A 461,373-nucleotide genomic window follows, 5' to 3' on the forward strand; every position below is an offset into this window, starting at 1 on the left:
GCAAACGGGCACCGGCGTACTGGGTCCGCGAAGGGGGCACGTGGCTGCGCCGGCGGTTCGGCCGGCTGGAGCCACTGGTGGACGACGAACCGGTGCAGCACGTGTGCTGGTACGAAGCTGATGCGTACGCCCGCTGGGCCGGGCGCCGCCTGCCCACCGAGGCGGAGTGGGAGAAGGCCGCCTCGTGGGACCCGGCGCACGGTGTCAAGCGGCGCTTTCCCTGGGGCGACGAGCCGGGTGGGCCCGGGCACGCCAACCTCGGCCAGACCCGCTTCCACCCCACTCCTGTGGGATCGTTCCCAGCCGGCGCGTCGCCGGTAGGCGCCCGGCAGATGCTCGGTGACGTCTGGGAGTGGACGTCGACCTCCTTCACCGGCCACCCGGGCTTCTGCGTCTTCCCGTACCGCGAGTACTCCGAGGTGTTCTTCGGCAACGACTACAAGGTGCTGCGCGGCGGGTCCTGGGCCACCGACCCGGTGGTGGTGCGGACGACGTTCCGCAACTGGGACTACCCCATCCGGCGGCAGATCTTCGCCGGGTTCCGCTGCGCCCGCGACGCCTAGGAGGTAGGTCCCCATGTGCCGTCATCTCGGTTACCTCGGCCGGCCGCGCACGCTGCAGGAGCTGGTCCTCGACCCGCCGTACTCGCTCGGTGTGCAGGCGTACGCACCACGCCGGCAGGAACACGGCACCATCAATGTGGACGGTTTCGGCGTCGGCTGGTACACCTCCAGGCGCCCGGAGCCGGTCCGCTACCGGCGGGCCCAGCCCATGTGGGCCGACCAGTCCTTCGCCAGCCTCGCGCCCACCGTGGACGCCGGCTGTGTGGTGGCCGCTGTGAGGTCGGCCACGCCCGGCTACCCGTCGGAGGAGTCCGGAGCGGCGCCGTTCACCCACGGGCACTGGTTGTTCAGCCACAACGGCGCGCTGGGCGACCTGGCGCTGGCCCGCAAGGCGTTGCGGGACGAGGTGGCGTGGGTCCCGGACGCGCTCGCCCCGGTCGACTCGGCGCTGCTGTTCGGCCTGGCGCTGGCCCGCTGGGAGGGCGGCAGCAGCCTCGGCGAGGGACTGGCCCGGGTCACCCGCGAGGTCGCCGAACTGGGCGGTGGCCGGCTCAACCTGCTGGCAGGCGACGGCGACCGCATCGCCGGCACGACGTACGGCGACACGTTGTTCGTGCACGAGTCCGCCGACGGCGTGCGGCTCGCCTCCGAGCCCTGCGACGACGACCCGGCCTGGGCACCCGTCCCACCCCGCTCCCTGGTGGAGGTCGACCGGCATGGTGTCGTGGTCACGTCGCTGTAGTGCGGTCGGAGCAATCCTCTACCAGGCAAAGAACACGCAACCCGGCGAAAGCCCGTCTTGACGAAGGACCGACGATGGAGGCCAGCGTGACCGTTTCCCGTGAAGCACCGGAGATCACCCGCCACCTCACCGCCGCCGACCTCGAGGCGAGCCTTGCCCGCGACGTCGCCGAGGGTCTGGGCCGGATGCCGAAAACCCTGCCGCCGAAGTACTTTTACGACGCGCGCGGAAGCGAGCTGTTCGAGCAGATCACCACGCTCGAGGAGTATTACCCGACTCGTACCGAAGAGTCGATCCTCGCCACCCACGCCGCCGAGATCACCAAGCTGGCCGACGCAGACACCCTGGTGGAGCTGGGATCCGGGTCCTCGACCAAGACCAGGCTGCTGCTGGACGGGATGCGCTCGACCGGGAGGCTGGCCCGCTACGTACCCGTGGACGTCAGCGAGAGCGCCCTGCTCGGCGCGATCGAGTCCCTGCGGGCCGACTACCCCGGGATGGCCATGCACGGCGTCATCGCCGACTTCGAACGCCACCTGGGGCTGCTCCCGCGCGAAGGCACCCGTCTGGTGGCCTTCCTGGGCGGCACCATCGGCAACCTCGCTCCGGCGCAGCGGGCACGCTTCCTCGCCGCTGTCCGGTCCGGGCTCGGCCCGGCCGACCGCCTCCTGCTCGGCACGGGGCTGGTGACGGACCTGACCCGGCTGGTGCGGGCCTACGACGACAACTCCGGGGTGACCGCGGAGTTCAACCGCAACGTGCTCCGCGTCGTCAACGGCTCCTTGCACGCGGACTTCGAGCCGGAGGCGTTCGATCACGTCGCGGTGTGGAACGCCGAGGCGGAGTGGATCGAGATGCGCCTTCGGTCACAGAAGGCGCAGACGGTCCGGATCGCCGACCTCGACCTGACGGTGGAGTTCGCCGAGGGCGAGGAACTGCGCACGGAGATCTCCGCGAAGTTCCGCCGCGAGGTCGTGGAGCGCGAACTCGCCGAGGCCGGCTTCACGCTCGAGGCGTGGTGGACGGACCCACAGGAGGACTTCGCCCTCTCGCTGGCCGCGCCCAGCTGACCGCGGTCTCTGTCGGGCCCAGGCGCGCTCAGGCGAGCTCTCAGGCGGCGCGGTCGTCGTCACCGAGCCACGGGGAGAAGCCGTCGTCGTGCCGCTCCCAGTGGTCGAGCCCCCGGGCGAGCTCGGAGTCGGTCATCAGCACGGCGTCGAAGGCGGCGCGCACCCGCTCGCGGACGTCCTCGATCCCGGTGACCAGGATCCGGGTCTGCCGGTCGCCGGCCTCCCAGCGGCCTACCGTGCCGATGCTGAGCTGCCCGCCGGCGTTGTCCCAGCCGCACACGGCGTGCGGGCGGGTCGGCAGCCAGAACCACCCGCGGCTGCGCTGCCGCCCGCCTGCGAGCTCGCTGATCCGGTCGTGCAGCCGTGCGGGGTGTACCGGCCGCCACGAGGTGAGCTCCAGCGTCCACACGCCGTGGGTGTCGGCGGCGCCGGAGTGAGCGGCCCGGCGGTAGTCGCCCCGCTGGGGACCGCAGCCGCGCGCCGGGCGGTCGAGGGTGCGGGCCAGGTCGAGGTTGTGCAGGTCGGCGCACACCGCGCTGGGCGCGGTGAGATGGCGGAGCACCGCGAACTCGCGGGCGTCGGGCAGCCGGTCGGCGCGGGTGGCCACGACGTCGGCGCACTCGATCTGGTGCGCGAGAGCCTCGCCCACCGCACGCCGGTCGTCCTCGGTCAGGGCGATACCACGCTCGGCCAGCAGGTCGTCGCCGAACAGGTCGTCGACCAGCCGGGTGAGGTCGACGACGGTCAGGACCCCGGCGAACGTCACGAGATCGGCAACCTGGCTTCCGCCGACAACGCCCCCGCGCAGGGCATCGCGCACCAAACCGGGCTCGGCGGTAACCGGCAGGGACACCACGAGGCGGTCCCAGCGTCCGCTGCGCGCGAGCCGCACCACGGTGGGTACGACGTCCTCGCGCAGGGCGCAGCTGAGGCAGGCGTGGTCGAGCGGGACACCGGTGTCCTCCACCACGCCTCCGACGTCGTACACGAGGCGGTGGAGCAGGTCGTCGTGTCCGGTGCGGGCCAGGTCGTGCTGCACGACGACGCCGCGGGGAAAGTCCCAGAGCACCGCCGAGGCTGCGGTCTGCCGGAGCACACCGTCCATCGAGGCGACGACGTTGACCGGCAGTCGTTCGGTCATGAGCACCTCCTGCCCCGGCTCGCGTACTCGCTGCGGGAAAAGTGTCGGACGGCAATGGGTTCAGTTTCCAGCGACCTTCACTGCCATGCAAGGCACGACGGCACACCGACCGCGGCAACAGCCTGGACGCGAGGCGGACAGCCATGATCGCGGCAGGGGTGGCGTTGTGGGCGGGTGCCGGCGCAGGCGGGCGGGCCGGTCCGCCCGGGCGTCCCGGTCCGGCCGGCCGCGGCAGCCGGCGCGAGCATGCCCACGCCCACGGCCGCGGACGTGAACCTCAGGCTGACGTTCGGCGGGCGCGGGACGGTGCTGTGGATGCTGGTCTCGTTCCTCGTCACGTTCCTGGTGACCCGCATGATGACCCGGCTGATCCGGTCCGGGCACGGGCCGTTCCGGGACACCCAGCTCGGCGGAGTCCACGTGCACCACGCGGTGTACGGGATCTTCCTGATGATCGGAGCCGCCACCGCGGAGTTCGCGTACCGGCCGAACCCGCCCGCCCAGCAGGTGGTGGCGGTGATCTTCGCCGCCGGCGCCGCGCTCACGTTGGACGAGTTCGCGCTGTGGCTCTACCTGGAGGACGTGTACTGGAGCCGAGAGGGCCGCCGGTCGGTGGACGCCGTGCTGGTGGCCGCCACGATCGGGATCCTGCTCTTGCTCGGCGCCGGCCCGCTGGACACCACCGGCGCCACCGGGTCCGCCGCCGCGGCCGCGACGATCGCGGTGAACCTCGCCTTCTCCCTCGTCGCCATCGCGAAGGGGAAGCTGAGCACCGGCCTGATCGGGGTGTTCGTACCGTTGGTCGCGATGATCGGGGCGTTGCGGCTGGCCAAGCCCAACTCCCCTGGGCGCACCGGCTGTACGCGCAGACCTCGCGGCGGCGCGCCCGGTCCTGGGCGCGGTATCCCGCCGACCGGCGGACGTGGTGGGACAACGTCAAGGACCTGATCGGCGGTCCGCCCTCCCCCCTCGGCAAGCGAGGGTTGACAGGCTCACTCCCGGCGCGAAGTATCCCGTGCACCCGGACATGAACAGGTCCTGCACCTTCTGGAACCGCATGTTCGGTGCGTCCTCACCACGGAAGGAAGGTGACGCACCTGAGCGCCGGCCACGAGGCGATCTGGCACGGGCGTCGCGCCGACCGGGCGTGGCGAGGTGAGCACACTCCGGTCGCGACGACCGTGGTTTGATCAGGCCATGACCGTGACTCCTCCGCCGCCGGACAGCGGCCCGACGCCGGCGGCGCGTGCGGACCGCGCGGCTGCGCAGGCACGTGCGTTCGACCTGATCGGCGCGCACTACGACGAGGTGTTCCCGCACAAGGAGGGACAACGCGCCGCCGGTGAATGGCTGGCAGCCCGGCTCCCACCCGGCGCGCGGGTGCTCGACGTGGGCTGCGGCACCGGGCGCCCCACGGCCCGGCAGCTGACCGATGCGGGGCTTCTGGTGACCGGAATCGACATCTCCGAACGCATGCTGGAGCTCGCACGGAAGGCGGTGCCGGAAGCGACCTTCCGGCAGGCCGACGTCACCGACCTGGACTCCTCCTGGGGGCCGTACTCCGGCGTGGTGGCCTTCTTCTCGCTGCTGATGCTTCCACGTGCCCAGGTGGAGACGACGCTGCGGCTGCTGCACACGATCCTCGAACCCGGTGGCCATCTCGCGCTGGCCATGGTCGAGGCGGACCTCGACGACGTGGAACTGTCGTTCCTCGGCACTCCTGTACGCCTCACCGGCTACCCACGAGCGCACCTGCGCGCGGTGGTGGAGGACGCCGGGTTCGAGGTGCTGGAGGTGCGTGACCACACGTACGCGCCGGCGAGCACGGAAGCCGAACCGGAGACGCAGCTGTTCGTGTACGCCCGCCGTTGACGGTCAGGCGCTGGTCAGCCGGTCCACCAGCACGCGCGGATCGGTCTCGACGACCAGGGCGTCACGGTAGGCGGGCCGGAGGAATCGCTCGGCCGTCATGTGGTCGAGGAAGGTGAGCATCGGCTGGTAGTAGCCCGCGACGTCCAGCAGGCCGATCGGCTTGTGGTGCAGCCCGAGCTGGGACCACGTCCACATCTCGAACAGCTCGTCCAGCGTCCCGGCGCCGCCGGGCAGCGCCACGAACGCGTCGGACAGGTCGGCCATCCGGGCCTTGCGCTCGTGCATCGTGTCGACGACTTCCAGTCTGGACAGACCGTCGTGCGACACCTCGCGGTCGACCAGATGACCGGGGATCACGCCGATCACCTCACCGCCCGCGGCCAGCGCGGCATCGGCCGCGATCCCCATCAGGCCGATGTTTCCCCCACCGTAGACCAGGCCGATTCCCTTGTGGGCAAGGAGAACAGCCAGGTCGGCGGCCGCCCGGCCATAGATCTCGTCGCGGCCCGGTGAGGAGCCGCAGAACACACACATGCGCATGTGCCCTCACGTTAGCGCCTCGCCGCGGTCCCCTGGGGTGTGTCGCGAAGTGGCACACCCTAGCGGTGGACGCGGACGGCCTGCAGCAACTCCTGCGCGAGTTCGGCGGAGGACGCGGGGTTCTGGCCGGTGTAGAGGTTGCGGTCCACGACCGTGTGGGGGATGAACGGCGGCGCGCCCACGAATCGCGCGCCCTCCTTGACCAGGCGGTCCTGCAGCAGCCACGGCGCCTTCTCCGCCAACCCGACCTTGGCCTCCTCGGCATCGGTGAAGCTGGTGAGGCGGTAGCCCGCGAACGGCCAACTGCCGTCCGGCCTGCGTGCCGCCAGCAGGGCCGCCGGCGCGTGGCACAGGACACCGAGCGGGGCGCCGCTGTCCAGCACCCTGGTCACCAACCGGCCGGACGCTTCGTGGACGGCGAGATCCTCCATCGGGCCGTGCCCGCCGGGGTAGAAGACCAGGTCGTACGCGTCCGGGTCGACATCCTCCAGCCTTTCCGGATGGCTGAGTTCGCCCTGGATCGTCGCGAGGTAGGCGACCATCGCGTCCGCGCCGTCCTCGCCGCCGTTGGCGTCGGGGGTGAGGCTCGCCCGGTCCACGGTCGGGGCCACCCCGCCTGGGGTGGCGAGGGTGATGTCGATCCCGGCCGCCCGAAACGTCCGGTGCGGTACGACCAGTTCCTCCGCCCAGTAGCCGGTGGGGTGCCGGGTGCCGTCTTTCAACGTCCAGTGGTCAGCGCCGCTGATCACGATGAGTGCTGCCGTCATGGTGTCTCCTCAGCCGTCGCGGTCTACCCCCATCCTGACCCCGGGGGCCGTCCGGAGCACAGCACGGGGGTCGGACCAGCCGCCGGGACACCCCCGACGGCTCAGTCGGCCCCGAGCTTGATCGGCCGGAACAGCGCGGAGTTCTTCTCCCCGCCGATGCCGGACCCCCACTCGATCCAGCCCTCGCGGCCCGCACCGTCGTTGTCGTTGACGAGGAACGACAGACTCAGAAGCCGGTCGTCCGGCCGGATCGGAGCGAGCGCGGACCAGGGCAGCGCCACCTCGTAGGTGGTCTCCTTCCTCGCCTCGTCCCGGGTCACCGCGACGTCCACCCCGGTGACCTCGCCCGGCTGCCCCTCGGCTGCCAGCCAACGCCACATCCGCGGACCGGCGGAGGTCAGCGCCACGCCGTACTCGTCCCAGCGGCTGCTCTCCCCCGGCATCCCGGCAGCGACGCTGAACTGGAACCCGTCACCGGACCAGATGCGTTCTCCCGTCTCCGGCTGGGCCTGGACGTCGTCGTGCACCTTCGCGGAGAGGTAGAGATCGTCGGCGTCCCAGGTCCACCACACCGAGCCGCTCAGGTCGTCCGCACCTCCGTAGCCCGGGATCTGCACGACGCCGTCGCCGGGCAGGTCGATCGGGGCCACGTCACCGAGGTCGTCGAGCGTCCCGTCCACTGTGACCGACTTCTCCACCAGGGTTCGCAGCTGGTCGGCCGGTGGCAAGGTCAGCTTGCCGCTGGTCACGGCGTCGGTGAGGCCGGGTGAGCTGAGCCGAAGCTGCAGCGGGTACGTCTGGCCTCGGGCGAGGTCCCCGAGGGAGAGTTCCGCGGTCCGGGCGGCGTGCGCGGGCACCGGCGAGTCGACGTCCAGCGTTCCGGTCCGTTCGCCGATCGTCCAGGTCAGCCGGCTGACGCCGAGGTCGCGGTCGGCACGGTTGGTGACCCGCACCGAGAGCACGTCCTCGTCGCCTCGCAGGACGTGTGCGGCGTTCACCTGGAACGGATGCACCACCTGGACCCGGGTCTGCAGCCGGGCGACGGGCTGGTCACGCACCACGACCTCACCGGTCAGCACCCGAGGGCCGGACAGGTTCGCCGCCGGCACGCGTACCGGGATCGTGGCCTTCGTACCCGCCGGCACCGACACCGGGACAGACGTGCCCGCGATCTCGAACGTGCCGCGCACCGCCGCCCGCGGGGACTGGGTGGTGTCCACGGTCAGTGTGAGCGGAATCGGGTCGCCGAGCACCGCCTGCCCGTCGTGGTCGGACGTCAGGCCGAACCTGCCCGTCAACGCGACCTTGACATCACCTGCGACGTAGATCGGGTCGCCGGACAGCGACAGCTGCACCCGCCCGGCCTGCGGGTAGTACGTGCGGGTGGCACCCGTCAGGTCGGTCACGGCGACCGGGCGGTCGGTGGTCACCTCGACCACCGACGGTGTGCCCGACCACAGGACGCGGAGCGGCCCGTCCTTGCCTGCGAACAGGTAGCTGGACACGCCGCCGCCGACGTCCTCCGAACGCTCGAACCGCGCGCCGGTGAGTTGCCGGGCCATCGCCGCGTACGACACGTAGCCGGGCTTGGGTGTCCAGCGTCCCGTCGGGTCCGCGGTGTTGTGCAGCAGGCCGAAGTTGTGCTCGTTGTAGGCGGGGTCGAGCCCGTCGTTCATCACGTCGTACCAGAAGTAGCGCTGGACGCCGTGGGCGAACGCGACGACGTGGGCGCGGACCACGTTGGCGGCCTGGGTCTGTTCGCTCACGCCGTTGCCGGCGTCGTGGGTCGGCCAGCCCTGCTCGGTGATCCAGATGGGCTTGGGCTTTCCGCCGTTGTAGCGCCGGATCAGCGCGTCGAGGTCCTCCAGGCTCCTGGCGGCCTGTTCGGGTTCGGACGGATAGACGTAGGGGTGCACCGACACGACGTCCATGTAGCGCAGGCCACCCAGCTTGAACAGCGCCTCCAGCCAGTCCAGCGGAACACCCGCGGTGACCGCGCCGGCCACCGTCACGTCGGGCGTGCGGGCCTTCACCTGTTCGTAGGTCGCCTTGAGCAGCGGGAAGTACGACTGCGGAAGGCTGTCCGCAGGACCGTCACCGGCGTCACCGAAGCCGATGTTGAACTCGTTGTAGACCTCCAGCCATTTCACCTTGCCGTCGTAGTGGGCGGTGGTCGCCGCGGCGTAACGCGCGAACCCTGCGCGGCCCTCGTCGGTGTAGGGGGTGGCGTTGTTGTCGTAGAAGGGATTGATGTACGCCGCGATCGGCAGCCAGCGCATCCCGGCGTTCTCCACCGCCGACACGAGCGGGTCGTAGCGGCCGAAGTCGTAGCTGCCCTTGGTGGTCTCGATCGAACTCCAGAACGCGTCCTCGCGGAGGTTCTTGGCGCCGGCCTTGGCCATCAGGTCGGCCACCCCGAGGTTCTCCGTACCCGAGAGGTGGGCGGCCATGCCGAACGGTGAGTCCGCCACCGAGCCGACGTCGAACGCCGTCAGCCTGGCCAGCGTCGTGTCGCGAGTGGCCAGGACGGCACCGTCGAGTTCCGCGGTCGCCGTCAACCGGTAGTAGCCCGGCGTGGTGAGCGGGAGGGTCAGGTCGGCGGCGCCGCCGGTCACGTCGGTGCGTCCCTCCCCCACCCGCGTACCGGCAAGGTCGTACGCCGACCAGCGCACCGCGTCGCCCTTGGTGCGCACGGAGATCCGGGCCGGTTGCGTTCCCACGAAGATGTTTCCGGGCTGAGTCTGCTCGAATGCCAGATCAGGCGGAGTGACCGTCATCGTCACGCCGTCGAGGTGGACGGTGCCGGTCACCCTTCCGCCGGTGAGCAGACCCTTGTCGAGGATCAGCGACACCTTGGTGGCCGGGCCGTGCCAGCGGCCGTCGTTCGCCCCGCCGAAGTGGGAGTAGTTCTGCCCACCGTCGAAGCGCGTCGCGGCGAGCTGCTGCCAGGAGCCGTCCGCGGTCAGCTGCAGGCGCTGCTGGTGTGCCTGGCCGGTGCTGTCGAAGACGCGCACGACGATGCCGGACAGGTCGGTGGACCGTGCCCACAAGTGCAGCGCGGTGGCGTCCAGGCCGACCGTACGGGAGATGTCGACGTAGTTGCCGCCGCCCGCGAAGTCACCGGTGAGTACGCCGGACCGGACGCCCTCCTGGTGATCGGTCCCGTCGTAGTCGAAACTCCCCTTCGCGCCGGGGAACTCCGCGCCGAGGCCGAGGTGCCAGCCCTCGTCGGGGGACTCGAAGCCACCGATCACCTGCTCGACGCCGGAAACCGCCGCCGGATCGGCGACGGGTGCGCCCGCCGAGGTCGACGTCCCCGCCGAGGTCGACGTCCCCGCCACCGCCGCCGGGGCCGCGGCGGCGGCCACCACCGCGGCCGCCAGGACCGAGCCGAGGAACCGTCCGGACCAGCGGGTCCGCCACGCCCTCCTGCTTCCGCCCGGCTTCGCGGTTACCCGTGTTCCCCGGGTCCCACCCCGTCCACCCCGTCCACACCATGTCCGACCTTTCCCGAGCACCGAGAACCGAACACCTGCCGTGCGGTGGGCAGCCCGCGCTGCGTGGAACGCCCTACGTCGTACGTGGACCGGTCAGCGCACGTCCTGCGGGCTGTGCTCCTTCAGCCAGCCGCGCAGCGGAACGTCCTCGTCGGTCGGCGAGTAGTGACCGTTGGCGTTCAAGGCGTACCCGAGCAACTGCCGGCGGATCGGGTCGCTGGTCGGCCACAGGTCGTGCACCGTCATGTCGTCCTTGGTGCGGATCCAGCGGTAGCCGTAGCCGTAGAACAGCACCTTGCGGGTGACGTCGGACCAGTTGGGGCTGGCCGCGTGCCACAGCCGCCGGTCGAAGAACACCGCGGTGCCCGGCTTGGCGAGCACAGGTACCGCACCCTCCGGCTGCCCCTTGCCGTCAGGCACCTCGATCCGGTCCTTGCGGTGACTGCCCGGTACCACCCAGAAGTTGCCCCGTCCTTCCTCGCTGGTGTCGGAGAGGAAGTAGGCGACCTTGATGGAAAGGCGCGGCCGCGGGCTCTCCTCCATGTCGAAGTTGACCCGGCCGGAGTCCTGGTGCCAGCCGAAGGTCTTGTCGGTCCGCTGCTGACCCGACGGCGGGGTGACGATCAGGTGTGCGTGGTAGAGGTAGATGTTCCAGCCGAGGATCCCCCACACCTTCGGCAGGATGCGGTCGTAGTCGACGAGGTCGGTGTAGAGCGGCGACACCGGAACGAAATTGGGGTAGAACATCGCCGCGTCCGGCTTGGCCCGGCCGGCCGCGGACTCCTGCGCGTGCAGCCTGTCGGTGGTCTGCGTCAGCTCGGCCAGGTGGTCCGGGGAAAGCGCGTTCTCTATCTGCAGGATGCCGGTTTCCTCGAACGTACGGCGTTCGTCGTCAGTGAGCCGGTGTTGCAGACACGACGGGTCCATGGAAGATCTCCTCCACGCAGGGAGCGGGCGATGGGCCTCGGCGTCATCGCCGAAGTGAGGAAGGAGCTTCTGGGAAGCTAACCGGGCGGCTTCGACAGGGTCAAACTTCCGGCGCTGTTGTGTCACGTTCCGGCAACCAGCACCGGACGCCGCTCGCTACTCCACCTCGAGGCTGCCGGTGACCCGGAGCTTGCGCCGGGCCCGTTCGTAGAACGTCGATCGACCGAACCGCACCACCAGCGCGGCGGCCCGCACCGGCGTGACGTCCAGCCGTACGCCGGGACCGACGTAGGCCTCGACCCGGCCGTCGACCTCCACGGCCAGCTGGCCGGACACCGGCAGGACCTGCAGCGACGGCCGCTCGTCAGCGGCCAGCACCAGCGCCCGGTCGAACGTCGAGTGCGCCGACGCGGCCACCACCAGCACGGCATCGACCGTCGGTGACACGATCGGACCGCCCGCGGAGAAGCTGTACGCCGTCGAACCGGTCGGGGTGGCCACCAGCACCGCGTCGGCGGCGTAACGCACGAACTCCCGTCCCAGTACCGAGGTGGCGATGGCCGCCGAGGCCTGGCCGGGGATGCGCACCAGCGCGATGTCGTTGAACGCGAGCACAGGCTTGCCGTCCGGTAGTCCCGGGCCGTCCGGAACGACGGACCGCAGCGCCATCCGCGGCTCGACCGAGTAGTTCCCGGCGTCGATGTCGGACAGCGCCGCCGGCAGTTCGGCGACGTCGACCTCGGCGAGGAAGCCCAGCCGCCCCAGGTTGGCGCCGAGCACCGGGGTGGCATGGCCGGCGACCAGGCGCATGCTGCGCAGCATCGTGCCGTCGCCGCCGAGGCTGATCAGCAGGTCGGCGCGTTCGACGAGTTCGTGGGCCGGGACGGCCACGGCGTCGCAGACCAGTCGGTCCACCTCCTCGGGCAACCCGAGCACGGCGACGTCTCGCCTGCGCGCCCACTCGACCACGGCGTCGATCGCCGGCTTGGCGTCGCGTTCGGGGTGAAGCACCAGACCGATCGCGTGAAGCGTCCCCATCGCCCCACCCTAGGGCGGCGTCCACGTGTCACTGACGTTCGAGGGCAATTGCTTGACGAAGTCAAAGACATCATGGCCGTCGTCAACTAATGTGTCGGGGAGCCGCTGATCGGAAGCGGTGTACCTCGCGGAGGGAGAAGCGACCATGGCCGTCGACCCGGCTCAGGTGGCGCAGGTGCGGACGTTCAACCGCTTCTACACCAAGGTCATCGGCGTCCTGCAGTCCGGACTGGCCGGAACGCCGCACTCCCTCACCGAGGCGCGGGTGCTGTACGAGCTTGCCAACACCCCCACCGGCGACCGCGGTGGCGAGGTCGACGTCGCCGGGCTGCGGCGGCTCCTCGACCTCGACGCGGGCTATCTGTCCCGTATCCTCGCCCGACTGGAGGCTGCCGGCCTGGTGACCCGGGAGCCCTCCTCCGACGACGCCCGGCGCCGGCTCGTCCGGCTGACCGAGGACGGCAGATCCGCCTTCGCCGCCCTCGACGCCGCACAGGTGGCCGCGGTGGAACGGTTGCTGGCTCCGGTCGCCGACACCGACGGCCGGCGCATGCTGGCCGCGATGGGCACCATCCGGCGGGCCCTGGGCGACTCCCCCGGACGGCCGGGTCTCGTCCTGCGGCCGCCCGAGCCCGGCGAGCTCGGCTGGGTGGTCGCCCGCCACGGCGCGCTCTACGCGGAGGAGTACGGCTGGGACGCCCGGTTCGAGGGGATGGTCGCGCAGATCGTGGCGGACTTCGCGGCCGCCGACGACCAACGGCGACAGGCCGCGTGGATCGCGGAGGTGGACGGCGAGCCGGCCGGCTGCGTCTTCTGCGTGGCCGAGAACGAGACGACCGCGAAACTCCGGCTGCTGCTGGTGGAGCCGTCCGCACGAGGTGCGGGCGTCGGCGCGCGCCTGGTCGAGGAGTGCCTGCGGTTCGCCACCCGCGCGGGATACCGGCGGATCACGTTGTGGACCAACGACGTCCTCACCTCCGCCCGCAGGATCTACGAGCGCGCCGGGTTCCGGCTCGACAGCGAGGAACCCCACCACAGCTTCGGCCGCGACCTCGTCGGGCAGAACTGGTCCCGCGAGCTCTAGCGTCTTCCTGCGGATCCCGGAAATCGGTTGTCGCACACCCCGCCGGTCTGTTTCACTCACCGCGACCGGCAGTCCAGTCAGCGGAAAGGCGAGCCCCCGATGCGTCCAGCGTTCATGTCCTCCCAGCGGAAGATCGCTATCTACTCCAAGGACATGACGCCTCGTGAAACTGCTCAACCTGGGGATCCTCGCACACGTCGACGCCGGTAAGACGAGCCTGACCGAGCGGCTGCTGCACACCGCCGGGGTGATCGACGAGATCGGCAGCGTCGACGCCGGCAACACCCGGACCGACTCCCTCGACCTCGAACGCCGCCGTGGCATCACGATCAAGTCCGCGGTGGTGTCGTTCGAACTCGACGGTGTGACGGTCAACCTGATCGACACCCCCGGCCACCCGGACTTCATCGCCGAGGTGGAGCGGGTGCTGAACGTGCTCGACGGCGCGGTGCTGGTGGTGTCGGCCGTCGAGGGCGTGCAGGCCCAGACGCGCGTGCTGATGCGCACCCTGCGCCGGTTGCGCATTCCCACCCTGCTCTTCGTGAACAAGCTCGACCGTGGTGGCGCGGACGCCGATCGGGTGTACGCCGAGATCGCGGAGAAACTCACCCCTGCCGTGGTGGCGATGGGGCGGGCGTACGACCAGGGCACCCCGCGCGCCGGGTTCGTGGCGTACGAACCAGACGACGAGGCGTTCGCCACCGCCGTGGCCGAGGTGCTCGCCGATTCCGACGACGCGTTCCTCGCCGCCTACGTCGACGGCGACGGCGACGTCCTCACCGCCGGACACCTCCGGCACGAGCTCGCGGCCCGGACCGCGCGGGCGGGTGTGCATCCGGTGTTCGCGGGCTCGGCGATCACCGGCGTGGGGATCGACGCACTGGTGGCAGGCATCAGGGATCTCCTTCCCACCGCCGACGGAGATCCGGACGCGCCCGCGTCCGGCGAAGTGTTCAAGGTCGACCGCGGTCCGGGCGGGGAGAAGATCGCCTACGTCCGGATGTTCGACGGGTCGGTGCACCTGCGTGACCGGCTGCCGGTGGTACGCCCGGCCGGGACGGGCGGCGCAGCGGACGGCGTGGGCGCTCCCGGAAGCAAGGTCACCGGGATCCAGGTCTTCGAACAGGGTGCGGCGCCCACGCGGCCGGTGGTCCGCGCCGGGCAGATCGGCAGGCTGACCGGCCTCGCCGGCGTCCGGATCGGCGACACCATCGGCGTGCCCCGTCCTGGTAGGGCCACGCATCACTTCGCCCCGCCGACTCTGGAGACCGTGGTCGTCCCCGTGCGGCGGTCAGACAAGGGCGCCCTGCACCTCGCACTCACCCAGCTCGCCGAGCAGGACCCGCTGATCAACCTCCGCCAGGACGACGTACGACAGGAGCTCTACGTCTCCCTCTACGGCGAGGTGCAGAAGGAGGTCGTCGCGACCACGCTGGCCGAGGAGTACGGAATCGAGGTGGAGTTCGCGAGGACGTCGGTGATCTGTGTCGAGCGCCCGACCGGCAAGGGTGCGGCGTTCGACCTGATCGGCACCGACCCCAACCCCTACTTCGCCACCGTCGGCCTGCGGGTCGAACCGGCGCGGCCGGGCTCCGGAGTCTCCTTCGGCCTGGACGTCGAGCTGGGATCGATGCCACCCGCGTTCTTCACCGCGGTCGAGGAGACTGTCAAGGAGACCTTGCGTCAGGGGCTGTGCGGGTGGGAGGTCATCGACATCGCGGTGTTCATGACGCACTCGGGCTACTACGCCCGGCAGAGCCACTCCCACGGCACGTTCGACAAGAGCATGTCGAGCACCGCGGGCGACTTCCGTTACCTCACTCCCCTGGTGCTGATGGCCGCGCTGAGGCAGGCCGGAACCGTGGTGTACGAGCCGGCGCACCGCTTCCACCTGGAGTGCCCGGCGGACACGTTGACGACGGTGGTGCCCGCGCTGGTGCGACTCGGCGGTGTGCCGGACTCCCAGCAGGTAAGAGGTTCGGGCGCGGTCGTCGAGGGCGAGATCCCCGCCGCGCGGGTGCACGAGCTGCAGCTGCAGCTGCCGGGTCTGACCCGGGGCGAGGGGATGCTGGACTCGGCGTTCGAGCGGTACCAGCCGGTGCGCGGGCCGGCTCCCACCCGTGCCCGCACCGACCAGAATCCGCTCGATCGCAGGGAGTACCTCCGCGTCGTCAAGCGCTAGTTGCGCGCTTTGGCGGGTGGGCTCGACGGCGAGCCCACCGGCGTCCGTGCCCGCACGCCCAGTCCTCGTGGCTCGTCGAGAACGGTCACCTCGGTGAACCCGTGCTCGCCCAGCGCGGCGACGATCGGGTCGGTCAGCCGCGCGCCGGTACGGGGTCCACCGGCGCCGTAGAGCACCCACAGCGCACCGCCGGGCCGCAGCGCTGCCGTCAACAGGTGGAGTTCGGCGGTGGGACAGCGTGTCCAGAAGAGGTTGACATCCACCGAGAACGCCACGTCCAGACTGTGGTCCGGGAGGTCCAGCGTGTCCAACTCCCCGTGCCGAACCTCCAGCCGGCCGGCGGACACGTGCCCGGCGTTGCGGTCGAGCGTACGCCGCACCGCCACCGCCGAACGGTCGAGCGCGACCAGCCGGCCGCTGCGCAGCCGGGCGCACACGAGTTCGGCGGCGGCACCCGCTCCACAGCCGATCTCCAGCACGTGGTCGGCCGGGCCGGGGTCGAGTACGTCGACAGCCCAGCGCACGCGCTCGGGAATGCTCGCCACCGCGGCTCCTCGCGAACTCTCGTTCCGCCCCCTTGACCGACCTCACATCGGCACCGGATCCGGCGCCGCATCGGGACCCCGGCAACCAATGGCGGCAGATGCTACCGGTGGACAGGTGTGGTGACCAGGTTCTCGACCAGCTGGCAGGAGTGGTGGCCGACAGGTATCGCCGCCGGGCGATCCTCGTCGGTGCGGACCTGGTCCGCACACTGGTCCTCGGCGCGATCCCGCTCTGCGCGATGTGGACGTTCACGTGCGATCATCGTCTGCCGCTGGCTGACCCCGGCCGGCTACCTCCTGCTCCCGCTCGCTGGTCCCGGCGGCACGGGCCTGGCGTTGCTGTGCGTCGCGCAGTTCGTGTTCGGGCTCTCGATCGGCGTCGACAGCCCGATCGAGAACCAGATCTTGACGTACGCAAAGCGCAGTTGACAGGCGCACGGTCTCCGGTCGCGGTCGATCGACTCCAACGAGAACCTGCCCCTGCGCGAGCCCTTGCCAGAAACTCAAGCACCTGCTTTACTAAAGTACATGCTTGACCAAGTGGACGAGCTCGACCTCGTGTTCCATGCCCTCGCCGACCCGACTCGCCGGGCCATGGTCGAGCGCATGACCTCCGGCCCGGTGTCGGTGTCGGAGCTGGCGCGTCCACTCCCGATGAGCCTGGCGGCCGCCCTGCAGCACGTGCAGGTGCTGGAGGCCAGCGGCCTCGTGCACACCCAGAAGGAGGGCAGGGTCCGCATGTGCCGCATCGAGCCGAAGATCCTGCGCAACGCCGAGAAGTGGATCACCGAGCGCCGGGCGACCTGGGAGGCCCGCCTCGACCGCCTGGACAAGCTGCTCGGCGAGGACTGACGGCCCACCAAAGGCGCCCTCCCCGAGTCCCAGCACACACCACCCACCACGCCCACCACGCCACCCACGGAAGAGATACTCCAGTGAACGACCGAAGCCTCAGCCACTCGACCTTCACCATCGAACGCGACTACAAGGCGTCGGCGGCGAAGATCTTCCACGCGTTCGCCGACCCGCAGACCAAGGCACGCTGGTTCGACGCGCCCACCGACGAGTGGTGCCCGATCAGTTCCGCCCACGACTTCCGTGAGGGCGGCCGCGAGCACAGCGAGAGCCAGTTCGGCCAGGACGGTCCGGTGTCCCGGTTCGACGCGTACTACCACGAGATCGTCCCGGACACCCGCTTCGTCTACAGCTACGAGATGCGCGTGGACTCCACCCGCCTGTCGGTCTCCCTGACTTCCATCGAGCTGACTCCGGTCGAGGGCGGCACCCGGCTGACCCTGACCGAACAGGGCGTCTACTTCGACGGCCTGGACAACACCCCCGAACGCGAACGCGGCACCCGCGAGATGCTGGACGTGCTCGCCGCCGTGGTGGAGGACTGAGAACCATGCCCACCCTGATGTTCCTCAACCTGCCCGTCGAGGACCTGGCCCGATCGGTCGCCTTCTACGAGGCTCTCGGCTACTCCACCGATCCGAACTTCACCGGCGACGAGTCTGCCTGTGTGGTGATCAGCGAGACCATCTACGTGATGCTCGTCGTCCGACCGTACTTCCAGACGTACGTGTCCACCGAGGTGGCCGACGCGACGAAGGTGACCGAGGCGATGTTCGGTCTCGGTGTGGACAGCCGCGAGGACGTGGATACCCTTGTCGACAAGGCACTTGCTGCCGGCGGGTCGGCAGCGCGTGAGCCTCGGGACCTCGGCTTCATGTACAACCGCACGTTCCTGGATCCGGACGGCCACTACTGGGACGTCTTCTGGATGGACCCGACCGCCGCACAGCAGGGCCCGCCCACCGAGTAGCTGCGTTGCGGACGCCGCCCTCAGAACGGCGGCAGGTCGTCGACGGCCGACGCCATCTCCATGGGGGCGGTGGGGGCGGTAGATGCCAGGTCCGCTGGTACGGGATCGGTGAGGGATGGTGTTCTGCTTCGGTACTGCCGGCCGTGGGGGTCGGTGAGCCTGTGTTCGCCGGGTCCGGTCTGCTGGAGTTTCCAGTCCCGCTCGGTTTTGGCCTTGTGGTGACGCGGGCACAGGGGCGCGATGTTGTCCACAGATGTTTCCCCGCCCTCCTTGTGTTCGGTGTTGTGGTCCAGGTGGCAGGTCGCGGCGGGCCTGCGGCAGGTGGTCCACACGCAGCGCGGGTCGCGGGCATGCACCAGCTCTGCCTGCAGCCCGCGCAGGAACCTCACCGGGATCGGATGCAGATGCAGTAGCCGCCCTGTGACCGGGTGAGTGACCCCGACACTGAACCTGGCTTCGGGGTTGTCGAGGTGGTTGGCGACGATCAGGCGGGCCACCTCGGTGATGACCGGCCCGAACCCGCCGAGCTCACCCGGCTGAGCACTCAGTCCCATCAGGGTGGTCAACGGCACGTTCAGCTGCACTTTCGCCCGCGTTCGTATGGCACCCCAGCTCGGCTGCGAGGAACACCAGGGCAGCGGAGGCGGTGTAGGTGCTGCGGCTTGCGGAGGTGTCGTCCTTCCACCAGGTGGTGGATCGGTCGGCCCGTCGGGTCGGCGGCTCTGGTGCGGGATGTGGCCCGCAGCGGGAGCACCAACTGTGGGAGCGGCCTTGTTGGCGGCGGCCGCGTTCTCCCCTCCGGCGTGGTGTTCCGCGGCGTTGTGTTCCGCGGCGTCGTGGGCGGTGGTGTCGTGGATCGGGGTGCCGCTCGCGGCGGAGCCGCACACCGTGCACCTGGTGACGGGGGCGGGTGAGCAGTCGCCACACTCGCACCAGCCGTGGTGCAGGTCGTGGTCGGGGAACCTGTGAATGGCACAGGGGCCCCGGCCCTGCCCGGCCGCATCGCCTGCCCCTGCGTCCTGCCGAGCACTGCCCTGCTCGGTGTCGCTCTGCTCGGTGTCGCTCTGCTCGGTGTCGCTCTGCTCGGTGTCGCTCTGCTCGGTGTCGCTCTGCTCGGTGTCGCTCTGCTCGGCATGGCCGCACTGAGCATCGCCGTTGGTCGCGTCCCGGTCCGCCTGGTTCTGTTCGGTGTGGTCGGGGGCGGGGCAGTCGGTGATGTCGGCGGTGCCGGTCAGCAGGGAGGCGGCGACGTCGGCACGGAGTTGGCCGAGGGTGCGCGAGTCGCCGGTGGACTTGACCGCTCGGGCGACGGCGTCGACATAGCCGAACGCCTCGGCAGCCTGGTCGGCCGACAGTCCGCGGATGGAAAGGTCGGCGACGCCGTCGACGGCGGGCCAGATCGCCACGTCACGCGCGGAGCGCTTGGCCTTGTGGCGTTTGGCGGCTGCTTCGGGGTCGGCCTTGACCACCTCGGCTTCGACCTTCGCGCGCAGCAGTCCGCCCCGCAGGTCCAGCACCTTCGGGAACAGCGCGTTCTCGATGATGTCCCACAGGTCGGGCTTGGCATCGGTGATGCGGTCGACGATGACCCGCGCCTCGGTGATCTCCAGGCCACCGGAGGCGAGCGCCTCCCGCACCCGCGGCAGCCGGGGCAGCGCCGTGGCCATCGCCATCACCCAGTGGGCGTGGTGACCGGTCCAGCCAAGCAGCGGTTCAAGAACTTCCGGTGTGAACGGGTCCGGTGTGGCGCTGCGCTCGGCAGGCAGATCAGGCATGCCGGGGACAGCATGGGCGAGCTCGTTCACGGTGGTCAGGCACTCGGCCTCGCTCCAGCAAACCAGCCGCCGCTGCGCCTTCAGCAACTCCTCCAACTCCCACCCGTTACACGCAGCCCGGTCAACCGAAGCGACCGCGACAGCAAGCGCCGGTCCAGGCGACATCTCCGCCAACCCGGCAGGCAGCACCCGACGGCCACCGGGCTCCACACCCAGATGCCCGTCGAAGCACTCGCCGCCGTCGCTCATGGGTTCGATTCTATCGAACATGATCGGCTATCGCGCCCGGGAAAGCCCTTATCCACAAGCGAATCCAGGCATTTTCAAGCTGTGTGACACCACACCGTCGTGAAGGGCGTTAGCCTGCCGCTGCCCGATCACCTCCGACTTGGCGTCGGCGTTCATGTCAACCCAGTCTTGCCGGGCCAGTTCCCACTCTGTCGCGGCGTAGAGAGCACGATCGGACTCGTCGGTGCGTCCGTGTGCCCCGATCCGGCTCGATTCGCCGAGTGACCACGGATCCCGTGTTACGGTCGACTTCCACGCGGGTGCCCGCCGGCAGCGGGCTGAGAGGGAGCTGACGCCGCTCCGACCGCCGAACCTGATCCGGGTCATGCCGGCGAAGGAAGTGAGGATCCGACGTGAGGATCGCCGTACTCGGCGCGGGCGTCATCGGGCTGGCCTGCGGCGTCGAACTCCTTCGCGCCGGGCACGACGTTCGTGTCTTCGATCCCGCTCCGGTCTCCGGCGCGACCCACGCGGCCGCAGGGATGCTCTCCCCTGCCGGTGAGGCCTGGCACGGCGAGGAGAACCTCCTCCGCCTCGGGGTGGAGAGCGCCGGCCTGTGGCCGGAGTACGCCGCCTGGCTTGAGTCCGCGACCGGTGTGGACGTCGACCACCGCCGCGCCGGTACGTTGCTGGTCGGCCGCGACCACGACGACGTTCAGGTGGTACGCCGGATTCTCGACGTGCTTGCTGCGCATGGCATCGAGTACGAGGAACTCCGACGGCGTGGCCTGTGCGAGCGCGAACCCGAACTCTCCACCCGGGTCGCCGGCGGGGCATACCTGCCCGGTGACCACAGCGTCAACCCGCGCAGGGTCTCCGCCGCGCTGCTCACCCTGCTCGGCGACCGGGTCGAACGCTGCCGGGCGGTCCCATCGCCCGTCCCCGCTTGGGGACACGGTGACGATGACGGTTCGACTGCGTCGGTGGACGGCGTGCGCACCGAGGACGGGCGGCTGGTGCCCGCCGATGCCGTCCTGGTGGCGACCGGCCACCGCCTGCCCCCACAGGTGCCACAGCACCGCCTCGTCCGGCCCGTACGTGGTGAGATTCTGCGCGTACGGCTGCCGGCCGACCAGGCGCCGACCCGGACGGTGCGCGCCGTCGTACACGGCGAACCCGTGTACGTCGTGCCGCGCGCCGACGGTGAGGTGGTGATCGGCGCGACCCAGGAGGAGCACGCCGGGCAGCCGACGCCGACCGTCGGCGGAGTCGCGCGCCTGCTCGACGCGGCGCGCACGCTGCTTCCGGGTCTCGAACGCGCCGAGATTCTCGAGGTCCTCGCGCGGCACCGTCCCGGCACACCCGACAACGGCCCGCTGCTCGGCCCGACCGGCGTCACCGGTCTCTTCCTCGCTGCCGGCCACCACCGGGGTGGGGTGCTGCTGGCGCCGGTCACGGCACGGATTCTGCGTACCCAGATCGAGGCCGGTGGGCGACCGCGACAGTCACCGGTCGGCGAAGCGCCGCCGGGGCCGCCTCGGAGGTTGCGGACGCGTTCTCCCCCAACCGGTTCGACTCACTGGACAGGAGGAACCAATGGACGTCACTGTCAACGGCCAGCTGACACAGGTCCCGTTCGGCCTCAGCGTCGCCGACCTTGTGCGCGGGCGGCTGCCCGATCCGAGGAGCGTCGCGGTCGCCGTCAACGGTGCTGTCGTACGCGCCGGTGACTGGGAACGAACCCAGGTCGGTCCAGGGGACGCCGTCGAGATCGTCACCGCCCGGCAGGGAGGCTGAAGTGGTCGAGGTGACGGGAAGGACCGACCGGGACGGACTCACGGTCGACGGCGCCGAGATCGCCTCCCGGCTGTGGATCGGCACCGGCGGGCTGAACAACCTGCGCACGATCGTGGACGTCGTGCGGACCGCGCGGCCTGGGTTCGTCACGGTGTCGATGCGGCGTACGTCCGACCAGGGTGAGGGTTCGCTGCTGGACGCGCTCGCCGATGTGCTCGCCGAGACCGGGGCGCGCCTGCTGCCCAACACTGCCGGCTGCCTGAGCGCGCGGGAGGCGGTACTCACCGCGAACCTGGCCCGGGAGGCGCTGGGCACCGACTGGGTGAAGCTGGAGGTCATCGGCGACGAACGCACACTGATGCCGGACGTGGTCGAGCTCCTCGACGCGGCGGAAACCCTTGTGGGACAGGGATTCACCGTACTCCCCTACACCACCGACGATCCGGTCGTGGCGCAACGGCTGGCCGACGTCGGGTGCGCCGCGGTGATGCCGTTGGGCTCCCCGATCGGTTCGGGTCTGGGCATCCGCAACCCGCACGCGATCGAGGCGGTGCGCGCTGCGGTGACCGTCCCGGTCGTCCTCGACGCCGGAGTGGGTACCGCCAGCGACGCCGCCCAGGCGATGGAGCTCGGGTGCGACGCCGTGCTGGCCGCGACCGCGATCACCCGGGCCGACGATCCGGTCGCCATGGCGGAGGCGATCCGGCTCGGCGTACGGGCAGGCCGCCTGGCCCGGGCGGCCGGACGAATACCGCGGCTGGCTGGCGCCCGCCCCTCCTCACCGATGGCGGGCAGGGTGACCGTGTGACCTCACCGGCGCCCGCGCTGCCGCGGATCCTGCTGCTCACCGACCGCACCCAGCTTCCACCGGGAGCCGACCTGGTTCAGACTGTCCTTCGGTGCGTGCGGGCCGGTCTTCGCGCCGTGGTCCTGCGCGAGCTTGACCTGCCCGACGAGGCACGTGCCCAACTGGCGAAGGAGATCCGCCGCCGCACGACCGCGCACGACTTCCTCGTGATCTCGGCGCATCGCCGGCTCGCGTACGCCGACGGCGTGCACCTGTCGTCCACCCAGCCCGGCCTCGGGAGCGGGCCGGAGAAGTTGTTCGGGCGCTCGTGTCACGACCACGAGGAGGTACGCCGGGCGGTCGCCGAGGGTGCGGCGTACGTCACCGCGTCCCCCGTGGCGCCGACAGAGTCCAAGCCCGGTTACGGTCCCGCCCTCGGCGTGGACGGACTGCACCGACTGGTGAGGGAGGCCGGCGCCACTCCGGTGTTCGCCCTTGGTGGAGTGACGGCGGCCAGGGCCACCGAGATGCGGGGTGCCGGCGCGTACGGCATCGCGGTGATGGGAGCGGTCATGCGCAGCGCCGATCCGGCCGCGACGTTCGGCCGGTTGCACGCGGCCGTCGAAGGCTTCGCGACCGCGAAGAGGTGCAGGCCGTTCGGCGAGACCGACCCGCCGATCAGGGCTCCGGGCGGCTCGTCTGCCGACGGGTCACCTGCACGCTGAGGTTGCCGAGCCCGGTCCAGTACGGCTTGGCGGCGAACGTGCCGTCCTCGCCGTCGAAGGTAAGGGTGCTGTCCACGGGAGGCTTGCCGGCCGGGTACTCCGCGGAGCCGCCCAGCCGGCGTTGTGGACCCCAGCCACAGCTTTCGGCCCGGACCAGACAGTCCCACGTTCCGGCGTCCAGCGGCCGGCCGAGCTTGCCGGTCGCCGGGTCCAGGCGGGCGGTGCCGACAAGCCTGACCTGCTGGACGTTCTGAACGGCGCCCACATCGGTGTCGAAAGCCAGTTCGCTGCGGGTCGGTACGGAGTAGACACCCTTGTCGTGGCGGTTCTGCACCATCAGCTCCAGCCTGCTGTCGCCGATCTGCCCGGACGCGTCGAACGCCTCGTCGGGCAGTGCCGTCCGGAGTTCGCAGGGCGGGTTCCACAACAGCCGGTCGCCGACCCGCCGGAACGTCACCGGACGCCCGTCGGCATATGCCAGCCGACCGCGCACACGCACCACCAGGGCGGCACCGTCGCAGCTGACCTGTTCGAGGTCGGCAGCCACGCTGAGCCCCCGCTCGGCCGCGGCCAGCCGTGCGATGTCGCCGTAGGCGTTCCGGCGTAACAGCCACGACCGGACACGGATCGAGAGCGGCAGCCAGTCGTCGACCGAGGTGGGAAACCTCTCCAGCGCCAACCGGCGGATCTCGCGGTACCAGCGATATCGGCTGTAGGGCACGGGCCGGCCGAGTAGCACCGGCCAGGTCAGCAGCCGCAGCATCTTCGAGTGGTACCAGTAGGCATACATCTGGTCCCGCTCGGCGCCCTGCTCGGCGTGAGCGTCGACAATGTCGAGGATCTGCCGCAGGGCCCGGTAGTAAGCCTCGGGGTCGAACCGCCGGGCCGAATAGTGGGCGCGCCCGTCGCGCTTCATCCAGTGGCAGCACACCTCGTCGGCGAGCACGCTGATCGTACCGGCGAGGAAGTACGCCTCGACGACGAAGCGATGATCCTCAAGCCAGGCCGGGCCCTCTTCGAACCGCAGACCGTGCCGCCGCAGGAAGCTTCTGCGGAACAGCTTGTGTGGGGTGAGGAACCCGAGCAGATGGTCGGCGAGGATGTCCGCTCGGTCGCGCGAGGCGGCGAACATGCTCTTCGGGACTCCCCTGCCACCGTGGCCTACGACCTTGCCGACCACGATGTCGGAGTCGCACCGCGTCGCCATGGCGTACATGCGTTCGAGAGCGCGTGGTGCCAGCCGGTCGTCGTGGTCGAGGAAATAGACGTACTCCCCTTCCGCCTGCTCGACGCCGGCGTTTCGCGGCCCGCCAGGCCCACCACTTCGGGGGAGGTGGACGGCCCGCACCACCTGCTCTCGCTCAGCGAGGGCGTCCAGCACCCGCGGCGTCGCGTCCGTGGACCCGTCGTCGACGAACACGACCTCGTAGTCGCCTGGCGGCATCGTCTGCGCAAGGACGGATTCCGCGCACTCCTCGAGCCATTCCCCGCCGTTGAAGACAGGGACGACAACGCTGACCTTGACTCCCATGATGAAGGGGTATCGCCCGGAATGCCGCGACCCAATCCTCCCCACGGCAGTGGCTTGCCACACCGGCCTCTCGAAAGCTTTTAGGGACTGCTGTAGTCTCTTTCGGGAAGCGAGGTGATCATGGCGCGTGCAGGCCTCACTGCCGAGCGGCTGGTTCGGGCGGGAGCGGAACTGGCGGACGAGCAGGGCTTCGACCAGGTCACCGTCTCGGCGCTGGCCAGACGGTTCGACGTCAGGGTCGCCAGTCTGTACTGGCACCTGGACAGCTCCGAGGGCCTGAAGATCCGGATCGCCCTGCTGGCGCTGGAAGAGATGGCGGACCTGGCCGCCTCCGCCCTGGCCGGACGGGCGGGCAAGGACGCGTTGACAGCGCTCGCGAACGTCTACCGTGACTACGCCCGCGAGCATCCCGGCCGCTACGCCGCCGCCCAGCACCGGCTCGACCCGCACACGGCGGCGGGGAGTGCCGGTGTGCGGCACGCGGAGTTCACCCGCGCCATCCTGCGCGGCTACGACCTGACCGAACCGGACCAGACCCACGCTGTTCGCCTGCTGGGCAGCTTCTTCCGCGGCTACGTGAGCCTGGAGGCGGGCGGCGGGTTCGACCACAGCTCCCCCGACCCCCAGCAGACGTGGGAGCGGCTACTGGACGCGCTCGACGCCCTGCTGCGCAACTGGCCGAGGAACCCGAGGTAACCATGCCCGACCGAAACGAGTGGATCACCACGCCCATCGGCACCGACCTCCTGCGCGGTGCCGCGGAGTACGAGCGGACCGAGCGCGGCCTGCTGCCGCACCGGCTCCCCGCGTGGGCCCGGGCCCAGTGCGCGGATCCGCAGCTGGCGATGGCGGAGTCCCAGCCGTCCGGGGTGCGACTGGTCTTTCGAACCGACGCGACCGCCGTCGAGTTGGACGTCCTGGCGACCAGGCGGGTCCACGCGGGCATGCCACCTCGCCCGGACGGCGTTCACGACCTCCTGGTCGACGGGAACCTTGCCGGCCAGGCCGTGGCGACCGGTGGTGACACCGTCACCGTCGACCTGGCCAGCGGAACCGCCGAGCACCGGCGCGGGCCCGTCGGTACCGTCACGTTCAGCGGCCTGTCCGCGCGGACCAAGGAGGTCGAGATCTGGCTGCCCCACAACGAGACCACCGAACTCGTCGCCCTGCGTACGAACGCGCCCGTCCTGCCGGCACAGGACCGCGGGCAACCGGTGTGGCTGCACCACGGCAGCTCGATCAGCCACGGATCCAACGCCGCGAGTCCCAGCACCACCTGGCCCGCACTCGCCGCCATGCTCGGCGGTGTGGAACTCCTCAACCTCGGGCTGGGCGGCAGCGCGCTCCTGGACCCGTTCACCGCACGGGCGATGCGGGACAGCCATGCCGATCTGATCAGCGTGAAGATCGGCATCAACCTGGTCAACGCCGATCTGATGCGGCTGCGCGCGTTCTCCCCTGCCGTGCACGGCTTCCTCGACACGATCCGGGAAGGTCACCCGACCACTCCCCTGCTGGTCGTCTCCGCCATCCACTGCCCGGTCCAGGAGGACACTCCCGGCCCGCTGGCGTTCGACGTCGGGTCCCTCAGCGCGGGCAAGCTGCGGTTTCGGGCCACCGGAGATCCCAGCGAACGCGCCGCCGGCAAGCTGACGTTGACAGTGATCCGGGACGAGCTGGCCGGCATCGTCGCGCAGCGTGCGGCCGACGATCCGAATCTGCACTACCTGGACGGCCTGAAGCTCTACGGCGAGAAGGACTTCGCCGAGCTGCCGCTGCCCGACGAGCTGCACCCGGACGCCGCCACGCACCGCCTCATCGGGGAACGCTTCGCCGAGATCGCATTCGGTGAAGGCGGGCCGTTGTCGGTGGACAGCCTGCGCTCGGAGTCCTGACGACCACGTTCTCCGGCCCCGGCCTACAGTCTCAGCCGGTCGGCTCGTGCCCGTAGATAGCGTTGTTCGGCGAGGCTGGCCGTGGCTTTCGCGGCGCGCCCGTAGTGTTCGTACGCCCCGGCCAGGTCGCCGGTCTTCTCCAGCAGATGTGCTCGTACGGACAACAGCCGGTGGTGGCCCGCCATCCGCTCGTCGCCGTCGAGGGTGGCCAGCAGCGCCAGGCCGGCCGGCGCGCCCTCGGTCTCGGCGAGCGCGATCGCACGGTTGAGGGTGACCATGGGGTTGGGCGCGATGCGTTCCAGGATGAGATACAACGCGTGCACCTGGGCCCAGTTGGTCTCCTCGGCCGTGTCCGCGTCGGCGTGGGTGGCGGCGATGGCCGCCTGGAGCTGGTAGGGCCCCAGTGCCGAGCCGGCCAGTGCGGCCTTGACGAGTTCGGTTCCCTCGTCGATCAGGTCCCGGTCCCACTTCGTCCGGTCCTGCTCGGCCAGCGGCACCAGGTCGCCGTCCGCTGTCGTACGTGCCTCCCGGCGGGCGTGGGTGAGCAGCATCAGCGCGAGCAGCCCGGTCACCTCGTTGTTGTCCGGCAGCTGCGCGCGCACCATCCTCGCCAGCCGGATCGCCTCGTGTGCGAGTTCGGCCCGGTGCAGTGCGCTGCCGGAGGAGGCGGTGTAGCCCTCGTTGAAGATCAGGTAGAGCACGTGCAGGACCACCTGTAGCCGCTCCTCGCGCTCCACACCCGAGGGCAGCGTGAACGAGCTGCCGGCGTGCCTGATGCGCTGCTTGGCGCGGCTGATCCTGGCCGCCATCGTGGCCTCGGGCACCAGGAACGCGCGGGCTATCTCGGCCGTGGTGAGGCCACCGACCGCGCGCAGCGTCAGGGCGGTCTGGGAGGACGGCGTCAGTGCCGGGTGGCAGCACAGGAACAGCAACACGAGCGTGTCGTCGGTGTCCGGTACCTCCTCGGGCACCTCCTCGGTGGCGGCCGCCGACTCCCTTTCCCGGCGCGCGTGGTCGCTGCGCACGTGGTCGATGAGCCGGCGGGACGCGACGGTGACCAGCCAGCCGTGCGGGTTGGTCGGCACTCCGTCGGCAGGCCACTGCACGGCGGCGGCGAGGACGGCCTCCTGTACGGCGTCCTCACAGTCCTCGAACTGGCCGTGCCGGCGTACCAGCACACCGAGGACCTGCGGCGTCAGCTCACGCAGCAGGTCCTCGACAGCGGGTGCGGTCATGCGTCCAGGTTTCCGTCGGCGAACATCACCTGCCGCACCTCGACCCCCAGACCCTCGATCGCGGTGTCCGGAATCCGTGCGGCGAGCTCGAGCGCTCGCTCCTTGTTCTCGCAGTCGATCAGGTAGAAGCCGCCGAGGAACTCCTTCGACTCCAGGAAGGGTCCGTCGGTCACCGCCGGCTGTCCGTTTCGTACCGACACCACGGCCGCCTGGGAGGGGTCGACCAGCGCCAGCGTGTTGATCAACTCACCGGACTTCTTCAGGTCCTGGAGAAACCTGCCGTGGCCCTCACCGATCGCCGCCTTCTCCTCGTCGGTCAGCGCGTCCAGGACCGCCGGGTTGATGTGCATGCTGATCAGGAACTTCATGTCGATCTCCCTCGTGCTTGGCGGGCCCCGGCCGGGGCCCTTCGACCGGTTGGTCGGAGCCGCACGCACCGTCTTGACATCACCAGGCAGAACTTTCGCACGGATTTCTGTCCGGGGATGTCAAGAGGGCCCCGGCCGCTCCGACCCACGGGCAACCCTCCAAGGGGAGCACGAAGAGATACGACGAAGCCGTACGCCGGGCAGGGCGGCGCGGGCCTGGCGAGCGACGTCGGAGAAGGACATGTCCTGGGGGCGGGTTCGTGCGACATGCCACTGACGCATCGCCTACTCCGCGCGATCGACCGTTTCAATGGTCAGCGCACGGTTTTCTGCTCCAGTGCCTTCCGGCCGGCATCGAAACTTCGCAGTGCCGCACCGAGAGCCGCCGCGACGGTGACCTCGAAGATCTCGTCCTGCGAGCAAGCAGTGGCGATCAGCCGGTCGATGTCGGCGTCGGTGATCCGGTACGACGCCTCGCGAACGGTCCTGGCGTAGGACTGCCATGGTTCTGGCAGGTGTTCACCGGCCGCGGCGGCAGCCCGCAACGCTGGTTCGGTGGTAGCGGGCGCGTCCAGCACCGCGTAACGCAGGTTGGCCACGTCGTCGCCGCGGTCGGTAACCGGCCCGTCGGCGAGGAGGAACGACGGGAAGCGGTAGCCGAAGCGGTGCAGCGCACGGGTCCCGCTGTGCAACTGGCCATCGCGGAGCACGAACCCGAACGCGTTTGCCAGGCGGTTGACGATGTTCCACACCAGGTTGACGCGCAGCGCCTGCAGCACCGCGTCGTCGGGGAGGTCGGTGACCGATGCGGCGTTCGCGCTGTCCGGCGTACAGCTGACCAGATCGAGGAACTCCCGGACGGCCTGCAGTTGCGGCCGGCCCGGGGCCGGATCGTCCGGGTCGACCTCGCCGGCGCCCGCGATCCGGGTGAGCTCGGCGTGGGACTCGACGCAGAACGGGCACCGGTGAAGCTGTGCGGTGCACATCGCGAGGTACTCGCGCTCCCCAGGTGTCCAGTACGACGGTCCGCGCATCGCGTCGGCGGTGAGCTCGAGCAGCGGGCGAGTGAGAAAGCCCGGCCGGTACAGCAGCATCTTCACGATGTCCGGACTGGCCACCCGCGACGTCGCGGAGGTGAGCGTCAAGAAGACCTTGACGCGGCGGCGATGGCCGTTGTCCAGAATCGACAGTCTCATGGTGACTCCGTGGTGTCGAGGTCGTGGAACCGACCGGCGAGGAAGCGACGATCGGCCGGGTTGGTCGCGAGTTCGCGGGCGCGCCGGTACGCCGATGCCGCCTCCGTCATGCGGCCGAGGCGACGGAGCAGATCCGCTCGGGCCGCGTGCAGAAGGTGGTAGCGGTCGAGCCCCTCGATCCGGTCGATCAGCGCCAGGCCCTCGGCCGGGTTGGTGGCCTCGGCCACGGCGACGGCGTGGTTGAGCGCCACCACCGGCGACGGGGTCAGCGTGAGCAGCCGGCCGTAGAGAGCGGCGATACCCGGCCAGTTCGTCTGGTCGTCGGAGCCGGCCTGGGCGTGCAGCGCTGCGATCCCGGCCTGCAGCTGGTACGGCCCCGGCCTGCCCATGCGCAGCGCCCGGCCCAGTACTCCGATAGCTTCGGTGATCTTCTTCTGATCCCAGCGGGTCCTGTCCTGGTCGGCCAGCAACACGACGTCGCCACGCGCGGTGTAGCGAGCGGTGCTGCGCGAGTCGTGCAGCAACAGCATGGCGACCAGGCCAAGCGCCTCGGGCTCGTCGGGCATGAGGGTGGCGACGAGCTTGCCGAGCCTGATCGCCTCCTCCGGCAACGTGCGGCGTTCGGGCTGGTCGTACGCGGCGGTGTACCCCTGGGTGAAGATCAGGCAGATCACCGTGAGGACGCTGGAGAGCCGCTCGGGCAGCAGCGCGTCGGACGGCACCTCCAGGCTGATGCCGGCGTCGCGGATCTTCCGTTTCGCGCGCACCAGGCGCTGGGCCAGCGTCGGCTCACCGACCAGGAACGCCCGGGCGATCTGCCCAGCGGTCAGCCCCGCGACGGCCTGCAGGGTCAGGGCGACCCGCGCGTCCTCGGCCAGAGCGGGGTGACAGCAGGTGAAGATCAGCGCGAGCCGCTCGTCTCCCAGGGTGCGGAGGCTCTCCTCGCCGTCGTCCGTCATGGTCGTCACCGCCTCCGGTGCCGCGCCGATCCGGGCGAGCTTCTCCCGGCCGAGCCGGGCCCGCCGCAGCCGGTCGATCGCGCTGTTGCGGGCCGCGGTCAGCAGCCAGGCCACCGGGTCGTCCGGCGGTGCTTCACCCCAGGCGCGCAGGGCAAGAGTGCACGCGTCCTGCAGCGCCTCCTCAGCGAGTTCGAAGTCACCGAGGACGCGGATCAAGGCGGCGAGCATCCGGGCCCGGTGATCGCGGTAGACCCGATCCAGTACCGGCGCGGCGGCCCGTGCGGCGTTCATTCCCCGGCGGCCGCCAGGTCCGAACGGCGGTGGTCCAGGCCCGGCACACCGGCGATCGGTCGTACCTCGATCCCACCCTGCTCGGCCATCGGGCACATCGCGGCGAGTTCCAGCGCCTCGTCCAGGTTGCGGCAGTCCAGAACGTAGACGCCACCGAGGTGTTCGTGGGTCTCGGCGTACGGGCCGTCGGTGATCAGCGTCCTGCCGTCGCGCACGCTGACGGTGGTGGCGGTGTGCTCTGCCTGCAGCGGATGCCCGTACACGAAAACGCCACGGCGGCGGCACTCCTCGGCGAAAGCGTTCACCCTGGCGAGCGCTTCCGCGAAGCCAGGATCGCCCGGCTCGGGCCGCTCGCAGTCGTAGATCAGCAGCATGTACTGCATGTGTCCTCCACTCACCCGGAGAGGGTCTGCCGGGAAGGTCAGCCGGAAAGGATCTGCCGGAAACGTCTGCCGGAGATGATGACGAGCAGGGCGACCGTATCTCGACATCCCGACCCGGGTTCTTTCTCCGGACGGATGCTCATACGTTCGTCGATCGTGCCGCGGAGGACTGGGCGGAGGGCAGCGCCGGGATGTTCGTGATCGCCGGCGCGGCCCGCGGGGAGGGCCTCCTCGGTGCCGTTGCGCTCCACCTGTCCCCGCGCGACTCGGAGGTGGCCGAGGACGACAGGGGCGGCGGCCTGCCGTAGGTTCGTCGGCCCGGTTCAGGTGGTGCGGCGAGCGGCCCAGACGACACGTTCGGTACGTACGGCAAGGTCCTCGCGGCGCAGGATGCTGTCCGGACTGGCGGTGTCGAGGAGCCGGTCGAGCACGGCGAGATCCTCAGCCGGCACGCCTTCGGCACTGCTGTCACGAAGGCGTCGCAGGCTGCCCATCGCGTAGGTGCGGACCGCCTTGTTGGCCGAGTTCTCGACCCGCACGGTGAAGGTGCGTTCGGCCTCGAGGGAGAATCCGGCAGCGGTCAGCTTCGGCGCCCAGTCGATGCCGCGGTTGGGTACGTGCTCGGCGAAGTGCCGGTCGCTCGCGGCGTGGCAGCGTTCCTCCAGGCCCGGTCGGTTCTCTGGGGCGTCGTCGGGCAGGAACCGCGGGAACCCGGCCAGCCCCACCACGGCGAACAGCCCGCCGGGCGCGAGGGTGTCGTGCACCGTGCGCAGCACCCGATCGGGATCGGCCAGGTGATGCATCGAGGCCGAGGCCCACACCAGGTCAGGCGTACCGAGGTCGGGCCAGTCCCGGCTGTCAAGGTCGGCTTGCGCCGTGCTCACCTGCCCCTCCACGCCGCGGGCGCGCGCCTTCTCCCGCAGCCGCTGCAGATGTACTGCCGAGGAGTCGACCGCGGTCACGTACGTGTGAGGAAAGAGATCGAGAAGGGCGAAGGTGCCGGCCCCGGTTCCACTGCCCAGATCCACGACCCCGCGAGGAGACGACGCGACGGGCAGCCACTCCGTGATGGCGGCCAGGTGCCCGGCGAGGACCTCCGCCTCCAGGTCGAGCATCCGCGCGTGGTCGTCGGAGCCTTGCTGGTGGTGCTGGCGCTGGTGCTGGTGCTGGTGCAGCTCGCCGCGATGAGGGTCGGCGTGAGGTGCGTACGACATGCCCGCACCGTAGGCTGCGCCATGCCATGGGAGCACGATGCCTTGCCGGATCCGCAAGGGATCGATCTCGCCGGCTGCCGTACGCGCAAACGCTTCGAGGTCGCACACGTCGGTGAGGAAAGGACGACCCGGGCGGCCCGAGCGACACCTCAGGCGCTCTCGCCGCGCTGATGGCTGCGGCGCGCTTCACGGTCGAAGATGCCGAGGACCTCGCAGGTGCCGTGCTCCGCGCCGACTGCGTGCGGAAGCATCGTCGGGAACTCCGCGGCCTGGTTGGTCTCGAGTCGGTAGCGGCCGTGACCGAGCATGAGAATCGCAGTCCCGGACAGGACCACGAGCCATTCGCGGCCCGGATGCGCACGCATGCGGGCGGGGTTGTCCGGAGGCGGTTCGGTCAGTCGCTGACGGACCACCGTCGTGCCGGGCTCGGCCTTCATGGACCAGCGCAGCTGCCCATGCGCGGCGTCGATCACCGGGCTGGTGACGATGTCGTCGGAAGCCGTCTCCACCAGCTGGTCCAGGGTGGTGTCGAGTGCGCGGGCGAGGGTGACGAGCTGGTCAAGCGCCAGGCGGCGCTGGCCGTTCTCGATGCGGGACAGCGTGGACTGGCTGACGTTCGCTCGCCTGGCCAGTTCCTCCAGGGACCAGCCCTGCGCCACCCGCAGGGCACGGATGCGCTTGCGTACCAGGCTCTCCAGTTCGTCATCTCCTTGCTTCATACGCAAGACCCTATGCCCTGACGGCAAACCGGGGTTAGCGTCGGACGCAGAGGAATCCGTTCAGCGGAGAGCACGACGAAAGGTACGAACCATGCCAGCGAAGTCCGACCCTCCCGCGAGCGACGCACTGCCGGATGACACCGTCGACGCCGTGGTGATCGGCGGTGGCACCGCCGGCCTGAACGGCGCGCTGATGCTCGCCCGCTCCCGCCGTTCGGTCGTCGTCATCGACAGCGGCACCCCCCGCAACGCGCCCGCCGAGGGCGTGCACGGTCTGCTCGGGCTGGAGGGAGTTGCGCCCGCCAGGCTGTACGAGCGCGGACGCGAGGAGGTTCGCCGCTACGGGGGCCTGGTCGCGTTCGACGAGGTGACCTCCGCACTGCCCGCCGAACCGTCCGCCGACGGCGACCTGCGCTTCACCATCGGCCTGGCCAGTAGCCGCACGCTGACCGCGCGCAGGGTGCTCGTGGCCACGGGCCTGCGCGACGTCCTGCCGGACATACCCGGCCTCGCGGAGCACTGGGGGCACGGCGTCGTGCACTGCCCGTACTGCCACGGCTGGGAAGTGCGGGACGAGCCCATCGGCATCCTCGCCGTCGGCCCCGCCTCCCTCCATCACGCGCTGCTGTTCCGCCAGCTGACCGACGATCTCGTCTACTTCACCCGGGGCACCGACCTCGACGCCGAAACCCGCGCGCGTCTCGCTGCCCGGAACGTCCGCGTCGTCGACACCCCGGTCGCGGCGGTCGTCACTGCCGCTGACGGGAAGATCTCCGGCGTACGGCTGACCGATGGCAAGGTGGTGGCCCGCCGTGTACTCGCGGTCGCGACCACGATGCTCGCCCGCACCGAGGGCCTGGACGGGCTGGGGCTCCCGATGACGGACCTGCCCAACGGCATGGGACGAAGTTTCGCCTCCGGCCTGGCCGGTGCCACCGACGTGCCCGGGGTGTGGGTTGCCGGAAACGCGACCGACTTGACCGCCCAGGTAGGTGCCTCCGCCGCGGCGGGCGCTCTCGCCGGCGCCCGCATCAACGCCGACCTCGCCGTCGCCGACACCGACGCCGCACTCGCTGCGGCCGAGAAGGAGAGCGCCGTCCACGCCTGAGCTCGCTGGTCGCGGCGCGTCCGACCACCGCTGGAGCGTCCGCCGCGACCCGGCGCGAGCGTGGCGACCGGTCGGGCTCGCCATGCTCGTGATCGGATGGGGTGGCAACCAGTTCACGCCGCTACTGATCGCGTATCGGGAACACACCGGATTCTCACAGCTCGACGTGGACGTCTTCCTCGGTGCGTACGTCGTCGGTCTGGTCCCTGGGCTGCTGGGGGCCTCCGCCCTCTCGGACCTGTGGGGCCGTCGGCCCGTGACCCTCGCCGGGTTGTGGGCCTCGCTCACCGGCAGCGTGTTGCCGGCGTTCGGCTGGAGGTTCAGCGCATCGCGCGACCTGACGAGCTCGGAGGGCTCACCGGCGTCTGTTACGCGCTCGCCTACGTCGGCTTCCTGCTGCCGGCTCTCCTTGCCTTGCTCGGGCGCTGGTTCTCGTTCGCCTCGATGCTGACCGTCGTAGCCGCTGTGACGTTTTGTTGCACATTGACCTGCATGTCCGGATGGTCGCGGCACCTGTCCCCGTCGACCGCCGAGCCACACTGATCCGCTGGTTGGCCTACCAGGCAACGGCAATCGAATCATCCGCAAGCGTGCATTGACACCAAGCCGTCCTACTTCCGGGCGCCGGGTGGGCCGTGACCGTTCTCGGACAGTCCCCCATGGGCACCTGGGAAGCGTTGACCAGATGCCGTGAGTACCCCCACTGTTGGCCAGTCCAGACGAAGGGAACGCGAAGATGCCGGCTCCAAAACCTCCCCGTACTGATGGAATGGCAGGAGAGTTCGTCACCGAGACGTTCGAGTACGACAGCGGGCGGCAGGTCACGGTCTATGTGCCGCCGGATCCACCGGAGGCGATCGTCTTCGCCGGTGACGGGCAGCTGATCTCCCAGTGGGGCGTGGACCTCGAGGCGGCCGACGTACCCCCCACGATGGTCGTCGGGGCCCACCGGACCGACGACAAGGACGAGATGGTGCGCATCCGGGAGTACTCCCCCTCGTTCGACGAGGATCGGTTCGCAGCGCACGGGAGGTTCTTCGTGGAGGAGGTCGGTAGCTGGGTGCGGAGCCGGTTCGGCGTCAAGCTGCCGGCCGAACGCACCGCGGTGTGCGGCGTGTCCGCGAGTGGGGAGCTCTCGCTCGCCATGGGGGTACGCCACCCGGACATCTACGGAGCGATCTTCTCCGCCTCCCCTGGCGGTGGCTACCGCCCGCCTGAGGTGATGCCGAACTCCCTCCCGCGCGCCTACCTCGTCGCCGGCACGGAGGAGCCCTTCTTCCTCGAGAACGCGGCCCGGTGGGCGGATGCGCTGCGCGATGCCGGTGCGGACATCGTGATGACCGAACGGCCCGGCAACCACGGCGACCCCTTCTGGCGGGCCGAGTTTCCGTTGATGGTGGCCTGGGCGTTCGGACGGTAGGTGCATGGTGACTCCCGACCTGCCCTTGGACGATCACGCATGCATGTGAGCGCGTCAAACATTCTCATCGTGCCGGTGGCCACGACATGGTGAAGGCATGACGGTTCTCACCACCGGTGTCAACGGATTCGGCCGCGAACCACGACCGATGGGCAGCTTCTTCGCCGGCTCGCTCTGCGTGGAGGCACCCCGTGCCTGAGATCATCCTGGTCGTGAGTCGGGTCCTCGCCGGCCTTCTCGCAGGTGTCTACCTGGCGTTTCTCCTCGCCGTGATGCCCGCTCTTCACAGTCAGCCGGACGACGTCTTCATCAAGGTCATGAACCGGATCAACGTCGTGATCGTCAATCCGATCTTCGTCGTGCTCTTCCTCGGCGCGCCGATCGTCACGGCAGTCCTGGTCCGCTGGCACCGAGACGCCGTCACGGTCTTGGCGATCGTCACGGCTGTGCCGGCCGTGGTGATCACCGTGGTCGCGAACATCCCGCTCAACCACGCACTCGCCAACGGCGGATCCAGGACGGCCTTCGAGAAACCGTGGATCGCCTGGCACGTCGTACGCACCCTCCTGACCTGCGCGTCGTTCGGCCTTCTCGCTCTTCCCCGAGCGACGGCCGGTTGACTGGTGGACCCACTACAGATGATCACGTAGGCTCCCCAGCTCATGGAGCCGGTGACCAGCTCGTCCGTCTGACCCTTGCGTGGCTTGCGTTTGGTGTCTTCGAACCTGGTACTGCGGTACCCGACGGCAGACGACCTCGACGCACTTGCCGACCTCGTGGGCCGAGCCGAGTACGAGCCGTCCCTGCCCTGGATGTTCGGCCTGGATGGCCGGCCGCGATGGTTCTGGGCGCGATGACTCTCCTGAGCAGCGTCCCCGGCGGGCTCCTCCAGTGTCTGTGGCGAGAACTCGGGCAGTGGAGCCCGGGAAGCTGGACGCTCACCCTTGTCACCGTGGTCGCGGGTCAAGCCGTCGGCCTGCAGCGTCTGTTCGCCGTCCAGTTCCTGGTGCGGCGCGAGGTCGCCAATGGTTCCTGGCTGACGGCCGACTCACGCGGTAAGGGCATTGGGACCGAGATGCGTGCAGCCGTACTGCAGCTCAGCTTCGCAGGCCTCGGTGCGACCTACGCAAGGTCGGATGCCCAGGAGGGCAACGCAGCCTCGATCGCGGTCTCACGCAAGCTCGGCTACGCCGGCCAACTGAACCCTGAGGTCAGCCCACCCAGGCTGCCCACTGCTCACCGGCGTCGCGCTCCAGCGCCTTGAGGTAGACGCTCAGCTTGCCGTAGGAGATGTACACCGCCTCGCGGTAGACCTGATGCTGGACGAACGGCGACGCGACGAAACCGCCGCCGCGGTCGATCCGATCGGTGTGCAGCTCCTCATCAGTGAAGCTGTCAAGTGCGGCTTTCATGGCGTCGTCCTGAGCCTGGAACCACTCCCGCAGGCCGGTGACCGTGACCGGCGCCGGGGGCGGAAGCCGGCGGTGCGCCCAGTCCAAGGTGAACCTCTCGAACGAGTGCGTGTAGACGCCCTGAAGGTCACCCAGCTCGACCAGCAACTCGCCCAACGTCGGGTTGTGGCCCGGCAACTTGTAGGCGAGGTCCGCATCGGACACCAGGGTGAGCAGGTGGTCCCGCATGCTGTGGTGCCCGCGGATCTCCTCATCGAACAGGTCGTTCATCAAGTGCCCTCTCCCAAGCCTGTGTGATTCATGGCGGTGAGAATGGCAGACCCCGCCGACAAGCGCCCACGGCCGTCGCCCGGCTCGGTGAAGCCCGCGTGAAAACGGCCGCGGCCTTTGCTGTCAGCGCACCCGATCCGCTGTCAGCGAAGGCGATGGACATCGGCAGGTGCCCACTCCAAGACGGCTCCACCAAACCATCAGGCAGATGCGCCCGCCCGCGCAGAACGACGGGCAGCCGCATGGCTGACCCTCGACGACTGGCACGACCGACTTTGAAACACAGCCCGGCCGGGTAGATCGCAACTGGCATGGACTGGAGGAGTCGGATGAGCACGCCCACGAAGCAGCCTCAGGTGGGGATCACCCCGAACATGTTCGGGATCCCCTACGGAATGGCAGGCCTCGCCGTCTGCTGGCGATACGCCGCCTCATCGGGGATGGCACCCGCGTCGGTGGCCGACATCCTGTTTCTCCTCGCCGCCGCCATCTGGCTGGTGCTTGTCGTCTCCTTCCTGATCCAGCTGCCACGCCGGTCCGGCGGCTGGCGCGCCGTCACCCTGGAAGATCCGGTGATGGCGCCGTTCGTGTCGCTCATACCGATCGTCGGCATGCTCCTCGCGATCGGCCTGCTGCCGCACGCTCCGGTGGCCGGGAAGTGGCTACTGGGGGTCTTCGCGGTCGCGACCACCGTCCTGGCCGGGTGGATGGTCGGCCACTGGATCGCCGAAGACCTCGACCTGGACCGGCTGCACCCCGGATATGTGCTGCCCGCCGTCGCCGGCGGTCTCATCGCGTCCATCGGTGCCGCCCTCGCCGGCTGGACCGCCCTCGCCCACGCGTTCATGGGCCTCGGAGTCCTGTCGTGGCTGCTGATCGGGTCGGTCATCATGGCCCGGCTGATGTTCCGGCCCCGGTTGCCCGCGCCCCTGACACCTACCCTCGCCATCGACGTCGCACCGCCGGCTCTGGCCGGACTCGCCTTCCTCGCCATCACCCACGGCAGAGTCGACGTACTCGTCCTGGCCTTCGGCGGCTTCACCGCGCTCGCCGCCATCGTCCAGCTTCGGCTGATCCCGGTGTACCGCCGGCTCGCCTTCGGACCCGCGTTCTGGTCGTTCGCGTTTCCCTACGCCGCAGCCGCCACATTCGCGCTGCACTTGATCAACTACGGAAGGCCCGCCGGGCGGGTTGTGTGGAGCTGGGTCGTACTCCTCGCGATCACGGTCCTCATCGCCGCCCTCGTCACGAAGACCGTGGTCGCCCTCGCACGTCGAACCTTCCTGCCCCGGCTCGCCTAGCGACAGGGGTCAAGGCGGCGTACGAGGATGCGCGCCGGCAGCGGTTCACCGTCGAGGAGAGGGAAGTGGCGAGGGCAGGCGAGCCCGTGGCCGGCCGTGCACAATGCGAGGGCCGAGTTCCTGTGGTGTCAACCGGCAGTTGCGCTGCCGCGATCCTTGCGCAGGGAGAGGAACGTCTCCGGCGCCCGTGCCGTCGGTCAGGGCGCTGAAGTCCGCGGGGGATGCGCTCGGCGTACGTTCGACGGCACCGCCAAGGAACGGCGACTCCGCCAGCGCGACATCGCCATCGGTCACGATGTCGCGGAAGGCGACGACCCGCACGCGCAGCTCGTCGATGTTCTTGCCCTTCGCGGTGAGGTTCTCCTGAACATCGCGGTAGAACCGCTGCGCGTCGGCCTTCACCTGGTCCAGGATCGGCGTCATGCTGCCGGTCACGTCGATGCAGAAGACGATGTCGACGGCGTACTCCAGTCCCCGCGGCGCGGGAGGTTGTGTCGCGAGACTCGTCTGCTCGGACGCACCGGCGTCGGCGGCGGGTGTTGAAGCGGCCGTGGTCACGCCGGAATCGCCGCCAGGGGTCCCGGCCGGATTGGACGCAGTATCAGTCATCTGGCCATCTCCGCTGAGTTTCGGGGCGTACTCCGGTCTGCCCTTCAGCGCCCGAACCGGTCGGGTCCGGCATCGAGTAGGAGACAGGAATGGCAGTAGGAGTGTTCGCAGGCATCCCGGTGCGCGACTATGGCAGCGCGCTGGAGTGGTACAAGCGGCTGTTCGGCGCCGAACCGGCCTTCTATCCGAACGACATCGAGGCGGTCTGGCAGTTGGCCGAGAACCGGTACGTGTACATCATTCGGGATCCCGGCAGAGCCGGCGGGGCCGTCAGCATGATCTGGGTCGACGACCCGACAGCGGAGGTTGCGAGGATCTCCGGACAGGGCCTGGAGCCGGTCGACATCGAGAAGCACGGCTCGGTCTGGAAGTACATCTTCCACGACGGCGACGGCAACGAGACCGGAATCGGCGGTGAGGTCTCGACGCCCGGCTGACAACCGACCCGCTTACTCACCGGCAGGGACGCCGGTGACCTGTGTCGGGCTGGCGGGATTTGAACCCACGACCCCTTGACCCCCAGTCAAGTGCGCTACCAAACTGCGCTACAGCCCGTGGCCGGCGAGTCCGCCGAACCGTCGGAAACCTTACCGCATCGACCGCCGGCCTCGTGCCACCGGCTCCACTCCCCGAGCCGCGCGCCGGGAGCGGGCCGAAGCCCGGCTCCCCGGCGCTCGCCTCGCCGGAAAGTCAGCTCTTCTTCCGCTTCTCCCGTACCTTCACCGAGATCATGATCGGCGAGCCGGCGAAGCCGAACTCCTCCCGCAGCCGCCGCTCGACGAACCTGCGGTACGACGCCTCGATGAAGCCCGTGGTGAACAGCAGGAACTTCGGCGGCGACGTCTGCGGCTGGGTGCCGAACAGGATGCGGGGCTGCTTGCCGCCCCGGACCGGGTGCGGATGCGAGGCGACCAGCCGGCCGAGGAACGCGTTCAGCTGCCCGGTCGGGATCCGGGTCTGCCAGCCGGCCAGCGACGTCTCCATCGCCCGGACCAGCCGGTCGACGTGCCAGCCGGTGCGGGCGCTCACGTTCACCCGCGGCGCCCACTGGACGCGGACCTGCCGGTCGAGTTCCTTCTCCAGCCGCAGCCGGCGATCCTCGTCCACGAGGTCCCACTTGTTGAACGCCAGCACCAGGCCGCGCCCCGCCTCCACGACGGTGGTGATGATCCGCAGATCCTGCTCCGACAGCGGCTGGGAGGCGTCCAGGAGTACGACAGCCACCTCGGCGCGGTCGATCGCGGCGGAGGTACGCAGACTCGCGTAGTACTCGTGCCCCGACGCTTCGCGGACCCGGCGCCGGATCCCGGCGGTGTCGATGAACCGCCAGGTCTTGCCGCCGAGTTCGACCAGCTCGTCCACCGGGTCGACGGTGGTGCCGGCCACGGAGTCGACGACCACGCGCTCCTGACCGGCGAGCCGGTTCAGCAGGCTGGACTTTCCGACGTTCGGCTTGCCCACAAGGGCGATCCGGCGCGGGCCGCCGGTGCCGGGCTCGCGTTCGGCCGGCGCCTCCGGAAGCACCTCGAACACCGCGTCGAGCAGGTCGCCGGTCCCCCGCCCGTGCATCGCCGACACCGCCAGCGGCTCGCCCAGCCCGAGCGACCACAAGGCGGTGGCGTCGGCCTCGCCGCGATGGTCGTCGGCCTTGTTGGCGGCGACCACGACCGGTTTGCCCGACCGCCGCAGGATCTTCACCACGGCCTCGTCCACGTCGGTCGCCCCGACGGTGGCGTCGAGCACGAACAGCACCACGTCGGCGGCGTCCACGGCCAGTTCGGCCTGTGCGGACACCCGCGCCATGAAGCCCTTCGCCTCGGGGTCCCAGCCGCCGGTGTCGACCAGCGTGAACCGGCGCCCGCGCCAGTCCGCGTCGTAGGCGACGCGGTCGCGGGTCACGCCGGGCAGGTCCTCCACGACCGCCTCGCGCCGGCCGAGGATGCGGTTGACCAGGGTGGACTTGCCGACGTTCGGCCGCCCGACGACAGCCACCACGGGTACGTTCTCGGCTGCTTCGTCCTCAGCCTCGAAGGCCGTTCCGTCGAACTCCTCGAACCCGTCGAGATCATCGACGTAGTCCTCGACGCGGCCATACTCCTCGTTGCTCACAAAAAGTCCTCTATGTCGGGCCGGTGTCCCAGGCCTCGGTCGCGGGCGCGTGGGGTGGTACGCCCGCGGTGCTCACCGTTCGAACTGCCGCACGGTCGGTCCGCATCCGGCCCACCCGCACGTGGGCGGCCAGCGCGCACCGGTCTCCAAGGCTACGGCGTGACCACCGGGCCGGGTTCGGGCTCCGGGTGGGCGGCCGGCCCCGGGAGTTCCCGGCCGGTCAGCTCGCAGGCATAACGCAGATGACCCACCAGCCATTTCTGCAACCACTGGGCCTGTTCGCGGACCACGTCCTGACGCCGGGGCCAGTCCGTACGCGGCAAAGTCACCGGCGGGCCGAACACCAGGTCGACCGGCGACCGCGCGGGCGGCACCGAACCGATCGGCGCGCCCGGCAACCGGGTGCCCAGGCACACGACCGGCACCACCGGCGCACCCGTGCACAACGCGAGGTAGGCCACTCCGGACTTGATCACCGTGAAGTCGCCGGCGCCGCGGGCGCCCTCGGGGTAGATCGCCAGTGCGTCCCCGCGGTGCAGCACCGCCAAGGCCGCTTTGACAGCAGCCGGGTCGGTGGCCCGCCGGTCGACGGGGATCTGTCCCATCCCGCGAAGTGTCCGGCCGACCGCGCCACGGAACATCTCCTTCTTGACGATGGCGTGCACGGGGCGGCGGGCGACCGCGCACAGCAGCGGGCCGTCGAGGATGCCGACATGGTTGGACGCGAGGATCACCGGGCCGGTGGAGGGCACGTGGTGGTCGTCGTGCACCCGTACCTTCCAGGTCGCCCGCACCAGCCTCGCCACGAGAGGACGCGACGCCACCAGACCGCGCCGGGGCGGCCCGGGCACGTCGTGCCAGTACGGAGTCACAGCCGGCTCGCTCATCGTCGGCAGCCCATCAGTCGCTCGGTCGCCCGGTCAGCGTCGCCCGGGCATTCCGGCGCGCTCGTCGGCGAGGGCGCAGATGCGCTCGATGACCTGGTTGAGGTTCAGCGCGGTGGTGTCGAGCACGACCGCGTCGGGGGCCTGGTTGAGCGGTGACGCCGTCCGCGTGGAGTCCTTCTTGTCCCGAAGGGCAAGCTCCTGCTGGGTGAGCGTCACCTCGACCTTCGCACCGCCCAGCCCCTCGGCGGCCCGCCGTCGCGCCCGCTCCTGCTCGTGCGCTGTCAGGTAGACCTTGACAGTCGCGTCCGGTGCCACGGTCGTCCCGATGTCGCGTCCCTCGACGACGATGCCACCGTCGCCGATGAGCTCACGCTGCAAGGCCACCAGCCGGTGCCGTACGGCGGGAACCGCGGACACCGCGCTGACCGCGTTGGTCACCTCACGGGACCGGATCGGCCCGGAGACGTCGATGCCGTCGACGGTGATCGTGGGAAGGTCGGGGTCGGTGCCGACCTGCAGGTCGGGCTCCCCGGAACGCGCGGCCACCTCGTCGGCGTCGTCGACCGGGGTGCCGGCGCGCATCATCCACCACGTCATCGCGCGGTACATCGCACCGGTGTCGAGGTAGCGCAGACCCAGCCGGCGTGCGGTCCCGCGGGCGGCGCTGGACTTGCCGGAACCGGACGGCCCGTCGATGGCCACCACGATCCCCGCCGTACGGGCGTCATCGGCGTGGTCGGCCTGGTCGGCGTGGTCGGCTCGCTCCACCTGTCGTCTCCCTCCGAGTGCTCGTTGGGGAGGCTACCCGTGCACGTCCCACCCGTGGTGAGCCAGGGCCTCCAGCAGGGCAGGAACGGTGTCCTGGTGGACCCACAGCTCCACCAGGCCGGCCGGGGTGTTGGGGCTGTGATCGATCCGGACGTCCTCGATGTTGACCCCGGCCGCGCCCACGTCGGCGAACAGGCGGGCCAGCTCCCCCGGCCGGTCGGGCAGCAGAACCGGTACCGGGCTGAACGCCTCCGGCCGCGCACCGTGCTTGCCGGGCAGCCGGCGTACGCCGGTCGCACCGCGTTCCAGGGAGTTGCGCAGGTCGGCCAGCCCCGCCTCGCCCGCGTCCCGCTTCTCCAGGTTGTGCGCGACCCGGTGGAGGTTGTCGGCGGCCTCGTGCAGCAGCCGGGCGACCGGCTCGGCGTTGGCGGAAAGGATCTGGGTCCACAGCTCCGGGTCGCCGCCGGCGATCCGGGTCACGTCGCGCAGGCCCTGTCCGGCGAGGACGAGGTGCCCCTCCGCCGCTGTGGTCAGCAGGCCGGCGACCACGGTCGAGGCGACCTGAGGCAGGTGGGAGACCAGCGCGACCGCCTCGTCGTGCTCACCGGGTGAGAGCTGGACGGGAAAGGCTCCGCACGTACGGGCCAATTGATCCACCGCGGCCACCGCGTCGGGGCGGCTGTCGACGTGCGGTGTCACCGCCCAGGCCCGGCCGTCGAACAGGTCGGCGCGGGCCGCCAGCGGACCGGACTGCTCGCTTCCGGCCATCGGATGCCCACCGACGTAGCGATCCAGTCCCGGCCCCGCGGACGCGTGTGCCCTGGTGTCGGCGAGGGCGGCGGCCTTGACGCTGCCGACGTCGGTGACGGCGGCGGCGGGGAACCGGGCCAGCGCCTCGGCGATGACCGTGCCGAGCGCCGCCGGGGGCACGCCGACCACCACCAGGTCGGTCGGATCACTCAGGTCTGCTGGGCCGCCGCCGGTCGCGTCGCCTGAACTGACGGGTGGAGTGACGGGTACGCCCGCGCCGAGGGACACCGCGACCCGCAGGTTTCCCGGGTCGGCGTCCTCCAGCAGCACCTCCACCCCGGACCTGCGCAGCGCCAGCGCGACCGAGGTGCCCATCAGGCCGGCCCCGATCACCACCACCCGGCGGAACGGCGGCTCGGTCATGCCTGCGTCTCGTCGGGTACGGCGTGCACGTGGGCCAGGTCGCGTCGCAGCGCGGCCGCACCGTGCAGGTAGACATGGGTGACCTCGTCGCGGGTGAGATCGGTCTCCACGTGGGCGAGCAACCTCACCACCAGTGGCATTCCGCCGCCGATCTCCAGCTCCCGGGCGCACAGCAGCGGGACGTCGGTCATCCCCATCAGCCGGGCGGCGTAGGCGGGGAACTCCGACTGCACGTCGGAGGTGGCGGTGAAGATGACGCTGATCAGGTCGTCGTTGGTGAGGTCGTTGCTGTGCAGGACGGTGCGGACGAGTTCCGCGACCCGCTCCAGCAGGTGTTCGCGTTCGTCGACCTCGAGCTGGGTCGCGCCACGTACTGCCCGGACAGCCACCGTGGTTTCCTTCCGTACGGGGTTCCGGGTCAGCCTATCCACGCGGCCCACGGTGCCCTCCCCGGGCGCCACCCGCGGCGACGCCGCGGTCCGGGACGGAGCGCGCGAATCGGGCGTACGCATGATGTCCTCCGGACCGGCGGAAACCGGCGTGACTGCCGCGACCGGGCGCCGGTATGGTCCCCGGCGGGGACGCGCGCTCGGCACGTCCGGACCCACTGCCGACCTCGTTCGGCCGGAGGGTGAGGACCGGGACCAGCGTAGGGAGCAGCATGCGGATCGTCGTACCCCCGAGCTTCGTGGAGGAGCGCGTCCGGCTCGCCGGACCGGACGCCCACGCGTGGCTCGACCGGCTGCCCGACTTCGTGGCGGAGCTTGCCCGGCAGTGGGCGGTGGAGGTGCTGCCCGATCCGCCGCGCCACGGCGCGCACAGCCTGGTCCTCACCGCTCGGCGCGGCTCACAGCCCTGCGTACTCAAGGTCTGCTGGGATCCGGCGAGCACGGTCATGGAGGCGGAGGCGCTGCGGGCCTGGGACGGGCGTGGCATCGTCCGGCTGCTCGCCGCCCGGCCCGAGGACGGCGCGCTGCTGCTGGAACGCCTGGACGCCGGGCGGTCGCTCGCCGACGTTGAGCTGTACGAGGCGGCCGGGGTCGCCGGCGGGCTGCTGCGCCGGCTCACGGTGCCGCGCACGCCCGACCAGCCGCTGCCCGCCGGGACACCGAAGCTCGCCGACCTCGGCGCCGAGATCGCGGCCACGGTGCACGACCGCCAACGCGGTCTGGGTGATCCGGTGCCCGCGCGGTGGATCGACCTGGTCGCCACGACCGCCCGCGACCTGGCCGCGGACGCGGGCAGCGACCTGGTGCACGCCGACCTGCACTACGGCAACGTGCTGGCGGCCGACCGCGAACCCTGGCTGGCGATCGACCCCAAGCCGGTCGCGGGCGAGCCGGAGTTCGCGGTGCCGGAACTGATGTGGACCCGGGTGGACGAGGCGCCCGACGCGGAAACGATCCGCGACCTGCTCGGCGTCCTGACCACGGCCGGTGGGCTGGACCCCGACCGGGCCCGCGCCTGGGCGATCGTCCGCGCGGTCGACTACTGGTTGTGGGGCCTCGGCATCGGCCTCACCATCGACCCGCCGCGCTGCGAACGCGTGGTGGCCGCCCTCGTCTGAGGACGCCACCCACCAGCGCGTGGTTCGTTCGTACTCCCTACAGCGCGACCCAGCCCGAGCGCACCTGCCAGTGCTTGCCGGCCTCGAGGTGCGCGGCGACCGCGCGCTCCAACGTCGTACGCCGGGGAAGCTGGTCGAGCGTCGGGTCGATCATCCGGAACACGAACTGGAACACGTCCTTGTCGCCCTCGTGGCCGCCCGGCAGGATCTCGAACCGCCGCTGGAACCGGATGATGTTGGAGTCCTCGGGCAGGTAGTCGGCCAGCTGCGGGTCGAGCAGCCAGGACGAGCAGACGCCGTAGCGGTACTTGTCCTCGGGGAAGTACCGGTCGTAGAACTCCCGGGCTCGGCGGAACGACTCGTCGCACGCCTCGGGCGTCATCGGCCCGGACTCGGGGATGTGTACGCCGAGTACGGGATCCCCCTTGCGGAACGGCGCTCCCCCGGCCGAGATCGTCTCGTCGTCGAAGTGGACCAGCGCCCGGTTGAACTGCAGCCGGCCGAAGTCGTAGATCAGCCCGCGGAAGTGCAGCGAGAACCAGCCCTGCACGTCCAGGCCGCCGACGCCGTGGATACGGCGGTAGATCGCGATCTGGCGGCCGAGGTCGGCCAGGATCGCCCAGCTGTCCGACGCCGGGATGCCGCGGCTCTCGTGGTAGCGCAGCAGCGACGGGATGGAGGCGAGGAAGACGTGGACGTAGAAGAACCGCCCCTTCGCGTCCAGCTCCGCGGGCAGGTTCGGCCAGCGCAGCCACGGTGTGTCCAGGGTGCCCATGCCGGAGATCAGGTGCTCGTGGCACCGCTGCAGCAGCCACCACAGCTGCGGGTCGTCGGCCGCGGTGAACCTCGTGGCCACGATGTCGGCCGCGTCGTCGGCGTGCAGCCCGAGCGGCTCGGCCAGCGCCTGCACCTGCGCGGGTTCGGCCAGGGTGACCTCGGTCTGGGGTGGGCCGACCCGGTCCAGCTCGCTCACCCAGGTGGCGTACTCCTCGCCGCCGCCCAGCCAGGCCGTCACCGCGGCCGCGTCCAGCTCACTCACGCACGTCCTCCTCCGACTCCGCACTGCTCCAGAACTTCCGGCTCAGCCCTCGACCTGGAGCTGCCGCATCAGGTGGTCGGCGTCCGAGGACACCCAGTACTCCGCGGCCCGGCCGTCTGCCAGCCGCACCAGGTCAAGTCCAGAGAATGCCACCCGCGTCCCCTCCGGTGCCCGGGCCCCCGGCAGTCCGCCTCTGTAGCTGCCGGTGAATGTCCAGCGCGCTGCGACCATGTCACCGTCCGCGATCGGGCCCTGGTCGATCCGTACGTCGATGTCGTCGAACAGCGCGGCGCTCTGCTCGACCAGCGCGAGCAGCGCCTTCGGGCCGCGGGCGGGGTCGTCGTGCCCGCCGCGGCGGATGGCGAAGTCGTCGGTCACGAGTTCCGCGGCGAGCTGGGCGCGCCGTGCGGGTTCGGCGCCCCACAACTCGACGAGGAAACGGTAGTAGAACTGCCGTGCGCTCGCGCGGTCCGGTGTGCCGGTCATCCGGTGATCCTTTCGTGGGTGAAAACCAATTGCGGACGCCCATGACGTTGCCGCCAGGATGGATCTCGTGTCTCCCGCTTTCGTTCCCTCCCTGCAACTGAACGCAGCCTTCCACGCGGAGGTCGTCGCTCCCCTCGTACGACCGGCAGAGCACGCCGCCGCCCTGTTGGGCTGGGGGTCGGACGTGCTCGGCTACGACACCGACCGCTCCACCGACCACGGCTGGGGCCCCCGGCTGCAGGTGTTCGTCGCGGAGGCGGACGTGGACGCGGTACGCGCCCGGGTCGAGGAGGGGCTGCCGGCGGAGTTCCGCGGCTGGCCGGTCCGGTTCGGCTGGGACGGCGTACCCGAGCAGCACATGGTCGACGTCCTCACCTGGCGAGGCTGGTTGCAGGGTCAGCTCGGTGTCCAGCCACTGGACGGGATGAGCACCCTCGACTGGCTGACGGTGCCGCAACAGCAGCTCCTCGGGGTGGTCCGCGGCGCGGTGTACGCGGACCCGACGGGCGAGCTGGCGGCGACCCGGGAGGCGCTGGCGTGGTACCCGCCGGACGTGTGGCGGTGGCTGGTGGCCGCGCAGTGGGGCCGGATCGCGCAGGAAGTGGCGTTCGTGGGCCGGACCGCGGAGGTGGGCGACGACCTCGGTTCGGCGGTGCTCGCCGCCCGGCTGGTGCGTGACCTGATGGGACTGGCGTTCCTGCTGGCCAGGGAGTACCGCCCGTACACCAAGTGGGTGGGCACCGCGTTCGCCCGGCTGCCGAAGGCGGACGAACTCGTACCGCCGCTGCGGCAGGCCGTCGCGGCCACCGACTTCGCGAGCCGGGAGCAGGCACTGGTCGAGGCGTACGAACTGCTCGGCCGGCGACACAACGACTCCGGGGTCAGCGAGCCGGTCGACCCGCACGTGCGGCCCTTCTTCAGCCGGCCGTTCCGGGTGCCGGACGCGAGCGGGTTCGCGCAGGCGTGCCGGAACGAGATCGAGGACCCTTGGCTGCGGGCGCTGCCGCTGGTCGGGTCGGTGGACCAGTTCGTCGACTCCACCGACGTGCTCAGTGCCGCTGACCGGACCCAGCACCTGCGCGGGCTGTACACCGGGCTGGCCAGGGGGCTGAACGCCGAGAAGGACACCGAGAAGGACACCGAGAAGGACACCGGCCAGGACGCCGGGCTGAACGCCGGGCTGAACGCTGGGCAGGACTGAAAGCGGTCACTGGCAGAGCCGGCGTACCTCCGCGGCGATCTGCAGGTCCTCGCGGGCCTCGATCACCAGCGTCCGCGCCCGCGCGGTCGGCGCGGTGACGTCGGTGTCGCCGTCGGCCTGGGAGTTCGCCTCGTCGTCCAGCGCCAGGCCGAGGAAGGTCAGGCCCTCCACGGCGCGGGCGCGAACCAGCGGGGCGTGCTCGCCGACGCCGCCGGTGAACACGAGGACGTCCAGGCAGCCCAGGCTCGCCGTCATCGCGGCGACCAGGCCGCGCAGCCGGTGGACGTACACCCCGATGGCCATACTGGCCTGGGCGTCCCCCGCCTGGGCCCGCTCCACGACCTGTCGCATGTCCGGCGTGCCGGCCAGGCCGACCAGCCCGCTGTCGCGTTCCAGCGCGTGGTCCAGGCCCTCGGTGTCGACAACACCGTTGCGCAGCAGCCACACCAGCAGGCCGGGGTCGACGTCACCGGGCCGGCTGGCCATCACCAGCCCGGCCAGCGGTGTGAACCCCATCGTGGTGTCGACGCTGCGGCCGGCCCGGACCGCGGTCGCCGACGCGCCGGCGCCGAGGTGGCAGACCACCGTCCGCAGTTCCTGCACCGGACGGTCCACCATCTCCGCGGCACGGCGGGCGGAGTAGGCGGCGGACAGCCCGTGGAAGCCGTACTTGCGCAGGCCGCACTCCTCCCGCCACCGCGCCGGCACCGCGTAGGTCGAGGCGGCGGGCGGCAGGGTGGAGTGGAACGCTGTGTCGAAGCACGCCACCGCCGGCACGTCCGGAAGCTGCTCGGACACCAGGTCGATCCCGGCGAGCGCGGCGGGCTGGTGCAGCGGCGCGAGCGAGGTGTACTCCCCCAGCCGCTCGCGCACGCGGGGGTCGATCCGGACCGCGCGGGTGTAGGCCGGACCGCCGTGCACCACACGGTGGCCGACCGCGTCCGGGCGCTCCATCGCCTCCAGTGCCTCGGCCAGCGCCTTGTGGCCAGACGCGGCATCGGAGGTCTCCACGTGCCTGCTGTCCAGCAGTTCGTCGTCGTCGAGCAGGGACAGCTTGAGGGTCGCCGACCCGGCGTTCACCACGAGCACCCGCATCAGGCACGCTCCGGTGCCCGGCTCGGAGCCGGCGCGTGACCCGGCTCGGCGGGGCGACCGCCCGGCCAGGTCCACTCACTGACCTCCGGCGTGTCCTCGCCGTTGTCCCGGGTGTAACGCCGGGCCCACAGCCGGGCGTCCACCATCTGCTGGCGCAGCCCCGCAGCCCGGATCGCGAGCCCCGGTACCCGGTCGATCACGTCGATGACCAGGTGATAGCGGTCCAGGTCGTTCAGCATCACCATGTCGAACGGCGTGGTGGTGGTCCCCTCCTCCTTGTAGCCGCGGACGTGGAAGCTGTCGTGGTTGGTGCGCCGGTACGTCAGCCGGTGGATCAGCAGCGGGTACCCGTGGAACGCGAAGATCACCGGCCGATCGGTGGTGAACAGCGCGTCGAACTCCCGGTCGGGCAGGCCGTGCGGGTGGTCCGACGCGGGCTGCAGCCGCATCAGGTCGACCACGTTGACGACCCGGACCCTCAACTCGGGCAGGTGCCGGCGCAGCAGGTCGACCGCAGCCAGAGTCTCCAGGGTGGGTACGTCTCCGGCGCAGCCGAGCACCACGTCGGGCACCTCGCCGTTGTCGTTGCTCGCCCACTCCCAGATCCCGATGCCGCGGGTGCTGTGGGCGACCGCGTCCGGCATCGACAGCCAGTTGGGTGCGGGGTTCTTGCCGGCCACCACGACGTTGATGTAGTCGCGGCTGCGCAGACAGTGGTCGTACACCGACAGCAGGGTGTTGGTGTCCGGCGGCAGGTAGATCCGGACGATCTCGGCCTTCTTGTTCACCACGTGGTCGAGGAACCCCGGGTCCTGGTGGGAGAAGCCGTTGTGGTCCTGGCGCCAGACGTGGGAGGAGAGCAGGTAGTTGAGCGAGGCGATCGGCGCCCGCCACGGGATCTGCCGGGTCACCTTCAGCCACTTGGCGTGCTGGTTGACCATCGAGTCGACGATGTGGATGAACGCCTCGTAGCAGTTGAACAGCCCGTGCCGCCCGGTGAGCAGGTAGCCCTCCAGCCAGCCCTGGCACAGGTGCTCCGACAGCACCTCCATCACCCGACCGTCGGGGGCGAGATGGTCGTCGCCGGGCTCGACCGGGGCGTCCCACGCCCGGTCGGTGGCCTCGAACACCGCCGACAGCCGGTTGGACGCGGTCTCGTCCGGCCCGAACATCCGGAACGTCGTGGGGTTGTCGCGGATCACGTCACGCAGCCAGGTGCCGAGCACCCTCGTCGGTTCGCTGGTCGAGGCGCCGGGCGCCGGCACGTCCACGCCGTAATCCGCGAAGTCCGGAAGGTCCAGGCCCTTGAGCAGGAGGCCGCCGTTGGCGTGCGGGTTGGCACCCATCCGCCGGTTGCCCTCGGGCGCGAGGGCGGCGAGCTCGGGCCGCAGCCGGCCGTCGGCGTCGAAGAGTTCCTCCGGGCGGTAGCTGCGCATCCATTCGGCGAGCAGCTCGAGGTGGGCAGGGTTGGTGCGTACCTCGCTCAACGGGACCTGGTGCGCCCGGAACGTGCCCTCGATCTGGATCCCGTCGACCTCGCGCGGGCCCGTCCATCCCTTGGGAGTACGCAGGACGATCATCGGCCACCGCGGCGGCTCACCGTCTGCCGCCGCCGTTCCCCGGCCCGAACGCGCCGCCTCCTGGATCGCCCGGATCTCGTCGTACGCGGTCTCCATCGCCGCGGCCAGTTTCCGGTGCACCGAGGCCGGGTCGTCACCGGCGACGACCAGCGGGCGGTAGCCGTACCCCTCCAGCAGCCTGCACAGGTCGCGCTCGGGGATCCGGGCCAGCACTGTCGGGTTGGCGATCTTGTAGCCGTTCAGGTGCAGGACCGGCAGCACGGCACCGTCGCGGGCGGGGTCGAGGAACTTGTTCGAGTGCCAACTCGTGGCCAGCGCACCGGTCTCCGCCTCGCCGTCGCCGACGACGCAGCAGACCAGCAGGTCGGGATTGTCGAACGCCGCGCCGTACGCGTGCACCAGGGAGTAGCCGAGCTCGCCGCCCTCGTTGATCGACCCCGGCGTCTCGGGCGCGACGTGGCTCGGCACCCCACCGGGGAAGGAGAACTGCCGGAACAGCCGGCGCATGCCCGTGGCGTTCTGGCTGATGTGCGGGTAGATCTCGCTGTAGGTGCCCTCGAGGTAGGTGTTGGCGATCAGGCCGGGGCCGCCGTGGCCGGGGCCGGTGACGTACATCGCGGACACGTCGTGGGCGCGGATCAGCCGGTTCAGGTGCGCGTAGACCAGGTTGAGCCCGGGCGTGGTGCCCCAGTGCCCGAGCAACCGGGGCTTGATGTCGGCGGGCTCCAGCGGGCGGCGGAGCAGCGGGTTGTCGAGCAAATAGATCTGGCCGACGGAGAGATAGTTGGCTGCCCGCCAGTAGGCGTCGATCAGCGCCAGGTCTGCGTCGTCGAGCACTGCCGTATCCGTGCCCGCGGGGTGTGCGGTGTCCGTCGCGGCCGTTCCGGCGGTCATGGCGGCCTCCCAGATTGTGGACGTCCGGTGCCAGCCTGCCCGGGCCAGACGTGCACAAACCATGATCAGACCGGCTCCTGCCGCTGTCGGTCAACGCCGTTGACCGCGCAGGCGGGCCCGACTTCACTCGGCGGCACCGAGATCACGAGGGGCTTTCATACGACGGACACCGGAGGTGTCGATGCGCAACCGACCGGCCCGGCCGGCCGCCCTGCTCGCGGTGGCCGGGTGTCTTGTCCTCGCGTCGATCCTGGCGGGCACCGCCACCGCCGCCGGAGCGACCACAGCGACCACGGCGACCACGGCGACCACAGCGAACACAGCGACCACGACGGTAACCACGTCCGAGGCCGCGGCACCGACGACGGAAGCGGCTCGTACGTGCACCCGCGAGCAGCCCGCGGCGCCCCGGTGGCCGCTGGCGTGGCACGACGAGTTCGGCGCGCCCACCCTCGACCGGACGAAGTGGAACACGGTGATGGACTTCCCCGGCCGGGCCGGCGGGCACTACCACAACAGCTCCTACGGCAGCTATGCGCTGGACAGCAACATCGTGCTCGGCCAGGGTCTGCTCCACCTGATCGCCGACGACGAGCCCGTGGTCGGTGACGACCCGCCCGGCACGTACGCCTACTCCGAGGGGTTCGTCTCCTCCCACGACAAGTTCGCCCAGGCATACGGCTACTGGGAGATCTGCGCGCGCTACCCCGCCGGTCGCGGGCTGTGGCCGGCGTTCTGGCTGGTACCCCAGGACCGCACCTGGCCGCCGGAGTTCGACGTGGCGGAGTGGTTCGGCGGCATCGACGGGATGTTCCAGGGCATCGCCTCCGGTGCCTGGCCGAATGTCCGGTGGGACGGCCACTGGACCTACGACCCCGCACCGACGACCGGCTGGCACACGTACGCCCTGCGCTGGGAACCGCGGCGCGCGACGTTCTCCGTGGACGGGCGGGTCACCGGGTCGTTCGAGGGCGACTTCGTGCCGGACAAGCCGATGTACGTCGTCCTGAACAGCGGCGTGTGGATGAACGCCGACCGGGGCGGCCCGCCCGACGCGAGCACGGTGTTCCCGAACAGCTTCGACATCGACTACGTGCGCGTCTACCGGCGGCCCTGACGTCCCTGGGTCGGTTCGGCCGCCGGGCGCAGGGCGGCGTGGGCGGCCACCGGGTCGTCGGCGAAGAAGCGGACCGTGCGTACCCGCGCCTGCCGGCCGAGCGGACGGACGACCGTGACGGGTTCGGTCAGGTCGAGGACCAGGTTGGTCTGGGACGAGACCGCCACCGCGAGCTTGTCGTCGGCGACCGTCACCATGCCGCGTTCGTTGTGGTTGCCGGCCCGGCGTACCGCCGCGATCCGGTCCCGGGGCACCCGCAGGTCGAAGAACGCGCCGTACCGGATGCGTACCTCCTGGGCGGTGACCACGTGCGGCCGGGTGATCGCCGCGGCGATCATCGCCAGCACGGCCACGACGGTGTAGGCGTCGATCAGCAGGATCACCGAACGCAGGACGACCGGCGCGTGCAGCGCCCGCAACACGACCTCCAGCGCGAACAGCTCGATCACCATGAAGAACAGGAAAAGCGCCGTCACCGGCGTCTGCGCGCGGGCATAGGAGACGGCGAACGCGCCGGCCGGTACGCCGTCGCGGCGGCGCGCGATCCACAGGGCGATGCTGACCATGCCCCGCAGGTCGAAGCTCATCAGCCGGCGGACCGGCACCGGGATCACCGACCGGACGGCGCTCAGCATGATCCGCGCTCCCGAAGCCTGGCCACCAGCGTTCGGAAGACCCCGACCTGTGCGGCGGACAGCTCACGGGTCATCGTCGCGAGCCACTGACCGGTCTGCGGATCGTCGACGCTTCCGACCATCGCCGAGGCGATCTCCGCCGGTAGGTACGCGGCCAGCTCGTCGGCAAGCGCACCGACGCGCGGATCCGTCGGCTCCGCGCCGGCCAGCTCGTCCAGCTTCCGGTAGATGTCGGCCGCTCCCCTGCCGCCGGTCTCCTCCGGAAGGCCGCGGAGCAGCTCGGCGAACGCGGCCCGGTCGGCCGGGTCGGCGCCCGCGTCGAAGACGGTGAGGAGGTCTCGGTCGAACTGCCCGAACGCCGACCCCTCGGTGGGCAGGTCCCGCAGGACGGTCGCCAGCTCCGGGGAGACCGTGGAGTCCGGATCCAGCGCGCCCCGGTTCAGCAGCGCGGCGAGCCGGGCCCTGCGGGCGCCGATCGCCTCCTGTTGCCTCGCCAGGTCGGCGTCGAGCTCGGCCAGCACCTCGCGCAGGTCCCGGCCTTGCTCGTCGGCGAGTACGTCGCGGATCTCGTCCAGCGACAGCCCGAGCTCGGTCAGCCGGCGTACCCGGGCGAGGACGACCGCATCGCGCAGCCGGTACTCGCGGTAGCCGTTGGCCAGGCGGTCGGGCTCGGGCAGCAGGCCCTGGTGGTGGTAGTGCCGGACGGTACGTGTGGACACCCCGACGAGGGTGGCGAGTTCCCCGATTCGCATGCACCCATTGCACAGGTTGACGCCGCGACAAGGTCAACCGTCGAGGTGGAGGTGCGGGTGGGCCGGACCCTAGATCGAGGCAGCCAGGTCGACCAGCCGGCCGGCGAGCCTGCGGACCAGGTGGTCCAGCCACTCCCGGCCCTGCGCGGCGTCGGCCTTGGCCGGGTCGTCGGTGTAGCCGTCCTGTTCGTGCCAGGACGCCTGCCGCTGGATCTCGACACCGGGTACGGCCGGGATGGTGGGGACGTGCGTACGCGGCGCGCGTTCGTCGACCAGTTCGGGGTCGACGGCGAGCACCAGGGACGTCTCGAACCCACCCGCGTGCCCGGGCAGCGGGGTACCGCCGAGATCGGCGTCCGCGGCGCCGTCCCAGTAGTCGACGTAGCCCACAGTGATCGGCGACCGGACGGACGCGGCGGCGGCCGCGGCCGAGCAGATGCCGCGATTTCCGCCGTGGCCGTTGACGATGACCAGCCGGCGGCCGCCACAGTCGGCGACGGAACGGGCCACGTCGAGGAGCAGGGCGAGCAGCGTCTCCGGCCGCAGGGAGAGTGTGCCCCCGAACGGCAGATGGTGGTCGGAGGCACCGATCGGCAGGGTCGGGGCGAGGACGAGGGTGCGCGACGCGGACTCCGCGGCCAGCTCGGCCGCCCGGGTGGCCGCGGTCTCGGCCAGCAGCGCGTCCGTGCCCGTCGCCAGGTGCGGTCCGTGCTGCTCGGTCGCGCCGATGGGGAGTACGACCATCGCCTCCGGCAGCAACGCGGTCAGTTGGTCCCGGGTCTGTGCCTGCCACCGGACGACGCTCATGTCGGTCCCTCCCCGCCGCGGGCGGTCCGCGGCCCTCAGTTGTCGTTGCCGTGACCGTAGTTGCCGCGGTCGTGGCCATGGCCGTCGTGGCCGGTGCCGGTCTGGTTCGCCTCCCCGTCGGCCGGCCCCTGCTCACCCTGCCAGCCGGCGCCGAGGATGCTGTCCAGCGTCCCGCCGGTCGGGAGGTCGTCCTTGCTGTACGCCTTCGCGAAGTCCCGGCGCAGCTTCTGCATCCGCTCGCGGGCCTTCTCCGGATCACCGTCGGCGTACGCCTGACGAGCCTTGTCCACCGAGTTGCGCAGCCGGTCGGCGACCTCGGGGTCGACGCGTCCGGTGGACGACAGGAACGCCAGCGCGGCGTCGAGGCGGTTCAGCCAGGCCGGCGAGCCGACGGCGGGAGTGCCGGCGTCCCCGGAGTTGCTGGAGTCGGCCACTCGCGTGGAGGGGCGCGGCGCGGACGTGGCCTTGGGGGTCTGCGTCGTGGTCTGCCTCGGGCTCGGGCTGCGGTGTGTGGTCGCCGACGGCGCGGGAGGCCGGTCGCCCGCGACCTGGGCGCCACCGGACTGCGCGGTGTTCTTCCAGACCCACAACGACGCGCTCAGCAACGCGACGGCGAGCGCGGCGGCGGCCACCAGGACCGCGAGGTCGCCCGACCGAGGACGAGGCCTTGGGGCGGGACGTGCCGACCTGTCGTTCCCAGCTCCGGTGTCCCGTCCGCCGAGGTCCTGTCCGGCGACGGCGCCTTCGCGCTCCAGCTCGGGCAGGGCGAAGGTCCGGGTGGCCTGGTCGGAGGATCGGGCTGTCCCGACGGGTTCCTCGATGCCGGGGTGCCCGGCCGAGGCCCACAGGGGTCCGGAGGCCGCGGCCATGGCGGGCGACAACGCGGTCGCCGCCTCGGCCGGGTCGGGGGTGGCCCACCCGGTCGACCTGGTAGAGGTCGAGCGCGTGGCCAGCAGCGCGGCCCGGACCGCGGCCGCGTCGGCCGGACGGTCGGCGGGCTCCTTGGCCAGCAGGCTGAGCACCAGCTCGTCCAGGTCCTCCGGAACGCCCGGGCGCAGCCGGGACGGCGGCGTGGGCGCGGTGTGCAGGTGGCCATACACCACCTCCGTCGAACCGCCGACGAACGGCGTCCGGCCGGTCAGCAGCTGGTAGAGCACGCAGCCCAGGGCGTACAGGTCGCTGCGGGCGTCGGCGGACCGGCCCCGGACCTGCTCGGGAGCGAGGTAGGAGGCGGTGCCGACGATGGTGCCGGTGCGGGTGAGCCGGGTGGAGGCCTCGTCGAGCACCCGGGCGATGCCGAAGTCGACGACCTTCAGCGAGCCGTCCTGGGTGCGGACGAGATTGCTCGGCTTCACGTCGCGGTGGACCACCCCGGCCTGGTGTGCCGCGTGCAGCCCGGCGGCCGCCTGGGCGCCGAGGTCGCGTACGTCGTCGGGGGGCAGCGGGCCGCGTGCGGCGAGGATGGCGGCGAGAGTACGCCCGTCCAGCAGCTCCATCACCAGGAACGGGCGGCCCGACCACTCACCGACGTCGAAGACCGCGACGACGTTGCGGTGACTGAGCTGCGCGGCCGCCCGCGCCTCGCGAACGAAGCGCTCCCGGTCACCGGCCTCGGTCACGCCCGCATGCAGCAGCTTGACCGCGACCGGACGGCCCAGCGTGGAGTCGTGTGCCCGCCACACTTCGCCCATGCCGCCGCGACTCAGCAGCTCCTCGAGGCGGTAACGCCCGAGGGTCGTACCAGCCCTCACCGCACTCACGTTCACCAGTCCTCAGCCGACGGATTCGTTGCGGATCTTCATTTCCACCGCCGCAGCAGCGTACGCATGCACCGCGGGCAACCGCACGCACACCGCCTCCCGGCGCGTCGCGGCCCGCGCGTTTCTCACTCAGCGTCCGGGTGGCCGCACGTTCGGTCGTTCGTTCGTTCGGTCGCAGGTCGGTCGTACCCGGACATCGGCTTGTCCACCGTCGGCCTCCCTCACATGACCTGGCCCGGCCGGCCGGTCCCCAAACGGCTCAGCGGCGAACCCTCTCCGCCGGGGCGCTTCTCCGGCCCGGCCGCCCCGGCCCGTGATCGACAACGGGGATGCGGGTCGCTGCCCGGCCGGTAGGGAGCGTGGCGTTCGTCACCGGGGCTGCCGCTTCGTTGACCCTCGGACAGGCCGGAGAGTACGGTCCTCTTTGACCGTATTGGTTCATTTGGTCAATCACTCCGTGCGTCGCGCACGCTGGAAGCTCCACGAAGGGAGCACTGTTCCGGTGAACGCCGATCCGACCGACCAGGCCGGCCCCACCGACCGGGCCGACCTCTCCGCACCAGCCGGGACCGATCTCTCGTACGTCGTCCCTCTCGACCACCCCGCCGCCGGCATCGCCGAGGTCGGCGGCAAGGGCGCGTCCCTGGCCCGCCTCGCCCGCGCGGGCCTGCCGGTGCCGCCCGGCTTCCAGGTGACGACGGCCGCGTATCGCGCCTTCGTCGGCCGGGACGGCCGACAGGACCAGATTCTCGCCGCCGTGTCCGGGCTGCGTGCCGACCAGCCGGAGCGATGTGAGGAGGCGGCGCAGAAGATCGGCCGGCTGTTCGCCGAGGGCGTCGTACCGGCCGAGGTCGCCGAGCCGATCGAGCAGGCGTACGCGAGTCTCGACGACGGCGAACTCCCGGTCGCGGTCCGTTCGTCGGCCACCGCGGAGGACCTGCCGGGGATGTCGTTCGCCGGGCAACAGGACACCTACCTGAACATCCGTGGCCGCGATACCGTACTCGACGCGATACGCCGCTGCTGGGCCTCGCTGTGGACCGCCCGCGCGATCGCGTACCGGATCCGGCACGGCATCCCCGCCGAGCCCGTCGCCCTCGCCGTCGTGGTGCAGGAACTCGTCCCCGCCGAGTCCGCCGGCGTGATCTTCACCGTCGACCCGATGACCGGCGACCGGGCGTACATCCACGTCAATGCCACCTGGGGGCTGGGCGAGCCGCTCGTCGGCGGCCAGGTCACCCCCGACTCGCTGCTGGTCGAGCGGGAGACCTTCGCCGTGGCGCGCCGCGACACCGGCGACAAGTCCGTACGCACCGTACGCACCGAGCAGGGCACGCGCGAGGAACCCGTACCGCCGAGCCTCCGGAACGCGCCGGTACTGGACGACCGGCAGGCCGGCGAGCTTGCCCGGCTCGGCGTCGGCGTCGAGGAACTCTTCGGCTGCCCGATGGACGTCGAGTGGGCCCGGTACGACGGACGGTTCTTCCTCGTCCAGGCCCGTCCGGTCACCGGGCTGCCCACGGGGCTGTCAGCCGAACGATCCACAGATCGGCCCACCGACCGGCCGACCACCGCAGGCGAGCAGTGGAACGACAGCCTGCGCGGCGACTACCTGTGGACGTCGGGCAATCTCGGCGAGGCGATCCCGGACGTGATGACGCCCTGCACCTGGTCGCTCATCCGCATCTTCATGGCCGACACGATGGCGCTGTCGGCCGTCGGGGAGCACCCGCTGTCCGGAAACATCGGCGGCAGGTTCTACCTCAACCTCAGCGTCGCCGCGGCCTCCGCCCAGGCGTTCGGCATGTCGAGGCTGTTCTACGCCAGTGTCCCGGAGGTCTTCGGCCGGATCCCGGACGGCGTCACGATCCCGATGCTGCCGCTCTCGCGCTGGCGGCTGGTCCGGAGCGTGCTCGGCGAGGTCGTGCCGTTCTACCGCCGGCTGCGTGCCTACCAGAAGAACTTCCAGGCCATGGTCGCCGACGCACCCGCCCGCTTCGAACGGGTCACCGCCGCGATCAGAGCCGCGGACACCGCGGCGGCGCTGGCGAAGGTGTGGGACGCCGAGGGCGAGCCGTATCTTCGTGACACCAGCCGGATGCTGGCCGCGGGGTCCCGGATGGACGGCAACGCGCTGGCGACGATCGCCGCCCGCGTCCGCGAGGTGGCCGGCGAGGGCGACGCGAACGCCCTGCTCACCGGGCTGCACACCGCGGGCGGCGAGCTTGCCAGCCTCGGCCCGCTGGTCGGGTTGGCACAGGTACGCCGCGGGCAGCTCGACCGGGACACCTACCTCCGGCAGTGGGGCCACCGCGGGCCGCACGAGTTCGAGGTGTCGGCGCCACGCCCGGCCGAGGACCCCGGCTGGCTCGACCGGGAGCTCGCGGCGATGGCCGGCGCCCCGGAGGACGCGACCGACCTGCTCGCCCGGCAGCAACGGGCCCGCGAGGCGGCCTGGGAACGACTGCGCTCCCGGCTCCGGCCGCGCGAACTCGCCGCTCTGCGGCGCCGCGTCGACCGCGCGGCGCACGCCGCCCGGGCACGCGAGGCCGCCCGGTCGGAGGTGATCCGGGCGTTCTGGGCGATGCGGATCTTCGTCCAGCGCGCCGGCGAGCTGACCGGCCGCGGCGACGACCTGTTCTTCTGCGACATCCGGGAGATCTGCCGGCTCCTCGACGGCGACGACCCTCCACTGGCGGCGGTGCCGGCGCGCCGGGCGGCGTACGACCGCTATCGCGCGCTGCCGGCGTATCCCACGCTGATCCGCGGCGCCTTCGACCCGGAGCGCTGGGCAGCCGACCCGGACCGCCGGGTCGACCTGTACGACGCGACGGCCGAGCACGCTCCGGTGGCCGAGACGGTGACCGGGTTCGCCGGGGCGGCCGGAGTCGTGGAAGGCGTCGCCCGCGTCATCGCCGGCCCCGAGAACGGCGCGGAGCTACGGCCCGGCGAGATTCTCGTCACGTCCGTCACCAACGTCGGCTGGACCCCGCTGTTCCCGCGTGCCGCCGCGGTGGTCACCGACATCGGGGCGCCGCTGTCGCACGCCGCGATCGTCGCCCGCGAACTCGGCATCCCGGCCGTGGTCGGCACCGGCAACGCCACCGTCCGGCTGCGCAGCGGCGACCGGATCCGGGTGGACGGCGAGCACGGGACCGTCGAGGTACTGCAGGCCGCGCCGAGGTAGCGGCGGCCCGCGGGCGGGTCAGAGCTCGACGGTGTCCAGGAGAATGCCGAGCTCCTGCTGGCTGAGCGGCCGGACCTGTCCGGGGGCGAGGTCGCCGAGCTTCACCGGGCCGAGGGACGTCCGCGCGAGCCGGCGGACCGGGTGCCCGACCTCGGCGAGCATCCGCCGGACGATGTGCTTGCGGCCCTCGTGGATGACGATCTCCACCATGGCCTTGCCGCCCGACTGATGCACGACACGGAACGCGTCCGCCCGCGCCGGGCCGTCCTCGAGTTCGACGCCCTCCCGCAGCGCCCGGCCGACCCGGGCGGGCACCGGCCCGGGAACCTCGGCTACGTAGGTCTTCTGCACGCCGTACGACGGGTGGGCCAGCCGGTGGGCGAACTCCCCGTCGTTGACCAGCAGGATCAGCCCCTCGGTGTCGGTGTCCAGCCGGCCGACGTGGAACAGCCGTTCCGGCCGGTCGCGAACGAGGTCCCCGAGGCACCGGCGGCCCTGCGGGTCGCTCATCGTGCTGACCACGCCGCGCGGCTTGTTCAGGACGAGGTAGACCTTGGTCTCGTCCACCGCGATCCGCCTGCCGTCCACGCGTACGGAGTCGCGGGTCGGGTCGACCCGGGTGCCGAGGGTCGTCACCACCTGGCCGTTCACCTCGACCCGGCCGTCGACGATGAGTTCCTCGGCGGCCCGCCGGCTGCCGACCCCGGCCTGGGCGAGCACCTTCTGCAGCCGAACGCCTTCGGACTCACCCATCGGCGTCCGTCCTCCGCTCCGTACTCACGTCATCCTGGTGGGCCGCGGTGGCCCCGGGCCCCCCGTCGGTCTCGGGCTCCGCGTCGGCGTCGCCTTCCTCCGCCGGCTCGTCCCCCACCGGCGGATCCGTCTCGGGCCGTACGGCCGGCTCGACCTCATCCTCCGTGCCGCCCAACGGCATCTGCGCGGGAACCGACGGCGCGACCTCGGCGGGCGTGCTCACCTGCTCGGCTTCCATCTCGTCGATGTCCGGGAGGTACGGCGCGAGGTCCGGCAACTCCTCCAGCGACCGGATGCCGAGGCGTTCGAGGAAGTACGAGGTCGTGCGGTAGAGCGTCGCGTTGCTCTCCCCCTCCGCGCCGGCCTCCTCGACCAGCCCCCGCGTCACCAGCGTGCGCATCACGCCGTCGCAGTTGACGCCGCGGATCGCCGACACGCGCGCTCGGCTCACCGGCTGCTTGTACGCGACGACCGCCAGGGTCTCCAGCGCGGCCTGGGTGAGCTTGGCCTGCTGCCCGTCCAGCACGAACCGCTGCACGACGTCGGCGTACTCCTCCCGGGTGTAGAGCCGCCAGCCACCCGCGACCTCGCGCAGGTCGAACCCGCGTTCCTGCTGGGTGTACTCGGCCGACAGGGCGCGCAGGGCCTCGTCGATGTCGGGGCGCGGCCGCCCGAGAACCTGCGCCAGGGTGACCGGTGACAGCGGCTCGTCGACGATCAACAGGATCGCCTCGATCGGTCCGTGCAGGTCACCGGGTACGACCACGTCGAGGGTCTCCTCGGCCTGCTCGCCGGCTTCCTCGGCGGACGGGACCGGCTCGTCCGTTCCCGTCGGCTGGGTCGGCTCGGCCTGCTCGGTCGGCTCCTCGCCCTCGACCTCGGCCTGCTCGGTCGGCTCCTCGCTCTCGACCTCGGCCTGGTCGGTCGGCTCGGTCGGTTCGTACTCCTCGACGGACGGCGCCGGGCGCTCGACCTCGGGCGCGTCGTCGGCACCGCTCATGTGCTGTCTCCTGTCGAATCCGGCTCAGCCTGTTCGTCGCCTGGCTCCTGCCCGCCGCCGTCCTGCTCGCCGCCGCCGTCCTGCTCGTCGAACTCGTCGCTGACCGTGACCGCACCCTCGTCGCTTCCGGCCCAGCGCACGGTCAGCTCGGCCAGGGCCTCGGCCTGCTCGAAGGTCACCGCGCCCTCACGGAAGAGTTCCAGCAGGGCGAGGAACCGCGCGATCGTCGTCACGACGTTGGGCGAGTCGGCCACCAGCGCCCGGAACGTCGTCGAGCGTATCCGCCGCAGGCGTTCGACCAGGATGGCGCCCTGCTCCCGCACGCTGACCCGGGGCGCGTGGATGTGCGTCAGCGACACCACCGGCTCCGGACGCGGGCGCATCGCCCGGGCGGCGAGCCGGGCGAAGTCGTCGACTCCCAGGCCGATCAGCACCTCGGGCAGCAGCTTGGCGAAGCGGTCCTCCAGCCCGACGGCACGCGGGAACCGGCGCGCCTCCCGCGTCATGCGCTCCGCCAGCAGCCCGCCCACCTGCTTGTACGCGCGGTACTGCAGCAGCCGGGCGAACAGCAGGTCCCGGGCTTCCAGCAGCGCGAGGTCCTCCTCGTCCTCGACCTCTCCCTGCGGCAGCAGCCGGGCCGCCTTGAGGTCGAGCAGCGTGGACGCGACGAGCAGGAACTCCGTGGTCTGGTCGAGGTCCCACTCCGGGCCCTTCGCCCGGATGTAGGCGATGAACTCGTCGGTCACCACCGACAGCGCGACCTCGGTGACGTCCAGCTTGTGCTTGGAGATCAGCCCGAGCAGCAGGTCGAACGGGCCCTCGAAGTTTTCCAGCCGGACGGTGAACGTGTTCCTCCGGCCGATCGCCGGCGCCGGCTCCTCCTCGGCCCGCGCGGGTTCGTCTCCGGGCACGCTCACGTGGTCGGTCACGTAGGTCTGTGCGGTGGTGGTCAGCCGGGACAGCCGGATCAGCCGAGCCGGCCGACCAGCTCGCGGGCGAGCTGACGGTAGGCCTCGGCGGCGACGCTGTTCGGCGCATACGTGGTGATCGGCTCGCCCAGCTTGTTGGTCTCGGGGAAGCGGACCGTGCGGGAGATCACGGTGTGGAACACCGTCTCACCGAACCGTCCGACGACCTCCTCCAGGATCTCCCGGGCGTGCAGCGTCCGCATGTCGAACATCGTGGCGAGGATGCCCTCGATCCTCAGCCGCGGGTTGATGCGTTCCTGGACGGTCTTGATCGTCTTGTCGACGAGGAAGCCGAGCCCGCGCAGGGCGAAGTACTCACACTCCAGCGGGATGATCACGCCGTCGGCGGCGGTCAGTGCGTTGACGGTGAGCAGGCCGAGTGACGGCTGGCAGTCGATCAGGATCAGGTCGTACTCCGGACGCAGTGCCTCCAACTGGCGGGCCAGCGTGGTCTCGCGGGCGACCTCGCTGACGAGCTGGATCTCCGCACCGGACAGCGAGATGTCCGACGGCAGCAGGTCCATGCCGTCGACCGCGGTCTTGACCCGGATGTCCTCGGCGGTCACGTCGCGGTCGATGACCATGTCGTACGTCGTGGCTTCCAGCGCCAGCGGGTCGATGCCGAGCCCGATCGTCAGCGAGGCCTGCGGGTCGAAGTCGACCAGCAGCACCCGGCGGCCGAGCTCGGCCAGCGACGCACCGAGGTTGATCGCGGTGGTCGTCTTGCCGACGCCACCCTTCTGGTTGACGATCGCGATGATGCGGGCCGGTCCGTGGCTCTCCAGCGGCGGCGGATCGGGGAACTGCGGGCGCGGCCTGGGCGAGGACGACCTGGCCTCGTCGCCGGCCGGTGCGGGTGCGACCGGCGTGAGGTCGGGTTCGTCGGTCTCGGCCGGCTCCGCGGGGTCGACGACGGGCTCGGTGGGTACGGCGGGTACGACGGGCTCAGCAGGCCCGGGGGGTTCGACCGGCACGGACGGCGCCGTCGGCTCGACCGGCGGCGGCACCACCGAGGGGTCCGAGGGAGTGGAGGGGTCGATCACCGGAGCGACGCCAGGCGCGGGCTCGGGGTCGATCGTGGGGCTGGTCGCCGCCGGCGGTGTGGTCTCCCACTCCTGCCGGAACGGCTGGTCCTGCGCAGGCCGCTCCGACTGCCGCGCAGGCTCGTACGACTGCTGGGCAGATTCGGTTCCGGCACCGTTCGTCGAGTCGTTCACGGCTCGCGTAACCTCCTGCCACGTCGGGCCCACATTCTCGGGCAGCGACTCTGCGGTTGGGAACTCTAGTCTCACCTGCCGGTGAACCCGGCGGGGAGGCCAGGGGCACCGACCCGCCGCCGGTCCTCGAGCGATCCCGGCGGCACATGCGCCGTACTGCACAAGACCGTAGTGCCAACCCTGCCTTTTCACGCCCGCGCACGGGGGTGTGTCGCGGCATACACCTCACGCAGCTTGTCGACGGTGACGAGTGTGTAGACCTGCGTGGTCGTCACCGACGCGTGCCCGAGGAGTTCCTGCACCACCCGGACGTCCGCGCCGCCGTCGAGCAGATGGGTCGCGAAGGAGTGCCGGAGCGTGTGCGGCGACACCTCCGCGGGCACGTTCGCGCGTTCGGCGGCGTGCCGCAGGACCGTCCACGCACTCTGCCGGGACAGCCTGCCGCCGCGGGCGTTGAGGAACAGCGCGGGAGTGCCCTTGCCGCCGGCGGCGAGCGCCGGCCGGGCCCGCACCTGGTAGGCGGTGACGGCCCGGGCGGCGTACGAACCGACCGGCACGATCCGCTCCTTCCCGCCCTTGCCTCGCAGCAGCACCGCACCGGCGTCCAGGTCGAGGTCGTCGACGTCCAGCCCGACCGCCTCGGAGATGCGCGCGCCGGTGCCGTAGAGCAGTTCGAGCAGCGCGCGGTCGCGCAGCGCCAGCGGGGTGTCGCCGGCGCCGGACGCCTCCAGGATGCGTTCGACGTCCGCGACCGGCAGCGCCTTCGGCAGCCGGCGCGGCGGCACCGGCGGCCGCACCTCCCGGGCCGGGTCGTCCCCCGTCAGCCCCTCCCGGTGCGCGAACTTGTGGAACCCCCGTACGGCGACGACGGTCCGCGCCGCCGAACTCGCGCCGAGCGGCGGGTGGTCTGGGTCGCCCTCCCGCAACCGGACGAGGAAGGCGCTGACGTCGGCGGGCCCGATCCGGTCGGCCCGGTCCAGCCCCCTCGCGGCCAGGAACTCCGCGTACCGGCGCAGGTCCCGGCGGTAGGACGCCAGCGTGTTGGCCGCCAGCCCGCGTTCGACGCTGAGGTGGTTGAGGTAGCCGGTGACCGCCCGCTCCACCCCCGTGGCGCTCACCTCAGGCCACCACCGCGGCGAAGTCGGTGTGCGGAAGGCCGTGCGCCTCCGCGACGGCGGCGTTGACCAGCTGCCCCTCGTGGGCGTTCAGCCCCAGGCCGAGGGCGAGATCGGCCCGGCTGGCCTCCTGCCATCCCCGGTCGGCGAGTTCGAGGACGTAGGGCAGCGTGACGTTGGTCAGGGCGTACGTCGAGGTGTGCGGCACCGCCCCGGGCATGTTCGCCACGCAGTAGAACACCGACTCGTGCACGCGGTAGGTGGGCTCGTCGTGCGTGGTGGGCCGGGAGTCCTCGAAGCAGCCGCCCTGGTCGATGGAGATGTCCACCAGCACGCTGCCCGACTTCATCCGCGACACCTGTTCGGTGCTGACCAGCGTCGGCGCCTTGGCACCCGGGACCAGGACGGCGCCGATGACCAGGTCGGCGTCCAGGATCGCCCGCTCCACCTCGTAGGCGTTGGACGCCACGGTCTGCAGGTGGCCGCGGTAGACCCGGTCGGCCTGGCGGAGGCGTTCGATGTTCTTGTCCAGCAGCAGGACCTCGGCCTGCATGCCGAGCGCGATGGCGGCGGCGTTCAGCCCGGCCACCCCGGCGCCGATCACCACGACCTTGGCGGCGTACACGCCCGAGACACCGCCCATCAGAATGCCGCGCCCGCCGCCCTGGCTCATCAGGTGGTACGCCCCGACCTGCGGTGCCAGGCGACCGGCCACCTCGCTCATCGGCGCCAGCAGCGGGAGCGAGCCGTCGGGCAACTGCACCGTCTCGTACGCGATCGCGGTGACCCCGGACTCCAGCAGCGCGGTGGTGAGCTGCCGGGAAGCCGCGAGGTGGAGGTAGGTGAACAGCACCTGGCCCTTGCGGAGCCGGGCGTACTCCGAGGCGATCGGCTCCTTCACCTTGAGTACGAGATCGCTCTCGGCCCACACGTCGTCGGCACTGTCGATGATCTCGGCGCCCGCCCGCTCGAACTCCTGGTCCGGGATCGACGACCCCTCCCCCGCACCGCGTTCGACCACCACCCGGTGACCGTGGCGGACCAGCTCGTGCGCACCCGCCGGGGTCAGCGCGACACGGTACTCGTGGGTCTTGACTTCCTTGGGGACACCGATCTTCACGGTCGCTCGTTGCCTTCCGCTGGCTCACGCGGCCCGGCTCCGTTGCCGTACCGCCCGTACACCGCCGACCGGACTGGGAGCACTGTCGCGGCGGGGCGAGTGTAAACCTGGCGGGGTGGGCACAGCGTCGCGTCCACAGGCGTGGCGCCTGGTGTTCCCCGATCCCGCGGGGACCGGCCCCGATCTCGCAGGGACCGGCCGGCCGTGGCGACGGCAGGGCGACGGACCGCCGTGGGCAGGATGGGGCAATGGACATCGCCACCGCCCAGGATCTGTTCGACGCCGAGCCCGGCTGGCTGAACACCGCCAGTTTCGGCCTCCCTCCCCGCCCGGCCTGGGACGCCCTTCAGTCGGCGCTGGAGGGGTGGCGGCGCGGCACGACAGGCTCCGAGCCGTGGCACGACGCCACCCAGCGTGCCCGGGAGGGGTTCGCCCGGCTGGTGGGCGCCCCGGCCGCGGACGTCGCGATCGGCAGTACGACGTCCGGCCTGCTGGCGCCGGTCGCCGCCGCCCTCCCCGCGGGGTCGCGGGTGGTCGTTCCGGACGTGGAGTTCACGTCGAACCTGTTTCCCTGGATGGTGCACGCCGACCGCGGCGTGGAGGTGGTGACGGTGCCGGTCGAGGAGCTCGTCCAGTCCGTCGACCGGCGGACCACGGTGGTCGCGTTCAGCGCGGTCCAGTCGGCTACCGGGCAGGTGGCCGAGTTCGACCGGCTGGTCGAGGTGGCCCACGACGCCGGTGCGCTGGTGGTCGTCGACGCCAGTCAGGCGGCCGGCTGGCTGCCCCGCGCGTGGACCCGCGCCGACGTGGTGGTGGCCTCGGCGTACAAGTGGCTGATGGCGCCGCGCGGTGCGGCGTTCGGCTACCTCGCGCCGTCGGTCCGCGAGCGGCTGCGCCCGATCCAGGCCGGCTGGTTCGCCGGACAGGACGTGGCGTCGTCGTTCTACGGCCCGCCGCTGCGGCTGGCGCGGGACGCGCGCAGGTTCGACGTCTCACCCGCGTGGTTCAGTTACGTGGGCGCCGCGCCCGCCCTGGATCTCCTGCTCGACCTGGGCGTCGGCCGCGTGCACGACCACGACGTCAGGCTGGCGAACAGGTTCCGCGAGGGACTCGGCCTGCCCGCGGGCGACTCGGCGATCGTGTCGGCCGAACTCCCCGGCGGGGACGAGCGGCTCACGGCTGCCGGGATTCGAGCCGGCTTGCGGAACGGCCGGGTGCGCGTATCGTTCCACCTCTACTCCACCGAGGACGACGTTGATCGGGCGGTCGAGGCGCTTCGGCCCGTCAGCGCTGGCAGATCGTCGCGGTGAAGCTACCGACGCCGGGCGACATCACGAGCCGCAATGTCCAGCCGAGCGTGAGGCAGTTCATACCGCGACACGCCGAAGCCAGCCATGCAGCAACATCACATGTGAGATACGGTCTCGCCCCATGACCGAGGACTACCTACGCCGCATCGGCACGCTGATCCGGGACGCGCGCCAGCACCGCGGCTGGACGCAGGCCCAGCTCGCCGAGACGTTGGGCACCAGCCAGAGCGCCATCAACCGGATCGAGCGCGGCCACCAGAACCTCAGCCTGGAGATGCTGGCCCGCATCGGCGACGCGCTCGACAGCGAGATCGTGTCGCTCGGCAGGTCCGGACCCATGCACCTGCGGGTGGTCGGTGGCCGTCAGCTCTCCGGCAGCATCGACGTGAAGACCAGCAAGAACGCCTGCGTGGCGCTGCTGTGCGCGTCCCTGCTCAACCACGGCCGGACGACGCTGCGCCAGGTGGCCCGGATCGAGGAGGTCAACCGCATCCTCGAGGTCCTGCACAGCATCGGCGTCCGCACCCGCTGGCTGAACGAGAACAACGACCTGGAGATCGTCCCGCCCGCCACCCTCGACCTGGACGGCATGGACGTCGCGGCCGCCCGGCGTACCCGAAGCGTGCTGATGTTCCTCGGGCCGCTCATGCACCGCGAGGACCGCTTCCAACTGCCGTACGCCGGTGGTTGCGACCTCGGCACCCGCACCGTCGAGCCGCACATGGTGGCGTTGCGCAAGTTCGGCCTGGAGGTGAAGGCGACCTCCGGGTTCTACCACGCCGAGGTCGACCGCACCGTCTCCCCCGGCGCCATCGTGCTGACCGAGCGCGGCGACACCGTGACCGAGAACGCCCTGCTCGCCGCGGCCCGCCACGACGGCGTCACCGTCATCCGCAACGCCAGCCCCAACTACATGGTCCAGGACCTCTGCTTCTTCCTGGCCGAGCTCGGTGTCCGCATCGAGGGCGTCGGCACCACCACCCTCACCGTGCACGGGGTGCCGACAATCGACCGTGACGTCGACTACGCGCCCTCGGAGGACCCGATCGAGGCGATGAGCCTGATCACCGCGGCGATCGTCACCGCCTCCGAGCTCACCGTCCGGCGGGTACCCATCGAGTTCATGGAGATCGAGCTGGCCCACCTGGAGGAGATGGGCCTGCACTTCACCCGCAGCGAGGAGTACGCCTCCCACAACGGCCGGACGCGGCTGGTCGACGTGACCGTCTTCCCGTCCACGCTGCGGGCGCCGATCGACAAGATCCACCCGATGCCGTTCCCCGGCCTGAACATCGACAACGTGCCGTTCTTCGCGGTGATCGCCGCAACGGCCAACGGCACCACGCTGATCCACGACTGGGTGTACGAGAACCGCGCGATCCACCTCACCGAGCTGAACAAGCTCGGCGGCCGGGTCCGGCTGGCCGACCCGCACCGGATCTACGTCGACGGGCCGACCCACTGGTCGGGCACGGAGGTCATCTGCCCGCCGGCGCTGCGCCCCGCGGTGTGCATTCTGCTGGCGATGCTCGCCGCCAAGGGCACGTCGGTGCTGCGCAACATCTACGTCATCAACCGCGGGTACGAGGACCTCGCCGAACGCCTCAACCAACTCGGCGCGCAGATCGAGTCGTTCCGCGACATCTAGGTCGGTCGTCAGGCGGGGCCGGCCGCGTCGTCCGTGGCCGGCCCGCCGCGCCACTCGTGCTCGAGGATGCTGAACGTCTCGGAGTCCCGCCACCCGTCGCGCAGCACCATGGTGTGCCGGAGCCTGCCCTCGTACGTCATGCCGAGCCGGCGCAGGACCGCGGCGGAACCCGCGTTGCGCGGGTCGCAGGTGGCGGCGATCCGGTGCAGACCGCGTTCGGCGAACCCGATCCGCAGCAGGCCCGCGCCGATACCCGTACCCACACCGCGTCGCCACGCCCTGGGGTGGACGACGTAGGAGATCGTGCCCTGCCGGTGCAGGGCCGGCTCGCCGAGGCGGAGCTCGCCCATACCGAACACCTCGCCGTCGACCACCGCGGCGTACGGCTCGCGCAGCCGGGGACGCGCGGACCACGCGTCCACCGCCGCCCTGACGAACTCCTCCGCGTCGGACTCGGAGTTGGGTCCCCACGGCTGGTACCGGCAGACCTCGGGCAGGCTGGACCAGGAGTGGACGGCGGGCCAGTCGGTCAGCTCCAGGGGGCGCAGAGCCACATCGGGACGCGAGGACACCCGGGGAACCCTACGTGTGCGCGTCCGAGGCAGAGGGTCAGGAGGCGGTCCAGCCGCCGTCGAGGGTGAGCGCGGCGCCGGTCAGGGACGTGGTGGCGGGTCCGCACACGAATGCCACCAGTTCGGCCACCTCGTCGGGTTCGACCAGGCGCTTGAGCGGCGTGCGGGCGAGGAGCACCTCCTCCAGCACCTGCTCCTCCTCCACGCCGTGCGCCTGCGCCTGGGCGGCGAGCTGCTTCTCCACCAGCGGCGTCCGGACGTACCCCGGGCAGATCGTGTTGGACGTGACTCCGCGCCCGGCGGCCTCCAGTGCGAGTACCTTCGACAGGCCTTCCAGGCCGTGCTTGGCCGCGACGTAGGCCGACTTGTACGCCGACGCCCGCTGGCCGTGCGCGGAGGAGACGTGCACCAGCCGTCCCCACCCCCGCGCGTACATGCCCGGGAGGACGAGCCGCGCCAGCCGGAACGGCGCCTCGAGCATCACCCGCTGGATCAGCGCGAACTTCTCCACCGGGAACTCCTCCACCGGCGCGACGTGCTGCAGGCCAGCGTTGTTGACCAGGATGTCGGCATCACCGAGCGCGTCCAGCCGCTCGAGGACCTCCAGTCCGGCCGGATCGCCGAGGTCGACCGTGTGCGCCTGCCCGCCCACCTCGGCAGCCACCGCGGCGGCACCGTCGGCGTCGAGGTCCAGCACGACCACGTGGGCGCCGGCGCGGGCGAGCCGGTGGACGCAGGCCCGGCCGATGCCGCTGGCGCCGCCGGTGACCACGGCCGTCCGGCCGGACAGGTCGATGCCGCCGTCTGCAGCAGGCGCCGTCCTTGCTGTGCCGGCTGGTGTCGAGGCGGGAGTGGTGTCGGTCATGCCGACCTACCGTACGTCCGTACGCCGGCGGGGTCCCGGCCGGTGGGCGGGGCCCGGCATGCGCGTTTGGGGTGTCGCGCCGGCCGACGGCTGGACGTCGTACCGTCAGTGGCCGGAAGGAGGTACCTCGTGGGATCCGAACCGACGACCGACGACGGATTGGCCCTCCCCGCCGACGCCGATCCCCACACCGAGAAGCTGTTCCGTGCCTTCGTCCGCGAAGGACGGATCACCGCGATGCCCGCAAAGGCGGGCCGGCGCCGGCTGCTGCTGGACCACGTGGCTCAGCTGTTCGAGCCCGGCGTCCGTTACCCCGAACACGTCGTCAACGAGACCTTGCTTCGGGTGTACGACGACCAGGCGGCGCTGCGGAGGTACCTCGTCGACGAGGGTCTGCTCGCCCGTGACAACCACGCCGTCTACTGGCGGTGCGGCGGCACCGTCCGCCCCTGAGCACGCCCTCCATGCCTCGTGGCCGCCCTGACTGCCCGGACGGAACCCGCAGCGACGGCCTGGTCCGGCGTGTCGGCGGCGATGAGTCTCGGCGGCCGGGGCAGTCTTCCTCCCGGCGTGACCGGTCCTAGGACGGCGGCTCACCCGAAGCACCCACCGAAACCAGGGGAAGGCGAACGGACCGATGAGTGACCTGAACGAGCTGCTGAGCATGCATGTCGGCAACGGCACGGTCCCGGGTGCCGTTGCCGTCGTGGCCCGAGGCGACGACCTGGAGCTGGCAGTTGCCGGCTCGGTGGACATCGAGGGCACCGCACCGATGGCGAGGGACACGATCTTCCGCATCGCCTCGCTCACCAAACAGCTCACGGCAGCCGGCGTGATGCTGCTGCTCGAGGACGGCCGGATCGGCCTGGACGACCCGATCGGCAAGTGGCTGCCCGAGCTCGCCGAGCCGAAGGTGGTGCGTACTCCGAGCAGTCCGGCCGACGACGTGGTGCCGGCCGTGCGGCCGATCACCGTCGAGCACCTGCTCAGCTCCCGGGCCGGCTGGGGATTCCCGTCCGACTTCACACTCCCGGCGGTCGGCCTGATCTTCGACGTCCAGAAGAGCGGGCTCGATCCGCAGGCCGTCGATCCTCCGGACGCCTGGCTGGCCGCGCTGTCCCGCGTCCCGCTGGTCTACCAGCCGGGCGAGGGATGGCTGTACAACATCTGCTCCGACCTCCAGGGCGTGTTGATCAGCCGGGTCACCGGTCAGCCGCTGCCGGACTTCCTCGCCGAGCGACTGTTCGAGCCGCTCGGCATGGCCGACACCGGGTTCGAGGTGCCGGCCGGCAAGCTGGGATGCTTCACCAGCCTGTACCGCACCGCTCCCGACGGCGGCGGGCTGGTGGTGGCGGACGCCCCCGACGGGCAGTGGAGCAGCCGGCCGGCCTTCCCGTCCGGAGCCGGCGGTCTGGTCAGCACCGCCGACGACTGGCTCCGCTTCGCACGGATGCTGCTCGCCGGAGGCATTCACGAGGGCCGCCGGGTCCTGTCCACCGAATCCGTACGGCAGATGACGACCGACCACCTTACCCAGGCGCAGCGCGACATCGGCGAGCTGTTCCTGGACGGGCAGGGCTGGGGGTACGGCGCCTCGGTCGACCTCGCGCCCACCAGGCCGTGGAACGAACCCGGGCGCTACGGCTGGACGGGCGGCAGCGGAACGGCCGGGTACGTCTCCCCCGCGAGCGGCACCATCTCGCTGCTGCTCACCCAGGTGGCGATGGACAGCCCCGTGCCGCCGCCGGTGATGCGGGACTTCTGGACCTACGTCGGCCGGGGCGGTTCGTAGGGCACCGCCTCGCGCGCCGGCCACGGCGCGTCGGCGGGGCGGAGTGCGTCGAATCCGGCGCCGTTGTGGGCTGCCCACGCCGCGAGCGCACCCATCACCAGTGACGGGTTGTGCAGGTCGCCGGCCAGCACCCCGGCCACGACGTCGGCCAGGGGCGTCCAGGAGACAGTCATGTCCGCCTCCTCGTCCACGCCGTTGTGCCGCTCGTCGTGCGGCACCTCGGACAGGCCGCGGGCGAGGTAGATCCGCAACGACTCGGTGGTCATTCCCGGTGAGGTGAACGCGTCCACCAGCACCCGCCAGTCGCGGGCGCGAACGTGCCCCTCTTCGTACAGCTCCCGCTGGGCCGCGGTGAGGTAGTTCTCCCCCTCGACGTCCAGCAAGCCCGCGGGAGGTTCGACGAGGCGGTGACCCACCGGATGGCGGTACTGGTGCACCAGCAGCATCCGGTCGTGGTCGTCCAGTGCGATGATGCCGACCGCACCGGAGTGCACCACGACGTCGCGGGTGAACTCCCGGCCCCCGCCTTCGACGACGTCCTCGCGGATGTCGATCACCCGGCCGGTGCGCAGTGCGTACGACGAGGAGACGACCGGCCACCGCTCGGGTACGTCACGCGGCGCAGCCCCGTCGCCCTCCTGGTGACCGAAGCGGCCGTCCACCGTGGCGCCGCTCACCGGCGTACTCCGGCACGCAGCCAGCCGTCCCGCTGCCGCAACGGCACCGCCTCAGCGGCACCGTCCACGTCGTCCACGTCGTCCACGTCGGGAGCGTCGTCACGGTCGGAGTCACCGGACTCGCGCCGGGTCCGCGGGGCGCCGTCGCCGTCCTCGGCGTGGACCAGCCCGAGGTCACCGACCGGAAGCTGCATCTCCCGCTGGCGGGCCAGCGCCGCCTCCACCAGTCCGGCGAACAACGGGTGCGGACGGGTCGGGCGGGACCGCAGCTCGGGGTGGGCCTGGGTGGCGACGAAGTACGGGTGCAGGTCGCGGCGCAGTTCGACGAACTCCACCAGCCGGCCGTCCGGCGACGTACCGGAAATGACCAGCCCGGCCTCCTCGAGCTGCGTGCGGTAGGCGTTGTTGACCTCGTAGCGGTGCCGGTGACGCTCCTCGACGTACGGCTCGGCGTAGGCGCGCCGCACCAGCGAGTCCTCGGCGAGCTTCGCGGGATACAGTCCGAGCCGCATCGTTCCGCCGAGGTCACCGGACCCGGCCACGATCTCGCGCTGCTCCTCCATCGTGGCCACCACCGGGTGGGCGCAGGTGGCCTCGAACTCACTGGAGTTGGCGTCGTCCAGCCCGGCGAGGTTGCGGGCCACGTCGACGACCATGCACTGCAGACCGAGGCACAGGCCGAGGACGGGCAGCTGGTGTTCGCGGGCGTACGCCGCCGCACCGACCTTGCCCTCGACGCCCCGCACCCCGAACCCGCCGGGAATGCACACCGCGTCCACGTCGGCGAGATGGCGGGCAGCGCCCTCTCGTGTCGTGCACTCGTCGGAGGCCACCCAGCGGATGTTGACCCGGGTGTCGTGCTGGAAACCGCCGGCGCGCAACGCCTCGGTCACCGAGAGGTAGGCGTCGGGCAGGTCGATGTACTTGCCGACCAGGGCTACCGTCACCTCGTCGGCCGGATGGTGGACCCGCCGCAGCAACTCGTCCCACTCGGTCCAGTCGACGTCGCGGAACGGGAGGTTCAGCCGGCGTACGACGTAGGCGTCCAGAGCCTCGCCGTGCAGGACCTTGGGGATGTCGTAGATGCTCGGTGCGTCCGGGCAGGCCACCACGGCCTCCTCGTCCACGTCGCACATCAACGAGATCTTGCGCTTGACGCCGGTCGGGATCGGGCGGTCGGAGCGGCACACGATCGCGTCCGGCTGGATGCCGATGCTGCGCAGCTGGGCGACGGAGTGCTGGGTGGGCTTGGTCTTCTGCTCCCCGGACGGCGCGAGGTAGGGCACCAGGGACACGTGCAGGAAGAACACGTTGTCGCGACCCACGTCGTGGCGTACCTGCCGGGCGGCCTCGAGGAAAGGCAGCGACTCGATGTCGCCGACCGTGCCGCCGATCTCGGTGATCACGACGTCGATGCCGGGTGCGGCCATCGCCCGGATACGGGCCTTGATCTCGTTGGTGATGTGCGGGATGACCTGCACGGTGTCGCCGAGGTAGTCGCCGCGCCGCTCCTTGGCGATCACGCTGGAGTAGATCTGGCCGGTGGTGACGTTGGCACTGCGGCCGAGGTCGACGTCCAGGAATCTCTCGTAGTGGCCGATGTCGAGGTCGGTCTCGGCCCCGTCGCCGGTCACGAACACCTCACCGTGCTGGAAAGGGTTCATGGTGCCGGGATCGACGTTGAGATAGGGGTCGAGCTTCTGCATGGTGACCCGCAACCCGCGCGCCTTCAGCAGATTGCCGAGGCTCGAGGCGGTGAGGCCCTTACCAAGAGAGGAGGCGACGCCCCCTGTGACGAACACGTGCCTAGTCGGCGAAGAGGCGGCCAAAGCTACTCCCCGTGGTCGGTCGGGGCCGGAAACCCGGGCGGAATCCAGCATGTCCACGGGCTTTCAGCCTATCAACAGCCGATCGGCCCGCCACACACCACGCCGGTCCGCGGGACCGGGCGGATGGTCGGACGTTACACCCCCGCGGCGCCACCTGGACATGGCCGGGGACCGGGCCTGGCACCCGCCGCGAGAGAGCCTGCGGCGAAGCCGGCGAGAGGCTCGGCGGACGTCGCGAAGGCGGCGGCGTAATGACCGATCCGCCTTCGATGCGTGGATCATCCAGATGTGATCACCTCCTGGTAGATCTTGGCGATCTCCCGGGCGGTCTCGTCCTCGTCCGGCCAGGTAGCAGCCTGTCTCGGGCCGGCTGCACGCAGTCGCGCCGCAACCTCCGCACGGTCGAGCACCTCGGTGAGCGCGGTGGCCACCGCACCGGGATCATCCGGGGGGACCAGCACGGCCGCCGAGCCCACCAGGTCGGGGATGCCACCCACCGCGGTGGCGACGAGGGGTACGCCAGACCGCAGGGCCTCCTGCGCCACCAGGGCCCGGGCCTCCCACTGGCTGGTGAGTACGGCGACGTCGGCCGCGGCGAGGAGTTCGGCGACGTCGGTCCGGTGCCCGGCCAGCCGCACCGGCAGCCGCTCCCGCTCGATGCGTTCGGCCAGCTCCGCGTGGAGAGGACCCTCACCGGCGACCAGCACCAGCGGCGGGAGCGCGTCGCGGTCGCGCAGGCGGACCACGGCGTCGAGCAGGACGTCGTACCGCTTCTGCGGGGCGAGCCTGCCCACAGCGAGCACCAGCGGCCGGGACGCGAGGCCGAGCGACCGGCGTACCTCCTCCCGGCTGCGGGTGGCCGGTGCGAGCGCCGGCGCGGACACCGCGAGGAGCCGGGCGTCACGGGCGCCGAGGCGGGCGGCCTCCTCGGCCAGATCGGCCGAGGCGGCGAGCACGACGGTTGCCCGGCTGACGGCCCATCTGCGGGCCAGCTGCATGGGCAGCCGCCGCCAGCTGGTGTCCGAGACGGTGTTGTGCCAGCTCACCACCAGCGGCGTCGAGCGTTCACGGGCCAGCGACGCGACCACCGACGCGGCGTGTCCGTGCGCGTGGACCACGTCGGCACCGGCGAGGACGGCTCGGCCATGCCGGACCGCACCGGGCGCCGGGACCTCCAGGGGCACGAACTGCGCCACCCGGCCGAACCCGAACCTGCGGTCGGTCGCGGCCGGGCCCGCGATCCGAACGGTGTGACCGGACTCGACCAGCCGCACGGCGAGGGAACGCACATGCCGGCCGATGCCGCCCGTGCTCGGCCCGAGCAGGAGAGCGATGCGCGGCGCCCTCGGGGGATTCGGGGCGCTCACCGTCGGCCGGCCGTGGTGCCGTCGGTGGTCTCCTCGCCGCCCGGGCCGGGATTCGTGTCAGCGGTCGTGTCGGCGGTGGTGTCCCCAAGCCGGCCGCCGGGTGCATCGGCGTCCCTGGCGCCGGTACGCCTGCGCGCGAACCGGCTGAGCCGCCGGGACACCGACAGCAGGTCGTCGCGGTCGGTCAACGCCATGAGCAGAGCCACGAGCACGGCGAAAGCCACCGTCACCGCCAGCCCGGCCAGTGCCGCCCCTGTCACCGCACGCACGATGTCACCGTCCGCGGACCCCCGTCCCGTCCACCGCCCGACCGCCGCCGAAGCCGTCGCGGCGACGCTACCCGCGAGCACCGACAACCCGAGTCCGCGCAGCGCTCCCGGTCCGGTCGCGCGGCGTACTCCGACGAGCAGGACGACGGCGCCCAGGAGCAGGCCGAGGGACATCGCCGTGCCGAGTCCGCTCGCGGTGGCCGCCGCCGGGAGTTCGGCGGTGGCGAAGACCGCCGCGGCGGCGACCGCCAGCCACCCGGCCGCCGTCCCCCACGCCGCCCAGGCCGGATTTCCGCGGGCATAAAGGAGCCGGCCGCCCAGCGTCACCAGCCCGAGCGCGGGCACCGCCGGAGCGAACGCGGTGAGGGCACCGGCCAGTGCCGACGTCGCGCCGCCGCCGGGTCCGAGGACGAACAACCTGGCCAGTGGTGTCGACGTACCGGCGAGCAGGGCACCGCCGAGCGCACCGAGCAGCACGACCGTCCGGACGGCACCCGCGGTGAGCCGCCTCAGCTCAGCCGCGTCGGCCTCGTCCACTGAGCCCGCCGGCACCGGCGAGTCGGGAGGACGTGGCGCAGCGGGTCGATCTGCCGAGGCGAGCGCCGCCGCGTGCGGGAAGACCGTGGTGGCGACCGGCACCACGAGCACCGCGTACGGCAGGGTGAACAGCGCGTACGCCCAGGTGTAGAGGGTCAGCGTCCCCGGCTCGCCACGGTGGTTGGCCAGCCAGGTGAGCACCAGCGCCACGAGTTGCTGGGCGATCAGGGCGAGCATCCCGGCCGCGGCCAGCCGGCGCGCCCGGGACGCGACGCCCGGCGGGAACCGCAGCGCCGGCCGCATCGGTGACGCGGACCCCTTCGCCCGTGCGAACGCCACGAGCACGGTGAGCGCCATCGCCACCACCCCGAGGGAGGTGCCGCCGGCGAGCACGGCCACCGCGCGGTCGGGGACCGACCGCGCGTCGAGGATGCCGCCCGCGACGGCCGCGAACCCTGCGTACGCGGCGATCACCACCAGGCTGCTGGCCAACGGGGCGAGCGCGGCGGCCAGGAACCTGCGCTGCGCCTGCAGGGCACCGGAGACCACCACCGCCACGCCGTAGAACCACATCTGCGGGGCGAAGATCACCAGCATCCGCGCGGCGAGCTCTGCGGTGGGTGCGCCGCAGCCGGAGTCGCCGGCCAGCATGAGGTGGGCGTACGGGCCGGCCAAGGCCGCCGCCAGGACCGTCACCGGAGTGAGGACGAGCAGCGTCCACGTCAGCAGTGCCGACAGTGTCCTGGCGGCCTCTCCGGCGGCCGAACGGGAGGTGACGCCCGCCAGCAGCGGAACGACCACCGAGGCCAGTGCCCCGCCGGCGACGATCTCGAAGGCGACGTTCGGCAGCTGGTTCGCCGTGTTGTACGCGTCGCCCAGGCAGGTGTCGCCGACGGTCTTGGAGAAGACGAGCCACCTGCCGAACCCCACCGCCCGGGCCGCGACGGTGACCGCTGCCACCAGCACGGCCGCGCGGGCCAGGCCGCTCCCCCATCCGCGCGGGTGAGCCGTCGTCGGCTCCCGCGCCGCGGTCATCGGCGTGGCGGGCGCCGGCCGAGCTCGTCCAGTCGGCGCAGCGGCGCGTGTCGCTCGATCACGGCGGTGAACGATACCCGTTCGGAGGCGAGGATCAGTCCCACCAGCCCGGCGAGAACCACCAACCGGGCGGGCCGGGGCAGCCGCGCGACCATGGCGACTCCGAGGCCCGCGCCCAGCGCGTTCGCACCGCAGTCGCCGAGCATGCCGTTCTCGCCGAGGTCCTCGACGAGCAGACCGGCCGCCACCCCGACCGGTGCGGCGAGCGCGGGACCGGCCGAGGTCAGGAGCAACGGGGCCTGGGCGAGCACCACCTTCAGCGCGCGTCCAGGGCGAAGGTCCAGGAGGTTCACGAGGTTGGCGGCCGCGGCGACGAGGGCGCCGTCGGCAAGGATCGTCGCGACACCCGGCCGGGATCGCCCGGGTCCTCCGGGTCCGCGTCCTCCGGGTTGCCCGGGGCGCTCGCTGCGCGCGAGCAGCGCCGCGGCGAGGAGTCCGGTTGCTCCGATGCCGGCGACCTTCACCGCGCCGCTGGTCACCTCACCGCGCCGCATGGCGCCCACGTGACCGCGCAGTCCCTTCGCGTCCGCCGTACCGGCCAGGTCGTCGTACGCCCCGACAACGCCGCTGCCGACGACCGCGGTCACGGCGGCCAGCCGCTCCGCCGGCGTGAGACCGGGCATCGCCATGGTTGCCGCGAAGGTGCCCGCGACCGCGGCTGGACCGAGCAGCAGGCTGACCTGTTCACCGCGGTGGTTGGTACGACTCCAGCGGCCGGCGCCGGTGTGCGCCCGGACGCGCCGGAACACCTGGCGGGCGGCGAGCGCGGCACCGGCGGCGACGACGAGCCGCCCGGTCGGCTCGGGAGTGGGAGCCGGTGTCCTGAGGATGCGCCACGGAGCGCGCAGTGTCCACCGGCCGGCGCGAGGTGGTTCGGCGGGTGAGCAGGTCATGAGCCGGCGGTGGGCTGCTTGGGCAGCGCTCCGTCGGTCGCGCCCACCGCGCCGTACTGGCCGACGCCGCCGGTGGCCTGCTCGGCCAGCGCCCACACCGTCGCCACCTGGCCGCTGGCGAGATCTGCGACGTCGACCGACGAGACCGCGTCGCGTGCCTGCTTGTCCGCGCGCAGGCTGGCAAGCACGCCCCCGTCGCCGGCGGCGGACGGATCGCCGACCATCACTGCGCCGCGGCTGGCCGAGTCCAGTGAACGGGCGAGCGACACCCAGGCCTGGTTGGCGTCGGAGTCCGGGGTGGGCTTCGGCTTGGCAGGCACCGGCGGGGCGACCACCACGGCGAGGTCCGCCTGCGGGAGGTCACTGTCGCCGTTGACGAGGTCGCCCTCCCCGAACGCGCCCATGATCGTCGGGGTGGCGTTGTCCTTCCGGCCCGCAGCCTTGGCGTCGCGGGTGACCAGAGCCCGGGCCAGCACCACACCGGCCCGGTCGTACGCCGAACCGTTGTCCGGCATCCGTACGTCACCGGTGACCAGCCTCGTGGCGAGTTCCTCCAGGAACTGCCGCTGGCTCGGGTCGGACCACTTGTCGGTCATCGACACGGTGCCGGTGACCGTGGCGCCTGCGCTGGTCAGGCTCTGCTCGACGTCCTTGACCACGCCGCTGTCGGCGTTCGGCAGGGCGACCACCACGACCTTCTGGCCGCTGAGCCGCCCCTTGACCAGGCTGGGTGCGATGTCGGCGGCGAACGAGTCGCGGTACTTGTCGCCCTGCTGGAGATCGGCGATCTGCTTGCGGAGACCGTCCTTCTCCTTGCTCACCGCGGAGATGGTGCCCCGCAGCTGCTGGTCGAGCTCGCCCTTCAGCGGTCCGGCACCCAACGCAACCCCGACCGCGAGTGCGAGGAAGATCGCGGCGATGGAGACGAGGAAGTAGCGGAAGTCGATCACGTGACCAATCCTCGGATCCAGAAGACCAGGTCGTTCCACCGGATGCCGACGACCTCCAGCCAGGCCTGCCCGGCGGGCGTGGCCGCGAGCGCGACCAGGAACGCGAGCAGGCCTGCGACCAACAGCATCACGATCTGCCAGGTCTGGATCCGGGAACGGTAGAGCCGGCTGACTCCCTTGGCGTCGACCAGCTTGCCTCCCACCCGCAGCCGGGTCAGGAACATGCTGGCCGCACCGGATCGGCCCTTGTCCAGGAACTCCACCAGCGAAAGATGCGTGCCCACGGCGACGATGAGCGCGGCACCCTTGGAGTCGGCGAGGAGCATCGCGATGTCCTCACTGGTGCCGGTGGCGGCGAAGACCCGCGACTCCAGGCCGAGGCGGTCGAGCCGGTCCGCACCCGGCGCGCGACCGTCGCGGTAGGCGTGCACGATGAGTTCGGCGCCACAGCGCAGCGCGGTGTCGGACACCGAGTCCATGTCACCGACGATGATGTCCGGCTTGAGCCGCGCCTCCAGCAGCGCGTCGGCGCCGCCGTCGACGCCGATGAGGACCGGGCGGTACTCCCGGATGTAGGACTTGAGCGCCACGAGGTCCTCGCGGTAGTCGTACCCGCGGACCACGATGAGGACATGCCGGCCCTCCATCTGGGTGCTGACGTCGGGTACGCCCACACCGTCCAGGAGCAGGTCCCGGTCGCGCCGGAGGTACTCCATCGTGTTGGCGGCGAAGGCCTCCAACTGGATGGCGAGTCCCGACCGGGCGTCGTCGGTGGCCTTGGCGATGGTCTCCTCGGTTTGTTCCACGCCGAAGGCGACCTCGGCGTGACCGCGGTACAGGCTCGCACCGTGCACGCGTACCGCGTCTCCCTCGCCGACCTTGGCGAAGACCTCGGCGCCCACGTCGTCGAGCAGCGGGATTCCCGCCGCCATCAGGATGCCCGGGCCGAGGTTTGGGTAGCGCCCGCTGATGGACGGGGCGGCGTTGACGACGGCAGCGACCTGCGCGGCGACCAGTGCCTCCGCGCTGACCCGGTCGAGGTCGACGTGGTTGATGATGGCGATGTCACCGGGACGAAGCCGCTTGGTGAGGTTCTTCGTCCGCGGGTCGAGTCGCGCCACGCCGACGACTCCTGGCAGAGCCACCGGTCGCGAACGGCGCAAGGTTGGAAGTCTCATCGCAGTCCAGATACTGCCACGCGAGCACCGTCAGTGGGCGCACGTTGTCATGTGGGCGTGGCGCAGTGCGGTCACCCGTGGCCAGGTACTCTTCTCGCCCGTCAACGCGGGATTGGCGGCCTGCGTGCCGATGGCCCTTGCTCATCCATCTCAGGCCACTGAAGACGGTGCCGGCTCATGAAGTGCGTGTCAGGCCGAACCGTCCCGAGGCCTGCCCGCCTTCGTGGCCTTCCTCGTTCTGCTGCGCTCGGTGTCCTCGCCAACCTTCGCGCCCTGCGTGTTCTCGCGTACAGCCTTGGCGGCGCTGCTGGACTCCTTGGTGCTGCTGGACTCCTTGGTGCTCCTGGACTCCTTGGTGTCACCGCCGACAACCGCGGCGTCCTTGGTGTCGTCCCGCACAGCCTTCGCGCTCTCTGCCGGCGCAGCGCTGCGTGACACGATCGACGAGGCCCGGTCTCCCGTGGCCGCCGAGGTGGTCTTCCTGCCCGTCGTAGCCGCGACCGCCTTCGTCTTCCCACCGCCCCGGGACCTTGCCGCGTCCCTGCGTGCCTCGGCCGCGGTGGCGAGGAGTTCCTCCGCATGTGCCCGTGCGCTGGCGGAACCGTCCAGACCGGCGAGCATCCGGGCGAGCTCGGCCACCCGGCCCTCGTCGTTCAGCCAGGTGAGTCCGCTGCGGGTCACCGAGCCGTCGTCGCTCTTCCGCACGACGTAGTGCCGATCGGCGAAGGCGGCCACCTGCGGAAGGTGGGTGACCACCACGACCTGCGCGTTGGCGGCCAGCTTGGCCAGTCGGCGGCCGATCTCCACCGCGGCCCGGCCGCCCACACCCGCGTCCACCTCGTCGAACACGAACGTGGGTACGCCGTCCACACCGGCGAAGACCACCTCGACCGCAAGCATCACCCGGGACAGCTCCCCACCGGACGCACCGCGCTGAACCGCCCGGGCGGGGGCACCCGGGTGTGGCCGCAACCGCAACTCGACCTCGTCGACGCCGTGGGCGCCGTACGCCAACCACCGGCCGCCGACCAGCAAGGCACGTTGGTCGTCGGGGTCTCCCCCGGTGCCGTGACCCGCTGCTGCGACGGCGACCGGATCTGCCCGGGGGGCCGGGTGGGCCGGCTCGGCGCGCCTGCCGCGGTTGGACCTCCGCTCCCCCGCCGAGGTCCGCTCCGACGGCTCGGAGGTGCGCACCTCGGTCTGTGCCACGTCGGCGGTGAGTACGGCGTGCGGCATCGCGAGCGCCCCGAGCTCGGTGGTGACGGCCTTGCCGAGGCGTTCGGCGGCCGCCGTGCGAGCCGAGCTCACCTCGTGGGCAAGCGTGCCGAGCTCGGACATCAGCTCCTGGCGTTCGGCCCTGAGGGCGCCGATCCTGTCGTCGGATCCGTCCAGCTCCGCCAACCGGATCGCTGAACGGCGTGCCCAGGCCAGAACGTCGTCGATCGTGTCGCCGTACTTGCGGGTGAGTGCACCGAGAACTGCGCGCCGGTCGCCGATGGCCTGCAGCCGTGCGGGATCGGTGTCGACTCCGGCCGCATAGGAGGCCAGGTCGGAACCGGCGTCGGCGAGCAGCGCGGCCGCCTCCGCCAGCCGGTCGGCCACCCCCGCGAGCTCCGGGTCGTGCATCCCTGCCGCGTCGAGCGCCTTGCGTGCGCTGGCCACCTGGGACAGCGCGTCGACCGGCGCACCGGCGAGGTCCTCGTCGCCGGTGAGCGCTGTCTGCGCCAGGCTGGCGGCGGCTCGCAGCGAGTCCGCGTGCGCGAGCCTGTCCTCCTCCACCGACAGTGCCTTGTCCTCACCCGGCTGCGGGTCTGCCGCCTCGATCTCGGAAAGCCCGAACCGCAGCAGGTCGGCTTCCTGGGCGCGGTCACGGGCTCGTGCCACCAGACTGGACAGCTCGGCATCGACCTCGGCGAGCCGCGAGTAGCGGATCCGGTAGGCGGCGAGCGGCTCCTGGACCGCTGGTCCGGCGTAGCGGTCGAGGATCTCGCGCTGCCGTGAGGGGCGAAGCAGCCGCATCTGGTCGGACTGGCCGTGCAGGGCGACCAGTTCGTCGGCCAGCTCCGCGAGGACCCCCGCGGGGACCCCCGCACCGCCGGCGTATGCGCGGGACCGACCGTCACGCCCGATGGTCCGCATCACGATCAGGGTGTCGTCCTCGAGCTGTGCACCGGCCTCGACCGCACGCCGCGCCGCGGCCGAAGCAGGATCGAGCCGAACCCTGCCCTCCACGACCGCGCGTTCGGTCTGGCGTCGGACCAGCCCCGCGTCGGCGCGTCCTCCGAGCAGCAGAGACAGACCCGTCACCACCATGGTCTTGCCGGCGCCGGTTTCGCCGGTGACGACGGTCAGGCCCGCGTCGAGATCGAGCACGGCGTCGTCGATGACGCCGAGCCCCTGGATCCGGATCTCCTCCAGCATCGCCGGAACTCTACGGGGTCTCGCCGACACCGCTGGACTGTTCGCCCGCGGCACGCTCGCGACGGTCAGGTGGCTGCTCGGAGGAAGAGCCGACGGCCGCCGCCGGGTCTGGTCCGCGGGTGGTTTCCGGGCAGGCACTGGCCGTCCTCGCCGCGGCCCGACGAGCACGGTCCTCCCTGCCACGCCACCCGTGCACCGGCAGGTCGAACTTCGCCACCAGGCGGTCGGTGAACGGGCCGTGGTGCAACCGGGCGAGCCGCACCGGCCGCGCTCCGTGGCGTACCTCCACCCGAGCTCCCGGCGGAAGCTCCTCGGTGCGTCGCCCGTCGCACCACAGGACTCCCGGACCGGGATTGCGCTGCATGAGTTCGACCGCCACCACCGAGCGCGGCGACACGACCAGCGGCCTGGAGAACAACGCGTGTGCGCTCAGCGGGACCACCAGCATCGCCTCCAGCTCCGGCCACACCACTGGTCCTCCGGCCGAGAACGCATAGGCGGTTGATCCGGTCGGCGTGGCGGCAACGACACCGTCGCCGCCCCATCGCGACAGTGGCCGGCCGTCGACCTCCACGACGACCTCGAGCATGCGCTCGCGGGCGGACTTCTCCACGCTCGCCTCGTTGAGTGCCCACTGTGTCGCGGCGACCGCGCCGTCGACCAGGACGGTCACGTCGAGAGTCATGCGTTCCTCGACGGCGTACTTGCGATGGACCACGTGGTCGATCGTGACGTCCAGGTCGTCGCGCTCGGACTCCGCCAGGAAGCCGATGTGGCCGAGGTTGACGCCGAGGACCGGAGTGCCCGAGGCGTGTGCCACCTCGGCGCCACGCAGAATGGTGCCGTCGCCGCCCAGCACCATGACGATTTCGCAGCCTTCCGCGGCGGCCGGCGAGACTTGTACCACCTCGGCCTTGTCCAGCCCGATGTCGTCGGCGTCGGGAGCGAGCAGACGCACGCCCACACCCGCATCGGCGAGCCGGGCGGCGGCCTCCCTCGCCAGCTGGGTCGCCTCGGCTCGTCCGGTGTGGACCACCAGGAGCACCGTGCGGTCGTCGGTCACAGCGAGGTCTCCTTCGGCGATCCGGGTGGATCCAGGGTGGCAAGGGTGGCGTCGTCCCACGGCGGTGCGTCGGCACGGAGCCAGAGGAAGTACTCGGTGTTGCCGGCCGGCCCGGGAAGTGGGCTCACCGTAGCGCCCGCCACCCCCAGACCCATCTCACCCGCGGTCGTGGCGACCGTGCGTACCGCGTCGTGGCGCAGCGCGCGCTCGCGGACCACGCCCCCCTTGCCCAGCCGTGAACGGCCCACCTCGAACTGTGGCTTGACCAACAGGACGAGATCGCCGCCGGGCCGGACCAGGCCGGACAGCGCAGGCAGGACGGTGGTGAGGGAGATGAAGGAGAGGTCAGCGACGAGGAGGTCGACCGCGCCGCCAACGTGTGCGGCTTCGAGGTCGCGCACGTGGGTGCGTTCGTGGACGTCGACGGCCGGGTGGTCTCGGAGCTCGGACACGAGCTGGTCGTGGCCCACGTCGACCGCGACCACCTGCCGTGCTCCCGCGCGCAGGAGCACGTCGGTGAACCCGCCGGTGGACGCTCCGGCGTCCAGGCAACGCCGTCCGTCGACCGTCAGCCCCTGCGGCCGGAATGCCGCCAGCGCCCCAGCCAGCTTGTGCCCGCCGCGGGAGACGAAGTCCGGGCCACGGGAGTCCACTTCGCACACCTCGTCGGCGGCGATTCGGCGGCTCGGCTTGGCGACCGTCCGCCCGTCGACGCGAACGTTTCCCGCCGTGATGAGGTCCACCGCGTGCTCGCGCGACCTCGCGAGGCCACGCCGGACGAGTTCGGCGTCGAGACGGGCTCGGTGGGCCGGGCGCTCGGGCGGGCGCTGGTCACGGCTGTCCAGCGTCGTCCCCATGGTCCTCACCGGCAGCCAGCAGGGTTTCGTGCAGGCGACGGTGGGCGTCTTCGTAGATGTCGATGTGGTCACTCGGCGCCAGACCGGCGAGCTCGCCGAGCCGGTCGAGGACGGCGTCGACGTCAGGTCGGCCGGTCGGGTCGTACTCGGGCGTGTGCTCCTCTGCGGCCACCGTCTCGGCGGTGGTGGCTTCACCCACCGGCGTGTCGTCTTCCACAGTGCCCACGTCTCCTTGGTCTGAGCCCGCTCGCCGCGACACCGGCTGCACGGACGGACTGCTCCGTCTGCTGCGTAGGTGATCAGCGAGCCGGCCGCTGACCAGTCCCGGGCCGCCACTTGACACTAACCCATCGCCGCGTCCTGGCCGCGCAGCAGTGCGAGGGCCTCCGACGCGTCGACTCGGGCGGGGTCGGGAGCAGACCACGCAGCGGCGAGCAGCGCGCGAGCGCCGTCCAGTGGATCACCGCTACCGGACAGCTGGACCACGACCTGCCGTCGCCGGTCGTCGGTCCCGGACCCGTTCGGACTTTCGAGCACGGCCGTCCATTCCCCGCAGGTGGCTCTGCCCCCGCCGACACGGGGAGCCGGGTGTGGAGCGAAGAGGCCGGCGAGATCCCGGGCGAGATAGGTCGGACGCTGGTTTTGCGGAGCGGTCAGAAGGTCACCGAGTCTCGTCACACCGGTCAGGACGAGCATGCTCGGCATGCCGGCGGCGTTCGCCCCCTCGATGTCGGTGTCCAGCCGGTCGCCGATCACCAGGGGTCGCTCGGCGCCTACTCGTTCGACCGTCTCGTGGAACAGCGGCGGTGCCGGCTTACCCGCGACGACCGGTGTCCGGCCGGTCGCCATCCGGATCACCTCCACGAGGGTGCCGTTCCCTGGTGCCAGACCCCCGTCGGTCGGCAGGGTCCGGTCGACGTTGGACGCGATCCACGGGATGTTTCGCCGCACGGCGTAGGCACCCTCGGCGAGCTGGCGCCAGCCGACCTCCGGGTGGAACCCCTGAACGACCGCGGCCGGGTCGTCGGCTGCGGCCTGGACCGGAACCAGCCCCCGCTCCCTGACAGCGACCACCAGGCCCTCACCGCCCACCACGAGCACCCGCGACCCCGCTGGCACGCGCTCGGCGACCAGCCGGGCCGCGGCCTGCGCCGAGGTCACCACGTCGGCGACCTCGGCGCGGACCCCGACCTTGCGGAGGTGCTCGACCACGGAGTCGGGGGTGCGGGAGGCGTTGTTCGTCACGAAGGTGACCCGCATGGCCGCCGCCCGCGCCCGCTCGAGGTCCTCAGGTGCCCGGGGTACCGCGCCGGCCCCCACGTAGACCACGCCATCGAGGTCGAACAGGCCGGTGTCGTACTGCTCGACCAGGGGCCGGTCGGCCTCGGACAACGGCTCGGGCGCCGCGTCCTGCTCGGTCGTGGTCTCGTCGGTCACTTCATGTCCTCCCGCGCCCTGAGGGTCGCCCTGACCTGCCGGAGTGCGTTGTTGTAGTGGTCGACGGTGGGGCGCATCGCCGCCGCCATCGCGAGGTGGGGCGCCGCAGCGTCGTGTCGGCCCATTCGGCTCAGAGCGAGACCGAGGCCGAAATGTGCGTAATCGTCGGAGGGATTATCGTCGACGAGTCCCTCGAACGCCGCGGCGGAGTCCGCGTAGTGCCGGCTGTTGAAGTATGCCCGCGCGAGCGCCTCCCGGATCGACTTCGAACCGGGCTCGGCCTCCCGGGCGCGCGCAAGAAGCTGCGCCGCGGCCGCGGAGTCCCCGCCCTCGAGAAGGGCGAGGCCCCGGCGGTACCAGTCGTAGACGTCACCGCCGGGCGTGCCGACATTCGCGTCGTCGTTGATCATGGTGTCCTCCCTCCTCGGCGCCCTCAACCGGAGGCGGGGGCGGGCTATTCCACCCAGTCTGCCGACCCCGGTTTCCCAAGAACACCTGCCCGGGGACGCCCCGGGCGCCTCGCCCGGACGGGGTGGACACCTACCATGCCCAGCGTGACCGACCCCTCCGCGACTCCCGACTCTGGCACCCGGCCGCTGGTGCTGTCGCCATTTCCGGGCGTCCGCTACGACCCCGATCGGGTGAGCGACCTGGCCGCCGTGACCTCTCCGCCGTACGACGTCCTCGATCCCGGCAGCGTGGCCGCGCTCACGGCAGAGGAGCCGCACAACATCGTCCGGGTCGTTCTCCCGCTGCCGGCGGGACCCGCTGACTGGACCTCCGACGAGCGCTCGGGCCCCGGCGACGGAGGGCCCTGCACCGGAAGGGACGACTCGCCCCGAGCCGGCGAGCGGGGGCAGCCCGGCGAACCTGGCGAACCTGGCGAACCTGGCGAACCTGGCGAACCCGCCGAAAACGACAGGGCCGACCACGGTGGCGGGGCCGGTCCGCAGGTCCGGCCCGAAACCGACCACTACCGGCGAGCTGCCGAGCTGCTCAACCGATGGCGGGCCGAGGGCATCCTGCGAGCCGACACCGAGGCCGCGCTCTACGTCTACGAGCAGCGGGTGCCCGAGTCCGGCGAGCCTGGCAGCGCGCCCTTCGTCCTCCGGGGGATGTTCGGCGCCGTGGAACTGCGCGAGCCCGAGGAGCGGGTGATCCTTCCGCACGAGGACGTGATGCCCGGTCCGGTGGCAGACCGGCTGGCCCTCATGAGCGCGTGCGAGGCGAACCTGGAACCGATCCTGCTGGTGTACGACGGCGGAGGGCCGGCCAGCGACCTGGTGGAGACGACGGTCCGAGGCGAACCACTGGTGAACGCCCGCACTGCGGACGGAGTCGATCACCTGATGTGGCGAATCACCGACCCGGACGCACTGAGCACCATCGCCGCAGACCTGGCCCCGCGCCAGGCGCTGATCGCCGACGGTCACCACCGGTACGCGACCTACCTGAAGCTCCAACGTCAGATCCGGGCCACGGGTGCCGGCCCAGGCCCATGGGACAGCGGACTCGCGTTGCTCGTCGACCAGCGTGCGCATCCCCTGCGGCTCACCGCGATTCACCGGACGGTCGCCGGGATCACGCTGGCAGACCTGCTGTCCCGTGCGGCCGCGCAGTTCACGGTCGAGTCCTTCGGCGACGCCGACCGGGCACATGCCGCGCTCGCTGCCGCCCACGGCCGCCGGAACGCGTTCGTCGTCACCGACGGGATCCGCTGGGAACTGCTGAGCACCCCCGCCGAGACCACCTCCGGGCGGATCCGTCTGGACACCGAGATGCTGCACGAACAGTTGTTCGGGCAGGTTCTGGGCCTGGCCGAGGAGCAGATCGGCTATGCGCACAGTGAACCCGCCGCCGTCGAGCATGCCCGGCAGGGCAACGGCGTCGCCGTGCTGCTCAACCCGGTCGACGTGACCACCGTGCAGGCCGTCGCCCGCGAGGGTGGCCGGATGCCGCGCAAGTCGACCTCGTTCGGTCCGAAGCCGCGCACCGGGTTCGTCATGCGGATGTTCGACCAGCACTGACCGCCTCCTTGGCGACGAGCAGGCGCGCCCTGGCCGCTTCCACCTCGTACCGGCTGATCGGTCCGGACTCACCGCGACGGAATCGACGTCGGAGCGCGCCCACTACCTCAACGATGTCGCCGGAGCTCCACCGCTCCATCTCTGCATGGCATTCGGCAGACCACGAGGCGCACTCGATCGTGTCCACCACGGCAGAACGCGGAGGCAGGGTCTTCGGATCTCGTTGCACGACCAGCCGAAGGCTGACGACAGCTGAGCCGCTGGGCAGCTCCCGGCGCGTAGCCGGCGCCGACACCCGGCCGACCAGCGTCACTTCGTTGCGGTGAGCGGGACACGAGACCGGCGGCTTCTGCGCGTCGGAGTCTGTCATCGGGGCTGCCTCCCTCTCTGGAAGGTCCGTCGTCGCTGGTTGGCAGCCCCAATCTCCTCCGTTTCGGCACGAGCGACCACACAAGACCCCCGCCTGTGTAGAACCTCGCCGATCGGGCGGCTGTGGACAACAAACGGCGCCTGGCGGGGAACCACCCCGTCAGGCTCTCCGCCTCGCTCCCCTCACCCCTCGGCGAGCCGGGCCAGCCGCTCTTCGGCGTCGGTCTGGGCGTCGGTGTCCACCTCGAGCACGCGCGCGAACCATCGCGCTGCCTCCTCGCGCCGGCCGAGCTCCTCCAGGGTGTCGGCGTAGGCGTACCGCACGCGGGTGACCGCTGTGGCCGAGGCCCTTCCGTGCAGAGCGGGTACGTCGAGGAGGGCCAGCGCCGCGGCAGGCTGACCCAGGTCACGTCGTGCCCCCGCCTCGACGATCAGCAACTCGACGCGTGCCACGGGGTCCAGCTCCGACCGGTCGACCGTCGCGATGAGATCGAGCGCGCGCTCAGGTCGCCCCAGTCCGCGCTCGCTGTCTGCCATCGCCGGGAAGTACTCCGCCGACCCGGTCATGCGGCGAGCGGCACGGAACTCGGCGAGCGCCTGTTCGTACTTCCCGGCCGCGTAGGCGGTGTAGCCGACAGCCTCACGCACGACGCCCAGCCGGGAGCCTTCGCGCCGCGCCGCCAGGGCGTGTTCGAGGGCCTCGTCCGGGTCCTCGTCGACAAGCTGTCCGGCCATCACCAGATGACGGGCAACCCGGTCGGCGGTGGCCTTGCTCAGGGTGCCGAGCTGCCGCCGAATGTCGGGGTCGAGCTCGAGCCCGGTGACGTCCGTGGGCAGCTCCGGACCGACGGGTTCGTTCACCGGCCGGCTCCGGTCGCGTGTTCCTCCCCGTCGGCGATCGTCGGCACCGGGACGAGTGTCCCGCGCCGGGCGGTCGACGTCGCGCCGACGGCGGTCGGTGTCCGCGGGTCGGCCCGGTCGTTCGTGCCGGCTGCCGCTGTGCCCCGAGGAACGCGGCTGGGAACGGCCGCTGCCCCCGGCGCCTTCGCTTCGAGACCGGTCCCGATCGCCGAAACCGCGCTCCCGTCCCTTTCCTCCGGACGCGTCGCTGCGGGCCCGGTCGCGATCACCGAAACCGCGCTCCCGTCCCCTGCGATCGTCGCCCTGGGAGTACCTTCCGGCTCGCGGCACGTCCGCACGACGGTCTCCGCGGTACGGGCGTTCAGCGCGCGAAGAGCGGTCGTACCCTCCGGACGTCTCGTCACGCCGCGGACCATCCGCCCCCCGCGCCGTCGAGTCCCGCCTGGGGGAGTCCGGACGCCAACCGCGGCCCTGTCCCCCTCGGTCGGTCCCAGATCGGGCGCCGCCGTCCCGCCGGCTGCCGGCCCCGCGGTCCGAACCGAACCTTCCACCGCCTCCGCGATCCGTACGAGCGTTGCCACCCTCGAAACTGTCGCGGTCACGTCGGGGTCCGGAGGACCAGCTGCTCTCAGACGCCCGACCACGCCCGGACTCACCGTCGCGCCGATCACCAGTGCGCCGGCTCGGCTTGAACCCGCTCCCCGAGCTCTGTCCACGCGATGTCCGATCCGTACCGCCGCCACGCTGTCCGCGGCTTGTGGACCGGTCGTCACCGGTGGGTTCACGCCGGTTGCCGACCCCCCGAGCGCCTGGCTCCGACCGGCGGCCTCCAGACCATCGCGATCCGGACGCGTCTCCACGGCCGCCGGCTCGGTCCGGTCGCCTCTCAGCCGAACGCCGGCTGTCGCGGTCACGTCGATCGCGGTCTCGATCCTGGCCGCGCCTCGAACTGTCGCTCATCGTGCTCCTCTGGGACGGCTCACGTCCCCATCTTGCCGCTTGGGTCGAACTGGGTAGTCGCCCGGTGTGCCGGCAGGCGCTCGAGCGGCGCCGGGGACACCGTGAAGAGGGCGCCGGACATGACTGAGGGCCACCCCGTGTGGGGTGGCCCTCAACCAATGTATGTCCGGCGGCGTCCTACTCTCCCACAGGATCCCTCCTGCAGTACCATCGGCGCTGAAGAGCTTAACTTCCGGGTTCGGAATGGGACCGGGTGTTTCCCCTTCGCCATGACCGCCGTAACGCTGTGAAGATATGAACCAGCAACCAGCAGACCGCGCACCAGCAAAAACCAGCAATCCTCTTGTCGGATGCCGGTTGCCGGCCGGGGTGGGTGGTTCGTGTCTTCAGAACCGCATAGTGGACGCACACAGTCGTTTGTTTCGCTTCGAGGTCACACGTGTCGTGTTCACACCCGCGGGTGTGGTGTGTGACAAGCCCTCGGCCTATTAGTACCAGTCAGCTTCACGAGTCGTTAGTCCTCGCTTCCACATCTGGCCTATCAACCCAGTCGTCTTCTGGGGGCCTTACCCGGTTGACCCGGTGGGAGACCTCATCTTGAAGCGTGCTTCCCGCTTAGATGCCTTCAGCGGTTATCACTTCCGAACGTAGCCAACCAGCGGTGCTCTTGGCAGAACAACTGGCACACCAGAGGTTCGTCCGTCCCGGTCCTCTCGTACTAGGGACAGCCCTTCTCAAGTCTCCTGCGCGCACAGCGGATAGGGACCGAACTGTCTCACGACGTTCTAAACCCAGCTCGCGTACCGCTTTAATGGGCGAACAGCCCAACCCTTGGGACCTGCTCCGGCCCCAGGATGCGACGAGCCGACATCGAGGTGCCAAACCATGCCGTCGATATGGACTCTTGGGCAAGATCAGCCTGTTATCCCCGGGGTACCTTTTATCCGTTGAGTCACGGCGCTTCCACGTGCCACCGTAAGATCACTAGTCCCGACTTTCGTCCCTGCTCGACCTGTCGGTCTCACAGTCAAGCTCCCTTGTGCACTTGCACTCGCCACCTGATTGCCAACCAGGCTGAGGGAACCTTTGGGCGCCTCCGTTACATTTTGGGAGGCAACCGCCCCAGTTAAACTACCCACCAGGCACTGTCCCTGATCCGGATAACGGACCGAGGTTAGACAGCCAATACGATCAGAGTGGTATTTCAACGTTGACTCCACCCGAACTGGCGTCCGGGCTTCACAGTCTCCCACCTATCCTACACAAACCGAACCGACCACCAATACCAAGCTGTAGTAAAGGTCCCGGGGTCTTTCCGTCCTGCTGCGCGTAACGAGCATCTTTACTCGTAGTGCAATTTCGCCGGGTCCGTGGTTGAGACAGCGCCCAAGTCGTTACGCCATTCGTGCAGGTCGGAACTTACCCGACAAGGAATTTCGCTACCTTAGGATGGTTATAGTTACCACCGCCGTTTACTGGCGCTTAAGTTCTCAGCTTCGACCCCGAAGGATCTAACCGGTCCCCTTAACGTTCCAGCACCGGGCAGGCGTCAGTCCGTATACATCGTCTTGCGACTTCGCACGGACCTGTGTTTTTAGTAAACAGTCGCTTGGGCCTGGTCTCTGCGACCTTCACCGCTGCAGGGAGCAAGTCCCCTCACGGATCCGGTCCCCCTTCTCCCGAAGTTACGGGGGCATTTTGCCGAGTTCCTTAACCACGGTTCGCCCGATCGCCTTGGTATTCTCTACCTGACCACCTGTGTCGGTTTGGGGTACGGGCGGCCTTGTCACTCACTAGAGGTTTTTCTCGGCAGCATGGGATCACTCACTTCGCCTCAATCGGCTCGGCATCAGGTCTCAGACACATGAGACGCGGATTTGCCAACGTCTCGTCCTACACCTTTGCCCGCGGATCAGCTTTCGCCTACCATCGCCGCGTAGAGCTACCCTCCTGCGTCACCCCATCGCTTGCCTACCACCGGATCGGGTCACGCGCTCACCCAGAACAACCCCGAAAGGTCGAACCAGGCTCGGGCGCTTAGCATCACCGGGCTCGGCATGGGCGCGACAAAGCCGGTACGGGAATATCAACCCGTTGTCCATCGACTACGCCTGTCGGCCTCGCCTTAGGTCCCGACTTACCCAGGGCGGATTAGCCTGGCCCTGGAACCCTTGGTCATTCGGCGGAGGAGTTTCTCACTCCTCTTTCGCTACTCATGCCTGCATTCTCACTCGTGTAGCATCCACGGCTGGGTCACCCCGCCGCTTCACACGCCACACGACGCTCCCCTACCCATCCACACGTCTGGACCCCACCCCGAAGGGCAGAGCCGAACAATACGTGAATGCCACAGCTTCGGCGGTTCGCTTGAGCCCCGCTACATTGTCGGCGCAGAATCACTTGACCAGTGAGCTATTACGCACTCTTTCAAGGGTGGCTGCTTCTAAGCCAACCTCCTGGTTGTCTCTGCGACTCCACATCCTTTTCCACTTAGCGAACGCTTAGGGGCCTTAGCTGGTGATCTGGGCTGTTTCCCTCTCGACTACGAAGCTTATCCCCCGCAGTCTCACTGCCGCGCTCTCACCTACCGGCATTCGGAGTTTGGCTGATTTCGGTAAGCTTGTCGGCCCCCTAGACCATCCAGTGCTCTACCTCCAGTAGGAAACACGCGACGCTGCACCTAAATGCATTTCGGGGAGAACCAGCTATCACGGAGTTTGATTGGCCTTTCACCCCTACCCACAGGTCATCCCCCGGCTTTTCAACGCCGGTGGGTTCGGGCCTCCACGCGGTCTTACCCGCGCTTCACCCTGCCCATGGGTAGATCACTCCGCTTCGGGTCTAGAGCACGCGACTCAACGCCCTGTTCGGACTCGCTTTCGCTACGGCTTCCCCACACGGGTTAACCTCGCCACGCACCACTAACTCGCAGGCTCATTCTTCAAAAGGCACGCCGTCACACCCCCGAAGGGACGCTCCGACGGATTGTAGGCACACGGTTTCAGGGACTATTTCACTCCCCTCCCGGGGTACTTTTCACCTTTCCCTCACGGTACTGGTTCACTATCGGTCACCAGAAAGTATTTAGGCTTGGCGGGTGGTCCCGCCAGATTCACACAGGATTTCACGGGTCCCGTGCTACTTGGGAACACGCCCAGGAGCCACCACGTTACGTCTACAGGGGTATCACCTGCTATGCCGGGACTTTCCAGACCCTTCGACTTCCGCAGCGGTTTATAACTCCTCGCCGGATCAGCAGCTCCGACCGGACGATCCCACAACCCCGCATAGGCAACACCTGCCAGCTATCACACCTACACGGTTTAGCCTCTTCCGCTTTCGCTCGCCGCTACTCACGGAATCACAATTGTTTTCTCTTCCTGCGGGTACTGAGATGTTTCACTTCCCCGCGTTCCCTCCGAACGCCCTATGTGTTCAGGCGCCGGTGACTGGACATGACTCCAGCCGGGTTTCCCCATTCGGACACCCCCGGATCACAGCTCGGTTGCCAACTCCCCGGGGCTTATCGCAGGCTCCTACGTCCTTCATCGGCTTCTGGTGCCAAGGCATCCACCGAGTGCCCTTACTAACTTGTCACAACAAACAGACACAGTTCTCGGCAAAACAAAGATGCTCGCGTCCACTATGCAGTTCTCAAGAAACGAACGGACACCACCCCACAACCACCGCAAACCACCACAAGCAAACCCCGGCAAAAACAACCGCCGGCGCGAACCCGGGTGGCCGTCCGGTGAAGGAACGGCCCGACAACCCAAGGAAACCAAACCACAACCACACATGGCCCTGGCCTGATCCCTCAGGACCCAACAACGTGCCTCAGCGCCACCCACAACCCACGCCCCGTTCCACACCCCCCAACCCACCACCAAAGGCAGCAAGCAAACAGAGGAGTAGTACTAGGCCACGCGGAAACCGTGGACGAACACCCACTAGCCGATGCTCCACTAATGAGCTCACCGCTCCGACACACACGGCCGGACAACGGCGCCCTGGACAACCACCAACGGCGGCCACCAGAAAAGCTCCTTAGAAAGGAGGTGATCCAGCCGCACCTTCCGGTACGGCTACCTTGTTACGACTTAGTCCTAATCGCCAGCCCCACCTTCGACGGCTCCATCCCACAAGGGGTTAGGTCACCGGCTTCGGGTATTGCCGACTTTCATGACTTGACGGGCGGTGTGTACAAGGCCCGGGAACGTATTCACCGCGGCGTTGCTGATCCGCGATTACTAGCGACTCCAACTTCACGGGGTCGAGTTGCAGACCCCGATCCGAACTGAGGCCGGCTTTTAGGGATTCGCTCCACCTTACGATTTCGCAGCCCATTGTACCGACCATTGTAGCATGTTTGCAGCCCTGGACATAAGGGGCATGATGACTTGACCTCATCCCCACCTTCCTCCGAGTTGACCCCGGCAGTCTCCTATGAGTTCCCGGCATTACCCGCTGGCAACATAGGACGAGGGTTGCGCTCGTTGCGGGACTTAACCCAACATCTCACGACACGAGCTGACGACAGCCATGCACCACCTGTGCAGAGCCCTTACGGACCCCGTATCTCTACGAGATTTCTCTGCATGTCAAACCCAGGTAAGGTTCTTCGCGTTGCATCGAATTAAGCAACATGCTCCGCCGCTTGTGCGGGCCCCCGTCAATTCCTTTGAGTTTTAGCCTTGCGGCCGTACTCCCCAGGCGGGGCGCTTAATGCGTTAGCTGCGGCACGGAGAACGTGGAAGTCCCCCACACCTAGCGCCCAACGTTTACGGCGTGGACTACCAGGGTATCTAATCCTGTTCGCTCCCCACGCTTTCGCTCCTCAGCGTCAGGTAAGGCCCAGAGAGCCGCCTTCGCCACCGGTGTTCCTCCTGATATCTGCGCATTCCACCGCTACACCAGGAATTCCACTCTCCCCTGCCTACCTCTAGTCTGCCCGTATCGAAAGCAAGTCCGGAGTTAAGCCCCGGATTTTCACTTTCGACGCAACAAACCGCCTACGAGCCCTTTACGCCCAATAATTCCGGACAACGCTCGCGCCCTACGTGTTACCGCGGCTGCTGGCACGTAGTTGGCCGGCGCTTCTTCTGCGGGTACCGTCACTCACGCTTCGTCCCCGCTGAAAGAGGTTTACAACCCGAAGGCCGTCATCCCTCACGCGGCGTTGCTGCATCAGGCTTCCGCCCATTGTGCAATATTCCCCACTGCTGCCTCCCGTAGGAGTCTGGGCCGTGTCTCAGTCCCAGTGTGGCCGGTCGCCCTCTCAGGCCGGCTACCCGTAAAAGCCTTGGTAGGCCATCACCCCACCAACAAGCTGATAGGCCGCGAGCCCATCTTCAGCCGATAAATCTTTCCACCACCACCCATGCAGGCAGAGGTCATATCCGGTATTAGACCCAGTTTCCCAGGCTTATCCCAGAGCTGAAGGCAGGTTGCTCACGTGTTACTCACCCGTTCGCCGCTCGAGTACCCCGAAGGGCCTTTCCGCTCGACTTGCATGTGTTAAGCACGCCGCCAGCGTTCGTCCTGAGCCAGGATCAAACTCTCCGTTGAAAACCAACAAAAAGCCACCCCAGCAAACAAACAGCCCCAAAAAAACAGGGCCGCCTGTCACCAAAGGAATCCGCGACAAGACACCACACAACACCCAAAAACCAAAAGGCCATCAGGCACGCGCAGCACTTGCCAACGGGGCAAAAAACACTGCATCGACTTTCGGCACGCTGTTGAGTTCTCAAGGATCAGACACACACCAGAACCAGACCTCCCAGCCCGGCTCCAGGGCACTCTTCCAGCTTATCGACCCGCTCTCACCCAGGCAAATCGGGTGATTCCGAACCGATTCACCCCATGAAACATGGCCCTCTTCCGTTTCGTACAGACTCCGGCTTCGGGCTTTGTTTCGTTCGGGGGTGTGTCTCCGGGCCGGCCACCTCTTCGGTGTCCCGCGCTCTCGGCGACTCGCTTAGCTTACCGACCTCTCCGCAACCCGGCAAATCGGGCCCCTTCGCAGGCCGTCCCCTCGTCTCGATCCGTGCGCAGAGCACCAAGCAGTGCACCGAGCGAACGGTGTCGATCCGAGGAGGTTCCCCGCCGGACCGGCCGCCAGCTGGCGTCCCGCGACCCGTGCGGAGCGAGTAGAACCATACGGATCTGCGTGCGGGCCGTCAAGTGGGGCCACGTTCCGCCGCTGTTGTGCGTCCCAGCGGCTCCGGGCGAGGGGATCTCCCCCGCCCGGAGCACGCCGTGCCCCGACGGCCCACAGCGTGCAGGTCCTAGGAGGCCACCTCGACGCCGGCGACGTTTCGCCGACCACGGCGCAACACCAGCCACCGGCCGTGGAGCAGGTCACCGGCGGATGGTGCCGATTCGACCGACGTGACCCGCTCGTTGTTGAGGTAGGCGCCACCCTCGTCGATGGTTCGCCGAGCTGCGGACCTGCTGGCCACCAGACCGGTGTCGGCAAGAAGGTCGACCAGCGGTGGCAGCGCACCCCCGGGGTCGCGTTCGACGCGAACGTGCGGCGCCTCACGCAGCGCGGCGTCGAGGGTCCGGGCGTCGACGTCGGTGAGGGCACCCCGGCCGAACAAGGCTCCGGAGGCTGCGATCACGCGGGCGCACTCGTCCGCGCCGTGGACGAGAGTGGTGAGCTCCTCGGCCAGGACTCGTTGGGCTTCCCGAGCGGCCGGGCGTTCGGCGGTGGTCTTCTCCAGCGCTTCCAGCTCCTCCCTGGAGCGGAAGCTGAAGACGCGGAGGTACTGGCCGACGTCGGCGTCGGCGGTGTTGAACCAGAACTGGTAGAAGGCGTACGGCGACATCATCTCCGGGTCCAGCCAGACGGTCAGGCCGCCTGCGCTCTTGCCGAACTTCGTGCCGTCGGACCGGGTGAGCAGGGGAGTCGCCATCGCGTGCACGGCGGCTCCCTCCACCCTGCGGATGAGGTCGACGCCGGCGGTGATGTTGCCCCACTGGTCGCTCCCGCCTGTCTGCAGGGTGCAGCCGTACCTGCGGTACAGCTCGAGGTAGTCGAACGCCTGCAGGATCTGGTAGCTGAACTCGGCGTATCCGATCCCCTGCTCGGTGTCCAGACGCGCCTTCACAACCTCTTTCTGGATCATCTTGTTGACCCGGAAGTGTCGGCCGATGTCACGCAGGAACTCCAGAACGCTGACCGGTGCCGTCCAGTCGAGGTTGTTCACGATCCGCGCGGCGTTCGGACCGTCGAAGTCGACGAACGGCGTGACCTGCCGCTTCAGGCGTTCGACCCAGCCGGCCACCGTCTCCGGATCGTTCAGCGTGCGTTCGGCGTCCGGTTTGGGATCACCGATCAGGCCGGTGGACCCGCCGATCAGGAGCAGCGGCCTGTGGCCGGCCTGCTGAAGCCGCCGAGCGGTCACGAGCTGGACGAGGTTGCCGTGGTGCAGGCTCGGCGCGGTCGGGTCGAAACCGACGTAATAGGTGACAGGTCCTTCCGCGAGCGCGGCGCGGAGCGCGTGCTCGTCGGTCGACTCCGCGAGAAGACCGCGCCAGCGCAGGTCGTCCAGCACCGACTGCGCCGGCTGCTCTGTGTTGTCCCCGGGACCGGTCACCGTGGTTCCTTCCTCGATCGGATCGATGGTTCGGTTGCCTCGCCTCCAAGAGTGCCCGAGCCGGGTACGGCGCCGGTGGGGGCGGGTGGTGTCGCGGCGGTCCGGCGGCGCTTGGGTGCGTGCGCGCGGTAGACGGAGACGGTGGGCTCGGCGTCCACCCAGAACCGCCACGGCCGGTCCGCGGCCGCCGCCAACCCGACCCGCGGCCCGCGGCGGATTCGCTCGTCCGGCACCTGTTCGCCTGGTTTGAGGCGTACGGGCGAAGACGGGGCGAAGGTGTCCAGGCCGTTCCCGGCGCGGTCCACGTCGAGCGCCTGGGCGAGGCGAGCCGGGCCGCGGGCGAGGTCGCGGACCGAACGGGCCGCGGGCCGTCGCGACCTGGCGAGGTCCTCCCCCGCGATCACCTCACCTGCCCGGAGCAGGACAGCACTCGCGTGCCCGTCCGGCCCGCACACGAGGTTGATGCACCAGTGCATTCCGTACGTGAAGTAGACGTACAGGTGGCCTGGCGGGCCGAACATGACCGCGTTGCGTGCTGTCCGGCCGCGGTAGGCGTGCGAGCCCGGGTCGTTGGGACCGTCGTACGCCTCCACCTCCGTCAACCGGACGGCGACCAGCCCCTCCGCCGTTCGGCGCTCGACCACGCAGCCGAGCAGGGCCGGCGCCACCTCGAGCACGGGCCGGTCGAGCAGTGCGCGCAGCTCGTCGTCGGTCATCCCCCGCGTGCCCACTCCCGAGCCTCTTCCGTGCGCGGCCGGAGCCGGGACAACTGCTCCCGCACCCGGGCCGGCGCGGTGCCGCCGAGGGCCGACCGAGCGTCCAGCGCGCCCTGGACGCTCAGTACCGTGCGGACCTGCGGCGTGAGGTGGGTCGAGATCGCCGCCAGGTCGTCGTCGCTGAGGTCGGGCAGGTCGACGCCACGCCGCTCGCACGCTTGTACACAGGCGCCGGCGATCTCGTGTGCGTCACGGAAGGCCACGCCCTGGCGTACGAGCCACTCCGCCACGTCGGTGGCGAGTGCGAACCCCAGCGGGGCGGCCGCCGCCATCCGTTCGGTGTCGAACGTACTGGTCGCGACCATTCCGGTGATCGCGGGCAGCACGAGGACGAGTTGGTCCACCGTGTCGAAGACCGGCTCCTTGTCCTCCTGCAGGTCGCGGTTGTAGGCGAACGGCATGCCCTTCAACGTGGCGAGCATTCCGGTCAGGTGCCCGATCAGCCGGCCGGACTTGCCGCGGACGAGTTCGGCCGCGTCGGGGTTCTTCTTCTGCGGCATGATCGACGAGCCGGTGGCGAAGGCGTCGTCGAGTCGGACCCAGCCGAACTCGGTGGACGCCCACAGGCAGTACTCCTCGCCCAGCCGGGAGAGGTGGACGCCGAGCATCGCGGTGCAGAAGAGGAACTCGGCCACGAAGTCCCGGTCGGAAACCGCGTCCAGGGAGTTTTCCGCCGCCCGCACGAAGCCGAGGTCGGCGGCAGCGGCCTCCGGGTCGAGTGGCAGCGAGGAGCCGGCGAGCGCGCCGGCCCCCAGTGGCGAGGTGGCCGCCCGGTCGTCCCAGTCACGCAGCCGGTCGACGTCACGGGCGAGCGCGTGCACGTGCTTGGCGAGCTCGTGTCCGAAGGCGACCGGTTGCGCGTGCTGGAGGTGGGTGAAGCCGGGAGCCGGCGAGGCCGCGTGTTGTTCGGCCTGCTCCAGCAGCGCCTCCTGCAGGTCGGCCACCAGGGCTACGAGAATCCGTGCCTGCGCGCGGAGATACAGCCGGAAGTCCGTCGCCACCTGGTCGTTGCGGCTCCGGCCGGCCCGCAGCTTGCCCCCGAGCGGGCCGAGCCGGTTCAGCAGTTCGCGTTCGATCGCGGTGTGGACGTCCTCGTCGTCGGGCTGGGGCGCCAACGTGCCGGCCGCCACCTCGGAGGCGAGCACGTCGATCGCCTCCTCCACCCGGGCCAGCTCCGGCTCGGTGAGCAGGTCCGCTCGGCGCAGCACCCGTGCGTGGGCACGGGTCTGTGCGAGGTCGAACGGCGCCAGCCGCCAGTCGAAGTGCACCGACCTGGACAGAGCGGCCAGCGCCTGGGCAGGACCGGCGGCGAAGCGGCCGCCCCAGAGCCGGGTCGGCTGCTCGCCCGGCGGGTGCTGCTCGGTCACGGAGTTCCTTCCTCGTCGTGGTGCGGTGACTCAGGACTTCCCGAGGTCACGCTTGGCGGCGATCTTGCTGGGCAGTCCCCACAGCTCCACGAACCCGCGGGCCAGCGACTGGTCGAACACGTCGCCCTCGTCGTAGGTCGCGAGGTTGAAGTCGTACAGCGAGGCGGCGCTCCGGCGACCGCTCACGACTGCCCGCCCACCGTGCAGGGTCATCCGGATGTCACCGGAGACCTGCTCCTGCGAGGCGTCCACAAAGCTGTCCAGCGCCCGCTTCAGCGGCGAGAACCACAGTCCGTCGTACACCAGCTCGGTCCAGCGCTGTTCGACCTGGCGCTTGAACCGCGCGAGGTCGCGTTCCACGGTGACGTTCTCCAGCTCCTGGTGCGCGGTGATCAGCGCGATCGCACCCGGCGCCTCGTAGACCTCCCGGCTCTTGATGCCGACCAGGCGGTCCTCCACCAGGTCGAGCCGGCCGACCCCTTGTGCCCCGGCGCGGGCGTTGAGCTGCTGGATCGCCTCGAGCATCGTCACCGGCTTGCCGTCGAGGGCGACCGGGCGACCGGCCTCGAAGGTCACCACCACCTCGTCGGCCTCACGGGCAACTGCGGGGTCCTGGGTGTAGTCGTAGACGTCTTCGGTGGGAGCGTTCCACAGGTCCTCGAGGAACCCGGTCTCGACCGCCCGGCCCCAGACGTTCTGGTCGATGGAGAACGGCGACTTCTTGCTGACGTCGATCGGCAGACCGTGCTGCTCGGCGTAGGCGATCGCCTTCTCCCGGGTCCAGGCGAAGTCACGAACCGGAGCCAGCACCTTGAGGTCGGGGGCCAGCGCGCCGACACCCACCTCGAACCGGACCTGGTCGTTGCCCTTGCCGGTGCAGCCGTGCGCCACCACGCTCGCGCCGTGCTGTCGGGCCGCCCCGACGAGGTGCTTGACGATCAGCGGCCGGGACAGGGCGGAGACCAGGGGGTACCGCTCCATGTACAGGGCATTCGTGGCGAGAGCGGGCAGGCAGTAGCCGTCGGCGAACTCGTCCTTGGCGTCCACGACGACGGCTTCGACCGCACCGCACTCCAGAGCCCGTTTGCGGATCGTGTCCAGATCCTCGCCGCCCTGGCCGACGTCGATCGCACAGGCCACGACCTCCGCACCGGTCTGCTCGGCGATCCAGCCGATCGCCACGGAAGTGTCGAGCCCGCCCGAGTAGGCGAGCACCACGCGCTCGGTCATGTCATTGCTCCTTCGTGGGTTGGTTCTTGCGAGCGAGCGCAAGCAGTTGGTCGGCGACGGTGGCTCCGCCGTCGGGTTCGCGGGCGACCACGAGCACAGTGTCGTCTCCGGCAATGGTGCCGATGACACCGGGGAGTTCGGCGTGGTCGAGTGCGGAGGCGAAGAACTGGGCCGCACCGGGTGGCGTGCGCAGCACCACGAGGTTGGCCGACGGGACCGCCGAGACGAGGAGTTCACCGCAGACCCGGGCCAGCCGGGCCTCGGCCACCGAGGGAGCGTCCGGGGTGGCCCGCGGTGTGCGGTCGCCGCCTTCGCCGGGCAGGGCGTAGACAAGGGCTCCGCCGGCGGTGCGCACCCGGACCGCACCGAGTTCGTCCAGGTCGCGGGACAGGGTGGTCTGCGTCACGGCGATCCCTTCCTGGGCGAGCCGGTCGGCCAGCTCCGCCTGCGATCGCACCTCCGTACGCGACAGCACCTCCACGACGTACTGGTGGCGGGCGGTCTTCGTCATCGCAACGCGGGGCACGTCCGTGCCGTGGCGGGGCGTGGTCAGGTCGACGTCGGGGACCTTGGGTCCGGCGGACCGCGCCACCTTCCGGCCGGCTCTCGAAGGCGCCTGGTCTCCGGTCACGACGGCCTCCTCCCGAGGGGACCGGGCGCGGGAGGGGGACCCCTTGGCCGGCGCCCGGTCGGTCGTCGTCTCGTGGTTCATCGCACCTCCTGACCCGGATGCTCTTGCCCCGACCGCTCCAGCAGCCAGGTGAGCAGCGCCTTCTGCGCGTGCAGGCGGTTTTCGGCCTCGTCCCAGACGACGCTGCGTGGGCCGTCGATGACGCCGGCCTCGATCTCCTTGCCGCGGTAGGCCGGCAGGCAGTGAAGCACGATCGCGTCGGGCGCGGCGTGGCTCATCGCCTGCTCGGTCAGGGCGAACGGGACGAACGGCGCGGACCGGCTCGCCGCCTCCTCCTCCTGCCCCATCGACACCCAGGTGTCCGTCGCCACCACGTCGGCATCCTTGATCGCCTCACGGGGATCGTCGACCACCGCGACCGATCCACCGCCGGCGGCGGCGAGCTCGGTGGCCCTGGCCAGCACCGACGGGTCCGGTTGGTAGTCGCGCGGGGTGCCGACGCGCACGTGCATCCCCGCGATCGCGCCTCCGAGGAGGTAGGAGTGCGACATGTTGTTGGCACCGTCGCCGAGGTAGCTGAGCCGGAGCCCGGCCAGCCGCCCCTTGTGCTCGCGGACCGTCTGCAGGTCGGCGAGAATCTGGCACGGGTGGAACTCGTCGGTCAGCGCGTTGATGACAGGCACCGTGCTGACGGCGGCCATCTCCTCGATGCGTTCCTGGCCGGCCGTACGCCAGACGATCGCCGCGACCTGACGGTCGAGCACCCGGGCTGTGTCCGCGATCGACTCGCCGCGTCCGAGCTGGGCGTTCTGGGCATCGACCACCATCGGGTAGCCGCCCAACTCGGTGATTCCGACGCTGAAGGAGACCCTGGTGCGGGTGGAGGACTTGTCGAACAGCACGGCCACGACCCGCGGCCCTTCCAGCGGGCGGAACGCGAAACGGTCCTTCTTCATCGTGTCGGCGAGGTCGAGCACCTGCGCCTGCTCGGCGCCACTCAGGTCGTCGTCCCGCAGGAAGTGCCGCACCATCAGGACTCCTCGGTGGAAGCGGTGTCGAGAATGCCGGGCAGCGCGTCGACCAAGGATCGCGCCTGCTCCGAGGTGACCGTCAGCGGTGGTGCCAACCGGATCGCGTCCGGCTGCACGGCGTTGACGAGGAATCCCGCCCGCTGGGCGGCGGCCTGTACCTGTGGTGCCCTGGGCTCGGCGAGCAGGACCGCGAGCCACAGCCCCTGACCGCGGATCCCGGACAACAGCGGGTGCGACAGCGCGGAGATGGCGTCCGAGAGCTCGGCGCCGACCTTCGCCACGTGGTCCAGCAGGCCGTCCACCTCGATGGTGTGGAGGACGGCGAGCGCGGCCGCGACAGCGACGGGGTTGCCGCCGAAGGTCGAGCCGTGGTCACCCTTGGCGAACGTCTGCCCGAACCGGCCGACACCGATGCAGGCGCCGATCGGCAGCCCGCCGCCGAGCCCCTTCGCGAGAGTGAGGACGTCGGGGCGTACGCCTTCGTGCTGGTGGGCGAACCACGTGCCGGTGCGGCCGACACCGCTCTGGATCTCGTCGAGCACCAGCACGGCTCCCGTCGCGTCGCAGATCTGCCGGGCCGCGGTGAGGTAACCGTGCGGCGGCGGGACCACACCCGCCTCACCCTGGGCGGGTTCGAGGAAGACTCCCGCGCACTCGTCGGTGACGGCGTTCTTCAGCGCGTCGGCGTCGCCGTAGGGGACGAACCGCACGTCGAGACCGAACGGCCCGAACGGCTCGCGGATCGCTGCCTTTCCGGTCAGGGCGAGCGCGCCCATGGTGCGCCCGTGGAAGCCGTTGTCGGCGGCCACGACGTAGCGACGCCCGGTGCCGGCCGCGTTGCGGAGCACCAGCTTGAGCGCCGCCTCGTTGGCTTCGGTTCCGCTGTTGGCGAAGAACACCCGGCCGTCGTGGCCGAGCAGGGCGAGCAGACGTTCGGCGAGCAGCACCTCGGGTTGGTGGATGAACAGGTTGGAGGTGTGCGCGAGGGTGGCGACCTGCTTCGACACTGCGTCCACCAGGGCCGGGTGCGCGTGCCCGAGGGAGGACACCGCGATGCCTGCGATGAAGTCGAGGTAGCTGTTGCCGTCGACGTCCCAGACCGTGCATCCCTCGCCGCGGGCGAGCGCCACCGGCGGGACGCCGTAGTTGGGCATCAGGGCGGCGGAGAACCGACCCGCCCAGGTGTCGTACTGCGGCCAGACACTCATGCGTACGTTCCCTCCTGCTGCGCCGGCACCACCATGGTGCCGATGCCCTCGTCGGTGAAGATCTCCAGCAGCAGCGAGTGCGCGACCCGCCCGTCGATCACGTGCGCCTGCGGCACCCCGCCACGAACGGCCCGCAGGCACGCCTCCATCTTCGGCACCATGCCCGACGCCAGCGACGGCAGGAGCCCGGCCAGCTCGTGGGCGTCCAGCTCACTGATCACCTCGTCGCTGTTCGGCCAGTCGCGGTAGAGGCCCTCCACGTCGGTGAGCACGACCAGCTTGCGGGCTCCCAGCGCGGTGGCGAGGGCGGCCGCCGCCGTGTCGGCGTTGACGTTGTGCACCTGGCCGTCGACGTCGGGCGCGACGCTCGACACGACCGGGATACGACCGGCCTCGATCAGGTCGCGCACCGCCTCGGCGCGTACGGACACGACGTCGCCGACCAGGCCGATGTCGACCGCATCGCCGTCGACGGTGGCCGTGCGGCGTTCGGCCGTGAACAGACCGGCGTCCTCTCCGGACAGGCCGACCGCGAACGGACCGTGGGAGTTGACCAGCCCGACGAGCTCGCGCCCGACCTGGCCCACGAGTACCATCCGGACGACCTCCATCGCCTCAGGTGTGGTCACCCGCAGGCCGCCCCGGAACTCGCTGGGGATGTCGAGCCGGTTGAGCATCTCGCTGATCTGCGGGCCTCCGCCGTGCACGATCACAGGTCGCAGGCCGGCGTAGCGCAGGAACACGATGTCCTGGGCGAAGGCTCGCTTCAGCACGTCGTCGGTCATCGCGTTGCCGCCGTACTTGATCACGACGATCGAACCGTGGAACTGTTCGAACCACGGCAGCGCCTCGATCAGGGTCTCGGCCTTGCGCTGCGCCTGCAGACGGTCCCGGCTCTGGACCTGGGCGTGGCCCTTGGCCGGCGCGGCTCCGCCCGGTGTGCTCTGAGTGTTCGATGTGCTCGATGTGATCGGAGCGTTCGGAGCGTTCGGAGCGTTCGGAGCGTTCGGAGCGTTCGGTGTGGTGCTCATGCGGCGGCACGTCCCATGCATGGCTCGTGGTGCGCTGGTCGGTGGACTGGCTCAGGTGGAGTACGCGGAGTTTTCGTGGACGTAGGCATGGGTCAGGTCGTTGGTCCAGATGGTCGCCGACTCCTGCCCGGCCTTCAGATCGACGGTCACCTCGACCTGGCGTGGGGAGAGGTCGACCAGGTCGCGGGACTCGCCGATTCCGCCGTCGCGGCACACCCACACGCCGTTGAAGGCGACGTCCAGGGTCGCGGGGTCGAACGCCGCCCGAGTGGTGCCCACCGCGGCAAGGATCCTGCCCCAGTTGGCGTCCTTGCCGTAGACGGCGCACTTGAAGAGGTTGTTCCGGGCGATGGCCCGGGCGGCGTCCAGCGCGTCCTGCTGGGTCGCGGCGTGCACCACCTCGATCGCGATGTCGTGCTCGGCACCCTCGGCGTCACCGATCAACTGCTGGCCGAGATCGTGGCAGACGGCGGTCAACCCGGCAGTGAACTCCTCGTGGGTGGGCGTGACGCCGGACGCGCCGCTGGCCATCAACAGGACCGTGTCGTTGGTGGACATGCATCCGTCGGAGTCGAGCCGGTCGAACGTCGCCGACGTGGCCGCACGCAGGGCGAGGTCGGCGGCAACCGGGTCGAGCGCGGCGTCGGTGGTGATCACCACGAGCATGGTCGCCAGCGAGGGCGCGAGCATGCCGGCCCCCTTGGCCATCCCGCCGATGGACCAGCCCGCCCCGGCGTGCGTCGCCTGCTTGGCCCGGGTGTCGGTGGTCATGATCGCGGTCGCGGCCGCCTGGCCGCCGTCGTCGGACAGCTTCGCGACGGCTTCGGTGAGGCCACCGAGCAGCTTGTCGCGGTCGAGGAGCTCGCCGATCAGGCCGGTCGAACAGATCGCGACGTCGATGGCTGCGGTCGCTTCGGCACCGGGAGCGGCCGCGGCGGTCAGCTGCTGCGCGGTGTGCTCCGCGCTCGCGTGGGTCGTCTGGAAACCCTCCGGGCCGGTGTAGCAGTTGGCGCCGCCGGAGTTGAGGGCAACTGCCCGGACCTGACCGTCCTTGCAGACCTGCTCACTCCACAGCACCGGGTTGGCCTTGCAGCGGTTGTCGGTGAACACGGCTGCGGCGGTGAACGAGGGGCCGTCGTTGACGACCAGGGCGACGTCGGGGTTGCCGCTCGGCTTGAGCCCGGCGGTCACGCCGGCGGCCCGGAAGCCGATGGGGGTGGTGACGGACAAGGGAGTGCCTTTCGGGGGCGAGGATCGGGTGCTGACGACGCGGTCCGGCCAGGTCGCCAGGCAACGGTGACGTGCCGGGCTATCGCCGGGGCCCGCCTCGTCGTCGCCGGTAGCGATGCCCGCTCCACTGTCCGCCGCTCGCGGCGGTCCTGCACCGGATGCTCACGGCGCCAGTCCGACCGTGGTCAGACCCGTCGTCTCGGCGATGCCGAGAGCGAGGTTCATGCACTGGACGGCTCCGCCCGCGGTGCCCTTGGTGAGGTTGTCCAGCGCCGCGACGGCGACCAGTCGCCCGGCCCGGTCGTCCACCACCACCTGGGCGTGCACGGCGTTGGAGCCGAGGGTCGCCGCCGTGCTGGGCCAGCTGCCCTCCGCAAGCAGGTGCAGGAACGGCTCGTCGGCCCACGCCCGCACGTAGGCGTCCCGGACGGTGGCGGTGTCGACGCCTTCGCGGACGCGCACCGTGCACGTCGCCAGGATGCCGCGCGGCATCGGCGCCAGGGTTGGCGTGAACGACACGGTGACCGGCGAGCCCGAGACCTGCCGGAGGTTCTGCTCGATCTCGGGGGTGTGCCGGTGGGCGCCGCCGACGGAGTAGGCGGACATGGCGCCCATCACCTCGCTGCCGAGCAGGTGCGGTTTGAGCGACCGGCCGGCGCCGGAGGTGCCGGAGGCGGCGACCACGACGACGTCGCGGGCGTCCACCAGGCCGGCGGCGACGGCCGGGAGCAACGCGAGAGTGGAAACGGTCGGATAGCAGCCGGGGACCGCGATCCGACGAGCCGGCCGCAGCAGGTCGCGCTGGCCGGGCAGCTCGGGCAGGCCGTAGGGCCAGGTGCCGGCGTGGTCACCGGAGTACCACCGCTGCCAGTCGGCGGCCTCGGCGAGCCGGAAGTCGGCGCCGCAGTCGATGACGAGCACGTCGTCGGGGAGGCTTGCTGCGACAGCCGCGGACTGCCCGTGTGGAAGGGCGAGGAAGACCACGTCGTGGCCGGCCAGCGTGTCAGTGGTGGTCTCCCCCAGCACCCGGTCGGCGAGCGGCGTCAGGTGCGGCTGATGCCGCCCCAGCGGCGTGCCGGCGTTGGAGCCGGCGGTCACCGCGCCGATCTCGATCTCGGGGTGGGCCAGGAGCAGGCGCAACAGCTCGCCACCGGCATAGCCGCTCGCACCTGCCACCGCCGCATTGAAACCCATGGTCACGTCACCCCTCGGTTGGTTCTGCATGAGTATGCCCCATCCTGCATGCCCATGCAACCGACTGACCGGTGACCTTCACATGTTCACACGGGCGTCCGGCGCCTCCCGCACCGCCGCCCGGGCTCAGGAATCACTTCCCAGTGGCGCCGCTCAACGTGAGCTCCTCCGAGAAGTGACAGGCGGCGAGGTGGTGTGCCCCCGTCTCCCGCAGGGCCGGAACCTCCGAGACGCAGCGGTCCGGCCGTACGTGCGGGCACCGGGTGTGGAACAGGCACCCCGAGGGCGGGTTCGCCGCGTCCGGTAGGTCGTCCGGAAGCCCGTGCTCGTGCCGCGCCCGCCGGTTGTGCGGATCCGGCAGCGGCACGGCGTTCAGCAACGCCTCGGTGTAGGGGTGGTGCGGCTGGGTGTACAGCGAGGAGGTGTCGGCGGTCTCCACGATCGAGCCGAGGTACATCACCGTCACCCGGTCGCACAGGTGCTCCACCACGGACAGGTCGTGGGAGATGAACAGGTACGTCAGGTCGAACTGCGCTTGCAGGTCGGCCAGCAGGTTCAGGATCTGCGCCCGGACGGACACGTCCAGCGCCGACACCGCCTCGTCCGCGATCACCAGTCGCGGCTCGGTGATCAGGGCGCGGGCGATGTTGATCCGCTGGCGTTCACCGCCGGAGAACGCGTGGGGGTAGCGCCGCATGTACTCCGGCCGCAGGCCGCACCGGCGCAGCATGTCCGCCACCCGGTCCTGCAGCTCCGAGCCGCTGGCGAGGTTGTTCGTCCGCAGCGGCTCCCCCACGAGTTGCAGCAGCGTCATCCGGGGGTTCAGGGAGGAGAACGGGTCCTGGAAGATGACCCGGATCTCCCGGCGGTACGGCGCGAGCTCGCGGTTGCGCAACCGGGCCAGGTCGACCGTCTCGCCGTTGGGCCGGCGGTACTGGATCTGGCCGGAGCTGGGCTGGAGCACTCTGGCGAGGCAGCGGCCGAGCGTCGTCTTCCCACACCCGGACTCACCCACCAGGCCGAGCGTCTCCCCCGGCGCGATGTCGAAGTCGACCGAGTCCACCGCGCGAACGGCGCCGGTGGTGCGGCCGAACATCCCCCGCTTGATCGGGAAGTGCATCGACAGGTCGCGCACCTCGACCAGCGGAGCGCCCGAAGTGTCGCGCGACCGGGATCCGTTGGGGGCGGGACGCTCCCGCACCTGGACCGCGGCGCCACCTGTCCCGGCCGTCCCGGCCCCACCTCCAGCACCGCCACCCGTCGAGGTCGACCGCGCCACCGAACCCTCCGGTGCCGCCTCGCCGTTGGCCGCACGCCCTCCGCCGGTCCTGGCCGCGCCCACGCCGGTCAGCTCGCCCTGCTCGTCGTACAGGTGACACTGGGCCAGGTGGTCGCTCCCGAAACGCACCAGCGGCGGGTCCTGCTGGTCGCACACGCCGGCGATCACGTGGTCGCACCGGGTGTGGAACGGGCAGCCTGCCGGGCGGTTCTGCGGGTGCGGCACCATGCCGCGGATCGCGGCCAGGCGCTGGCGCCCCCGCTCGCCCGATCCGCGCATGGTGGGGATCGAACGCAGCAGGGCCTGGGTGTACGGGTGCTTCGGCTCGTCGAAGATCTCGCGCACGGTGCCGTGCTCGGCGACCTTGCCGAGGTACATGACCGTCACCTCGTCGGCGATCTCCGCCACCACGCCCAGGTCATGGGTGATGAAGACCATCGCCATCCCGGTCTGGTCCTGCAGGTCCTTCAGCAGGTCGAGGATGCGGGCCTGCGTGGTGACGTCCAGCGCGGTGGTGGGCTCGTCCGCGATCAGCAACGCCGGGTCGCAGGACAACGCGATGGCGATCATCACCCGCTGGCACATGCCGCCGGACAGCTGGAACGGATAGGCGTCCATCCGGCGTTCCGGCTGCGGGATGCCGACGCGGCGCAGCTGCGCGACGGCCCGCTCGTGCGCCTCCTCCTTCGAAAGCGGGAGGTGCAGCTGGATCGCCTCGACGAGCTGGTCGCCAACGGTGTACATCGGCGACAGCGAGGCCATCGGCTCCTGGAACACCATGCCGATCTCGGCGCCGCGTACCCGGCGGATCTCCTCACCGCGCGGGTCGAGCTTGGCGAGGTCGGTCCAGTCGGCGTCCGGGCTCGGCCGCCAGTCGATCCGGCCGCCGGCGATCGCGCCGGGTCGCTCGACGAGCTGCAGGATCGACCGGGCCGTCACCGACTTTCCGCAGCCGGACTCGCCTACGACGCAGACCGTACGCCCTTTCGGCACCGTCAGATCGACGCCGTCGACCGCGCGGACGACGCCCTCCCGGCTGGTGAAGTGCGTGTGCAGGTCGGTGATGCGCAACAGTGTCGACTGGTCGGCATCCGCACTCGGTGCCGGGCCGGGCGCGGCGCCCGGGCCACGGCCTCGGCCACGCCCACGGGCGCGGTCACGCCGGCCGCCGCCCTCGGCGACCTCGGAGCGACTGAACTGGTTCATTCGGCTCTCCTCACCGCCGGCTCGTCGCCGGCGTCGCGGCCGTGGGTTCCGGTTGCCGGCCGGCGTCGCCCGCCGGCCCGACCAAGGTCTCCACCACGGATGTCAGTGCTTGTACGGGTCCGCCGCGTCACGCAGGCCGTCACCGAGGAAGTTCAGCGCGAGGACGGCGACCACCACCGTCGCACCGGGCAGCAGGAGCCACGGTGCGGTGGCCACCGCCCGGATGTTCTGCGCCTCCTGCAGGAGGACGCCCCAGCTCACCACCGGTGCCTGCAGTCCCAGCCCCAGGAAGGACAGGGACGTCTCGGCGAGGATCATGCCCGGGATCGACAGCGTGAGCGAGGCGATCAGGTAGCTGGAGAACGACGGGAGCATGTGCCGGAAGATGATCCGCGGCTGGCTGGCACCGTCGATCGTCGCGGCCGTCACGAAGTCCTCCTCCCGCAGCGACAGGAACCGGCTGCGCACCACCCGGGCCAGGTGCGTCCAGGCGATCATCGACAGGATGACTGTGACCGCGAAGTACCGCTTCAACGGACCCCAGCCAGGTGGCACCGCGGCCGCCAGACCGAGCCACAGCGGCAGTGTGGGTACGGACATGAAGAACTCCACCCCGCGCTGGATGACCGTGTCCACGACGCCGCCGAAGAAGCCGGACACCCCGCCGAGCACCACGCCGAGGACGAACGCGAGCGCCACCCCGACCAGGCCGATGGACATCGACACCCGGGAACCGTGGATGATCCGGGACAGCAGGTCGTGGCCGTTGCGGTCGGCGCCGATGAGGTACATCGGCGGTCCCTTCGGCCCGTTGCTCGGCCCGATCAGGTGCCGGTCACCAGGGATGAGCCCGAACAGCTTGTACGACTCGCCCTTGGCGAACAGGCTCACCGGCACCTTCTTGTGCTCGTCGGTGGTCCAGGTGAGCTCCAGCGTCGTGGGGTCCTGTTTGGACTTGTAGCCGTAGACGTACATGCCCCACTTGCCGTCGTCGACGAAGTGCAGTCGTTGCGGCGGCGCGTAGGCATAGTCGGGGTTGTAGTGCCCGCTGGAGTACGGCGCGAGGAACTCCGCGAAGATCGCCAGCACGTAGATAAACAGCGTCACCACCAGTCCGGCCATGGCGAGCTTGTGCCGCTTGAAGCCCCACCACACCAGCTTCCACTGTGGTGCGACGGCGATCGCCGTGTCGCCGCTCACGCCCGCCTCGGCGACCGGCGCGTCCGGCTCGACGACCGGGCCGGTTCCCTCGTCCGCGGGAAGTGTCTGCTGTGTCATCGTCGCTCCCGCCTACCGGTGGCTGAGCCGGACCCGGGGGTCCAACCAGGCCAGGGCGATGTCGGAGATCAGGGTGCCGATCACGGTGAGCACGCTCACGATCAGGATGATCGATCCCGCGAGGTACATGTCCTGGCTCTTAAGCGCGTCCAGGAGCAACGGCCCGGTCGTCTGCAGCGACAGCACCTGCGCCACGATGACCTCACCGGAGACCAGCCCGGGGAGCACCCACCCGATCGTGGAGACGAACGGGTTCAGCGCGACGCGCAGCGGATACTTCACCGTGAGCCGGCGTTCGGGCATACCCCTGGCCCGGGCGGCGACGACGTAGGGCTTGTGCAACTCGTCCAGAAGGTTCGCGCGCAACACCCGGACCAGGCCTGCGGTGCCGGCGGCACCCAGGACGACCACCGGCACCCACAGGTGACTGAGCAGGTCGATCAGCTTGCCGAGGTTCCACTGCGAGTCCACGTAGTCCTGGGAGAACAACCCCCCGACGCTGAGCCCGAAGTAGTTGAGTCCGACCCACATCAGGACCAGCGCGATCAGGAAGTTCGGGACGGCCAGCCCGAGGAAGCCCAGCGTGGTGGCCACGTAGTCGCCGACGGAGTACTGCCGGACCGCGGAGTAGACGCCGATGGGGAACGCGACGGCCCAGGTGAACAGCAGCGTGGTGATCGCCAGCACGACGGTGAGTCCCAGCCGCTCGCTCAGCAGCGCGGACACCGGTTTGTTCCAGGCGAACGACATGCCGAAGTCGCCGTGGAGGATGCCGCCGATCCACTTGAGGTACTGGATGTAGACCGGCTGGTCGAGCCCGTACCTTGCCGACAGCGCCGCCAACTGCGCCTTGTCGATCTGGTCGCCCTGCGACTGCAGCTGGGACACGATCGTGGTCAGGTAGTCGCCTGGCGGCAGTTGGATGATGATGAACGCCACCACGGAGATGGCGAAGACGGTCGGGATCATCAACAGGATCCGCCGCCCCATGTACGTCAACATGTCCGGCTACCTCCTCGCACCGCGCTCACGTGGGCAGTCGTCGGGTGGGTCAGGACTTGAACCACTGCTCGGGATTGCTCAGGGCAGGCGTCGCCATGATGGACGCCTCCGGCATCTTGGCCGGCACGTTGTGGAGGTTGTTCTTCACGATGCCGTAGGTGTTGGGGATCCGCACGCAGCCGATGCAGTAGAACTGCTCCTTGGCGATCTGCAGGATCTGCTTGTAGATCGCCTTCTGCTCGTTCTCGTCGATGGTGGCGATGAGCTGGCGGTACAACTGCATCTGCTTCTTCGGCGCGGCCGGTGGCTCCTCACCCTCCTTGCCGTAGGTGTTGAACCACTGCTGCCACAGCTCGGCGTAGTTGGACTCGCCGCTGAACGGGAAGTACCAGCGGGGTTCGAGCATCTCGATCAGCAGGCCGCCGTCACCCATCCACACCGCGGCGTCGTGCTCGTTGGCGGTCGCGTCCTTGCGCTCGTAGAAGAGCGTGCGGTCCTCGTTCTTCATCTGGGCGTCGACACCGACCTTGCGCCAGAACTGCGTGACGAGGTCGGTTCCGTCGACCCAGGACGGTGTGAGGGACGGGCTGGCCACCTCGACCTGGATGATCAGCCGCTTGCCGTCAGGACGCAGGCGGTAGCCCGCCGAGTCCTTCTTCGTCAGGCCTGCCTTGTCCAGGTAGGAGTTCGCCTTCGCCACGTCGTACTCGGTGTACTGCTTGGCGAACTCCTCGTCGTAGAACTCCGACCGCTCGTCGGGTGCGGCCTGCCACGGCACGCCCTGTCGCTGGAAGACGGTCTTGATCATCTCCGGGCGGTCGATGGCGTGTGAGAGCCCGATGCGGAAGTTCTTGTCCTGGAAGATTTTCCGGACCACCGGGTCCTTGTGGTTGAGGTTCAGCGAGATGACGATGTCGTTCATCACCGTGTTCTCGAGGGTGATGAAGTGGTACTGACCCTTCTCCCGGCCGCGGGCGAGCACGGGCTTGTTCGGCAGCGTGTTGATGTGCCGGGTCGTCATGTCCAGTTCGCCGTTGGATCCCTTGAGCAGGAGCACCTGAACGTCGGAGATGACGTCGTAGTTGGCCCGGTCGAGGTAGGGAAGCTGCCTGCCGTCGGGGTCGGTCTTGAAGTAGTACGGGTTGCGCTCGAACGTCACCCGGCTTCCCGTGCCCAGCGGGTTCTTCGTCACCCAGGCGCACAGCGTCGGCAGCTCGGGGTTGCCCCAGTGGTCGTTCTTGGAGCCGAACAGGTCGGTCCAGGCAGTCATCTTCTGCTGCTTGGCGAGCTTCTCCGCGTCGGGGTTGTACTTCTTGTGGAACTGCTGGAGGTAGTGCTTCGGGGCGAAGAAGACGTTGTACGCCAGCTTGCTGCGGAACAGGCCGTTCGGCTTCGGGAAGGTCACCTTCACCGACACGTCGTCGACCTTCGTGAGCTTCGCCGGCTGCCCGGCGCTGCTGATCCAGTCCGGCACCACCGGGCTCAGCTCCGAGTTGAGCAACCAGTCGTTGAAGCCGAACTCGAGGTCGTCGGCGGTGAACGGCTTTCCGTCGGACCACTTCATGCCCTCGCGGAGCTTGATGGTGAACTCGTCGCCCTTGTCGTTGGGGGTGACCGACTCCGCGATGTTCGGGATGATCTTCCGCCCGGTGGGATCGAACCGCAGCAGGGCTTCGTATCCCATGGTGCGTCCCAGCCAGGGGGTGTCCGCGGCATTGAGCATGACGCTCTTGAACGTTCCGCCGTAGGTGCCGACCTTCTCCGCCGGCTGCACGACGAGGGGGTTCTTCGGGAGCCGTTGTTCGAGCTTGGGCAGCTTCCCGGCCTTGACCTGCTGCGCCAGCATCGGCGCTTCCTTGCCCTTCGCCTTCTGCGCGGCTCCTCCGGCGGCCTTCTTGCCACCGCTCGGATCCGTGGACAGGAACGAACATCCGGACAACGAGGCGGTGGCGAGCGCCCCGCCTCCCCACATCAACAGGTCTCTACGGCTGGGACGTGGGGACTCGGGTGGCGTCATCGCGCACCTCCATGATTCGGGCCTCGGGAGCGTCTCCTCGATGTGACAGGTAAGCGCTCTCCCGAGGTGTGACTGCACGGGATACTGGGCTGTCCGGACTTGCGCGCGTTACATCGGCCCGCCACCAGACCACGGCTGCAGGAGCCGGGCATCGCGATGCTGGTGAGGCCGGTTCGAGGAACATAAGGGACGGATCCCACCCGCACAACAGTTACGTCCGTTTGCCTACCGTCGTACGTCCACAACTGGACGCGGGCCGAGCGTGCCATCGAGTGCGCCGATGCGCGCCGACGTGAGATGCGCCGACGGCGCCCTCCGGGAGCTGCCGCCAGGTGCGCGCCGGTCAGCCGCCGGTGGCGAAGTTGCGTACGGACGCCAGCGGGAGCAGCCAGGTTGCGGCGAGCGCCAGAGCACCGGCGGCCACCAGGGCGAACATCGCGACCCACACCACCGCCGGCACCCGGGTGAGCCGGGCCAGCTGGTCGACGTCGGAGTCCCGTGCCCGGCCGGTGGCGCGCTTGCGCTGGAGTTCGGCCAGCGGGCGGAAGGCGGCCAGCAGCAGGAACCACGTGAAGGCACCGGCCACCAGGGCCTGCGGGCGCGCCGGGGCGTACCACGACACCACGAACAGGCCGAGGCCGGTCACCAGCACGGCGACCACGCCGTAGGCGTTCCGGATCGCCACCAGCATCGCGGCCAGCAACGCGACGCTGAGCCACAGCAGTGCGGTGATCCGGCCGCCGGCGAGCATGGCGGCGTACGCCAGTCCGAGCACCGACGGCGCGAGATATCCCGCGGCCGCGGTGGCCACCATGCCCGGTCCGGTGGGGCGTCCCCGCGACACGGTGACGCCGGAGGTGTCGGAGTGCAGCCGGATCCCCGCCAGCGTGCGGCCGGCCAGCAGCGCGACCAGCGCGTGCCCACCCTCGTGCACGATGGTGACCACCTGGCGAGTCACCCGCCACACCCGGCGAACCCAGACCGCCACCAGAGCGACCGCCGCGCACGCCAGCAGCGCGGAGTCGGACAGCCGGGGCTGGGTGCCCAGCACGTCCTGCCACACCTGACCGAGGTCGTCCGCTGCCGCCATGGCGCGACCGTAGCCTGCCGGGCTGAGCGGACCCTGAGGAGGGCCAGTCAGTCCTCCGGCACCTCGTGGCGCTCGTCGTGCAGCGGCTCGGCATCCGCCGCCGCCCGCCGGGCCCGGATGGGCCGGTCGCTCGCCGTCAGGCACTTGCCCGACTTCAGGTCGAACTCGTACCCGTGCATGGAACAGCGCAGGGTGTCGCCCTCCACCTCACCGAAGTAGCCGAGGTCGGCCTGCCGGTGCGGGCAGGTGCGCTGCACCAGCCAGCCGCCGAGCTGGATCTCCTCCAGCTCGTCCTCCTGGGTGGCGTACCACTGCTCGGCGTAGGCCATGCGTTCGGGAGAAAGGCACTTGAAGAAGGTGTAGACGAACTCGTTGTACGGTCCGACCCGGGCGGCACTGAACCGCATGCTGAGGAACAGGCTGTTCACCCAGTCGATCTCGTGGTCGGCGATCAGCCGTTCGACCATCGGCTGGGCGAACCGGAAGCGGTAGCGGCAGCGCTCGCCCGCCCACGGCCGCACCTCCCGCTCGACGAAGTCGACCACGAGCCGGGTGTCGTCACCGATCTCCAGCTGCAGCATCGCGCCCACACCGGCACAGATGTGGTCGGCCATCGCCAGCAGCGGCTCGAACCACTCCTTGATCGCGGGCAGGAAATCGATCCCCGGCGCCGGCCAGGAAGCCTTCTCCGCCTCGATCTGGGCCCGTCGGCGCTCGGCGTAGGCACGGAGGTACTTCGCCTTCTCGTGGTAGGGCCGGAACGCGTCCTCGGCCGGGTGCACCACGTCGGCCCTGCCGTCGGTGACGGTCATCACGCTGCCCGGGACCATCAGCTTCGCGTTGTCGCGCCCCTGCTGGTGCATGAACTCCACGAAGGCCGGGTGGTCGGGGAACGGGTTGGCCGGTGAGTCGTCGAGGTCGTTGTACGCCATCAGCTCGGCGTCCAGGAACGCCGCCGGCCCGGCGGAGGGCACGACGTACCTCGCGTCGACCTCCTCGACGTAGCGGAAGGCCCGGGCGAGCCCGTTGGCGCGCTTGCTGGTGCCGAACGCGACCTTCGCCGCGTCGGAGAGGTCGTAGACCATCGGCCACCAGTTCGCGCCGGAGAACTGCAGGAAGTGCACGTCGTAGGCGCCGAACGCGCGCAGCTGTTCCAGACTTCCCGGCTTGGCGTCGTTCTGGTTGAGAATCCGCGCCGTGCCGTCGTCCAGCGCCAGCGCGGAGTCGCCGATCGGCCCGTCGCTGGGCGAGGTGAGCGCCACGATCATCACCCGCAGGCCGCCGTCGAGCTCGACCGGCTGCCCGCTCGGCACCGTCACGAACCGGGTGAAGCCGATCCCGCGCAGAGTGTCCTCGAGGTCCGGCGTTCGGTAGTCCGGAAGCAGCACCGTGGCGTCGTGGGAGACACCCTCCCGCAGGTGGTCGGGGTCGAAGTGGTCGCGGTGGAGATGGGAGACGTAGAGGTAGTCGGGGTTGCGGAACACCGACCAGTCCAGTCCGGAGTTGTCCGGGAACGGAAACCACGAGGCGAAGTACGCGGGATTGACCCACGGGTCGCACAGAACAGTGCCTGCCGCGGTCTCGAAGTAGAAACCGGCGTGCCCGATCGAGGTGACCTTCATGAGAACTCCCCCGCTGGTCTCCCATGGATGAGGTGCTTCTCAGAAAGTACCGGTGCCACCGATCGACTACCGGCCATTAGTGGCGATCACAACTCGGCCGCGGCCGGCCGGGCGGCATTGATGAGAACTCCCTCATCAATGCTGGTCGGGAGGGTGTTTTGGTCGGACGTTAACCCTGCGGCGTTGTTCTGGTCTGGCCTCGACCCCCGCGGCGTCGACCCCCGGCGTCGTACTCAGGCCAGCGGCGTCCTACTCAGGCCAGCGGGTCGCCGGTGCCGTAGGGCCGCAGCCGCAGCGTACGAGCGTCGGCTCGCGCGAGATCGCCGGCCGCCGCGAGCAGGTCGTCGACGTTGTCGGTGCCCGCGCGCAGGTAACGACCGGACAGTGGGTCCAGCCGGCCCCTGGCCACCGCGACCACCAGGTCGGTGAACTCCTCCACGGGCGTCCACGAGGTCCGGTCGTCGTGCATCGCCATGGAGCGGGTCATGTCGGTCACCACGACGCCGGGTGCGAGGTCGAAGGCGGTGATGCCGGCGTCGGCTCCGGCGGCCACGATCGAACCGGTGAGCCGCAGCAGGCCGGTCTTGGCGACGCCGTACGCGGAGTAGATCGCGCTGTCGCGGACCGCGGCACCGGTGGTGACGTTGACGACCCGGCCGTGCCCGGCCTCGACCATGGCGGGGAGTACGGCACGACAGAAGAGGTACGGCCCGTGCAGGTCGGTCTCCACGACCGACCACCACTCGTCGGGGTCGGACTCCCACACCGGCACCTCGTCGGACTCGATCCGGCCGGCGTTGTTGACCAGCAGGTCGACCGGCCCGAGCTCGGAGGTGATCCGCTCGACGGCGTTGGTGACGTGGGCGGGCCGGGTGACGTCCGCGGCGGCCACCGCGGACGCCGGAGCGCCGGCCTCGAGGCAATCCTCGCGCACCTTCTCCAGCGGCTTCGCAGACCGCGCGGTCAGCCCCACCGCGAGCCCGGACCGGGCCAGCGCCAGCGCGACCTCCCGCCCGATCCCCCGGCTGGCTCCGGTGACCAGGGCGACGCGGCTCTCGGGTCGAGCGTTCTCGGGCATCGGGGTCCCTTCCGTCGTACGTGGTCAGGGTCTGCCGGTCGGCCCGTGCCAGGCCGGCCCTGCTCCGCTCAGGCCGCCAGGTCAGGCCGCCAGGCCGGACCTGCTCCGCTCAGGCCGCCAGGTCAGGCCGCCAGGCCGGCCCTGCTCCGCTCAGGCCGCCAGGTCAGGCGCCGCGCTGCACCGCTCCGGTACGCCGGGCGGCCTCGTCGACGGCGCCCTGCTTGGCAGCGCCCACCTCCGCCTCGGTGAGCGTGCGGTCGGGCGCCCGGAACCGCAGCGCGAACGCCAGCGACTTCGTACCCGCCGCGATCTGCTCACCGGTGTAGACGTCGAACAGCCGGACGGACTCGAGCAGCGGGCCCGCGCCCTCGCGCAGCGCGGCGGCGACCTCGGCGACCGGCACGGCGGCGTCCACCACCAGGGCGACGTCCTCCTTGGCCGGCGGGTAGGCGGAGATCGTCGGCGCGGTGACCGCGACCCGCTCTCCCGGCAGCCGGTCGATCTCCAGCTCCATCGCGGCTGCCCGGGCCGGCAGGCCGTAGGCCTCGGTGACCTTCGGGTGCAGCTCGCCCGCGTGGCCGACCAGCGTGTCATCGACGTACAGCGCGGCGCAGCGGCCGGGGTGCCAGGGTGCGTGGTCGTCCGCACGTACGGTCAGCTCGACCCCGGCGGCGAGGGCGACGGTGCGGGCGGCCTCGATCGCGTCGGCCCACCCGGCGGGGCGGGCAGGACCCCACCAGCCGGCCGGCGCGCGGTCGCCGGTGAGCACCACCGCTACCCTCCGGGGCTGGTCGGGCAGCGCGGCGTTCAGCGCGGCGAGCTGTTCGTCGGCCGGGCGGCGGTCGACCGGCAGCCGGGGAGCCGGGGGCGCGTCCGGACGCGGGCGGAACACCGCACCGAGTTCGAACAGAGCCAGGTCGGTCGTACCCCGGCCGACATTGCGCCGGGCGATCGCCAGCAGGCCGGGGAGCAGCGTGGTGCGCAGCAGCGGCTCCTCCTCCGACAGCGGGTTGGCCAGCGCCAGCGCCCGGCGGCGCGGGTCGTCGGCAGGCAGCCGCAGCCGGTCGAGGTCGGCCTCGCCCACGAACGGGTAGGCGAGCACCTCGACGTACCCCGCTCCGGCCAGCAGCCGGCCGATGGCGCGCCGCAGCCGCTGGTCGGCGCTCAGCCCCAGCCCGGGCGGCGCGACCGGGAGCACGCTCGGCACCGCGTCGTACCCCTCGAGGCGGATGACCTCCTCGGCGAAGTCGTTCGGGTCGGTGAGGTCCGGCCGCCACGACGGCGGCGTCACGAGCAGTTGCTCGCCCGCGACCTCGACCTCGCAGCCGACCTCGCGCAGCCGGCGCACGGTGGCCTCGGCGGGAATGGCGTAGCCGGCGACCCGCGCGGGGTGGTCGGCCGGCAGGGTGACCCGCGGAGGGGCGGGCGGTTCGCCCAGCAGGGTCGCCTCCTGCTCGACCTGCCCGCCGCCGACGGCGACCAGAAGCTCGGCCACCCGCTGCGCGGCGTACCCCTGAATCCCCGGCGCGACACCACGCTCGAAGCGCTTGGACGCCTCGCTGGACAGCCGGTGCCGCCGGGACGTGCGGGCCACCGCCACCGCGTCGAAGTGCGCGGCCTCGATCACCACGTCGCGGGTGTCCCCGGACAGTTCGGTGGTCGCGCCGCCCATCACCCCGGCCAGGCCGATCGGCCCGGAGTCGTCGGTGATCAGGAGGTCCTCGGGGTCGAGTTCGCGGGTCGCGCCGTCCAGGGTCTGCAGCTTCTCCCCCGGCTCGGCCCGGCGGACCACGATCGGCCCGGCCAGCCGGGACCGGTCGTAGCCGTGGATGGGCTGGCCGAGTTCGAGCATGACGTAGTTGGTGACGTCGACGGCCGCCGAGATCGGGCGCATTCCGGCGAGCTGCACCCGCCGGGCCAGCCAGCGCGGGCTGGGTGCCGCGGGGTCGAAGCCGCGTACGGTCACCGCCGCGAACACCGAACAGCCGGCGGGATCCTCGACCCGCACCGGGTAGCCGGCCTCGGAGGCACGTACCGACAGGTCGGTGCTCACCGGGTCGGAGAAGGCCACCCCGAACGCGGTCGCCGCCTCGCGGGCCACACCGCGGATCGACATGGTGTAGCCGCGGTCGGGGGTGACGGCGATGTCGAGCACGTCGTCGCGCAGGTGCAGGATCGGCGCGGCGTCGTCACCGGGTGCGCCCTCGGCCGGGTCGAGCACCATGATGCCGGCGTGGTCGTCGCCGACCCCGAGTTCGCTCGCCGAGCAGATCATTCCGTCGGAAACGTGGCCGTACGTCCTTCGCGCGGTGATGGTGAAGTCGCCCGGCAGCGTGGTGCCCGGAAGGGCCACCACCACCAGGTCGCCGGCCGCGAAGTTGCGCGCGCCGCAGACGATGCCGCGAGGTTCGCCCTCGCCGACGTCGACCTGGCACCAGCGGATCGTCTTGCCGTTCTTCTGCGGCTCCTCGGCGAACTCCAGGACCCGGCCCACCGTCAGCGGGCCCTGCACGTCGCCGCCGACCGGCTCGACGGACTCGACCTCCAGGCCGGCCCGGATCAGCGCGTCGGCGACCTCGCGGGCGCTCACCCCGGCGGGCAGGTCGACGTGCTCGCGCAGCCACGACATCGGGACCCGCATCAGATCTCCCCTCCGAACGGACGGGTGAACCGGACGTCACCCTCCACCATGTCGCGCATGTCCTCGATGCCGTTGCGGAACATCATCGTCCGCTCGATGCCCATGCCGAACGCGAAACCGGAGTAGCGCTCGGCGTCCACGCCGCAGGCGGTGAGCACCCGCGGGTTGACGACTCCGCAGCCGCCCCACTCGATCCAGCCCTCGCTGGAGCAGGTACGGCAGGGGCGGTCGGGGTTGCCGACCGACTCGCCCCGGCACACGAAGCACTGCAGGTCGAGCTCGGCACTCGGCTCGGTGAACGGGAAGTAGTACGGGCGCAGCCGGGTGGAAAGGCCCGGCCCGAACATCGCCTCGGCGAAGTGGTCGAGCGTGCCCTTCAGGTGCGCCATCGTGATGCCCTCGTCGACGACCAGACCCTCGACCTGGTGGAAGACCGGCGTGTGCGTGGCGTCGAGCTCGTCGGTGCGGTAGACCCGGCCCGGTGCCACGACGTAGATGGGCGGCTTGCGGGTGAGCATCGTCCGGGCCTGCGCCGGCGAGGTGTGCGTACGCAACACCAGCCCGCTCTCGGGCGGGTCGACGAAGAACGTGTCCATCGTGGTGCGGGCCGGGTGGTCCGGCGGGATGTTCAGGGCGTCGAAGTTGAGCCACTCCGCCTCGACCTCGGGGCCCTCGACGACCTCCCAGCCCATCGCCACGAACACGTCGGCGACGAACTCCTGGGTGGTGGTCAGCGGGTGCCGGGCGCCGCGCGGCTCGATGTCCCAGGGAACGGTGACGTCGACGGCCTCCTCGACCAGGATCCGCGCCTCGCGCTCCTCCTCGAGCTCGGCCTGGCGGGCCGACAGCGCCTCGTTGACCGCGCGCCGGGCAGCGCCGACCCGCATGCCGGCATCCTTGCGGGCCTGCGGGGGCAGGGCACCGATCTCCCGGTTGGCCAGGGCGAGCGGGCTGCGGTCGCCGGCGTGTGCGAGGCGGGCGGCGCGCAGCGCGTCCAGGTCGGTGGCAGCGGCGATCGCGGCGACCGCCTCGGCCCGCATCCGCTCCACCTCGTCGGCGTGCAGCGGCGTGACCTCGACCGGGTCGTAGTTGGTGTTCGGGCCCGACATCTTCCGCGGAGTTCCCCTCATCCAGTCGTACGCCGAGGTGGGTGTACGACCGGCAACCAGGCCGTACGCCCAGGAAAGTCTAGGGAGCGGCCTCGTCTCCGCCGCAACGGCAGCCGCCCGGCGCCCGCTGAGCCTGCGCGGACGCGTACAGGCAGACGGCGGCGGCGGTGGCGAGGTTGAGGCTCTCGGCCCGGCCGTACACCGGCACCCGCACCACCGCGTCGGCCAGCGCCCGGGTGGCCGGAGGAAGGCCCCACGCCTCGTTGCCGAAGATCCAGGCGGTCGGCCCGGACAACAGCCCGCGCTCACCTGCCTCGGTGAGGTCGATCTCGCCGGCGCCGTCGGCCGCGAGCACCGTCACCCCCGCCTCGCGGAGTCCGTCCACCCCCGCCGGGGCGGGCACGCCCACGGCGACCGGCAGGTGGAACAGGCTGCCCGCCGAGGCGCGCACGCACTTGGGGTTGTAGACGTCGACCGACGCGTCGGACAGGACGACCGCGTCGGCACCGGCGGCGTCCGCGCAGCGGAGGACCGTGCCGGCGTTGCCGGGGTCGCGGACCTGCGCCAGCATGGCGACCAGCCGGGGCCGGGCGGCCAGCACCTCGGCGTACGGCACGTCGACGAACCGGCAGACCGCCAGCACACCCTGAGGGGTGACCGTCTGCGCGAGCGAGTCGAACACCTCACCGGAGACCAGCCGGACCGGCACCTCGCGAGCCACGGCGGCCGCCACCACATCCGGGTTGCGTTCGGCCGCCGGTGAGGTGGCGAACAGCTCCTGGACCACTCCGGGCAGCGCCAGCGCCTCCGTCACCGCCTGCGGCCCCTCCGCCAGGAACTGGCGGCCGCGGGCCCGGAAGGCGCGCTTGACCAGGCGCCGAGCCGCCGTCACCCGAGTGGAGCGGGTGTCGGTGAGCTCGGGGCCTGTCAGGCGGGTGGAAAGCGACACGTTCGGTGTGGGGTGGGCTGTGGTGGGAGGTCGGCCCGGTGATCCGTGGACGACCGCCTCGCCGTCGTCAGGCCGCGGCCTCGGTTTCGGCCGGCAGCGCCTTGCGGGCGACCTCGACCAGCGCGGCGAACGCGGGGGCGTCGGTGACGGCCAGGTCGGCGAGGACCTTGCGGTCGACCTCGACCCCGGCGGCCTTCAGGCCCTGGATCAGGCGGTTGTAGGTGATGCCGTTCTGGCGGGCCGCGGCGTTGATCCGGGTGATCCACAGCCGGCGGAAGTCACCCTTGCGGGCGCGGCGGTCGCGGTAGGAGTAGACCAGCGAGTGGGTGACCTGCTCCTTCGCCTTGCGGTAGAGGCGCGATCGCTGGCCGCGGTACCCCTTGGCCTTCTCGAGGACCTCGCGACGCTTCTTGTGGGCGTTGACAGCCCGCTTCACGCGTGCCACTGGCGAACTCCTTGCTCAGACTGCCCCGCTGCGGAACGACCGGCGGGGGAAACTTCATCGGGACCTGGGACGGGTCCGCGTACGGACCGTGGTGGTGCGGTGGGACCGGGTGAGCCGGACTCGGAACGGTCGGCTCAGATCCCGAGCAGCCGCTTGACCTTCTTGGCGTCGGCCGGGGCGATCTCGCTCGGAGCGGCCAGGCGACGGGCACGCTTGGAGTTCTTCTTCTCCATGATGTGACCCCGGTTGGCCTTCTTGTGGATGAGCTTCCCGGACCCGGTGACACGGAAGCGCTTCTTGGCCCCGCTGTGGGTCTTCATCTTCGGCATAGTCGTCCCTTGGTTCGACGGTGCAGGGGCGCCTCGTGCACACCTGACAGCTGTCCTGGCGCTGCCCCGCGACGGGTCAGCACCGGTTCACACGTGCGGCGCCGCAGTCTGTCATGCGGTGCCACACGTCAATCACGGCAGACCGGCCGCCCGGACGGTTGCCCGTCCGAAGCGCCCGAACTGTCCGAGTAGCCGAGTCAGCCCTCGCCGCCGGGAGCCTTGCCGGCAGCCGCGGCGGGCTGGGTGCGTTCGGCCCGCTCGGCTTCCCGATCGGCCTCCCGCTCGGCGGCGCGTCGGGCCTTGTCGGCCTCGACGTCGGCGCGCGCCTCGGACTTACGCTTGTGGGGAGTCACGACCATGATCATGTTGCGGCCGTCCTGGCGCGGCTGGGACTCCACGAACCCGAGGTCGGCGATGTCCTCGGCCAGCCGCTGCAGCAACCGGAAGCCCAGCTCCGGGCGCGACTGCTCCCGGCCACGGAACATGATGGTGATCTTGACCTTGTCTCCTTGCCGGAGGAACCGGACGACGTGACCCTTCTTGGTGTCGTAGTCGTGCGGATCGATCTTCGGCCGGAGCTTCATTTCCTTGATGACCGTCTGGGCCTGGTTGCGTCGCGACTCCCGGGCCTTCTGCGCGGTCTCGTACTTGAACTTCCCAAAATCCATCAGCTTGCAGACCGGCGGACGGGCTGTCGGGGCAACCTCGACCAGGTCGAGGTCGGCTTCCTGAGCCAGCCGCAGCGCATCCTCGATGCGCACGATGCCGACCTGCTCGCCGTTCGGTCCTACGAGCCGGACCTCGGGAACCCTGATCCGCTCGTTGACGCGAAGCTCTGTGGCGATGGGACCCTCCTGTGGTGTGGTGCGACTTCTTCGTCAGGCACCGCCGGATGCGGGGCCTCCACGGTGGCCGCGGACGCGAAAAAGGCTCCCGCGTCTACCACTCGCGGAAGCCATCGATCCGGTACGCGACCTGACCCGCCGTGGGCGGGTGCGTCACGCTGGACGCCGAGGAAGATCCGGAGACCAGAACCTTCGGCGACCGGCCGGAACCCGACGACCTGACGATCGATGCGGGTGGGAGATGGACCTCCGCTTGTGACCCGGCCTGGTGAGCGTCCCACCTACCGGGTCGGCCATCGGCAACCCTACCAGGCCCGCGCACGTGCCGCCTACCGGCCGGTCCCTGCTCGGTACACCTGGTGAGCCGGCGACGGCAGGGCGTACCGCCGGAGGAAGTCCCACCCGATCGCGGCGGCGTCCAGGCGGCACCGCCCGCCCACCGGCCACACGTGGCCGCAGGGGTGCGTGCGGACCTCCACGACCGAGCCCGGCGCCCGGACCGCGATCGTGCCGCGAAGGTGCGATACGGGTGGAAAGGTCGCGTGCAGCCGGTCGACCCGACCGCCGTCGTACGGGACGACCGCGTCGGAGGTCCCGTGGATCTCCAGGTAGTGGATGGGCGCGCCGCCGCGGCACCGGCCGACCAGCGCACCGGCCACGCCGACCCCCGCGGCGAAGAGGCGCGGCCGCTCGCACAAGGCGTGCAGCGTCATCATCGCGCCGTTGGAGAACCCCGTGAGATACACCCGCCGGGGGTCGATCCCCGGCACCCGGCGGCGGACGTCGGCCACCACGTCGACGAGGTACTCCACGTCCTTCGCGTGGTGGGCGTTGCTCCAGCCGCAGCAACCCGCGGCGTTCCACGAGCGCCTGGCGCCGATGCCGTACGCCACCACGTATCCGCGCCGGACCGCCGTCGCCTGGAACTGCCCGAGGTACTCCATCCGGCGCCACGTGCCGCCGAAGGAGTGGAGCACGAGCAGCAGCGGACGGCGGGCGCCCGCGCGGGCGGGTGCCGGTGTGGGCAGGACGTACTCGCGGCCGCCGGCGAGCCGGACCTGACCGGGAAGCGCACCCGCGTGCCGGGCGCCGGGCGGCCCGGCGGTGGCCGGCGACGCGGGAGTCGCGCCGGGGGTCGGCGTCCTCACCCCGACCCCGGCGGAGGCGCCGGGTGTCGCGGCGGTCCGGTCGTGACCGTCGCCGAGGCCCGCACAACCGCCGAGAGCCGTCGCCGCCAGCGAGAGGACGCCGGCCACGAGGGCGGCCAGGCGTACGCGACGGCGACTCGGCATGGCGCGACCTTAACGGCTCAGACCGGACGAATGCGGCCGGACGGATGGCGCCGGACGAATGCGGCCGGACGAGGTGGGCGTACCCGAAACGCCTACGCTGCTCGCGTGCCGCCCTCCACTCCCCCGCTCCCGCCCGCGCGACCGCGGCCGCACTCGCCGGCCGCCGACGTGGTCACCGACGTGGCATCCGGCCTCGCCGCCGAGGTCGCCGCTCAGGTGCTGGCAGCGCCGCCACTGCTGGGGCCGGTCCGGCTGGTGTGCGTCGACGGTCCGGCGTGTTCGGGCAAGACGACCCTGGCCGCGAGATTGGCGGCGGCCCTGGGCGACGTGCCGACCGTGCACATGGACGACCTGTACGAGGGATGGGACGGCCTGCCCACAGTGGCCGCCAGGTTGAGTACGTGGCTGCTGGAACCGCTGCGCGGGGCACGGCCCGGACGGTACCGGCGCTACGACTGGCCGCGCGGTGAGTACGCCGAATGGCACGAGGTGCCGGTTGGTCCCGCCCTCGTGGTCGAGGGCGTCGGCTCGGCGAGCCGGGTGGTCGAAGGCCTGGCCACCTCGAAGCTGTGGGTGGAGGCACCCCAGGACGTCCGCCGCGCCCGGGCCGCCGCCCGCGACGCCGGGGCGTTCGAGCCGTACTGGGACGCGTGGGCCAGGGCCGAGCAGGCGCACTTCGCGGCGGAGGACACCCGGCGCCGCGCCGACCTTCGCGTCGACGGCGTTTCCGGCGCCTACGGCTGATCGCCGTCCGGGTCGCGGTCGGAGTCACGGTCGGAGTCACGGTCGGAGTCACGGTCGAGCGAGTCCAGCCAGGCGAGGACGTCGGCGGTGTGCTGCCCGAGCGTCGGCGGCGCAAGGTGCGTGTCCCGGCCACCCGCTCGGGGTTCGTCGTCCAGCCGGATCGGCGGCCCCGGCAGGTTGATCCGGCCCAGGGTGGCGTGGTCGACCTCGATCACCAGCCCCTGCGAACGCGTCTGCTCCCACTCGTACACCTGGTCGAGGGTCTTCACCTCGCCGGCGGGTACGCCGACGTCGGCCAGCCGCGGCAGCAGCCGGCTCACCGGCCAGGACGCGAACGCGGCCTCCACTGCGGCGACCACCTGGTCCATGGCGCCGACGCGTTCGGCGTTGGTGGCGAAGCCGGGCTCGTCCACGGGCAGTTCGAACGCCGCCGCGAACGTCCGCCACAACTGCTCGCTGCCGACCGAGATCTGCACCAGCCCGTCGGCCGCGTGGAACAGGCCGTACGGGCAGATGGAGGGATGGTGGTTGCCCTGCGCGCGCGGCACCTCGCCTGCGACGGTGTAGCGCGTCCCCTGGTAGGCGTGCACGCCGACCACGGCGGCCAGCAGGGAGGTGCGCACGACACGGCCGCGTCCGGTCCTGTGGCGTTCGTGCAGGGCGGCGACGACGCCGTACGCGCCGTACATCCCGGCCAGCAGGTCCGCGATCGGTACGCCGACCCGCACCGGCTCACCCGGCCGGGGCCCGGTCACCGACATCAGTCCGGCCTCGCCCTGGGCGATCTGGTCGTACCCCGCGCGGTTGCCCTCCGGTCCGTCGTGACCGAACCCGGTGATGGACAGCACCACCAGCCGCGGGTTGGCGGCGGTGACCGCCTCGACGGAGAAGCCGAGCCGGTCCAGCACACCGGGCCGGAAGTTCTCCACCAGGACGTCGGCGCGGGCGAGCAGCCGGCCCAGGTCACGCCGGCCCTTCTCGGACTTCAGGTCGAGAACGACGGACTCCTTGTTGCGGTTGCAGGACAGGAAGTACGTCGCCTCGGTCGCGCCGGGCGGTCCCACGAACGGCGGCCCCCACCCGCGTGAGTCGTCACCGCCGCCGGGGTGCTCGACCTTGACGACCCGCGCGCCCAGGTCACCCAGCATCATCGCCGCGTGCGGCCCGGCCAGTGCCCGGGACAGGTCGACGACCAGGACGCCGTCGAGCGGGCCGCTCACGACGCCGGCCCGCGGGAAAGCACTGCCGCGACGGGGTGTTGCGATCCGGGTTCGTCTGCCGTGCTGCACCTGCGGTACATCGGCGGCTCCTGTCTGCGGCGGATGCGGCGGGTCGCCGTCGTGGACGGGCTCGACCGGTCGTGTTTCCTGGCGACCGGCTTCGCGTTTCCGACCGGGCTCAGTCCGCAGCACATCATCGGGTGCACCTCGCACGAAGGAATTGGCACCATCTGGCCATTCCGTGTCCGGCATCCGATTCTTCAACCCTGGTTCGGGATTTGAGGCCGTCCGATCCAGGACTTCGCCCGGCCGGAGTCCGCCGCGACGTACGCCGTCGGGCTGGGCGACCTGCCCCGCCGCGACGACTACCGGGCCGTGCGGGCCGCGCTGGCCCGGGCGAGCTCCGCCGACCTGTTCGGCGTACTGCCGCAGGGGTCGGCCACCCAGCTCGGCTCGACCTGGCCCGGTGGCGTGGACCTGTCCACCGGCCAGTGGCAACAGCTCGCGCTCGGCCGGGCGTCAGGTGCGGTGACCGTTCTGGTGTCCCGCCGGTTCTATACGGTCCGGTCGGCCGACCTCATCCTGGTGGTCGACCGGGGCCGGATCGCCGAGGCGGGCACGCACGCGGACCTGATGAAGCGAGCCGGGCTGTACGCCGAGCTCTACGCCATGCAGGCAGCTCGCACGCCTGATCGTGCTGGACGCCGTGGGTCACCGCGTGCAGGTGAGGTCCAGACCCTCGCGGACCTCCCGGGCAAGGGCGTACGGATCGCCGGTCTTGAGCATGTGGGAGAAGTACAGCTGCGGGTGCTCGTCGGTCTCCTGGTTGTACAGGCAGCCGAGGTCCCAGTCGGTGTGCCGCATCCGGGAGACCACCGGCCCGATCTCGTGCGCGGTCATCGAGAAGTCGGGTGCGACGGCGGCGCGGCTGTCGTCGTCACCCAGCGGCTTGAACTGCACGTTGGTGGAGATGTTCGACTGCGGCGAGGCGAGGATGCCGCCGATCACGACGTGCCCGCCGCGCGGGACGGTCACCGTCACCACTCCCTCCTCCCCGACCTCCGCCTCGCCACCCAGGACGCGGGCGAGCCGGTCGGCGTCCAGCGGCGTGGTCGGGTTCTGCGGCTTGGTCTGCGGCAGCGGGGTGGAGGTGGCGTCCACGGTGTGGCGTACCGCTTGAGCCAACTCCAGCGCGCGCCCGACACCGCGCCAGTGGACGTACCAGATCTGCGGGTTCATCTCGTCGAAGTGCTGGTGGAACGCCTGGAACTCGAGGTCGTTGGCCAGGATCGCGTCGACGAAGCCCTTCACTTCCTCGACCTTCAGGGCGATGTCGCCGTTGAAGAACGCCCGACCGTGCCGCAGCGGCATGAAGGTCAGCGTGCCGTCGATCTGGAACGCCGGGGTGAACGTCACACCTTCTGGTCCCTCGACGTCGCCGATGTCCTGGCCTCCTGCCGTCGGCTGGTACACCCGCCACCTACCCACGCCCTTTTCATGATCACCCGCTCCCCTGCCCTCACAGGGACTCCACAGGGACCCCCTTGTCGGACACGAAAGTTCCATCCCGGGGAAGCCGAACCGTGACCAGGAGACCGCCGGCAGGACGGGCTGTGAGGTCGAGGGTCCCGTCGTGTGCTCGGACGATGCTGTGCACAATCGCCAGCCCGAGGCCGACGCCGGTGTGCTCGTCGGTGCGGATGCGTTCCGTTCCGCGTTGGAAGGGTTCGACCAGAGTCGGTACCAGCTCCGACGGGATTCGCCGGCCGGTGTTCTCGACTCGCAGGACGCTCGCGTCGTGCCGGGATTCGGTGTGCACCGACACGGTCCCGCCGGCGGGGAGGTTGTGCACGATCGCGTTGTGCACGAGGTTCGCGGTCAGCTGCAGCAGAAGTGCTGGTGAGCCGACAGCGGGCGTGATGCCGCCGGAGGTCTCGACCGTGATGCCGTGCTTCTCCGCCATCGGCAGCAGCGTCTCGGTGGCCTCCTCGGCCAGCAGGGACAGGTCGAGGTGTTCGCGGGTGAACGTCCGCTGGTCCGCCCGGCTCAGCAGGAGCAGCGCTTCGGTCAGGTCGATCGCGCGCGTGTTGACGGCCTGGAGGATGCGGAGAAGTTCGCCGGTGTCGCGGTTCGGGTCGTTGCGGGCCACTTCGAGAAGGGTCTGGGTGATCGCCAGCGGGGTGCGCAGCTCGTGGGAGGCGTTGGCCGCGAATCTCTTCTGCTCTTCGACGTGTGCCTCCAGTTGCGCGAGCATCGTGTCGAAGGCGTCGGCGAGTTCGCGGAACTCGTCGTTGCGGCCTTCCATGTGGATCCGGTGCGAAAGCGATCCGTTCGCTGCCCTGCGGGTGGCGCGGGTGATGCGGGTCAGGGGAGCGAGCATGCGGCCGGCGAGGATCCACCCGCCCAGGAGGCCGAACGCCAGCAGAAATCCCAGGGCCTGCAACGCCCGCGGAGCGAACGCGCGCTGGAGGTCTGAACGGTTGGGAACGTGCGGGCCCGGAAACCACAACGGGCCGTCGGGAACATAGCGCAGGAGGAAGACCCAGACGACGGCGAGCAGCAGGGCGCCGGCCACCATGAGAAAGCCGGCATAGCTGAGGGTGAGCCTGAGGCGCACGCTCAGACCCGGCGGCCTACCCACCGTCTGCTCCCTCACCTGCGGTGCCGGGTGCGGCGCCGGGCGCGGTGCCGGGCGCGGTGCCGGGCGCGGTGCCGGGCGCGGTGCCGGGCGCGGTCCCTGGTGGGCTGTCGGGTGCGGTGTCGATGCGGTAGCCCACGCCGGGCACGGTGGCGATCAGCCAGGGCTCGCCGAGCCGTTTGCGCAGAGCGGAGACGGTGATGCGGACGGCGTTGGTGAACGGGTCGGCGTTCTCGTCCCAGGCCCGCTCCAGCAGCTCCTCGGCACTGACCACACCGCCTTCCGCGCTGACGAGGACCTCGAGTACGGCGAACTGCTTGCGGGTGAGCGCGACATAGCGCCCGTCCCGGAAGACCTCCCGGCGGAACGGGTCCAACCGCAGGCCGGCGATCTCGCGGACCGGCGGCCGGGCGTGCGCACGCCTGCGGTCGAGCGCCCGCAGCCGCAGGACGAGCTCTCGAAGCTCGAACGGTTTGGTGAGGTAGTCGTCGGCGCCGAGCTCGAACCCCGAGGCCTTGTCGTCGATCCGGTCGGCGGCGGTCAGCATGAGGATCGGGATGCCGCTCCCGGAGGCGACGATTCGCCGGGCGACCTCGTCACCGGAGGGTCCGGGGATGTCGCGGTCGAGGACGGCGAGGTCGTAGGAGTTGGTCCCGAGCAGTTCCAGGGCGGTGTCTCCGTCCCCGGCGATGTCGGCGGCGATCGCCTCCAGCCGCAGACCGTCACGGACGGCCTCGGCCAGATAGGGCTCGTCCTCCACGACCAGCACACGCATACCCGAAGCCTAGGCACCCGGGCATATCGCCGGCATATGCGCACCGGCCTGCGCCCGTGCGACGCCGGTCCGAGGGCGGCGCGGCCGGGCCGGCGGGCCGGCACTGCGGGCAGGCGCGGGTGCTATGGGAAGGTTGCCCGGTTCACTGCCGCATCCGCGGGTCCTCGGTCGGGTCCGCGTACATCCGGGGACAACCGTCGCGGACGGCATCGGGACGCAGCTCGTAGTGCCAGGACTCGTTGGCGTAGATCTGGCACAGCCCGTAGGCGGCGCCGTGGTGGGACAGCCAGGCCGCGGCATCGAACGGGCCGATGTCGACCGCGTCACCCGACACATGGGCTGACGTCTGCGGAGTGGCCACCCATCGCGCCGCCGCCTCCTGCGAGCCGTACTCGGCGACAGCATCCTGCAGCAGTCGCTGCTGGTACTCGGGCGACCGCCAGCCGCTGTCGACCCGAAACCTGACGCCGTCGGCTTCGGCGTCCGTCGCCGCCCGGCGCAGGGCTTCGAGGAGCCCCGGGGCGAGCCTGCCCACCGCCGGTATCTCCCCGTCGAACACCGAGACCGCTGCCCCGTCGGGCACGACGCCGTCGTCCTCCCCCAGGCTGGTCTTCCCCTCGGCCGGGCGGTGCACTTCGCTGGTCGTCGTACTCGCGGCACCCGGCGGACGCGGCGACGGACTCGACGTACTCGACGTACTCGACGTACTCGATGGACTCGTGGTGATCGCCGGGGAGGACGCGGCCACGAGCGACCGCCGCATGAGGAACGCCGCGATCATCACACCGAGGATCGCCAGACCGACGAGGGCGATCCTGGGCGCGGGGTGGGTGGATGCTGCTCGTGAGGTGCGCTGATTCATGCGCCCCACTGAAGGCAAGAGGCCGTTGCGGGGGCGTACGCGATTCTCGATACGTCCGCGATACGCAGCAGGCCCCGGCAGTCAGGAACCTGCGCAAGCCCGCATTGACGGGGCATCGAAGCGGCATCGACGGGGCATCGAACGGGCGTCAAGGGGCCGTTGTCGGGGCACCGTCGGGGCACTGACGGGGCCCCGACGGGCCACCGACGGGCACCGCCGCCGGTGACCGGAGGGGCCGGGTGGACGAGCCGGCCTGTAAGCCGGATTCTGTGGTCGGCGGCCATCCATCTCGGGTCGCCGTTGCCGGCGACCTCCAGCGGCCTACCCGCAGGCTCGGGCGAGCAGCCCTCGAACGCCTGCGCGGGATCGGCACCCGAAAGTGCCGTCCCTTCTTGGCCTTGCTCCGGGTGGGGTTTACCTAGCCACCTGAGTCACCCCAGGTGCTGGTGGTCTCTTACACCACCGTTTCACCCTTACCCGCACCCCGGCTCGTCGAGCCGGGGCCGCTGGCGGTCTGTTTTCTGTGGCACTGTCCCGCGGGTCGCCCCGGGTGGGTGTTACCCACCACCCTGCTCTGCGGAGTCCGGACTTTCCTCGACGAACGTCGCGAGACGCTCGACGCGGCCGCCCGGCCGACTCGTCCGTGGTCAAGCCTAGAGCCTCACGCCAGTTCGAAGTGCACCCGTCGGCGGGTGACGTCGGCCTCGACCAGCCGGAGCTGGACCACCTCGCCCAACGGGAGCCGCTCCCCCGCCACGCTCGCCTCCACCGCGGGGTCACGCAACTGGACGGTGCCCTTGGCCGCGCGTTCGTCCACCTCGGTGATCACGCCGGTGAAGTGGCCGCCGACGTGGTCCTGCAGCAGGGCAGCCTCCACCAGGTCGACGAGTGCGCGTTCGTACTGGTGCGCGCGCCGGTCGGCCTCGGCCATCTCCTTCGGCACCACGGTCAGGCCGGCCCGAACCCAGTCGGGCACCTCCCGCTCGGCGCACAGCGCGATACACACCTCGGCGGCGTACCGGTCGACCAGCCGGCGCAGCGGGGCGGTGACGTGGGCGTACGCGGAGGCCAGGGCGGCGTGCAGCGGCTGGTCCGGTGCACCGCCCTCGAACGCCGTGTAGCCGGCACCGCGCAGGGTGACAGTGGAGGAGGCCAGCAGCGCCGCGTGGGAAGGCCGGTAGGGGTCGAGGGTACGGATGAAGTCGGCGTACGACGTCTCCTCCGGCCAGGGCACGGCGAGCGCCCGGGCCGATCGCCGCAGCCGGGCCAGGTCGCGCGGGTCGGCCGGCGGAAGCGTACGCAGGACGCCGACCCCGCCGGACAGCATCAGGTGGGCCGCGGCCATGCCGCACATCAGCGACATCTGGGCGTTCCAGCGCTCAACCGGCAGCGGTGCGCGCAGGACGAGCGTCCAGCCAGACCCGTCCTGGACCACCTCGCGGTCCGGGCTGGGCAGGTCGACGCCGCCGCGGTCGTGCTCGCGCTCCTCGCGCAGCCGGCCGACTTCGCGCAGCAGCAGCGCCTGCTCGTCGGCCCGGCCGTCGTCAAGTGCGCGTTGCACACCGGTGTAGGAAAGCTTGGCGCGACTGCGGATCACAGCCCGCCGTACGTCGACGCCGATGCCCTCCCCGTCGGCGGCCAGGTCCATCGTCCACAGCAGGGCCGGACGGTCGACCCCCGGCAACAGGCTCGCGGCGTCCTCGCAGAGCACCTCCGGGTGCAGCGGAATCCGCCGGTCCGGTGCGTAGAGCGTGACGCCGCGCCGGTGCGCCTCCTGGTCCACGGCGCCACCGGGGACGACGAACGCCGCCACGTCGGCGATGGCGTAGTGGACGCGGTAGCCGCCGCCGGGCCGGCGTTCCAGGTGGACGGCCTGGTCGAGGTCGCGGGAGTCGGCCGGGTCGATCGTCACGAACGGCAGTTCGGTGCGGTCGACGCGGCCGGACCCGGCCGGACGGGTGGTCGCGGCGGCCTCGCGGGCGGCGGCGCCGACGGCCTCGGGGAAGCCGTCGGGCAGGTCGAGTTCGGTACGGATCCGTCCAAACCCGGCGCGTACGTCGGCTCCGTCCGCCGCGGCGAGGCGAAGCTGGCGTCGGGGCACGCGCAAAGCTTCGGCGATCCGGCCCCCGGCCGCAACACGTCTTCTGCCGGGCCACCCGGCGCGAACCGGCGGACCGGCGGAGGGCCCGCGCCGCGGACCCCCCGAGCCTGGCGGCGAGGTGGCCCGGGGCGTGGTCACCTACGCTTCGGCCGTGAGGATGTCGGCGGCCACCGGGGCATGGTCGTGAACTGGCCCGAGGTGGTCGCGGTCCTGGCGCTGGCCGGCGTCCTGGCGTTCGCCGTCGTCCGGCCGCGGGACTACCCCGAGGCGGTCGCCGCCGTCCCGGCGGCCGTCCTGGTCGTCCTCACCGGCGGGCTGTCGGCGGCCGCGGCCTGGCACCAGATCCTCGATCTGGCGCCGGTGGTCGTGTTCCTGGTGGCGATCCTGGTGATCGCCGACGCCTGTGACGCCGAGGGCCTGTTCACCGCGCTCGGCGGGATCCTCACGACGACGTCGCGTGGGTCGCCGCGGCGGCTGCTCACCCAGGTGTTCGTGGTCGCCTCGCTCACCACGGCGGTGCTCAGCCTGGACGCCACGGTCGTACTCCTCACGCCCGTCGTGGTCGCGGCGGCCCTGCGGACGAGGGCGCCGGCCCGCCCGCACGTGTACGCGTGCACCCACCTCGCCAACAGCGCGTCGTTGCTGCTGCCGGTCTCCAACCTCACCAACCTGCTGGCGCTGGCGGCGTCCGGGCTGTCCTTCCTCGCCTTCGCCGGGCTGATGACCGCGCCGTGGCTGGTCGCGATCGCCGCGGAGTACGTCGTGTTCCGCCGCTTCTTCGCCGCCGACCTGCGCAGGGCGGGGGCGCAGACGCGGACTGGTGCGGCGGCCCGGGCGGCGGCCGATCCCGGGGGTCGGCCGGACCGGGTGTCGCTCCCGCGAGTGCCGCTGGTCGTGGTGGCTGTCGTACTCCTCGGCTTCGCCGTTGCCCAGCCGCTCGGGCTGGAGCCGGTGTGGTTCGCTGTCGCCGGTGCGGTCGTTCTCGCCGTACGGGGTCTGCGGAAGCGCTTGGTGTCGCCGCGCCGGGTGGGCCGGGCCGCCGGTCTGGACTTCGCGGTGTTCGTCCTCGGGCTCGGCGTCGTAGTCAGCGCGGTGGCTGCGGGCGGACTCGGCGACGCCGTGGGCGCGCTGCTGCCGAACGGAACGTCCTTGCCGGCCCTGCTGGGTGTGGCGGCCGTGGCGGCCCTGCTCGCCAACCTGGTGAACAACCTGCCCGCGGTGCTGTTGTTGCTGCCGCTGCTGGCCGGTGCCGGTCCGGGTCCGGTGCTCGCCGCCCTGATCGGGGTGAACGTCGGCCCGAACCTCACCTACGTCGGTTCGCTGGCGACCCTGCTGTGGCGGCGGACCCTGAGGCAGCGGGGCGTCGAGCCGGCGCTGCGGGACTTCCTGACCCTGGGAGTGGCGAGCGTTCCGCTCACGCTGGTGCTCGCGGTCGTGGCACTCTGGTGCTCACTCGTCGTCGCCGGGCTCTGAGCCTCACCGCGCGGGTCCCGGCTCTCGGTGGTCCCGGAAGGCAACCACGATGACCGTACTCGTCTGGGTGACCGAAGACACCTGGCCGGCCTGCGTGGCGGCCGCGCGGGAGTACGCCGGCCCGGCCGAGCCGGTCGTCCTCGCTCACGTCACCCCGGCCGAGCTCCACGGCGCGGCCGAAGGCGCGTTCGGCGCGCTCCTCGGCCGGCACCACCACGACCGGGACCCGGCCACCCGCATCGACGACCTGGCCGGGGAGAGCGCCCGCGAACTCCTCGCCGCCGCCGCGGAACGGATCGGGCCGCGCCCCGGTCCGATGCGTACGGTCGAACGCCAGGGCCGGGTCGAGCGCGAGGTGGTCGACCTGGCCGGCCAGGCCCGGCTGCTCGTCTGCGCGCGTACCGGCGACACCGACCGGCTCGGGCCGGGCAGCCTCGGGCACTCGACCAGGTTCGTCGTCGACCACGCGCCCTGTGCGGTGCTCCTGGTGTGGCCGGGCACCGCGCCCGACCTCTCCACCCTGCCGCCCCCACCCGGCCACGGGCACGGGCACGGCCACGGCCACGGCCACGGGCACGGGCACGGGCACGGGCATCCTCCCCGGCCCGAGGGCGAGGACTGAGGGCCGTTCACCTGCCGGCGGTCGGGCCCGTCATCGGACCTCCCCCTCGAGTACGTCACCGCGCCATGCCGCGATTCGCTCCGCGAACTCACCGTGTCCCTGCAGTACGTGCCGGCTGTACGCGTCTCGCTCGTGGGCCAGGACCGCCGCTTCCCACACGCACGGGGCGAGGCCCGACAGTGCCGGCCGGAGCCGGGTGATGTCGCCGGCCGGCCGACGAAGACGGCCAGGTCGGACATGTAGCCCTCGATCCACGTACTCACGAGGACGTACGTGGTAGGCATCGGCAAGCGCGAGCAACGCATCCGGATCGACGACACCCGAAGACTGCGTGGACAGGGTTCCGTCACGATCGGTCATGCCCCCATCCCGCATGTGCCTCACCAGCGCTACACGGCCCGAAGGCACGTTCGGTGTGAGCTCCTTGCCGCTCCCAGAGGATCGGTCCGCGCCGTGCCGCGGCGATTCGTCCGCGGAAGAATCAGCGTCACAGAGAGCCTTGCCGCGAGCGGCACCCGCTGGGCGCCGAAGGCGGAGCACTGACCTTGGCTGCCCAACCCAGCCTGGTGAGCGCGGAGACCGGCACCAACGAGGTGATCGGACCGTGAACGCATCAGCGGACCGAGCAGACGCGGCTAGCCGTGGATCGGCTCGCCGTCCTCGGGCACCTCCGCCGGCACGCCGAACGACCGCAGTGACGCGGCACCGTCGGCGAACCACGCCACCTCCGTGAGCGCGGCCGGGGGGAGTTCCATCCGGTACGCCGCCCGCGCCGGCACGTCGAGCGCCAGGCAGGTGAGCAGCTTGATCGGCGTCACGTGCGTGACCACCACGACGGTCTTGCCGCCGTAGGTCCGGATCAGCCGGTCGCGGGCGGCCCGCACCCGGATGAGGACCTGCTCGAACGACTCACCGCCCGGTGGCGCCACCGACGTGTCCGCCAGCCAGGCCTGGAGTTCGGCCGGCCACCGCTGCCCGACCTCGGCGAAGGTGAAACCGTCCCACTCGCCGAACGCGGTCTCGGCCAAGCCCGGCTCCACCTCGACGGGCAGGCCGAGGGTGGCCGCGACGACCTCGGCGGTCTGCCGCGTCCGGCGCAGCGGCGAACTCACCACCGCGGCGACGCCGAGCCGGTCGGCCAGGGAGCGTGCGGCCGCCGCGGCCTGGGCGCGGCCCCGCTCGGTGAGGGAAACGTCCTCCCCGCCGGACCCGCTGAACCTCTTGGCCTGCGAACGTTCGGTCTCCCCGTGCCGCAGCAACAACAACGTGGTCGCACCGCCGACCTCCGCACCCCACCCGCGAGCCGGCGCGGACGCCTCGGCCGGCGCGGTCTCCTCCGCGGGCCGGCCGGTCGGATCCGCCGCCACCGGCGTCGATGCCGAGGCGCCGACCTCCCACACCGGCGGGCCACCGTCCAGTACGGCGTTGAGCAGGGCGTCGGCGGTCTTGTTGCGTTCGCGCGGCACCCACGTCCACGTCGGGTTCGCCGGCACCAGCGCCCGGGCCTGCTCGGCCAACCGGCGCATGTCGGCGTGCTTGACCTTCCAACGGCCGGCCATCTGCTCGATGACCAGCTTGCTGTCCATCCGGATCTCGACGTGCGCGGCGGCGTCGAGCTCACGGGCCAGCCTCAGCCCGGCGATCAGGCCGTTGTACTCCGCGACGTTGTTGGTCGCGGTGCCGATGCGTTCCGCAGCGCGGGCGAGGACGTCGCCGGACTCCGCGTCGCGGACCACCGCGCCGTACGCCGCCCGGCCGGGGTTGCCGCGCGAACCACCGTCCGCCTCGACGACCAGCCGCCTGCCCGAGCCCGGCGAGCCTGCGGAAAGCCCCCGAGAGACGCCCTGGGAGGAGTGCTCGAACAACCGGTCAGACACCGGACTCCAGCGTGCGGATCAGGATCCGGCCGCACTCCTCACAGCTCAGCACGGCGTCGTCCGGCTTCGCCGCGATCTGGCCGAGGTACCGCGCGTCCAGCTCCATCCGGCAGCCCTCGCACCGGCGCTGCCGCAACGCCGCGGCGCCGACGCCTCCGTGCTGCGCGCGCCGCTTCTCGTAAAGCCTCAGCAGGTCGTCGGAGACCCCGGCCGCGGTGTCGGTGCGCTCGCGGCGCAGCCGGTCGACCTCGGCGTCGATCTCGGCGTACGCACGGTCACGGGCCTGGTCGACCTCGGCCAGCTTCGTACCCAGCTCGGTCTCCCGGGCGGACAGTTCCTGCTCGTGGGCGGTGGCCGCCTCGAGGCGTTCCATCACGTCCAGCTCGACGTCCTCCAGGTCGGACTGGCGGCGCTGCAGTGACTCGATCTCGCTCTGGAGGCTCTGCAGGTCGCGGGCCGAGCCGACCTGGCCGGACTGCAGCCGCTGTTCGTCGCGGGCCCGCCGGGTGCGCACCTGTTCCACGTCGGCTTCGGCCTTGCGCTGCTCGCGGGTGAGGTCGCTCACCTGCGCCTGGGCGGTCGCCAGCTCCGACGCGAGCTTGGCGCGCTCGGCCCGCAGGCGTTCGCCCTCGGACACCTCGGGAACCGTCCGCCGGCGGTGGGCCAGCTGGTCGAGCCGCAGGTCGAGTGCCTGGACGTCGAGCAGCCGCAACTGGATGAACGGGTCGGCGTTCAGAGGGTCCCTCCCTGGTCGGCGTGGCTCACCCACGGGTCAGTGCACGTCGTCGAGACGCGGGTCTCCACCGTAGTGCCCCGCTCGGCCAGCACGGCGCGGAGCCGGTCGGCGGCGTCGGCCAGCCAGGGCCACTCGCTGGCCCAGTGGGCGACGTCCAGCAGGGCCGGCGCGCCGGGATGCTCGGTTGCCTCCGAGGCCGGGTGGTGGCGCAGGTCGGCCGTGACGTAGGCGTCCGCGCCGAGGGCCCGCACCGTGTCGAGATAGGAGTCGCCCGCACCGCCGCAGACCGCGACCGTGGCCACCGGCCGCTCCGGGTCACCGGCCACGCGTACGCCGTGCGCGGTGGGCGGCAGGGCGCCGGCCACCCGGCGGCCGAACGCCGCCAGCGGCTCGGGTTCGAGCAGGACGCCCACCCGGCCGACACCGAGCCACGCAGTGTCGGGGCGGGGGTCGAGCGGCCGCAGGTCGCTCAGGCCGAGCGCGCCGGCCAGGGCGTCGGACACCCCGGGATCGGCGGCGTCGGCGTTGGTGTGGCAGACGTGCAGGCCGATGCCGGCGCGGATCAGCGAGTGAACCAGCCGGCCCTTCGGCGTCGTCGCCGGCACTCCGTGCACACCGCGCAGGAAGAGCGGGTGGTGCGTGACGATCAGGTCGGCCGGCCAGTCCAGCGCCTCCCGTGCCACCTCGGCCACCGGGTCGACGGCGAACAGGATCCGGCGCACCTCCGCGTCGGGGTCACCGCAGACCAGCCCCACCGCATCCCAGTCGGCGGCCCAGCGCGGGTCGTACAACCCATCGAGGACCTCCACCACCTGTGCGAGCGTCGCCACCCGGCAACCCTAGCGTCAGCCGCCGGCAGGCCCGGACCGGTCCGTCGGGCGGCCGGACACCTTCCCCAGATGCCGGTCCGCCGCGTCGGCGAACCGCGCCCAGTCGCCGTCGGTCATCGCGTGGCCGCCGGGCCGGATGTGATAGCCGACCCGGCTGGGTACGACGGGACGGTCCACCGACGGCTGCTCGGTGGCCGCGAGCCCTTCGGCGCCGAGCAGTTCGTAGACCGGCGAGGCGTACTTCGCGCCGAGGAACTCACCGTACGGGTCCGCCCAGGTGTCCTCCTCGGCGCTGGCGACGTACGCCGGGCGCGGGGCGACGAGCGCCACGAGCTCGTGCTGGTCGACCGGCAGCGTCTCCTCCCGGCCGGCATAGGCGGCGAACGCGGGACAGAACCAGTGCGGGAACCTGCTGGTGATCGCCTCGACCGTCTCCCCCACCCGGCGCCGGGACAGCGCGACGCCACCGCAGCCGGAGTTGTTCGACACCGCCATCGCGAACCGTTCGTCGAGCGCCGCGGCCCACATCGCCGCCTTGCCGAGCCTGGAGTGGCCGGCGACGATCACCCGGGCGGCGTCGACGCGGCGGTCCTCGCGCAGGTGGTCGAGGATGCGGGACAGCCCCCAGGCCCACGCGCCAAGCGCGCCCCACTCGTGCTCGCCGGGCCGGTTCTGGCCGGGCGCGTAGAAGAGCGGGTGTACGCCGTTGCCGAAGTCGTCCACGTCGGGGTCGAAGTCCTGGTAGCAGGCGGTGGCCACGCCGTACCCGCGGTCGACCAGCTCCGCCAGCGGCCACGGAGGCTGTACGGGTTCGGTGTGGTCGGCCGAGCCGTTCTCCACGACGTCGTTGCCGCGGAAGTTCAACGCCAGGAAGACGGGAGCGGGCGAGCCTGTCGACGCCGACGCCGGCAGGTACGTCAGTACGGTCGCGGCCACGGAGCCCTGGGAGCCCTGGGAGTCCGGTGCGCCGGCGGCACCGACGGCCGGACGGCGGAACGTCAGCCGCGTCTCCACCCGGGTCGCCCGCCCGTCCAGCGCGGCGTCCTCGGCGAGCACCTGCGCGCCGACCTCGACCGCGCCTTCCGGCGTACGTCCGTAGACGTGGCGCTCGAACGCCGCGAGCAGCTCCGGGCGGCGGCGCTCCCACCAGTCCGCCGGCGTCAGCACCGGCGCGCCATCCGCGCACACCAGCGGGTCGGGCAGCCCGCCGGGCACGGACAGCTCCGCCTCGGGCACGGCCAGCCGGCCGGCCGGAAGGCCGGCGCCGAGCTCAGCCTCTGCCCCGGTGCCGGTACCGCTGTCGGTGGAAGTCATCGCCGTCCCCTCAGGTTCGCAGCCGGAACAGGACCTCGCCCGCGTTCGGGACCACCAGGGTCTCCGGGTCACGGGCCCATTCCTCCGCGTCCACCGCGGCCGGGTCGAGATAGTCCAGGTTCAGCGCCCGGGTGCGCTGCTCGTCCAGCCCGGTGGCGAGGGTCACCGTGATCCGGCACCGCTCGCCGTGCTCGGGGTCGTAGCGCCCGGCGCCCCGGACATGGGTGGAGTGCGCGAGCACCGAGCGCGGCATGTCGGCGAACCGCTCCCACTGTTCGGTGAAGTAGTCGCGGCAGTGGTAGCCGATCTTCTCGATCAGCGTGCCGTGGGTACGGCTGACCTCGTGCACGTGCGGCGCGTACAGCACGACCTGGCCGCCGTCGGCGACCACCGGCTCGACCTTGTACATGCCCTTGGACGCGGTCCACAGCTCGTCGTAGCGCGGCGACACGAGGGACAGCACCCGGCGCACCGGCCGGTCGAGGTAGCGCACGTGCGTCTGCGCGGACACCTCCGCCGCGGCCGCCCACGCCTCCTCCGGCGTGCCGAACGCCAGCGCGTGCAGGTCCTTCGTACCGGACGCGACCACGACCGCGAGGCACAGCCGCTCTGCCGGGATCCGCGCGGCGGCCCGGTCGATCAGCGCCCGCACCGGCGTCAGGCCCGGCGTCCCGATGATCTCGACGTTGCTGATCAGGGCGCCCAGCCAGTGGGACAGGTCGATGATCTCCCGGCCGGCGACACCGGGGAAGAAGTACTTGTTGCCACCGGAGAAGCCGACCACCTCGTGCGGGAACACCGGCCCGAGCACGAGCACCACGTCGGAGTCGACGACGTGCCGGTTGATGCGTACCGTCACCGGCTCCTCGAACCTGCCCTCGGTCACCTCCGCCACCTCGGCCGCCGGAATGTCGCCCAGCGAGACCAGCGCCTCCGGTGTCCACCACTCGTGGTTGACCACGGTCGTGCCCGGATAGGTGCGTTCCAGCTCACCGGGCCGGTAGCCGAGGTGCGCGGCCAGCGCCTCCTCCGGCATCGCCGGGTGGGTGCCCAGCGCGACCAGCACGGTCAGCCGGCTGACCCGGCCGTGCACCGCCTCGTGTACGGCGCCGAGCAGCAGCGGCAGCGGGCAGCTGCGGGTGGAGTCGGGGACGACCACGCACAGGCTGCGTCCCTCCAACGGGACGCCGGCGAGGCGTTCGGCGACGAACGCCGCGGCCTGCTCGGCCGGAACCGTCGTGCCCGGCGCGTCGGTGCCGCCCGGTCCGCCGATGAGGTCAGCGCTCATGTGTACTCCCTGCGTTCGGTCCGCCGCCGCGGCTCGCCTGTGACCGGAGCGGCCCCGCACACCGCCGTCCTGCGGGGTGCGCGGGGCGCCGACGTCAGCCGGAGATCTCCTTCAGGTACGCCAGATTGTCGCGCACCCGCTCCTCAAGCGGGACCTCGGTGGAGAAGTCCTCCACCGACACCCAGCCGGAGTAGCCGTGCTCGCGCAGTGCCGCGAACAGCTTGGGCAGGTTCGCGACGCCGTGCCGCATCGGCGCCCAGCCCCACTTCCAGTCCGTACGGTTGGCGCCCTCGACCGGCGTCGCCACCGGCGCGGCGTTCTTCACGTGCACGTGTGCCAGGTGCTCGCCGAGGATCTCCAGGCTCCACGGGTCGTACTCGTACCCCTCCTGGAGCATGTTGCCGATGTCGTGGATGACACCGACGTGGCGCGGGTCGAAGCCCTCCACGAAGCGGGCCGCCGACGAGGCGCTGGAGGTCAGCGACTGGTGGTGCAGCTCGATCAGCGCCTTCACGCCGTACTGCTCGGCGAGCTCGGCGACCCGGCGGTACTCCTTGCGGCGCTGGGCGAACGCAGCGTTGTACCCCTCGGGCCCCGGCTTGCCGACCGGGACGCGCATCTGGGTGACGCCGAGGGCCGCGGCCCCGCGCATCAGGCGCTCGACGTCCTCGATCTCGTCACATCGGGCGTACGCGCCGAGGGACGGGATGCCGAGGCCGGCCTTCTCGGTGATCTCCTTGATCCGCGGGACGTCCTCCTCGAACGTCGACAGCGGCCAGGTGCACCTGTTGCCCTGCCAGAAGCCGGACGCACCGGTCGGCGGCTGCTGGTCGACGATTCGCCACTCGATCCCGTCCCAGCCCTGCTCGGCGAGCTTGCCGGCCGCCTCCTCCGGGGTCCACTCGGGCAGGCTCGCGGTGAAGACGGCGAACTTGAACGAACCGGCTGCGCTCATCGGGTCAGCTCCTCGATCCGGATCGGCCCCTTCGTCCGCGCGGACTCGTAGATCCCGCGGATGAGGGCGAGCGTCTTGGTGCCCTCGGCGACGGTGACCAGCGGCGGGCGCTTGTCCTCCACCGCGTCGAGGAAGTCCCGGAACTGGACGGTGTGCGACGTCGCCGTCAGCCCGGCGACCGTCGGCTCGTCCTTCTTCTCCTCGACCGGCGCGTACCCGGCCGCGGCCAGCGCGGCCTCCGCCTGGTTGGCCGAGGAGCCGGCGCCGTAGGCGAAGTCCTCGTCGCTGTTGCCGGCGGAGTGGTAGTAGGTGAGCTTGTTGGCGTCGATGACCGCCGAGCCCTGGTCTCCGTGCACGTGGACCTTGGTGGTGAGGCCGGGGTAGGCCGCGGTCGTGCCGTGCACCACGCCGAGCGCGCCGCTGGCGAACCGCACCGTGGCGACAGCGGTGTCCTCCACCTCGATCCGCTCGTGCGCCAGGCAGTCGGCCCAGGCGTACACCTCGACAGGGTCGCCGAGGAACCACGTCATCAGGTCGATGGTGTGGATTCCCTGGTTCATCAGGGCGCCGCCGCCGTCCAGCTCCCACGTGCCGCGCCAGTCGCCGGAGTCGTAGTAGCCCTGGCTGCGCCACCACGACATGATCGCGTTGCCGGAGGTGATCCGGCCGAACTTCCCCTCGCTCACCGCCTGGTGGACCACCTGGCTGGCCGGGTCGTACCTGTGCTGGCTCACCACCATCGCGGTCCGGCCGGAACGCTTCTCCGCCTCCAGGACCCGGTTGGCGGCGTCCAGGGTGATGTCCAGCGGCTTCTCGATGATGACGTGCTTGCCGGCGTCGAGCGCCGCGACGGCACCGTCGGCGTGCAGTCCGCTGGGGGTGCAGATCGTCACCACGTCCACGTCGGAACGCCCCAGCACCTCCTCGACGGAGTTCGCCGCGTCGACGCCGTGCTTGGCGGCCAGCTCCTGCGCACGCTCGGGCACGACGTCGGCCACCACGGCCAACTCCGCCCGCGGCTGCAGGGACTGGATGGTCTGGGCGTGGGTGCGACCGATCACCCCGGCGCCGATCACTGCGAATCGCATCAGTACCCCTTCTGTCGAGCTTCCTGTCGCGCTCTGCTGGTGAGGTTGTGGCTCGTCGACGTCCGCCGCCGAGCTCCCCGACTTGTCGGGGGCGGTGCCGCCGGGACTAGTGGTACGCGATGCCCTCGGCGTCGAGCAGTCCGGTGAACGCCCGCGTCGCCTTGGCGAACAGATCGGGGCCGGAGAACCCACCGGACTCACCCATGTAGGCGAGGTGCGGCTCCATCGAGAAGTAGCTGTCGAAGCCGTCCGCCTTCAGCGCGCGGATCGTCTCCGGGATCTGCCCGTCGCCCTCGCCGGCGGGGACAACCCGGCCCTCGGCGGCGACCGCGTCCTTGATCTGAAGGTAGTCGATGTAGGGGCGCAGGTCGGCGAACCCGTCGGTGAACGGCGCCACGTCGCACAGGACGAAGTTGGCCGGGTCCCACACCAGGCGCAGCTTGGCCGAGCCCACCGACTCCACGATGTCCAGGCAGCGGGAGGGTACGTCGCCGTAGATCTTGCGTTCGTTCTCGTGGGCGAGGATGACGTCCTGGTCGCCCACCCGGTCCGCCAGGGCCGACATCCGCCGCAGCACCTCGTCGCGGTGCTTGGCCGGGTCCTCGCCGTCGGGCATCCAGAACGAGAAGATCCGGATGTACGGCGCCTGAAGTTGCTCGGCCACCCACAGCGCCCGGTCGAACCGTGCCAGGTGCTCGTCGAAGTCGTCGTGGATGCCGACCTTGCCGATCGGCGAACCCACCGCGGACACCCCGATGCCGTACTGCGAGAGCAGCCGCTTCAGCTCACCGATCTGGTCGTCGTCGAGGTCGAGGACGTTGGTGCCCCAGGCGCTGCGGAACTCGACATACCGGATGCCGAGCTCGTTGAGCGTCCGGAACTGGACGTGCGGGTCGGAGTCGATCTCGTCGGCGAATCCGGAGAGGGTCCACATCGTGGCGTCGTGCTCCTTGCGGGTGGTCGGGCGGTCGGGGCCGTGGCACACGACCGGTTGTGGCAACTATGGCAACCGGTTGCCAAACTTTGTCAAGAGGGGCGAGACTAGGCCGTCCGACAACGGCACCGTCACCGACCGGCGACGCAGCGGTGAACCGCGATGTGGAGGGAGCGACCTGGTGAGCGAGCGGACGCCGACCATCCACGACGTGGCCGCCCGCTGCGGTGTCAACGCCTCCACCGTGTCCAGGGCCTTCTCCCGGCCCGAGCGGGTCAGCCCGGCCACCCGGGACCGGATCCACGCGATCGCCGCGGAGATGGGATACCGGCCCAACGCCATCGCCCGCGCCCTGCCGTCCGGGCGCACCCGCACCCTCGGGCTGCTGGTCCCCGACATCACCAACCCGTTCTTCCTGGACCTCATCCGGGGTGCCGAGCGGGCCGCGGCGGCGGCCGGCTACACCCTGGTGCTGGCCGACACCGAGGAGACCAGCCAGCAGGAGACGACCGTGGTGGAGCGGCTCACCGGCGCCGTGGACGGGTTCGTGCTCGCCTCCTCCCGGGCGTCGGACCAGCGGCTGCGCGAGGTGCACGCGAAGACCCGGGTCGTCGTGGTCAACCGCCGGGTCCGTCCGCTGCCGGGCGTCCTGATCGACAGCGCTCTCGGCACCCGGCAGGCCGCCGAGCACCTGGCCTCGCTCGGGCACCGGCGGATCGCCTACCTCGCCGGGCCGCGCGCTTCCTGGTCCGACGCCCGCCGGTGGCGGACCCTGCAGGCCCTCGCCCGCCACCGTGACCTCGAGGTGGTCCGGATCGGGCCGCTCGCGCCGACCGTCGAGGCCGGAAAGGCCGCCGCCGACTCCGCGGTGCTGGACGACGTGACCGCCGTGGTGACGTTCAACGACCTGCTCGCCATCGGGGTGCTCCGCAGGCTGCGCGACCGGGGCATCGACGTACCCGGCCAGATCAGTGTGGTCGGCTGCGACGACATCTTCGGCGCCGACTTCTGCCATCCGTCGCTGACCACGCTGGCCGCGCCGATCGAGTCCGCCGGCCGGTCCGCGGTCGACCTCCTGCTCGGCCTGCTCGGGTACGACGGGCCGGACCGGCCACGCCCCGACGACACCGAGGACGTCGTACTCCCCACCAGTCTGACGATCCGGGAGAGCACCGGTCCCGCACCCGGCCGCGCACGTGGCCGGTCCCCGCGCCAGCGGGCGGCGACCGACCGGGGCACCGCGAAGGCGGTGGGCGCCTCCCGCTGAACCCCGCCGCGCTCCACCACTGCCCAGCGACCACTGACCGGCGATCCGGCTCGACGACCACACCCACCCACCACCGGAAGGTGTACGTGATGAAACTCAGCTTCAGCACGCTCGGTTGTCCGAAGTACACCCTGGACCAGGTTCTTTCCACCGCGACCGACAACGGCTACGACGGGGTCGAGCTCCGCTTCCTGCGCGGCGAGGTCGGTCTGCACGAGCTGGAGGAGTTCTCCGGGCCGGGGCTGTCCCGCACCCGGGCGAGGTTCGAGGAGGCCGGGGTGGAACTCGCCTGCCTGGACACCAGCGTCCGGTTCACCTCACCGGACAAGGACGAGCGCGCGCAGCAGTTGGAGGCAGCGCGCACCTACTCCCGGATCGCGGCCGAGCTCGGCTCGAGCTACATCCGGGTGTTCGGCGGAGCGGTTCCCGACGAGGGCCCGGAGCGGACGGAGACCACCAAGCGGATCGCCGAGGGGCTCGCCGAGGCGGCCGCCGCCACCCGCGCCGAGGGCGTCACCGCGGTGCTGGAGACCCACGACAGCTTCTGCACCTCCACCCAGGTGGGCGAACTCCTGTCGTACGCACCGAACGACGACCTCGGCATCCTGTGGGACGTCCTGCACTCCTACCGCCACGGCGAGCCGCTGGAGCAGACCTGGCGGGCGCTCGGTGACCGCATCCGGCACGTCCACCTCAAGGACTCCGGGTCCTACTCCCCCACCGACTTCGACTTCCGGCTCACCGGCGAGGGCACCATGCCGATCGCTGAGTTCGTCCGGCTGCTGGACCGGGAGGGCTACACCGGCTACCTCAGCTTCGAGTGGGAGAAGGCCTGGCACCCGGAGATCGAGGAGCCGGAGGTCGCGATCCCGCAGTACGCGGAGTACATGCGCAGGCTCGTCCCGGCCGCGAGCTGAGCACTCACCCACCACGAGCCCGAACGAACACCCGGGCGAACCAGAAGAAGGGACCGGATGACCGACATCGAACTCCACCCGGACCGGCTGTTCCCGACCGACCCGAGCGTGCGGTCGATCGCCCGCCGCCTGTACGACGAGGTGGCCGGGCTGCCGATCATCTCCCCGCACGGCCACGTCGACCCGGCGATCCTGGCCGAGGACCAGCCGTTCGGCGACCCGGCCAACCTGCTGGTCGTACCCGACCACTACGTCACCCGGCTGCTGCACGCGCACGGCGTGTCGTTCGACAGCCTCGGTGTCCCGCCGGGCGCACCGAGGGGCGACGCGTCGCCCCGGGAGATCTGGCGGACGTTCTGCTCGCACTGGTGGGCGTTCCGCGGCACTCCTTCGCGGTACTGGCTGGAGGCGGAGCTGGTGGACGTGTTCGGCGTGCACCTGCGGCCCTCCGCCGACACCGCAGACGAGCTGTTCGACCAGCTCAGCGAGCGGCTCGCGGCACCGGAGTTCCGCCCGCGCGCGCTGTACGAGCGGTTCGGGATCGAGGTCCTCGCCACCACCGACGACCCGACCGACGACCTCGCCGCGCACCGGAAGCTCGCCGACGACGCGGCGTGGAAGGGCCGGGTGGTCCCGACCTTCCGACCCGACCCCTACCTCGAGCCGGCGCGGCCGGACTGGCCCGCCCGGGTGGCGAGGCTGGGCGAGGTGACGGGCGAGGACACCACCGGCTACGCCGGTTACGTCGCCGCGCTCGAGCAGCGCCGCGCGTACTTCAAACGCAACGGCGCCACCGCCACCGACCACGGCCACGCCGACGCGGGCAGCGAGCCGCTGGAGCCGGCCGAGGCGAGCCGGATCTACGCCGCCGCGCTCACCGGCGCGGCCACACCGGAGGAGGCCACGGCGTTCCGCCGGCACATGTTCACCGAGATGGCCCGGATGGCATCCGAGGACGGCCTGGTGATGCAGGTGCACCCGGGCGTGCTCCGCGACCACCACACCGGGACCTTCGACCGGTACGGCCGCGACGTGGGTGGTGACATCCCGATGACCACGGAGTACACCCGCTCACTGCGGCCGCTGCTGGAGCGGTACGGCACCCACCCGAACTTCAGGATGGTGCTGTTCACCGTGGACGAGGACGTGTTCTCGCGCGAGATCGCGCCGCTGGCGGGCTTCTACCCGTCGGTGTTCGTCGGCGCGCCATGGTGGTTCATCGACACCCCGGACGCCATCAGAAGGTTCCGCGAGGCGGTCACCGACACGGTCGGCTTCCACAAGACGGCCGGCTTCGTCGACGACACCCGCGCCTACTGCTCGATCCCGGTGCGCCACGACATGGCCCGCCGGCTCGACTGTGGGTTCCTCGCCCGACTGGTCGCCGAGCACCGGCTGCCCGAGGACGAGGCGGCCGACACCGCCGCCGACCTCGCGTACCGGCTGCCCGCCTCGACCTTCCGCGTCGCATGAGGCGGCTCACGAGGGCCGAGGCCGGAGCCGGCGACGCGAGCCCCGTCCGGGTCGTGCACCTCGGGCTCGGCGCCTTCTTCCGGGCCCACCAGGCGTGGTACACCCACCGGGCGAACACCGCGGACCCGACCGGCGAACCGGCCGGCATCGTGGCGTTCACCGGCCGGCGGCCCGACGCCGCCCGGCCGCTCGCGGACCAGGACGGCCTCTACCACCTGCTGGTCCGCGACCGCGACGGCGACCGGACCGAGCTCGTCACCAGCCTGTCCGGGGCGTACGACGGAGCCGACGCGAAGCGGCGTGACGGCGCGCTCGCCGACCCGGCCGTCAGCACCGTCACCCTCACCATCACCGAGGCCGGCTACCTGCGGGCCGCGGACGGCGCGCCCGACCTGGCCGACCCGCGGCTCGCCGGTGACCTGGAGCGGCTGCGCGCCGGTGACTCGGCCGTGTCCACCGCGCCGGGGCGGTTGCTGGCCGGGCTGGCCGCGCGCCGGGCCGCCGACGCCGGCCCGCTCGCCGTCGTACCCTGCGACAACCTGGTGGACAACGGCGCCACGGTGGCCCGGGTGCTGACCGGGGTCGCGGAGGCGGTCGACGACGGCCTCGCCGCGTGGGTACGCGCGAACGTGTCGTTCGTCTCCACCACCGTCGACCGGATCACGCCCGCGACCACGCCGGGAGACCGCGAGGTCATCGCCTCCCTGAGCGGCTTCGCCGACCAGGCGCCGGTGGTCACCGAACCGTTCACCGAGTGGGTGCTGGCCGGGGACTTCCCGGCCGGCCGGCCCGCCTGGGAGCACGCAGGCGCGCGGTTCGTCGACGACGTGCGGCCGTTCGAGCAGCGCAAGCTGTGGTTGCTCAACGGCGCGCACTCCCTACTGGCGTACGCGGGCCCGACCCGAGGCCACGAGACCGTGGCGGAGGCGATCGCCGACCCCGTGTGCCGGGGCTGGGTCGACGCCTGGTGGGACGCGGCGGCCAGGCACCTGGCGCTGGACGCGGCGGACATCGCGAAGTACCGCGACGACCTCGTGGAGCGGTTCGCCAACCCGCGCATCCGGCACGCGCTGGCACAGATCGCGATGGACGGCTCGCAGAAGCTGCCGATCCGGGTGCTGCCGGTGCTGACCCGCGAACGCGCGGACGGCGTGCTCCCCGAGGGTGGAGTGGTCGCCCTGGCCGGCTGGCTGGCCCACCTGCGTGACGGGACGCGCGTACGCGACCCGCGCGGGGAGGAACTCCTCGGCCTGGCCGACGGACCGGTGGACGACGTCGTACCCAGGGTGCTCGCCGTCCTCGACCCGGCCCTGGCCGACGACGCCGAACTGCTGGCCGGAGTACGCGAGAAGCTCACCGAACTGGCGAGGTGAGCCGGGCCGGGAAACCGGCCGACATCGTGGAGAGGGGCCGTCCGCTCGGACGGCCCCTCTTTTCGGCAGGTGACGTCAGACCGGTCGGGCTGGGCTGGTTGGGGACGTTCCGTCCTGGGTAGGGCAGTACGGCAGGCGTATGGCCTGCAACAGTGCCGTCGGTGTCGCCCTGGTACCCGGGTGACTCCGCGTCCGACGTCGATCCAGGAGCCCGGCACATGACGCCCCTGCCGCCCCTCGTCCGCGAAACCGCCGCGACCGCTGAGCCCCACGCGACCGCCGACCCCGACGCGACCGCCGCCGCGGAGTCCGCGCGCGCGGAGCCCCGGCACGAGCCGGGCATGGGCCCGGCCGCGCTCGCGATCCGCGTTCCTCCCGCGCAGGTGGACCCCGGTCGGCACCGCAGGCCGCACTCGGCCGTACGCCCGCCCGCTGCGGCACTCGTCTCCGGCCTGCTCTACCTGGTGACCGCCGGGCGGCTGGCGAGGTTCCGCGCCCGCGGCGCGCGGGTGCTGGCCGCGGCCGACGGCGGCAGCGCCGCGAGCTGAGCGGTTCGCGGCGGCCCGGCCTGCGTACCAACCAGAACGTCGTCGCCCTAGAACGTCGTCGTCAGTTCCAGCGCCCGGCCGGTCCGGGCGGACTCGGCGACCTTCAGCATGATCTCCAGCGCATGCCGGCCGTGTTCGGCACTGAGCGTGGGCCGCTCACCCGTCCGTACGCAGTCGGCGAGGTGCTCGACGACCACCGCCCGGTGCAGCAGGTCGTGCCGCGCCTGGCTCTGCCGCAGGTGACCCCAACCGGCCGGCTGGACCCAGCCGTCCATGCCGGGCAGCGCGTCCACACGGTAGACCTCGAGCGGCGATTCGCCGCCGCGGCCGTCCTTGATGTTCAGGGTGCCTCTGCGGCCGAAGATCTCGATCTTCGGGCTCCTGGCCGCGTGGACGTTGAACGTGCCGTCCACGACCGCGAACGTCGCGCCGCCGAAATCCAGCATGAACAGCGTGTTGTCGTCGGTGGTGACGTCCATGACCGTCCCGCCGAACGGCCCGGTGCCGCGTACCGTCCGGGTGGGCTCGGTGATGCCGGAGAACGCCACCACCCGCTTCGCGGGACCGAGCAGCGCGGTGATCTCGTGGATGCCGTACACCCCCATGTCCAGCAGCGGGCCCGAACCCCGCTGGTAGAACCAGCTGGGGTCGGTGGGCCAGCCGTACGGCCCGCCACCTGGTCCGGCGTGCGAGCTGCGCACCCGGGCGAACGCGACCCTTCCGATCGCGTCCAGGTCGAGCAGCCGCCGCGCCTCCTGGTAGGTGGGGAACAACGCGTCCGGGGGCGCGCACACCACGGTCAGGTTCCCGGCAGCGGCGAGCTCGATGATCTCGTCCGCCTCGTCCATCGTGTTGGCCAGCGGCTTCTCGGTGGCGAGGTGCTTGCCTGCGCGCAGGATCGCAAGCGACGTCCGGCCGTGGAACCCGATCGGCGTCAGGTTCACCACCGCGTCCAGGTCGGCGCCTTCCAGCATGGCTTCCAGGCTCGGGTAGGCGGCGGGGACACAGAACTCCTTCGCCACCGCCTCGGCGCGTTCGAACACCACGTCGGCGACCGCCGCCACGGTCACCTTCTCGGCAATCCACTGCATGTTCGGGAGTACGCCCACTCCGGTGGTTGCGATCATCCCGGTGCCCAGGATCCCCACCCGCAGCGGCTCCTGGCCGCCTTCGGTCCTCGTGCCCAACGTCGTCATACCGACCTCCGCGGTCCGCGCGATCTTTCGCCGACGTCGCTGAGCATGATCCGGCCTTCGGAGAGCGTGGGGCCCGCGTGCCGGAGACGGCCATCACCGTCCGGGATCGGCGCGCGGCGCCGCTCCGGATCAGGCCGGTACCCGAGCCGGTTCCGGTGTACGGAGTAGCGTCGGGGTCGGTCGGGTTGATCGGGTCGGTCGGGATCAGACGGTGGGGCCGGACGGGATCGAACCGCCGACACTCGCGGTGTAAACGCGATGCTCTACCACTGAGCTACGGCCCCCGGGTCGAGGCGACAGATTACCCGGTCCGGCGATCAACCCCGCACCAGGGCACACCGCGAGGTCGGGCGACCGGGACGGACGACTAAAGCCGCTCCAGGGCCGCAAGGTAGTCGTCGACCGCACGCGCGTCCGGGATGGCGTTGACGACCTGCCAGCGGATCGTTCCGGCGCGGTCGATCACGAAGGTGCCGCGCAGGGCGCAGCCCCGGTCGGCGTCGAAGACTCCGTAGGCGCGGGCCACCGCACCATGCGGCCAGAAGTCCGACAGCAGCGGGAACGTCAGCGACTCCCGCTCGGCGAACACCCGGAGCGAGAACATCGAGTCGCAGGAGATCGCGAGCACCCGGGCGTCCAGTGCCGCGAACCGCGGCTGAGCCTTCTGGAGCACCTTCAGCTCGCCGGTGCACACCCCGGTGAAGGCGAACGGGTAGAAGACCACGACCGTGTGCCCGGCTGCAACCCTGCCGGGCTCGGCGGTGCCGGTGCCGGTGCCGGTGCCCTCCGCGTCCTCCGCCCCGTCCGAAACGGTCGTACGGAGGCGTACCTCCGCACCGTGCTGGTCGTTCAGGGCGAAGTCCGGCGCCTGCACTCCCACCAGCGACGGCTGCGGGTCCTGCGTCGTGGCCGCGTCCACGGCACGTCCCTCCCTCTCCCCTGGCCCCCGTCCACGGCCCGGCGCCCCACAAATCCTCGGGCCGCGCCCGCCGGCCTCCCCACAGCCGGCGAACGCCGCCACACGAACCAGCGCTGCGGGCCCCGGCGCTGCCGGACCCCAGGCACAGCCGGATGTTCAGCGCTGCCGGGTCTTCGGCGTGGCCAGCCGGGTGCCGAGCCAGTCCGGTGCCACGGACTTGCTGGTTGTCGTGGAAAGACCCGCGGTGGGCGCCGACTCCGCGATGTCGCTGGCCTCGACGTAGCCGTCCCGGCCGACCTTCGGTGTCAACAGCCAGATGACACCGCCGTCGGTGAGGTCCGGTTTGGTGTCGACCAGCGCGTCCACCAGGTCGCCGTCGTCCTCCCGCCACCACAAGATGACGGCGTCGACCACCTCGTCGTAGTCCTCGTCCACGAGGTCGTTCCCGGTGTGCTCTTCGATCGCCCGGCGCAGGTCCTCGTCACAGTCCTCGTCCCAACCGAGCTCCTGCACCACCATGCCGGGCTGCAGGCCCAGCCGCTCTGCTGGCCCAGACTGGCCTTCGGCCTCGCCTGCGGTCGCGCTCACGAGTCCCGCCCTCCATTTCTCGAAAGTTAGTTGTTGGCCGGTAGTCCAGCGTCCCGGCGCGTCGTACGCAAGTGCCCACGGAGTGTCGTACCGCGCGTCCACCCGTCGCGACGTGTCGCTCATACGGACAGTCTCAGGCAGTCTCAGCCCTGGAGCAGTGACAACCGGACCTTTCGCCGCGGATTGTCGCGGTTGGTGTCGACCAGGCACACCCGCTGCCAGGTTCCGAGCGCCAACCGACCGGCCACGACAGGAAGCGTTGCATACGGCGGAACGAACGCGGGCACCACGTGGTCGCGACCGTGCCCGGGCGAGCCGTGCCGATGCCGCCAGCCGAAGTCGCCGGGCAGTACGGCGCCGAGCACGGCGAGCAGGTCGTCGTCGCTTCCGGACCCGGTCTCGATCACGGCCACGCCGGCGGTCGCGTGCGGGACGAACACGTGCAGCAGCCCGTCGCCATCCTGGGCGGCCGCCGCGACGAACCGCTCGCACTCGTCGGTGAGGTCGTACACCACCTCGTCGGAGCCGGTGCGGACATCCACCACTTCACTGCGCATATCGGCCTTTCGGTGAGAAACGGGTGAGAACGGGCTCGAGAACGTGACGATCAGGTGGGAGTTCTGGCGAGCGCCCCACGGCCAGGAGGATTTCCGGCATGGTGCCCGAGTCCGGAAACGCACCAGACACTGGTACCCGGCCGCGAATGGGACGACGTAGGGTTGGCTCCCGGTTTCACCCTGACGCCGCGGTGCGGGCTCCGGGTCGAGGCCACGGGCCGCCACCATGGCCCGGTGTCGGCGTTCGGCCCCCGGAAAGGCACCACCGGGACCGGGGACGACTCCTGCTCTCCCGCGAGAGACTATGAGAGTCAGGACGACAATGCACTACCTGGTGGGAGCACCCCCACACCCCCGAGAAAGGGATCGCCGTGGCTTCCGGAGCAGAGCGTAGGCCCATCATCACAGATGGACTTCCCACCCAGCTCCCCGACATCGATCCGGACGAGACCCGTGAGTGGATCGAGTCGCTCGACGCGGTGCTCGACGAGCGCGGACAGGAGCGTGCGCGCTACCTGATGCTGCGCCTGCTGGAACGCGCGCGCGAGCGGCAGGTGGGCGTCCCCGCGTTGCGGAGCACCGACTACATCAACAGCATCCCGCCCGACCGCGAGCCGTGGTTCCCCGGCGACGAGCACGTGGAACGCCGCATCCGGGCCTACATCCGCTGGAACGCCGCGATCATGGTGTCGCGCGCCAACCGCAAGGGCCTGGAGGTCGGCGGGCACATCGCCACCTACCAGTCGGCGGCCAGCCTGTACGAGGTGGGCTTCAACCACTTCTTCCGCGGCAAGGACCACCCCGGCGGCGGCGACCAGATCTTCTTCCAGGGCCACGCGTCGCCGGGCATCTACGCCCGCGCGTTCCTGGAGGGCAGGCTGAGCGAGGACCAGCTGAACGCCTTCCGCCAGGAGGTGTCGCAGGGCACCGGCAACGGCCTGTCGAGCTACCCGCACCCGCGGCTGATGCCGAACTTCTGGGAGTTCCCCACCGTCTCGATGGGGCTCACCGCGGTCAACGCGATCTACCAGGCGAGGTTCAACCGCTACCTCCGCAACCGCGGCATCAGGGACACCAGCCAGCAGCACGTGTGGGCGTTCCTCGGTGACGGCGAGATGAGCGAGCCGGAGTCCCTCGGCGCCATCGGCGTGGCGTCTCGGGAGGAGCTGGACAACCTCACGTTCGTCATCAACTGCAACCTCCAGCAGCTCGACGGACCGGTACGCGGCAACGGCAAGGTGATCCAGGAGCTGGAGTCCTACTTCCGGGGCGCCGGCTGGAACGTCGTCAAGGTGATCTGGGGCCGCGACTGGGACCCGCTGCTGGCCCAGGACGTCGACGGCGTGCTGGTCAACAAGATGAACACCACCCCGGACGGGCAGTTCCAGACGTTCTCGGTGGAGACCGGGGAGTACATCCGCGAGAACTTCTTCGGCGGTGACCCCAGGCTGCGCAAGATGGTCGACGGGCTGTCCGACGACGAGCTGCGCAAGCTGTCCCGGGGCGGCCACGACTACCGCAAGGTCTACGCCGCGTTCAAGGCGGCGACCGAGCACGTCGGCCAGCCGACGGTCATCCTGGCGCACACCATCAAGGGCTGGACGATCGAGGCGCTGGAGGGCCGCAACGCGACCCACCAGATGAAGAAGCTCACCAAGGACGACGTCAAGAAGTTCCGGGACCGGCTGTATCTCCCGATCTCGGACAAGGAGATCGACGAGAACGACCTTCCGCCGTACTACCACCCGGGCAAGGACTCCGACGAGATCGCCTACATGCTCGAACGCCGCCGCCAGCTCGGCGGGCCGGCTCCGGAGCGCCGCGTGAGCCCGACGCCGCTGAAGCTGCCCGGCGACGCCGTGTACAGCGAGCTGCGCAAGGGATCGGGCAAGCAGCGGGTGGCCACCACGATGGCGTTCGTACGGCTGCTCAAGGACCTCATGCGCGACAAGGGCATCGGCGCGCGGTTCGTGCCGATCGCGCCGGACGAGTTCCGCACCTTCGGCATGGACTCGATGTTCCCGACGGCGAAGATCTACGACCCGTTCGGGCAGACGTACGAAGGCGTCGACCGCAAGCTGTTGTTGTCGTACAAGCAGTCGGAGAAGGGCCAGCTGCTCCACGAGGGCATCAGCGAGGCCGGCGCGATGGGCTCGGTGACGGCGGCGGGCACGGCCTACGCCACCCACGGCGAGCCGATGATCCCGGTCTACATCTTCTACTCGATGTTCGGGTTCCAGCGCACCGGTGACTTCATGTGGGCGCTCGGCGACCAGCTCGCCCGCGGCTTCCTCATCGGTGCGACGGCCGGGCGGACCACGCTCACCGGTGAGGGACTGCAGCACGCCGACGGGCACTCGCACCTGCTTGCCTCGACCAACCCCGCGTGTGTGGCCTACGACCCGGCGTTCGCGTTCGAGCTGTCCTACATCGTCAAGGACGCCTTGCGGCGGATGTACGGCTCCAGCGAGGAGCACCCGAACGGCGAGGACGTCTTCTACTACCTCACCGTCTACAACGAGCCACTGGTGCAGCCGGCCGAGCCGGAGAACCCCGACGTCGAGGGCATCCTGCGCGGCGTCTACCGCTACGCCGAGCACACCGGCGAGGTCGACGACCGCACGCCGCGGGCGCAGATCCTCGCCTCCGGCGTGGGCATGCCGTGGGCGCTGGACGCGCAGCGGATGCTGTCGCAGGACTGGGGCGTGGCCGCCGACGTGTGGTCGGTGACGTCGTGGAACGAGCTTCGCCGAGACGCGGTGGAAGCGGAGAAGTGGAACCTCCGCAACCCCGACAGCGAGGCGCGGGTGCCGTACGTCTCGCAGAAGCTCGCGGGTGCGGCCGGTCCGTTCGTGGCGGTCAGCGACTGGATGCGGGCGGTGCCCGACCAGATCTCGCGCTGGGTGCCCGGCGACTACTCCTCGCTCGGCACCGACGGCTACGGCTTCGCCGACACCCGGCCGGCGGCGCGGAGGTTCTTCAACGTCGACGCCGCCTCGGTGGTCGTCGGGGTGCTGGCCGCGCTGGCCCGCCGCGGTGAGGTCAAGCAGTCGACCGTACGCGAGGCGGCCGACCGCTACGCCATCACCGACCCGACGGCGGTCGCGGACGTGGCCCAGGAAGGCGGCGACGCGTAGAGGCTCCTACGACCGTTTCGCGAAACGATGAAGGTCCCCGGCACGTGCCGGGGACCTTCACGGTTTCGCACCACGCCCGTGGACACCGGGCGATGTCAACGGGCGCTTGACCTCACGGCGCGGCGTTCGCGGCGTTCGCGAAAGCGGTCGAGGAGTTCGTCGGCCGGCAGCGTGTTGATCACCCGATCGGCGGGGACCTCGCACTCCTCAGCGCGGGCGCAGCCGTACGGCTGCCAGTCCAGCTGCCCGGGCGCGTGCGCGTCGGTGTCGATCGAGAACACACAGCCCTGCTCGACCGCCTGGCGCAGCAGCCGCCGCGGCGGGTCCAGGCGTTCGGGCCGGGAGTTGATCTCCACTGCGACCCCGAACCTCCGGCAGGCCTCGAACACGATGTCGGCCTCGAACGACGACTCCGGCCGGGTGCCGCGGCCGCCCGTCACCAGCCGGCCGGTGCAGTGGCCCAGCACGGTGACCAGCGGGTTGGCGATCGCGGCCACCATCCGGGGCGTCATGTCCGCGGCCGGCATCCGCAGCTTGGAGTGCACGCTGGCCACCACGACGTCGAGGGACGCGAGGAGTTCGGGGTCCTGGTCCAGCGAGCCGTCCTCGAGGATGTCCACCTCGATGCCGGTGAGGATGCGGAACGGCGCGAGCTCTGCGTTCAGTTCGCGCACGACCTCGAGCTGGCGGCGCAGGCGCTCGGCGGACAACCCGTTGGCGACCTTCAGCCTGGGCGAGTGGTCGGTGAGCGCGACGTACTCGTGCCCGAGGTCGCGTGCCGTGCGAGCCATCTCCTCGATCGGGCTGCCGCCGTCGGACCACTCGGAGTGGGTGTGCAGGTCACCGCGCAGCGCCGCGCGCAGCGACTCCCCACCCGACACCAGCGGCCCGTGCTCGCCTTCCAGTCGGGCCAGGTAGCCGGCGGTCTCGCCCGCGTACGCCTCGGTGGCGACCTTCGCCGACGACGGCCCGATGCCGGGCAGCTCGGTGAGCGTTCCGTCGCCGACCCGCCGGGCGAACTCCTCCTCGGGTAGGTCGGCAAGGGTCTGCGCGGCCCTGCGGAACGCCCGCACCCGCGGGGTCTCGGCGCGCCCGCGTTCGAGCAGGAACGCGATGCGGCGCAGCTGGTCGATCGCCTCGGTCGCGGTCACCGCCACACCCTAGCGCTCCGGCCTCACCGAGCCCGCGTACCGACGCGGGGCCCACCTGCGTACCCTGCCTCGTCCTCGTTCCGCGCTACCCGAGCGCGCTGCCCACGGGTCTGGGCTCGCCTGTGCCGGCCGCCGACAGAGCCCAAAACGTCGTTAACCCAGCAGAATCGGACAAAAGCCTCCGGGCAGTCCGGACCGGCGTACGACCTCGTCGTGGTGTCCCCTGCCGGCCTGGCCGACGCTCACCATGTGTCACCACGAGCGTGGGTGTCGGGACACGGTGCGTGCGACACTTCGCACGTGCCGAGTCTTCACCGAACGTCCACCGCGAACCATCTGGAGCGCGCGAGCGGGGTGCTCGCCTCCGCCACGATCGAACGGATGCAGGAACGCCTGTCGTGGTTTCGCCGGATGAACCCGCAGGACCGATCCTGGATCGGCCTGGTCGCACAGACGTTCTTCGCGGCGTTCGTCGCGTGGTTCCGCGATCCCGGCCGGGGACCCATCTTCACCGCGGACGTCCTGGGAACGGCGCCCCGCGAGCTGACCCGCAAGGTCACCCTGCACCAGACCGTGGAGATGATCCGGATCGGCATCGAGGTCGCCGAGGAACGCGTCGACCAGATCGTGCCCGAGGAGGACGTGGCCCGGGTGCGCGAGGCGGTCCTGCTGTACTCCCGGGAGATCGCCTTCAGTGCGGCCGAGCTGTATGCCCGGGCCGCGGAGATGCGCGGTGCGTGGGACGCCCGGCTGGAGGCGCTCATCGTGGACGCCGTCCTGCGCGGCGAGACCGACGACGCGGTGCGCTCCCGCGTGGCCGCCCTGGGCTGGTCGGAGTCCGCTCCCGTCCTGGTGGTGGTGGGCAGCACTCCCGAAGGCGACCCGGAGGCCGGGGTGGAACTGATCCGCCGGGACGCCCGGCAGGCGAGGCTGGACGTCCTGACCGGTGTCCAGGGCGACCGGCTGATCGTCATCCTCGGCGGCGAGACCGACCCGGCGAAGACCGCCGGCCGGTTCGCGGCCCACTTCGGCCCGGGGCCGGTGGTCTACGGCCCGGTGGTGACCGACCTGATGGGCGCGTCCCGCGCGGCCCGAGCGGCGATCGCGGGTTACCTCGCCGCGCCGGCGTGGCTGGACGCGCCACGCCCGGTCGGCGCGGAGGAGCTGCTGCCCGAGCGGGCGCTGTCGGCGGACGAGACCGCCCGCAGGCAGCTGGTCGTGGACATCTACACCCCGCTGGCCCAGGCCGGTCCGGTGCTGCTGGAGACGCTGGCCGCGTTCTTCGAGAACGGCGGCTCGGTGGAGGCCACCTCCCGGATGCTGTTCGTGCACGCCAACACCGTGCGTTATCGGCTGCGGCGGATCACCGAGCTCAGCGGCTACTCTCCGTCGAACCCGCGCCATGCGTACACGCTTCGGATCGCACTCACCCTGGGCCGCCTGCACGCCCATCGAGTAGCGTCCGCACACTGACTTTGTAGGGTTCCTACAGAGAAGTTCGCGTAACTTTCGTCCGCCCGGGGCGCCCTTCGGAACCGTTCAGCCGTCAAGGTGGATTTCGTGCTCGTCATCGTCGCGCCTGGACAAGGGGCGCAAACGCCTGGATTCCTCGCACCGTGGCTCGAGGACCCGACTTTTGCCGACCGCATCAACTGGCTGTCCGCGGTCTGCGACACCGACCTCGCCCACTACGGCACCGACGCGGACGCGGACACCATCCGCGACACCGCGATCGCCCAGCCGCTGCTCGTCGCGTCCGGACTCGTCGCCGCGCTCGCACTGTTCCCCCACCCCGCCGACGCGTTCCGCGTCATCGACCTCGCCGCCGGCCACAGCGTCGGCGAGATCACCGCGGCCGCGGGTGTCGGGGTGATCAGTGCGGAGCAGGCGATGGTGTTCGTCCGCCAGCGCGGCAAGGCGATGGCCGCCGCCGCGGCCGAGCACCGCTCCGGGATGATGGCGGTCCTCGGCGGCGACCCCGAGGAGGTGCTCGCCGCGATCGCCCGGCACGACCTCGTGGCCGCCAACAACAACGGCCCCGGCCAGGTGGTGGCCGCCGGCACCCTGGAGGCCCTGGAACGCTTCAGCGCCGACCCGCCGGCCCGCACCCGGCTGGTCCCGTTGCAGGTCGCGGGCGCCTTCCACACCAACTACGTCGCACACGCGGTCGACCTGCTCGGCGGCTACGCCCGGGCGATCACCACCCACGACCCGCGTACCCGCCTGCTGTCCAACCGCGACGGCCACGTCGTCCACGACGGCCGGGAGGTGCTCGACCGGATCGTCACCCAGGTGAGCTCGCCCGTGCGCTGGGACCTGTGCATGCGCACGATGGAGGACCTCGGCGTCACCGGCATGCTGGAGATGCCGCCCGCCGGCACCCTCACCGGCATCGCCCGCCGCGCGCTGCGCGGGGTGGAGACGTTCGCGCTGAAGACTCCGGACCAGCTCGACGACGCGCGCGCGTTCGTGGAGAAGCACGGCGAGGGCGGCCCGGTGGAGGGCAACCCCACCTGGCGGCTGTTGGTCGCGCCGACGAAGGGCGTGTTCAGCCTGGCCGCCGAGCAGGCCGCGGGTGCCGCGCTGGCTCCCGGCGCGGTGGTCGGCAACGTGAGGAGCGGCCGCGACGACCTGCAGGTGGCCGCACCCCACGGCGGCACGATCGTCGAATGGCTGGTCGAGGACGGCGACCCCGTCTCCCCCGGCCAGCCGCTGGTACGCCTGCACCCGGTGAGCGCACAGTGACCGGTGCGATCCGGACTCCCGACGGCACCCGCCACGCCGGCGTGCTCGGCGTCGGCTCGTACCGACCGCACCGGATCGTCACCAACGCCGAGATCTGCGAGCGGATCGACTCCTCCGACGAGTGGATCCGCACCCGCTCGGGCATCGTGAGCAGGCGCTGGGCCGGCCCGGAGGAGACGGTCGCGGCGATGTCGGTCGCGGCCGCCGGCAAGGCCCTGGCCGCCGCGGGGATCCAGGCCGACCAGCTCGGCTGCGTGCTGGTGGCCACGGTCTCGCACCTGTCCCAGACCCCGGCGGTGGCTCCGATCATCGCCACCGAGCTCGGCGCGCAGGGCGTGGCCGCGTTCGACATCTCCGCCGCCTGCGCGGGCTTCTGCTACGGCCTCGAACTCGCCCGGTCCATGGTGAGTTCCGGCACCGCAACGTACGTTCTGGTCGTCGGTGTGGAACGCCTGTCCGACCTCACCGACCCCGAGGACCGGTCCACGGCGTTCCTGTTCGGCGACGGCGCGGGTGCCGCGGTCGTCGGCCCCACCGAGGAGCCGGGCATAGGCCCGGTGGTGTGGGGCTCCGACGGCGCCCAGGCGGAGGTGATCCGCCAGAAGGAGAGCTGGGACGACGCCGTATCCGACGGCGAGTTCCCGCACCTCACCATGCAGGGCAACCCGGTCTTCCGGTGGGCGTCGTATGAGATGGCGAAGGTCGCCCAGCAGGCGCTCGAGCGGGCCGGCGTCGCCGCGCAGGACCTGGACGCGTTCATCCCCCACCAGGCCAACAACCGGATCACCGACGCCATGGTCAAGGCCCTGAATCTGCCCGGCCACGTCGTGATCGCACGGGACATCGCCGAGCAGGGCAACACCTCGGCGGCGTCCATCCCACTCGCCCTCGACCGACTGCTGGACACGTCGGAGGTCAGGAGCGGCGACACCGCGCTCGTCATCGGTTTCGGAGCCGGGCTGGTGTATGCCGCCCAGGTCATCCGGATTCCCTGAAGTACCCAGCGACCCCGCCCTCGTCCCGCGCGGGCGCGGCACCTGAAAAGCGGCATCCACGAGAAGAAGGAGCACCAAGGCATGGCCACTACCGAGGAAATCCGCGCCGGGCTTGCGGAGATCGTCAACGAGGTCGCTGGCATCCCCGCCGACGACGTGCAGATGGACAAGTCGTTCACCGACGACCTGGACGTCGACTCCCTGTCGATGGTCGAGGTGGTCGTCGCCGCCGAGGAGAAGTTCGGCGTCAAGATCCCCGACGACGAGGTGAAGAACCTCAAGACCGTCGGGGATGCGGTCGGCTACATCGAGCGTTCCCAGGGCTGAGGACGCCGGGTGGCCGGTGGCTTGGCCGGCACGCGGAAGTCCGGGTGACGTGACCCGCCACCCGGACGTGTCCAGCGGTGCCGGCCGGCACGCACCGGCCACCCGTCCCGGCGCAGGACGCGGAGACAGAGGAGAACCCGATGAGCACCAAAGTTGTCGTCACCGGCCTGGGCGCCACCACGCCCCTCGGCGGTGACGTCGCCTCGACCTGGGACGGCCTGCTGTCCGGACGGTCGGGCGCGAAGGCCCTGACCGCGCCGGAGTACGCCGACCTGCCCTCCCGGATCGCGGCACCCGCCGCGGTCGAGCCCGGTGAGGTGCTGCGCCGGGTCGAGGCCCGCAAGATGGACCGCTACCAGCAGTTCGCGGTGATCGCCGCCCGCGAGGCCTGGTCCGACTCCGGACTGGAGAAGGAAGAGGTTCCCGGTGAGCGGCTGGCCGTCTCGATCGCGTCCGGCATCGGCGGCCTGATCAGCCTGCTCGACACCTACGACGTACTGAGGACCAAGGGTCCCCGCCACGTCACGCCGTTCACCATTCCGATGCTCATGCCGAACGGCGGCGCGGCCCTGGTGGGCCTGGAGTTCGGGGCGAAGGCCAGCGTGCAGACCCCGGTGGCCGCGTGCGCTTCCGGTAACGAGGCGATCCGGCACGGCCTGGACCTCATCCACTCCGGCAAGGCCGACGTCGTGGTGGTCGGCGGCGCCGAGGCGATCATCCATCCCCTGCCGATGGCGGCGTTCGGGGCGATGATGGCGCTCTCGCGGCGCAACGACGACCCCGAGCATGCCTCCCGCCCCTTCGACAAGTCCCGCGACGGGTTCCTGCTGGGCGAGGGCGCCGCGGTGATGGTGCTCGAGTCCGCCGAGCACGCCGAGCGGCGTGGTGCGCGGGTGTACGCCGAGATCGCCGGCGCGGGCGCGTCGGCCGACAGCCACCACATCGTGCAGCCGGACCCCGACGCCAAGGGCAACACGGCTGCCATGGCCGAGGCGTTGGCCAACGCGGGTATCGCGCCCCACGAGGTCACCCACATCAACGCGCACGCCACCTCCACCTCCGTCGGCGACCTGGCCGAGGCGGCCGGGATCCGCGCCGTACTCGGCGACGCGGCCGACGACGTGGTGGTGACCGCGCCCAAGGGAGCGCTCGGGCACATGCTCGGCGCGGCCGGCGTCGCCGAGTGCATCGCCACCGTGCTGTCGCTCCACAACCGGATCGTCCCGCCCACCGCCAACCTGGTGGACGTCGACGAGCGCGTGAACCTCGACATCGCCGTGGAGCCGCGCAAGCTTCCCGACGGCACGCTCACCGCCTTGAACAACTCGTTCGGGTTCGGTGGGCACAACCTCACGATCGCCGTCCGGAGCGTCTGAGCAGAAGGGACGCAACCGTCACCGAGAACTCCCCCGGCTCGAACGCGGCCGGCAACCCCGCCGCCGAGCCGAAGACGCCGACCACGCAGGCCAAGCCGCCCCGTGAGCAGGACCCGCGCTATCCGCGCAACCGGCTCGCGGCTCTGCTCGACCCGGGCAGTCTCGAACTCCTCACACCCGAGGACCGAAGCGGCATGCTTGCCGTCACCGGCACCGTCGACGGCAGCCCCGTCGTGGCCTTCTGCTCCGACCCGACCATCCAGGGCGGCGCGATGGGCCACGAGGGCTGCGACGTCGTGGTGCGGGCGTACGACCGTGCGCTGGCCGACGACGTACCCGTCATCGGCCTGTGGCACAACGGCGGGGCGCGGCTCGCCGAGGGCGTGCTGTCCCTGCACGCGGTGGGCCGGATCTTCCACTCCATGACGCGGGCTTCCGGCCGGATCCCGCAGATCTCGGTGGTTCTCGGCCCCGCCGCCGGAGGTGCGGCGTACGGTCCCGCGCTCACCGACGTGGTGGTGCTGGGACCGGAGGGACGCATCTTCGTGACCGGCCCGGACGTCGTCCGCTCGGTCACCGGCGAGGACGTCGACATGCTCCGGCTGGGCGGCCCTGAGCCGCACGGGCGGCGGTCCGGCGTCGTGCACGTGGTCACCGACTCCGAGCGGGCCGCGCTCGACGAGGGCCGCCGGCTGGCCGGTCTGCTCGGCGCGCAAGGGAAGCTTGACACCTCCTCCGTGGCCGACACCGACCTGTCCGACCTGTTGCCGGACTCACCGCGCCGGGCGTACGACGTCCATCCGCTGATCGACCACCTTCTCGACGAGGGCAGCGCACTCGAACTCCACCCGCGGTGGGCGCCCAACATCGTCACCACGCTGGGCCGGTTCGCCGGGCGCACGGTCGGCGTCGTCGCCAACAACCCCCTCCGGCTGGGCGGCTGCCTGGACTCCACCTCCGCGGAGAAGGCCGCGCGGTTCGTGCGAATGTGCGACTCGTTCGGCGTACCCCTCGTGGTGCTCGTGGACGTGCCGGGCTACCTGCCCGGCGTCGGACAGGAGTGGGACGGTGTGGTGCGGCGGGGTGCGAAGCTGCTGCACGCGTTCGGCGAGGCCGTGGTCCCGCGGGTGACGTTGGTGACCAGGAAGGCCTACGGCGGTGCGTACATCGCGATGAACTCCCGTGCGCTCGGCGCGACGAAGGTACTGGCCTGGCCCACCGCCGAGATCGCGGTGATGGGCTCGATCGCCGCCGTCCGCATCCTGCACCGGCGCCGGCTGGCCGAGGTGGAGGCGGACGTCCGCCCGCGAGTCGAGGCCGAACTCGCCGCCGAGCACGAACAACTTGTCGGCGGCCTCGACAAAGCGTTGTCGATCGGGGTGATCGACGAGGTGGTCGAGCCCACGCTCACCCGTAGCCGGTTGGCCGCGGCTCTCGCCGAAGCGCCGGACAAGCGCGGCGCGCACGGCAACATCCCGCTGTGAGCCCCTTGTGGCGAGCGGCAGCGTGAGCTGGGACCCGGTGCGGTCGATCGGGGTGCTAGTCAAGGCACCCTGACCGTTTCCCGGGCCTCGAGCGGGACCGGCGGACGGTAGCCGTTGATTCGAACAGCGTTGCGGGAGAGCGGGTCGTTCTCGTCCGCGGTTGCCGAGATCCTCGTGGCGACAGGCGATTCGTGTGGTCACAGGCCGAACGTCGACCGCATCGACGCAGCGCCCGCCGCGCAACCCAGCCTTGACACGCCGAGGATCTCCTCCGTGGTGCGCAGCAGCGAGCAGTGCGTGAAGGCGCGGCTGCTGGACACCTGTCTGGTGTGCGGGGAGATGACGATCGTCGGGATGTGGTTCGACGACGAGGAGCCCTCGTCCCAGGTGATCACGACGGCGAGGCGGCCGGCGCGGTAGTCGGGCCCGGCGAGGATGCGCGGCACCCACCGGGCCAGCCAGTCGTCACCGGCGCCGATCCGTCCGCTGTCGCAGCCGGACGCACCGTGCATGTCGTTGCAGAGGTCGGGTGCTACGAACGAGAACGCCGGCAGGCCGTTGTCGATGCCGTTCCGCAGCGCGCCGGAGCTGGTGGTGCCCAGCGGCACGTCCCAGTCGGCGCACCGGTTGGCGACCGAGCTGTAGTAGGGCGCGGGGGCGTGCCGGGGCACGTACGTGCCGGAGTTGCCCTTGGCACACGCCTGCGGCATCGACTCCGCATAAACCCGCCACTGCTTCCCGGACGCCTGCACCTGCGAGAAGATGCTCGACCCGTCGAACTGGTGGGCGTAGGCGTCGTCGTCGTCGCAGATGCCGTGGGTGGAGCCACTGGTCAGCAGCAGGTAGCCGGGCAGGGAGGGGCAGCCGGTGGAGTAGCCGGCCTGGTAGTTCGTCGCGGTGCCGTAGGTGCGGGCGAGTTTGGCGACGTACGGCGCGTTGCCGCCGTTCAGCACCGAGTCGTACTCCTCGTTCTCCTCCACGATCACGAGGACCTTGCTCGGCCGGACCCGCTTGGCGGGCTTGGCAGGCCTGAGGACCTTGGCGGGCTTGGCGACGTGCGCGGTGGACCGACGGTGCCGCTTCGGCGAAGCCGGCCGGGTGGTCTCCCGGCGGGTGGACGTCGGGGCGGCCCTCGTCGGAGTCGGGGACGACGTGGTAGCGGTGGGAGACGGCGTCGCGGAGTGCGGGGTGGCCGCCGGTGAGGTGGGGGACGGTGACGAGGTGGCCGTCCGGCGCGCCGCGGGACCCTCGGCGGAGGTGTCCTGGGTGCCGCCCACGCCGAGGGACGTACAGCCGGCGAGCACGGTCGCCAGGGCCGCCAGGGCGATCAGGTAAGTACGTCCGCGCACGGTGACCACTTTCCTTGCTCGTTCCCGTCCTTTCCGCGCCGGCGAATCCCACGTGGGCGATATCGCGATCTGGCCTTTTCCGGCCGTACGACTCTCCGCACGTAAATCACCACCGACGCGGCGAAGCCCGTATGGTGACACCCCTTCCTGGGTTGGCTTCCGGCGGGTCTTCGTTCGGCACGGCACAGCCTGCGGACAGTTGGATAGCGCATTCAGCACCTGTTGACCCGGAGGGGAAAAGCGACGAAATGTTCGGCCCGAAGAATTGCGGAAAGCCCGAAATTTCCGGCTTCGGAATCACGAGCCGAATCGCCGCGGCCACTTTCGGCGGCCGGCGGCCGAACTCCTGGAGGGCCTGATGTCGCCGCTCGGCGAGCACCGCGTCTCCGAGATCCGGATCGTCCGCCCCTGCGACCGCTACCCCCGCACGATCGGCCGCAACGCCCGGCTCGGATCGCACGGTAACGGCGGACCGGTCACCGCGGTCTGCCTGGCCACGGACGGCGGCGCCCAAGGGTGGGGGGTCGCTCTGGGAGACCAGGCCGGCCTGGAGGCGGCCGCCCGGTCGCTGCCCGGACGAGCGGTGGCCGACGTGTTCGACCCCGCGGTCGGCGTCACCGACCGGGCCGCTCTTCCGCTCGACCTCGCGCTGCACGACCTCGCCGGGCAACTGCTGGGCCTGCCCGTGTACGAGATGCTCGGCGCCGCCGGGCCGCGACCGGTTCCCTGCTACGACGCGGCCATCTACTTCGACGACCTGGACCCCGACGACGCTCCTCGCGGAGTGGGGGCGGTGCTGGCCAACTGCCGCGCCGACGAGCAGTCCGGCCACCGGGCGTTCAAGCTGAAGATCGGCCGCGGCCACCGCTGGATGGCCCCCGGCGACGGTCTGCGCCGGGACATCGAGGTCACCCGTGCCGTCCGGGAGCAACACCCCGCCGCCCGGATCCTCGTCGACGCCAACGACGGCTACTCCCCCGACAGTTTCTTCGCCTACCTGGAGGCGGTCGCCGACTGCGGGCTGTACTGGATCGAGGAGCCGTTCCCGGAGAACCACGCCGACCTGACCCGGCTGCGGGCCGAGCTCACCCGGCTGGGCTCCACGGCGCTGGTCGCCGACGGCGAGTACGAGCCGGACGTACCCCTCCTGCTCGACCTCGCCGCCGATGGTCTGGTCGACGTGTTGCTGATGGACGTGGTGTCGTTCGGCTTCACCGCCTGGCGCCGGCTGTGGCCACGGGTGCGGTCGCTCGGTGTGCAGCTGTCGCCGCACGCATGGGGCCAGCCGCTGAAGACGCGGTACGCGGCACACCTGGCCGCCGGCCTGGGCGGAGTGCCGATCGTGGAGGGTGTCCCGGGTGAGACGGAGGGCGTCGACGCTTCAAACTACCGGCTGGCGGACGGCGCGCTGCACCTGCCGGACACCCCGGGCTTCGGCATGCCGCTGCCCCCGACCCCCGACGTCGAAGGAGCGAGCCGATGACCACGAACGACCCGACCGGGCGGAAGCCCGATTCCACCAGGGTGCTGCAGAGGTTCTCGCTCGCGGGCAAGGTGGCGCTGGTCACCGGCGCGAGCCGCGGCCTGGGCCGGGCGATGGCACAGGCCCTCGGCGAGGCCGGCGCGTCGGTGGCGGTGACCGCCCGCGGAGCCGACGGCGTACGCCGGGCCGCGGAGGAGCTGCGCGCGCAGGGCATCCGGGCGCACGGAGTGCGTGCCGACGTCACCGACCCGGCCGACGTCGACCGGATGGTCCAGGAGGTGGCCGGGGATCTGGGCCCGATCGACGTACTCGTCAACAACGCCGGCATCAGCGTCCCCGGTACGGCGCTGGAGACCTCGGAGGAGTCCTGGCGGGAGGTGCTCGCCACCAACCTGGACGGCGTGTGGCGGTGCAGCCGGGCGGTCGGCGCGGGCATGGTCGAACGCGGGTCCGGCACGATCGTCAACATCGGTTCGATGTCGGCGATGATCGTCAACCAGCCGCGCTGGCAGCCGCCCTACCTCGCCTCCAAAGCGGCCGTCCACCAGCTCACGAAGGCACTGGCCGCCGAGTGGGCGCCGTACGGCATCCGGGTCAACGCGCTCGCCCCCGGCTACTTCCTGACCGAGGCGTCACCGGTCGACCAGCCGGAGTACCAGCAGTGGTGCGTCGAGCCCGCGGCGATGAAGCGCTACGGCCTGCCGGACGAGCTCGGGCCGGCCGTGGTCTTCCTGGCCAGCGACGCGTCGAGCTTCATGACCGGCTCGGTGGTCGTCATCGACGGCGGGTTCACGCTCTTCTGACGACTTCGGCAGTAGGTTCGGGCCAACGTGGGGCGCGGCCCGAACCGCTACTACGTCGAGATCCATCCCGAGGCGCTGCGCGGCTTCGTGGAGTTGGTGGACCATCCCTGGGTCAGGGGCGTTGCCGAGGCGGTCCTAGGCCCCGACTACCAGATCGTCGAGGTGGGTTTCGACGTTCCAGGCCCCGGTGCGATGAACCAGCCGTGGCACCGGGACTTCCCGATGCCACCCGAGACGCGCGACGAGCATCGGCTGACCAGCCTCGCCTTCAACGTCCCCCTCGTGGACACCGAGCCCGACATGGGTCCGTTCGAGATCGCACTCGGCACGCAGTGGGACCGCGGCGAGGACTTCGAGCACGGGATGTTCCCGGACAGGTCGCTGTACGGACGCTACGAGGAGCGTGCGGTGCGCAGGTTTCCGCAGCTGGGCGACATCTCGGCCCGCTCGGCGCTGACCATCCACCGCGGCACCAGGCACGTCTCGCAGAAGACCAGGCCGGTGCTGGTGCTCGGGCTGGACGCGCCCGGCGCCGGCAACGCCGAACACCACGACCTCGCGGTGACCAGGCGCTACTGGGACGCGCTCCCGCAACGGGTGCGGGACCACCTGGTGTGCCCGGTCGTCGACGAGCTCATCCCCATCACCCAGAAGCACACCATCGAGGGCCTGGTGATGGGTGCGCCCTGAGCCGCCCGGTCAGTCGATGCGTTCGTACGCCGGGACGGTCAGGAAGTCCGCGTAGTGCTCGGCGAGCGCGACGGTCTCGAACAGCTCGCGGGCCGACTGGAACGGCGCCGCGTCGAAGGCCTCCGCACCGAGCGTCTCGCGGATCCTGGCCAGCTCCTCGTCCTCGATGCGGTGCACCAGGTCGGCGGTCACCACCTCGCCGGTGTCCAGGCGGACGTTGTTGGCGATCCACTGCCAGATCTGCGAACGCGAGATCTCCGCGGTGGCGGCGTCCTCCATCAGGTTGAAGATGGCGACGGCGCCGTTACCGCCCAGCCAGGAGGCGAGGTACTGCAAGGCCACCGAGATGTTGTTGCGCAGCCCCTCCTCGGTGACCTCGCCGGGCGTCGCCTTCACGTCCAGCAACTGCGCGGCGGTGACGTCGACGTCCTCGCGCAGGCGTTCCAGCTGGTTGGGCCGGTCGCCGAGCACCGCGTCGAAGACCTGCTTGCAGATGGGCACCAGGTCGGGGTGGGCCACCCACGAGCCGTCGAAGCCGTCACCGGCCTCGCGTTCCTTGTCGGCCCGCACCTTGGCCAGCGCGGTCTCGTTGACCTGCGGGTTGCGCCTGCTCGGGATGAACGCCGCCATGCCGCCCATCGCGAACGCGCCGCGCCTGTGACAGGTGCGCACCAGCAGCTCGGTGTAGGCGCGCATGCAGGGCGCGGTCATGGTGACGGCGTTGCGGTCGGGCAGCACGAAGTCCGGCCCGGCGTCGCGGAAGTACTTGATCAGGCTGAAGAGGTAGTCCCAGCGGCCGGCGTTCAGGCCGGAGGCGTGCTCGCGCAGCTCGTAGAGGATCTCCTCCATCTCGAACGCCGCGGGGATCGTCTCGATGAGCACGGTCGCCCGGACCGACCCGGCCGGGATGTCCAGACGCTCCTCGGCGAAGGTGAACACGTCGTTCCACAGCCGCGCCTCGAGGTGGCTTTCCATCTTCGGCAGATAGAAGTAGGGGCCGCTGCCCCGTGCCAGCAGCTCGGCGGCGTTGTGGAAGAAGTGCAGGCCGAAGTCGGCCAGTGCGCCCACCATGGGGCGGCCGTCGACCAGCAGGTGCCGCTCGTCCAGGTGCCAGCCGCGCGGGCGGACGACGATCGTGGCCAGCGGAGCATCGTCGCGCAGCGAGTAGGACTTGCCCTCGGGCGAGCTGAACGACACCTTCCGGCGTACGGCGTCGGCGAGGTTGACCTGCCCGCCGACGACGTTGGCCCAGTGCGGCGTGTTGGCGTCCTCGAGGTCGGCCAGCCAGACGTTGGCGCCGGAGTTGAGGGCGTTGACCGTCATCTTGCGTTCGGTCGGACCGGTGATCTCCACCCGCCGGTCGGTCAGGTCCGCGGGGGCCGGCGCCACCCGCCAGCTCGGGTCGTCACGGATCTGCCGGGTCTGCGGCAGGAAGTCCAGCCGCCCGGTGCGGGCGACCTCCGCCCGGCGCTCCCTGCGAGCGGCCAGCAGCTCGTCGCGGCGGGCGCCGAAGCGCTGCTGCAACTCCGCGAGGAAGGCAAGCGCCTCGTCGGTGAGGATCTCCTCGCCTCGTTCGACCTGTCCACCCGCGACGGTGATGTCGACCACGATGTGCACCTTTCTTCCCGATATTCGGCAAGTGCAACGTCTAGCACATGCCACCGACGGTCGCCCGCCGGTGACCGGTGCGTCCCACCCCGTGGGTCGGGCGGTCCCGGAAGCGGCGAGGATTGACGGAGGGGTCACGGGGATTTGCTTGGGACTTCTCGGGGATTCACGGGGATTCGCAGGTCAGCGGGAACGAACGGAGGGAGCCGACGCGTGCCTACACCGAGGTTCGGAGTACCCACCAGACTGCTCGCGTCCCTCGCGTTCGGTACCGTCCTGAACCCGCTGAACTCCTCGATGATCGCGGTCGCGCTGGTCCCGCTCCAGCACGAGTTCGGTGTCGGTGTGGCGACCTCCAGTTGGCTCGTCTCCGGCTTCTACCTCGCGGCGGCGGTGGGCCAGCCGCTGATGGGGCGGATGGTGGACCTGCTCGGCGCCCGCCGGCTGTTCGTGGGTGGACTCGCGCTGATGTGTGCGGTCTGCGCCGCCGCACCCTTCGCCCCGGGCTTCTGGTGGCTGGTCGGCATCCGGGTGCTGATGGCGGTGGGCACATCGACTGCATTCCCCGCCGCGCTGGTCCTCATCCGCGCCGCCGTGGAAAGTGAGCAGCCTGCCGGACAGAACTCCGCCGGCGACTCCGACGACTCCGGGAACTCCGGGAACTCCGGGAACGGCTCGCGTCCCCCTTCGGCCGCGCTGGCCGCCCTCACCGTGGCCGCCTCGACCAGCGCCGCGCTCGGCCCCGTGCTCGGCGGTTTCCTGGTGGCGTTCGCCGGCTGGCAGGCCGTCTTCCTGGTCAACGTGCCGTTCACCGCAGCCGGGATCATGCTCGCCGTCCGCCTGTTGCCGAAGCCGCCGGCGCGCACCGCCGGCGCGGAGCCGTTCCTCCGCACGGTCGACCTGCCCGGGTTGTTGTTGTTCAGCGCCACCCTGACCGGCCTGCTGGTGTTCCTGCTGTCGCTCGCGGACCGGCCGCAGTGGTGGCTGGTTCCCTTGGTGGTCGTGCTCGCGGCGGCCCTGGTACGTCGGGAACTGGCCGCGCCCGCCCCGTTCCTGGACGTCCGCGGGCTCGTCGCCAACCGCGCCCTCTCGTCCGTGCTCGGCCAGCAGGGCGGGGTCAACCTCGTGTTCTACTGCGTGTTCTTCGGCCTGCCGCTGTGGCTGGGTTCGGTACGCGGGTTCGGCTCGGACACCGTGGGACTGCTGATCCTGCCGCTGGCCCTCATGGGCGTGCTGATGACACCGGTGGCCGCCCGGGTGGTGAGCCTGCGCGGGTCGCGGGCGACGCTGGTGTTCGGCTCGGCAGTGCTGCTGGCGGGCACGCTGGTCGTGCAACTGCTGCACGAGTCCAGCCCGGTGATCGTGATCGTGGTGGCAGCGCTGCTGTTCGGCATCCCCGGCGGGTTCAACAACCTCGGCCTGCAGACCGCGTTGTACGAAGCCAGCCCACCGGAGCGGATGGGTTCCTCGGGCGGGTTGTTCCAGACGTTCCGGTACCTCGGCGCCATTCTGTCCACCAGCGTTCTCGGCATCGTGTTCGAACGCGACCTGAGCACACGGGGTCTGCACCACGTCGGCTGGCTGATGACCGCGGTCGCGGCCGTCCTGCTGCTGCTCGCCCTCGCTCGACACGGTGGTCGGCGCCGCCACGTAGGATCCGGGAACACGATGTCGATCGCGGACGGGGAGGCGACATGACGGCCATCGCGGACCTGCGCGAGACGCTCACGACGGTCCTCGGCCCGGCCGGGGTGATCTCCGATCCGGTCGAGCTGCGCACCTACGAGTGCGACGGCCTCGCCGGCTACCGCGTGGTCCCCTCGCTGGTGCTGCTGCCGACTACCACGGCCGAGGTCGCGGCGGTCGTACGCGCCTGTCACCGGGCGAAGGTGCCCTTCGTCGCTCGTGGCGCCGGCACCGGGCTGTCCGGCGGCGCCCTGCCGGTGGCCGAGGGCGTGGTGATCTCGCTGCAGCGGATGCGCGCGCTGGTCGAGGTCGACCCGGCCAACCACCGGGCGGTCGTCCAGCCCGGGGTCACCAACCTGGCGATCAGCCGGGCGGTCGCGGCGTACGACCTCTACTACGCCCCCGACCCGTCCAGCCAGCAGGTCTGCACGATCGGCGGCAACGTCGCCGAAAACTCCGGCGGCGCCCACTGCCTGAAGTACGGCTTCACCACCAACCACGTGCTCGCGCTGGAGACCGTGCTGCCCGACGGCAGCGTGGTGTGGCTCGGTGGCCCGTCACCCGAGGTCGCCGGGCCCGACCTGCGCGGGCTGATGGTCGGCTCGGAGGGCACGCTCGGCATCGTCACCGGCGTCGTGGTCCGCCTGCTGCGCAAGCCGGAGGCGGTGCACACGCTGCTGGCCGACTTCCCGTCCATCGAGCAGGCGGGCAACACCGTGACCGACATCATCGGCGCGGGCATCGTCCCGGCGGCGATGGAGATCATGGACCAGCTGGCGATCGAGGCGTCGGAGGCCGCGGTCGGTGCCGGCTACACCCTGGAGACACCCGCCGCACTGGTGATCGAGCTGGACGGCCCGGCCGACGAGTGCGGTGAGCTGTTCGGGGCGGTGCAGGAGCTGTGCCACCGCAACGGCACCACGAAGATCCGGGTGGCCGCCGACGACGCCGAACGCGCCCGGATCTGGACCGGCCGCAAGGCGGCGTTCGCGGCGGTGGGCCGGATCAGCCCGCAGTACTTCGTCCAGGACGGCGTGGTCCCCCGCACCCGGCTGGCCGAGGCGCTGGGCACGATCGGGGCGATGGGGGCCGAGGCCGGGCTGCGGGTGGCCAACGTCTTCCACGCCGGCGACGGAAACCTCCACCCGCTGGTGCTGTACGACGAGGCGCGCGGCGAGCACGAGCGGGCCGAGAAGCTGTCCAAGGCGATCGCCGAGCTGTGCGTCGACCTCGGCGGGTCGCTGTCCGGCGAGCACGGCATCGGCACCGACAAGGCCTGCTCCATGCCGGTGATGTTCGGCGAGGACGATCTCGCGACCATGGGCCGGGTACGCCGGGCGTTCGACCCCGACGGGCTGTGCAACCCTGGAAAGGTGCTGCCCACGCCGCGTCTGTGCGGGGAGAAGCCGGGACCCTACCGACCCCATCCGCTGGAGGCCGACGGTGTCATCGAGCGTCTCTGACCGCACATCGACCGGCGAGTTGCCGACCGTACGCCCCACCGACCTGGCCCAGGCCCGGGACGCGATGCGCGACGCCGCGCGGGACGGTCACCGGGTGCTCGTGCGCGGGGCCGGCACCGCCCAGTGCTGGGGCGCGCCGGTCGGGCCCGTCGACGTGGTGGTGGACACCACCGGGATGGACCAGCTGGTCGCGTACAACCCGGCGGACATGACCGTCGCGGTGGGCGCCGGCATGGCGATGGCCGACCTGCAGAACCGCCTGGAGGGCCAGCGGGTCGCGCTGGACGCCGCACGGATCCCGGCCGGTGCCACCGTCGGCGGGCTGCTGGCCACCGCAGACGGCGGACCCCTGCGAGCCACCTACGGCACGCTGCGCGATCTCGTCATCGGCGTGACGGTGGTGCTCGCGGACGGCACCGTGGCCCGCAGCGGTGGGCACGTGATCAAGAACGTCGCCGGCTACGACCTGACGAAGCTGTTCGCCGGTTCGCTGGGGTCGTTCGGGCTGGTGGCCGAGGTGGTGCTGCGCGTGCACCCGAGGCCGGAGGCCAGCCGGACCCTCGCCGTTCCCTGCCCGGTGACCGAGGCTGTGACGGCGGCCGGCGTCGTGCTGGCATCACCGCTGGAGCCCGTCGCCGTCGACTGGCACGACGGCCGGTTGCTGGTGCGCTTCGAAGGTACGACCGCCGGTGCGGTGACCCGGGCCGACAAGGCGCGGGAGCTGCTGGGACGCGGCGACGTCCTCGCCGTCGACTCCGAGGAGGCCGCCTGGTCGAGCCTGGCGGCGCTGGTGCGCGGCGGGGAGGGCCAGACCGTGCTGCGCGCGGGCACCCGCCCGGACCAGATCGGCGAGCTCGCCGAACTCCTCCACACCCTCGCCGACCGGCACGGCGTGTCGGCCGCCCTCACCGCGGGAGTCGGCGTGGGTGTCTCGACGGTCGCTCTCACCGGCGGGAGTCCGGCCGGCCACGGAGCGGTGCTCGACGGCTGGCGCGCACGGGTGCTGGCCACCGGCGGCAGCGTCACCGTGCACCGTGCCGCGGACGGGCTGTTCGAAGTCGCCCCCGCCTGGGGTCCCGCACCCGCGACCGCACCGCTGTTGCGGGCGATCAAGCAGGAGCTGGACGCCGACCATCGGCTGGCTCCGGGACGGTTCGCGCCATGGTTCTAGTCCCCGGCCCGCTGCCCAACGCTTCCGGGCCCTGCTCGCCACCACCGGGAGGACGTTCGCGATGACCGACCATCTCGCCCAGCCCCACGCGGGCGACGCCGGGTCCGAGGACATCTTCGGCCACCTTTCCCCGTCGGCCGGGCCGGGCAACTTCGACGCACACCACCCGCCGGACAAGGACCTCCTCGACGACTGCGTTCACTGCGGGTTCTGCCTGCCCACCTGCCCCACGTACGCCCTGTGGGGCGAGGAGATGGACTCCCCGCGCGGGCGGATCTACCTCATGGACCTCGTGCGCGAGGGGGCCGCGTCCTTCGACGACCAGCTGGTCCGGCACTTCGACACCTGCCTGGGCTGCATGGCCTGCGTGACGGCGTGCCCGTCCGGTGTGCAGTACGACAAGCTGCTGGAGTCGATGCGGCCACAGATCGAGCGCCACCACGCGCGCGGGTGGTCCGACCGAACGTTCCGCGAACTGATCTTCGCGCTCTTCCCCCACCCTCGCAGGCTGCGGCTCGCCGCGATCGGCGGGCTGGCGTACCAACGCAGCGGCCTGCCCCGGCTGCTGCGCCGGGGGCGTTTCCTGGATCGGCTGCCGGCCAGGGTCCGTGCGCTGGAATCGCTGCTTCCACCGATCCGGGCTCGCGATCTGGTGGCCGCCCCGCCCGAACGCGTGGCCGCGGTCGGCACACCGCGCCGCCGGGTGGCGGTGCTCACCGGCTGCGTGCAGCGGGTCTTCTTCGCCGGTGTCAACGCGGCGACCGTGCGCACCCTCGCCGCCGAGGGCTGCGAGGTGCTGATCCCACCCGACCAGGGCTGCTGCGGGGCGCTCAGCATGCACACCGGCAGGGAACCCGAGGCACTCGTCCGGGCCCGGCAGACCATCGCGACGTTCGAGCGGTACGACGTGGACACGATCGTGGTCAACGTAGCCGGCTGCGGTTCGACGATGAAGGAATACGCCACCCTGCTGCGCGACGACCCCGACTGGGCCGACCGGGCGGCGGCCTTCAGCGCGAAGGTACGCGACGTCACCGAGGTGCTCGCCGAGCTGGAGCCACGCGCGCCCCGGAACCCGATCGAGGGCCGGGTCGCCTACCACGACGCCTGCCACCTGGGCCACGCACAGCGGGTACGGTCCGCGCCGCGGGCGATGCTGGCGAGGATCCCCGGGCTGGAGGTCGTCGACCTGCCCGAGGCGGAGCTGTGCTGCGGCTCGGCCGGGGTGTACAACCTGCTCGAACCCGATGCCGCCGCCGAGCTCGGCCGCCGCAAGGTGGCCAACGTCCGTTCGGTGGAGCCCGATCTGGTGGCCACCGCCAACCCGGGCTGCCTGCTGCAGATCCGCCGGCACCTCGGCGAGCAGGCGCCGCCGCTCCTGCACCCGGTCGAACTCGTGGACGCCTCGATCCGCGGCGAGTCTCCCCTTCGCTCCGCCGCGAGCCCGACCGCTCGGTGAACTAGGACGCTTCCTGGTGTCCGGGTAGCCGGGCGGCGACGCCGTCCAGCAGGCAGTCCACGCCGAGTGCCACGCTGTCGTCCTCGCTGGGCCCGCTCGGTGCGGTCAACCAGTCGCGCAGCAGCGGGCACCCCGCGTCGTCGGCCAGGTCAGTCATCGCCTTGATCGCGGCCACGAAGTCGCCGGGCCCTTCCAGGCCGTACTTCACCCGCATCCGGTGCTCCTCGGCCGCCTGCAGCCCCGCGCCGACCAGGTGCCGATCGAGCAGGGCGGCGTACGTCATCGCACTACTGACCGGCAGGCCCTGGCCGGTCAGCACCGCCAGCATGAACTCCGTCCGCCGCATCAGGTGCGGACCGGCCGGCGGCCTGGTGTGCACGAGTTCGGCCCACCACGGATGCCGGACGATCATCTGCCAGGTGCGGGCCGCCAGTCCGGTCAGGTCCGCACGCCAGTCCGCGCCGGGTGCGTCGGGCACCTCCACCTCGGCCACGGCGGCGTCGAGCATCAGGTCCGTCAACCCGTCCTTGCTGCCGACGTGCCGATACAACGCCATCGGCGTGACCGGGCCGAGCCGCGCGGCCACCGCCTGCATGGTGAGTGCGTGCCGGCCGCCCTCGTCGGCCACCGCGAGGGCGGCGCGCACGATCTCCGCCCTGCGCAGTCCCCGTCGCCCCTCGGGGAACTGCCGGGTCCAGATCGTCGCTCCGGAGTCGGAAAACGAGGTGGCCACCCGGGGAGTTTACGCCATACACTTCGTGTTTATCTCATATACCTAGGCCGGAGGCGCGGTGCGCCCGGCGTTGACGCAGAGGTGGCGACGAGCCGACATGAACCCCCGCCCCGAACAGCCCCACACCTCTTCCCAGGAAACGCCCCGCGCCTCCCAGCCACCGGCCAGTTCCCAGCCACCGGCGGACATCAGGCTGGGGATCGTTCGCGGAATCAGCTACGGACTGTTCGGTCCGCCGGACGAATTCGTTCCGCAGGCCCGCGGGCTCGGCGCCAGGCTGGTCCGGGCCTACGTCTACTGGGGGCAGATCGAACGCACACCCGGCCAGGACGACTGGTCGGTGGTGGACACGTTCCTGGACCAACTCGACGGCACCGAGGAGGTCTGGGTCACGGTCTGCTCGAGCTCTTCGTGGGCGACCCGGCAGCCGACCGACTTCCTGCCGCCCTCCCCGGCGCACGACCTGACCGCCTACACAGATTTCGTACGCCGGCTGGTGACCCACTGCGCGGGCCGGGTGCACTACTGGCAGTGCGACAACGAACCCAGCAACACCGGCCTGCTGTGGGCCGGCACCGCCCCGGAGTACCTCCGCCAGCTGAAGGCGATGTACGCCGCGGTGAAGGAGGTCGACCCGACCGCCGACGTCGTTCTCGGCGGCTGCGGTTACGACGTACTCGGGGGCGAGCCGGGCGGCCCGGCCCGGGAGTTCTTCGACCACCTCGCCCGGGAGGGGCGGGACTACTTCGACGTCTTCGACGTCCACCTCTACGACGAGCCCGCCCGGATCCTGGACCATCTCGCCACCGCACGGTCACTCATGCGCGCACACGGATACGAGAAGCCGGTCGTGGTCGGTGAGTACCGCGGCCCGACGCCGTTCTGGTTCCCGGGAGCGATGGCGATGATCACCGAGACGATGATGTCCGCGTTCGCCGACGCGACCGAGGCCGTGACCGAAGCCGTGACCGAGGCCGTGACCGGAGCCCCGGTCGACCTCAGCACCGCCGAGCTGCGTGCCCGGGCGGGACGCGAGACCCCCGAACGCAGGGCGATGCGGGCGCTGTACGCCCGGCCGGACGTCCCGCCGGAGCTGGCGATGTTCCTGGCGGACTGCCCACCGGACCAGGCGGCCAGGCGGCGCCGGATGGGCTGCCGGGACCTGGTGATGCGCAACCTCCTGGCACTGTCGGCCGGGGTGCGGCGCACGATCTGCTGGGACCTCGCCCCGGAGGTACCAGGTCGCGTCGACCACCTCACCATGGCCCACCTCATGTACGCGACGTTCCCGTTGCTGGACTACGAGGGGACGAAGCTGAACGTACGCCACCCGGAGGCGGAGACGTTCGCCCTTCTCGCCCGGCAGCTCGCCGGAGCCAGGGCGGTCATCCGCCGCCCGGTGCCGGGCCGGCCGGAGGTGGCGGCCTTCGACGTCGACCGCGGGGCGGTACCCCCGCTGCTGGTGGTGTGGGACGAGGAGTGCGACCTGTTGGACGGCGAGGATCTGCCGGCGCGACCGGCCGAGGTGCCCTGGTCGGCGCTCGACGAGGACTCGGCCGTGGATGCAGTGGGAGCCGTGGACGTGTTCGGGGCCGCCGTCGCCGTGGAGACGCGGCCGGCCTCGGTGGTGGTCCCGGTGTCCGTCACGCCGGTGTTCGTCTCCCCAGTCGCCGTCGAGGGGCCCTGAGGGCCGCGCCACGACCTCAGGCCACACATGCAGAGGCGAACGGAGCCGTGGACAAGAACGAGGGCGTGACCACTCGGGAGTGGTCACGCCCCACGTGGTGCGGCCGCGTTGCTCGGCTGCCGAGGTCGCCCAGTCGGCCCGCCGCGCGGCCACGTCTTTGGGTGAAGCACACGTCTTCTGGTGAAGCTGGGAGGTGAGGCTCAGCTGCGACGACGAGATGTTTGTGTCCCGCAGCCCTGCGTCACCGGAAGATTACCTATATGCATGGCAGTCCGGTCAACCCCAACCAATCGGTAATATTGCAAACCTTTGGCGACGGCCCGCAGACGTCACACGACCTGGTGCAGCCAGCGCACCGCGGCGCCCTCACCCGCGTGCCGGAAGGGCTCCAGTTCGTCGTCCCACTGCTTGCCCAGCACCCGCTCCAGCTCGTGCTCGAGCGGGGACTCCCCCAGCCGGGCCTTCACCATCGCCGCCTTCAGCCGGTCCTCGGGGACGAGGATGTCGCCGTGCGGCCCGGTGACGGCATGGAAGAGACCCAGCGTCGGGGTGTAGGAGTAACGAGCGCCCTCGCAGCCGGGACTCGGCTCCTCGGTCACCTCGTAGCGCAGCTGGCGCCAGCCTCGAAGCGCGGAGGCAATCGCCGCCGCGGTGCCTGGTTTGGCCTGCCAGGACAGCTCGGTTCGCTGGGCGCCGACGCAGGCAGGCTGCGGCGTCCAGTCGAAGGTCACGCGCACGCCAACAACGCCGGCGACTGCCCACTCCACGTGGGGACATACCGCCGACGGCGCCGAGTGGACGTACAGCACGCCTCGTGTCGTCACCGGGACCACCTCTCCTGGTCGAGCGAGCGCCTTCCCCAGCGTCCTCGACTGATGAAGCAGCAGTCCGGTACCGCACAAGTTTGCCGGAAGCTCCCGGCCTACGCCATCCGCTCCGCGTGTCGCGCTTTCGGCGCGTCGCCCGGCGGCGCGCCCGCCCTGCCAGGCGGAGCCGTCGCCCGGCAGTTCGGGACGGCCGTCCACCGGCCGTCGGCCGGCACGGCCCGAATGCTCAGAACCCAGTCAGGGAACGCGGATCGGGCGTGCGGGTGACCGTCCGGCCGGCGGCCGCGGCCAGCCCGGCGAACGCCGCCGCGTCCACCACCGCGGCGCAGCCCGGGTCGTTGTTGAAGTACGCGAAGACGTCGGTGCGGTCGTCGTAGACGTCCGCGATTCGCTCAACCCAGGACTTCAGCGCTGCTCTGCCGTACCGCGGCCACGGGCGTGCCTTCCCCTCGTGGAAGCGGACGTAACCCCAGTCCGTCGTACGCCACAGCGGGGTGAGCGGACGGCCCAGGCGATCGGTCCAGGCGAGCGCCGCACCGTGGCGTTCGAGCAGCCGGCGAACGTCGTCGGTCCACCACGACTCGTGGCGAGGCTCGACCGCGACGCGGACACCGGGCGGGAACGCCGAAAGGCACTCGCCCAGCCGTTCCGGTTCGGCGCGCAGGTTGGGCGGGAGCTGGACCAGGATCGGCCCGAGGTTTCCGGCCAGGCCGCGGGCGTGGTCCATCAGGCGATGGACGGGTTCCTCCGGCTCGCGCAGGCGCTTGATGTGGGTGAGGAACCGGCTCGCCTTGACCGCCACGGTCACGTCCGCGGGCAGCCGGTGGTTCCACGCCTCGAAGGTTTCGTACGACGGAAGCCGGTAGAACGCGTTGTCGAGCTCGACCGTGGCGAAGCGTTCGGCGTAGTGCTCCAGCCACAGCCGCTGCGGCAGCTTCTCCGGGTAGAACCTCGCCCGCCAGTCGCGGTACATCCAGCCGCAGGTCCCCACCAGGATCGGCATCCGCGCGAACTCCCCTCAGGCCCGGTCCGAACCGTCACGCCCCGACAACCGGGGCGGTACCGTCATGCCCGACGCTAGGGCACCGACGGCTCACTGGCGCGCCACGCCACGGTCCTGGATCACCGCAGCCGATCACAGCAGCCGGTCCGGGCAGCCGGTCAGGGCAGCCGGTCAGGGCAGCCGGCCGAGGAAGAACATCGACGCCCCGGCCGCACACAACGCCATCAGCAGCGCCACCCCGGTCCACCAGGAAGTGATCTCCTGCTTCTCCTGGGTGTAGCCGACCGAGGACCCGATGTCGGTGTAGACCTGCTCCAGCTCCTGCCCGGACTCCGCGGTGTAGCTGCGCCCGCCGGTGCCCTGAGCGATCTGGCGCATGGTGTCCTCGTCGACCGGCACGGGTGTGCGCTGGCCCTCGATGTCGACGGTCCCGAACGGCGTACCGAACGCGATGGTGTAGATCGGCACCTTCGCCGCCTTGGCCGCCGCCACCGCCTCGTCCACGCCGCGGCCGACGTTGCGGTACCCGTCGGACAACAGCACGATCCGTGCCGGCGCCGGCTCATGCGGGTGCGCGGGGTCGGGCGGCACCTGTTTGATCGCGTCCAGCGAGGTGAAGATCGCCTCGCCGGTGGCGGTCGACTCGGCGAGCTGCAGACCGTTCACGGCCCGCTCCACGTCGTCTCGGTTGGTGGTCGGCGGGACCAGGATGTTCGCCGTACCCGCGAACGACACCAGCGCGACGTTGAACTTCTCCGGCAGGTCCGTGACGAACGCGTTCGCCGCCTCCTGCGCGGCCTTCAGCCGGGTGGGTGAGACGTCGTCGGCGCGCATGGAGATCGACACGTCGACCGCCACCACGATCGTGGCGCGTTCGCGGGGCACGCGCACGGTGGCCTCCGGCCGGGCGAACGCGGTCACCATCAGCGCCACACTCGCCAGGGTCAGCCCCAGCGCCACGTGCCGCCGCCAGGCCGGGCGCCGCGGCGCCACCCGGGACAGCAACGCGAGGTTGGTGAACCGCAGGGCGTACCGGCGGCGGCGCCGCTGCAGCAGGACGTACGCCACGACGAGGACCGGCACGATCAGCAGCAGCCACAGCCGCTCGCCGGCGAGGAACGTCATACGCCTGCTCCTCTCGCGGGCGGCGCGTGCAGCCGCTGGGCCACCCGCCGGTGTCCCAGGACGAAGCGGGCCGTGTCGGAGACCCAGTCGCGGTCGGTTCGCAGGGTGAGGTGGGCCGCGCCGGACCGGCGCAGCGCGGTCCGCACCCGTGCACGGTGGGCGGCGGCGGCCTCGGCGTACTTCGCGCGCAGTGTGAGGTCGCCGGTGTTCACCTCCTGAACGTCACCGGTCTCGGGGTCGGTCAGCCACACGACACCGACGTCGGGGATCTCCAGCTCACGCGGGTCGAGCACCTCCACCACCAGCACCTGGTGCCGGGCGCACAGCAGCCGCATCGGGCGTTCCCACGCCAGCGGTGTGCCGGGGTCGTCGCCCGAGCCGTCCAGGAAGTCCGACACGACGACCCGCAGACCGCGCCGCGGGTTGGTACGGGAGAACCGGTCCAGCGCGGAGGAGAAGTCGTCGTCGGCTTCGTGGACGGCGGTGCGCGGCTCGGTCAGCAGCGACCGCAGCAGGCCGTACAACGCCAGCCGGCCCGAGCGTGCCGGCCAGCGCCGAATCCGCCCGCCGCGCAGCACCACCCCGCCGAACCTGTCGCCCAGCCGGTGGGTCAGGAACCCGACGGTGCCGACGGCGGCCACCGCAAGCTCACGCTTCTCCAGCGCGGCGGTGCCGAAGTCCATCGACGCCGACATGTCGACCAGCGCCCAGGTCTCCAGCTCACGGTCGGAGATGACGTCGCGCACGTGCGGTGTGGTGGTGCGGGCGGTGACCGACCAGTCCATCCGGCGTACGTCGTCCTCCCCCGGCCGGTAGACGCGCGCCTCGGCAAGCTCGGTACCGGGACCGGGCAGCAGGCCGAGATGCTCACCGTGCAGGAACCCCTCCAGCCGGCGGACGATGGTGAGCTCCAACCGGCGCAGGGCGCGTTCGGGCGCGAGGTGGGCCAGGCTGAGCTCACCCCGGTGGTTGGTGGGAACCTGCCGGATCACCGGAACTCCGGCCGCCGCGCGTCACCGTTACCGGGTCCGCCGTCGTCACCGGGCCGGCCGGGCTGGTTCTGTGGTTGACCTTGTGGTTGGCCGGGCTGTCGTTGACCCTGTGGTTGGCCGGGCTGGTCCTGCGGCCGGCCGGTCGGGTTGGGCTGGGCGTGACCGGGTTGGTTCGGCTCCGCGGCTTCGCCGGGCTCCTGCCGCCACACCGGCCGAGGAGGGGGTACGACGGACAGGACCCGCTCGACCACGCTGATCGCGCGCACACCGTCGGCGACCGCGTCGAAGCCCAGCACCAGCCGGTGCGGGATCACGTCGCAGGCCACCTCCTGCACGTCCTGCGGGAGCACGTAGTCGCGTCCCCGCATCAGCGCCAGCGCCCGCGCGGAGGAGACCAGGCCGAGCGTCGCCCGCGGGCTCGCACCCACCTCGATCACCGGTGCGAGCTCGGGAAGGTGGTATTCCACCGGGCGCCGGGTGGCCAGCACGAGCCGGACGATGTAGTCGGCGACCAGTCGGTGCACGAAGACCTGGTCGGTGGCGTACTGGAGCGCGATGATGCGTTCGGGGTCGAGGATCCGGCGCGGTTTCGGCGGGTCGACGCTCATGCGTTCCAGGATCCGGAACTCCTGCTCGGCGTCGGGCAGGTGCACGTCGACCTTCACCAGGAACCGGTCGCGCTGCGCCTCCGGCAGTGGGTAGACGCCCTCGGACTCCAGGGGGTTCTGGGTGGCGATGACGATGAACGGCGAGGGCAGCGGGAACGTCCGCCCGCCGACCGAGACCTGGCGCTCGGCCATCAGTTCCAGCATCGCCGACTGCACCTTGGCCGGCGCGCGGTTGACCTCGTCTGCCAAGACGAAGTTGACGAAGACCGGTCCGAGCTCGACGTCGAACGACTCCTTGCTCGGGCGGTAGATCCGGGTGCCCACGATGTCGGACGGCACCAGGTCGGGGGTGAACTGCAGGCGGGCGAAGTCGCCGCCGACCACCGTGGCGAACGTACGGACCGCGAGCGTCTTGGCCACGCCCGGCACGCCTTCCAGCAGGCAGTGCCCGCGAGCCAGGAGCGCCACCATCAGGCGTTCGACCATGTGGTCCTGGCCGACGATGACCCGCTTGATCTCCGCCAGCGCCTCGGCGACCAGGGAAGCCTCGACGGCCGGGACACCGGCGGCCGGTGGCACCGCGCCGTTTCCGGTGTGGGCGGGGTCGTACGTCCTTCGGTGGTTTGGGTCGCCCGTGGTGTCGTGCCCGGTTGTGTGCCCGGTTGTGTGCCCGGTTGTGTGCCCGGTTGTGTGCCCGGTTGTGTGCCCGGCGTCGGACTCTGGCTGGCTTTCGGCCTCGCTGCGGTCAGGCGTCGTCATGTGGCGATTCCTCTCCGGGCGTGGGGACGTGGGTATCGTCTGCCACGCGACCAAGCGTGCCATCACTTCGCGCACCGCACCCGGCCCGCTCCCTTTCCACACCTTCCCAGGCGGCCACGATCACCACGGGGGTTTCGATGACCGACCCGCTGCGCCCCGCTGATCCGCGGCACTTCGGGTCGTTCGGGGTACGTGGCCGGCTTGCGCAGCACGCGGCAGGCGTGGTTTTCGCGGCGTACGACCCGGCCGGGCGCCCGGTCGCGGTCACGGTGCTGCACTCGGGAGCGGCGGCCGACGCGACGGTCCGTACGCGGTTCGCCCGCGCGGTGGACGGTCTTGCCCTGCGCGAGCGCGGACGGGTGCTCGCGGCCGAGTTCGGCGCGGAGTCGCCGTGGGCCGCGCTTGCCGACGACGGTGCTGGTGCGGCGCACGGTCCGGCGCTGCGGCTGCTGGAGGCGGCGGCACAGCCCGGCGGCGCCCCGCCGACCGGCGAGTGGGGACGGCACAGCGGGCCGGAGTTCGCGCCCCACTGGACCGGTACCGCGGCCGCGGACACCATCGCCTCCGCCGCGCACCACCACGCACCGGCAGCACCCGGGAGCCCGCCCGATGCCGTTCGCCCGGCGAACACGCGACGGTCCCCGGCGATCCTCGCCGTCGCGGTGGTCGCCGCCCTCGCCGTGGTCGTCGGTGGTGGCCTCGCCGCGAGCCTCTGGCTGGACGGCCGGGACGCGCGCTCCGCGGGCACTGCCCCGGCGCCGCCGTACCCGGGTGGGTCGCCGGACGCCGACGTCCCGACCGTCGTTCCCACCGCGCTTCCCACGCTGTGGCCCCGTACGCCCTCACCGGAACCGACCTGGACCGGCGCGGACGGCCCCGACGGACCGGTCGCCGGGCCGACGTTCGGTGTCGGCGAGCCGACCGTCACGATGAACCTCGCCGGGCTGCCGTTCCAGTTCCGGCTGCCCAGTTCGTGGGGTTGCCTGCGTAGTGCCCGCGGCGGACAGGGCGTGGTGCGCTGGGTGTGCGTCGACGACTCCTACGCCCTGTCGGGAAAGCCCGGCACCCCGCCCGGAGGGATCATCGAGGTCAGCCGATGCCCGGCACCCTGCGACGGAACGGCCTGGGCGAAGGTGCGTGACCAACTGCCCCGTCCGCAGTCCGACTGGCGGCGTACCGACGACACCACGACCTACGCCGATTGGTCGGTGGGCGCGGGCGACGAGCTTCAGGTCTCGGTGGCGATGAGCCACGTGTTCGCCGCGACCCGCGGTGGGCCGGTCGACCAGCATGTGGCAGTACGCCTGACCGGCGCACCGGAGGACAAGAAGACCCTGCAGAAGGTCGTCAACGAGGTCCGCGCGCGGACTCCCTGAGCGTCGGCGTCGGCGTCGGCGTCATCGTCCTCGACGGACAGGTGTTCGCGGTCGACGTCGGTTTCGCCGTCGGTTTCGCCGTCGGTTTCGCCGTCGGTTTCGCTGTCGGTTTCGCTGTCGGGAGGCTCGGCCTCGGTGTGGCGGTGGGACGTGGTGTCGGTCGTGCCGTCGGCGTTCGTCGTGGCGTGGCGGTCGGCGTGGGTCCGCCCGCCTTCCGGGAAACCGTCGGCGTCGGAGTGGGACTCGGGTCGGGCATACAGGTCGCACCCGGCGGCGACGTCGGGGTGGGTGTCCGAGTCGGGAGGTCCGTCGGTGTGTGCGTCGGCGTCGGTTTCCGGGCGGGTTTGCGAGTCGGCTTCGGGCTCGCCGTGGGTTCCGGCCTGGGCTTCGCGGTCGGTTTCGGTGTCGCCGAGGGCGTTCGGCTCGGTCGCGCGCTCGGCTTACGGCTCGGCTTCGGCGTCGCCATGGGCTTGGTGGTGGGGCGTTTGGTCGCCTTGGCGGTGGGATGTGGCGTGGACGGCGGATCGGACGTGGCGGTCGGTCGCGGATGCGCCGTCGAGGTCGGAGCAGGCACCGGCACCGGCACGGTCGGGACCGGCGCGGGCGGCGACGGAGCCGGATGCGGCGCCGCGGTGGGGGCCGGAGCGGGCGCCGTCGGCTGGCCCGGGGCCGGTGGGTACGTCTGTCCCGGCGCCGGGACGTACGGGTAGGGGTACGGATAGCCGTACGGATACGGGTAGCTCGGATAGTTCGGATAACCGGGATAGTTCGGATAGCCGTACGGATACGGGTAGGGGTACTGGCCCGGCGGCGGGACGGCGGTCGGAGCGGGCACAGGCACCGGTCCCGGCGCCGGAACCGCAGGTACGGGTGCGGGCGCCGTCGGCGCGGCAGTCGGTCCTGAGCCGGGCACCGGCGTCGGTCCGGAACCCGGCATCGGCGGCGGCGCGGGAGTCGGCGGCGGCGCGCCGGCCAGCGGACTCTGGTCGGTGCTGCCGGGCGGCGGCGCCGACCGACCGGCCGTGTACGCGTCGATCCAGGACAGGACCTTCTGCACGTACTTCGTGGAGTTGTTGTAGCTGTAGAGGGCGGTGGCCAGCTCCATTCGGTTGGCCAGGTCCCGCTGGCCGGTGCAGAGGTAGTTGGCAGTGGCCAGGGACGCGTCGTACACGTTGTTGATGTCGGCCACGCCGTCGCCGTTCCCGTCGGCGCGGTACCGCGCCCACGAGGCCGGGATGAACTGCATCGGGCCGACCGCGCGGTCCCAGATGACGTTGCCGTCCAGCCGGCCGCGGTCGGTGTCCGCGACCGCGACGTAGTTGCGCCCGTCCAGGACCGGACCGAGGATCGGCCTCAGTGTCGTACCTGCGCTGTCGACGGCGCCGTTGTGGGCGTGGTCGGTCTCCACCTTCCCGACTCCGGCCAGCATCTGCCACGTCAGCCTGCACCCTGGCGTCGACGCGGAGAGCCGCAGGGCGGCCGAGCGGTACCCCTGGAGCACCAACCCCGGGATGCCGAGCTCCGACGGCGGCGCCGCTCCCGGGTAGCTCCTTGGCGGCTCGACGTTGGTGATTGCCGTTCGTTGCCCGTTGGCGGCCGACTGGTTGCCTTCGGCGGAGGCAGAACTGTTGTACGACTGATTGGAGGCAGCAGGGATCAGGGATACCGCGATAGCCGCCGCGGCCAACTGAACCGCCGTTCTGAGCCTCATCGGCAACCCCCCGGAACTCCCACGATTGCACGGGGCTCCCGGGCTGGCAGCCCGACTCCTCATCCTGAGCGAATGCTTTGGGGTAAGGCAGAAACCGGTCGGTGAGGCGGTTGGTTTCTGCCGGTGGCCGGACGGGGGACAGTTTCCGCCGCCGGTCGTCGGCCGAACAGCTCAGCCGTCGTGCCGGACGGTGTTCGTGTCGGTGCGCACCTGCCGGCTCAGCACGATCCCGCCCGCCGCGACGGCAAGCATGACCGCGTAGATCGAGCCGTACAGCACGCCGGCTGACGCATGGCCGTGCAGGGTGGCGAAGATGACCCCGCCGAGGCCGACGAGCGCGACGTTGCCGAAGGAGTCCGCCATCTGGGCGGCGGCACCGGCGGAGCCGTGTTCCTCCGGCCGGGAGTATCCGAGGACCAGCACCGACAGGCTGGCCGTCGCCAGCCCCATCCCGACGCCGCCGAGCATGCAGCTGACCACCGCCAGCCACGCCGGGACGAGCGGCAGCACGATGAACATCCACACCCCGATCGCGCAGGTGACGAACACCGCGCCGGCCCGGACCAGGCTTGGGCGGGTGGCCCGCAGCGAGGGCCTGCTCTGCCACCACGAGCCCGCCGTCCACCCGAACGAGCCGAGGGAGAGGGTGAGACCGGCGATGGTGGTGGACAGCCCGCGGTGTTCCACGAGCATCAGCGGGACGAACGACTGCCAGCCGAAGAAGGCACCGGCGAAGATGCCGCGCATCCCGACCACGGCGGGCAGGCCGCGGGCGAACCGGAGCGTTCCCGGCGGGAGCAGCCTCGGCAGGCTCAGTACCAGGGCGGCGACGCCGACCACGACCAGAAACAGGCTCCACCACGTGCGTTCCTGGCCGGCGTACTGCAGCAGACCGATGCCGGCCGCCGCCCCCAGCGCGCGCCGCTTGCGGCCCGAACGCGCGGCCGACGGCTCGACCGTGGGGAGCCCGCTCAGGCGTGGAATCACCAGCGCGAGCGGCAGGAGCGTCAGCGGCACCAGGCCGAGGAAGACCAGCCGCCAGGTGAAGTGTTCGGTGACCGTGCCCGCGATCACCGGCCCGATCAGCGACGGGAGCACCCAGGCGCTGGAGATGGCGGCGAACACCCGGGGACGAAGCTGCTCGGGAAACGCACGGCCGACGATGACGTACAGCGTGACGACGACCGCGCCACCGCCCAGTCCCTGGATCATCCGTCCGAGGACGAACAGCGCCATCGTGGGCGCACCGCCGGCCACCAGGAGCCCTGCGCCGAACAGCACCGTGCCCACGACGAAGGGGATGCGCGGGCCGAGCCGGTCGCACAGCTCGCCGGAGATGACGGTGGCGAACATGCTGGCCGTCATGAAGCCGGAGAAGCCCCAGGCGTAGAAGGCCAGACCGTCGAGGTCCTTGACCGCCACCGGCATGGCCGTGCCGACCGCCATCCCCTCGAAGGCGACCAGCAGGACCAGGGCGACGATGCCGACCGTGAGTGCTCGGTAGGGCGGACGGAGGATGCCGCCCTTCGGCGCGGAGGTGGTCTGGTCGTCGGGGGCGTCGGTGACGGCTGCGGGCGGGGTCCTGGATGCACTCACGAGGAGCCACGCTATCCGGCAGCACCCCCAACGCCCATCGGGAATCGGTCCGATCCCTCTCCGCCTCCCGGCCTAGGTCGCCGGGGGTCCCCGGCTCCGGCCTGCTTGAACCGGGAGTAGCCGTACGGCAACCGAAGTTGGCCAGAAGTTCGTCCCGCGTCCGCTGTTCTCGACGAAGGATTCCCACGAAGCTGGTGGCCCTCGCCTGATCTCCGCGTCAACCCGGTATGGACCCGGCTTGGAGGAACCAGATGCTTGTACGTCGTTCAGGTGCCCTCACCGCGGCGGTGGGAGCAGCGTCTCTCGCCGCCCTCACCTGCCTCGCCGCCCCCGCGAGCGCGCTGGCCGGCCCGGCCGCCCAGGCGGGCTCCGCGCTCGCACCGACCGCCGGCGCCGACCGGCAGTGGTCCTCGTTCACCGTGCAGCGGGGCGGGTCCGTACGGGTGCCTGTCCGCGCTGCCGCTCCTGGGGAGGCCCTGCTCGACCTGACCGTCGCCGCGCCGGGCACCGACTGGGCGGTATCCGGCAAGGAGTCCGCCGTGCTGTCGGTGTACGTCGACCGGAGGTACGAGACCGACGTCGTGGTGACCGGTGACGCGCCGGTCGCGCAGCAGGTCGCGCTCGGCCACCTGAACCGCGGCCCGCACCTCGTGGAGCTGAGGTTCACCGGGGAGCGGTCGGCTCCTGCCGCGAAGCGGGTCGACGTGTCCGGCTTCTCCCTCGACGTGCACGGCCGCTCCGACACCGACTACTCCGCCCTGCGGTTCGCGCCGATCCTGCACGGCCGCGACCTCGCGGCGTACGGCGACGCGAACCAGAACGCCACCACCGACACCCCGCTCATCGCCTGGCACGAGTCCTCGTCGGCCGCCGACCCCGGGCACACCCGGCTGACGTACTCGATCATCTGGAGCAACGAGGACGGTGGCACCAACACCCCTGCGCTGATGGCCCGCTGGGGTCGCACGACCGACATCGAGTGGATCTACGCGGTCGAGCTGGACGAGAACGGCGAGCGGGTCCCGGGCAGCGACACCTACCAGGCGCCCAACCACCAGACGCTGCACTTCCAGGGCACGTACGAAGGCGACCACCCGCAGCTGCAGACGTGCACCTCGAACAACAACGTCTGCGACGAGGTGGACAACCCGATGCGGTTCTTCCCGTCGGCACTGCAGACCAGGCCGGCCGGCAAGGCGCGCGAGGCGGTCATGGACGCCAATCCCTGGACGTACCTCGTGATGGCCAAGGAGATGATCCGCGAGGGCAAGATCGAACCGCCCGCGCCGGGCACCCCCTCCACCCCGGAGGTCAGCGACCAGCGCAACTACCTCTACGCCGTGGTGAAGAAGTCCACCGAGGGACCCAACTCCGGCTCGTCGTGGGTGGGCGTAGCCCTGGGCGTACGCCTGAAGTCCGGCGACACGGTCTACCTGTCCCACCACGAGGAGCCGAGCTGGTCCCTGCAGCGCGACGACCCCGCCGCCACCACGGTGGAGTTGCCGGCTGGTACGACGCAGGACGACATCGCCGAGATCACCGCCCACCGCGTCGTGGTCGGTACCGACTCCGGCGCCACGGTCCACGTCACCGGCATCGAGCGCGGCTTCCTGCTGGGGCGGGACTATCTCCCCCAGCCGTCGTTCGTGTCCTGGTCCGGCGACGTGACGCTGACCGCCGCCCAGCCGTCGGCGGTGCTCTGGAGCCGGTGACGCGGCTGGTGACCCGGACGTGCCGGCGTGCCCTATCCTGAGGACCGGTTCATCCGGCGGTGGGGCTCGCCGGCACAAACCGCGGCACCGGCGCCGCCAACGGTCCCTGTTGCGCAATACCCGCGCGCAATGGGAGGAACGATGAGTAGGCGCACCACACGCACCGCGACCGGACATCCCGGCACCACGGCGGCGATCGCCGCGGGGGGGGCTCTGGGCGCCCTTTCCCGGTACGGCCTGACCGTGCTGGTCCCGGACGGGCCGGGGTCCTTTCCCTGGGGAACGTTCTTCGTCAACATCGCCGGCTGCGCCCTGATCGGCGTCCTGATGGCACTCCTGCTCGAGGTGTGGGTGGCGCACCGGTTGTGGCGGCCGTTCCTCGGCATCGGTTTCCTCGGGGGCTTCACGACGTTCTCGACGTACGCCGTGCAGACGCGGGGGCTCCTGGCCGCCGGGCAGGTGGCCACCGGTCTTCTCTACCTGTTCGGCACCGTCGCCGCCGCCCTGGTCGCGGTGTGGTTCGGCACCCACCTGACCCGGCTCGCCGTCCGCGCCTACCCACGGCGGTCCCGTGCCGGCCGCGCGCACGAGTCTCCGGCCGAGGAGGAGGGTGCCGCGGACACCGCGTCGTCGGGGCCGTCGTCCCGGCCGTCGTCCCGGATCACCAGGTCGCGCACCACGTACCAGCGAGGTGATGCCCGATGAACCCACTCAAGGGGCCGGCCAAGCGGCTCACGGTCTTCGTCGGCGAGGACGACCGCTGGCACCACAAGCCCGTCTACGCGGAGATCGTCCACCGGGCCAGGGAGGCCGGGCTCGCGGGCGCCACCGTGATCCGCGGCATCGAGGGGTACGGCGCGTCCCGGCATCTGCACACCGGACGGTTCCTCAGCCTGTCCGAGGACCTGCCGCTGTCGATCGTCGTCGTCGACTCGGCGGAACGGATCGAGGCGTTCCTCCCCCAGCTGGACGAGCTGGTCACCGAGGGCCTCGTCATCGTCGAGGACGTCGAGGTCGTGAGGTACGTCGGGCGCGAGGCACCCGACACCGTGGACGGGCAGGACGCATGAGCATGGTGCTCGCCGTGCTGGCCGGCGCGGTGGTGGGCGCTCCCGTGCGCTACCACCTCGACCGGATGGTGCAGCAACGACACGAGTCCGGCTTTCCGTGGGGGACCCTCACGGTCAACGTCGTCGGCAGCCTGGTGCTCGGCGTGCTCGCCGCGGGGAGCGCGTCGCACAGCCTCGGCCCGATCACGTACGCCCTGCTGGCCACCGGCTTCTGCGGCGCGTTTACGACCTACTCCACGTTCGGGTTCGAGACCCTGCGCCTGCTCGAGGACGGTGCGTTCCTCCCGGCCGCCGCGAGCGTCGGTGCCAACCTGCTGGCCGGGCTGGGCGCGGCGTTCCTCGGCTTCGCCGTGGGCGGCATGGTCTGGACCGGCTGAGGATTCGGTCCTCCCCTTGCCCGGCGACCTGCTGCCGGCCCCCGAGCCCACGCGTGGACGGGTGTGCGCGGTGATCCTCCGTGACGGGATGGTGCCGATGGTCCGGCACGTCGAGACCACGCGTCAGTGTCAGTACTGGACGCTGCCCGGCGGTGGGGTCGAGGACGGCGAGACACTCGAGCAGGCCGTACTCCGTGAGGTACGCGAGGAGACTGGGCTCGAGGGGACTGTCGGTGGGCTGCTCTACGGTCTGCACTACCGAACACTCGACGGCGTACCGGCGACGGAGACCTGCTTTCTGGTGAAGGTGGATCCCGCGGCGGTCGCGGCGCCGGGTTTCGATCCCGAACTCGCCGCCGATGCCCAGGTGATCGCGGCCGTAGCCTGGCATCCGTTGGCGAAACTCCACGCGGATCGTCAGGTGCGCCTTGCGATTTCCGCGTTGCGCCGCCTGAGCCGTTGAGAGCTCCGACCTTCGTCCTGACCGAACAGCGAGATCGAAACCTCGCATGACGGACTCACGTCGTTACGCCGGCCCGTCTCCGTCGGCATGTGGGACCGCGGGACCGAGCACCTGGCCGTCCAGGAGGTACGGCGCGCGCCTCCATACCGCCATCTCGGCACCGCGGATCTCCCACCGCGCGTCCCAGCCTGCCTTGCGTTCGGCCTCCTCGAGTTCGTAGCACAGCAGGCCGGTGCGCGCCCGCAGGAGCTGCTGCCAGGCCGCCGGAAGCCGGGTGCCCAGGCCGTGACGCAGGCAGACACCGTGTGCGTCGCGCAGCCGCTCGGCGTACGCGGGGTCCGCGGCGACCAGCCCGAGCAGGCGTTCGGTGCGCTGGACCGCGGCCGCGCGGCGTTCGCACAGATGGCAACGGATCCACTGTCCGACGTCGGCGGCCGCGGCCCTCGCCGCGCTCGCGGATGCACCGTCCAGCCGGCCGACGAAGGTGCGCAGGTCCTTGCTCCACAGCTGCGCCACGTGCTCGATCACCTGGGCCACCGGAGCGAGCAGGCCGTCCTCGGTGAGCCGGACCGCGCCCACGTCGCCGGAGGTGATCCGTACGCCGGCCAGGTCGGCCAGGTGCTCCGCACAGAGGGTCGCTTCGCCGCGCAGCTCGGCCGCCTCGTCCGCGGACAGGCCGACCAGCCAGTGCAGACAGCGCCACTCGGCCAGGTGGCCGGCGGCACACATCGGGCAGCACGGCCAGTCCAGTACGAGGTCGGCGTCGCCCAGCGGCCGAGCGGTCCTGCCCGCCTCCTCCGCGGAGAGTACGCTCCGGACCGCGCGTTCGCGCAGCCTTCGCCGCCTCGGGGCGTCGGGTTGCACGCCGACCAGCACGTCCCGGGCGGTCACCGGGTCCTTGGTCAGCCGCTCGTCCAGCATCATCGCCACCAGCCGGGCCTGGTCGCGCCCGGTGCGGCGCAGCACCGCCAGCCCGTGCGTGCGGCAGAAGCCGTCGCCGGCCAGCAGCAGGTCGCGGACGTCCTGGTCGAACAGCCCGGACGCGAGGTTGCGCACCGCGTCCCGCTCGGCCCGTTCGACCGCCTCGCATGCCGGGCAGGGCCCGGGAGTGGGCGGCTCCGGTGCGGCCAGCGCGCCGACCGCGGCCCGGGCGACGTCGGCGAACACCCAGCGGGCCAGCCAGGACGCCGACGCACCGAGGTCGAGCAGGTGCCGGGTATGCGGCGCGCAGAAGCCGAAGGAGCGTTCCAGGCGTTCGCGGAGGCCGAGGTCGACGCGGGTGTCGTTCTCGTACGCGAAGAACCACCGCTGGCCCGCCTCGGAGGCGATCCGGCACACGGCGCACCCCTCGCCGCCGAGCGCGGCCAGCGCCGCCGACCGGGTGTGGGCGTCCGGAGGCCGCGCCCGATCGCTGCTTCCGCCCAGGCCACGGGCCAGATCGGACAGCCAGCCGGGGAGAGCCATGGCCCCAGTGTGGTTCATCCCGGCCGGCGGCGCCGAACCGGGCGCTCAGCGGTCCCGCTCCACTCGCCCGGTCCGCGCGGCTCGTCCGGTTCCGTCATGGCGCGAGAGGGGGTGGCGTTAGCGTGGGGACGTGAGCACGACGTACGCCGAGGTTCCCGCGCCGGCCGCCCTGGCGGGCGACGTGCACTGTCTGTGGCGGTCGTCGTTCGGGGGCAGCGCTCCGATCCTTCCCGACGGGTGCCTGGACATCGTGGTCGGTCCGGACCAGGTGTTCGTGGCCGGCCCCGACACCGGCCCGTGGTTCTCCCCGTACGACCTCGGTGTGCCCCTCCACGGGCTCCGTTTCCGGACCGGGCGGGCTGCCCGGGTGCTCGGTGTACCCGCGGAGGAGCTCCGGGACCAACGAGTGGACCTGGCCGACCTGTGGGGCGCGGCAGGCGCGCGGGCGACCCGCCGGCTGGTCGAATGTCCGGACCGCCTCACGGCCCTCGTCGCCGGTCGGCTCGGCCGGCTCCGGACCCGGGAAGCGGACCGGCAGGTCGACCACGTGGTGCGGGTGCTCTCCACGGGCAGCGGGCGAGTGCGGGAAGCCCTGGCGGAGATCCCCCTCGGCGAGCGGCAGTTCCGGCGGCGGTTCAGCGCCGCCGTGGGCTACGGACCGGCCACCTTCGCCCGGGTCGCCCGGTTGGTGCGCGTCCGCGACCTCGCCCGCGGTCATCCACGGGCCACGCTCGCCGATCTCGCCGCCGCGGCCGGGTACGCCGACCAGGCCCACCTCGCCCGGGACTGCCGGGACCTGACCGGCGCCACGCCGAGTGCGCTCCTCCGAGCTGACCAAGATCCCGCACCCGCCGGTCGCCGGCCCGAACCTGGTCACCGCTCCCCTGGCGCGGACCCGAACGTGACGTCCGTTCCGTACAAGCAGGGTGTCGGTGGCCGTGGATAGCGTCGGCGGTATGAGTTCGCCAACCAGCGCCCCGGCCGGCACCTCGGCCACGGTGGACGTGGACCGGGCCCGCGCCTTCGTCGGCTCCGAGGGCCGGATCCTCGAACGCCGGCTCGCCCAGGTCCACCTCGACGCCGACCGGTCCGCGGTACCCGCGGTCCTGGCCGCCCTGCGCGCACATCGCAACCCCGACGGCGGTTTCGGCCACGCCCTCGAACCCGACGCCCGCACCCCGGACAGCCAGCCGTTGTTCGTCGACTTCGCCCTCGACGTGCTCGACGACCTGGCGGCCGCCACCGGAGACCCCGGCCCGGCTCGCGAACTGCTCGCCGGCACCGGCGACTACCTCGCGACGGTGGCCACCGACGGTGGCGGCGTACCGATCGTGCTGCCCACGATCGCCTCCCACGCGCGAGCCGAGCACTGGGGCACGGGCGAGTTTCCGGCCGGGCTCAACCCCACCGCCGCGCTGGCCGGGCGGTTCCGCGCCCTCGGGATCGACCACCCCTGGGTCGAGGAGGCCGCCGCGTTCTGCTGGCGGCAACTGGAGAGCCCCGACGCGGTGACCGACGCGCACACCGCTCTGTGCGTGCTCCGGTTCCTGGAGACCGACCCCGACCGAGGGCGAGCCGAGCGGGCCTACGACGCGCTGGGCGCCCGGCTGGGCGAGCTCGCACTGTTCCAGCTGTGGCCGGGCAGCGGCTACGGCCTCACGCCACTGCAGTTCGCACCGCGCCCGGACAGCCCGCGCCGGCGGTTCTTCCCCGACGACGCGGTGGAGGCGCACCTGGACGCGCTCGCTGCCGCCCAGCAGGCCGACGGCGGCTGGCCCATCTCGTGGGAGCCGCCCGGTGAGGCGGCGACCCGGGAGTGGCGCGGGATCGTCACGCTCGGAGCACTGCGCGTGCTCAGGGCGTACCACCGCGGCTGACCTTCCTCTCTTCGCGACGTTCCGGCTGGCCACCATCGGGCATCGGCTCGCCCCGAGTGCCGACTCCTCGCCAGGCTCGTAGGTGACCGGTCGGGCGGTTGACCGCCCGACGGACGAACGACACGAGGAGCACATCACCGTGGCACTGCGGTTGATCCATGTAGGCATCGGCGGTTGGGGCGGCGACTGGGCGGCCAACGCCGTTCCGCGCGTACCCACCATCGAACGCGTCGCGGCCGTCGACGCCGATCCGGCCGCGTTGGCCAAGGGACGCAAGCGGGCCGGCATACCCGAGGACCAGTGCTTCACCTCACTGGGTGAAGCGATGGACAAGGTCCAGGCGGACGCGGTGCTCGTCACCGCGACGGTCGGGGCGCACGTCCCGCTGGCGGTCGAGGCGCTGCACGCGGGCAAGCACGTGCTGGTGGAGAAGCCGTTCGCTCCCACGGTGGCCGAGGCGCACGAGGTGCTCGCCGCCGCGGACAAGGCCGGCCGCACCGTGATGGTGAGCCAGAACTACCGCTTCTACCCCGCTGCCCGCACCGCCGCCCGCCTGGTCGCCGACCAGGCGCTCGGCCGGCTGGGCACCGTCCACATCGACTTCCGCAAGTGGGCCAACAGCGCTCCGGAAGCGGGCCACCGCCACTACCGGCTCGTCCACCCGCTGCTGTACGACATGGCGATCCACCACTTCGACCTGATGCGGATGGTCCTCGGCCAGGAGCCGGTCTCGGTCTACACCCAGGTCACCGACCCGCCGTGGAGCCGGTTCAAGGAGGAGGCCTCGGCCGTCCTGACCGTCACCTTCGACGGCGGCAGCGTGGTCAGCTACCGCGGCAGCTGGGTGAGTTCGGGTGAGCCCACCGCGTGGTCGGGCGCGTGGCACCTGGAGTGCGAGGACGGCGAGATCTACTGGACCGGCCGCGACGGGCCCGCGGGCTCCGCCGAGGGCGACGCCATCCGGGTGACCCGGCGCGGGGACGACGGACCGGTCGCGGAGCCGGTGACGATGCTCGACGTGCCCTACATCGGCCGGGCAGGGTCGCTGGCCGAGTTCGCCAGGGCCGTCGAGGCCGGTGAGGAGCCGGAGAGCTCGGGCCGCCGCAACCTCGCCAGCCTCGCGCTGGCCGAGGCGGCCGCGCGTTCGGTGGTGACCGGCCAGGTGGAGAAGGTGACCTGGGGCCAGGACTGAGCGAGATTCCTGGGCCGAGCCCCGTCCCGGGCCGGCCGTCGTACCTCCCCCGGGCGCATCTCTCCGGGGGAGGTACTTTTTTACCTCCTCTTGACTACTTTCCGTCCAGGTTCGGCCACGTTTTCTTCCGGCCGAGCGTCGCCCGGTTGACGGGCGCCCCGCGACAGGCTCCAGAATGGCGGCCGCTTTGCGTCGATTCATCTGATGGTCAGCTGAATCTGTGGCGACAGCGCTGGAGTGCCCACACGGGAGTATCGGAGGATGCATGGCCACGTCTTCGCAACAGAGAACGGACACGGCTCCCAAGCCGCCCGCGGGAGCCAGCCGGGCGCGCTACGTGGTCTTGTGGATCGCGTTCGCCGGACTGACACTCAACTACCTCGACCGCGCGAACCTCGCCGTGGCGCTGCCGTTCATGCAGGACAGCATGCACATCGAGCTCAGTCACGCACAGCAGGGACTGATTTTCGGAGCGTTCTTCTGGGCCTACGACGGGTTCATGCTGCTCGCCGGTTGGTTCGCCGACCGGGCCGGACCTCGGCGCGCCCTGACGTTCGCGGCGGTGTGGTGGTCGATCTTCACCATTCTCACCTCCCTCGCCCGCGGCTTCTGGTCGCTGTTCGCGGTGCGCTTCGCGCTCGGTGCCGGTGAGAGCCCGGCCTACCCGGCGGCGACGAAGGCCAACGCCCGCTGGTTTCCCCGGCACGAACGCGCGTTCGCCGCTGCGGTGGTCGACTCCGGGTCGCGGGTCGGGAACACTCTCGCGCTGCCCATCGTCACCGGCCTGATCGCGTTGGTCAGCTGGCACTTCTCGTTCATCGTGCTCGGCGTACTGGGAGTGGTCTGGGCAGCCATCTGGTACCGCTTCTACCGCGATCCCACCGAGCACCCACGCGCCAACGACCTGGAACGCGAGTACATCCTGGCCAACGGCGCCCGGCTGGACGAGACCGACGACGCCGACGCACCACAGGTCAAGTGGCGTTCGCTGTTCCGCTACCGCACGGTGCGCGGGATGATGCTCGGCTTCTTCTGCCTGAACTTCGTCATCTACTTCTTCCTCACGTGGTTCCCGACCTACCTCAAGGACGCCCGCGGGATGGACCTCGCGCAGATGGGCACGCTCGGCATGGTGCCCGGCATCTGCGCGGTGCTGCTCGGCTGGCTGGCCGGCCGGCTCGGTGACCGGGCGGTCCAGCGGGGAGCCGACGTCACCCGCGTGCGCAAGACGGTGATGGTCGGCGGCCTGCTCGGCGGCGCGGTCATCGTGTTCGCCGCGATGGCGACCTCGATCTACCTGGCGCTGGTGTTCCTGGCGATCTCCTACACCAGCCTCGCCGTCGCCGCGACCGGAATCTGGTCGCTGCCCGGCGACGTCGCGCCCAGCTCGCGGCACGTCGCCTCGATCGGCGGGATCCAGAACTTCGCGTCCAACATCGCGGGGATCATCAGTCCGTACGTCATGGGCGTCCTGCTCGACATGTACGAGGGCAACTACCTGCCGTCGTTCCTGGTCGCGGCGGTCGTCGCCGTGATCGGCGCACTCACGTACGCGTTCGTGGTCGGCAAGGCCGAACCGCTGCCGCCACTGCCCGCCCGGCACTGACCCGCCGACCAGACGGGGCCCGGCCGGCCGAAGCGGCCGGCCGGGCCTCAGACGACCACACCGACCAGGGTGAGAAGTCCGGCGGCCAGCAGGGCTACCGCCCAGATCAGGTCGAGATTGATCCAGGTCGTGCGCAGGATGGCCAGGCCGGCGAACTGGTAGACCACGAACGCGATCACCCCGCCGACCGCGACCATCGCCACGGTGTGCACACCGGCGGCGAGCAGGCCGTGCACCGCGGCCTCGCCCAGGCCGGTGGCGCCGTGACCGGGACTGTTCGCCGCGGGCACCGGCTCCGCCGACGTCGCATGCCCCGGATGCCCGGCCGGGCCCGCGCGTCCGCCGGAGGCCAGAACGGGTACGAGCATCAGGCCCGCGCCGTGCACCGAGGCCATCAGGAACGACCACGCCGCCAGCTGCCAGGCGGACAGCCGCATCCCCACCCATGCGAAGTGGCGCTTGGACAGCAGCCGCCACGTTCCCATGCCCACCAGCGCGACACCGCCCGCGACGGCCACCACCCGGGTCGTCCACGCGGACGCGCCGACGGTCACCGCCACCGCCACCGCGGCGATCGAGGCGAGGTGCCCGGCGCCGATGGGCGCCAGCGAACGCGCCATCGCCCATCGGCTGCGTTCCTGCAGGCCGATCGCCACCGCGAGCAGCCACCCCATCGCGGGATTGAGCCCGTGGAAGGCGCCGAGGCCGGCCAGGGCGAGCGTCGTTCCCAGTGTCATCCGGTCATCGGGGCAGTACGGCCATCAGGGGAAGCAGTAGGAGTCCGACGAGGCGTCGCCGCCCTGGAGGCGGATCTGGTGCACCCGGCGCCCCCGGAAGTCCGCGCCGTGGGGGAAGAACCGCTCGTCCGGAGTCAGACCACCCGTCCGCGGGTCGACGTCGAGCTTGGCCACCCACGCCCCCACCCCGTCGGGGTAGAACTGGTCGTCCCACGCCCCGTAGAGGGAGTTCGAGACGTACACCCGGGTCCCGTCCCGGCTGACCTCCACCATCTGTGGCCCCCCGGACAACGCGAGCTCCGGCGCGGCGGGATGGGGGGTACGCCGTAGGACCCCTCCGAGCCGGACCGACCCCGTCTGCCGCGGATGCTCGGGGTCGGTGACGTCGTACTGCAGCAACTCCCCGGTCCCCCACGCCGAGACGTACAGGAAGCGGTCGTCGACCGACAGGTCGATGTCGGTGACCAGTGGTGGGACCGCACCGAACGGCTGCAGCGCGGGCGGCAGGTCGGCGGCGTCCGCCGGCTCGGCCGGGATCTCGATCACCTTCCGCACCGCGAACTGCGAACCCTCGCGGGTCCACAGCCACACCGACGCGGACAGGTCCTCGGTGCTCACCACCACGCCGACGAAGCCGTACTGCTTCCGAGGGTCGTGGGCCGGGCGCAACTCCAGCGCCATCTGGTACTGCGCGCCGAGGTCGACGGTCTGGATGTTGCGTCGTTTGCGCAGATCCCAGAAGTGCAGCCGGTGGCCGTACTTGTTGGCCAGCAGGAGCTCGGGCACCACGCCGTTCTCGATCATCGAGGGCGTGCCCCACTCGCTGGTCACCGCGACGTCGTGGCCGATGTGCCACCACAGGTCGTAGGCGAGGTACTGGTCGCCCCGGTCGGCCTCCCAGGGCCCGCGCACCTCGAACGTGGTGTGGTCCAGGATCGCGACCCCGCCCGGGCCTTCCTCGCCGTGGCCGCCGAGCGCGGACACGTAGATCCCCTCCGGGCCACAGTGGACGGTGTGGGGCCGGGAGTAACCGGCCCGCTTGCCGAGTTCGTCGGCCTCCAGCACCTTGACGATCCGCGGGCTGGCCGGGTCGTCGCGGGTGTCGATGACGTAGATCCGTGACGAGCGGATTCCGGGAACGACGAGGTAGCGGCGTTCCACGTGGGGATGTGCCGCCGTCGGGCACAGCGCACTGCTGCAGGCGTTCCAGCCGAAGTGGTGCACCTCGTCACCGAGGTTCGGCAGATCCGTCCAGCCGACCACCTCGCCGTAGGAGCCGGAAGTCTGGTCGACGTCGAGCACCGCGAGCGCGTCGGGCTTGTCGGCCGGACGGGCGAACGCCGCGACGTAGGCGAGCTTCTCAGCCGGCGCGGCGGCGGCGTCTCGCGGCGAGGGATAGAACGTCGGGTCCGGGGTGAACCGGGGCACGTCGACCACTCCTGTCGGACGAGGCAGACCAACGAGTCGGACCTACGAGGCAGAACAACGTCTGCCCCGACTCCGGCGACCCGGCCACTTTGTCACGCCGCGCGAGCACCGGGCAACAGTCGCCGCGCGGCGTGACCCACGCTCACTTCTCCACGTGCCCCCAGCTGTCCCAGTAGGTGATCTCCTCGACCGGGCGGCGCTTGGCGGGCTTGAAGTCGGTGCCGATGGTGTAGGCAACCGGCAGCAGGGCGGCCTGGGTGACATCCGGCGGGATGCCGAGCAGCTCTGCGGCCTCCTCCTCTTGGGCGAGGTGGAACGACGTCCACGCCGAGCCGAGGCCGCGCGAGCGCAACGCCAGCTGGAAGCTCCAGATGGCCGGGTGGATCGAGCCGAAGAAGCCGGCGGCGTGCCGCACGTCGGTGATGCGGCCCTCGATGCACGGCACGACCAGCGCCGGAACTCGGTCGATGACCTCCATGAGGTAACGGGCCGAATCCTGCACGCGGTCCTGCTGGGCGCCCCGGGACTCCGCCTGGCCGGCAGCACGCATGTAGGCGGCGCCGCCGGAGCGGTAGAGCTCCCCCAGCCGGGCACGCTTGTCCGGATCGGTCACGATCACCCAGCGCCAGCCCTGCTGGTTGCTGCCGGTCGGCGCCTGGACGGCGAGCCGGAGACAGTCCAGCAGCACCTCCCGCGGCACCGGGCGGTCGAGGTCGAGTCGCTTGCGCACCGCCCGGGTGGTGGTGAGCAGGTGGTCGGTGGCCTGCGTGTCGATTGGTTGAGACATGCGTTCGACCCTACCGACGGCCCGAGGATCAGCGGGTCGCGCGCCGAAGCGCCGGCCCGACGTCCCCTACGACCTCCTCGTCGTCGCCGTCTTCTTCGCCGTCGGCGCCTTCTTCGCGGTTGCCGTCTTCCGGGCGCCCGCCGCGGGCTTGGCCGGGGCTGGCTTCTTCGTCGCCTTGCGGGCGCCGGTCGCCTTACCAGTGGCCGACTTGGTGGTGGCCGACTTGGTGGCGGTCGACTTGGTGGTGCCCCGCGACGCACCGGTGGACTGGCTCGCCGCGGACGCCGCCTGCACCGAAGCCGTGCCCGAACCGACGGAGGAGGCCGGCAGCACGTGCCGCAGGAACTGCCCGGTGTAGCTGTTCTCGTCGGCCGCGACCTCCTCCGGCGTACCCTCGGCGATCACCTCACCGCCGCGGTTGCCGCCTTCCGGACCGAGGTCGATCAGCCAGTCGGCGGTCTTGATCACGTCGAGGTTGTGCTCGATCACGATCACGGTGTTGCCCTGGTCGACCAGTCTGCCGAGGACGCCGAGCAGCTTGCGGATGTCCTCGAAGTGCAGCCCCGTGGTCGGCTCGTCCAGGACGTACAGGGTGCGACCGGTCGACCGCTTCTGCAGCTCCGACGCGAGCTTGACCCGCTGGGCCTCGCCTCCGGACAGGGTCGGTGCGGACTGGCCCATCCGCACGTACCCGAGGCCCACGTCGACCAGAGTGCGCAGGTGCCGCGAGATCGCCGGGATGGCCTCGAAAAACTCCAGTGCCTCCTCGATCGGCATGTCGAGGACCTCGGAGATCGTCTTGTTCTTGTAGTGGACCTCCAGCGTCTCCCGGTTGTACCGGGCGCCGTGACACACCTCGCAGGGGACGTAGACGTCCGGCAGGAAGTTCATCTCGATCTTGATCGTCCCGTCGCCGGAGCACGCCTCGCAGCGCCCGCCCTTGACGTTGAACGAGAACCGGCCAGGGAGGTAGCCGCGGATCTTCGCCTCCGGCGTCTCCGCGAACAGCCGCCGGATGTGGTCGAACACGCCGGTGTAGGTGGCCGGGTTGGACCGCGGCGTACGGCCGATCGGCGACTGGTCGACGTGGATCACCTTGTCGATGTTGTCGGTGCCGGTGATCTTCTGGTGCCGGCCGGGCACCTCCCGCGCGCCGTAGATCTGCTTGGCGAGCGAGGTGTAGAGGATGTCGTTGACCAGGGTCGACTTCCCCGAGCCGGAGACCCCGGTGACCGCGATGAAGGTGCCCAGCGGGAACGACACCGTGACGTCGCGGAGGTTGTGCTCCCACGCCTTGTGCACGGTGATCTGCCGCTTCGGGTTGATCGGGCGGCGCAGGTCGGGGATGGGGATCGACCGCCGGCCGGAGAGGTACTGCCCGGTCATCGAGTCGGGGTGGTCGTACAGCTCCTGGACCGAGCCGGTGTGCACCACCTGGCCGCCGTGCTCGCCGGCGCCGGGGCCGATGTCGACCACCCAGTCGGCGGTGCGGATGGTGTCCTCGTCGTGCTCCACCACGATCAGGGTGTTGCCGATGTCACGGAGGCGGACCAGGGTCTCGATCAGCCGGTGGTTGTCGCGCTGGTGCAGGCCGATCGACGGCTCGTCCAGGACGTACAGAACGCCGACCAGCCCGGACCCGATCTGGGTCGCCAGCCGGATGCGCTGCGCCTCGCCGCCGGACAGCGAGCCGGAGGGCCGGTCGAGGGTGAGGTAGTCCAGGCCGACGTCGAGCAGGAACCGCAGCCGCTCGCCGATCTCCTTGAGCACCCGCTCGGCGATCTGCTTCTCGCGCGGGCTCAGCTCCAGGCCGCGCAGGAACTCGGCGACGTCGCCGATCGGCAGTGCCGACGCCTCGGCGATCGACCGGTCGCCGATCGTCACCGCGAGCGAGATCGGCTTCAGCCGCGATCCCTGGCAGCTCGGGCAGGCCACCTCGCGCATGTAGCCCTCGAACCGCTCCCGGCTGGAGTCGGACTCCGCCTCCGCGTGCCGGCGGGAGACGTAGGGGATCACCCCCTCGTAGGTGGTGTAGTAGGAACGCTCGCGGCCGTAGCGGTTGCGGTAGCGGACGTGCACCTGGTCGGGGTAGCCGTGCAGCAGCGCCTTGCGAACCTTCGCCGGCAGGCGCTCGAACGGCGTGTCGGTGCGGAAGCCGATGGTGGTGGCCAGCGCCTCGACCAGGCGCCCGAAGTAGTCGGTCACGTGTGCACCGGCCCACGGTGCCAGCGCGCCCTCGTCAAGGCTCTTCGTCGGGTCCGGCACCACCAGGTCGGGGTCGACCTCCATCCGGGTGCCGAGGCCGGTGCAGTCCGGGCAGGCGCCGTAGGGAGAGTTGAACGAGAACGACCGCGGCTCGAGCTCCTCGAAGGACAGGTCGTCGTCGGGGCAGTACAGGTGCTCCGACCAGACCCGCTCCCGGTGTGGGTCGTTCTCCGGCAGGTCGACGAAGTCGAGGGTGACCAGACCGCCGCCGAGGTGCAGCGCGGTCTCGATGGAGTCGTTCAGCCGCCGCTTGGCCGAGCTCTTCAGCCCGAGCCGGTCGACCACCACCTCGATGGTGTGCTTGCGCTGCTTGTCGAGCTTCGGCACCTCGCCCAGCGGGTGAACCTCGCCGTCGACCCGGACCCGGGAGTAGCCCTGCGTGGTGAGCTGGCGGAACAGGTCGGTGTATTCGCCCTTGCGGCCGCGCACCAGCGGTGCGAGCACCTGGAAGCGGGTGCCCTCGTCGAACTCGAGCACCCGGTCGACGATCTGCTGCGGTGTCTGCCGGGCGATGGGACGCCCGCACACCGGGCAGTGCGGGTGGCCGATCCGGGCGTAGAGGAGCCGGAGGTAGTCGTAGACCTCGGTGATCGTGCCGACCGTGGACCTGGGGTTGCGGGAGGTGGACTTCTGGTCGATGGAGACCGCGGGCGACAGGCCCTCGATGAAGTCGACGTCGGGCTTGTCCATCTGGCCGAGGAACTGCCGGGCGTACGCCGACAGCGACTCGACGTAGCGGCGCTGGCCCTCGGCGAAGATCGTGTCGAACGCGAGGCTCGACTTGCCCGACCCGGACAGGCCGGTGAAGACGATGAGGGCGTCACGCGGCAACTCCAGGGACACGTCCTTGAGGTTGTGCTCGCGGGCACCGCGGATGATCAGCTGGTCGGACACGTGGCGGTTCCGTCCTCGGCAGCGGGGGTGGTGGGCTGTGGTTGGTGCGGGTGGTCTGGCGTGTGTGGCGCGTGCTGGTGATCGAACGGCCAGGTCAGCAGCCCCCTGAGGGGCCGCGGGCCGGCCGGTCGGCGGCCGAGTTTTGTCAGGGCTTGGCCATGCTAGCCCCGCCCACCGACAAGCCCCGGCGGCCGCCTCGTTCCGTCACACCCACTCACCCCGAGTCTTCCTCGCCTGGCCATGTGCGGCCACACGGGGCCGGTATCCCCCTGCGGGTTGGACTTGCCCCCGGCGCACCCCGAAAGAATGGTCGGAACCGCAGGAAAACCGCCGCGCCGTCGCATCGGTTCCGATTCCCATCACCCGGGTCGAAGATCCGTTCGCGCCCGGCTCGGCCTGCTCGTCCCCGTACAGAATGGGTTTCGATGATTCGTATCGCCATGCTCAGCTTCTGGCACGTCCACGCCCTCGGCTACGCCCGCCAGGCCCAGGAACACCCGGGCACGGAGATCGTGGCCGCCTGGGACGAGGACCCGGCACGCGGCCGGGCCGAGGCGGACAAGCTGGGTGTCCCCTTCCACGAGAACCTCGCCGACGTGCTCGCCCGAGACGACGTGGACGCGGTGATCGTGGACACGCCGACCAACATCCACCCCGAGGTGATCAGCGCCGCCGCCCGGGCCGGCAAGCACATCTTCACCGAGAAGGTGCTCGCCCTCACCGTGCGCGAGTGCAACGAGATCCTCGCCGAGGTCGACAAGGCGGGCGTGGCGCTGATCCTGTCGCTGCCCAGGCTGTACCACGGCTACACCCAGGCGGTCCGGGAGGTTCTGGACTCCGGGGCTCTCGGTGACCTCGCGGTGGTCCGCACCCGGCTGTCCCACGGCGGGGCGGTCGGCGAGGGCTGGCTGCCGGAGCACTTCTACGACCCCGAGCAGTGCGGCGGCGGCGCGCTGGTCGACCTCGGCTGCCACCCGATGTACCTCACCCGGCTGTTCCTCGGCGCGATGCCCGAGTCGGTGAGTGCGAGCTACGGCCACGTCACCGGCCGCCAGGTCGAGGACAACGCGGTCGCCGTGCTCCGCTACCCCAACGGCGCGCTCGGCGTCGTCGAGGCCGGCTTCGCCACGACGTACTCCCCCTTCACCATCGAGATCCACGGCACCAAGGGCAGCCTGCTGTTCGGTACGCCCGAGCAGAAGCTGCTGGTGCGCAGCCCCGCACACGAGGACGGCGAGAAGTGGGTCGAGCTCCCCGTGCCCGACGACCAGCCGGACGCGTTCGCCCAGTGGGTCCAGCACATCAACGACGGCACCCGGGCGACCGCCAACGTCGAGATGGGCGTCGACCTCACCCGCCTGATGGAGGCCGCCAACCACTCGGTCGCCGTCGACGGGCCGGTGCGCATCGACAGCGTGACCGGCTGAACACCCTGACCCCGAGCTGACCCGGACGACCGTCCGGACAAGCGGAGATCGGCAGCGTCGCCGAGATCCCGTACATCCCGGTCGACGGAAACCCCCGGACCGGCCGGGACCGCGCGTCAACCCCGCAGTTGCAAACCAGGAGGATCTCCCCAATGACCGTGAACGTCGGGCTCATCGGCTGTGGCGGCATCTCCAACCCGCACGTCCGTGGCTACCTCGAAATCCCCGACCGGGCGAAGGTGACCGCGGTCGCCGACGTGGTCGAGGAGAACGCCCGCACCCGCGCCGAGCAGGTCGGCGGCGCCCAGGTCTTCTCCGACTACCGCGACCTGATCGCCACCGCGGGTGTCGACGCTGTCGACATCTGCCTTCCCCACCACCTGCACGCGGACGCGATCCTCGCCGCCGCCGAGGCCGGCAAGCACATCCTGTGCGAGAAGCCGCTGTGCATCACCACCGACGAGGCCGCCAAGATCACCCAGGCGGTCAAGGCCAACGGCGTGACGCTCATGTGCGCGCACAACCAGTTGTTCATGCCGCCGGTGGCGAAGGCCCGGGAGCTCATCCAGAGCGGTGCGCTCGGCAAGGTCTACGAGCTGCGGACCACCGACAGCTTCTTCAACCGCGGCCTGAACGCCGACATGGGCTGGCGCGGAAGCCTGCAGACCGCCGGCGGCGGCGAGCTGATCGACACCGGCTACCACCCGACGTACCTCCTGCTCCACCTGGCCACCGCCGAGCCGTCGGAGGTCGTGGCGATGACCAGCCGGCACCGGCTGGAGATGGAGGGCGAGGACTCCGCGCAGGTCATGGTGCGCTTCGCCGACGGCAGCGTGGGCACCATCGTCACCAGCTGGGCCTACCAGCCGGCGGCGGTGACCGAGAAGTTCTCCGTGGTGGCGGAGAAGGGCACGCTGTGGAGCGACGGCAGGACCCTGAACCACCGCACCATCGACGGCGAGCTCACGACGGTGGAGTTCCCGGAGGTGCACGCGTTCTCCGCGGAGATCGCCGACTTCATCACCTGCGTCACCGACAAGCGCCGGCCGATCAACACCGAGGTCGAGGGCGTGCACGTGCTGAAGGTCATCCTCGGCGCGTACGCCTCGGTGAAGGAGAAGCGGGTCGTCACCCTCGCCGACCTCTGATCCGATCTCTCACCCGAGAGACGAGCCGAACAACGTACCCGCCGAGGTACGCAACGTAGGACCGAACGAGGCCCGGCCCGCGGCGACGCGGCGCCGGGCCTCGTCGCGTTCGGGAGTGTGCGAGGAGGGCGCGCCGAGGCCGGTCCGCAGTCAGAGCCGGGTGAGCCGGCGGGCATACCAGTCGGTGCGGGCCTGCGGCTCGACCGGCACCACCTGTACCCGTGCGCCGAGCACCGTGAGCCCGCTGGGGCGAGCCAGCACCGGCTGGAGGTAGGCGGTCACCACCTCGGGCAGGTCCTGAGCCAGCCGGGACACCCGGTGCAGCAGGTCCTCCAGCGCGGCGACGTCGGCGTGCTCGCCGCCGCGGTGGCCGAACAGCAGCGGTGCCGCGCGCACCTCCCGGACCATCTCCGCCGCGTCCACGTCGGTCAGCGGCGGGATGCGGTAGGCGAGGTCGCCGAGCAGGTCGGTGGCCACGCCCGCGAGACCGAACGACACGATCGGGCCGAACATCTGGTCCTCCGCGCACCCGATCACCACGGGTACGCCGGGCGCGGCCATCTGCTGCACCACGAAGCCGGCCCGCTCCGGCTCGCCCATGGTGCCGGCCATGGTCGCCCAGGCGTCCCGCATCTCCGCCTCGGTGTCGATGTTGCGCCACACGTCGGCCATGTCGGGGCGCTGGCGCAGGTGGGGCGCGGTGGCCTTGAGAACGACGTTCCAGCCGAGCCGTCCGGCGGTGGCGACCGCCTCGTCGGCGGACCCGACGGGGTACGCCGGCCAGATGTCGATGCCGTAGCAGGCCAGGAGGTCGTCCAGGCCCTTGCCCTCGACGTCCCCGCCGTCGGGCCGGTCGGCCAGCACGCCCGCGACGATGGACCGGGCCCGGTCGTCGTCGATGCCCTCCAGTGGCGGGATCCGCCCACGCGGGCTGGCCCGCCACCGGGCGTACGCGGTCACCTTGGCCAGCGCGCGCACCCCGGCGTCCGGCGAGGGGTAGGAGGGCACGGAGCCGCGGACGGCCACGCCATCCTCGTCGTAGCGGCGCAGTGGTTCGGGGACACCCTGGCTGCCGAGGAACGTGACCACCACCGGCTTGGTGCACTCCCCCGCCACCCGGGCGATCACCTCCGCCACGTCGGCGCCGTCGCGGTCGAGCGGAGAGACCCACACGGCCAGGACGGAGTCGACCTCCTCGTCGTGGACCACCTCGCCGAGCGCGCGTTCGAAGTCCTCGGCGGTGGCGTCCGGCGGCAGGGCACCAGCCTGCCGGACCACGGTCAGACCGGCCTCGGCGGCCGCGTCGGCGGCCAGCATGCCGAGGGAGTCGGAGTTGCCGACGATGGCGAGGTCACCGCCGGCCGGCAGCGGTTGGTACGCGAGCACCTGGGCGACGTCGAGCATCGCGTCCAGGGTGTCGACCAGGATCACCCCGGCCTGGCGGAACATCGCGTCAACCGCCGCTTGCGGCACGCTCGTACGGTGCACCGTGTGGCCGATCGGCACCCCCTGGGTGAACCGGCCGGACCGCACCGCCACCACCGGCTTGGTCTGTGCGAGCCGGCGGGCCACCCGGCTGAACTTGCGCGGGTTGCCGATCGACTCCAGGAACAACAGCACCACCTCGGTCGCCGCGTCCTCGCCCCAGTACTGCATGAGGTCGTTGCCGGACACGTCGGCGCGGTTGCCCGCGGACACGAACGTCGACAGGCCGAGGCCGCGCCGGGCGACCGTCTCCAGGATCACCGAGCCGAGCTCACCGGACTGGCAGAAGAAGCCGACCGCGCCCCGCGCCGGCACCACCGGCGACAGGGACGCGTTCAGGCACAGGCCCGGCTGGGTGTTGATGATGCCGAGCGCGCTCGGCCCGATCACCCGCAGGCCGTACGCCCTCGCCAGCCGCGCAAGCTTGCGTTGACGTTCGCGTCCTTCCCGTCCGGTCTCGGCGAACCCGCTGGAGACGACGAGCAGGCCGTGCACGCCCTTCGCGGCGCAGTCGATCACCACGTCGCGGACGGCGTCCGCGGGCACCGCCACCACGGCGAGGTCGATCTCGCCGGGGACGTCGAGCAGGCTGCCGTACGCGGGTACGCCGGCCACCGCGCGCGCGGTCGGGTTCACGGCGTACACCGGGCCGGTGAAGCCGCCGAGCACGAGGTTGCGGACCAGCGCCTGGCCCACCTTGTCCCGCGACCGACTGGCGCCGACCACCGCAATCGAACCCGGGGTGAGCAGGCGCTCCACCGAGCGTGCCTCCGCCCGATGCTCACGCGCGCCCATCACCGCCATGCTCATCGCGGTGGGCTCGATCTCCAGGGCGAAGGTGACGACACCGTCCTCCATGTCGCCGGTCACCTCGTAGCCCGCCTCGCGGAAGACCACGGCCATCCGGCGGTTGTCCGGGAGAACCTCCGCGGTGAACTTCTCGATGCCGTTCTCCCGGGCGGCCTGGGCGAGGTGCTCGAGCAGGACGCTGCCGACTCCCCTGCCCTGGTGTGCGTCCTGCACCAGGAACGCCGCCTCCGCGTCCCGGGGTCCGGTGCGGTCGTAGCGGGCGACGGCGATCATCTCGTCGCCGACGGTGAGGATGAACGCCACCCGGTCGCGGTGGTCGACCTGGGTGAAGCGTGCGACGTCGCGTTCGGACAGCTGGGGGTAGGGCGCGAAGAACCGGTAGTACTTCGATTCTTCGGACACGCGCGCGTAGAAGGACACCAGGCGTTCGGCGTCGTCGGGCCGGATCGGCCGCAGGAGGGCCGTGCCGCCGTCGCGGAGCACGACGTCGGCCTCCCAGCGGGCGGGGTACGGCAGCTCGGCGGTCACAGGGACGAATGTAGCCGCGGGTCCCCCGCCCTCGGTCCGGTCGGGTCAGCTCATGAACATCCCGCTGGTGACGTTGACGAACGTGCCGGTGATCGCGCCGGCCAGGTCAGAGGCCAGGAACGCGGCCGTACCGGCCACCTCGGCCAGCCGCGGGGAGCGGCGGGTCATCCGCATCTGGTCCAGCTGCGCCAGCAGGCCGGCGAAGGCCTCCTCGTCCAGCTGCATGCCGGAGTTGACGGCGTTCAGCTTCTCCCTGCTGAACGTCTCCGGGAGCCCGGCCGTCCAGATGCCGACCACCCGCACGCCCTGCGGCCCGATCTCCGCGGCGAGGTTGCGGACGAACGTGTCGGTGGCCGCGTCCGCTGGACCGGTGCTGCCCATCATCGGGCTGCCGTGCGACGAGCCGCTGTTCAGCGCCAGGATCGTGCCCGACCCCTGGGTGATCATGTGCCTGGCGGCCGCGCGGGCGGTGACGAAGTTCGTCGTCAACCGAGTGTTGACAGCGCGCAGCAGGTCGGCCGTTGTCATGTCGACCAGCGGGATCCCCTGCACGTCGCCTCCCGGGACGAGGTTGAACGACACGTCCACGCTCCCGGCCTGGGCCACCACGGCCCGTACGTGCTCGTCGACCGCGCTCTCGTCCAGCGCGTCGAGCACGGCGACGTCCGCCTGCCCGCCGGCCGCGGTGATCTCCTTGGCCACCCGCTCGAGGCTGTCGCGGGTACGCCCCGCCAGGAATACCCGGGCGCCCTCGCGGGCGAAGGTGGTGGCCGTCGCCGAGCCGATCGACCCGCCGGCGCCGTAGATGATCGCGGTCTTGTTCTCCAGCAGCATGTGCCTGCTCCGTTTCGTACCTGGACTTCGCGGGATGTCGCCGGGCGTTCGCCGGCTGGCACCGACACTAGAGACGTACGCACGCCGCGGAATCCGTACCGGCATCAGTACTTCCGTACTCCGGTACGGCCCCACTACACGACCGCGCCTGCGCGCCCGCGGTACGCCGGCCTGCCCCGCGCCACGTAGGGTCGGGCGCGTGCTGGTGGGCCGGAAGGCGGAACGCGCGCGGATCGGCGCCCTGCTCGACGACGCCCGCGCCGGCGCCAGCGCCGCGCTGGTCCTGCGCGGCGAGCCCGGCATCGGCAAGACCGCCCTGCTCGACCACGCGGCCGAAAGCGCCGCCGGCCTTCGGGTGCTGCGGGCGGCCGGAGTGGAGTCGGAGGCGGAGCTTCCGTTCGCCGGCCTGCACCAGTTGCTGCGTCCGGTGCTCGGGCGTCTGCCCGCGCTGCCCGGGCCACAGCGGCGGGCCCTGGAAGGCGCGTTCGGGCTGGGCACGAGTCCTGCCGCGGCAGGTGCCGGCGACCGCTTCCTGCTCGGGGCGGCCGTGCTGTCGCTGCTCGCCGAGGCGGCCGAGGACGGTCCGCTGCTGTGCCTCGTCGACGACGCCCAGTGGCTGGACCCGACGTCGGCGCAGGCGCTGGAGTTCGCCGCCCGGCGGTTGGACCGCGAGGGCGTCGTCGCGGTGTTCGCCGTACGCGACCACTCCGAGGTGTTCTCCCGTACCGGTCTGCCCGAGCTTCCGCTGAGCGGGCTCGACGACGACAGCGCGCTCGGCCTGCTCTCCTCGGTCGACGCGGCCCTGCCCGGCGCGGTCCGGGAGGAACTGCTCGCCCAGACCGGCGGCAACCCGCTCGCCCTGCGTGAGCTGCCTGCACTCCTTCGGTCGGCGCGTGGGCGGCCGGCCGGGCCGATGCCGCTGACCAGTCGCGTCCTGGACGCCTTCCACCACCGGATCCGGGCGCTGCCCGCGAGCGCCCGGGCGTTCCTGCTGGTGGCCGCGGCCGACGACACCGGCGAGGTGGCGGTCGTGCTCCGGGCGGCGGCCGAGCTCGGCGCGGGCATCACCGACCTGCAGTCGGTGGAGGAGCACGGGCTGGTCTCAGCGGCGGGGAACATCCTGGCGTTCGGGCATCCGCTCATCCGGGCGGCCGCCTACCACGGCGCGCCGCTCGCCCAACGGCTCGGTGCGCACACCGCGCTGGCCGCGGCGTACTCCGCACACAACGACGCCGACCGGCGGGCCTGGCACCTCGCGGCGGCCGCCACCGGACCCGACGAGGCGGTGGCCGACGCCCTGGCCGCCGCGGCCGGGCGGGCCGCCGCGCGGGGCGGCCACCACGCCGCGGCCACGGGGTACGAACGGGCGGCCCGGCTGAGCGCCGACCCCGTCGCAGCGGCCCTGCGGACCACCCTCGCCTGCGAGGCCGGCGTACACAGCGGTCAACCACAGTGGGCCCGGGTCCGCGCCGAGCACGCCGGCCCGCACGTCGACGACCCGTCCCTGCGGGCTCGGCTGCTGGAAGTACGCGCGGCCGCCGCGTTCGGGCAGGGCGACCTGCGCGGCGCTCACCACCTGCTCGCCGAGGGAGCCGCGCTGGTCGCTTCGCGGGACCGCGCCCGGGCCGGCTGGATGCTGATGCGCGCGGTGCACGCGGCCTGGGCGACGCCGACCGACCTGGCACTGATCGCCGCGAGCGTGGACGAGCTCGACACGTTGGACCTGCCCGCGGACGACCCGCTCACGTCGGTGTTCTGGCTGGCCCGGTGGGCGATGGCGGTGCCGCTGCGGCGCGACACCGCCGGCTACCCGCCGCTGGATGCGGTCCTGGCCCGCGCCCGTTCCGCCGGCGCCGGGGCCGGTCCCCGCGCACTGGTCGAGGTGGCCTCCCGGGCCTTCGTCCTCGGCCGGGACGAGGAGGTCGCCGACATCGCGGCCGGGCTGGTCGCCGACGCCCGGACCCGGGGGATGCTGTCGGCGCTGCCCGCCGGGCTCGGCTACGCCACCCTCACCCATGCCCTGCTCGGCCGGCACCGGGACGCGCTGGTGAGCGGGGACGAGGGGATGCGTATCGCCCGCGACACCGACCAGCCGCTCTGGGAGAGCTACACCTCGGGCGCCCTGGCTCACCTGGCCGCCGTTCGGGGCGACGAGGCGGACTGCCGGGAGTACGCCGAGGCCGCCGGGGTCCGCTCCGAACCGAGCGCCTCCCAGTCCGGAGCCCGGTCCGGAGCACCGGCCGGAGCGCTGACGGGAGCGCCGGTCGGCTCCCTGGCCGGACTGGCGACGGCCCAGGCGGCCCTGGCGCTGCTGGACCTCGGGTACGGCCGGGTCCAGGCCGCCTTCGACCGGCTGGTCTCCCTGGTCGAGGGACCGCAGGGCCACCAGAACGTCCCGGTGCGATCGGTCCCGGACCTGACCGAGGCGGCGGTACGCCTTGGCCGGCCGGACGACATCGCGGGCCCGCTGGCCACCTACGCGACCTGGGCCGCCGCGGTCCGCCGGCCCTGGAGCGACGCGCTGCTGGCCCGCTGCCGGGCGCTGACCACACCGGGTCCTGACGCCGAGCGGCTCTACCTGCGCGCCCTGGACCTGCACGACCCGCGGCAGCGGCCGTTCGACCGCGCGCGTACCGAACTGTCGTTCGGCGAGTGGCTGCGGCGAGGGCGGCGCCGCAGCGACGCGCGCGGACGGCTGGCGAGCGCGCTGCGGACGTTCGAGGAGATCGGCGCGCGGCCGTGGGCCGAACGCGCGCGGGTGGAGCTCGGCGCCGCCGGGCACACCGGGCACACCGGGGACCCGGTCAGCACGGGGGCGGCCGGCGACGCCGCGGTCGCCCCGAGCGCCGGGCCCCGCGGCTCGGCCGGCGACGCCGGCGTACGTCTCACCCCGCAGGAGCTGCAGATCACCGAGCTCGCCGCCACCGGCCTGTCCAACCGCGACATCGCCGCCCGCCTCTACCTCAGCCCGCGGACAGTGGCGTACCACCTGTACAAGGCGTACCCCAAGCTTGGCGTCAGCTCCCGCGGCGAGCTCGGACGTGTCTCTGACGTCCTCGCCACCCTCCGCACCGCACGGTAGGTCCGGCCCCGCGATTCCCCGCGATCCCCGTTGCCAACTTTGGTTGACAGCGGCACCCTGTCAACCTAGATTGACAGGGTGCCGGACACACTTGTGGACACCCTGCGAGCGAAGGACCCGCTGGACGCCCTGGGCCAGATCGCCGCGCTCGAACGCCGGCTCGACGCCGAGACCGAGATCCAGGTCCGCCGCGCCCGCGTCCAGGGCTGCTCCTGGGAGGTCATCGCCGCCGCGCTCGGAGTCAGCCGCCAGGCGGTGCACAAACGGTTCGCCGGCCGCACCGGTCTGCTCAGACGCAACCGAAAGTAGGGGAACGATGCCCCGAAGGCCTCGACCACGATCCCGCAGCGTGGGGTGTCCGCCCCGCCGGCGCGGCGGCCTGCTCGCCCGGCTGCGCAGGCGCCGGACGCCGTTGCCTCCTGGACCGGCCGGGCCGGGCGGCCCGCCCGACGGGGGGCCGCCGCCGGCGGGAGTACGCGAACCGCGCCGGCCGGGACCCGCCCCCTCCGCGATGAGTGCGGCCGCCGGCGAGCCGCGCGACCAGTTCGTGAACCTCGCCCCGGACCGCGCCTGACAGCGCCGCACACGTTCGCGGGTGGCCCCGCGGGCCCCGCGGGTCCCGCGGGTCAGACCGAACGCGGCCGGCGCGCCGGGTTGGCCACGTCGTCCTCGGTGAGGCCGGTGTTCGCCAGGATGTCGGCGAAGTGTGTCTCGATCGTCTTCTGCACCTGGGTGGCGTACTCCTGCGGAGGCGTCCGGCGCTGCAGCACGTTGGTGAACAACGCCTGCAGGATCTGCGTGGTGCGTCCGCCTCCGGGGCCGTTGACCCAGAAACTGCCGTACGCCGGCCCGACGATCCCCTTCTGCTGGACCTTTCCGAGCAGGTCCGCGATGTCTCGGGGGTACTCGATGCCGTTCACCATCGGCGGGCCGGCCGGCGCGAGTTCGCCTGCGTCCGACGTGCCCTGCAGGAACGCGGTGTAGCCCGGCTTGGACAACCAGAACATCAGGAAGTCCATCACCATCTCGGTGTGCTCGGGATCCTTCTCCACCACTCCGAGGTGATAACCGGTGGTGCCTTCGGGCGGACGGGGCCGCGACTCCACCAGCGGTCCCTCCATCGGCGGGAACTCGAAGACGTCCCAGTCGAACGGCTGCAGCTTGCCGGGCTTGATCCCGAGCTTCTTGGCCCGGCTCTCGGTGAGCGACTGAAGGTCCTTGTGCAGCAGCGTCAGCGACCACGAGCCGTCCACGAGCATCGCGGCCTTGCCCTGTACGAACGGGAGGTACTGGTCGGTGTAGGCGAAGAAGTCGCCGTTGGAGTACTGCGGAAAGACCCTGATCAGGTTGGTGACCAGCTCGACCATCGCCGGCGTGTCGTACCGCAGCGTCTTGGCCTTCAGCGCCTGGTAGAACCTCTGGGCGCTGTAGGTGTACTTCGCGTGCAGTGCCGGGTCGTTGGCGTCGTAGTCGAAGTCGCCGTCGAGCTCGGGGTTCCAGTTCCAGTCACCCGGCTGGGAGCGCACGGCGGTGGACCAGGAGGGGTGGTACTGGTCGAAGTAGACCGAGCAGATCCAGCCGGGAAGGATGTAGTCGAAGTTCGTGGACAGCGGGATGTGCCCGGCCTTCTTGAGCTTCCGGCTAACCTCCACGACCTCGCGCCAGTTCTTCGGCGGGCTGACGTTGGCCGAGGCGAAGATCTCCTTGTTGTAGTACCACAACAGGTGCAGCTGGTCGGTGCCGAGCTCCGGCCGGGTGCCCTCCGCGGTGAGCTCGCGGTACTTCCCGAAGTCGTAGTCCTTCTCCCACGCCTGACCGGTGTAGGGGTTGACCTGGGCGCGGTACTCGTTGAAGTCGACGAAGCCGCGGAAGTCAGGGGCGTATCCGCTGGTGACGATGTCCGGCCCGACCCGGCTGGCCGACAACTGCCTGCCCAGCCACTGTCCGTACGCGCCGGTGTCGGTGTAGTCCCTGGCCTGCCAGTAGATCCGCACGTCCGGCTGGTGCTCGCGGTAGGCCCGGGTCAGCGCCTCCTGGGCCGCCTTCGGCGGATTCTCCAACGGGGCAACGACGATGTGCCCGCGGTAGCGCGCGGCGTCGTCGGCGCGCTGCCGGGTCGCGGGATTGCCGAACGGCGGGCCGTCGTCACCGGTGCAGCCGGCCAGGACGGACGCGATCGTGGGAGCGGAAACCCCGAGGGCCAGGGAACGCAGCAAGAAGGCGCGCCTACTCGAGCCGGACATGCACTGCCTCCCTGACGGTTTCGGCGACCACACTACCGGTGAGCCTCACCCACCCGGCCGGAAACTCGAAGCCCGTGCGGGGCGGCGGAATTGTGTCCGACCACGGGTGCGGGCCCACCCGTCCGGAGCTCGCACGTGAAGCTCACACCTCCGCCGTACCCGGCCTCGGGCTCACGGTGCGACGAGCAGCACCTCGGCGCCGACCGGGCGGTAACCGGCCGCCAGCAGCGTACGCACCGACGCGGCGTTGCCCGGCGACACCTGCGCCCACACCGCACGCGCAGCGGGCGGCAGCAGATGGCGCGCCGCGCGGGCCAGCACCCGGCCGAGTCCCCGGCCCTGCCGGCCGGGCTCGACCTCGAACGCCAGCTCCCACCGGCCGGCCAGGCCCCGGCCGACCAGGACGAGTCCGCCGTCGGCGGCGTACACGCGTACGTCGTCGCGGTACCGATGCGCCCGGCGTACGCGGGGATGGCCGGAGTCGGTGAGCTCGGTGAGCTCCAGTGGCGGCGGGCCGGGCAGCGGGCCCGCCAGCATCATCTGGTCGAGCGCACCGATCCGGCGGCCGGTGCGCTCGGCCAGGGCGGACAGAAACGCCGGCCTCATCGGCGCGCCCAGGTCGAAGATGTCGTCCCGGTCGAGCACAGCGTGCACCCACTCCTGGGTGACGTCCGCAGCGACGACGGTGTGCGCGGTGAAAGCGACCACGGCGGCGGCGCGTCCCGGGGGCTGCGACAGCACCCGGATCGAGCCGTCGGGCGGCGGCCACTCGGCTCTTTCGGCCCGGGCCAACAGGTCGGCCAGCGGGTCGCCGGCCTCTCCGTCCGCCGGTCCTTCCGGGGACCCTGGTGGAAGCGTGTCCGCAGTCACGGGTCCATCCTGTCCCATGCGCTCCGTCGGCCTTGGTCCCGCGACCCTCGTACTCCTCCCGGTCCTGGCCGGCCTCGCCGCCCTGTTGTCGAGGCTCGGCGGCCTCGGCCACCAGCGCGCCCTCCCGCTCGCCGTCGGCCGCGCGGTCCTCCAGCTCGCCGCGGTCGGGCTCGTGGTCGGCTTCGCGCTCTCGTCGTACGCCGGGACGCTGGCGTTCCTCGTCCTGATGGCCGGGGTAGCGACCTTCACCAGCGGCCGCCGGCTGCGTGGACTGCCGGGCGCCTGGGCACGGGCGGGTGCGGCGATCGTCGTACCCGCGACACCGGTCCTCGTCCTCCTCCTGCTGACCCGTAGCGTCCCGGCGAACCCGGCCACCCTCCTCCCCCTCGGCGGCATCCTGGTCGGCGGGGCGATGTCGGCCACCACCCTCGCCGGCCGGCGGGTGCTGGCCGAGCTCCGCGGGCGCTGGGGTGAGGTCGAGGCGGCGATGGTCGTCGGGCTGACACCGCGGCAGGCGTACCGCGAGATCGCCGGACGGGCCGGAGCGGACGCTCTGCTGCCCGCGCTCGACCAGACTCGTACCGTCGGCCTGGTGACCCTGCCCGGCACGTTCGTGGGGATGGTCCTCGGTGGCGCCCCGCCGCTGCGGGCCGCGGCGTTCCAGCTGGTCGTGCTGGTGTGCCTGCTCGCGGTGGAGGCGGCTGCGATCGTGCTGGTCACCGAACTCGTCGCGGCGGCCGCGCCGTTCCCCCGGCCCTCGCTCTGAGCGGAGCGGGTGCTGCCGCCCGCGAGTCGCTGTGTGGCACTGTCGGTGGTGGGTGGCACGATTCCGGGAGGACCCCAGCCACCTGGTTCGACCTCGCCTGACCCTGAGGAGTGCACGCCCGTATGGCCCGTCGCAAAACCACGCTGCCGCCCCCGGACGACTTCGAGGAGCAGATCAGCGACATCGACGTCGGCGACGAGATGCGGACGAGCTTCCTCGAATACGCCTATTCGGTTATCTACACCCGGGCGCTTCCCGACGCCCGCGACGGCCTCAAGCCGGTGCAGCGCCGCATCCTCTACACCATGTCCGACATGGGGCTGCGCCCCGACCGCGCCCACGTCAAGAGCGCGCGGGTGGTCGGTGAGGTGATGGGTAAGTTGCACCCGCACGGCGACAGCGCGATCTACGACGCGCTGGTCCGGATGGCGCAGCCGTTCGCGATGCGGGTGCCGCTGATCGACGGTCACGGAAACTTCGGCTCCCACGACGACAGCCCGGCCGCGATGCGCTACACCGAGTGCCGGATGGCGGCACCGGCGCTGGCGATGACCGGGTCCCTGGACGAGGACGTCGTCGACTGGAAGCCCAACTACGACGGCCAGGAGAGTGAGCCGCAGGTCCTGCCGGCGGCGATCCCCAACCTGCTGGTCAACGGCGCCTCCGGCATCGCGGTCGGGATGGCGACCAACATGGCGCCGCACAACCTGGTCGAGGTGGTCCAGGCGCTCCGGCAGCTGATCAAGAAGCCGAGTTCGAGCCTCGACGACCTGATGCGGTACATCCCCGGCCCCGACCTGCCCACCGGCGGCAAGATCGTGGGCCTGACCGGCATCCGGGACGCCTACGAGACCGGGCGGGGCGCGTTCAGGATGCGGGCAACGGTCCGGATCGACAACGTGACGCCCCGGCGCAAGGGCCTGATCGTCACCGAGCTCCCCTACAACGTCGGCCCCGAGCGGGTGATGGAGCGCATCAAGCTGCTCGTCCAGTCCAAGAAGCTGCAGGGCATCGCCGACCTGAAGGACCTCACCGACCGCGCGCACGGGCTGCGGCTCGTCATCGAGATCAAGAACGGCTTCCACCCCGAGGCGATCCTCGAGCAGCTCTACAAGCTCACGCCGATGGAGGAGTCGTTCAACATCAACAACGTCGCCCTCGTCGACGGCCAGCCACGCACGCTCGGGCTCAAGCAACTGCTGGAGGTCTACCTCGGCCACCGCTACGACGTCACCCGGCGGCGCACGAGGTTCCGGCTGACCAAGGCCTCCGACCGCCTGCATCTGGTCGAGGGCCTGCTGCTGGCCATCATCGACATCGACGAGGTCATCCAGATCGTCCGCGGCAGCGACGACGCAGGCCAGGCGAAGGACCGGCTGATGACCGTCTTCGACCTCACCGAGATCCAGGCGCAGTACATCCTCGACATGCAGCTGCGCAGGCTGACGAAGTTCTCCCGCATCGAGCTGGAGAAGGAGAAGTCCTCGCTGGAGAAGGAGATCGAGGAGCTCTCCGCGATCCTGGAGGACGAACGCCTGCTGAGGCGCCTGGTGTCGGGCGAGCTGACCGAGATGGCCAACGCCTACGGCACCGAACGCCGCACCGTGCTGCTGGAGTCGTCCGGGCACGCGGTCACCAGCACCGTGCCGCTCGAGGTGGCCGACGACCCGTGCTGGGTGCTGTTGTCCTCCACCGGGCTGATGGCCCGCACCACCGGCGCCGACCCGCTGCCCACGGAGGGCTCGCGCGCCAAGCACGACGTCGTGGTGTCCGCCGTACGCGGGACCGCGCGCGGTCAGGTCGGCCTGGTCACCAGCAGCGGGCGGCTGGTGCGCCTGAACGTGCTCGACATGCCGGCACTCCCGCCGACCGCTCACGTACCCAACCTCCAGGGCGGTGCGCCGCTGAGCGAGTTCGTCTCGCTGGACAAGGGCGAACGCGGTCTGTGCCTCACCACCCTCGACCCCGACTCCCCCGGCCTGGCGCTGGGCACGGCCGCCGGCGTGGTCAAGCGGCTCGCACCCGATCACCTGGCCAACCGCGACTCCTGGGAGGTCATCACCCTCAAGGCCGGTGACGAGGTGGTCGGCGCGACCGAGTTGCGCACCGGTGAGGAGGACCTGGTCTTCGTCACCAGTGACGCCCAGCTGCTGCGCTTCTCCGCCGGTGCCGTACGCCCACAGGGCCGGACCGCCGGAGGGGTCAGCGGGATCCGGCTCGGCGCGAAGGCCCGGGTGGTCTTCTTCGGTGCCGTGCCCGCCGACCGGGAGGCCGTCGTCGTCACCGTGGCCGGCTCGACCTCCGCGCTGCCCGGGATGGACGGCGGTTCGCTCAAGGTGGCTCCCTACAGCGAATACCCCGCCAAGGGACGTGCCACCGGAGGGGTGCGCTGTCACCGGTTCCTCAAGGGCGAGGAGGTCATCCAGCTGGCCTGGGCAGGGCCGGCGCCCGCGCGTGCGGCCACCGCCGCCGGTGCGGCCGTGCCCCTGCCGGCCGCGACCGGCCGGCGGGACGGCTCGGGCGAGCCGTCCACCAAGCCGATCGCCGCGATCGGCGGCCCGCTCGTCTGAGCCCGACTGCCTCGCCACGGCCGGCCTGCTGAACGGGATCGGCTCGCCTGAGCCGATCCCGTGCAGGCGAACCGATCCCGTTCAGGCGGGTTCGGTCCCCTCGCCCGAGTAAGTCCTGGCCGGCGGTCAGGACCGGGCCGAGGCGCTGCCCCACCTTCGCCCGGCCCAGGTGGCCAGCCACAGGACCAGGCCGATCGCGAGCAGCACGCCCGCGATGGCGTACTCCTGTGGGTCGCGCCCGCTCCACGGCGTGGCCAGGTAGGCGCAGGAGACGATCCCGAGCACCGGGAACACCGTCGGCGCACGGTAGTGGCGATGCTCCACCTGGTCCCGGCGCAGGACCAGCACGGCGGCGTTGACCAGCGTGAAGACGCACAGCAGGAGCAGTGCGGTGGTGCCGCCGAGCTGGCTGACCCCACCCCACGCCGCCAGGCCGACGGCGAGCACCGAGGTGAACACGATGGCCGCCCACGGCGTGCGCCGAGTGCGGTGTACGACGCCGAGCACCCGCGGAACGATCCGCTCCCGGGACATGCCGTAGACGAGACGGGACGCCATCAGCATGTTGATGAGCGCGGAGTTCGTCACCGCGAACAACGCGACGAAGGAGAACACCGCGAGCGGCAGCCATTCCGCACCTACCCGGACCACCTCCAGCAACGGGCCGTCGGAGGCGCTCAGGGCGTCCAGCGGCACCAGGCTGGTCGCGATGAACGCCACCAGCATGTAGATGACGCCGGTGATGGAGATGCCGAGGAACAACGCCCGCGGGAACACCCGCTGCGGGTTGTGGGTCTCCTCCGCCATGTTTACCGAGTCCTCGAAACCCACCAGGGCGAAGAACGCCAGTGCCGCACCGCTCACCACCAGGCCGAACGGGTTGCCGTCGGAGCTGAACTCGAACGACCTGCCCGGGTCGCCGACTCCCCGGAGAACCGCGATCGCACCGATCACGATGATGAAGAGCAGGCCGGACACCTCGACGCAGGTCAGTACGACGTTGAGGCGTACCGACTCAGACACTCCCCGGAAGTTGACCAGCGCCAGGACGACCAGGAACGCCACCACGACCAGCAGCGTCGGCACCTCGACGAACTCGGTGAGGTAGTCGCCACCGAACGTGCGGGCGGCGGCGCCGGCCGAGGTCAGCCCCGAGCACATCACCGCGAACGCCACCATGAACGTCAGGAAATGGATGCCGAACGCGCGCTGGGTGTACAAGGCCGCCCCGGCTGCCTTGGGGTACTTCCCGACGAGTTCGACGTAGGACGTCGCGGTGAACATCGCCACCACGAACGACAGGCCGAACGACATCCAGGCGGCGCCCCCGACCTCGCCCGCGACCTTGCCGGTCAGGGCGTAGATGCCGGTGCCGAGGATGTCGCCGACGACGAAGAACAACAGCAGCTTGGGGCCGATGGCCCGGCGGAGTTCGGGCTCGGCGTCGGTGTCGGAGGTGACGCTGGCAGAGCTGGCGGAGTCCGGCACGGTGGTCCCCTCTTCTTGTCGGATGACCACCGTGCCCGATCGGTCGCGCGCCGTAAAGCCCTCCGTCGCCTGACCGGGCGCAGAGGCCAGTCGGCCCGGTGGGATCAGGCGTCGGGATCAGGCGTCGATGCGAGCGTCGTCCAGTTCGTAGGCGTTCGCCACCAGGAACTCCCGGCGGGGCGCCACGTCGTTGCCCATCAGCAGGTCGAACACCCGGTCGGCCTCCTCGGCCCCGGCCATCGTGAGCCGGCGCAGAGTGCGGTGCCTGGGGTCCATCGTCGTCTCGGCGAGTTGGTCGGCGTCCATCTCCCCGAGGCCCTTGTAGCGCTGGGGCGGGTTCTTCCAGCGGACGCCCTTCTTCTCCAGCTGCACGCAGGTGCGTTGGTACTCCGCGTCGGAGTAGGTGTAGAGGTACTTGCTCTGCCCCTTCTTGGGGTTGGTGAGCTCGAACCGGTGCAGCGGCGGGACGGCGGTGTAGACCCGGCCGGCCTCGACCAGCGGCCGCATGTAGCGCCAGAACAACGTGGCCAGCAGGCAGCGGATGTGCGCGCCGTCGGAGTCGGCGTCGGCCATGAAGATGATCTTGCCGTACCTCGCGGCGTCCAGGTCGAACGTGCGCCCGGAGCCCGCGCCGACCACCTGGATGATGGCCGCACACTCGGCGTTCTTCAGCATGTCCGAGACGGACGCCTTCTGGACGTTCAGGATCTTTCCGCGGATCGGCAGCAGCGCCTGGAACTCCGCGTTGCGGGCGAGCTTCGCGGTGCCGAGCGCGGAGTCGCCCTCGACGATGAACAGCTCGGTGTTGTCCGCCGAGGAGGAACGGCAGTCGGCGAGCTTGGCCGGCAGCGCCGACGACTCCAGGGCGTTCTTCCGGCGCTGGGCGTCGCGGTGCTGGCGAGCCGCGAGCCGGGCCCGGGCGGCGGAGGCGACCTTGTCCAGCACTGCCCGCGCCTGCTGCTTCTCGCCCCGCTTGGACGAGGTGAGGAACGCCTTCAGCTCCTTGCGGACGACCTCGGACACGATCCTGGCCGCCGCCGGGGTGCCGAGCACCTCCTTGGTCTGGCCCTCGAACTGGGGCTCGGCCAGCCGGACGGTCACGACCGCGGTGAGCCCCTCCAGGATGTCGTCCTTGGTGACGTCGGGCTCGCTCGCCCGGAGGACGCGGGTGGTCTTGAGAGCGTCGTTGAACGTCTTGCCGAGGGCCCGCTCGAAGCCCTGCACGTGCGTGCCGCCCTTGGGCGTGGAGATGACGTTGACGAACGACCGGATCTCGGTTTCGTACCCGGTGCCCCACCGCACCGCGATGTCCACGGCGAGGTCCCGCTCGACATCGCGCGGGGTCAGGTGACCCTGGTCGTCGAGGACCGGAACCGTCTCGGTGAAGTGACCGCCGCCCTGCAGGCGGAGCACGTCCGTCACGCCCTCGTCGGTGGCCAGGTACTCGCAGTACTCCGCGATTCCGCCGTCGTGCCGGAAGCTCTCCTCCCGGACCTCGGCCTCGCGCTCGTCCCGGACCACGACCTCCAGGCCGGGCACCAGGAAGGACGTCTGCCGGGCCCGGGTGACGAGCTCGTCGAAGACGAACGTGGCGTCCTTGGTGAAGATCTGCCGGTCGGGCCAGAAGCGCACCCGCGTCCCGGTCGTACCCCGCTTGACCCGGCCGATCTTGGCAAGGCCCGACCCCTTGGAGAAGGACGCCCGCGGCCCGTCCCCCGCGAACGTGCCCGGCACGCCGCGGCGGAAGCTCATCCCCCACTTCGCGGGCGAGCGGTCGACCTCGACGTCGAGCCGGGCGGAGAGTGCGTTGATCACCGACGCACCGACACCGTGCAGGCCGCCGGAGGCGGTGTAGGAGATGCCGCCGAACTTGCCACCGGCGTGCAGCCGGGTGAACACGACCTCGACGCCGGACAGCTTGGTCCTGGGCTCGATGTCGACCGGGATGCCGCGCCCGTCGTCGCGTACCTCGGCCGACCCGTCGGCGTGCAGGATGACGTCGATGCGGGTGCAGGCACCGGCAAGCGCCTCGTCGACGGCATTGTCGATCGGCTCCCAGAGACAGTGCATCAGACCACGGGTGTCGGTCGACCCGATGTACATCCCCGGCCGCTTGCGCACCGCCTCGAGGCCCTCGAGAACCGTGAGGTGCTGGGCGGTGTAGCCGGAGTGATCCAGATCCGCGGGCCGAGTCAACCGACGACTCCTCTACGTGTCGATACAGGTGCTTTCAGTTGCACGCGGCCGCCGTGGCTGCAAACGACCACCGATGCGAATGTCAGGCTACCCACGGCCTCCGACAGTGGGCCCACTCACACGCCGCCGCCCTCCGGACGTGATCTTCGGCTGCCCGGATCCTCCGGTTCTCGGGAGAAAGTCCTTTCCGAGCCGCGCGGCTCTTTCGCAGGCGCCGCTGTGACGTTGACCACACCACCGAGGGGCGAAACGGCCCGATCGCGCTGCCAAAGGTCCCGTACCTCGCAGGACCGGGCCGGGCACATACGCCGATCCAGCAGTACGTTGGCCACATGGCACGTGTCCTGGCTGCTGAGGCCGTCCGACTCTGCGGGGCAAATCTCCGGGAGCGGGAACACGATGCACCTGGTTTGATGTTGCTGGAGTGGAGTCCCCGACGGATCGGAGTGAAGATCACGTGACTGCTGCAGTTGCCACACCGCTCTCGGCCGCGGACCGTTGCGACCGCTGTGGCGCCCAGGCCTACGTCCGGGTGTCCCTCGCGTCCGGCGGTGAGCTGCTGTTCTGCGGACACCACGGACGCGAGCACTCGGAGAAGCTCCGGGAGGTCGCGTCCGACATCCACGACGAGACCAACCGGCTCGCGGCGGACAACCCCAACTAGGAAACAGCGCCGTGTGCGGCGAGGAGGCCGCACACCTCCAACAGACGTGAACGTGCCGGTCACCACCATGGTGACCGGCCGTTTCACGTCCGAGGGCGGTTGCCGGGATCGCCTCCCGTCCGGGACCGGTCGCCCCCGGGCTCGCGCGGCCTCTTCTCCGTCCCTGGGTCCCCGGTCATACTCGGCGTCGATCAGCGCGGAACGTTCCGGTGGTCGGGCCGCCCGCGCGGCTCGGAGAGGACGCCGCCATGGCCCGCTGGAAGCGCACCGCCGTCCCGCTCCTCCTGGCCCTGTCGGTCGCGGGCGCCACCCCCGCCCGCTCAGCCGGCCAAGCCCTTCGCGGACGGCGTGGTGACGCCGCACGCGTCCTTCCTCGCCCTGCCGTACGCGCAGCATGCGGCGGTGGACAACCTGGTCCGGCTGGAGCGCGACTTCGACTCGTACGGGCCCGGCGGCTTCTACGACGCCGTGGCCGTACGCAGCGGCACTGTCGCGCGGAGGTACCTCGCCCTGGACCAGGCAATGGTGCTCGGCCCGATCGGCAACGCGCTGAGCCACGACGACATCCGGGGGTACTTCTCCCGCGGGCAGGTCGAGCGTGCGATCCGGCCGTTGCTGGCACGGGAACGCTTCAGCGCCGGACGCTCCGCCGGCACCGACAGGTGAGGCAGGGTGACCCCGTGGACGTGGGGTCATCCCCTTACGTGAGGTCGAGGTAGTCGCGCAGCACCTGTGAGCGCGACGGGTGCCGCAGCTTGGACATCGTCTTGGACTCGATCTGGCGGATCCGCTCCCGGGTCACGCCGTAGACCTTGCCGATCTCGTCCAGCGTCTTCGGCTGGCCGTCGCCCAGGCCGAATCGCAGGGACACCACGCCCGCCTCGCGTTCGGACAGGGTCTCGAGGACTGAGTAGACCTGCTCCTGCAAAAGCCGGAACGCCACCGCGTCGGCCGGCACCACGGCCTCGGAGTCCTCGATCAGGTCACCGAACTCCGACCCTCCGTCGTCACCCAGCGGGGTGTGCAGAGAGATCGGCTCCCGGCCGTACTTCTGGACCTCGACGACCTTCTCCGGGGTCATGTCGAGTTCCTTGGCCAGCTCCTCCGGAGTCGCCGCCCGGCCGAGGTCCTGCAACATCTGCCGCTGAACCCGGGCGAGCTTGTTGATCACCTCGACCATGTGCACCGGGATGCGGATGGTACGGGCCTGGTCGGCCATCGCACGCGTGATCGCCTGCCGGATCCACCACGTGGCGTACGTGGAGAACTTGTAGCCCTTGGAGTAGTCGAACTTCTCCACCGCCCGGATCAACCCGAGGTTGCCCTCCTGGATCAGGTCCAGGAACCCCATGCCGCGGCCGGTGTAGCGCTTGGCCAGCGACACCACGAGGCGGAGGTTGGCCTCCAGCAGGTGGTTCTTCGCCTGGCGGCCGTCCTCGGCCAGCCATTCGTACTCCGCACCCAGGTCCTCGGGAGGAGCCCCGGCCTCACCGCCGAGCTTCTCCTCGGCGAACAGGCCGGCCTCGATCCGCTTCGCCAGCTCGACCTCCTGCTCGGCGTTCAGCAGGGAAACCCGGCCGATCAGCTTGAGGTAGTCCTTCACCGGGTCGGCCGTGGCACCGGCGACCAGCACCTGCTGCTCGGGCTCGTCGGCGTCGTCACCCTCGGCGAGGACGAACCCCTCCTCCGGTGGCGGCTGCCCGGTGTCGCTGTTGGTCCCGGTGGCCGCCTCGGAGCCGGCCTCGGCGCTGCTGTCCGGGCTGCTCTCGGGGCCGGCCTCGGTGCTGTTCTTGACCTCGGTCCTGCTCTGCGCGACCACGTTCCTCCTTCGGTCGAGCCGGCGCCCGCTGGGCCCTCGGCGATGGACTGACGCGGATACGACGGTGGCCAGTTAGCCGAACGCCCCGTACTCCACGCGGAAGTACGGGGCGAAAGAGCGTCCAAGATCACAGAGTCTACCGGCTTCGGAATCGAAACGCACAACGCAGGCGACCCGGGCCGTCGCCGACCTGGGTCCCCACAAGCGTCGTCAAGCCGTCAGTCGAGGTAGTCGCGGAGCACCTGCGAACGTGACGGGTGCCGCAGCTTGGACATCGTCTTGGACTCGATCTGGCGGATCCGCTCGCGGGTCACGCCGTAGACCTTGCCGATCTCGTCCAGCGTCTTCGGCTGGCCGTCGGTGAGCCCGAACCGCATAGAGACCACGCCTGCTTCGCGTTCGCTGAGCGTGTCCAGAACGGCGTGCAACTGCTCCTGCAGGAGTGTGAACGAGACCGCGTCGGCCGGAACGATCGCCTCGGAGTCCTCGATCAGGTCACCGAACTCGGAGTCGCCGTCCTCGCCGAGCGGGGTGTGCAGGGAGATCGGCTCCCGGCCGTACTTCTGGACCTCGACGACCTTCTCGGGGGTCATGTCGAGTTCCTTGGCCAGCTCTTCGGGGGTGGGCTCGCGGCCGAGGTCCTGCAGCATCTGCCGCTGAACCCGGGCGAGCTTGTTGATCACCTCGACCATGTGCACCGGGATGCGGATGGTGCGGGCCTGGTCGGCCATCGCGCGGGTGATCGCCTGCCGGATCCACCACGTGGCGTACGTGGAGAACTTGTAGCCCTTGGTGTAGTCGAACTTCTCCACTGCCCGGATGAGGCCGAGGTTGCCCTCCTGGATCAGGTCGAGGAAGAGCATGCCGCGGCCGGTGTAGCGCTTGGCCAGCGACACCACGAGGCGGAGGTTGGCCTCCAGCAGGTGGTTCTTGGCCTTGTGGCCGTCCTCGGCGATCCACTCGAACTCGGTCACCAGCTCCGCGGGCGGCGCTCCGGTCTCACCACTGAGCTTCTCCTCGGCGAACAGGCCGGCCTCGATCCGCTTCGCCAGCTCGACCTCCTGCTCGGCGTTCAGCAGGGGGACCTTGCCGATCTGCTTGAGGTAGTCCTTCACCGGGTCGGCCGTGGCACCGGCGACCAGCACCTGCTGCTCGGGCTCGTCGGCGTCGTCACCCTCGGAGAGGACGAACCCCTCCTCCTCCAGCTCGGCGTTGAACTCGACCTCGAGGTCGGCCTCGGCCTCGCTCCCGGCGGACTCGCCATCGGCACCTGTCTTGCCGGACGCGGCCTTCTTGCCCTTGGCCCCGGCGGCCTTCTTCGCCGTCCTGGCGCCGGCGCGCTTCGCCGCGGGCTTGGCCGCCACCGCGGTGGCCTCGGCCTCGACGGGAACCTCGGCGGGGAGTTCGGCCTCGGTGGGCTCGGCCACCGCGGCGGGCTGCTCGGCGGGCTGGGACACGTCGCCCACAGGGGCCACCTTGGGGGCGGCCGGAGGCGTTGCGGGTGCTTCCTTGACCTTGCGAGTCTTGTGGGCCGGAGCGGCCGGCTTGGCAGGAGCCGCGGCGCTCTGGGTGACAGCGGCGGCCCGGCGCGAGGCGGCTGCCGCCACCCGCTTGCGGGTCGTCTGAGTTGTGGAGTCGACCGACACGGTCACACCTTCCTCACCGAGGTACCGCAGCAGGTGAGCCCATTGGGTCTTGTCGATCCCGACTTCCTCACAAGCGCCGCGCACCTCCTCGGCGGTGACGTGCCCACGCTCGCGACCTTGGTCGACGAGCCGCTGGACTTCCGGGCTGTCAAGAAGCTGGGCATTCCGGGACGTGCGGGACGACACGACCTTCCTCTCGTCGTACTAGTGGTGAGAGTGACCGGGACACCGGGCAAGTGCGCAAGAGAGCATTCTGACATGCCCTCGGCCAGATGCACGCACGGCACCTGGTAGGGATTGTCAGGATGACTTCGCGGCACGAGTGCGCCTCACGCGGTCGGGCCCGGATGCTCGATGTTCCAGCATACGTCGGCCTCCAAATGACACATTTCCCCCGCACTCCCGGGGCCGTGGATGCTCCCAGACTGTATGCCCGCACGTCGGCGCGGGAAATCCGCCCCGCGCCGACTCGGCTGGTGAGATGTCCGACAACCGGGTCCGGGCGGCCGGGACCGACCAGCGGGATCGGCCCACGCACGCCTCACACGTCGGGGTCGGCCTTGACTGCCAGCACCGGGCACGAGGCATCCAGAAGAATTCGCTGCGCATTGCTGCCCAGAATCAACTTTCCCACCGGCGAACGCCTGCGGAGACCGATCACGATGAAGTCGGCGGCCACCTCGTCGGCGACCGCGATCAGGTCGTCGGCCGGCTCGGCGCCCTGGCCCAGTTCGCGGTATTCGTAGCCCAGCCCGTGCGCGTCCAACTCGGCCCGGACACCCGCCACGGCCTCGTCGGCCTCCGCAGTGCCCTGGGCGCGGGCTCCCTGGGCGTTGACGACGACAAGTCTGGCCTGGCGAAGTTTGGCCTCGGTGGCGGCACGGCGGAGGGCGGCACGGCCCTCCGGCTTGTCGACGTATCCGACGACGATCGCCGACATCGGCGCACCTCCGAGGACCGGGTGGGACGGATCTGGCTCAGGACTTGATCACGCTGGTTCGGGCTGGAACAGGCTGGATCAGGGCCGCGCGGCGGCTGGACCAGGGATCTGTCCTGGAGCCCGGACGCTACTACAGCCGCGTTGTGGATGACGCCAACCGGGGATCACGCCGTAGGGGCAAGGTTGCCACCATGACTCCCCCGTCGCCCGCAACGCCGTCTTCCGCGCCGGTCCCGGACAGTTCGCGGCCGGCTGGTCCGCACCCGGATCTGGCCCGGCTGGTCACCGCCTCGGTGTGGATCCTGCGCGGCCAGACGCGCAGGCGGGCGTTCGCGCCGACTGCCCGGATCGTGCTGCTGGATCCCGACGGGGCGCCGGTCGGCGATCCCTCCCCCAACCTGCTGGCGGCCACCGCCGGCGAACCCGACCATGCTCTGCGAGTCGACCTGGCCGTGGCCGGGCTGGACCGGCTGCTGACCGCCGGTGCGGGCGCGGCGGTGGCCCCCCACCTGCCGCGCCCGCACCGGCGAGCAGCCCTCGTGACCGTGCGGCCCGGACCGCTGGAAAGCCTCGATGGCGACCACGCCTGGTCGCGCGCCTGGCTGGTCGCCTGCGAGATCGTGGGGGCGCACCCGGATCCGGTCTACGTCGCGACCCGGATCGGGTGGTTCGACCTGTCCGGGCCATCCGCCCCGGTGGTGGTGCCGCGCCTGCGCGGTCCACGAGCACGGGACTTCGACGGCGGCCCGCGCCGACGAGGCTGAGGAGCGGAACGGCCCGATGGAGCTGATCGGGCCGATGAACTGGTTGGGGCTGATGGACCGGTGGGGATCGACGGCTGCTGACCGGAACTGACCGGAACTGACGGGAACGCGGCTGGTGGTTCGCCAGCCTGGTGTCCCGACTCCGCCGAGGAGCTCTCGAAGATCTGGGCTAGGACGACTGTTCGACGGCCGTGAGCCTCCTTCGGCTCGGCGTCTGGGCGCCCGAGCGCCGGGCGGCGGAACGCGACGACTCGGTGGTGCCGCCCCAGACGCCATAGGGTTCAGGGCGCTTCAGGGCGTGCTTCTGGCATGGTGTGCGCACGGGACACCGGTCACAGATCGCCACGGCGCGGGCTTCGCGGGCCAGTCGTTCGTGCTGGGACTCCCCTTCGGGTCCGTAGAAGAGTTCGGCCGGCTCGTCACAGCACGCCGCCTGTTCGTGCCACTCCAGGAACGGCTCGACGACGATGAGGCGGCGGCCGCCTGGACGGGTGGATCGCTGTCTGATGGGCATGGGTCACCTCCTTCTCCGAGTTGTGACGTCTCACAACTCTCGACGGTTGCCTGCCCTGGCGATCTCCTCGGTTTCTGTGCACAGCACAAAGTCGACGCATCTACGCGATGGAGGCTCGCCGCCTGGAACATCGGCCCGCCGGCAACCGCGAATCACCGCCCGACCAGCGCCGGGGACGAACCGGTGACGGTTACGGAGCCAGGGGCGGGGTGGGGCGGGGCGGGGGTTGGCCGTCAAGCGCTCGAACACCGCCGAGCTCGGTCGGGTGGTGTCGATGGTCCCCGTGTGATGACCTCAGCGGCCCGGGACGCCGGATCGGCGGCCCGGATCGCGATTCACCCGACCCAGTACGTCAGACGCACCTCATCGGCGCTGGTCAGGCGTACGGGCTGATCAGACGTACGGGCTGGTCGGACGTGTGGTGTGCCTCTCGGAGTCCGATGATGCCGGTCAGTCGAGCGGCCAGGTGTGCACGGGCGCGTTGGTGCGCATGTGCTCGACGTACCGGATGGTCATCGCCCGCAGGGCATCCAGCCGGGAGAGTCCGCTGCCGTCGTAGAGCCGGTGGAACACCGCAGCCTGCCACTCCGCGCCGTTTCGGCCCGTACGGCAACGCTGCTCGACGACGCCGAGCAGCCGGTCGCGATCCGCGGGATCGACTCCCCAGCGGTCCAGGCCTTCGTACGCCAGCGGCAACAGGGTGTCCAGGGTGAGTTCGGCCGCCCCGACCTCGCCGAGGCCAGGCCAGTGCAGCCGGGCACCGATGCCGTCGCGCGCACCGCGCAGGAAGTTGTCCTCGGCCGCTTCGAAGGAAAGCCGGGTCCACACCGGCTGTTCGTCCGCCGCCAGTCGCCGGACGAGGCCGAAGTAGAACGCGGCGTTCGCCATCGTGTCGATGACGGTCGGGCCGGCCGGAAGGATGCGGTTCTCGATCCGCAGGTGCGGGCGGCCGTCGGCGACGTCGTAGACCGGGCGGTTCCAGCGGTAGATGGTTCCGCTGTGCAGGGAGAGTTCGGCGAGTCGCGGGGTGCCGCCCTGGTCCAGGACCTCCAGCGGATCCTCGTCGTCGAGGTCGGGCAGCAGCGGCGAGAAGTAGCGCTGGTTCTCCTCGAAGAGGTCGGTCACCGACTCCAGCCAGCGTTGGCCGAACCACACCCGCGGCCGGACGCCCTGCTCGGTCAGCTCGACGCTGCGGGTGTCGATCGACTGCTCGAACAGCTTGATCCGGGTCTCGCGCCACAGCTCCTTCTGGAACAGGAACGGCGAGTTGGCGCACACGGCCACCTGTGGGCCCGCGATGGCCTGGGCGGCGTTCCAGTAGACCGGGAAGGCGCCCTCGCTGACCTCCACGTGAAGCTGGGTGCTCGTGCAGGCCGACTCCGGCACCACCGAGTCGGAGGTCAGATCTAGCTTCTCGACGCCTTCGAGGCTGATGTGGATGTTCTCTCCACGCTCGGCGATGATCTGCTCGTTGAGGAGCCTGTAGCGGACCTTCGGCGACAGCGTCTCCGCGCCCATGTGGTCCGGGGTCACGGTCGGCAGGATCCCGACCATCACCACCTCCGGACCGACAGCCCTGGCCTTGGCGCCGGCCGTCTCCAGTCGGGCCACCAGGTCGTCCTCGAACTCCCGCAGCGCGCTGCCGCGAAGGCGGCGCGGCTCGACGTTGATCTCCACGTTGTACTGGGCGAGTTCGGTCTGGAACGACTCGTCATCGATCGCGGCCAGCACCTCGGTGTTGGTGAGAGAGGGATCACCACGCTCGTCGACGAGGTTGAACTCGATCTCGAACCCCGTGAACGGCCGGCGTACCTCGAATCTGCCTTCTTCGGACATTCGGACGAATGCACGCAGACATCTCCGCAGCTTGTCGCGGAACAACGCCCGGTCCTCAGGGCTGAAAGAGCGGGGCTTGATGTCCTGGCCCATCGATTTCCTCTCCCAAGGGGGGCCGGCCTCGCCGGAGCCTCGTACCGAAACTTATCTGCCGTGGGGCCCGGCCGCGCACTCAGGAGCGCGAACCGCGGCTCGGATGTGGGCAGGGCAGCGGGATCGCTGCTCGGAGCACTCATGACCCGACCACGGGAGGCTCCCACGCCTCGGGCGGGATGCCGCACCGCAGGACCTGCTCGATCAACCGCGCCATGGAGTAGTCGGGGTCACCGGCGTGCACCCGCTCGAGGGCACAGCGGGCCAGTGCTCCCTGTCCCTGGAGCCAGGCGGCGAACGCCAGCAGCGCCGCGGGTGCGACGTCGTGGGGTGGGACCGTGCGCCGGACGACATCGGACCAGAACTCGACATGGCGGCCCGCGGACTCCCTGGTGATCCGGGACCAGAATGCGTCCCGTACGGCGACATCGCTCACCCCGACGGCGACCCGCGCCACCTCCTCGTCGCTGAGCCGATCGCCTCTCCCGGTCCGGGCGAACAGCCCGGCCGCCACGCCGGCTCCCACCGAACCGCCCGGACCGGCGGAAAGCACCCGGGCGACGGCCTGCTCGGCAGCCTCCCGCGCGGCGCCCGTCGGCGGCGCGACCGTACGACGGAACTCCTCCTGCCCGGCGAGCGCGACCTCTCCCCTGTAGATCGACCGTGCGGTCAGCGGATGGGAGGCGAGGTCGTAGAGCTTTCCCTCCGGTGGGCAGCACGCCGGGTCGGCGCAGACGTCGGACCACCATCGGCGCCCGTCGGCGACGATGGCGTCCAGAACCGTCACGTCCACGTCGGAGAACGCAGCGACCGCCGCCCGCAGCGCCGGGGTGGCGCGCGCTCTCGTGGTCGTGTAGGCGACCAGCAGGCAGTACCGGACCTCGCGGGCGAAGACCAGGCAGGCCAGGCGGTCACCGGCAGCTCGCAGCTCCTGCGGGGTCAGATCCGGCTCCGGGAGGTCGGCCCGGGCGGTGAGGGTCAGCTCCCGGTCCTCGTCGAAGGTCAGCGTGACCAGGCTCTCCTCCGGATGGAACCCCACGAGGAACGGGATCTTGGCGAGGACGTCCTCCGGCCCACGCAACGTGAGCCGGTCGGTACCGGTTGGTGTGCTCATGCCCTTGAGCGTGTCAGCGGCCCGATCATCTCGGCGCGCTCGCGACCGGCCCTGGGGACAGCCGCGCCGATCCGGCGGCTGTGGACGAGAACCCGGCAGCCGCCGACCGGGTTCGCCCGGCTGTCCGTGCGGATTGGCAGGATGGCGGAGTGCGCAGCGTGCCCAGCATCGTCCACCTCGACCTCGATGCGTTCTTCGCCGCGGTCGAGCAGCGGGACAAGCCCTCACTGCGCGGCAAGCCGGTCATCGTGGGCGGGGTGGGCACCCGCGGCGTGGTGGCCACCGCCTCCTACGAGGCGCGGGTGTTCGGCGTCCGATCGGCCATGCGGACCGCCGAGGCCCGTGCGCGCTGCCCACACGCGGCGTACCTCACCGGCCGGTTCGCCGCCTACCGCATCACCAGCCGGGCGGTGATGGCAGTACTGCGGGAGATCTCTCCGCTGGTCGAGCCGGTCTCCCTGGACGAGGCATACGTCGACCTGGCCGGTGATGCCGGTCGCGACCTGTCCGCGGCCGGGGTCGAGGAACTGGCCGCTGCGTTGAAGGAGCGGGTGCGGGAGGTCACCGGCGGGGTCACCGCCTCCGTGGGGGCGGGCACGTCCAAGCTCGTCGCCAAGATCGCCAGCGACCTGCGCAAACCCGACGGGCTGCTGGTCGTGGAGCCCGGTGCCGAGACCGACCTGCTCCATCCGATGCCGGTCGGTCGCATCCCCGGCGTCGGCCCGGCCACCGCCGAGCGGCTTCGCCGGATCGGCGTACACACGGTCGGCGAACTCGCCCGAGCCGGCGAGCCCGACCTGGTGGCGGCACTGGGCCAGGCGCACGGGCACGCGCTCGCACGGCTCGCCATGGCCGAGGACGACCGCGCCGTGGTTCCGCTGCGGGAGTCGAAGTCGATCAGCGCCGAGGACACCTTCGAACACGACATCGTCGACCCGGCCCTGCTGTCGGCCATCATCGACCGGCTCGGTACCCGGGTGTGCGAACGCCTGACCCGCGAACGCCTGTCCGGGCGCACCGTGACGGTGAAGATCCGGCTGTTCGACTTCACCACCTACACGCGGTCGGCGACGCTGGCCGGGCCGACCGACGACGTACGGGTCGTCAACCGGCTCGCCCGCCGGCTGCTGGCCGAGGTGGACACCTCCGCGGGAGTGCGCCTGCTCGGAGTCGGGGTGTCCGGCCTCGCCGACTGGGTGCAGGAGGATCTGTTCGGGTCGGCGGCCGACGTCGACCTCGCAGTCGGCCCACGCCCCAGGGCCGCGGCTGACGTCGACCTCGTCGAGGCGGTGGGCAGACCCCCGGCAGCGCGGAGGAACCCGACCGCCGACGTGCGGGCCGGGCCGGGGCATGGCGCCGAAGCCGGACCCAGGAGTGACCAGCGTGTTCCTGGCGAGCCGAACCCGCCCCGGTGGTCGCCGGGACAGGACGTCATGCACACCGAGTTCGGTCCCGGCTGGGTGTGGGGCGCGGGTCTGCGCCGGGTCACCGTGCGGTTCGAGACCGCCGCGACCGGGCCGGGGCCGGTGCGCACCTTCGCCACCGACGACCCCGACCTCGCCCCCTACACCCCGCTCACGTGGGACCCGGGCCTGCGGGTCAGTCCGAAGAAAGCACGTCCTGCTTCTCCAGCACCGTGACCGGCGCCGACCGGCCGCGGGTCACCGTGGCCGGACCGAAGTTCTGCCGGCCCTCGCCGGGTACCTCGAACCACCCCGTCCACTGAACGTCGACGTGCACCAGGTACTGGCCCGGCTTCTCGAACCGGTGGGTGACGTACTCGTCCTCCGGCACCGAGTCCGCGTACCGCTGCCCCGGCTTGTCGGTGTGGGTGACCGCGCTGCTGTCTCCCCACCGCCACACGAACCCGGTCGCGTCCGCGTGCACATGGATCGTGCGGCCGGAACCGTCCGGCACGGAGCGGTCAGCGTCGTAATGGATCGCCTGGTTGGCGTAGAAGATGGTCGGGAAGTTGAGCAGCGTGTGGCCGTTGCCCGGACTAACGCCGACATTGGCCCCGGGCAACCAGCCGTTGATCAGCCAGCGCTCCACCTGTTGCGGTGTCACCGGCGGAGGCGGCTGGTTGGGGTCGGTCGCGCCGGAGCAGCCGGTGCGCACCAGCTCCCAGGGGCCGTCCTTCTCCCACTGGACGTAGTAGCGCATCATGATGCCCTTTTCGCCGCGCGTCTTGCATGCCTGAGCGGCGTTCATGCACATCGCGTTCGGGTCGTTCGGCGGCGGGCCGTTGACCATGCACGCCGGCGTGGCGTAGGTGTCGTACGGCTGCTTCTGCGGCGGGCCTGGGTTGTCCGGCCCACCGGGACCGCCGGGCCCTCCCGGACCTCCCGGGCCACCAGGCGTCTCCCCGTCACAGTGGTAGTGGCCCTTGTCGTCGATGGTGCAGTTCGCGTAGGCGGTGCCAGTGAGCGCGGGTACCCCCAGCAGAACGATTCCCAGCGTCAGGACGAGGGTGCAGGCCGACCGCAACGCCGTTCCCCCGCGCCAGCCGCCCGCCAGCGGCCGTCTCAGTTGACGTCGAGATCCTTGACCGTCCAATGGCCCTTCCCCTTCGCGAGCGTGAAGTCGAACAACAACACGCGGCCCTGGTCCGGCTCGGGAGTGGCGCCGCGCTTGGAGACGATCTTGTGCGGGTTGACCTTGACGTAGGCCGACACCTTGACCGGGTCGGTGCCGGCGGGCTTCCCGAGCTCGGTGATGTGCCAGGTTGCGTCGCCGACGAAGTGGCCGCCGTTGGCGTGGAACGTCGTGAGCGACTTCGCGGTGTTCTGGCAGAAATCGCAGTCGGGGGCGCTCATCGCCCGCATTCCTGCGGCGTCGCCGGTGTTCATCAGCTGGTTGGCCGCGGCGATGTACTGACGGACGAAGGCGGCGGGCTCGGCGGCGGAGGTGGGAGAAGGCGACGCGCTCGGAGTTGGGGTCGCGGTGGGAGTCGTCGACTCCTTCGAGAGTTCGGATGGTTGCGGAGAGTCGCCACCACATCCCGTGAGGCCCGTCAGTCCGGCGGCAGCAACCACCAACCCCGCTATGACGTGTCGCACGACTACCCGCCCAACCGACTGCCCAGCAACAACCGGCAGACGCTCGCCCACCTGACTGGGCAGCACCTGCGCACGTAGAACAACCGGAAGGTACCACCTAAATCGGACAGGGTGGAAGGTGATCGGCGGGGAGGGCGCCGGGAGGATTCGAGGGGCAGGAGGACGCCCAGCGCACGAGACGAGTGACCACACTGGGTGAACGGGGCAGCTGGACGCGTGCTGCGAAGGGCGCGGAGCCTGCGAACGAACGCGCCGGCGTCAGCTCGCGAGTGGGTACACCGACAGCGAGTTGGCCGACATCTCGATCAGCGTCAGCCTCCCCGACCACTCACTGCACACCACCGCCGCGCCGTCGAGCACATGGTCGAAGCCGAAGCCGCCGAACCACCGCGCCCGGTCGTCGGGATTCCCGCTCGCCACCGCGTCGGCGCGCAGGAAGTGGTCGCGGAGGTACGCCAGCCAGGACGCCGCCTCCTCCGGCGGTGAGCCGTCACCGAACGCGGGCTCGAACACCGGGACCAGGGCGCGACCGCTGTCGGCGGGACGCCACGGGCACCACAGACCCGGCTGGCCCGGCGCCGGCTCGGCGTAATGCGTGAGGTCGAGCCCGGGATCCAGGCACTCGGCCAGCGGGTTGCCGGGAACGGCATACGGGCCGTCGGGGCGATGCCACCGGCGGGACTCGGTGAACGCGGCCAGATACTCGAACTCCTCCGTGCGCAGGGGCGGATCGACGAGCACCCGTCCGACGATTCGGAACGTCTCCGGGCCCTCCTCGCCCGTGCCGGCCCTGCCGACCGCGCCGACCACGCCGGCCCTGCCGCTGCCACGCTTCATCCGCCGTCGCTCCTCCGCACTGGGTCCGTGTGATCAGGACTGGACCGGGACCTGTCCAGGACTGGATCGGGCACCGGATCAGGACTCGTCAGGACTACGCCCTCGTCCGAGAGCATGCCGAAGATCGACACACGGTGCGACCGGTCATCCACAGGGCGCCACCTGTGGACAACAACAGCGCGCCACGACGTGAGCACGGCACGCTGTGCCGATGATCCCCATCACCGACCACGACCCGGCCGCCCCGGCGCCGGGCGCCGCTCGGGGCGCCACTCGCAGCACCGCGTCGGGCACCACCTCGGGCACCACCTCGGATGGTCCGGGCGCCCCGCCCACTCCCGGAGCCGCGCGCGACCCAGCCACCCTGCTGCGCCGGCTCGGCCGGCACGTCCCGTTCGGCACCGACCGTGTGCTGGTCGGCGTGGTCCGCCTCTCCCGCGGCTACGTCGAACGCGCCGGCTGGTGCGCCGCGACCACCGCGCCGGTGCCCGCCGCCGACCTGCACGCGGCCGTCATGGCCTGCCTGGCCCCGCTGGCTCCGCCACGGCCGGCCATCCCGCCCACCCACGCGGTGGCGATGGTGCGCTGTCGCCGCGGCCGGGTGGTCTGGCTGCCCACGGACGACGCGTGGGTGTCCGCACTGGTCGCGGAGGCCGGGCGACGCCGCCTCCCGGTCGTCGAGACGTTCCTGCTCACCGAGCACGGCTGGCGCTGCCGGACGGGCACGGCGGCGGGTTCCGTACCGGCCCTGGACCGGCCCTGACCGTCCGAACGTCAGGCCGGCACGGCAAGCTGGGTCCATGTCCGCTCCGGTCCCCTCCACCCGCGTCCGGGTCGTCGTCCACGGCGCCGTCCAGGGCGTCTTCTTCCGCGACACCTGCCGGCGCACCGCCGGCGAACACGGCGTCGCCGGGTGGGTACGCAACTGCCCCGATGGTTCGGTGGAGGCCGCCTTCGAGGGCGGTCCCGACCAGGTGCGCGCCCTGGTCGCGTGGTGCCGGTCCGGTCCGCCCGCGGCCCGAGTGGACAAGGTAGAGGAGTTTCCCGAACCACCCGAAGGCCTCATCGGCTTCGAAATCCGCCGGTGACCTCGGCGGAGGTGTCGTGAGCGCACTCAGCGTCTGTTCAGGTGCGCGGGGCAGACTGATCTCGTGCGAATTCTCGTGGTGGACGACGACCAGGGCGTCCGTGACTCCCTGCGGCGCTCGCTGGTCTTCAACGGCTACGACGTCGACCTGGCCGAGAACGGCGAGCAGGCACTCCGCCGGGTCGCTGCGTCCAGCCCCGATGCGGTCGTGCTGGACGTGATGATGCCCCGCCTGGACGGGATCGCCACCTGCCGCGCGCTTCGCGCCACCGGCAACGACGTGCCCGTTCTCGTCCTCACCGCGAGGGACGCCGTCGCCGACCGGGTGGCCGGCCTCGACGCCGGCGCCGACGACTACCTCAGCAAGCCGTTCGCGCTGGAGGAACTGCTGGCCCGGCTGCGGGCGCTGATGCGCCGCTCCGCCCCGGGCGCGGACAGTTCGGTGCTGTCGTACGCCGATCTCACCCTCGACCCGGCGACGCGGGAAGTCCGCCGCGGCGACCGGCAGATCAGCCTGACCCGCACGGAGTTCTCCCTGCTCGAACTCTTCCTGCGCCATCCCCGGCAGGTGCTGGAGCGGTCCCAGATCCTCGAGGAGGTCTGGGGATTCGACTTCCCCACCTCCGCCAACTCCCTCGAGGTCTACGTCGGGTATCTCCGCCGCAAGACCGAGGCCGGTGATGAGCCCCGGCTGCTGCACACCGTGCGTGGCGTGGGCTACGTACTCCGCGACACCCCACCATGAGCCGGAACGACCAGAGAACCCCCTCGGCCACCGGTGGAGGCGCTACCCACGAGGGAGCCGGCGCACGGACGACGACCCAGAGCCGCCTGCGCTCGGTCAGCCTGCGCAACCGGGTAGGACTGCTGGCTGCGTTCGGGGTGGGGATCATCGTGGTCCTCGTCTCGCTCGCGGCGTACATCACCGTCCGGGTGTCCCTGCTCGACCAGGTGGACGCCAACCTGCTCGACCGCGCCCGCGCCGCCGCGGCCGGTCCGCTGGCCGACCAGGGCGTGCTCGCCCGGGTGCCGTCGGAGGCCCTCGGCGCGGCCGACGTCCGGATCGCGCTGCTCAACGCGAACGACAGGTACATCTCCGCGAACGACCACGCGGGCAACCCGATCGCTCCGCCGCTCGGCGCGGCGGAGCGGGAGGTGGCGAGGGGCGAGGTACCGGAGAGCGTGCGCACCGCGGCGATGGGCGGTGTGAGCTACCGCGTGGTGGCGGTGCCGGCCGGACGCGAGACGGGCTGGGCGCTCGTTCTCGGCCAGTCACGCGCGGGCACCGAGGACCTCCTGTCCCGGCTGGGCTTCGTCCTGTTCCTGGTCGGTGCGGGCGGGGTCGCGGTCGCGGCGTACGCCGGTGTCGCCGTCGCCCGGACCGGTCTGCGCCCGGTGGAGCGGCTCACCGCCGGAGCCGAGCACGTCGCCCGTACCGGTGAGCTGCGCCCCATCCCGGTACAGGGCGACGACGAGCTCGCCCGGCTGGCGCACGCCTTCAACTCGATGCTGTCCGCGCTGGCCGCGGCCCGCGCCCGCGAGCGCCGGCTGATCGCCGACGCCGGCCACGAGTTGCGTACGCCACTCACCAGCCTGCGGACCAACCTCGACCTGCTCGCCCAGAGCGAGGCCCGGCCCGGCCTGTCGCGCGAGGATCGGGTCGCACTGCTGGCCGACGTACGCGCCCAGATGGCCGAACTCTCCGTTCTGGTGGGCGACCTGGTCGAGCTGTCCCGCGAGGACCCGCCCGCCACCGCGCACGCGCCCGTCGAACTCGCGGACGTCGTGGCCACCGCCGCCGAGCGGGTACGCCGCCGAGCCCCCGCCGTGTGTTTCGACGTCGAGACGCAGCCCTGGACGGTGTTCGGTGATTCCCAGGCTCTCGAGCGGGCGGTGACCAACCTGCTCGACAACGCCGCGAAGTGGAGCCCGCCCAACGCCACCGTGACGGTGCGCCTCCGCGGCGGAGTCCTCACCGTGGCCGACGAGGGTCCCGGAATCGCCGAAGTCGACGCGCCCCACGTGTTCGAGCGGTTCTACCGGTCCACCGAGGCGCGGACGATGCCGGGATCGGGTCTCGGCCTGGCGATCGTCAAGCAGGCCGCCGACCGGCACGGGGGTACGGTCAGTGTCGGGCGCAGCCGGCACGGTGGGACGCTGATGACTCTCGTCCTGCCCGGGATGAACGCCCCGGCGCAAGCCCCACCGGTTCGCCCGAGCCCGCAGCCCCCGCCCCCCGCCGACGAGCCGCGCCGGAACCGCTGACCTGATTTCTTCGCCCGCTCACGGGGGGCTCTCAGTCCGCTCTCAGCTACCGGGACAAATCTAGTAACCATGAACGAGACGACACCTACGCCGGGTCAGCCGGACCGAACCGACGGGACGGCTCCCGCTTCTTCCGCGCAAGAGCCGGCTGCCGCGCGCCCGGACGGCCAGCCGGTCTCGTCCACGGGTGGGCGCGAGGACACCACTCCCCTGCCCCCGCCGCACGCCGGCACCCCGACCCAAGGCGGCGGCTCGCCGTACGGAGAGTCGTTCGCCGGCCACACCGCGTACGGCCCGAACCCATACGGCCAGGCGTACGCCTCCTCACCCCAGCCCGGCTCCTACGCCGGTTCTTACTCCGGCGGTCACGGCGAGCCGCCCACTCACCACGGCCGGTCGCCCGGAACCAGCTCGGGCCGTCCGCGCCGGCGCTCCGCCGCCGGGGTCGCCGCCCTCGCCCTCGTCGCCGGACTGGTCGGTGGCGGAGTCGGCGCGGCCGCGACCGACTACCTCGGCCATGACCAGACCAGCAGCTCTTCGACCGCTCTGGACGAGCAGGCCCCGCGGTCGCAGAACGCCGCCTCGGCCCCGGTGGGGAGTGTGCAGCAGGTGGCCAACAAGGTCCTGCCGAGCGTGGTGTCGATCACGATCTCGACCTCCCAGGGCACCGGTAACGGCAGCGGCATCGTCCTGAGCGGCGACGGCCTGATCCTCACCAACAACCACGTCGCCGCCGCGGGTAGCCAGGGCGGCCAGCTCAGCGTGACGTTCAACGACGGGAAGACCGTGAAGGCGTCCGTCGTCGGCACCGACCCGACCACCGACCTGGCCGTGATCCGGGCCGACCGCAAGTCGGGCCTGCACCCTGCCCAGCTCGGCAGGTCCTCCGACCTGAACGTGGGCCAGAACGTCGTGGCGATCGGGTCTCCCCTCGGCCTGTCGGGCACCGTGACCTCGGGCATCGTCAGCGCGCTGAACCGCCCCGTGCGAAGCAGCGACTCCGGCAGCGACCAGTCGAGCTCCAACACGGTCATCGACGCGATCCAGACCGACGCGGCGATCAACCCCGGCAACTCCGGTGGCGCGCTGGTCAACATGGCCGGCCAGGTCGTGGGGATCAACAGCGCGATCGCGACGCTCGGCAGCTCCATGGGCGGGCAGAGCGGCAACATCGGCGTGGGCTTCGCCATCCCGATCGACGAGGCCAGGCCGATCGCGAAGGAACTCATCGCCAACGGCCGCGCCGAACACGCTCAGCTCGGCGTCTCGGTCACCGCCGCCTCCGGGAGCAACGGCGTGAGCAGCGGCGCCTCCCTGCAGGCGGTCAACGCGGGCGGCGCGGCCAGCACCGCGGGCCTGCGCAAGGGCGACGTCATCACCAAGGTGGACCAGCGCCAGATCACCGACCCGGACAGCCTGATCGCGGCGGTTCGTTCCTACCGGCCCGGCGACAAGGTGACGGTGACCTACGTCCGGGGCGGCAGGTCACACACCGCCGATGTGACGTTGGGAACCGACGGCGGCAAGACCCAGCAGCCGCAGCAGAACCAGCAACAGGACCAGAACAACCAGAACCCGAACGACGGACAGGGCAACGATCTGCCCTTCCCCTGGTCCCGCTGAGCCCCCGGGGCCGCCGCCTCGAACCCCCGGCGGCGGTCCTGGTCACTCCCTTCCGGAGCGACTCAGCGGTGTGCCCCCGGGCCCGGGACGGCCGGACGTGCCTACGGCTTCGGCGACGGAGCCGTAGCCGGCTGCCCGGGCTCGCCGGGCTATCCCCCGGTGGACCTTCCGCGGCCAGGCCGGCCCGCCGTAGATGAAACCGGTGTACGCCTGCACCAGCGTCGCGCCCGCACGGATGCGTTCCCACGCGTCGTCGGCGTTCTCGATGCCACCCGCCGCCACCAGCACCAGCCGGTCGCCCACCCGCGCGTGCAGGCGACGGATCACCTCCAGGGCGCGCGCCTTCAGCGGCGCGCCGGACAGCCCGCCCGCTCCCAGCTCGGCGACCTCCCCCGCGTCGGTGCGCAGGCCGTCCCGGCCGATGGTGGTGTTGGTGGCAATGATGCCGTCCAGTCCGAGGTCGAGCGCCAGGTCGGCCACCGCGTCCACGTCGGCGTCGCTCAGATCGGGCGCGATCTTCACCAGCAGCGGGACCCGCCTGGCCGTCGGCGGCCTGGCGTGATCGGCACGATCGCGGTGGTCGACCCGCTCGGTCCGGGCCGGCTCGTCCAGGGTCTGGCGTACGGCGGCGAGCAGGGGACGCAGCCGCTCCACCGCCTGCAGATCGCGTAGGCCGGGGGTGTTGGGGGAGCTGACGTTGACCACCAGGTAGTCGGCGTACGGCGCCAGCCGCCGGGCGCTGGCGACGTAGTCGCCGACGGCCCCGGCCTCGGGGACGACCTTCGTCTTGCCGATGTTGACCCCGACGTACGCCGTCCGGCCGCGGGCCTGGCCGCCTTCCACCCGCCGGCGCAGCCGGTCCGCCGCGGCCGCCGCTCCGTGGTTGTTGAAGCCCATCCGGTTCACCAGGGCCCGGTCGGCCGGCAGCCGGAACATCCGCGGGCGCGGGTTGCCGGGCTGGGCCTGGGCGGTGATCGTGCCGACCTCGACGTACGCGAAACCCAGAGCGGTCAGCCCGTCGACGCCCTCCGCGTCCTTGTCGAACCCCGCAGCGAGGCCCAGCGGCCCCGGCAGGTCCATCCCGAGCGCCCGGACCCGCAGCACCGGGTCCGTCGGCCCGAGCACCCGCCGCATCCCGGCGCCCAGTCCGGGCACGGCACCGGCGAACCGGATGGCCGCGAACGCCAGCCGGTGAGCGGTCTCGGCCGGGATGTGCTGGAGCACCCTTCTGTACAGGAGTTCGTACATGCTTGTCCCGGCGTCTCCGTCCCGGCTCGTGGTCGATGGCAGGCGGTCGTGCGGTGTGTCGGTGGTCGCCGCCAGAATGCTTTCATGCTCCTCGACGACCTCGCGCAGGCCTCCGCGGCGGTCTCCGGCACGTCCTCGCGGCTGGAGAAGGTCCGCCGGATCGCCGACTGCCTGCGGGCAGCCGATCCCGACGAGGTGCCGTTGGTGGTGTCCTATCTCGCCGGTGAGCTCCGCCAGCGCCGCACCGGCGTGGGCTACGCCGCCCTGCGCGACCTGCCCCCTCCGGCCGACCAGCCGACGCTCGGCGTGAGCGAGGTCGACGCCGCGTTCGCCGAGATCTCGCAGGTGGCGGGGAGCGGATCACAGCAGCGCCGGCGCGACCTGCTCACCGCCTTGTGGGCGCGGGCGACCAGCGCCGAGCAACGCCTGCTCGCCGGCCTGGTGACCGGTGAGCTCCGGCAGGGTGCGCTCGACGGCGTGATGGTCGACGCGGTGATCCGGGCGAGTGAGCTGCCCGCGGCGCAGGTCCGCCGGGCGATCATGGTCGCCGGTGCCATCGCCCCGGTGGCCCGGGCGGCTGTCGCCGGTGGTGGTGACGTCGCGGTGCTCGACGCGTTCCGACTGGAGGTGGGTCGGCCGCTGCGCCCGATGCTCGCCTCCTCCGCGCCCGGCGTGGCCGAGGCGCTTGACAAGCTGGCCGGCCCGGCGGCACTGGAGTGGAAGCTCGACGGCATCCGTGTCCAGGTGCACCGGGCCGGAGAGGTCGTACGCATCTTCACCCGCACCCTGGACGACGTGACCGACCGGCTGCCGGAGGTCGTCGCCACGGTGCGCGCCCTGCCGGCCACGTCGCTCGTCCTCGACGGCGAGGTGCTCGCGCTGGACGAGGCCCGGCGGCCCCTGCCGTTCCAGGTCACCTCCAGCCGGGTCGGATCGCGCACCGACACCGCCCAGTCGCGGGCCACGGTGCCGCTGAGTGCGTTCTTCTTCGACGTCCTCCACCACGACGGCACCGACCTGCTCACGGCCTCGGGTGCGGAGCGCTGGTCGGTGCTGGAAAGCGTCCTTCCGGACGAGCTGGTCGTGCCGCGCATGGTCACCGCCGACGCGGTCGAGGCGGGTGAGTTCTTCGCCGATGCCGTACGCCGCGGCCACGAGGGCGTCGTGGTCAAGTCGCTGAGCGCTCCCTACGACGCGGGCCGACGGGGGTCGGCGTGGATCAAGGTCAAGCCGAGGCACACCCTCGACCTGGTGGTGCTTGCCGTCGAGTGGGGGCACGGCCGGCGCACCGGCCTCCTCTCCAACCTCCACCTCGGCGCCCGTGATCCGGAGACCGGCGGGTTCGTGATGCTGGGCAAGACGTTCAAGGGCCTCACCGACGAGTTGTTGCGGTGGCAGACCAAGCGGCTGCTGGAGCTGGAGACGCATCGTGACCGCTGGACGGTGCACGTGCGGCCGGAGCTGGTGGTGGAGGTCGCCTTCGACGGCATCCAGCGCTCGTCCCGCTATCCGGGAGGGATGGCGTTGCGATTTGCCCGGGTGCTGCGCTACCGCGAGGACAAGCCCGCCGCCGAGGCCGACACCGTGCAGACGGTACGCGACCTACACACCGGATCCGTCACGAACGACGCGGAAACCCAGTGACCGGGACGAAGTCGGCGGCGGCTTAGCGATGAACACTCCCCGTGTCGGGAATTCGTCCGACCGTCCGGGACGTTGACCTGGGTGAGCGAGATCTCGGGCGTCTCACGGGCCTGCCACCGGGTCCGCGTCCCGAGCCGGGAGGGAAGTCATCTTGCCAGTGCGCCGCCGCCACGCCGAAGACCTCGTCGAAGACCGCGACCTCGTTGGCCGCTACCTCGACGAGATCTCGCGAACGCCGCTGCTCGACGCGGCGCAGGAAGTCGAGCTCGCGAAGGCCATCGAGGCCGGTCAGCTTGCCGAGCAACTCCTCGACGGGAGCCGCACCGGAATTCCGGCGCAGAGGTCGGCCGGTGCGACCGTGGACGAGTTGACCTGGATCAGCGACGAAGGCCGCCGGGCCAAGCGCCATTTCCTCGAGGCCAACCTTCGACTCGTCGTCTCCATCGCGCGCCGTTACGGACGATCCGGGCTGCCGCTGCTCGACCTGGTGCAGGAGGGCAACACCGGCCTGATCCGTGCGATCGAGAAGTTCGACTACACGAAGGGTTACAAGTTCTCGACCTACGCCACGTGGTGGATCCGCCAGGCCATCACGCGAGGAATCGCCCAGCAGGCGCGGGTCGTCCGGCTTCCGGTGCATGTGGTCGAGGACCTGAACGCACTCGGCGCGGCCCGCCGCGCGCTGGAGCGCGAGCTCGGGCGCGACCCCGAGACCGCCGAGCTCGCCGCCCAGCTCGGTGTCGGGGAGCACCGGGTGGAGGAACTCGTCAGCTGGGGACGCGACCACGTGTCCCTGGATGTCACCGTCGACGACGACGGCGAGACCTCACTCGGCGACCTGGTCGCCCGTGACGTCATGCCGGGCCCGGACGAGACGGTGGTCGCCGCCGAGTCGAGCTCGCGGCTCGCCGCGCTGATCGAGACTCTCGACAGCCGGTCCGCGGAGATCGTCCGGTTGCGGTACGGCCTCGACGACGGCCGCCCGTGGAAGCTCGCGGAGATCGCCGACCGGTTCGGGCTGTCCCGCGAGCGGGTTCGCCAGCTCGAGCGCGACGCCTTGCACCGCCTCCGCAAGATCGCCGAGCCCGACCTGGTGGGGCCCAACGCGGCCTGACACCTGCATAGGCGGTTTGGTGGGGCTCGCGCCGAGGCTGCCGGGCCCGAAGATGTCCGTGCCCCGGACGACATGGTCGTCCGGGGCACGACCATGTCCACCCAACCATCCCCCCGGCCGGAGCCGTGGCCGCGCCGCCGACCGGCACCGGGAGCCGCTGCGGATCCGAGGGCTCACGCCCGGCCGCCGGAACATTGTCCTGACATCCGTACGACTGACCGCCCCCGGACAGCAGGCACTGCTCGCTCGCGCGCTACCGTAAGTCCCCACATCTGTTTGCCCGGACGGAACGCCCGGACAAGAACGCCCGGAGAAGACGAGGGAGAACCCATGGACACGGCGGAAGGCAGGCCGGGTCCGGACGCGGCCACCCACCCCACCGGCCCCAACGACCCGACCATCCCGTGGGAGCTGGGCCGGGTCGTCGGCCGTGGGCCCGCCCACGACCCGCTGGCCGCCGTACGCCGCCCCGACGACCCGCCGTTCGACGTCTTCCTGTCCGGCACGGTGTTCCTCGACATCATCTTCACCGGCCTGGCCGGCCCGCCCACCAGCGGAACCGAGATCTACACCGACGGAATGGGCTGCTCCCCCGGTGGCGTCGCCAACCTCGCGATCGCGCTGTCCCGGCTCGGGCTGCGTACCTCCCTCGCCGCGGCGTTCGGGCACGACGTGTACGGCGCATTCTGCCGGCGCACCCTCGAGCAGCAGGAGGACGTCGACCTCACGGCCTCGCGGGAGTTCCCCCACTGGCACTCGCCGGTCACGGTGTCCCTCGCCTACCAGGCCGATCGCAGCCTGATCACGCACGCGCACGAGCCGCCGCTGTCCGCCGACGAGATGATCGCCACCAGCGGGCTGCCGCGCAGCCGCGCCTGTTTCGTCGACCTCGCCCCGGAGATGGAGGACTGGACCCGCAAGGCTGCGGCCGAGGGAACCCGGGTGTTCGCCGACACCGGCTGGGACCCCACCGAGCAGTGGTCGCAGGAGCTGCTGGAACGCCTCAGCTCCTGCTACGCGTTCATGCCCAACACGCCGGAGGCGCTCGCCTACACCCGCACCGACACACCCGAGGCCGCCCTCGCCAAGCTCGGCGACCTGGTCCCGGTGGCGGTCGTGACCCGCGGCAGCAAGGGCGCGCTGGCCGTCGACAACGAGACCGGGGAACACGCCGACGTGCCCGCGCTTCCGGTGGAGGCCATGGACGCGACCGGTGCCGGCGACGTCTTCGCGGCGGGGTTCGTCACCTCCACGCTGGCCGGCTGGCCGTTGCTGCACCGGCTGCGGTTCGCCAACCTGTGTGCCGCCCTGTCCGTACAGCACTTCGGTGGCTCGCTGTCGGCGCCGGGCTGGGCCGACATCGCCGGCTGGTGGCAGGTGGCCAAGCGGGTGCCGGGTCTCGGTGACGTCGCCAAGGACTACGCGTTCCTCGACGAGGTGGTGCCGCACGACCCGGTCGGCGCGGTGCGCCGGGCCAGCGCGACGATCGGTTTCCAGACCGACGGAGTCGAGCCGTAGGCCGAACCCCACCGCCGTAGGCCGAACCCCAAGGCCTTGGGCCGAGCCGGAATACGAGTGCCCGCCGGGCGGTGGACCGGCGGGCAGACGTTCGTGACCGGCCTCAGCAGTTGGTCGCGCCGCTGCCGCCCCCGCCCCAGCGGCAGGTGTCCTGGGTCGCGCCCGAGTTCGAACGCAACGTGGCCGTGTCGCCGGTGTTGTTCCAGATGTAGGCACGCGAACCCCAGTAGCGGTGGCTCGCGGTGTCGGTACCCCGCCCGGTGTGCAGGGTGACCGAGCTGCCTCGCTGCAGCGTGAAGCTGCCGAAGGTGTACACGTGGCGCTGCGCGTCGCGCACCGTCCACCCCCGCAGGTTGACCGAGGTCGTGCCGATGTTGCGGACCACGACGTACTCGGCGTTCAGGCTCTTGTTGCTTCGGTCGTCGGTGCCCGGTGAGTCGTACTGGATCCGACCGAACCGAATGACGGTGCCCGCCTCCGCGCTGCCCACGAACGGCCCTGGCGCGCTCAGCACCGCCACGCCCGTCATCGCCACACTCAGCGCCGCCGCGCAGGCGGCCACGGTCGACCGAAGTCGCATTGGATCGTCCCCCCATTGGACATGCCGGCGCCTCGCGCCGGTGAGAAGTACCCACGAAGCTCGTACGGAAGAGACCGCGGGATCGCGTCGAACCGACCTGTGCCGGTTCGAACCACATCCTGGGGCGGCGACGACAAAGGAACGTCAACTCCGGCCTGCGGACCGATTCGGGTGGCGGCGAACCTGTCGTGTGGCCGTCGGATCGTGGGGGACGGTGAACGCGACGACGCGGTGGTGACGACCACCAAGTCGTCACCACCGCGTCCGTACGCCGCGTGGAGTGCCGCCCGTGACGGCGGCCACCTCCTACCGCGGCAGCTGAGCCTTCAGTCGTTCTTAAACTCACGTCAGCCGGCGGAGTTGCGCTTGACCCACCCCCACGCAGCCGTGGCGAGGAACAGCACAAGCGCGACGAAGCCCAACCACAGCAGGCCCTTGACCAGGAAGCCGAGGATGCTGAGTACCAGCCAGACGATCGCGATGATCAGCAGGATCCGAAGCATGGTCACCTCCTGCGGCACACCCTACGCCCGGCAGCGGGCCCGAGCGCCGCGGCGACATCCCTGAGCCGACCCCCATTCCTCCCTGAGAAGGACCGGTCAGGAGGTCTCGATCCGGCTGGACCTCGCCCACAGGTTGATCCCCGCCTCCACCGCGTGCTGGTCGATCTCGTCCAGCTCGGCTTCGGTGAAGTCGAGCCGGTTCAGCGCGGCCACGTTGTCCTCGAGCTGACCGATACTGCTCGCGCCGACGAGGACCGACGTCATCCGCGGATCGCGCAGCGCCCAGGCCAACGCCATCTGGGCCAGGGACTGGCCCCGGCGCTGCGCGATCGCGTTTAGGGCGCGGATGTGGCCGAGGTTCTTCTCCGACAGCTGGTCCGGCGACAGCGACTTGCCCAGCGAGGCCCGTGAGCCCTCCGGGATGCCGTTGAGGTACTTGTCGGTGAGCATCCCCTGCGCCAGCGGAGAGAACGCGATGCAGCCCGACCCCGTCTCCTCCAGTGCGTCCAGCAGCGCCTCCTCGATCCAGCGGTTGAGCATGCTGTACGACGGCTGGTGGATGAGCAGCGGCGTGCCGAGGTCCTTGAGGATTGCCGCCGCCCGGCGGGTGTCCTCCGGAGAGTACGACGAGATCCCGGCGTACAGCGCCTTGCCCTGGCGCACCGCGGTGTCCAGCGCGCCCATCGTCTCCTCCAGCGGAGTGTCCGGGTCGAACCGGTGGGAGTAGAAGACGTCGACGTAGTCCAGGCCCATCCGCGAAAGGCTCTGGTCGAGGCTGGCGAGGAGGTACTTGCGTGATCCCCACTCGCCGTACGGGCCCGGCCACATGAGGTAGCCCGCCTTGGTGGAGATGACGAGTTCGTCGCGATAGGGCGTGAAGTCCTGGGCGAACAGCTTGCCGAAGTTGAGTTCGGCCGACCCCGCAGGCGGGCCGTAGTTGTTGGCCAGGTCGAAGTGGTTGATCCCGAGGTCGAAAGCCCGCCTGAGGATGCCCCGCTGCCGTTCCAGCGGCACGTCGTCACCGAAGTTGTGCCACAGGCCAAGTGAGACGGCGGGCAGGTGCAGGCCGCTGGCCCCGGAGCGGCGGTATTGCATCGTGTCGTAACGGTCGTCGGCAGCGTTGTATCCCATGTCTGCGGAGTCTTCCACGCCCGCCTGACGGGCCGACGGCGAGCTACCGATGGTGGTCACCGCACCTCCTATGCTGGGGGCGACCCTGACCCACCCGGTACGAACCATCACGATCCAGCACGACCATCTCGACCTGGACGGGGGACGACCATGCTCCTGGCGGAGGATCTGCTGCTGTTGCTCGTGGACGACAGCACCGGACGGCCGGTGACCGACGGCACCAAACTCGACCACGCACTCGCGGGTGCGGTGCTCCTCGAGCTGACGCTGCGGGGGAAGGTCGACGTCGCCGGTCCGGGCGAGGACGTGCGCAAGGGCCGTCTGGTCGTGCGCGACGAGAGCCCGACCGGCGAGCCGGTCCTCGACCAGGGCCTGTCGATCCTGGACGCCCGGGAGGGCAGCAAGCCGGCGAACGTTCTCGGCAGACTCGCCAAGGGCCTGCGGGACCGACTGCTGGCCGGCCTCGCCGACCGTGGCGTCCTCCGGCAGGAGAAGGGCAGGGTGCTCGGGATCTTCCCCACCACGCGCTGGCCCGCCGAGGACTCCTCGCACGAGAACTCCCTGCGCGTCACGCTGTCGGATGTGCTGGTCCAAGGCCGCACCCCGGACGCCCGGACCGGTGCGCTGGTGTCGCTGCTGGCGGCGATCGACGTCGTGCCGAAGGTTGTCGACGCCCCCGACCGGCGCGCGGTCCGGCGGCGGGCCAGGGAGATCTCCGAAGGTGCCTGGGCCGCGGACGCGGTGAAGAAGGCGGTCGCGGCGGTGAACGCAGCCACGATGGCGGCCGTCAGCGCCGCCACCACCGCCGCCGCCTCCTCGACGGCGACGAACTGAGGGACCGCCGATGGCGCCGGGCTCCCTGCGGGTAGGACCGCTCGACCTCGACCCGGGCGAGCTGACCTGGCGGTTCTCGCGGGCCGGAGGTCCCGGCGGTCAGGGCGTCAACACCACCGACTCCCGGGCGAGCGTGTCGTTCGACCTCACGCGGTCACCGGCGCTGAGCGAGGCGGCTCGGGAGCGGGCCACGGCCCGGCTCGGTGACCGGCTGGTGGACGGCGTACTCACCGTCACGGCGTCCGAGCATCGGTCCCAGCTGGCGAACCGGCGCGCGGCGCTGGCCAGGCTGGGGATGTTGCTGGAGCAGGCCCTCGCGCCCCCACCCAAGGCACGCCGGCGTACCCGCCCGTCGCGAGGCTCGGTGGAGCGCCGGCTGTCGTCGAAGAAGCGGCAGGGCGACGTCAAGCGGATGCGCCGCCGGCCGGACTACTGACGCCCCGCCCGGCACCGGTGCCGTCCGCGCCCGGCCGGCGGCTCGGGGTCAGCCGCGCCGGCGGGGACGCAGTTTGCGTACGGCGTCCGGCACCCGCGCGGGCAGTCCCTTGGGCAGTCGCGACGTCGGTTCCTCACCGGGCCGGACGCGTCGGTTGAGGTCGGCGTGCTCGAGCAGCTCGGGCAGTGGCCGGTCGACTCCCGGGTAGGCCGCGATCGGCGACTCCCCCGCGAACACCACCCACACCTGCTCGCCGCGGTGGAAGACCCGGAGCACCGAGCCGTCGACGACGGTCCCGGCGTGCTTCAGTGCCTGGCGGCGGTTGCCCTGGCGGGCGAGCGCGTTGGTGACGGCGCGCTGGGCGGGCTCGCGTCCGTGCTTGACCGCCTCGTAGGCCAGCGGGCCGTACTTCACGGCGTAGTTGATCACGCTCCTGCTGAGCTTTCCCTTGCCGGCCACGTGGCCCACCTCCGATGATCGGCTACGGTCAGTGTCCCACGGCGGGCCGCCTCAGTCCTGCGCCTGCGCCCTGCCCGCGAGCGCCTCCACCATCGTCTCGGTGAACCGGCCGGCGAGGGTGCCGCCGGGGTCGAGGTCGGGGTCGAAGACCGTGACGTCCACGCCCCGGCAGCGCGGATCGGCCAGCATGGGGCCGAGCAGCGCGGCGAGCTCTGAGTGTTCCAGCCCGCCCGGGCAGGGTGAGTCGACCGCCGGCATCACCAGCGGGTCGAGGACGTCGGCGTCCACGTGCACCCAGAACCCGTCGAGTTCGCGCAGGTAGCGCACCGTCTGACTGGCGATCCGGCGGGCCCCTTCGGCCCGGATGGCGAGGGCGGTCCGGACGGGGACACCGAGATCGGCCAGCTCGGTGAGGTGGACGTCGTTGTCGCGGATGCCGAGCACCACGGTGTCCCGGTCGCGGACGTACGGCGCCAGGCCGTCGATGTCGGCCAGGTCGTCCTGGCCCCGCCCGGTCACCAGGGCGAGGTCCTCCCCCGCCGCGGCCCCGACGTAGTCCGCGCCGTCGCCCAGGTGGCGGAAGTCGGAGTGGCCGTCGACGAACACCAGGCCGTGCCGACCGTGCCGGCGCAGGGCGAGCGCGGGGCCGAGCAGGATGCTGCAGTCTCCGCCGAGCACGACGAGGAAGTCGCCGTCAGCCAGGCACACGCTCACCCGGTCGGCCAGGCGGCAGGTGAAGTCGGCGATGGCCGCGGCGTTGATCACTCCGTCGCCGGGCTTCCAGCCGGTGACGTCGTAGCGCGGGGCAACGACGCAGCCGACGTCGACGGCGCGGCTGCGGGCCACCAGCCCGTTGTCACGCAGGGCGCCGGCCAGCTTGTAGCAACCGGGCACGACACCGGGCGAGGGCATCGCCAGACCGAGGTTGGACGGCGCGTCCAGGACACAGATCCTGCCCATGGCGCGATCGTAACCGTCCGGCGGCGCTGTCAAGGTCGCCTTGCGTTCGAACGCCGACGGAGGTCGCGGCCCCGTCCGGCGGTCCGCCGGCCGGCGTGCGAGGCTGAGGTGTGCCCGACCGCCGACCACCCGCCCGGACCCGGCGTGCCACCAACCGCGGCCCGGCCGGCTCCGCACAGTCCACCAGATCCGCCAGGTCAGCCGTGCCCGCCGGAACCCACCCCATCGACACCGGCGAGGTAACCCTCACCGCCGACCCGGGCGACCCGGGTGGATGGTTCGTGATCGTCAACGGCGTCCCGAGCTCCTACGTCCATCTCGGCGACCCGACCCGGCTGGACTTCGAGTACGTCCGCTGGACCGGTGACATCCTCGACCACCTGCCGCCGGGTCCCCTGCGGGTCGCGCACCTCGGCGGCGCAGGATGCACCCTCGCCCGTTATGTCGCCGCCACCAGGCCCGGGTCGCGGCAGGTGGTGTTCGAGATCGACGGCGCCCTGGTCGACCTGGTGCGGGAGGGCTTCGGGCTGGTACGCGACCGCGGCATCCGGGTGCGTACCGGCGACGCCCGAGCAGGGCTGGCGTCCCTGCGCGAAGGCTCCCAGGACGTGGTGATCCGGGACGCGTTCACCGGCAACCGGGTGCCCGGCCACCTGACCACGTGCGAGTTCGCACACGAACTGGTGCGGGTGCTGGACTCTTCGGGCGTGTACATCGCCAACGTCGCCGACCGCACCGAGCAACGGCACGCCCGCGCCGAGGCGGCCACCCTGCGGGAGGTGTTCGCGCACGTGGCGCTGATCGCCGAGCCGTCGCAGCTGCGCGGACGAAGGTACGGCAACGTGCTGCTGCTCGCCTCCAACACCGACCTGCCACTCGACGGGCTCACCCGCCGGCTGGCGTCGGGCGCTGTGCGCGCCCGGCTGGTGCTGCCGGACCGGGTGGCCGAACTCGTGGCCGGTCTGCGGCCACTGCGCGATCCTGACGAACCTGGCAAGATCCCCATGAGCGGCCTCGCCGAGGGGGAGGCCGCCGAGGGCGTGCAACCGCACGAGTGAACGGAGGACACGTCGGCATGATCCAACCGGACGTTCGGCTGCGTACGGTCGAGGACGCCGACCTGGCGTACTTCTTCGTGCACATGCAGGATCCCGCGGCGATCCAGATGGCGGCGTTCACCCCGGCCGACCCCAGCGACCGCGACGCGTTCGACGCACGCTGGCAGCGCATCCGGACCCATCCGACCGGCACCGTGCGGACGGTCCTCACCGACGGGCAGGTCGCGGGGCACGTGGCGAGCTTCGACTACGCCGGCAACACCGAGGTCACGTACTGGCTCGGCCGCGAACACTGGGGCCGCGGCATCGCGACCCGGGCGCTGCGGGAGCTCCTCGCGGAGGTGACGACCCGGCCGCTGCACGCCCGTGCGGTGCAGGACAACGCCGCCTCCCTGCGGGTGCTGGAGCGGTGCGGCTTCCGGGTGTGTGGCGAGGACCGGGGATTCGCCAACGGCCGGGCCGCGGAGGTCGCGGAGTACGTCCTCGTACTCGACGCGTAGCCAGCGCGCCGAGCGCCCGTGCCCAGGCGTAGGCCCTAGTCGGCGAGCAGCCGCTCGACGCGTTCGACCTTGCCGGTGAGCTCGCCGGTGTGGCCGGGCCGGATGTCGGCCTTGAGGACGAGGCCCACCCGCGGGGAGGTCGCGGCCACGACGTCGACCGCCCGCTTGACCACTGCCATCACCTCGTCCCACTCCCCTTCGATGTTGGTGAACATCGCGTTGGTCTCGTTCGGGAGGCCGGACTCGCGGACGACCCGGACGGCCTCGGCGACCGCCTCGCTCACGCTGCCGTCGTCGGCTCCGCTGGTGGGACTGATGCTGAAGGCCACAATCATGGGTCCTACTTTTCCCTACGCGGAACCTGCCGGATCAGCCCCTCCTGGACAACGGAGGCGACCAGCGAGCCGTCCGGGGTGAACAACCGCCCGGTGGCCAGGCCGCGCGAGTCCGCCGCCGACGGGGAGACCTGGTCGTAGAGCAGCCAGTCGTCGGCCCGGAAGGCTCGGTGGAACCAGATCGCGTGGTCCAGCGACACGGTCTGCAGGTCGGGTGCGCCGATGTGGGTGCCGTGCGGGACCAGTGTGGCGCCGAGCAGAGTGAGGTCGCTGGCGTACGCGAGCACGCAACTGTGCAGCACCGGGTCGTCGGGCAGCGTGCCTGCGGCCCGCAGCCACACCCGGGCGCGGGCCGGGTGCTCGGGGTCGGCGGGTACGCCGCCGCGTGCTGAGTCGCCGGCGTACCTCACGTCCAGCGCGGCCCACTCCTCCGCCCAGGCGGCACTGGGCCGGCCGGACACCTTCTCCAGCACCTCGCCCAGGGTCGGGCACCGCTCCGGGTCGGGTACGTCCGGCATGGCGTCCTGGTGCTCGTAGCCGGGCTCGGGCACGTGGAACGACGCGCTCATGTAGAAGATCGTCCGGCCGTGCTGGCGGGCCACCACCCGGCGGGTGCTGAACGACCGGCCGTCGCGGGTGCACTCGACGTCGTAGACGATCGGGACGCTGGTGTCGCCCGGGCGCAGGAAGTACGCGTGCAGCGAGTGCACCATCCGGTCGGGTCCCATGGTGCGGCTGGCCGCCACCAGAGCCTGGCCCGCGACCTGGCCACCGAAGACCCGCTGGAGCCTGGTTTCGGGCTGCCGGCCGCGGAAGAGGTTGTCCTCGATCTTCTCGAGGTCGAGGAGGTCGCGGAGTTCGTCGAGGGATCGAGGCACGGCCACATCGTGCCAGTTGGCCGAGGCGTGCTCCCACCTCGGGCGGCCGGGGAGGGCCGGCCGGTCGGACCGGAGGGGCGCAGGAGTCGCGGCCGCGAAGGCTCGGGGGGTCAGCGGGGCCCGGAGGTAGCCGCCACCAGCCACCGTACGCGTTCGCGCAGGTCGGCGAAGTGGTTCAGCAACGCCTGCCGGGCCGGCGCCGGGTCGCCCGAACGCAGCGCCTCCACCACTCGGCGGTGCCCCTGGACCACCCGGACGCGGTCGACCGGCGTCTGTTCCAGCTCGTCGGCCACCTGGTGGTAGATGTCCCAGAACACCGAGATCAGCTGGGTGGCGAGCTCGTTGGCCACCGATGCGTACAGCGCCTCGTGGAAGCGCTGGTCGGCGGCGGCGAGATCGCCCTTGTCCATCTCCTCGACCGCGCGGTCCAGGGACGCCAGCTGGGCCTCGTCGACCCTGGTGGCGACCTGTTCGATCAGGCCGAGCTCGAGGAGTTCGCGGACCTCCACCAGGTCGGCGAGTGCGCCGGGGTCGTCGCGCACCCGCAGCCGCGTACGGAACAGCAGGCCGGGCGTCACCGCGGTCATCGGGGCGGTTCCCACGAACGTGCCGTAGCCGTGCCGGATGTCCACGATGCCCAGCGTGTGCAACGCACGTAGGGCCTCGCGCACGGAGTTGCGGCTCACGCCGAGCGTGTCGACCAAAGCCGGTTCGGCCGGGAGCGGCGAACCTGCCGGCAGGCCCTGCTCGAGGATCAGGTCGACGATGCGCTCCTCGAGATGCCTGCGCCGGCCGCTGTCCGCCATGGAGTACTCAGCCTTTCGGATCGGAACGAACGTCGGCTAGCGTAGCGCCCGGCCGTTCAGACATCCCACGTCCTATGTCTACAGGAGTCCTGTGCCCGCCACCCAGCCCTCACCACCCAGCCAGCCCCTGCCTGTCCAGAGCTCACCGCCCGTCCCGGGCGGCGTGATCCCCCCTGTGTGCACCCCGCTCACCACGGACCGCGAACTCGATCTCGCCTCCCTCGAACGCCTCTGCGGCTTCCTGCTCGACGCCGGCGTCGCCGGCCTGTTCGTGGGTGGGTCGACCGGCGAGACGGCCTACCTCACCGACGACCGCCGTACCCGCGTGCTGGCCGCGGTCGCCGGCATCGTCGCCGGCCAGGTCCCGGTGGTCGCCGGCACCATCGACCTGACCACCGACCGGGTGCTCGGCCACGCCCGCGCCGCGGCCCGTCTCGGCGCCGACGCCCTGGTCGCCACCGCGCCGTTCTACGCGCCCACCCATCCGGCCGAGATCGCGGTCCACTTCCGGTCCGTCCGCGAGGCGGTGGACCTGCCGCTGCTGGCATACGACATCCCGAGTGCGGTGCACACCAAGCTGCCCACCGACCTGGTGGCCGAACTCGCCGCGGACGGCGTACTGGCCGGCCTGAAGGACTCCAGCGGTGACGTCGACGGCTTCCGGGCAGCGTGTGCCGCCACCGCGCGGGTGCCGGGCTTCGTCGCGTTCACCGGCTCGGAGACTCACGCCGACCTCGCCCTGCTGGCCGGCGGGGCCGGCATCGTCCCCGGGCTGGGCAACGTCGACCCGCACGGGTACGTCCGGCTGTACGACGCGGCCCGCCGCGGTGACTGGGCGGCCGCGACCGCCGAGCAGGAACGCCTCCGCGCGCTGTTCGCGATGATCGGCGTCGGCGACCCTGCGCGGATGGGGCGGTACTCCTCCGCGATCGGGGCGTTCAAGGCCGCACTCGTCCACCGCGGCGTGATCACCTCCGGCGCCACGAGCCGGCCGATGATCGGGCTGAACGACACCGAGAACGCCGCCGTGCTCGGCCACCTCGAGCGCGCCGGCCTGTGCTGAACACCGACGACGGCGCCGAGGGAAACGACAGTGCCGCATACCACTGCGCCGGAAGAAGCGACGGTCTTCGAGGCCGGGACCGACGGCTACCACACGTTCCGGATCCCGGCGCTCCTGCCCGCGGGCGACGGGACACTCCTGGCGTTCGCCGAGGGCCGGCGGGACGGAGCCGGCGACGCCGGCCGTATCGACCTCGTACTCCGCCGGTCGGGCGACGGAGGCCGCACGTGGAGTCCGCTGACGGTCGTCGGGACCGGCCCCGAGCTCACGGTCGGAAACCCCAGCCCCGTGGTGGATCCGGCCACCGGTGACGTCGTCGTGCTCAGCACCTGCGCGGCCGCGGACGCGAGCGAGGATCGGATCCTCGCCGGCCGGGTCGGGCCGCGTGAAGGGCGCAGGGTACGCGTTCAGCGCAGCACCGACGCCGGCCGCACCTGGAGCGCTCCGGTCGACGTCACCGAGACGACGAAGCGCGCGGACTGGCGGTGGTACGCCACCGGACCAGGACACGGGCTGGCGCTGCGGTCGGGGCCGTTCGCCGGTCGCCTCGTCGTACCGGCGAACCACTCCGCGCCCGGCACCGGCTACGGCGGGCACCTGTTGCTCAGCGACGACGGTGGCCGGTCATGGCGGATCGGCGCGGTCGATCCCGGCACCCCCGGCACCCCAGGCGGCTCGGGCGGCTCGGGCGGCTCGGGCGGCTCGGGCGGCGAGGAGATCAGGCCGAACGAGACCGCCGTCACCGAACTCCCCGGCGGCCGGGTCTACGCCGCCACCCGCAACCAGGCCGCCGGTGCGCGAGCGGCCCGGGCGCACGCGTGGAGTTCGTCCGGCGGAGAGGAGTTCGACCGGCCGTACGCCCCGGTGAGCGGCCTGGTCGCACCGGTCGTGCAGTGCTCGGTGCTGGCGATCCCGGACGTGCTGGTGTTCGCCGGCCCGGACGACGTACGCGAGCGGCGCAACCTCACCTTGCGGGTGAGCGCCGACGCGGGCCACACCTGGGCGCGTTCGCTGGTGGTGTGGCCCGGGCCGGCGGCCTACTCCGACCTCGCCCACCTCGGCAGCGGCGCCGGCACCCGGCAAGGCGCCGGGATCGGAGTGCTGCACGAGGCGGGCGAGCGGTCGGCGTACGAGCGCATCAGGTTCGTCCGCGTGCCCGTCCGGGACCTGCGAGGGTCCGCTTGACGGGTCAGCCGGTGGCGACCGGGCTGCCGGGCTTCAGGTCCGCCGGCGTCAGCGCGCCCTCGCCGAACACCAGGGAGTACTCCTCGCGCCCCTTCGTGTGCTGGGTCCGCGCGTCCATGTAACAGACGCTGAAGGCCCGCCGGGGAATGTCGGTGGCGTTGACGTCGGAGGAGTGCACCAGCCAGTTGTGCAGCAGGACTGCCTCACCGGGCTGGAGTTCGAGGTGGTGCACCTTCTCCGGCAGGCAGTACTCCTTCGCCTGCTCCTCGGTGAGGAAGCCGGAGCCGTGCTCGGGGTTGATCAGGCCGAGCTTGTGGCTGCCCGGGATCACCTGGACGCAGCCGTTGGCGACCGTCGCCGGGTCGAGCGCGGTCCACACGGTGATCAGCGGGTCGCGGTCGAGGAACGCCCAGCGGTCCTGGTGCCAGGGCAGGAAAGTGCCTTGGCGGGCCGGCTTGTTCATGAACATCGCCCGGAACGCCGAGACCGGGACGTCGCCGTAGGTCTGCCGGCAGATCTCCTCGAACAGCGGCCGCTGCAGGTACGACAGGAACAGCGGGTCGAACTCGAGGTCCTGGATCTTGCGGTAGTCCAGCGTCGCGCCCTTCCAGCCCTTGGACTGCTTGCCGGCGTCGGCGTACGCGCCGTTGCGGCTGTCGAGCTGCATGAGCAGTCGGTCGTAGTCGATGGCGGCCCGGCCGAGCATGATGTCGTCGATGCGGTCGCGCAGTCCGGACAGGTCGTCGTCGGACAACACGCGGCCGAGGACGACGTAGCCGTTCTCCTCGTAGAAGTCCCACTGCTCCGCGGTGACCGTGGTGACCAGGTCAGTCATTGCACTCCTTGGCTTCGTTCCGGTTCTCCGGCACTGCGGTCACGCTAGGTTCGCATCGCCCTGGACGGAATGGATGCGCTGAACGCCGGGATGGACGATCTGAACCTCGGCCGCACTCGGACAGGTCGCCTGCACCCGCTCAGCCGGACTGGCTCACCGGGTCGAGATGGCGGCGGTACTCCGACGGGCTGCGGCCGAACCTCGCCCGGAACGCCCGGCTGAAGTAGTACGGATCGTCGTAGCCGACCTCCCTGGCCACCGCCCGGATCGTCAGCTGCCGGTCGGTCAGCATCGCGGCGGCGCGATCCAGCCGCAGCCGGGTGAGGTACTGCAGCGGCGTGACGCCGAGCACCCGGCCGAAGACGCGGTTCAGGTGCTGCCCGCTGAAACCGAACCTGCCGGCGAGATCGTCCAGGGTGGTCCGCCGCCCGATCCGCTGGGTGAGCTCGTCCAGCACCCAGGCGACCACCGGGTCGACCGGGCGGGGCCGCAGCAGGCCGAGCTCGGCGTCGTGCACCAGCAGCTCCAGGGTGACCAGCTGGGCCCAGGCCGGCAGCGTGAGGCGCGTCAGCCGGGCGTCGCGGTCCCACTCGGCCACCGCCGAACGAAGGTGCCCGGCCAGGCGGGTGCCGGGCCGTACCCTCCGCACGCGGGGAGGGCGCAGCAGGTCGAAGACGTCCTGGCCGCCTGCCAGCGTGGCCTCCACGTGCAGCGAGCCGATCACCACGTGACGGCTCACCGGCGAGGCATGGTGCGGCAGGCCGGGCGGGACCACCAGCAGGTCACCGGCGGCCAGCGGCACAAGTTCGTCACCGAGGACCCAGGTCACCCTGCCCTGCCGCAGGAAGATCAGGTTGTAGTCGGGCACCGTGCGCCGCTCGAGCGTGTAGCCGTTGTCCCGGACCTGCCGGGAGCCCATGGCCCCCACGGCCCGAATCTGCGCGTTCGCCAGTACGAAGTCCAGCAGAGGCGGGGTGACGCGCGGATCGTCCGGATCGCGCGGGTCACGCGGGTCGTACGGGTCCCCGGTGCTCATGCCGCGTCCGTTCCTCGCCGGTGGCGCCGCTCGGGGGTGGTCGGTGATTGACTGACCGCTGTCGAGTACGAGGAGAAGCCGATGTGCCGAAGCATCAAGACCCTGCGGGCGCCGTACGTCGAGTCCGCCACGCCCACCGACGTGCACGCCGCCGCGCTGCAGTACGTCCGGAAGATCTCCGGGTTCCGCGCCCCGGCCGCACACAACGCCGAGGCCTTCGACGCCGCGGTGGAGGCGGTCGCCCGGGCGACCCAGGACCTGCTGGACGGGCTGGTCGTCCGCGGCCGGGCCTGAGTCCGGGCGTCAGGACTGCGGGTCACCGCCCGAACGCCCCGAACGTCCGGGCTTCGAACTCCTCGATCCGGGCCCGGGTCGGCATGGAGGTGCTCGCGCCCTCCTGACCCACCGACAGCGCGGCCGCGGCGGTCGCCCACCGCAGGGCCTGCCCCATCGGCCGGCCCTCGCCGAGCGCGACCGCGAGCGTTCCCACGAAGGTGTCGCCGGCCGCGGTGGTGTCGCGCACCTGAACCGACGGCGCGGGCACGTGCTCACCGGCTCCGTCGCGGCGTAGCCAGCGCGCGCCGTCCGCGCCGAGGGTGACCACTACCTCGGGCACCAGCTCAGCAAGCGCGTGCGCGGCGGAGTTCACGTCGTCCTTCCCGGTCAGCACGAGCGCCTCGGACTCGTTGGGCACGAGCAGGTCGACACACTTCAGCAGCTCCGCCGGCAAGGGCTGGGCCGGCGCCGGTGTCAGGACTACCTTGACACCGCGTTCCCGTGCCGCCTTCGCGCCCGCGAGCACCGCGTCCAGTGGCAACTCCAGCTGGAGCAGGAGGAGCTGCGCACCGGTCAACGCCTCGTCCAGTCCGTAGGCCAGGCCGTGCACCGTGCCGTTGGCGCCGGGTACGACCACGATGGAGTTCTCGCCGCCGTCCTCGACCAGGATGTGTGCGGTGCCGGTGGTCTCGGCCACGTTCGCCAGCGCACGGGTGTCCACGCCGGCGTCGTCGAGCACCGCACGCAACTGCCGGCCGTAGGGATCGTCGCCGACCGAGCCGACCATCGCGACGTCGCCGCCCGCGCGCGCGGCCGCGATGGCCTGGTTGGCGCCCTTGCCGCCGGGCACGGTGACGAACCGCCGACCGGCGACCGTCTCCCCAAGCTCCGGTGCGCGTTCGGCGAACACCACCAGGTCCATGTTGGCGCTGCCGAGCACACACACCCGGGCCCTGCCCATCCGGCCTCCCCGCGCGACCACAGCCGGTCGCTTCGCTGCCGAGCCTTGCCGCTCGCCGTCGGTGCACACCATTCTGGTGGTGGCACCCACCGCGGGAAACCCGTGCGTCCGGGAGTGCCCGTCTCTTGGCCAACGGAGGAGCCGACATGGCGACCGCCTCGACCAGCTCGTCCCTCGCGACCGCGGAGCTCCCGCCGCTGCGCGCCCAGGACCGCACCCTGCAACCGAGTCCGGACGCGCTCGGCCCGCTGCGGCGCTCCGACGACGCGGTGGACGACCCGGACGAACTCTGGCGCCGCCTGGACGCCGACGGCTACCTCTACCTCCCCGGATACCTCGACCGGGAGGAAGTGCTCGCCGCCCGGCGCGACATTGCGACCTCGCTGGCCGCCGAGGGCATCCTCGACCCCGGCGCCGACCCGATGCTCGCCGTGCCCGGTCCGAGCGAGCACAACCGCATCTTCGACGACCTGGCCAAGGCGAGCGGGCCACTACAGCGGGTGCTCTACGCGGGCGCGATGGTCCGGCTGTACGAGCGGATGTTCGGCGAGCCGGTGCGCCACTACGACTACACCTGGCTGCGGGCGGTCCGCCCTGGCCGGGGCACGGCGCCGCACGGCGACAGCGTTTTCATGAACCGCGGTACGCCGAACCTCCTCACCGCCTGGGTGCCCCTCGGTGACGTCGACCTGCGGCTCGGCGGTCTGATGCTGCTGGAGGGGTCGAACCGGCTGGAGAGCGTACGGCGCGACTACCACACCCGCGACGTCGACGCCTTCTGCGAGAGCGACGAGCAGGCGGCCGAACTCGCGCGGGAGGGACGCTGGGGCTGGAACGGCGTCTTCTCCCCCGACCCGGTTGCGCTGCGCGCCGACCTCGGCCTGCGCTGGGTCACCGGGGAGTACGCCGCGGGCGACGTGGTGACGTTCCCGATGTACACGCTGCACGGGAGCCTGGACAACACCTCGACCCGCGTCCGGCTCTCCTGCGACCTGCGCTATCAGCGGGCGAGCGAGCCCGCCGACCCGCGCTGGGTGGGCGCCAGCCCGACGGCGCACGGTCCGGCCAGCAAGCGCGGCCTGATCTGCTGAACGGCCTGCGGCGCCGTAACTCTCAGCCGCGCTCGGCGGCCTGGTCGGCGCCGAGCTCGCGCGGCGCCTGGGGGAAGTGCATCCGTGCGTGCGAGGCGATCCGGTGCATCAGCATCGCGTCGAAGGCGCCGCCCACGACGCCGCCCACCACCGGCACCCCGCGGCCCAGCCGGGCCAGGCTCTTCTGGCCGACCTGGGCGAACAACCGGAACGCCACCGCCTTGTTGACCATCATCAGCGCGGCCGGGGACACGCCCTGCAGGGCGGCCGCGGCGATGCCGTTCACGCCGATCCCGGCCCTGGACAACACCGTGCTGGAGTCGTTGCCGGTGAGGGTGAGGAGCACGGTCGTACGGACGGCGTCGTGGCTTATGTCGTGGCCGCGTACCGCGGCGATCGCCGCGACCATCCGGGTGGCCACGACGTAGAAGCCCAGCACGTTGGCGGAGAGCGCGACCGGAAGGGTCAGAAATCCGCCCAGACCGGTGACGAACCCGCCCGCCGCGGCGAGCCTGGTGTGCGTGGCGACGATCCGGTCGATGGCCTGCTCCGGGTCGTCGGTGGCGGCCAGCGCCCGCTCCGCGGCCTTGCTCGCCGAGGCGAGGTCACCGCCGCCGTCGATCCCGGCGCGCATGAGGTAGCCGACCGCGACGTCGGAGGCCTTGCCGGCGGCACTGTTCCTGAGGAGCTTCACAGGTCCCGAGTATGCACGATCGCCGGACCGGCGCCAGTCGGCCGAGACCGTGGCACCGCCGGAGAGCCGTACAGGTGGTGGTTCATCCCGGGCCGGGGCGTTCGTCCCCGTTCGACCTGATGTCGGCGCAGCCCGCGATGATGAGCGCATGGGTTCCCTGTCCTGGACCGCCGACCAGATACCCGCCCTCACCGGCCGCACCGCGGTGGTGACCGGAGCCAACGCCGGCCTCGGCTACCACGTCGCCCTCGAGCTTGCGAGATACGGCGCCTGCGTGGTGCTGGCCTGCCGCGACCCCCGGCGCGGCGAGGCCGCGCTGGCCCGGATCCGGCGCGAGCTCGCCCGGCCCTGCGTCGAGTTGCGCCCGCTCGACCTCGGTGACCTGAACAGTGTGCGCGGGTTCGCCGCCCGCGTCACCTCCGAGCACCCGGTGCTCGACCTGCTCGTCAACAACGCGGGCATCATGGCGATCCCGCGCGCGCTCACCGCGGACGGCTTCGAGCGCCAGTTCGGCGTCAACCACCTCGGTCACTTCGCTCTGACCGGCCTGCTGCTGCCCGCCCTTCGGTCAGCCCCGGATCCGCGAGTGGTCACCGTCTCCAGCCAGGCGCACGTGATGGGCACCATCGACTTCGACGACCTGATGGCCGAACGCCGGTACGGCCCGTGGCGGGCCTACGGGCAGAGCAAGCTGGCCAACCTGCTGTTCACGTTCGAGCTCCAGCGCCGAGCCGACCGGGCGGGCATGCCACTGACCAGCGTGGCCACCCATCCCGGATACGCCGCCACCAATCTGCAGAACGCCGCCGCCCGGACCCGTCGCCGGGCCTGGGTGCGGCACGCCAGCGCAGCGGTCACCAGGCTGGTCGCCCAGCCCGCCGCTCAGGGCGCGCTGACCACGCTGTACGCCGCGACCATGCCCGACGTACGCGGCGGGGAGTTCTTCGGGCCGGACTCCTTCGGCGGTTCCCGCGGCCATCCCACCAGGGTGAAGGCGGCCGCGAAGGCACACGACCCCGAGACCGCCGCCCGGCTGTGGGATCGGTCGGAGGAGCTCACCGCAGTCGCGTTCCGGGAGCTGGATTCGTCGCCGTGAACAATAGACGCGTCACGACTCTCACCGGCACAATTCCTTCGAAACGCCGTCGCCCGAGGGGGTTCCCGTGGTCCACGAGTCCGGGTCCGCAGAGTCGTCCGCGCAGCCGTCCGCCCACTCGAAGGCGGAGTGGTCCGCCCAGTCGAACGCGGAGTCGTCCGCCGTAGTCCGTGGTCGGCGGCCACGACGCGAGGTGTCCCGCCGCGGCGTTCTGGGGGTGGGGCTGTCCGCCGCGTTCGCCTCGGTGCCGGGAGGACTCGCACTCGGCGCCTCCCCCGCCGCGGCCGCTTCGGTGACCGGTGTGACGAGCCACGCCGCCACGAACTGCCCAGTGCCGGATCCGGCCATGCCCAAGCGGCAGTTCCGCGCCGCGTGGATCGCGAGCGTCGCCAACATCGACTGGCCCTCCCGTCCCGGCCTCGGCGTCGCCGAGCAGCAGGCGGAATACCGAGCGCTGCTGGACGACGCGGAGCGCAACCGGTTCAACGCGGTCGTGGTTCAGGTCAGGCCTACCGCCGACGCGTTCTGGCCGTCGCCGTACGAACCCTGGTCGTCGTGGCTCACCGGGACCCAGGGGCGCGACCCCGGCTACGACCCGCTGGAGTTCGCGGTCCGGGAGGCGCACGCGCGCAACCTGGAGTTCCACGCGTGGTTCAATCCCTACCGCGTGAGCATGGGAACCGACCCATCCGTCCTCACTCCCGACCACCCCGCCCGGGTGCACCCGGACTGGATCGTGGCGTACGGCGGGAAGCTCTACTACAACCCCGGCATTCCGCAGGTGCGCCGTTTCGTCGAGGACGCGATCATGGACGGGGTGCGGCGGTACGACATCGACGGGGTGCACTTCGACGACTACTTCTACCCCTACCCGGTGGGTACGACGCCGTTCGACGACGACGCGACGTACGAGCAGTACGGCGACGGCTTCCCCGACAAGGCGTCCTGGCGGCGGCACAACATCGACCTGCTGATCCAGGAGCTGGGCGCCCGGATCAAGGATGCCAAGCCCTGGGTGAAGTTCGGCGTCAGCCCGTTCGCGGTGTGGCGCAACCAGGCCACCGACTCCGAGGGCTCGGCCACCATGGCAGGTGTGCAGACCTACGACGACCTCGCGGCCGACACGCGCAGGTGGGTGCGGGAGGAGTGGATCGACTACATCGTCCCGCAGGTGTACTGGAGCATCGGCTTCGCGCCGGCCGACTACGCCGTGTTGATCCCGTGGTGGTCAGAGCAGGTCGAGGGCACCGACGTCCAGCTCTTCATCGGCCAGGCCACCTACAAGGTGGGTACGTCCACGCAGTCGCCGGAGTGGTCCGATCCGGACGAGATGAGCCGGCACCTCACCTTCAACCGCGACTGCCCGCAGGTGCTCGGCGACGTGTACTTCAGCGCAAAGGACGTCCGGGCCAATCGGCTGCACCACATGGACATCGTGCGCGCGGAGCACTACAGCCGGCCCGCGCTGGTTCCGGTGGCCGAGCAACTCGGCGGCCACGCGCCCGCCCAGCCGGTGCTGACCGGCGCCGAGCCGGTCGCGGGCGGAGTTCGGCTGACCTGGGTGAGCCCTCCGGGAGACGGATCGGCGGCCACCTCGTACGCCGTGTACCGGTTCGACGGACGAGGCCCGGTGGACACCTGCGACCTGGCCGACGCGCACGGCCTGGTAGCAACGGTGCGCGGCGCCGGAACGGGCCGGCAAACCTTCGTGGACGCCACGGCCGAGCGAGGCCGGACCTACACCTACGTCGTCACCGCCCTCGACCGCGTCCAGCACGAAAGCGAGCCGAGCCGCAGCCGCACCGTCCGCCGCTGACCCGGCCCTGCCCTTCGCACTCGACCAGGCCACGAGCTTGAGCAGGCCGAGGTGGGAAGACCTACGGGGCCCAGGTCGCCGACGGACACCAGCCAGGAGGCCAGAGGTGGGACATGGGATGTCTGTCACGTACTCGGGCGCCCTCGGAGCCGCCGAAAGCCGGATGGCCGGCCGCACGGATCGCGCGGCCGGCCATCGGGACGGCATGGTGCAGGCGATTGCCCGGTGCCGCCCGGGCCGCCGGCTCGAGGCCGGCTCACGCCGGCCCCGGCTCGAACTCAGAGGATGACTTCGCCCCGGCTGACGCGGGCGCGCAGCTGCTGAAGGGCCTCCTCCAGGATCTGGCGGGCCTCCTCGTCGCTACGGCGTTCCTTCACGTAGGCCAGGTGCGTCTTGTACGGCTCGTTGCGCGGCACCGGCGGCGGGTTGCCGGAGTCGACGCTGGCCGGCAGACCGCAACGCGGGCAGTCCCAGGAGTCCGGGATCTGCGCGTCGATCGCGAAGCTCGGCCGGGTCTCGTGCCCGTTGGCGCACCAGTAGGTGACGCGGCGGCGTGGAGCGGTGTCACCCCGCTCGGCCTCTCCCATGGGACCGGCACCGACCCGGCTTCCTCGAATGGCGCTGCCACTTGCCACGGACGATCTCCCTCGTACGGAATGACTGACGTGCCGACCGATGGATGCTGACATCGGCGTTATATCGGATTCGAGGAAACGGTCGGGCGCTACGTCGATGGTCTGGTGAAACTGCGAAACCTGGCTGGAATCGGGTGAGAGGAGACTAGCTGAACTTGAGCAACAAACCGAGCGCCACGATGCAGGCGAACCAGATGATGCCCATACCGACCGTGATGCGGTCGAGGTTGCGCTCGGCGATGGAGGAACCACCCAGGCTCGACGTCACCCCTCCACCGAACAGGTCGGACAGGCCGCCGCCCCTCCCCTTGTGGAGCAGGACCAGCAGCACGAGCACGAGGCTCGTGAGGATCAACAGGATCGAGAGCGCGGTGACCACGTTCCGGTGAACCCCTTTGTCAGACGGCGCCGATGTCAGCCGAGCCGATTACCGGCTCCTTGAGGAAACCAGACTACGACACACCAGGGCACCTTGCCGCCCCCGGCACCGCCAGGGCCCTTTCCGGCGGGTCGGCGCCCAGCCATCCTCCACGACGATCTTCGCCGTCCGGCTGACAAGGGCGCCTTGCTTCTCTCCCCGGTGACGACCGGCTTTCAGCCGACCGGCGTCTCGGCGGCCCGGTCGGCGCGCACCCGGCGTTCCCTGACCGCGTGCTCGTCGGTGCGGTCGTCATAGCGCCAGAAGTCACGCAGCCAGGCGGCCACCAGCCCCACACCGAGGACGCACAATGCACCGCCGCTCACGATCGCGGTGCGAACGCTGGTCGCGTCGGCGACCAGACCGGCGCGCGCCTCACCTCCGAGCGGCCCGATGGAGTACGACAGCATCTCGATCCCGGCGAGCCGGCCCCGGCGTTCGTCGGGAATGGTCTGGTTCCAGATCACGCTCCGGAAGAGCCCGCTCACCATGTCGGCCGCTCCGGCCACCGCCAGGGCGACCACCGCGAGCCACACCGACGGCGACAGCCCGGCCAGCACCACCGCCGCACCCCAGGTCGCCGCGGCGAGCACCACCGCCCGGCCGTGGTGGTGGACCCGGGCCACCCAGCCGCTGGTCGCGGTGGCCAGTAGCGATCCGACGGTCCCGGCGGAGTACAGCAGCCCGAGCGCGGCGGGCTCACGCAGCACGTCGGCGGCGAACGCCGGGAACAACACGGTCGGCATCGCCAGGAACATCGCGGTCAGGTCGACGATGTAGGTGCCGAGCAGGTCCCGGCGGCGTACGGCGTAGGACAGCCCGTCGCCGATCTCGCGTACGGTCGCCGCGATCCCGGAGCTGATCGCCCTCGCCACCGGAGGACAGGGCCGCAGACCGGCGAAGATCGCCGTGGCCACGGCCAGCCCCGTCACGTCCACGGCGTACGCCCAGGCCGCTCCCCCGGATGCCAGGATCAGCCCGCCGAGCGTGGGCCCGGCCAGCATGGCGACCTGGACGCCGATCGAGCTGAGCGCGACCGCGGCCGGGAGCTGGTCGTGGCCGACCACCCGCGGCACGAGCGCCTCCCGGCTCGGCCGCTGCAGCGCCTGGGCCACCGCGAGCAACGCACCCACCACGGCGTAGATCACCCCCACCGACGGATGGTCGAGGGCCGCGTTGGCGAGGAGTACGGCAGTGAGCAGGCACTGACCGACGCCGGTGCCGACCAGGACCTTGCGCCGGTCCGCACGGTCGGCCAGCGCACCGCCGTACAACCCGCAGACGACCAGCGGGACGAGCTGGACCAGGCCCAGCGCTCCGACGGCGAAGTTGGAGCCGGTGAGGTGGTAGAGCTGGTACGGCAGCGCGACGTAGCTGACCATCCCGCCCAGGTAGAACACCGTCCCGGCGATCCACAGCAGGCGGAAGTCGCGGGACGTGCGCAGCGGGGTGAGGTCGGGCCACAGCGCGGTGAGTCGGCGGCGCCAGCCCGTGGGACCCCGCCCACCCGGTGCCGCCTCGGTGGGTCGAGGACCTGTCACGAGGTGCAATTCTGCGGGGTACGCCGACCGGTCGCCACCGGGATTCGGGCCGGTGGCCGCAGACAGCCAGACCCGGGCACGGGTCGCCACCTGTGCGGCGCCGCAGGCTGGCAGGCTGGACCCGAGCAGCAGGAGCGCGACTCCGCTGACCCCCGCGTTCGAGGAGAGGGACGAGCCGATGAGTGTCGACGCACGTGCCGGGCAGCCCGCCGAGGAATCCGACCTCGTGGACGTCGCCCACCTGGTCACCGCCTACTACGCCGGTCACCCCGACGCCGGTGTCGCGGACCAGCAGGTGTCCTTCGGTACGTCCGGCCACCGCGGATCGAGCCTTTCGCTCTCGTTCAACGACGACCACATCGCCGCGGTCAGCCAGGCGATCTGCGAGCACCGCGCGAACGCCGGCGTCACCGGGCCGCTCTACCTCGCCCGGGACACTCACGCCCTGTCCGAGCCGGCGTGGACCACCGCGCTGGAGGTGTTCGCGGCCAACGACGTGACAGTGCTGATCGACGCCCGCGACGGCTACACCCCGACACCGGCGTTGTCGCACGCGATCCTCGCCCACAACCGGGGCCGCACCGACGGCCTCGCCGACGGGGTGGTGGTCACGCCTTCGCACAACCCGCCCGCGGACGGCGGGTTCAAGTACAACCCACCGAACGGCGGACCGGCCGACACCGACGTCACCAGATGGATCCAGAACCGCGCGAACGAGATCGTCGGCGCCGGGCTGTCCGGCGTACGCCGGGTCCCGTTCGCCCGGGCACGTGCCGCCGACACCACCGACCGGTACGACTTCCTGGACGCCTACGTGCGCGACCTCCCGGCCGTCGTGAACCTGGACGCGGTCCGGTCGGCGGGGGTGCGGATCGGCGCGGACCCGCTGGGCGGGGCGAGCGTCGCCTACTGGGGAGCGATCGGTGAGCGGTACGGACTGGACCTCACCGTGGTCAACCCGGTCGCGGACCCCACCTGGCGGTTCATGACGCTGGACTGGGACGGCAAGATCCGGATGGACTGCTCCTCGCCGCACGCGATGGCCTCACTGATCGGCCGGCGCGAGGCGTACCAGGTCGCCACCGGCAACGACGCCGACGCCGACCGGCACGGCATCGTCACCCCCGACGGCGGGCTGATGAACCCCAACCACTACCTCGCGGTGGCGATCTCCTACCTGTTCGGGCACCGTGACGGCTGGCCGGGCGGCGCGACCGTCGGCAAGACGCTGGTGAGCTCGTCGATGATCGACCTGGTGGCCGCCGACCTCGGCCGGGCGCTGCTGGAGGTCCCGGTGGGCTTCAAGTGGTTCGTGCCGGGGTTGCTCGACGGCTCGGTGGGCTTCGGTGGCGAGGAGAGTGCCGGCGCGTCGTTCCTGCGTACCGACGGAACGGTCTGGACGACCGACAAGGACGGCATCCTGCTGGCGCTGCTCGCCTCGGAGATCCAGGCGGTGACCGGCCGCTCCCCCAGCGAGCACTACGCCGAGCTGACGGAGAGGTTCGGCGACCCGGCGTACGCCCGGGTGGACGCGCCCGCCAACCGCGAGCAGAAGGCGGCGCTGGGCAAGCTCGCCCCCGAACAGGTCACCGCCACCGAGCTCGCCGGCGAGGAGATCACCGCCAAGCTCACCAGGGCCCCGGGCAACGATGCGCCGATCGGCGGCCTGAAGGTGACGACCCGCAGCGCGTGGTTCGCCGCCAGGCCCTCCGGCACCGAGGACGTGTACAAGATCTACGCCGAGTCGTTCCAGGGGCCCGAGCACCTGGCGGAGGTGCAGAAGGAGGCCCGCGCGGTCGTCGACGCGGTCCTCGAGGGCGCCTGAGGCGAACCCGCGCAACGGGAAGGACCGCGGCGTCCACCGGCGTTGACACCACGTCGGCCGTGGTGCCGACGAGGAACAGAACGGCAGGTGGCGAAGTGCACGGTGAGTACAAGGTGCCGGGCGGGAAGCTGGTGGTCGTCGACCTCGACGTCGCCGACGGTGCGCTGGCGGACGTCCGGGTCAGCGGCGACTTCTTCCTCGAACCCGACGAAGCGCTGGACGCGATCAACGCCGCCCTGACCGGGCTGCCGGCCACCGCCGACACCCAGGTGCTGACCGAACGCGTGGAGGCCGGGCTCGGCCCGGACGCCGTGCTCCTCGGCTTCTCCCCTCAGGCCGTGGCGATCGCCGTACGCCGCGCCCTCGCCCGGGCCACCGAGTGGCACGACCACGAGTGGCACCTGGTGCACGAGGGCCCGCAGGACCCGGCAATGCACATGGCGATCGACGAGGTGCTGGCCGTGGACGTCGCCGCCGGACGCCGCCCGCCCACGCTGCGGATCTGGGAGTGGGCGAAGCCCTGTGTGGTGATCGGCAGCTTCCAGTCGCTGCGCAACGAGGTGGACGCCGAGGGCGCGCGCCGCCACGGCATCGAGGTGGTCCGCCGGATCAGCGGTGGCGGCGCGATGTTCATCGAGCCGGGCAACACGATCACGTACTCGTTGTACGCACCCACGTCGCTCATCGACGGGATGTCGTTCGCCGACTCCTACGCCTACCTCGACGACTGGGTGCTCGGAGCGTTCAACGAGGACCTCGGCGTCCGCGCGTGGTACCAACCGCTCAACGACATCACCTCCGACGGCGGCAAGATCGGCGGCGCCGCGCAGAAGCGGCTGGCCACCGGAGCGGTCCTGCACCACGTGACGATGGCCTACGACATCGACGCCGACAAGATGCTGGAGGTCCTGCGGATCGGGCGGGAGAAGCTGTCCGACAAGGGAACGACCAGCGCCGGCAAGCGAGTGGACCCGTTGCGGCGCCAGACCGGACTGCCGCGGGAGGAGATCGTCGACAGGATGATCGCGCACTTCCGCCGGCGCCACGGCCTTGTCAACGACACCTTGACGGCCGCGGAGCGAGACGCCGCCGCCGCCCTGGTGGCCACGAAGTTCGGCACGACCGAGTGGACCGCACGAATCCCCTGACGGCTTTGGTTTCCCGGGGTTTTCGGGAGCGTGCCGGATGTACCGGCGGACCGTGATGCGCCTCGCCGACGCCGGAAAATGTCCGAACGGTGTCCGGTTGCCGCGGAACGGACGTCCGATTCCGGAAGGGAATGAAACCAAGCTTCACCTGGCGGACCTTTCGTGAAAGATGATGATTGTCCGTACGGGGGGCGGCCTTCTTCGATACACGCGTTCCTCCTGGCGGACCGACCACCAATACAGGGGAGGACCGCACCACATGAAGCTACGAAGCGCAATCGCCGCGACGTCTCTGGTCGCAGCAGGCGGGATCGCGTTCGCGATGCCGGCCAACGCCGACCTGGTGACTCGTTGCGTCGGCGAGGGCGGTGCCGTCACCGTTCCCGGCGACCTGGTTGTCCCGGCGGGCAAGGCCTGCTGGCTCAACGGCACCACTGTCGAGGGAAACGTGCGGGTCGCAGCCGGCGCGGACCTGATCGTCGACGGTGCGACGTTCAAGGGTTCCGTCACCGTGGCGGAGAACGCCTACGTCGACACCACCGACACCACGATCGCCCAGAACGTCAGCACCAACAACGCCTTCGGGTCGTACTTCTACGGCAGCAACCTCGGTGGCGCGGTCAACGCCAAGGCCGACGAGGGTTCTGAGTACGACGGGTTCGTCTACACCGTCGACTCCAAGGTCACCGGCCGGGTCAACGCCTCGGTCCCGGGCGAGGTCGTCGTGGACGGCTCGCAGGTCGGTGGCGCTCTCACCGGCCAGGGCACGCGTTACCTGGACGTCTACAACTCCACGATCGACGGCAAGCTCACGGTCGCCGACAACGAGGAGGGCTCGGTCTTCTGCGAGAGCGAGGTCTACGGGGACGCCGGCTACACGGGCAACTCCGGCACCCTGCAGCTGGGCGCCGACGGGCCGCTGGCCCCGTGCTCCGGCACCAGCTACTGGGGTGGGAACGTCGACGTCTCGAACAACGCCGGGACCATCGTGGTGAGCAACAACATCGTGCGCGGCAACCTCTCCGGTACCGGGAACGACCCGGCGCCGACCGGTGAGAACAACCGTGTGCGTGGCTCGGTGTCGGGTCAGTTCGAGAACCTCCAGGCTCCGGCCGCCATGCGGATGGCCGCGCCGCAGGACCGCAAGGACGACCTCGCCGGGACGGTGAAGGAGCGCCGGGCCGACGCGCAGGCCGAGGCCAAGGCGGCCGGCAAGGCTCGGCTCTGACGGTGGCCGTACGCCACGGCGGATCGACGACTGACTCGCAGAAGTACCTGAGATAACAGAAGTTCGGCAGCAGACACCGTGAGGTCGACGGTGCGACGCGGTGGCCGGGTCCGGTGGGCCCGGCCACCGCTCGCGTTCGCGAGGATCGCGGGCAGGTCGGTCATGCACGGCCCCGAGGTCGCCGCACGAACCGTCGGGCGAGCCCTCCGCCACGGGACCGTCCGCGTCTGCCCGGACTCCTCCCACGCCGTCAATGGCGGGTACCCCGACCGGATTCGCCGCCGACATCGCCGCCCTCGTCACGGCCCCGAAGGCCGGCCCGGACAGTACGACCGCTGGGGTCTGGCCTAGGTGCCGGTCCAGGAAGCACGCCGCTTGGCCACGAACGCCGCCACGCCCGCACGGAAGTCCGCGCTGTCGTAGACGCGGTGCACGAGGTCGGTGTCGTCCGGGACGCGCGCGGCCATGACCCGGCGTACGGCCTGCTTGGTGGCCCACATCGTCAGCGGCGCGTGTTCGGCCAGCCTGGCAACCAGCGCCTCGGCCGCGGCGTCGACCTCCCCGGGCTCGCACACCTGCGACAGGAACCCCGCCGCCGCGACCTCGGTCTCGTCCAGCAGCCTGGCCCGCAACACCATGTCGAGCGTTCGGGCGGGCCCGAGGTTGTCCACCAGCAGCGCGACCGTAGGGGTGGACAGGCAGTTGCCCACGGTCCGCGCGATGGGCACGCCGAACCGCGTCCCGCGGGCGGCGATCCGCAGGTCGCACGACGCGGCGATGGCAAGGCCCGCGCCCACGCAGTAGCCGGTGAGCACCGCGACGGTCGGCACCCGCACCCCGGCCACCGTCTCCAGCAGCCGGGTCATCCTCCGCTCGTACGCCACTCCGGCGTCGCCGCCGGTGAACTCCCCGAACTGCCCGATGTCGGTGCCCGCGACGAACGCCTCGTCACCGGCACCCCGCAGCACCATCACCCGGATCGAGGAGTCGGACTCGGCCCGGTCGCAGGCGGCCAGCAGTCCGTCGTACATCGCCCAGGTCATGGCGTTGCGTCGCTCCGGACGGTTGAAGGTCACCCGCAGCACCGGCCCGTCGCGCTCGACCAGCAGTTCCTTCGCGGTTCCCGCGTCACTCACTCCGACCGTCCTTCCCGGTCCGGTCCGCCGTGCTGCACCGCCCCGGCGGCTTCCAGTCCCTCGATCTCCGACATCGCGAATCCTGCCTCGCGCAGGACCTCGCGGCTGTCGGCGCCCAGCGACGGGCCGGCTCGGCCGCGCACCGGCGGGGTGGCCGACATGCGCATCGGCGAACCGAGCTGGCGTACGGCACCGAGCGTGGGGTGCGGCGCGTCCCAGTAGTAGTCCCGCTCCCGCAGGTGGGCGTCGGTGAACACCTCGGCGTAGTCCGCGATCGGCGCGCACGGAACGCCGGCCCTCTCCAACGCCCGCACCAGGTCCTCGGTCTGCCAACCGCGGGTTGCGCGTTCGATCACCGGGGTCAGCTCGGACCGCAGCAGTTGCCGCTGGTAGGCGTCGGCGTAGCGCGGGTCGTCGGCGAGCTCCGCCAGGCCCAGCACGTCGCAGGCCGCCACCCACGACCGCGGCGTGACCGCGCCGAACGTCACCCAGCCGTCGGCAGTGGCGAACGCCTGGTACGGCGCGGTGCTCTGGTGCGCCGAGCCCAGCCGCCCGCCGACCTCGCCGGTGGCGAAGTACCTCCCGGCCTCCCAGATGCCCATCGACACCGCCGACTCGAACAGCGACACGTCGACGTGCTGCCCTTCCCCGCCGGCGTCCCGGGCCCGCAGCGCGGCCAGCGCCGCCAGAGCGCCGTACAGGCCGCAGGTGAGGTCGCACAGCGGTACGCCCACCTTGGCCGGCGGGCCGTCCGGCTCCCCCGTGATGCTCATCAGCCCCGCCCGTGCCTGCGCCATCACGTCCAGGCCGGGCAGGCTCGCCCGCGGACCGTCCTGCCCCCACCCCGACAGTGACACGTACACCAGCCGCGGGTTCAGCGCCCGCACGCTCTCGTAGTCGAAGCCGAGGGCGTCCATCACCCCTGGCCGGAGGTTCTGCAGGAACACGTCGGCGGTCGTGAGCAGCCTTGTCAACACCGCCTTGCCCCCCGGATGCTTGAGGTCGACCGCCACCGAACGCTTGTTGCGGTTGAGCCGGACGAACGCCGACCCCTCTCCCTGCAGGTACGGGCCGACCTGGCGGGCCGGGTCTCCCCTGCGGGGTGGCTCCACTTTCACCACGTCCGCGCCGAGGTCGGCGAGCTGCATCCCGGCGAACGGCGCGGCCATGAAGACGCCGACCTCCACCACCCGTACGCCCGAAAGGCTCCCCTGGTCCATTGCGTTTCCCCTCACCTGTCCTGGATCGCCGGCCTGGATCGCCTGCCCGGATCGCCTGCCTGGTGTGCTGCGTGGCTATCTCCCCGAGATGCCGGTCATCACCACGCCCCGGATGAACTGCCGCTGCGCCACGAAGAACACGATCAGCACCGGGACCACCAAGAACATCGACGCCGCCATGCTGATGTTCCACGAGGCGTCCGTGGGCGAGATGAACGCTCGCAGTCCGAGCGCCAGCGTCTTGTTCCCCTCGCTCTGCAGGTAGATCAACGGCAGCAGGAAGTCGTTCCAGTGATAGACGAACGAGAAGATGCCCACCGCGACGAGGACCGGCCTGGACAGCGGCAGCATGATGTGCCACCAGATCCGCAGGTTCGAGGCACCGTCGAGCCGGGCCGCCTCGTCGAAGTCGCGCGGGATGGTGAGATAGAACTGCCGTACCAGAAAGACGTTGAACGCACCGCCGCCGAGGAACGCCGGCACCACCAGGGGCGCGAACGTGTCCACCCAGCCCAGCGACCGGAACAACACGAACTGCGGCACCAGCGTCACCACGTCCGGCAGCATCATCGTGGACAGCAGCAGGTAGAACAGCAATCTCCGGCCCGGGAACCGCAGCCGGGCGAAGCCGAACGCCACCAGCGAGCTGGACAGAAGCGTCCCGGTCATCGCCAGGATGGTGATCATCGCGGTGTTGGCCAGCCAGACCAGCAGTGGTGCCCGGTCCATCGCCTCCAGGTAGTTGGCCCACCGCACCGGGTTCGGGATCCACACCGGCGGATAGGCGAACACCTGACCCTGCGCCTTCAGCGACGTGGACACCAGCCAGAGCATCGGGATCGAGAAGACGGCCGCGAGGGCCGCCAGTACGGCGTACAGCACCGCCTTGCGTGCGATCGCCGTCCCGCTCGTCGCGCTGCTTCTGGTTGACCTGCTTCTGGTCGTACTGCCGCTCGTCACGCTGCCGCTCATCGTGCGTCCTCACCCTCGTAGTGCACCCACGACCGCGACAACCGGAACTGCACCAGCGAGAAGACCAGGATGACCAGGAAGATCACCCACGCGTACGCCGCGGCGTAGCCCATCCGGAACTGCTCGAACCCCAGGCGGTACAGGTAGAGCACCGAGAACAACGTGGACTGCTCGGGCCCGCCGTTCCCGGCGAGCAGGAACGCGCTGGTGAAGATCTGGAAGGACCCGATGATGCCGAGTACGAGGTTGAACAGGATCACCGGCGAGAGCATCGGCACGGTCACCGCCCAGAAGCGATGCCACCAGTTCGCGCCGTCCACCTGCGCGGCGTCGTGCAGCGTCTGCGGAATGCCCTGCAGCCCGGCCAGGAAGATCACCATGGTGTTGCCGATCCCCCACAGGTTCATCAGGATGAACGACGGCTTGGCGGTGTGCGGGTCCTGCAGCCACTGGAGTTCGGGCAGCCCGACCATGTGCAACACCGAGTTGGCAAGGCCCACTTCCGGGTTGAGGATCCAGAACCACAGGATCGCGTTCGCCACTGCCGGCATCACCGCGGGCAGGTAGAACAACGTCCGGAACACCGACCGGAAACGCACCCGCTGGTTGAGCAGCATCGCCGCGCCGAGTGCGGTCACCAGGTTGAGCGGAACGCTGATCACGGTGAAGAACGCGGTGTTCCACAACGACTTGGCCACCAGCCGGTCATGCAGAAGCAACCGGAAGTTGCCAAGGCCCGCCCAGGTGGGTGGGCTGAACAGATCCCAGTCCAGGAAGGCCATCACCAGCGAGGCGAGCATCGGGCCCGCGACCAGGAACACGAACCCGACCAACCAGGGCGCGATGAACAGGTAGCCGTCGATCGCCTCCCGGCGCCGAGTGCCGAGCGGGCCCCGCGACCGGCGCATCCCGGCGATGCCGCGACTGCCGCGGAGTCCGCGCCGCCCACGGGTCGCCGGCTCCTCCCGCGGGTCGGCCGTCTGCGTGACCATCGCCGATCAGCCCTGCGCGAGAATCGAGTCCACCTGCGCCTTGGTCTGCGCGGCGGCACCTGCGACATCCTCGGTGGCACACGTGGTCCACAGGGGGTCGAAGTGCGTGGCGTAGATCTCCTTGATCCGCGACTGGTTGGCGGGGAACTTGAAGCTGATGACCGTACGGTCACTGCGCTCGCGCAGCGGGTCCACGTGCACCTTGACGAACCCGTCGGTCGGATCCTTCGGCACCAGCGAGTCCAGTGCCGACCGCACGCTCGGTGCCCACCTGTGCTGCTTGGCGAAACCCTGCTGCACCGGCGGGCTGGTGAGGTGCTTCAGCAGCTTCCAGGCGGCCTCCTTGTTCTTCGCCTGCTTGGGAATCGCCCAGCCGCTGCAGCCGACCGCGACGAACTGTCCGCCCGGACCCTTCGGCACGAACGTGATTCCCCAGGAGAACTTCGTCTTCTCCTGCCGCAGGAAGAAGTCCTGCGAATGGTGGCTGACCGCCATCGCGGTGAGGCCGGAGCGGAACGGGTCGCCCTGGCCGAGTTCCTGCGACGGCGAAGGCGTGCTGCGGTCCGTACACCGCATCGACCGGAAGAACTCGAAGTCGGCCAGCGCGGGCGGCCGGTCGATCAGCGTCTTCTGGTACTTCGCGTCGTACCAGTCGCCGCCGAACGCCCGCACGAACGACCGGCTGTTCTCGGAGTCGGTCGGCGTCGGGGAGAGCCAGTTCAGCCCCCACTGCTTGATCTGCCTGCCGTCGAAGCCCGGGTCGCCGGGGCTGCGACCCTGCTTGTCCCGGGTCAGCTTCCGCGCGGTCTCGCGAAGGTCGTCCATCGTCCAGTCGTCCTTCGGATACGCGACGCCGGCCGCGTCGAACATGTCCTTGTTGTAGTAGACGCCCCAGGCCGCGGAGTCCTTGGGAAGGCCGTAGACCTTGCTCCCGTCGGTGAACGCGTCCACCAGCGCCGGCACGAACGCCGACCGCTCGATGCCGTCCCGCTTCATCAGCGGCGACAGGTCCAGCAGCGCTCCGCGGTGGCCGTAGTCCTGCACGATGCTCTGGTGCTGGTGGATGAGGTCGGGTACGGCACCGCCGGCCAGCAACGTGGGCAGCTTGGCCATGTAGTCGTCCCAGGCCTCGAAGGTGACGGTGACCTTCGTACCGGAGTTGGCCTTCTCGAAGTCCCTCAGGTAACCCTTGTAGAGCGTGCGTTCCAGCCCCAGGTCGGCCGGAGTGATGAACCTGATCGTGGTGGAGCCGGACTTCTCGTCGTCCACCTCGCCACGAAACGGCGAACACGCCGCGGCCACGGAGCCGAGGCCGGCGGCGGCGAACCCCGCGCGGGCCAGGAAACCTCGCCGGGTCAGGTCAGGGCGAACGACATCGTGAGGTGCGGAGCTGCCGTGCACGGTCCACCTCTTTCGGGTGCTGGTCGGGCGTAGCCGTTGTCACCTGCTCACTGCGTCTGGTGCGTCTGGTGCCGTTGTTGCCGTTGTGTCCGTTGCCGCTGTGCCTGTTGCCGTTGCCGGCTCCTGCTGTGGCTGCTGGAAGCCGTGGGTGAAGGACCGCTCGCCGTGGTTCGCAAGAGCGTCCAGTACGGCGCCGGGGTCGCCGGCCTCGATCAGGTCGAGCAGGTCGCGGTGGCGGGCGACGTGGGTGGCGAGGTCCTCGTAGTAGTGCTCGCGGGTGTGGAGGTTCATCGCCATGCACCACAGGAGCTGCTGGTGCAGCGAGTCGTAGATGCCCTCCAGCCGCCGGTGATCCGCCAGGCCGACGATCGCGCGGTGGAACTCATAGCCGCGCTCGACCAGTTGGGCACGGTCGGCACGCTCGGCGCAGCGCTCCATCTCGGCCAGTGCCGAACGGCAGCGGGCGAGCCTGGCGGGGTCGGTCACAGGTATGCCCATCTCGACGGCCAACCGCTCCAGCGCGGACCGCAGCGTCAGAATCTCGACGACGTCGCTGTCGGCCAGCCGGGTCACCGACGCACCGCGGCGCGGAGTGATCTCGACCAGGCCCTCGTGCTGCAGCGTCCGCATGGCCTCGCGCAGCGGTGGCCGGCTGATCCCGAGCTCCTCGGTGAGCCGTTCCTCGATCAGACGCTCGCCGGGCGCCAGCTCACCGGCCAGGATCATCCGGCGTAGCTCCTGCGCGGCGAGTTGCACCAGGCTCGGCGGGTCGATGCGGCGACGTCCGGCCACGAAGCGTTCCCTTCGACGATTGTGGAAGGCGCTTGCCTGTTGTAGACAATAGTCACGAAGATCACCGCCGACCAGAGGAGTCCGCGCATGGCCGCGCTACCGAAATCGGCCCGGATCGGGTTCGTCGGACTGGGCAACCTCGGACTCCCGATGGCCACCGCGCTGGTCCGGGCCGGGTGGTCGGTCACGGCCTACGACGTGAACCCGGGCCCGGTCGCCACGATGGTCGAGCGCGGCGCGGACGGAGCGGACTCTCTCGGCGACCTCGCCGGCTGTCGGGTGCTGGCTCTCGCCGTACCCGACGACGACACCGTGACCGCCGTCCTGGACACCCCCGAGCTGCTCGACCAACTGGCCGACGACGCGGTCGTCGCCGTGCACAGCACCGTCCTGCCCGCGACCGCTCGGGAACTCGGCGACCGCGCCCGGGAGCGTTCGCTGGCGTTCCTGGACGCGCCGGTCAGTGGCGGCGCCGAACGCGCCGAGCGCGGGACCCTCACGGTCATGGTCGGTGCGGACGAGGCGGCGCTGGAACCGGCGCGGCCGTACCTCGACACGATCGCCGAGCAGGTGGTGCACGCCGGACCGCCCGGTGCGGGCGCCGCGGCCAAGCTCGCCAACCAGCTGATGATGTTCGCCTCCCTCGCCGGCACCCACGAGGCGCTGCGCCTGGCGCAGGCACACGGGGTCTCGGTCGAGACCGTCCTCGAGGTCGCCCGCACCAGCACCGGCGACTCCTGGTCGGCGCGCGAGTGGGGCTTCTTCGACCGCACGGCGCAGGCCTACGACGCCTCGCAGGTGCCGGTCCGGTCCCGGCCGTGGAGCAAGGACCTGTGGGAGGTGGTCGCCGCGGGCCGGGTCGCCGGGGTGACCATGCCGGTGGCCGGGCTGCTGGCCCAGACCCTCGCCGATGTCGTGGAGGAGCACGCGCGGTCCGTGCGCTCCGGCGGCGAGCCCGCCGACTGAACACGCTGGACCCGTCCACCCCGTACGCGGATCTCGTCCATGCGCCTGTGCGCCTGTACGGGTCGTTGGATCACCCGATCCGGTAGCCGACCCCGGGCGTCGTCGCGATGACGGGTGGGTCGCCGAGCTTGCGCCGAAGCCTGCCCACCGTCACCGCGACCGTGTTGGTGAACGGGTCGGCGTTCTCGTCCCAGACCTGCTCCAGCAGGGCCTCGGCGCTCAGGAAACCCGGACTTGCCCGCAGCAGGGCCTCCAGCACGGCGAACTCCTTCACCGAGAGGTGGAGGTCCCGCCCGTCGCGGACGGCCGTACGGCGCACCGGGTTCAGCTCTATCCCGGCCGCGTGCAGGTGCCTGGGCCGCGCATCCGGCCTGCGGCGGGCCAGTGCCCGGATGCGCAGGACCAGCTCCGGAAAGTGGAACGGCTTGGCGAGATAGTCGTCCGCGCCCAGGGTCAGCCCGCTGACCCGGTCGCCGGGGGCGCCGGCCGCGGTCAGCATCAGCACCATCGGCCGGTCCGCGCGCTCGCTGATCAGCCGGCACAGTGTGTCGCCGTGCAGGCCGGGCAGGTCCCGGTCCAGGAGAACCACGTCGTACACGGTGAAGTCGAGCTTGGCGGCGGCGGCCAGCCCGTCGCGTGCGAGGTCGACGGCCATCCCCTGGTCGCGCAGCCCTTCCGCGACGACTTCGGCGAGGGCGCGCTCGTCCTCGACGACAAGGATCCTCATGCCGCCGGGACCCCCGCGACGATCGCCGGAGGCATCGGGCTGTGGTCGGCAGGCCTCGCCGGGAGAGTGACCGACACGCGCAACCCGCCCTCCGGCCGGGCGAGCAGGGCGAGCCGACCGCCGTGGGCGGCGGCGACAGCGGCCACGATGGACAGACCCAGGCCCGAGGAGCCGGTGCGCTCGCCGCCGAGCCGCTCGAACGGCTGCGCCAGCCGGTCGACCTCACGCTGGTCGAGCACTCGGCCCCCGGTCTCGACGACGAGGACCGTCTCCTGCCCGCGGGCGGACCCGGTGATCGCGATCCACCCGCCGTCCTCGTTGTGGGTCACGGCGTTGTCGACGACGTTGCCCACCAGCCGCGCCAGCAGCGCCGGGCTTCCCTGGATGGCCGTCCCCGGTCGCACGTCCACCGTCACCCGGAGCCCCTTCGCCTGTGCGTCCGCGGCCCTTTCTCGCAGCGATCCGTCGACCAGCCCGCCGAGGTCGACCGCAGTGGCGTCGGGAGGCGGGCCGTGCTGCGCCCGCGCGAGCACGAGGAAGCCGTCAAGCAGGTGATCGACCCGGTCGAGCTGCGTTCGTAGCCGGTCCGCGAGTGCCACCGTCGCGGCGGGAGGGTCCGGCTTGGCGACCGCGACGTCCAGCGATGCCCGCATCGTCGCCAGCGGTGTACGCAGCTCGTGGGAAGAGTTGGCGACGAAGCGGCGCTGCGCGGTGAACGACGCCTCGAGGCGCCCGAGCAGCTCGTCGATGGTGTCGGCGAGTTCCTTCACCTCGTCGGCCGGACCAGTCGCGCCGAGCCTCCGATCCAGGCTGTCGGCGGAGATGCGCCGCGTGGCGCTGGTGATGAGCCGCAACGGCCGCAGAACCCGCCTGGCCAGCAACCGGCCCAGCAACAACGCGGCGACCGCCATCACGATCAACGCCATCAACGAGCCCACGAGGAGCTGGCGGGACTGCTGTGCGTGCACCGCACCCAGTTGGTCCTCCAACTCCCGGATGCGTTGCTGTGCTCCGGCCAGGCCGCCCTCGGCGGGGGGATTCCCGGCCGGGACCGACCTGCTCACGCCGACGCCGGAGAGCAGAAAGGTCAGGCCCAGCAACCCGACACCGGACAGGAGGAACACCACGGCGTACAGGATCGTGAATCGCACACCTACGGTTCCGCCGCGCAGCCTGGTCATGCCTCCAGCATGCCCGGCGGGACCTAACAGCAGCATGACAGCGTCGGTTCGGGCCATGTCACCTGCCGGCCCGTAGAACCGACGGCATGTCGACCACCGAACTCCTTCAGCGGGAATGGACCGCGTTCCGCCGCCCTGGCCGGCTGATCGCCCTGGCCGCCGCAGCCCTCACCGTCATCGCGATCAGCCTGGTCTCCAGCCTCGGCAACCGTTCGTCCTGCGACCCTGGCCCATGCCCGGCCGTTCCGACCGCCGGCGACGGTTCCACCGTCAGCGACAGGTTCTGGTTCCTGCATCGTGACCTGGGCCCCGAGGGCAGCATCACGGTCCGGATGACCTCGATGACCGGGACGATCACCTATCCTCCGCCGAACCACGACCAGATCGTCTCCGGTCTGGTGCCGTGGGCGAAGGCCGGGATCATCGTCAAGGACGGCTTGCGGCAGGGCTCGCAGTACGCCGCGCTGATGATGACCGGCAGCCACGGTGTGCGCTTCCAGTACGACTACAGGCACGACGTCGCCGGAAGCGCGGGCGGCATGTCGGAGCAGTCCCCGCGCTGGCTGCGCCTGTCCCGCTCAGCCGACACCATCACTGCCGCCGAGTCCACCGACGGGCGGCGGTGGCACACCGTCGGGACGGCGAAACTCGCCGGGCTGCCGAACACCGTGCAGGTCGGGCTCTTCGCCACCTCCCCCGGCGACCTCACCCTCCGCAAGGTCGGCCTCGGCGGCGCGGTCGAGGAGGTCCGGTTCACCCAGGCCGTGGGTAGCTTCGACAACGTCACCGTGGAAGGCGGCGCCACCGGCTCGTGGCACAGCGACCCGGTCGGCCAGATGAACCGCACGGACTGGGAGAAATACCACCTCGCGTCCGGAGCGGTGCAGCACGACGGGGTCATCACGGTCAGCGGCACCGGCGACATCGGACCACGCAGCGAGGAGGGGGTGCCGGCGATCGCGCTCACTTTGCTCGGCCTGCCGGTCGCGCTGATCGTCGTGATCGTCGTCGCCGCCCGACATGGTGCCCGCACGGCTCGTGACATGGACTCCCGGCAGGTGATCGCCGCCCGGGCGGCCGTCGTCGGGGCGGCCACCTTCGTCACCGGTCTGGTCGCTGTCGGCGTCGCATTCCCGGCGGGTCTGGTGATCCTCGAGGCCAACGGCATCCCCGTGCAGCCGGTGTCGGCCCCGACCGGCGCGCGGGTGATCGCGGGAGTCGCGGGGGTGCTCGCGCTGTGCGCCATGCTCACGTACGGGTTCGGTGTGTTGCTGCGGCGCGGCTGGGCGGCGATCCTCGCCGGAACGTCGCTGGTCGCCGTGCCCTACGCGGTCACGGCGCTCCCGCTACTGCCGGACACGGTGTCGGAATGGCTGCTGCGACTCACCCCGGCCGCGGGCTTCGCCGTCACCCAGACGATGGTGAAGTATCCGCAGGTGACCGCGCACTACGCGCCGTCGGCGGGGTACTTTCCGCTCCCGTGGTGGGCCGGGCTCGTCCTGCTCTGCGCGTACACGGCGGTCGTGGTCCGACTGGCCCTCGGCCCGCGGGTCCGGAAACCGCCGCGAACCCCGACTGGCGATAGCGCCGGAGCGGCACAGGTTTCGCAGTCCCACTGACCGCGTCGACGGACGGGTCTCGGCGGGTTCCCGATTCTTCCGCGGAAGAATCCGACCGGGCGGTCACTCGGTGGTGGACGCGGATCGTACATGATTCTCAGGACCGCCGGAGCCGGGTTCGTTGCGTGCTGTGGCGACGCCGACTCGGCCGTTCGAAAGGACACGAAGCAATGAAGTCTCCCCACGACTCGACCGAGTGCACCGAGCACCACGGCCTGGTCCGCGACTTCGGCGGCGACCGGCCGCGCATCGTGGTCCTGTGCGGCTCCACGAGGTTCTACGAGGAGTTCCGCCGGCAGAACATTCGCCTCACCTTGGGCGGCGCGATCGTCTTGTCGATCGGCTGTGAGACCGGGGCTGATGGTGACCTGTTGGGTGCGGGCGGCACGGACGAGGTGGACGAGTTGAAGGCACGGCTCGACGCACTGCACCTGCGGAAGATCGACCTGGCCGACGAGGTGCTGGTCCTGAACATCGACGGCTACGTCGGAGAGTCCACCGGCCGCGAGATCGCCTATGCCACCAGGATCGGCAAGCCCGTTGTGTACCTCCACCCTGTGCAGGAAGAGGCGCGGGCCTGACCTAGTCGAAGAGGTGAGCGTTGACCTCGCGGGCCGGCCCGGCCAACTCGGGCCGCTCCACCACCTCGACCCCCGCGTCGCGCAGGCGTTCCACGCCGTGGCAGTCGACGAACAGCGGGGGTTCGCGCCAGGCGAGCACCACCCGGCGGATGCCCGCGCGGATGATCAGGTCCGCACAGGGCACGGGATGGGAGGCGCGGGCGCTGCACGGCTCCAGGCTGGAGTACATCGTGGCCGAGGCGAGCCGCGGGTCGGCCGGGTCGACCCGGCTCAGCGCGACCTCCTCCGCATGCTCACGCGGGCCGGTCTCCCGGGAGTAACCCGTGGCGATCTCGTGCCCGGTGTCGTCGACCACGACCGCACCCACCGCGTACGCCGACTCGGTGGGCGGGCAGGCGCGGGACAGGTCTATCGCCTGCCGTAGCCAGTAGTCGTCGGCGGCGGCGAGGAGGTAGCGGGCCAGCACCACGTCACCGACCTGGCGGACCTCGACCAGCCGCATCCGGTCGTCCGCCCCATGTGGGAAGTCACCCGGCCCGACCAGCCGGGGCGCGTGCGGGTCGCCGACGAAGAACGGCGCCACCACCAGGTGGAACTCGTCCACCAGCCCGGCGGTCAGGAACCCGGTCAGCACCCGCCGGCCGCCCTCGACCAGCAGGCGGCGGACTCCTCGTCGGTGCAGGTCGGCGAGCACCGCGGGCAGGTCTGCCAGACCGTCGCCGGGGTCGTCGCCGACGTCGACGACCGTCGCCGCCGAGCCGAGACGGGTACGCAACTCCTCCGCCGAACCACCGGCCGCATAGACGAGTCGGGCTGCCGACCCGGCGGTGAAGAACGCCGCACCGGGATCGAGGTCGCCGGACCGGGTGAGCACCACCTTCGCCGGGTTCGGCGGAAGCCCAGCCGCGACCCGCGCCTGCCGGCGTTCGGGAGAACGGACCAGCAGCCGCGGGTCGTCCCGCCGGACTGTGTGCGCACCGACCAGGATCGCGTCGCACCCCGCCCGCACACCGTCGACCCGGTCCAGGTCCGCCTCACCGGAAAGGACCAGCCGGGCCTCGGCACGGTCGTCGAGGTAACCGTCGACCGACTGTGCCGCACTGGCGACGACGTACGGACGTTCGGGCACGACGCCGATCACCTGGCCGCGATCACCTGCTCAGGAAGGCAGGCTGGGCAGCTCGTGGTAGCGGCAGATCCCGGCGAACTCCTCAGGGTCCAGGCTCGCACCGCCGACGAGGCAGCCGTCGACGTCGGGCTGCGCCATGATGCCGGCCGAGTTGGCGGCCTTCACCGAACCGCCGTAGAGCACCCGCACCGCGTCCGCGACGTTGGCGTCATAGCGCTCGGCGACGGCCTGCCGGATGGCCGCGCACACCTCCTGCGCATCGTCGGGCGTGGCCACCTCACCGGTGCCGATCGCCCACACCGGCTCGTACGCGATCACGATGTCGGCGACCTGCTCGGCCTTGAGCCCGTCAAGCGCGGCTTGCACCTGGCCGACCGTGTGCTCGACCTGGCGCCCCTCGCGCCGGACCTCCAGGCCCTCGCCGACACACAGGATCGGCACCAGGCCGTGCCGGAACGCGGCCTGCACCTTGGCATTGACGAGCTGGTCGTCCTCGTTGTGGTACTGCCGGCGCTCGGAGTGCCCGGCGAGGACGTATCGACAACCCAGCTTCGACAGCATCTCACCGGAGACGTCCCCGGTGTAGGCGCCCTTGTCGTACTGGCTGATGTCCTGCGCGCCGTGCACGAGGTGCAACTTGTCGCCGTCGATCAGCGTCTGCACCGAACGGATCGAGGTGAACGCCGGAAGCACGGCCACCTCGACGCGTTCGTAGTCGTGCTTCTTGTCCTGCAGGATCCAGGTGAGCTTCTGGACCAGGTGGACGGCCTCGCGATGATCGAGGTTCATCTTCCAGTTGCCGGCCATCAGGACCCTGCGGCCGGTCTGCTTCGTCGCCACTGTCTAGTCCTCCAGGACCGCGATACCCGGCAGCGTCTTGCCCTCGAGGTACTCGAGGCTCGCACCGCCACCGGTCGAGATGTGTCCAAAGGCGTCCTCGGGGAAGCCGAGCGAACGCACCGCCGCGGCGGAGTCACCGCCGCCGACGACCGACAGGCCGTCGGTCTCGGTGAGCGCCTGCGCGACCGCCCTGGTGCCCTCCGCGAACGCGGGGATCTCCGAGACGCCCATCGGGCCGTTCCAGAACACCGTGTGCGCACCGGCCAGCTTCTCCGCGAACAGCCGGGCCGACTCCGGGCCGATGTCCAGGCCGAGCCGGTCGGCCGGGATCGCGTCCACGGGCACGACGTCGTGCTCGGCATCCCCGGACACCTCGGTCGCCGCCACCACGTCGACCGGCAGCACGATCCGGTCACCGGCCTGCGACAGGTAGCCCTTGACGGTCTCCACCTGGTCGGCCTCGAGCAGGCTCCTGCCGATCTCGTGGCCCTGCGCGGCAAGGAACGTGAAGACCATCCCGCCACCGATCAGCAGCAGGTCGGCCTTGCCGAGCAGGTTGTCGATGACGCCCAGCTTGTCGGATACCTTCGCACCGCCGAGAACCACGGCGTAGGGGCGTTCGGGCTGGTCGGTCAGCCGGCGGAGCACCTCGACCTCGGCGACCACGAGGCCACCGGCGGCGTGCGGCAGCCGCTGCGCCACGTCGTACACGCTGGCGTGCTTGCGGTGCACCGCACCGAACCCGTCGGAGACGAACGCGTCGGCGAACTTCGCCAGCTCGTCGGCCAGCGCGCCGCGCTCGGCGTCGTCCTTGCTGGTCTCCCGGGGGTCGAACCGGACGTTCTCCAGCAGGGCGACCTGCCCGTCGGTGAGCCCGTCCACCGTCTCCTGCGCGCTCGAGCCCACCAGGTCGGAGGCGAACGCCACCGGGGCGCCGAGCACCTCTCCGAGACGCTCGGCCACCGGCGCCAGGGAGTACTTCGGGTCGGGTGTGCCCTTCGGCCGCCCGAGGTGGGCGGTCACGACCACCCGCGCGCCCTTGTCCGAGAGCGCGCGGATGGTCGGGACACTGGCCCGGATGCGGCCGTCGTCGGTGATCCGCCCCTCGTCCAGCGGGACGTTCAGGTCGGAGCGGACCAGCACCCGCCGGCCACGGAGGTCACCCAGGTCGTCGATGGTCGCCAGGGTCACAGCGACCGACCAACGAGCGCGGCGAGGTCGACGAGACGGTTGGAGTAGCCCCACTCGTTGTCGTACCAGCCGACGACCTTGACCTGGTTGCCGTTGACCATGGTCAGTGACGCGTCGATGGTGCAGCTCGGCGCGGTGTTGACGATGTCGGAGGAGACGATCTCGTCCTCGGTGTAGACGAGGATGTCCTTCAGCGGGCCCTCGGCGGCCGCCTTGAACGCCGCGTTGACCTCCTCCTTGGTGGTCTCCCGCTCCAGGTCGACCACGAGGTCGGTGACCGAGCCGGTCGGCACCGGGACGCGGAACGCCATGCCGTCGAGCTTGCCCTTGACCTCGGGGATGACCAGGCTGGTCGCCTTCGCCGCGCCCGTGGTCGTGGGAATGATGTTGATGGCGGCCGCCCGCGCACGGCGCAGGTTGACCGTGCCCTTGCGGGTCACCGCGATCTGGTCGAGCAGCTGCTGCTCGGTGGTGTAGGCGTGGATCGTGGTCATCAGACCCTTGGTGATCCCGAAGTTGTCGAGCAGTACCTTCGTCATCGGCGCCACGCAGTTGGTGGTGCACGACGCGTTGGAGATGATCGAGTGCTTCGCCGGGTCGTACTTGTCGTCGTTGACGCCGAGCACGATGGTGATGTCCTCATCGGTGGCCGGCGCGGAGATGATGACCTTCTTGGCGCCCGCTTCGACGTGCTTACGAGCGTCCGCCGCCTTGGTGAAGCGCCCGGTCGACTCGATGACGACGTCGGCGCCGAGTTCCGCCCACGGCAGCTTCGCCGGGTCGGTCTCCGCGGTGGCGCGGAAGGACTTGCCGTCGACGGTCAAAGACGTGTCGTCGTACGTCACGTCGGCGTCGAGCCTGCCGAGGACCGAGTCGTACTTCAGCATGTGGGCAAGGACGTCGTTGCCGGTGAGGTCGTTCACACCGACGATCTCGACGTCCGCACCCTGGGCGAGTGCGGCCCGGAAGAAGTTACGGCCGATCCGGCCGAAGCCGTTGATTCCAACCCGAATGGTCACAGGACGCTCCCTCGCATGGGTCGTTGCTTGTCGTGCATCTGCGCTGCGGACAGGGGCCTGGCCTCGTTGCCTGGCGGCGATTCCCTGGGTGTGCGCCGAGGCATTCTCACCGCGGAGACTATCTGGTCTGCCCCACCCTCCCCCGACCCGGCCCGCGACGGACGGAGGCGCTGGTCAGGAACCAGGTGAGGCGCCCGGCCCGCAGGTGGCCGGCGATGCGGTCAGGAACTCATCATCTCCGCGGTGAGGTTGGCGTCGGTGCCGGGAATTCCGAGGTCGGCGGCTCGTTTGTCGGCCATCGCCAGGAGCCGCCGGATGCGACCGGCGATCGCGTCCTTGGTCAGGGGCGGCTCGTGGATCTGGCCGAGTTCCTCCAGCGAGGCCTGCCGGTGCTCCAGGCGCAACCGGCCGGCCAGCTGCAGGTGCTCGGGTACCTCATCGCCCAGGATCTCCAGCGCGCGCTGGACCCGGGCACCCGCGGCCACGGCGGCGCGGGCCGAACGCCGGAGGTTGGCGTCGTCGAAGTTGGCGAGCCGGTTGGCGGTGGCGCGCACCTCCCGGCGCATCCGGCGTTCCTCCCAGGCCATCAGGCTCTCGTGCGCACCCAGCCTGGTGAGCAACGCACCGATCGCGTCGCCGTCGCGGATCACCACCCGGTCGATGCCGCGCACCTCGCGGGCCTTGGCCGCGATGCCGATCCGCCGGGCGGCACCGACCAGGGCGAGCGCGGCCTCGGGGCCGGGACAGGTGACCTCCAGCGCGCCGGATCGCCCCGGCTCAGTCAGCGAACCGTGGGCGAGGAACGCCCCGCGCCAGGCCGCCACGGCATCACAGGTGGAGCCGTTGACCACCTGGGGCGGCAGCCCGCGAACGGGCCGGCCGCGACCGTCGAGCAGGCCGGTCTGGCGGGCGAGCGCCTCACCCTCCCGGACCACCCGCAGGACGAACCGGTTGGACTTGCGAAGCCCGCCAGGAGCGAGCACCAGCACATCGCTGACGTGCCCGAACACCTCGGCGATCTCTCTGCGTAGTCGCCGGACCGAAGCACCGGTGTCCAGCTCGGCCTCGATGACGATCCGGCCACTGACGATGTGCAGGCCGCCGGCGAACCGAAGGGTCGCGGACACCTCCGCTTTGCGACAGCAGGGTTTTGTCACCGTCGCACTGGTGAGCTCCGCCTTGACCTGCGCCGTCATCGCCATGGCCCGATCCTGCCACGAATGCGGAATTCGCACCGCGAATGGGTCGAGCCGGTGAGGCTTCTCAGGATCATCTACGCTACCCAGAGTCACGACGATAACACTTTGGCATACACGCGGGCGAGCCGCTGCGGATCATGCTTCGGCGAACCGTCGGTCCAGGCTACGTCGGCCATCACGAGTTCGGCGCCGAGCCGGGTGGCCGCGTCGACCAGCGCCGGGTGGTCGGCGACGAACGCGTCGTCGGCAACCACGACGTCCACGCGCAGGTCAGGAGCGTGCGCGGCAAGCACCTCCAGGTGCCGCTCGGGCGAGAAACCGCGCGTCTCCCCCGCCTGCGGGGCAAGGTTGAGGGTGAGGATGCGGCGGGCCTTCGTCTCGTGCAACGCGGTCGCCAGCTCCGGCACCAGCAGGTGGACGAGGACGCTGGTGAACCACGAGCCCGGACCGAGCACCACCCCGTCGGCGTCGCGAACGGCCGCTACCGCTTCCGGACAGGCCGGCGGGTCGGGTGGCTCCAGCGCGACGCTTCGGACCCGGCCCGGCGTACTCGCCACCTCCGACTGACCGCGCACCGTCCGCACCAGGGCGGGATTCTCCGGATCGAGGCCCTCGACCTGGGCGGTGATCCGCAACGGGACGGCGCACATCGGCAGCACCCGACCGCGGGCACCGAGCAGCCGGGCCACCCAGTCCAGGCCCGCGACATGGCGGTCCGCAATCGCGTCCACGCCCGACGTCTCGGGCGCGGCTCCGGACGAGCGCTGGGCCAGGCGTTCCCACAACGCCACGATGAGCAGGTTGCCGACCGCGTGCCCGGACAGCTCGCCGTCGCTGGCGAACCGGTGCTGCAGCACCTCGGCCCACGTACGTCCCCACTCGTCGTCGCCACACAGGGCGGCCAGCGCCTGCCGCAGGTCACCGGGCGGAAGCACCCCGAACTCCGAACGCAGGCGGCCGGAGGAGCCGCCGTCGTCGGCGACCGTCACCACCGCGGTGAGCTGGTCGGTGACCTGGCGCAGCGCCGACAGGGAGGCGGACAGGCCGTGCCCGCCGCCGAGAGCGACGACCTTCGGCCCGGCGCCCGGCGTCTGCACCGTCCCCTGGGGCGAACTCATTCGCGCCCCAGGTCGCGGTGCAGGACGAGATTGCCGATGCCACGCTCCCGCAGCCTTGCGCCGAGTTCTTCCGCCATCGCCACACTCCGGTGTTTGCCGCCGGTGCATCCGACCGCGATCGTCGCGAACCGTTTCCCCTCGCGCAGATATCCCCGCGCCAGCAGGGTCACCAGCCCTTCGTACTGGTCGAGGAACGGCAACGCGTCCTCCTGCTTCAGGACGTACTCCCGAACCTCCGCGTCCAAACCCGTCCGCGGCCGCAGCTCCGGCTGCCAGTGCGGGTTGGGCAGGAAGCGGCAGTCGACCACGAGGTCGGCATCGACCGGGATGCCGTACTTGTAGCCGAACGACACGATCGTGGCCTGCAGCGCCTGGTCGTCCGCGCCGCCGAACGCGTTGACGATCTTGGCCGCGAGCTGGTGGACGTTGAGATTCGAGGTGTCGATGACCAGGTCGGCGTCGGCGCGCAGCTCGCGCAGTGCCTCGCGTTCGCGGGCGATGCCGTCCAGGACCCGGCCGTCACCCTGCAGCGGGTGCGGCCGGCGCACGCTTTCGTACCGGCGGACCAGCACCTCGTCGCCGGCCTCCAGGAACAACAACATCGGGCGTACGTCACGGGACCGCAACGCCTCCAGCGCACCCTGCAGGGCGGCGAAGAACGAGCCGGAGCGGACGTCGACCACCACCGCGATCCGGGAGACGGACCGGTCGCCGCCGCCGACCAGCTTGACGATCGTGGGCAGGAGCTCGGGCGGGAGGTTGTCGACGACGAACCATCCGAGGTCCTCCAGGACGTGCGCGGCCGCGCTGCGCCCGGCTCCGGACATGCCGGAGACGAGGACCAGCTCAGGAGGGTCTATCGTCATCGGTTGCTCCCCTGGTAGGTGCGAGATCTCGCATCATCGCGTCGTCGGCGGCTTCCGCCGACGTCGGGTCGGTGCGTGCCGCCTGATCTTCCTGCCCGGCCTCGCCGGACAGCCGGCGCTGATCGAGCGGCTCGGGCTGCTCGGGCTGCTCGACCGGCCGGGCGGACGCCGGCTCGGGTGCGTCGTCGAGGATCTCACCGGTCGCGGTGTTGACGGCCGGCCGCCCGCCTGCCCGCTCGGGCTGGTGCAGGGCCGCCACCACCGACTCGGCCGTACGCATGCCGATGCCGGGCACCTCGGCGACCTCCTCCGCCGTCGCGGCCCGCAGCCGCTTGAGCGACCCGAACCTGCGCAACAGCGCCTTGCGCCGGGTCGCACCGAGCCCGGGTACGTCGTCCAGCAGGCTCTCCACCATCGACTTCGACCGCCGCTGGCGGTGGAACGTGATCGCGAACCGGTGCGCCTCGTCGCGGACGCGCTGGAGGAGGTAGAGGCCCTCGCTGGTACGCGGCAGGATGACCGGATCCTCCTGCCCGGGCAGCCACACCTCCTCGAGCCGCTTGGCCAGGCCGCAGACGGGTACGTCGTCGATGCCCAGTTCGTCCATCGCCCGGGCGGCCGCGGCGACCTGCGGCGGGCCGCCGTCGACGACCAGGAGGCCGGGTGCGTAGGAGAACCTGCGCTGCCGGCCGGTCTCCGGGTCGATGCCGACCGGCACACCGGTGGCTGCGCCGTTCGACCGTCCGGCGGTGCTGCCGCCGGCGCCACCGGTGCCGTTGGACGCTCCCGCCTCACCGGACGCGTCCTCGGCGTCGGCGGGCGAGGCAGCACCGACGTCACCGGACTCGGCGTGCTCGTCGAGGTAGCGCTGGAACCGCCGGGTGATGACCTCGTGGATGGAGGCGACGTCGTTGGAGCCGTCGCCACGACCGCGGGCCCGCACCGTGAAGCGGCGGTAGTCGCTCTTGCGGGGCAGGCCGTCCTCGAACACCACCATCGACGCCACGACGTCCGAGCCCTGCAGGTTGGACACGTCGTAGCACTCGATCCGCAGCGGCGCCTCGGGCAGGCCGAGCGCGTCCTGGATCTCCTGCAGCGCGCGGCTGCGGGTGGTCAGGTCGCTGGCCCGCTTGGTCTTGTGCAGCCCGAGCGCCTGGTGGGCGTTGCGGGCCACGGTCTCCATCAGCGCCTTCTTGTCACCGCGCTGGGGGACCCGCAGGTCGACCCGGGCGCCCCGGCGTTCGGCCAGCCAGTCGCCCAGTGCCGCGTCGTCGGCGGGAAGTGCGGGCACCAGGACCTCGCGGGGCACGGACTCCCCGCCCTCCCCGCCGTACAGCTGGATGAGCAGCCGCTCCACCAGCTCGCCGGTCTCGGCGTCGTCGGTCTTGTCGGCGACCCAGCCGCGCTGGCCGCGGATCCGGCCGCCGCGGACGTGGAAGACCTGGACGGCAACCTCGAGCTGGTCCTCGGCCAGGGCCACCACGTCGGCGTCGGTGCCGTCGGCCAGCACCACGGTGTTCTTCTCCAGCGCGCGTTCGAGCGCCTTGAGGTCGTCGCGCAGCTTGGCGGCGCGTTCGAACTCCAGATCGGAGGAGGCCTGGCGCATCTCGCGTTCGACCCGGCGGATGTAGGGCGCGGCGTGCCCGGCCATGAAGTCGCAGAAGTCCTCCACGATCTGCCGGTGCTCCTCCGCGGTGACCCGGCCGACGCAGGGCGCGGAGCACTTGCCGATGTAGCCGAGCAGGCAGGGTCGCCCGATCTGGCCGGCGCGGTTGAACACGCCCTTGGAGCAGGTGCGCGCCGGGAACACCCGCAGCAGCAGGTCGAGCGTCTCCCGGATCGCCCAGGCATGGGAGTACGGCCCGAAGTAGCGCACTCCCTTGCGCTTGCTGCCGCGCATCACCTGCAGCCGCGGGTACTCCTCGTCCAGCGTGACCGCCAGCCAGGGGTAGCTCTTGTCGTCGCGGTACTTGACGTTGAACCGCGGGTCGAACTCCTTGATCCAGGAGTACTCCAGCTGCAGCGCCTCGACCTCGGTGTTGACCACCGTCCACTCGACCTTGCCGGCGGTCTGCACCATCGCCTGCGTGCGCGGATGGAGTGCGGCGAGATCCTGGAAGTACGACCCGAGCCGGGACCGCAGGCTCTTGGCCTTGCCGACATAGATCACCCGGCCCCGCGGGTCGAGGAACCGGTAGACGCCCGGCTGGTCGGGAACCGAGCCGGGTGTGGGTCGATAGGTCGCGGGATCTGCCACTTTTCCGAGCCTAGGCGACGGCACCCCCAAACGGTCGCCGGGCCGCCCCGGTGCCTGCCGTACCGGATCGGGTAAACGACCCGAATCGACCTGCCCGGTCGCCGCCCGCTACTCCGCCCCTCCGCCCTCCGCCGGTCCTCGGCCTAGGCCGGCGGCGAGGTCGGTCAGCCGAGCTTGATCGAGCTGCCCTCGACCTCGATCTTCACCGGCGGCAGCGGCCTGGTCGCAGGCCCCTGCTTGACCGAACCGTCCAGCGCGCTGAAGGCACTGCCGTGGCAGCGGCACCTGATGGTGTCGCCGGTCACGTCGCCGACCGTGCAGCCCCGGTGGGTGCAGGTCGCGGAGAACGCCTTGAACGTCCCCTGCTGCGGCTGGGTCACCACGACCTTCTGCGCGGCGAAGATCTTGCCGCCCTTCACCGGGATCTGGCTGGTCGAGGCGAGGGAGTCGCCACCGCCGCCGCCCTTGGCCGCGTCGTCGTCGGCAGGCGTCCTGGTGTCGTCTCCCTTCGGCGTCTTCTTCGCCGTGTCCGGCGCCTTGTCGTCGCTGTTACCGCCGGCGGAGTCGCCGCCGCCGGTGCCGGACGTGTCGCCACCGCACGCGGCGAGCAGGGGGAACGCGGCGGCCGCTGCGGCCACCCCGCCCAGGGCGTGCCGGCGGGTCATCGGTGCCTTGTCGCGGCGCTCGGGTGTGTCCACGGTGTCCTCCGTCGGTGCGGCGAGTCGCTGGAGCGTCGTACTGAGCGATGTTCTCCCACGACACGCGGGAAGGACCCGGGTGGTTCAGCAGCACCGGATATTTCGGAACGCCCGGTGCGTCATGCCTCCAGCGGCGGCCAGGCCGGCAGCGCACCGTCCGGCGTACAGTCGAAAGGCACCGGCTCCCCGACGATCTCCAGCTGCGACTGCGCCTCCACCTCGGCGCGCAGGCTCTCCGCGACCAGGAGGTGAACGGTGTCCAGGGTGTCGTGCACCCGGACCAGCCGGACGTTCTCCGGGTCGGGCCGGCCGCACATCAGGATCGCCGCGGCCACCGTGGCCTCGTCGGTGGGCAACGCGATCGGCAGCTTCGCCCGGCGCACACCACCGATGCCGGACGTCATCGCGTTCACGTAGAGCGCGTGCAGGTCGATGTCCTCCAGCACCCGGAACGGCACGAAGTCGGCCAGCCCCACGCCGACCGCGTTCCCGTACGACGCCTTGCTGATCCCGTGCACGGTGATGTTGGTGACCCGGGGACGGTCGGGTTCGTCGACGCCCGCGATCCACATCCGGCCGATGACGTTGGTGTCCATGCCGGACCCGGACTTGTCCTTGCCGAGCTCGTCGACGACCAGGACGTCCAGTTCGTCGAAGGGCAGCCGGCCGAGCAGCCGGCCGGCCTCGGCGAGCAGTGCGGTCTCGGCCGGGCCGGCGATGCCGTCGGGCTCGACGAAGGCGATCCGGGCGGTCCGTTCGTGGGCGTTCTCGACGATGCCGATGCCGCCGAGGACGCGGCCGGTCTCGACGATGTGCCGGCCCACCGCGGGAATCCAGCGGGCCAGTCCGGTCGAGCCGTAGATGTGGATGCCCTCCGCGCCGCGCTGCTTGCCCAGGCCGATCGCGGCGATCTTGCCCAGGCCGGACTCGATCTCGCCGTGGAAGTCGGTGTGCGGCTTGATCCGGTTGACCAGCAGGATCCCGTCGGCCTGGGCGGCGTTGGCGTCCAGGTGGACCATCGGCCCGTCGGGCACCCGGCCGAGTTCGACGGTGTCCATGGTCGCCCGGATCGGGACGCCCATGGTCTCCTCGGTCACGCCGTACGACGCGAGGACGGCGACCTGCCCCTCCGCGGTGGCCCCGCCGTGGGAACCCATCGCCGGTACTACGAACGGCTCGGCCCCGGCCGCGCGCAGCCAGTCGCACGCCGCCCGGACCACCGTCGCCAGGTCGTGGATGCCCCGGCTGCCGGCCGTGACTGCGACGCTCATCCCGGGCCGGATCCGCGACCGCAGCGCTTCCAGCTCCCGGGCCGTCGCGGCGGCCACGTCCGGCTCCGCCGGCACGTCGTAGTGCTGGCGGACCGGGATCAACCGCGGCAGCGGTGCCTGCGGACTGAGTTCGCGTACGCGTTCGAAGGGCCCGAGTCCGGTCGGGCTGGTGGCGTCGCTCACGGCGTGTCCTCCCTGGATCGTGGCCTGGATCGTGGCCTGGACATGGGCTGGAGATCGTGGCCTGGATCGGCAGGCGTCGGCTTCGGCGTACCTGCTCACATCACCGCGCCGAGCTGCCACGGCACGAACTCCTCGTCGCCGTAGCCGAGCTCCTCGCTCTTGGTCTTCTCGCCCGAGGCGGTGGCCAGCACCCGATCGAAGATCTGCCGGCCGACCTCCGCGACGGACGCCTCCCCGTCGGCGATGACGCCGCAGTTGACGTCCATGTCGTCGGTCATCCGCTGGTAGACGTCGGAGTTGGTGGCGAGCTTCAGCGACGGCGTGGGCTTGCACCCGAACGCCGACCCGCGGCCGGTGGTGAAGCACAGCACCTGCGCGCCGCCCGCGACCATGCCGGTCGCGTTCACCGGGTCGTAGCCGGGCGTGTCCATGAAGACCAGGCCCTTCGCGGTGATCTGCTCGGCGAACTCCACGACGTCGGCCAGGTTGGTGGTCCCGCCCTTGGCCGCTGCGCCGAGGGACTTCTCCAGAATCGTGGTGAGCCCGCCCGCCTTGTTGCCCGGCGAGGGGTTGTTGTCCATCGAGCCGGAGTGCTTGGCGGTGTAGTCCTCCCACCAGTGGATCCGGCGGATCAGCTTCTCCCCCACCTCGGTGCTGACGGCGCGCCGGGCCAGCAGGTGCTCGGCACCGTAGATCTCCGGTGTCTCCCCGAAGACCGCGGTGCCGCCGTGGGCCACCAGCAGGTCGGCGGCGGCGCCGAGCGCGGGGTTGGCGGTGATGCCGGAGTAGCCGTCGGAACCACCGCACTCCATCGCCAGGATCAGCTCGCTGGCGGGCACGGTCTGCCGGGTGACGGCGTTCACCTCGGGCAGCATCTCCCTGATCCGGGCGATGCCCTCGGCCACGGTCTTGCGAGTGCCGCCGAGCTCCTGGATCGTCATCGGCACGGTGATCTTGTGCTCGGGGATGTTCCAGTGCTCGACCAGCGAGGCGACCTGGTTGACCTCGCAGCCGAGGCCGAGGACGAGGAAGCCGGCGAAGTTCGGGTGGTTGGCGTAGCCGGTGAGGGTACGCCGGAGAACCTCGAAGCCCTCGCTGCCCGGGCCGGCCATGCCGCACCCGGTGCTGTGGGTGAGGGAGACCACGCCGTCGACGTTCGGGAAGTCGTCGAGGACGTCGTACTTGAAGCGCTCGGCGATCAGCTTGGCCGCGGTGGCCGAGCAGTTGACCGTGGTGAGGATGCCGATGTAGTTGCGGGTCGCCACCCGGCCGTCGGGGCGGACGATGCCCTGGAAGGTCGCCAGGGCGTTCTCGGGTACGTACTCGGTGGGCCGGGCGTCGACGCCGAAGTCGTACTCCCGCTCGAACATCTGGAACGCCGTGTTGTGCGTGTGCACGTGCTGCCCGGGCGTGATCGGCTCGCTGGCGAACCCGATGACCTGGCCGTACTTGCGGACCGGCTCGCCCTGGGCGACCGGTGCCACGGCGAGCTTGTGGCCGCGGGGGACGGCGTCGGTGACCTGCAGGGTCCCGCCGGTGGGCAGCGCGTAGCTTCCGGGGGCGAGGTCGCCCATCGCGATCACGACGTTGTCGGTCTCGTGCAGCCGCAGCGTGGCCTCAGCGAGCGCGGGCTGGTCGGTGGCGGGCGTCACTGGCGGCACTGGCGTCACTTGTGTCACCTTCCAAGTCATCTGATGTTTCAATGTCGCGAATCGTACTCGCTCCGCAGCGGCGGCGGACCCTCGTAGGGCGTGTTCAGGGGGCGCGGTCAGGCGGGTGCCATAGGGTTGGCCCCGCAGTCGACCCACCAGCCTGTCCGATGGTGGTCACCTTGGCGGGCACCCTGGGAGGCACGGCGGACATGACCGACCGGAAACCACGACCGAGGAAGCCGGCCCGCATCACGACCGGCCGCGACGGGCGCGGACCAGGCGGCGACGGCGCCGCGGGAGACGCTCGGGTTGCTCGGAGCGCCCGGAGCGCTCGGGGTGTTCGGGGCGCCGGACACGCGGGGGGCGCTGAGGGCGCGCTCGCCGGCGTCAGCCGCTCCGGACTCGCCGACCAGTTGGCCGAACGCCTGCTGGACGAGATCGTCGCCGGTGTCTACCCACCCGACAGCCGGCTCCCACCCGAGCCCGTCCTCGCCGAACGCGCCGGCGTCAGCCGGCTGACGTTGCGCGAGGCGATCAAGGACCTCCGTCAGCGGGGCGTGCTGCGGGTCCAGCAGGGGCGCGGGACGTTCGTGAACCAGCCCGACACCTGGGCGCCGTTCGACAGCACGGTGCTCAACGCGCGGGCGCTGCTGGAATCGGGGTACGAGCTCGCGCACGAGCTCACCGAGCTGCGCCGGATCGTCGAGCGCGGGATCGCCGAGCTCGCCGCGGTCCGGCGTACCGACGAGGATCTGGACCGGATGGAGGCCGCCGTGGCCACCATGCGCGAGGCCTGGGCGGCGCAGGACCTCGACACCTTCAGCTCCGCCGACGTCGACTTCCACGACGCGCTGCTGCGGGCGGCCGGGAACGCGTTCGCGCTGACGTTGTTCCACTCCGTCGACGGCGCGCTGCGCTCGGTACGCCGGCGCACGGTCGAGGAGAACGCCGAACTCGCCGAACGCGCGATCGACTACCACGCCAAGATCATGAGCGCCGTACGCCGGAAGGCTCGGCGGTCGGCCGGGGCGCTGATGGACGAGCACCTGCAGGAGACGGAGGACTTCACCGCCGCGCTGGCGGCCGCGTCCTCCGCCGCCGCCGCGGCCCGGGCCGAGGAGGACGACGCCCGCACCCGCCGCCGCGCCTGAGTCTCGTCCTGCCGCGGACCATTCAGTGCAATCCAGCGAAGTGTGGAGACTTACGGGGGTCATAGCCCCCGTAAGTCTCCACACTTCGCTCGGGAAGGACCGCAGAACGCGCACGGAGCGGGAGTTCCGGGCCAGCCGCGTCGACGGAGCACCCGAGCCACCTGAGCTGCGACCTCGCATGGTTGTGCCAACGTCTCCGCCCAGCCGTACCTCAATGTCCAGTGCCGTCCTCGGCGGCACCGTTGTCCCGTCGGCGATCCCGAAACGCCCCCTCCTCCACGTGCCCGAGCCGTCCGTCGAGCTCCACCAGGAGGAGGTACTTCTCGTAGCACACGTCGGACCACTGTCGGCCCGCAGCAGTTCGGCGACTGGTCTGCCGAACGCTCCGCGGCAGACGGTGCGGGCGCTCCACGGACCGCAGGTAGGCCACTTCCAGTGGTGACTGGGCACCCTCCTCGACGTCTGAGAGCAGGGCCCGCAACTGAGCGCGCCATCGAAGGGTCGGGCGACCTGCGAGCGCGGCGAGAAGTCGCGCCGGCGTCGTACGCCGGCGTTGGCAGGCGCAGGTCACCAGACACACGACGTCGGCAAGGCGATCGGCGCCGGATGCCAGGTCGAGTATCGTCTCCTCCACACGAGTCCGCGGAGGCATCCGCGAGGGATGTCGGAGCGCGAGGATCCGCCGGGAACGATGCACACGCAGCCCGCGCTGCTGGATCACCCGACGACCGCTCGGGACCGTGACGTCTATCGGTTCGTCCGGATCGAGGGCGTCCAGAAGCCCCCAGAGTTCAGCTGCCGAGCGATGACTCAGTACTGCTTCGAGTCCGGCAAAGAGCACGGCCGCCCATTGCTGGGTCGACCGCTGCGTCGGACCGTCGTAGGTGACGTACACCCGTGGGTAACGCCGAAACCAACGGCCCGAAAGCACACGTGCTCGCACGCGCTCTCGGGTCAGGCCCGCAGCGATCACCTGGTCCAGGAGTACCGCACCGGCCTGAGCTTCGACCGTTGCCCGCAAAGACGGGGGAAGCGGGGTGGGCATGGCCGAGAGTCCCACGAACCGGCCTGCGCCAGCCCTGCCGCGGATGCCGGCTGTGGATGAAAAGGCCGAGCAGCCAAGTGTGGAGACTTACGGGGCTATCGACAAACTGGCCGGTGAGCTCCGGCCGGCCGCGCATCGAGACGAGGGGTCAGCAGATTTCGAGGGTGTCAAGGTCGGGGGTCGCAGGGCCCGAGTGCGACGTCTCACCGGAGTACCAGAACGCCGTGGAGGCGATGTCGTCCTGCAGCGGGAGGTACCGCCCGCCCGAACGCCAGCCCAGCGCCTGGACCGTCACCTTCAGGTCGGAGGCGAACCGGATCGGGTCGAGGACGTGCCAGCGGTACATACCGAACCGCTGCTGGCTCTGGTACAGCCCGTCCGGCGCGATGATCTGGTGCAGGCCGAGGAACGGTGTCGAGAACGCCGTGTAGCCCTGCCCCGGCACGTCGAAGTTCCACGCCCCGCCGAAGTAGTCCTCGGTGCCGGTGCCGCAGATCGTCGGGAACTCCTCGTCCCCGTCCAGGAAGAACTTCAGCTCGCCCTCACCCCACCAGCCGACGCTGTTGACGCCCCAGGCGAGATACGTGCCGACGTAGTGGCCCGCACCGGTCACGCCGTCCAGGATGGTGTGCACGTCCTTGCTGGGCAGCGGGTTGCTCCGCCGCCACTGGGAGTGGAAGTACGCCACCTGGTCGCCCTGTGCGCCGAGTTCGGTGAGCGTGTAGTCCACCTGGTAGTAGACGATCACGTCCTCGTCGGCGAGGTTCTCCAGGGTGACCCGCGCGTTGTTCAGGAACGGCATCGTCCAGTACGAGTTGAAGCCGCCGTTGGGGTTGACCGCCACCGGCATCGAACTCAGCTGGGCGAACTTCCCCCACCCCTGGCCGAAGAAGTCCCCCACCGGCACCTCGACCGCCGGGCGAGTGTCGTCGTCCCAGTAGAAGCGCAGCAGCAGGCGGCGCCAGTTGGACACGTGCGTGGTGAGCCAGATGTGCTGGATCGCACCGGGGCCGTCGATCTCTGCGAGGGACGCCGTCTCCCCCGCCCCGATCCGGATCGAGGGCGAGACCTTCCAGCCCAGGCCGAGGTCGCGGGCCGCCCTGGCACCCGTACCTTCGGTCGCAGCGCCGCCGCGCCCCTTCTCACCGGTGGGGTTCTCCGCACTGATCGACCGGGTGACCGCACCGGACAGGTGCGCCAGATCGCCGAGGCCACTCACGAGACCCGAATTACCGCTCACGCCATGCCTTTCCGCAGATGTTCGTCGTCGAGTCGTCCCGTCCTCCCCTGAAGGCGAGCCCGTCAGGAGCGAGTCGGGACCGACGCGACGACGCTATCGGGAAGACCGCCGGCAGCGGCAGGTCGTGAGGGGTGCGTCGGCCGGTCAGCGCGTCCGGTTGCGGACGCGCGGACCGGCCGTCCCGAGCCGGTCAGAACGACGGGAGTTCCTCGCCCTGCACGGCCTGGATGTTCAGCTCCACCCGGATCGTCGCGCCGACCGCCGCGACGCCGGCTCGTACCAGCTGGTTGTAGCTGATCGCGAAGTCGTCCCGCTTCAGCTCGGTGGTGGCCCAGAACCCGGCCCGCACCCCGCCGAACGTGTCCGGGCCCGCGCCGAGGTAGCGCAGGTCCAGGCTCACCGGCCGGTTGATCGCGTTGATGGTCAGCCCGCCGTCCATCGTCCAGCGGTTCTCGCCGGTCGCGGACAGCCGCTCGCTGCGGAACTCGATCGTCGGATAGCGAGCGACGTCCAGGAAGTCGGCGGTACGAAGGTGGTCGTCGCGCATCTTGTTGCCGGTCTCGATGCTGTCGGCGGTGATGACGGCGTGGACGCGGGACTCCTCGATCGGCCGGGCGATGTACATCCGGCCGCCGAACCGGGTGAACCGCCCCTTGACGCTGGAGAAGCCCAGGTGCCGAGCGGTCGCCTCGACACTGGAGTGGTCCGGGTCGATCACCCAGGGCCCCTCCGCCGGCAGCGGCATGCCGCCCGCCCGCGGCAGCGTGACCACCCCGAGCGTGGCGCCGCTACCGCCGACGACGACGGTCCGTGCGGCCGGGGTGTGGCCGGGCGCGGTGACGATCGCGGTGTAGGTCCCGGTCGGCAGCGGGCGGGTGACGACGGCGCCCTCGTCGTCGGCCTCGGCCCGGGCCACCTGCTGGCCGCGCAGGTCGGTCACCGTGACGACGCCGTGGGGCACCGGCCAGCCGTCGGGCGTACGCAGGTCCGCAGTGAGCACGGAGCGGTCCTCCGGTTGCGTTCGCATGCGGCTCCTCACACCTCCGGGTGACCGAGTTCGACGTCGTGCGCGCTGACGTCGCCGCCGCCGAGCCGCACCGAGCTGGTCACCGCCGGGTAGCCGGTGGCCACGACGGTGTAGTCGCCGGCCGCGAGGTCGTCGAGAGCGTAACCGCCGTCGTCGTCGGTGAAGACGGTGCGTACGACGTCGCCGTTCGCGTCGATCAGCGTGACCCGTGCGTCGCGCAGTGGCCGGCCGTACCGGTCGCGGGCGGTCCCTCGCAGGGCGGCCTTGGCGAGGAGTTCCACGTCGCGCCGGGTCTCGCCGAGCTCGGCCACGCTGACCGGCAACGCCGCCGGCTGGAACCCCTCGGCCCGCACCGCCAGCGTGTACGCCGCGGCGCCCACGTCGTCGAACCGGAAACCGCCGTCGGCGCCGGCGACACGGGAGGCAACCACTTCACCGCGGGCGTCGGCCAGCACCACGACGGCCTCGGCGACGGGAAGCCCGGAGTCGGCCGAGCGCACCTCGCCGACGAGGCCGCTGACACCGGCGAGTTCGACGTCGACGGTGACCGGCGTCTCGCCGACCGAGACGGTGGAGGCGCGCGGGTCGCTGGCCGGTGCGGACGCGATCAGGACGTACGTTCCGCCCGGGTCGGCGGGGAGCTGGTACCGGCCGTCGGAACCGCTGGCGGTACGCCCGACCTGGTGGCCGCCGAGGTTGATCAGTGTCAGGGCCGCGTTGGGGACGGGGGTTCCGTCCGAGCGACGGACGACACCCACGACCGCCGCAGAAGGTCCGGCCGGACGGCCTGCGAGAGCGCCGAAGTCACCGTCGCCGGAACCACCGTCGCCGGAACCACCGTCGCCTAAGCCGCCGGCACCGCCACCGAAGCCGTTGTCGCCGCCGGGGGCCTCGTCGCCGCCGTCCCCAACGGCCCCCTCGGGCGAACGGGCCAGGTGAGCGGGTGGGAAGGCGCCGGGCCGTCCGGACGAACCGTGGCGGCCGTTCTCGGGCCGGCCGTTCTCCAGCCGGTGGGACCCGTTGGCCTGCCATCCCAGGCCCGGACCGTCCGGACCGCCCGGGGCGGCCACGCCGACGAGGGAGTCCAGGTCCCGACCGGAGATGCTCTTGCCGCCCGCGCCGTCGGCGTCCATGCCGGCGAGATCGGCGGCATCGGCCGCGAGCCGGGAGCCAACGGGAGCCGGGTGGCCGTTGCCGTTCCGGATGCCGACAGGCTCCAGTCGCTCGTCCGCCGACACCGGCACGGGCACCTGGTCGGAGCCGTCGGCCTGCCCACCCTCCATGCCCTGCGCACCGTCGGCCCCCTGCGCGAGCCGCTCGGCCTCCAGCGTCTGCTGGATGCCGCTCTTCGTGCCGAGCGGTATCTCCTTGATGCACAGGATCGCGATCAGCGCGATCGCCGCGATCGGCGCGGCGACCATGAAGATGTCGGCGACACCCTGGCCGTACGCCTTCTCCACCAGCTCACGCACCGGCGGGGGCAGCTTCGCCACCTCCGGCACGGCTCCGCCTCCGGGAGCGGCCTTGATACCGAGCCGCGCCAGGCCGGCGGCGATGTCGGTCCGCACGTGGTTCTCGAGCACGGCACCGAGCGCGGCGACGCCGATCGCGCCGCCCATGCTCCGGAAGAACGCCACCCCGGCACTGGCCGCGCCCATCTCCCTGATGGAGATGGTGTTCTGCACTGCCAGGACGAGGTTCTGCATCACCATGCCGACGCCGAGACCGAGGAGCAGCAGCGAGACGCCGATCCGGGAGAAGCTGGTGTGGTAGTCGATCGTGCCCATCGCGACCGAGCCCGCGATCAGCAGGACGCCGCCCAGCACCATCCAGCGCTTCCACCGGCCGGTACGGGTGATGATCTGCCCGATCACGGTGCCGGCGACGAGGCTGCCGACCGCCATCGGGATGCTGATCAGACCGGCGACCGTGGGCGACTTGCCCCGGGCGATCTGCATGTACTGGCTGAGGAACACCGACGTGCCGAACATCGTCACGCCGACCGCGACGCTGGCGATGACGGCGAACACGAACGTGCGGTTACGGAAGAGCCACAGCGGCAGGATGGGTTCCTTCGCCCGGTGCTCGGCCACGATCGCGAGGATCAGGAGAACGACGGCGCCGATCACCATGACCGCGGTGGTCGTCGAGGCCCAGCCGAACTGGTTGCCGGCCAGCGTCACCCAGATCAGCAGCGTCGCCACGCCGGCACTGAGCAGGACCGCACCCACGTAGTCGATGCTCACCTTTCGGCGGATGCGCGGCAGGTGCAGCGTCTTCTGCAGTACCGCGAGGGCGATCACGGCGAACGGCACACCGACGTAGAACGTCGAACGCCAGCCAAGCGGGGAGTCGGTGAGGACACCGCCGAGGAGCGGTCCCGCGACGGTGCCCACGGCCATGGTCGCACCGAGGAAGCCCATGTAGCGGCCGCGGTCGCGGGGGCTGATGATGTCGGCCAGGATGACCTGCGACAGGGCGGTCAGGCCACCGGCACCGAGGCCCTGCAGGACCCGCAGGCCGATCAGCTCGCCGACGTTCTGCGACAGGCCGGCCAGCGCGGAACCGACGACGAACACGATCAGCGCGATCTGCACCAGAAGCTTGCGGCTGAACAGGTCCGCGAGCTTGCCCCAGATCGGCGTACTGATCGTCATCGCCAGCAGGGAAGCGGTGACGACCCAGGTGAACGCGGACTGGCTGCCGCCGAGCTCACTGACGATGCGCGGCAGCGCCGTGGACACCACGGTCGAGGACAGGATCGTGACGAGCATGCCGAGTAGGAGGCCGGACAACGCCTCCAGAACCTGCCGGTGCGTCATTCCCTCGGACGCGGGGGCTGCCGGAGCAGTTGCCGGAGCGGTCTGGGTCGTCATGAGAGAGCTTCAACTCCTGTGCGGTGCCGCTGGTGGTTCGGGTGGGCAGGGCCGACGCGGACTTCGGTGTCCGTGTCTGATGCCTGGCCGGATGCCTGGTCGGCACGGGCCCTGGATCTGCTCCGCGGTTCGGGGCGGTCCGGATGGCCGTCGTCGGGTTGAGCTTCCGGCCGGGTGAGGCCGAGGTCGGCCCGCAGTCGGTGCAGGTGTGCGGTCAGGGCGGCGACGTCCTCGCCCTGCCACTCGTGCAGTGCGGACTCGAAACGGTCGACCACGCCCGAGCGAACGGACTCGAGCTCCCGCCGGCCTTCATCGGTGACGAACACGAGGTGTGCTCTGCCGTCGGCGGGATCTGCCCTGCGGCCGACGTATCCGTGCGCCTCCAACTGGGCGAGCTGCCTGCTGGCGACCGACACGTCGACCATCAACGCCTCGGCCAGTTGGCTGACTCTCGCGTCACCGGACGCCGCCAGGGCGGACAGGACGCCGAGCGCCCCGAAATGACAGCGTGTGCTCGCCGCCAGCCGGGAGATGTCCTTGCGAATGAGTACGACGTCCTGGATCGCTCGGATGAGTTCCTCGAGCTGGGTGCGGGTCACATCCATGTTCACCCCCATCGTTGCCCCGGGCAACTATATGCCTATTAGCTGCCCTAAGCAACCATCTCGAGCGTCCCGTTGTTCCGGTCGAAGAGGGACGGCGCCCCCTTCGCGCGCCGCGTCGAGCCTCGTGTTGGTGTTCGGCGTCGAGTTCGTGATGATCGTCTGCGCGAGCGTTCCGGCGGTTGTTCCCCATGACCCACGGCCGAACCCCTCCGGCGCAGGGCCAACCAGAGCGCGCCAACCAGAGCCGCACGAACCAGAGCCGGGCCGATTGGCGCCGTACCGAACCCGGAAGACTGGCGAGCGAAGAAGACTCTGGGCGGGCCGAGCATTCGCAGCGGCCGGTCGGCTGTCGGTCCGCACGCCGGCGTCGTAGGGTCCCTAGGGTGACGACCGACCAGGCCGCGCCTCACGAGCCGGTGGACCCGTCCGGGCTGCCCCGGGCCGTCTTCGCCTTCCCCGGTCCGCTGCGCGACCGACTGGTGGCGGCGATTCTCGACGGCACGAAGACCACGACCACCAGCCTGCTCGCGGACTACGAGCGAGCCCGCGAGCCGCTACCGGCGGTCGGTGACCGGTCGGTGGTGATCGACTCCGCGGACCGTCCGGTGGCGGTGATCGAGACGACCGAGGTCCAGGTGGTTCCGCTGGAAGCCGTCGACGAGGAGCACGCGGCCGGCGAGGGCGAGGGGCACGCCACCGTCGAGGCGTGGCGGGCCGACCACGAGGAGTTCTGGCACAGCGAGCAGGCACGGGAGGCGTTCGGTGACCCGGACTTCACCGTGAGCGACTCCACTCCCGTGGTGCTCGAACGGTTCCGCCTGGCTGCCGACCTTCGGTCACGGTGACCCGAGCGGCGTGACGCCGGCGCATCGAAGGTGCCCCGTCAACGCGACGTTGCGCGGTGTCAACCGCGCCTTACCCAACGCGACGACGACGTGCTTCGGTGTCGCGCCGCTCAGACCTGGTGGGCGTTGAACCGGTGCAACAGCCGGCCGAGAGTCTCCACGTCCTCGCGTGGCCAGGAGTCCAGGGACGCGCGCAACCGCGCCCTGCGGGCCTCCTGGGCCTCGACCAGCCGTGCGGATCCCTCGTCGGTGAGCCGCAACGTCACCGCCCGGCGGTCGTCCGGATCCTCGACGCGCTCGACGAAGCCCAGGCGTTCCAGCAGACCGACCTGCCGGCTGATGGTGGGCTTGCCGACGCCGAAGTAGGCGGCGATGTCGGTCGTTCGGGCGCCGCCGGTCTGCTGGAGGTTGAACAGGATGCCGTACGCCGCGGCGCCGAGGTCGGGATGCAGCTCACGGGCGATGGTGCCAGAGGTCGACCGGGCGCGGCGCAACAACACCGCGAGCTCGCGCTCGACAGACTCGACCGGATCGTCGGTCCTCACCCATGTCCTCCCCGGCGCAGCGGACAGCGCGCCCACGCGACCGCGGGACGTACTGGTGACCACCGTAGCGGGCGGACGTCTGGATGCTCAGCAGCCGCTCAGCGGAAGTGCTGCGGGCAGTAGAACGAGTTGGAGTCGTGATCCCAGACCCAGCCCTTGTGGTCGGTGAGGTACATCCGCACCTGGCGGGGAGACCCGACCCACAGCCCGTGGTCGTCCGGCCGGAACACCATGCTGGTCTGGCACTCGTCGCAGGTCACCATGGTGTGGTAGCCGGCTTGCTCGTCGCCGCGAATTCGAATCATCGCCGGAAGATACTACCCATACCCTCCCGAATCGGAACCCCCGGCACAGCCTTGGCCTTTCCGGCCGGCGTCAGCCCTGCTCAGATCTGCCCGGGCGGCCGGTCGAGCTGTCAGCGGAAGCGAGCTTCTGCCACTGCCGACCGGACAGGTCGACGGCCCTGTGAACCTCCGAGTGCGATGTTCGTGTGTGCCATGCTGGACCACGATGGGACGCAGAAAGACCTACCTTCTCCTGATGGGCACCTGCGTCGGACTGTTCGTTCTCGCCTGGGTCGTCGTCCGGCACTTCTCGCTCGTGGCGGCTGTGGCGATGTCCGTCGTGGCGGCGCTGATGCCTCCGCTGGCCGCGATCGTCGCCAACTCCCGCCGCAAGCCGTAGGAACTCCCTCCTGTGCACGGTGAGGGCTGGTGGGCGCAGGAGTCGTCCGGAGTACGCCTGGAGTGGGGCCTGACCGGAGCGGAGCGGCTGGCACCGGGCCGCAAGGGCTGGCTGGTGGTGGTGGACGTGCTGTCCTTCACCACGGCGGTGGACGTCGCCACCGAACGCGGAACGCGCGTACTCCCCTACCCGTGGCGCGACGACACGGCCGCGGCCTTCGCCACCAGGCACCGGGCCGCGCTGGCGGTCGGGCGCCGGCAGGTCTCCCCCTCCGCGCCGTGGTCCCTGTCACCGGCGGCCCTGCGGGACGCACCGTTCGTGCCCAGGCTGGTGCTCCCCTCCCCCAACGGCTCCACCATCGCCGCCACGGCCAGCAGCCGCGGTTCGCAGGTGGTCGCGGCCTGCCTGCGCAACGCGGGTGCCGTCGCGCGGTGGCTGGCCGGGCAGGGCGCGGGCACCTCGGGGGAGCCGGTGACGTTGGTCCCGGCCGGTGAGCGCTGGCCTGACGCGAGTCTGCGTCCCGCCCTGGAGGACCTGCTCGGAGCCGGTGCGGTCGCCGCGGCCCTTTCCGAGCTCGGCGCCGGCCCACTGTCCCCGGAGGCCTGCGCCGCAAGGGCGAGCTACCTGGCCGTGGATCCGGCCGCCGCGCTCACCGACTGCTCGTCCGGACGCGAGCTCCGCGTTTGCGGCTTCGCCGAGGACGTCGCCATCGCCGCCGAAGTCGGCGCCAGTACGAGCGTTCCCTTGCTGGCCGGCGGGGCCTTCACCGACGCCGCGGCCGACCGCAACTGGTGAGCTCAAACCGGCGAGCTCAACCGGTGAGCTCAACCGGTGAGCTCAACCGGTGAGCTCAACCGGTGATCCTCAGCCGGTGAGGCGGTCGATCGCCTTCAGGATCCGCTTGTCGGAGATCGGACCGGGTGTGCCCAGGACCTGTGCGAAGTAGCTGACCCGAAGCTCCTCGATCATCCAGCGGATCTCGCGCAGCCCCTCCTCGGCCTCCGCGCTGATCGAGCCGGACACCCGGGCGTCACGGGAGAGCCGGGCACGAGCCTGCTCGTACGCCTCCTGCACCTGCTGCACCGAGCGCATGCGCTCGGTGTCGCGACGGGTTTCTGCGCCCACCTTGTCCAGCCTGCGGTCGATCGCCCGTAGGTAGCGCACCACGTCGGGCAGCCTGCGCCAGCCGGTCTCGGTGACGAAACCCGGATACACCAGCCCTGCCAACTGCGCCTTGACATCGGTCAGGACCGGCAGGAGTACCGGGTTGGACGTACGCCGGAGCCGGGTGTCGAGCTCGTGCGCGACGGCCAGGATGTCGGCCACCCTGGCAACGGTGTCGGCCACCGTGTCGTGCAGGTCCGCGCGTACGGCGTCCCGCAGCCGGTCGAAGCCCGCGCGGTCGCGGACCGGCCCCCCGTTGTCCGCCATCAGCTTGTCCACCGCACAGGCCAGGCAGTCGTCGAAGAGCGCGGCGGCGCTGCCGTGCGGACTGTGGCTCAGTGCGAGTTTCGTCTGGTAGGACTGGCGATCCAGGACATACTTCACCGGCGACGGCAGATTGAGCAACAGCAGCCGGCGGGTGCCCGCCCACATCGCGCGACGGGCGTCGGCCTCGGACTCGAACAACCGGATCGCGGCCGAGTCCCCGGCGTCGGCCAGCGCGGGATAGGCGCGTACGGACAGACCCGCCCGCTGCTTGGCGAACTCCCGTGGCACCTCGTCGAAGTCCCAGCTGCGGATGTTCGCGCGTTCGACCCCACTCGCCGCCTTGGCCAGCGTGACCTTCAGCTCACCGCGCAGCTTCTCCTTCAGGGCGGCGAGATCCTTGCCCTCGCCGAGTGTGCGTCCGCGGCCGTCGAGCACCCGGAACGTCGGCTTGAGGTGGTCCGGTACCTTGCCGAGGTCCCACGACTCCCTCGGGACGACGATGCCGGTGAACTGCCGCAACGCCGCCTCGAGGCTGTCAAGGAAGGGTTGACGGTGGGGCTGCATGCGTTCCAGCGCCGCCCGGGCGAAGTCCGGCGCGGGTACGAGTGTGCGCCGCAACGGCTTCGGCAGCGAGCGGATCAGCGCGGTGACCAGCTCCTGCCGCAGACCGGGGATCTGCCAGTCGAAGGTGTCCGCCCGCAGCTGGTTCAGGATCGGCAGCGGGATGTGCACGGTCACGCCGTCGGCGTCGGCGCCGGGTTCGAACTGGTAGGTGAGCCGCAGCTTCGCGCCCGGCACCTCCCAGAAGTCGGGATAGTCGGCCTCGTCGACCTGCTCGGCCGACTCGTTCACCAGCATGTCGATGGAGAAGGTGAGCAGGTCCGGCTCGCGCCGGCGGGTCTTCTTCCACCACGAGTCGAAGTGGGCCCCCGACACCACGTCCTTGCCGATGCGCTCGTCGTAGAAGTCGAACAGCGCGTCGTCGTCGACGAGGATGTCGCGCCGCCGGGCACGGTCCTCGAGGTCCTCGACCTCGTCCAGCAGGGCGCGGTTGGCGTGGAAGAACTCGTGCCGGGTCTCCCAGTCACCCTCCACCAGGCCGTGCTGGATGAAGAGTTCACGGGACAGTTCGGGGTCGATCCGGCCGTAGTTGACCACCCGCTGCGCCACCAGCGGCACCCCGTACAACGTGACGCGTTCGTACGCCAGCACCGCGGCCTGCTTCTTGGACCAGTGCGGCTCGCTGTAGTTGCGCTTGACCAGGTGCCCGGCCAGCTCCTCCACCCACCCCGGCTCGATCCTGGCCACGATCCGCGCCCACAGCCGGGAGGTCTCCACGAGTTCGGCGGCCATCACCCACTGGGGCGGGTTCCTGAACAACGCCGAACCGGGGAACACGGCGAAGCGGGCACCCCGGGCGCCGAGGTAGTCGTTGGCCGAGCGGCGACCGGAACCGCGGGCGTTCTCCTCCGACTTCTTCTCGCTGTCCTTCAGGCCGATGTGCGAGAGCAGCCCGGCCAGCAGGGACTGGTGGATGCGGTCGGAGTCCAGGTCGTCGCTGCGCCTGCCGACGGTCATGCCGAGCGACGTCGCGACCTGGCGCAGCTGGCTCTCGACGTCCTGCCACTCCCGCACCCGCAGGTAGTTGAGGAACTCGTTCCGGCACAGCCGGCGGAACTGGTTGGACGACAGGGCCCGCTGCTGCTCGCGCAGGTAGTCCCACAGATTGAGGTAGCTGAGGAAGTCGGAGGTCTTGTCCACGAACCGTGCGTGCTGCTGGGTGGCCGCCTCCTCCTTGCCCGTCGGGCGTTCGCGCGGGTCCTGGATGGACAGCGCGGCGGCGATCACCATCACCTCGCGCAGGCAGCCGTTGCGCTCGGCCTCGACCACCATGCGTGCCAGCCGCGGGTCGACCGGCAGCTGCGAGAGCGTTCGCCCGATCGCCGTCAGGCGGTTGCCTCCGTCGCCGCGCTCACCGCGACCCCGCGACCCGCGGCCGCCCTTGCCCGCTTTGCCCGGCCTGGCGTCCTCGTCCGGCCCAGCGTTCTGGACAGGCCCGATCGCCAGCGCGCCGAGCTCCTCCAGCAGCTGTACGCCGGCCTTGACGTTGCGGCTGTCCGGCGGATCGATGAACGGGAAGGCCGCCAGGTCGCCCAGCCCCGCCGCCGTCATCGCCAGGATGACCGAAGCGAGGTTGGTACGCAGGATCTCCGGGTCGGTGAACTCCGGCCGGGCGAGGAAGTCGTCCTCGGAGTAGAGCCGGATGCAGATGCCGTCGGACGTACGCCCGCAGCGGCCCTTGCGCTGGTTGGCCGACGCCTGCGAGATCGCCTCGATCGGCAGCCGCTGCACCTTCAGCCGTTGGCTGTAGCGGGAGATGCGGGCGGTGCCGGGGTCGATGACGTACCTGATGCCCGGCACGGTGAGCGAGGTCTCCGCGACGTTGGTGGCGAGGACGATCCGCCGCCCGCTGTGCCGCTGGAAGACCCGGTGCTGCTCGGCCGCCGACAGGCGGGCGTACAGCGGCGCGATCTCCGTCCGCGGGAGGTTCTGGCGCTCCAGTGCGTCGGCGGTGTCCCGGATCTCCCGCTCGCCGCTGAGGAACACCAGGATGTCGCCGTCGCCCTCCGCGGACAGCTCCTCGACCGCGTCGAGGATCGCCTGGGTCTGGTCCCGGTCGCGGTCCTCGGCGTCCTCCACGATCGGGCGGTAGCGCACCTCCACCGGGTAGGTCCGGCCGGACACCTCCACGATCGGCGCGTCGTCGAAGTGCCGGGAGAAGCGCTCGGGGTCGATGGTCGCCGAGGTGATGATCACCTTCAGGTCGGGCCGGCGCGGCAGCAGCTGCTTGACGTACCCGAGGATGAAGTCGATGTTGAGGCTGCGTTCGTGCGCCTCGTCGATGATGAGGGTGTCGTACTGCCGCAGCATCCGGTCGGACTGGATCTCCGCCAGCAGGATGCCGTCGGTCATCACCTTGACGAGGGTGTTGTCGCCCACCTTGTCGGTGAACCGCACCTTCCAGCCGACGGTCTCACCCAGCGGGGTGTCCAGCTCCTCGGCGATCCGCTCGGCCACCGTCCGGGCCGCCAGCCGCCGTGGCTGGGTGTGCCCGACCAGGCCGCTCACCCCGCGGCCGAGTTCGAGGCACATCTTGGGCAGCTGGGTCGTCTTGCCCGAACCGGTCTCACCGGCCACGATCACCACCTGGTGGTCGCGGATCGCGGCGAGGATGTCGTCCTTGCGCTGGCTGACCGGCAGTTCCTCGGGGTAGCTGACGGTCGGCACGCCGGCACGCCGCGCGGCCAGGCGCTGCTCGGCAGCGGCGATGTCGGCGGCGATCTGGTCGAGGATCTCTCCGGAAACCTGCTGGTCGGCGCGGCCGCGCCGGTTGCGTACGCCGTCGATGCGGCGCTGCAGCCGGCGCCGGTCGGGGTGCATCAACTCCGGGAGGCGGGCCTGCAGCTGGGCGAGCGATGATCGCGACGGCGTGTCCATACGGAGGTCAAGGATAGGCAACGCCGCCAACTGCGACACCTCGTTATCCCCCGGGAGGCTCCCGGGCGGCGGTCCACCGGGCGGCGCCCGGCGCGACCACCAGTACGCTCAGCGGCCATGACTTCTTCCCCTGCTCGGACCAGGCCTGCGCACGTCGCCGACGAACGCACCCAGCTGATGGGGTGGTACGACCTCCAGCGCGCCATCGTCCACTACAAGTGCGAGGGCCTTGGTCACGACGACCTGCACCGGTCGGTGCTGCCGGACTCGCCCCTGATGACGGTGGCCGGCATCCTGTCCCACCTGCGCTGGACCGAACAGCTGTGGTTCGAGGTGGTCTTCGCCGGCGGACCGGCCGACGGGCCGCAGTTCATCGAGGATCCCGCGGACGCGGACATGATCGTCGATCCCGGCGTGACGCTCGACCAGCTGCTGGCGGAGTACGACCGCCAGTGCGCGGCGTCGAACGACATCATCGCCGCGCACTCCCTCGACGACGTGGGCAGCCACCCCGACTTCGACGCCGCCGGGGCGACCCTGCGGTGGGTCGTGCTCCACATGCTCGAGGAGACCGCCCGCCACGTCGGTCACCTGGACACCATCCGCGAGCTGCTGGACGGCCGGAAGGGCTACTACTGACCGTTCGGTGGTGACCCGTCCGGGTTCGTCAGGCCGACCGGAGGTAACCCATCCATTGGCTGAGCAGGTACGCCGCGCCGGTGTTGCGGGCCAGTCCCCGCGGCTGGTCGCCGACCGACCCCTCGAGCCGCAGCGTGGACACGATCAGCCGGCCCTCACCCCAGCGGACCTCCGCGGCGTAGTCGAGCACCTGTGCCGTACGGGCGTCCACCCGGCGCAGGATCGGGCTGACGTCGGCCTCGGCTGGGATCGATCCCAGGTCGAGTGCGAGGTCGGTGGCGCAGCCGGCGAACTGCAGCGACACCCAGCCGTCGTGCGGGAAGTCGCCCCAGGCCGGGTGGGGCTCGGGCACCTTCACCGCCTCCCGCCAGAACGGCGCGGCGACGGTGCCGAACGGACCGCCTGCCGCCGCGTCGACCAGCAGCACCGCCCGGCCGCCGGAGCGCACGTGGTCGTCGAGTTCGCCGCTCCACCGGGTGGCGATCACCACAGCCGTGGGTGACAGGTCGGTGCCCACCTCCGGCGCCACCTTCGGCAGGTCGGCCAGCCGGCCGCCCGGGTCGACCAGGGCTAGTGCACCGGCGTCGTCGAACGGCCGTGCCGGGAAGAACCACAACGGCCAGGAGTTGACCGTCTCCTGGGTCGTGCCCTGCGTGCCCACGCGAGTCCGGTTGCGCAGCACCGCCTGCCGTGGGCGGTCCATCGCCGGCGCGGTGAACTCCGCGACGGCGAGTTCCCCCACCGTGCCGGGTGAGCGAACGCCTGCCGGTGCGTACGTGCCCTTTGCGAACGGCGTTTCTCCCTCGAACCCGGCCGACCACTCCCCCGTCACCGTGCCCTGCTCACGCCCGTGGTGGGCGAGCACGAGGTGTGCACGGACCAGCGCACCCGCCGGGTGGCACCACGGGTCGCCGTACGCCGGACGGTCGCCACCGGCCAGCCAGGTCCGCCGCCGGTCCCAGCCGAGCCCCACGACAAGGTTGTCGTTGAACCCGCGGAACTCCTTCGGGTCCACCTTCAGCTCGCCGAGGTCGTCCCACAGGCCTGCGGTACTGATCGGGGTGTCGCGTTCACCGGTGATCACGTAGCCCGACGTGTCCGCCCGCAGCCGCACGGTCTCCAGCGTCACCTTGCGGTGCAGCAACGCCTGCTTGCGGGAGATCTCCTCGAGCTGGGTTCCCCTGTCCCAGAAGCCGTTCGAACGCAGCCTGGCCTCGTGCAGGTGGGAGTCGTACTGCCAGCGGGCACCCTGGGGGTTGACCGCCGGGTCGCCACTGACCCACCAGGGCCGGGGGCCCGCCGCGTCCAGCCGGCGCAGGTCGCGGAAGGTGTCCAGGTCGCAGAACTCCCCGAACAGCCAGGGCTTCGGCTCCCGCCACCCGGGCGCGAAGTGTTCCAGCGTCTCCCGGAAGTGCTGGAGCTCGCAGTAGAGGTGGTGGTCGTAGAAGTCGGCGTACTCGGTGAGCAGGCCGCCGTACGCCTCACCGGAACCGCTGTTGTCCCGGACGAGCGCGTCGCCGACCAGACCTTTCACCTTCGCGTAGAGCGGCCCGAGCACGTCGTCGCCGACCACCGCGCTCAGCTCGCAGCCTAGGGTGTAGAGCACGACCGACGGATGCGTGCGCGCCGCCCGGACGAGGCGTTCGGCCTCGGTGTCGAGCTGGCCGCGGAAGTGTTCGGTGGGATGCGGCAGCCACATCGGCAGCTCGACCCACACCAGCATGCCGAGTTCGTCGGCGAGGTCGAAGTAGTAGTCAGGCGGGAACCACAGGCAGAGCTTCACGCCGTTGAAGCCCATACGGCGCAGCTCCAACAGGTCCGCGCGGACCCGGTCCGGCCCGGGGTTGGCGTACAGCACGTCGGGATACCAGCCCCAGGAAAGGATCATCCGCGGGTGGACCGGCGCACCGTTGAGCAGCAGGTGGGACCCGTCGGCGGCGAACGTGCGCAGGCCGACTCGTACGATCCGCTCGTCCCATTGCACGTCGTCCACGTCGTCCACGTCGTCCACGTCGTCCGCGTCGCCTGCGGTACCGCGCGGACCGTGGGGCGGCAGGAGCCGGACGCGAACGGTGTAAAGGTGGGGTTGCTCCGGCGACCACGGCCGGGGACTCGGCAGCGTGACGTCGAACCGTACGGCGGGCCCTCCGCCGGAGTCGCCTGAGCCGCGGGCCTCGCGTACGTCCTCGGCCACCACGGCACCGTCCGGGTCGGTCACTGTCAACGCGACCTTGCCCCTGTCGCCCACACCGGACAGCGTCGTCTGCACCGTCAGCGCACCGCCGGGTGTGCCCCGGGCGTACACGTCGTCGAACGCCACCGGCCCGGTCGCCACCAAGGACACGTCCTGCCAGATGCCGCCGTGAACGTGGCCCCAGACGTACGGCAGGAAGCCGGCCAGCGTCTCCCGGGTGGGATAGTTGCCCGGCACCGGTGGCGCGTCCGGCCCGCCGGTCAGGCTGGCGGGCTTCTCCGCCCGGACCCGCAGCGTGGTGCGCACGCCGGGTCGCACCGCCGAGGTGACCTCCACGTCGAAGGCGTCCCACATGCCGACGTGCTCGCCCACCGACTGCTCGTCGACGTACACCGTGCAGGCGTAGCTCACCGCGCCGAACCGCAACCAGAGCCGCTCTCCGGGCGCGAGGTCGGGAACGACGAAGCTGGTGCGGTAGTCGACCGGACCGGGGTCGTCCTTGGCGATGCCGGTGTCCTCCCAGCAGCCCGGCACGTCCACCGGATGCCAGTCGGTCGTACCGACCCGGCGCACCTGCCAACCATCGCTCAGCCGCTGGTGAGTTCGTGCCAGTGCCACCGAGCCTCCTCGCCCCACGTGAGCTTCGCCAACCGGTCGTTGACAGTGACCTCGACGCCGTCGGTTCTCGGTTCGAGCCGAACCCGCACGGGGATGTCCCGTACGGTCAACTCCACGCCGTACGCCCGGCCGGGCACGCGCAGGCCTGCCGGAAGGTTGGGCCGAATCCGCAACCCTTCGTCCTCGGGACGCAGACCGGCGAGCGTGCCGAGCAGCAGGTGCGTGGTGAACGCGCCCCAGCCGTACCCCTCGCCGCCACACCGGCCCGACAAAGGCCAGTACTCGCAGGCCACGCCGGGCAGTGTGCGGCCCGGCTCGTGCCGGCGCGCGTCCCAGAACCCGTACGCCCGGTCCACCACTCCGCCGGCCACCCGGGCAGCGGTGTCGTACTCCCCCGCCGCCTCGGCAGCGTCGACCGCGGTCCAGGCGAACATCGGCCACACGGTCGTGTCCGGGTCGGCGGCGCGTACGGCCTCGCGCAGGGCGTCCACCTGCTCGGCGCCGGCCTGGCCGAGCGCCAGCGGAGCCAGCAGCATCACGTCGTCGACCGCGGTCGCCTCTCCGGTGCGGGCGTCGACGTCGGCGTACCGTTCGCCGGTCCACATCCGCGCGGTGCGGTCGGAGAACTCCGCGGCGAGGTCCCGCCACCGCTGCACGTCCTGGTCCCGGCCGAGCACGCCGGCCAGGTCCGCCATCGTCGCGGCGGCGTCGGTGAACGTCGCCTGCAGGTCCACCGGGCGGACGGACCAGGTGGGATGCCCGCCGCCGAGCGGCTGGTCGCCGAACCGCGGCGACAGGTCCTGGCCGGACTCCCAGCTGCACGCGTGCACCAGCCAGCCGTCCGCGTCCCGGCGGTGGGCGAGCCACCAGTCGAGGTAGGCCGCCATCGGCGGGTAGATCCGTGCCAGCCAGGCGTGGTCGGGTTGGGCCGCGAAGAGGTGGGCGACGACCGGCCACGGGTATCCCCACTGCGGGCCGGTGCCGCACACCGTCCCGTCCGCGGACACCATGTTGTACGAGCCGTCCTCCCGCGAGCACGGCACGTTGGGCAGTGGCGCGTCCGCGAACACGCCGAGCAACAGCTCCTGGGCCAGCCTCGGATCGGCGTACGACAACAGCAGCGCGTCGATCGCCGCCTCGCCCAGCACCACCCGCGGCGCCTGGATCTGCATTCCGTCCCACACGTGGTGGTAGATGCCGACCGGCGGCTTCACCATCATCCGCAGGGTTTCCAGGTCGTAGACCAGGCCCCGGCGCCAGTGTGCGGGCCAGTCGCCGGTCAGCCGCGGAGCGCGGGACCAGAACGCGTCGTCGGAGCGGAGTCGGGTGGTCCGCACCCGCAGGGCTGACGCTCGTGCCTCGGCCAACCGGGTGGTGGCCTCGTCCGCGGTGCGGCCGCGGGACAGCAGCACGAGGAGCCGGTGCCGGCCGTTCGCCGGGACGCTGACGACCGCCGACAGCGTCACCTCCTGCCCCGGCTCGCCCAGCACCGTCACCGGCGCCCCAACCGTGTCTTGCGGACCGCCGGCGGTCCACCGGTCCGATTCTGCACTGTCCGCGGTCACTCCGGCCACGAACTCGGTCACGTCGGCTGTGGTGTCCGGACCCTCGCCGCTGCCCGTCGGCAGGACCGCCAGCGCGAACGCCTCGCCATCCTCGAATCCCTGCAGGACAAGGAGGTCTCCCTCCCGGCGGCCCACGAGGCCCGACTCGCCCCAGCCGTGGTCCGCGCCGACCAGCCGGGTGTAGTCGACCCGGACGGTCGTGTGCCGCTCCGCGGTCGCGTCGACGAACGCCGCCACCACGTCCGAGCCCACAGCCACGAAGTCGGCCTCGCAGCGGGCGGGTCCCCGCTCGGCGACGAACCGCACCAGGTCCTTGGAGTGGTAGGGCGAGCGCACCTCGTCGAAGTCGGCCAGTGCCAGCGCGCCGTCCACCCCGACGCGGACGCTGGTGCGGTAGGTCTCGCGGCGGCCTCCGTAGGACGTCGCCAGCGCCGGGAAGTGCCAGCCGAACCCGACGTCACGCGACCGCAGCACACCCTTCGGGGTCAACCGCCGGGTGTGCTCGGGAACGTCGAGATAGCCGTACGGCGTGTAGTCGTCGAGCGGGAACGACGCCTGCGTCTGTCTGGTCATCGCCGTCTCATCCCTTCACGCCGGACAGGGCGATCCCCGCGACGAAATAGCGTTGCGCGAACACGTAGACGAGCAGTACCGGCAGCAGCACCACGACCGAGGCGGCCATCATGAGCGGCCAGTTCGGCTGCTGGAACGCCGAGGAGCTCGCGTTGAAGTAGGCCAGGCCGAGCTCGAGCGTGCGGTGCTCCTCGTCCCGGGACACCAGCAGGGGCCACAGCAGGTCGTTCCAGGTGCCCATGAACGCGAACACCGAGACCGTGGCCAGCGCCGGCTTCGCCAGCGGAAGGAAGATCCGGAAGAACACCGTCCACTCGCGGGCACCGTCGATGCGGGCGGCGTCCTGGTAGTCGCGCGGGATCGTCATGAACGCCTGCCGGAGCAGGAAGATCCCGAACGCGCTGGAGATCCCCGGCGCCACCAACCCGACGTAGCTGTTGACCCAGCCGAGCTTGAACACCAACAGGAACAGCGGAATCATCGTCACCTGGAACGGGATCATCATGGTGGCGAGGAACAACACGAAGAACGCCTTACGGCCGATGAACGACAACCGGGCGAAGGCATAGGCCGCGGTGGAGCAGAAGGCCACCTGGCCGACCACGGTGAGCGCGGTCACGATGAGCGTGTTGAGGAAGTACCTCCCGAACGGCACCAGGGTGAACAGCCGCTGGTAGCTGCCGAAGTCGAACGTCGTCGGGAAGATCTGCGGCGGGTAGGTGAACACCGACCCGGCCGGCTTCAGCGAGGTGGTCACCATCCACAGGAACGGCACCAGCATTCCCGCGGCGACGAACACCAACATGGCGTAGAAGACCACCGTGCGCACCGGACGCAGCGCGTCCCAGACCCTGGTCATCGTCATCGTCGCGCTACCCCAGACTCGACTCGCCGCGGCGCCTGGCATACCACAGCTGGATCAGGGTTGCCGCGAAGATGACGGCGAAGAGCACCCAGGCCTGGGCCGAGGCGTAGCCCATCGAGAACTCCTTGAACGCGCGTTGGTAGATGTGGAAGACCGCGACGTCGGTGGCCCCCATCGGCCCACCTTCGGTGATGACGTACATCGGGGTGAACACCTGGAAGCCGCCGATCACGCCGGTGACGACGAGGAAGAACGTCGTCGGGAACAACAGCGGCAACGTCACGTGCCGGAACGTCCGCCAGCGGCCCGCACCGTCGATCTCGGCTGCCTCCAGCAGCTCCTTGGGGATCGACTGCAGACCGGCCAGCCAGATCACCATCTGGAACCCCGCGCCCTTCCAGATCGTGATGACCACGACCGCGAGCATCGCCCAGCGCGGGCTGTCCAGCCAGGCCTGCCGAGGCAGCCCGACCAGGCCGAAGAAGTAGTTGAGCAGGCCGGCGTCCGGCGACAGGAGGGTGATCCACACCACCGACACCGCGACCCACGAGGTGATCACGGGCAGGAAGAACACCGCCCGGAACACGTTGATCCCGGGCAGCCGCCGGTTGACAGCCACCGCCATCGCCAGGCTGACCGCCATGCCCAGCGGGACCGACAACAGCGTGTAGACGGCGGTGTTCTGCATGGCGTGCCAGAACGGCGCGTCGCCGAGCAGGTCGAGGTAGTTCTGCAGTCCGACGAACGGAGCGCCGAGAAAGCCCGGCGTCGACCACTCGTGGAAGGACAGGTAGAGGCTGAAGACGATCGGAATCAGCACGAACAGTACGAGGTGCGCCGACGCCGGCAGGATGAACAGGTAGCCGGCGCGTTCGTTCGAACGGCCCCAGAACCTCCGCCACAGCCCCGGCCGGACCGGCGGCCGGGAGGGGCCCGGCCGCCGGGTCTCACGGAGTTGGACCGTGGTCACTTCGCCTTCAGCTCCTGGTCGACGAGCTTGACCGTCTTGGCCGCCTCGGCCTCCACCGCACCGCCGCGCAGGATCCGGTCCATCATCTCGTCCAGCCGCTTCTCGACCGTGGGGTACTTCGCCACCTTCGACCCCGACGGCGGCCGGCCCTTGGCGGTGGCGGCGACGAACACCTTGTCCAGTTGGGCGAACTGCGACTTCGGGTTGTCAAGAGACGCCTTCGCCGCGGCCTGGTTGGCCGACAGCGCGATCCCGGTGATCGCCTTGGTGTCCTGGTACCCGCGGTTGGTGGCCGCCTCGACGAACTTCGCCACCGCCGCCAGCTTGTCGTCGGGCAGGTCGTGGCGGACGACGAAGCTGGACTCGTACAGCACCGTCGCGTCGGTCTTGCGGCGGGGCTGCTCGACCACGCCGACCAGTTCAGGCTTGTAGCCCTCGCTGTCGGACAGTCCGACCAGCTCCCAGTGGCCGCTGTCGTACATAGCGAACTTCCCGGCCACGAACTGCGCGGCGAAGCTGGACTTCTGGGTGAGCGAGTCGAGCGTGGAGGGGTTCGGCGCGACCTTGTGCTTGCGCACCAGGTCGGCGTGCCACTGCAGCGCCTCCAGGGTGGCCGGTGAGTCGAGGTAGCCGCTGGCGGTGGTGCGGTCCGGGGACAGCACGTCGCCGCCGTTCTGCCACACCTTGAACACCCACTGGTAGGCGTACTTCCCAGCGCGGTAACCCCACTGGGTGACCTTGCCCGGATCGAAGCCGGCGTCGGTGCTGGCGCGGCCCTTCTCGTCCCGGGTGAGCTGCTGGGCCAGGGCCAGGTGGTCCTCCCAGCTCCAGCCCGCCGCCGGCGGAGTGGCACCGGCCTTCCTCAGCAGGTCGGCGTTGTAGTAGACGACCATCGGGGTGAAGTCGTTGGGCAGGCCGTAGATCGCGCCGTCCTTCTGCTTGTGGATCGCGAGGACGGACGGGAAGAACCGGCCCAGGTCGAGCGAGGGCAGCTTCTCGCGGGCCTTGCGCATGTCCAGCAGGAGTTGACGCTCGATCAGCGGCGCCAGGCTGGAGGCGTCCTGCGCCCACAGGTCGGGCGCGGTCCCGGAGGCCAGGTCGACGATGATCTTGGTGTCGAACTCCGGCGGCGTGGGCAGCGACTCGATCTTGATCGTCGGGTGCTTGCGCTGGAAATCTGCCAGGAACTTCTTGTAGGCCTTGTCGAGCGCGCCGCCCTTCTCGTCGGGGTTGACCTCGAAGCCCACGACCTTCAGCGTCACCTGGCCGCCGTCCTTTGTCGACCCGCCTCCGCCGGAGGAGCCACCGCACGCGGCGAGCAGCGGTGCGGCGCCGGTCGCGGCGGCGCCGGTGAGGGCCCAGCGGAGTACCGACCGACGGCTGGCTAGCCCGGCGCGCGTCGGAAAACCGGAATGGTTGAGGTCGTTCATCACATGCTCCTGCCACGTACCTGGCGACGGCTGAGGTGGGGACGAGCAGCGACGCTAGTCCGCGCGCCGAACGAACGTCAACGGTTCAACGGTTGAGAAAACTGTTTCTCAAAGATGGCGCGGTCGGACGACCACACTCTGCCATCAGAGGACATTGCACTGGCCCACCCTCTTGCCAGCATGGCATTCCGGCGGGCATGCTCAGGGCCGCGACAGCGACTAACCGTTTTCTCACCCGTGTACCCGGAGGAACCGTGGCCCCGACCATCCGCGACATCGCCCGCGTCGCCGGCGTCTCCGTCGCCACGGCGTCCAAGGGCCTCAACGGCAAGGGCCGGATGCGCCCGGAGACCCGGGAACGCATCGTCCAGACCGCCCGCGACCTGGGGTTCCGGCCCAACCGCAACGCCCGCTCGCTCACCAGCGGCCGCACCTACACGGTCGGGTTGCTCACCCGCAACGGCTACGGCCGGTTCACCCCCGCCCTGCTCGGCGGGGTCGAGGACGCGCTGTCAGCGGACACCTGCAGCCTGCTGCTGTGCGACGCCCGCCGCGACGCCGTACGCGAACGCCACTACATCGACGCGCTGACCGCCCGGCGCGTGGACGGGCTGATCGTCACCGGCCGGGAAACCGACCCGGCGCCGCGGGTCATGCGGGACCTGCCGTTCCCGGTCGTCTACGCCTACACCGTGTCCGCGGATCCGGCCGACACCAGCGTCACCGTCGACGACGAGCACGGCGGCCGGCTCGCGGTCCGGCAGCTGACGCGGTACGGCTGCCGGCGGATCGCCCACCTGACCGGACCGCCGTCCTACGCCGCGGTCCGCGACCGGGTCACCGGCGCCCGGGCCGCCCTGGCCGACGAGGGCCTGGACCTCCCCGACTCGCGCGTGGTCTACGGGCCGTTCAGCGAGGAGATGGGCTTCACCCAGGTACGCCGGCTGCTGGAACGTGAGCCGGAGATCGACGGGATCTTCTGCGGGAACGACCAGATCGCCCGCGGCGCCGCCGACGGCCTCGCCGCGATGGGGCGCCGGGTGCCCGAGGACGTGTCCCTGGTCGGTTTCGACAACTGGACGCTGCTCGCGGCCTCGACCCGACCGGCTCTCGCGTCGGTCGACATGAACCTCTACCGGCTCGGCCGCGTCGTCGGGGAGACGCTGCTGGCATCGATCGACGGCACGGTGACGCCGGGGATCAGCCGGCTGCCGTGCTCGATTGCCGTACGCGCGTCCTGCCCCGCCCCCACCGGCGACGACCCGGTCTGGACGAGCGACGCCCCGCTGGTGCCCGACGCCTGAGATCCCCCTGACCACGCCTCACCCACGCCCGCTGCAGCCGACCGACGGAGTAATCCCGATGACCACCGAGACATCCAGCCCGCACGCCCCAGTCGTCGACACGACGCGCAGCCCGTACGCCCGGCTGCGCCCGGTCGGCGTGGGCGACGTCGAGGTGCACGACGCCTTCTGGCAACCCCGCCTTGACAGAAACCGGGAGCAGACGATCCCGGCACAGCACGAGCAGTGCGAGACGACCGGTGCGCTGACGAACTTCCGCCGGGCGGCCGGGCACACGCCGGGCGAGCCCTTCCACGGCATGTACTACTCCGACTCCGACGTCTACAAGTGGGCCGAGGCCGCCTCGTGGAGCCTGGCCTCGACCGACGACCGCGCGGTGGCCGAACGGCTGGCCGAGGTGATCCGGTTGTTCGAGGCCGCCCAGGACGGCGAGGGTTACCTGAACACCTACTTCTCGGTGGACCGGGTGGCCGAACGCTGGACCGACCTTGTCGTACGCCACGAGATGTACTGCATCGGGCACCTCACCCAGGCCGCGGTCGCGCACTTCCGGGCCACCGGCAGCCGGGCCCTGCTCGACGTGGCCGAACGCGCCTGTGGTCACATCGAGGCGCGCTTCGCACCCGGCGACGTTCCCGGCACGTGCGGCCACCCGTGCCTGGAGATGGCGCTGGTCGAGCTGTACCGCGCCACCGGCGACGAGCGGTGGCTGCGGCTCGCCGTCTGGCAGCTGGATTCCCGGGGCATGGGCGTCCTGAACGGCAGCGAGTACCTCCTCGACCACGCGCGTCTGCGGGACCAGTCGTTCGTCACCGGGCACGCGGTTCGCGCGCTCTATCTCTACGCCGCGGCCGCCGACGTCGTACTCGAGACCGGAGACGAGGAGCTCTCGGCGGTCGTGGACCGGCTGTGGGCCGACCTGTCCAGGCACAAGACGGCCGTCACCGGAGGCGTCGGCGCGCGCTGGGACGGCGAGGCGTTCGGCGACGCGTACGAGCTCCCGGACCGCGCGTACAACGAGACCTGTGCAGCGATCGCCCACATCTTCCTCGCCTGGCGGCTGCTGCTGCGCACCGGCGACGGGGCCTACCGCGACGCGGTGGAGACCGCTCTCTACAACGGCGTGCTGCCCGGACTCTCCCAGTCCGGCACCGAGTTCTTCTACCAGAACCCGCTCGCCGACGAGGGCCGGCACCGCCGCTCACCGTGGTTCACGTGTGCCTGCTGCCCGCCCAACATCGCCCGGCTGCTCGCCTCGCTGCCGGGCTACGTCTACACCACCTCCGACGAAGGACTGTGGGTCCAGCTGTACGTCGGAAACTCCGCCCGGGTGAGGCTGCCCGACGGTAGCTCGGTCGGCGTGGAGCTCAGCTGCGGGCTGCCCTGGGAGGGCACTGTCCAGCTGCGGTTGACACCGGTGGAGGCGCGGGAGTTCAGCGTGTTCCTGCCCGTACCCGCGTGGGCCGGCGAGGCCACCGTCCGGGTGGGTGAGGAGGTCGTCACCCCCGAACGCCGTTCCGGCTACCTCGTGCTCACCCGCACCTGGCAACCCGGTGACGAGGTGCGGCTGGACTTCACCATGCCTGTACGGCAGATCGGCACGCATCCTCGGGTGGCGGCCGGGCACCGGCGGGTGGCAGTCACCCGGGGCCCGCTCGTCTACTGTGTCGAGCAGAGCGACCACGCCGACGCCGCCGTCGCCGACCTGCGCCTTGCGGGCGAGGAGACCTGGCGCCCGGAGTTCGCCGCGGACCTGCTCGGCGGGGTGGTCACGCTGCACACCACCGGCTCCGCGCTGAAGGTGGACGAGGACGAGCCCTTGCACCGGCCGTACGTGCCTGCCGAACCGCTGCCGACCCGGCCCGCCGAGATCACCGCGGTGCCCTACTACGCGTGGGCCAACCGGGAGGCCGGGCCGATGCGGGTGTTCCTTCCGTTGCTGCCCTGAGCCGCGGACCCCAACCCGGTCCGCATGCCCTCGGTCACTCCGGACCCGGAGGCAGCAACCTCAGGTCGGTGCGGTCCGGGCCCAGAGCACCGTGTGGTCCGGCGGCAGGTGCACACCACAGTCGAAGAACTCCTCGCCCACCGCCTCGCGTACGACCATGAACACCGCCCGGGCATGCTCCAGCGCCCTGTCGGGCGGAGCATCGTCGCGTTCGGCGATCAGGGCGAGGAGTTCGGCGAGGGACATCCGCCGGCCGGGGCCGGGATTGTGGCGAAGGCCCCGGCGCAGCGGCTCGTGCAACGGAACGGGAAGCCGGCCGACCAGGTGGTTGGCCTCCCCCACCGACACGCGCTCTGCCAGCGTCTCGAGTACGGCGTCGATGGAACGGCGGGCGGCCTGATCGTCCAGGCCGGTGCGTTCGGACACCTTCGCCACGAGTTCCTCCGCCGGGACCACCGGCGGGCCACCCGGCAGCAGGTAGGCGTAGTCCTTGGGAAGCTGGGCGACCAGGTTGGCGAACTCGCGATCTCCGAGCGCCTGCGCGAGTGCGGTGAAGACCGCCTCGGCGTCGCGTTCAGCCGGTTCTGGGGCGGTTCCCTCCCGCTCGGCCACCCTGCGCAGGAAATCGTCCACGTCGAATCGTTCGGGCGGAGCCTCGGTGGTCACCAGCGGACCCAGCTGCGGCGGCAGCGCACTCGCCAGCTCGCGGGCCTTCTGCGAAGAGACACGCTCGGCCAGGGTCTGCAGGGTCGCCGTGGTGGCGCGCTCGGCGCCGTCCCGGCCGAGGCCACCGGCAGCGTCCACGACAGCGAGAAACCGCTCATATTCCATGGGGATCTCTCCGGCCTGTGGTAGCGGTGTCGTTCTCGACTCTACGCGCCGCCGCCGATGCGAGAGTGGGAGTGGAGCGGCGTCAGGACGCCGCCTCGAGCGTGGAGGAGTCCTCCCCGTGCGTGATCTCCTGACCGTCCTGCCGCTCGCGGTCGTCAGGTGGCCGGCCCGCAGATCGTCAGTGCGGTGTTCCTCGCCACCAACCCGCGGTGGGGCCGGTGCTCGCTCGCCTACGTGGCCGGTGCGGCGCTGTCCATCCTCGCGGTGTGCACGATCGCCTACCTCGCGGCGAGCTTCGTGCGGGACCTCGTTGGTGTCTCGGCGCCCGGATCGTCGCGCCCCTGGTTCTGTTGCCGGCCCTGTGTGTGCTGGCGCTGGGCGAGCGCGGCCGCCACCTGCTACCGCGTGTGCGGGACTGGATGAACAACAACTCCTGGATCATCAGCGAGGCGGTGATCGTGTTGTTCATCGTCCTCACCGCCCAGAACCTGTGAGTACGCGCCACGTGCAGCGGAACTGTCCCCCGGGGGCGGGTGTGGTGTGGCGTAATCGGGAATACCCGCTCAGAAGCGCTTAAGCTACCAGGAAGGATGCACGACACCAGATCTGCGTATAACGGCATTCGGCGACTAAGGAAGATAGGCTGTCTGTACTAATAATGATCGATTGATCAATTCGAGGCGGTCATGCCCGACTGCACACTTCCGTGCCCGCTGTTGCTCTCCAGAAAGACCGAGGCCGATATCGAGCAGGTCCTCGATGCCGTGAGAAAGATCATGCGATGACGAAACGGCTCTTCGACGTCCTCGTCGCCGCCATCCTCCTCGTCGTCCTCTCGCCGGTCTTCGTGGCGATAGCGACCGTGAGCCTGCTCGACGGCGGACCAGTGTTGTTCCGGCAGGAACGGGTGGGCCGGGCGGGCCGGGCGTTCCTGATCCACAAGTTCCGCACCATGCGCAACGCCCCCGGCGTCAGTGTGACCTCCGATCGAGACCCGCGAATCACCCGCCTCGGCCGCATCCTCCGGGCCACCAAACTCGACGAGTTGCCGCAGCTCTACGACGTTCTGACCGGCACCATGAGCCTGGTCGGGCCGCGGCCGGAACTCCGCAAGTACGTCGCGCACTGGCCGGCGGCCGTGCGCGACCACATCCTGTCGGTGCGGCCGGGCATCACCGACCCGGCGTCGATCACCTATCGGAACGAGTCGGCCGAGCTCGCCCTGGCCGCCGACCCGGAGGAGCACTACGTCTCGGTGGTCCTTCCGCGGAAGGTGCAGATGTACGCGGCCTACGTCGACACCCGGTCGTTCCTCGGCGACCTGAAGATCCTCGCCGGCACGGTCAGGGCCTTGGTCGCTCCCAGTCCGTCCGGACCGATCGGGGCCGTCGGTGCCTCCCCGGAGACCCGTCGAGGTAAGCGAGGTTACGCCTAGTACGTGCATGGCAACACTTCGGGCAGGCTGACCTGCCCGACCCCCAGCGCCGGGAGTAGAGACCAGCCCCACCCGCTACAGAGAGAACGGACTGTCTTCGTGGAGCTTCGCGACTACCTCAAGGTTCTGCGACGCCGGTGGCGTCTGATCGCCACCGTAGTGCTGCTGGCGATCGCCGCCTCCGCCGCCGCAACGGTGCAGATGACGCCGAAGTACGCCTCGACCGTCCGGCTGTTCGTCTCCGCGCAGTCCGGGGACACCGTCGATGCCTACCAGGGCAGTCTGCTCTCCGAGCAGCGGGTGGCGTCGTACGCGGACATAGTGACAGGACCCGAGATCGCCCAGCGGGTGGTCGACCGACTCGACCTCGACGAGAGCCGGGCCGCACTGAGTCGGCAGATCAAGGCCGAGGTGGCGCCGAACACCGTCATCCTCCGGATCACGGTCATCGACGCCAGCCCGCGGCGGGCACAACGCCTCGCGATGGCGGTGGCCGCTGAGTTCACGTCGTTCGTACAGCAGTTGGAGACAGCGCCGGGCAAGAAGCAGCCACCGATCAAGGCGAGCGTCCTTGGCCCGCCCGAGACCCCGAGGAACCCGGTGGAGCCACGGCCGATCCGCAACCTCGGCATCGGCGCCGTCCTCGGGTTGCTGCTGGGAATCGGCATGGCGGCCCTGCGCGACAGTCTGGACACCTCGATTCGCCGCGCGGACGACCTGACCCAACTCGTAGGTGCGCCCAACCTGTCCTCGATGCCGTTCGACCACCGGGCCGGCAAACGACGCATCATCACCGACCTCGACGCGAGCGCGCCGCGGGTCGAGGCGTTCCGCGTACTCCGGACCAACCTGCAGTTCACCAACGTGGACCAACCGAGCAAGGTCTTCGTTCTCACCAGCTCGGTCCCTGATGAAGGTAAGACCTCGACCGCCTGCAATCTGGCCATCACGCTGGCCCAGGCAGGCAAGCGGGTGGTCCTGGTCGAGGGCGACCTGCGTCGGCCCAGAATCGCCGAGTACCTCGGACTCGAACCCGCCATCGGCCTGACCACCGTCCTCATCGGCCGGGTCGCTTTGAGCACCGCCCTGCAGGAGTGGGGAACGCCTGGTCTGTCCGTCCTCACCAGCGGCCAGCTTCCACCCGACCCAGCCGAACTGCTCCAGTCGAAAGCGATGGCCGGTGTGGTCGACGAGCTGCGGCGCAGCTTCGATGTCGTCCTCATCGACAGTCCCCCGCTGCTGCCGGTGACCGACGGCGCGCTCCTCGCCGCACAGGCCCACGGTGCGCTGCTGGTCGTGAGGTTCGGCATGACCACCCGAGATCAGGTACGCGGCTCGGTCGAGCGCCTCAACTCCGTCCATGCCCGACTGGTCGGCACAGTGCTCAACCGGTGCCCGCAACGCGGCACCGCCGAGTCGTACGGCTACGGCTACGGGTATCAGCGCCGGACTCCGGCGATCACCGGCCGATCTCCCTCTCCACACGCGAAGGTGCCCTCGCCCGGGGGCCACGCCCTCGACGTTGTCGGCGGAGGCCGCCGCAGCAAGAAATGACCGGGGTGAAGTGAAAGAGGTGACTAGTTCGGCCTTCCCCGGGAACCCGAGGAAATTCTTTCCCCTCTGTCTCCGGTAGCGGCGAAGCGGGCGCTACCGGAGACGGCGCTATCGGAGATGGCCACCGGCTCCGTCCCGGATACCGGTGATCTCCCGGTAGGCGTGGGCCGTACCGAGGATGAAGCGGACCGTTCGCTCTGCGCAGTCGACGACGAGGTACTCCGGCGTGGCGATGCTCGGCGCACGGTTTCGCGATCCCGACGTCACCAACTCCACGGCAGCCACCACGGTGAGCGGGTCGATCCCCGCTGTCACGATGGTGCCGGCGTCCAGCGCCTCGGGCCGTTCGACCGAGGTGCGCAGGGTGACCGCGGGGAACCCCAGGATCGACGCCTCCTCGGAGATCGTTCCCGAGTCGGACACGACGCAGAACGCCGCCAGCTGCAGCTTGACGTAGTCGAAGAAACCAAAGGGTTCGCAGAAGTTGACCCGGTCCGGTGACGACCAGCCGTCGAGCGCCTCGATCCGCTTCCTCGTCCGCGGATGGGTGGACACGATCACAGGCAGCGCCCATCGATCACGAAGGTCGGTGATGCACTCGAGAAGTCCCCGCAGCCGCTGCGGGTCGTCGACGTTCTCCTCGCGGTGGGCGCTCACCAGGAGGTACTCCCCGCTTGCCACGGAGAGGCGATCGAGCACCGTCGACGCATCGATCTGCGGACGGTAGTGGTCGAGGACCTCCTTCATCGGGGAACCTGTGAGGAGGACACGTCGGGGGTGGATGCCCTCGGCGAGGAGGTTGCGCCGCGCGTGCTCGGTGTAGACCAGATTGAAGTCGGCGATGTGGTCGATGAGTCGACGGTTGGTCTCCTCGGGCACGTTCTCGTCGAAGCACCGGTTTCCGGCCTCCATGTGGAAGACCGGTATCCGCAGTCGCTTCGCCATGAGCGCCGCAATCGAGCTGTTGGTGTCGCCGAGAACCAACAGGGCATCGGGCCGCTCGGCAACGATTGTCTCCTCGACCTTGATCAGGGTGTCACCCAGCATCCGGCCGAGCGTCGAGGTGTCGACCCCGAGATAGTGGTCCGGTCGTCGTAGCCGGAGCTCGTCGAAGAAGATGTCCGACAGCGTGTAGGCGTAGTTCTGGCCGGTATGGACGAGCACGTGACCTACCGCGGAGTCCAGGCGCGGAATAACCCGGGAAAGCCGAATGATCTCCGGTCGCGTTCCCACAACCGTCATGACCTTCACGTGCGACTCCCTACCCGCCGCGGGTCCGACGGCTCCGAACTGTGGGCAAATCCGGGCGCGCCCAACCGGTACTTGCTCCATATTACGGACATCAGCGGCATTCTTGTCGGGACTTGGCCGACGGCTCACAGCAGAGTGAGATTTTCGTAACATGCGTCCCAAAGAGGAGAACAGTTGAGTTCGGACAACTTTCGGCCTACGTGGGTGGTAGCCATATTCCGAAGGGGAATTGCATATATGGACCGTAACCTCTTCACCGTATTCGCTCACAACGCCTCGTGGGGGCTGGCATGGCCGATCACACTCTCCCCTTCGCGCTACCGGACATCGGCGAGGAGGAGATCCAGGCCGTCTCGGACGCGCTGAGGTCCGGCTGGTTGTCCAGCGGGCCCAGGGTCGAGGAATTCGAGCGCCGGTTCGCCGCTCTGTGTGGCGACGGTGCGCAGGCGGTCGCGCTGAACTCCGCGACCGCCGGGTTGCACCTGGCGCTGGAGGCCGCCGGAATCGGCCCCGGCGCCGAGGTTCTCGTACCGACGTGGACGTTCACCGCGACCGCCGAGATCGTCGTCCACCTGGGTGCCAGGCCCGTATTCGTCGACAGTGACCCGGTGACCCTCAACATCGATCTGGCCGACGCCGAGCGCAAGGTCACCGAACGCACGCGAGCCGTCCTTCCGGTCCACTTCGCGGGCAGGGCGGTATCACCGTCCCGGCTTCACGAGTTCGCCGTCCGGCATCACCTGCACGTCGTCGAGGACGCGGCTCACGCGTTTCCCAGTGCGAGCGAGGGCGTACCCGTCGGTGCGGGGCACAGTACGGCGACCGTCTTCAGCTTCTACGCGACGAAGACGATCACGACGGGCGAGGGCGGAATGCTGGTCACCCGAGACCTCGACCTGGCGAAGCACGTTCGAATGACCAGGTTGCACGGCATCGACCGCAACGCCTTCGACAGGTATCGCAGCGACCGTCCCGCCTGGCGCTACAACATCGCGGCGGCGGGATACAAGTACAACCTCACCGACACCGCGGCCGCGATGGGGCTGGTTCAACTCGACCGCGCGGAGAAGATGCACCTGCGACGCGAGCAGATCGCCGAACGTTACCGGACCGCTTTCACCGATCTTCCGCTCGATCTGCCGGAGGAGGCCCCGGCCGGTGACATTCATTCGTGGCATCTGTTCGTCGTCCGGCTCTGGGACGACGCCGAGCTCGGGCGAAACGAGTTCATCGCGGAGATGTCGCGTCGCGGGGTGTGCTGCAGCGTCCATTTCATTCCGTTGCACATGCATTCGTACTGGCGAGAACAGTACGACCTTCGGGATGAGATGTTCCCGGTCGCCAGCAGCGTTTTCGAGCGGGTGGTGAGCATCCCGCTGTACTCCGGAATGACCGACGAGGATGTCGACCGGGTGATCGAGACGGTTCGCGACGTCCTGCGCTGATCCCGAGCGGAACTGCTCATACGACTGACTCGACCTGGGCGTCGCGGCGGTGCTGCTCGTCGTCGCCTCACCCCCGGGCATCCTGGCTCAGACCGTACGCGCGGCGCTCACCGGCTGACCCAGGGCACCGAGCGCGTGCTCACGCCGGCACTCATCTTCTCGCAGGTCTCCCGCAGTGTCTCCACCACCTGCCCAGGGCCGCTCCACAGGTCGATGGCCTGGACGGTGGCCGGCTCCACGGCGGGTACCGCGATGTGGGAGACAAGCGGATGAACAGGCCGACGGTCTGGTTCGCCGTCGCCGAACAGCTCCTCGTGCACCTTCTCGCCCTGCCGCAGTCCGGTGTAGACGATCTCGATCCGCCGACCGGACATCCCGATCAACCGCCGGGCGACATCGTCGATACGAACGGGCGCGCCCATGTCGAGGACGAGCGCTTCCCCCGCCTCGCCGATCGCCGCCGCCTGAATCACCAACTGCACGGCTTCCTGGACGGTCATGAAGTAACGCGTGACATCCGGATCGGTCACCGTCACCGGACCGCCGGCCTCGATCTGGGCGGTGAACGCGGTGAGCACCGACCCTCTGCTCCCCAGCACGTTGCCGAACCGGACACTGAGAAAGGTCTCACCTGTGTCCATCGCGGCGGCGGCCGTGAGCCCCTCGGCGATCCGTTTCGAGTAGCCGAGCACACTGACCGGATTCGCGGCCTTGTCGGTCGAGATGTTGACGAAACGGCGTACGCCGGCAGCCTTCGCCGCGTCGAGAACCGCGAGCGTTCCCCACACGTTGGTCTTGACCGCCTCGGCGGGGTACTGCTCCAGCATGGGAAGGTGTTTGAGCGCCGCGGCGTGGAACACCACCTCCGGACGTCGCTTCTCCATGATCTCGAGGATCTGCTGGGTGTCCCTGATGTCGGCCAGAACGACGTCCGGTGTGTCCAGCATCGCCCTGCCCTGGATGGACAACTGGACGGCGTGCAGAGCGGACTCGTCGCGGTCCAGCATGATCAGCTGGGCCGGCGCGTAGCGATGGATCTGTCTGCACAGTTCCGAACCGATCGAACCGCCTGCCCCGGTCACCAGAACCCTCCGGCCGGTGAGGTAGCCCGCAACCGCACCGACGTCGGTGTCGATCTGGTGGCGGCCGAGCAGATCGCCCACCTCCAGACTGCGCAGGTCCGAGACCGCCACCTGGCCGTTGAGCAGTTCGGCGACACCGGGCAGCACCTTGAGGTCCAGGTGGAGGGCCGCCGCGCGACTCTCGACCGTACGCATCAGTTCCCCACCGGCGCTGGGGATCGCCACCACCAACGTGCGACAACCGGTCTGCGCGACCACGTCGGCGAGGTCGTCGAAAGTACCCATCACCGGAACGCCGCGCAGCCGCCGGTATCGCTTGTGCGAATCATCGTCCAACAGGCCGACCGGTCGCCAGGTCCGCCGGGGGTCCCGCATCATCGAGTTCACCAACTGGCATCCACCGTCCCCGGCACCGAAGATCAGGACGGGGGTGCTCCCGGTGTCGGGCTGGTTTCGGCCTCCGAGCTCCCGGATCCGCCGCCACCCGGCACGCCACCAGGCCACCAGGGCGAACGTCATGAACGAGGCCGCGACCGGAACCGTCCTCGGGACGAGCGGTTGGGCGGCGACCGCGTCGGCGATCACGATGACGATCCCGACGGATCCGGTCACGCCGCCGAGTAGGAGCATCTCCTCGAAGCTGCCCATCATCGCGCGTCCCTGGTGCAGACGCACCACCCAGCCGAAGCCTGCGTGCAACACGGTCGCCGACAGCCCGAGAGTGATCACTCCGCCCCACGGGACAGGACCACTGGCGATGTCCATTCGAAGAGCGGCGAACGTGACCATCGAAAGCAACCAGGCAGCACCGTCAAGGCCGGCGAGTACGACCGGCCGGCGGGCAAGAATCCTCACCCCACGCTTCACCCTGATACCCCCCGTATCCGGCCGCGTCATCGTGAGTTCCTCGCAGGACACGACCCTCGGTGGCCAGTTAAGCCGATGAACGTGAGCTCGGCCGCCAGACCGGGCGATCTGAGAGAATCCCAATCCCGACGAGGAATCGCACGGCTTCTCCGGGCGGAACCGTGGTCGGAAAGAGGATTCTCAGCCTGGCGGCGCCGAGATCCGGTAGCAGTTCATCCGGCGTCCTCCGGCCACGCGATAACTGCCCAGCAACTCCCAGCCGGCCCGTTGGTAGAAGCGGTTGACCCGGCCGTTCCTTTCGGCGTCGGTGCTCAGGTAGGCGTCGGTGACACCACGGGCCCGTACGGCAGACCACCAGGCCTCCAGCAGTCGGCGACCGATGCCGGAAGCCTCCAGGACGGGATCGACACAGATGGAACTCAGCAGCGCTCCCCGCACCCTGAACGGGACCCCACCTCGATAGCACAGCCCGCGGAGGAGGCGCGCCACCGTGGTCGGACGCCGGAGCGCTGCCAACAGACTGGCCACCAGCAGAGGAATCAGTTGCCTGCGAAGCATGCGGCGGAAGAACTGGTCGGGCGCCACCGACCCGACCACCGCCCCGACGACTCTGCCGGTCGCGTCTCGAGCCACGACCGTCACCGCGGCGGGATCCTCCACGAAAGCTCGGTAGAACTCCCTGAGGAAACGCTCACCGAGACAGGTCAGGAAGAACCGGGTGAACGACCGAACGTGCAGACGGGCGACCGCGGCCACGTCTTCTGGCTGCAGGACCTGCACGTCCGGGTGGATGGCCGCATCCTCCCGGACGTCCGGGTAGCTCACCCCGGGCTCCCGAGTTGCGGCCGGACCCGCTCGGCGTAGGTGTCCGGCTCGATCGGGTCGTGCAACGTGTGGGTCCAGAAGAACGTGACGAGCTCGCCCGGACCGGTGTTGACGATGTTGTGTGCCCACATCGTCGGCATGTCGACCATCGCGGGCGCATCGGCGGACACCGCGAACGAGATCGGCTCCGGGTGAAAGAGCCGGCGGAGATTGATCAGCGCCTGGCCGCGGACGACGAGGAACCTCTCGATCTTGCCCAGATGGAAGTGGTCTCCCCTCGTCACGCCGGGCATGCTGGTGGACACGAAGCTCTGCCCGGTGCCGCCGTGTGATCGTACGCACTCGACCAGGCTTCCGCGCTCGTCGTGGTGGGAGGTCGGCCGCATCGGATAGGTTTGTGGAAACATGGCCGCGCGAAGTGTGTTGAACAAGTCAACTTCATGTTGCGTCGTCAGCGGAGGTAACTCACCACCCCTGTACAGGTGGTGCATTCCGCGAAGCAATTCCCACACCTGGGCGACCGACGTGTCCTCACCTCGCGGCCGGACCATCTCCGGGTGCTCCGGGTCCAGCGCGTCGATGAGGTCCGCCGAAGCGCGCTGGGCATGGAGCAACTCCACCGGCCGGTCGTCGATGGTCGGGAGCCTCTCGTCCACCAGAGCACGAACGAAGGTCGCGACGAAGGAGTTGTATGCCGGGCGGCCGTGCTCCCCGAACAGGTTGGGCAGGACGGCGTCGACGAACCGGGCTCCGCGAGTCGTCGCACTGTCCGCCAGCAGGATTCCGGCCTGTGCCTTGCCCCGTCCGTAGGGTGTGTCGGCGCCGGCGTGGACGGAGTTGGCGAAGATCACGCGCGACAACTGTCCGCTGTCACGGACCGCCCGGCCGACCATCTGCGCCAGCGCGACGTTACCCTGCTCGACCTGCTCGTCCGTACCCCGGTTGACGCCCGCGAGATGTACCAGTGCGTCGGCGTCCTTGAGTTCTGCATCAAGCCGGTCCCACTCGGCGTGGCCGATCGAGACGACCTGGTGGTCGGTGAGCGCATGCAGGCGGACCCGAAGGTGCCAGCCCAGAAATCCGTTCCCACCCGTGACGACGACCTTCACAGCGGGATCCGTTCCGTCATCGACCGGATCTCCGGGATGGTCGCGAGGAGAGCCATGGCCTGCTCGACATCCATTCGCTCGGCGTTGTCCGAGGAGTAGTCCTCCACGACTGCGGCCTCCGGTGCGCCCTGGTCGAAGTAGACCTCGTAGTCGAGGGACCGTGTGTCCAGCGGTACACGGAAGTAGTCGCCCTGGTCGCTGACGCGCACCATCTCCTCCCTGCTGAGCAGGGTCTCGTGGAGCTTCTCCCCGTGACGAGGTCCCAGCACCTTGATCTCCGGCTCGCCGTAGCCGAGAAGCTTCGCCAGGGCGCGTGCCAGCACCTCGACGGTGCAGGCCGATGCCTTGCGTACGAAGAGGTCTCCGGGCTCGGCGTGGACGAACGCGTGTTCCACCAACTCCACCGACTCCGTGAGCGTCATCATGAACCGCGTCATCGTCGGCTCGGTGATCGTCAACGGCCGGCCCGCGCGTAGCTGATCCACGAACAGCGGGATGACCGAACCGCGGGAGTACATCACGTTGCCGTACCGGGTCACCGAGACGACCGTCGCGGATCCGGGGTTGTTCCTTGCGAAAGCTTGAGCGGTCTTCTCCATCAGAGCCTTGGACATGCCCATGGCGTTGATCGGGTAAACCGCCTTGTCCGTACTGAGGCAGACCACCGACCGCACTCCTGCTGCCGCGGCGGCCTCGATGACGTTCCGGCTGCCGAGCACGTTGGTGCTCACCGCCTGCTGCGGGAAGAACTCACACGAGGGCACCTGCTTGAGGGCCGCCGCGTGGAAGACGTAGTCGGTGCCGGACACTGCTTCCCCGACACTTCGCGGATCCCGCACGTCGCCCAGGAAGAGCTTCAGCCGATCGTCGGCGAAGCGTCGCCGCATGGCGTCCTGCTTGGCCTCGTCCCGACTCAGCACGTGCACGGCGCGCGCGTCCCTGGACAACAGCCGTTCGACCATCGTCGCTCCGAAGGAGCCAGTCCCGCCGGTGATCGCGATGACCGCACCGGCCATGTCTGCTGCCGGATCAGCCGGCATGGGATACCTCCTGTCGTGCGATCTTCCGCAGGGCGCTCTCCACGCGTCCCACCCCCGTCGCCGCGGAGAAGGTCCGGTAGTAGTAGTCGCGGCCGCGCTCGCCGAGAAGCCGCAGGTTTCTCCGTCCGAGAATCGCCGCCTGCCGGATCCCCTCCAGCACCAGCGCGGTGTCGGCCGACCCGACCGCGATTCCGGCTCCACTCTCACGCGCCACGGACGCGACGTCTCCGTCGGCGGCGACGAGCATGGCCTTGCCGGCGGCCAGTGTCGCCTGCACCTTGCTCGGCATGGTGTATGCGGCCATCGCGGACGGACGAAGGCTCACGTAGTGAATGTCTCCGGTCGCCATCAACGCCGGCATGCGCTCCTTCGGGACCCGGCCGAGAAAGCGGACGTTGGTGGCTCCGACGTCTCGAGCCCGCCGGCGGAGATCAGCTTCGGATACTCCCGACCCCGCGACCAGGCAGCAGAAGTTGGGATCGTCCACTTTCGCGCAGGCGTCGACGAGCGACTCCAGTCCCTGTGCTCCGCCGAGCGTCCCGGCGTACACGAGCACGAGGTGGCGCTCGTCCAGGCCGAGTTCGGCTCGCATACTCTCCACCGGACGGCGGGTGAGGTGCTCCTCGGCCCACAGCGGAACGTAGGTGAGCTTGTCCGCCGGTACGCCTCTGTCCTGCAGGAGCCGGCCCACTCCGGGAGAGATGTAGGCGACGCTGCTCGCGGAGCGGTACATGCGTCCGCACCAGGAATTCAGGGTCCCTTCGACCGCGCGGAACTTACCGTTGCTCATGAACCCACTCGCGGCGACGGTGTCCGGCCACAGGTCGAGAACATGCAACAAGATGGGTATCCGGTAGCGATACCGGATCCACCACATCGGCGCCGCCACCGTGACCGGTGAGTTGCCGACCCACACGGCATCCATCCCCCGCAGTCGTTCGACCCCGGACAGCAGGGCCGAGGCGGCGAACGAGCCGTAGGTCAGTGTGCGCCGAATCGCCGACGAATCATGACTCGGGTACAGCGCGACGCGCCTGACGTGGACATTCTCTAATGTTTCGTCGAAGCGCCGGCGGATTCGGTATCCCGCGGCGACACGACCGTCGGGATAATTGGGGAAGCCGGTCACGACCTGAACGTCATGACCCCGCGCTGCGAGACCTCGTGCAAGCACACCGGGAAGGCTCGCCGGACCTGGTTCGGGATCGAACCACTGACTCAGAACACCGATCCTCATAATTTCCTCGGGCAGCAGTGTACGCATATCAGGAAAGCCGACCCGGAGTTCGGACACGTGTCGGCGCAGATCTCCGACGACTTTCAAGATCAAGAAATTCCGCGCCCGCGGGTCGTGAGTTATTTTGCCGATGTCCTCGTAACAAACGGACGGAGATGTCACTATCTATTCCGCACGAACGACAGGCGGCCTCGGCATTCCTCCGCCGATGGTTCGCGATCTGCTATGGCCGACGGGACCTCAACCCCTGCCAAGAACGAGATGAGGCTTCGTGGATCTTCGCGACTACTGCTACGCCGGGACGGCCGGGGACGACCTGGTGCTCCCGACCAACGCCAGGGTGCAGTCCTCCGCCGCCGCCCGGGTCACCGAGTCGGTGTGCAGCCGACGCGCCGGAGACGGCAGCACCGGCGACGCGCCCGCCAACGGTGCCGGCTGAGCCCGCGGGGTATCCCTTCGATGTCCACCACAGTGTCTTCGACCAGGTCCTCGACGGCTCGGCGAACCGGCGCCGCCGGCGAGACGGTCACCCAGACCCACGAGCTGTCCATTCTCGGCGGGGTGGTGCACAAGCGGTACCGCTCCTGGGACCGGGGCGAGCACCTGCGCGAGTGGTCGGCGTTGCGGTTGCTGCACGCTCACACCGTCGACCTGGCGCCCGCCCCGCTGGCGGCCGACCTGGAGGCCAGCGTTCCGAGTCTGACAGTGGGTGAACTGCCCGGCCGTCCTCTCGGCGGCGCGCTCACCGGCCCGGAACTCGACGGCCTGGAAGCCGCGCTGCGAATCCTGTGGTCGGTGCCGGTCGGGTCCATGCCCCGGCGCCGGTTCGCACCGCGCGAGGCGCTGTCGGTGGCCCGGACGCGGTTCGCGCGCGCCTCCCGCCCGCCGGGGCCGCTCGGCCGGGCCGTCGACGCCGTACGCGAGTGGCTGGTCGACGTCCGGCTGCCGGGTGGAGCGGCGAAGGTGCTCGGCCACGGCGACCCGAACCTCGCCAACTACCTGTGGGACGGCAAGCGGGTGCGGATCGTGGACTTCGAGGACGCCGGCCGCTCCGACGTGTCGTACGAGCTCGCCTCCCTCGTCGAGCACCTCTCCGCGCAGGGAACCGACTGGGACGGGTTCTGGACCCGGTTCGACGTGGACCGGGAGCGTTTCCTGCAGAGCAGGCGGCTGGCCGCGGCCCTGTGGTTGTACACCTTGTTGCCGGGCGGCCCGTCGGTACGCCGCAACCCGCCGGGTACACCGGAGCGGCAGGCCGAGCGGGTGCTCTGGCTACTGGAATGTCCCCGGTTACGGGAGTGAGCCAGGGGTAGGAGAGTCACCGGACAAACGATCATTTGCGTCAACGCAACGATTGCAGGTATAGAGGGACGCATGAGTCCTCAGGTCGTCGTGGTCACCGGCGCGAGCGCCGGGGTCGGGCGCGCCACCGCCAAGGCGTTCGGTGCGCGCGGAGCGAAGGTGGCGCTGCTCGCGCGTGGCGACACCGGGCTGGCCGGTGCCGCCCGCGAGGTCGGCGAGGCCGGCGGGCGGGCGCTGCCGATCCCCGTCGACGTCGCCGACGCGGACCAGGTGGAGGCGGCCGCCGCCCGGATCGAGGACGAGCTCGGCCCGATCGACGTGTGGGTCAACGTCGCCTTCACCTCGGTGTTCGCACCGTTCCACCAGATCGGGGCCGACGAGTTCCGGCGGGTCACGGAGGTCACCTACCTCGGCTACGTCTACGGCACCATGGCGGCGCTGCGGCGGATGCGTGACCGTGACGCGGGCACCATCGTCCAGGTCGGGTCCGCGCTGGCCTACCGGGGAATCCCCCTGCAGTCGGCGTACTGCGGCGCCAAGCACGCCATCCAGGGCTTCAACGAGTCGCTGCGCTGCGAACTCCTGCACGAGCGCAGCAACGTGCACGTGACGATGGTGCAGCTGCCGGCGGTCAACACCCCGCAGTTCACCTGGGTGCTGTCGCGGCTCCCCCGCCGTGCCCAGCCCGTCCCCCCGATCTACCAGCCGGAGGTCGCCGCGCGCGGTGTCGTGTACGCCGCGGACCACCCACGCCGCCGCGAGTACTGGGTGGGCGGCAGCACGGTGGCCACGCTGATCGCGAACGCCGTGGCGCCCGGCGTACTCGACCGCTACCTCGGGCGTACCGGCTTCGGCTCCCAGCAGACCGACCAGCCCCGCGACCCCGACCAGCCGGTCAACCTGTGGGAGCCCGCCGATGGCGCCGATGGACAGGACTTCGGCGCGCACGGGCCGTTCGGCACGCGGGCGACCGGGCAGAGCATGCAGCAGTGGGCGTCGCACCATCCGAGGCTGTCGGCGGCCGGGGCGGCCGGTGGGCTCGCGGGGCTCGCCGCCCTGGCGGCGAAGGTCGTCCGCCGGTGAACGCGACGAACGCCGGGAACGCCGGGAACGCCGCAACCGTCGGCACCACGGGCAACACCGGGAACGCGGTCAGTGCCGTCGGTGGCCTGTGCGCGAGGTCGGCGAAGAAGGCGGCCACCGCACTGGGCGCGGTGACGGCACTGAGCGCGGTCCGGTTCACGTACGGCACGGCGGAGGCGACGGTCCCCGACTTCGTGTCCCGGCACCTGGCGGGCCGCCCGCTGGACCGGCACGAACGCTTCGCTGCCCGGGTACTCGGCGTACGCCACACAGTCCAGGCCGGTGCCGCCACCGCGCTCGCCTCCCCGTCCGCCTACCGCCTCGGCGCAGGTGTCGACGCCCTGCACGCGCTCAGCATGGTGGGCCTGGCAGCGGTCGACCGCCGGCGGCGACGGCTCGCGCTGACCGAGACGGCGATCGCCTCGGCGATGGCGTTCGCCGGCCTGCATGCTGCGCGGAGGGCCGGCCAGGCCCAGCAGGCGAACGACGCCTCGGCCGGCGGGCCAGGAGAGCCCGGCCAGGGGATCAGCTCTCCTGCCACCCCAGCATCGAGGTCTCCACGTCCGTGACCTCACCCGCCGCCGACGCGAACGCGTCCAGCGCGCCGGCCAGGCGCCGGCGCTGGACCTCCGGCATGCGCGCCACGACCTCGGCGACCGCGGCCCGCCGGTGCCGCATCATCTGGTCGACCAGCCGCCGGCCCTTCGGGGTGAGGGTGAGCGCGAGGTGCCGCCGGTCGTTCGGGTCCTCGTCGCGCCGCAGCAACCTCGCCGCCACCAGCCGGTCGCAGATGCGGGTCGCGTTGGACGGGTGGACGCGGAGTTCACGGGCGACGGCACCCAGATTGACCGGGCCGCGGGTGGCGATGACCACCAGCACCCGGAGTTGGCTGAGCGTCACCGAGTCCCCGACCTCGGCGACCGAACGCGCCACCACCGCCACCCACACCCGCGCGGCCCGCAGCACGGAGTCGACCTGCCGGTCGCGCTCGGCCAGGTCGGCTGAGTCGGCGGGGTCGTCCTCCCACCCGAGCCGTTCGCCGGCTTGGGCGTCCCCCTCGGCCACGCCGCCCTGGTCGGCTTCGACGTTGCTGTCACCGTGGCCGGCATCCCCTGAGCCCATCCGCCAAGTATCCGCGAAATAGTTGCGCCTATGCAAACGTCGCCCTTGACGAACGACTTCCCGCCCACCGTGCTCCGCGAGTACGCACTGATCGCCGACGGTGAGCGGGGTGCGCTGTGCGGGCCTCACGGAGAGCTCACGTGGCTGTGCGCGCCCCGATGGGACGACGAGGCGGTCCTGTCCGGCCTGGTCGGCGGTGGCGGCGTCTATGCCGTCACCCCGACCGAACGCCATGTCTGGGGCGGCCACTACGAGCCGGGCTCCCTCGTGTGGCGCAACCGCTGGGTCACCACCGCCGGGATCGTGGAGTGCCGGGACGCGCTCGCCGTCCCCGGTGACCCGCACCGGGCCGTCGTCCTCCGCCGGGTCGAGTCCCCGGAGGGCACCGCCCGGGTCCGGGTCGTGCTCGACCTGCGCGCCCGCTTCGGCCAGGAACCCATGCGCGACGTCCGGCGTACGATCGACGGCCGGTGGACGGCTCGGACCGGGCCGCTGTGGATCCGCTGGACGGGGGCTCCGGCCGCCCAGCCGGACGAGGACGGACGGCTGGAGCTGGAGCTCACCGTGCCCGGAGGTGACCACCGCAACCTGGTCCTGGAGATCAGCGACCACGAGCTCCCCGAACCCGTCGATCCGGACCAGGCGTGGGCGCGTACCGAGGAGGAGTGGCGCGCGACGGTGCCGGAGTTCGCGAACTCGGTGGCACCGCGCGACACCCGCCACGCGTACGCCCTCCTGCGCGGGCTGACCACCGGGACCGGCGCCATGGTCGCGGCCGCCACGCTCGGACTCCCCGAGCGGGCCGAGGCCGGCCGCAACTACGACTACCGCTACGCGTGGATCCGCGACCAGTGCTACGCCGGGATCGCGGTCGGCGTCGACGGGCCGCACCCCCTGCTCGACGACGCGGTGAAGGTGACCACCGCCCGCCTGCTCGAACACGGTGACCGGCTCGCCCCCGGCTACCGGACCGACGGCTCGGCCATCCCCCGCGAGCGGAAGCTCCACCTTCCCGGTTACCCCGGCGGCGCGGACATCGTGGGCAACTGGGTGAACGGTCAGTTCCAGCTCGACGCGTTCGGCGAGATCCTCCAGCTGCTGACGGTCGCGGCTCACCACGACCGGCTCGACGACGACGCGAGGCGCGCGCTGTACCTCGCCGTGGACGTGATCGAACGCCGCTGGGACAGGCCGGACGCCGGGATCTGGGAGTTGCGCGACGACTGGTGGACGCACTCCCGGCTCGCCTGCGTCGCCGGGCTGCGGGCGGCCGCCGGCGTCGTCACCCGCGGCGAGGCGGACCGGCTGTCCGACCTGGCCGACACCATCCTGCGAGAGACCTCGAGACGCTGTACGCGACCGGACCAGGCGTGGCGGCGCAGCCCGCGTCACGACGGCACCGACGCGGCCCTGCTGCTGCCGCCGGTGCGGGGAGCACTCCCCCGCGACGACCCGCGGGTACGCGCGACGATCGCCGCCGTGGAGAAGGAGCTCACCCAGGACGGCTACGCCTACCGGTTCGCGCCCGAAGACGACGTACCACTCGGGGAGGACGAGGGCGCGTTCCTGCTCTGTGGCTTCGAGCTGGCGCTGGCCCACTGGCACCAGGGGCGGATCGATCAGGCCGTCCGCTGGTTCGAGCGCAACCGTGCGGCGTGCGGGCCGCCGGGACTGTTCGCCGAGGAGTACGACGTACGCCAGCGGCAGCTGCGCGGGAACCTCCCGCAGGCCTTCGTACACGCGATGTTCCTGGAGACGTCCCTGCGGCTGGCCGGCGATCCCGGCCGGTGAGATCCCCGCTGCCGCCCGCGCGTTCGTCGGCCATGATGGCCCGATGCGCCACGAAGACGCCCGGGCCTTCGCCGACCGGTGGGTCCGCGCCTGGAACGCCCACGACCTCGACACCCTCCTGGAGCACTTCGCCGACGACGTGGTGTTCACCTCGCCGGTCGCCGCGCGGCTGCTCGGCGGTGATGGAGTCATCCGTGGCAAGGAGGCCCTGCGGGCGTACTGGACCGAAGGCCTGGCCCGCATTCCCGACCTGCGGTTCGAGGTGCTCGGCGTCTACGTCGGCGTCGGCACCCTCGTGATCAACTACCGCAACCAGGTGGGCGGAGTCGTCAACGAGGTCCTGACGTTCGGCGGGGACACCGGGGATGGCGGAGGCCTCGTGACCCACGGCGACGGGACCTACCTCGACGACGGCGACAACCAGGCGGGGCTACGCGTCGACTGATCGGCCGGGCTACGCGTCGAGCGACCCGGTGGGCTCGGCCTCCAGGCGGCCCCGTGCCGACGGACAGATCTCCTCCGCCGACGGCAGGCCGATGAGCAGCCGTTTGACCTCCAGCAGGAACATGCCGAGCGCCGACGGGTCCGCGGCGGAGCGGGCGTCGAGGTCGGCCTGCAGCTCCGCACTCAGCGAGCCCGCGACGCTGAGGGCCTCGGCGTAGCCTGCCCGGTCCTCGTCGGTGCAGCGCCCGGCCACGTGGTCAGAGTACGTTTGGCAGGCCTGGGCCAGCCGGTCGCACAGGTCGGCGTACGGCCCGGCGCTTTCGGGGCCGGGCAACTGGCTCCGGAACGCCTCGTCGGTCCCCTCCAACAGAACCCTCACCAGGCCGTTCACCGAACCGACCACCCGGCTCACCACCCCGGCGACCTCCTCCGGGTCAGGGCCGGCCGACTGCCGACGGACGGGTTCGTACCGAGGGTTCCACCGGCGGCTCTCGGCGCTCCATCCGCTGAGGGTGCGGGCGCGGTCGGCCATCCGGGTCAGCTCACGCCCTCGTTCGTCCCACCGGAGTACGGCGTCCCGGTCGACACCCGACCGCAGGCCGTCCGCGATCGACCGGAGGATTTCGCCCGCCTCCCAGCTCACCGCCTGCGTCGCCTCCAGGCCGCGACGGTGATAGACGGGCGGGAGAATCACCGCGTTGACGACCACGCCGATCACCGCCCCGATCGCTGCCTCCCGCAGCCGGTCGACCACCGCGCCGAACGACACCGTGCCGTACACCAGTACGAACAACGCCGTCGTGGCGCTGTAGACGCCCTGGTCGCCCACCCGCCGCCACAAGGTCAGCGCCAGCGTCGCCGGGAGCACGAGGCACATGGCCGCCAGCGTGTTCGGCACGAAGACATGTACGCCGGTGGCCACCACGGTGCCGATCGCCATGGCGCCGAGCTGCCACAGCCCGTCGCGAACGGAGCGGTAGACGGTCGTCTGTACGGTGACGATCGCCACCCAGGGTGCGATGACCGCAAGTGGTGAGTCCAGCCACCAGCCCGCGACGAGCCACGCGAGGATGCCGGCGAGGGCGGCCTTCGCGGACTGGGCGGCCATGGTGGAACGATGACCGCGCCCGGCCGGGCGGGCCGCCGGGATCCGGTCCCGCACCCGGTCGAACCCCGACCGGGTCGAAGCCAGTGCAGTTCGCAGGCCGATCATTCACCTCCGGAGGCTGGGGAGGTCGATACGAGCGTGCCGGACAGCCGCCCGGGCTGACCCTCAGGTCTTCCGGCCGTCCTCGATGCGCTGGAGGATGCGCCGGGCGGCGGCCTCCTCCTCGTCGGTCTCGGCCGGTGACGCCCCGCCGGACCCGCCGCCGGCGCGCCGGATCTCGACGCGCTCGAGTACGAGCTTCGCCTCGCGCTCCAGCAGTTCGGTGATCTCCCCGCCGGGGGCTCCCGGCCAGAACTCAGCCGGCTCGGGCATGTCCTTGGCCAGCGGCTCCTCCTTGCTGGGATAGAACTCCTGCCGACGGGTCCGAACCTCCGCGAGCTCGGCGGAGACCTCTTCCTCTGTGCGCACGGGTCCTCCTTGCGGTCGGGGTCGCTTGATCGCAAAGCGCGGGTGTTCTACCCCGGTGGGTCCACCCTGACACGTTGGGGCGGGGTTCGAAGCGGGCCCTAGGGTGGTGGCGGCTCGGCCGGGACGGCGGCGATCCGCTCGAGTCGCCGAGCCAGGGTCGGGCACCCGGCCGCCGCCCGCCGGGCATGGCGTACCTCCTCCTCGGTGAGCAGTCGCTCGTCCACGATCGGGTAACCCCACTCGTCGAGCGTGACGGCCTCAGGGAGGAGTTCGGCGCACAGACCGTGTGCCACGCAGGCGATCGGGTCCACGTGGAGCGCCATCGCGTCCTCGCCGAGAGCCCGCGCGAGCTCCCGCCTCGCCGACCTTCGCGTCCTCGACATCCTCGCCTTCCCCCACGCACGCGGCTTCCCCGACACCCCTGGCGCGCTCATCGGACCTGGAGGCGCGGGGCGTTCGGCACCGGCAGGACCGCCGGGTGTCCCACTCCCCGGCAGGGATGGTCGGTCGCATGCCGGTCGACGTCCGTCGCGAACGTCCGCAGCGCGCTGCGCGCGAATCCCACCGCACCGTCCGGGTGCCGGCAGGCACCACGGCCGGGGATCACCTCCAGTCGCCGGTGCAGCCGACGCACCGGAACGTACGCCGAACTGCTGGCCGGAGCCGCGGCCTGGTCGGAGCCCTGCTGCGGCGCCGTGTCGGGAGCCCGCAGGAAATCGTCATCGGTGGACCCGCTGGCCGAGCCGTCCGTCGAGGAGTTCGTGTTTGTCGTACCGCTCGTTCCGTCGGCGGCCGAGTTGTTCGCCAGCGGCACCCCGATTCCGGCCGCGAGGGCCCTCGCGGCGACGCCCACCAGAGGGTGAGCGCCCTGATGCGCCCCAGACCCCGGTCCCGGGTCGTCGGGGCGCCCGCGCCCGGTGATCTCACCTGATCCATCGCATCCGCCCGAAAGCTCGTCCGGTCGCTCCGAAAGCTCGTCCGGTCGCTTCTAATGCGGCTCGGCTGACTTCGCGCGTGCGTTCGCGGGTTGAGAACCTCCTTTGTGCCAGCCGTGAGATTGCTGTGAGAGCTTCCCGGGGAGTCGATGCTCCCCGGGGTGACCTGGTTTACGGGCGGAGGATGCGTCGCTTCGGATCGGACCACTCGGGCGGTACGTATTCGGGGCGGCCGTGGCTGCCCACCCGCACCTGCCAGCCTTTGTGGTGGACGGTGACGTGGTGGTAGCGGCAGAGCAGTACGCCGTTGGCGAGGTCTGTCGGGCCGCCCCGGTCCCAGGGCTTCATGTGGTGGGTGACGCAGCGTGGTTCGGGGATCTGGCAGCCGGGGAAGTTGCAGTGGTGTCCGTCGCGGATGGCCAGTGCACGGCGTTGATGTTCTTTGAAGAACCGGTCGGAGCGGCCGAGGTCAAGGACCTGCCCGTCCCCGCCGAGCACGACCGGAATCAGGTCGGCCTCGCACGCCAACCGGCGCACGGTGGCGACCGAGATCGGTTTGCCGTCGACACCGAGGTAGCGGGCTGACCCGCCACCTCCACAGGCCGGGCACCCGTCATGCGGGTCGACGGCAGCCTCCGGCCCCGCCACACCCTCCGGAGCGGCGTCAGCCTCCGGCCCGGCTGCCGGGTCGGCGGTCCCCTCCGGATCCGGTCCGGTAGCCGGCTCCGGCCCGGTGGCCGGAACCCTTCCCGTAGTGGCCCCCGGTCCGGGCTCGGGTTCGCTGTGTGGTTGTGGGTGCTGCCCGGGTTCTCGCGGTGGGGGTATCCCGTCCGCGGCCGCGCCGGTGCCGGGTGGTCGCCGTTTCTCCTTACCTGCTTGTGCTTCCGGTCCTCCGGCGCCTCCTTGGTCGCCCGCCGTCCGCCCACCGGCCTCGGCGGGCTTCTTGGTGCTCTGTTTGGCGTACTTGGGGTCTGTGCAGGGGCAGGTGCACGGCCTGGGACGCACAACAGTTGCGGTGTCGTCGACCGTCCCCGCACCCGTGCCCTTCAGGAGCGCCTCGAGTGGGATGGTGACCGCGACCTGGGGTGGTCTGCCGCCACGGACGGGCGCCTGCGCCGCAGCAGCCAGCAGGCTCAACAACTCAGCGAACGCGTCGCCTCGACGTTGGTCGATCGGCCGCCTGTCTGGGTCTGCCCCCTTGACGGGTTCGGCGAGGGGTTCGATGAGTTTGCGGAGCAGTTCCATCTCCCACACCGGCAGGCTGATGTGCACCGACTCCGACTGCGGGACCCCGTTCGGGGAGTAGCGCAGGGACCGTTTCTGTTCTGCTGTGCGGTCCTTCCTGGCCAGTTCCTCGCCCAGCTGCCGGTAGTACTCCTCCGGCGCGACCCGCTCCAGAAGCTTCGTACCCAGCACCCGCAGCTCATCAGGATTGTGGAACCGGGCCTTGCCGATCAGGAACCCGCCCGCCTCGACCCGTTCCTCCGGACCCACGTAGTCGGGGAGCTTCTTGACCGCATCAGCGATGACCTGCGCCTGCCGCACCGACACCGCACCCCGAGCCAACGCCTCCCCGGTCGACGGGACCGCTATGTCCAGGTCGCGCGCCAACCCCACCACAGCCGAGGACTCGTGCCTGCTCATCCGCAGAGCCGTCCGCAAATACACCGCCGCGTTCGGCGCCCCGGTGAGCTTGCCGACGTCACAGGCCTCGGCCTGACGGACCAGCCGCAGCAGTCCCGCGTTGGTTCGGGCGATCTCCCTACCCAGTACCTCCAGCGCCTGACCGACCTGCTCGGCCGTCAACGACACCACAGACGTGGACAACACGACGTCGTTGGCGGCGGCCAGCAACTCCAGGGCAGCCAGCAACGGATGCGGCGGCCTACCGCCACCCCCAACACCGGAAGACACCTGGAAGCTCGAAGACATGTTCGAACCCTACCGGCAACCACCGACAACGATTCGTTCTCCACAGAGCGGGATTCCCTTCGTAACAAGGAGAACTCAGCGCGCCGCGGCGCTCGACCCGGGCCCTGCCAGGCAGCGCGGTCAGGTTGACCCGGTAGAGGTCTTTCACTGCCAGACCAGAAGCAGATCGTCTGCAACGGGACTATCTGCTACGGTCTCTCCAGACCGCACGTCAGCCTCATACGACAGAGGGAACACCGTGTCCGCGACCGCAGCATCGCCATCGCACCCGTCTCCACCTCCGCCGCCTCCTGTGACCGAGGCGCCATCGGCTCCGTCCACCTCCCGCCGTCGGCTGGCCCTGGCCGTACTCGCCGCCGGGATGTTGATGAACATCCTCGACGGCAGCATCGTGACCGTGTCGATGCCGGCGATCCAGAGCGACCTGGGCTTCTCCCCCACCGGACTCAGCTGGGTCGTCAACGCGTACCTCATCGCCTTCGGCAGCCTGCTGCTGCTGGCCGGACGACTCGGCGACCTGCTCGGCCGTAAACGGGTGTTCGTCGCGGGCCTGGCCACCTTCACCCTCGCGTCGGTCGTGGCCGGGGCGGCGCACACTCCGGTGATGCTCATTGCCGCCCGCTTCGCCCAGGGTGTGGGCAGTGCACTGACAGCCGCGGTGAGCCTGGGCATCCTGGTCACGTTGTTCGTCCGGCCGCGCGAGCGCGCCTCGGCCATCGCGGTGTTCAGCTTCACCGGGGCCGCGGGAGCCTCGATCGGACAGGTTCTCGGTGGCGTCCTCACCGACCTTCTCAGCTGGCACTGGATCTTCTGGATCAACCTGCCGATCGGTCTCGCCACCCTGGTACTGGCGGGGAGGGTGCTGCCCGGCGAGCGCGGCCTCGGCCTGCGGGCCGGAGCCGACGTCGCGGGCGCGTTGCTGGTCACCGCCGGACTGACCGTGGGCATCTACGCCGTCGTCACCATCGAACGGCACGGTGTCACCTCGCCGGCCACGCTGGCGCTCGGCGCGCTCTCGGTGGCGCTGCTCGCCGCGTTCGTACGCCGCCAGGCCACTGCCGCCACTCCGCTCATGCCCTTGCGAATCCTCAACTCGCGGGCCGTCAGCGGAGCCAACCTCGTTCAGGTGCTGATGGTCGCCGCATGCTTCGCGTTCCAGATCCTGGTGGCGCAGTATCTCCAGCGGGTCGTCGGATACGGCGCCTCGGCGACCGGACTGGCGATGCTGCCCGCCGCCGTCGTGATCGGTGCGGTCTCGCTCGGGCTCTCGGCGCGGCTCAACGCCCGCTTCGGTGAGCGCGCGGTTCTGCTCACCGGCCTGGCGCTGCTGATCGGGGTGCTCGCTCTGCTGACGCGAGTGCCGGTCCATCCGCACTACCTCACCGACCTGCTTCCGGTGATGCTGCTCGCCGCCGGTTTCGGGCTGGCTCTGCCGGCACTCACGTCGCTGGGCATGTCCGGCGCGAGCGACGCCGATGCCGGGCTGGCCTCCGGGCTGTTCAACACCACCCAGCAGATCGGCATGGCAGTCGGGGTCGCCGTCCTGTCCACACTGGCCGCCGCCCGCACCGCAGGCCTGCTCGACGCCGGCGCGCACGAGGCCGTGGCACTCACCGGCGGCTACCACCTCGCCTTCGCCGTCGGCGCCGGGCTCCTGACGGCCGCGTTCCTCGTGGCGTTCACGGCCTTGCGCACACCCGCGCGCGAAGCCGACGACTGAGTGGGAAAACGTTTCCCACATTTGGCTGTGCAGCGCCTAGGGAAACAGGTTTCTCAGCCGAATCCGCAGCCAACAACGGTTAATTCCGCAATCGCACCTTGACGACGCGGCGAGCGGCGGACTAGAACGTGCCGGAATCGCTTGTCGATGTTGATCCACCGGTTGTTCTTCCCATCGCTCGACCGTGCCAACGAGGGAGTCGACAATGCCCGTATCCCGTCATGTGGTCGCAGCCGTGGGGGCAGCCCTTCTGCTCGCCACCGCGAACGTGTTACCCGCGTCTGCGGCGACACCGCTGGTTGAACCCGAACCCGGCATGGTGATCACGCAGGACACCACGTTCAAACCCGGCGTGTACGACTTCCCCTCGGGCCAGGGCATCGTGATCGGCGCCGACGGCGTTCGTGTGAACGGCACGGGCGTGACGTTGCGCGGCCCCGGCCAGAAGGGCAAGCCGGACAGCTTCGTCGGCACCGGCGTGTCGGCGACCGGTGTGTCCGGCGCGACACTGACCGGCCTGTCGGTGTCGGGATTCGAGACCGCCCTGCACGTGCGGTCCGCGCAGGACTGGACGATCAACCAGAACACGTTCTCCGGCAACTACACCGACCCCGACTTCGGCTGGGGTGACGGCAAGCTTGCCGGCGCGGTGCTGCTGGAACACGTGAGTCGCTCCCGGATCGAGAACAACACCGCGCACGAGAACTGGAACGGCCTCGCTCTGCACTACGCCGACGACAATCTCGTACGCCACAACGACTTCTCGCACTGCTCCAACGTGTGCCTGAAGATGTGGTCGGCCTCCCGCAACCGGATCGAGGACAACAACTTCAGCTGGGGAATCCGGATCGCCCCGGGCGAGACCCACGCCCGCGACTCCACGAGTGCGCTGATCGAGACCGGCTCCGACGACAACCGCGTTCTGCGCAACGACTTCACCTACGGCGGCGACGGCGTCTTCCTGCGCCCGCTCAACGGTGTCGTCTCCACCGGCAACTACTTCGAGGGCAACGACGCCTCCTGGGCGCACAACAACGCCTGGGAGTCGTGGTCGCCGGGCAACACCTACGTACGCAACAAGGGCAATCACGCGAGCTACGGGTTCTGGCTCGGCAGCTCCGACGACACGGTCCTGATCGGCAACGAGGCTGCCTACAACGGCCGGGACAACCACAACGCGCCCGAGCCGTTCGGCAACGCAGGCATCGCCGTGGTCAACGGGTCCTCCAGCCACTTCGTCCTGGACGGCAACCACGTCCACGACAACACCTCCGCCGGGGTGGCGATCGGCTACCTCGCCGACTACCCCGCCTACCACTGGGTGATCCAGCGGAACAGGATCGAGAACAACACGACGTACGGCATCTACATTCGCGACGCGCGCTGGCTGACCCTTGCCGGCAACACCGTCACCGGCAACGGTTCGGGCGCGATCAAGCAGGACGCGCACGTGTCCGGTGTCTTCACCCTCGACGGCGCGGCCAGCGCCAACGCGCCGGTTGCGAAGGCGGCGATGACGCCGGCGGTTGTGCACGCCGGTGACGAGGTGACCTTCGACGCGTCCGGATCCACCGACGCCGACGGCGGAAAGCTCTCCTACCGTTGGGAGTTCGGCGACGGCGACGTCGCAACCGACGCGAGGGTCACCCACCGCTTCCTCGACCCGGGCTTCCACCGGGTCGGCCTGACCGTCGACGACGGCGGGCTGGCCGGCCTGGACCACCGCGACGTCTACGTGCTGGCCCCCGGAGGCGAGCAGGGCACCGACGTGGCCGACCGGGGCGACTGGTCGGCGCGCGTCACCTCCGACGACGCCGGCAACCCCGGCACCACCGCGAACATCGCCCCCGACCCGACGCGCGCACTGCTCGGCCGGTCCTCGATCCGGCTTTCCGGCACCGCGCACGACGTCACGTGGCGCTACCAGCCGCGCCGCGCGATCGACACCGCGAACGCGGACCGGCTGGAGTTCTGGATGGCGTCGGAGCAGGAGGTACGCGACGGCTTCGACGGCAACCAGCCGACCATCCGCCTGGTGCAGGACGCCGGCAACTACATCGAGTACACCCCGGCGAAGAACTACCTCAGTCCCTGGTCGCTGGACTACGCCGAGGCCCGCGGCGGCTGGCAGCGGGTCGTCGTGCCGCTGGGCGGGGACAAGGCGTGGACCCGCAAGGTGACCGGCAACCCCGACCTTAAAGCCCTGCACGCGGTGGAGGTACGCACGTCGGCTGTCGGCGGCCCGTACCGCGTGTGGCTGGACGCGCTCGCCTTCACCACCACACCGGTCACCCCCGACGTCGCGCCCGACCTGGCCCTCAACCCCGCTGCGCAGGGTGACCCGTCGCCGCTGGCGTCCACCGGCGACGACGCGTCCCGGTGGGCTCCGCTGGACGGCCGGACCGACGGCGCGGTCTGGTCCACCGCGGGTTCGCCGAACGCCACCGACTTCTACGGCGTGGACTTCGGGTTGGCGCGCACGGTCGACGCCCTGCGGCTGGACCTCCGCTCCGGTGACGGGTACGCCGCCCCGGCGAAGGCGACCGTGGAGTACTGGACCGGCGACGCCTGGCAGCCGGTCGACAACGCCCGCCCGTCTCCGGCCGGTCCGGCGACGGGGCACGACGAGATCGCGTTCGACCCGGTGACCACACAGCGGCTTCGGGTCGTGCTGGGCAACCCCGGTGGCGGCAACGCCGTCGGTCTGGCCGAGTTCGCCCCGGTGTCGGCCGGCAACCTCGCCGGTAACGCGCTCGGCACGAAGGCACCCTTCGGTACGCCGGTGCCCTCCGCCTCGGCCGGTTCCGGTGACCCGTGGTCGCTCGTCGACGGGTCCGTACGGGCCGACAGTGCCTGGCGTTCGGCCGCCGGCACCTCCGCCTGGGTCGCGGTCGACCTGATGCGGGCCCGCCCGGTCAACACCGTCACGCTGTACGCCGGATCCGCCGACACCGCGCCGGCCGGCATCCACGTCCAGGCCTGGACGGGCAGCGACTGGCTGGACGTCTCCAACGCCACCACCAGCCCGGCAACGCCGGGAGCCGGCCGCACCACGGTCCGCTTCGACACCGTGAAGACGCGCAAGCTCAGGTTGACACTGGACGCCCCGTCCGGTGGCAGCGTCGAGGTGCGCGAGGTGGAGGTACGCAACGGCAACCTGCTCTCCGACGCGTCCGCACTCGGCCTGACGGTCACCCCGACCGCGTCGTACACCTATCCCGGCGACACGGTGCTGGGCCCGCTGGACGGCTCCTACGCCGCCTCACCGCGGTGGACGTCGTGGAACTCCAAGAACGCGCAGGACTGGTACGCCGTCCGCTTCGACCGGGCGGTCACCGCGAGCCGGATCACCCTGCACTTCTACAACGACAACGGTGGGGTCAAACCGCCGAAGGACTACGCCATCGAGTACTGGAACGGCTCCGGCTGGACGCCGGTGCAGGAGACGGGCCGCTCCCCCGAGCAGCCGGCGGAAGGGTTCAACGCGGTCGACTTCGCTCCCGTCCGCGCGTCCGGGTTCCGGATGGTCGGCACCAACCAGAACCCGGTCAACTACGGCGTCTACATCGGCCTGACCGAACTGGAGCTGTGGGCGCCGTAGCCCCCGAACCGCCGCGACCCAGGCCGTACGACCGAACCCGGTCGTACGGCCTGGTCACTTCCTACGGCAGGTCAGGTGGCCGGGTTGGTGAAACCGGCGAGGAGTTCCACCACCTTGTCGTGCACGGTCTGCTTGTCCGGCCCGAGTTCGGCGAGCACCTGGGCCGCGACCGAGCCGGAGTCGTGGTAGAGCCCGAGGAGCAGGTGCTCGGTGCCGATGTAGTTGTGGCCGAGCTGCAGGGCCTCGGTGACCGCGGCACCGAGGGCGGCGTTCGCTCGTGGTGTGCGGGGCAGTTCCTGTCCCGCCGCCTTGGCCGGGGCCGCCCCTTCGGGCGGGGTGAACGCGGCGAGCCGGGTCCGGACCGCCTCGTGGACGGCCGCCGGCCCCGTGCCCGCCTCGGTGAGGATCCGGGCGGCGATGCTCTGGGGTTCGGCGTACAGGCCGAGCAGCAGGTGCTCGGTGCCGACGTAGTTGTGGCCCATCGCCCGGGCCGTGTCACCGGCCGCGGCCAGACAGGTGCGGGCCCGGGCGGTGAAGCGTTCGAAGCCCTCGATCGACGGCCCGGCCCACCGCTTGTGGACGGCCTGTTTGGTGACGCCGAGCACGTTGCTGATCTCGGTCCATGACCGGCCGCTGCGGCGGGCCCGGTCGACGTAGTGCCCGAGCAGCGCGTCGCCGGTCTCGCTGAGGTCGTTGACCATCGCGCGGGCGGTGGCCAGTTGGTCGAGTTCGTCGTCCCCGGCGTCGCGGCGGACGGTCTCGATGAGGTCCTGAAGGCTGGGTGCGGGTGTCATGCCGTCAACCCTAGGTTGACCCACCATGTGCGTCAACCCTGGGTTGATGGCAGAAAGTGACGGCCGCACGTCGGCCTGCAGCAGTCCCGAGCCCGGTTGGCCACCTCGACGACTCGCCGGTCCCTCGTGATGGGCTCGTGATCGTCGACGGCCTACCGGATCGGCCGGTACCGCATACTCTTTCGGGCGTGCCAGCCACCCCGCCGCGTTCCTACCCGTACCTCCGCTCGGAGGTGCCCCTCGCCTTCGCCCACCGCGGCGGAGCGAAGTACGCACCCAACGTGGGCATCGAGAACTCCATGCGCGCGTTCGCCAACGCGGTCGCGCTGGGTTACCGATACCTCGAGACCGACGTGCACGCGACCAGTGACGGCGTGCTGGTCGCGTTCCACGACGACCACCTCGACCGGGTGACGGACCGGACCGGCCGGATCGGCGACCTGCCCTACGCCGAGGTCGCCAAGGCACTGATCGGCGGGCGGGAGCAGATCCCGACCCTGGAGGAGATCCTCGGCACCTGGCCGTCTGCGCGGGTGAACATCGACGTCAAGGAGGCCAACGCCATCCGCCCGCTGGCGGAGGTGATCGCCCGCACCGCCGCGCACGACCGGGTGTGCGTCTCGTCGTTCTCCGGTGCCCGGCTGGCCGCCGCCCGCAGCCTGCTCGGCCCACGGGTGGCCACCGGCCTGTCGCCGCTCGGGGTCGGCCTGCTGAAACTCCCGCTGCCGGTCTTCCTCGGCTCGCACCTGGTCGGCCCCGCGCCATGTGTCCAGGTGCCCACCGGATACCACGGCCTGCGGGTGGTGACCGAAGGGTTCGTCGACCGGGCACACGCCCTCGGCAAGCAGGTGCACGTGTGGACCATCGACGACGCCGAGGAGATGACCGCACTCCTCGACCTCGGCGTCGACGGACTGATCAGCGACCGCATCGACACTCTTCGCGAAGTGCTCCTCGCCCGGGGCCTTTGGGCGTCATGATCGGTCGTATGGCGGCGACGACTGCGGCGGCACCGGTCCCGGACGCGGGGGCCCGGCGACGTGAGCAGCGCGCCTGGTACTTCTACGACTGGGCCAACTCCGCGTACGTCACCACGGTCCTCACCGTGCTGTTCAGCCCCTACCTCGCCTCGATCGCCGAGACGGCGGCCTGCGGGGCGCCCGGTACGCCGGAGAACCCCTGCACGGCCAATCTGCGGGTCCTCGGCATCCCGGTGTCCCCCGGCTCACTGCCGCTGTACGTCATCACCGCGACCACCCTGCTGTCGGCGCTGGTGCTTCCGGTGGTGGGCGCCGCCGCCGACCGGTCCCGCCACCGCAAGCAGCTGCTGGCCGGGTTCGCCTGGGCCGGCGCGGCCGCCGCGTCCGCCATGGTGTTCGTCACCGGGACGAACTGGCAGCTCGGCGTGGGCCTGCTCTTCGTGGGAAACCTGTGCCTGGCCTCCTCCATCGTGGTGTACGACGCCCTGCTGTGCGACATCTCCACCCCGGACGAACGCGACCGCGTCTCCTCCAGGGGCTGGGCACTCGGCTACCTCGGCGGGGGGCTGCTGCTGCTTGTCAACCTGGTCATCGTCGAGGGCCACGGCGTGCTGGGCATCTCGACGTCGACCGCGGTCCGGATCAGCCTGCTGTCGGCGGGACTGTGGTGGGGAGCGTTCACCCTCGTCCCGTACCTCGGGCTGCGCAACCGGCCGCCGGTCGCGGTCGTGCCGGAGCGGGGGTCGTTCGTACGCCAGAGCGTCGGGCAGCTGTTCACCACCCTGCGCGAGGCCCGCGCCTACCCGATGACGCTGCTGTTCCTGCTCGCGTACCTGTTCTTCAACGACGGCGTGCAGACGGTCATCTACGCCTCCTCGGTCTACGCGTCGGGCCAGCTCGGGCTCGGGGAGAGCGTCCTGATCGCGACGATCCTGCTGGTGCAGTTCGTGGCGTTCGGCGGCGCGCTGTTGTTCGGCCGGATCGCCGCGCGGGTCGGCAGCCGCCGCACCATCCTCGCCGCCCTGTGGGTGTGGGTGGCCGTGGTCGTCGCGGCGTACTTCCTGCCCGCCCGCCAGGTGGCACCGCTGCTGATCCTCGGCGTACTCATCGGCATCGTGCTGGGCGGGACCCAGGCGCTGTCGCGTTCGCTGTACAGCCAGTTCGTCCCCCGGGGCCGGGAGGCGGAGTACTTCAGCCTGTACCAGGCGTGCGAACGCGGGACCAGCTGGCTCGGCACCCTGGTGTTCGGTGTCGTCCACCAGGTCACCCACTCCTACCGGCCGGCGATCATCGCCCTCGCGGTCTTCTTCGTCGTCGGGTTCGTGCTGCTGGCGAGGGTCGACCCGCAGCGGGCGGTCCGGGACGCCGGCAACGAGTCCCCCGCGGTGATCTGAGGCGCGGCAGGTACGCTGGCCGGCTACTGCGGGGCCGGTCACCGAACAGGCACGAACCGGTCACGCAGGGTCGTCCCGAAAGGGGCGAACCGGTACGAAGATTCACTCACAACCGTCCGGGGAATCCTGGGTGGGGGCCCAGACGTTAGGCCCATCGAGGTCCATACACGATGGAGGGGGATGGAGAGCTTATGTCGGAGCGAGCACTACGAGGCTCGAGGCTCGGGGCGGCGAGCTACGAGGACGACCGGGAGATCGCTCCCGCGCCGCGCCAGCTGGTCAGTTACGACTGCCCGCATTCCCACCACTTCGATCTGCCTTTCGCCGCTGACGCCGAGGTGCCGTCGGTGTGGGAGTGCCCGCGATGCGGCGCCGAAGCCGTCCGCGTCGACGGTGACCGTCCGGAGTCCAAGCAGGTGAAGCCCCCGCGCACGCACTGGGACATGCTGCTCGAACGCCGCAGCATCGACGAGCTGGAGCAGCTCCTCTCCGAGCGCCTGGAGCTGCTGCGGTCCGGCCAGATCGGCCCGGAGCACCTGCACCGCGAGGCATCGGCGGGTGGCAAGACCCCCAAGCCGCCGCGCCAGCGCAAGGGCGCCTGAGCCCGGTCCGCGTGGGCCGCTGCGCAACGACGCGTGCGCCCCACCCGGCCGGTTCCGGCCTTCGCACGTACGTACGTCGAACCGTGCCGCACCCCCGGCGGCACGGTTCGACGCTGTCCGGGGTCGGCGCTGTCGGGGTGAGGGCCGGTCAGCGACCCTGGCGCGGCCGGCCCGGCGTGTCGCCGTGGCCGGAGTCGCCGGAGACGACCTCCCCCTCGATGACCGGCGGCCGCCCACGGTCGGCTTCACCGGAGCCGCCGGCGCCGGCCGAACCACCGGGCCCACCCGGCCCTCCTCGGAGGTACCGGCTCACCTGCCAGCTCTGACCGGGAACGACTCCGGCCCGGCGGCTGACGCCCCGCCCGACACCCCACCGCAGGGCGCGCCGGGACAGCGGCCGGAGGAACGGCGCCAGCAGGAGGAAGCCCACCACGTCGGTGACCAGCCCGGGAAGCACCATCAGCACTCCGCCCGTGAGCACCAGCCCGGCGTCCAGCACCTCACGGTCGGGGACGCGACGGTCCTCGACCGCCGCCCGCAACGCCGCCCAGGTGCGCAGGCCCTCCCGCTTCACGAGGTAGGCGCCGAGGCCACTGCCGGCGAGCAGCAGCGCGAGGGTCCACCACCCGACGAGGTGCCAGACCTGCACCGCGACGTAGATCTCCAGGGCGGGTACGGCCATCAGGGCGAGAACGACGAGCAGCGCCACGAGCTCACCTCCGCCTCTCTGACAACACCTGGTGACCGTTCGTCCGGCCGCGTACCTGCTTGAGCCGGTGCCGGATCCCCCACACGGCGACCCGGCGAAAGGACTCGATCATGATCGCGAGGTCCATCTTGCTGTCGCCGAACTCGCGTTCGCGGAACACGATCGGCACCTCGGTCACCCGGAAGCCGGCCTGCAGCGCCCGCCACGCGAGGTCTATCTGGAAGCAGTAGCCGAGCGAGGCCACGTCGTCCAGGCCGACGCCCTCCAACGTAGCGCGGCGGAACGCCCGGAACCCGGCCGTCGCGTCCCGCAACGGGACGCCCAGGACGATCTGCGCGTAGCGGTTGGCGCCGCGGGACAGCAGCTCACGCGACTGGGACCAGTTCTCCACCCGGCCACCGGGCACCCAGCGCGAACCGATCACCAGGTCGGAGTCGGCCAGGCCCGCCAGCAGCTTGGCGAGTTCCTCCGGCTGGTGGGACCCGTCGGCGTCCATCTCGCACAGGACGTCGTAGCCGCGGGAAAGGCCCCACGCGAAGCTTTCCTTGTAGGCGGTGCCGAGGCCCTCCTTCGCCGCGCGGTGCAGGACGTGTACCTGCGGGTCCTGCGCGGCGAGCCGGTCCGCGATCTGCCCGGTGCCGTCCGGTGAGGCGTCGTCGGTGACCAGGATGTCGGCGGCCGGGACCGCACGCCGCAGCCGGCCGACGGTGCGCTCGAGGTTCTTGGCCTCGTTGTACGTGGGCAGCACCACCAGGATCGAACCGAGTCCGGCAGCGTACTGCTCGCTGGTTCCGGTCACCGATCTCCCCCGCTCGTCGACCAGGTGAGCTCGTCGTCGTCGGCTTCCACTCCGCGTCGCCTGCGGTCGACCGCCACGGCCAGCGCCGCCAGCCCGGCCAGGGCGAGCACCCACTCCGGGACCGGTCCGAGCCGGGCCGCGAGCGTTGGCTGGGTTCGCAGCGGCACGCGTTCGACGAACACCTTGCGGGTGGCCTCCTTCGACTGCGCCACCACGTGCCCGTCGGGGGCGATGTAGCCGCTGATGCCGTTGGGTGAGGCCACCAGGACAGCCTTGCCGTACTCGACCGCGCGCAGTCGCGTGATGGCGAACTGCTGCTGCGGCTGGCCGGTCCCGGTGTAGGTCGCGTTGTTGGTCTGCACGGTGAGGAACTGCGACGCCGCGCCGTCGGCCACCTGCCGGACGATCCCGTCGTAGGCGATCTCGAAACAGATCACCAGGCCGGGGTGGTAGCCGGCGATCCTGATCTTGCCGGGTTCCTTGCCGGCGTAGGTGTCCCGGCCGACCAGCCGGAGCCGGTCGATGTAGGGCAGCAGCTGACGCCGGAAGGGGATGTACTCCCCGAACGGCACCGGGTGCTGCTTGGCGTAGATCTGGCCCGGCCCGGTGGTGGGGTCCCAGACGACTCCGGTCGTACGCCGGTAGTTGGGCCCCGGCCCGTCCAGAATCGCGCCCACCAGGATCGGGACTCCCGCGTCCTGCACGGCCCGGTCGACGATCGTGCGGGTGGGCAGGTCGTGGAACGGGTCGATGTCGGTGGAGTTCTCCGGCCAGAGAACGAACGCAGGCTTGGCGACCTTGCCGGCGCGCACCTCCCGCATGAGGTCCTCGGTGGCGGCGAGGTGGTTGCGGGTCACCGTGCGGGCCCGGCCCAGGGCCTCCATCCCCCGCGAGGGCACGTTGCCCTGGACAACCGCGACGGTGGCGGTGCCGTTGCCGTCGGTGGGCAGCGGGACCAGCGCACCGCAGAACGCCAGTGCCGCGGCCACGGCCACCGCGCCCAGCCGCACGACGAGCCGCCGGCCACTCGTCACCACCGCCCACAGCAGGAGGTTGCCGGCGAGCACCACCACGAACGTGACGAACGGCACCCCGCCCACACTGGCCAGCGCCGCCAGCGGTGTGTCGGCCAGGCCGTAGGCGAGCCGGCCCCAGGGGAAGCCGCCGAGCGGGAACGAGGAACGGGCGAACTCGACACCCACCCACAGCGTCGCCGCCCACAGCGGCCACCAGCGCAGCCGGGTGATGAGAGTGAGCGCGGCGCCGAGGACGGCGACGAACAACGCCTCCACGAGGCTGAGGACCAGCCACCCGTCGGCACCGATGACGCGGACCCACTGGAGCAGCAGGACGAAGAAGCCCAGGCCGAAGCCCAGCCCCAGCAGCGCGCCGGTGCGTATGCGGGTTCCCTTGCAGACCAGCGTGAGCGTGGCCACCGCGAACGGAACGGTCCACGTCCAGCCGAATGGGGGGAACGCGGCCGCCAGCGCAACTCCGGACGCCACCGCCAGCAGGAACCGTAGCCAGCGGGTGGCACGACCGTCCGGCTCCGCCGTGGTGGAAGTGGCCGTCTGGGAGCGGGACGCTATGCCGTCCTCGAGCCTCAACGCACCGCCCTTCCGCGAGGTGGGTGACCGCGCCTGGCCGGGCGTCGGTCGCGAACGCCGAAGTCGCACCCGGGGACGCACTGGACGGGCCGCTTCACGCAGATGTCAGGACCGTACAACGCGCACGCCGGGGCTGGGGTGCCCGGGCCGGTGACGGACCCGGCATCGCGGACAAACCGGCGCCCCAACGCCGGGAGGAACGGCGACGGAGCACCGGCTGAAGCCCCGGAAGGGGCAGAAAGCCAGAAGGAGCCAGAGAAGACGGAACGGTCCGCCCGCCCTTCGGACCGGCCCGCGACGCGCAGGCTGCGTGCCGCGTGACCGTTGTCTACTGGGCGGCGGACCGCTCCGTGGCCACCCCACCGCACGGATCGCACTCCGGGTCGACACGTGACAAGAGAACTGGCGCCGGACTCCTCACCCATCGCGCCGGAGAGCGAACCGAACCGAGCCTGGCCTGCGGTGGACAGGAGACGACGATGGCGATCCGGACAGGCACGTGTCAACCGCCCGCTGACCTGCGAAGATGGGCAAAACGCGCAGGTCAGCAGCCATCTGCCGGTCATCGGTTCGACGCCGAGAATTTGCTTGCGTACGGCGTGTCGGCGTCTGGGCGTGTCGGGACCGCGCAGGTCCCCGCCGAGAGCGGCTAGAGGCTACCGCAGTCCGCGACCAACCCCCGATCAACCTGCCACCAACCGCTGAACTCAGCCGGGCGGGACGACCACCGTCGCCTGGGCGGTCACCGCGACGGTCGGCGGCTCGAGCACGCCTGCGGCGGACTCGCCGCGCTCGGGTTCGCCCCGGGCCACCACCCGGGCCGCCAGGTCGAGGTCGCGGCTGCGGTTGCCCACCCGGACGACCGTGGCGCTGACCTCCAGCACATCGCCCGCGCGGACCGGCGCCAGGAACCGCACCTCGGCGTACGACGCGAGCAGGCCCTCGTCGCCGTCGGTACGGATGCAGACCTCTGTGGCGACGTCGCCGAACAGGCCGAGCACGTAGCCGCCCGCGACGAGGTGCCCTGCGTAGTGGGCCTCGGCGTACGACACGTACCGGCGGTGGGTGATGGTGAGCCCGAGGCGAGGATCCGTCCCGGTGGCCAGCTGGTCGGTCATGCGGTCCTCTCCGTCGGGTCGGCGCCCCGGGTGGGTGCGTGACTGGGTGCGTGACTGGGTGCGTGACTGGGTGCGTGACCGGGTGCGTGACCGGCTGCTCGACCGCTTGCCGCGCGCTCGCTCACAAGAGCGTGCACGAGGTAGCTGGCCACCTCCCCGGGTGTGGTGCCCCGCCCGAAAACCCGGTCCACGCCCAACTCGGCGGCCATCGACTCGGCGAACCTCGGACCGCCCACCACGAGCAGCGGCCGGTCCGGCTCGTCGTAGGCCTCCCGGAAGGCGGCCGACGTCTCCTGCGTCCCGTGGATGTGGGCGTCCCGCTGGGTCACCACCTGCGACACCAGGATCGCGTCCGCGCGTTCGGCGAGCGCGCGCGCCACCAGGTCGGGCACCGCCACCTGGGCGCCGAGGTTGACCACCTTGATCTCCCGGTAGTACTCCAGGCCCTTCTCCCCCGCGAACCCCTTGACGTTCAGGATGGCGTCGATGCCCACGGTGTGCGCGTCGGTCCCCACGCACGCCCCGACCACGACAAGTCGGCGGCGCAGCCCGCGTCGGATGGCGAGGTTGACCTCCTTCGGGCCGAGCATGGGATACTCCCGCTCGACCACCTCCACCTGGTCAAGGTCGACGAGGTGGCTCACCCGCCCGTAGACGACGAAGAACGTGAAGTCCGGCCCCATTGCCCTGGCGTGCACCACCATCGCCGGGTCCATCCCCATCCGCCCGGCGAGCTGGAGGGCGGCACCCTCGGCCCGCCGGTCGTGCGGGATCGGCAGGGTGAACGACAGCTGCACCATCCCGTCGCCGGTGGTGTCGCCGTACGGCCGGACGACCGGCCCGCTGGTGACTGGGCCGTTCGCAGCACCGCCGATCACTTGACCGTTCATGACCGGGCCTCCTCCAGCAGATCCGTGGCCGGGTTGAGGTAGGCGGGCGACTTCCGCGCCACGCCGGAAAGGCCCTTGCCGCCGTTGGCGGGCCGGCGCATCAACCCGAACGTGCCGTCGGCGATCGCGTCCAGCAGGCCGTCGTCCCCGATTCGTTCCAGCAGGTCGACTGCCTCGCCGAGCACCTGGCGGGCTCGCTGGGCGATGAAGCCGTTCGGAGCCGGCCGGAAGTCCTCGTGCAGGTTGCCGGCGGCGTTCATGACGTAGCGGACGTTGCGCAACGCGAGGTCGCGGTCGGACAGCCAGGGGGTCACCACGGCCTCGGTCATCATCCCCACCAGCAGGATCTGCTGGCCGGTGAGCACACCCGCCAGGTTGAAGAAGCCGTCCAGCAGGTAGCCGCGGAAGATGTCGCCGTCCATGTGCCGGGTCGGCGGCATCCACTTCAGCGGCGCCTTCGGGAACAGCTCCCGGGCCAGCAGGGCGTGCGCCAGCTCCAGCCGGAACGACTCCGGCCGGTCGGGGTCGATCTCGAACGCGTGCCCGAGGCCGAGCTGCCAGTCGGCCAGGCCGGCTTCCTTGCCGAAGAACTCGTTCAGCAGCTGGGAGACCGTGACCGTGTGCGCGGCGTCGACCGCGTCGGCGGTGGTGAGGTAGTTGTCCTCGCCGGTGTTGATGACGATGCCCGCCCGGGCATGCACCTGCCGGGAGAACCGCTGGTCGACGAACGTGCGCACCGGGTTGATGTCGCGGAACAGGATGCCGTACATCGAGTCGTTCAGCATCATGTCCAGGCGTTCCAGCCCGGCCAGGGTGGCGATCTCGGGCATGCACAGACCGGACGCGTAGTTGGTCAGCCGGACGTAGCGGCGCAGCTCCCGGCTCACGTCGTCCAGGGCGGCGCGCATCAGCCGGAAGTTCTCCTGGGTGGCGTACGTCCCGGCGTACCCCTCCCGGGTAGCGCCCTCGGGCACGAAGTCCAGCAGCGACTGGCCGGTCGACCGGATCACCGCGATCACGTCGGCTCCCTCCCGGGCGGCCGCCTGCGCCTGCGGAATGTCCTCGTGGATGTCGCCGGTGGCCACGATGAGGTAGATCCACGGCCGGTGCGGCGGGTCGCCCCAGCGGCGGACCAGCCGGTCGCGTTCGCGCCGGCGGGCGTCGATCGCGCGCAGCCCGGCGCCGACCGCACGGCGGGAGGAGCGTTCGGCCCGGCGGGCCTCGGCACCCTCGGGCACGTGGAAGCGGACCGAACCCGCGGCCGCCTTCTGCGCGAGCGCCGCCAGGTCCTCCGCCTCACCCCGGGCGAGTGCCGCCCACACGGGTCCGGCAACGCCGTGTTCGAGGCCGACGTCGGCGCGTACGGCATCCACCAGCCGGTTGACCCACGGCGTGCCGTCGGGGTCGGCACCGCGCAGTCCGGACAGCCGGAGCACGGCCCGCTCGACCGACACGGTGGTGTGCGCCCGGGCGAGCTTCACGATCGGCCGGCCGGCGCGACGGGCCAGCGTGCGCGCTTTCCGGACCGTCACCGGATCGAGGTCGAGGTGGCGGCGGTACGCGGTCGTACTCATGCCTGCTCCCTGTCTTGCTGCTCCCGTTCGAACACGACCTCACCCGCTACGACCGTGCGCACGCACCGGGGCAGCGGCGCGCCGGGACGCAGGTCCGGCAGGCTCGCACCGTCCGTACCGGCTGCAGCCGCGCCGCCGTCCGGTACCGCGCCGTCCCAGACGGCGTACGTCGCCTCGGCTCCCGGCGCGAGGACGCCGCCCTCGTCACCGGCCGCGTGGTGGCCTCCCATGGTGTGCGCGGCGAACGCGTCGGCCACGCTGATCCGCTCGGCCTCGTTGTGGTGCCACGCTGCCGCCCGGACCCCGCCCCACGGGTCGAACGGCGTCACCGGCGCGTCCGACCCGAACGCGAGCGGTACCCCGGCCCGGCGCAACGTCGCCCACGGATTGGCGGCGAGCGCACGTTCGGTGCCCAGCCGGGTGGCGTACATGCCGTCGGTGCCACCCCACGCGGCGTCGAACGCCGGCTGACCGCTGACCACCACGCCCCAGCGGGCCAGGTCACACGCCTGCCCGGCGGTGACCAGCTCGACGTGCTCGAGCCGGTGCCGTGCGCTGCTCAGCCGGTCGCCGCCGACCCGCTTCTCGGCCAGCCGGAAACCGTCCACCACCGCGGTGACGGCGGCGTCGCCGATGCAGTGGAAGCCCGCCTGCAGGCCCGCCTCGGTGCAGGCGACCACGTGCGCGGCGACCTCCTCGGCGTCGAGGTAGCCGTGTCCGGTGTGCCCGGGCCGGTCGGCGTACGGCGAGGACAAGGCGGCGGTACGCGAGCCGAAGGCGCCGTCGGCGCACAGATCACCGGCCGCGCCAAGGCAGCCCAGCTCCCGGGCGCGCTCCACCCCGCCGGTGCGGGCAAGCTCGCCCCAGTACGGCACGACCCGCACCGACGGCCGCTCGGCCGCGATCCGGGCGCAGACGGCCAGGTCGCCGGCGGCGTTGACGTGCGGTGCCGACATCTCGTGCAAGCTCCCCAGCCCGGCGGCGGCCGCAGCGGCCAGGGCTGTCTCGATCGCGGCCGTCCGCTGCGCGTCGGTGACCAGCGCCGCCGCCGCGTCGCGGGCGACGTGGTGCGCCTCGCGTTCGACCCGGCCGGTGCCGTCCCAGCCGGGCTCGGCCGCCATGGCAGGCGCCCGGTCGTACAACGCACCGGACACCAGACCGGAGTGCACGTCGACCCGGGCGAGGTAGACCGGCCGGCCGGGCGCCGCCCGGTCGAGTTCGGCGGCCGTCGGCAGCCCGGGATCGGCCCAGGTGGTCTCGTCCCAGCCGAAGCCGAGCAGCACCGCGTCGGTGCGGGTGCGGGCGTGCCGGGCCACCGCGTCCAGGACGTCCGTACGCGACCTGGCAGCGGCGAGGTCCAGCCCGGAAAGGCGCAGCCCGGTCTGGGAGACGTGCACGTGCGCGTCGACGAACGCGGGCGTGACCAGCCGCCCGGCGAGCTCGACGATCTCGTCCGCCCCGGCCGCCCAGGTGTCCGCCTCCGCCGCGCTGCCGACGAACCGGACCGTGCGGCCCTCGATCGCCATCGCGGTCGGCGGGCCGGAGCCGACGCCGGAGCCGACGGCGGAGCCGACGGCGGAGTCGGTACCGGCCGCGGAACCGGCCGCGGAACCGGCGGCGAGGATCCGTCCGCCGCGGAGGAGGACGCGGCGCGGGCGGGGGTCGCGGGGCAGGAAGGTCATGCGTCCATCCTGGCCTCGAACAGGGCCCGGACGCCGCCCTCGGCGCGTAGCAGGTCGAGCGCGTACGCCGCGTGCCCGGGGACGTAGCCGTTGCCGACCAGCATCGTCACGTCGGCGGCCAGCCCCTCCGCGCCCAGCGCGGCCGCGCTGAAGGACGTGGCCATGGAGAAGAAGATCACCGTCCCGCCGGCCGCGGTGGCGAGGACGGCGCCGCCCTCGCAGCCGGGCACGTCCACGCAGACGACCGTCACGTCGGCCGGTCCACCGGCCCTCTCCACCGCCTCCGCCAGCGCCACCGGGTCGCGCGCGTCGGCGATCGTCACCACATCGGCCAGCCCGGCGCGTTCCAGCGCCCGCGCCTCGCTGTCCACCGGTACGACACCGATGGTGCGGGCCGCTCCGGCCCGCCGAGCGGCGGCCAGGGCCAGGGACCCGGACTTGCCGGCGGCGCCGACGACGCACACCGTGGGTCCGGGCCGGCCGTCCGCCTCGCCGGCGCCGGGTCTGCCCGCGTGGTCCGCGACGACGCGGGCGGTCAGCGCCGGTGCCCCGCACACGTCCAGGACGGCGAGGGACAGCGGCGCCGGCAGGTCGTCGGGCAGCTTGGCGGCGATGGACCGGCCGAACAGGATGGCGTACCCCGAGCAGGGCACCTGCTCCCCGAGGCCGTCCCAGCCGGCCAGGTCGTCCTCGATCACCAGCGGCGTGAGAGTGAGGGAGACCAGGGTGGCGATCCGGTCCCCCGGGGCCAGCCCGAGGGGCGAGGCGGGCCCGGCCTCCTCCACCGTGCCGACCAGCATCCCGCCGGAACCCGTGACCGGATTGTGCATCTTGCCGCGGGCCCGGACGATCTCGGCGACCGCGCGGCGGACGGCGGCGCCGTCGTCGCCGTGGGCCGCGCGCAGCTGGCGGTACGACGCGGCGTCCAGGTTGAGCCGCTCCACCCGGACCCGCACCTCGTCCGGCCACAGCTCGCGCCGGGTGTCCAGCCGGGTGGCGGCCTGGGGCAGCGCGCCGGCGGGCTCCAGCACCCGGTGCAGGCCGATCGGCGACCCGGCCGGAAGAGGGGCCGGGTCTCGAACCGGGACGGACCGGGTGGACCTCGGGTCGGACACCGATCAGGCTCCCATCTTCAGATCCTGCGGGCTAGAGTCGTGTCTGCTACAGATTCTTCTGTACGATGCCGGTCCGACAGTACGACATCCGCGAAATGGCCGCTTGGTCGGAGGTGTTATCGGTGTCGCAGCACGTGCAGGAGCAGCCGTACGACTACCGCGCTCGCCCGCTCCGCGAGCCGGACTGGACCCGGCTGCCCGGCTGGCGCGACGTCAGCCCGTCCGAGTGGGAGTCCGCGCAATGGCAGCGGGCACACTGCGTGAAGAACGTCAAACAGCTCAGATCGGTCCTCGGCGACCTCGTGGCCGAGGAGTTCTACGCCGACCTGGAACGCGACCAGGCCGAGCGCGCCACGATGTCGATGCTGCTGCCCCCGCAGATGCTGAACACGATGGTGCCCGACGACGTGCCCGGCACCGAGGCGTTCTACGCCGATCCCGTGCGCCGGTACATGCTCCCGGTCTTCTCCGACCGCCGTACCGACTGGCCGTCACACCCGCGGGCGTCCCGGGACTCCCTGCACGAGCAAGAGATGTGGGTGGCGGAGGGCCTGACGCACCGCTACCCGACGAAGGTGCTAGCGGAGCTGCTGCCCACCTGCCCGCAGTACTGCGGCCACTGCACCCGGATGGACCTGGTGGGCAACTCCACGCCGCAGGTGGACAAGCTGCGGTTCTCACTGCGTCCGCAAGGTCGCCTTGACGCGATGCTGGACTACCTGCGCACCCACCTCGGCGTACGCGACGTGGTGGTCTCCGGAGGCGACGTCGCCAACCTCCCCTGGCCCCGGCTGGAGGCGTTCGTCTCGGCCCTGCTGGAGATCGAGAACATCCGTGACATCCGGCTGGCCACCAAGGCGCTGATGGGCCTGCCGCAGCACTGGCTGCAGGACGAGGTGCGTGCCGGCATGGAACGCCTGGCCACCACCGCCCGCGCCCGCGGGGTAATGCTCGCGATCCACACCCACGTCAACGCCGCGCAGTCGGTGACGCCGCTGGTGGCTCGCGCGGCAAAGGAGATGCTGGCAGCCGGGGTGCGCGACGTGCGCAACCAGGGCGTGCTCATGCGCGGGGTGAACGACGCGCCGGACCGGCTGCTCGACCTGTGCTTCGCACTGCTCGACGGGGCGACGATCACGCCGTACTACTTCTACATGTGCGACATGATCCCGTTCAGCGAGCACTGGCGGGTCTCGGTGCGTGAGGCGCAGCGGCTCCAGCACGCGATCCTCGGCTACCTGCCGGGCTTCGCGACCCCGCGGATCGTGTGCGACGTGCCGTACGTCGGGAAGCGGTGGGTGCACCAGGTCGCCGACTACGACGAGGTGCGCGGCATCAGCTACTGGAAGAAGAACTACCGAACCGGAATCGAGCGCGCCGGGGACGACGCGCTGGACCGGACGTACGAGTACTACGACCCGATCGACTCACTCCCCGAGCAGGGCCAGGCCTGGTGGCGCGCACAGGGCGACGACCACCTGCGGCTGGCCGTCCAGCGGGCCGAGGAGTCACGCGAAGAGGCCCGTCGTCAAGTTCTGCTTGACGCCCACTGACGCAGCGCCCGGAGCTCCTGTCCGGACGCGGCTCCTGCCCGACACCACATCGTAGGAGGGTGTCAGGCAGGAGTTGACAGCGTTCCGCAGTCGGTACGTCAGCGGTGCAGGACCTCGGCCACGCCGGGCAGCGCGTCGACGTAGCCGCGCAGCAGGTCGCGCGCGACGGTCACCGAGTCCACCAGCGGGTGCAGCGCGAACGCCTTCAGCGCGGCGTCGGGCGAACCGGTCGTCGCGGCCTCGATCACCAGCCGGTCCACGGCCTTCACCTGCTGCATCAGGCCGAGCTGGTGCAGGTCGGGCGAGGTGGTGGCCAGCGGGTGGGCGCCGTTGGCGTCGACCAGGGAAGGCACCTCCACGGTCGCGTCGGCGGGCAGGCCCGGCAGCGTCGCGCCGTTGCGCACGTTGAGGATGATGGTCGACTTCTCGTTGCGTGCGATGGCCGCCATCACCGCCAGCGCGACGCCCTCGTAGCCCGCCTCCTCCTCGAAGTCCAGTGGCTCCGGCTCCTCGTCGGCGGCCCGCTTGCCCTTCGCCTCGGCCATGTAGAGCGCCTTGCGATGCGCGATGGTCCGCTTCCACAGGTCCAGCGCGTGGTCGGGGTCGTTGCCCGCGGCGGCGTAGAACTCACCCTGCTGCGCGACCAGGAACTCACCGCGGGTGGACGGCTGGGCGACGATCGAGCGCACCGCGTCCCGGTTGAAGTAGTAGTAGTAGAGGTACTCGTTCGGGACCACGCCCATCGCCTGGATCCACGACGGGCCGAAGATCTCGCCCTCCTCCAGCCCGGCGATCGCGTGCTCGTCGGCGAGGAAGCGGGGCAGGTGGTCCTCGCCGTCGCTGACCAGCCTGCGGATCCAGCCCAGGTGGTTCAGGCCCACGTAGTCGACCTGGATGCGCGAGGAGTCAAGGCCGATCGAGCGCGCGATCCGCCGGCCGAGGCCGCCCGGGGTGTCGCAGATGCCGATGACGCGGTCGCCGAGCACGCGCTGCAGCGCCTCGGTGATCATGCCGGCCGGGTTGGTGAAGTTGATGAAGAACGCCTTCGGCGCAAGGGCGCGCACCCGCTCGGCGATGTGCAGCATCACCGGGATGGTCCGCAGGCCGTACGCGATGCCGCCCGGGCCGGTCGTCTCCTGGCCGAGCACGCCGAGGTCGAGCGCCACCCGCTCGTCCTTGGTGCGGCCTTCCAGGCCCCCGACCCGGATGGCGGAGAAGATGAAGTCGGCGCCCTCGACCGCCTCGTCGAGCACCTCGGTGGCGTGCACCCGTGGCGCGTCGGCGTGCCCGGCGGCGAGCTGTGCCAGCACGGACTTCATCACCTCCAGCCGCTGTGCCGATCGGTCGTACAACGCCACCTCGGTGACCCGGGGCGACCCGGTGTCGTTCAGGAGTGCCTTGTAGACGAGCGGAACGCGGAATCCCCCACCGCCGAGAATTGCCAGTTTCACGATGTGAGCACCTCTCCACCTGCCTGCCGGCAGATCTCCACTGTTTCTTGGTCCGCGCCCTCGTTGGTGACGAGGACGTCGATGTCTGCCAGACCGCAGATGCGCAAGGACCCCTTGCCGGGGAACTTCGACGGAGGCGCCACCAGGACGACCGACTCCGCCGCGGCGATCATGGCCTTCTTGCCGGCCGCCTCCACCTGCATGTTGTCCAGCACCTGGCCGTCCCGGCGGATGCCGGTGCAGGACAGGAACAACCGGTCCGCGCTCACCTGGGCGAGCGCGGACTCGGTGAGCGAGCCGACCAGGGAGCGGTAGTGCCGGCGGACCACGCCGCCGAGCAGCACCAGCTCGACCTTGGGGTCGTCGCGCAGCTCGTCGAAGACCGCGATGCTACTGGTGATGACGGTCACGTCCCGCTCCCGCAGATGGCGCGCCACCCGCAGCGTCGTGGTGCCGATGTCCAGCAGCAGAACGTCACCGTCGCGGACGAGCTCGGTGACGGCGAGTGCGGCCAGGGCGTCCTTGGTGCGGCCCTCCACGTCCTCGCTCACCTCGAACGGCGCCTCCACGGTGCCGTCGTCGAGCACCCTGCCGCCGTCCAGGACGGCCCCGCCGTAGACCCTGGTGAGCGCGCCGTCGCGATCCAGCCGCTGCAGGTCGCGACGGATCGTGGCCGCACTGACACCCAGCTGCCGGGCCAGCTCGGCAGCCGACGCCGTACCCCGAACACGTAGGGCGCGGATGATCCGGCGGTCTCTCTCGCGCTGCAGCACGCGGCGATCGTACCGGCAAACCCGCTCAGGGTCATCCACTACTTGTCAAACTCGCTCACCTGAAGCACACTCGCTGCACAGAAGTGAGCGACTGGAGGGCGTATCAGTGCGGAACGGCGAGTCTTTCGAGCGCCCCGAGGTCGACCTCTTCTGTGTCGGCACGCTGTTCTTCGACCTCGTGCTCGCGGGGATGGACGCCATGCCCGAAGCCGGGGCGGAGGTCTGGGCCAAGGAGCGCGCCCTCTCCCCCGGTGGTGTGGCCAACCGCGCCGTGGCCGCCGCCCGCCTCGGGCTGCGGACCGGCCTGGCCGGTGAGGTCGGCACCGACATGTTCGGTGACCATCTGTGGCAGGTCCTTCACCAGGTCGACAACCTCGACCTGCGCTGGACCTCTCGTTCCCCCGACGTGCAGACGACGCTCACCGTCTCCGTCGCCCTCGACGGAGACCGCCGCTTCCTCAGCCACGGCGAACCCACCTGGCCCGGCGAGGCCACGCTCGCCCCCGAGCGGCTGCCCCGTGCCCGGGCCGCACAGGTGGGCCTGGAGGCCGGCCTTCCGGACTGGGCTCGCCACCTGCGTGCCGAAGGCACGCTGCTGTTCGGCGGAGTGGGCTGGGATCCGAGCGGCCGGTGGTCCACCTCTGTGCTTGATAACCTCACGCAGTTCGACGCGTTCGTCTGCAACACCACAGAAGCCATGGCCTACACCCGCACCGACACTCCCGCCGGCGCCCTGCGCCGGCTCGCCGAGCGGGTACCCCTCGCGGTGGTGACCGACGGTCACCGGGGCGCACTCGCCGTCGACGCTACGTCCGGTGAGCTCGTGACCGCACCCGCCGTCGTGAGCGAGGCGGTGGACCCGACCGGCGCCGGCGACACGTTCGTCGCCGGATTCGCCTACGCCACCCTGGCCGGATGGCCCCTGCGACAGCGGTTACTCTTTGCAAATCTCTGCGCCGGTCAGTCCGTACGCGGGCTGGGCGGCGCGGTGAGCGCGCCGACGTGGGACGACCTCGGCGCCTGGTTCGAAGCGACCGACCGGCCGACACAAGGCGCTGCCTTCGGCTTCCTGGGACCCGAGCTGGCCCGACGCCGCTCGACCTCCCCACAACAATCCAGCAAGAAGGTGTGTTGATGAGCAGTTCTCGTAACAGGATCCTCGCCCGCGTGGGCGTCGGTCTGGCGGCGGTGCCGATCCTCCTCGCCGCCGCCTGCGCCCCGGGCGGCAGCACCAGCGACTCCAGCGGGCCTTCGGTGAAGCCCAGTTCCAAGATCGCCACCGACCCGGCGAAGGCCGGCAAGGTCAGCTTGACGGTGTGGGACATCAACACCTCCGGCGGCGCCAACGACGCGATGGTCAAGCTCAACCAGGAGTTCCAGAAGAAGTACCCCAACGTCAAGATCAACCGGGTGTCGCGCACGCTGAACGACACCAAGACGACGTTGAAGCTGGCGCTGTCCGGTGACAACCCGCCCGACGTCGTACAGGCCAACCAGGGCTACCCGGACATGGGAGCCTTCGTCAAGGCCGGCTTGCTCACCCCGCTCGACCAGTACAACAAGGTCTACAAGTGGGACCAGAAGTTCCCGAAGCAGCTGCTGGACCTGAACAAGTTCTCCACCAACGGCAAGGACTGGCAGACCGGCAGCCTCTACGGCGTCTCCCAGACCGGTGAGATCGTCGGCATCTACTACAACAAGAAGCTGATGAAGCAGGCCGGCATCGCCGCGCCGAAGACCTGGGCCGACTTCGAGGCCGCGCTGCCGAAGGCGAAGGCCAAGGGCTTGCTGCCGATCCAGTTCGGCACCTCCGACAAGTCGCCGGCGATCCACCTGTTCGGTGTCGTGCAGGCCAACACCGCCGGCAAGCAGGCGGTGCGAAACCTCGTGACGTCCAAGAGCGGCGAATGGTCCGACCCCGGCACCACCAAGGCGGCCGAGACCGTGCAGAGCTGGGCGAAGAAGGGCTACCTGTCGCCGGGCTTCAACGGCCTGAGCGGTGACGCCGCCTCGGCCAACTTCGCCAAGGGCCAGGGCGTCTTCCGCATCGACGGCACCTGGCGTCTCGCGGAGCTGGAGAAGGCGATGGGCTCCGACGTCGGCTTCATGAGCCCGCCCCCGGCGAAGGCCGGTGCGCCCAACGTGACCCAGGGCGGTGAGGGCCTCGCCTGGGCGGTCACCTCCAAGAGCAAGCACCCCGACGTGGCCGCGGCGTACCTCAACTTCATCTCCGACGCCAAGGCCGACGACGTGCTCGCCGAGACCGGCAACCTGCCGGCCGTCGCACCGCCGACCTACAAGCCCAAGGCCGGCACGCTCACCGCCGACATCTTCGCGGAGTGGAAGAAGATCAGCGAGAACGACGGCCTGGTTCCCTACCTCGACTACACCACGCCGACGTTCTACGACACGCTGACCTCCAACCTGCAGCAGCTGCTGGGCGGTAAGCAGGACGTGAAGCAGTTCACCGGAAACCTCGACCAGGACTACGACGGGTTCAAGTCCAAGTCGAAGTAGTCCGCCAGGTAATCCACCGTTAGGACCGAACTCACTGGTGTCCGCACAGATGACGACGACGACGGCGGTGGGCGCGCGCAACGACGCGCCCACCGCCAAGAAGAAGAAGTCCAGGGACCGCTCGGAGCGGGCCGCCTACCTTTACCTCATTCCGGCGTACGTGGTGTTCGGGTTCTTCCTGCTCTACCCGCTGCTGCACGGTGTGTGGATCTCGTTGTACGACTGGGACGGCCTGACGCCGGCCACCTGGGTGGGTATCGGCAACTACACCGACGCGCTGTCGGATCCCATGCTGCGCAAGGCGTTCACGCACTCCGCGGTGCTGATCGTCTTCTACGCCGTCATCCCGATCCTGCTGGCACTGCTGCTGACCGGGGTGATGACGCATGCGACGAAGCTGAAGCGGCTGTCGTTCTTCCGGGTCGTCATCTTCCTTCCCCAGGTGGTCGCCTCGGTCGTGGTGGCCACCACCTGGACCGCGATCTACGCACCGGACGGCGTGCTCAACAAGGCGCTGTCACTGGTCGGCCTGGAGGCCGTCACCCGTCCCTGGCTGGGTGACTTCGCCTGGGCGCTGCCCGCGGTGGGCCTGATCGGCACCTGGGTCGAGATCGGCCTGTGCCTGGTGCTGTTCCTCGCCGGGGTGTCCCAGATCGAGCCGGAACTGTACGAGGCCGCCCGCCTCGACGGCGCGGGCGCGGTCCGGGAGTTCTTCGCGGTCACCCTGCCCGGCCTGCGCCCGCAGATCGCGGTGGCGATGACGCTCACCGTGGTCGCCGGCCTGAAGAGCTTCGACCTCATCTTCGTCGCCACCCGCGGCGGGCCCGGCACGTCGACGACGGTGCCCGGCTTCGAGGTCTACCACCGCGCCTTCGACCTCAACCAGGTCGGTTCGGCGTGTGCCGTCGGCATCCTGCTGACGGTCGTCATCCTGATCGTCACCACCCTGATCCAGCGGATCGACCCCGGGGAGCGCGCGTGATCTCCAAGCGGGAAGCCACACTGAACTACCTCATTCTCGGGGTCTTCGCGATCATCGCGTTGTTTCCGCTGCTCGGCGTGCTCACCTCGGCGCTGACCGACCCGTCGGAGTCGTCGGCGTCGCTGACGTTCCCCACCTCGCCGCACTTCGAGAACTTCCTGACCGCGTGGAACGAGGGTCACTTCGGGACCTACATGCGGTCCAGCGTCCTGGTCACGGTGAGCGTGGTGGTGATCTCCTCACTCCTCGCCGTGCTGGCGGGGTACGCCTTCGCCACCATGCGGTTCCGGGGCCAGTCGGTGTTGTTCTACATCCTTCTGCTGGGCCTGATGGTGCCGAGCGAGGCGCTGATCATCCCGCTGTACTACGACCTGCGCGGCGTCGGGCTCACCGACACCTACTGGGCGCTGATCTTCCCGCAGGTCGCCCAGTCCCTGGCGTTCTGCACGTTCTGGATGCGGTCGTTCTTCCGCGGTATCCCGACCAGCCTGATCGAGGCGGCCAAGCTGGACGGCGCCACCCGGTGGTCGGTGCTGTGGCGGATCCTGGTGCCGATCAGCCGGCCCGCCCTGCTGACGATGGCGATGCTCGTGTTCATGTGGACGTGGAACGAGTTCCTGATGCCACTGGTGATGATCACCAGCGAGAACCTCCGCACGGCACCGCTCGGTCTGGCGTTCTTCCAGGGCCAGCACACCTCGCAGTTCTCCCTGCTGGCCGCGGGGGCGACGATCGTCGCCGCGCCGGTGGTGATCGTCTACCTGTTCCTGCAGCGGCACTTCATCGCCGGGATGCTGGCCGGGGCGGTCAAGTAGCCAACGGGTTCCGCGCCGCCCTGACCCCTCCCCCGTGGGTTTACGGTGGCGCGGTGATCTCCTCCGTACGTTCACCCGGCGCCACCCCGCAGCACCCGCGTCCGCGTGCGCGGCGGGGTGCCGCGGCCGGCTCGGGCATCGACGTGCCGGTGGACGAGCACATCGGGCTGGCCTGCTGGAGCGGGCTCTCGTCGGTGATGGAGTGCGCCCACCGCCACGACGACATCGAGGTCAACCTCGCCGAGGGCGGTGCGCTGACGTACCTTTTCGGCGGTGTGCCGGTGGAGATCGCACCGGGTACGGCCGCGGCGTTCTGGGCCGCGGTTCCCCACCAGTTGGTGCGCGCGCCCGCACACACCCGGGTGCACTGGATCACGATCCCGCTGGACCGATTCCTGCGCTGGGGGCTGACCGACGGTCTGGTCGGCCGGTTGCTCCAGGGACAGCCACTGGTCGCGGCGACCAGCGCCGGCACTCTGGACGCGAGTGGCTTCGAGCGCTGGTCGGCGGATCTGTCCACCGGTGACCCGGAGCTGCGGGACATCGCCCTGCTGGAGATTCAGGCCTGGATCCGCCGGCTGGCCCGCGGCGCCACCCCGGTCGAGGCGGTCGCCGACGCCGAGGCGGCATCCGGCGGCGAGACGGCGGTGGAACGGGCCGCGACGATGGCGAGGTTCATCGCCGAACGCTTCCGCGAACCTCTCACCGTCGCCGACATCGCCGCCGCCGTGCACGTGCATCCACACCACGCGATGGGCGTCTTCCGGAACGTCGTGGGCACCACGCTGGGCGCCTACCTCACCCAGTGCCGTGTGGCCGAGGCGCAACGCCTGCTGCTCACCACCGGCGCCGGCATGGCGGAAATCGCCCACGCCGCGGGGTTCGGGTCACAGAGCAGGTTCTACTCCTGCTTCACCGCGGCCTGCGGGGAGCCACCCGGCGCCTACCGCCGCCGGCACGAGGAGGCGCGTCAGCCCTCGAGCGAGGCACCCAGGGACGCCAGCGCGTCGTCGGTCAGCCGGAACACCGTCCACTCCTCCATGGGAACGGCGCCAAGAGATCGGTAGAAGCCGATCGACGGCTCGTTCCAGTCCAGCACCGACCACTCCAGCCGTGCGTAACCGCGCTGGACGCACTCCTCCGCCAGCGCTGTCAACAGCGCCTTGCCCAGACCGGCCTGCCGGTGCTGCGGCCGGACGAAGAGGTCCTCGAGGTAGATGCCGTGCGTGCCCCGCCAGGTGGAGAAGTTCAGGAACCACAGGGCGCAGCCGACGACCTCGCCCGCCACCTCGGCGACATGCCCGAACAACGCCGGTCGCGGGTCGCCACCGGCCCGGCCACCGAACAGGGCTGTCTCGAGGTCCTCGGAGGTGAGAGTGCACTCGCCCGAGGCGTGTTCGTACGCGGCGAGTTCGTGCACCAGCTTCACCACCGCGTCGACGTCGGACCGGCGGACACGCCGCACGCGCGGGTCGGGCACAGGTTCCTCCTCAGGCGTCCCGGAGCGGTCGGCCAATGCTGGCACATCGTTGCCCGGCGAGCCCGCCCGGTGGCCGGTTACTGTCGACAGTGGGAGAGCCCGAGACAACACAAGGTCACCCGCCCGCACGCTGGCACACCGGTCGTGCACGATCCGCCACGACATCACGTAGATCGCGCACATCTCGTACTCCCCCACGTCTGCGAGGTTCGGCACATGCTGCGACGCCTGTCCCTGCTGGGCGTTCTCACCGCGGTGACGATGCTCGGCACCTGGTCGGCCGCGAGTCCACCCGGACGCGCGGCCGACGGGCTGGACGCGAGCAAGTTCGAGTTGACGAAGTCGGCGTACTCCCCGCTGGTGGACGACCTGGACTCCGCACTCCCCAACGTCTCCGTGTCCACGGTGATCCGCGACACCGACCGCAGCGCACACCGGTGTGTGCCGCAGGCGGCCGAACTCGTCGCCGCGTTCTGCTGGAACGAGGAGGACTCGAGTACCCAGGCGTGGTATCCGCAGGCCATCACGACGACGGCGGACGCCAACTCCCGCGGCACCTACGCGGGCTCCACGGTGATCCTGGCCAGTTGGTACGACGCGGACGACGACGGTATCGACAAGGGCGTGCGGCTGACCTTCGTGGACTGGTCGGATCCGTCGGCTCCGACGTACCGCCACACGCTGCTCGTCGAGCCCTACACTCGCGCGGACGGGAAGGTGTCGTTCCGGCCGATCAGGCTGCACGCCGGCGGGATGTTCTGGTACGGCCACCATCTCTACCTCGCCGACACCTGGAACGGCTTCCGCGTCTTCGACCTGCGCCACATCTGGCGGGTGGCCACGGGCGACCCCACCAGCATCGGGCTGCAGCCGGATGGGACGTACCAGGCACACGGCCTCTCCTACGTCGTGCCGCAGGTGTTCACCTACACGCAGTCGACCACCGGCGGCGCACTGCCGATCCGGTTCTCCGCGGTGTCCCTGGACCGCACCAGCACCCCGCACAGCCTGGTCGTGCCGGAGTACGGCTACCCCGGTGGCGGCACCCGGCTGGTGCGGTTTCCGCTGGACCGCGCCGGCCGGCTGCTCGCCACGTCCGCCGACGGGAAGTCGCACGGGATCGAGGCCTACGACGTGTCGGTGACGAGCATGCAGGGGGCGGCGTCGATCCGCGGGAAGTTCTACCTGTCCACCAGCGACGGAACGGCCAACCAGGGCGACCTCGCGACCTATGGGCCGGGCGGCGCGGTGCAGATGCACTACGACACGCTGCCGATCGGACCGGAGGACGTGTCCTACTGGCCGGGGCGGGACCAGTTGTGGTCGCTGACCGAGCATCCCAACCACCGTTCGGTCTTCGCGATCCGGCCCTCGGCGTACTGACCGGAGACGCCCCCGGCGCGGGTTGCAGCGTACATGCCCGCGTGGTTATATAGCGGCATGGCGACGACCTTCGAGGTGCTGGCCGAGCCCACCCGGCGGCGCATCCTGGACCTGTTGCTGGAGCGCCCGCGGTCGGTGGGTGAACTCGTCGACGAGCTGCGGCTCAGCCAACCCGGCACCTCCAAGCACCTGCGCGTCCTGCGGGACAGCGGCTTCGTCCGGGTGCGGCAGGACGCGCAGCGGCGGTGGTACGAGATCCGGCCCGAGCCCCTGGCCGAGGTGGACGCCTGGCTGGCGCCCTACCGCAGGCTCTGGGAGCACCACCTCGACGCGCTCGAACGCCACCTCGACGCGATGGCGGAGCCCGGGGCCGACGCCGGAGCCGACTCAGGCCTCGACCAGGGACCCGACACCGGATCGGACGGCGATCCGGGAGGTGGGTCGTGACCATCCGCATGTGCACGTCAAGGCGCCCCTGACAGCTGTCAGGGGCGCCTTGACATCGGCGTCGTGCGACCTCAGCGGCGGCGCCTGGTCGAGGCCCGCAGGAACTCTCTGTTCATGTCGGCGATGCTCTGCAGCGGAATCCCCTTCGGGCAGGCCGAGGTGCAGGCCCCGACATTCGTACAGCCGCCGAAGCCCTCCTCGTCCATGGCCGACACCATGTCCAGGACCCGCCCCTCGCGTTCGGGAGCACCCTGCGGCAGGGCGTTGAGGTGGTTGACCTTCGCGCTGGTGAACAACATCGCCGAGCCGTTCGGGCAGGCGGCCACACAGGCGCCGCAGCCGATGCACTCCGCGTGCTCGAAGGCGTAGTCGGCCGCCTCCTTGGGAACCGCGGTGGCGTGCGCGTCCGGCGCGCTGCCGGTCGGCGCGGTGATGTAACCGCCCGCCTGGATCACCCGGTCGAACGCCGAGCGGTCGACCACGAGGTCCTTCACCACCGGGAACGCCGCGGCCCGCCAGGGCTCCACGTCGATCGTGTCCCCGTCCTTGAAGTGCCGCATGTGCAGCTGACACGTGGTGGTGCGCTCGGGCCCGTGTGCCTGGCCGTTGATGACCATGCCGCATGCGCCGCAGATGCCCTCCCGGCAGTCGTGGTCGAAGGCCACCGGCTCCTCACCGCGCAGGATGAGGTCCTCGTTGAGGACGTCCAGCATCTCCAGGAAGGACATCTCGGGGCTGACGTCCTCGACCCGGTAGGTGACCATGGCGCCCTTGTCGTCGGCGGAACGCTGCCGCCAGATGCGCAGGGTGAGGTTCATGCATAGCTCCGCTGGGTGGGGTGGACGTACTCGAAGCTCAGCTCTTCCTTGTGCAGCACGGGTTCGGCGCCGGCTCCGGCCCACTCCCACGCCGCGACGTAGCTGAAGTTGTCGTCGTCGCGCAGCGCCTCGCCCTCCGCGCTCTGGCTCTCCTCGCGGAAGTGCCCGCCGCAGGACTCCGTGCGGTGCAGGGCGTCCAGGCACACCAGCTCGGCGAGCTCCAGGAAGTCCGCGACCCGGTTCGCCTTCTCCAGCGACTGGTTGAGCTCGTGGCCGGTGCCCGGCACCTTCACCCGGCGCCAGAACTCCTCCCGCAGCTGCGGGATGCGGTCCAGCGCCTTGCGCAGGCCCGTCTCGTTGCGGGCCATTCCACACTCGTCCCACATCAGCTCGCCGAGCTCGCGGTGGAAGGAGTCCGGCGTACGGTCGCCGTCCACGGCCAGCAGCCTGCGCAACCGGTCGTTGACGTCGGCGACCACCGCCGAGACCTCCGGATGATCCGGCGCCACCTTCTCGTTGGGTGCGGTCGCGAGGTAGTCGTTGATCGTCGCCGGCAGCACGAAGTAGCCGTCCGCGAGGCCCTGCATCAGGGCGCTGGCGCCGAGCCGGTTGGCACCGTGGTCGGAAAAGTTCGCCTCTCCGATCGCGAACAGGCCCGGCACGGTGGTGGACAGGTCGTAGTCGACCCACAGTCCGCCCATCGTGTAGTGGACCGCGGGATAGATGCGCATCGGCCTGGTGTAGGGATCCTCGGCGGTGATCCGCTCGTACATCTCGAACAGGTTGCCGTAGCGCTCGGCGACCTTCTCCCGGCCCATCCGCGCGATCGCGTCGGCGAAGTCGAGGTAGACGCCCTGGCCACCCGGGCCCACACCGCGACCCTCGTCGCAGACGTTCTTGGCGGCGCGGGAGGCGATGTCACGCGGCACGAGGTTGCCGAACGAGGGGTAGATGCGTTCGAGGTAGTAGTCGCGTTCGTCTTCAGGAATCTGCTCCGGCGGGCGGCTGTCGCCCTTGGCCTTCGGCACCCAGATCCGGCCGTCGTTGCGCAGCGACTCACTCATCAGTGTGAGCTTGGACTGGTGGTCCCCCGAGCGCGGGATGCAGGTGGGGTGGATCTGGGTGAAGCAGGGGTTGCCGAAGTACGCACCGCGCCGGTGGGCCCGCCAGATCGCGGTGGCGTTGGAGTTCTTGGCGTTGGTGGACAGGTAGAACACGTTGCCGTAGCCGCCGGAGGCGAGCACCACGGCGTCGGCCAGGTGGATCGAGATCTGGCCGGTCACCAGGTCGCGGGCCACGATGCCGCGGGCGCGCCCGTCGACGACGATCAGGTCCAGCATCTCGGTGCGGGCGTGCATCTCGATGTTGCCGGCGTCGATCTGGCGTGACAGGGCCTGGTACGCGCCGAGCAGGAGTTGCTGGCCCGTCTGGCCGCGGGCGTAGAAGGTACGCGAGACCTGGACGCCACCGAAGGACCGGGTGTCGAGCAGGCCGCCGTACTCACGGGCGAACGGCACGCCCTGGGCGACACACTGGTCGATGATCTCCACCGACACCTCGGCCAGCCGGTGCACGTTCGACTCACGGGAGCGGAAGTCGCCGCCCTTCACGGTGTCGTAGAACAGCCGGTGCACCGAGTCGCCGTCGTTGCGGTAGTTCTTCGCGGCATTGATCCCGCCCTGGGCGGCGATGGAGTGTGCCCGGCGCGGGGAGTCCTGGTAGCAGAACTGCACCACCCGGTACCCCTGCTCGGCCAGGGTGGCGCCGGCCGAACCGCCGGCCAGGCCGGTGCCGACGACGATCACCGTGTGCTTGCGGCGGTTGGCCGGGTTGACCAGCTTCGCCTCGAACCGGCGGCGGCCCCACCGCTGCTCGATCGGGCCGTGGGGTGCCTTGTGGTCGACGATCGGGGCGCCGAGGACGTACGGCAGGCCGGTCCGGGCAGTGCCGGACTGGGAGCCACCGGGTTGGGAGGTGCCGAGTTCAGAGGTCATGTCAGCTCACGACTCCGGTCATGACCGCGACGGGGACGACGAGGAAACCGGCCGTGAGCACCACCGCGAGGATGTTCGCGGTGGCCTTCAGGCCTCGGTCGCGGGCACGGTTGTTGGCGCCGAGGGTCTGCGCGGCACTCCAGAAGCCGTGCCGGATGTGCAGTCCCAGGGCGAGCATGGCGAGGATGTAGACGATGTTGACGTACCACACGCGGAAGTCGGCGACCACGTTCTCGTACGGGTGGTGCGGCCGCGCGAGCGGGTTGATGGTGAGGGTGGTCAGGTCGAGGATGTGCCACACGATGAACAGGCCGAGGATGACTCCTCCCCAGCGCATCGTGCGGGTGGCGTAGCTGGTGCGCGCCGGCGGGCGATGCTGGTACCTGCTCGGCCGGGCCGACACGTCCCGGCGGCTCAGCTGGTACGCCGCGACGCCGTGGGCGACGACGGCGCCGACCAGCGCCACGCGCTGCACCCAGAGGTAGCCCGACGAGGGAAGAGCCGGCGAACCGATGGTCCGCAGCCAGCCGGCGTAGTGGTTGAACTCCGCCGCGCCGAAGAAGATCTTGAGATTGCCGAGCATGTGGACGACCAGGAAGGCCAGCATGATCACGCCGGTGCCGGCCATGACCGCTTTCTTGCCGATGGTCGAGGACCACAGCGTTCGGACAACGGACGGTCGCGCCGCACCTGTCGCCAATGCCATGAGTCCCCACGGTAGAAGGCGGTTGGCGACAGGTCCAAGACATGGATTGGCTCGTTTCGATAGTTGTCAGCTATGGTGACGGAGTGCAGTTGCAGCAGCTCGCCTACTTCGTGGCGGTCGCCGAACTCCGGCACTTCACCCGGGCCGCCGAGCACGTGCACGTCGCCCAGCCGTCGCTGTCCCAGCAGATCCGAGCGCTGGAACGCGAGCTCGGCGCCGAGCTCTTCCGCCGGGCCCGGGGCAACATCGCGTTGACAGACGCCGGCGAGGCGCTGCTCCCCCTGGCCCGCAGGATCCTCGCCGACACCGACACCGCCCGGCTGGAGGTTCAGGAACTCGTCCAGCTGCGCCGCGGCCGGGTACGCCTGGGAGCCACGCCGAGCCTGTGCACCGGCCTGCTGCCCGACGTGCTCCGGGCGTACCACCTGCAGTACCCCGGCATCCACCTGATCATCGAGGAGGCCGGCTCGCGTGATCTCGTCCGCGAGGTCGCCACCGGCAACCTCGACCTCGCCCTGTTGATCCTGCCGCTGCAAAGCCACGATCCGGCGCTGGCGACCACCGAGCTCCTGCGGGAGGAATTGGTGGTGGTGTCGCCGGCCTCGGAACCGCCGCTGTGGGAGGGCGGGCGGCTGCGGATCGAGGATCTGCGCGACCAGCCGCTGGTGATGTTCCGGCGGGGGTACGACCTGCGCGAGTTCACCCTCGGCGCCTGCCGCGCGGCCGGATTCGAGCCGACGTTCGCCGTCGAGGGCGGCGAGATGGACGCCGTACTCGGCTTCGTGGAGGCCGGCCTCGGCCTGGCCGTGGTGCCCCGGATGGTGGCCGACCGGCGCGACTCCGTACGCGTGACCCGGTTCGCCGACCCCGGGCTGCACCGCACCATCGGGCTCGGCCGCCGCAACGACGTCGAGCCGCCGCGCGCCGCCCGGGAGCTGCAACGGGTGCTGGTCGACTACCTCGCCAGGGCCGCCGACGCGAACGACCTCCCGCCGGGCACCCGAGCGATCCGGGCCGGGAGTGGGGCCGGGCGCCGCCGGCGTACGCCCAGGGCCGCAGCGTCGGCCGTTCCACCCGAGTCCGTGGCCGAGTCCGAGGCCGATTCCGATTCCCGGTCCGCGTCCGGGGCGGAGTAGCGGTTCGCACGGCCGCCCCTACCCTCCCGAACCACCCCTACCTCCCCGGTCACCACCTCCCCGGTCACCCGGACGCCGAGGTCAGGACTCGCGGACCACGTCCTCCGGATCCTTGTCCGGCCGCAGCCCGCGCCAGACGGGGTGGCGCAGGCGCCCGTCCCGCGTCCACTCCGAGAACGCCACCTCGCCGACCAGCACCGGCCGGACCCAGTGGGCGCCGCGCGCCTCCGCCGTGGGCAGCCGCTGGTCGAACGGCTGGGTGCGTTGCTCCAGCGGTGCCAGCCGGGCGGTCAGGTCCGCCAGCTTGTCCTGGTTGAAGCCGGTGCCGACCCGTCCCGCGTACACCAGCCGCCCCTCGTCGTACACGCCGCACAGCAGGGCGCCGAACGTACCGGCCCGCGAGCCCTCGCCGACCCGCCAGCCGGCGATCACCACCTCCTGGGTGCGGAGGTTCTTGACCTTCACCCAGGAGGCGCTGCGCCGCCCCGGCTCGTACGGCGAGGAGAGGCGCTTCGCGACCACGCCCTCCAGGCCCTGGTCCCGGCTGGTGCGCAGCGCGGCGTCCCCTGCTCCCACGAACGCGGGCGGGACCTGGCAGTACGGGCCGGCCAGGCCGAGGCCGTCCAGTGCTTCCCGGCGAACGGTGTAGGGGCTGGCCAGCAGCGAGAAGCCGTCCAGGGCCAGCAGGTCGAAGATGAGGTAGACCACCGGCGGTCTGCTGCTGCCGGTGCTGCTGCCGGTGCCGGTCGCGCCGGTGCCACGGCGGCGTCCGCGCCCGGAGCCGGGGCCGTGCATGCGGGCCTGGAGCAGCTCGAAGCTCGGCCGTCCGCGCTCGTCGAGCGCCACCACCTCCCCGTCCAGAACGCAGCGCCGGCCCGGCAGGAGGTCGGCGAGTGCACCAACCTCCGGGTACGTACCGGTGTAGTCGCGGCCGGAACGCCCGAGGAGCACGACCTGCCCGTCGGCGACGTAGGCGATCGCCCGGACTCCGTCCCACTTCATCTCGAACGCCCACCGGTGCTGGTCGGCGGCCGGCGGCATCGGTCCGGGCGTCGCCAGCATCGGCGCGACGTGCCCCGGCCCGGCGAGTCCGGGCAGTCCGGGGAGTCCGGGGTGTCCGGGGTGTTCGGTCACCCCCCGATCATCGCCGGTCGTACGCCCAGATGGTGCTGGTCGTGCCGAGCAGCCGGACCTGGTGCCGGTCGCGCAACCGGAGAGTCGACGGGACCGCCGACTTCGGCAGCTCCGGCACCAGCAGCACCACCCTCCCGCCGGGTCGGGTCACCCGGGCCAGCTCGGCCATCACGTCGGCGATCCACACCGCGGGATCACCCTGGACGGCGTACTGACGCCCGAACGGCAGGTTGGACACGACGGCGTCCACGGACGCGTCCGGAAGGTCGAGGTCGCGGGCATCGCCGTCCTGCACGTGCGGGGTGTCGGCGTTGCGCCGGCTGGCCGAGACCGCGCCGGCGTCGATGTCGCGGCCCTCGACCTCCCAGCCCACCTCCTTGGCCTCGGCGAGGATGGTGCCCGAACCGCAGCACGGGTCCAGCAACGTACCGGACAGGCCGGACCTGTCCGCGCGGCTGCCCTTGCCGGACGTACCGTGCATTCCGGACCGGCCCGGCCGGCGACCCGGAGGCGGCCCTGCCAGCGCCACCATCGCCGCGGCGACCGGCGGGCGCAGCGCACCGGGGCGCTCGGAGCCGCGGCCGCCGTGCTGACGCATCCGTACGGTGGTCAGCCGCAGGCCGGCGACGAACCGGCCCTTGGTGTACTCCAGCGCCCACACCTCGACCTGGGCGGGGTCGTCGGCCCGCCAGCTCGGCTCGGCGTCACTCACCCCGGCGTCCAGCGCCCGGCGCAGCTCGGTCCGCTTCCAGGTGCGTTCCTGCAGCACCCTGGCGACCACGCGGTACGTCAGCCGCTGCCGCCCGGCCCGGCCACCCCGGCCACGGCTGCCGGGTCCGGGATTCGTCGACCGCCACAGCCCGGTGGCGGCTTCCAGCCGGCCAGGGCGCAGGACGCGGCGCACGATCCAGGGCGGCTTGTCCCCTTCGGACCGGAACGTCCGGCCCAGTTCGGCGAACACGTCGTCGGCCGTACGAAGCCGCAGGAGGGCCGCTTCTCGTCCGGTGTCGACGGTGCACAGAACGACGTCCGCGCGGCCGTCGTTGCCGACGTCGGTGACCTCCACACCCGGCAGGTCCGCCAGCTCTCGCTGGACCAGCGGGGCGAGTCCGGGGGCGGCGAGCACGAACATCCGGGTCGTTCCCTGAGGGCCCGCACTCCTCGGCCGATCCGGGCGTTCGGAACGCTTCTGTTCCGAACGCCTTTGCTCCGAACGCTTCTGGTCGGTACGACGCCGCTCGTGCCGCTCATGCCTCTCGGGCCGGTCGCCGTCGTTCTCCTGGCGCGGGCGGCCCCGGTCGCCGGGGCGCCGCGGCTTGGCTGTCCCACCCGTACGGCCGGCCCGGCTCGTCGACGGCCTGCCCGTGCCAGAACCTTGTGTCATAGGCCGGTCAGCCTAGCGATGCCCTGGTCAGATGCCCCGGCCGGACTCGTCCTCTCGGCTGGCCGCCTGCCCGAGGTCGCGGCGGGCTCCCAGGTCGGCGTCCGTCAACGGCGACGCCCAGGTCAGCTCGCCGACCCTGATGTCGGCGAGCAGCCCGCGCACCCACTGCAGTTCGGCGGCCGTGGCGGCACGGGCGTACTCCAGCTCCAGCAGCAGCAGCCGCGGCAACCCGCCGGAGCGCAGGGTCTCCGTCGCCCCGTCGAGCGCTGCGATGCCGCCCTCCAGCGCGGCCGCCCGGGCACCGAGGCTGCGCACGGCCTCCTCGACCGGCAGGTAGCCCAGCAGGGACACGGCCGTCGTGAGCGTCCGCCGGTCCCCGTCGGGTAGCGCCAGCAGGCCTCGCAGCCGGGCGGCGAGCTCGGCCCGGCCCTCAGCGGTGATCCGGTAGACGGTGCGCTCGGCACGCTCGCCCTCACGGCCGGTCTCGTCCGCAACGATCAGCGCGTCGCTCATCAGCCGGTCGACGGCGTGGTGAAGGCTGCGAGGCAGATCGGCGACGTGGCCCTTGTGGTGCGTGTCGACGATCAGCCGGTGCAGCTCGTACGGGTGCCGCGGGTCCTGGAGGAGCAGCGCGAGCACGGTGAGGTCCACCAGGTCGGTGGACTGTCGGCGGACCACGCGGCACCTCCCCAGGCGAGTCGGACCGCCCTCAACAGCCGTTCTGCCCGGTCACGCCCGCGGTAAGGCACAGAACGGATTCCGGGTCCTGGGGGTCAACGGCTCGCGGGCACGATCGCCTCGATGTCCGGCACGAGCTCACCCAGCAGCTGGAGGGACTCCTCGTCCCACGGTCCGGGCGGCGCGACGATCGCGTGGTCCATGCCGGACGCCGCGAGTTCGCCCAGCCGCTCGAGCACTCGCGCCGGCGAGTCGGTGCCGTCCCGCCCGTCGCGCGAGATCGCCACCGACATGGCGATCGTCTTCTCGATCTCGTCGTAGTCGCGCCCCTCGGCGGCGCAGTGCTCGCGCAGGACGTCGAGCTTGTGCTTGCGGACCGCCTCGCCGTCCGGGATGTCGAAGAGGTTGCAGGCGTCGGCGTACTTCGCGACGTACCGCAGTGTCCGCCGCTCCCCCATGCCACCGACGAGGATCGGCGGGTGCGGCCGGGTGAGCGCGTTGGGCGAGTTCAGCGGGTCGGCGAGGTGGTAGTGCGCGCCGTCGTACGGCGTCCGGTCGCCCCGCCACATCTGCAACGCGATCCTGAGCACCTCCTCCAGGCGGTCGAAGCGTTCCTTCGTCGGCGGGAACGGGATGCCCAAACCCTCGGCCTCGCGGCCGTTCCACGCCGCGCCGATGCCGAGCCAGGCCCGTCCACCGGACAGGACGTCGAGCGTGGTCACGGTCTTCACCAGGACGCCCGGATGACGGTACGGCGCGGCGGTGACGAGGGTGCCGAGCCGGATGCGTTCGGTCTGGCCCGCGGCGTACGCGAGCGTGGTGTAGCCCTCGAGCATGTCCAGTTCGGCGGGGCCGTTCATGCCGATCTGGAACAGGTGGTCCATCACCCAGAGGGTGTCGAAGCCGGCCTGGTCCGCGATCCGGGCGAGCCGGCCGACCCGATGGCCGATCCGGTCCGGGCCGTCGGGCCAGGTGAAGTTGGCGACGGAAAGGCTGATCCGCATCGACGCTCCTTCGTTAGCTGCCTAACGTTGTGCGGCTAGCATAGCCGGGAGAGCGATGTGGGCGAACTCTTTTGGCGGCCCGCCGGCGCCGGCTCAGACAGCCGGCGGACGGTGTTCGTACGGCGTGGACAACACGATCAGCGAACGGGTGGAGACGTTGGCCTTGGACCGGATCCGGGCCAGCAGCTCCTCCAGCGCACGGGGACTCGTGACCCGGACCTTCAGCAGGTAGTTCTCGTCGCCCGCGACGGAGTGACAGTCCTCGATCTCGGGCACGTCCTGGAGCAGGTCGGGTGAGTCGTCGGGCTGGCTGGGGTCGATCGGCTTGATCGAGATGAACGCTGTCAGCGGCAGGTCGAGCGCCTCGTAGTCGACGACCGCTGCGTATCCCTTGATGATGCCGCGCTGCTCGAGTCGGCGTACGCGCTGGTGCACCGCCGAGGTCGACAGGCCGGTGAGCTTGCCCAGCTCGGTGTACGACATCCGGCCGTTGGACGCGAGCAGCCGGACGATCTGACGGTCGAGGTCCTCCACGCCGGTCACCGTACCGTGTGAACCACGGCGTGGTCAGTCCGCGATCTCACCGCTGGGAACGCGTGCCCCGCGGCCACCCCGAGCACCGCCTCAGCCATCGAGCACCACCAGGTCGCGAGGGCGCAGGTTGACCGCTTCCACACCCGTTTCGGTGACCACGACGATGTCCTCGATCCGGGCGCCGTGCCTGCCCTCGAAGTAGATCCCGGGCTCGACCGAGAAAGCCATGCCCGGCTCCAGCGGCAGTGTGTTGCCGGCCACGATGTAGGGCTCCTCGTGGCTTTCCATGCCGATGCCATGGCCGGTGCGGTGGATGAACTCCTCGCCGTAGCCCGCCTCGCTGATGATCGTGCGCGCGACAGCATCCACCGACTCGGCGGTGACGCCCGGCCGCACGTGGGCGCAGGCGGCTTCCTGCGCACGCTGGAGGACGTCGTAGTAACGCCGGAACTCCTCCGGAGGCGGGCCGCCGACGGCGTAGGTGCGGGTCTCGTCGGAGCAGTAGCCGGCCGCCGTGGTGCCTCCGATGTCGACGACCACCGGCTCACCGGCCTGGATCACCCGGTCGGAGACCTCGTGATGCGGCGAGGCGCCGTTGGGACCCGAACCCACGATCACGAAGTCGACCTGGACGTGCCCCTCGGCGATGATCGCGTCGTGGATGTCGCGGCCCACCTCGGCCTCCGTGCGACCTGGGCGCAACCAGTCACCGACCCGGGCGTGCACCCGGTCGATCGCCGCGCCCGCCGCCCGCAGCTCGGCCACCTCGGCCGGCGTCTTGCGCATCCGCAGCTCGCGCAGGATCTCCCCCGCGAGCCTCTGCTCCACGCCGGGCAGCGACGCCCGGAAGGCGAGCACCTTCTCCGCCCACATGTGGTTGTCCAGCGCCACCGAGCCGACACCGTCGGGCAGCAGCTTGGCGACCAGGCCGTAGGGATCATCGGTCTCCTGCCAGGGAACGATCTCCAGCCCCAGTTCCTCGACCCCGGACGCCCGGGCCGCAGCCCGCTCCAGACCCGGCACCACCAGAACCGGCGTGGCCTGAGCCTGCGCGGGCAGCAGCAGGCACGTGAGCCGTTCCAGCGGCTTGGCGTCGTAGCCGGTGAGATAGCGCAGGTCGGGACCCGGCGAGACCAGCAGGGCGCCGACGCCGGCGGCGGCCGCGCTCGCGCGGGCGCGATCGAGGCGGAGATGGAGGTCTGCGGAAGGCACGGAGGTCGTCACGCGGGTCAGCCTAGGCCGCGGCGCCGACAACCTGCCCCACCTCCCCACCACATCCCGGGCACCGGCGTTTTCCGGGGTGCGACCGTATGCCAGGAAGGGCTAACTTTCAGCCCATGAGCCCACAGTCCGAGCACGTCGCGGCGACGCTCCGCAGCCTCGGCGCCACCGGGAGGGTGCACACCTTCGACCAGGAGGTGCCGACCGCCGCCGCGGCCGCCGACCAGCTCGGCTGCGACGTCGGGGCGATCGCCAACAGCCTGGTCTTCGTGGCCGGCGACGAACCCCTCCTCGTCCTCACCAGCGGCGCTCACCGGGTCGACACCAGGTACCTCGCCCAGACGCTCGCCCTGCCGAAGATCCGCCGCGCCGACCCCGACCAGGTGTTCGCCGCCACCGGCCAGCAGGTCGGCGGAGTCGCGCCGGTCGGCCACCCCGCCCCACTGCGTACGGTCGTCGACCTCTGGCTGGAGAAGTACGACCAGGTGTGGGCCGGCGCCGGTGACCACCTCAGCATGTTCCCCACCAGTTACGCCGAGCTCGTCCGGCTCACCGGAGGTACACCCGCCCAGGTCACGCCCTGAGGAGGGCCGGCGGGAGCTGACCGAGCCGTCGGGGCTGCCGGAGCGGGCTGCCGGAGCGGGCTGCCGGAGCGGGCTGCCGGAGCGGGCTGTCAGAGCGGGCTGTCGGCGGCCGGTGGTAGAAGGTTCGCGTGCGAAGCATCAGCATCGAGGAGCGCAGGGCCCGGCTGGGCCGCCGACACCGCCTGGCCGGCACCGCGTCCACCGGATCCACCGGATCCGCCGGCGGCCCGGTCGAGGCGGCCGACGCGGTGATCGCGCTGCACGCCACGGACCCCGCCACCGTCTTCCTCTCCGTCGCGGCCCGGACCGGCCCTGTCGGCCCGGCCTCGGTCGACGACGTGGAGAAGGCGCTGTACGCCGACCGCACACTGGTGCGGATGCTCGCCATGCGGCGGACGATGTTCGTGGTCCCGACCGCGACGGCGCCGGTGCTGCAGGCGTCCTGCACCCGTGCGGTCGCCGCGCAGCAACGACGCAGGTACACCCAGCTGATCGAGGCCGCCGGCCTCGGGGACGGCGCGTGGCTGAAGGACGTCGAGGAGTCCACGGCGCGGGCGCTGGCGGCTCGGGGCGAGGCCACCGGCGCCGAGCTCGCCGCCGACGAGCCGAGGCTGCGGTCGCGGGTGAGGATGGCCGAGGGCAAGTCGTACGGCGGCGAGCAGAACATCACGACCTGGGTGCTCCTCCTGCTCGCCGCCGACGGCCGGATCGTCCGGGGCCGCCCGCGTGGTTCGTGGACGAGTACCCAGTGGCGGTGGGCGCCGGTCGAGTCGTGGCTGCCTGGCGGCATGCCCGAGCCGGCCGTCGAGGACGCGCGGGCCGAGCTGGTGCGGCGGTGGCTCGCCGCGTTCGGCCCGGGCACGGTCGCCGACCTGCGCCGGTGGACCGGCTGGGCCGCCCGCGACGTCAAGGCGGCGCTGACACGGGTGCGGCCGGCGGAGGTCGACCTGGACGGGCAGACCGGACTGGTCCTGGCCGACGACGTCGAGCCGACGACCGCACCGGAGCCGTGGGTGGCGTTCCTTCCCGCCCTGGACCCGACGGCCATGGGCTGGTCCGAACGCTCCTGGTACGTCGGCGCGCACAGGTCGGCGCTCTTCGACCGGTCCGGCAACATCGGCCCGACGGTGTGGGCGGACGGCCGGGTCGTGGGCGGCTGGGCACAGCGTCCCGACGGGGAGGTGACCTACCGCCTCCTGGAGGACGTCGGCTCCGCCACCGCACGGACGGTCGAGGAACACGCCGAGCGGATGCACGCCTGGCTCGGCTCCACCCGGGTCGTGCCGAGGTTCCGTACGCCGCTGGAGAAGGAGCTCAGTCGCTGACCGGCGTCTCCAGTCGCACGAGGAGGTACGGCTTCGTGCTCGACTCCCGGCTGCTCAGCGGCGTGGCCAGGCCCTGCTGGCCCGGCGCGAGGTCCTGGTCCAGGCCGAGGTCGATCCGCTCGCCGGCCGCGACCGCCGCCCGCAGGGCCTCGGTCAGGTCCGCGCCGCACCAGTTCGGGCTGTCCGTCACGTGCATCGCCCCGAGCCGGGCGCCGCGCGCGGCTTGGGTGTTCCAGGTGACCGTCGCCTCGTCGAACCCCTCGTCGAGGGCGTACACCGAGACGTCGATCTCGGTGCCGTTGGTGTCCCGGACCATGCCGTACATCTGCAGCGTGACCGATGCGATGGGCTCCCTCGTTGGCTCGGGGGTGAAGCTGAGCAGGCCGCGACGGTTGAAGCCGGGCGAGTTCGGTCCGGCGTTCTTCACCAGAACGGTCGTATCGCTACCGAACGAGCGGTCGGCGTTCGGGCCGTCGTTGACGTAGGTGTCCGCCGAGGCGACGAACCGCCGCTTCGTCGGGTCCTCCACCACGATGTCCGCGCGACCGAACTCCAGCCGCCGGTCCGCGGTCACCACGATGCCCGCGACGGTGACTGTGCCCTCGGCGAGCGCGGTCAGCCGACCGCCGACGTCGACTCCGGCAACCCGTCCGTCGGCGGTGGCGTAGCTGACGTCGGAGCCGGACAGATCGGCCACTCCACCGTCGCTCATCGTGCCGGTCACCCGTAGCTGGGCGGACCCACCGACGGCGAGGGACGCCGGAGCGTGCAGGGTGACCTTCGCCAGGTGGGGCGTCACCCGCGGTGGCTCGACGGTGCGGCCCGGGATGCGCACCTCGGTGATGCTGTTCCAGGCGTTGACGGAGTTCCCGTGCCCGACGATCCGCAGATACCGCGCGGTGATGGCGGCGAAGGAGTACGTCTCCGGCTGCGTGGTCGTCCCCGAACTCCGGCCGGAGTACACGTGACGCCAGGTGTGCGCACCGTCGGCGGCGATCTCGACGTCGAACGCCGACGAGCGCTGGTCGCCGGAATACCACGCGATCGCTACCGACGACACCGCGCCGTCGGCTCCCATGTCGTAGGCGATCCACTGCCCGTCGCCCTCGGCCGACCAGCGGGTCCCCAGGTCACCGTCCATGGTGTTGGCTGCGACATTCCCGTCGTCGGAGCTGGCCACGATCGTCGCGCCGAGGGAGCCCGGACCTGGTTCGGTGACGAGGAAGATCCGGTAGCGCCCGCGGGCCAGGCCCGGCTCGATCACGTCGACGATCGCCTGACCGGGGACGTCGCGAGCCTGGTGCACGACGATCCGCCCACCGGGCACGGATGGTGCCGCCGCGACGGTCGGCGGACGCGCACCGGGAGCGACGGAAACGGTGTAGGTGAAGTTGGACGGGTCGAACGCTTCCACCTCCGCCCCACCGACGGTCAGCGTGCGCAACCGGGCGACGGCAGGTCCGACTCCCCAGTCCGCGAGCTCGGTCACGGGCGCTGCGTCCGGCCGGTCCTCACCCGAACGCAGCGGCGTGAGCTGCACCGCCACCGTCGCCGAAGTCACCTCGCGCAGCCGCAAGGTCAGCTTGCGCAAGCCGGCGTTGACGTTCTGCCCGGCAGGGTCCGGTGAGGTCCACAACGGCCGCGGGGCCGCGTCGAGGAAGGCGGCGTCGCCGGGAGACAGGAGCCGGGCCAGGACGGTCTGTCCCGCCCGTCGGAGAGTGGCGCTGCGGCCGTCGGCTGCGATTTCGATCGTCGCGCCCGTGTGCATGAACCACCACACCTCGCTGCCGGCGCGAGTGCGGATTTCGTCCTGTACGACCACCTGCTGCCGGTTGTCGAACTGCCGTATGCCCCGCCGCCACTCGACGAGGTCGGGGTGGGCGGCGGTGAGATCGGCGACAGCGTAGGAGGCGGTGTCTCCGGACTCGTGCGCGGTGAGCTTCCCCACCGCGGTGACCACCTGGTCCTCGCCTCGGCCGGGGTTGACCACAAGTGTGTTCTGCCCCTCCGCTCGGTTGCGGTAGTAGGTCCAGCGCTGCCCGCCGGGTCCGCCCGCGAAGTAGCCGGGCAGGTTGTAGTCGTCGCCGCCGAGCTCGCCGGCCCACCGGGTGCCGAGCGCGTCGACAACGAAGTCACCCAGGTCGAGGTTGCCGTGGTTCGTCGAGTTGTCGCCGCCCTTGAAGCCGGTGAAGACAGCGTGGCGGTCCAGCCAGCCACTGCGCGTCGTCGCCACCTCGCACCGGCCGAACGCGTGGTCCAGCGGCAGACCCGCCGCTACCGGGTCCACGTCCCGCTCCGGGTCGTACCACAGCAGCCCCGCTGGGCTCTGGGCCCAGCTCACCTGGTTCTTGTCGGCGCCGAGCCTGCCCCACCAGCCGAACACCGGGGTGGCGTACCGCCTGGCCAGCCAGAACATCTCCGGCGGCTGCGGCGAACCGCCGCCGGCGTCGTAGTAGTTGAAGTTCTCCCCTGCCGGTCCGGTGAGGTAGATCGGGAACAGGCCGGTCCGGGCCACACCGGGCGTGGCGCCCAGGCCGCGGTCGTCACCGGTCGCGGTGGTGAGTGACTCGAGGTACGGAACGAGGTATTTCGTCGCGTAACCCCAGTACGAGCCCAGGCCCTCCGGGTAGCCGCCGTCGGGCCCGTACACCGCGATCGCCCGCGGAATCGAGGCCAGACCGGCGTCGAGCACCTCGCCGGCGATCTCCGGTTCGTCCTGGGCGAGGGCGAGTGCGCCGAGGCTCAGGCCCGCGTTGCAGACGATGTTCCAGTTGTTGTCGCCGGTGTGCCAACCCGAGGACGAGTGATAGACGGCCAGGCCCGGGCGCAGGCCGAAGTCCCGGATCGCCGTCCGCAGCGTCTCACGCTGCTGATCGGTCCACACGTCGTACAGCCAGTCGTAGCCAACCGCGACCGCGTGCGTCATCTCGGCGGTGTCCAGGAAGTGCCGCTGGCTGTTCCAGTCGGGAAACGCCGCAACTGCCGCGAGTTCGTCCCACAGCCGGCGCGCGTAACGGTCGTCTCGTTCGACCGCGTAGGTCATGGCCAGCGAGTAGGTGCGGCGCACCACCTCCCGGCTGGTGTCGAGCAGGCGCAGACCGTCGGGGATGACGTACTTGGACACCGGCCGGCCGAGGATCGCGTCGGCGTCGGCCCGGACCTTGGCGTACCACACACCCGGCCGGCCGCCGGCAGCGACCGTGGACCGGAGCCGGTCGAAGTCACGCAGCAGCAGGCGCGGGTGGGTCGGGACGACGGAGTCCACCAGGCGACCTTCGGCCGCCCGTGTGCTGCCGGCAGCCGAGGCGGGACCGCCGGCCGGGGCGCGGGAGCCGGCGGACGCACCGGGAAGGGCGGCGATGCCCAGGGTGGACAGGAGGAACGCGCGACGCTGCATTGGGATCTCCGATCGGCTCGCGCCATCTGGATCAGCGTGCGAACGTGACGAACCTCGACACTGGCAGCGCCTGCCACGCTCGGCAAGCGCTCTCCCACCGAATGTGCAGACCAGATCCGGCCGGGTGTCGGTGCGGTCGTCTAGGTTGTCGCCATGCCGAGCGCCGCAAGCGAGAAGACGCTGCTTCTCGACACCGCGTCCCTGTACTTCCGCGCCTTCTTCGGCGTGCCCGACTCCGTGCGTGCACCCGACGGCACGCCGGTCAACGCCGTGCGCGGGCTGCTGGACTTCATCGCCCGTCTGGTGACCGACCACCAGCCGAGCCATCTGGTCGCCTGCTGGGACGACGACTGGCGCCCGCAATGGCGGGTCGACCTGCTGCCGAGCTACAAGAGCCACCGGGTGGCCGAGGAGGTGCCGGGCGGCCCCGACGTGGAGGAGGCCCCGGACGCGCTGGAGACGCAGGTGCCGCTGATCCGTGCCGCTCTGGCCGCCCTGGGCATCGCGGTGGTCGGCGCCCCCGGATGCGAGGCCGACGACGTCATCGGAACCCTCACCGCTCGCTCCCCCCGGCCGGTCGACGTCGTGACCGGAGACCGCGACCTGTTCCAGCTGGTCGACGACTCCCGTGCGGTCCGCGTTCTCTACACCGCGCGAGGCGTCGGGCGGCTGGACATCGTCGACGAGGCCTGGGTGGCGAAGAAGTACGCCATCCCGGGCCGGGCCTACGCCGACTACGCCGTGCTGCGGGGCGATCCTTCCGACGGGCTGCCGGGCGTGCCCGGCGTCGGCGACAAGACCGCGGCCGGACTTATCTCCAAGTACGCCGACCTCGACGGTGTGCTCGCCGCGGTCGAGGACGACAGCAGCGGCCTGGCGCCCGGCCTGCGGCTCAAGCTGCGGCAGGCGGGCGACTACCTCACCGCCGCGCGCGCCGTGGTGACCGTGCTGCCCGACGCCGAGCTGCCCGAGGTCGACGCCACCCTCCCCTCCGCACCGGCCGATCCGGACGGCTGGGCCCAGCTCGTACGGCAGTGGGGGCTCGGCGGGTCGGCCGAGCGGGTGGTGGCCGCACTGGCCCAGCGGGCCGGCTGACCCCGGCCGACCCCCGGCCGACGCCGGTGGTCCAGGCCGGCGCTGCCCGGTGCGAGGCCGGCCTGACGACTCACGGCTCCAGCAGGTCCCGCTCCGGCAGCGCCGGGAACGGCGCGTGCGGCTCGGTCTGGTACCAGAACGCAGTCGACGCGATGTCGTCCTCCAGCGGGCGGAAGCGCGCCTGACCGCGCAGCGACGACTTGAAGCCGAGCGCCTGGATGGTCACCCGCAGGTCGCCGGTGAAGCGGATCGGGTCCTGCACGTGCCAGCGGTACAACCCGAACCTCTGCTGGGTACGCATGAACCCGTCCGGCACCAGCACCTGCGGCATGCCCAGGTAGGGCGTACTGAACGCGCCGTACGCGCCCTTGGGATGCTCGAACGCCCACGCCCCGCCGAAGTAGTCCTCGGTGCCGGTGCCGCAGATGGTGGGAAACTCCTCGTCCCCGTCCAGGTAGAACTTCAGCTCGCCTTCGCCCCACCAGCCGTCGTGGTGGGACTCCCAGGCGATGTAGGTCCCCACGTAGTGGCCCTGGCCGCGCACGCCCGACAGCAGCGTGTGCACCTCGCCGTGCGGGAGCGGGTCGCTGCGCCGCCACTGGGCGTGGAAGTAGGCGCGGTCCTGCTCGACCTCGGTGAGCGCGTAGGTGATCTGGTAGAAGAATCCGCGGACGGGTTCGGGGTCGAGGTTCTCCACGGTGATCCGGGCGTGCCCGCGAAACGGCATCTCCCAGTAGGAGTTGAAGCCGCCGGTGGGGTTGACCGCCACCGGGACCGAGTTGATCTGCGCGAACTCTCCCCAGCCGTGGCAGAAGAAGTCACCGAGTGGCACCTCGACCGAGGGGTTCTCCTCACCGTCCCAGTAGCACCGCAGGACGAGCCGTCGCCACGCCGTCGGCGTGACCGTGATCCACACGTGCTGGATCGCTCCGGGTCCGTCGATGTCGGCCAGCGTCACCACCGACTCGCCGGGAAGCTCGATGCAGGGACGAACCTTCCAGCCCTGTCCGAGTTCTCGGGCGGCGCCCTCCCCCGCGGTGGCGCGCGCACCGCCGGCGCGTGACCCGTCGGGGTTCTCCGCGCTGATCGACCTGGTCTGTGCGGACGAGAGCCGGCTCAGGTTGCCCAGGTGCATGCCGAGGCCGTTGAAGTCGGACAAGGGTTCCTCCGGTGGCGTCAACTCCTGCTTGCGCAGCCAGCCAACCGGATCGGCGGCGGCCGGGCCACGGCTGCGGGTGATCCTGACCGCACGCGGTCAGGATCACCCGCAGCCGGTCAGGTGAGCAGGCAGCCGTCGGTCAGCCGTCGACCACTCGGCGTGTCAGTCGGGCACCGGCACGGACACCGAGGAGGCCAGGCCGTGAACCGGGGCCGGGCCCGGCACACCGCTCGGCGTCAGTCGGCGTCGGAGGCCACCGAGGCGTACGCCACCACACCGCGGCGCAGCGTCTCCACCGTCGCCCGTGCGGTCCTGCGCAACGGCCCGCCGCCGGCGGCGTCGGCCACCTGGTCGGCCAGGTCGACGATCTGCTTGACCCAGCGCACGAAGTCGCCCGCCGCGAGCCCGGTCTCGTCGAGCACATCGGCCAATGGTGCGCCGGACGCCCAGCGGTAGGCCGCCCAGGCGAAACCGAGGTCGGGCTCGCGCAGGAAGTCCAGCCGGAAGGAGTCCTCCAGGCTGTCCAGGTCGCCCCAGATCCGCACCACCGCGCCGAGCGCCTCCCGCGCCGCGCCGCCGGGCAGCTTGGGCGGCCCCACGTCGTCGGGTGTGCGGGACTCGTACGCCAGCGCGGACAGGCAGGCTGCCAGCTCCGGTGGGGTGAGGTCGTCCCACACGCCCTGGCGCAGCGACTCCGCGGCCACCAGGTCGAGCTCGCTGTAGATGCGCGACAGCCGATCACCGGCCTCGGTGGTCCGGTCGCCGTGGAGGTACTCCAGCTCGTCCAGCACCTCACACACCCGGTCGAACTGCCGGGCGATGGTGTTGGACCGCGACTCCACCCGCCGCTGCAGCCCCTCGGTCTCCCTGCGCAGCTTGAAGTAGCGCTCGGCCCAGCGGGCGTGGTCCTCGCGGTCTGAGCAGCCGTGGCAGGGATGGGACCGCATCGCGGCGCGCAGGTCCTGGAGGTACTGGTCGTCCTCGGCCGGCGAGCCGCGGCGGCGCCGACTGGGCAGGTCGGCGTGGTCGGGCGACTTCTGCCGCAGCGTGGAGGCCAGGTCGCGCCGGTGCTGGGCGTTGCGCGGGTTGAACGACCGCGGCAGCCGCATCCTGGTGAGCGACTCCACCGGCTGGGGGAAGTCCACCAGCGACAGCTTCCGCACCCGGCGGTCCTCGGTCAGCACCGTCGGCCGGGGGCCGTCGCCACCGGCCGCGTGACCGGGGTCGAGGACCACCGCGATGCCCGCCTGCCGCCCGGCAGGGACGGCGATGACGTCACCCGACCGCAGCCGGCCGAGGGAGTCCACGACCTCCGCGCGCCGGTCGGCGCGACGGCGCCGGGACTGGGAGTTCTCGTGTTCCTTGATCCGCCGGCGCAGCGTGGCGTACTCCATGAAGTCGCCGAGGTGGCACTCCATGCCCTCGCGGTAGCCGTCCATCGCCTCCTCGTTGCGACGGACCTGGCGGACCAGCCCGACCACCGCCCGGTCGGCCTGGAACTGCGCGAACGACGACTCCAGCAGCTCGCGCGCCCGTTCCCGCCCGAACTGGCGGACGAGGTTGACCGCCATGTTGTACGACGGGCGGAAACTGGACCGCAGCGGATAGGTGCGGGTGGAGGCGAGGCCGGCGACGGAGGCGGGTTCGAGTCCGGGCTGCCACAGGACGACGCCGTGACCCTCGACGTCGATGCCTCGCCGGCCGGCCCGACCCGTGAGCTGGGTGTACTCCCCCGGCGTGATGTCGGCGTGGGTCTGGCCGTTCCACTTGACCAGCTTCTCCAGCACCACCGACCGCGCCGGCATGTTGATTCCGAGCGCGAGCGTCTCGGTGGCGAACACGAGCCGCACCAGCCCCCGGGCGAACAACACCTCCACGATCTCCTTGAACGTGGGCAGCATCCCGGCGTGATGGGAGGCGATCCCGCGTTCGAGGCCCTCCAGCCACTCGTGGTAGCCGAGCACCGCGAGGTCTTCCGGGGGCATGTCGGCGGTCCGGGACTCGGCGTAGGCGCGGATCTGCGCGGCCTGGTCGGGCCGGGTGAGCCGGATGCCGGAGTACAGGCACTGCAGGACGGCCGCGTCGCAGGCCTGTCGGCTGAAGATGAACACGATCGCCGGCAGCAGGCCCTCGGCCTCCAGCTTCTCCGCCACCTGCGCCCGGCTCGGGGTGAAGGCGATCCGGCTTCCGCCGCGCGGCTGGCGCCCGCGGCGTGGTCCGCGGTCGTCGCGGCGGGCGAACCGCCAGTGGTCGCGCACGATCCGGGCCAGCTCGGGGTTGACCTTCGCGCTGTCACCGGGCCGCCCGGTGTCGGCGAACAGGTCGTACATCCGCCGGCCGACCATCACGTGCTGGAACAGCGGAACCGGCCGGCGCTCCTCCACCACGATCTCGGTGTGCCCGCGCACCGTCGCCAGCCACTCGCCGAACTCCTCGGCGTTGGACACGGTGGCCGACAGCGACACCAGCTGCACCGACTCGGGGAGGTGGATGATCACCTCCTCCCACGTCGCACCCCGGAACGGGTCGGCGAGGTAGTGCACCTCGTCCATCACGACGTAGGACAGGCCGCGCAGCGTCGAGGAGCCGGCGTAGAGCATGTTGCGGAGGACCTCGGTGGTCATCACCACCACAGGTGCCTCGCCGTTGATCGTGTTGTCGCCGGTCAGCAGGCCCACCCGCTCCAGGCCGTAGCGCTGGACGAGTTCGGCGTACTTCTGGTTGGACAGTGCCTTGATCGGCGTGGTGTAGAAACACTTGCCGCCGGTCTCCAGCGCACGATGGACGGCGTACTCGCCCACCACCGTCTTGCCCGAGCCGGTCGGTGCTGCCACGAGCACGCCCTTGCCGTCCTCCAGCGCGGCGCAGGCGGTGATCTGGAACGGGTCGAATTCGAAGTCGTAGAGCTGTCGAAACGCCTGGAACGAGGTGCCGTTGGCGGCCTGGAACCGGGCGTACCGCTCCGCCGGGGAGCTCATGGCCTCAAGGCTACGGTGTCCCGCCCCCATTCACCCCGGGGCGGGTCGGAGCCTCAGCGCGGCGGTGGGGCGAACACCTGCAGCGCGCCCGGCACGCACTCAACGGTCAGGGGCAGCGGGCCCATCCGCTCGCCGTCGGCGTAGGCGGTGATTCCCGCAGACGCGACGCTCACCGTCTTGGCGCGGTACATCGTCACGGCCGGATGCCCGACATGGGTGCCCTTGCCGAGTTTCGGGAAGAGGCGTACGAGTTCGTGCCGGGAGAGGGGGCCGATCACCGCGACGTCCAGCAGCCCGTCGGCTGGGTCGGCGCCGGCACAGATCTGCAGCCCGCCGCCGTAGGAGGGGGTCACGCCGACCGCGACCAGCAGTGCTTCCGCCTGCTCCTCCTCCTGGTCGAGTTCGAGGACGAACCGCTGCGGGCGGAAGGATTTGAGCTCCCCGACCACCGCGAGGTCGTACCGCAGCCGCCCGCGTGGCCAGGTCATCCCGGCCACCCGTTCGGCCACGCGGGAGTCGAAACCGGCGCAGAGCACCGTGGAGAACAACTCGCTGCCGACCCGGCCAAGATCCTGCGCCCGGGTGAATCCGGCCACCACGATGTCGGCGGCCGCCAGCGGGTCGCCGACAGGCGCGCCGACGGACCGGGCGAGGTCGTTGCCGGTGCCTGCCGGAATCACGCCGAGCGGAGTGCCGGTCTCGGCGACCGCCTGCAGGGCGAGGTGGGCCATGCCGTCGCCGCCGACCACCACCAGGCCGTCGACGCCCCGGGCGACTGCCCGGCGGGCGAGATCGGCCGCTTCGTCGGCGTCCCGTCCGGCCTCCCAGCGGGCACGGATGCCCGCCTCGGTCAGCCGTTCGGTGACCGGCTCGGCGAGCCGGGCACCGCGGCCGCGGCCGGAGGTGGGATTGACCAGAACCGCGATCTCTCGGAGCACGCGGCGAGCGTAGCGCCCCTACCGAGCCGCGGCAGCGGCGGTCTCGAACTCACAGGTCGGCGTGACCTGACCGCCGTGGCCGCCTCGGGCCGGACGGGCGTCAGTCGTCGCGTCCGGCGCGTTCGATCCCCTCGATGTCGATGCCCTGGGCGACCAGCCGGGCCTTGCGCCGCCGGTCCGTCAGCCGGGCGATCTGCTCCGACGCCAGGAAGAGGATCGTCATCGGGACGGCCAGGATGAGCATCGTCACCGGGTCGGTGGAGGGCGTGGCGACCGCCGCGAACACGAAGATGCCGAAGACGATCCAGGCCCGCGCCCTGGCCAGGGTCGCCGAGGACAGCACACCGACGAGGTTCAGCATGACGACGAAGACCGGGATCTCGAACGCGACGCCGAAGACCAGCAACAGCCGCAGGACGAACGACAAGAAGACGTCGACGCTCGGATAGTTGGACACCCCGCTCGGGGTGAAGTCGATCAGGACGTTCAGGCCCTTGGGCATCGCGTAGTAACCGACCACCACGCCGCCGATGAACAGCGGCGCCGCCGAGCCCATGAACACCATCGTCCACTTGCGCTCGTTGCGATGCAGGCCGGGCAGGATGAACGCCCACAGTTGGTACAGCCAAACCGGAGAGGACACCACCAGCCCGGCGATCAGCGCCACCTTGAGCTGCAGCATCAGCGGGCCGGCCACGTCGCCGAAGACCAGCTTGACGTCGACCTGCCGCTTGGCCTGGAGATGGCTGATGGCCTGGTCGAGGGGTTCACGCAGGAGGGTGAACAACTGATCGTAGAAGATCCAGCCGAGGATCATCCCGAGCAGGATCGCACCCACGGCCTTGAACAGCCGTGACCGAAGCTCGCGAAGATGCTCGACGAGCGCCATCCGCCCTTCGGGGTCCGGCGGCGGCTTGGAAGTACGCCGGACTCGCAACCGGCCGAGGGACAGGCTCACGACACTCCCAAGTAGGCGCCGCCCCGCTCACCGCGGGTCGGCGCGGACTGGCTCACCGGTTGGGGCTGTTGGTGTGCTGGGGGTCCTCGACGGGCTGCTGGACCGGCTGCTGACCCGGCTGCACCGAGCCGTTGGTGGTGTTGGTCTGGTGGTAGACCGGCTGCTGCTGCGGCGGCGCGGCGACCTCCTGCGGCCGGTCGTCGTCGCGGACTTCCTTCTTGAAGATCTTCAACGCCTGGCCGAGGCCCTTGGCGGTCTGCGGGAGACGCGTCGCACCGAAGAGCAACACGAGGACGACCCCGATGATGATCAGCTCGGTCGGTCCAAGAGATCCCATGATTAGCCTCTCAGTCGGCGATTTCTCGCTCGATGGTACGCCCTGATCCCCCGAACGAGGGGTCAGGTCGGTTCAGCCTCCGTGACCGGCCCCGGCCGTGGCACGCCGACGCGATGGGGTCGGACCACGACGGTCGGTGAGGCGTTCCCGGTGCCGGCCGGCTCCGCGAACAGGTCCGGGGCGACCCCTACCCGGTGTGGGCCGGGACCTCGCCGGTGCGGCTCCGGTGGCTTTGGCGTCTTCGTCGCCCGACCGCTCGGTGGCGATCTGCAGCTTGCGTTCGGCCGCGGCCAGCTCCGTGAGCACCCCCTTCGCCCGGCGCCACAACCAGACACCGAGCAGGGAGTGGAGAACCACCGCGAACACGGCGATTCCCCCGAAGATCAGGAGCCACATCACGCGGAGAGACTAACGCATCCCCGGCCGGCGCTCGGCGGTGTCGGCGCCTCCGGCCGCATCGGTGGTTTCGTACGCCGCAAGCGCGTCGACCGCATCCTGCCTGACGGCCTCGGCGAGTTCGGGCGGCTCCACCACCCGCGCGCCGCCGCCCAGGCGGAGAGCCAGCCGCCGAAGCCACCGCGGATCGGCCACCCGAAGCCGCACCCGAAGCGAGCCGTCCCGCAGCTCGGTGACCTGCTCACATGGGTAGTACTCCGCCACCCAGGCTGCCGACGGCTCCAGCTCCAGCGTGGCCACGGGGTAGTCCGGCGAGGAACGGAACAGTCCCTCGGACAGGTCCCGGGGCCGGGCCTGCGGTGGCGGCGCGGCGGGCTCGTCGAGCACCTGGACGTCACTCACCCGGTCCAGGCGGAACAGCCGGACGTCCTCGGCCCGGTGACACCAGCCCTCGAGGTAGGTCCACCCCTCCGCCTGCAGCAGGCGCATCGGGTCGACGTCGCGTTCGGTGGTCTCGTCGCGGTAGGGCACCCAGTAGCGGAGGTGGACTCGCCGGCCGCGGGCCAGGGCGTCCTGGAGGATCTGCCGGACCTTCGGGTCCTCGGCGGCGTCGACCCGGACGGCCACCTTGTCCAGGCCCGCGTCGACCTGCCCCGCGGCCTGTTCCAGGCGGTCGATCACCGGGTCGAGCAGCGCCCGCTCGGCCTGGCCGCCGGACTCGCGCAGGACCCGCAGCGCCACCAGCAGGCCGAGCGCCTCGTCCGCGGTCAGCCGGAGCGGCCGGGCCAGGAACTCGGCGTTGGACACGTGGATGACGCCCTCGCCCTCCACGGCGTCCATGTCGACCTCGATGTAGTCGCCGGGCATCATGCCGGGCAGCCCGCAGAACCACAGCACGCCGAGGTCGGACACCAACTGCTTCTCGGTGATGTGGAACGTCCGGGCGACATCGGCGACCCGAGCGCCGGGATGGGCCAGGAGGTACGGCAGCAAGGCGAGCAGGCGGCGTACCTGCTCCTTGGCGCCACCGGGACCGGCCGTGCGCGGGGCCTCAACCATCAGTCGGCTCCGGCGCGTGGGCCACCTCCACTAGCAGCCCCTTCAGGTGCCGGATCACCGCTTCGCGCAGGTCGGGTGGGTCGAGCGCGACCGCTCCCGCCGCGTAACCGGCGATCTCCTCGGCGAGGGTCACCGGATCCGCGAAGCCGACCTCGACGACGTCCCAGCCGCTGCCGTCGGGAGTGACCGACGACGCCCGCCGGCGCAGCCCGTGCCCCGCGCCGGCCCGCACCCTGATCCGGGCGGTGCGGCGCGACTCCTCCGGCGGGGACATCCGAGCCGCCTCGGCGCGGATGTCGACCCCCTCGGGGACGGTGAACGCGCCCGGGCGACCCACCGGCCGGACCTGCCCGGAGATCCGGGACAACCGGAACATCCGGGTCGCCGCCCGGTCGCGGTCGTGTCCCAGGACGTACCACCGGCTCCGCCAGTTGAGGATCCCCCACGGCTCGAGCGTGCGGTGCTGTGCGCCGCCGGCACCCGGCCGGCGGTAGTCGAAGGAGACGACCGTGCGCGACTGCACAGCCCGCCACAACGGCTCGAACGCCGGCTCGCTGGCCGGCAGGCGCGGCTCCAGCGTGGTCACCGGCCCGGTGTCCGCGCCGGTGTCCGCCCGCACGTCGGCGCCCGCGTCGGGCACCTGCCCGGGCACCGGCGCCGCCGAGGAGGCCGACACGAACCCGTCGGCTCCGAGCTTGAGCACGGCACGGGAGGTGGCCTCGGCCAGGCTGGCGTGCTCCCACACCCGGGCGGCCAGGCCGAGCACGGCAGCCTCCTGGGCGGTGAACGTCAACGGCGGTAGCTCGAACTCGCTCCGGCGGATGCGGTAGCCCACCTCGTCGTCGAATCCGCTGGCCACCGAGCCGACCTCGATCGGGATACCGAGGTCGCGCAACTCGTCCTTGTCACGCTCGAACATCTTCTCGAACGCCTCGGGGGTCTGCTCGCGGTAATCCTCCACCAGCTGGCGAAGCCGGGCCTTGGGCACGAAGTGGTGCGAGACCAGCAGGCAGATGACGAGATTCATCAGCCGCTCGGACTTGCGGGGCGCTGCCACGCGCGTCACCCCTTTCCGCGCGGCTGGTGCACTCGTGCCACTTCGAACAGACTAGCGACCACCGACGAGAGGCTATCGCACCGAAGGTGCGACACGGCTGGAAAGAGCACAGGCGCGCCGAACCACTCCGGCCACTCCGAACCACTCCGAACCACTCCGGGCCGGGACCGAGCCGGTAGCGTCGGCCCCTGTGATCCGATGGCGGGAAGGTGTCGCCGGCCAGGTCCGCCGGTCGTGGGCCGGGGCGGTCGAGCTCGACGTGGACACCGGTGAGGAGACACTCCCCGCACTGGCGTACGTCGATCTGGTGGGCCGGCCCGAGCCGGGCGACCGCGTTCTGCTCAACACCAGCGCCTACCACCTGGGCCTGGGCACCGGCGGGTTCGCCCTGGTCGTGGCCGTACCCGACCGGCTCCCGCCCGACCCGGACGGGCTCGGGCACCTGGTCAAGGCCCGCTACACGCCGCTGCAGACCACGGTGCTCGGCATCGACGAACCCGACTCCCCCGCGCACGACCTGCTGGCCGACGCCGACGACCTCGCCGGCATGCCGGTGGTGGTGGCCGATCTGCATTCCGCGCTGCCGGCCGTGCTCGCCGGACTGTACGACGCCGCGCCGGAGGCATCGGTGGCGTACGTGATGACCGACGGCGCGGCCCTTCCGCTCGCGTTGTCGCGCACCGCGGCCGGGCTGGCGGGGGCGGGCTGGCTGCGGGCCGGCACGGTCACCGTCGGGCAGGCGTTCGGCGGCGACCTCGAGGCGGCCACTGTCCACACCGGCCTGCTCGCGGCCCGGCTGGTGCTCGGCGCGGACGTCGCCGTGGTGACCCAGGGGCCGGGGAATCTCGGCACCGGCACCCGGTGGGGGTTCACCGGGGTGGCGGTGGGCGAGGTGGTCAACGCGGTGGCCGCCCTGGGTGGCCGGCCGGTTGGCGCGCTGCGGTTGTCCCAGGCCGATCCGCGCGTACGCCACCAGGTGGTTTCCCATCACAGCCTCACCGCGTACGGCCGGGTCGCGCTGGCCGCCGCCGATCTCGCCGTGCCCGACCTGCCCGGCGACTTCGGTGTCCAGGTGCGCGCGCTCGTCGAGCCGCTGCGCGCCCGGCACCGCCTGGTGCGGACTCCAGTCGACGGCCTGGAGACCGCGCTGGCCCGCAGCCCGGTCGCGTTGTCGTCGATGGGGCGCGGGCCGGCACAGGACGGCGCCTACTTCGTCGGCTGCGCGGCCGCCGGACGCCACGCCGCCCGGCTCCTCCTCGGCTGAGGAGTCGCCGGGCGGCGCCGGTCGCTCGGTTGTTCGGTTGTGCGCGTTTGTTCGTGCCGTCGTGGGTTCGGCGGTGTCGTCCGCCGTGGTCCCGGTGTCAGCTGGCGCCGAGGATGTCGACCACGAACACCACCGTGTCGGTCTTCTTCACATCGGTCTGCGGCAGGTCCTGTCCGAAGCCCTGGTCCGGCGGCAGAACCAGCAGCACGCGGCTGCCGACGGTCTGTCCGACCAGGCCCTCGGTGAGACCCTTCACCGGAGTCCGGGCGAGCGGGAGGTTCTCGTAGCCACCACGCTGCCAGGACGAGTCGAACGGCTTGCCGGTCCGCCAGTTGACGGCCATGTAGTGGAAGTTGATCGTCTGCTTGGCGGTGACCTTCGGGCCCTTGCCCTGGATCAGCGGCTGTGCGACGAGCTTCTTCGGTGCGGCCTCGCCCTTGGGGATGGTGATCGCGGTCGGGATGTCCTTGGCGTCGGTCTTCACCGCCGGCAGGTTCTTGGGCGGGGTGACCTTCGTGCCCTCGGCCTTGCTCAGCGGCTTGTAGGCCTTCTTCACGTCGATCACGAACACCAGGCTGTCGGTGCCCTTGATGCCGGCCTGCGGCTGGCCGTTGGCGCCGTAGCCGTCCTTCGGCGGGATGGTGATGAGCACCCGGCTGCCGACAGGCTTGCCGACCAGGCCGGTCACGAAGCCGTTGATCAGCTTGCCCTTGGCGAGCCCGAACGAGGTGGGGCCGCCGTTCTTCCAGGACGAGTCGAACTCCTTGCTGTCCCGGCCGTTGATGCCCACGTAGTCGACGACGACCTCCTGGCCCTCGGCGAGCTTGGGGCCGGAGCCTGCCTTGATCACCTTGGACTGGGTGGAGGCGACGCTGAACGGCTTGTCGAAGGTGACGGTGGGCTTCTTGCCCGGGTCGCCGGCAACCTTGACCGCTTCGATCGTGCTGGTCTTCTGCGTGGCGGGTGCGGTCGCCTCGGCCGACTTGGTCGGCTTGGCGCCGGGCGAACCCGACGAGTCGGTCGAGTCGGACGAGCCGCACGCGGCGGTGACGACGAGCAACGACGTCAGGAGGGCGGCTATCAGGCCACGACGCACTTAGAACACCTCGGAATCGGGAGACGGCACAAACAGTCGACCACACTAGACCGGGAACCTTAGACGTCCCTGAGCGACCCGCGTGCGTACGGAACGTGACGTATCCCGAGGTCACGGATGATTTCACATGCTCTGGATGAGCTTTTCCACCCGCTCGTCGACGCTGCGGAACGGGTCCTTGCACAGGACCGTGCGCTGCGCCTGGTCGTTCAGCTTGAGGTGCACCCAGTCGACGGTGAAGTCACGGCGGCGCTCCTGGGCGCGCTTGATGAACTCCCCGCGCAGCCGGGCCCGGGTGGTCTGCGGCGGGACCGACTTCGCCTCGAACACCTCGAGGTCGTTGGTCAACCTCACCATCTGGCCGCGCCGCTCCAGCAGGTAGTACAGCCCGCGATCGCGGTGGATGTCGTGGTAGGCGAGGTCGAGCTGGGCGACACGTGGGCTGTTCAGCGACAGGCCGTGCTTGGTGCGGTAGCGGTTGACCAGGCGGTACTTCGCCACCCAGTCGATCTCGCGGTCCACCAGGGTCAGGTCGCCGGAGTCGACCGCCTTCAGTGTGCGTTCCCACAGGTCGAGCACCTTGGTCACCAGCGGCGTGGCGAGCTCGCGGCGCTCGACGAAGTCGCGGGCCTTGGTGAAGTACTCCTCCTGGATCTCCAGCGCGCTGGCCTCGCGGCCGTTGGCGAGCCGTACCTTGCGCCGGCCGGTGATGTCGTGGGAGATCTCCCGGATCGCGCGGATGGGGTTTTCCAGCGTCAGGTCGCGCAGCACCAGCCCGGACTCGATCATTCGCAGCACCAGGTCGGTGGCGCCAACCTTCAGCAGCGTGGTCGTCTCCGACATGTTGGAGTCGCCGACGATGACGTGCAGCCGGCGGTAGCGCTCGGCGTCGGCATGGGGCTCGTCGCGGGTGTTGATGATCGGGCGGGACCGGGTGGTGGCCGAGGAGACGCCCTCCCAGATGTGCTCGGCCCGCTGGCTGACCGCGTAGACCGCGCCGCGTGGTGTCTGCAGCACCTTGCCGGCGCCGCAGATGATCTGGCGGGAGACGAGGAACGGGATGAGCACGTCGGCCAGCCGGGAGAACTCGCCGTGCCGGCTGACGAGGTAGTTTTCGTGGCAGCCGTAGGAGTTGCCGGCGGAGTCGGTGTTGTTCTTGAACAGATAGACGTCGCCGGCGATGCCCTCCTCGCGCAGCCGCCGCTCGGCGTCGACCAGCAGGCCCTCGAGGATCCGCTCCCCTGCCTTGTCGTGCGTCACCAGGTCGATGATCGAGTCGCACTCGGGCGTCGCGTACTCGGGGTGGCTGCCGACGTCGAGGTAGAGCCGGGCGCCGTTGCGCAGGAAGACATTGCTGCTCCGCCCCCAGGACACGACCCGCCGGAAGAGGTAACGGGCCACCTCGTCGGGCGAAAGCCGCCGCTGGCCGCGGAAGGTACAGGTGACGCCGTACTCGTTCTCGAGGCCGAAGATGCGACGGTCCATGGTCACCACACTATGTCGTCGTGGCGTCGCGGGGGCGGAGCGAGAGAAGTTGATCTGGTCACGATGCGGCTACACGGGTCCCCCGGGCTGGTCGCCGGGCGGCGTGTCGCCGGACGTCCCGCCAGGTGGGCTGTCCGTGGTCTCACCGGGCGCACCACCGGGCGCGGCGTCCGTTGACTGGCCCGCGGCCGAACCAGGCGCTGCGGACTCTCCGGCGGTGAGCAGCCGCTCCAGCGCCGGACCCACCAGCCGGCGGAACTTCCGCTTCTGGATGCGGGTGCGGTCCAGCACCGCCACCTCGAGCTGGTTGGCGTCGAGCCGGCGGGTGCCGTTGCCGTCCTGGCCGAGTGCCTCAACCGCGAGGGCGAGCGCCGCCGACAGCGACCGGCCCGGCTGGTAACGGCGCTCCAGGAAGGCGTTGATCTGTTCGGCGGAACCGCCCATGGCCGCGAAGCCGCGTTCGTCCGCGACCGACCCGTCGTAGGTGAGGCGATAGATCTGGTCCTGCTCCGCGGTCTCACCGACCTCCGCGACGAACAGCTCGACCTCGTAGGGCTTCTCGGCCACGCTGGAGAAGATGGTGCCCAGTACCTGGGCGTAGAAGTTGGCCAGGCCGCGGGCGGTGACGTCACGCCGGTCGTACGAATACCCGCGCATGTCCGCGCTGCGGACGCCGGCCACGCGGAGGTTCTCGAACTCGTTGTAGCGGCCGACCGCGGCGAACGCGATCCGGTCGTAGATCTCGCTGATCTTGTGCAGCGCGGGCGAGCGGTTCTCCGCGACCAGCACGATGCCGTTGTCGTACTGCAACACGGCCACACCGCGTCCGCGGGAGATGTTCTTCCGGGCGAAGTCCGCCCGGTCCTTCATCTGTTGTTCGGGCGAGACGTAGAACGGCATCGTCATCGGGCGTCACCGCTCTCGTCGTGGGCGAACACCGGTGCGGACGGACCGTCGGGTCGGCGCATCCGCCCAGCCAACAGGCGATCCACGAACGCCGCCACCTCGTCGTCGGGCAACCGGTGGAAGCCCGCGTCGCTGACCGTCGCGACCATGGGGTAGATGCGACGGGACACGTCCGGCCCGCCGGTCGCGGAGTCGTCGTCGGCGGCGTCGTACAACGCCTGCAGGCACCCGCCGATGGCGTCGTCACGGCCGGCGTCGGAGTGGTAGAGCTTCTTCAGCGCGCCGCGGGCGAAGACCGAACCCGAACCGATCGAGTGGAACTCGCGCTCCTCGTAGCGGCCGCCGGTGATGTCGTAGGAGTAGATGCGGCCGTGGCCGTTCTCCAGGTCGTACCCGGCGAAGAGCGGAACCACCGCGAGACCCTGCATGGCCAGCCCGAGGTTGGACCGCAGCAGCAGTCCGAGCCGGTTGGCCTTGCCCTCGATGGACAACGTGGTGCCCTCGAGCTTCTCGTAGTGCTCCAGCTCGACCTGGAACAACCTGACGAGCTCAGCGCCGACACCTGCGCTGCCGGCGTACCCCACCACGGAGTACTCGTCCGCGGGGAACACCTTCTCCACGTCGCGGACCGCGATGACGTTGCCCATCGTCGCCCGCCGGTCGCCGGCCATCACCACGCCGGCCTCGTAGGTCACGGCAACGATGGTGGTGCCGTGCGGCACCTCGTCGCTCACCGCCGCGCCGGGTGGTGTCCGACCACCGGGCAGCATCTCCGGCGCGTGCGCGCCCAGAAACTCGGCGAACGACGAGGTCCCGGTGGCGAAGAGAGCGTCGGGAAGACGCCCGGCGCCTGCTCGATCGGTGCCCACACCTCTCCTTCCAGTCCTGCTGGGTGTGTCGTGGTGTGCCCGGCGGATCGTCACCGGGCTCATCCGGAAACCTACCGGGGCCCGGCGACATACGTGGCATGAGACCTGAGGTCCGTGCGGCCTCAACCGGCAACCTGTGCGACCGCTGCGGCCGGCCGAGCGCGGCGAGCACCAGATGAACGCCTGGTGGACGCCTGGTGCGCCGCGGACCGGCCGCGCGGCCGTGAACCTGCCGTCGAGGGACCGGCCGGGCCCGGTGTTACTGGCCGCCCTTCTGGACGAAGCTACGCACGAAGTCCTCGGCGTTCTCCTCCAGCACCTCGTCGATCTCGTCGAGGATCGAGTCGACGTCCTCGTCCATCTGGTCCTTGCGTTCCTTGGTGGCCTCGTCGGCCTGGACGTCGGTGAGTTCCTCTTCCTCGGAGTCCTTGCGCGTGGTGCGGTGCTGCTGGCCGCCCGCGCCGCCGTCTCGTGTTCCCATCTCGCCCCTCCCCGACCTACTCCACAGGGGTTGCTTTGGTACCGCCTACCTGGACCTTACAAGCGCATACCGACTAGGGGCAGGTACCCAGCGCACCAGACTCGACACCCAACGGACTTTGCCGGGCAAAACGGGCCGAACGGCATCCCGCGTGGGGACCTGGTGGCGGGCCTGGTGGTGGCCGAGGCGTGACCGTGACCGGGCAGTGCCGTCCTAGCCGCCCGTGATGGCGCGGACCAGCTCCTCCGCGGTCCGGCAGCGGTCCAGCAGCTCACCGACGTGGGTACGGGTCCCCCGCAGCGGCTCCAGGGTGGGGACGCGCTGCAGCGACTCGTTGCCCGGTAGGTCGAAGATCACCGAGTCCCACGATGCGGCAGCCACGTGTTCGGAGTACTGCGCCAGGCAGCGACCGCGGAAGTAGGCGCGGGTGTCCTCCGGCGGCTGCTGCACGGCGCGTTCGATCTCGGCGTCGGTGAGGATCCGGGCCATCCGGCCGCGCTCGACGAACCGGGGATACAGCCCGCGCTCGGGCCGCAGGTCGGCGTACTGCAGGTCGACCAACTGGAGCTTGGGGTGGCTCCAGTCGAGGCCGTCCCGCTCGCGGTACTGCTGCAGGACGGCCAGCTTGGCCACCCAGTCCAGCTCGCGGGACAGCGACATCGGGTCGGACTCCAACCGGGTCAGCACCGACTCCCAACGGTCCAGGACGTCCCTGGTCTGTGGGTCGGTGTCGGCGCCGCTGCGGTCCTCGACGTATTTGCGGGCGTTCTCGAGGTACTCCATCTGGAGCTGGACGGCGGTCAGCTTGCGGCCGCTCTTCAGCGTCAGCAGGTGGCGCAGGCTCGGGTCGTGCGAAACCTCGTGCAACGACGTCACCGGGTGCTCGAGGCTCAGGTCCGTGGTGAGGAAGTCGTCCTCGATCATCGCCAGCACCAGCGCCGTCGTGCCGGCCTTGAGATAGGTCGCCACCTCCGACAGGTTGGCGTCGCCGATGATGACGTGCAGGCGGCGGTACTTGTCGGCGTCGGCGTGTGGCTCGTCCCGGGTGTTGATGATCGGGCGCTTCAGGGTGGTCTCCAGGCCCACCTCGACCTCGAAGAAGTCGGCCCGCTGGCTGATCTGGAAGCCGTGCCGGCTGCCGTCCTGGCCGAGCCCGACCCGCCCGGCGCCGCACACGACCTGCCTGCTGACGAAGAACGGCGTGAGGTTGCGCACGATGTCGGCGAACGGGGTGGACCGCGCCATGAGGTAGTTCTCGTGGCAGCCGTAGGACGCGCCCTTGTTGTCGGTGTTGTTCTTGTAGAGGAGGATCGAGCTCGACAGCGGCGGCTCGGCCGCCCGCCGGGAGGCCTCCAGCATCACCCGTTCACCCGCCTTGTCCCACAGGACGAGATCGCGCGGGTTGGTCACCTCCGGCGAGGAGTACTCCGGGTGGGCGTGGTCGACGTAGAGCCTGGCCCCGTTGGTGAGGATCGCGTTGGCGAGGCCGACCTCCTCGTCGGTGAGCTGGCTGTCATCGGCCACGTCACGGGCGAGGTCGAAGCCCCGTGCGTCGCGCAGGGGGTTCTCCTCCTCGAAGTCCCACCGGGCACGGCGGGCACGGATCACCTTGCCCGCATAGGCGTTCACGACCTGGGAGGACGACAGCATCGGGTTGACGGTCGGTTGCCCGGCGACGGAGATGCCGTACTCGGTCTCCACGCCCATTACCCGGTGCACGCTCATGGGACTCCTCGTCGCCAGTCTGGCATCGCCGCGTCGTCGCGCCCACGAGCCGGACGGCTCGCGCCCGCCCCCGGCTCCTCTTACGAGCGTACGCGGACAAGCAGTGTGTGTAGGGCAGGGTTAGCCGATTGTCGCCGGAGATACCGGTCATGACGCCCGCGGGCGTCCCACTCGGTCGAGCGGGACACCCGCGGGCGTGAGTGCTCGTCGCCTCCGCCGGCAGGCGGCAGGCGGAGGTTGGTCCGGGGATCCGTCAGAGGTACTGGCCGGTGTTGGCGACCGTGTCGATCGAACGGCCGGCGTCGGCCCCTTCCTTGCCCTGGATGAGCGTACGGATGAAGACGATCCGCTCGCCCTTCTTGCCCGAGATCCGCGCCCAGTCGTCGGGGTTGGTCGTGTTGGGCAGGTCCTCGTTCTCCTTGAACTCGTCGACGCAGGCCTGCAGCAGGTGCTGGACGCGGACGCCCTTCTGCTGCAACTCGAGGAAGTCCTTGATGGCCATCTTCTTGGCCCGGCTGACGATGTTCTCGATCATGGCGCCGGAGTTGAAGTCCTTGAAGTACAGGACCTCCTTGTCACCGTTGGCGTAGGTGACCTCCAGGAAGCGGTTATCCTCCAGCTCGGAGTACATCCGCTCCACGGTGCGCTGGATCATGCCGCTGACGCAGGCGTCCCGGTTGCCGCCGAACTCGCCCAGGTCGTCCTCGTGCAGCGGCAGGGTGGCGGTGAGGTACTTCGCGAAGATGTCCCGGGCGGCCTCGGCGTCGGGGCGCTCGATCTTGATCTTCACGTCCAGCCGGCCCGGCCGCAGGATCGCCGGGTCGATCATGTCCTCGCGGTTGGAGGCGCCGATGACGATGACGTTCTCCAGCCCCTCCACGCCGTCGATCTCCGACAGCAGCTGCGGGACGATGGTGTTTTCCACGTCGGAGGAGACGCCCGAGCCGCGGGTGCGGAAGAGGGAGTCCATCTCGTCGAAGAACACGATGACCGGCGTGCCCTCGCCGGCCTTCTCCCGGGCCCGCTGGAACACCAGGCGGATGTGCCGCTCGGTCTCGCCGACGTACTTGTTGAGCAGCTCGGGGCCCTTGATGTTGAGGAAGTAGCTCTTCCCCTCGGTCTTGGCGTCGCGCACCGCCACCTGCTTGGCGAGGGAGTTGGCGACGGCCTTGGCGATGAGCGTCTTGCCGCACCCGGGCGGACCGTACAGCAGTACGCCCTTGGGCGCCTTCAGCTCGTGCTCGCGGAACAGGTCGGCGTGGAGGTAGGGCAGCTCCACCGCGTCGCGGATCTGCTCGATCTGGTTGCGCAGACCGCCGATGTCCTCGTACTGGATGTCGGGGACCTCTTCGAGGATCAGCTCCTCGACCTCGGTCTTCGGGATCCGCTCGTAGACGTAGCCGGAGCGGGGCTCGAACAGCAACGAGTCGCCGGCCCGGATCGGGGTGTCCCGCAGGGGCTCGGCGAGCCGGGCGATGCGTTCGTCGTCGGTGTGCCCGATGACCAGCGCGCGGTCGCCGTCCTCCAGCAACTCCTTGAGCATGACGACTTCGCCGACCTGCTCGTAGGACAGCGCGCGGACGACGTTGAAGGACTCGTTGAGCATGACCTCCTGGCCCGGGCGGAGCTCGTCGAGGTCGATGCTGGGGCTGACCGTCACCCGGAGCTTGCGGCCACCGGTGTAGACGTCGGCGCTGTCGTCGTCGTTTCGGTTGATGAAGATTCCGAAGCTCGCGGGCGGCTGGGCAAGTCGGTCCACCTCGTCCTTGAGGGTGACGATCTGCTCCCTGGCCTCCCGGAGCGTTCCCGCCAGGCGTTCGTTCTGTGCCGTGACGTTGGCCAACATCGCCTGCGCCTCGGCGAGCCGCTGCTCGAGTTGCCGGCTGTCGCGCGGCTGCTCCGCGAGCCGCCGGCGCAGTGCCGCGACCTCTTCCTCGAGGTAGGTGACCTGGCTGGCGAGCTCGTCCGGCGAGCGCGCCTCGCGTCGGTCGTCTGGTGCGGGCACGTCCCTCACCTCCCCAGTCACTGTGCTGTCCGCGCCCGTGCAAGCGCATGAACGTGGATCTCGCTGGTGTCCGCGCCGAGCCGGTGCGCCGACGCCTCTGACCTTATATCTCCCCACCACCGACAGGTCACGCCCACAAGTCAGAACGTCACAAACCGATGGCGAATCGTGGCCGTTTCTTACACGCCAGGGGCCTACGGCCTTCCACAGTACGGGCCGGAGCCATCTTCGCCACCACGTTCGCCGGCGCATTCGGTGGCCGCGTCCGCTTCCGCGAGGGTTGTGCCGCAACGATCCGCGGGACGTGCTGCGGTCATCCCCGGACGAAACGTCCCGGGGCCGCCTCCGGGAGTCAGTCCACCTGGCCGGCGGGACGCGGCCCGTCGTAGTTCTCGCCGTAGGCGCCGGGCGCCGGACGGCGCCGGCGGCCGGGTGCGCTGACGCCGGGGGCAAGCCTGCGGGTGGTCACCAGGAACCCGGTGTGACCGATCATCCGGTGGTCCGGCCGGACGGCCAGCCCCTCCACGTGCCAGGTACGCACCAGCGTCTCGCTGGCCTGGGGCTCGGTGAAGCCGCCGTGGGCACGTGCCGTCTCGACGGTCCGCGCGAGCTGGGTGGTGGTGGCGACGTAGCAGCACAGCACGCCGCCGGGCACCAGGGCCTCGGCCGCCCAGTCGACGCACTCCCACGGAGCGAGCATGTCGAGCACGACCCGATCCACCCGGGGCCGGGTGGGCGCGCTCACCACGTCGCCGACGGTCAGGTCCCAGGTCGGCTGGGGCCCGCCGAAGAAGCGTTCCACGTTGCGGCGGGCGATCGCCGCGAAGTCGTCCCGGCGTTCGTAGGACGAAACCCGGCCTGCCGGGCCGACGGCGCGCAGCAACGCACAGGTCAGTGAGCCCGAGCCGGCACCGGCCTCGACCACGTGGGCACCCGGGAAGACGTCCGCGGCGACGAGGATCTGGGCGGTGTCCTTGGGGTAGACCACGGCCGCTCCGCGCGGCATGGAAAGGACGTAGTCGGACAGGAGTGGGCGCAGCGCGAGATACGGGACGCCTCCGGTCGACTTGACCACGACGCCCTCCGGCTGACCGATCAGGTCGTCCAGAGCGATCCCGCCGCGATGGGTGTGGAACGTCTTCCCCGGCTCCAGCGTGATCAGGTGCTTGCGTCCCTTGTGGTCCTCCAGCCGGACCTGCTCACCGGCCAGAAGCGGCCGGGCGTCGGCGGCGTCCTCGGCCGGCTCGCCGGACTCGCCGGGCTCACCCGGCCTCGCGGCCTCGGCAGGCGCGGCGGGCTCGCCGGACAGGTCGGCCGGCTCACCGGCGGCATCCGACGGGCAGGCGGGAGGGTGCTCGGCGGAGGGATCGGTCGGGGACATGACGGGCAGCGTAACCAGGAGGTCGGACCGGCTCAGGTGCGGGCCAGCGCCCCGTCGACGTCGGCGGTGGCCAGCACTCCGAAGACCCGTCCGTCGGGCTCGACCAGGAGGTACTCCGTGGCGGGAGTGCCGCCCATCGCCCGGACCAGTGCCTCCCCGGTGAGGCGTACGTCGAGCACCAGTCCGGGCTCGATCCGGCGGGCGACGTCGCCGACCGAGATCCACGGCCGCCGGTGCTCGGGAGTGGCCAGCACCGCGGCCTCGCTGACCAGGCCGGTCGGGCGGCCGTCGCTGCCGACGACCACCAGCGAACCCGCGTGCGCCTCCTGGGCGCGCCGGACCGCCTCCGACAGGGGAAGCTCGGACGACACGGGCACGCCGCGCCTGGCGAGGGTGCGGGCGTGGATGGCCGGGAGCTTCCGCCTGATCTTCGCGCTCATCAGGGCCTGGCTGGAGCCGGCCCACATGAACATCGCCAGGAAGACGCTCCACACGATGTGCAGCAGGCTCGGCGCTCCCCACGTGCTGGCCAGAAGGGTCCACGGCAGGAGCAGCACGACGGCGGCGACCACCCGGCCGGCCCACCCGGCGACGGCGGTGCCCAGATGCGGCTGTTTGGTCACCGCCCACACTCCCGCGCGCAGCAACCGGCCGCCATCCAGCGGGAGCCCCGGCAGCAGGTTGAACAGGCCGACCAGCAGGTTTGCCCAGGCGAGCTGGAACAACGCAAGCTCGAGCAGGGCAGGGCCGGACACCACGGTGTGGCCGAGCGCGGCCAGGCCGCTGATGCCCAGCGAGGTCAGCGGCCCGACGACGGCGACGGCGAACTCCCGCCACGGCGTCTGGGGCTCGCTCTCGATCTCCGACAGCCCGCCCAGGAACTGCAGCGTGATCGCACGCACCGGCAGGTCGAACTTCCTGGCCACCAGAACGTGGGCGATCTCGTGCACCAGAACCGAGGCGTAGAGCAGGACGGCGAACCCGAGCGCCGCCACGAACGACCACACGCCCAGGCCGGGCACCTGCTCGTCGACCACCGGCCGGAAGACGTACGCAATCAGCAGCGCGACCAGGATCCAGGACACGTTGACGTAGACGGGAACCCCGACAACCCGCGCGATCTGGACCGCGCCGGGCCGGCGCTGCGCCGCCCGGGACGGGGCGTTCTTCTCCACGTCGTGCACCATCGCCTGTCTCAGCCTGCTTCCGTCGGGGTGCGCGGACTCGACGTCCGGCGAACGACCAGGTCACGTGGGATGTTCCCGAGGGATCCTCCCCGGCCCGGCAACGGCCACTACCCGGCGCGGTGCCGGCACCGCGCCGGGTAGTGGCACCGGACCGGTTGTGCACGGTCATTGTGAAGACTTCCGAGGTCGTCGCGCCGCGTGCGAAGGGACACGGTACCGCCTGACCACATGAGGCGGCGCGGTCGCGGCCGGAGCGGCACAGATCGGACACCCGCGCGTCCGCGGGCCTGTCGGTGGGGTGTCCTACGCTTTCGGGCCATGGCGACAGTGAGCGAGGCAGCGACCACGACGGCGACCACCGACGCGACCACGAACGCGAGTGGGAACGCCGGTGGAAACGCGAGTGAGAACGCCCGGCCGGCGATCCCGCTCGCGGTGCTGTCACCCTCCCGGGCCAGCGACTTTCTCACCTGCCCGCTGCGTTACCGCTTCCGGGTGATCGACCGGCTGCCGGAGCGGCCGAGCCCGGAGGCCGCCCGCGGCACGGTGGTGCACGCGGTTCTGGAGCGGCTGTTCGACCTGCCCGCCGGCGGCCGCACGATCGATGAGGCGTGCACGCTGCTCCGCCCGCAGTGGGACCGGCTGGTCGAGGCCGAGCCCGAGCTGTCGGAACTCTTCGGGGACGAGGAGGGCGGGTTCGACCCCGAGCGGCTGGAGGGTTTCCTCGCCGATGCGCGGGCGCTGCTCGACCGATACTTCACGTTGGAGGACCCCACCAGGCTGGAGCCCGCCGAGCGGGAGATGTACGTCGAGTGCGAGCTGGACTCCGGCCTGCGGCTGCGGGGCTACATCGACCGGCTCGACGTCGCGCCCGACGGGGCGCTGCGCGTCGTCGACTACAAGACGGGGCGAGCACCCGGGCCGGGTTACGAGCAGCGGGCGATGTTCCAGATGCGCTGCTACGCACTGATGCTGTGGCGGCTGCGAGGTGTCGTACCCCGCCTGCTGCAGCTGGTCTATCTCGGCAGCGGCGACGTGCTGCGCTACTCCCCCGACGAGGCCGACCTGCGCGCGACCGCACGCAAGCTGCAGGCGCTGTGGAACGCGATCGAACGCGCGCACACCACCGGCGAGTGGCGCGCCAGCCCCGGCCCCCTGTGCGACTGGTGCGACCACAAGTCGCGGTGCCCCGCGTGGGGCGGCACGCCTCCTCCGCTGCCCGCGCCCGCCGACACCGATCCGATGCCGACGCAGGACACGTCCGAGGCTCCCTCACCACATACCTCCGCGGTCGACCTTTAGGCAGGTCCCAGGCACCCCCGGAGGCTGGGGGTGGCGCCGTGAGTCCGGCAGCCTACGCTCGGACCGTGCGCGGTACCGATGTCCGAGACTGGCTTCGAGGCCGCCCCGACCTGGTGGACGGGGCGGTCGCGTTCGTGCTCGTGATCGCCAGCATCGCCGGACTGAACTACCGCTCCTACGCCGGGATCACGTTCCGCCCGCCGGACGCCTGCGGGTTGGTGCTCGCCGTCCTCGTCGCCGCGCCGCTCGCCCTGCGCCGGCGGTTCCCCGTGACGGTCGCGCTGGTCGTGATCTCGGCGTACATGACGCTCGGGTTCGCCGGCTACAGCTCCTCGGTCGGCTCGGTGGCGGCCCTGCTGGTGATCTACACCGTCGGCGCGCACAGCACCGCGGCCCGCAGCCTCGCGGTCACCGTGGCGACGACCATCGCCTCCATCGTCTTCCTCTACGTGCGGCGGGACGCCTACGCCTCGATCGGCATGACGTTCGACGCGATCACGGTCGGCCTGCAGCTCCTGGTCTACGGCGGCACGTGGAGCGTCGCCCGGGCCATGCGTGCCCGGCGGCGCTACCTGGTCGCGCTGGAGGACCGCGCCAACCGGCTGGAGCGTGCCGCATCCGCGGAGGTCCGCGCGGCGCTGGCGGAGGAACGCGCCCGGATGGCCCGGGAGCTGCACGACGTGGTGGCCCACCACGTGAGCGTGATGACGGTGCAGGCTGCCGCAGCGCGGCGGACGATCACCCGTGCACCCGAGCGCAGCGTCGAGGCCATGCGGGCGGTGGAGGAGACCGGGCGGGAGGCGCTGGAGGAGATGCGCCGCATCGTGGGTGCGCTCCGCGCCGCCGACCAGGACGAGCCGGGCAACGTCCAGCTGTCGCCACGTGCCGGCGTCGCCGAACTCGGGCCACTGCTGGACCGGGCGAGGGAGGCCGGCCTGCAGGTCGATCTCACCGTCGTCGGCGAGCCGCGCCCGCTGACGTCCGGTGTCGACCTGGCGATCTTCCGGGTGGTCCAGGAGGCCCTGACGAACACGCTGAAACACGCCGGCCCCACCCGGGCCGCCGTGTTGCTGCGGTACGAACCCGATGCGGTCGTCGTGGGCGTCACCGACGACGGCAGCCCGCGGCGCGGGCCGTTGCACCGCGCCGACGACGCCGACCGGCTCGACCACGGGCTCGGGCACGGACTTGTCGGTATGCGCGAACGCGTGACGCTGAACGGAGGCACCTTGTACACAGGTTCCCGGATGGTCGGTGGGTTCGAAGTCCTCGCCACCCTGCCGTCGACCGAGGCCGGCACACCGGACCCAAGCAACTCGAGCGACTCGGACGGCCCGAACAACCGGAGCGACTCGCACCGCTTGCACGGCTCGCACGGCTCCGGTGAGCTGAGGGAAGGCGCACGCGCCGGCCAGGCGACGGTGAACGAGGTGCGGTCGTGACGCCTGCCGAGGACGGTCCGGCCACGCCGGCGGTGGGGACGCCGGTACGCGTTCTCCTGGTCGACGACCAGCCACTGCTGCGGACGGGGTTCCGGATGATCCTCGAGTCCGAGCCGGACATCGCGGTCGTCGGTGAGGCCGGTGACGGGCAGAAGGCGGTGACGGAGGCCCGCGCCCTGCAACCGGACGTCGTCCTGATGGACATCCGGATGCCCCGGATGGACGGCGTGGAGGCCACCCGGCTGATCACCGGGACCGAACGAGGCGGAACCGTCCGGGTGCTGGTGCTCACCACGTTCGACCTCGACGAGTACGTCGTGGACGCGTTGCGCGCCGGCGCCTCGGGCTTCCTGCTGAAGGACGTGCCGCCGGAGGATCTCGCCGACGCCATCCGCATCGTGGCCCGGGGCGAGGCGGTCGTCGCGCCGACCGTGACCCGTCGGTTGCTCGACCGGTTCGCGACCGTGCTGCCGTCGACGAGCAGGGAGTCGGCGCAGGAGCTCGCCCACCTCACCGAACGCGAACGCGAGGTGCTGCGGCTGATGTCCCGCGGCATGTCCAACGCCGAGATCGCCGGCGAGCTGTACGTCTCGGAGACGACGGTGAAGACCCACGTCGGCAACGTGCTGGCCAAGCTGGGGCTGCGCGACCGAGTGCAGGCGGTGGTGTTCGCCTACGAGAGCGGGCTGGTGCGCCCCGGCGGCCGCTGAGGGCTCGCGGGGCGCGGGCGCGAGGCGAGGAGCACCACCAAGGGTGCGACGGCGATCAGCCCGGCGACGAACGCGACCAGGACGTACCCCCCGCCGGCGAACACCGCTCCGGAGGCCAGGCCGGCCGACGCCGACGAGCCCCACACCACCGCGTCCACCGTGCCCTGGACCTGGCTGCGCACCCCGGCCGGCAGCTCCCGGCTCAGGATCGCGCTGCCCCCGACGAAGCAGAGGTTCCAGCCGTAGCCGAGCAGGAACAACGCCAGCGGGATCCCGACCGTGTGCGACGTGGGCGCCGCCATGGCCAGAGCGGCGGAGCCGATCAGTGCGCCCGCGCCGACGCTGGTCACGGTCCGGCCGCCGAGCCGGTCGGTGAGCCGTCCGGACAGGGGTGACAGCGCGAACATCCCGGCCAGGTGAGCACTCAGCACCCAGCCCACGACGTCCAGGCCCTGCCCGTGCCGGTGCAGCTGGAGCGGGGTCATCGTCATCACCGCGACCATCGCCAGCTGGGCCGACACCATGCCCGCCAGCGCGACCCGTACCGCCGGCAGCCGAAGGACGCGGCCGACCTCACCTGGTCGAGGGCGCTCCCGGGTGCGCGTGCCGCCGCGACCGGCCCGGGGCAGCAGGCCGGCCACCGCCAGGGCCGCGCCGGTGGTGAGGATCGCCAGCACGTAGGTGCCGGCGTACTCCGGAATCCCGGCGCGCGCTGACAGGCGTGCCGCCGGCGAGATCAGGCTCGGCCCGACGAGCGCACCGACGGTGCTTCCCCACACCACCAGGCTGAGCACGAACGCCTTGCGGTCGGCCGGGTGCAGGTCGGCCACGGCGTAGCGGGACAGCTGGGCGCCGCCGTTGCCGATGCCGAGCAGCACCATGCCCACCGCCAGCAGCGGAAGGACCGCCATCCCGACCGCGACGGCACCCACCAGGGCCCCCAGGGCGGCCACCGCGTATCCGGTCCGGAGCCCGGTGCGCCGGCCACGGCTGCGCATGAGTGCGGACAGCCCCAGCGCACCCAGAGCGGTGCCGACAACGCCGGCAGCGCTCGGCACGCCGCTCCACGCGGGGCCGTACCGGTCGCTCGCGAGCAGGCTGCCGACAGTGCCGGCGGGCACCATCGAGACGTTCATCAACACGACGCCGGTGACCAGCGCGAGGGTCGACCTGCGCCGGGTGCCGACGTCGTGCAGTCTGGTCTCGTCGGCCGGGAGGGCTGGCTGGGCTGGGTCGGCTGGTTGGGCTGGGTCGGCTGGTTGGGCTGGGTCGGCGAGCGGCACCGCGGGTGCGCCGAGCCTGCCAGGACGGGCGGAATCACCTTCGGACGCGGGCATGCCGCAGAGCCTAGAGCGGCCAGCCGACAGTGCTCGGGTGGCCGTCGTACGCCGGTCGTACAGCAGTCGTACGGCCGTCCTACGGCAGTGGCTCAGTACAGGTGGCAGGCGACGTCGACACCGTCGGCACGGCGCAGTCGCGGGTCCTCGCCGTCGTGGAAGTCGACCACGACGCCGTCTCCCTCGACCTCCACGCTTCGCACGCCACGCCACAGCGGCTCGTCCGGGTCGGCGGTGCGCACGCGGTCCAGCAACGCGGCGACGTCCTCCGGCGCCCTCCCCCGGCCAGGCTTCAGGACGGCCCGGTGCCCGGGCAGGGCCAGCTCCTCGAGGTTGCCGACGGTGTCGCGTTCGGCCGCGTAGGTCTCCTCGTCCAGCCCCAGCCAGTGCTCCTCGAGCAGGGTGCGCAGGTCGCGGTTCTCCCAGCCGCACCGGTCGAAAGCCGCCGGGCACCGCGGGTGGAACGAACATCCCAGCGGAGGTGCGGCGGCGTCCGGGATCTCCCCGCGCGGCAGGTCACGCGGCACCGTACTGCTCGGGTCGGGCTCGGGGATCGCGCGCAGCAACGCCTTGGTGTACGGGTGTTTGGGCGCGGCGAAGATCTCCTCGGTGGGGCCGATCTCGACCACCCGGCCGAGGTACATGATCGCCACCCGGTCGCAGAAGAACTTCGCCGTGGCCAGGTCGTGGGTGATGTAGACGTAGGTGAGGTCGAGGCGGCTCTTCAGCTCCAGCATCAGCTCGAGGATCTTGGCCCGCACACTCATGTCCAGCATCGAGATCGGCTCGTCGGCGACCAGCAGCTCCGGGTCGAGAATGACCGCTCGCGCCATCACGGCGCGCTGCTTCTGCCCGCCGGACAGGTCGCTCGGGTACTTCGACAGGAACCTCTCGACCGGCGCCAAGCCGACGGCCTCCAGCGCCTCGACCACCCTGGCCCGGCGTTCGGCTTTCCCGTCTGCCAGCTTGTGGATGCGCAGGGGGTGCCCGACCGCGGTCTCGATGTCCATCGACGGGTTGAGCGCGGCGCTCGGGTCCTGGAACACCATCTGCAGCTTGCGGCGCAGCGGGCGCAGCCGGCGTTCGGACAGCTCGCCGAGGTCGTGGTCGCGGTAGCGGATCGACCCTCCGGTCGGTCGGACCAGGCCGAGCAGCGCCCGGCCGAGAGTGGTCTTCCCGCTGCCGGACTCGCCCACCAGGCCGAGCACCTCGCCCTTGTGCAGCTGGAACGACACACCGTCCACGGCCTTGACGACCTCGCCGCCTCCGCCGAACATCCGGCCCAGCGAGCTGCCCTGCAGGGCGTAGTGCACCTCGAGGTCGCGGACGTCCATCAGGACCTCGCGCTCGGCGAGCGGCGGCGAGACGACACCGGCCGCGTTCGTGGGCTCAGGCTTCGTCGGCAACGCTGATCTCCTCCCGGACCAGGGGCGCGGTGCCCTCCTCGGTCAGCAGCTCCGAAGGCCCGTGCAGCCAGCACGCGACCCGGGTGCCCTCCGGCGTGCGGACCTCCACCGGGTCCTGGCGCGGGCAGGCCACCATCGCGTCCGGGCACCGGGGGTGGAACGTGCATCCGCTGGGCGGCTCGACCAGGTCCGGCGGGGCACCGGGGATGTAGTGCAGCCCGGTGGTCTGCAGCGAGATCGTCGAACGCAGCAGCTCACGCGTGTAGGGGTGCCGCGGCCGGGAGAACACCTCGCGCGCGTCGCCCTCCTCGGCGATGTGCCCGGCGTACATCACCGCCACCCGGTCGCAGGCCTCGGCCACGATGCCGAGGTTGTGGGTGATCAGCAACAGTGCGGTGTCGAAGTTGCGCCGCAGGTCGGCGAGGATGCCGATGATCTGCGCCTCGACCAGGACGTCCAGCGCGGTGGTGGGTTCGTCGGCCACCACGAACGCCGGCCGCAGCACCAGTGCGAGCGCGATCATGATCCGCTGCCGCATGCCGCCGGAGAACTCGTGCGGGTACGCGCGGTAGCGCGAGGGCGGGATGCCCATCCGCCGCAGCGTGTCGATCGAACGCCGCCGGATCTCCTCCTTGCCCAGGCCCGGCTCGTGCGTGCGCAGGGTCTCCTCGAAGTGCTCGCTGACCCGCATCAGCGGATTGAGCCGGGTCAGCGGCTCCTGGAAGATCATGCCGAGCTCCGGCCCGCGCAGGCGTTCGAGTTCGCGCCGGCCGCAGGTGAGCAGGTCGCGGCCGGCGAACTCGATCTCGCCGTCGGCCTTCGCGCCGGGCGGCAGCAGCCCGAGCACACCACGGCCGAGGGTCGACTTGCCGCAGCCGGACTCACCGACCAGGCCGAGCGTCTCCCCCGGACGCAGGTCGAACGAGACGCCGTCGACCGCGCGCACCGCGCCGCGCTCGGTGCCGTACCAGACCCGCAGGTCGTGTACGGACAGAACCGGCGTGTCCGCGCCCGCGGCCGCGCGTGAGTTCGTACGGCGTCCCCTGCCCGGGTTGGTCGTCGCTGCGTTCACTTGGCACCCTCCTCAGAGCCGGCGAGCTCCTCGCCCGGCCGAGCGCCCTTGCCGGCATCGGGTCCGGTCGCTGCACTGGTCCCGGGCCTGCGCGGCGGCAGCACCACCGGGACGAGCCGGCGCACCCGCAACGTCGGGTTCAGCGTTTCGTTCAGCCCCTCACCGACGAACGTCAGCGCCATCACCAGCACCACGATCGCGAGGCCGGGGAACACCCCGGTCCACCAGATGCCCGACGCCGCGTCGTCCATGGCGCGGTTGAGGTCGTATCCCCACTCGGCGGCCTCGGTCGGCTGGATGCCGTAGCCCAGGAAGCCCAGCGCGGCCAGCGTGCCCACCGCGTCCGCGGCGTTCAGCGTGGCGATCACCGGCACGCTCTGCACGACGTTGGTGAACAGGTAGCGGGACATGATCGTGTGCGGCGGCGCGCCCAGTGCCCGGGCGGCCTCGACGTAGGTCGCCTGCTTCGCGCTCACCGTGCTGTTGCGCACCACCCGGAAGTACTGCGGGATGTAGACCGCGGTGATCGCCGCGGCCGCCGTCGTCACCCCGCCGCCGAGCGAGTCCGAGAGCAGGAACGCCACCACGATCGCCAGCAGCAGATAGGGGAACGCGAACAACGCGTCCATCACCAGCACCAGCAGGCGGTCCAGCCAGCCGCCCACGAAACCGGCGACCAGGCCGAGCACGACGCCGATCACGATCGTCAGCACCAGGGAGAGGACGACGACCTTGAGTTCGGTACGCGCGCCCCAGACCACGCGGGAGAACACGTCGAAGGTCTGCACGCTCGTACCGAACAGGTGGGTGCCGGAAGGCGCCGCCTGCTTGGGGAAACGGCCGCCGCCGTCACTCACCTGGTCGAAGTCGTACGGCGCCACCAGCGGCGCGAAGATCGCGATCAGGGCGATCAGTGCGGTGAGCGCCGTGCCGACGACCAGCATCGCCCGGGCCACGCCGGCGGACTGGCGGTACGGCGTGGCGATCATGGCGGCGACTCGGCCGGGCAGCGAACGCCGCGAGGAGGTGATCGGTCCGCCCGACTGGACGGTCGGGGTGATCGCCATCAGTACCTCACCCTCGGGTCGATGAACGCGTTGACGAGGTCGATGAGCAGGCTGATCCCGACCACGACGAGGGCGAAGATGGTCATGATGCCCTGGACGGCCACGTAGTCGCGGGCGTTGATGTACTGCACCAGCTGCGATCCGAGACCCGGCCAGCTGAACGTCGTCTCGGTGAGGATCGCACCGCCGAGCGACAGCGCCGCCTGCAGGCCGAGCACCGTGACGAACGGCACCATGGCGTTGCGGAACGCGTGCTGGAAGACCACCCGCCGCTCGGCGATGCCGCGGGCCCGGGCGGCCTCCACGTAGTCGTCGCGCAACGTCTGGGCGACGTTGACCCGGATCAGCCGGATGAACACGCCGGTGATCAGCAGCCCCAGCGTGACCGCCGGCATCACCAGGTGCTTGAGCCCGTCGGCGAACGACCTGGTGTCGCCGGCGAGCAGGGCGTCGAGGAGGAAGATGTGGGTGACCGGCTCGACCGTCAGCTGCGCGATCGGGCTGGCTTGCTGTCCCGAGGGCAGCCAGCCGAGCTTGCCGGTGAAGATGATGATCGCCACCACGCCGACGAAGAAGACCGGTGCGGCGTAGGTGAAGACACCGAACACCCGGATCGCGACGTCGGCGATCGAGTCGCGGTAGCGCGCGGCCAGCAGGCCGAGCGGGATGCCGATGACGCACGCGACCACCAGGGCCGCCAGCGTGAGGCTCAACGTGGCCGCGCCGTTGACCAGCAGGATGTTCGTGATCGGCCGGTTGTCGCTGACCGCCGTGCCGAAGTCGCCGGTGAAGATGCGGCTGAGGTAGTGCCAGTACTGCACGAGGATCGGGTCGTCGTACCCGCCCGCCGCGCGTCGCCTGGCGAGCTCGGCCGCCGGCAACCGGCCGCCCAGGGCCGCCGACACCGGGTCGCCGGGGGCGACCCGCAGCAGCAGGAACACCAACGTGAGCAGGACGAACACGTTGGGAATCACCAGGAGCAGGCGGACGGCGAGATACCTCCGCAACGACCCTGATCGGCCGGCCATGCCAAGCCACCTGACCTTTCCCGGTCATGACGAGCGTGCTGTCAACCCGGTCCTGACAGCCGGGCTCCGGTGGGTCCGCACACACTCTCGTACGTGCGGACCACCGGATCGGGTACGCGGCTGCCCGCGCCCTACTGCGCCTTGCTCGCGTCGACCAACCAGAACCGGAAGGTGTACAGCGGGTCGAAGGTGTCCTTGACCCCTGACACGCCGTCGCGCACGGCGGCGATCATGTTGTCCTGCCACAGCGGGATCAGGGGCACGTCCTCGGTGGCGATCGTCTGGATCTGCGAGAACGCCTGCTGCCGCTTCTGCTGGTCAGGTGTGGACTTCTCCTGGGTCAGCAGCTTGTCCATCTGCGGGTTGGAGTAGCCGTAGCCCGCGCCGATGAAGTTGTTCTTGGCGTAGAACGGCGACAGGTAGTTGTCGGTGTCGGGGAAGTCGGGGTACCACCCGAGCTGCCAGCCGTCGTAGGCACCGGCGGCGTAGTCCTTCTTGTACTGCTCCCACGACGCCGACTTCAGCGACACCTTGAACAGGCCGCCGGCCTCCAGCTGGCGCTTGATCTCGGCGAACATGTCTGCCGAGGCCTCGCCGTAGTGGTCGGGGCTGTACCACAGCTGGGCGGTCACCGGGGTGGTCACGCCCGCCTTCTGCAGCAGGCTCTTCGCCTTGGCGAGGTCGGGCTTGTCGCCGAAGGCGGACCTGAACTTCTCCTCGTGTCCGGGCAGGCCCTTCGGGACCATCGTGTACAGCGGGGTGACGGTGTTGTTGTAGACACCGCTGGCGATGGACTGCCGGTCGAGCAGGGCGGCCGCGGCCTGACGGACCTCCTTCTTGGCGAAGGGGCCCTTCTTGTTGTTGAAGGCGACGTACTGGATGCCGGTGCCCGAACCCTTGACGACCTTGACCTTCTTGGACGCGCCGTTCTGCTCCAGGTCCTTCAGGAGCGTGGGGGTGAGCGTGCGGTAGGCCACCTGGACCTCGCCGCTTTCCACCGCGCTCTTCAGGCTCTTCTCGTCCTTGTAGATCTGGACGAGCACCTTGCTGTTGGACAGCTTCTTCTCGCCCTTGTACTGGTCGTTCGGCTCCAGCACGATCTGCTGGGTCGGGTCGTACTTCGTCATCTTGTACGGCCCGGAGCCGATGATCTTGTCGTTGCCCATCGGCTGCAGCTTGCCGGCCGGGTACTTCTCGTCCGGCACGATGGAGGCCGCCGCGGTGGTGAGCCGGAACGGCCAGGTCGCGTCGGCGAACTTCAGGTGGAAGACCGCGGTCTGCGGGTCCTTCGCCTCGGTGGAGGCGAGCTGGTCGGCGAAGATGCTGGACGGCCCGTTGGGGTCGGCGATCTTCAGCATCCGGTCGAAGGAGAACTTCACGTCCTTGCTCGTCAGCGGGCTGCCGTCGGAGAACTTGAGGTCCTTCTTCAGGGTGCAGGTGTAGGTCTTCGGGTCGGTGAACTCACACTTCTCGGCCGCGTCGGGCTTCGGGGTGCTCCCGCCCGGCGGAATGGACAGCAGCGTCTGCGCCGAGTTGTAGAGGATCTCCCAGCCCGGGTTGTCGTAGGACCCGGACGGGTCCACCGTGCCGAAGGCGTCGGTCGTGCCGAAGACCAGGGGCGCCTTGCCCGCGCCGCCGCCGCTCTCGGTGTCGCTGCCGGACTGGCCGCCGCACGCGGTGACGGCGAGGGCCAACGCACCGCCCGCCGCCAGCACCCGCACCTTCCGGCTGGTGAATGGTCGCATGTTCCACCTCATCGTCAAGGGTGGGCCTGGAGCGGCCCGCCCCGCACCATAGCCGTCCGTGACCAGCTACGGAATGTCAGACCTCTCACGTTGGCGTAGCGATTGCACAACAAATCCTCGGAAGCACGGAGAGTATGCCGGAAGTACGGCGGGTGGCCGGGCTCGTTGACGTGGGATCTTCGTCGCCACCGGGTCCCGTTGCCGGTGAACACCTGCTACCGAACCGCGACGAAACGGCCGGGGGCCGACGCCTGAGCGTGAACGACACCCGACCGCATCGTGACGACACGGAACCGATCAGCTCAGGTGTTGAAGTACTTCGCCTCGGGGTGGTGCACGACGATCGCGTCGGTCGACTGCTCCGGGTGCAGCTGGAACTCCTCCGACAAGGTGACGCCGATCCGCTCCGGCCGCAGCAACTCCACGATCTTGGCCCGGTCCTCGAGGTCCGGGCACGCGCCGTACCCCAGAGAGAAGCGCGCGCCACGGTAGCCGAGCTTGTGGATCATCGCCTGCAGGTCGGAATCGTCGTCGTCCCCGGCATACCCCAGCTCGGCCCGGATGCGGGCGTGCCAGTACTCCGCCAGCGCCTCGGCCAGCTGTACCGACAGGCCGTGCAGCTCGAGGTACTCGCGGTAGTGGTTGTCCGCGAACAGCTTCGCCGTCTCCTCACCGATCCGCGACCCGATGGTCACCACGGTGAAGCCGACCACGTCGGTCTCCCCGGACTCCTCGGGCCGGAAGAAGTCCGACAGGCACAGGTGCCGGTCGCGCTTCTGCCGTGGGAATGTGAACCGGCAGCGTTCGGCACCGCCGTCGCCGAGCACCACCAGGTCGTCACCCTTGGCCACCGCGGGGTAGTAGCCGTAGACCACCGCCGCCTCGAGCAGCCCTTCCGTCTGTACGCGGTCCAGCAGCGCCCGCAGCCGCGGCCGGCCCTCGGTCTCGACCAGCTCCTCGTAGCTCGGGCCGTCCTTTCCGCGGCCGGGCTTGAGCCCCCACTGGCCGAGGAAGAGCGCCCGCTCGTCCAGCATCGACGCGTAGTCGGCCAGCGGGATGCCCTTGACCACCCGGTCACCCCAGAACGGCGGGGTGGGCACGGGGTTGTCGATGCTCACGTCGGAGCGCGCGGGCATCTCCTCCGGCGGGGTCTCGGTCACCTTGGCCGCGCTCACCCGCCGCTTGCGCAGTGCGGGCAGCTCCGCGCCGGGTACGCCGCGCTTCACACCCATCACGGCGTCCATCAGCCGCAGCCCCTCGAAGGCGTCCCGGGCGTAACGGACCTCCCCGTCGTACATCTCGGCGAGGTCCTGCTCGACGTAGCTGCGGGTCAGCGCCGCACCCCCGAGCAGGACGGGCCACTTGTCCGCCTTGCCGCGGGTGTTGATCTCCTGGAGGTTCTCCTTCATGATCACGGTGCTCTTGACCAGCAGGCCGGACATCCCGATCGCGTCCGCGCGGTGTTCCTCGGCGGCGTCCAGGATGAGGTTGATCGGCTGCTTGATGCCGAGGTTCACGACGTTGTAGCCGTTGTTGGAAAGGATGATGTCCACGAGGTTCTTGCCGATGTCGTGAACGTCGCCCTTGACGGTGGCCAGCACGATCGTGCCCTTGCCCTCGTCGTCGGTCTTCTCCATGTGCGGCTCGAGGTAGGCGACCGCGGTCTTCATCACCTCGGCCGACTGCAGCACGAACGGCAGCTGCATCTGGCCGCTGCCGAACAGCTCACCGACCACCTTCATGCCGGAGAGCAACTCGTCGTTGACGATCTCCAGGGCGGGCCGGCCGGAGTCCAGGGCCTCCTGCAGGTCGGCCTCCAGGCCGTTGGCCTCGCCGTCGACGATGCGCCGCTGCAGGCGTTCGCCCAGCGGAAGCGCCGCGAGCTCCTGCGCCCGGCTCTCCTTGGTGTCCGACGTCTTCACCCCGGCGAACAGCTCCAGCAGCCGCGTCAGCGGGTCGTAGTCCTCCCGCCGGCGGTCGTAGATCAGGTCCAGGGCGACCTCACGGTGCTCCTCCGGGATGCGGGCGATCGGCAGGATCTTGCTGGCGTGCACGATGGCGGCGTCCAGGCCTGCCTGTACGCACTCGTGCAGGAAGACGGAGTTGAGCACCTGGCGGGCCGCCGGGTTGAGGCCGAAGGAGATGTTCGACAGGCCCAGCACCGTCTGGACGTCCGGGTGCGCCTCCTTCAGCCGGCGGATGGCCTCGATGGTCTCGATGCCGTCCTTGCGGCTGTCCTCCTGCCCGGTGGCCAGGGTGAACGTCAGGCAGTCGATCAGGATGTCGGACTCGTTCATCCCCCACTGCCCGGTGAGGGTGTCGATGAGGCGCTCGGCGATGGCGAGCTTCTTGTCCGCCGTACGCGCCTGGCCCTCCTCGTCGATGGTGAGTGCGACCACCGCGGCGCCGAACTCGCGCACCAGCGGCATGATCTTCGCGAACCGGCTGTCCGGTCCCTCGCCGTCCTCGAAGTTGACGGAGTTGATCGCGCACCGGCCGCCGAAGGCCTCCAGGCCCGCCTCGAGCACCGGCGGCTCGGTGGAGTCCAGCATGATCGGAAGGGTGGAGGCGGTGGCCAGCCGGGACGCGATCTCGCGCATGTCGGCGACGCCGTCGCGGCCGACGTAGTCCACACACAGGTCGAGGATGTGCGAGCCGTCCCGGATCTGCGCCCGGGCGATGTCGATGCAGTCCTCCCAGCGGCCGGCGACCATCGCCTCGCGGAACGCCTTGCTGCCGTTGGCGTTGGTGCGTTCGCCGATGGCGAGGTACGACGTGTCCTGCCGGAACGGCACGTGCTGGTAGAGGCTGGACGTGCCCGGCTCCCGGCGCGGGCTACGCGGAGTGAGCTCCCGCCCGCCCACCCGCTCGACGACCTGGCGGATGTGCTCGGGGGTGGTGCCGCAGCATCCGCCCACCAGCGCCAGGCCGTAGTCGGCGACGAAGTTCTCGTGCGCGTCGGCCAGCTCCTGCGGCGTCAGCGGGTAGCGGGCGCCGTCGGAGGTGAGCTCGGGCAGGCCGGCGTTGGGCATGCAGGACAACAATGTGCCGGAGTGCTGCGCGAGGTACCGCAGGTGCTCGCTCATCTCCGCCGGGCCGGTCGCGCAGTTGAGCCCGATCACGTCGACGCCGAGCGGCTCCAGCGCGGTCAGCGCGGCACCGATCTCCGATCCGAGCAGCATCGCGCCGGTGGTCTCCACGGTGACCGAGGCGATGATCGGCACGTCGGCGCCCAGCTCGGCGATCGCCCGCTTGGCGCCGAGGATCGCCGCCTTGGTCTGCAGGAGGTCCTGGGAGGTCTCCACGATGAGGGCGTCGGCGCCGCCCTCGATCAGGCCGGCGGCATTGAGCTGGTAGGCGTCGCGCAGGACGGCGTACGGCACGTGCCCGAGCGAGGGCAGCTTCGTGCCCGGCCCCATCGAGCCCAGCACCCACCGGGGCCGGTCGGGAGTGGAGTACCTGTCGGCGACCTCGCGGGCCAGCCGGGCGCCGGCCAGGGACAGCTCGTGGACACGGTCGGCGATGTCGTACTCACTCAGCGCGGCGAAGTTGGCACCGAAGGTGTTGGTCTCCACACAGTCCGAGCCGGCCTCGAAGTAGGGCTCGTGCACCGAGCGGACGATGTCCGGCCGGGTGATGTTGAGGACCTCGTTGCAGCCGTCGTGGCCCTCGAAGTCGTCCAGCGAGGGGTCGTGGGCCTGCAACATCGTTCCCATCGCACCGTCCGCCACGAGAACGCGTTCACGAAGTGCCTGGCGAAAGGTGGAGGTGTGGCTCACGAGGGTCGCTCCTTTTGATCGGCTGATCGGGACAGACCGCCACCAGCGTACCCAGGGTGTCCACCAACCGGACGGCGTTCCTGGAGTCCGAGATCATCGAGCTCCGAGATCACCGGCGGGTGGCGCCCGGCACGTCGCGACGTGCGTGACGGCGAAGCCACGTAGGCTATCGGAGGCGGTGTCCGGAGGGTCCGGCATAGTTGGCGGGTCCGGCACCGTGCGGCGTCGGACACCGACGACAGGGAGGACGATCCACGTGCTCGAGCTCGAAGGCTCGCCGGAACTGGAAGACCCGGTCCTCCTCGCGGCCTTCGAGGGATGGAACGACGCCGCCGACGCGGCGAGTTCCGCACTCGACCACCTGGCGAAGGTGTGGAAGGCCCAGCCACTGGGTGAGCTCGGCTCCGACGACTACTACGACTACCAGGTCAACCGGCCCTCGGTCGGCGCCGACGCGAAGGGCGTACGCCGGATCACCTGGCCCGCCACCCGCGTCCTGGTCGCCCGGCCGCCGGACGCGCCCCGCGACGTGATCCTGGTCCGCGGCATCGAGCCCAACATGCGGTGGCGGCAGTTCTGCGCGGAGATCCTGGACGTCGCCGACAGCCTCGGCGCGGAGATGGCGGTCCTGCTCGGCGCCCTGCTGGCCGACAGCCCGCACACCCGGCCGATCCCGGTCACCGCGAGCGCCACCGATCCCGAGCTCGCCTCGGCGCTCGGCCTGGAGGCGCCGACGTACGAAGGCCCGACCGGCGTCCTGGGGGTCCTGCAGGAGGCCTGCCACAGCGAGAGCCTTCCGGCGGTGTCGTTCTGGGCGGCCGTCCCCCACTACGTCGCGTCCAGCCCGTGCCCGAAGGCCACCCTCGCCCTGCTCCGCAAGGTCGAGGACCTGCTGGACCTGACGGTGCCGCTCGGCGACCTGCCCGAGGACGCCCGTGCCTGGGAGCGCGGCGTGGACGACCTGGCCCGCGACGACACCGAGGTGTCGGAGTACGTCCAGTCGCTGGAGCAGGCCCGCGACGCGGCCGACCTGCCGGAGGCCACGGGCGAGGCGATCGCGAAGGAGTTCGAGCGGTACCTCCGCCGGCGCCCGGACCGCGGCAGCGGAGACCAGGGCCCGGTGTAGGCCTCGGTGTAGGGCTCAGGTTCGGCCCCCGGCGCCCTCCCCGCTTCGTCGTTCGCGCATCGCCCGCATCTTGTGCCGGGCGCCGCAGCTGCGCATGCTGCACCACACGCCCTGGTTGCCCGGAGACCGGTCGTAGAAGACCCACCTGCAGTCCGGCGAGGCGCAGACCTTGAGCCGGTCGCGCCGGCCGGCCACCTCCTCGGTGGCCAGCGTCGCCAGCAGGCCGCCGACGAACTCTCCTAGCGGGGATCCGCCGGCCGGCGGAATGAGCGGCGTGCCGTCGGGGCTCCACCGCGGCGGCCGCAGCGAGCTCTCGGCGTGGGCGTTCAGGGTGTCGTGCACCCGGTCGCCGGTCGAGCCGTCGAGGTGGTCCCGGATCGCCTCCCGCAGCCGGACGAGCCCGGCCAGCCCGTCGGCGTCGACCTCCTCGGCGGCCGCCGGCCCGGCGTGCGCGGCCAGCCACTCCCGCGCGCTCGGCAGGTCGGCCCAGGCGTCCTGGCCGTGCAGGAACCTCACCGAGTTGCAGAACTCCTCGACCCGGGCGAGCGGCCCGGGCGCAGCCGGTCGGTCGTACACCATGCGGCTCACGTTACCCCCTGAGGCGTTGCACCGGTAACGCACGCCTGTTACCGTCATCGGCGTCCTACCGGTAACGCGAAGGAGCCGACATGACCACCGCCCCGGAGCTGACCGAGGAGTACCGCAGCCCGCACGGCGCCGTGCTGTGGACCCGCCTGGGCGCAGGGCCGCCGGTGGTTCTGCTGCACGGAACGCCGTTCTCCTCCTACGTCTGGCGCGACGTCGCCGCGGGGCTCGCCGCCCGCCACACGGTGTACCTCTGGGACATGCCCGGCTACGGGCGGTCGGAGATGCGAGCGGGGCAGGAGGTGTCCCTGGCCGCGCAGCAGGAGGTGTTCACCGGCCTGCTCCGGCTCTGGGGCCTGTCCGCGGGAGGCGTACGGCCGGCGGTGGTGGCGCACGACATCGGAGGCGCGGTCGCGTTGCGCACGACGCTGCTCGACGGCGTGCCGTACGACCGGCTGGCGCTGTTGGACGCGGTCGCGTTGCGTCCGTGGGGCAGCGACTTCTTCCGCCTGATGGGCGGCCACGGCGAGGTCTTCGCGCGGTTGCCGCACCGCCAGCACGAGGCGCTGGTCCGCAGCTACGTGTCCACCGCCACCGCGCGCCCGCTCGACCCGGACGTGCTGGACGCCCTGGTGGAACCCTGGCTCGGCGACCGCGGCCGGTCGGCGTTCTACCGGCAGATCGAGCAGGGTGACCAGCAGTTCACCGCGGAGATCGAGGACCGCTACTGCGACCTCGACCTGCCCGTGCTCGTCGGGTGGGGCGCGCAGGACCAGTGGCTGCCGCCCGAGCACGCGAGCAGGTTGGCCGCCGCGATCCCCGGTGCCCGCTTGGAGTTGTTCGCGGGCGCCGGCCACCTGGTGCAGGAGGACGCACCCGGCCGGCTCACCGGCGTCCTCGCGGACTTTCTCTCCCGCTGACGGCCCGCGTCAGAGCACGACGCCGAGCAGCGCGTCGCACACGTCGCGGACCAACTCCGGCGCGGCCTCGTCCGTGCCGCCGCCGGCCAGGGTCTCGTCGGCCCAGGCGTCGACCACGCCCAGCGCGGCCGGGGCGTCCAGGTCGGCGGCCAGCGCCTCGCGTACGCCCTGCAGCACCTTCCCCGCGTCGGCGGCGCCCGACCGGAGCGCGGCGGTACGCCAGCGGTTCAGCCGGTTGGTCGCCGCGGCCAGGCCGGCGGGCGTCCACTCCCAGTCGTCGCGGTAGTGGTGGGCGAGCACGGCCAGCCGGATCGCGCTCGGGTCGGCACCCTCGCCCCGCAGCTGGGAGGAGAAGACGAGGTTGCCCTTGGACTTCGACATCTTCTCGCCGTCCAGGGCGACCATCCCCTGGTAGACGTAGGAGTGCGCGAACGGCGCCTCACCGGTCAGCACCTGCGCGGCCGAGGCGCACATCTCGTGGTGGGGGAAGATCAGGTCAGAGCCGCCACCCTGCACGTCGAAGCCCATGCCGAGGTACTTCAGCGCGATCGCGGCGCACTCGACGTGCCAGCCCGGCCGGCCGCGGCCGACCGCGGTGTCCCAGGCCGGCTCGCCCGGGCGTTCGTGCCGCCACATCAGGGAGTCCAGCGGGTCGCGCTTGCCGGGCCGGTCCGGGTCGCCGCCGCGCTCGGCGAACAGCTCGCGCATCTGCCCGGGCGACAACCGGGACACCTGGCCGAACGCCGGGTCGGCCGCCACCGGGAAGTAGATGTCGCCGTCCACGTCGTACGCGCCGCCGCGTCCGCGCAGCACCTCGATCGCCTCGACGATGTACGGGATGGCCTCCACCGCACCGACGAACTCCTCCGGCGGGAGCACCCGCAGCGCGGCCATGTCCTCGCAGAAGAGCTCGGTCTGCCGCTGCGCCAGCGCCTGCCACGGCTCCCCCGTCTGCTCCGCACGCTCCAGCAGGGGGTCGTCGACATCGGTGACGTTCTGGACGTAGTGGACCGCGAGCCCGGCGTCGCGCCAGGCCCGGCCGAGCAGGTCGAACGCGACGTAGGTGGCCGAGTGGCCGAGGTGGGTGGCGTCGTAGGGCGTGATGCCGCAGACGTACAGGCGGGCGTCGGGTCCGCGCGCACTGAGCCGGCGGGCGCCGCTGGCCTGGTCGTGGACCATGGGCACCTGCCCGGGTCCGGGAAGCTGGGGAACCTCGGGAGCCGACCAAGCCTTCATGGTGGTCGAGCCTAGCGGTCGAACGCCGTCAGAACACCGGCCAGGGCACCGACGGCCAGCCCTCACCGGGCTCGCGGAACGTCCGGCTGGCCAGCAGCGCCGTCAACCGCAGGCGCAGGGCCACGATCTCGGCCGGCTCCAGCAGCATGGCGAGTGCCTCGCCGACGCGGGAGTCGAGGTCGCTGTCGAGGCGTTCGAGCACCGACAGGTAGTCGTCGGGCAGTGGATCTCCGGCCCACCCCCACAGCACGGTGCGCAGCTTGTCGTCCTCGTGAAAGCACAGGCCGTGGTCGACACCGCGCACCCGGCCGTCGTCCCCGACAAGGACGTGGCCGCCCTTACGGTCGGCGTTGTTGACCACCGTGTCGAAGACCGCGAGCCGGCGAAGCCGCTCGTCGTCGGCGTGCACCAGGCTGACCTCGTCGCCGTCACCGTCGACCGCGTCCAGCACGGTCAGCCATCCCGGCGGCACCTGCCGGCGAGGGACGACGTCGATCAGTCCGTCCTCGGGGTCGTGGTCGATCCACAGCTGGACCATGCCCTCGCCGAACGGCCCGTCGCGCAGCACGGTCGGCGGCACGAGGTCCCAGCCCGACGCCACCGAGAGCAGGTAGGTCGCCGCCTCCCGCCTGGCCAGACTGCCGTGCGGGAAGTCCCACAGCGGGCGCTCACCGCGTACCGGCTTGTAGACGCCGGCCGCGGTGACCCCCTCGTGCTCGATCGAGCAGTAGAACGTCGCGTTCGACGCCTGCACGAGCCGGCCCTCGACGTTCAGCCGCCCCTCGCGCAGCAGTTCGAGCACGTCGACGGAGTCCTCAGGGGCGTCCGGCGCGGCGCCGCCCGGGGTCAGGTCGCCCGGGGTCAGGTCGCCCGGAGTGTTCACGTCGCCCGTTCCCCGCGTCCGCTCCACCGGTCAGGCCGAACGCCGGTAGCCGTTGAGCCGCGGGCACAGGTGCCCGTCCGGGTCGAGCGGGTTGCCGCAGAACGGGCAGGGCGGGCGTCCCTGGGACACCACGGCCATGGCGCGCGCGACGAACGCACGGGCCTGCGCACCGGTGATCCGGACAACCAGCGTCTCCGGTCCCTCGGCGTCGGGCTCCTCGTCCACCGGTGGCGGCGGGTCGGCCTCCTCGTCGGTGACTTCGTACGCCTCGATCACCACGCGTTCCTGCTCGGTGTCCCACGCGAGGCGCAGGGTGCCGACCCGGAACTCCTCCACGATCGGCTGGTCGAGGGGTTCGTCGTCGGAGAGCTCCGCGGGCGCCACCGCCGGAATCACGGCGTCTCCGCCGGACAGGCGCAACACCTCGTCGAGCATCGCGTCGACACGCTCGGCGAGGACGGAGACCTGTTCCTTCTCCAAGGAGACGGTGGTGAGCAGGTCCGCGGAGCGGGCCTGCAGGAAGAAGCTGCGCTGGCCGGGTTGTCCGACCGTGCCAGCGACGAAGCGTTCCGGAGCTTCGTGATGGTGAACGACACGGGCCATTCCTCAGACCCTACGCGGTCAGGCGGACGACGCGGTGGACGGCCGGGGCGTCCCGGCACGGCCGGGTCCGGCGGAGGACGCGGCGGAGGACGCGGACCGCGCCCCGGTGGAGGGCCCGGAGCCCGCGCCGCCGCCGACCGCGGCGTCGCTGTCAGCGGTGCCGCGCCTGGAACGCCGGCGCTTGCGGGCGGGTGGCACGAGCGCGGCCAGGTCCCCACCGGAGTCGTTGGACCGCACCACGAACGAGCGCAGCGGTGTGTACCGGATCACCGACACCGAGCACGGGTCGACGACGATCCGCTGGAACTGGTCCAGGTGCAGGCTCAGCGCGTCGGCGAGGATCGCCTTGATGACGTCGCCGTGGCTGACCGCCACCCAGATCGCGTCCGGGCCGTGCTCGGCCTCGATCCGGGCGTCCCACTCCCGGATCGCACCCACCGCCCGGTCGGCCATCGCCCGCAGCGACTCCCCACCGTCACCGGGGAACCGCACGCCGCTCGGATGCTGCTGGACGACCTTCCACAGCGGGTCCTTGGCCAGCTTCTTCAGTTCCTGGCCCTCCCACTCGCCGTACCGCACCTCGCCCAGCCGGGCGTCGACGACCGGCACCGGCCGGCCGTCGGCAGCGCTCACCGCTCCCGCCGTCTCCTGGCAGCGGTCGAGTGGGCTGGTGACGACGCCGGTGACGGGGATGCCGGCCATCCGGGTGCCGAGCTTCTCGGCCTGCCCCCTGCCCACCTCGTCCAGGCCCAGTCCGGGCGTCCAGCCCGCCAGGATGCCGTCGGCGTTGGCCTTGGTGCGTCCGTGCCGGACCAGGAAGAGGGTCGCCATGGCGTCGAGCCTACGAGCCGCCGCCAACACCGGTGGTGCCGGGCGGCTACGAACCGTAGGCGAACCTGCGACTACCAGGCGCACGCGTCACAATAGGCGGCGATGATCGTGGACTGCGGGATCTACCGGGACGGCCATCGGGTGGACAGCCCGGCCGACATCGACGGCGCCGTCGCCGCCCTTCGGTCGGGGGACGGCACGTTCTGCTGGCTGGGGCTGCACGAGCCCGACGAGGACGAGCTGAACACGGCCGCCAAGGCGTTCGGGCTGCACCCGCTCGCCGTGGAGGACGCCTTCAAAGCGCACCAGCGGCCGAAGCTGGAGGCATACGGCGAGGTCACCTTCGTGGTGCTGAAGACGCTCACCTGGCCCGACGGGCGGGGGCCGTTGCGGCTGGGCGAGCTGAACATCTTCGTCGGCCCGCGGTTCGTGCTGACCGTACGTCATGGGCCGAACATCGACCTCCAGCATGCCCGGCACGACCTGGAGCAGCGGGCCGGGCTGCTCGGCCACGGGCCGGCCGCGGTGCTCTACGCGATCTGCGACCACGTGGTCGACCGCTACGGCGAGGTGGCCGAACTCCTCGAGGACGCGGTGGACGACGTGGAGCAGTCGGTGTTCTCCAACGAGCGCGTCGGCGAGGCCGCGGAGTCGGTCTACCGGCTGAAGGCGCACGCGATCGGCTTCCGCCGCGCGGTGCGTCCGCTCGGCGCCGAACTCGACCCGCTCGTACACGGCCGGGCCGCCGGCGTCGGCGAGGAGGAGACGGCGTTCTTCCGGGACGTCGCCGACCACGTGCTGCGCCTGTCGGACCAGGTGGAGTCGCTCGACGACCTGCTCAGCTCGGTGCTGAGCGCCCACCTCGCGCGGGTCGGCGTCCAGCAGAACGACGACGCGCGGCGGATCTCCGCCTGGGTCGCCATCGCGGCCGTGCCGACGCTGCTGGCCGGCATCTACGGCATGAACTTCGAGCACATGCCCGAACTCCACTGGTGGTGGGGCTACTACGCCGTGCTGGGGCTGATGGCGGTGATCTGCGTGCTGTTGTATCTCCGGTTGCGGCGGGCCGGCTGGCTGTAGCTCAGACGTACGGGTGCAGGACCCCGAACGCCAGCAACAGCAGCACCAGGGAACCCAGCACCGCGCGGTAGATCACGAACGGCATGAAGTTGTGCTGGGAGATGTAGCGCATGAAGTACACGATCACGATGTACCCGACCACGAAGCTCACGATCGTGGCCAGGATCGTCGGCCCCCAGGCTGGTGCCTTGTCGCCGCCGATGTCGAGGATCTCCAGCAGGCCGGACGCGAAGACCGCCGGGATCGCCAGCAGGAAGGAGTACTTCGCGGCCGCCTCCCTGGTGTAGCCCATCAGCAGACCGGCCGTGATCGTCCCGCCGGACCGCGACACACCGGGGATCAGTGCCAGCGCCTGCGCGCACCCGAACGCCAGCGCCTCCGGCATCCGCAGCCGGGTCAGCGGCTTGCGGTTGGCGGCGATGGCGTCGGCGAGCCCGAGCACGACGCCGAAGACGATCAGCGTCACGCCCGCGAACACCAGTGACCGCAGGGCGGTCTCGATGGTGTTCTGGAAGAGGAAGCCGAGGATGGCGATCGGCAGCGTGCCGACGATGATGTACCAGCCCATCCGGGCGTCGGGCTCGCGGCGCAGCTGGGGCCGGAACAACGACAGCGTCCAGGTGCGGATGATCGCCCAGATCTCCCGGCGGAAGTAGACCACCACGGCGGACTCGGTGCCGAGCTGGATGACCGCGGTGAACGCCGCACCGGGGTCGCCCCACCCGGGCACCAGGCCGCCCGCGATCCGCAGGTGGGCGCTGGAGGAGATGGGGAGGAACTCGGTGAGCCCCTGCAGGATCCCGAAAACCAGGGCCCCGAACCAGCCGACTGTGTGTTCCACGCCTATCTACTCCCCTACTCCGGCGGCGGCGAACGCCTCCGCCGTCGTGTGCAATGTCGCGATCCGGTCCTCGACCGTGACGCCGAACGGCGAGACGGCCACAGTGGTGACGCCGGCGTCGGCGTAGGCACGCAGCCGCCCGGCGATCCGGTCGGCCGGGCCCAGCAGCGAGGTGCTGTCGACGAACTCGAAGGGCACGGCCGCGGCGGCGTCCCGGTGCTGCCGGGCGAGGTACAGGTCCTGTACCCGCTCGGCCTGCTCGGCGTACCCCATCCGGGCGGCCAGCGCGTTGTAGAAGTTCTGCGTACGACTGCCCATCCCGCCGAGGTACAGCGCGGCGTATCCGCGGACGGGCAGCGCGCAGGCCTCCACGTCGCTGCCGGTCACGACGGGGGCGCAGGCAACCACGTCGAAACCGGCCAGGCTGCCGGTGCTGCCGGTGCTGCCGGTGCTGCCGGAGCTGTCGGTGTGGTCGGAACCGCCGGAGCCTCCGGAGCGGTCGGCACGAGCGCGACCGGCGCGCAGGTGGGCGAGTGAGCCCGGCACGAACTCCGGTGCAACGAAGACTCCCAGCCAGCCGTCGGCGATCTCACCGGCGAGCTCGAGGTTGCGCGGGCCGACAGCGGCGAGGTAGACGGGCAGGTCGGGGCGCAGCGGGCGTACGGACAGCCGCAGCGGCTTGCCCGGACCGTCGGGCAGCGGGAGCGTGAGGTGCTTGCCGGCGTACTCCAGCCGCTGCCGGCGCAGCACCTGCCGGACCACCTGGACGTAGTCGCGGGTGCGGGCCAGCGGGTGGTCGAAGCGCACGCCGTACCACCCCTCCGACACCTGCGGACCGGACACTCCCAGTCCCAGCCGGAACCGCCCGCCGGACAGCGCGTCGAGCGTGGCGGCGGTCATCGCGGTCATCGCCGGCGCCCGGGCCGGGATCTGGAAGACGCCGGAGCCGATGTCGATCCGCTCGGTGCGGGCCGCCACGGTGGCGAGGAGGGTGGCGGCGTCCGTGCCGTACGCCTCGGGTGCCCAGCACACGGAGTAGCCGAGCCGATCCGCCTCGACCGCCAGCCGGACCGCGTCGGCGAGGTCGCCGGTGTCCCAGGCGCTGAGGGTGAGTCCCAGTCGCACGCGCTGTCACCCTTCGTACGTTCGCTGCCGGTCCGCCGCCCGCGGGTCCGCACTTCCATACCGTTCGTAACCGTCCCGCCGTCGCGGACCGACGGCCGCGGCGAGCTTACTGGCCGATTGCGGGGTACGGGACGGCAGGCACGTTCGTGTCGGCCCGGCATGCCCTAGGGTCTGTGACAGTTCGGCCCCTCGCGGGCGGGGCGGCACAGGATGGGGGAAACGTCGATGCAGCAGCGCCACCTCGGCCGGACCGGCCTGCGGGTCTCCCGGCTGGCGCTGGGCACCATGACGTGGGGCCGGGACACCGACGAGCACGAGGCGCGCGAACAGCTCACCGCTTTCGTCGACGCGGGCGGCACCCTGGTCGACACCGCCGCTGGGTACGCCGACGGCGACAGCGAACGCGTCCTCGGCCGCCTCCTGGGCGAGGTGGTCCCCCGCGAGAACCTCGTGCTGGCCACCAAGGGCGGGGTGTCCCGGCGCGGCGGCCACCGGGTGGTCGACGTCTCCCGCCGGACGCTGCTGGCCGAGCTCGACGGATCGCTGCGCCGGCTCGGCGTGGACACCGTCGACCTGTGGCAGCTGCACACCTGGAGTCCCGCCGTACCGCTGGAGGAAACCCTGTCCGCGCTGGACTTCGCCGTCAGCAGCGGCCGGGCGAGGTACGTCGGCATCTCCAACTACACCGGCTGGCAGACCGCGCACGCGGCGACGTACCAGCAGGCCTGGCCCGGCCGGGCCACCCTGGCCTCCACCCAGGTGGAGTACTCCCTGCTGCAGCGCGGGATCGAACGCGAGGTGCTCCCGGCCGCGGAGGCGCTCGGGCTCGGCGTACTCCCCTGGTCCCCGCTGGGCCGCGGCGTGCTCACCGGCAAGTACCGCGCCGGCACCCCCGCGGACTCCCGGGCCGCGTCACCGCACTTCGAGCGGTTCGTCGGCGTCTACCTCGACAAGCGCAGCTACCGGATCGTGGACGCCGTCTGCCGGGCCGCCGAGGGACTCGGCCTGTCGCCGCTGGAGGTCGCCCTGGCCTGGGTACGCGACCGGCCGGGCGTCACCGCGCCGGTGGTCGGCGCGCGCACGGCCGCGCAGTTGCGCGGCTCGCTGACGGTCGACGACATCGAGCTGCCGCCGGAGATCAGCGCCGCTCTGGACGACGTGTCCGCTCCGCCGCTCGGCTATCCCGAACGCCGCTAGGTCCGCGGAACAGGCCACAGCCGCCGAAACCGGGATGTTCGGCCCGTCGCGTGTCACACCCCTACCGCGGCGTGCAACGATGGTCCGATGGCGGAGTACGAAACGCATCAGCTGCAGCTGCCGCGCACTCTGTCCCGCAGAGTGGTGCGGCAGTTCCTTGTCGAGCGAGCCGAGTACGGCGGCTGGGAGCTCGCCAGGGTCCGGGTCTATCCCGACGGCCGGCGCACCGTCACCCTTCGGCGCAAGATCATCCGAGTCACCAAGACCGGGCCGCTGCCCGGCGCACTCACGGCCTGACCGGGTGGGCCGGCCGCTCGGCCGGCCCACCCGGTCGTGCCCACATGATCAGGCCTGGTCGAGGAAGCGGTCCATCACCCGGGCGCCGAACTCCAGCGCGTCGGTCGGCACGCGCTCGTCGATTCCGTGGAACATCCCCACGAAGTCCAGGTCCGGCGGCAGCCGCAACGGCGCGAACCCGAAGCACTGGATCCCGAGCCGGCTCCACGCCTTGCCGTCGGTGCCGCCGAACATGAGGTACGGAACGGCGCGCCCCTGCGGGTCCTCGGCCACCAGTGAGGACTTCATCGCCTCGACCAGCGCCCCGGCGAACTCCGTCTCCGTCGCGACGTCGTAGTTCAGAATCTCCCGGGCCACCTTGTCGCCGATCAGTCCGTCGATGGTGGCCAGGAACTCCTCCTCGCCGCCTGGCACGAACCGACCGTCGATGATCGCGGTGGCCTCGCCCGGGATGACGTTCGCCTTGTAGCCGGCGTCCAGCATCGTCGGGTTGGCCGTGTTGCTCAGGGTGGCGCCGATCGCCCGTGACACCGAGCCCAGGCGGGCCAGCGTCGCCTCGACGTCGCTGGGGTCGTCGGCATTCAGGTCGACCCCGAGAGCGTCGGACACCTCGGCCAGGAAGGCGCGGACGCTCGGGGTGAGCCGGACCGGCCACTTGTGCGCGCCGATCCGGGCGACAGCGGCGGCGAGTTCGGTGACGGAGTTGTCATCGTTGCGCATAGACCCGTGCCCGGCGGTGCCCTTGGCCCGCATCCGCATCCAGGCCATGCCCTTCTCCGCGGTCTGGACGGGGTACAGGCGCAGATCGTCGCGTACGGTCAGGGAGAACCCGCCCACCTCGCCGATGGCCTCGGTGCACCCGTCCAGAATCTCGGGGTGCTTCTCGACCAGCCAGTGAGCGCCCTTGCGGCTGCCGGCTTCCTCATCGGCGGTGAACGCCAGGACGACCGGGCGCCGGGGCGGGCGGCCATCACGTGCGCGGGCCTTCAGCACGGACAGGACCATCGCGTCGAAGTCCTTCATGTCCACCGCCCCGCGCCCCCACAGGCAGCCGTCCTTGATCTCCCCGGCGAACGGGTCGACGCTCCAGTCCGCGGCAATCGCGGGCACGACGTCGAGGTGACCGTGCACCAGGAGCGGCTCGGCGTTCGGGTCCGCGCCCTCCCAGCGGGCCACCACCGAGGTGCGGCGGGGCTCGGGCTCGAACATCAGGGGCTCCAGCCCGGCCTCCGACAGCAGCCCCGCGACGTACTCGGCGGCGTCCCGCTCGCCCGGACCGTCGCCCTGGCCGTTGCCGTAGTTGCAGGTGTCGATCCGAATCAGGTCACGGCAGATCTCAACGACGTCGGCGTCCGGGGCCGACCGCCGGTCGGCGGCACCGGAGGCGGACGTCGGCTGCTGGGCGTCGTCGCTCATCCCCTCATCCTGCCGGTATTCGCCCGATTTCGCAGCCTGGGTGCTGAGGCGCGACCGACCCGGTCGGTTTGCTACAGTGAGCGCCGCGCGCAGGGGAGGTCGACCTGCGCCGCGTCCGGGTGGCGGAATAGGTAGACGCGCTAGCTTGAGGTGCTAGTGCCCGCAAGGGCTTGGGGGTTCGAGTCCCCCCTCGGACACAGACAAACGTCCGGTCGGTTGCTTCACCGGTTCACGGTCGGCGCACCAGGACAAGGGTGGTTCAGTTCGGTCTCGGTGCAGCCCGGCTCCACCGCGTTGAGCGCTGATACGCAGTTGCGGGAACGCCCTTGGCGTACTGCTCGGTGATCATGTCGACCGCAAGACCATCGACCGCCCGCGAGTGAGTCCGGTGACGCTGGACTGCGACGTGCTCACGGTGCTCGGTACGCAGGAACTCACCGGCTGACCGGATCCGGCTCGTCGTTCGGACGGCCCGCACGGCGGGACGGGGTCCGAGGGCGCACGGTTCGACGGGTGCCGAAGTGTTCCCGTGCCATCCTGTCGGGATGGCGAAGTCCACACGTGACCGAACGCCTGACATCGACAGGTCCGCCGGCAGGTCCGCGCCGACCGGCGGCGGCCTCCGCCGGTCGGCCCCCGCACGTCCGGGTCTCGTGCTCGCCACCATGTGCGTCGGGATGTTCCTCGTACTTCTCGACGTCACCGTCGTCAACGTCGCCTTGCCCACGCTCGGCGCCCAGCTGCACAGCGATGTGGCCGGGATGCAATGGGTGGTTGACAGCTACACGGTCGCCCTGGCCGCACTGCTTCTCACCGCCGGCACGCTGGGCGACCTCCGCGGTCATTCGAGGATGGTGCTGGTGGGTCTGGCGTTGTTCGGTGCCGCGTCCGCGGCCGCCGGACTCGCCCCCTCGCTCGGCTTCCTCGTCGGCGCCCGAGCGGTCCAGGGCGTCGGCGCGGCGATCCTGCTGCCCTGCACGATGGCCGTCATCAGCGACACCTTCCCCGACCAGCGTGCCCGGGCCCGTGCTCTCGGCATCTGGGCCGGAGTCTCCTCCCTCGCCCTCCCGGCCGGGCCGGTACTCGGCGGCCTGCTGGTCACCGCGGCCGGGTGGCGGGCGGTGTTCCTCGTCAACGTCCCGGTCGTCGTCGCGGCCATGGTGGCGTGCACGCGACTGGTCCCGCCTTCGGGCCACCCACGAGCCGGCGGCCGGGGCCGCGCCGACCATCAGGTCGACCGTACGGGCGCGCTCGCCTGCACCGTCGCCCTCGCGACGGCGGTGTTCGCCGTGATCGAGTGGGGGCGCGGTGCCGGTGTGCCCGTCGCCGGCGCCGCGCTCGGAGTAGCTGCGTGTGCGCTGACTGCCTTCGGGTACGCCGAGCGCCGGGCGGCACGCCCGCTGCTCCCACCGGCTCTGATGCGCTCGCATGCCTTCGTCGGCGCGAACCTCGTGGCGGCGGCGATGAACTTCGCCGGCATCGGCACGATCTTCGTGGCGACCTTGTACCTGCAGGAGGTCCGCGGGCACAGCCCACTGCGCGCGGGCCTGGAACTCCTGCCGCTGTTCGTTCCGCTCGCGGCACTGTCCCCGCTGACCGGTCGTCTCACCGCGCGGTTCGGGCCACGCCCGCCGATGGTCGCCGGCCTGTGCGTCGGGGCCGCAGGTCTCGTCGCACTGCTGCTTCCGACCGCGCGCAGCTCGTACGCCGTATTCCTGCCGGCACTGCTCGGTCTCGGCGTGGGCATGGGTCTGCTCACGGCGGCCGTGGTCACCGCCGCCATGAACGCCGTATCTCGTGACCGCGCGGGACTCGCCGGCGGTGTGAACAACACCGCCCGGCAGTCCGCCGGCGCGCTCGGTGTCGCGGTGTTCGGCGCGGTGACCGGAAGCCCGGCACACGTACGGGCGTTCCTGGCAGGCGTGCATGTGCTCGGGCCGGCCGCGGCCTGCGTGTGGCTGGCGGCCGCCGTACTCACCGTGGCGACCGTACCGGCGCAGCCAAGCAGCTGAACGCGCTGTTTCGGTCACACGGCCGGAGCCCGAGTTGTTCGGTCTGACACCCGACCACTCTGGCCAGGGCGCGCGGCGCTCTTCGGCGAGGCTGGCTAAGGTACGTACTCTCCTTGATGTGGCGGAGCGCGACAGCCCAGACCTCGGGTCGTCAACTGTCAGGTCGACGCGCGAGAGGACATCCCCTTGGAAGCACGCCAAGCCTCGGCCATCGCCAGCGTCGTGGCCTGGGAGGCCCTGGACTCCAGGGGCCGGCCCACTGTCGCGTGTCGCGTCCAGCTCGGCGGCGGCGCCGTCGGCCGCGCGATCGTGCCGTCCGGCGCGTCGACCGGGGCGCACGAGGCGGTCGAACGCCGCGACGGCGGTGAGCGCTACGACGGCTGGGGCGTGCGCGGAGCCGTAGCAGCGGTCACCGGCGAACTCGGGCCCGCGGTCGCCGGCCTCGACGCCACCGACCGAGCGCAGGTGGACACCCGGCTGGAGGACGTCGACGGTACGCCCGACCTCGCCCGTACCGGCGCGAACGCCGTACTGGCGATTTCGCTGGCCTCGGCGCTGGCGGGGGCGCAGGCTCTGGGCCGTCCGCTGTGGCAGGTGCTCGCCGCCGGCGAACCCGGAGGAGTCTCGTCCCGCCGGACTCTCCTGCCGATGCCGATGGTCAACATATTCTCCGGCGGTGCACATGCCGCCGGAGCGGTGGACATTCAGGACGTGCTGGCCGTCCCGGTCGGAGCGGAGAGCTTCGCGCACGCGCTGGAGATCGTGGCCCGCGTACGCGCCGCGACCGCGGGCGTTCTCCGGCGGCGTGGGTTGTCGTCGGCGCTGGTGGCCGACGAGGGCGGGCTGTCGGCACCGTTGCCGGACAACGAGGCAGCCGTCGGCGTGGTCTGCGAAGGCATCGACGCGGCGAACCTGCGGCCCGGAGTCGACGTCGCGGTCGCTGTCGACCTCGCCGCCAGCCAGTTCGGCACCGCCCAGGGGCGCTACCACCTGCGCTGTGAGGACCGCGAACTCGACCGGGCGGAATGGCTCGGCCGGCTGGCCGCGTGGTGCGAGCGGTACCCGATCGTCTCGTTGGAGGACGTACTCCACGAGGACGACTGGGCGGGCTGGACCGAGGCGGTGACCGTCCTGCCCGACCAGTGCCAACTGCTCGGTGATGATCTGTTCGCAACGCACGTCGAGCGCGTCCGGGAGGGAATCGCCCGCAGGGCCGCGAACGCCGTTCTGGTCAAGCCCAACCAGGCCGGCACGCTCACCCGCGCCGAACGTGTCGTACGCGAGGCGCAGAGCGCTGGTCTGGGAACCGTCGTCAGCGCGCGGTCGGGCGACACCGAGGACACCTGGCTGGCCGACCTCGCCGTGGGCTGGCGTGCGGGGCAGGTCAAGGTGGGCTCGACCATGCGGTCCGAACGCACCGCCAAGTGGAACCGCCTGCTCGAGCTCGAGCACGACCTGGGTCGCAACGCGGTGCTGGCCGGCCCGGAGCTGTTCGGCCGTTCGACATCGGTGTCCGGCGTCCGGTCCTGACGGTCCTGACGGTCCTGACGGCGAGCTCACGGGCTGACCGAGCGGACCAAGCCGACCGAGCTGACAAGGCGGGCTTGACAGGCGATCTGGGTCGTACGCCCGGACTCCAGCACCTGGTCCGAACTCCCGTGACCTCCTGGGTACGGTCGGCCGATCCGGCGTCCGCGTAGATCGAAGGTGGCGTTGATTCCTCTTGTGGGTAAGGGGTTTCCCGCGCGCATGAGCCGATCTTGTTCGGTAGAATCGAACGCGTGAGCGATGGCGGTGAGTGCTTCGACGGCCACCTGGGCGGGCAGCCCGGTGGCCGTCGGGTGCTGCCCGCAGGGCTGGCGGAGATGTCGGCTGGTCCGCGGTTGGCAGTGCTGGTCGCCTCGGTGGACCGAAGCATGTGTAACGGGTTCGAGCTGGAGGAGTCGATCAAGGCACGGCGGCGGCTGATCTGCTGGCTGGAGGCTGAGTGCCTGTCCGATGTGAACGAGCTGGCCTACGCCGAGCCCGGCATGGTTGACGGCCCGGCCGGACGCAGGGTGACGCCGGATCCGATGACCCCGGAGGTCCTGGAGCCGTTGTTGGGGTGGACCGGCTACCGGGCGCACCAGTACGTGGCCCTGGCCGCCACCCTGCCCCGGCTGCCGCGGGTCCGTGAAGCTCTCGCGTCCGGTGGGCTGGAGCTCAACGATGTGCGGGTGATCGTGGACCGGATCACCGATGCCAAGCCCGACCTGTGGGCAGCCATCGAGGACGCACTGTTCCCCAAAGTCCTCGAACTGCGGGGCGGGTTGTTGCGGGCGAAGGTCGAAGCCGAGGTCGTCAAGGCAGACCCCGACGCCGCGGCCAAACGTCACCGGGCGGCCAGGTCCGGGCGGAACGTGGCGATCTGGGCCGCCGTCGACGGCGTCGCCGACCTCGCCATCCGCGGCCTGTCCGCAGACCAGGCCGCCGAAGCGTACGGCCACCTCGACGCCATCGCCCGCGCAGCCAAAGCAACCGGCGACACCCGCAGCCTCAGCCAACTCCGCGCCGACGTCGCCGCCGCCCTACTCACCGGCACCGCCGACATCAAAGACTGCTCCACCCCGAGACAAGCCGACCAGACGCACGGCGACACCGCTCAAGGCCGCGCCGAGCAGCACGAGGCCGAACAAGACCAGACCGAGCAGCACCAGGCCGAACGAACCGAAGGTGAATCCGAGCAGACGCCGGACGAACAGGGGCACTGTCCCATTCACCGCTACCCCGACCACGACCTGCACAGTGCCGGCTGTGACTGCGGCGACTGTGCTCCCGCCGGAACCGCAAACACCACCGCCCACTACACCCCCTGCCACTGCTCCACCGCCCACGACGCTGAAGCCCACGACGCCGCCGCGCGCGCCGCGGCCGCAGAGAATGCAACCGCTCGCACCATGGGGTCCAACACCTCCGGTCCCAACTCCGTTCTCCCCACCGCGGGTCAGATCCCGCGGCAGAACCGCAGACCCGATGAGCCGGCCGACTCACCGCCAGATGAAACGCCACCACCCCCGCAACCCGCATCACCTACACCGCCTTCGCCGCCCTGGTCCTCCTCACAGCCGAGCTGGGGGCCCATACGAACGCGCGCCAAAGTGCAGCTGAACATGCCGTTGACCACGCTGATGGGGCTGTCCGCCCAGCCCGGTGAGCTCGGCGGCTTCGGACCCGTCATCACCGAAGTCGCCCGCCGCATCGTCGCAAACCACCTCGACAACCCCGAAGCCAGACTCTCCGTCGGAGTCACCCACCCGGTCACCGGACGCCTACTGCACCTGCACCCCATCCCGGCAAGATTCCTCCGCGGGCTGCAGGCAGAACTCGTCCACGCCCGCGACCAACGCTGCGCATGGACCACCTGCAGGAGACCCGCCGCCACCTGCCACCTCGACCACAACACCGAACACCACCACGGCGGATCGACGTCCGTAGAGAACATCGCACCGCTCTGCCCACGCCACCACAAAACCAAAACCGACCGCAACTGGAAACTCCACCAGACCGGACCCGGCGAACACACCCCCACCGACCCCCACGGACGGCAATACCACAGCCGAACACCATCACTCACCGACCCGGTGGCACCAGCCCAACCGGCACCCGCCACCGCGAACACAAGAACGGCCGCGGATGACCTACCGCCGTTCTGAGCGTCTGCCGTCCCTGCGCCAACCAGGGTCCGGCGATCAGGCCGCCTCCTGCAGCGCCAGACCGAAGTCGCGCAGCAGCCGGTTGCGCTGGTCCTCCGCCAACAGGTGGCCCACCGAGATCACCGCCACCACCGGCCAGTCCACGATGCCCAGTGCGGCGACAGCAGCGAGGCCGGCGTAGAACGCGAGCCTCTCCGTCGCCGGCAGGGTGACCGGGCCGAAGACCGGCAGCGTCATCCTCACTGTGTGTTTGTCGATGGCGTGCTCGGCCGCGCCAAGGCGGTTGAACCGGGGTGTACGACGGGCAGGGGTCGGCGCCTTCGGACTGCCCGACGTCGGCGCTCTGGTCCCGCTCGTGGTGGTCTTCTTCGCGGCGGTCTTCTTCGCGGCGGCCTTCCGGGCGGTGGTCTTCTTCGCGGTGGCCTTCCGGCCGGTGGTCTTCTTCGCGGCGGTCTTCCGGGTGGCCCGGGCGCTCGGTGCGGTGCCGGCTGTCGTCGGCGCAGCGGTCACGGTCCTCACCTCCGTCGCGTACGGGTTCTGCACACCCTAGGCAGCGCGGCGTCCCGGCGACCTCACCCAGGCTGGGTGAGCGGACCGGCGAACCCACCCGAAAATCCGCCCGAAAACCGGCGAACGGCCATCTCGGTCAGTCCCTCCAGGCCGGTGCCCAGAGCCGTTCCGACACCGGCGGCGCCGAGCGCAGTGGCCCAGCCGACCGGACCGAGCGGCCGGCAACCGAAGAAGTGGCTGAGTCCGGGCACCTGGACCACCGTGGCCAGGCCGAGCCAGGACGCCGCACCGGCGCCGACGACCAGCGGGCTGCGCCACCCGGTCACGATGGTCTGTCCGAGCTGGGCGCCGACCATCGACACCAGGGCGATGGTGCCGGCTCGGCCCGGCGTACCCGTGGCCCTCCCGACCACCCAGCCGGCCGACGCCGCGACCGCGGTGGCGCCTGCCCGGATGGCGACGTCGCGGGCCAGTCGGCTTCCGAGCGAGGCGTCGGGACCCTCGTGCAGCAACGCCTCCGGGGTGAGGTGGGCGGGTGGCCGGATCGCCAGCGCCATCGCGGGGAGTACGTCGGTGAACAGGTTGACCAGCAGCAACTGCCGGGCGTTCAACGGGGACCCGCTCGGTGAGAGCAGCCCGGCCCCGAGGGTGAACGCCGTCTCCCCGAGGTTGCCGCCCACCAGGACGGCGATCGCGTCCCGTACCGACGCCCACATCGCCCGGCCCTCGACGATCGCGTCGGTGATGGTCTCCAGCCGGTCGTCGGTGACCACCAGGTCGGCGGCCTCCCGGGCGGCGGTGGTGCCGTGGCGGCCGAGGGCGATTCCCACGTCGGCGAGCCGGATCGCCGGTGCGTCGTTCGAGCCGTCACCGGCCATCGCGACCGTACGGCCGATGGACTGCAGCGCCTGGACCACGCGTACCTTCTGCGCCGGCGTCACCCGAGCGACCACCGACACCCCGGGCAGTACGGCGGCCAGCGAGGCGTCGTCGTGGCCGTCCAGGTCGGTGCCGGTGAGTACGCGCCCGCCGTCGAGGATGCCGAGCTCGGCGGCGATCGAGCCGGCCGTCGTCGGGTGGTCGCCAGTGAGCATCACCACGTCGACTCCGGCCCGGCGCAGCAACGCGACCGCCTGTGCGGAGGTCGGCCGCACCTGGTCGGCGAGGGCGAGGAACCCGAGCAGGTCCAGGCGTTCCACCCGGTCCTCGGTGAGGTCGCGCCGGCCGGACGCGGCCCGCTCGGCGACCGCGAGCACCCGGAATCCCTGCCCGGCAAGGCGATGTACCTTCGCCTCCACCTTCGCCCGCTCCGCCTCGTCCAGCGGACGTACGTCGGCACCGCGGCGCCATCCTCGGCACTTCGGGATCACGATCTCCGGCGCGCCCTTCACCACCAGCCGCTGCCCGTGGTCGGTCGCGCCGAGCGCCGCGTGATAGCCGCGGCCGGACTCGAAGGGTACGTCGTCGACCAGCGTCCAGCCCGCCGCGCCGGTGTCCGCCCGTACGCCCACCTCCAGCGCGGCGTCCACCACCGCCCGGTCGGTCGGGTGTGCGGGCACCTCCCCCGCGACATGCTCGGGGCTGGCCCGCAACCCGGCCGCCAGCACCAGGGCTCCCCGGTCGCCGAGCTGGTCCAGTGACTCCTCGTCGACGCCGTCCGAGACCCGCCGCAGCCGGATCCTCCCCTCGGTGAGCGTTCCCGTCTTGTCCATCAGCAGGGTCGTCACCCGGCCGAGCGTCTCCACCGTCGGCGGGTGGCGGACCAGCGCGTTCCGGGTGGACAGCCGGCGCGCGGACGCCAGTTGCGCCACGGTCGCCACCACCGGAAGCCCTTCCGGCACGGACGCCACCGCCAGGCTCACGGCCGTGCCGAGGGTGTCGCGAAGTCTGCGCCCGCGCAGCAGGCCCACACCGACCAGCGCCGCGCCGCTGCCCAGCGACACCGGAACAGTCAACCGCACAAGGCGGTTCAGGCGTTCCTGGACGCCGCCGCCGACGGGCCGGTGGGCCGCCACCGCGCGGGTACCCCGGCCCGCCTCGGTCTCCGCACCGGTCGCCACGACGACCGCGGACGTACGACCCGCCGCCACCACCGTCCCGTCGTACACCATGCTGGAACGGTCGGCGACATCCGCGGCGGCGCACGGCTCGGCGCTCTTGCCGACCAGCTGCGACTCGCCGGTCAGGCTGGACTCGTCGGTCTCCAGCGCACGCTCGGTGAGGATGCGGGCGTCGGCGGGCACGGCGTCACCCGCGCGCAGGACCACCACGTCACCGGGCACGAGCTGGTCGGCCGGCACCTCCACCTCCTGCCCGTCGCGCCGGACCCGTACCCGGGCCGCGCTGGTGTCGGCCAGTCGCCGCACCGCGCGGTCGGTGCCCACCCGCTGCATGCCGCCGATGACGGCGTTCACTCCCATCACCGCACCGATCAGCGCCGCGTCGGACACCGAACCGGTCGCCGCGGCGACCCCGGCTCCGGCCGCGAGAGTGGGGGTGAGCGGGTTGGCCAGCTCCTCCAGGCCGGCGCCGAGAAGGTTCGCGGGGTGTTCGTCGCCGTCCGCCGAGGTGGCCGGGAGCCGGGCGGCCGCCTCCTGCGCGGTGAGGCCCCGCGGGGTGCTGCGCAGCCGGCGCAGCGCGGCCGAAGCATCCAGGGCGTGCCAGTGGTTGCGGTCGGTGCGTACGGGCTCCGGTCGGCGGGCCAGCGCGGCGGCCGACCAGGTGCCGGAGACGAAACCCGCCGCGGCGGCGACGTTGACACCGATCAGGGCACGCTCGGTGGCACCGCCCGCGGGGCCGAGCGCGGCGAGCAGGGCGCCGGTGACCGAGCCGTAACCCGCCAGCAGCGCGCCGCGCCGGGACACCGCTTTCGCCGCGGTCGCTGCGTCCAGCAGCAGACAGGCGTCCGACAGCCCCGGTCCGCTGAGCAGGTGGGCGCCCCACGGTGGCCGGTGCCCGGGCAGCGGTACGCCGATGCCGCAGTCGGCGGCCGCGAGCGCGGCACCCGGACCGGCTCCGACCAGCGCGACCACCCGGCCCTCGGCCTGTAGCGCACGAACCGCGCCGGGCAGCCGGTTCCCCGCGGGAAGGACGCGCTCGACGCCGAGCCGTCCGGCCACGCCGCTCCCCCGCCCAGCGACCATCACCTCACCCGCGCCGCCCGAGGCCGCCACCAGGGCGTCGGCCAGCGGCGCGAACTCCGGCTCCGCCGCCAGCACCGCGACCAGCTCGCCCGCACGCACCAGCCCCAGCGCCACCGCGCCCCGGCCGGCCAGCCGGCGTGCGGCTGCCCGTGCCGCCGCCGGAAGCGACCCCAGGAGGCGAGTCAGTTCGGCCAGCGGGCCGAGCGTCCACTCGCCCTCCCGGTGCACGGTCCGCGGCACGGTGGGGTCGAAGAGCGACTCGGCGCGCAGCCGCAGCCGGGCCTCACCCGCCGTCCCGGTGCCGTCGGGACGGTGCCCGTCCCCACTGTGCCCGGCGGTCCCTACGTTGCCTGGCGGTTCCGCCGAGCCCTCCCCGCACACCGTCAGCGGGCCGAGGACGAAACCGTCGGTACGCAGGACGGCGGCGTCCAGCACCACGGTGTCGACGCGGTCCAGCCGGCGCAGCGCCTCCGGGTCCAGGCACAGCGTGCCCCGAGCTGCCAACGCGCGGTTTACACCGGTCGCGAACGCCTCCCGGGCCACCCGGCCCGCCTTGGGGATCCCGGCTCCGACCAGAGCGATGGTCCGCCGCGGGTCACGGGTGGCCAGGAAGGTGGCACCGGCCCCCACCACCGACGCCAGCCCGGCGACGTCGGCCAGGCGTTCCACCGGACCCGGCGGCAGCGGCTCCGGCCGCGGCGGCAACGCCAACGGCGGCGTCCGCTGCCCGTCGTCGGCCGCGCTCAGCTCCGCCTCCCGCCCGGCCCAGACCTGCCGGCGACGCCCGGCCTCGTCGGCCAGCACCAGCCGCTGGGCGGCGTCGACGAGCAGCCCGAGCGGCCCCTGGGCAAGGCCCTGCGTGACCGCGTTCCCGGCAGCCAGCGTGAGGTCGGCCGCAGCTCGGCCGAGGAGGCGTTCCCACTCCCGTCGCAGCCGCGGGGTGGAGTCGATCAGGCTGACGAGGGTCGGCACCTCCGCGGGCAGCCGGGCGATCCGCAGCGCCCGGCCGGCGACGCTGAACCCCAATGCGGCGACGTCTGCGCCGAACGCGAGCAGCTGCCTCCGGCGCGGCTCCACGTCACCTGGATGGTCCGGGCGCTGCGGGAAGGGTTCATCGGCCAGCCCGTGCCGACGCTCCACGGCCGCGACGGCGGCCAGAACCTCGGCGAGGAACTCGGCCAGGGCCTCACCGTTCTGGCCGTCGCCTGTGTGGTCGCCGTACTCCACGACCAGCCGGCCCAGCACCGCGTTCACCCACGCCCGGCGCACGCCGGGCAGCACCTTCACCGCATGCTCGAACTCCTCGGCCAGGTGCCCGCCGCCTGGCCGGTCGACTCCCCGTACCTCGACATGCGCCCGGCCGTTGCCCACCCACCACCGCCGGGCGGTCCGGCCCCGGCGGGGCACCGCGGACACCAGTCCGGCAGCGAGGTCCGGAACACGCAGGGACATCAGCCGCGCTCAGTGGTGGAAGGAGGAGGTCGTACGGCCCTCGGCCGGCATCCGCTCGCGCAACCGGTCCAGGAACTTCACTCCGTCCGCCACGTCGTCCAGCAGCAGGTGGGCGAGGTCGCCCGACAGGCCGTTGCGTACGACGATCCGCATCACCACCACGTCCTCGCGGTTCTTCGGCAGCGGGTACGCCGGCACCATCCAGCCGCGGGCGCGCAGCCGGTTGGACAGGTCGTACAGGTCCCAGTTGCCGGTGTGGCCGTCGGCCAGCCGCCAGCAGACCACCGGCAGGTCGACGCCCGGCCACATCACCTCGAACGCCCGCATGCCGGCGAGCCCGTGGGCGATGGTCTCGGCCACGTCGTGGGTGGCCTGCTGCACTCTGGTGAACCCGCGCCGGCCCAGCCGCAGGAAGTTGTAGTACTGCAGCAGCACCTGTGCACCGGGCCGGGAGAAGTTCAGGTTGAAGGTGCTCTCCTGCCCGCCCAGGTAGGCCACCTTGAACACCAGCTCCTCCGGCACGAACTCCTTCGTCCGCCACACCGCCCAACCCACACCTGGGTAGACCAGGCCGTACTTGTGGCCGGAGGCGTTGATGGAGTGCACCCGGTTGAGCCGGAAGTCCCAGCGCAGAGTGGGATGCAGGAACGGCGCCACGAACCCGCCGGAGGCTGCGTCCACGTGCACCGGTACGTCGAGCCCGGTGCGTTGGTGCAGGTCGTCGAGCGCCGCCGCGATGTCGGCCACCGGCTCGTACGCTCCGGTGTAGGTGATCCCGAGGACGGCCACCACACCGATGGTGTTCTCGTCCACCACCTCGAGCACGCCCTCCGGGGTGAGGCACGGCCGCTCGGCGGTGACCGGGACGTACCTCGGCTCCACCTCCCAGTAGTTGGCGAACTTCTCCCACACCACCTGAACCGCGGAGCTGAACACGATGTTCGGCCGGTCGGCCGGCTTGCCCTGGGCGGCGCGGGCCCGCTGCCATCGCCGCTTGAGCGCGAGCCCGCTCAGCATGCACGCCTCCGAGGACCCCACCGTCGAGGTGCCCAGCGCCGCGTGGCTGTCCGGGGCGTGCCAGAGGTTGGCGATGATGTGGACGCAGCGGTCCTCGATCGCCGCGGTGAGGGGGTACTCGTCCTTGTCGACGATGTTCTTGTCCGCCGCCTCGGCGTAGAGCTGTTCGGCCTCGCGTTCCATCCAGGTGGTCACGAACGTCGCGAGGTTCTGCCGGGCGTTTCCGTCCAGCAGGATCTCGTCGTGGATCAGCTGGTACGCCGTCTCCGGCAGCATCTCGTCGGTGCCCAGCGAGTACCGCGGCACCCGCCGCTCGCCCTGCCGCGCAAAGAGGGGGTTGACAGGCAACTCGTCCGGCAACCGAAGCGAGGTACGGCGATAGCGCATGGCATCCCTCTCCCCCACCGGCGGCTGCCCCACGCCGGAGCACGCCCGAGCACGGACTCCCGACCAGGGTGACCAGCTCGTGGCCACCCTGGCCAGGGCCCAACGTCCGCCAGTCGGGGACCTCCGGCGGGTGTGCCCCGCCGAGGGGCGGGCGGGGGCTACCCGCGCCGGCTCACCACAGGCTGGACTTCGCGAACCTGCGGGCGAGCTGGTTGGCCGCGATCAGCAGCACCAGGCCGACCACCGAACGGAACAACCCGATCGCCGCGGCGTAGGAGAACAGCGGCACGTCGGAGGCCAGGCCGACCTTGTAGACGTAGGTGTCGATCACTTCCGAGGAGGACAGGTTGAGGTTGTTCTGCATCAGCAGAACCTTCTCGAACCCGATGCTCAGGATCGAACCGATGTTGAGAATCAGCAGGATCACGGCGATCGGCGCGATACCGGGCAGGTCGATGTGCCAGATGCGCTTCAGCTTCGTCGCTCCGTCGACGATCGCCGCCTCGTGCAACTCGGGGTCGATGCCGGCCAGTGCGGCCAGGTAGATGATCGCGGAGAAGCCCAGGCTCTGCCACACGCCCGACCAGACGTAGATGTGCCGGAACAGGCCGGGGTCGCCCATGAAGTCGGTCGGTGAGATCCCGAACAGTCCGAGCAGGTTGTTGACCATGCCGATGCGCGGGTCAAGCAGCACGAAGAGCATGCCGACGATCACCACGGTGGAGATGAAGTGCGGTGCGTACGTCACCATCTGCACCGTGCGCTGGAACCAGCGGACCCGCACGTAGTTGAGTGCGAGCGCGAGGACGATCGGCAGCGGGAAGGTCGCCACCAGCTCGTACGCCTGCAGGACGACGGTGTTCCGGATCACCGGCCAGAACTGGTACGACTCGATGAACCGGGTGAAGTTGTCGAACCCGACCCACGGGCTCCCGGTGATGCCCTGGACGACGTTGTAGTTGCGGAAGGCGATCTGCACGCCGTACATCGGCCAGTACTGGAAGATGATGATGTAGACGACCGGCAGCAACAGCATGAGGTAGAGCTGCCAGCCGTGCCCGATCCGCCGGAGCGTCATCTCCAGGCGCGACCGCCGATCGAACCGCGTCGGCCCACGCTGACCGGACTCCGCGATCTCCCGGCGGTCGGTAAGTGTGTCTGTCACGTCGTACTCCCGTCCGTTCTCTGGAGACCGGTCAGCCCTTGAGCGAGCCGATCATCACGCCCTTGACGAAGTGCCGCTGCACGAACGGATACGCCAGCAGCGGCGGGACGCTGGCGATCACGATCAACGAGTACTTCAGCAGGTCCCGCAGTTCCTGGACCCGCATCAGTTCCGCGGCGTCCTGGATCTGGGAGGGGTCGATGGAGTTCTTCACCAGGACCTCGCGCAACACCAGCTGCAGTGGGAACAGCGACTCGTCGGTGAGGTAGATGAGGGCGTTGAAGAACTGGTTCCAGTGCCCAACCGCGTACAGAAGCGCGTTGACCGCGATGATCGGCTTCGACAGCGGCAGCACGATCCGGGTGAAGAACCTGAAGTCGTCACACCCGTCGATGCGGGCCGCCTCCAGCAACTCGTGCGGGATCGTCACCTGGTAGTAGGTCCGGGTGATGATCATGTTCCACACCGCCATCGCGGTCGGCAGGATCAGCGCCCAACGGGTGTTGAGCAGCCCCAGTTCGTGGACCACGAGGTACGTCGGGATCATGCCGCCGCTGAACAGCATGGTGAAGACGAACAGGAACATGAAGCCGTTGCGGCCGTACAGGTCCCGCCTCGACAACGGGTAGGCCGCGAGCAGCGTCATGGTCACGTTGATCAGCGTGCCGACCACCGCGTAGAAGACCGAGTTGAGGAAACCGGTGACGATCGACTTGTACTCGAAGATCGCCTTGTATCCCTCGAGGTTGAAGTCCACCGGCCACAACCACACCTGCCCGGAGCTGATCGCCTGGGCCGAGCTGAACGACGCGCTGAGGATGTAGACCAGCGGATACAGCACGGCTACCAGGAACAACCCCAGGACGGCGATGTTGCAGACGTTGAAGATCCGGTCGGACCGGGTCTCCTTCAGTGCCGTCACCGCCATACTCACATTCCTCCTCGTTCACGAGCCGGTCGGTGCGGACGGGTCACCGGGGGCACTCCGGCGACCCGCCCGCACCGAGTCTGGGTTGGCCGACGCGGGCCTACTTGTACTTCGCCTCGTACGCCTTCTGGTTGATGTCGACGTACTGCGGGGTCCCCATCCGCTCCAGGGTCGACAGGTAGTTCTTCCACGCGGCGTCGTCGTCGACGTTCCACTGACCGAGGACGAACTTCGACAGGGACTGCTTGACATAGTTGGAGAGCGTGAGGCTGAGCTCGCCGGTCTGCGCGGCCTGCTCCTCGTCGAGGTACAGCGGCGGAAGCTGGACCGACTTGTCGATCTTGTCCGCGTAGTAGGCCTGCTTGCTCTCCTCGTACAACGGCTTCTCGAACGTCGGGTTCTTCGGGTCGGCCACCTCACCGAGGCGGTAGTCGTTGGAGCGGTAACCCAGTCCCAGCTGACCCCACCACTGGCCGTCGGGCGGCGGCCAGGTGCCGAGGGTGGTCCACACGGCCTGCTTGCCGTTGATGCCGACCTCACCCTTCTTCGCCCAGCGCCAGCCCTTGTCCAGGTCGCCGCTGTAGGCGCGCATGATGGACTCCAGCTCGTACTGCCCGTCGGCCCACTGCACCGCGACGGCGGGGTTCTTGCACGCCTTGGTCACGACGAACGCGCCACCGGTGACGGCGCCGTAGTAGTTCCAGGTCGCGTGCCGCTGTCCGTCCGGCCCCTTCGGGATGGGTACGGCAACGTAGTCGCGCCAGCGTGCCTTGGGGTCGTCGTCGTTCAGGGTGGCGAAGCTGCCCCAGTACCACGTTCTGGTCGCGCCCAGGATCGGTTCGCCCTTGTGGTCACCGACGCGCCGCAGCTGGTCTCCGTCCTGGGTGAACGACTGCCGCGCGAGCAGGCCCTGCTTGTACAGCTTGTTCATGTACCGCAGGCCCTCGCGCCACTCCGGCTTGTTGAAGGTCACGTCGACCTTGCCGTCGTTCAGCACCAGCCACGGCTCGCCCGGGTTGTACATGAACGGGCTCATGAAGTACGTGTCCAGCGCGTCGTCCTTGCTGGACATCAACGGCACCTCGTCGCGCTTGCCGTTGCCGTTGGGGTCGCGGTCCTTGAATGCCTTCAGGACCGCCTCGAACTCGTCCAGCGTCTGGGGCATGTCCAGGCCCAGCTTGTCCAGCCAGGGCTTGTAGATCCACATCCGCTGGTTGCCGCAGTTGCAGTGGAAGCAGTCGTTGACGTACGGCATCGAGTAGATGTTGCCGTCGGTGGAGGTGAGGAGGCTCTTGGCGTCCGGGTAGTCCTTGAAGATCCGCTTGGTCTCGACGGTGTACTCGTCGATCAGCTTGTTCAGCGGCACGAACAGCCCCTGCGACCCGTACAGCAGCTGCTGGGCGTTGGTGAAGTTGATGTTCATGAAGACGTCGGGGATGTCCCCGGAGGCGATCATCGCGTTGACCTTGGTCATCGCGTCGTCCCCGCCGGCCACCACCTGCCACTTGATGGCCACGTTGGTGGTCTTCTCGTACCACTTGGTGTAGTCGTTCTTGGCCCAGTCTCCGACCGAGACGTTCTGCGGCACGACGACCCGCAGCGTCACCTTCTCCTTGACCAGCATCGCCTTCTTCGACGCGCGCGGGCCGACGTATCCCTCCGGATAGATCACGTCGGGATTCGGCGTGGTCTTCGGTCCGCCCTTGGCCGCCAAGGGATCCTTGACAGCAGCGTCCTTGGAGCCGCCGTCCCCGCCACTGCTGCACGCGGCGAGAACCGGGCCCGCGGCGGCCGCCGACAATCCCACGCCGACCGCCCGGGTGACGAACTGTCGCCGGGACGAGCCCTGGCTGTGTTCCGGCCCTGCCAACGGGCTCGCCTCGGGCCTTTCATCTACCGCCATTGCACTTACTCCTCTGCACCCAGGAACGATGAACTGCCGCCCTCCGCGTCGGGCGGGCCGGTTGGAGCGAATCCGGCGGGCCGGACCGATCCGGTCCGCCGGCGCAGGCACCGAAGAAGTGAGCGCGCGGGTACGGCGTTCACGAATTCGGCAAGTG

At 71.0% G+C, this 461,373-nt stretch carries 395 protein-coding genes, 3 tRNA genes, 3 rRNA genes, 1 other RNA gene, 2 pseudogenes and 1 riboswitch (1 of these 405 running past the window's edge); of the genes and pseudogenes, 151 read left to right on the top strand and 253 right to left on the bottom strand.

Going from position 1 to position 461,373, the window contains the following annotated elements; translation table 11 throughout:
* From egtB to egtD, 3 genes are all read left to right on the top strand, one after another.
* Nucleotides 1-563, top strand: partial view of an ergothioneine biosynthesis protein EgtB gene (egtB, locus tag BLU27_RS20825; RefSeq protein WP_092655338.1) — the final stretch only. It extends 811 nt beyond the left edge of the window; only the last 563 of its 1,374 coding nucleotides appear in the window; its start codon lies beyond the left edge, outside the window; its stop codon occupies nucleotides 561-563.
* A 13-nt stretch (nucleotides 564-576) separates the two neighbouring features.
* The gene (gene egtC, locus BLU27_RS20830; protein ID WP_092655339.1) at nucleotides 577-1,305 is read left to right on the top strand and encodes an ergothioneine biosynthesis protein EgtC; all 729 of its coding nucleotides are present in this window, start codon (nucleotides 577-579) and stop codon (nucleotides 1,303-1,305) included.
* 86 nt (nucleotides 1,306-1,391) lie between these two features.
* Nucleotides 1,392-2,375: an L-histidine N(alpha)-methyltransferase gene (gene egtD, locus BLU27_RS20835; RefSeq protein ID WP_241827538.1), complete on the top strand. Its 984-nt coding sequence runs from the start codon at nucleotides 1,392-1,394 to the stop codon at nucleotides 2,373-2,375.
* 40 nt (nucleotides 2,376-2,415) lie between these two features.
* Here the strand turns inward: egtD and BLU27_RS20840 are convergent, their stop codons facing one another.
* The gene (locus BLU27_RS20840) at nucleotides 2,416-3,516 is read right to left on the bottom strand and encodes a CobW family GTP-binding protein (RefSeq protein ID WP_092655341.1); all 1,101 of its coding nucleotides are present in this window, start codon (nucleotides 3,514-3,516) and stop codon (nucleotides 2,416-2,418) included.
* Nucleotides 3,517-3,762: 246 nt separating this feature from the next.
* On the opposite strand from BLU27_RS20840, the gene BLU27_RS20845 reads away from it, so the two are divergent.
* The gene (locus BLU27_RS20845; RefSeq protein WP_197681507.1) at nucleotides 3,763-4,464 is read left to right on the top strand and encodes a hypothetical protein; all 702 of its coding nucleotides are present in this window, start codon (nucleotides 3,763-3,765) and stop codon (nucleotides 4,462-4,464) included.
* Between the two features lie 249 nt (nucleotides 4,465-4,713).
* Complete coding sequence (locus tag BLU27_RS20850) at nucleotides 4,714-5,388, top strand: class I SAM-dependent methyltransferase (RefSeq protein WP_092655342.1); 675 nt, start codon at nucleotides 4,714-4,716, stop codon at nucleotides 5,386-5,388.
* Nucleotides 5,389-5,391: 3 nt separating this feature from the next.
* Here the strand turns inward: BLU27_RS20850 and BLU27_RS20855 are convergent, their stop codons facing one another.
* The 5 genes from BLU27_RS20855 to BLU27_RS20875 form a co-directional block, all read right to left on the bottom strand.
* On the bottom strand, nucleotides 5,392-5,928 hold the full coding sequence (locus BLU27_RS20855) for an LOG family protein (RefSeq protein WP_092655343.1): 537 nt from the start codon (nucleotides 5,926-5,928) through the stop codon (nucleotides 5,392-5,394).
* 59 nt (nucleotides 5,929-5,987) lie between these two features.
* Entirely contained in the window at nucleotides 5,988-6,695 is a 708-nt protein-coding gene (locus BLU27_RS20860; RefSeq protein ID WP_092655344.1) for a type 1 glutamine amidotransferase domain-containing protein, read from the bottom strand.
* Nucleotides 6,696-6,796: 101 nt separating this feature from the next.
* Nucleotides 6,797-10,066, bottom strand: coding sequence for a sugar-binding protein (locus BLU27_RS20865; protein ID WP_241827539.1), 3,270 nt, complete (start codon nucleotides 10,064-10,066; stop codon nucleotides 6,797-6,799).
* Nucleotides 10,067-10,285: 219 nt separating this feature from the next.
* Complete coding sequence (locus tag BLU27_RS20870; RefSeq protein WP_092655345.1) at nucleotides 10,286-11,119, bottom strand: phytanoyl-CoA dioxygenase family protein; 834 nt, start codon at nucleotides 11,117-11,119, stop codon at nucleotides 10,286-10,288.
* A 156-nt stretch (nucleotides 11,120-11,275) separates the two neighbouring features.
* Complete coding sequence (locus tag BLU27_RS20875) at nucleotides 11,276-12,157, bottom strand: NAD(+)/NADH kinase (RefSeq protein WP_092655346.1); 882 nt, start codon at nucleotides 12,155-12,157, stop codon at nucleotides 11,276-11,278.
* Nucleotides 12,158-12,302: 145 nt separating this feature from the next.
* On the opposite strand from BLU27_RS20875, the gene BLU27_RS20880 reads away from it, so the two are divergent.
* A complete protein-coding gene (locus BLU27_RS20880) occupies nucleotides 12,303-13,241 on the top strand; it encodes a bifunctional helix-turn-helix transcriptional regulator/GNAT family N-acetyltransferase (protein WP_092657951.1) in 939 nt (312 codons plus the stop codon).
* 163 nt (nucleotides 13,242-13,404) lie between these two features.
* Nucleotides 13,405-15,423: an elongation factor G gene (locus BLU27_RS20885; protein ID WP_092655347.1), complete on the top strand. Its 2,019-nt coding sequence runs from the start codon at nucleotides 13,405-13,407 to the stop codon at nucleotides 15,421-15,423.
* Here BLU27_RS20885 and BLU27_RS20890 read toward each other — a convergent pair.
* A complete protein-coding gene (locus BLU27_RS20890) occupies nucleotides 15,420-15,968 on the bottom strand; it encodes a class I SAM-dependent methyltransferase (protein WP_092655348.1) in 549 nt (182 codons plus the stop codon). The two genes, BLU27_RS20885 and BLU27_RS20890, sit on opposite strands and share 4 nt — an antisense overlap.
* 120 nt (nucleotides 15,969-16,088) lie before the next feature.
* Between BLU27_RS20890 and BLU27_RS20895 the strand changes: the two genes are divergently transcribed.
* The 4 genes from BLU27_RS20895 to BLU27_RS20910 all read left to right on the top strand — a co-directional run bounded on the left by BLU27_RS20895 (nucleotide 16,089) and on the right by BLU27_RS20910 (nucleotide 17,793).
* Nucleotides 16,089-16,397 carry a hypothetical protein gene (locus BLU27_RS20895; protein ID WP_157728733.1) on the top strand — a complete coding sequence of 103 codons (309 nt, stop codon included), beginning with the start codon at nucleotides 16,089-16,091 and terminating at the stop codon, nucleotides 16,395-16,397.
* A 99-nt stretch (nucleotides 16,398-16,496) separates the two neighbouring features.
* Nucleotides 16,497-16,820 (top strand): ArsR/SmtB family transcription factor, encoded by a 324-nt coding sequence (locus tag BLU27_RS20900; protein WP_092655350.1) that lies wholly within the window; start codon nucleotides 16,497-16,499, stop codon nucleotides 16,818-16,820.
* Between the two features lie 83 nt (nucleotides 16,821-16,903).
* Complete coding sequence (locus BLU27_RS20905; RefSeq protein WP_092655351.1) at nucleotides 16,904-17,368, top strand: SRPBCC family protein; 465 nt, start codon at nucleotides 16,904-16,906, stop codon at nucleotides 17,366-17,368.
* Between the two features lie 5 nt (nucleotides 17,369-17,373).
* Nucleotides 17,374-17,793 carry a VOC family protein gene (locus BLU27_RS20910; protein ID WP_092655352.1) on the top strand — a complete coding sequence of 140 codons (420 nt, stop codon included), beginning with the start codon at nucleotides 17,374-17,376 and terminating at the stop codon, nucleotides 17,791-17,793.
* Between the two features lie 20 nt (nucleotides 17,794-17,813).
* Here BLU27_RS20910 and BLU27_RS30000 read toward each other — a convergent pair whose 3' ends face one another.
* Nucleotides 17,814-19,817, bottom strand: coding sequence for an HNH endonuclease signature motif containing protein (locus tag BLU27_RS30000; RefSeq protein ID WP_197681508.1), 2,004 nt, complete (start codon nucleotides 19,815-19,817; stop codon nucleotides 17,814-17,816).
* A gap of 285 nt (nucleotides 19,818-20,102) precedes the next feature.
* Nucleotides 20,103-20,213, top strand: a riboswitch (TPP riboswitch).
* Between BLU27_RS30000 and thiO the strand changes: the two are divergent.
* The 4 genes and pseudogenes from thiO to BLU27_RS20935 all read left to right on the top strand — a co-directional run.
* Nucleotides 20,210-21,223: pseudogene (gene thiO / locus BLU27_RS31355) on the top strand (glycine oxidase ThiO); the annotation flags it as partial. It overlaps the preceding riboswitch by 4 nt.
* 169 nt (nucleotides 21,224-21,392) lie before the next feature.
* Nucleotides 21,393-21,593 carry a sulfur carrier protein ThiS gene (gene thiS / locus BLU27_RS20925; protein WP_092655354.1) on the top strand — a complete coding sequence of 67 codons (201 nt, stop codon included), beginning with the start codon at nucleotides 21,393-21,395 and terminating at the stop codon, nucleotides 21,591-21,593.
* Nucleotide 21,594: 1 nt separating this feature from the next.
* Nucleotides 21,595-22,401, top strand: a complete 807-nt coding sequence (locus BLU27_RS20930; RefSeq protein ID WP_092655355.1) for a thiazole synthase — start codon at nucleotides 21,595-21,597, stop codon at nucleotides 22,399-22,401.
* Complete coding sequence (locus BLU27_RS20935; RefSeq protein WP_197681509.1) at nucleotides 22,398-23,105, top strand: thiamine phosphate synthase; 708 nt, start codon at nucleotides 22,398-22,400, stop codon at nucleotides 23,103-23,105. The genes BLU27_RS20930 and BLU27_RS20935 overlap by 4 nt, the downstream gene beginning before the upstream one ends.
* Here BLU27_RS20935 and BLU27_RS20940 read toward each other — a convergent pair.
* A complete protein-coding gene (locus tag BLU27_RS20940) occupies nucleotides 23,059-24,636 on the bottom strand; it encodes a glycosyltransferase family 2 protein (RefSeq protein ID WP_092655356.1) in 1,578 nt (525 codons plus the stop codon). The two genes, BLU27_RS20935 and BLU27_RS20940, sit on opposite strands and share 47 nt — an antisense overlap.
* Before the next feature lie 120 nt (nucleotides 24,637-24,756).
* Between BLU27_RS20940 and BLU27_RS20945 the strand changes: the two genes are divergently transcribed.
* Nucleotides 24,757-25,332, top strand: a complete 576-nt coding sequence (locus BLU27_RS20945) for a TetR/AcrR family transcriptional regulator (protein ID WP_092657955.1) — start codon at nucleotides 24,757-24,759, stop codon at nucleotides 25,330-25,332.
* Between the two features lie 2 nt (nucleotides 25,333-25,334).
* Nucleotides 25,335-26,531: an SGNH/GDSL hydrolase family protein gene (locus tag BLU27_RS20950; RefSeq protein ID WP_092655357.1), complete on the top strand. Its 1,197-nt coding sequence runs from the start codon at nucleotides 25,335-25,337 to the stop codon at nucleotides 26,529-26,531.
* Nucleotides 26,532-26,554: 23 nt separating this feature from the next.
* Here the strand turns inward: BLU27_RS20950 and BLU27_RS20955 are convergent, their stop codons facing one another.
* The 7 genes from BLU27_RS20955 to BLU27_RS20985 form a co-directional block, all read right to left on the bottom strand.
* Entirely contained in the window at nucleotides 26,555-27,766 is a 1,212-nt protein-coding gene (locus tag BLU27_RS20955; RefSeq protein ID WP_092655358.1) for an RNA polymerase sigma factor, read from the bottom strand.
* Nucleotides 27,763-28,134 (bottom strand): YciI family protein, encoded by a 372-nt coding sequence (locus tag BLU27_RS20960; protein WP_092655359.1) that lies wholly within the window; start codon nucleotides 28,132-28,134, stop codon nucleotides 27,763-27,765. The genes BLU27_RS20955 and BLU27_RS20960 overlap by 4 nt, the downstream gene beginning before the upstream one ends.
* A gap of 314 nt (nucleotides 28,135-28,448) precedes the next feature.
* Nucleotides 28,449-29,330, bottom strand: coding sequence for a carboxymuconolactone decarboxylase family protein (locus tag BLU27_RS20965; RefSeq protein WP_092655360.1), 882 nt, complete (start codon nucleotides 29,328-29,330; stop codon nucleotides 28,449-28,451).
* Nucleotides 29,327-30,580, bottom strand: coding sequence for an RNA polymerase sigma factor (locus BLU27_RS20970; RefSeq protein ID WP_092655361.1), 1,254 nt, complete (start codon nucleotides 30,578-30,580; stop codon nucleotides 29,327-29,329). The genes BLU27_RS20965 and BLU27_RS20970 overlap by 4 nt, the downstream gene beginning before the upstream one ends.
* Entirely contained in the window at nucleotides 30,577-30,978 is a 402-nt protein-coding gene (locus BLU27_RS20975) for a YciI family protein (protein WP_241827540.1), read from the bottom strand. The genes BLU27_RS20970 and BLU27_RS20975 overlap by 4 nt, the downstream gene beginning before the upstream one ends.
* Nucleotides 30,979-31,286: 308 nt before the next feature.
* Complete coding sequence (locus BLU27_RS20980; RefSeq protein ID WP_092655363.1) at nucleotides 31,287-32,177, bottom strand: class I SAM-dependent methyltransferase; 891 nt, start codon at nucleotides 32,175-32,177, stop codon at nucleotides 31,287-31,289.
* A gap of 149 nt (nucleotides 32,178-32,326) precedes the next feature.
* Nucleotides 32,327-32,896: a helix-turn-helix domain-containing protein gene (locus tag BLU27_RS20985; protein WP_092655364.1), complete on the bottom strand. Its 570-nt coding sequence runs from the start codon at nucleotides 32,894-32,896 to the stop codon at nucleotides 32,327-32,329.
* A 91-nt stretch (nucleotides 32,897-32,987) separates the two neighbouring features.
* On the opposite strand from BLU27_RS20985, the gene BLU27_RS20990 reads away from it, so the two are divergent.
* From BLU27_RS20990 to BLU27_RS31360, 6 genes are all read left to right on the top strand, one after another.
* Complete coding sequence (locus tag BLU27_RS20990; RefSeq protein ID WP_092655365.1) at nucleotides 32,988-34,004, top strand: NAD(P)/FAD-dependent oxidoreductase; 1,017 nt, start codon at nucleotides 32,988-32,990, stop codon at nucleotides 34,002-34,004.
* Nucleotides 34,005-34,277: 273 nt separating this feature from the next.
* Complete coding sequence (locus tag BLU27_RS29260) at nucleotides 34,278-34,547, top strand: hypothetical protein (RefSeq protein WP_157728734.1); 270 nt, start codon at nucleotides 34,278-34,280, stop codon at nucleotides 34,545-34,547.
* A 226-nt stretch (nucleotides 34,548-34,773) separates the two neighbouring features.
* Nucleotides 34,774-35,424: an alpha/beta hydrolase gene (locus BLU27_RS21000; RefSeq protein WP_241827541.1), complete on the top strand. Its 651-nt coding sequence runs from the start codon at nucleotides 34,774-34,776 to the stop codon at nucleotides 35,422-35,424.
* 191 nt (nucleotides 35,425-35,615) lie between these two features.
* A complete protein-coding gene (locus BLU27_RS21005) occupies nucleotides 35,616-36,044 on the top strand; it encodes an anthrone oxygenase family protein (RefSeq protein WP_092655367.1) in 429 nt (142 codons plus the stop codon).
* A gap of 93 nt (nucleotides 36,045-36,137) precedes the next feature.
* The gene (locus tag BLU27_RS29265; protein ID WP_157728735.1) at nucleotides 36,138-36,281 is read left to right on the top strand and encodes a hypothetical protein; all 144 of its coding nucleotides are present in this window, start codon (nucleotides 36,138-36,140) and stop codon (nucleotides 36,279-36,281) included.
* On the top strand, nucleotides 36,278-36,688 hold the full coding sequence (locus BLU27_RS31360) for a GNAT family N-acetyltransferase (protein WP_157728736.1): 411 nt from the start codon (nucleotides 36,278-36,280) through the stop codon (nucleotides 36,686-36,688). The genes BLU27_RS29265 and BLU27_RS31360 overlap by 4 nt, the downstream gene beginning before the upstream one ends.
* Here the strand turns inward: BLU27_RS31360 and BLU27_RS21015 are convergent.
* Nucleotides 36,636-37,106, bottom strand: a complete 471-nt coding sequence (locus tag BLU27_RS21015) for a DinB family protein (RefSeq protein ID WP_092655369.1) — start codon at nucleotides 37,104-37,106, stop codon at nucleotides 36,636-36,638. The two genes, BLU27_RS31360 and BLU27_RS21015, sit on opposite strands and share 53 nt — an antisense overlap.
* 329 nt (nucleotides 37,107-37,435) lie before the next feature.
* Between BLU27_RS21015 and BLU27_RS21020 the strand changes: the two genes are divergently transcribed.
* Nucleotides 37,436-38,407 (top strand): SLAC1 family transporter, encoded by a 972-nt coding sequence (locus BLU27_RS21020; RefSeq protein WP_157728737.1) that lies wholly within the window; start codon nucleotides 37,436-37,438, stop codon nucleotides 38,405-38,407.
* A gap of 45 nt (nucleotides 38,408-38,452) precedes the next feature.
* Here BLU27_RS21020 and BLU27_RS21025 read toward each other — a convergent pair whose 3' ends face one another.
* On the bottom strand, nucleotides 38,453-39,016 hold the full coding sequence (locus tag BLU27_RS21025) for a vWA domain-containing protein (protein ID WP_157728738.1): 564 nt from the start codon (nucleotides 39,014-39,016) through the stop codon (nucleotides 38,453-38,455).
* An 89-nt stretch (nucleotides 39,017-39,105) separates the two neighbouring features.
* Between BLU27_RS21025 and BLU27_RS21030 the strand changes: the two genes are divergently transcribed.
* The gene (locus BLU27_RS21030) at nucleotides 39,106-39,453 is read left to right on the top strand and encodes a VOC family protein (RefSeq protein ID WP_092655373.1); all 348 of its coding nucleotides are present in this window, start codon (nucleotides 39,106-39,108) and stop codon (nucleotides 39,451-39,453) included.
* A 44-nt stretch (nucleotides 39,454-39,497) separates the two neighbouring features.
* Here BLU27_RS21030 and BLU27_RS21035 read toward each other — a convergent pair.
* From BLU27_RS21035 to aroH, 6 genes are all read right to left on the bottom strand, one after another.
* Nucleotides 39,498-39,571 (bottom strand) — tRNA-Pro (locus tag BLU27_RS21035).
* Between the two features lie 135 nt (nucleotides 39,572-39,706).
* Nucleotides 39,707-41,125, bottom strand: coding sequence for a ribosome biogenesis GTPase Der (der, locus tag BLU27_RS21040; RefSeq protein WP_092655375.1), 1,419 nt, complete (start codon nucleotides 41,123-41,125; stop codon nucleotides 39,707-39,709).
* Between the two features lie 152 nt (nucleotides 41,126-41,277).
* Nucleotides 41,278-42,012, bottom strand: coding sequence for a lysophospholipid acyltransferase family protein (locus BLU27_RS21045; protein ID WP_092655376.1), 735 nt, complete (start codon nucleotides 42,010-42,012; stop codon nucleotides 41,278-41,280).
* 33 nt (nucleotides 42,013-42,045) lie between these two features.
* Nucleotides 42,046-42,780 (bottom strand): (d)CMP kinase, encoded by a 735-nt coding sequence (cmk, locus tag BLU27_RS21050; protein WP_197681510.1) that lies wholly within the window; start codon nucleotides 42,778-42,780, stop codon nucleotides 42,046-42,048.
* Nucleotides 42,781-42,813: 33 nt separating this feature from the next.
* A complete protein-coding gene (locus BLU27_RS21055) occupies nucleotides 42,814-43,953 on the bottom strand; it encodes a prephenate dehydrogenase (RefSeq protein WP_092655377.1) in 1,140 nt (379 codons plus the stop codon).
* The gene (gene aroH, locus BLU27_RS21060; RefSeq protein ID WP_092655379.1) at nucleotides 43,950-44,342 is read right to left on the bottom strand and encodes a chorismate mutase; all 393 of its coding nucleotides are present in this window, start codon (nucleotides 44,340-44,342) and stop codon (nucleotides 43,950-43,952) included. Before aroH ends, BLU27_RS21055 begins: the two co-directional genes overlap by 4 nt.
* A 272-nt stretch (nucleotides 44,343-44,614) precedes the next feature.
* Here aroH and BLU27_RS21065 point away from each other — a divergent pair, with 272 nt between their 5' ends.
* A complete protein-coding gene (locus BLU27_RS21065; protein WP_092655381.1) occupies nucleotides 44,615-45,520 on the top strand; it encodes an aminoglycoside phosphotransferase family protein in 906 nt (301 codons plus the stop codon).
* Between the two features lie 37 nt (nucleotides 45,521-45,557).
* On the opposite strand, the gene BLU27_RS21070 is transcribed toward BLU27_RS21065, so the two are convergent.
* Together BLU27_RS21070 and BLU27_RS21075 are read right to left on the bottom strand one after the other, a co-directional pair.
* A complete protein-coding gene (locus BLU27_RS21070) occupies nucleotides 45,558-46,559 on the bottom strand; it encodes an acyltransferase domain-containing protein (protein ID WP_092655383.1) in 1,002 nt (333 codons plus the stop codon).
* 42 nt (nucleotides 46,560-46,601) lie between these two features.
* Nucleotides 46,602-47,045 (bottom strand): ester cyclase, encoded by a 444-nt coding sequence (locus tag BLU27_RS21075; protein WP_092655385.1) that lies wholly within the window; start codon nucleotides 47,043-47,045, stop codon nucleotides 46,602-46,604.
* Nucleotides 47,046-47,112: 67 nt separating this feature from the next.
* On the opposite strand from BLU27_RS21075, the gene BLU27_RS21080 reads away from it, so the two are divergent.
* Nucleotides 47,113-48,246, top strand: coding sequence for a DUF4037 domain-containing protein (locus tag BLU27_RS21080; RefSeq protein ID WP_092657960.1), 1,134 nt, complete (start codon nucleotides 47,113-47,115; stop codon nucleotides 48,244-48,246).
* Between the two features lie 6 nt (nucleotides 48,247-48,252).
* Here the strand turns inward: BLU27_RS21080 and BLU27_RS21085 are convergent, their stop codons facing one another.
* Together BLU27_RS21085 and BLU27_RS21090 are read right to left on the bottom strand one after the other, a co-directional pair.
* Nucleotides 48,253-49,341: an acetate/propionate family kinase gene (locus BLU27_RS21085; protein WP_092657962.1), complete on the bottom strand. Its 1,089-nt coding sequence runs from the start codon at nucleotides 49,339-49,341 to the stop codon at nucleotides 48,253-48,255.
* The gene (locus BLU27_RS21090; RefSeq protein WP_092655386.1) at nucleotides 49,341-51,815 is read right to left on the bottom strand and encodes a phosphoketolase family protein; all 2,475 of its coding nucleotides are present in this window, start codon (nucleotides 51,813-51,815) and stop codon (nucleotides 49,341-49,343) included. Before BLU27_RS21090 ends, BLU27_RS21085 begins: the two co-directional genes overlap by 1 nt.
* Nucleotides 51,816-51,996: 181 nt before the next feature.
* Between BLU27_RS21090 and BLU27_RS21095 the strand changes: the two genes are divergently transcribed.
* Nucleotides 51,997-52,932, top strand: coding sequence for a glycoside hydrolase family 16 protein (locus BLU27_RS21095; RefSeq protein WP_157728739.1), 936 nt, complete (start codon nucleotides 51,997-51,999; stop codon nucleotides 52,930-52,932).
* Here the strand turns inward: BLU27_RS21095 and BLU27_RS21100 are convergent.
* From BLU27_RS21100 to BLU27_RS21115, 4 genes are all read right to left on the bottom strand, one after another.
* Entirely contained in the window at nucleotides 52,917-53,567 is a 651-nt protein-coding gene (locus BLU27_RS21100; protein ID WP_092655388.1) for a hypothetical protein, read from the bottom strand. The two genes, BLU27_RS21095 and BLU27_RS21100, sit on opposite strands and share 16 nt — an antisense overlap.
* Entirely contained in the window at nucleotides 53,561-54,319 is a 759-nt protein-coding gene (locus BLU27_RS21105) for a MerR family transcriptional regulator (protein WP_092655390.1), read from the bottom strand. The genes BLU27_RS21100 and BLU27_RS21105 overlap by 7 nt, the downstream gene beginning before the upstream one ends.
* Before the next feature lie 69 nt (nucleotides 54,320-54,388).
* Nucleotides 54,389-55,126 (bottom strand): creatininase family protein, encoded by a 738-nt coding sequence (locus tag BLU27_RS21110; RefSeq protein WP_092655392.1) that lies wholly within the window; start codon nucleotides 55,124-55,126, stop codon nucleotides 54,389-54,391.
* A gap of 35 nt (nucleotides 55,127-55,161) precedes the next feature.
* Nucleotides 55,162-56,886 (bottom strand): serine/threonine-protein kinase, encoded by a 1,725-nt coding sequence (locus BLU27_RS21115; RefSeq protein WP_157728740.1) that lies wholly within the window; start codon nucleotides 56,884-56,886, stop codon nucleotides 55,162-55,164.
* Between the two features lie 502 nt (nucleotides 56,887-57,388).
* On the opposite strand from BLU27_RS21115, the gene BLU27_RS30935 reads away from it, so the two are divergent.
* The gene (locus BLU27_RS30935; RefSeq protein ID WP_092655395.1) at nucleotides 57,389-60,073 is read left to right on the top strand and encodes a PEP/pyruvate-binding domain-containing protein; all 2,685 of its coding nucleotides are present in this window, start codon (nucleotides 57,389-57,391) and stop codon (nucleotides 60,071-60,073) included.
* 18 nt (nucleotides 60,074-60,091) lie between these two features.
* Here the strand turns inward: BLU27_RS30935 and BLU27_RS21125 are convergent, their stop codons facing one another.
* The 6 genes from BLU27_RS21125 to ald form a co-directional block, all read right to left on the bottom strand.
* Nucleotides 60,092-60,826, bottom strand: coding sequence for a pseudouridine synthase (locus BLU27_RS21125; protein ID WP_092655396.1), 735 nt, complete (start codon nucleotides 60,824-60,826; stop codon nucleotides 60,092-60,094).
* On the bottom strand, nucleotides 60,819-61,826 hold the full coding sequence (scpB, locus tag BLU27_RS21130; protein WP_092655398.1) for an SMC-Scp complex subunit ScpB: 1,008 nt from the start codon (nucleotides 61,824-61,826) through the stop codon (nucleotides 60,819-60,821). The genes BLU27_RS21125 and scpB overlap by 8 nt, the downstream gene beginning before the upstream one ends.
* Nucleotides 61,823-62,755, bottom strand: a complete 933-nt coding sequence (locus BLU27_RS21135) for a segregation and condensation protein A (RefSeq protein ID WP_092655400.1) — start codon at nucleotides 62,753-62,755, stop codon at nucleotides 61,823-61,825. The genes scpB and BLU27_RS21135 overlap by 4 nt, the downstream gene beginning before the upstream one ends.
* A 38-nt stretch (nucleotides 62,756-62,793) precedes the next feature.
* Entirely contained in the window at nucleotides 62,794-63,768 is a 975-nt protein-coding gene (locus BLU27_RS21140) for a ParA family protein (RefSeq protein ID WP_092657964.1), read from the bottom strand.
* A gap of 431 nt (nucleotides 63,769-64,199) precedes the next feature.
* Entirely contained in the window at nucleotides 64,200-65,129 is a 930-nt protein-coding gene (xerD, locus tag BLU27_RS21145; protein WP_092655402.1) for a site-specific tyrosine recombinase XerD, read from the bottom strand.
* 1 nt (nucleotide 65,130) lies between these two features.
* A complete protein-coding gene (gene ald / locus BLU27_RS21150) occupies nucleotides 65,131-66,246 on the bottom strand; it encodes an alanine dehydrogenase (RefSeq protein ID WP_092655404.1) in 1,116 nt (371 codons plus the stop codon).
* A 248-nt stretch (nucleotides 66,247-66,494) separates the two neighbouring features.
* On the opposite strand from ald, the gene BLU27_RS21155 reads away from it, so the two are divergent.
* Nucleotides 66,495-67,556 (top strand): aminotransferase class V-fold PLP-dependent enzyme, encoded by a 1,062-nt coding sequence (locus BLU27_RS21155; protein ID WP_092655405.1) that lies wholly within the window; start codon nucleotides 66,495-66,497, stop codon nucleotides 67,554-67,556.
* Between the two features lie 121 nt (nucleotides 67,557-67,677).
* Nucleotides 67,678-69,204 carry a helix-turn-helix domain-containing protein gene (locus tag BLU27_RS21160; RefSeq protein WP_092655407.1) on the top strand — a complete coding sequence of 509 codons (1,527 nt, stop codon included), beginning with the start codon at nucleotides 67,678-67,680 and terminating at the stop codon, nucleotides 69,202-69,204.
* A gap of 8 nt (nucleotides 69,205-69,212) precedes the next feature.
* Here the strand turns inward: BLU27_RS21160 and BLU27_RS21165 are convergent, their stop codons facing one another.
* Together BLU27_RS21165 and BLU27_RS21170 are read right to left on the bottom strand one after the other, a co-directional pair.
* Nucleotides 69,213-69,776, bottom strand: a complete 564-nt coding sequence (locus tag BLU27_RS21165; RefSeq protein ID WP_241827542.1) for a GNAT family N-acetyltransferase — start codon at nucleotides 69,774-69,776, stop codon at nucleotides 69,213-69,215.
* 37 nt (nucleotides 69,777-69,813) lie between these two features.
* Nucleotides 69,814-70,641 (bottom strand): 3-hydroxybutyrate dehydrogenase, encoded by an 828-nt coding sequence (locus BLU27_RS21170; RefSeq protein WP_092655411.1) that lies wholly within the window; start codon nucleotides 70,639-70,641, stop codon nucleotides 69,814-69,816.
* Between the two features lie 129 nt (nucleotides 70,642-70,770).
* Here BLU27_RS21170 and BLU27_RS21175 point away from each other — a divergent pair, with 129 nt between their 5' ends.
* Entirely contained in the window at nucleotides 70,771-71,094 is a 324-nt protein-coding gene (locus tag BLU27_RS21175; protein ID WP_241827543.1) for a DUF2087 domain-containing protein, read from the top strand.
* A gap of 184 nt (nucleotides 71,095-71,278) precedes the next feature.
* Nucleotides 71,279-72,433 (top strand): serine hydrolase domain-containing protein, encoded by a 1,155-nt coding sequence (locus tag BLU27_RS21180; RefSeq protein ID WP_092655413.1) that lies wholly within the window; start codon nucleotides 71,279-71,281, stop codon nucleotides 72,431-72,433.
* On the opposite strand, the gene BLU27_RS21185 is transcribed toward BLU27_RS21180, so the two are convergent.
* The 13 genes from BLU27_RS21185 to BLU27_RS21245 form a co-directional block, all read right to left on the bottom strand.
* Nucleotides 72,409-73,095 (bottom strand): NUDIX domain-containing protein, encoded by a 687-nt coding sequence (locus BLU27_RS21185; protein WP_172805121.1) that lies wholly within the window; start codon nucleotides 73,093-73,095, stop codon nucleotides 72,409-72,411. The two genes, BLU27_RS21180 and BLU27_RS21185, sit on opposite strands and share 25 nt — an antisense overlap.
* 11 nt (nucleotides 73,096-73,106) lie before the next feature.
* Nucleotides 73,107-74,912, bottom strand: a complete 1,806-nt coding sequence (locus BLU27_RS21190; protein ID WP_422386057.1) for a CTP synthase — start codon at nucleotides 74,910-74,912, stop codon at nucleotides 73,107-73,109.
* A gap of 305 nt (nucleotides 74,913-75,217) precedes the next feature.
* Nucleotides 75,218-76,306, bottom strand: a complete 1,089-nt coding sequence (locus BLU27_RS21195; protein WP_092655414.1) for a glycosyltransferase family 4 protein — start codon at nucleotides 76,304-76,306, stop codon at nucleotides 75,218-75,220.
* Nucleotides 76,303-78,147: a murein biosynthesis integral membrane protein MurJ gene (murJ, locus tag BLU27_RS21200; protein WP_092655416.1), complete on the bottom strand. Its 1,845-nt coding sequence runs from the start codon at nucleotides 78,145-78,147 to the stop codon at nucleotides 76,303-76,305. Before murJ ends, BLU27_RS21195 begins: the two co-directional genes overlap by 4 nt.
* Nucleotides 78,144-79,100 carry a hypothetical protein gene (locus BLU27_RS21205; protein ID WP_241827545.1) on the bottom strand — a complete coding sequence of 319 codons (957 nt, stop codon included), beginning with the start codon at nucleotides 79,098-79,100 and terminating at the stop codon, nucleotides 78,144-78,146. Before BLU27_RS21205 ends, murJ begins: the two co-directional genes overlap by 4 nt.
* The gene (locus BLU27_RS21210) at nucleotides 79,097-80,050 is read right to left on the bottom strand and encodes a copper transporter (RefSeq protein WP_157728741.1); all 954 of its coding nucleotides are present in this window, start codon (nucleotides 80,048-80,050) and stop codon (nucleotides 79,097-79,099) included. Before BLU27_RS21210 ends, BLU27_RS21205 begins: the two co-directional genes overlap by 4 nt.
* The gene (gene steA, locus BLU27_RS21215) at nucleotides 80,047-81,171 is read right to left on the bottom strand and encodes a putative cytokinetic ring protein SteA (protein ID WP_241827546.1); all 1,125 of its coding nucleotides are present in this window, start codon (nucleotides 81,169-81,171) and stop codon (nucleotides 80,047-80,049) included. The genes BLU27_RS21210 and steA overlap by 4 nt, the downstream gene beginning before the upstream one ends.
* 246 nt (nucleotides 81,172-81,417) lie before the next feature.
* Complete coding sequence (gene recN, locus BLU27_RS21220; protein ID WP_092655421.1) at nucleotides 81,418-83,649, bottom strand: DNA repair protein RecN; 2,232 nt, start codon at nucleotides 83,647-83,649, stop codon at nucleotides 81,418-81,420.
* Between the two features lie 10 nt (nucleotides 83,650-83,659).
* A complete protein-coding gene (locus BLU27_RS21225; protein WP_092655422.1) occupies nucleotides 83,660-84,712 on the bottom strand; it encodes an NAD kinase in 1,053 nt (350 codons plus the stop codon).
* Nucleotides 84,709-85,569 carry a TlyA family RNA methyltransferase gene (locus BLU27_RS21230; protein WP_092655424.1) on the bottom strand — a complete coding sequence of 287 codons (861 nt, stop codon included), beginning with the start codon at nucleotides 85,567-85,569 and terminating at the stop codon, nucleotides 84,709-84,711. The genes BLU27_RS21225 and BLU27_RS21230 overlap by 4 nt, the downstream gene beginning before the upstream one ends.
* On the bottom strand, nucleotides 85,544-85,795 hold the full coding sequence (locus BLU27_RS21235; RefSeq protein WP_197681512.1) for a hypothetical protein: 252 nt from the start codon (nucleotides 85,793-85,795) through the stop codon (nucleotides 85,544-85,546). The genes BLU27_RS21230 and BLU27_RS21235 overlap by 26 nt, the downstream gene beginning before the upstream one ends.
* A gap of 116 nt (nucleotides 85,796-85,911) precedes the next feature.
* Complete coding sequence (locus BLU27_RS21240) at nucleotides 85,912-87,006, bottom strand: HAD-IIA family hydrolase (RefSeq protein WP_197681513.1); 1,095 nt, start codon at nucleotides 87,004-87,006, stop codon at nucleotides 85,912-85,914.
* Complete coding sequence (locus BLU27_RS21245) at nucleotides 87,003-87,416, bottom strand: tetratricopeptide repeat protein (RefSeq protein ID WP_092655425.1); 414 nt, start codon at nucleotides 87,414-87,416, stop codon at nucleotides 87,003-87,005. The genes BLU27_RS21240 and BLU27_RS21245 overlap by 4 nt, the downstream gene beginning before the upstream one ends.
* Nucleotides 87,417-87,560: 144 nt before the next feature.
* Here BLU27_RS21245 and BLU27_RS21250 point away from each other — a divergent pair, with 144 nt between their 5' ends.
* Entirely contained in the window at nucleotides 87,561-89,033 is a 1,473-nt protein-coding gene (locus tag BLU27_RS21250) for a DUF1015 family protein (RefSeq protein ID WP_241827547.1), read from the top strand.
* Here the strand turns inward: BLU27_RS21250 and BLU27_RS21255 are convergent.
* The 5 genes from BLU27_RS21255 to BLU27_RS21280 all read right to left on the bottom strand — a co-directional run bounded on the left by BLU27_RS21255 (nucleotide 89,008) and on the right by BLU27_RS21280 (nucleotide 96,791).
* Nucleotides 89,008-89,403, bottom strand: a complete 396-nt coding sequence (locus tag BLU27_RS21255) for a single-stranded DNA-binding protein (protein WP_092655428.1) — start codon at nucleotides 89,401-89,403, stop codon at nucleotides 89,008-89,010. The genes BLU27_RS21250 and BLU27_RS21255 overlap by 26 nt on opposite strands.
* Nucleotides 89,404-89,585: 182 nt before the next feature.
* On the bottom strand, nucleotides 89,586-90,263 hold the full coding sequence (locus BLU27_RS21260) for a tetratricopeptide repeat protein (RefSeq protein WP_092655430.1): 678 nt from the start codon (nucleotides 90,261-90,263) through the stop codon (nucleotides 89,586-89,588).
* A gap of 1,124 nt (nucleotides 90,264-91,387) precedes the next feature.
* Nucleotides 91,388-91,504: ribosomal RNA gene (rrf, locus tag BLU27_RS21270) — 5S ribosomal RNA — on the bottom strand.
* A gap of 187 nt (nucleotides 91,505-91,691) precedes the next feature.
* Nucleotides 91,692-94,820 (bottom strand): 23S ribosomal RNA (locus BLU27_RS21275).
* A 454-nt stretch (nucleotides 94,821-95,274) separates the two neighbouring features.
* A 16S ribosomal RNA gene (locus tag BLU27_RS21280) occupies nucleotides 95,275-96,791 on the bottom strand.
* Together the 16S, 23S and 5S rRNA genes form the textbook arrangement of a ribosomal RNA operon.
* Here BLU27_RS21280 and BLU27_RS29270 point away from each other — a divergent pair.
* Complete coding sequence (locus tag BLU27_RS29270) at nucleotides 96,788-97,069, top strand: hypothetical protein (RefSeq protein WP_157728742.1); 282 nt, start codon at nucleotides 96,788-96,790, stop codon at nucleotides 97,067-97,069. The two genes, BLU27_RS21280 and BLU27_RS29270, sit on opposite strands and share 4 nt — an antisense overlap.
* Nucleotides 97,070-97,513: 444 nt before the next feature.
* Here BLU27_RS29270 and tyrS read toward each other — a convergent pair whose 3' ends face one another.
* The 24 genes from tyrS to BLU27_RS21400 all read right to left on the bottom strand — a co-directional run bounded on the left by tyrS (nucleotide 97,514) and on the right by BLU27_RS21400 (nucleotide 126,707).
* Nucleotides 97,514-98,827, bottom strand: a complete 1,314-nt coding sequence (gene tyrS / locus BLU27_RS21285) for a tyrosine--tRNA ligase (RefSeq protein WP_241827548.1) — start codon at nucleotides 98,825-98,827, stop codon at nucleotides 97,514-97,516.
* Nucleotides 98,824-99,543, bottom strand: coding sequence for a DNA-3-methyladenine glycosylase (locus tag BLU27_RS21290; RefSeq protein ID WP_092657978.1), 720 nt, complete (start codon nucleotides 99,541-99,543; stop codon nucleotides 98,824-98,826). The genes tyrS and BLU27_RS21290 overlap by 4 nt, the downstream gene beginning before the upstream one ends.
* Nucleotides 99,540-100,970: an argininosuccinate lyase gene (gene argH, locus BLU27_RS21295; protein WP_092655433.1), complete on the bottom strand. Its 1,431-nt coding sequence runs from the start codon at nucleotides 100,968-100,970 to the stop codon at nucleotides 99,540-99,542. The genes BLU27_RS21290 and argH overlap by 4 nt, the downstream gene beginning before the upstream one ends.
* Before the next feature lie 30 nt (nucleotides 100,971-101,000).
* Entirely contained in the window at nucleotides 101,001-102,200 is a 1,200-nt protein-coding gene (locus tag BLU27_RS21300; RefSeq protein WP_092655435.1) for an argininosuccinate synthase, read from the bottom strand.
* 1 nt (nucleotide 102,201) lies between these two features.
* The gene (locus tag BLU27_RS21305) at nucleotides 102,202-102,912 is read right to left on the bottom strand and encodes an arginine repressor (RefSeq protein WP_338417580.1); all 711 of its coding nucleotides are present in this window, start codon (nucleotides 102,910-102,912) and stop codon (nucleotides 102,202-102,204) included.
* On the bottom strand, nucleotides 102,909-103,862 hold the full coding sequence (argF, locus tag BLU27_RS21310; protein WP_092655437.1) for an ornithine carbamoyltransferase: 954 nt from the start codon (nucleotides 103,860-103,862) through the stop codon (nucleotides 102,909-102,911). Before argF ends, BLU27_RS21305 begins: the two co-directional genes overlap by 4 nt.
* A complete protein-coding gene (locus BLU27_RS21315; protein ID WP_092655438.1) occupies nucleotides 103,862-105,070 on the bottom strand; it encodes an acetylornithine transaminase in 1,209 nt (402 codons plus the stop codon). Before BLU27_RS21315 ends, argF begins: the two co-directional genes overlap by 1 nt.
* Nucleotides 105,067-106,101, bottom strand: coding sequence for an acetylglutamate kinase (gene argB / locus BLU27_RS21320; RefSeq protein WP_092655440.1), 1,035 nt, complete (start codon nucleotides 106,099-106,101; stop codon nucleotides 105,067-105,069). Before argB ends, BLU27_RS21315 begins: the two co-directional genes overlap by 4 nt.
* A gap of 51 nt (nucleotides 106,102-106,152) precedes the next feature.
* The gene (gene argJ / locus BLU27_RS21325) at nucleotides 106,153-107,331 is read right to left on the bottom strand and encodes a bifunctional glutamate N-acetyltransferase/amino-acid acetyltransferase ArgJ (RefSeq protein WP_092655442.1); all 1,179 of its coding nucleotides are present in this window, start codon (nucleotides 107,329-107,331) and stop codon (nucleotides 106,153-106,155) included.
* Nucleotides 107,332-107,493: 162 nt separating this feature from the next.
* The gene (argC, locus tag BLU27_RS21330) at nucleotides 107,494-108,525 is read right to left on the bottom strand and encodes an N-acetyl-gamma-glutamyl-phosphate reductase (RefSeq protein WP_092657982.1); all 1,032 of its coding nucleotides are present in this window, start codon (nucleotides 108,523-108,525) and stop codon (nucleotides 107,494-107,496) included.
* A 133-nt stretch (nucleotides 108,526-108,658) separates the two neighbouring features.
* A complete protein-coding gene (locus BLU27_RS21335; protein WP_092655444.1) occupies nucleotides 108,659-111,010 on the bottom strand; it encodes an ABC transporter ATP-binding protein in 2,352 nt (783 codons plus the stop codon).
* Between the two features lie 102 nt (nucleotides 111,011-111,112).
* The gene (locus tag BLU27_RS21340; protein WP_092655446.1) at nucleotides 111,113-112,288 is read right to left on the bottom strand and encodes an ABC transporter permease; all 1,176 of its coding nucleotides are present in this window, start codon (nucleotides 112,286-112,288) and stop codon (nucleotides 111,113-111,115) included.
* 12 nt (nucleotides 112,289-112,300) lie between these two features.
* The gene (locus tag BLU27_RS21345; protein WP_092655448.1) at nucleotides 112,301-113,290 is read right to left on the bottom strand and encodes an ABC transporter permease; all 990 of its coding nucleotides are present in this window, start codon (nucleotides 113,288-113,290) and stop codon (nucleotides 112,301-112,303) included.
* Between the two features lie 49 nt (nucleotides 113,291-113,339).
* Complete coding sequence (locus tag BLU27_RS21350; protein WP_092655449.1) at nucleotides 113,340-115,307, bottom strand: ABC transporter substrate-binding protein; 1,968 nt, start codon at nucleotides 115,305-115,307, stop codon at nucleotides 113,340-113,342.
* Between the two features lie 343 nt (nucleotides 115,308-115,650).
* On the bottom strand, nucleotides 115,651-116,397 hold the full coding sequence (locus tag BLU27_RS21355) for a M50 family metallopeptidase (RefSeq protein ID WP_092655451.1): 747 nt from the start codon (nucleotides 116,395-116,397) through the stop codon (nucleotides 115,651-115,653).
* Between the two features lie 47 nt (nucleotides 116,398-116,444).
* On the bottom strand, nucleotides 116,445-118,019 hold the full coding sequence (locus BLU27_RS21360) for a Rieske 2Fe-2S domain-containing protein (protein WP_092655452.1): 1,575 nt from the start codon (nucleotides 118,017-118,019) through the stop codon (nucleotides 116,445-116,447).
* Between the two features lie 253 nt (nucleotides 118,020-118,272).
* Nucleotides 118,273-119,097 carry an SDR family NAD(P)-dependent oxidoreductase gene (locus BLU27_RS21365; RefSeq protein ID WP_092655454.1) on the bottom strand — a complete coding sequence of 275 codons (825 nt, stop codon included), beginning with the start codon at nucleotides 119,095-119,097 and terminating at the stop codon, nucleotides 118,273-118,275.
* Nucleotides 119,098-119,260: 163 nt separating this feature from the next.
* Nucleotides 119,261-121,738 (bottom strand): phenylalanine--tRNA ligase subunit beta, encoded by a 2,478-nt coding sequence (gene pheT / locus BLU27_RS21370; RefSeq protein ID WP_092655456.1) that lies wholly within the window; start codon nucleotides 121,736-121,738, stop codon nucleotides 119,261-119,263.
* A complete protein-coding gene (gene pheS, locus BLU27_RS21375) occupies nucleotides 121,738-122,847 on the bottom strand; it encodes a phenylalanine--tRNA ligase subunit alpha (protein WP_092655457.1) in 1,110 nt (369 codons plus the stop codon). The genes pheT and pheS overlap by 1 nt, the downstream gene beginning before the upstream one ends.
* A 79-nt stretch (nucleotides 122,848-122,926) precedes the next feature.
* Nucleotides 122,927-123,796: a TrmH family RNA methyltransferase gene (locus BLU27_RS21380; protein ID WP_241827550.1), complete on the bottom strand. Its 870-nt coding sequence runs from the start codon at nucleotides 123,794-123,796 to the stop codon at nucleotides 122,927-122,929.
* Nucleotides 123,797-123,863: 67 nt separating this feature from the next.
* On the bottom strand, nucleotides 123,864-124,241 hold the full coding sequence (gene rplT, locus BLU27_RS21385) for a 50S ribosomal protein L20 (protein WP_092655458.1): 378 nt from the start codon (nucleotides 124,239-124,241) through the stop codon (nucleotides 123,864-123,866).
* A gap of 134 nt (nucleotides 124,242-124,375) precedes the next feature.
* Entirely contained in the window at nucleotides 124,376-124,570 is a 195-nt protein-coding gene (gene rpmI / locus BLU27_RS21390; RefSeq protein WP_092655460.1) for a 50S ribosomal protein L35, read from the bottom strand.
* A gap of 197 nt (nucleotides 124,571-124,767) precedes the next feature.
* Nucleotides 124,768-125,415 (bottom strand): translation initiation factor IF-3, encoded by a 648-nt coding sequence (gene infC / locus BLU27_RS21395; RefSeq protein WP_092655462.1) that lies wholly within the window; start codon nucleotides 125,413-125,415, stop codon nucleotides 124,768-124,770.
* A 329-nt stretch (nucleotides 125,416-125,744) separates the two neighbouring features.
* Nucleotides 125,745-126,707: a CE1 family esterase gene (locus BLU27_RS21400; RefSeq protein WP_092655464.1), complete on the bottom strand. Its 963-nt coding sequence runs from the start codon at nucleotides 126,705-126,707 to the stop codon at nucleotides 125,745-125,747.
* A gap of 105 nt (nucleotides 126,708-126,812) precedes the next feature.
* Here BLU27_RS21400 and BLU27_RS21405 point away from each other — a divergent pair, with 105 nt between their 5' ends.
* Nucleotides 126,813-127,451: a nucleoside/nucleotide kinase family protein gene (locus BLU27_RS21405; protein ID WP_241827551.1), complete on the top strand. Its 639-nt coding sequence runs from the start codon at nucleotides 126,813-126,815 to the stop codon at nucleotides 127,449-127,451.
* Here BLU27_RS21405 and BLU27_RS21410 read toward each other — a convergent pair.
* The 7 genes and pseudogenes from BLU27_RS21410 to BLU27_RS21445 form a co-directional block, all read right to left on the bottom strand.
* Nucleotides 127,442-128,671, bottom strand: a complete 1,230-nt coding sequence (locus BLU27_RS21410) for a CaiB/BaiF CoA transferase family protein (protein WP_092655466.1) — start codon at nucleotides 128,669-128,671, stop codon at nucleotides 127,442-127,444. The two genes, BLU27_RS21405 and BLU27_RS21410, sit on opposite strands and share 10 nt — an antisense overlap.
* A gap of 711 nt (nucleotides 128,672-129,382) precedes the next feature.
* Nucleotides 129,383-130,144, bottom strand: a complete 762-nt coding sequence (locus BLU27_RS21420; RefSeq protein WP_172805006.1) for a DUF1259 domain-containing protein — start codon at nucleotides 130,142-130,144, stop codon at nucleotides 129,383-129,385.
* Between the two features lie 46 nt (nucleotides 130,145-130,190).
* Nucleotides 130,191-131,312, bottom strand: coding sequence for a sensor histidine kinase (locus BLU27_RS21425; protein ID WP_092655471.1), 1,122 nt, complete (start codon nucleotides 131,310-131,312; stop codon nucleotides 130,191-130,193).
* Nucleotides 131,313-131,394: 82 nt separating this feature from the next.
* Nucleotides 131,395-132,084 (bottom strand): annotated as a pseudogene (locus BLU27_RS21430) (response regulator transcription factor); the annotation flags it as partial.
* A 142-nt stretch (nucleotides 132,085-132,226) separates the two neighbouring features.
* Nucleotides 132,227-132,946, bottom strand: coding sequence for a M15 family metallopeptidase (locus tag BLU27_RS21435; RefSeq protein ID WP_241827552.1), 720 nt, complete (start codon nucleotides 132,944-132,946; stop codon nucleotides 132,227-132,229).
* A 240-nt stretch (nucleotides 132,947-133,186) separates the two neighbouring features.
* An RNA gene (gene rnpB, locus BLU27_RS21440) (RNase P RNA component class A) lies at nucleotides 133,187-133,586 on the bottom strand.
* Nucleotides 133,587-133,607: 21 nt separating this feature from the next.
* On the bottom strand, nucleotides 133,608-135,047 hold the full coding sequence (locus BLU27_RS21445; protein WP_092655475.1) for an RNB domain-containing ribonuclease: 1,440 nt from the start codon (nucleotides 135,045-135,047) through the stop codon (nucleotides 133,608-133,610).
* 183 nt (nucleotides 135,048-135,230) lie between these two features.
* On the opposite strand from BLU27_RS21445, the gene BLU27_RS21450 reads away from it, so the two are divergent.
* Both BLU27_RS21450 and BLU27_RS21455 read left to right on the top strand, forming a co-directional pair.
* A complete protein-coding gene (locus BLU27_RS21450) occupies nucleotides 135,231-136,520 on the top strand; it encodes an SLC13 family permease (RefSeq protein ID WP_157728743.1) in 1,290 nt (429 codons plus the stop codon).
* Nucleotides 136,521-136,569: 49 nt separating this feature from the next.
* The gene (locus BLU27_RS21455) at nucleotides 136,570-137,142 is read left to right on the top strand and encodes a universal stress protein (protein ID WP_157728744.1); all 573 of its coding nucleotides are present in this window, start codon (nucleotides 136,570-136,572) and stop codon (nucleotides 137,140-137,142) included.
* Nucleotides 137,143-137,777: 635 nt separating this feature from the next.
* Here the strand turns inward: BLU27_RS21455 and BLU27_RS21465 are convergent.
* The 8 genes from BLU27_RS21465 to BLU27_RS21500 form a co-directional block, all read right to left on the bottom strand.
* Nucleotides 137,778-139,019 carry a bifunctional RNase H/acid phosphatase gene (locus BLU27_RS21465; protein ID WP_241827553.1) on the bottom strand — a complete coding sequence of 414 codons (1,242 nt, stop codon included), beginning with the start codon at nucleotides 139,017-139,019 and terminating at the stop codon, nucleotides 137,778-137,780.
* Nucleotides 139,012-139,788 (bottom strand): zinc ribbon domain-containing protein, encoded by a 777-nt coding sequence (locus BLU27_RS21470; RefSeq protein ID WP_241827554.1) that lies wholly within the window; start codon nucleotides 139,786-139,788, stop codon nucleotides 139,012-139,014. The genes BLU27_RS21465 and BLU27_RS21470 overlap by 8 nt, the downstream gene beginning before the upstream one ends.
* Nucleotides 139,752-140,585: a Nif3-like dinuclear metal center hexameric protein gene (locus BLU27_RS21475; protein ID WP_092655479.1), complete on the bottom strand. Its 834-nt coding sequence runs from the start codon at nucleotides 140,583-140,585 to the stop codon at nucleotides 139,752-139,754. Before BLU27_RS21475 ends, BLU27_RS21470 begins: the two co-directional genes overlap by 37 nt.
* A gap of 15 nt (nucleotides 140,586-140,600) precedes the next feature.
* Nucleotides 140,601-141,899 carry an alpha/beta hydrolase family protein gene (locus BLU27_RS21480; RefSeq protein WP_241827555.1) on the bottom strand — a complete coding sequence of 433 codons (1,299 nt, stop codon included), beginning with the start codon at nucleotides 141,897-141,899 and terminating at the stop codon, nucleotides 140,601-140,603.
* Nucleotides 141,900-141,909: 10 nt separating this feature from the next.
* Complete coding sequence (locus BLU27_RS21485) at nucleotides 141,910-143,187, bottom strand: lactate racemase domain-containing protein (RefSeq protein ID WP_092655481.1); 1,278 nt, start codon at nucleotides 143,185-143,187, stop codon at nucleotides 141,910-141,912.
* A 94-nt stretch (nucleotides 143,188-143,281) separates the two neighbouring features.
* On the bottom strand, nucleotides 143,282-144,142 hold the full coding sequence (locus tag BLU27_RS21490; protein WP_092655483.1) for a sugar phosphate isomerase/epimerase family protein: 861 nt from the start codon (nucleotides 144,140-144,142) through the stop codon (nucleotides 143,282-143,284).
* Nucleotides 144,139-145,230 carry a Gfo/Idh/MocA family protein gene (locus BLU27_RS21495; RefSeq protein WP_092655486.1) on the bottom strand — a complete coding sequence of 364 codons (1,092 nt, stop codon included), beginning with the start codon at nucleotides 145,228-145,230 and terminating at the stop codon, nucleotides 144,139-144,141. The genes BLU27_RS21490 and BLU27_RS21495 overlap by 4 nt, the downstream gene beginning before the upstream one ends.
* Nucleotides 145,231-145,336: 106 nt before the next feature.
* A complete protein-coding gene (locus BLU27_RS21500; protein WP_092655488.1) occupies nucleotides 145,337-146,164 on the bottom strand; it encodes a sugar phosphate isomerase/epimerase family protein in 828 nt (275 codons plus the stop codon).
* Nucleotides 146,165-146,345: 181 nt separating this feature from the next.
* On the opposite strand from BLU27_RS21500, the gene BLU27_RS21505 reads away from it, so the two are divergent.
* The 5 genes from BLU27_RS21505 (at nucleotide 146,346) to BLU27_RS21525 (ending at nucleotide 151,742) form a co-directional block, all read left to right on the top strand.
* On the top strand, nucleotides 146,346-147,431 hold the full coding sequence (locus BLU27_RS21505; RefSeq protein WP_241827556.1) for a LacI family DNA-binding transcriptional regulator: 1,086 nt from the start codon (nucleotides 146,346-146,348) through the stop codon (nucleotides 147,429-147,431).
* 89 nt (nucleotides 147,432-147,520) lie between these two features.
* Complete coding sequence (locus tag BLU27_RS21510; RefSeq protein WP_092655490.1) at nucleotides 147,521-148,348, top strand: sugar phosphate isomerase/epimerase family protein; 828 nt, start codon at nucleotides 147,521-147,523, stop codon at nucleotides 148,346-148,348.
* A 57-nt stretch (nucleotides 148,349-148,405) separates the two neighbouring features.
* A complete protein-coding gene (uxaC, locus tag BLU27_RS21515) occupies nucleotides 148,406-149,821 on the top strand; it encodes a glucuronate isomerase (protein WP_092655492.1) in 1,416 nt (471 codons plus the stop codon).
* A complete protein-coding gene (locus BLU27_RS21520; RefSeq protein ID WP_092655494.1) occupies nucleotides 149,818-151,194 on the top strand; it encodes a mannitol dehydrogenase family protein in 1,377 nt (458 codons plus the stop codon). Before uxaC ends, BLU27_RS21520 begins: the two co-directional genes overlap by 4 nt.
* A gap of 218 nt (nucleotides 151,195-151,412) precedes the next feature.
* Entirely contained in the window at nucleotides 151,413-151,742 is a 330-nt protein-coding gene (locus BLU27_RS21525) for a hypothetical protein (protein ID WP_092655496.1), read from the top strand.
* Between the two features lie 47 nt (nucleotides 151,743-151,789).
* Here the strand turns inward: BLU27_RS21525 and BLU27_RS21530 are convergent, their stop codons facing one another.
* The 5 genes from BLU27_RS21530 to BLU27_RS21550 form a co-directional block, all read right to left on the bottom strand.
* Complete coding sequence (locus BLU27_RS21530) at nucleotides 151,790-152,938, bottom strand: Gfo/Idh/MocA family protein (RefSeq protein WP_092655498.1); 1,149 nt, start codon at nucleotides 152,936-152,938, stop codon at nucleotides 151,790-151,792.
* 212 nt (nucleotides 152,939-153,150) lie between these two features.
* Nucleotides 153,151-153,222 (bottom strand) — tRNA-Val (locus BLU27_RS21535).
* Between the two features lie 83 nt (nucleotides 153,223-153,305).
* Complete coding sequence (locus BLU27_RS21540) at nucleotides 153,306-153,857, bottom strand: peroxiredoxin (protein ID WP_241827557.1); 552 nt, start codon at nucleotides 153,855-153,857, stop codon at nucleotides 153,306-153,308.
* 156 nt (nucleotides 153,858-154,013) lie between these two features.
* Nucleotides 154,014-154,445, bottom strand: a complete 432-nt coding sequence (locus BLU27_RS21545; RefSeq protein ID WP_092655500.1) for a DUF3052 domain-containing protein — start codon at nucleotides 154,443-154,445, stop codon at nucleotides 154,014-154,016.
* A gap of 143 nt (nucleotides 154,446-154,588) precedes the next feature.
* Entirely contained in the window at nucleotides 154,589-155,002 is a 414-nt protein-coding gene (locus BLU27_RS21550) for a YjbQ family protein (protein WP_092655502.1), read from the bottom strand.
* Between the two features lie 371 nt (nucleotides 155,003-155,373).
* Here BLU27_RS21550 and aceE point away from each other — a divergent pair, with 371 nt between their 5' ends.
* The gene (gene aceE, locus BLU27_RS21555) at nucleotides 155,374-158,139 is read left to right on the top strand and encodes a pyruvate dehydrogenase (acetyl-transferring), homodimeric type (RefSeq protein ID WP_092655504.1); all 2,766 of its coding nucleotides are present in this window, start codon (nucleotides 155,374-155,376) and stop codon (nucleotides 158,137-158,139) included.
* A 95-nt stretch (nucleotides 158,140-158,234) separates the two neighbouring features.
* Here aceE and BLU27_RS21560 read toward each other — a convergent pair whose 3' ends face one another.
* Nucleotides 158,235-159,290, bottom strand: a complete 1,056-nt coding sequence (locus BLU27_RS21560) for a PHP domain-containing protein (protein ID WP_197681514.1) — start codon at nucleotides 159,288-159,290, stop codon at nucleotides 158,235-158,237.
* 300 nt (nucleotides 159,291-159,590) lie between these two features.
* On the opposite strand from BLU27_RS21560, the gene BLU27_RS21565 reads away from it, so the two are divergent.
* The 6 genes from BLU27_RS21565 (at nucleotide 159,591) to BLU27_RS21590 (ending at nucleotide 166,217) form a co-directional block, all read left to right on the top strand.
* Nucleotides 159,591-160,763, top strand: coding sequence for a PucR family transcriptional regulator (locus tag BLU27_RS21565; protein ID WP_241827558.1), 1,173 nt, complete (start codon nucleotides 159,591-159,593; stop codon nucleotides 160,761-160,763).
* 87 nt (nucleotides 160,764-160,850) lie between these two features.
* The gene (locus BLU27_RS21570; RefSeq protein ID WP_092655508.1) at nucleotides 160,851-162,035 is read left to right on the top strand and encodes an acyltransferase domain-containing protein; all 1,185 of its coding nucleotides are present in this window, start codon (nucleotides 160,851-160,853) and stop codon (nucleotides 162,033-162,035) included.
* A complete protein-coding gene (locus tag BLU27_RS21575; RefSeq protein ID WP_241827559.1) occupies nucleotides 162,032-163,030 on the top strand; it encodes a beta-ketoacyl-ACP synthase III in 999 nt (332 codons plus the stop codon). Before BLU27_RS21570 ends, BLU27_RS21575 begins: the two co-directional genes overlap by 4 nt.
* A gap of 81 nt (nucleotides 163,031-163,111) precedes the next feature.
* Nucleotides 163,112-163,357 (top strand): acyl carrier protein, encoded by a 246-nt coding sequence (locus BLU27_RS21580; RefSeq protein WP_092655512.1) that lies wholly within the window; start codon nucleotides 163,112-163,114, stop codon nucleotides 163,355-163,357.
* 140 nt (nucleotides 163,358-163,497) lie between these two features.
* Complete coding sequence (locus tag BLU27_RS21585) at nucleotides 163,498-164,733, top strand: beta-ketoacyl-[acyl-carrier-protein] synthase family protein (protein ID WP_092658002.1); 1,236 nt, start codon at nucleotides 163,498-163,500, stop codon at nucleotides 164,731-164,733.
* 194 nt (nucleotides 164,734-164,927) lie between these two features.
* Complete coding sequence (locus BLU27_RS21590; protein ID WP_241827560.1) at nucleotides 164,928-166,217, top strand: acyl-CoA carboxylase subunit beta; 1,290 nt, start codon at nucleotides 164,928-164,930, stop codon at nucleotides 166,215-166,217.
* Between the two features lie 197 nt (nucleotides 166,218-166,414).
* Here BLU27_RS21590 and BLU27_RS21595 read toward each other — a convergent pair whose 3' ends face one another.
* Entirely contained in the window at nucleotides 166,415-167,566 is a 1,152-nt protein-coding gene (locus tag BLU27_RS21595) for an alkaline phosphatase family protein (protein ID WP_157728745.1), read from the bottom strand.
* A 358-nt stretch (nucleotides 167,567-167,924) separates the two neighbouring features.
* Between BLU27_RS21595 and BLU27_RS21600 the strand changes: the two genes are divergently transcribed.
* Genes BLU27_RS21600 through BLU27_RS21610 form a run of 3 tightly spaced genes read left to right on the top strand, consistent with a single transcriptional unit; the run spans nucleotide 167,925 to nucleotide 170,542 of the window.
* Nucleotides 167,925-169,049, top strand: a complete 1,125-nt coding sequence (locus BLU27_RS21600; protein ID WP_092655515.1) for a mandelate racemase/muconate lactonizing enzyme family protein — start codon at nucleotides 167,925-167,927, stop codon at nucleotides 169,047-169,049.
* On the top strand, nucleotides 169,046-169,852 hold the full coding sequence (locus BLU27_RS21605; protein WP_092655516.1) for an SDR family NAD(P)-dependent oxidoreductase: 807 nt from the start codon (nucleotides 169,046-169,048) through the stop codon (nucleotides 169,850-169,852). The genes BLU27_RS21600 and BLU27_RS21605 overlap by 4 nt, the downstream gene beginning before the upstream one ends.
* 27 nt (nucleotides 169,853-169,879) lie before the next feature.
* A complete protein-coding gene (locus BLU27_RS21610) occupies nucleotides 169,880-170,542 on the top strand; it encodes a phytanoyl-CoA dioxygenase family protein (protein ID WP_092655517.1) in 663 nt (220 codons plus the stop codon).
* 9 nt (nucleotides 170,543-170,551) lie between these two features.
* Here the strand turns inward: BLU27_RS21610 and aceB are convergent, their stop codons facing one another.
* Entirely contained in the window at nucleotides 170,552-172,150 is a 1,599-nt protein-coding gene (gene aceB / locus BLU27_RS21615) for a malate synthase A (protein ID WP_092658006.1), read from the bottom strand.
* Between the two features lie 213 nt (nucleotides 172,151-172,363).
* Between aceB and BLU27_RS21620 the strand changes: the two genes are divergently transcribed.
* The 4 genes from BLU27_RS21620 (at nucleotide 172,364) to BLU27_RS21635 (ending at nucleotide 177,929) form a co-directional block, all read left to right on the top strand.
* Nucleotides 172,364-173,848, top strand: a complete 1,485-nt coding sequence (locus BLU27_RS21620; RefSeq protein ID WP_092655518.1) for an MFS transporter — start codon at nucleotides 172,364-172,366, stop codon at nucleotides 173,846-173,848.
* Nucleotides 173,845-175,299 (top strand): FAD-binding oxidoreductase, encoded by a 1,455-nt coding sequence (locus BLU27_RS21625; protein WP_092655519.1) that lies wholly within the window; start codon nucleotides 173,845-173,847, stop codon nucleotides 175,297-175,299. Before BLU27_RS21620 ends, BLU27_RS21625 begins: the two co-directional genes overlap by 4 nt.
* A 19-nt stretch (nucleotides 175,300-175,318) precedes the next feature.
* Complete coding sequence (locus BLU27_RS21630) at nucleotides 175,319-176,470, top strand: FAD-binding oxidoreductase (RefSeq protein WP_206744627.1); 1,152 nt, start codon at nucleotides 175,319-175,321, stop codon at nucleotides 176,468-176,470.
* 61 nt (nucleotides 176,471-176,531) lie between these two features.
* Entirely contained in the window at nucleotides 176,532-177,929 is a 1,398-nt protein-coding gene (locus tag BLU27_RS21635) for a (Fe-S)-binding protein (protein WP_092655520.1), read from the top strand.
* 1 nt (nucleotide 177,930) lies between these two features.
* Here BLU27_RS21635 and BLU27_RS21640 read toward each other — a convergent pair whose 3' ends face one another.
* Nucleotides 177,931-178,662, bottom strand: coding sequence for a TetR/AcrR family transcriptional regulator (locus BLU27_RS21640; RefSeq protein WP_092655521.1), 732 nt, complete (start codon nucleotides 178,660-178,662; stop codon nucleotides 177,931-177,933).
* Between the two features lie 97 nt (nucleotides 178,663-178,759).
* On the opposite strand from BLU27_RS21640, the gene BLU27_RS21645 reads away from it, so the two are divergent.
* A complete protein-coding gene (locus BLU27_RS21645) occupies nucleotides 178,760-180,349 on the top strand; it encodes a glycoside hydrolase family protein (protein WP_092655522.1) in 1,590 nt (529 codons plus the stop codon).
* A 329-nt stretch (nucleotides 180,350-180,678) separates the two neighbouring features.
* Here BLU27_RS21645 and BLU27_RS21650 read toward each other — a convergent pair whose 3' ends face one another.
* The 5 genes from BLU27_RS21650 to BLU27_RS21670 all read right to left on the bottom strand — a co-directional run bounded on the left by BLU27_RS21650 (nucleotide 180,679) and on the right by BLU27_RS21670 (nucleotide 185,483).
* Nucleotides 180,679-181,173, bottom strand: a complete 495-nt coding sequence (locus BLU27_RS21650; RefSeq protein WP_092658010.1) for a DUF3145 domain-containing protein — start codon at nucleotides 181,171-181,173, stop codon at nucleotides 180,679-180,681.
* A 229-nt stretch (nucleotides 181,174-181,402) separates the two neighbouring features.
* Nucleotides 181,403-182,179 (bottom strand): DUF72 domain-containing protein, encoded by a 777-nt coding sequence (locus BLU27_RS21655; protein WP_092655523.1) that lies wholly within the window; start codon nucleotides 182,177-182,179, stop codon nucleotides 181,403-181,405.
* A gap of 171 nt (nucleotides 182,180-182,350) precedes the next feature.
* The gene (locus tag BLU27_RS21660) at nucleotides 182,351-183,304 is read right to left on the bottom strand and encodes a VWA domain-containing protein (RefSeq protein WP_092655524.1); all 954 of its coding nucleotides are present in this window, start codon (nucleotides 183,302-183,304) and stop codon (nucleotides 182,351-182,353) included.
* The gene (locus tag BLU27_RS21665) at nucleotides 183,301-184,296 is read right to left on the bottom strand and encodes a DUF58 domain-containing protein (protein WP_092655525.1); all 996 of its coding nucleotides are present in this window, start codon (nucleotides 184,294-184,296) and stop codon (nucleotides 183,301-183,303) included. The genes BLU27_RS21660 and BLU27_RS21665 overlap by 4 nt, the downstream gene beginning before the upstream one ends.
* Entirely contained in the window at nucleotides 184,293-185,483 is a 1,191-nt protein-coding gene (locus BLU27_RS21670) for an AAA family ATPase (protein ID WP_197681957.1), read from the bottom strand. Before BLU27_RS21670 ends, BLU27_RS21665 begins: the two co-directional genes overlap by 4 nt.
* Before the next feature lie 317 nt (nucleotides 185,484-185,800).
* Here BLU27_RS21670 and BLU27_RS21675 point away from each other — a divergent pair, with 317 nt between their 5' ends.
* Complete coding sequence (locus BLU27_RS21675) at nucleotides 185,801-187,039, top strand: hypothetical protein (protein ID WP_092655526.1); 1,239 nt, start codon at nucleotides 185,801-185,803, stop codon at nucleotides 187,037-187,039.
* On the opposite strand, the gene BLU27_RS21680 is transcribed toward BLU27_RS21675, so the two are convergent.
* Together BLU27_RS21680 and BLU27_RS21685 are read right to left on the bottom strand one after the other, a co-directional pair.
* A complete protein-coding gene (locus tag BLU27_RS21680) occupies nucleotides 187,011-188,750 on the bottom strand; it encodes a lytic transglycosylase domain-containing protein (RefSeq protein ID WP_172805007.1) in 1,740 nt (579 codons plus the stop codon). The genes BLU27_RS21675 and BLU27_RS21680 overlap by 29 nt on opposite strands.
* A 171-nt stretch (nucleotides 188,751-188,921) precedes the next feature.
* Nucleotides 188,922-190,346: an MFS transporter gene (locus BLU27_RS21685; protein ID WP_241827561.1), complete on the bottom strand. Its 1,425-nt coding sequence runs from the start codon at nucleotides 190,344-190,346 to the stop codon at nucleotides 188,922-188,924.
* A 251-nt stretch (nucleotides 190,347-190,597) separates the two neighbouring features.
* Between BLU27_RS21685 and BLU27_RS21690 the strand changes: the two genes are divergently transcribed.
* The 5 genes from BLU27_RS21690 to BLU27_RS21710 all read left to right on the top strand — a co-directional run bounded on the left by BLU27_RS21690 (nucleotide 190,598) and on the right by BLU27_RS21710 (nucleotide 193,968).
* Nucleotides 190,598-192,058: a hypothetical protein gene (locus BLU27_RS21690; RefSeq protein ID WP_197681516.1), complete on the top strand. Its 1,461-nt coding sequence runs from the start codon at nucleotides 190,598-190,600 to the stop codon at nucleotides 192,056-192,058.
* Nucleotides 192,059-192,199: 141 nt separating this feature from the next.
* The gene (gene crcB, locus BLU27_RS21695; protein WP_206744628.1) at nucleotides 192,200-192,763 is read left to right on the top strand and encodes a fluoride efflux transporter CrcB; all 564 of its coding nucleotides are present in this window, start codon (nucleotides 192,200-192,202) and stop codon (nucleotides 192,761-192,763) included.
* On the top strand, nucleotides 192,760-193,128 hold the full coding sequence (locus BLU27_RS21700; protein WP_092655529.1) for a DUF190 domain-containing protein: 369 nt from the start codon (nucleotides 192,760-192,762) through the stop codon (nucleotides 193,126-193,128). The genes crcB (BLU27_RS21695) and BLU27_RS21700 overlap by 4 nt, the downstream gene beginning before the upstream one ends.
* Nucleotides 193,125-193,505 (top strand): fluoride efflux transporter CrcB, encoded by a 381-nt coding sequence (gene crcB / locus BLU27_RS21705; protein WP_092655530.1) that lies wholly within the window; start codon nucleotides 193,125-193,127, stop codon nucleotides 193,503-193,505. The genes BLU27_RS21700 and crcB (BLU27_RS21705) overlap by 4 nt, the downstream gene beginning before the upstream one ends.
* Nucleotides 193,506-193,521: 16 nt before the next feature.
* Nucleotides 193,522-193,968 carry an NUDIX domain-containing protein gene (locus BLU27_RS21710; RefSeq protein WP_092655531.1) on the top strand — a complete coding sequence of 149 codons (447 nt, stop codon included), beginning with the start codon at nucleotides 193,522-193,524 and terminating at the stop codon, nucleotides 193,966-193,968.
* A 63-nt stretch (nucleotides 193,969-194,031) separates the two neighbouring features.
* On the opposite strand, the gene BLU27_RS21715 is transcribed toward BLU27_RS21710, so the two are convergent.
* Nucleotides 194,032-195,432: a hypothetical protein gene (locus BLU27_RS21715; protein WP_092655532.1), complete on the bottom strand. Its 1,401-nt coding sequence runs from the start codon at nucleotides 195,430-195,432 to the stop codon at nucleotides 194,032-194,034.
* A gap of 130 nt (nucleotides 195,433-195,562) precedes the next feature.
* Here BLU27_RS21715 and BLU27_RS21720 point away from each other — a divergent pair, with 130 nt between their 5' ends.
* From BLU27_RS21720 to BLU27_RS21735, 4 genes are all read left to right on the top strand, one after another.
* Entirely contained in the window at nucleotides 195,563-196,378 is an 816-nt protein-coding gene (locus tag BLU27_RS21720) for a helix-turn-helix domain-containing protein (protein ID WP_197681517.1), read from the top strand.
* Between the two features lie 10 nt (nucleotides 196,379-196,388).
* The gene (locus tag BLU27_RS21725; RefSeq protein WP_197681518.1) at nucleotides 196,389-197,309 is read left to right on the top strand and encodes a hypothetical protein; all 921 of its coding nucleotides are present in this window, start codon (nucleotides 196,389-196,391) and stop codon (nucleotides 197,307-197,309) included.
* 139 nt (nucleotides 197,310-197,448) lie between these two features.
* Nucleotides 197,449-198,501 (top strand): Gfo/Idh/MocA family protein, encoded by a 1,053-nt coding sequence (locus tag BLU27_RS21730; protein ID WP_092658020.1) that lies wholly within the window; start codon nucleotides 197,449-197,451, stop codon nucleotides 198,499-198,501.
* A gap of 265 nt (nucleotides 198,502-198,766) precedes the next feature.
* Nucleotides 198,767-200,107 carry an MFS transporter gene (locus tag BLU27_RS21735; RefSeq protein WP_092655533.1) on the top strand — a complete coding sequence of 447 codons (1,341 nt, stop codon included), beginning with the start codon at nucleotides 198,767-198,769 and terminating at the stop codon, nucleotides 200,105-200,107.
* Nucleotides 200,108-200,154: 47 nt separating this feature from the next.
* On the opposite strand, the gene BLU27_RS21740 is transcribed toward BLU27_RS21735, so the two are convergent.
* The 4 genes from BLU27_RS21740 to uvrA form a co-directional block, all read right to left on the bottom strand.
* Entirely contained in the window at nucleotides 200,155-200,844 is a 690-nt protein-coding gene (locus BLU27_RS21740) for a hypothetical protein (protein ID WP_092655534.1), read from the bottom strand.
* Nucleotides 200,845-200,868: 24 nt separating this feature from the next.
* Nucleotides 200,869-202,272 carry a selenium-binding protein SBP56-related protein gene (locus BLU27_RS21745; RefSeq protein WP_092658022.1) on the bottom strand — a complete coding sequence of 468 codons (1,404 nt, stop codon included), beginning with the start codon at nucleotides 202,270-202,272 and terminating at the stop codon, nucleotides 200,869-200,871.
* A gap of 142 nt (nucleotides 202,273-202,414) precedes the next feature.
* Complete coding sequence (locus BLU27_RS21750) at nucleotides 202,415-203,059, bottom strand: nitroreductase family protein (RefSeq protein WP_092655535.1); 645 nt, start codon at nucleotides 203,057-203,059, stop codon at nucleotides 202,415-202,417.
* A 66-nt stretch (nucleotides 203,060-203,125) separates the two neighbouring features.
* Nucleotides 203,126-206,218 carry an excinuclease ABC subunit UvrA gene (gene uvrA, locus BLU27_RS21755; RefSeq protein WP_092655536.1) on the bottom strand — a complete coding sequence of 1,031 codons (3,093 nt, stop codon included), beginning with the start codon at nucleotides 206,216-206,218 and terminating at the stop codon, nucleotides 203,126-203,128.
* A gap of 425 nt (nucleotides 206,219-206,643) precedes the next feature.
* Here uvrA and BLU27_RS21760 point away from each other — a divergent pair, with 425 nt between their 5' ends.
* Together BLU27_RS21760 and BLU27_RS21765 are read left to right on the top strand one after the other, a co-directional pair.
* Complete coding sequence (locus BLU27_RS21760; protein ID WP_092655537.1) at nucleotides 206,644-207,645, top strand: Gfo/Idh/MocA family protein; 1,002 nt, start codon at nucleotides 206,644-206,646, stop codon at nucleotides 207,643-207,645.
* A 152-nt stretch (nucleotides 207,646-207,797) separates the two neighbouring features.
* Entirely contained in the window at nucleotides 207,798-208,793 is a 996-nt protein-coding gene (locus tag BLU27_RS21765) for a Gfo/Idh/MocA family protein (protein WP_092655538.1), read from the top strand.
* Nucleotides 208,794-208,943: 150 nt separating this feature from the next.
* Here BLU27_RS21765 and BLU27_RS21770 read toward each other — a convergent pair whose 3' ends face one another.
* Together BLU27_RS21770 and BLU27_RS21775 are read right to left on the bottom strand one after the other, a co-directional pair.
* Nucleotides 208,944-211,616 carry a bifunctional acetate--CoA ligase family protein/GNAT family N-acetyltransferase gene (locus BLU27_RS21770; RefSeq protein ID WP_092655539.1) on the bottom strand — a complete coding sequence of 891 codons (2,673 nt, stop codon included), beginning with the start codon at nucleotides 211,614-211,616 and terminating at the stop codon, nucleotides 208,944-208,946.
* 45 nt (nucleotides 211,617-211,661) lie between these two features.
* On the bottom strand, nucleotides 211,662-212,450 hold the full coding sequence (locus tag BLU27_RS21775) for an SDR family NAD(P)-dependent oxidoreductase (protein ID WP_092655540.1): 789 nt from the start codon (nucleotides 212,448-212,450) through the stop codon (nucleotides 211,662-211,664).
* Nucleotides 212,451-212,649: 199 nt separating this feature from the next.
* On the opposite strand from BLU27_RS21775, the gene BLU27_RS21780 reads away from it, so the two are divergent.
* The 3 genes from BLU27_RS21780 (at nucleotide 212,650) to BLU27_RS29275 (ending at nucleotide 216,106) form a co-directional block, all read left to right on the top strand.
* The gene (locus tag BLU27_RS21780; protein ID WP_197681519.1) at nucleotides 212,650-215,532 is read left to right on the top strand and encodes a helix-turn-helix transcriptional regulator; all 2,883 of its coding nucleotides are present in this window, start codon (nucleotides 212,650-212,652) and stop codon (nucleotides 215,530-215,532) included.
* A 78-nt stretch (nucleotides 215,533-215,610) separates the two neighbouring features.
* Nucleotides 215,611-215,841, top strand: coding sequence for a hypothetical protein (locus BLU27_RS21785; RefSeq protein WP_172805008.1), 231 nt, complete (start codon nucleotides 215,611-215,613; stop codon nucleotides 215,839-215,841).
* A 40-nt stretch (nucleotides 215,842-215,881) separates the two neighbouring features.
* Complete coding sequence (locus BLU27_RS29275) at nucleotides 215,882-216,106, top strand: hypothetical protein (protein ID WP_157728746.1); 225 nt, start codon at nucleotides 215,882-215,884, stop codon at nucleotides 216,104-216,106.
* A 52-nt stretch (nucleotides 216,107-216,158) separates the two neighbouring features.
* Here BLU27_RS29275 and BLU27_RS21790 read toward each other — a convergent pair whose 3' ends face one another.
* Both BLU27_RS21790 and BLU27_RS21795 read right to left on the bottom strand, forming a co-directional pair.
* Nucleotides 216,159-217,775 carry an ABC transporter substrate-binding protein gene (locus tag BLU27_RS21790; protein ID WP_092655543.1) on the bottom strand — a complete coding sequence of 539 codons (1,617 nt, stop codon included), beginning with the start codon at nucleotides 217,773-217,775 and terminating at the stop codon, nucleotides 216,159-216,161.
* A gap of 171 nt (nucleotides 217,776-217,946) precedes the next feature.
* Nucleotides 217,947-218,645 (bottom strand): GNAT family N-acetyltransferase, encoded by a 699-nt coding sequence (locus BLU27_RS21795; RefSeq protein WP_197681520.1) that lies wholly within the window; start codon nucleotides 218,643-218,645, stop codon nucleotides 217,947-217,949.
* A 16-nt stretch (nucleotides 218,646-218,661) separates the two neighbouring features.
* Here BLU27_RS21795 and BLU27_RS21800 point away from each other — a divergent pair, with 16 nt between their 5' ends.
* Together BLU27_RS21800 and BLU27_RS21805 are read left to right on the top strand one after the other, a co-directional pair.
* Nucleotides 218,662-219,411 carry an ABC transporter permease gene (locus tag BLU27_RS21800; protein ID WP_092655544.1) on the top strand — a complete coding sequence of 250 codons (750 nt, stop codon included), beginning with the start codon at nucleotides 218,662-218,664 and terminating at the stop codon, nucleotides 219,409-219,411.
* Nucleotides 219,412-219,533: 122 nt separating this feature from the next.
* The gene (locus BLU27_RS21805) at nucleotides 219,534-221,981 is read left to right on the top strand and encodes a DNA gyrase/topoisomerase IV subunit A (protein WP_092655545.1); all 2,448 of its coding nucleotides are present in this window, start codon (nucleotides 219,534-219,536) and stop codon (nucleotides 221,979-221,981) included.
* Nucleotides 221,982-222,107: 126 nt separating this feature from the next.
* Here BLU27_RS21805 and BLU27_RS21810 read toward each other — a convergent pair whose 3' ends face one another.
* Nucleotides 222,108-223,469: an APC family permease gene (locus BLU27_RS21810; protein ID WP_092655546.1), complete on the bottom strand. Its 1,362-nt coding sequence runs from the start codon at nucleotides 223,467-223,469 to the stop codon at nucleotides 222,108-222,110.
* A gap of 117 nt (nucleotides 223,470-223,586) precedes the next feature.
* A complete protein-coding gene (locus BLU27_RS21815) occupies nucleotides 223,587-225,665 on the bottom strand; it encodes a DNA gyrase/topoisomerase IV subunit B (RefSeq protein ID WP_092655547.1) in 2,079 nt (692 codons plus the stop codon).
* A 457-nt stretch (nucleotides 225,666-226,122) separates the two neighbouring features.
* Between BLU27_RS21815 and BLU27_RS21820 the strand changes: the two genes are divergently transcribed.
* A complete protein-coding gene (locus BLU27_RS21820) occupies nucleotides 226,123-226,329 on the top strand; it encodes a DUF7455 domain-containing protein (protein WP_092655548.1) in 207 nt (68 codons plus the stop codon).
* 99 nt (nucleotides 226,330-226,428) lie between these two features.
* Complete coding sequence (locus BLU27_RS30940; protein WP_092655549.1) at nucleotides 226,429-226,995, top strand: glucoamylase family protein; 567 nt, start codon at nucleotides 226,429-226,431, stop codon at nucleotides 226,993-226,995.
* A 34-nt stretch (nucleotides 226,996-227,029) separates the two neighbouring features.
* Here BLU27_RS30940 and BLU27_RS21830 read toward each other — a convergent pair whose 3' ends face one another.
* The 3 genes from BLU27_RS21830 to BLU27_RS21840 all read right to left on the bottom strand — a co-directional run bounded on the left by BLU27_RS21830 (nucleotide 227,030) and on the right by BLU27_RS21840 (nucleotide 230,734).
* Nucleotides 227,030-228,148 carry an RNA polymerase sigma factor gene (locus BLU27_RS21830; protein ID WP_241827563.1) on the bottom strand — a complete coding sequence of 373 codons (1,119 nt, stop codon included), beginning with the start codon at nucleotides 228,146-228,148 and terminating at the stop codon, nucleotides 227,030-227,032.
* 218 nt (nucleotides 228,149-228,366) lie between these two features.
* Nucleotides 228,367-229,980, bottom strand: coding sequence for an RNA polymerase sigma factor (locus BLU27_RS21835; RefSeq protein ID WP_092655550.1), 1,614 nt, complete (start codon nucleotides 229,978-229,980; stop codon nucleotides 228,367-228,369).
* A gap of 355 nt (nucleotides 229,981-230,335) precedes the next feature.
* Nucleotides 230,336-230,734: a universal stress protein gene (locus BLU27_RS21840; RefSeq protein ID WP_092655551.1), complete on the bottom strand. Its 399-nt coding sequence runs from the start codon at nucleotides 230,732-230,734 to the stop codon at nucleotides 230,336-230,338.
* 191 nt (nucleotides 230,735-230,925) lie between these two features.
* On the opposite strand from BLU27_RS21840, the gene BLU27_RS21845 reads away from it, so the two are divergent.
* On the top strand, nucleotides 230,926-231,498 hold the full coding sequence (locus tag BLU27_RS21845) for a hypothetical protein (RefSeq protein ID WP_092655552.1): 573 nt from the start codon (nucleotides 230,926-230,928) through the stop codon (nucleotides 231,496-231,498).
* 169 nt (nucleotides 231,499-231,667) lie between these two features.
* Here BLU27_RS21845 and BLU27_RS21850 read toward each other — a convergent pair whose 3' ends face one another.
* The 3 genes from BLU27_RS21850 to BLU27_RS21860 all read right to left on the bottom strand — a co-directional run bounded on the left by BLU27_RS21850 (nucleotide 231,668) and on the right by BLU27_RS21860 (nucleotide 235,055).
* Complete coding sequence (locus tag BLU27_RS21850; protein WP_092655553.1) at nucleotides 231,668-232,012, bottom strand: WhiB family transcriptional regulator; 345 nt, start codon at nucleotides 232,010-232,012, stop codon at nucleotides 231,668-231,670.
* Between the two features lie 450 nt (nucleotides 232,013-232,462).
* Nucleotides 232,463-233,848 (bottom strand): glutamate-cysteine ligase family protein, encoded by a 1,386-nt coding sequence (locus BLU27_RS21855; RefSeq protein ID WP_241827564.1) that lies wholly within the window; start codon nucleotides 233,846-233,848, stop codon nucleotides 232,463-232,465.
* Nucleotides 233,849-234,080: 232 nt separating this feature from the next.
* A complete protein-coding gene (locus BLU27_RS21860; protein ID WP_092655555.1) occupies nucleotides 234,081-235,055 on the bottom strand; it encodes a DUF4192 domain-containing protein in 975 nt (324 codons plus the stop codon).
* A gap of 149 nt (nucleotides 235,056-235,204) precedes the next feature.
* Between BLU27_RS21860 and BLU27_RS21865 the strand changes: the two genes are divergently transcribed.
* Nucleotides 235,205-236,695, top strand: coding sequence for a DNA polymerase IV (locus BLU27_RS21865; RefSeq protein WP_092655556.1), 1,491 nt, complete (start codon nucleotides 235,205-235,207; stop codon nucleotides 236,693-236,695).
* Here BLU27_RS21865 and BLU27_RS29635 read toward each other — a convergent pair.
* From BLU27_RS29635 to BLU27_RS21880, 3 genes are all read right to left on the bottom strand, one after another.
* The gene (locus BLU27_RS29635) at nucleotides 236,655-237,542 is read right to left on the bottom strand and encodes a hypothetical protein (protein WP_172804834.1); all 888 of its coding nucleotides are present in this window, start codon (nucleotides 237,540-237,542) and stop codon (nucleotides 236,655-236,657) included. The two genes, BLU27_RS21865 and BLU27_RS29635, sit on opposite strands and share 41 nt — an antisense overlap.
* Nucleotides 237,543-237,580: 38 nt before the next feature.
* Nucleotides 237,581-238,114, bottom strand: a complete 534-nt coding sequence (locus BLU27_RS21875; protein WP_157728747.1) for a DUF6318 family protein — start codon at nucleotides 238,112-238,114, stop codon at nucleotides 237,581-237,583.
* 258 nt (nucleotides 238,115-238,372) lie between these two features.
* The gene (locus BLU27_RS21880; protein WP_092655559.1) at nucleotides 238,373-238,951 is read right to left on the bottom strand and encodes a hypothetical protein; all 579 of its coding nucleotides are present in this window, start codon (nucleotides 238,949-238,951) and stop codon (nucleotides 238,373-238,375) included.
* Nucleotides 238,952-239,162: 211 nt separating this feature from the next.
* Between BLU27_RS21880 and BLU27_RS21885 the strand changes: the two genes are divergently transcribed.
* From BLU27_RS21885 to BLU27_RS21905, 5 genes are all read left to right on the top strand, one after another.
* Complete coding sequence (locus BLU27_RS21885; protein ID WP_157728748.1) at nucleotides 239,163-239,714, top strand: hypothetical protein; 552 nt, start codon at nucleotides 239,163-239,165, stop codon at nucleotides 239,712-239,714.
* 37 nt (nucleotides 239,715-239,751) lie between these two features.
* Nucleotides 239,752-240,039, top strand: a complete 288-nt coding sequence (locus tag BLU27_RS21890) for an acylphosphatase (protein WP_092655561.1) — start codon at nucleotides 239,752-239,754, stop codon at nucleotides 240,037-240,039.
* Between the two features lie 63 nt (nucleotides 240,040-240,102).
* Nucleotides 240,103-240,783, top strand: coding sequence for a response regulator transcription factor (locus tag BLU27_RS21895; protein WP_092655562.1), 681 nt, complete (start codon nucleotides 240,103-240,105; stop codon nucleotides 240,781-240,783).
* Complete coding sequence (locus BLU27_RS21900) at nucleotides 240,780-242,303, top strand: HAMP domain-containing sensor histidine kinase (RefSeq protein WP_092655563.1); 1,524 nt, start codon at nucleotides 240,780-240,782, stop codon at nucleotides 242,301-242,303. The genes BLU27_RS21895 and BLU27_RS21900 overlap by 4 nt, the downstream gene beginning before the upstream one ends.
* Nucleotides 242,304-242,372: 69 nt before the next feature.
* The gene (locus tag BLU27_RS21905) at nucleotides 242,373-243,926 is read left to right on the top strand and encodes a trypsin-like peptidase domain-containing protein (protein WP_092655564.1); all 1,554 of its coding nucleotides are present in this window, start codon (nucleotides 242,373-242,375) and stop codon (nucleotides 243,924-243,926) included.
* A gap of 42 nt (nucleotides 243,927-243,968) precedes the next feature.
* On the opposite strand, the gene BLU27_RS21910 is transcribed toward BLU27_RS21905, so the two are convergent.
* A complete protein-coding gene (locus BLU27_RS21910; RefSeq protein WP_092655565.1) occupies nucleotides 243,969-245,174 on the bottom strand; it encodes a quinone-dependent dihydroorotate dehydrogenase in 1,206 nt (401 codons plus the stop codon).
* 84 nt (nucleotides 245,175-245,258) lie between these two features.
* Between BLU27_RS21910 and BLU27_RS21915 the strand changes: the two genes are divergently transcribed.
* From BLU27_RS21915 to BLU27_RS21925, 3 genes are all read left to right on the top strand, one after another.
* A complete protein-coding gene (locus tag BLU27_RS21915; RefSeq protein WP_092655566.1) occupies nucleotides 245,259-246,818 on the top strand; it encodes an ATP-dependent DNA ligase in 1,560 nt (519 codons plus the stop codon).
* Nucleotides 246,819-246,975: 157 nt separating this feature from the next.
* Nucleotides 246,976-247,932, top strand: a complete 957-nt coding sequence (locus BLU27_RS21920) for a sigma-70 family RNA polymerase sigma factor (RefSeq protein ID WP_092655567.1) — start codon at nucleotides 246,976-246,978, stop codon at nucleotides 247,930-247,932.
* 330 nt (nucleotides 247,933-248,262) lie between these two features.
* Nucleotides 248,263-249,450 (top strand): carbohydrate kinase family protein, encoded by a 1,188-nt coding sequence (locus tag BLU27_RS21925; protein ID WP_092655568.1) that lies wholly within the window; start codon nucleotides 248,263-248,265, stop codon nucleotides 249,448-249,450.
* A gap of 103 nt (nucleotides 249,451-249,553) precedes the next feature.
* Here the strand turns inward: BLU27_RS21925 and BLU27_RS21930 are convergent, their stop codons facing one another.
* The 3 genes from BLU27_RS21930 to mgrA all read right to left on the bottom strand — a co-directional run bounded on the left by BLU27_RS21930 (nucleotide 249,554) and on the right by mgrA (nucleotide 251,664).
* Entirely contained in the window at nucleotides 249,554-250,030 is a 477-nt protein-coding gene (locus BLU27_RS21930) for a lamin tail domain-containing protein (RefSeq protein WP_092655569.1), read from the bottom strand.
* Nucleotides 250,031-250,377: 347 nt separating this feature from the next.
* Nucleotides 250,378-250,533 carry a hypothetical protein gene (locus tag BLU27_RS29640; protein ID WP_172805009.1) on the bottom strand — a complete coding sequence of 52 codons (156 nt, stop codon included), beginning with the start codon at nucleotides 250,531-250,533 and terminating at the stop codon, nucleotides 250,378-250,380.
* Nucleotides 250,534-250,629: 96 nt separating this feature from the next.
* The gene (gene mgrA / locus BLU27_RS21935; protein WP_092655570.1) at nucleotides 250,630-251,664 is read right to left on the bottom strand and encodes an L-glyceraldehyde 3-phosphate reductase; all 1,035 of its coding nucleotides are present in this window, start codon (nucleotides 251,662-251,664) and stop codon (nucleotides 250,630-250,632) included.
* A gap of 150 nt (nucleotides 251,665-251,814) precedes the next feature.
* On the opposite strand from mgrA, the gene BLU27_RS21940 reads away from it, so the two are divergent.
* Both BLU27_RS21940 and arfB read left to right on the top strand, forming a co-directional pair.
* On the top strand, nucleotides 251,815-252,498 hold the full coding sequence (locus tag BLU27_RS21940) for a GOLPH3/VPS74 family protein (protein ID WP_092655571.1): 684 nt from the start codon (nucleotides 251,815-251,817) through the stop codon (nucleotides 252,496-252,498).
* 10 nt (nucleotides 252,499-252,508) lie between these two features.
* Nucleotides 252,509-252,934: an alternative ribosome rescue aminoacyl-tRNA hydrolase ArfB gene (arfB, locus tag BLU27_RS21945; protein WP_092655572.1), complete on the top strand. Its 426-nt coding sequence runs from the start codon at nucleotides 252,509-252,511 to the stop codon at nucleotides 252,932-252,934.
* Between the two features lie 48 nt (nucleotides 252,935-252,982).
* Here arfB and BLU27_RS21950 read toward each other — a convergent pair whose 3' ends face one another.
* Together BLU27_RS21950 and BLU27_RS21955 are read right to left on the bottom strand one after the other, a co-directional pair.
* Entirely contained in the window at nucleotides 252,983-253,393 is a 411-nt protein-coding gene (locus tag BLU27_RS21950; RefSeq protein WP_092655573.1) for a hypothetical protein, read from the bottom strand.
* A gap of 51 nt (nucleotides 253,394-253,444) precedes the next feature.
* Nucleotides 253,445-254,353, bottom strand: a complete 909-nt coding sequence (locus tag BLU27_RS21955) for an arginase family protein (RefSeq protein WP_092658026.1) — start codon at nucleotides 254,351-254,353, stop codon at nucleotides 253,445-253,447.
* 203 nt (nucleotides 254,354-254,556) lie between these two features.
* Between BLU27_RS21955 and BLU27_RS21960 the strand changes: the two genes are divergently transcribed.
* Both BLU27_RS21960 and BLU27_RS21965 read left to right on the top strand, forming a co-directional pair.
* The gene (locus BLU27_RS21960; RefSeq protein ID WP_241827565.1) at nucleotides 254,557-255,411 is read left to right on the top strand and encodes a spermidine synthase; all 855 of its coding nucleotides are present in this window, start codon (nucleotides 254,557-254,559) and stop codon (nucleotides 255,409-255,411) included.
* 17 nt (nucleotides 255,412-255,428) lie between these two features.
* Nucleotides 255,429-255,911, top strand: coding sequence for a GNAT family N-acetyltransferase (locus BLU27_RS21965; RefSeq protein WP_092655574.1), 483 nt, complete (start codon nucleotides 255,429-255,431; stop codon nucleotides 255,909-255,911).
* Nucleotides 255,912-255,946: 35 nt separating this feature from the next.
* On the opposite strand, the gene BLU27_RS21970 is transcribed toward BLU27_RS21965, so the two are convergent.
* The 3 genes from BLU27_RS21970 to BLU27_RS21980 form a co-directional block, all read right to left on the bottom strand.
* On the bottom strand, nucleotides 255,947-256,246 hold the full coding sequence (locus BLU27_RS21970; protein ID WP_092655575.1) for a thiamine-binding protein: 300 nt from the start codon (nucleotides 256,244-256,246) through the stop codon (nucleotides 255,947-255,949).
* A gap of 5 nt (nucleotides 256,247-256,251) precedes the next feature.
* A complete protein-coding gene (gene tesB, locus BLU27_RS21975) occupies nucleotides 256,252-257,124 on the bottom strand; it encodes an acyl-CoA thioesterase II (RefSeq protein WP_092658030.1) in 873 nt (290 codons plus the stop codon).
* Between the two features lie 110 nt (nucleotides 257,125-257,234).
* Nucleotides 257,235-257,930, bottom strand: a complete 696-nt coding sequence (locus BLU27_RS21980; RefSeq protein ID WP_092655576.1) for a FadR/GntR family transcriptional regulator — start codon at nucleotides 257,928-257,930, stop codon at nucleotides 257,235-257,237.
* Between the two features lie 163 nt (nucleotides 257,931-258,093).
* Here BLU27_RS21980 and BLU27_RS21985 point away from each other — a divergent pair, with 163 nt between their 5' ends.
* Nucleotides 258,094-258,993 (top strand): dihydrodipicolinate synthase family protein, encoded by a 900-nt coding sequence (locus BLU27_RS21985; RefSeq protein ID WP_241827566.1) that lies wholly within the window; start codon nucleotides 258,094-258,096, stop codon nucleotides 258,991-258,993.
* Between the two features lie 30 nt (nucleotides 258,994-259,023).
* The gene (locus tag BLU27_RS21990) at nucleotides 259,024-260,178 is read left to right on the top strand and encodes a sialidase family protein (RefSeq protein WP_092655578.1); all 1,155 of its coding nucleotides are present in this window, start codon (nucleotides 259,024-259,026) and stop codon (nucleotides 260,176-260,178) included.
* A gap of 4 nt (nucleotides 260,179-260,182) precedes the next feature.
* On the opposite strand, the gene BLU27_RS21995 is transcribed toward BLU27_RS21990, so the two are convergent.
* Nucleotides 260,183-261,013: a phytanoyl-CoA dioxygenase family protein gene (locus tag BLU27_RS21995; protein WP_092655579.1), complete on the bottom strand. Its 831-nt coding sequence runs from the start codon at nucleotides 261,011-261,013 to the stop codon at nucleotides 260,183-260,185.
* Between the two features lie 139 nt (nucleotides 261,014-261,152).
* The gene (locus BLU27_RS22000) at nucleotides 261,153-262,049 is read right to left on the bottom strand and encodes a helix-turn-helix transcriptional regulator (protein WP_092655580.1); all 897 of its coding nucleotides are present in this window, start codon (nucleotides 262,047-262,049) and stop codon (nucleotides 261,153-261,155) included.
* Nucleotides 262,050-262,130: 81 nt separating this feature from the next.
* Between BLU27_RS22000 and BLU27_RS22005 the strand changes: the two genes are divergently transcribed.
* Nucleotides 262,131-262,343, top strand: coding sequence for a DUF2277 domain-containing protein (locus BLU27_RS22005; protein ID WP_092655581.1), 213 nt, complete (start codon nucleotides 262,131-262,133; stop codon nucleotides 262,341-262,343).
* A 22-nt stretch (nucleotides 262,344-262,365) separates the two neighbouring features.
* On the opposite strand, the gene rbsK is transcribed toward BLU27_RS22005, so the two are convergent.
* Nucleotides 262,366-263,286 (bottom strand): ribokinase, encoded by a 921-nt coding sequence (gene rbsK, locus BLU27_RS22010; protein WP_092655582.1) that lies wholly within the window; start codon nucleotides 263,284-263,286, stop codon nucleotides 262,366-262,368.
* Nucleotides 263,287-263,432: 146 nt separating this feature from the next.
* On the opposite strand from rbsK, the gene BLU27_RS22015 reads away from it, so the two are divergent.
* The gene (locus BLU27_RS22015; protein ID WP_092655583.1) at nucleotides 263,433-264,377 is read left to right on the top strand and encodes a phytanoyl-CoA dioxygenase family protein; all 945 of its coding nucleotides are present in this window, start codon (nucleotides 263,433-263,435) and stop codon (nucleotides 264,375-264,377) included.
* Nucleotides 264,378-264,399: 22 nt separating this feature from the next.
* On the opposite strand, the gene BLU27_RS22020 is transcribed toward BLU27_RS22015, so the two are convergent.
* Nucleotides 264,400-265,071 carry an EcsC family protein gene (locus tag BLU27_RS22020; protein ID WP_241827567.1) on the bottom strand — a complete coding sequence of 224 codons (672 nt, stop codon included), beginning with the start codon at nucleotides 265,069-265,071 and terminating at the stop codon, nucleotides 264,400-264,402.
* A gap of 148 nt (nucleotides 265,072-265,219) precedes the next feature.
* Between BLU27_RS22020 and BLU27_RS22025 the strand changes: the two genes are divergently transcribed.
* The gene (locus tag BLU27_RS22025; protein ID WP_092655584.1) at nucleotides 265,220-266,167 is read left to right on the top strand and encodes an oxidoreductase; all 948 of its coding nucleotides are present in this window, start codon (nucleotides 265,220-265,222) and stop codon (nucleotides 266,165-266,167) included.
* Between the two features lie 346 nt (nucleotides 266,168-266,513).
* Nucleotides 266,514-267,983: a glycoside hydrolase family 10-like protein gene (locus tag BLU27_RS22030; RefSeq protein ID WP_092658034.1), complete on the top strand. Its 1,470-nt coding sequence runs from the start codon at nucleotides 266,514-266,516 to the stop codon at nucleotides 267,981-267,983.
* 278 nt (nucleotides 267,984-268,261) lie between these two features.
* Here BLU27_RS22030 and BLU27_RS22035 read toward each other — a convergent pair whose 3' ends face one another.
* The 3 genes from BLU27_RS22035 to BLU27_RS22045 form a co-directional block, all read right to left on the bottom strand.
* Entirely contained in the window at nucleotides 268,262-268,618 is a 357-nt protein-coding gene (locus BLU27_RS22035) for an RNA polymerase-binding protein RbpA (RefSeq protein WP_092655585.1), read from the bottom strand.
* Between the two features lie 145 nt (nucleotides 268,619-268,763).
* The gene (gene secG / locus BLU27_RS22040; RefSeq protein ID WP_092655586.1) at nucleotides 268,764-268,997 is read right to left on the bottom strand and encodes a preprotein translocase subunit SecG; all 234 of its coding nucleotides are present in this window, start codon (nucleotides 268,995-268,997) and stop codon (nucleotides 268,764-268,766) included.
* Nucleotides 268,998-269,212: 215 nt separating this feature from the next.
* Nucleotides 269,213-270,577 carry an MFS transporter gene (locus tag BLU27_RS22045; RefSeq protein ID WP_172805010.1) on the bottom strand — a complete coding sequence of 455 codons (1,365 nt, stop codon included), beginning with the start codon at nucleotides 270,575-270,577 and terminating at the stop codon, nucleotides 269,213-269,215.
* 178 nt (nucleotides 270,578-270,755) lie between these two features.
* Between BLU27_RS22045 and pgm the strand changes: the two genes are divergently transcribed.
* The 3 genes from pgm to BLU27_RS22060 all read left to right on the top strand — a co-directional run bounded on the left by pgm (nucleotide 270,756) and on the right by BLU27_RS22060 (nucleotide 274,778).
* Nucleotides 270,756-272,402 (top strand): phosphoglucomutase (alpha-D-glucose-1,6-bisphosphate-dependent), encoded by a 1,647-nt coding sequence (gene pgm, locus BLU27_RS22050; RefSeq protein WP_092658038.1) that lies wholly within the window; start codon nucleotides 270,756-270,758, stop codon nucleotides 272,400-272,402.
* Nucleotides 272,403-272,497: 95 nt separating this feature from the next.
* On the top strand, nucleotides 272,498-273,550 hold the full coding sequence (locus BLU27_RS22055; RefSeq protein WP_092655587.1) for a lipoate-protein ligase LplAB: 1,053 nt from the start codon (nucleotides 272,498-272,500) through the stop codon (nucleotides 273,548-273,550).
* Nucleotides 273,551-273,809: 259 nt separating this feature from the next.
* On the top strand, nucleotides 273,810-274,778 hold the full coding sequence (locus BLU27_RS22060; protein ID WP_092655588.1) for a hypothetical protein: 969 nt from the start codon (nucleotides 273,810-273,812) through the stop codon (nucleotides 274,776-274,778).
* A gap of 347 nt (nucleotides 274,779-275,125) precedes the next feature.
* Here the strand turns inward: BLU27_RS22060 and BLU27_RS22065 are convergent, their stop codons facing one another.
* From BLU27_RS22065 to BLU27_RS22090, 6 genes are all read right to left on the bottom strand, one after another.
* Nucleotides 275,126-275,914 carry an enoyl-CoA hydratase/isomerase family protein gene (locus tag BLU27_RS22065; protein WP_092655589.1) on the bottom strand — a complete coding sequence of 263 codons (789 nt, stop codon included), beginning with the start codon at nucleotides 275,912-275,914 and terminating at the stop codon, nucleotides 275,126-275,128.
* A complete protein-coding gene (locus BLU27_RS22070; RefSeq protein ID WP_092655590.1) occupies nucleotides 275,911-277,134 on the bottom strand; it encodes a CaiB/BaiF CoA transferase family protein in 1,224 nt (407 codons plus the stop codon). The genes BLU27_RS22065 and BLU27_RS22070 overlap by 4 nt, the downstream gene beginning before the upstream one ends.
* A gap of 75 nt (nucleotides 277,135-277,209) precedes the next feature.
* Entirely contained in the window at nucleotides 277,210-278,106 is an 897-nt protein-coding gene (locus tag BLU27_RS22075) for a carbohydrate ABC transporter permease (protein WP_092655591.1), read from the bottom strand.
* Nucleotides 278,103-279,098: a carbohydrate ABC transporter permease gene (locus BLU27_RS22080; RefSeq protein WP_197681521.1), complete on the bottom strand. Its 996-nt coding sequence runs from the start codon at nucleotides 279,096-279,098 to the stop codon at nucleotides 278,103-278,105. Before BLU27_RS22080 ends, BLU27_RS22075 begins: the two co-directional genes overlap by 4 nt.
* Nucleotides 279,099-279,104: 6 nt before the next feature.
* A complete protein-coding gene (locus tag BLU27_RS22085) occupies nucleotides 279,105-280,499 on the bottom strand; it encodes an ABC transporter substrate-binding protein (RefSeq protein WP_092655592.1) in 1,395 nt (464 codons plus the stop codon).
* A 39-nt stretch (nucleotides 280,500-280,538) separates the two neighbouring features.
* Nucleotides 280,539-281,291, bottom strand: a complete 753-nt coding sequence (locus BLU27_RS22090; RefSeq protein ID WP_241827568.1) for a GntR family transcriptional regulator — start codon at nucleotides 281,289-281,291, stop codon at nucleotides 280,539-280,541.
* An 87-nt stretch (nucleotides 281,292-281,378) separates the two neighbouring features.
* Here BLU27_RS22090 and BLU27_RS22095 point away from each other — a divergent pair, with 87 nt between their 5' ends.
* On the top strand, nucleotides 281,379-282,257 hold the full coding sequence (locus tag BLU27_RS22095) for an NAD(P)-dependent oxidoreductase (RefSeq protein WP_092655593.1): 879 nt from the start codon (nucleotides 281,379-281,381) through the stop codon (nucleotides 282,255-282,257).
* Between the two features lie 70 nt (nucleotides 282,258-282,327).
* Here BLU27_RS22095 and BLU27_RS22100 read toward each other — a convergent pair whose 3' ends face one another.
* Complete coding sequence (locus BLU27_RS22100) at nucleotides 282,328-282,984, bottom strand: response regulator transcription factor (protein WP_092655594.1); 657 nt, start codon at nucleotides 282,982-282,984, stop codon at nucleotides 282,328-282,330.
* Nucleotides 282,981-284,165, bottom strand: coding sequence for a sensor histidine kinase (locus BLU27_RS30945; RefSeq protein ID WP_092655595.1), 1,185 nt, complete (start codon nucleotides 284,163-284,165; stop codon nucleotides 282,981-282,983). The genes BLU27_RS22100 and BLU27_RS30945 overlap by 4 nt, the downstream gene beginning before the upstream one ends.
* Before the next feature lie 86 nt (nucleotides 284,166-284,251).
* Between BLU27_RS30945 and BLU27_RS22110 the strand changes: the two genes are divergently transcribed.
* Together BLU27_RS22110 and BLU27_RS22115 are read left to right on the top strand one after the other, a co-directional pair.
* On the top strand, nucleotides 284,252-285,784 hold the full coding sequence (locus BLU27_RS22110) for a DUF1349 domain-containing protein (RefSeq protein ID WP_157728749.1): 1,533 nt from the start codon (nucleotides 284,252-284,254) through the stop codon (nucleotides 285,782-285,784).
* Nucleotides 285,785-285,954: 170 nt separating this feature from the next.
* Nucleotides 285,955-286,365, top strand: a complete 411-nt coding sequence (locus BLU27_RS22115) for a hypothetical protein (RefSeq protein WP_241827569.1) — start codon at nucleotides 285,955-285,957, stop codon at nucleotides 286,363-286,365.
* Between the two features lies 1 nt (nucleotide 286,366).
* Here the strand turns inward: BLU27_RS22115 and BLU27_RS22120 are convergent, their stop codons facing one another.
* The 11 genes from BLU27_RS22120 to BLU27_RS22170 form a co-directional block, all read right to left on the bottom strand.
* Nucleotides 286,367-287,494: a dihydrofolate reductase family protein gene (locus BLU27_RS22120; protein WP_092658046.1), complete on the bottom strand. Its 1,128-nt coding sequence runs from the start codon at nucleotides 287,492-287,494 to the stop codon at nucleotides 286,367-286,369.
* 30 nt (nucleotides 287,495-287,524) lie between these two features.
* Nucleotides 287,525-288,301, bottom strand: a complete 777-nt coding sequence (gene tpiA, locus BLU27_RS22125) for a triose-phosphate isomerase (RefSeq protein ID WP_241828045.1) — start codon at nucleotides 288,299-288,301, stop codon at nucleotides 287,525-287,527.
* 36 nt (nucleotides 288,302-288,337) lie between these two features.
* Nucleotides 288,338-289,519, bottom strand: coding sequence for a phosphoglycerate kinase (locus BLU27_RS22130; RefSeq protein ID WP_092658048.1), 1,182 nt, complete (start codon nucleotides 289,517-289,519; stop codon nucleotides 288,338-288,340).
* Nucleotides 289,520-289,521: 2 nt separating this feature from the next.
* Nucleotides 289,522-290,544, bottom strand: a complete 1,023-nt coding sequence (gene gap, locus BLU27_RS22135; protein WP_092655597.1) for a type I glyceraldehyde-3-phosphate dehydrogenase — start codon at nucleotides 290,542-290,544, stop codon at nucleotides 289,522-289,524.
* Nucleotides 290,545-290,765: 221 nt separating this feature from the next.
* Complete coding sequence (whiA, locus tag BLU27_RS22140) at nucleotides 290,766-291,746, bottom strand: DNA-binding protein WhiA (protein WP_092655598.1); 981 nt, start codon at nucleotides 291,744-291,746, stop codon at nucleotides 290,766-290,768.
* A gap of 86 nt (nucleotides 291,747-291,832) precedes the next feature.
* Entirely contained in the window at nucleotides 291,833-292,861 is a 1,029-nt protein-coding gene (locus tag BLU27_RS22145) for a gluconeogenesis factor YvcK family protein (protein ID WP_092655599.1), read from the bottom strand.
* On the bottom strand, nucleotides 292,858-293,727 hold the full coding sequence (gene rapZ, locus BLU27_RS22150) for an RNase adapter RapZ (protein ID WP_092655600.1): 870 nt from the start codon (nucleotides 293,725-293,727) through the stop codon (nucleotides 292,858-292,860). Before rapZ ends, BLU27_RS22145 begins: the two co-directional genes overlap by 4 nt.
* The gene (uvrC, locus tag BLU27_RS22155; protein WP_092655601.1) at nucleotides 293,708-295,984 is read right to left on the bottom strand and encodes an excinuclease ABC subunit UvrC; all 2,277 of its coding nucleotides are present in this window, start codon (nucleotides 295,982-295,984) and stop codon (nucleotides 293,708-293,710) included. Before uvrC ends, rapZ begins: the two co-directional genes overlap by 20 nt.
* Nucleotides 295,985-296,148: 164 nt before the next feature.
* Nucleotides 296,149-296,682, bottom strand: coding sequence for a Rieske (2Fe-2S) protein (locus BLU27_RS22160; protein WP_241827570.1), 534 nt, complete (start codon nucleotides 296,680-296,682; stop codon nucleotides 296,149-296,151).
* A 119-nt stretch (nucleotides 296,683-296,801) separates the two neighbouring features.
* Nucleotides 296,802-298,136, bottom strand: coding sequence for a nickel pincer cofactor-dependent isomerase, group 22 (locus tag BLU27_RS22165; RefSeq protein WP_092655602.1), 1,335 nt, complete (start codon nucleotides 298,134-298,136; stop codon nucleotides 296,802-296,804).
* 95 nt (nucleotides 298,137-298,231) lie between these two features.
* Nucleotides 298,232-299,806, bottom strand: coding sequence for a UxaA family hydrolase (locus tag BLU27_RS22170; protein ID WP_241827571.1), 1,575 nt, complete (start codon nucleotides 299,804-299,806; stop codon nucleotides 298,232-298,234).
* Nucleotides 299,807-299,997: 191 nt separating this feature from the next.
* Between BLU27_RS22170 and BLU27_RS22175 the strand changes: the two genes are divergently transcribed.
* The gene (locus BLU27_RS22175; RefSeq protein WP_157728751.1) at nucleotides 299,998-300,939 is read left to right on the top strand and encodes a FadR/GntR family transcriptional regulator; all 942 of its coding nucleotides are present in this window, start codon (nucleotides 299,998-300,000) and stop codon (nucleotides 300,937-300,939) included.
* 1,193 nt (nucleotides 300,940-302,132) lie between these two features.
* Here BLU27_RS22175 and BLU27_RS22185 read toward each other — a convergent pair.
* The 4 genes from BLU27_RS22185 to BLU27_RS22200 all read right to left on the bottom strand — a co-directional run bounded on the left by BLU27_RS22185 (nucleotide 302,133) and on the right by BLU27_RS22200 (nucleotide 307,732).
* Nucleotides 302,133-303,224 carry a glycoside hydrolase family 172 protein gene (locus BLU27_RS22185; RefSeq protein ID WP_092655605.1) on the bottom strand — a complete coding sequence of 364 codons (1,092 nt, stop codon included), beginning with the start codon at nucleotides 303,222-303,224 and terminating at the stop codon, nucleotides 302,133-302,135.
* Nucleotides 303,225-303,414: 190 nt separating this feature from the next.
* Nucleotides 303,415-304,251, bottom strand: a complete 837-nt coding sequence (locus BLU27_RS22190) for a YceI family protein (protein ID WP_092655606.1) — start codon at nucleotides 304,249-304,251, stop codon at nucleotides 303,415-303,417.
* A gap of 8 nt (nucleotides 304,252-304,259) precedes the next feature.
* Complete coding sequence (locus tag BLU27_RS22195) at nucleotides 304,260-307,127, bottom strand: MFS transporter (RefSeq protein WP_157728752.1); 2,868 nt, start codon at nucleotides 307,125-307,127, stop codon at nucleotides 304,260-304,262.
* Nucleotides 307,124-307,732, bottom strand: a complete 609-nt coding sequence (locus tag BLU27_RS22200) for a MarR family winged helix-turn-helix transcriptional regulator (protein WP_172805012.1) — start codon at nucleotides 307,730-307,732, stop codon at nucleotides 307,124-307,126. The genes BLU27_RS22195 and BLU27_RS22200 overlap by 4 nt, the downstream gene beginning before the upstream one ends.
* A 383-nt stretch (nucleotides 307,733-308,115) precedes the next feature.
* Here BLU27_RS22200 and BLU27_RS22205 point away from each other — a divergent pair, with 383 nt between their 5' ends.
* A complete protein-coding gene (locus BLU27_RS22205) occupies nucleotides 308,116-308,577 on the top strand; it encodes an ASCH domain-containing protein (protein WP_241827572.1) in 462 nt (153 codons plus the stop codon).
* Nucleotides 308,578-308,687: 110 nt separating this feature from the next.
* Here the strand turns inward: BLU27_RS22205 and BLU27_RS22210 are convergent, their stop codons facing one another.
* Together BLU27_RS22210 and BLU27_RS29285 are read right to left on the bottom strand one after the other, a co-directional pair.
* Nucleotides 308,688-309,122 (bottom strand): MarR family winged helix-turn-helix transcriptional regulator, encoded by a 435-nt coding sequence (locus BLU27_RS22210; protein WP_092655610.1) that lies wholly within the window; start codon nucleotides 309,120-309,122, stop codon nucleotides 308,688-308,690.
* A gap of 98 nt (nucleotides 309,123-309,220) precedes the next feature.
* Nucleotides 309,221-309,427 carry a hypothetical protein gene (locus BLU27_RS29285; RefSeq protein WP_157728753.1) on the bottom strand — a complete coding sequence of 69 codons (207 nt, stop codon included), beginning with the start codon at nucleotides 309,425-309,427 and terminating at the stop codon, nucleotides 309,221-309,223.
* Nucleotides 309,428-309,632: 205 nt separating this feature from the next.
* Here BLU27_RS29285 and BLU27_RS22215 point away from each other — a divergent pair, with 205 nt between their 5' ends.
* Together BLU27_RS22215 and BLU27_RS22220 are read left to right on the top strand one after the other, a co-directional pair.
* A complete protein-coding gene (locus BLU27_RS22215; RefSeq protein WP_092655611.1) occupies nucleotides 309,633-309,806 on the top strand; it encodes a DUF3099 domain-containing protein in 174 nt (57 codons plus the stop codon).
* A 12-nt stretch (nucleotides 309,807-309,818) separates the two neighbouring features.
* Nucleotides 309,819-310,601 carry a 2-phosphosulfolactate phosphatase gene (locus tag BLU27_RS22220; RefSeq protein ID WP_092655612.1) on the top strand — a complete coding sequence of 261 codons (783 nt, stop codon included), beginning with the start codon at nucleotides 309,819-309,821 and terminating at the stop codon, nucleotides 310,599-310,601.
* 69 nt (nucleotides 310,602-310,670) lie between these two features.
* On the opposite strand, the gene hrpA is transcribed toward BLU27_RS22220, so the two are convergent.
* Nucleotides 310,671-314,735, bottom strand: coding sequence for an ATP-dependent RNA helicase HrpA (gene hrpA / locus BLU27_RS22225; RefSeq protein WP_092655613.1), 4,065 nt, complete (start codon nucleotides 314,733-314,735; stop codon nucleotides 310,671-310,673).
* 117 nt (nucleotides 314,736-314,852) lie between these two features.
* Between hrpA and BLU27_RS22230 the strand changes: the two genes are divergently transcribed.
* On the top strand, nucleotides 314,853-315,374 hold the full coding sequence (locus BLU27_RS22230; protein ID WP_092655614.1) for a DinB family protein: 522 nt from the start codon (nucleotides 314,853-314,855) through the stop codon (nucleotides 315,372-315,374).
* Between the two features lie 28 nt (nucleotides 315,375-315,402).
* On the opposite strand, the gene BLU27_RS22235 is transcribed toward BLU27_RS22230, so the two are convergent.
* The 5 genes from BLU27_RS22235 to BLU27_RS22255 are packed head-to-tail and all read right to left on the bottom strand — an operon-like array spanning nucleotide 315,403 to nucleotide 323,589.
* A complete protein-coding gene (locus tag BLU27_RS22235; protein ID WP_197681522.1) occupies nucleotides 315,403-318,186 on the bottom strand; it encodes a glycosyl hydrolase 2 galactose-binding domain-containing protein in 2,784 nt (927 codons plus the stop codon).
* Nucleotides 318,156-320,324: an MGH1-like glycoside hydrolase domain-containing protein gene (locus BLU27_RS22240; protein ID WP_092655615.1), complete on the bottom strand. Its 2,169-nt coding sequence runs from the start codon at nucleotides 320,322-320,324 to the stop codon at nucleotides 318,156-318,158. Before BLU27_RS22240 ends, BLU27_RS22235 begins: the two co-directional genes overlap by 31 nt.
* A gap of 7 nt (nucleotides 320,325-320,331) precedes the next feature.
* Nucleotides 320,332-321,189, bottom strand: coding sequence for a carbohydrate ABC transporter permease (locus BLU27_RS22245; protein WP_157728754.1), 858 nt, complete (start codon nucleotides 321,187-321,189; stop codon nucleotides 320,332-320,334).
* A 7-nt stretch (nucleotides 321,190-321,196) separates the two neighbouring features.
* On the bottom strand, nucleotides 321,197-322,159 hold the full coding sequence (locus tag BLU27_RS22250; protein WP_092655617.1) for a carbohydrate ABC transporter permease: 963 nt from the start codon (nucleotides 322,157-322,159) through the stop codon (nucleotides 321,197-321,199).
* On the bottom strand, nucleotides 322,156-323,589 hold the full coding sequence (locus BLU27_RS22255; RefSeq protein ID WP_092655618.1) for an ABC transporter substrate-binding protein: 1,434 nt from the start codon (nucleotides 323,587-323,589) through the stop codon (nucleotides 322,156-322,158). Before BLU27_RS22255 ends, BLU27_RS22250 begins: the two co-directional genes overlap by 4 nt.
* 254 nt (nucleotides 323,590-323,843) lie before the next feature.
* Between BLU27_RS22255 and BLU27_RS22260 the strand changes: the two genes are divergently transcribed.
* Both BLU27_RS22260 and BLU27_RS22265 read left to right on the top strand, forming a co-directional pair.
* Complete coding sequence (locus BLU27_RS22260; RefSeq protein WP_197681523.1) at nucleotides 323,844-324,893, top strand: LacI family DNA-binding transcriptional regulator; 1,050 nt, start codon at nucleotides 323,844-323,846, stop codon at nucleotides 324,891-324,893.
* A 58-nt stretch (nucleotides 324,894-324,951) separates the two neighbouring features.
* Nucleotides 324,952-326,841: a glycoside hydrolase family 127 protein gene (locus BLU27_RS22265; protein WP_092655620.1), complete on the top strand. Its 1,890-nt coding sequence runs from the start codon at nucleotides 324,952-324,954 to the stop codon at nucleotides 326,839-326,841.
* Between the two features lie 60 nt (nucleotides 326,842-326,901).
* Here BLU27_RS22265 and BLU27_RS22270 read toward each other — a convergent pair whose 3' ends face one another.
* On the bottom strand, nucleotides 326,902-327,672 hold the full coding sequence (locus BLU27_RS22270) for a DUF2267 domain-containing protein (protein WP_092655621.1): 771 nt from the start codon (nucleotides 327,670-327,672) through the stop codon (nucleotides 326,902-326,904).
* Between the two features lie 266 nt (nucleotides 327,673-327,938).
* Between BLU27_RS22270 and BLU27_RS22275 the strand changes: the two genes are divergently transcribed.
* The 3 genes from BLU27_RS22275 (at nucleotide 327,939) to BLU27_RS22285 (ending at nucleotide 330,661) form a co-directional block, all read left to right on the top strand.
* Nucleotides 327,939-328,166 carry a hypothetical protein gene (locus tag BLU27_RS22275; protein ID WP_197681524.1) on the top strand — a complete coding sequence of 76 codons (228 nt, stop codon included), beginning with the start codon at nucleotides 327,939-327,941 and terminating at the stop codon, nucleotides 328,164-328,166.
* Between the two features lie 287 nt (nucleotides 328,167-328,453).
* Nucleotides 328,454-329,107: a sugar transferase gene (locus tag BLU27_RS22280; RefSeq protein ID WP_092655622.1), complete on the top strand. Its 654-nt coding sequence runs from the start codon at nucleotides 328,454-328,456 to the stop codon at nucleotides 329,105-329,107.
* A 99-nt stretch (nucleotides 329,108-329,206) separates the two neighbouring features.
* Nucleotides 329,207-330,661 (top strand): tyrosine-protein kinase domain-containing protein, encoded by a 1,455-nt coding sequence (locus tag BLU27_RS22285; protein ID WP_092655623.1) that lies wholly within the window; start codon nucleotides 329,207-329,209, stop codon nucleotides 330,659-330,661.
* Between the two features lie 108 nt (nucleotides 330,662-330,769).
* On the opposite strand, the gene wecB is transcribed toward BLU27_RS22285, so the two are convergent.
* A complete protein-coding gene (gene wecB, locus BLU27_RS22290) occupies nucleotides 330,770-331,903 on the bottom strand; it encodes a non-hydrolyzing UDP-N-acetylglucosamine 2-epimerase (RefSeq protein WP_241828046.1) in 1,134 nt (377 codons plus the stop codon).
* Between the two features lie 299 nt (nucleotides 331,904-332,202).
* Here wecB and BLU27_RS22295 point away from each other — a divergent pair, with 299 nt between their 5' ends.
* Entirely contained in the window at nucleotides 332,203-333,357 is a 1,155-nt protein-coding gene (locus tag BLU27_RS22295; protein WP_092655625.1) for a DegT/DnrJ/EryC1/StrS family aminotransferase, read from the top strand.
* Between the two features lie 107 nt (nucleotides 333,358-333,464).
* Here the strand turns inward: BLU27_RS22295 and BLU27_RS22300 are convergent, their stop codons facing one another.
* The 5 genes from BLU27_RS22300 to BLU27_RS22320 form a co-directional block, all read right to left on the bottom strand.
* Nucleotides 333,465-335,294 (bottom strand): nucleoside-diphosphate sugar epimerase/dehydratase, encoded by a 1,830-nt coding sequence (locus tag BLU27_RS22300; RefSeq protein ID WP_197681526.1) that lies wholly within the window; start codon nucleotides 335,292-335,294, stop codon nucleotides 333,465-333,467.
* A 192-nt stretch (nucleotides 335,295-335,486) separates the two neighbouring features.
* Nucleotides 335,487-336,131 (bottom strand): GNAT family N-acetyltransferase, encoded by a 645-nt coding sequence (locus BLU27_RS22305; protein WP_157728755.1) that lies wholly within the window; start codon nucleotides 336,129-336,131, stop codon nucleotides 335,487-335,489.
* Nucleotides 336,128-337,240: a polysaccharide biosynthesis C-terminal domain-containing protein gene (locus BLU27_RS22310; protein WP_092655628.1), complete on the bottom strand. Its 1,113-nt coding sequence runs from the start codon at nucleotides 337,238-337,240 to the stop codon at nucleotides 336,128-336,130. The genes BLU27_RS22305 and BLU27_RS22310 overlap by 4 nt, the downstream gene beginning before the upstream one ends.
* Nucleotides 337,237-338,280 (bottom strand): polysaccharide biosynthesis protein, encoded by a 1,044-nt coding sequence (locus BLU27_RS22315; protein WP_092655629.1) that lies wholly within the window; start codon nucleotides 338,278-338,280, stop codon nucleotides 337,237-337,239. Before BLU27_RS22315 ends, BLU27_RS22310 begins: the two co-directional genes overlap by 4 nt.
* Nucleotides 338,270-339,544, bottom strand: coding sequence for a glycosyltransferase family 4 protein (locus BLU27_RS22320; protein WP_338417609.1), 1,275 nt, complete (start codon nucleotides 339,542-339,544; stop codon nucleotides 338,270-338,272). Before BLU27_RS22320 ends, BLU27_RS22315 begins: the two co-directional genes overlap by 11 nt.
* A gap of 244 nt (nucleotides 339,545-339,788) precedes the next feature.
* Between BLU27_RS22320 and BLU27_RS29290 the strand changes: the two genes are divergently transcribed.
* The 4 genes from BLU27_RS29290 to BLU27_RS22335 all read left to right on the top strand — a co-directional run bounded on the left by BLU27_RS29290 (nucleotide 339,789) and on the right by BLU27_RS22335 (nucleotide 342,471).
* On the top strand, nucleotides 339,789-339,956 hold the full coding sequence (locus BLU27_RS29290) for a hypothetical protein (protein WP_157728756.1): 168 nt from the start codon (nucleotides 339,789-339,791) through the stop codon (nucleotides 339,954-339,956).
* A 20-nt stretch (nucleotides 339,957-339,976) separates the two neighbouring features.
* Entirely contained in the window at nucleotides 339,977-340,819 is an 843-nt protein-coding gene (locus BLU27_RS29295; RefSeq protein WP_157728757.1) for a phosphotransferase family protein, read from the top strand.
* Between the two features lie 72 nt (nucleotides 340,820-340,891).
* Nucleotides 340,892-341,902, top strand: a complete 1,011-nt coding sequence (locus BLU27_RS22330; RefSeq protein ID WP_092655631.1) for an SDR family oxidoreductase — start codon at nucleotides 340,892-340,894, stop codon at nucleotides 341,900-341,902.
* Complete coding sequence (locus BLU27_RS22335) at nucleotides 341,899-342,471, top strand: hypothetical protein (RefSeq protein WP_092655632.1); 573 nt, start codon at nucleotides 341,899-341,901, stop codon at nucleotides 342,469-342,471. Before BLU27_RS22330 ends, BLU27_RS22335 begins: the two co-directional genes overlap by 4 nt.
* Here the strand turns inward: BLU27_RS22335 and BLU27_RS22340 are convergent.
* Nucleotides 342,428-343,024: a MarR family winged helix-turn-helix transcriptional regulator gene (locus BLU27_RS22340; RefSeq protein ID WP_092655633.1), complete on the bottom strand. Its 597-nt coding sequence runs from the start codon at nucleotides 343,022-343,024 to the stop codon at nucleotides 342,428-342,430. The genes BLU27_RS22335 and BLU27_RS22340 overlap by 44 nt on opposite strands.
* Nucleotides 343,025-343,054: 30 nt before the next feature.
* Between BLU27_RS22340 and BLU27_RS22345 the strand changes: the two genes are divergently transcribed.
* Both BLU27_RS22345 and BLU27_RS22350 read left to right on the top strand, forming a co-directional pair.
* Complete coding sequence (locus tag BLU27_RS22345) at nucleotides 343,055-344,815, top strand: glycoside hydrolase family 15 protein (RefSeq protein ID WP_092655634.1); 1,761 nt, start codon at nucleotides 343,055-343,057, stop codon at nucleotides 344,813-344,815.
* Nucleotides 344,816-344,858: 43 nt separating this feature from the next.
* Nucleotides 344,859-345,260, top strand: coding sequence for a nuclear transport factor 2 family protein (locus tag BLU27_RS22350; protein WP_092655635.1), 402 nt, complete (start codon nucleotides 344,859-344,861; stop codon nucleotides 345,258-345,260).
* 9 nt (nucleotides 345,261-345,269) lie between these two features.
* Here BLU27_RS22350 and BLU27_RS22355 read toward each other — a convergent pair whose 3' ends face one another.
* From BLU27_RS22355 to BLU27_RS22375, 5 genes are all read right to left on the bottom strand, one after another.
* The gene (locus BLU27_RS22355) at nucleotides 345,270-346,367 is read right to left on the bottom strand and encodes an FUSC family protein (protein WP_157728758.1); all 1,098 of its coding nucleotides are present in this window, start codon (nucleotides 346,365-346,367) and stop codon (nucleotides 345,270-345,272) included.
* Nucleotides 346,368-346,532: 165 nt separating this feature from the next.
* Entirely contained in the window at nucleotides 346,533-346,835 is a 303-nt protein-coding gene (locus BLU27_RS22360; RefSeq protein ID WP_092655637.1) for a hypothetical protein, read from the bottom strand.
* 98 nt (nucleotides 346,836-346,933) lie between these two features.
* Nucleotides 346,934-347,218, bottom strand: a complete 285-nt coding sequence (locus BLU27_RS22365) for a ferredoxin (RefSeq protein ID WP_241827574.1) — start codon at nucleotides 347,216-347,218, stop codon at nucleotides 346,934-346,936.
* Between the two features lie 47 nt (nucleotides 347,219-347,265).
* On the bottom strand, nucleotides 347,266-347,688 hold the full coding sequence (locus tag BLU27_RS22370) for an NADH-ubiquinone oxidoreductase-F iron-sulfur binding region domain-containing protein (RefSeq protein WP_092655639.1): 423 nt from the start codon (nucleotides 347,686-347,688) through the stop codon (nucleotides 347,266-347,268).
* 253 nt (nucleotides 347,689-347,941) lie between these two features.
* Nucleotides 347,942-349,702 (bottom strand): HNH endonuclease signature motif containing protein, encoded by a 1,761-nt coding sequence (locus BLU27_RS22375; protein ID WP_092655640.1) that lies wholly within the window; start codon nucleotides 349,700-349,702, stop codon nucleotides 347,942-347,944.
* Between the two features lie 292 nt (nucleotides 349,703-349,994).
* Here BLU27_RS22375 and BLU27_RS22380 point away from each other — a divergent pair, with 292 nt between their 5' ends.
* Together BLU27_RS22380 and BLU27_RS22385 are read left to right on the top strand one after the other, a co-directional pair.
* Nucleotides 349,995-351,422, top strand: coding sequence for an MFS transporter (locus BLU27_RS22380; protein WP_241827575.1), 1,428 nt, complete (start codon nucleotides 349,995-349,997; stop codon nucleotides 351,420-351,422).
* Nucleotides 351,423-351,738: 316 nt separating this feature from the next.
* On the top strand, nucleotides 351,739-355,023 hold the full coding sequence (locus tag BLU27_RS22385) for a galactose-binding domain-containing protein (protein ID WP_172805013.1): 3,285 nt from the start codon (nucleotides 351,739-351,741) through the stop codon (nucleotides 355,021-355,023).
* A 71-nt stretch (nucleotides 355,024-355,094) separates the two neighbouring features.
* On the opposite strand, the gene BLU27_RS22390 is transcribed toward BLU27_RS22385, so the two are convergent.
* Nucleotides 355,095-355,817, bottom strand: coding sequence for a Clp protease N-terminal domain-containing protein (locus tag BLU27_RS22390; protein WP_092655643.1), 723 nt, complete (start codon nucleotides 355,815-355,817; stop codon nucleotides 355,095-355,097).
* Between the two features lie 188 nt (nucleotides 355,818-356,005).
* Here BLU27_RS22390 and BLU27_RS22395 point away from each other — a divergent pair, with 188 nt between their 5' ends.
* From BLU27_RS22395 to BLU27_RS22405, 3 genes are all read left to right on the top strand, one after another.
* On the top strand, nucleotides 356,006-356,797 hold the full coding sequence (locus BLU27_RS22395) for a glycerophosphodiester phosphodiesterase family protein (protein WP_092655644.1): 792 nt from the start codon (nucleotides 356,006-356,008) through the stop codon (nucleotides 356,795-356,797).
* An 8-nt stretch (nucleotides 356,798-356,805) separates the two neighbouring features.
* Nucleotides 356,806-358,191, top strand: coding sequence for an MFS transporter (locus BLU27_RS22400; protein WP_092655645.1), 1,386 nt, complete (start codon nucleotides 356,806-356,808; stop codon nucleotides 358,189-358,191).
* Nucleotides 358,192-358,382: 191 nt separating this feature from the next.
* On the top strand, nucleotides 358,383-358,793 hold the full coding sequence (locus tag BLU27_RS22405) for an RNA polymerase-binding protein RbpA (RefSeq protein WP_092655646.1): 411 nt from the start codon (nucleotides 358,383-358,385) through the stop codon (nucleotides 358,791-358,793).
* A gap of 148 nt (nucleotides 358,794-358,941) precedes the next feature.
* Here the strand turns inward: BLU27_RS22405 and BLU27_RS22410 are convergent, their stop codons facing one another.
* From BLU27_RS22410 to kdd, 8 genes are all read right to left on the bottom strand, one after another.
* Nucleotides 358,942-359,502: an FxsA family protein gene (locus BLU27_RS22410; RefSeq protein WP_092655647.1), complete on the bottom strand. Its 561-nt coding sequence runs from the start codon at nucleotides 359,500-359,502 to the stop codon at nucleotides 358,942-358,944.
* Between the two features lie 4 nt (nucleotides 359,503-359,506).
* A complete protein-coding gene (locus BLU27_RS22415) occupies nucleotides 359,507-360,301 on the bottom strand; it encodes a polyprenol monophosphomannose synthase (protein ID WP_092655648.1) in 795 nt (264 codons plus the stop codon).
* Nucleotides 360,298-361,908, bottom strand: coding sequence for an apolipoprotein N-acyltransferase (lnt, locus tag BLU27_RS22420; protein ID WP_092655649.1), 1,611 nt, complete (start codon nucleotides 361,906-361,908; stop codon nucleotides 360,298-360,300). The genes BLU27_RS22415 and lnt overlap by 4 nt, the downstream gene beginning before the upstream one ends.
* Before the next feature lie 707 nt (nucleotides 361,909-362,615).
* Nucleotides 362,616-363,026: a 3-aminobutyryl-CoA ammonia lyase gene (gene kal / locus BLU27_RS22425; RefSeq protein WP_092655650.1), complete on the bottom strand. Its 411-nt coding sequence runs from the start codon at nucleotides 363,024-363,026 to the stop codon at nucleotides 362,616-362,618.
* Nucleotides 363,023-363,916 (bottom strand): lysine 5,6-aminomutase subunit beta, encoded by an 894-nt coding sequence (kamE, locus tag BLU27_RS22430; RefSeq protein ID WP_092655651.1) that lies wholly within the window; start codon nucleotides 363,914-363,916, stop codon nucleotides 363,023-363,025. Before kamE ends, kal begins: the two co-directional genes overlap by 4 nt.
* Nucleotides 363,913-365,490: a lysine 5,6-aminomutase subunit alpha gene (kamD, locus tag BLU27_RS22435; RefSeq protein ID WP_092655652.1), complete on the bottom strand. Its 1,578-nt coding sequence runs from the start codon at nucleotides 365,488-365,490 to the stop codon at nucleotides 363,913-363,915. Before kamD ends, kamE begins: the two co-directional genes overlap by 4 nt.
* Nucleotides 365,487-367,172, bottom strand: coding sequence for an amidohydrolase (locus tag BLU27_RS22440; RefSeq protein ID WP_092655653.1), 1,686 nt, complete (start codon nucleotides 367,170-367,172; stop codon nucleotides 365,487-365,489). Before BLU27_RS22440 ends, kamD begins: the two co-directional genes overlap by 4 nt.
* Entirely contained in the window at nucleotides 367,169-368,287 is a 1,119-nt protein-coding gene (gene kdd, locus BLU27_RS22445; protein WP_241827576.1) for an L-erythro-3,5-diaminohexanoate dehydrogenase, read from the bottom strand. The genes BLU27_RS22440 and kdd overlap by 4 nt, the downstream gene beginning before the upstream one ends.
* Before the next feature lie 122 nt (nucleotides 368,288-368,409).
* Here kdd and BLU27_RS22450 point away from each other — a divergent pair, with 122 nt between their 5' ends.
* On the top strand, nucleotides 368,410-369,840 hold the full coding sequence (locus tag BLU27_RS22450) for a KamA family radical SAM protein (RefSeq protein WP_422386061.1): 1,431 nt from the start codon (nucleotides 368,410-368,412) through the stop codon (nucleotides 369,838-369,840).
* A gap of 98 nt (nucleotides 369,841-369,938) precedes the next feature.
* Here the strand turns inward: BLU27_RS22450 and BLU27_RS22455 are convergent, their stop codons facing one another.
* Nucleotides 369,939-371,291, bottom strand: a complete 1,353-nt coding sequence (locus BLU27_RS22455; protein WP_092655654.1) for a 6-phospho-beta-glucosidase — start codon at nucleotides 371,289-371,291, stop codon at nucleotides 369,939-369,941.
* Nucleotides 371,288-372,064: a DeoR/GlpR family DNA-binding transcription regulator gene (locus BLU27_RS22460; RefSeq protein ID WP_092655655.1), complete on the bottom strand. Its 777-nt coding sequence runs from the start codon at nucleotides 372,062-372,064 to the stop codon at nucleotides 371,288-371,290. Before BLU27_RS22460 ends, BLU27_RS22455 begins: the two co-directional genes overlap by 4 nt.
* A 106-nt stretch (nucleotides 372,065-372,170) precedes the next feature.
* Between BLU27_RS22460 and BLU27_RS22465 the strand changes: the two genes are divergently transcribed.
* From BLU27_RS22465 to BLU27_RS22485, 5 genes are read left to right on the top strand one after another with little or no spacing between them, the layout of a single operon-like run.
* Complete coding sequence (locus tag BLU27_RS22465; RefSeq protein WP_157728759.1) at nucleotides 372,171-373,199, top strand: carbohydrate kinase family protein; 1,029 nt, start codon at nucleotides 372,171-372,173, stop codon at nucleotides 373,197-373,199.
* On the top strand, nucleotides 373,199-374,581 hold the full coding sequence (locus BLU27_RS22470) for an extracellular solute-binding protein (RefSeq protein WP_092655657.1): 1,383 nt from the start codon (nucleotides 373,199-373,201) through the stop codon (nucleotides 374,579-374,581). Before BLU27_RS22465 ends, BLU27_RS22470 begins: the two co-directional genes overlap by 1 nt.
* 49 nt (nucleotides 374,582-374,630) lie before the next feature.
* Nucleotides 374,631-375,563, top strand: a complete 933-nt coding sequence (locus BLU27_RS22475; RefSeq protein ID WP_092658060.1) for a carbohydrate ABC transporter permease — start codon at nucleotides 374,631-374,633, stop codon at nucleotides 375,561-375,563.
* Nucleotides 375,560-376,378 (top strand): carbohydrate ABC transporter permease, encoded by an 819-nt coding sequence (locus tag BLU27_RS22480; RefSeq protein ID WP_092655658.1) that lies wholly within the window; start codon nucleotides 375,560-375,562, stop codon nucleotides 376,376-376,378. Before BLU27_RS22475 ends, BLU27_RS22480 begins: the two co-directional genes overlap by 4 nt.
* Nucleotides 376,379-376,431: 53 nt before the next feature.
* Nucleotides 376,432-377,445, top strand: coding sequence for a helix-turn-helix domain-containing protein (locus BLU27_RS22485; RefSeq protein ID WP_092655659.1), 1,014 nt, complete (start codon nucleotides 376,432-376,434; stop codon nucleotides 377,443-377,445).
* Here the strand turns inward: BLU27_RS22485 and BLU27_RS22490 are convergent.
* A complete protein-coding gene (locus tag BLU27_RS22490; protein WP_241827577.1) occupies nucleotides 377,349-377,858 on the bottom strand; it encodes a GNAT family N-acetyltransferase in 510 nt (169 codons plus the stop codon). The two genes, BLU27_RS22485 and BLU27_RS22490, sit on opposite strands and share 97 nt — an antisense overlap.
* Before the next feature lie 216 nt (nucleotides 377,859-378,074).
* Between BLU27_RS22490 and BLU27_RS22495 the strand changes: the two genes are divergently transcribed.
* Nucleotides 378,075-379,241 (top strand): LVIVD repeat-containing protein, encoded by a 1,167-nt coding sequence (locus BLU27_RS22495; RefSeq protein WP_092655660.1) that lies wholly within the window; start codon nucleotides 378,075-378,077, stop codon nucleotides 379,239-379,241.
* A gap of 57 nt (nucleotides 379,242-379,298) precedes the next feature.
* Nucleotides 379,299-379,688: an ArsR/SmtB family transcription factor gene (locus tag BLU27_RS22500; RefSeq protein WP_092655661.1), complete on the top strand. Its 390-nt coding sequence runs from the start codon at nucleotides 379,299-379,301 to the stop codon at nucleotides 379,686-379,688.
* Nucleotides 379,689-379,759: 71 nt separating this feature from the next.
* On the opposite strand, the gene BLU27_RS22505 is transcribed toward BLU27_RS22500, so the two are convergent.
* The 3 genes from BLU27_RS22505 to BLU27_RS22515 are packed head-to-tail and all read right to left on the bottom strand — an operon-like array spanning nucleotide 379,760 to nucleotide 383,206.
* On the bottom strand, nucleotides 379,760-380,506 hold the full coding sequence (locus BLU27_RS22505; protein ID WP_092655662.1) for a succinate dehydrogenase/fumarate reductase iron-sulfur subunit: 747 nt from the start codon (nucleotides 380,504-380,506) through the stop codon (nucleotides 379,760-379,762).
* Nucleotides 380,503-382,500: a fumarate reductase/succinate dehydrogenase flavoprotein subunit gene (locus BLU27_RS22510; protein ID WP_092655663.1), complete on the bottom strand. Its 1,998-nt coding sequence runs from the start codon at nucleotides 382,498-382,500 to the stop codon at nucleotides 380,503-380,505. The genes BLU27_RS22505 and BLU27_RS22510 overlap by 4 nt, the downstream gene beginning before the upstream one ends.
* Before the next feature lies 1 nt (nucleotide 382,501).
* Nucleotides 382,502-383,206: a succinate dehydrogenase cytochrome b subunit gene (locus tag BLU27_RS22515; protein WP_092655664.1), complete on the bottom strand. Its 705-nt coding sequence runs from the start codon at nucleotides 383,204-383,206 to the stop codon at nucleotides 382,502-382,504.
* Nucleotides 383,207-383,289: 83 nt separating this feature from the next.
* On the opposite strand from BLU27_RS22515, the gene BLU27_RS22520 reads away from it, so the two are divergent.
* Entirely contained in the window at nucleotides 383,290-384,342 is a 1,053-nt protein-coding gene (locus BLU27_RS22520) for a LysR family transcriptional regulator (protein WP_092655665.1), read from the top strand.
* Nucleotides 384,343-384,423: 81 nt separating this feature from the next.
* On the opposite strand, the gene ligD is transcribed toward BLU27_RS22520, so the two are convergent.
* The 6 genes from ligD to BLU27_RS22550 all read right to left on the bottom strand — a co-directional run bounded on the left by ligD (nucleotide 384,424) and on the right by BLU27_RS22550 (nucleotide 390,300).
* Nucleotides 384,424-385,476, bottom strand: a complete 1,053-nt coding sequence (ligD, locus tag BLU27_RS22525) for a non-homologous end-joining DNA ligase (protein WP_241827578.1) — start codon at nucleotides 385,474-385,476, stop codon at nucleotides 384,424-384,426.
* 7 nt (nucleotides 385,477-385,483) lie between these two features.
* The gene (locus BLU27_RS22530; protein WP_157728760.1) at nucleotides 385,484-386,608 is read right to left on the bottom strand and encodes a methyltransferase domain-containing protein; all 1,125 of its coding nucleotides are present in this window, start codon (nucleotides 386,606-386,608) and stop codon (nucleotides 385,484-385,486) included.
* A 279-nt stretch (nucleotides 386,609-386,887) separates the two neighbouring features.
* Nucleotides 386,888-387,538 carry a PadR family transcriptional regulator gene (locus BLU27_RS22535; RefSeq protein WP_092655667.1) on the bottom strand — a complete coding sequence of 217 codons (651 nt, stop codon included), beginning with the start codon at nucleotides 387,536-387,538 and terminating at the stop codon, nucleotides 386,888-386,890.
* Nucleotides 387,539-387,633: 95 nt separating this feature from the next.
* A complete protein-coding gene (locus BLU27_RS22540; protein ID WP_092655668.1) occupies nucleotides 387,634-388,542 on the bottom strand; it encodes an LLM class F420-dependent oxidoreductase in 909 nt (302 codons plus the stop codon).
* A gap of 93 nt (nucleotides 388,543-388,635) precedes the next feature.
* A complete protein-coding gene (locus tag BLU27_RS22545; RefSeq protein WP_092658066.1) occupies nucleotides 388,636-389,076 on the bottom strand; it encodes an Lrp/AsnC family transcriptional regulator in 441 nt (146 codons plus the stop codon).
* Nucleotides 389,077-389,166: 90 nt separating this feature from the next.
* Nucleotides 389,167-390,300, bottom strand: coding sequence for a M24 family metallopeptidase (locus BLU27_RS22550; protein WP_197681528.1), 1,134 nt, complete (start codon nucleotides 390,298-390,300; stop codon nucleotides 389,167-389,169).
* A gap of 113 nt (nucleotides 390,301-390,413) precedes the next feature.
* On the opposite strand from BLU27_RS22550, the gene BLU27_RS22555 reads away from it, so the two are divergent.
* Together BLU27_RS22555 and BLU27_RS22560 are read left to right on the top strand one after the other, a co-directional pair.
* Nucleotides 390,414-390,881: a YbaK/EbsC family protein gene (locus BLU27_RS22555; RefSeq protein ID WP_092655669.1), complete on the top strand. Its 468-nt coding sequence runs from the start codon at nucleotides 390,414-390,416 to the stop codon at nucleotides 390,879-390,881.
* A gap of 128 nt (nucleotides 390,882-391,009) precedes the next feature.
* Nucleotides 391,010-392,206 (top strand): winged helix DNA-binding domain-containing protein, encoded by a 1,197-nt coding sequence (locus tag BLU27_RS22560; protein WP_092655670.1) that lies wholly within the window; start codon nucleotides 391,010-391,012, stop codon nucleotides 392,204-392,206.
* On the opposite strand, the gene BLU27_RS22565 is transcribed toward BLU27_RS22560, so the two are convergent.
* Complete coding sequence (locus BLU27_RS22565) at nucleotides 392,196-395,603, bottom strand: CBM96 family carbohydrate-binding protein (protein WP_092655671.1); 3,408 nt, start codon at nucleotides 395,601-395,603, stop codon at nucleotides 392,196-392,198. The genes BLU27_RS22560 and BLU27_RS22565 overlap by 11 nt on opposite strands.
* A gap of 153 nt (nucleotides 395,604-395,756) precedes the next feature.
* On the opposite strand from BLU27_RS22565, the gene BLU27_RS22570 reads away from it, so the two are divergent.
* Nucleotides 395,757-396,698 (top strand): 5'-3' exonuclease, encoded by a 942-nt coding sequence (locus BLU27_RS22570; protein WP_172805015.1) that lies wholly within the window; start codon nucleotides 395,757-395,759, stop codon nucleotides 396,696-396,698.
* Between the two features lie 70 nt (nucleotides 396,699-396,768).
* Here BLU27_RS22570 and BLU27_RS22575 read toward each other — a convergent pair whose 3' ends face one another.
* From BLU27_RS22575 to BLU27_RS22610, 8 genes are all read right to left on the bottom strand, one after another.
* A complete protein-coding gene (locus BLU27_RS22575; RefSeq protein ID WP_092655672.1) occupies nucleotides 396,769-397,857 on the bottom strand; it encodes a glycoside hydrolase family 172 protein in 1,089 nt (362 codons plus the stop codon).
* A gap of 236 nt (nucleotides 397,858-398,093) precedes the next feature.
* On the bottom strand, nucleotides 398,094-400,835 hold the full coding sequence (locus BLU27_RS22580; protein WP_092655673.1) for a DEAD/DEAH box helicase: 2,742 nt from the start codon (nucleotides 400,833-400,835) through the stop codon (nucleotides 398,094-398,096).
* A 53-nt stretch (nucleotides 400,836-400,888) separates the two neighbouring features.
* Nucleotides 400,889-401,773, bottom strand: coding sequence for a diacylglycerol kinase (locus BLU27_RS22585; protein WP_092655674.1), 885 nt, complete (start codon nucleotides 401,771-401,773; stop codon nucleotides 400,889-400,891).
* A 100-nt stretch (nucleotides 401,774-401,873) separates the two neighbouring features.
* Complete coding sequence (tatC, locus tag BLU27_RS22590) at nucleotides 401,874-402,731, bottom strand: twin-arginine translocase subunit TatC (protein ID WP_241827579.1); 858 nt, start codon at nucleotides 402,729-402,731, stop codon at nucleotides 401,874-401,876.
* 52 nt (nucleotides 402,732-402,783) lie between these two features.
* Nucleotides 402,784-403,068, bottom strand: a complete 285-nt coding sequence (gene tatA / locus BLU27_RS22595; protein WP_092655676.1) for a twin-arginine translocase TatA/TatE family subunit — start codon at nucleotides 403,066-403,068, stop codon at nucleotides 402,784-402,786.
* A gap of 72 nt (nucleotides 403,069-403,140) precedes the next feature.
* Nucleotides 403,141-403,467 carry a hypothetical protein gene (locus BLU27_RS22600; RefSeq protein ID WP_157728761.1) on the bottom strand — a complete coding sequence of 109 codons (327 nt, stop codon included), beginning with the start codon at nucleotides 403,465-403,467 and terminating at the stop codon, nucleotides 403,141-403,143.
* A gap of 9 nt (nucleotides 403,468-403,476) precedes the next feature.
* Complete coding sequence (locus BLU27_RS22605) at nucleotides 403,477-404,523, bottom strand: helix-turn-helix transcriptional regulator (protein WP_092655678.1); 1,047 nt, start codon at nucleotides 404,521-404,523, stop codon at nucleotides 403,477-403,479.
* Entirely contained in the window at nucleotides 404,516-405,580 is a 1,065-nt protein-coding gene (locus tag BLU27_RS22610) for a helix-turn-helix transcriptional regulator (protein WP_241827580.1), read from the bottom strand. The genes BLU27_RS22605 and BLU27_RS22610 overlap by 8 nt, the downstream gene beginning before the upstream one ends.
* Before the next feature lie 190 nt (nucleotides 405,581-405,770).
* On the opposite strand from BLU27_RS22610, the gene BLU27_RS22615 reads away from it, so the two are divergent.
* Nucleotides 405,771-406,844: a DUF3866 family protein gene (locus tag BLU27_RS22615; RefSeq protein ID WP_092655679.1), complete on the top strand. Its 1,074-nt coding sequence runs from the start codon at nucleotides 405,771-405,773 to the stop codon at nucleotides 406,842-406,844.
* Nucleotides 406,845-406,941: 97 nt separating this feature from the next.
* Here BLU27_RS22615 and BLU27_RS22620 read toward each other — a convergent pair whose 3' ends face one another.
* The 9 genes from BLU27_RS22620 to BLU27_RS22660 form a co-directional block, all read right to left on the bottom strand.
* Nucleotides 406,942-407,940, bottom strand: a complete 999-nt coding sequence (locus BLU27_RS22620; protein WP_092655680.1) for an FKBP-type peptidyl-prolyl cis-trans isomerase — start codon at nucleotides 407,938-407,940, stop codon at nucleotides 406,942-406,944.
* A gap of 123 nt (nucleotides 407,941-408,063) precedes the next feature.
* Nucleotides 408,064-409,425, bottom strand: coding sequence for a Pup--protein ligase (gene pafA / locus BLU27_RS22625; RefSeq protein WP_092658074.1), 1,362 nt, complete (start codon nucleotides 409,423-409,425; stop codon nucleotides 408,064-408,066).
* Between the two features lie 69 nt (nucleotides 409,426-409,494).
* Nucleotides 409,495-410,331 (bottom strand): proteasome subunit alpha, encoded by an 837-nt coding sequence (gene prcA, locus BLU27_RS22630; RefSeq protein WP_092655681.1) that lies wholly within the window; start codon nucleotides 410,329-410,331, stop codon nucleotides 409,495-409,497.
* On the bottom strand, nucleotides 410,328-411,200 hold the full coding sequence (gene prcB / locus BLU27_RS22635; protein WP_241827581.1) for a proteasome subunit beta: 873 nt from the start codon (nucleotides 411,198-411,200) through the stop codon (nucleotides 410,328-410,330). Before prcB ends, prcA begins: the two co-directional genes overlap by 4 nt.
* Before the next feature lie 259 nt (nucleotides 411,201-411,459).
* Nucleotides 411,460-411,681, bottom strand: coding sequence for a ubiquitin-like protein Pup (locus BLU27_RS22640; RefSeq protein ID WP_092655683.1), 222 nt, complete (start codon nucleotides 411,679-411,681; stop codon nucleotides 411,460-411,462).
* A 213-nt stretch (nucleotides 411,682-411,894) separates the two neighbouring features.
* Complete coding sequence (gene dop / locus BLU27_RS22645; protein ID WP_277869250.1) at nucleotides 411,895-413,406, bottom strand: depupylase/deamidase Dop; 1,512 nt, start codon at nucleotides 413,404-413,406, stop codon at nucleotides 411,895-411,897.
* 253 nt (nucleotides 413,407-413,659) lie between these two features.
* Nucleotides 413,660-415,411, bottom strand: coding sequence for a proteasome ATPase (gene arc / locus BLU27_RS22650; protein WP_172805016.1), 1,752 nt, complete (start codon nucleotides 415,409-415,411; stop codon nucleotides 413,660-413,662).
* Between the two features lie 352 nt (nucleotides 415,412-415,763).
* Nucleotides 415,764-416,792, bottom strand: coding sequence for a tRNA (adenine-N1)-methyltransferase (locus BLU27_RS22655; protein WP_157728762.1), 1,029 nt, complete (start codon nucleotides 416,790-416,792; stop codon nucleotides 415,764-415,766).
* A gap of 32 nt (nucleotides 416,793-416,824) precedes the next feature.
* Nucleotides 416,825-417,979 (bottom strand): site-2 protease family protein, encoded by a 1,155-nt coding sequence (locus BLU27_RS22660; RefSeq protein WP_092655686.1) that lies wholly within the window; start codon nucleotides 417,977-417,979, stop codon nucleotides 416,825-416,827.
* 318 nt (nucleotides 417,980-418,297) lie between these two features.
* Here BLU27_RS22660 and BLU27_RS22665 point away from each other — a divergent pair, with 318 nt between their 5' ends.
* The 3 genes from BLU27_RS22665 (at nucleotide 418,298) to BLU27_RS22675 (ending at nucleotide 421,433) form a co-directional block, all read left to right on the top strand.
* Nucleotides 418,298-419,281: a RecB family exonuclease gene (locus BLU27_RS22665; protein ID WP_092655687.1), complete on the top strand. Its 984-nt coding sequence runs from the start codon at nucleotides 418,298-418,300 to the stop codon at nucleotides 419,279-419,281.
* Between the two features lie 65 nt (nucleotides 419,282-419,346).
* Nucleotides 419,347-420,723, top strand: a complete 1,377-nt coding sequence (locus BLU27_RS22670) for a sensor histidine kinase (protein ID WP_157728763.1) — start codon at nucleotides 419,347-419,349, stop codon at nucleotides 420,721-420,723.
* Nucleotides 420,720-421,433 (top strand): response regulator, encoded by a 714-nt coding sequence (locus BLU27_RS22675; RefSeq protein WP_172805017.1) that lies wholly within the window; start codon nucleotides 420,720-420,722, stop codon nucleotides 421,431-421,433. The genes BLU27_RS22670 and BLU27_RS22675 overlap by 4 nt, the downstream gene beginning before the upstream one ends.
* Here the strand turns inward: BLU27_RS22675 and BLU27_RS22680 are convergent.
* From BLU27_RS22680 to metH, 7 genes are all read right to left on the bottom strand, one after another.
* Nucleotides 421,397-422,770 (bottom strand): MFS transporter, encoded by a 1,374-nt coding sequence (locus BLU27_RS22680; protein ID WP_197681530.1) that lies wholly within the window; start codon nucleotides 422,768-422,770, stop codon nucleotides 421,397-421,399. The two genes, BLU27_RS22675 and BLU27_RS22680, sit on opposite strands and share 37 nt — an antisense overlap.
* A 92-nt stretch (nucleotides 422,771-422,862) precedes the next feature.
* Complete coding sequence (locus BLU27_RS22685) at nucleotides 422,863-424,176, bottom strand: ABC transporter ATP-binding protein (RefSeq protein WP_241827582.1); 1,314 nt, start codon at nucleotides 424,174-424,176, stop codon at nucleotides 422,863-422,865.
* Nucleotides 424,160-425,248, bottom strand: coding sequence for an ABC transporter ATP-binding protein (locus tag BLU27_RS22690; protein ID WP_092655689.1), 1,089 nt, complete (start codon nucleotides 425,246-425,248; stop codon nucleotides 424,160-424,162). Before BLU27_RS22690 ends, BLU27_RS22685 begins: the two co-directional genes overlap by 17 nt.
* Nucleotides 425,245-426,315 carry an ABC transporter permease gene (locus BLU27_RS22695; RefSeq protein WP_092655690.1) on the bottom strand — a complete coding sequence of 357 codons (1,071 nt, stop codon included), beginning with the start codon at nucleotides 426,313-426,315 and terminating at the stop codon, nucleotides 425,245-425,247. The genes BLU27_RS22690 and BLU27_RS22695 overlap by 4 nt, the downstream gene beginning before the upstream one ends.
* The gene (locus BLU27_RS22700) at nucleotides 426,315-427,343 is read right to left on the bottom strand and encodes an ABC transporter permease (protein ID WP_092655691.1); all 1,029 of its coding nucleotides are present in this window, start codon (nucleotides 427,341-427,343) and stop codon (nucleotides 426,315-426,317) included. The genes BLU27_RS22695 and BLU27_RS22700 overlap by 1 nt, the downstream gene beginning before the upstream one ends.
* 131 nt (nucleotides 427,344-427,474) lie before the next feature.
* Nucleotides 427,475-429,088, bottom strand: coding sequence for an ABC transporter substrate-binding protein (locus BLU27_RS22705; RefSeq protein WP_157728764.1), 1,614 nt, complete (start codon nucleotides 429,086-429,088; stop codon nucleotides 427,475-427,477).
* Nucleotides 429,089-429,390: 302 nt separating this feature from the next.
* Nucleotides 429,391-432,867: a methionine synthase gene (gene metH, locus BLU27_RS22710; protein ID WP_277869251.1), complete on the bottom strand. Its 3,477-nt coding sequence runs from the start codon at nucleotides 432,865-432,867 to the stop codon at nucleotides 429,391-429,393.
* Between the two features lie 256 nt (nucleotides 432,868-433,123).
* Between metH and BLU27_RS22715 the strand changes: the two genes are divergently transcribed.
* Nucleotides 433,124-433,993: a PAC2 family protein gene (locus tag BLU27_RS22715; protein ID WP_092655693.1), complete on the top strand. Its 870-nt coding sequence runs from the start codon at nucleotides 433,124-433,126 to the stop codon at nucleotides 433,991-433,993.
* A gap of 15 nt (nucleotides 433,994-434,008) precedes the next feature.
* Here the strand turns inward: BLU27_RS22715 and BLU27_RS22720 are convergent, their stop codons facing one another.
* Nucleotides 434,009-434,572, bottom strand: a complete 564-nt coding sequence (locus BLU27_RS22720; RefSeq protein ID WP_092655694.1) for a CGNR zinc finger domain-containing protein — start codon at nucleotides 434,570-434,572, stop codon at nucleotides 434,009-434,011.
* A gap of 89 nt (nucleotides 434,573-434,661) precedes the next feature.
* Between BLU27_RS22720 and BLU27_RS22725 the strand changes: the two genes are divergently transcribed.
* Nucleotides 434,662-435,498, top strand: coding sequence for an alpha/beta fold hydrolase (locus BLU27_RS22725; protein ID WP_092655695.1), 837 nt, complete (start codon nucleotides 434,662-434,664; stop codon nucleotides 435,496-435,498).
* 9 nt (nucleotides 435,499-435,507) lie between these two features.
* Here BLU27_RS22725 and mshC read toward each other — a convergent pair whose 3' ends face one another.
* The 4 genes from mshC to BLU27_RS22745 are packed head-to-tail and all read right to left on the bottom strand — an operon-like array spanning nucleotide 435,508 to nucleotide 439,051.
* A complete protein-coding gene (mshC, locus tag BLU27_RS22730) occupies nucleotides 435,508-436,734 on the bottom strand; it encodes a cysteine--1-D-myo-inosityl 2-amino-2-deoxy-alpha-D-glucopyranoside ligase (RefSeq protein WP_092655696.1) in 1,227 nt (408 codons plus the stop codon).
* A 28-nt stretch (nucleotides 436,735-436,762) separates the two neighbouring features.
* Nucleotides 436,763-437,617, bottom strand: a complete 855-nt coding sequence (locus BLU27_RS22735) for an SCO1664 family protein (protein WP_241827583.1) — start codon at nucleotides 437,615-437,617, stop codon at nucleotides 436,763-436,765.
* 30 nt (nucleotides 437,618-437,647) lie between these two features.
* Entirely contained in the window at nucleotides 437,648-438,220 is a 573-nt protein-coding gene (locus BLU27_RS22740) for a DUF3090 family protein (RefSeq protein ID WP_092655697.1), read from the bottom strand.
* Between the two features lie 18 nt (nucleotides 438,221-438,238).
* The gene (locus BLU27_RS22745; RefSeq protein WP_092655698.1) at nucleotides 438,239-439,051 is read right to left on the bottom strand and encodes a histidine phosphatase family protein; all 813 of its coding nucleotides are present in this window, start codon (nucleotides 439,049-439,051) and stop codon (nucleotides 438,239-438,241) included.
* Between the two features lie 102 nt (nucleotides 439,052-439,153).
* On the opposite strand from BLU27_RS22745, the gene BLU27_RS22750 reads away from it, so the two are divergent.
* Entirely contained in the window at nucleotides 439,154-440,131 is a 978-nt protein-coding gene (locus tag BLU27_RS22750; protein WP_092655699.1) for a magnesium and cobalt transport protein CorA, read from the top strand.
* A 1-nt stretch (nucleotide 440,132) separates the two neighbouring features.
* Here the strand turns inward: BLU27_RS22750 and BLU27_RS22755 are convergent, their stop codons facing one another.
* Together BLU27_RS22755 and BLU27_RS22760 are read right to left on the bottom strand one after the other, a co-directional pair.
* Complete coding sequence (locus BLU27_RS22755; RefSeq protein WP_092655700.1) at nucleotides 440,133-440,972, bottom strand: undecaprenyl-diphosphate phosphatase; 840 nt, start codon at nucleotides 440,970-440,972, stop codon at nucleotides 440,133-440,135.
* A 6-nt stretch (nucleotides 440,973-440,978) separates the two neighbouring features.
* Entirely contained in the window at nucleotides 440,979-442,097 is a 1,119-nt protein-coding gene (locus tag BLU27_RS22760; protein WP_092655701.1) for an LLM class flavin-dependent oxidoreductase, read from the bottom strand.
* A gap of 225 nt (nucleotides 442,098-442,322) precedes the next feature.
* Here BLU27_RS22760 and BLU27_RS22765 point away from each other — a divergent pair, with 225 nt between their 5' ends.
* Together BLU27_RS22765 and BLU27_RS22770 are read left to right on the top strand one after the other, a co-directional pair.
* Entirely contained in the window at nucleotides 442,323-443,294 is a 972-nt protein-coding gene (locus tag BLU27_RS22765; protein ID WP_092655702.1) for an aldo/keto reductase, read from the top strand.
* Nucleotides 443,295-443,381: 87 nt separating this feature from the next.
* Nucleotides 443,382-443,591, top strand: coding sequence for a DUF5703 family protein (locus BLU27_RS22770; RefSeq protein ID WP_092655703.1), 210 nt, complete (start codon nucleotides 443,382-443,384; stop codon nucleotides 443,589-443,591).
* A 48-nt stretch (nucleotides 443,592-443,639) separates the two neighbouring features.
* Here BLU27_RS22770 and BLU27_RS22775 read toward each other — a convergent pair whose 3' ends face one another.
* Nucleotides 443,640-445,007 (bottom strand): M20/M25/M40 family metallo-hydrolase, encoded by a 1,368-nt coding sequence (locus BLU27_RS22775; RefSeq protein WP_092655704.1) that lies wholly within the window; start codon nucleotides 445,005-445,007, stop codon nucleotides 443,640-443,642.
* 113 nt (nucleotides 445,008-445,120) lie between these two features.
* Here BLU27_RS22775 and BLU27_RS22780 point away from each other — a divergent pair.
* From BLU27_RS22780 to BLU27_RS22795, 4 genes are all read left to right on the top strand, one after another.
* A tRNA-Leu gene (locus BLU27_RS22780) sits at nucleotides 445,121-445,204 on the top strand.
* 348 nt (nucleotides 445,205-445,552) lie between these two features.
* Nucleotides 445,553-447,019 carry an MFS transporter gene (locus BLU27_RS22785; protein WP_197681531.1) on the top strand — a complete coding sequence of 489 codons (1,467 nt, stop codon included), beginning with the start codon at nucleotides 445,553-445,555 and terminating at the stop codon, nucleotides 447,017-447,019.
* A 186-nt stretch (nucleotides 447,020-447,205) separates the two neighbouring features.
* The gene (gene eno / locus BLU27_RS22790; protein ID WP_092655705.1) at nucleotides 447,206-448,549 is read left to right on the top strand and encodes a phosphopyruvate hydratase; all 1,344 of its coding nucleotides are present in this window, start codon (nucleotides 447,206-447,208) and stop codon (nucleotides 448,547-448,549) included.
* Nucleotides 448,550-448,800: 251 nt separating this feature from the next.
* Entirely contained in the window at nucleotides 448,801-450,711 is a 1,911-nt protein-coding gene (locus BLU27_RS22795) for an HNH endonuclease signature motif containing protein (protein WP_241827584.1), read from the top strand.
* Between the two features lie 36 nt (nucleotides 450,712-450,747).
* On the opposite strand, the gene BLU27_RS22800 is transcribed toward BLU27_RS22795, so the two are convergent.
* A complete protein-coding gene (locus BLU27_RS22800; protein WP_092658092.1) occupies nucleotides 450,748-450,948 on the bottom strand; it encodes a hypothetical protein in 201 nt (66 codons plus the stop codon).
* A 46-nt stretch (nucleotides 450,949-450,994) separates the two neighbouring features.
* Between BLU27_RS22800 and BLU27_RS29300 the strand changes: the two genes are divergently transcribed.
* Nucleotides 450,995-451,261, top strand: coding sequence for a hypothetical protein (locus BLU27_RS29300; RefSeq protein ID WP_157728765.1), 267 nt, complete (start codon nucleotides 450,995-450,997; stop codon nucleotides 451,259-451,261).
* A gap of 22 nt (nucleotides 451,262-451,283) precedes the next feature.
* On the opposite strand, the gene BLU27_RS22810 is transcribed toward BLU27_RS29300, so the two are convergent.
* The 5 genes from BLU27_RS22810 to BLU27_RS22830 all read right to left on the bottom strand — a co-directional run bounded on the left by BLU27_RS22810 (nucleotide 451,284) and on the right by BLU27_RS22830 (nucleotide 461,216).
* A complete protein-coding gene (locus BLU27_RS22810) occupies nucleotides 451,284-455,816 on the bottom strand; it encodes a cation-translocating P-type ATPase (protein WP_092655706.1) in 4,533 nt (1,510 codons plus the stop codon).
* A gap of 9 nt (nucleotides 455,817-455,825) precedes the next feature.
* On the bottom strand, nucleotides 455,826-457,220 hold the full coding sequence (gene gad / locus BLU27_RS22815) for a glutamate decarboxylase (protein ID WP_092655707.1): 1,395 nt from the start codon (nucleotides 457,218-457,220) through the stop codon (nucleotides 455,826-455,828).
* A gap of 172 nt (nucleotides 457,221-457,392) precedes the next feature.
* Nucleotides 457,393-458,385 carry an ABC transporter permease gene (locus BLU27_RS22820; RefSeq protein WP_092655708.1) on the bottom strand — a complete coding sequence of 331 codons (993 nt, stop codon included), beginning with the start codon at nucleotides 458,383-458,385 and terminating at the stop codon, nucleotides 457,393-457,395.
* A gap of 31 nt (nucleotides 458,386-458,416) precedes the next feature.
* Complete coding sequence (locus tag BLU27_RS22825) at nucleotides 458,417-459,313, bottom strand: carbohydrate ABC transporter permease (RefSeq protein WP_092655709.1); 897 nt, start codon at nucleotides 459,311-459,313, stop codon at nucleotides 458,417-458,419.
* A 100-nt stretch (nucleotides 459,314-459,413) separates the two neighbouring features.
* Nucleotides 459,414-461,216 (bottom strand): type 2 periplasmic-binding domain-containing protein, encoded by a 1,803-nt coding sequence (locus BLU27_RS22830; protein WP_092655710.1) that lies wholly within the window; start codon nucleotides 461,214-461,216, stop codon nucleotides 459,414-459,416.
* Nucleotides 461,217-461,373: the final 157 nt, after the last annotated feature.

Origin of the sequence: Actinopolymorpha singaporensis, from assembly GCF_900104745.1 — a bacterium.
GTDB lineage: Bacteria > Actinomycetota > Actinomycetes > Propionibacteriales > Actinopolymorphaceae > Actinopolymorpha > Actinopolymorpha singaporensis.

Coding starts and splice junctions, on each gene's coding strand:
- BLU27_RS21900 (WP_092655563.1), top strand. CDS start 240,780: ATGAGCCGGAACGACCAGAGAACCCCCTCGGCCACCGGTGGAGGCGCT.
- BLU27_RS21435 (WP_241827552.1), bottom strand. CDS start 132,946: ATGAATCAGCGCACCTCACGAGCAGCATCCACCCACCCCGCGCCCAGG.
- BLU27_RS22390 (WP_092655643.1), bottom strand. CDS start 355,817: ATGACACCCGCACCCAGCCTTCAGGACCTCATCGAGACCGTCCGCCGC.
- wecB (WP_241828046.1), bottom strand. CDS start 331,903: ATGACGGTTGTGGGAACGCGACCGGAGATCATTCGGCTTTCCCGGGTT.
- kamE (WP_092655651.1), bottom strand. CDS start 363,916: ATGAACGGTCAAGTGATCGGCGGTGCTGCGAACGGCCCAGTCACCAGC.
- crcB (WP_092655530.1), top strand. CDS start 193,125: ATGAGCATGGTGCTCGCCGTGCTGGCCGGCGCGGTGGTGGGCGCTCCC.
- BLU27_RS21355 (WP_092655451.1), bottom strand. CDS start 116,397: ATGGCGGCAGCGGACGACCTCGGTCAGGTGTGGCAGGACGTGCTGGGC.
- BLU27_RS21290 (WP_092657978.1), bottom strand. CDS start 99,543: ATGACCGACGACGAGCTGCGCGCACTGCTCGACCGGCCCGTGCTCGAG.
- BLU27_RS22665 (WP_092655687.1), top strand. CDS start 418,298: ATGGCGACAGTGAGCGAGGCAGCGACCACGACGGCGACCACCGACGCG.
- BLU27_RS21155 (WP_092655405.1), top strand. CDS start 66,495: ATGGACATCGCCACCGCCCAGGATCTGTTCGACGCCGAGCCCGGCTGG.
- pheS (WP_092655457.1), bottom strand. CDS start 122,847: ATGTCGGGCCCGAACACCAACTACGACCCGGTCGAGGTCACGCCGCTG.
- BLU27_RS22330 (WP_092655631.1), top strand. CDS start 340,892: ATGAGTCCTCAGGTCGTCGTGGTCACCGGCGCGAGCGCCGGGGTCGGG.
- BLU27_RS22015 (WP_092655583.1), top strand. CDS start 263,433: ATGGCGACCGCCTCGACCAGCTCGTCCCTCGCGACCGCGGAGCTCCCG.
- BLU27_RS21655 (WP_092655523.1), bottom strand. CDS start 182,179: ATGCCGATCCTGGTGGGGACCTGCGGCTGGATGTACCGCGACTGGCGG.
- BLU27_RS21095 (WP_157728739.1), top strand. CDS start 51,997: ATGCGCAACCGACCGGCCCGGCCGGCCGCCCTGCTCGCGGTGGCCGGG.
- BLU27_RS22705 (WP_157728764.1), bottom strand. CDS start 429,088: ATGCGACCATTCACCAGCCGGAAGGTGCGGGTGCTGGCGGCGGGCGGT.
- BLU27_RS22270 (WP_092655621.1), bottom strand. CDS start 327,672: ATGGAATATGAGCGGTTTCTCGCTGTCGTGGACGCTGCCGGTGGCCTC.
- mgrA (WP_092655570.1), bottom strand. CDS start 251,664: ATGGGATACAACGCTGCCGACGACCGTTACGACACGATGCAATACCGC.
- BLU27_RS21455 (WP_157728744.1), top strand. CDS start 136,570: ATGACCGTACTCGTCTGGGTGACCGAAGACACCTGGCCGGCCTGCGTG.
- BLU27_RS21490 (WP_092655483.1), bottom strand. CDS start 144,142: ATGAGCGCAGCCGGTTCGTTCAAGTTCGCCGTCTTCACCGCGAGCCTG.
- BLU27_RS22320 (WP_338417609.1), bottom strand. CDS start 339,544: ATGCGTACACTGCTGCCCGAGGAAATTATGAGGATCGGTGTTCTGAGT.
- BLU27_RS21625 (WP_092655519.1), top strand. CDS start 173,845: ATGACGGCCATCGCGGACCTGCGCGAGACGCTCACGACGGTCCTCGGC.
- BLU27_RS21580 (WP_092655512.1), top strand. CDS start 163,112: ATGGCCACTACCGAGGAAATCCGCGCCGGGCTTGCGGAGATCGTCAAC.
- BLU27_RS21335 (WP_092655444.1), bottom strand. CDS start 111,010: ATGAACCAGTTCAGTCGCTCCGAGGTCGCCGAGGGCGGCGGCCGGCGT.
- BLU27_RS21600 (WP_092655515.1), top strand. CDS start 167,925: ATGTCGCCGCTCGGCGAGCACCGCGTCTCCGAGATCCGGATCGTCCGC.
- BLU27_RS20980 (WP_092655363.1), bottom strand. CDS start 32,177: ATGTCGTACGCACCTCACGCCGACCCTCATCGCGGCGAGCTGCACCAG.
- BLU27_RS22095 (WP_092655593.1), top strand. CDS start 281,379: ATGGCCGCGCTACCGAAATCGGCCCGGATCGGGTTCGTCGGACTGGGC.
- BLU27_RS22565 (WP_092655671.1), bottom strand. CDS start 395,603: ATGCAGCGTCGCGCGTTCCTCCTGTCCACCCTGGGCATCGCCGCCCTT.
- BLU27_RS21805 (WP_092655545.1), top strand. CDS start 219,534: ATGGCCCGTCGCAAAACCACGCTGCCGCCCCCGGACGACTTCGAGGAG.
- BLU27_RS21725 (WP_197681518.1), top strand. CDS start 196,389: ATGAGTTCGCCAACCAGCGCCCCGGCCGGCACCTCGGCCACGGTGGAC.
- BLU27_RS20910 (WP_092655352.1), top strand. CDS start 17,374: ATGCCCACCCTGATGTTCCTCAACCTGCCCGTCGAGGACCTGGCCCGA.
- egtC (WP_092655339.1), top strand. CDS start 577: ATGTGCCGTCATCTCGGTTACCTCGGCCGGCCGCGCACGCTGCAGGAG.
- BLU27_RS22750 (WP_092655699.1), top strand. CDS start 439,154: ATGATCGTGGACTGCGGGATCTACCGGGACGGCCATCGGGTGGACAGC.
- BLU27_RS22070 (WP_092655590.1), bottom strand. CDS start 277,134: ATGGACCAGGGGAGCCTTTCGGGCGTACGGGTGGTGGAGGTCGGCGTC.
- BLU27_RS22800 (WP_092658092.1), bottom strand. CDS start 450,948: ATGACGCTGCCGGTCTTCGGCCCGGTCACCCTGCCGGCGACGGAGAGG.
- BLU27_RS21550 (WP_092655502.1), bottom strand. CDS start 155,002: ATGCGCAGTGAAGTGGTGGATGTCCGCACCGGCTCCGACGAGGTGGTG.
- BLU27_RS22700 (WP_092655691.1), bottom strand. CDS start 427,343: ATGGCCGGCCGATCAGGGTCGTTGCGGAGGTATCTCGCCGTCCGCCTG.
- BLU27_RS22400 (WP_092655645.1), top strand. CDS start 356,806: ATGGCGGCGACGACTGCGGCGGCACCGGTCCCGGACGCGGGGGCCCGG.
- BLU27_RS21855 (WP_241827564.1), bottom strand. CDS start 233,848: ATGTCCGAAGAAGGCAGATTCGAGGTACGCCGGCCGTTCACGGGGTTC.
- BLU27_RS22740 (WP_092655697.1), bottom strand. CDS start 438,220: ATGGCCCGTGTCGTTCACCATCACGAAGCTCCGGAACGCTTCGTCGCT.
- BLU27_RS21980 (WP_092655576.1), bottom strand. CDS start 257,930: ATGGCGGACAGCGGCCGGCGCAGGCATCTCGAGGAGCGCATCGTCGAC.
- pafA (WP_092658074.1), bottom strand. CDS start 409,425: ATGGACCGTCGCATCTTCGGCCTCGAGAACGAGTACGGCGTCACCTGT.
- BLU27_RS21090 (WP_092655386.1), bottom strand. CDS start 51,815: ATGACCGCCGGAACGGCCGCGACGGACACCGCACACCCCGCGGGCACG.
- BLU27_RS20880 (WP_092657951.1), top strand. CDS start 12,303: ATGGCCGTCGACCCGGCTCAGGTGGCGCAGGTGCGGACGTTCAACCGC.
- murJ (WP_092655416.1), bottom strand. CDS start 78,147: ATGACCGCGGCGCGGGAGCCGACGACGGCTCACCCGCGCGGATGGGGG.
- BLU27_RS21690 (WP_197681516.1), top strand. CDS start 190,598: ATGCTTGTACGTCGTTCAGGTGCCCTCACCGCGGCGGTGGGAGCAGCG.
- BLU27_RS22505 (WP_092655662.1), bottom strand. CDS start 380,506: ATGAACCTCACCCTGCGCATCTGGCGGCAGCGTTCCGCCGACGACAAG.
- BLU27_RS22555 (WP_092655669.1), top strand. CDS start 390,414: ATGAGCCCACAGTCCGAGCACGTCGCGGCGACGCTCCGCAGCCTCGGC.
- BLU27_RS21300 (WP_092655435.1), bottom strand. CDS start 102,200: ATGACCGAGCGCGTGGTGCTCGCCTACTCGGGCGGGCTCGACACTTCC.
- BLU27_RS21065 (WP_092655381.1), top strand. CDS start 44,615: ATGCGGATCGTCGTACCCCCGAGCTTCGTGGAGGAGCGCGTCCGGCTC.
- BLU27_RS20900 (WP_092655350.1), top strand. CDS start 16,497: ATGCTTGACCAAGTGGACGAGCTCGACCTCGTGTTCCATGCCCTCGCC.
- BLU27_RS20870 (WP_092655345.1), bottom strand. CDS start 11,119: ATGGACCCGTCGTGTCTGCAACACCGGCTCACTGACGACGAACGCCGT.
- BLU27_RS22495 (WP_092655660.1), top strand. CDS start 378,075: ATGCTGCGACGCCTGTCCCTGCTGGGCGTTCTCACCGCGGTGACGATG.
- BLU27_RS22075 (WP_092655591.1), bottom strand. CDS start 278,106: ATGAGCGGCAGCGTGACGAGCGGCAGTACGACCAGAAGCAGGTCAACC.
- argF (WP_092655437.1), bottom strand. CDS start 103,862: ATGGTGCGGCACTTCCTGCGGGACGACGACCTGAGTGGCGCCGAGCAG.
- BLU27_RS21765 (WP_092655538.1), top strand. CDS start 207,798: ATGACCGTGAACGTCGGGCTCATCGGCTGTGGCGGCATCTCCAACCCG.
- BLU27_RS22265 (WP_092655620.1), top strand. CDS start 324,952: ATGACCACCGAGACATCCAGCCCGCACGCCCCAGTCGTCGACACGACG.
- BLU27_RS21760 (WP_092655537.1), top strand. CDS start 206,644: ATGATTCGTATCGCCATGCTCAGCTTCTGGCACGTCCACGCCCTCGGC.
- BLU27_RS21955 (WP_092658026.1), bottom strand. CDS start 254,353: ATGGGCAGGATCTGTGTCCTGGACGCGCCGTCCAACCTCGGTCTGGCG.
- BLU27_RS21020 (WP_157728737.1), top strand. CDS start 37,436: ATGAGCACGCCCACGAAGCAGCCTCAGGTGGGGATCACCCCGAACATG.
- BLU27_RS22500 (WP_092655661.1), top strand. CDS start 379,299: ATGGCGACGACCTTCGAGGTGCTGGCCGAGCCCACCCGGCGGCGCATC.
- BLU27_RS22255 (WP_092655618.1), bottom strand. CDS start 323,589: ATGAACGACCTCAACCATTCCGGTTTTCCGACGCGCGCCGGGCTAGCC.
- BLU27_RS22230 (WP_092655614.1), top strand. CDS start 314,853: ATGACTTCTTCCCCTGCTCGGACCAGGCCTGCGCACGTCGCCGACGAA.
- BLU27_RS22340 (WP_092655633.1), bottom strand. CDS start 343,024: ATGGGCTCAGGGGATGCCGGCCACGGTGACAGCAACGTCGAAGCCGAC.
- BLU27_RS22025 (WP_092655584.1), top strand. CDS start 265,220: ATGGGTTCCCTGTCCTGGACCGCCGACCAGATACCCGCCCTCACCGGC.
- BLU27_RS22680 (WP_197681530.1), bottom strand. CDS start 422,770: ATGCCCGCGTCCGAAGGTGATTCCGCCCGTCCTGGCAGGCTCGGCGCA.
- BLU27_RS20970 (WP_092655361.1), bottom strand. CDS start 30,580: ATGAACGCCGCACGGGCCGCCGCGCCGGTACTGGATCGGGTCTACCGC.
- BLU27_RS21525 (WP_092655496.1), top strand. CDS start 151,413: ATGACGCCCCTGCCGCCCCTCGTCCGCGAAACCGCCGCGACCGCTGAG.
- BLU27_RS21880 (WP_092655559.1), bottom strand. CDS start 238,951: ATGAAGCGTGGCAGCGGCAGGGCCGGCGTGGTCGGCGCGGTCGGCAGG.
- BLU27_RS22315 (WP_092655629.1), bottom strand. CDS start 338,280: ATGCCGGCTGATCCGGCAGCAGACATGGCCGGTGCGGTCATCGCGATC.
- BLU27_RS22580 (WP_092655673.1), bottom strand. CDS start 400,835: ATGAGCTCCCCGGCGGAGCGGTACGCCCGGTTCCAGGCCGCCAACGGC.
- BLU27_RS21160 (WP_092655407.1), top strand. CDS start 67,678: ATGACCGAGGACTACCTACGCCGCATCGGCACGCTGATCCGGGACGCG.
- rbsK (WP_092655582.1), bottom strand. CDS start 263,286: ATGGGCAGGGCCCGGGTGTGTGTGCTCGGCAGCGCCAACATGGACCTG.
- whiA (WP_092655598.1), bottom strand. CDS start 291,746: ATGGCGATGACGGCGCAGGTCAAGGCGGAGCTCACCAGTGCGACGGTG.
- BLU27_RS22115 (WP_241827569.1), top strand. CDS start 285,955: ATGAAGTCTCCCCACGACTCGACCGAGTGCACCGAGCACCACGGCCTG.
- BLU27_RS22345 (WP_092655634.1), top strand. CDS start 343,055: ATGCAAACGTCGCCCTTGACGAACGACTTCCCGCCCACCGTGCTCCGC.
- argC (WP_092657982.1), bottom strand. CDS start 108,525: ATGGGTTTCAATGCGGCGGTGGCAGGTGCGAGCGGCTATGCCGGTGGC.
- pheT (WP_092655456.1), bottom strand. CDS start 121,738: ATGCGGGTCCCGATGTCGTGGCTGCGCGAGCACGTCGACCTGCCCGCC.
- crcB (WP_206744628.1), top strand. CDS start 192,200: ATGAGTAGGCGCACCACACGCACCGCGACCGGACATCCCGGCACCACG.
- BLU27_RS20960 (WP_092655359.1), bottom strand. CDS start 28,134: ATGAAGTTCCTGATCAGCATGCACATCAACCCGGCGGTCCTGGACGCG.
- BLU27_RS21590 (WP_241827560.1), top strand. CDS start 164,928: ATGCTTGCCGTCACCGGCACCGTCGACGGCAGCCCCGTCGTGGCCTTC.
- BLU27_RS22240 (WP_092655615.1), bottom strand. CDS start 320,324: ATGACCAGACAGACGCAGGCGTCGTTCCCGCTCGACGACTACACGCCG.
- BLU27_RS22440 (WP_092655653.1), bottom strand. CDS start 367,172: ATGACCTTCCTGCCCCGCGACCCCCGCCCGCGCCGCGTCCTCCTCCGC.
- BLU27_RS21125 (WP_092655396.1), bottom strand. CDS start 60,826: ATGGGTGAGTCCGAAGGCGTTCGGCTGCAGAAGGTGCTCGCCCAGGCC.
- kal (WP_092655650.1), bottom strand. CDS start 363,026: ATGACCGACCAGCTGGCCACCGGGACGGATCCTCGCCTCGGGCTCACC.
- BLU27_RS22060 (WP_092655588.1), top strand. CDS start 273,810: ATGAAGCTACGAAGCGCAATCGCCGCGACGTCTCTGGTCGCAGCAGGC.
- BLU27_RS22145 (WP_092655599.1), bottom strand. CDS start 292,861: ATGAGTTCGCCCCAGGGGACGGTGCAGACGCCGGGCGCCGGGCCGAAG.
- mshC (WP_092655696.1), bottom strand. CDS start 436,734: ATGAAGGCTTGGTCGGCTCCCGAGGTTCCCCAGCTTCCCGGACCCGGG.
- BLU27_RS21510 (WP_092655490.1), top strand. CDS start 147,521: ATGAAACTCAGCTTCAGCACGCTCGGTTGTCCGAAGTACACCCTGGAC.
- BLU27_RS21485 (WP_092655481.1), bottom strand. CDS start 143,187: ATGAGCGCTGACCTCATCGGCGGACCGGGCGGCACCGACGCGCCGGGC.
- BLU27_RS22695 (WP_092655690.1), bottom strand. CDS start 426,315: ATGGCGATCACCCCGACCGTCCAGTCGGGCGGACCGATCACCTCCTCG.
- thiS (WP_092655354.1), top strand. CDS start 21,393: ATGGACGTCACTGTCAACGGCCAGCTGACACAGGTCCCGTTCGGCCTC.
- BLU27_RS22215 (WP_092655611.1), top strand. CDS start 309,633: ATGGGACGCAGAAAGACCTACCTTCTCCTGATGGGCACCTGCGTCGGA.
- kamD (WP_092655652.1), bottom strand. CDS start 365,490: ATGAGTACGACCGCGTACCGCCGCCACCTCGACCTCGATCCGGTGACG.
- BLU27_RS21700 (WP_092655529.1), top strand. CDS start 192,760: ATGAACCCACTCAAGGGGCCGGCCAAGCGGCTCACGGTCTTCGTCGGC.
- BLU27_RS21000 (WP_241827541.1), top strand. CDS start 34,774: ATGGCAGGAGAGTTCGTCACCGAGACGTTCGAGTACGACAGCGGGCGG.
- rapZ (WP_092655600.1), bottom strand. CDS start 293,727: ATGACGATAGACCCTCCTGAGCTGGTCCTCGTCTCCGGCATGTCCGGA.
- BLU27_RS21860 (WP_092655555.1), bottom strand. CDS start 235,055: ATGAGCACACCAACCGGTACCGACCGGCTCACGTTGCGTGGGCCGGAG.
- BLU27_RS21940 (WP_092655571.1), top strand. CDS start 251,815: ATGCTCCTGGCGGAGGATCTGCTGCTGTTGCTCGTGGACGACAGCACC.
- BLU27_RS22655 (WP_157728762.1), bottom strand. CDS start 416,792: ATGTCCCCGACCGATCCCTCCGCCGAGCACCCTCCCGCCTGCCCGTCG.
- BLU27_RS21015 (WP_092655369.1), bottom strand. CDS start 37,106: ATGAACGACCTGTTCGATGAGGAGATCCGCGGGCACCACAGCATGCGG.
- BLU27_RS21180 (WP_092655413.1), top strand. CDS start 71,279: ATGAGTGACCTGAACGAGCTGCTGAGCATGCATGTCGGCAACGGCACG.
- BLU27_RS22470 (WP_092655657.1), top strand. CDS start 373,199: ATGAGCAGTTCTCGTAACAGGATCCTCGCCCGCGTGGGCGTCGGTCTG.
- BLU27_RS31360 (WP_157728736.1), top strand. CDS start 36,278: ATGACTCTCCTGAGCAGCGTCCCCGGCGGGCTCCTCCAGTGTCTGTGG.
- BLU27_RS22355 (WP_157728758.1), bottom strand. CDS start 346,367: ATGGCCGCCCAGTCCGCGAAGGCCGCCCTCGCCGGCATCCTCGCGTGG.
- BLU27_RS22280 (WP_092655622.1), top strand. CDS start 328,454: ATGACGAAACGGCTCTTCGACGTCCTCGTCGCCGCCATCCTCCTCGTC.
- BLU27_RS21400 (WP_092655464.1), bottom strand. CDS start 126,707: ATGCCGAGTCGCCGTCGCGTACGCCTGGCCGCCCTCGTGGCCGGCGTC.
- BLU27_RS21340 (WP_092655446.1), bottom strand. CDS start 112,288: ATGACACAGCAGACACTTCCCGCGGACGAGGGAACCGGCCCGGTCGTC.
- BLU27_RS21965 (WP_092655574.1), top strand. CDS start 255,429: ATGATCCAACCGGACGTTCGGCTGCGTACGGTCGAGGACGCCGACCTG.
- BLU27_RS30000 (WP_197681508.1), bottom strand. CDS start 19,817: ATGAGCGACGGCGGCGAGTGCTTCGACGGGCATCTGGGTGTGGAGCCC.
- BLU27_RS22725 (WP_092655695.1), top strand. CDS start 434,662: ATGACCACCGCCCCGGAGCTGACCGAGGAGTACCGCAGCCCGCACGGC.
- BLU27_RS29640 (WP_172805009.1), bottom strand. CDS start 250,533: ATGCTTCGGATCCTGCTGATCATCGCGATCGTCTGGCTGGTACTCAGC.
- BLU27_RS22190 (WP_092655606.1), bottom strand. CDS start 304,251: ATGCGAACGCAACCGGAGGACCGCTCCGTGCTCACTGCGGACCTGCGT.
- BLU27_RS21360 (WP_092655452.1), bottom strand. CDS start 118,019: ATGAAGGTCACCTCGATCGGGCACGCCGGTTTCTACTTCGAGACCGCG.
- BLU27_RS20985 (WP_092655364.1), bottom strand. CDS start 32,896: ATGAAGCAAGGAGATGACGAACTGGAGAGCCTGGTACGCAAGCGCATC.
- BLU27_RS20875 (WP_092655346.1), bottom strand. CDS start 12,157: ATGGGGACGCTTCACGCGATCGGTCTGGTGCTTCACCCCGAACGCGAC.
- BLU27_RS22100 (WP_092655594.1), bottom strand. CDS start 282,984: ATGAGGATCCTTGTCGTCGAGGACGAGCGCGCCCTCGCCGAAGTCGTC.
- BLU27_RS21740 (WP_092655534.1), bottom strand. CDS start 200,844: ATGACACTGGGAACGACGCTCGCCCTGGCCGGCCTCGGCGCCTTCCAC.
- BLU27_RS29295 (WP_157728757.1), top strand. CDS start 339,977: ATGTCCACCACAGTGTCTTCGACCAGGTCCTCGACGGCTCGGCGAACC.
- BLU27_RS22000 (WP_092655580.1), bottom strand. CDS start 262,049: ATGAGCACCGGGGACCCGTACGACCCGCGTGACCCGCGCGATCCGGAC.
- BLU27_RS22825 (WP_092655709.1), bottom strand. CDS start 459,313: ATGGCGGTGACGGCACTGAAGGAGACCCGGTCCGACCGGATCTTCAAC.
- BLU27_RS22365 (WP_241827574.1), bottom strand. CDS start 347,218: ATGTCGAGGACGCGAAGGTCGGCGAGGCGGGAGCTCGCGCGGGCTCTC.
- BLU27_RS21055 (WP_092655377.1), bottom strand. CDS start 43,953: ATGACCGAGCCGCCGTTCCGCCGGGTGGTGGTGATCGGGGCCGGCCTG.
- BLU27_RS21930 (WP_092655569.1), bottom strand. CDS start 250,030: ATGCGACTTCGGTCGACCGTGGCCGCCTGCGCGGCGGCGCTGAGTGTG.
- tatA (WP_092655676.1), bottom strand. CDS start 403,068: ATGGGATCTCTTGGACCGACCGAGCTGATCATCATCGGGGTCGTCCTC.
- BLU27_RS21245 (WP_092655425.1), bottom strand. CDS start 87,416: ATGATCAACGACGACGCGAATGTCGGCACGCCCGGCGGTGACGTCTAC.
- BLU27_RS22775 (WP_092655704.1), bottom strand. CDS start 445,007: ATGAGCGACGACGCCCAGCAGCCGACGTCCGCCTCCGGTGCCGCCGAC.
- BLU27_RS21025 (WP_157728738.1), bottom strand. CDS start 39,016: ATGACTGATACTGCGTCCAATCCGGCCGGGACCCCTGGCGGCGATTCC.
- BLU27_RS21075 (WP_092655385.1), bottom strand. CDS start 47,045: ATGACCGGCACACCGGACCGCGCGAGCGCACGGCAGTTCTACTACCGT.
- BLU27_RS22175 (WP_157728751.1), top strand. CDS start 299,998: ATGACCGACCGGAAACCACGACCGAGGAAGCCGGCCCGCATCACGACC.
- BLU27_RS21910 (WP_092655565.1), bottom strand. CDS start 245,174: ATGTACGAACTCCTGTACAGAAGGGTGCTCCAGCACATCCCGGCCGAG.
- BLU27_RS21500 (WP_092655488.1), bottom strand. CDS start 146,164: ATGTGGACCCTCTCCGGATTCGCCGACGAGATCGACTCCGACCCGCAC.
- BLU27_RS21675 (WP_092655526.1), top strand. CDS start 185,801: ATGACCGACCCGCTGCGCCCCGCTGATCCGCGGCACTTCGGGTCGTTC.
- BLU27_RS21365 (WP_092655454.1), bottom strand. CDS start 119,097: ATGCCCGAGAACGCTCGACCCGAGAGCCGCGTCGCCCTGGTCACCGGA.
- BLU27_RS20955 (WP_092655358.1), bottom strand. CDS start 27,766: ATGACCGCACCCGCTGTCGAGGACCTGCTGCGTGAGCTGACGCCGCAG.
- BLU27_RS22720 (WP_092655694.1), bottom strand. CDS start 434,572: ATGGTGTACGACCGACCGGCTGCGCCCGGGCCGCTCGCCCGGGTCGAG.
- BLU27_RS21885 (WP_157728748.1), top strand. CDS start 239,163: ATGATCCCCATCACCGACCACGACCCGGCCGCCCCGGCGCCGGGCGCC.
- BLU27_RS21205 (WP_241827545.1), bottom strand. CDS start 79,100: ATGACCTGCTCACCCGCCGAACCACCTCGCGCCGGCCGGTGGACACTG.
- scpB (WP_092655398.1), bottom strand. CDS start 61,826: ATGAGCGGTGCCGACGACGCGCCCGAGGTCGAGCGCCCGGCGCCGTCC.
- arfB (WP_092655572.1), top strand. CDS start 252,509: ATGGCGCCGGGCTCCCTGCGGGTAGGACCGCTCGACCTCGACCCGGGC.
- BLU27_RS21750 (WP_092655535.1), bottom strand. CDS start 203,059: ATGTCTCAACCAATCGACACGCAGGCCACCGACCACCTGCTCACCACC.
- BLU27_RS21995 (WP_092655579.1), bottom strand. CDS start 261,013: ATGACTGACCTGGTCACCACGGTCACCGCGGAGCAGTGGGACTTCTAC.
- BLU27_RS22295 (WP_092655625.1), top strand. CDS start 332,203: ATGGCCGATCACACTCTCCCCTTCGCGCTACCGGACATCGGCGAGGAG.
- BLU27_RS22385 (WP_172805013.1), top strand. CDS start 351,739: ATGGTGATCACGCAGGACACCACGTTCAAACCCGGCGTGTACGACTTC.
- BLU27_RS21100 (WP_092655388.1), bottom strand. CDS start 53,567: ATGCTGAGCGCCGTCCGGTCGGTGATCCCGGTGCCGGTCCGCCGGCTG.
- rpmI (WP_092655460.1), bottom strand. CDS start 124,570: ATGCCGAAGATGAAGACCCACAGCGGGGCCAAGAAGCGCTTCCGTGTC.
- BLU27_RS21635 (WP_092655520.1), top strand. CDS start 176,532: ATGACCGACCATCTCGCCCAGCCCCACGCGGGCGACGCCGGGTCCGAG.
- BLU27_RS21585 (WP_092658002.1), top strand. CDS start 163,498: ATGAGCACCAAAGTTGTCGTCACCGGCCTGGGCGCCACCACGCCCCTC.
- BLU27_RS21495 (WP_092655486.1), bottom strand. CDS start 145,230: ATGCGATTCGCAGTGATCGGCGCCGGGGTGATCGGTCGCACCCACGCC.
- BLU27_RS21890 (WP_092655561.1), top strand. CDS start 239,752: ATGTCCGCTCCGGTCCCCTCCACCCGCGTCCGGGTCGTCGTCCACGGC.
- pgm (WP_092658038.1), top strand. CDS start 270,756: ATGAGTGTCGACGCACGTGCCGGGCAGCCCGCCGAGGAATCCGACCTC.
- dop (WP_277869250.1), bottom strand. CDS start 413,406: ATGAGCGTGCACCGGGTAATGGGCGTGGAGACCGAGTACGGCATCTCC.
- BLU27_RS29285 (WP_157728753.1), bottom strand. CDS start 309,427: ATGATTCGAATTCGCGGCGACGAGCAAGCCGGCTACCACACCATGGTG.
- BLU27_RS21800 (WP_092655544.1), top strand. CDS start 218,662: ATGCGCTCCGTCGGCCTTGGTCCCGCGACCCTCGTACTCCTCCCGGTC.
- BLU27_RS22405 (WP_092655646.1), top strand. CDS start 358,383: ATGTCGGAGCGAGCACTACGAGGCTCGAGGCTCGGGGCGGCGAGCTAC.
- BLU27_RS21480 (WP_241827555.1), bottom strand. CDS start 141,899: ATGACTTCCACCGACAGCGGTACCGGCACCGGGGCAGAGGCTGAGCTC.
- BLU27_RS21925 (WP_092655568.1), top strand. CDS start 248,263: ATGGACACGGCGGAAGGCAGGCCGGGTCCGGACGCGGCCACCCACCCC.
- BLU27_RS22080 (WP_197681521.1), bottom strand. CDS start 279,098: ATGGTCACGCAGACGGCCGACCCGCGGGAGGAGCCGGCGACCCGTGGG.
- BLU27_RS21315 (WP_092655438.1), bottom strand. CDS start 105,070: ATGAGTGTCTGGCCGCAGTACGACACCTGGGCGGGTCGGTTCTCCGCC.
- BLU27_RS21230 (WP_092655424.1), bottom strand. CDS start 85,569: ATGGGGACGACGCTGGACAGCCGTGACCAGCGCCCGCCCGAGCGCCCG.
- BLU27_RS22245 (WP_157728754.1), bottom strand. CDS start 321,189: ATGACGATGACCAGGGTCTGGGACGCGCTGCGTCCGGTGCGCACGGTG.
- BLU27_RS21170 (WP_092655411.1), bottom strand. CDS start 70,641: ATGACCGACACCACTCCCGCCTCGACACCAGCCGGCACAGCAAGGACG.
- BLU27_RS21305 (WP_338417580.1), bottom strand. CDS start 102,912: ATGAACCACGAGACGACGACCGACCGGGCGCCGGCCAAGGGGTCCCCC.
- BLU27_RS22830 (WP_092655710.1), bottom strand. CDS start 461,216: ATGGCGGTAGATGAAAGGCCCGAGGCGAGCCCGTTGGCAGGGCCGGAA.
- BLU27_RS22570 (WP_172805015.1), top strand. CDS start 395,757: ATGCCGAGCGCCGCAAGCGAGAAGACGCTGCTTCTCGACACCGCGTCC.
- BLU27_RS20850 (WP_092655342.1), top strand. CDS start 4,714: ATGACCGTGACTCCTCCGCCGCCGGACAGCGGCCCGACGCCGGCGGCG.
- BLU27_RS22375 (WP_092655640.1), bottom strand. CDS start 349,702: ATGTCTTCGAGCTTCCAGGTGTCTTCCGGTGTTGGGGGTGGCGGTAGG.
- BLU27_RS22005 (WP_092655581.1), top strand. CDS start 262,131: ATGTGCCGAAGCATCAAGACCCTGCGGGCGCCGTACGTCGAGTCCGCC.
- BLU27_RS30945 (WP_092655595.1), bottom strand. CDS start 284,165: ATGACCAGGCTGCGCGGCGGAACCGTAGGTGTGCGATTCACGATCCTG.
- BLU27_RS21345 (WP_092655448.1), bottom strand. CDS start 113,290: ATGTTGACGTACATGGGGCGGCGGATCCTGTTGATGATCCCGACCGTC.
- prcA (WP_092655681.1), bottom strand. CDS start 410,331: ATGACGATGCCGTTCTACGTCTCGCCCGAACAACAGATGAAGGACCGG.
- BLU27_RS21530 (WP_092655498.1), bottom strand. CDS start 152,938: ATGACGACGTTGGGCACGAGGACCGAAGGCGGCCAGGAGCCGCTGCGG.
- BLU27_RS22785 (WP_197681531.1), top strand. CDS start 445,553: ATGGCGAAGTCCACACGTGACCGAACGCCTGACATCGACAGGTCCGCC.
- BLU27_RS20855 (WP_092655343.1), bottom strand. CDS start 5,928: ATGCGCATGTGTGTGTTCTGCGGCTCCTCACCGGGCCGCGACGAGATC.
- hrpA (WP_092655613.1), bottom strand. CDS start 314,735: ATGGACACGCCGTCGCGATCATCGCTCGCCCAGCTGCAGGCCCGCCTC.
- BLU27_RS21905 (WP_092655564.1), top strand. CDS start 242,373: ATGAACGAGACGACACCTACGCCGGGTCAGCCGGACCGAACCGACGGG.
- BLU27_RS22765 (WP_092655702.1), top strand. CDS start 442,323: ATGCAGCAGCGCCACCTCGGCCGGACCGGCCTGCGGGTCTCCCGGCTG.
- BLU27_RS20845 (WP_197681507.1), top strand. CDS start 3,763: ATGCCCACGCCCACGGCCGCGGACGTGAACCTCAGGCTGACGTTCGGC.
- argB (WP_092655440.1), bottom strand. CDS start 106,101: ATGAGCACCACACCGAACGCTCCGAACGCTCCGAACGCTCCGAACGCT.
- gad (WP_092655707.1), bottom strand. CDS start 457,220: ATGCGCTATCGCCGTACCTCGCTTCGGTTGCCGGACGAGTTGCCTGTC.
- BLU27_RS20945 (WP_092657955.1), top strand. CDS start 24,757: ATGGCGCGTGCAGGCCTCACTGCCGAGCGGCTGGTTCGGGCGGGAGCG.
- BLU27_RS22110 (WP_157728749.1), top strand. CDS start 284,252: ATGTCGACCACCGAACTCCTTCAGCGGGAATGGACCGCGTTCCGCCGC.
- BLU27_RS21840 (WP_092655551.1), bottom strand. CDS start 230,734: ATGTCGGCGATCGTCGTCGGATACGTCGACAAGCCGGAGGGCCGTGCC.
- BLU27_RS22605 (WP_092655678.1), bottom strand. CDS start 404,523: ATGGTTGAGGCCCCGCGCACGGCCGGTCCCGGTGGCGCCAAGGAGCAG.
- BLU27_RS21110 (WP_092655392.1), bottom strand. CDS start 55,126: ATGAGCGTCGTCCGGTGGCAGGCACAGACCCGGGACCAACTGACCGCG.
- BLU27_RS21680 (WP_172805007.1), bottom strand. CDS start 188,750: ATGAGGCTCAGAACGGCGGTTCAGTTGGCCGCGGCGGCTATCGCGGTA.
- BLU27_RS20965 (WP_092655360.1), bottom strand. CDS start 29,330: ATGAGACTGTCGATTCTGGACAACGGCCATCGCCGCCGCGTCAAGGTC.
- BLU27_RS21045 (WP_092655376.1), bottom strand. CDS start 42,012: ATGAGCGAGCCGGCTGTGACTCCGTACTGGCACGACGTGCCCGGGCCG.
- BLU27_RS21605 (WP_092655516.1), top strand. CDS start 169,046: ATGACCACGAACGACCCGACCGGGCGGAAGCCCGATTCCACCAGGGTG.
- BLU27_RS22515 (WP_092655664.1), bottom strand. CDS start 383,206: ATGGCATTGGCGACAGGTGCGGCGCGACCGTCCGTTGTCCGAACGCTG.
- uxaC (WP_092655492.1), top strand. CDS start 148,406: ATGACCGACATCGAACTCCACCCGGACCGGCTGTTCCCGACCGACCCG.
- BLU27_RS21255 (WP_092655428.1), bottom strand. CDS start 89,403: ATGACAGACTCCGACGCGCAGAAGCCGCCGGTCTCGTGTCCCGCTCAC.
- BLU27_RS22660 (WP_092655686.1), bottom strand. CDS start 417,979: ATGGTGCACGACGTGGAGAAGAACGCCCCGTCCCGGGCGGCGCAGCGC.
- BLU27_RS21350 (WP_092655449.1), bottom strand. CDS start 115,307: ATGACGCCACCCGAGTCCCCACGTCCCAGCCGTAGAGACCTGTTGATG.
- BLU27_RS20860 (WP_092655344.1), bottom strand. CDS start 6,695: ATGACGGCAGCACTCATCGTGATCAGCGGCGCTGACCACTGGACGTTG.
- BLU27_RS21970 (WP_092655575.1), bottom strand. CDS start 256,246: ATGATTGTGGCCTTCAGCATCAGTCCCACCAGCGGAGCCGACGACGGC.
- BLU27_RS22030 (WP_092658034.1), top strand. CDS start 266,514: ATGCCCAAGCGGCAGTTCCGCGCCGCGTGGATCGCGAGCGTCGCCAAC.
- BLU27_RS22475 (WP_092658060.1), top strand. CDS start 374,631: ATGACGACGACGACGGCGGTGGGCGCGCGCAACGACGCGCCCACCGCC.
- BLU27_RS21775 (WP_092655540.1), bottom strand. CDS start 212,450: ATGCTGCTGGAGAACAAGACCGCGATCATCTACGGCGCCGGCGGGTCG.
- BLU27_RS22510 (WP_092655663.1), bottom strand. CDS start 382,500: ATGACCTCTGAACTCGGCACCTCCCAACCCGGTGGCTCCCAGTCCGGC.
- BLU27_RS21085 (WP_092657962.1), bottom strand. CDS start 49,341: ATGCGGGTGCTCGTGGTGAACGCCGGGTCGGCGACCCTCAAGCTGTCC.
- BLU27_RS21735 (WP_092655533.1), top strand. CDS start 198,767: ATGGCCACGTCTTCGCAACAGAGAACGGACACGGCTCCCAAGCCGCCC.
- tpiA (WP_241828045.1), bottom strand. CDS start 288,301: ATGGCCGGCAACTGGAAGATGAACCTCGATCATCGCGAGGCCGTCCAC.
- BLU27_RS21030 (WP_092655373.1), top strand. CDS start 39,106: ATGGCAGTAGGAGTGTTCGCAGGCATCCCGGTGCGCGACTATGGCAGC.
- BLU27_RS21645 (WP_092655522.1), top strand. CDS start 178,760: ATGAACCCCCGCCCCGAACAGCCCCACACCTCTTCCCAGGAAACGCCC.
- BLU27_RS22530 (WP_157728760.1), bottom strand. CDS start 386,608: ATGTTCGTGCTCGCCGCCCCCGGACTCGCCCCGCTGGTCCAGCGAGAG.
- BLU27_RS22350 (WP_092655635.1), top strand. CDS start 344,859: ATGCGCCACGAAGACGCCCGGGCCTTCGCCGACCGGTGGGTCCGCGCC.
- BLU27_RS21790 (WP_092655543.1), bottom strand. CDS start 217,775: ATGTCCGGCTCGAGTAGGCGCGCCTTCTTGCTGCGTTCCCTGGCCCTC.
- BLU27_RS22770 (WP_092655703.1), top strand. CDS start 443,382: ATGGCGGAGTACGAAACGCATCAGCTGCAGCTGCCGCGCACTCTGTCC.
- BLU27_RS21660 (WP_092655524.1), bottom strand. CDS start 183,304: ATGACGTTCCTCGCCGGCGAGCGGCTGTGGCTGCTGCTGATCGTGCCG.
- BLU27_RS22195 (WP_157728752.1), bottom strand. CDS start 307,127: ATGACGACCCAGACCGCTCCGGCAACTGCTCCGGCAGCCCCCGCGTCC.
- BLU27_RS21850 (WP_092655553.1), bottom strand. CDS start 232,012: ATGCCCATCAGACAGCGATCCACCCGTCCAGGCGGCCGCCGCCTCATC.
- BLU27_RS22745 (WP_092655698.1), bottom strand. CDS start 439,051: ATGGCGACCCTCTTCCTGGTCCGGCACGGACGCACCAAGGCCAACGCC.
- BLU27_RS20840 (WP_092655341.1), bottom strand. CDS start 3,516: ATGACCGAACGACTGCCGGTCAACGTCGTCGCCTCGATGGACGGTGTG.
- BLU27_RS22540 (WP_092655668.1), bottom strand. CDS start 388,542: ATGCGGATCAGCCTTTCCGTCGCCAACTTCACCTGGCCCGACGGCCCG.
- BLU27_RS21915 (WP_092655566.1), top strand. CDS start 245,259: ATGCTCCTCGACGACCTCGCGCAGGCCTCCGCGGCGGTCTCCGGCACG.
- BLU27_RS20940 (WP_092655356.1), bottom strand. CDS start 24,636: ATGGGAGTCAAGGTCAGCGTTGTCGTCCCTGTCTTCAACGGCGGGGAA.
- BLU27_RS22200 (WP_172805012.1), bottom strand. CDS start 307,732: ATGGATGTGACCCGCACCCAGCTCGAGGAACTCATCCGAGCGATCCAG.
- BLU27_RS21845 (WP_092655552.1), top strand. CDS start 230,926: ATGACTCCCCCGTCGCCCGCAACGCCGTCTTCCGCGCCGGTCCCGGAC.
- BLU27_RS21105 (WP_092655390.1), bottom strand. CDS start 54,319: ATGCGAATCGGGGAACTCGCCACCCTCGTCGGGGTGTCCACACGTACC.
- BLU27_RS20950 (WP_092655357.1), top strand. CDS start 25,335: ATGCCCGACCGAAACGAGTGGATCACCACGCCCATCGGCACCGACCTC.
- BLU27_RS20990 (WP_092655365.1), top strand. CDS start 32,988: ATGCCAGCGAAGTCCGACCCTCCCGCGAGCGACGCACTGCCGGATGAC.
- BLU27_RS22640 (WP_092655683.1), bottom strand. CDS start 411,681: ATGGGAACACGAGACGGCGGCGCGGGCGGCCAGCAGCACCGCACCACG.
- BLU27_RS22810 (WP_092655706.1), bottom strand. CDS start 455,816: ATGTCCCTGCGTGTTCCGGACCTCGCTGCCGGACTGGTGTCCGCGGTG.
- BLU27_RS21520 (WP_092655494.1), top strand. CDS start 149,818: ATGAGGCGGCTCACGAGGGCCGAGGCCGGAGCCGGCGACGCGAGCCCC.
- BLU27_RS21715 (WP_092655532.1), bottom strand. CDS start 195,432: ATGGCTCTCCCCGGCTGGCTGTCCGATCTGGCCCGTGGCCTGGGCGGA.
- recN (WP_092655421.1), bottom strand. CDS start 83,649: ATGCTGGAGGAGATCCGGATCCAGGGGCTCGGCGTCATCGACGACGCC.